The sequence below is a fragment of the Rhodobacter sp. NSM genome (genome assembly GCF_052244495.1).
Taxonomy (GTDB): domain Bacteria; phylum Pseudomonadota; class Alphaproteobacteria; order Rhodobacterales; family Rhodobacteraceae; genus Cereibacter_A.
This window is the reverse complement of record NZ_JBQPXH010000001.1, coordinates 1-449,180: the sequence shown is the minus strand read 5'-3', so window position 1 is coordinate 449,180 and position 449,180 is coordinate 1. Positions and strand designations below refer to the sequence as shown.

The 449,180-nt window shown below is 68.2% G+C and carries 408 protein-coding genes, 4 tRNA genes, 2 other RNA genes, 2 pseudogenes and 3 riboswitches (1 of these 419 running past the window's edge); of the genes and pseudogenes, 220 read left to right on the top strand and 196 right to left on the bottom strand.

Annotated features, from left to right (window positions below):
• Window positions 1–407 carry the 5' end (the start) of a LysR family transcriptional regulator gene (locus ACTVZP_RS02080; protein ID WP_443210421.1) on the bottom strand. 604 nt of this gene lie to the left of the window's left edge, so 407 of the gene's 1,011 nt are visible here — the first part of the coding sequence; the start codon lies at window positions 405–407; its stop codon lies beyond the left edge, outside the window.
• A 30-nt stretch (window positions 408–437) separates the two neighbouring features.
• Here ACTVZP_RS02080 and ACTVZP_RS02075 point away from each other — a divergent pair, with 30 nt between their 5' ends.
• The 5 genes from ACTVZP_RS02075 (at window position 438) to ACTVZP_RS02055 (ending at window position 8,823) form a co-directional block, all read left to right on the top strand.
• Window positions 438–1,517 carry a 4-oxalomesaconate tautomerase gene (locus ACTVZP_RS02075; RefSeq protein ID WP_443210420.1) on the top strand — a complete coding sequence of 360 codons (1,080 nt, stop codon included), beginning with the start codon at window positions 438–440 and terminating at the stop codon, window positions 1,515–1,517.
• A 33-nt stretch (window positions 1,518–1,550) separates the two neighbouring features.
• Entirely contained in the window at window positions 1,551–2,636 is a 1,086-nt protein-coding gene (locus ACTVZP_RS02070; protein ID WP_443210419.1) for a Bug family tripartite tricarboxylate transporter substrate binding protein, read from the top strand.
• Window positions 2,637–2,689: 53 nt separating this feature from the next.
• Window positions 2,690–4,636 carry a tripartite tricarboxylate transporter permease gene (locus ACTVZP_RS02065; RefSeq protein ID WP_443210418.1) on the top strand — a complete coding sequence of 649 codons (1,947 nt, stop codon included), beginning with the start codon at window positions 2,690–2,692 and terminating at the stop codon, window positions 4,634–4,636.
• Between the two features lie 177 nt (window positions 4,637–4,813).
• The gene (locus ACTVZP_RS02060; protein ID WP_443210417.1) at window positions 4,814–6,097 is read left to right on the top strand and encodes an ATP citrate lyase citrate-binding domain-containing protein; all 1,284 of its coding nucleotides are present in this window, start codon (window positions 4,814–4,816) and stop codon (window positions 6,095–6,097) included.
• Between the two features lie 14 nt (window positions 6,098–6,111).
• The gene (locus ACTVZP_RS02055) at window positions 6,112–8,823 is read left to right on the top strand and encodes a hypothetical protein (RefSeq protein ID WP_443210415.1); all 2,712 of its coding nucleotides are present in this window, start codon (window positions 6,112–6,114) and stop codon (window positions 8,821–8,823) included.
• A gap of 756 nt (window positions 8,824–9,579) precedes the next feature.
• On the opposite strand, the gene ACTVZP_RS02050 is transcribed toward ACTVZP_RS02055, so the two are convergent.
• Both ACTVZP_RS02050 and ACTVZP_RS02045 read right to left on the bottom strand, forming a co-directional pair.
• Window positions 9,580–10,074, bottom strand: a complete 495-nt coding sequence (locus ACTVZP_RS02050; RefSeq protein ID WP_443210414.1) for a cell wall hydrolase — start codon at window positions 10,072–10,074, stop codon at window positions 9,580–9,582.
• 347 nt (window positions 10,075–10,421) lie between these two features.
• Window positions 10,422–14,078: a vitamin B12-dependent ribonucleotide reductase gene (locus tag ACTVZP_RS02045; protein ID WP_443210413.1), complete on the bottom strand. Its 3,657-nt coding sequence runs from the start codon at window positions 14,076–14,078 to the stop codon at window positions 10,422–10,424.
• Between the two features lie 589 nt (window positions 14,079–14,667).
• Between ACTVZP_RS02045 and ACTVZP_RS02040 the strand changes: the two genes are divergently transcribed.
• Genes ACTVZP_RS02040 through eno form a run of 3 tightly spaced genes read left to right on the top strand, consistent with a single transcriptional unit; the run spans window position 14,668 to window position 17,336 of the window.
• Window positions 14,668–15,081: a Fur family transcriptional regulator gene (locus tag ACTVZP_RS02040; protein ID WP_443210412.1), complete on the top strand. Its 414-nt coding sequence runs from the start codon at window positions 14,668–14,670 to the stop codon at window positions 15,079–15,081.
• Window positions 15,082–15,137: 56 nt separating this feature from the next.
• Entirely contained in the window at window positions 15,138–16,022 is an 885-nt protein-coding gene (locus ACTVZP_RS02035) for a DMT family transporter (RefSeq protein ID WP_443210411.1), read from the top strand.
• Window positions 16,023–16,058: 36 nt separating this feature from the next.
• Entirely contained in the window at window positions 16,059–17,336 is a 1,278-nt protein-coding gene (gene eno / locus ACTVZP_RS02030) for a phosphopyruvate hydratase (protein ID WP_443210410.1), read from the top strand.
• Between the two features lie 98 nt (window positions 17,337–17,434).
• Here eno and ACTVZP_RS02025 read toward each other — a convergent pair whose 3' ends face one another.
• Complete coding sequence (locus ACTVZP_RS02025) at window positions 17,435–17,590, bottom strand: lasso RiPP family leader peptide-containing protein (protein ID WP_443210409.1); 156 nt, start codon at window positions 17,588–17,590, stop codon at window positions 17,435–17,437.
• A 274-nt stretch (window positions 17,591–17,864) separates the two neighbouring features.
• On the opposite strand from ACTVZP_RS02025, the gene ACTVZP_RS02020 reads away from it, so the two are divergent.
• Complete coding sequence (locus ACTVZP_RS02020) at window positions 17,865–18,287, top strand: cupin domain-containing protein (protein WP_443210408.1); 423 nt, start codon at window positions 17,865–17,867, stop codon at window positions 18,285–18,287.
• A 4-nt stretch (window positions 18,288–18,291) separates the two neighbouring features.
• On the opposite strand, the gene ACTVZP_RS02015 is transcribed toward ACTVZP_RS02020, so the two are convergent.
• Window positions 18,292–19,407: an anhydro-N-acetylmuramic acid kinase gene (locus ACTVZP_RS02015; RefSeq protein WP_443210407.1), complete on the bottom strand. Its 1,116-nt coding sequence runs from the start codon at window positions 19,405–19,407 to the stop codon at window positions 18,292–18,294.
• A 75-nt stretch (window positions 19,408–19,482) separates the two neighbouring features.
• Between ACTVZP_RS02015 and tyrS the strand changes: the two genes are divergently transcribed.
• Window positions 19,483–20,733 (top strand): tyrosine--tRNA ligase, encoded by a 1,251-nt coding sequence (gene tyrS, locus ACTVZP_RS02010; protein WP_443210406.1) that lies wholly within the window; start codon window positions 19,483–19,485, stop codon window positions 20,731–20,733.
• Window positions 20,734–21,039: 306 nt separating this feature from the next.
• On the opposite strand, the gene ACTVZP_RS02005 is transcribed toward tyrS, so the two are convergent.
• Entirely contained in the window at window positions 21,040–21,633 is a 594-nt protein-coding gene (locus tag ACTVZP_RS02005; RefSeq protein WP_443210405.1) for a peptidylprolyl isomerase, read from the bottom strand.
• A complete protein-coding gene (locus ACTVZP_RS02000; protein WP_443210404.1) occupies window positions 21,623–22,132 on the bottom strand; it encodes a peptidylprolyl isomerase in 510 nt (169 codons plus the stop codon). The genes ACTVZP_RS02005 and ACTVZP_RS02000 overlap by 11 nt, the downstream gene beginning before the upstream one ends.
• Window positions 22,133–22,280: 148 nt before the next feature.
• Between ACTVZP_RS02000 and ACTVZP_RS01995 the strand changes: the two genes are divergently transcribed.
• The 6 genes from ACTVZP_RS01995 (at window position 22,281) to ACTVZP_RS01970 (ending at window position 29,054) form a co-directional block, all read left to right on the top strand.
• Window positions 22,281–23,474 carry a phosphoglycerate kinase gene (locus ACTVZP_RS01995; RefSeq protein ID WP_443210403.1) on the top strand — a complete coding sequence of 398 codons (1,194 nt, stop codon included), beginning with the start codon at window positions 22,281–22,283 and terminating at the stop codon, window positions 23,472–23,474.
• 101 nt (window positions 23,475–23,575) lie between these two features.
• Window positions 23,576–24,505 carry a class I fructose-bisphosphate aldolase gene (locus tag ACTVZP_RS01990; RefSeq protein ID WP_443210402.1) on the top strand — a complete coding sequence of 310 codons (930 nt, stop codon included), beginning with the start codon at window positions 23,576–23,578 and terminating at the stop codon, window positions 24,503–24,505.
• 212 nt (window positions 24,506–24,717) lie between these two features.
• A complete protein-coding gene (locus ACTVZP_RS01985) occupies window positions 24,718–25,020 on the top strand; it encodes an FtsB family cell division protein (protein WP_443210401.1) in 303 nt (100 codons plus the stop codon).
• Window positions 25,021–25,339: 319 nt separating this feature from the next.
• On the top strand, window positions 25,340–26,329 hold the full coding sequence (pdhA, locus tag ACTVZP_RS01980; RefSeq protein ID WP_443210400.1) for a pyruvate dehydrogenase (acetyl-transferring) E1 component subunit alpha: 990 nt from the start codon (window positions 25,340–25,342) through the stop codon (window positions 26,327–26,329).
• Between the two features lie 12 nt (window positions 26,330–26,341).
• Window positions 26,342–27,733, top strand: coding sequence for a pyruvate dehydrogenase complex E1 component subunit beta (locus ACTVZP_RS01975; RefSeq protein ID WP_443210399.1), 1,392 nt, complete (start codon window positions 26,342–26,344; stop codon window positions 27,731–27,733).
• 10 nt (window positions 27,734–27,743) lie between these two features.
• Entirely contained in the window at window positions 27,744–29,054 is a 1,311-nt protein-coding gene (locus ACTVZP_RS01970; RefSeq protein WP_443210398.1) for a pyruvate dehydrogenase complex dihydrolipoamide acetyltransferase, read from the top strand.
• Between the two features lie 117 nt (window positions 29,055–29,171).
• Here the strand turns inward: ACTVZP_RS01970 and cysE are convergent, their stop codons facing one another.
• The 23 genes from cysE to fabG form a co-directional block, all read right to left on the bottom strand.
• Entirely contained in the window at window positions 29,172–29,978 is an 807-nt protein-coding gene (gene cysE, locus ACTVZP_RS01965) for a serine O-acetyltransferase (RefSeq protein ID WP_443210397.1), read from the bottom strand.
• A 40-nt stretch (window positions 29,979–30,018) separates the two neighbouring features.
• Window positions 30,019–30,432: a DUF7742 family protein gene (locus tag ACTVZP_RS01960; protein ID WP_443210396.1), complete on the bottom strand. Its 414-nt coding sequence runs from the start codon at window positions 30,430–30,432 to the stop codon at window positions 30,019–30,021.
• Window positions 30,433–30,435: 3 nt separating this feature from the next.
• A complete protein-coding gene (locus ACTVZP_RS01955; protein WP_443210395.1) occupies window positions 30,436–34,338 on the bottom strand; it encodes a baseplate multidomain protein megatron in 3,903 nt (1,300 codons plus the stop codon).
• On the bottom strand, window positions 34,338–34,778 hold the full coding sequence (locus ACTVZP_RS01950; protein ID WP_443210394.1) for a peptidase: 441 nt from the start codon (window positions 34,776–34,778) through the stop codon (window positions 34,338–34,340). Before ACTVZP_RS01950 ends, ACTVZP_RS01955 begins: the two co-directional genes overlap by 1 nt.
• Complete coding sequence (locus ACTVZP_RS01945; RefSeq protein ID WP_443210393.1) at window positions 34,775–35,659, bottom strand: DUF2163 domain-containing protein; 885 nt, start codon at window positions 35,657–35,659, stop codon at window positions 34,775–34,777. Before ACTVZP_RS01945 ends, ACTVZP_RS01950 begins: the two co-directional genes overlap by 4 nt.
• Entirely contained in the window at window positions 35,659–36,291 is a 633-nt protein-coding gene (locus tag ACTVZP_RS01940) for a phage distal tail protein, Rcc01695 family (protein WP_443210392.1), read from the bottom strand. The genes ACTVZP_RS01945 and ACTVZP_RS01940 overlap by 1 nt, the downstream gene beginning before the upstream one ends.
• A gap of 9 nt (window positions 36,292–36,300) precedes the next feature.
• Entirely contained in the window at window positions 36,301–36,951 is a 651-nt protein-coding gene (locus tag ACTVZP_RS01935; RefSeq protein WP_443210391.1) for a phage tail tape measure protein, read from the bottom strand.
• Window positions 36,944–37,144: a rcc01693 family protein gene (locus ACTVZP_RS01930; RefSeq protein WP_443210390.1), complete on the bottom strand. Its 201-nt coding sequence runs from the start codon at window positions 37,142–37,144 to the stop codon at window positions 36,944–36,946. The genes ACTVZP_RS01935 and ACTVZP_RS01930 overlap by 8 nt, the downstream gene beginning before the upstream one ends.
• A 1-nt stretch (window position 37,145) precedes the next feature.
• Complete coding sequence (locus tag ACTVZP_RS01925; RefSeq protein WP_443210389.1) at window positions 37,146–37,463, bottom strand: gene transfer agent family protein; 318 nt, start codon at window positions 37,461–37,463, stop codon at window positions 37,146–37,148.
• A complete protein-coding gene (locus ACTVZP_RS01920; protein ID WP_443210388.1) occupies window positions 37,463–37,876 on the bottom strand; it encodes a phage major tail protein, TP901-1 family in 414 nt (137 codons plus the stop codon). Before ACTVZP_RS01920 ends, ACTVZP_RS01925 begins: the two co-directional genes overlap by 1 nt.
• Window positions 37,877–37,907: 31 nt before the next feature.
• Window positions 37,908–38,306: a DUF3168 domain-containing protein gene (locus ACTVZP_RS01915; protein WP_443210387.1), complete on the bottom strand. Its 399-nt coding sequence runs from the start codon at window positions 38,304–38,306 to the stop codon at window positions 37,908–37,910.
• Window positions 38,303–38,638, bottom strand: a complete 336-nt coding sequence (locus ACTVZP_RS01910) for a head-tail adaptor protein (protein ID WP_443210386.1) — start codon at window positions 38,636–38,638, stop codon at window positions 38,303–38,305. The genes ACTVZP_RS01915 and ACTVZP_RS01910 overlap by 4 nt, the downstream gene beginning before the upstream one ends.
• A complete protein-coding gene (locus ACTVZP_RS01905; RefSeq protein WP_443210385.1) occupies window positions 38,638–39,237 on the bottom strand; it encodes a head-tail connector protein in 600 nt (199 codons plus the stop codon). Before ACTVZP_RS01905 ends, ACTVZP_RS01910 begins: the two co-directional genes overlap by 1 nt.
• Before the next feature lie 91 nt (window positions 39,238–39,328).
• Window positions 39,329–40,525, bottom strand: coding sequence for a phage major capsid protein (locus ACTVZP_RS01900; protein WP_443210384.1), 1,197 nt, complete (start codon window positions 40,523–40,525; stop codon window positions 39,329–39,331).
• A 32-nt stretch (window positions 40,526–40,557) separates the two neighbouring features.
• Window positions 40,558–41,121 (bottom strand): HK97 family phage prohead protease, encoded by a 564-nt coding sequence (locus ACTVZP_RS01895; RefSeq protein ID WP_443210383.1) that lies wholly within the window; start codon window positions 41,119–41,121, stop codon window positions 40,558–40,560.
• 4 nt (window positions 41,122–41,125) lie between these two features.
• Window positions 41,126–41,359, bottom strand: coding sequence for a GTA head formation protein, RCAP_rcc01685 family (locus ACTVZP_RS01890; RefSeq protein ID WP_137457894.1), 234 nt, complete (start codon window positions 41,357–41,359; stop codon window positions 41,126–41,128).
• Window position 41,360: 1 nt separating this feature from the next.
• Window positions 41,361–42,527, bottom strand: coding sequence for a phage portal protein (locus ACTVZP_RS01885; RefSeq protein ID WP_443210382.1), 1,167 nt, complete (start codon window positions 42,525–42,527; stop codon window positions 41,361–41,363).
• Between the two features lie 82 nt (window positions 42,528–42,609).
• Window positions 42,610–43,908: a DNA-packaging protein gene (locus ACTVZP_RS01880; protein ID WP_443210381.1), complete on the bottom strand. Its 1,299-nt coding sequence runs from the start codon at window positions 43,906–43,908 to the stop codon at window positions 42,610–42,612.
• Window positions 43,901–44,218, bottom strand: a complete 318-nt coding sequence (locus tag ACTVZP_RS01875; protein ID WP_443210380.1) for a hypothetical protein — start codon at window positions 44,216–44,218, stop codon at window positions 43,901–43,903. The genes ACTVZP_RS01880 and ACTVZP_RS01875 overlap by 8 nt, the downstream gene beginning before the upstream one ends.
• A gap of 196 nt (window positions 44,219–44,414) precedes the next feature.
• On the bottom strand, window positions 44,415–45,593 hold the full coding sequence (gene mltG / locus ACTVZP_RS01870; protein WP_443210379.1) for an endolytic transglycosylase MltG: 1,179 nt from the start codon (window positions 45,591–45,593) through the stop codon (window positions 44,415–44,417).
• Window positions 45,593–46,855: a beta-ketoacyl-ACP synthase II gene (gene fabF, locus ACTVZP_RS01865; protein WP_443210378.1), complete on the bottom strand. Its 1,263-nt coding sequence runs from the start codon at window positions 46,853–46,855 to the stop codon at window positions 45,593–45,595. The genes mltG and fabF overlap by 1 nt, the downstream gene beginning before the upstream one ends.
• 497 nt (window positions 46,856–47,352) lie before the next feature.
• Window positions 47,353–47,586, bottom strand: a complete 234-nt coding sequence (locus ACTVZP_RS01860) for an acyl carrier protein (RefSeq protein WP_002719616.1) — start codon at window positions 47,584–47,586, stop codon at window positions 47,353–47,355.
• A gap of 178 nt (window positions 47,587–47,764) precedes the next feature.
• Window positions 47,765–48,502 (bottom strand): 3-oxoacyl-[acyl-carrier-protein] reductase, encoded by a 738-nt coding sequence (gene fabG, locus ACTVZP_RS01855; protein ID WP_443210377.1) that lies wholly within the window; start codon window positions 48,500–48,502, stop codon window positions 47,765–47,767.
• A 360-nt stretch (window positions 48,503–48,862) separates the two neighbouring features.
• On the opposite strand from fabG, the gene alr reads away from it, so the two are divergent.
• From alr to ACTVZP_RS01815, 8 genes are all read left to right on the top strand, one after another.
• Window positions 48,863–49,912: an alanine racemase gene (alr, locus tag ACTVZP_RS01850; protein WP_443210376.1), complete on the top strand. Its 1,050-nt coding sequence runs from the start codon at window positions 48,863–48,865 to the stop codon at window positions 49,910–49,912.
• Window positions 49,909–50,691, top strand: a complete 783-nt coding sequence (locus ACTVZP_RS01845; RefSeq protein ID WP_443210375.1) for an MlaE family ABC transporter permease — start codon at window positions 49,909–49,911, stop codon at window positions 50,689–50,691. The genes alr and ACTVZP_RS01845 overlap by 4 nt, the downstream gene beginning before the upstream one ends.
• Window positions 50,688–51,434 carry an ABC transporter ATP-binding protein gene (locus tag ACTVZP_RS01840; RefSeq protein ID WP_443210374.1) on the top strand — a complete coding sequence of 249 codons (747 nt, stop codon included), beginning with the start codon at window positions 50,688–50,690 and terminating at the stop codon, window positions 51,432–51,434. Before ACTVZP_RS01845 ends, ACTVZP_RS01840 begins: the two co-directional genes overlap by 4 nt.
• Before the next feature lies 1 nt (window position 51,435).
• Window positions 51,436–51,861, top strand: coding sequence for a paraquat-inducible protein A (locus ACTVZP_RS01835; protein WP_443210373.1), 426 nt, complete (start codon window positions 51,436–51,438; stop codon window positions 51,859–51,861).
• A 169-nt stretch (window positions 51,862–52,030) separates the two neighbouring features.
• Window positions 52,031–53,389, top strand: a complete 1,359-nt coding sequence (radA, locus tag ACTVZP_RS01830; RefSeq protein ID WP_443210372.1) for a DNA repair protein RadA — start codon at window positions 52,031–52,033, stop codon at window positions 53,387–53,389.
• Window positions 53,390–53,407: 18 nt separating this feature from the next.
• Window positions 53,408–54,001 carry a CvpA family protein gene (locus ACTVZP_RS01825; RefSeq protein WP_443210371.1) on the top strand — a complete coding sequence of 198 codons (594 nt, stop codon included), beginning with the start codon at window positions 53,408–53,410 and terminating at the stop codon, window positions 53,999–54,001.
• Window positions 54,002–54,085: 84 nt separating this feature from the next.
• A complete protein-coding gene (gene purF / locus ACTVZP_RS01820; protein WP_443210370.1) occupies window positions 54,086–55,546 on the top strand; it encodes an amidophosphoribosyltransferase in 1,461 nt (486 codons plus the stop codon).
• Between the two features lie 111 nt (window positions 55,547–55,657).
• The gene (locus ACTVZP_RS01815; protein ID WP_443210369.1) at window positions 55,658–56,323 is read left to right on the top strand and encodes an SDR family oxidoreductase; all 666 of its coding nucleotides are present in this window, start codon (window positions 55,658–55,660) and stop codon (window positions 56,321–56,323) included.
• 11 nt (window positions 56,324–56,334) lie between these two features.
• Here ACTVZP_RS01815 and ACTVZP_RS01810 read toward each other — a convergent pair whose 3' ends face one another.
• From ACTVZP_RS01810 to ACTVZP_RS01780, 7 genes are read right to left on the bottom strand one after another with little or no spacing between them, the layout of a single operon-like run.
• Entirely contained in the window at window positions 56,335–58,971 is a 2,637-nt protein-coding gene (locus ACTVZP_RS01810; protein ID WP_443210368.1) for a malto-oligosyltrehalose synthase, read from the bottom strand.
• Complete coding sequence (gene malQ, locus ACTVZP_RS01805) at window positions 58,968–60,785, bottom strand: 4-alpha-glucanotransferase (protein ID WP_443210367.1); 1,818 nt, start codon at window positions 60,783–60,785, stop codon at window positions 58,968–58,970. Before malQ ends, ACTVZP_RS01810 begins: the two co-directional genes overlap by 4 nt.
• Window positions 60,782–62,560 carry a malto-oligosyltrehalose trehalohydrolase gene (gene treZ / locus ACTVZP_RS01800; protein WP_443210366.1) on the bottom strand — a complete coding sequence of 593 codons (1,779 nt, stop codon included), beginning with the start codon at window positions 62,558–62,560 and terminating at the stop codon, window positions 60,782–60,784. Before treZ ends, malQ begins: the two co-directional genes overlap by 4 nt.
• Window positions 62,553–64,622, bottom strand: a complete 2,070-nt coding sequence (gene glgX, locus ACTVZP_RS01795) for a glycogen debranching protein GlgX (protein ID WP_443210365.1) — start codon at window positions 64,620–64,622, stop codon at window positions 62,553–62,555. Before glgX (ACTVZP_RS01795) ends, treZ begins: the two co-directional genes overlap by 8 nt.
• Complete coding sequence (glgB, locus tag ACTVZP_RS01790; protein ID WP_443210364.1) at window positions 64,619–66,805, bottom strand: 1,4-alpha-glucan branching protein GlgB; 2,187 nt, start codon at window positions 66,803–66,805, stop codon at window positions 64,619–64,621. The genes glgX (ACTVZP_RS01795) and glgB overlap by 4 nt, the downstream gene beginning before the upstream one ends.
• On the bottom strand, window positions 66,802–70,113 hold the full coding sequence (treS, locus tag ACTVZP_RS01785; protein ID WP_443210363.1) for a maltose alpha-D-glucosyltransferase: 3,312 nt from the start codon (window positions 70,111–70,113) through the stop codon (window positions 66,802–66,804). Before treS ends, glgB begins: the two co-directional genes overlap by 4 nt.
• A complete protein-coding gene (locus tag ACTVZP_RS01780) occupies window positions 70,110–72,062 on the bottom strand; it encodes an alpha-1,4-glucan--maltose-1-phosphate maltosyltransferase (RefSeq protein ID WP_443210362.1) in 1,953 nt (650 codons plus the stop codon). Before ACTVZP_RS01780 ends, treS begins: the two co-directional genes overlap by 4 nt.
• Window positions 72,063–72,430: 368 nt before the next feature.
• Between ACTVZP_RS01780 and ACTVZP_RS01775 the strand changes: the two genes are divergently transcribed.
• From ACTVZP_RS01775 to ACTVZP_RS01705, 15 genes are all read left to right on the top strand, one after another.
• Window positions 72,431–72,763, top strand: a complete 333-nt coding sequence (locus ACTVZP_RS01775; protein ID WP_443210360.1) for an STAS domain-containing protein — start codon at window positions 72,431–72,433, stop codon at window positions 72,761–72,763.
• Window positions 72,760–73,128, top strand: coding sequence for a response regulator (locus ACTVZP_RS01770; protein ID WP_443210359.1), 369 nt, complete (start codon window positions 72,760–72,762; stop codon window positions 73,126–73,128). Before ACTVZP_RS01775 ends, ACTVZP_RS01770 begins: the two co-directional genes overlap by 4 nt.
• Before the next feature lie 102 nt (window positions 73,129–73,230).
• Window positions 73,231–73,377 (top strand): hypothetical protein, encoded by a 147-nt coding sequence (locus ACTVZP_RS01765; RefSeq protein WP_443210358.1) that lies wholly within the window; start codon window positions 73,231–73,233, stop codon window positions 73,375–73,377.
• Between the two features lie 201 nt (window positions 73,378–73,578).
• Complete coding sequence (locus ACTVZP_RS01760; protein ID WP_443210357.1) at window positions 73,579–75,372, top strand: chemotaxis protein; 1,794 nt, start codon at window positions 73,579–73,581, stop codon at window positions 75,370–75,372.
• Between the two features lie 75 nt (window positions 75,373–75,447).
• The gene (locus ACTVZP_RS01755; RefSeq protein WP_443210356.1) at window positions 75,448–77,883 is read left to right on the top strand and encodes a methyl-accepting chemotaxis protein; all 2,436 of its coding nucleotides are present in this window, start codon (window positions 75,448–75,450) and stop codon (window positions 77,881–77,883) included.
• Window positions 77,884–77,939: 56 nt separating this feature from the next.
• Window positions 77,940–78,536, top strand: a complete 597-nt coding sequence (locus ACTVZP_RS01750) for a chemotaxis protein CheD (protein WP_443210354.1) — start codon at window positions 77,940–77,942, stop codon at window positions 78,534–78,536.
• Entirely contained in the window at window positions 78,533–78,802 is a 270-nt protein-coding gene (locus tag ACTVZP_RS01745; protein WP_443210353.1) for an STAS domain-containing protein, read from the top strand. Before ACTVZP_RS01750 ends, ACTVZP_RS01745 begins: the two co-directional genes overlap by 4 nt.
• A 4-nt stretch (window positions 78,803–78,806) precedes the next feature.
• Window positions 78,807–79,175 carry a response regulator gene (locus tag ACTVZP_RS01740; RefSeq protein ID WP_443210352.1) on the top strand — a complete coding sequence of 123 codons (369 nt, stop codon included), beginning with the start codon at window positions 78,807–78,809 and terminating at the stop codon, window positions 79,173–79,175.
• A gap of 7 nt (window positions 79,176–79,182) precedes the next feature.
• Complete coding sequence (locus ACTVZP_RS01735; protein WP_443210351.1) at window positions 79,183–81,240, top strand: chemotaxis protein CheA; 2,058 nt, start codon at window positions 79,183–79,185, stop codon at window positions 81,238–81,240.
• The gene (locus ACTVZP_RS01730) at window positions 81,237–81,695 is read left to right on the top strand and encodes a chemotaxis protein CheW (protein WP_443210350.1); all 459 of its coding nucleotides are present in this window, start codon (window positions 81,237–81,239) and stop codon (window positions 81,693–81,695) included. Before ACTVZP_RS01735 ends, ACTVZP_RS01730 begins: the two co-directional genes overlap by 4 nt.
• Window positions 81,692–82,609, top strand: a complete 918-nt coding sequence (locus tag ACTVZP_RS01725) for a protein-glutamate O-methyltransferase (RefSeq protein ID WP_443210349.1) — start codon at window positions 81,692–81,694, stop codon at window positions 82,607–82,609. The genes ACTVZP_RS01730 and ACTVZP_RS01725 overlap by 4 nt, the downstream gene beginning before the upstream one ends.
• Entirely contained in the window at window positions 82,587–82,973 is a 387-nt protein-coding gene (locus tag ACTVZP_RS01720) for a response regulator (RefSeq protein ID WP_009562470.1), read from the top strand. The genes ACTVZP_RS01725 and ACTVZP_RS01720 overlap by 23 nt, the downstream gene beginning before the upstream one ends.
• A 143-nt stretch (window positions 82,974–83,116) precedes the next feature.
• The gene (locus ACTVZP_RS01715; RefSeq protein WP_443210348.1) at window positions 83,117–83,317 is read left to right on the top strand and encodes a hypothetical protein; all 201 of its coding nucleotides are present in this window, start codon (window positions 83,117–83,119) and stop codon (window positions 83,315–83,317) included.
• A 257-nt stretch (window positions 83,318–83,574) separates the two neighbouring features.
• Entirely contained in the window at window positions 83,575–84,567 is a 993-nt protein-coding gene (locus ACTVZP_RS01710; protein ID WP_443210347.1) for a hypothetical protein, read from the top strand.
• 90 nt (window positions 84,568–84,657) lie between these two features.
• Window positions 84,658–85,950 (top strand): O-acetylhomoserine aminocarboxypropyltransferase/cysteine synthase family protein, encoded by a 1,293-nt coding sequence (locus ACTVZP_RS01705; RefSeq protein ID WP_443210346.1) that lies wholly within the window; start codon window positions 84,658–84,660, stop codon window positions 85,948–85,950.
• Window positions 85,951–85,998: 48 nt separating this feature from the next.
• Here ACTVZP_RS01705 and ACTVZP_RS01700 read toward each other — a convergent pair whose 3' ends face one another.
• Entirely contained in the window at window positions 85,999–86,688 is a 690-nt protein-coding gene (locus tag ACTVZP_RS01700) for an SIMPL domain-containing protein (RefSeq protein ID WP_443210345.1), read from the bottom strand.
• 163 nt (window positions 86,689–86,851) lie between these two features.
• Here ACTVZP_RS01700 and ACTVZP_RS01695 point away from each other — a divergent pair, with 163 nt between their 5' ends.
• Together ACTVZP_RS01695 and ACTVZP_RS01690 are read left to right on the top strand one after the other, a co-directional pair.
• On the top strand, window positions 86,852–89,935 hold the full coding sequence (locus tag ACTVZP_RS01695) for a translation initiation factor 2 (RefSeq protein ID WP_443210344.1): 3,084 nt from the start codon (window positions 86,852–86,854) through the stop codon (window positions 89,933–89,935).
• Window positions 89,936–90,147: 212 nt separating this feature from the next.
• Entirely contained in the window at window positions 90,148–92,016 is a 1,869-nt protein-coding gene (locus ACTVZP_RS01690) for a cation:proton antiporter domain-containing protein (RefSeq protein ID WP_443210343.1), read from the top strand.
• Between the two features lie 36 nt (window positions 92,017–92,052).
• On the opposite strand, the gene cobT is transcribed toward ACTVZP_RS01690, so the two are convergent.
• The gene (gene cobT / locus ACTVZP_RS01685; protein ID WP_443210341.1) at window positions 92,053–93,069 is read right to left on the bottom strand and encodes a nicotinate-nucleotide--dimethylbenzimidazole phosphoribosyltransferase; all 1,017 of its coding nucleotides are present in this window, start codon (window positions 93,067–93,069) and stop codon (window positions 92,053–92,055) included.
• Between the two features lie 81 nt (window positions 93,070–93,150).
• On the opposite strand from cobT, the gene cobS reads away from it, so the two are divergent.
• Window positions 93,151–93,900 (top strand): adenosylcobinamide-GDP ribazoletransferase, encoded by a 750-nt coding sequence (gene cobS, locus ACTVZP_RS01680; RefSeq protein WP_443210340.1) that lies wholly within the window; start codon window positions 93,151–93,153, stop codon window positions 93,898–93,900.
• Window positions 93,901–94,018: 118 nt separating this feature from the next.
• On the opposite strand, the gene ACTVZP_RS01675 is transcribed toward cobS, so the two are convergent.
• The 5 genes from ACTVZP_RS01675 to ACTVZP_RS01655 all read right to left on the bottom strand — a co-directional run bounded on the left by ACTVZP_RS01675 (window position 94,019) and on the right by ACTVZP_RS01655 (window position 98,939).
• Window positions 94,019–94,528 carry a CarD family transcriptional regulator gene (locus ACTVZP_RS01675; protein ID WP_443210339.1) on the bottom strand — a complete coding sequence of 170 codons (510 nt, stop codon included), beginning with the start codon at window positions 94,526–94,528 and terminating at the stop codon, window positions 94,019–94,021.
• A 281-nt stretch (window positions 94,529–94,809) separates the two neighbouring features.
• A complete protein-coding gene (fdxA, locus tag ACTVZP_RS01670; RefSeq protein WP_443210338.1) occupies window positions 94,810–95,148 on the bottom strand; it encodes a ferredoxin FdxA in 339 nt (112 codons plus the stop codon).
• 54 nt (window positions 95,149–95,202) lie between these two features.
• Window positions 95,203–95,505, bottom strand: a complete 303-nt coding sequence (locus ACTVZP_RS01665) for an RNA-binding S4 domain-containing protein (protein WP_443210337.1) — start codon at window positions 95,503–95,505, stop codon at window positions 95,203–95,205.
• 4 nt (window positions 95,506–95,509) lie between these two features.
• Window positions 95,510–98,389, bottom strand: a complete 2,880-nt coding sequence (locus ACTVZP_RS01660) for a helicase-related protein (protein WP_443210336.1) — start codon at window positions 98,387–98,389, stop codon at window positions 95,510–95,512.
• A 10-nt stretch (window positions 98,390–98,399) separates the two neighbouring features.
• On the bottom strand, window positions 98,400–98,939 hold the full coding sequence (locus ACTVZP_RS01655) for a tetratricopeptide repeat protein (protein WP_443210335.1): 540 nt from the start codon (window positions 98,937–98,939) through the stop codon (window positions 98,400–98,402).
• 108 nt (window positions 98,940–99,047) lie between these two features.
• On the opposite strand from ACTVZP_RS01655, the gene ACTVZP_RS01650 reads away from it, so the two are divergent.
• Window positions 99,048–99,332: an SCP2 sterol-binding domain-containing protein gene (locus ACTVZP_RS01650; RefSeq protein WP_443210334.1), complete on the top strand. Its 285-nt coding sequence runs from the start codon at window positions 99,048–99,050 to the stop codon at window positions 99,330–99,332.
• A complete protein-coding gene (locus ACTVZP_RS01645) occupies window positions 99,329–100,261 on the top strand; it encodes an alpha/beta hydrolase (protein WP_443210333.1) in 933 nt (310 codons plus the stop codon). The genes ACTVZP_RS01650 and ACTVZP_RS01645 overlap by 4 nt, the downstream gene beginning before the upstream one ends.
• 94 nt (window positions 100,262–100,355) lie before the next feature.
• Here ACTVZP_RS01645 and ACTVZP_RS01640 read toward each other — a convergent pair whose 3' ends face one another.
• Genes ACTVZP_RS01640 through ACTVZP_RS01625 form a run of 4 tightly spaced genes read right to left on the bottom strand, consistent with a single transcriptional unit; the run spans window position 100,356 to window position 104,268 of the window.
• Complete coding sequence (locus ACTVZP_RS01640) at window positions 100,356–101,081, bottom strand: proteasome-type protease (protein WP_443210332.1); 726 nt, start codon at window positions 101,079–101,081, stop codon at window positions 100,356–100,358.
• A gap of 31 nt (window positions 101,082–101,112) precedes the next feature.
• Window positions 101,113–101,922, bottom strand: coding sequence for a transglutaminase family protein (locus ACTVZP_RS01635; protein WP_443210331.1), 810 nt, complete (start codon window positions 101,920–101,922; stop codon window positions 101,113–101,115).
• Entirely contained in the window at window positions 101,919–102,869 is a 951-nt protein-coding gene (locus ACTVZP_RS01630; protein ID WP_443210330.1) for an alpha-E domain-containing protein, read from the bottom strand. The genes ACTVZP_RS01635 and ACTVZP_RS01630 overlap by 4 nt, the downstream gene beginning before the upstream one ends.
• 7 nt (window positions 102,870–102,876) lie before the next feature.
• Complete coding sequence (locus ACTVZP_RS01625; RefSeq protein ID WP_443210889.1) at window positions 102,877–104,268, bottom strand: circularly permuted type 2 ATP-grasp protein; 1,392 nt, start codon at window positions 104,266–104,268, stop codon at window positions 102,877–102,879.
• Window positions 104,269–104,464: 196 nt separating this feature from the next.
• On the opposite strand from ACTVZP_RS01625, the pseudogene ACTVZP_RS01620 reads away from it, so the two are divergent.
• From ACTVZP_RS01620 to ACTVZP_RS01605, 4 genes and pseudogenes are all read left to right on the top strand, one after another.
• Window positions 104,465–105,589 (top strand): annotated as a pseudogene (locus ACTVZP_RS01620) (ligase-associated DNA damage response exonuclease); the annotation flags it as partial.
• Between the two features lie 140 nt (window positions 105,590–105,729).
• Window positions 105,730–107,331: an ATP-dependent DNA ligase gene (locus ACTVZP_RS01615; protein WP_443210329.1), complete on the top strand. Its 1,602-nt coding sequence runs from the start codon at window positions 105,730–105,732 to the stop codon at window positions 107,329–107,331.
• A 177-nt stretch (window positions 107,332–107,508) separates the two neighbouring features.
• The gene (locus ACTVZP_RS01610) at window positions 107,509–109,329 is read left to right on the top strand and encodes a M3 family oligoendopeptidase (protein WP_443210328.1); all 1,821 of its coding nucleotides are present in this window, start codon (window positions 107,509–107,511) and stop codon (window positions 109,327–109,329) included.
• A gap of 73 nt (window positions 109,330–109,402) precedes the next feature.
• Window positions 109,403–110,218: a methyltransferase domain-containing protein gene (locus ACTVZP_RS01605; RefSeq protein ID WP_443210327.1), complete on the top strand. Its 816-nt coding sequence runs from the start codon at window positions 109,403–109,405 to the stop codon at window positions 110,216–110,218.
• A 109-nt stretch (window positions 110,219–110,327) separates the two neighbouring features.
• Here ACTVZP_RS01605 and ACTVZP_RS01600 read toward each other — a convergent pair whose 3' ends face one another.
• The 3 genes from ACTVZP_RS01600 to ACTVZP_RS01590 all read right to left on the bottom strand — a co-directional run bounded on the left by ACTVZP_RS01600 (window position 110,328) and on the right by ACTVZP_RS01590 (window position 113,113).
• A complete protein-coding gene (locus tag ACTVZP_RS01600) occupies window positions 110,328–110,885 on the bottom strand; it encodes a DUF2585 domain-containing protein (RefSeq protein WP_443210326.1) in 558 nt (185 codons plus the stop codon).
• Between the two features lie 118 nt (window positions 110,886–111,003).
• Window positions 111,004–111,900, bottom strand: a complete 897-nt coding sequence (gene rpoH / locus ACTVZP_RS01595; protein WP_443210325.1) for an RNA polymerase sigma factor RpoH — start codon at window positions 111,898–111,900, stop codon at window positions 111,004–111,006.
• A 163-nt stretch (window positions 111,901–112,063) separates the two neighbouring features.
• On the bottom strand, window positions 112,064–113,113 hold the full coding sequence (locus ACTVZP_RS01590; protein WP_443210324.1) for an RluA family pseudouridine synthase: 1,050 nt from the start codon (window positions 113,111–113,113) through the stop codon (window positions 112,064–112,066).
• Here ACTVZP_RS01590 and ACTVZP_RS01585 point away from each other — a divergent pair.
• Together ACTVZP_RS01585 and ACTVZP_RS01580 are read left to right on the top strand one after the other, a co-directional pair.
• Window positions 113,112–113,432 (top strand): DUF6476 family protein, encoded by a 321-nt coding sequence (locus tag ACTVZP_RS01585; protein ID WP_443210323.1) that lies wholly within the window; start codon window positions 113,112–113,114, stop codon window positions 113,430–113,432. The genes ACTVZP_RS01590 and ACTVZP_RS01585 overlap by 2 nt on opposite strands.
• 49 nt (window positions 113,433–113,481) lie before the next feature.
• Window positions 113,482–115,239, top strand: a complete 1,758-nt coding sequence (locus ACTVZP_RS01580) for a response regulator (protein ID WP_443210322.1) — start codon at window positions 113,482–113,484, stop codon at window positions 115,237–115,239.
• A 91-nt stretch (window positions 115,240–115,330) separates the two neighbouring features.
• Here the strand turns inward: ACTVZP_RS01580 and ACTVZP_RS01575 are convergent, their stop codons facing one another.
• Genes ACTVZP_RS01575 through ACTVZP_RS01555 form a run of 5 tightly spaced genes read right to left on the bottom strand, consistent with a single transcriptional unit; the run spans window position 115,331 to window position 120,398 of the window.
• Window positions 115,331–115,975 (bottom strand): adenosylcobinamide amidohydrolase, encoded by a 645-nt coding sequence (locus ACTVZP_RS01575; RefSeq protein WP_443210321.1) that lies wholly within the window; start codon window positions 115,973–115,975, stop codon window positions 115,331–115,333.
• Window positions 115,972–116,724 carry an ABC transporter ATP-binding protein gene (locus tag ACTVZP_RS01570; protein ID WP_443210320.1) on the bottom strand — a complete coding sequence of 251 codons (753 nt, stop codon included), beginning with the start codon at window positions 116,722–116,724 and terminating at the stop codon, window positions 115,972–115,974. The genes ACTVZP_RS01575 and ACTVZP_RS01570 overlap by 4 nt, the downstream gene beginning before the upstream one ends.
• Window positions 116,721–117,710 (bottom strand): FecCD family ABC transporter permease, encoded by a 990-nt coding sequence (locus tag ACTVZP_RS01565; RefSeq protein WP_443210319.1) that lies wholly within the window; start codon window positions 117,708–117,710, stop codon window positions 116,721–116,723. Before ACTVZP_RS01565 ends, ACTVZP_RS01570 begins: the two co-directional genes overlap by 4 nt.
• Window positions 117,707–118,576, bottom strand: a complete 870-nt coding sequence (locus ACTVZP_RS01560) for an ABC transporter substrate-binding protein (RefSeq protein ID WP_443210318.1) — start codon at window positions 118,574–118,576, stop codon at window positions 117,707–117,709. The genes ACTVZP_RS01565 and ACTVZP_RS01560 overlap by 4 nt, the downstream gene beginning before the upstream one ends.
• The gene (locus ACTVZP_RS01555; protein WP_443210317.1) at window positions 118,551–120,398 is read right to left on the bottom strand and encodes a TonB-dependent receptor plug domain-containing protein; all 1,848 of its coding nucleotides are present in this window, start codon (window positions 120,396–120,398) and stop codon (window positions 118,551–118,553) included. The genes ACTVZP_RS01560 and ACTVZP_RS01555 overlap by 26 nt, the downstream gene beginning before the upstream one ends.
• Window positions 120,399–120,525: 127 nt before the next feature.
• A riboswitch (cobalamin riboswitch) is annotated at window positions 120,526–120,724 on the bottom strand.
• Between the two features lie 131 nt (window positions 120,725–120,855).
• Here ACTVZP_RS01555 and ACTVZP_RS01550 point away from each other — a divergent pair.
• From ACTVZP_RS01550 to ACTVZP_RS01525, 6 genes are all read left to right on the top strand, one after another.
• Complete coding sequence (locus ACTVZP_RS01550; RefSeq protein ID WP_443210316.1) at window positions 120,856–122,307, top strand: amidase; 1,452 nt, start codon at window positions 120,856–120,858, stop codon at window positions 122,305–122,307.
• A 68-nt stretch (window positions 122,308–122,375) separates the two neighbouring features.
• Complete coding sequence (locus tag ACTVZP_RS01545; protein ID WP_443210315.1) at window positions 122,376–123,440, top strand: ABC transporter ATP-binding protein; 1,065 nt, start codon at window positions 122,376–122,378, stop codon at window positions 123,438–123,440.
• Window position 123,441: 1 nt separating this feature from the next.
• Entirely contained in the window at window positions 123,442–124,353 is a 912-nt protein-coding gene (locus tag ACTVZP_RS01540; protein WP_443210314.1) for an ABC transporter permease, read from the top strand.
• Window positions 124,346–125,146 (top strand): ABC transporter permease, encoded by an 801-nt coding sequence (locus ACTVZP_RS01535; RefSeq protein ID WP_443210313.1) that lies wholly within the window; start codon window positions 124,346–124,348, stop codon window positions 125,144–125,146. Before ACTVZP_RS01540 ends, ACTVZP_RS01535 begins: the two co-directional genes overlap by 8 nt.
• A gap of 28 nt (window positions 125,147–125,174) precedes the next feature.
• Window positions 125,175–126,194 (top strand): extracellular solute-binding protein, encoded by a 1,020-nt coding sequence (locus tag ACTVZP_RS01530; RefSeq protein ID WP_443210312.1) that lies wholly within the window; start codon window positions 125,175–125,177, stop codon window positions 126,192–126,194.
• Between the two features lie 308 nt (window positions 126,195–126,502).
• On the top strand, window positions 126,503–127,531 hold the full coding sequence (locus ACTVZP_RS01525; RefSeq protein WP_443210311.1) for a GNAT family N-acetyltransferase: 1,029 nt from the start codon (window positions 126,503–126,505) through the stop codon (window positions 127,529–127,531).
• A gap of 82 nt (window positions 127,532–127,613) precedes the next feature.
• Here the strand turns inward: ACTVZP_RS01525 and ACTVZP_RS01520 are convergent, their stop codons facing one another.
• Window positions 127,614–128,657: a cytochrome-c peroxidase gene (locus ACTVZP_RS01520; protein ID WP_443210310.1), complete on the bottom strand. Its 1,044-nt coding sequence runs from the start codon at window positions 128,655–128,657 to the stop codon at window positions 127,614–127,616.
• 172 nt (window positions 128,658–128,829) lie between these two features.
• Between ACTVZP_RS01520 and ACTVZP_RS01515 the strand changes: the two genes are divergently transcribed.
• Together ACTVZP_RS01515 and ACTVZP_RS01510 are read left to right on the top strand one after the other, a co-directional pair.
• Window positions 128,830–130,053 (top strand): 3-deoxy-D-manno-octulosonic acid transferase, encoded by a 1,224-nt coding sequence (locus ACTVZP_RS01515; RefSeq protein ID WP_443210309.1) that lies wholly within the window; start codon window positions 128,830–128,832, stop codon window positions 130,051–130,053.
• 290 nt (window positions 130,054–130,343) lie between these two features.
• On the top strand, window positions 130,344–130,901 hold the full coding sequence (locus tag ACTVZP_RS01510) for an NnrU family protein (RefSeq protein WP_443210307.1): 558 nt from the start codon (window positions 130,344–130,346) through the stop codon (window positions 130,899–130,901).
• 130 nt (window positions 130,902–131,031) lie between these two features.
• Here ACTVZP_RS01510 and thpR read toward each other — a convergent pair whose 3' ends face one another.
• The 3 genes from thpR to ACTVZP_RS01495 form a co-directional block, all read right to left on the bottom strand.
• On the bottom strand, window positions 131,032–131,577 hold the full coding sequence (gene thpR / locus ACTVZP_RS01505) for an RNA 2',3'-cyclic phosphodiesterase (RefSeq protein ID WP_443210306.1): 546 nt from the start codon (window positions 131,575–131,577) through the stop codon (window positions 131,032–131,034).
• Window positions 131,574–132,620 (bottom strand): acetoin utilization protein AcuC, encoded by a 1,047-nt coding sequence (locus ACTVZP_RS01500; protein ID WP_443210888.1) that lies wholly within the window; start codon window positions 132,618–132,620, stop codon window positions 131,574–131,576. Before ACTVZP_RS01500 ends, thpR begins: the two co-directional genes overlap by 4 nt.
• 187 nt (window positions 132,621–132,807) lie before the next feature.
• Entirely contained in the window at window positions 132,808–133,338 is a 531-nt protein-coding gene (locus ACTVZP_RS01495) for a glutathione peroxidase (RefSeq protein ID WP_443210305.1), read from the bottom strand.
• A 270-nt stretch (window positions 133,339–133,608) separates the two neighbouring features.
• Here ACTVZP_RS01495 and ACTVZP_RS01490 point away from each other — a divergent pair, with 270 nt between their 5' ends.
• The 3 genes from ACTVZP_RS01490 to mtnA all read left to right on the top strand — a co-directional run bounded on the left by ACTVZP_RS01490 (window position 133,609) and on the right by mtnA (window position 135,897).
• Complete coding sequence (locus tag ACTVZP_RS01490; RefSeq protein WP_443210304.1) at window positions 133,609–134,106, top strand: NUDIX hydrolase; 498 nt, start codon at window positions 133,609–133,611, stop codon at window positions 134,104–134,106.
• 69 nt (window positions 134,107–134,175) lie between these two features.
• Complete coding sequence (locus tag ACTVZP_RS01485; RefSeq protein ID WP_443210303.1) at window positions 134,176–134,613, top strand: DUF1178 family protein; 438 nt, start codon at window positions 134,176–134,178, stop codon at window positions 134,611–134,613.
• A 189-nt stretch (window positions 134,614–134,802) separates the two neighbouring features.
• Window positions 134,803–135,897, top strand: a complete 1,095-nt coding sequence (mtnA, locus tag ACTVZP_RS01480) for an S-methyl-5-thioribose-1-phosphate isomerase (RefSeq protein ID WP_443210302.1) — start codon at window positions 134,803–134,805, stop codon at window positions 135,895–135,897.
• Between the two features lie 122 nt (window positions 135,898–136,019).
• Here the strand turns inward: mtnA and ACTVZP_RS01475 are convergent, their stop codons facing one another.
• Complete coding sequence (locus ACTVZP_RS01475) at window positions 136,020–136,370, bottom strand: phosphate-starvation-inducible PsiE family protein (protein WP_443210887.1); 351 nt, start codon at window positions 136,368–136,370, stop codon at window positions 136,020–136,022.
• 314 nt (window positions 136,371–136,684) lie between these two features.
• On the opposite strand from ACTVZP_RS01475, the gene ACTVZP_RS01470 reads away from it, so the two are divergent.
• Window positions 136,685–136,876, top strand: coding sequence for a hypothetical protein (locus tag ACTVZP_RS01470; RefSeq protein WP_443210301.1), 192 nt, complete (start codon window positions 136,685–136,687; stop codon window positions 136,874–136,876).
• Window positions 136,877–137,147: 271 nt separating this feature from the next.
• Here ACTVZP_RS01470 and ACTVZP_RS01465 read toward each other — a convergent pair whose 3' ends face one another.
• Complete coding sequence (locus ACTVZP_RS01465) at window positions 137,148–137,645, bottom strand: pyridoxamine 5'-phosphate oxidase family protein (RefSeq protein WP_443210300.1); 498 nt, start codon at window positions 137,643–137,645, stop codon at window positions 137,148–137,150.
• A 194-nt stretch (window positions 137,646–137,839) separates the two neighbouring features.
• On the opposite strand from ACTVZP_RS01465, the gene ACTVZP_RS01460 reads away from it, so the two are divergent.
• The 3 genes from ACTVZP_RS01460 to ACTVZP_RS01450 are packed head-to-tail and all read left to right on the top strand — an operon-like array spanning window position 137,840 to window position 140,191.
• Complete coding sequence (locus ACTVZP_RS01460; protein ID WP_443210299.1) at window positions 137,840–138,703, top strand: hypothetical protein; 864 nt, start codon at window positions 137,840–137,842, stop codon at window positions 138,701–138,703.
• Window positions 138,690–139,091, top strand: coding sequence for a phage holin family protein (locus ACTVZP_RS01455; RefSeq protein WP_443210298.1), 402 nt, complete (start codon window positions 138,690–138,692; stop codon window positions 139,089–139,091). The genes ACTVZP_RS01460 and ACTVZP_RS01455 overlap by 14 nt, the downstream gene beginning before the upstream one ends.
• Window positions 139,091–140,191: a DUF3618 domain-containing protein gene (locus ACTVZP_RS01450; protein WP_443210297.1), complete on the top strand. Its 1,101-nt coding sequence runs from the start codon at window positions 139,091–139,093 to the stop codon at window positions 140,189–140,191. Before ACTVZP_RS01455 ends, ACTVZP_RS01450 begins: the two co-directional genes overlap by 1 nt.
• A 70-nt stretch (window positions 140,192–140,261) precedes the next feature.
• On the opposite strand, the gene ACTVZP_RS01445 is transcribed toward ACTVZP_RS01450, so the two are convergent.
• Complete coding sequence (locus tag ACTVZP_RS01445) at window positions 140,262–140,423, bottom strand: hypothetical protein (protein ID WP_443210296.1); 162 nt, start codon at window positions 140,421–140,423, stop codon at window positions 140,262–140,264.
• 73 nt (window positions 140,424–140,496) lie between these two features.
• A complete protein-coding gene (locus tag ACTVZP_RS01440; protein WP_443210295.1) occupies window positions 140,497–141,051 on the bottom strand; it encodes a DNA-3-methyladenine glycosylase in 555 nt (184 codons plus the stop codon).
• 136 nt (window positions 141,052–141,187) lie between these two features.
• Between ACTVZP_RS01440 and ACTVZP_RS01435 the strand changes: the two genes are divergently transcribed.
• The 5 genes from ACTVZP_RS01435 (at window position 141,188) to ACTVZP_RS01415 (ending at window position 145,985) form a co-directional block, all read left to right on the top strand.
• Complete coding sequence (locus ACTVZP_RS01435; RefSeq protein WP_443210294.1) at window positions 141,188–141,697, top strand: hypothetical protein; 510 nt, start codon at window positions 141,188–141,190, stop codon at window positions 141,695–141,697.
• Between the two features lie 306 nt (window positions 141,698–142,003).
• On the top strand, window positions 142,004–144,136 hold the full coding sequence (locus tag ACTVZP_RS01430) for a catalase (RefSeq protein ID WP_443210293.1): 2,133 nt from the start codon (window positions 142,004–142,006) through the stop codon (window positions 144,134–144,136).
• A 34-nt stretch (window positions 144,137–144,170) separates the two neighbouring features.
• Window positions 144,171–144,407 carry a hypothetical protein gene (locus tag ACTVZP_RS01425; protein WP_443210292.1) on the top strand — a complete coding sequence of 79 codons (237 nt, stop codon included), beginning with the start codon at window positions 144,171–144,173 and terminating at the stop codon, window positions 144,405–144,407.
• A gap of 141 nt (window positions 144,408–144,548) precedes the next feature.
• Window positions 144,549–145,874: a cytochrome P450 gene (locus ACTVZP_RS01420; RefSeq protein WP_443210291.1), complete on the top strand. Its 1,326-nt coding sequence runs from the start codon at window positions 144,549–144,551 to the stop codon at window positions 145,872–145,874.
• A 24-nt stretch (window positions 145,875–145,898) separates the two neighbouring features.
• Entirely contained in the window at window positions 145,899–145,985 is an 87-nt protein-coding gene (locus tag ACTVZP_RS01415) for a small membrane protein YohP (protein WP_101340979.1), read from the top strand.
• 154 nt (window positions 145,986–146,139) lie between these two features.
• Here the strand turns inward: ACTVZP_RS01415 and tdh are convergent, their stop codons facing one another.
• The 8 genes from tdh to pdxH all read right to left on the bottom strand — a co-directional run bounded on the left by tdh (window position 146,140) and on the right by pdxH (window position 152,908).
• Window positions 146,140–147,165: an L-threonine 3-dehydrogenase gene (gene tdh / locus ACTVZP_RS01410; protein ID WP_443210290.1), complete on the bottom strand. Its 1,026-nt coding sequence runs from the start codon at window positions 147,163–147,165 to the stop codon at window positions 146,140–146,142.
• Window positions 147,165–148,355: a glycine C-acetyltransferase gene (locus ACTVZP_RS01405; protein WP_443210288.1), complete on the bottom strand. Its 1,191-nt coding sequence runs from the start codon at window positions 148,353–148,355 to the stop codon at window positions 147,165–147,167. The genes tdh and ACTVZP_RS01405 overlap by 1 nt, the downstream gene beginning before the upstream one ends.
• Before the next feature lie 45 nt (window positions 148,356–148,400).
• Window positions 148,401–149,846 (bottom strand): protein adenylyltransferase SelO, encoded by a 1,446-nt coding sequence (locus tag ACTVZP_RS01400; RefSeq protein ID WP_443210287.1) that lies wholly within the window; start codon window positions 149,844–149,846, stop codon window positions 148,401–148,403.
• 386 nt (window positions 149,847–150,232) lie between these two features.
• Window positions 150,233–150,757: a hypothetical protein gene (locus tag ACTVZP_RS01395; RefSeq protein ID WP_443210286.1), complete on the bottom strand. Its 525-nt coding sequence runs from the start codon at window positions 150,755–150,757 to the stop codon at window positions 150,233–150,235.
• Window positions 150,758–150,896: 139 nt separating this feature from the next.
• Window positions 150,897–150,973, bottom strand: a tRNA-Pro gene (locus ACTVZP_RS01390).
• A 216-nt stretch (window positions 150,974–151,189) separates the two neighbouring features.
• Entirely contained in the window at window positions 151,190–151,687 is a 498-nt protein-coding gene (locus ACTVZP_RS01385; protein ID WP_443210285.1) for a DUF192 domain-containing protein, read from the bottom strand.
• Window positions 151,648–152,190 carry a cold-shock protein gene (locus tag ACTVZP_RS01380; RefSeq protein WP_443210284.1) on the bottom strand — a complete coding sequence of 181 codons (543 nt, stop codon included), beginning with the start codon at window positions 152,188–152,190 and terminating at the stop codon, window positions 151,648–151,650. Before ACTVZP_RS01380 ends, ACTVZP_RS01385 begins: the two co-directional genes overlap by 40 nt.
• A 115-nt stretch (window positions 152,191–152,305) precedes the next feature.
• Window positions 152,306–152,908 (bottom strand): pyridoxamine 5'-phosphate oxidase, encoded by a 603-nt coding sequence (pdxH, locus tag ACTVZP_RS01375; RefSeq protein ID WP_443210283.1) that lies wholly within the window; start codon window positions 152,906–152,908, stop codon window positions 152,306–152,308.
• Between the two features lie 144 nt (window positions 152,909–153,052).
• Between pdxH and fabI the strand changes: the two genes are divergently transcribed.
• From fabI to rimO, 5 genes are all read left to right on the top strand, one after another.
• On the top strand, window positions 153,053–153,877 hold the full coding sequence (gene fabI, locus ACTVZP_RS01370) for an enoyl-ACP reductase FabI (RefSeq protein WP_443210282.1): 825 nt from the start codon (window positions 153,053–153,055) through the stop codon (window positions 153,875–153,877).
• 1 nt (window position 153,878) lies between these two features.
• Window positions 153,879–154,493: a LysE family translocator gene (locus ACTVZP_RS01365; RefSeq protein ID WP_443210281.1), complete on the top strand. Its 615-nt coding sequence runs from the start codon at window positions 153,879–153,881 to the stop codon at window positions 154,491–154,493.
• 9 nt (window positions 154,494–154,502) lie between these two features.
• Complete coding sequence (gene gpt, locus ACTVZP_RS01360; RefSeq protein WP_443210279.1) at window positions 154,503–155,006, top strand: xanthine phosphoribosyltransferase; 504 nt, start codon at window positions 154,503–154,505, stop codon at window positions 155,004–155,006.
• Window positions 155,007–155,069: 63 nt separating this feature from the next.
• On the top strand, window positions 155,070–156,248 hold the full coding sequence (locus tag ACTVZP_RS01355; protein WP_443210278.1) for an aminotransferase: 1,179 nt from the start codon (window positions 155,070–155,072) through the stop codon (window positions 156,246–156,248).
• A 121-nt stretch (window positions 156,249–156,369) separates the two neighbouring features.
• Window positions 156,370–157,728, top strand: coding sequence for a 30S ribosomal protein S12 methylthiotransferase RimO (gene rimO / locus ACTVZP_RS01350; RefSeq protein WP_443210277.1), 1,359 nt, complete (start codon window positions 156,370–156,372; stop codon window positions 157,726–157,728).
• A 150-nt stretch (window positions 157,729–157,878) separates the two neighbouring features.
• Here the strand turns inward: rimO and ACTVZP_RS01345 are convergent, their stop codons facing one another.
• The 3 genes from ACTVZP_RS01345 to ACTVZP_RS01335 form a co-directional block, all read right to left on the bottom strand.
• Window positions 157,879–158,241 carry a PRC-barrel domain-containing protein gene (locus tag ACTVZP_RS01345; protein WP_443210276.1) on the bottom strand — a complete coding sequence of 121 codons (363 nt, stop codon included), beginning with the start codon at window positions 158,239–158,241 and terminating at the stop codon, window positions 157,879–157,881.
• 92 nt (window positions 158,242–158,333) lie between these two features.
• Window positions 158,334–158,585, bottom strand: a complete 252-nt coding sequence (locus ACTVZP_RS01340) for a DUF6455 family protein (RefSeq protein WP_443210275.1) — start codon at window positions 158,583–158,585, stop codon at window positions 158,334–158,336.
• A 74-nt stretch (window positions 158,586–158,659) separates the two neighbouring features.
• On the bottom strand, window positions 158,660–159,391 hold the full coding sequence (locus ACTVZP_RS01335; RefSeq protein WP_443210274.1) for a M48 family metalloprotease: 732 nt from the start codon (window positions 159,389–159,391) through the stop codon (window positions 158,660–158,662).
• A 143-nt stretch (window positions 159,392–159,534) separates the two neighbouring features.
• Here ACTVZP_RS01335 and ACTVZP_RS01330 point away from each other — a divergent pair, with 143 nt between their 5' ends.
• Window positions 159,535–159,774 (top strand): hypothetical protein, encoded by a 240-nt coding sequence (locus tag ACTVZP_RS01330; protein ID WP_443210273.1) that lies wholly within the window; start codon window positions 159,535–159,537, stop codon window positions 159,772–159,774.
• 111 nt (window positions 159,775–159,885) lie between these two features.
• Here ACTVZP_RS01330 and wrbA read toward each other — a convergent pair whose 3' ends face one another.
• Window positions 159,886–160,479, bottom strand: coding sequence for an NAD(P)H:quinone oxidoreductase (gene wrbA / locus ACTVZP_RS01325; protein WP_443210272.1), 594 nt, complete (start codon window positions 160,477–160,479; stop codon window positions 159,886–159,888).
• Between the two features lie 223 nt (window positions 160,480–160,702).
• Here wrbA and ACTVZP_RS01320 point away from each other — a divergent pair, with 223 nt between their 5' ends.
• Window positions 160,703–161,647: a 1-phosphofructokinase family hexose kinase gene (locus ACTVZP_RS01320; protein WP_443210271.1), complete on the top strand. Its 945-nt coding sequence runs from the start codon at window positions 160,703–160,705 to the stop codon at window positions 161,645–161,647.
• Between the two features lie 208 nt (window positions 161,648–161,855).
• On the opposite strand, the gene ACTVZP_RS01315 is transcribed toward ACTVZP_RS01320, so the two are convergent.
• Complete coding sequence (locus ACTVZP_RS01315) at window positions 161,856–163,520, bottom strand: NAD+ synthase (RefSeq protein WP_443210270.1); 1,665 nt, start codon at window positions 163,518–163,520, stop codon at window positions 161,856–161,858.
• A gap of 182 nt (window positions 163,521–163,702) precedes the next feature.
• Here ACTVZP_RS01315 and ACTVZP_RS01310 point away from each other — a divergent pair, with 182 nt between their 5' ends.
• The 3 genes from ACTVZP_RS01310 to ACTVZP_RS01300 all read left to right on the top strand — a co-directional run bounded on the left by ACTVZP_RS01310 (window position 163,703) and on the right by ACTVZP_RS01300 (window position 167,827).
• The gene (locus ACTVZP_RS01310) at window positions 163,703–165,241 is read left to right on the top strand and encodes an MORN repeat-containing protein (protein ID WP_443210269.1); all 1,539 of its coding nucleotides are present in this window, start codon (window positions 163,703–163,705) and stop codon (window positions 165,239–165,241) included.
• A gap of 364 nt (window positions 165,242–165,605) precedes the next feature.
• Entirely contained in the window at window positions 165,606–166,733 is a 1,128-nt protein-coding gene (gene nirK / locus ACTVZP_RS01305; RefSeq protein WP_443210268.1) for a copper-containing nitrite reductase, read from the top strand.
• 296 nt (window positions 166,734–167,029) lie between these two features.
• Window positions 167,030–167,827 (top strand): SUMF1/EgtB/PvdO family nonheme iron enzyme, encoded by a 798-nt coding sequence (locus tag ACTVZP_RS01300; protein WP_443210267.1) that lies wholly within the window; start codon window positions 167,030–167,032, stop codon window positions 167,825–167,827.
• A gap of 227 nt (window positions 167,828–168,054) precedes the next feature.
• On the opposite strand, the gene ACTVZP_RS01295 is transcribed toward ACTVZP_RS01300, so the two are convergent.
• Window positions 168,055–168,516, bottom strand: coding sequence for a pseudoazurin (locus ACTVZP_RS01295; RefSeq protein ID WP_443210266.1), 462 nt, complete (start codon window positions 168,514–168,516; stop codon window positions 168,055–168,057).
• A 498-nt stretch (window positions 168,517–169,014) separates the two neighbouring features.
• Between ACTVZP_RS01295 and ACTVZP_RS01290 the strand changes: the two genes are divergently transcribed.
• Window positions 169,015–170,604: a 2-isopropylmalate synthase gene (locus ACTVZP_RS01290; RefSeq protein ID WP_443210265.1), complete on the top strand. Its 1,590-nt coding sequence runs from the start codon at window positions 169,015–169,017 to the stop codon at window positions 170,602–170,604.
• A 223-nt stretch (window positions 170,605–170,827) separates the two neighbouring features.
• Here ACTVZP_RS01290 and ACTVZP_RS01285 read toward each other — a convergent pair whose 3' ends face one another.
• Window positions 170,828–171,784, bottom strand: a complete 957-nt coding sequence (locus ACTVZP_RS01285; RefSeq protein WP_443210264.1) for an acyltransferase family protein — start codon at window positions 171,782–171,784, stop codon at window positions 170,828–170,830.
• 350 nt (window positions 171,785–172,134) lie between these two features.
• Between ACTVZP_RS01285 and ACTVZP_RS01280 the strand changes: the two genes are divergently transcribed.
• The 6 genes from ACTVZP_RS01280 to ACTVZP_RS01255 are packed head-to-tail and all read left to right on the top strand — an operon-like array spanning window position 172,135 to window position 178,656.
• Window positions 172,135–173,172 (top strand): rod shape-determining protein, encoded by a 1,038-nt coding sequence (locus tag ACTVZP_RS01280; RefSeq protein ID WP_002719492.1) that lies wholly within the window; start codon window positions 172,135–172,137, stop codon window positions 173,170–173,172.
• A 33-nt stretch (window positions 173,173–173,205) separates the two neighbouring features.
• Window positions 173,206–174,108, top strand: coding sequence for a rod shape-determining protein MreC (mreC, locus tag ACTVZP_RS01275; protein WP_443210263.1), 903 nt, complete (start codon window positions 173,206–173,208; stop codon window positions 174,106–174,108).
• Entirely contained in the window at window positions 174,101–174,640 is a 540-nt protein-coding gene (locus ACTVZP_RS01270) for a rod shape-determining protein MreD (protein ID WP_443210262.1), read from the top strand. The genes mreC and ACTVZP_RS01270 overlap by 8 nt, the downstream gene beginning before the upstream one ends.
• Entirely contained in the window at window positions 174,637–176,583 is a 1,947-nt protein-coding gene (gene mrdA, locus ACTVZP_RS01265; RefSeq protein WP_443210261.1) for a penicillin-binding protein 2, read from the top strand. Before ACTVZP_RS01270 ends, mrdA begins: the two co-directional genes overlap by 4 nt.
• Window positions 176,584–176,590: 7 nt before the next feature.
• Window positions 176,591–177,730 (top strand): rod shape-determining protein RodA, encoded by a 1,140-nt coding sequence (rodA, locus tag ACTVZP_RS01260; protein WP_443210260.1) that lies wholly within the window; start codon window positions 176,591–176,593, stop codon window positions 177,728–177,730.
• Window positions 177,727–178,656, top strand: coding sequence for a 2-hydroxyacid dehydrogenase (locus ACTVZP_RS01255; RefSeq protein WP_443210259.1), 930 nt, complete (start codon window positions 177,727–177,729; stop codon window positions 178,654–178,656). The genes rodA and ACTVZP_RS01255 overlap by 4 nt, the downstream gene beginning before the upstream one ends.
• Before the next feature lie 155 nt (window positions 178,657–178,811).
• On the opposite strand, the gene ACTVZP_RS01250 is transcribed toward ACTVZP_RS01255, so the two are convergent.
• Complete coding sequence (locus ACTVZP_RS01250; RefSeq protein WP_443210258.1) at window positions 178,812–179,678, bottom strand: MurR/RpiR family transcriptional regulator; 867 nt, start codon at window positions 179,676–179,678, stop codon at window positions 178,812–178,814.
• 160 nt (window positions 179,679–179,838) lie between these two features.
• Here ACTVZP_RS01250 and ACTVZP_RS01245 point away from each other — a divergent pair, with 160 nt between their 5' ends.
• The 8 genes from ACTVZP_RS01245 to ACTVZP_RS01210 all read left to right on the top strand — a co-directional run bounded on the left by ACTVZP_RS01245 (window position 179,839) and on the right by ACTVZP_RS01210 (window position 188,852).
• Window positions 179,839–180,618: an N-formylglutamate amidohydrolase gene (locus ACTVZP_RS01245; RefSeq protein ID WP_443210257.1), complete on the top strand. Its 780-nt coding sequence runs from the start codon at window positions 179,839–179,841 to the stop codon at window positions 180,616–180,618.
• A 3-nt stretch (window positions 180,619–180,621) separates the two neighbouring features.
• Entirely contained in the window at window positions 180,622–181,128 is a 507-nt protein-coding gene (locus ACTVZP_RS01240; protein WP_443210256.1) for a TRAP transporter small permease subunit, read from the top strand.
• Complete coding sequence (locus ACTVZP_RS01235; protein ID WP_443210255.1) at window positions 181,128–182,453, top strand: TRAP transporter large permease; 1,326 nt, start codon at window positions 181,128–181,130, stop codon at window positions 182,451–182,453. Before ACTVZP_RS01240 ends, ACTVZP_RS01235 begins: the two co-directional genes overlap by 1 nt.
• A 57-nt stretch (window positions 182,454–182,510) precedes the next feature.
• Entirely contained in the window at window positions 182,511–183,548 is a 1,038-nt protein-coding gene (locus ACTVZP_RS01230; RefSeq protein ID WP_443210254.1) for a TRAP transporter substrate-binding protein, read from the top strand.
• Between the two features lie 72 nt (window positions 183,549–183,620).
• A complete protein-coding gene (locus tag ACTVZP_RS01225) occupies window positions 183,621–185,000 on the top strand; it encodes a glutamine synthetase family protein (RefSeq protein WP_443210253.1) in 1,380 nt (459 codons plus the stop codon).
• A 12-nt stretch (window positions 185,001–185,012) separates the two neighbouring features.
• Window positions 185,013–186,401 (top strand): aldehyde dehydrogenase family protein, encoded by a 1,389-nt coding sequence (locus ACTVZP_RS01220; RefSeq protein ID WP_443210252.1) that lies wholly within the window; start codon window positions 185,013–185,015, stop codon window positions 186,399–186,401.
• Window positions 186,398–187,543 (top strand): iron-containing alcohol dehydrogenase, encoded by a 1,146-nt coding sequence (locus ACTVZP_RS01215; RefSeq protein ID WP_443210251.1) that lies wholly within the window; start codon window positions 186,398–186,400, stop codon window positions 187,541–187,543. Before ACTVZP_RS01220 ends, ACTVZP_RS01215 begins: the two co-directional genes overlap by 4 nt.
• 64 nt (window positions 187,544–187,607) lie before the next feature.
• Window positions 187,608–188,852, top strand: a complete 1,245-nt coding sequence (locus ACTVZP_RS01210; protein WP_443210250.1) for an NAD(P)/FAD-dependent oxidoreductase — start codon at window positions 187,608–187,610, stop codon at window positions 188,850–188,852.
• A gap of 40 nt (window positions 188,853–188,892) precedes the next feature.
• Here ACTVZP_RS01210 and ACTVZP_RS01205 read toward each other — a convergent pair whose 3' ends face one another.
• The 3 genes from ACTVZP_RS01205 to ACTVZP_RS01195 form a co-directional block, all read right to left on the bottom strand.
• Window positions 188,893–189,198 (bottom strand): hypothetical protein, encoded by a 306-nt coding sequence (locus ACTVZP_RS01205; RefSeq protein ID WP_443210249.1) that lies wholly within the window; start codon window positions 189,196–189,198, stop codon window positions 188,893–188,895.
• A gap of 94 nt (window positions 189,199–189,292) precedes the next feature.
• The gene (locus tag ACTVZP_RS01200) at window positions 189,293–190,111 is read right to left on the bottom strand and encodes an aldo/keto reductase (protein ID WP_443210248.1); all 819 of its coding nucleotides are present in this window, start codon (window positions 190,109–190,111) and stop codon (window positions 189,293–189,295) included.
• Window positions 190,112–190,408: 297 nt separating this feature from the next.
• Window positions 190,409–191,395 (bottom strand): 2-hydroxyacid dehydrogenase, encoded by a 987-nt coding sequence (locus tag ACTVZP_RS01195; RefSeq protein WP_443210247.1) that lies wholly within the window; start codon window positions 191,393–191,395, stop codon window positions 190,409–190,411.
• A 97-nt stretch (window positions 191,396–191,492) separates the two neighbouring features.
• On the opposite strand from ACTVZP_RS01195, the gene ACTVZP_RS01190 reads away from it, so the two are divergent.
• Complete coding sequence (locus ACTVZP_RS01190) at window positions 191,493–192,116, top strand: SH3 domain-containing protein (RefSeq protein ID WP_443210246.1); 624 nt, start codon at window positions 191,493–191,495, stop codon at window positions 192,114–192,116.
• A 102-nt stretch (window positions 192,117–192,218) separates the two neighbouring features.
• Here the strand turns inward: ACTVZP_RS01190 and ACTVZP_RS01185 are convergent, their stop codons facing one another.
• The 3 genes from ACTVZP_RS01185 to ACTVZP_RS01175 all read right to left on the bottom strand — a co-directional run bounded on the left by ACTVZP_RS01185 (window position 192,219) and on the right by ACTVZP_RS01175 (window position 195,601).
• Window positions 192,219–193,403: a protoglobin domain-containing protein gene (locus ACTVZP_RS01185; RefSeq protein ID WP_443210245.1), complete on the bottom strand. Its 1,185-nt coding sequence runs from the start codon at window positions 193,401–193,403 to the stop codon at window positions 192,219–192,221.
• Between the two features lie 173 nt (window positions 193,404–193,576).
• On the bottom strand, window positions 193,577–195,217 hold the full coding sequence (groL, locus tag ACTVZP_RS01180) for a chaperonin GroEL (protein ID WP_443210244.1): 1,641 nt from the start codon (window positions 195,215–195,217) through the stop codon (window positions 193,577–193,579).
• 96 nt (window positions 195,218–195,313) lie between these two features.
• Window positions 195,314–195,601 (bottom strand): co-chaperone GroES, encoded by a 288-nt coding sequence (locus ACTVZP_RS01175; protein ID WP_443210243.1) that lies wholly within the window; start codon window positions 195,599–195,601, stop codon window positions 195,314–195,316.
• A 186-nt stretch (window positions 195,602–195,787) separates the two neighbouring features.
• Here ACTVZP_RS01175 and ACTVZP_RS01170 point away from each other — a divergent pair, with 186 nt between their 5' ends.
• The 8 genes from ACTVZP_RS01170 to ACTVZP_RS01135 all read left to right on the top strand — a co-directional run bounded on the left by ACTVZP_RS01170 (window position 195,788) and on the right by ACTVZP_RS01135 (window position 203,769).
• Window positions 195,788–196,774: a TraB/GumN family protein gene (locus ACTVZP_RS01170; RefSeq protein ID WP_443210242.1), complete on the top strand. Its 987-nt coding sequence runs from the start codon at window positions 195,788–195,790 to the stop codon at window positions 196,772–196,774.
• Window positions 196,775–197,311: 537 nt separating this feature from the next.
• Complete coding sequence (locus ACTVZP_RS01165; protein ID WP_443210241.1) at window positions 197,312–198,229, top strand: manganese-dependent inorganic pyrophosphatase; 918 nt, start codon at window positions 197,312–197,314, stop codon at window positions 198,227–198,229.
• Between the two features lie 146 nt (window positions 198,230–198,375).
• Window positions 198,376–199,269: a TIGR01459 family HAD-type hydrolase gene (locus ACTVZP_RS01160; protein ID WP_443210240.1), complete on the top strand. Its 894-nt coding sequence runs from the start codon at window positions 198,376–198,378 to the stop codon at window positions 199,267–199,269.
• Window positions 199,270–199,568: 299 nt separating this feature from the next.
• On the top strand, window positions 199,569–200,012 hold the full coding sequence (locus ACTVZP_RS01155; protein WP_443210239.1) for a MaoC family dehydratase: 444 nt from the start codon (window positions 199,569–199,571) through the stop codon (window positions 200,010–200,012).
• Window positions 200,013–200,039: 27 nt separating this feature from the next.
• Window positions 200,040–200,960 carry a bifunctional riboflavin kinase/FAD synthetase gene (locus ACTVZP_RS01150; protein ID WP_443210238.1) on the top strand — a complete coding sequence of 307 codons (921 nt, stop codon included), beginning with the start codon at window positions 200,040–200,042 and terminating at the stop codon, window positions 200,958–200,960.
• 39 nt (window positions 200,961–200,999) lie between these two features.
• Window positions 201,000–201,461 (top strand): YcgN family cysteine cluster protein, encoded by a 462-nt coding sequence (locus tag ACTVZP_RS01145; protein ID WP_443210236.1) that lies wholly within the window; start codon window positions 201,000–201,002, stop codon window positions 201,459–201,461.
• Window positions 201,461–202,486 (top strand): threonine aldolase family protein, encoded by a 1,026-nt coding sequence (locus ACTVZP_RS01140; RefSeq protein ID WP_443210235.1) that lies wholly within the window; start codon window positions 201,461–201,463, stop codon window positions 202,484–202,486. Before ACTVZP_RS01145 ends, ACTVZP_RS01140 begins: the two co-directional genes overlap by 1 nt.
• A gap of 263 nt (window positions 202,487–202,749) precedes the next feature.
• A complete protein-coding gene (locus ACTVZP_RS01135) occupies window positions 202,750–203,769 on the top strand; it encodes a ribose-phosphate pyrophosphokinase (protein ID WP_443210234.1) in 1,020 nt (339 codons plus the stop codon).
• 37 nt (window positions 203,770–203,806) lie between these two features.
• Here ACTVZP_RS01135 and ACTVZP_RS01130 read toward each other — a convergent pair whose 3' ends face one another.
• The 7 genes from ACTVZP_RS01130 to ACTVZP_RS01100 all read right to left on the bottom strand — a co-directional run bounded on the left by ACTVZP_RS01130 (window position 203,807) and on the right by ACTVZP_RS01100 (window position 210,190).
• The gene (locus ACTVZP_RS01130; RefSeq protein ID WP_443210233.1) at window positions 203,807–204,157 is read right to left on the bottom strand and encodes an H-type lectin domain-containing protein; all 351 of its coding nucleotides are present in this window, start codon (window positions 204,155–204,157) and stop codon (window positions 203,807–203,809) included.
• 97 nt (window positions 204,158–204,254) lie between these two features.
• Complete coding sequence (locus ACTVZP_RS01125; RefSeq protein ID WP_443210232.1) at window positions 204,255–204,653, bottom strand: F0F1 ATP synthase subunit epsilon; 399 nt, start codon at window positions 204,651–204,653, stop codon at window positions 204,255–204,257.
• A 9-nt stretch (window positions 204,654–204,662) separates the two neighbouring features.
• Window positions 204,663–206,090 (bottom strand): F0F1 ATP synthase subunit beta, encoded by a 1,428-nt coding sequence (atpD, locus tag ACTVZP_RS01120; protein ID WP_443210231.1) that lies wholly within the window; start codon window positions 206,088–206,090, stop codon window positions 204,663–204,665.
• Window positions 206,091–206,107: 17 nt separating this feature from the next.
• Window positions 206,108–206,977 carry a F0F1 ATP synthase subunit gamma gene (locus ACTVZP_RS01115; RefSeq protein WP_443210230.1) on the bottom strand — a complete coding sequence of 290 codons (870 nt, stop codon included), beginning with the start codon at window positions 206,975–206,977 and terminating at the stop codon, window positions 206,108–206,110.
• A 22-nt stretch (window positions 206,978–206,999) separates the two neighbouring features.
• Window positions 207,000–208,538 carry a F0F1 ATP synthase subunit alpha gene (gene atpA / locus ACTVZP_RS01110; RefSeq protein ID WP_443210229.1) on the bottom strand — a complete coding sequence of 513 codons (1,539 nt, stop codon included), beginning with the start codon at window positions 208,536–208,538 and terminating at the stop codon, window positions 207,000–207,002.
• Entirely contained in the window at window positions 208,539–209,099 is a 561-nt protein-coding gene (locus ACTVZP_RS01105; protein WP_443210228.1) for a F0F1 ATP synthase subunit delta, read from the bottom strand.
• Window positions 209,100–209,401: 302 nt separating this feature from the next.
• Window positions 209,402–210,190 carry a class I SAM-dependent methyltransferase gene (locus ACTVZP_RS01100; RefSeq protein ID WP_443210227.1) on the bottom strand — a complete coding sequence of 263 codons (789 nt, stop codon included), beginning with the start codon at window positions 210,188–210,190 and terminating at the stop codon, window positions 209,402–209,404.
• A gap of 63 nt (window positions 210,191–210,253) precedes the next feature.
• Here ACTVZP_RS01100 and gloB point away from each other — a divergent pair, with 63 nt between their 5' ends.
• Both gloB and clpA read left to right on the top strand, forming a co-directional pair.
• Window positions 210,254–211,021, top strand: coding sequence for a hydroxyacylglutathione hydrolase (gene gloB / locus ACTVZP_RS01095; protein WP_443210226.1), 768 nt, complete (start codon window positions 210,254–210,256; stop codon window positions 211,019–211,021).
• Between the two features lie 165 nt (window positions 211,022–211,186).
• Complete coding sequence (gene clpA, locus ACTVZP_RS01090; protein ID WP_443210225.1) at window positions 211,187–213,502, top strand: ATP-dependent Clp protease ATP-binding subunit ClpA; 2,316 nt, start codon at window positions 211,187–211,189, stop codon at window positions 213,500–213,502.
• Window positions 213,503–213,679: 177 nt separating this feature from the next.
• Here the strand turns inward: clpA and ACTVZP_RS01085 are convergent, their stop codons facing one another.
• From ACTVZP_RS01085 to ACTVZP_RS01075, 3 genes are all read right to left on the bottom strand, one after another.
• The gene (locus ACTVZP_RS01085) at window positions 213,680–215,257 is read right to left on the bottom strand and encodes a peptidoglycan -binding protein (RefSeq protein ID WP_443210224.1); all 1,578 of its coding nucleotides are present in this window, start codon (window positions 215,255–215,257) and stop codon (window positions 213,680–213,682) included.
• Window positions 215,258–215,260: 3 nt separating this feature from the next.
• Entirely contained in the window at window positions 215,261–216,442 is a 1,182-nt protein-coding gene (locus ACTVZP_RS01080; RefSeq protein ID WP_443210223.1) for a biopolymer transporter ExbB, read from the bottom strand.
• 73 nt (window positions 216,443–216,515) lie between these two features.
• A complete protein-coding gene (locus ACTVZP_RS01075) occupies window positions 216,516–217,064 on the bottom strand; it encodes a gamma-glutamylcyclotransferase (RefSeq protein ID WP_443210222.1) in 549 nt (182 codons plus the stop codon).
• A 60-nt stretch (window positions 217,065–217,124) separates the two neighbouring features.
• Here ACTVZP_RS01075 and ACTVZP_RS01070 point away from each other — a divergent pair, with 60 nt between their 5' ends.
• On the top strand, window positions 217,125–218,120 hold the full coding sequence (locus ACTVZP_RS01070; protein WP_443210221.1) for a DUF2125 domain-containing protein: 996 nt from the start codon (window positions 217,125–217,127) through the stop codon (window positions 218,118–218,120).
• Window positions 218,121–218,160: 40 nt separating this feature from the next.
• On the opposite strand, the gene ACTVZP_RS01065 is transcribed toward ACTVZP_RS01070, so the two are convergent.
• The 4 genes from ACTVZP_RS01065 to rpsD form a co-directional block, all read right to left on the bottom strand.
• On the bottom strand, window positions 218,161–219,030 hold the full coding sequence (locus ACTVZP_RS01065) for an extensin-like domain-containing protein (protein WP_443210219.1): 870 nt from the start codon (window positions 219,028–219,030) through the stop codon (window positions 218,161–218,163).
• A 5-nt stretch (window positions 219,031–219,035) separates the two neighbouring features.
• Window positions 219,036–219,971: a prephenate/arogenate dehydrogenase family protein gene (locus ACTVZP_RS01060; RefSeq protein ID WP_443210218.1), complete on the bottom strand. Its 936-nt coding sequence runs from the start codon at window positions 219,969–219,971 to the stop codon at window positions 219,036–219,038.
• Window positions 219,971–221,056: a histidinol-phosphate transaminase gene (hisC, locus tag ACTVZP_RS01055; protein WP_443210217.1), complete on the bottom strand. Its 1,086-nt coding sequence runs from the start codon at window positions 221,054–221,056 to the stop codon at window positions 219,971–219,973. The genes ACTVZP_RS01060 and hisC overlap by 1 nt, the downstream gene beginning before the upstream one ends.
• A 259-nt stretch (window positions 221,057–221,315) precedes the next feature.
• Entirely contained in the window at window positions 221,316–221,936 is a 621-nt protein-coding gene (rpsD, locus tag ACTVZP_RS01050) for a 30S ribosomal protein S4 (protein ID WP_443210216.1), read from the bottom strand.
• A gap of 388 nt (window positions 221,937–222,324) precedes the next feature.
• Between rpsD and chrA the strand changes: the two genes are divergently transcribed.
• On the top strand, window positions 222,325–223,494 hold the full coding sequence (gene chrA / locus ACTVZP_RS01045; protein ID WP_443210215.1) for a chromate efflux transporter: 1,170 nt from the start codon (window positions 222,325–222,327) through the stop codon (window positions 223,492–223,494).
• A gap of 25 nt (window positions 223,495–223,519) precedes the next feature.
• Here chrA and ACTVZP_RS01040 read toward each other — a convergent pair whose 3' ends face one another.
• Both ACTVZP_RS01040 and ACTVZP_RS01035 read right to left on the bottom strand, forming a co-directional pair.
• Window positions 223,520–224,227 (bottom strand): response regulator transcription factor, encoded by a 708-nt coding sequence (locus ACTVZP_RS01040; RefSeq protein ID WP_443210214.1) that lies wholly within the window; start codon window positions 224,225–224,227, stop codon window positions 223,520–223,522.
• On the bottom strand, window positions 224,224–226,146 hold the full coding sequence (locus ACTVZP_RS01035; protein WP_443210213.1) for a PAS-domain containing protein: 1,923 nt from the start codon (window positions 226,144–226,146) through the stop codon (window positions 224,224–224,226). The genes ACTVZP_RS01040 and ACTVZP_RS01035 overlap by 4 nt, the downstream gene beginning before the upstream one ends.
• A 411-nt stretch (window positions 226,147–226,557) precedes the next feature.
• Here ACTVZP_RS01035 and ACTVZP_RS01030 point away from each other — a divergent pair, with 411 nt between their 5' ends.
• From ACTVZP_RS01030 to ACTVZP_RS00995, 8 genes are all read left to right on the top strand, one after another.
• Window positions 226,558–228,519, top strand: a complete 1,962-nt coding sequence (locus tag ACTVZP_RS01030; RefSeq protein ID WP_443210212.1) for a long-chain fatty acid--CoA ligase — start codon at window positions 226,558–226,560, stop codon at window positions 228,517–228,519.
• Window positions 228,516–229,340 (top strand): ABC transporter ATP-binding protein, encoded by an 825-nt coding sequence (locus ACTVZP_RS01025; protein WP_443210211.1) that lies wholly within the window; start codon window positions 228,516–228,518, stop codon window positions 229,338–229,340. Before ACTVZP_RS01030 ends, ACTVZP_RS01025 begins: the two co-directional genes overlap by 4 nt.
• Complete coding sequence (locus tag ACTVZP_RS01020; RefSeq protein ID WP_443210210.1) at window positions 229,333–229,527, top strand: hypothetical protein; 195 nt, start codon at window positions 229,333–229,335, stop codon at window positions 229,525–229,527. The genes ACTVZP_RS01025 and ACTVZP_RS01020 overlap by 8 nt, the downstream gene beginning before the upstream one ends.
• On the top strand, window positions 229,517–230,506 hold the full coding sequence (locus ACTVZP_RS01015) for a branched-chain amino acid ABC transporter permease (protein ID WP_443210209.1): 990 nt from the start codon (window positions 229,517–229,519) through the stop codon (window positions 230,504–230,506). The genes ACTVZP_RS01020 and ACTVZP_RS01015 overlap by 11 nt, the downstream gene beginning before the upstream one ends.
• A gap of 3 nt (window positions 230,507–230,509) precedes the next feature.
• On the top strand, window positions 230,510–231,586 hold the full coding sequence (locus ACTVZP_RS01010; RefSeq protein ID WP_443210207.1) for a branched-chain amino acid ABC transporter permease: 1,077 nt from the start codon (window positions 230,510–230,512) through the stop codon (window positions 231,584–231,586).
• 61 nt (window positions 231,587–231,647) lie between these two features.
• Complete coding sequence (locus ACTVZP_RS01005; protein WP_443210206.1) at window positions 231,648–232,937, top strand: ABC transporter substrate-binding protein; 1,290 nt, start codon at window positions 231,648–231,650, stop codon at window positions 232,935–232,937.
• 95 nt (window positions 232,938–233,032) lie between these two features.
• Window positions 233,033–233,857: an ABC transporter ATP-binding protein gene (locus tag ACTVZP_RS01000; protein WP_443210205.1), complete on the top strand. Its 825-nt coding sequence runs from the start codon at window positions 233,033–233,035 to the stop codon at window positions 233,855–233,857.
• A gap of 14 nt (window positions 233,858–233,871) precedes the next feature.
• A complete protein-coding gene (locus ACTVZP_RS00995; protein ID WP_443210204.1) occupies window positions 233,872–235,086 on the top strand; it encodes a phenylacetate--CoA ligase family protein in 1,215 nt (404 codons plus the stop codon).
• A gap of 224 nt (window positions 235,087–235,310) precedes the next feature.
• On the opposite strand, the gene rnpB is transcribed toward ACTVZP_RS00995, so the two are convergent.
• The 6 genes from rnpB to ACTVZP_RS00965 form a co-directional block, all read right to left on the bottom strand.
• Window positions 235,311–235,706: RNase P RNA component class A (gene rnpB / locus ACTVZP_RS00990), an RNA gene on the bottom strand.
• Window positions 235,707–235,718: 12 nt separating this feature from the next.
• Window positions 235,719–236,390, bottom strand: a complete 672-nt coding sequence (locus ACTVZP_RS00985) for an N-acetylmuramoyl-L-alanine amidase (protein ID WP_443210203.1) — start codon at window positions 236,388–236,390, stop codon at window positions 235,719–235,721.
• Between the two features lie 3 nt (window positions 236,391–236,393).
• Window positions 236,394–237,197 (bottom strand): hypothetical protein, encoded by an 804-nt coding sequence (locus ACTVZP_RS00980; protein ID WP_443210202.1) that lies wholly within the window; start codon window positions 237,195–237,197, stop codon window positions 236,394–236,396.
• Between the two features lie 35 nt (window positions 237,198–237,232).
• Window positions 237,233–238,708: an Asp-tRNA(Asn)/Glu-tRNA(Gln) amidotransferase subunit GatA gene (gene gatA, locus ACTVZP_RS00975; protein WP_443210201.1), complete on the bottom strand. Its 1,476-nt coding sequence runs from the start codon at window positions 238,706–238,708 to the stop codon at window positions 237,233–237,235.
• The gene (gene gatC / locus ACTVZP_RS00970; protein WP_443210200.1) at window positions 238,705–238,992 is read right to left on the bottom strand and encodes an Asp-tRNA(Asn)/Glu-tRNA(Gln) amidotransferase subunit GatC; all 288 of its coding nucleotides are present in this window, start codon (window positions 238,990–238,992) and stop codon (window positions 238,705–238,707) included. Before gatC ends, gatA begins: the two co-directional genes overlap by 4 nt.
• Window positions 238,993–239,022: 30 nt before the next feature.
• A complete protein-coding gene (locus ACTVZP_RS00965; RefSeq protein WP_443210199.1) occupies window positions 239,023–239,673 on the bottom strand; it encodes a hypothetical protein in 651 nt (216 codons plus the stop codon).
• A 57-nt stretch (window positions 239,674–239,730) separates the two neighbouring features.
• On the opposite strand from ACTVZP_RS00965, the gene ACTVZP_RS00960 reads away from it, so the two are divergent.
• Window positions 239,731–240,423 (top strand): metal-dependent hydrolase, encoded by a 693-nt coding sequence (locus tag ACTVZP_RS00960; RefSeq protein WP_443210198.1) that lies wholly within the window; start codon window positions 239,731–239,733, stop codon window positions 240,421–240,423.
• A 143-nt stretch (window positions 240,424–240,566) separates the two neighbouring features.
• Here ACTVZP_RS00960 and ACTVZP_RS00955 read toward each other — a convergent pair whose 3' ends face one another.
• A complete protein-coding gene (locus tag ACTVZP_RS00955) occupies window positions 240,567–241,022 on the bottom strand; it encodes a nucleoside deaminase (RefSeq protein ID WP_443210197.1) in 456 nt (151 codons plus the stop codon).
• Between the two features lie 211 nt (window positions 241,023–241,233).
• Between ACTVZP_RS00955 and ACTVZP_RS00950 the strand changes: the two genes are divergently transcribed.
• The 12 genes from ACTVZP_RS00950 to dtd all read left to right on the top strand — a co-directional run bounded on the left by ACTVZP_RS00950 (window position 241,234) and on the right by dtd (window position 252,088).
• Window positions 241,234–242,709, top strand: coding sequence for a pseudouridine synthase (locus ACTVZP_RS00950; RefSeq protein ID WP_443210196.1), 1,476 nt, complete (start codon window positions 241,234–241,236; stop codon window positions 242,707–242,709).
• A 156-nt stretch (window positions 242,710–242,865) separates the two neighbouring features.
• On the top strand, window positions 242,866–243,744 hold the full coding sequence (locus ACTVZP_RS00945) for a 5-bromo-4-chloroindolyl phosphate hydrolysis family protein (protein ID WP_443210195.1): 879 nt from the start codon (window positions 242,866–242,868) through the stop codon (window positions 243,742–243,744).
• Between the two features lie 160 nt (window positions 243,745–243,904).
• The gene (locus ACTVZP_RS00940) at window positions 243,905–245,095 is read left to right on the top strand and encodes a toxic anion resistance protein (RefSeq protein WP_443210194.1); all 1,191 of its coding nucleotides are present in this window, start codon (window positions 243,905–243,907) and stop codon (window positions 245,093–245,095) included.
• 12 nt (window positions 245,096–245,107) lie between these two features.
• Window positions 245,108–246,073 (top strand): DUF2927 domain-containing protein, encoded by a 966-nt coding sequence (locus ACTVZP_RS00935; RefSeq protein WP_443210193.1) that lies wholly within the window; start codon window positions 245,108–245,110, stop codon window positions 246,071–246,073.
• Window positions 246,074–246,077: 4 nt separating this feature from the next.
• Window positions 246,078–246,716 carry a DUF6338 family protein gene (locus ACTVZP_RS00930; protein ID WP_443210192.1) on the top strand — a complete coding sequence of 213 codons (639 nt, stop codon included), beginning with the start codon at window positions 246,078–246,080 and terminating at the stop codon, window positions 246,714–246,716.
• Window positions 246,706–246,894 carry a hypothetical protein gene (locus tag ACTVZP_RS00925; protein WP_443210191.1) on the top strand — a complete coding sequence of 63 codons (189 nt, stop codon included), beginning with the start codon at window positions 246,706–246,708 and terminating at the stop codon, window positions 246,892–246,894. Before ACTVZP_RS00930 ends, ACTVZP_RS00925 begins: the two co-directional genes overlap by 11 nt.
• 10 nt (window positions 246,895–246,904) lie before the next feature.
• A complete protein-coding gene (locus ACTVZP_RS00920; protein WP_443210190.1) occupies window positions 246,905–248,023 on the top strand; it encodes an SPFH domain-containing protein in 1,119 nt (372 codons plus the stop codon).
• Window position 248,024: 1 nt separating this feature from the next.
• Window positions 248,025–249,122: a primosomal protein N' (replication factor Y) - superfamily II helicase gene (locus ACTVZP_RS00915; RefSeq protein WP_443210189.1), complete on the top strand. Its 1,098-nt coding sequence runs from the start codon at window positions 248,025–248,027 to the stop codon at window positions 249,120–249,122.
• Window positions 249,123–249,126: 4 nt separating this feature from the next.
• Window positions 249,127–249,564, top strand: coding sequence for a YqaA family protein (locus ACTVZP_RS00910; RefSeq protein WP_443210188.1), 438 nt, complete (start codon window positions 249,127–249,129; stop codon window positions 249,562–249,564).
• A gap of 193 nt (window positions 249,565–249,757) precedes the next feature.
• Window positions 249,758–250,717, top strand: a complete 960-nt coding sequence (locus tag ACTVZP_RS00905; RefSeq protein WP_443210187.1) for a phosphoribosylaminoimidazolesuccinocarboxamide synthase — start codon at window positions 249,758–249,760, stop codon at window positions 250,715–250,717.
• Window positions 250,718–250,730: 13 nt separating this feature from the next.
• The gene (locus ACTVZP_RS00900; protein ID WP_443210186.1) at window positions 250,731–251,651 is read left to right on the top strand and encodes a carbohydrate kinase family protein; all 921 of its coding nucleotides are present in this window, start codon (window positions 250,731–250,733) and stop codon (window positions 251,649–251,651) included.
• Complete coding sequence (gene dtd, locus ACTVZP_RS00895; RefSeq protein ID WP_443210185.1) at window positions 251,651–252,088, top strand: D-aminoacyl-tRNA deacylase; 438 nt, start codon at window positions 251,651–251,653, stop codon at window positions 252,086–252,088. The genes ACTVZP_RS00900 and dtd overlap by 1 nt, the downstream gene beginning before the upstream one ends.
• A 222-nt stretch (window positions 252,089–252,310) precedes the next feature.
• Here the strand turns inward: dtd and ACTVZP_RS00890 are convergent, their stop codons facing one another.
• Window positions 252,311–254,200 (bottom strand): acyl-CoA synthetase, encoded by a 1,890-nt coding sequence (locus ACTVZP_RS00890; protein WP_443210184.1) that lies wholly within the window; start codon window positions 254,198–254,200, stop codon window positions 252,311–252,313.
• Window positions 254,201–254,315: 115 nt separating this feature from the next.
• Window positions 254,316–256,103, bottom strand: coding sequence for an ABC transporter transmembrane domain-containing protein (locus ACTVZP_RS00885; RefSeq protein ID WP_443210183.1), 1,788 nt, complete (start codon window positions 256,101–256,103; stop codon window positions 254,316–254,318).
• A 140-nt stretch (window positions 256,104–256,243) separates the two neighbouring features.
• Between ACTVZP_RS00885 and ACTVZP_RS00880 the strand changes: the two genes are divergently transcribed.
• The 5 genes from ACTVZP_RS00880 (at window position 256,244) to ACTVZP_RS00860 (ending at window position 260,874) form a co-directional block, all read left to right on the top strand.
• Window positions 256,244–257,068 carry an alpha/beta fold hydrolase gene (locus tag ACTVZP_RS00880; protein ID WP_443210182.1) on the top strand — a complete coding sequence of 275 codons (825 nt, stop codon included), beginning with the start codon at window positions 256,244–256,246 and terminating at the stop codon, window positions 257,066–257,068.
• Window positions 257,065–258,042 (top strand): threonine ammonia-lyase, encoded by a 978-nt coding sequence (locus tag ACTVZP_RS00875; RefSeq protein WP_443210181.1) that lies wholly within the window; start codon window positions 257,065–257,067, stop codon window positions 258,040–258,042. Before ACTVZP_RS00880 ends, ACTVZP_RS00875 begins: the two co-directional genes overlap by 4 nt.
• Before the next feature lie 88 nt (window positions 258,043–258,130).
• Window positions 258,131–258,919, top strand: a complete 789-nt coding sequence (pcaD, locus tag ACTVZP_RS00870) for a 3-oxoadipate enol-lactonase (RefSeq protein WP_443210180.1) — start codon at window positions 258,131–258,133, stop codon at window positions 258,917–258,919.
• Window positions 258,912–259,637 (top strand): alpha/beta fold hydrolase, encoded by a 726-nt coding sequence (locus tag ACTVZP_RS00865; RefSeq protein WP_443210179.1) that lies wholly within the window; start codon window positions 258,912–258,914, stop codon window positions 259,635–259,637. Before pcaD ends, ACTVZP_RS00865 begins: the two co-directional genes overlap by 8 nt.
• Window positions 259,638–259,665: 28 nt before the next feature.
• Window positions 259,666–260,874, top strand: a complete 1,209-nt coding sequence (locus tag ACTVZP_RS00860) for a TCR/Tet family MFS transporter (protein WP_443210178.1) — start codon at window positions 259,666–259,668, stop codon at window positions 260,872–260,874.
• Between the two features lie 84 nt (window positions 260,875–260,958).
• Here the strand turns inward: ACTVZP_RS00860 and ACTVZP_RS00855 are convergent, their stop codons facing one another.
• Window positions 260,959–262,971 carry an elongation factor G gene (locus ACTVZP_RS00855; protein WP_443210177.1) on the bottom strand — a complete coding sequence of 671 codons (2,013 nt, stop codon included), beginning with the start codon at window positions 262,969–262,971 and terminating at the stop codon, window positions 260,959–260,961.
• Between the two features lie 237 nt (window positions 262,972–263,208).
• Here ACTVZP_RS00855 and hisB point away from each other — a divergent pair, with 237 nt between their 5' ends.
• Window positions 263,209–263,796, top strand: a complete 588-nt coding sequence (gene hisB, locus ACTVZP_RS00850; protein WP_443210176.1) for an imidazoleglycerol-phosphate dehydratase HisB — start codon at window positions 263,209–263,211, stop codon at window positions 263,794–263,796.
• Window positions 263,796–264,434, top strand: a complete 639-nt coding sequence (hisH, locus tag ACTVZP_RS00845; RefSeq protein WP_443210175.1) for an imidazole glycerol phosphate synthase subunit HisH — start codon at window positions 263,796–263,798, stop codon at window positions 264,432–264,434. The genes hisB and hisH overlap by 1 nt, the downstream gene beginning before the upstream one ends.
• Before the next feature lie 161 nt (window positions 264,435–264,595).
• Here hisH and ACTVZP_RS00840 read toward each other — a convergent pair whose 3' ends face one another.
• On the bottom strand, window positions 264,596–264,976 hold the full coding sequence (locus ACTVZP_RS00840) for a DUF2147 domain-containing protein (RefSeq protein WP_443210174.1): 381 nt from the start codon (window positions 264,974–264,976) through the stop codon (window positions 264,596–264,598).
• A gap of 138 nt (window positions 264,977–265,114) precedes the next feature.
• Here ACTVZP_RS00840 and hisA point away from each other — a divergent pair, with 138 nt between their 5' ends.
• The 3 genes from hisA to ACTVZP_RS00825 all read left to right on the top strand — a co-directional run bounded on the left by hisA (window position 265,115) and on the right by ACTVZP_RS00825 (window position 267,039).
• Window positions 265,115–265,834 (top strand): 1-(5-phosphoribosyl)-5-[(5-phosphoribosylamino)methylideneamino]imidazole-4-carboxamide isomerase, encoded by a 720-nt coding sequence (hisA, locus tag ACTVZP_RS00835; protein WP_443210173.1) that lies wholly within the window; start codon window positions 265,115–265,117, stop codon window positions 265,832–265,834.
• 135 nt (window positions 265,835–265,969) lie between these two features.
• Window positions 265,970–266,731: an imidazole glycerol phosphate synthase subunit HisF gene (hisF, locus tag ACTVZP_RS00830; RefSeq protein ID WP_443210172.1), complete on the top strand. Its 762-nt coding sequence runs from the start codon at window positions 265,970–265,972 to the stop codon at window positions 266,729–266,731.
• Window positions 266,728–267,039 carry a phosphoribosyl-ATP diphosphatase gene (locus tag ACTVZP_RS00825; RefSeq protein WP_443210171.1) on the top strand — a complete coding sequence of 104 codons (312 nt, stop codon included), beginning with the start codon at window positions 266,728–266,730 and terminating at the stop codon, window positions 267,037–267,039. Before hisF ends, ACTVZP_RS00825 begins: the two co-directional genes overlap by 4 nt.
• A 154-nt stretch (window positions 267,040–267,193) precedes the next feature.
• Here ACTVZP_RS00825 and ACTVZP_RS00820 read toward each other — a convergent pair whose 3' ends face one another.
• On the bottom strand, window positions 267,194–267,610 hold the full coding sequence (locus ACTVZP_RS00820; protein ID WP_443210169.1) for a CoA-binding protein: 417 nt from the start codon (window positions 267,608–267,610) through the stop codon (window positions 267,194–267,196).
• Window positions 267,611–267,802: 192 nt separating this feature from the next.
• Complete coding sequence (gene rlmB, locus ACTVZP_RS00815; RefSeq protein WP_443210168.1) at window positions 267,803–268,588, bottom strand: 23S rRNA (guanosine(2251)-2'-O)-methyltransferase RlmB; 786 nt, start codon at window positions 268,586–268,588, stop codon at window positions 267,803–267,805.
• A 119-nt stretch (window positions 268,589–268,707) separates the two neighbouring features.
• Here rlmB and ACTVZP_RS00810 point away from each other — a divergent pair.
• Window positions 268,708–268,791 (top strand) — tRNA-Tyr (locus ACTVZP_RS00810).
• 227 nt (window positions 268,792–269,018) lie between these two features.
• On the opposite strand, the gene ACTVZP_RS00805 is transcribed toward ACTVZP_RS00810, so the two are convergent.
• Window positions 269,019–270,116, bottom strand: coding sequence for a Hint domain-containing protein (locus tag ACTVZP_RS00805; protein ID WP_443210167.1), 1,098 nt, complete (start codon window positions 270,114–270,116; stop codon window positions 269,019–269,021).
• A gap of 343 nt (window positions 270,117–270,459) precedes the next feature.
• Between ACTVZP_RS00805 and ACTVZP_RS00800 the strand changes: the two genes are divergently transcribed.
• Window positions 270,460–270,642 (top strand): hypothetical protein, encoded by a 183-nt coding sequence (locus ACTVZP_RS00800; protein ID WP_443210166.1) that lies wholly within the window; start codon window positions 270,460–270,462, stop codon window positions 270,640–270,642.
• A gap of 152 nt (window positions 270,643–270,794) precedes the next feature.
• On the opposite strand, the gene ACTVZP_RS00795 is transcribed toward ACTVZP_RS00800, so the two are convergent.
• Genes ACTVZP_RS00795 through ACTVZP_RS00785 form a run of 3 tightly spaced genes read right to left on the bottom strand, consistent with a single transcriptional unit; the run spans window position 270,795 to window position 273,902 of the window.
• Window positions 270,795–272,318 (bottom strand): DHA2 family efflux MFS transporter permease subunit, encoded by a 1,524-nt coding sequence (locus tag ACTVZP_RS00795; RefSeq protein WP_443210165.1) that lies wholly within the window; start codon window positions 272,316–272,318, stop codon window positions 270,795–270,797.
• Window positions 272,319–272,331: 13 nt separating this feature from the next.
• Window positions 272,332–273,438, bottom strand: coding sequence for an HlyD family efflux transporter periplasmic adaptor subunit (locus ACTVZP_RS00790; protein ID WP_443210164.1), 1,107 nt, complete (start codon window positions 273,436–273,438; stop codon window positions 272,332–272,334).
• A complete protein-coding gene (locus tag ACTVZP_RS00785) occupies window positions 273,435–273,902 on the bottom strand; it encodes a MarR family winged helix-turn-helix transcriptional regulator (RefSeq protein WP_443210163.1) in 468 nt (155 codons plus the stop codon). Before ACTVZP_RS00785 ends, ACTVZP_RS00790 begins: the two co-directional genes overlap by 4 nt.
• Window positions 273,903–274,031: 129 nt before the next feature.
• Here ACTVZP_RS00785 and ACTVZP_RS00780 point away from each other — a divergent pair, with 129 nt between their 5' ends.
• The 3 genes from ACTVZP_RS00780 to ACTVZP_RS00770 all read left to right on the top strand — a co-directional run bounded on the left by ACTVZP_RS00780 (window position 274,032) and on the right by ACTVZP_RS00770 (window position 277,870).
• On the top strand, window positions 274,032–275,045 hold the full coding sequence (locus ACTVZP_RS00780; protein ID WP_443210162.1) for a serine hydrolase domain-containing protein: 1,014 nt from the start codon (window positions 274,032–274,034) through the stop codon (window positions 275,043–275,045).
• Between the two features lie 123 nt (window positions 275,046–275,168).
• Complete coding sequence (locus ACTVZP_RS00775) at window positions 275,169–276,389, top strand: putative DNA modification/repair radical SAM protein (protein ID WP_443210161.1); 1,221 nt, start codon at window positions 275,169–275,171, stop codon at window positions 276,387–276,389.
• Window positions 276,389–277,870 carry a UdgX family uracil-DNA binding protein gene (locus ACTVZP_RS00770; RefSeq protein WP_443210160.1) on the top strand — a complete coding sequence of 494 codons (1,482 nt, stop codon included), beginning with the start codon at window positions 276,389–276,391 and terminating at the stop codon, window positions 277,868–277,870. Before ACTVZP_RS00775 ends, ACTVZP_RS00770 begins: the two co-directional genes overlap by 1 nt.
• Window positions 277,871–278,119: 249 nt before the next feature.
• On the opposite strand, the gene ACTVZP_RS00765 is transcribed toward ACTVZP_RS00770, so the two are convergent.
• From ACTVZP_RS00765 to ACTVZP_RS00750, 4 genes are all read right to left on the bottom strand, one after another.
• Window positions 278,120–278,374: a hypothetical protein gene (locus tag ACTVZP_RS00765; RefSeq protein ID WP_443210159.1), complete on the bottom strand. Its 255-nt coding sequence runs from the start codon at window positions 278,372–278,374 to the stop codon at window positions 278,120–278,122.
• Complete coding sequence (locus ACTVZP_RS00760; RefSeq protein ID WP_443210158.1) at window positions 278,374–278,505, bottom strand: hypothetical protein; 132 nt, start codon at window positions 278,503–278,505, stop codon at window positions 278,374–278,376. The genes ACTVZP_RS00765 and ACTVZP_RS00760 overlap by 1 nt, the downstream gene beginning before the upstream one ends.
• A gap of 82 nt (window positions 278,506–278,587) precedes the next feature.
• Window positions 278,588–278,962 (bottom strand): response regulator, encoded by a 375-nt coding sequence (locus ACTVZP_RS00755; protein WP_443210157.1) that lies wholly within the window; start codon window positions 278,960–278,962, stop codon window positions 278,588–278,590.
• Window positions 278,916–282,404: a chemotaxis protein CheB gene (locus ACTVZP_RS00750; RefSeq protein ID WP_443210156.1), complete on the bottom strand. Its 3,489-nt coding sequence runs from the start codon at window positions 282,402–282,404 to the stop codon at window positions 278,916–278,918. The genes ACTVZP_RS00755 and ACTVZP_RS00750 overlap by 47 nt, the downstream gene beginning before the upstream one ends.
• A 79-nt stretch (window positions 282,405–282,483) precedes the next feature.
• Here ACTVZP_RS00750 and ACTVZP_RS00745 point away from each other — a divergent pair, with 79 nt between their 5' ends.
• The 5 genes from ACTVZP_RS00745 (at window position 282,484) to ACTVZP_RS00725 (ending at window position 289,433) form a co-directional block, all read left to right on the top strand.
• On the top strand, window positions 282,484–283,014 hold the full coding sequence (locus tag ACTVZP_RS00745; RefSeq protein WP_443210155.1) for a PAS domain-containing protein: 531 nt from the start codon (window positions 282,484–282,486) through the stop codon (window positions 283,012–283,014).
• A gap of 437 nt (window positions 283,015–283,451) precedes the next feature.
• Window positions 283,452–284,681, top strand: coding sequence for a sugar phosphate nucleotidyltransferase (locus ACTVZP_RS00740; RefSeq protein WP_443210154.1), 1,230 nt, complete (start codon window positions 283,452–283,454; stop codon window positions 284,679–284,681).
• Entirely contained in the window at window positions 284,678–286,753 is a 2,076-nt protein-coding gene (gene glgX, locus ACTVZP_RS00735) for a glycogen debranching protein GlgX (RefSeq protein ID WP_443210153.1), read from the top strand. Before ACTVZP_RS00740 ends, glgX (ACTVZP_RS00735) begins: the two co-directional genes overlap by 4 nt.
• A 320-nt stretch (window positions 286,754–287,073) precedes the next feature.
• Entirely contained in the window at window positions 287,074–288,192 is a 1,119-nt protein-coding gene (locus ACTVZP_RS00730; protein WP_443210152.1) for an AAA family ATPase, read from the top strand.
• A complete protein-coding gene (locus ACTVZP_RS00725; RefSeq protein WP_443210151.1) occupies window positions 288,189–289,433 on the top strand; it encodes a vWA domain-containing protein in 1,245 nt (414 codons plus the stop codon). The genes ACTVZP_RS00730 and ACTVZP_RS00725 overlap by 4 nt, the downstream gene beginning before the upstream one ends.
• 194 nt (window positions 289,434–289,627) lie before the next feature.
• On the opposite strand, the gene ACTVZP_RS00720 is transcribed toward ACTVZP_RS00725, so the two are convergent.
• Window positions 289,628–290,299 (bottom strand): hypothetical protein, encoded by a 672-nt coding sequence (locus ACTVZP_RS00720; protein WP_443210150.1) that lies wholly within the window; start codon window positions 290,297–290,299, stop codon window positions 289,628–289,630.
• A gap of 239 nt (window positions 290,300–290,538) precedes the next feature.
• Between ACTVZP_RS00720 and ACTVZP_RS00715 the strand changes: the two genes are divergently transcribed.
• From ACTVZP_RS00715 to ACTVZP_RS00685, 7 genes are all read left to right on the top strand, one after another.
• Window positions 290,539–291,705: an efflux RND transporter periplasmic adaptor subunit gene (locus ACTVZP_RS00715; protein WP_443210149.1), complete on the top strand. Its 1,167-nt coding sequence runs from the start codon at window positions 290,539–290,541 to the stop codon at window positions 291,703–291,705.
• Window positions 291,706–291,709: 4 nt separating this feature from the next.
• Window positions 291,710–294,856 (top strand): efflux RND transporter permease subunit, encoded by a 3,147-nt coding sequence (locus tag ACTVZP_RS00710; RefSeq protein WP_443210148.1) that lies wholly within the window; start codon window positions 291,710–291,712, stop codon window positions 294,854–294,856.
• Window positions 294,857–295,109: 253 nt separating this feature from the next.
• On the top strand, window positions 295,110–295,370 hold the full coding sequence (locus ACTVZP_RS00705; protein WP_443210147.1) for a putative hemolysin: 261 nt from the start codon (window positions 295,110–295,112) through the stop codon (window positions 295,368–295,370).
• Between the two features lie 218 nt (window positions 295,371–295,588).
• Entirely contained in the window at window positions 295,589–296,893 is a 1,305-nt protein-coding gene (gene purB, locus ACTVZP_RS00700) for an adenylosuccinate lyase (protein ID WP_443210146.1), read from the top strand.
• Between the two features lie 113 nt (window positions 296,894–297,006).
• Entirely contained in the window at window positions 297,007–297,162 is a 156-nt protein-coding gene (locus tag ACTVZP_RS00695; protein WP_443210145.1) for a hypothetical protein, read from the top strand.
• A 59-nt stretch (window positions 297,163–297,221) separates the two neighbouring features.
• Window positions 297,222–298,292 carry a flagellar motor switch protein FliG gene (locus tag ACTVZP_RS00690; protein WP_443210144.1) on the top strand — a complete coding sequence of 357 codons (1,071 nt, stop codon included), beginning with the start codon at window positions 297,222–297,224 and terminating at the stop codon, window positions 298,290–298,292.
• A 140-nt stretch (window positions 298,293–298,432) separates the two neighbouring features.
• Window positions 298,433–299,314: a lysophospholipid acyltransferase family protein gene (locus ACTVZP_RS00685; RefSeq protein ID WP_443210142.1), complete on the top strand. Its 882-nt coding sequence runs from the start codon at window positions 298,433–298,435 to the stop codon at window positions 299,312–299,314.
• A gap of 71 nt (window positions 299,315–299,385) precedes the next feature.
• On the opposite strand, the gene ACTVZP_RS00680 is transcribed toward ACTVZP_RS00685, so the two are convergent.
• The gene (locus ACTVZP_RS00680; RefSeq protein ID WP_443210886.1) at window positions 299,386–299,934 is read right to left on the bottom strand and encodes a L,D-transpeptidase; all 549 of its coding nucleotides are present in this window, start codon (window positions 299,932–299,934) and stop codon (window positions 299,386–299,388) included.
• Window positions 299,935–300,195: 261 nt separating this feature from the next.
• Here ACTVZP_RS00680 and ACTVZP_RS00675 point away from each other — a divergent pair, with 261 nt between their 5' ends.
• The 13 genes from ACTVZP_RS00675 to ACTVZP_RS00615 all read left to right on the top strand — a co-directional run bounded on the left by ACTVZP_RS00675 (window position 300,196) and on the right by ACTVZP_RS00615 (window position 311,258).
• Window positions 300,196–300,675, top strand: coding sequence for a VOC family protein (locus tag ACTVZP_RS00675; protein WP_443210141.1), 480 nt, complete (start codon window positions 300,196–300,198; stop codon window positions 300,673–300,675).
• A gap of 69 nt (window positions 300,676–300,744) precedes the next feature.
• On the top strand, window positions 300,745–301,608 hold the full coding sequence (locus tag ACTVZP_RS00670; protein WP_443210140.1) for a branched-chain amino acid aminotransferase: 864 nt from the start codon (window positions 300,745–300,747) through the stop codon (window positions 301,606–301,608).
• Between the two features lie 53 nt (window positions 301,609–301,661).
• Window positions 301,662–302,117 (top strand): universal stress protein, encoded by a 456-nt coding sequence (locus ACTVZP_RS00665; RefSeq protein WP_443210139.1) that lies wholly within the window; start codon window positions 301,662–301,664, stop codon window positions 302,115–302,117.
• 153 nt (window positions 302,118–302,270) lie between these two features.
• The gene (locus ACTVZP_RS00660; RefSeq protein ID WP_443210138.1) at window positions 302,271–302,831 is read left to right on the top strand and encodes a NifU family protein; all 561 of its coding nucleotides are present in this window, start codon (window positions 302,271–302,273) and stop codon (window positions 302,829–302,831) included.
• Window positions 302,821–303,429 carry a tRNA (adenosine(37)-N6)-threonylcarbamoyltransferase complex dimerization subunit type 1 TsaB gene (tsaB, locus tag ACTVZP_RS00655; RefSeq protein ID WP_443210137.1) on the top strand — a complete coding sequence of 203 codons (609 nt, stop codon included), beginning with the start codon at window positions 302,821–302,823 and terminating at the stop codon, window positions 303,427–303,429. Before ACTVZP_RS00660 ends, tsaB begins: the two co-directional genes overlap by 11 nt.
• On the top strand, window positions 303,426–303,911 hold the full coding sequence (locus ACTVZP_RS00650; protein WP_443210136.1) for a GNAT family N-acetyltransferase: 486 nt from the start codon (window positions 303,426–303,428) through the stop codon (window positions 303,909–303,911). The genes tsaB and ACTVZP_RS00650 overlap by 4 nt, the downstream gene beginning before the upstream one ends.
• A gap of 154 nt (window positions 303,912–304,065) precedes the next feature.
• A complete protein-coding gene (locus tag ACTVZP_RS00645) occupies window positions 304,066–305,061 on the top strand; it encodes a BMP family lipoprotein (RefSeq protein ID WP_443210135.1) in 996 nt (331 codons plus the stop codon).
• The gene (locus ACTVZP_RS00640) at window positions 305,062–306,639 is read left to right on the top strand and encodes an ABC transporter ATP-binding protein (RefSeq protein WP_443210134.1); all 1,578 of its coding nucleotides are present in this window, start codon (window positions 305,062–305,064) and stop codon (window positions 306,637–306,639) included.
• The gene (locus ACTVZP_RS00635; protein ID WP_443210133.1) at window positions 306,639–307,733 is read left to right on the top strand and encodes an ABC transporter permease; all 1,095 of its coding nucleotides are present in this window, start codon (window positions 306,639–306,641) and stop codon (window positions 307,731–307,733) included. Before ACTVZP_RS00640 ends, ACTVZP_RS00635 begins: the two co-directional genes overlap by 1 nt.
• A complete protein-coding gene (locus ACTVZP_RS00630) occupies window positions 307,733–308,698 on the top strand; it encodes an ABC transporter permease (protein WP_443210132.1) in 966 nt (321 codons plus the stop codon). Before ACTVZP_RS00635 ends, ACTVZP_RS00630 begins: the two co-directional genes overlap by 1 nt.
• 1 nt (window position 308,699) lies before the next feature.
• Window positions 308,700–309,500: a purine-nucleoside phosphorylase gene (locus ACTVZP_RS00625; protein WP_443210131.1), complete on the top strand. Its 801-nt coding sequence runs from the start codon at window positions 308,700–308,702 to the stop codon at window positions 309,498–309,500.
• A gap of 82 nt (window positions 309,501–309,582) precedes the next feature.
• Complete coding sequence (locus ACTVZP_RS00620; RefSeq protein ID WP_443210130.1) at window positions 309,583–310,503, top strand: sulfite exporter TauE/SafE family protein; 921 nt, start codon at window positions 309,583–309,585, stop codon at window positions 310,501–310,503.
• Window positions 310,500–311,258, top strand: a complete 759-nt coding sequence (locus ACTVZP_RS00615) for a TIGR02186 family protein (protein WP_443210129.1) — start codon at window positions 310,500–310,502, stop codon at window positions 311,256–311,258. Before ACTVZP_RS00620 ends, ACTVZP_RS00615 begins: the two co-directional genes overlap by 4 nt.
• Here the strand turns inward: ACTVZP_RS00615 and ACTVZP_RS00610 are convergent.
• From ACTVZP_RS00610 to ACTVZP_RS00600, 3 genes are read right to left on the bottom strand one after another with little or no spacing between them, the layout of a single operon-like run.
• Complete coding sequence (locus ACTVZP_RS00610; protein ID WP_443210128.1) at window positions 311,255–312,616, bottom strand: MATE family efflux transporter; 1,362 nt, start codon at window positions 312,614–312,616, stop codon at window positions 311,255–311,257. The two genes, ACTVZP_RS00615 and ACTVZP_RS00610, sit on opposite strands and share 4 nt — an antisense overlap.
• The gene (locus ACTVZP_RS00605) at window positions 312,609–313,115 is read right to left on the bottom strand and encodes a PaaI family thioesterase (RefSeq protein WP_443210127.1); all 507 of its coding nucleotides are present in this window, start codon (window positions 313,113–313,115) and stop codon (window positions 312,609–312,611) included. The genes ACTVZP_RS00610 and ACTVZP_RS00605 overlap by 8 nt, the downstream gene beginning before the upstream one ends.
• Window positions 313,112–313,603, bottom strand: coding sequence for a PaaI family thioesterase (locus ACTVZP_RS00600; RefSeq protein ID WP_443210126.1), 492 nt, complete (start codon window positions 313,601–313,603; stop codon window positions 313,112–313,114). The genes ACTVZP_RS00605 and ACTVZP_RS00600 overlap by 4 nt, the downstream gene beginning before the upstream one ends.
• A 108-nt stretch (window positions 313,604–313,711) precedes the next feature.
• Between ACTVZP_RS00600 and ACTVZP_RS00595 the strand changes: the two genes are divergently transcribed.
• The 7 genes from ACTVZP_RS00595 (at window position 313,712) to ACTVZP_RS00565 (ending at window position 320,909) form a co-directional block, all read left to right on the top strand.
• Entirely contained in the window at window positions 313,712–314,092 is a 381-nt protein-coding gene (locus tag ACTVZP_RS00595; protein WP_443210125.1) for a MerR family transcriptional regulator, read from the top strand.
• Between the two features lie 123 nt (window positions 314,093–314,215).
• Entirely contained in the window at window positions 314,216–314,611 is a 396-nt protein-coding gene (locus ACTVZP_RS00590) for a MerR family transcriptional regulator (protein WP_443210124.1), read from the top strand.
• Between the two features lie 20 nt (window positions 314,612–314,631).
• Complete coding sequence (locus ACTVZP_RS00585) at window positions 314,632–316,407, top strand: acyl-CoA dehydrogenase C-terminal domain-containing protein (RefSeq protein ID WP_443210123.1); 1,776 nt, start codon at window positions 314,632–314,634, stop codon at window positions 316,405–316,407.
• Window positions 316,408–316,441: 34 nt separating this feature from the next.
• Window positions 316,442–316,885, top strand: coding sequence for a GFA family protein (locus tag ACTVZP_RS00580; RefSeq protein WP_443210122.1), 444 nt, complete (start codon window positions 316,442–316,444; stop codon window positions 316,883–316,885).
• A gap of 73 nt (window positions 316,886–316,958) precedes the next feature.
• Window positions 316,959–318,170 carry an acetyl-CoA C-acetyltransferase gene (locus ACTVZP_RS00575; protein ID WP_443210121.1) on the top strand — a complete coding sequence of 404 codons (1,212 nt, stop codon included), beginning with the start codon at window positions 316,959–316,961 and terminating at the stop codon, window positions 318,168–318,170.
• Window positions 318,170–318,649, top strand: a complete 480-nt coding sequence (locus ACTVZP_RS00570; protein ID WP_443210120.1) for a cupin domain-containing protein — start codon at window positions 318,170–318,172, stop codon at window positions 318,647–318,649. Before ACTVZP_RS00575 ends, ACTVZP_RS00570 begins: the two co-directional genes overlap by 1 nt.
• A 58-nt stretch (window positions 318,650–318,707) precedes the next feature.
• Complete coding sequence (locus ACTVZP_RS00565) at window positions 318,708–320,909, top strand: 3-hydroxyacyl-CoA dehydrogenase NAD-binding domain-containing protein (protein ID WP_443210119.1); 2,202 nt, start codon at window positions 318,708–318,710, stop codon at window positions 320,907–320,909.
• Here the strand turns inward: ACTVZP_RS00565 and ACTVZP_RS00560 are convergent.
• The 5 genes from ACTVZP_RS00560 to scpA all read right to left on the bottom strand — a co-directional run bounded on the left by ACTVZP_RS00560 (window position 320,873) and on the right by scpA (window position 329,090).
• On the bottom strand, window positions 320,873–321,529 hold the full coding sequence (locus tag ACTVZP_RS00560; protein ID WP_443210118.1) for a Hint domain-containing protein: 657 nt from the start codon (window positions 321,527–321,529) through the stop codon (window positions 320,873–320,875). The two genes, ACTVZP_RS00565 and ACTVZP_RS00560, sit on opposite strands and share 37 nt — an antisense overlap.
• Before the next feature lie 376 nt (window positions 321,530–321,905).
• Complete coding sequence (gene gcvP / locus ACTVZP_RS00555) at window positions 321,906–324,776, bottom strand: aminomethyl-transferring glycine dehydrogenase (RefSeq protein WP_443210117.1); 2,871 nt, start codon at window positions 324,774–324,776, stop codon at window positions 321,906–321,908.
• A gap of 3 nt (window positions 324,777–324,779) precedes the next feature.
• A complete protein-coding gene (gene gcvH, locus ACTVZP_RS00550; protein WP_443210116.1) occupies window positions 324,780–325,136 on the bottom strand; it encodes a glycine cleavage system protein GcvH in 357 nt (118 codons plus the stop codon).
• An 8-nt stretch (window positions 325,137–325,144) separates the two neighbouring features.
• Window positions 325,145–326,278 carry a glycine cleavage system aminomethyltransferase GcvT gene (gene gcvT, locus ACTVZP_RS00545; RefSeq protein ID WP_443210115.1) on the bottom strand — a complete coding sequence of 378 codons (1,134 nt, stop codon included), beginning with the start codon at window positions 326,276–326,278 and terminating at the stop codon, window positions 325,145–325,147.
• Window positions 326,279–326,350: 72 nt separating this feature from the next.
• Window positions 326,351–326,411, bottom strand: a riboswitch (glycine riboswitch).
• Window positions 326,412–326,415: 4 nt separating this feature from the next.
• A riboswitch (glycine riboswitch) is annotated at window positions 326,416–326,507 on the bottom strand.
• A 453-nt stretch (window positions 326,508–326,960) separates the two neighbouring features.
• The gene (gene scpA / locus ACTVZP_RS00540; RefSeq protein WP_443210114.1) at window positions 326,961–329,090 is read right to left on the bottom strand and encodes a methylmalonyl-CoA mutase; all 2,130 of its coding nucleotides are present in this window, start codon (window positions 329,088–329,090) and stop codon (window positions 326,961–326,963) included.
• 92 nt (window positions 329,091–329,182) lie between these two features.
• Here scpA and ACTVZP_RS00535 point away from each other — a divergent pair, with 92 nt between their 5' ends.
• Window positions 329,183–329,626 (top strand): DUF4174 domain-containing protein, encoded by a 444-nt coding sequence (locus tag ACTVZP_RS00535; protein WP_443210113.1) that lies wholly within the window; start codon window positions 329,183–329,185, stop codon window positions 329,624–329,626.
• 1 nt (window position 329,627) lies between these two features.
• On the opposite strand, the gene ACTVZP_RS00530 is transcribed toward ACTVZP_RS00535, so the two are convergent.
• The 6 genes from ACTVZP_RS00530 to ACTVZP_RS00505 all read right to left on the bottom strand — a co-directional run bounded on the left by ACTVZP_RS00530 (window position 329,628) and on the right by ACTVZP_RS00505 (window position 335,180).
• A complete protein-coding gene (locus ACTVZP_RS00530; RefSeq protein ID WP_443210112.1) occupies window positions 329,628–331,628 on the bottom strand; it encodes an acetyl-CoA carboxylase biotin carboxylase subunit in 2,001 nt (666 codons plus the stop codon).
• A gap of 179 nt (window positions 331,629–331,807) precedes the next feature.
• The gene (locus tag ACTVZP_RS00525) at window positions 331,808–332,035 is read right to left on the bottom strand and encodes a hypothetical protein (protein ID WP_443210111.1); all 228 of its coding nucleotides are present in this window, start codon (window positions 332,033–332,035) and stop codon (window positions 331,808–331,810) included.
• Window positions 332,036–332,348: 313 nt separating this feature from the next.
• Window positions 332,349–332,747, bottom strand: coding sequence for a hypothetical protein (locus ACTVZP_RS00520; RefSeq protein WP_443210110.1), 399 nt, complete (start codon window positions 332,745–332,747; stop codon window positions 332,349–332,351).
• Window positions 332,748–332,819: 72 nt separating this feature from the next.
• Window positions 332,820–332,954, bottom strand: coding sequence for a hypothetical protein (locus ACTVZP_RS00515; protein WP_443210109.1), 135 nt, complete (start codon window positions 332,952–332,954; stop codon window positions 332,820–332,822).
• A 214-nt stretch (window positions 332,955–333,168) separates the two neighbouring features.
• Entirely contained in the window at window positions 333,169–333,516 is a 348-nt protein-coding gene (locus tag ACTVZP_RS00510; RefSeq protein ID WP_443210108.1) for a DUF6497 family protein, read from the bottom strand.
• A 131-nt stretch (window positions 333,517–333,647) separates the two neighbouring features.
• The gene (locus tag ACTVZP_RS00505) at window positions 333,648–335,180 is read right to left on the bottom strand and encodes an acyl-CoA carboxylase subunit beta (protein ID WP_443210107.1); all 1,533 of its coding nucleotides are present in this window, start codon (window positions 335,178–335,180) and stop codon (window positions 333,648–333,650) included.
• Between the two features lie 128 nt (window positions 335,181–335,308).
• Between ACTVZP_RS00505 and ACTVZP_RS00500 the strand changes: the two genes are divergently transcribed.
• Genes ACTVZP_RS00500 through pccR form a run of 3 tightly spaced genes read left to right on the top strand, consistent with a single transcriptional unit; the run spans window position 335,309 to window position 338,364 of the window.
• A complete protein-coding gene (locus ACTVZP_RS00500) occupies window positions 335,309–335,662 on the top strand; it encodes a DMT family protein (RefSeq protein WP_443210106.1) in 354 nt (117 codons plus the stop codon).
• 35 nt (window positions 335,663–335,697) lie between these two features.
• Complete coding sequence (locus ACTVZP_RS00495) at window positions 335,698–336,918, top strand: multidrug effflux MFS transporter (RefSeq protein WP_443210105.1); 1,221 nt, start codon at window positions 335,698–335,700, stop codon at window positions 336,916–336,918.
• A gap of 60 nt (window positions 336,919–336,978) precedes the next feature.
• Window positions 336,979–338,364: a propionyl-CoA assimilation transcriptional regulator PccR gene (gene pccR, locus ACTVZP_RS00490; protein WP_443210104.1), complete on the top strand. Its 1,386-nt coding sequence runs from the start codon at window positions 336,979–336,981 to the stop codon at window positions 338,362–338,364.
• 308 nt (window positions 338,365–338,672) lie between these two features.
• Here pccR and ACTVZP_RS00485 read toward each other — a convergent pair whose 3' ends face one another.
• The 4 genes from ACTVZP_RS00485 to betI form a co-directional block, all read right to left on the bottom strand.
• The gene (locus tag ACTVZP_RS00485; RefSeq protein ID WP_443210102.1) at window positions 338,673–339,317 is read right to left on the bottom strand and encodes a thermonuclease family protein; all 645 of its coding nucleotides are present in this window, start codon (window positions 339,315–339,317) and stop codon (window positions 338,673–338,675) included.
• Window positions 339,318–339,537: 220 nt separating this feature from the next.
• A complete protein-coding gene (gene betA / locus ACTVZP_RS00480; RefSeq protein ID WP_443210101.1) occupies window positions 339,538–341,184 on the bottom strand; it encodes a choline dehydrogenase in 1,647 nt (548 codons plus the stop codon).
• Between the two features lie 9 nt (window positions 341,185–341,193).
• On the bottom strand, window positions 341,194–342,645 hold the full coding sequence (betB, locus tag ACTVZP_RS00475; RefSeq protein ID WP_443210100.1) for a betaine-aldehyde dehydrogenase: 1,452 nt from the start codon (window positions 342,643–342,645) through the stop codon (window positions 341,194–341,196).
• Entirely contained in the window at window positions 342,642–343,226 is a 585-nt protein-coding gene (betI, locus tag ACTVZP_RS00470; RefSeq protein WP_443210099.1) for a choline-binding transcriptional repressor BetI, read from the bottom strand. The genes betB and betI overlap by 4 nt, the downstream gene beginning before the upstream one ends.
• Window positions 343,227–343,312: 86 nt before the next feature.
• Between betI and choX the strand changes: the two genes are divergently transcribed.
• The 3 genes from choX to choV all read left to right on the top strand — a co-directional run bounded on the left by choX (window position 343,313) and on the right by choV (window position 346,216).
• Window positions 343,313–344,239, top strand: coding sequence for a choline ABC transporter substrate-binding protein (gene choX / locus ACTVZP_RS00465; protein ID WP_443210098.1), 927 nt, complete (start codon window positions 343,313–343,315; stop codon window positions 344,237–344,239).
• A 115-nt stretch (window positions 344,240–344,354) separates the two neighbouring features.
• Window positions 344,355–345,191: a choline ABC transporter permease subunit gene (choW, locus tag ACTVZP_RS00460; protein ID WP_443210097.1), complete on the top strand. Its 837-nt coding sequence runs from the start codon at window positions 344,355–344,357 to the stop codon at window positions 345,189–345,191.
• Complete coding sequence (gene choV / locus ACTVZP_RS00455) at window positions 345,188–346,216, top strand: choline ABC transporter ATP-binding protein (RefSeq protein WP_443210096.1); 1,029 nt, start codon at window positions 345,188–345,190, stop codon at window positions 346,214–346,216. Before choW ends, choV begins: the two co-directional genes overlap by 4 nt.
• Before the next feature lie 21 nt (window positions 346,217–346,237).
• Here choV and topA read toward each other — a convergent pair whose 3' ends face one another.
• Window positions 346,238–348,883, bottom strand: a complete 2,646-nt coding sequence (topA, locus tag ACTVZP_RS00450) for a type I DNA topoisomerase (protein ID WP_443210095.1) — start codon at window positions 348,881–348,883, stop codon at window positions 346,238–346,240.
• Between the two features lie 90 nt (window positions 348,884–348,973).
• On the bottom strand, window positions 348,974–350,104 hold the full coding sequence (gene dprA, locus ACTVZP_RS00445) for a DNA-processing protein DprA (protein ID WP_443210094.1): 1,131 nt from the start codon (window positions 350,102–350,104) through the stop codon (window positions 348,974–348,976).
• A 190-nt stretch (window positions 350,105–350,294) separates the two neighbouring features.
• Between dprA and ACTVZP_RS00440 the strand changes: the two genes are divergently transcribed.
• The 4 genes from ACTVZP_RS00440 to ACTVZP_RS00425 all read left to right on the top strand — a co-directional run bounded on the left by ACTVZP_RS00440 (window position 350,295) and on the right by ACTVZP_RS00425 (window position 353,687).
• Entirely contained in the window at window positions 350,295–351,572 is a 1,278-nt protein-coding gene (locus ACTVZP_RS00440) for a 4-aminobutyrate--2-oxoglutarate transaminase (RefSeq protein ID WP_443210093.1), read from the top strand.
• Window positions 351,573–351,820: 248 nt separating this feature from the next.
• Entirely contained in the window at window positions 351,821–352,558 is a 738-nt protein-coding gene (locus tag ACTVZP_RS00435) for an energy-coupling factor ABC transporter ATP-binding protein (protein ID WP_443210092.1), read from the top strand.
• Complete coding sequence (locus tag ACTVZP_RS00430; RefSeq protein WP_443210091.1) at window positions 352,533–353,129, top strand: energy-coupling factor transporter transmembrane component T; 597 nt, start codon at window positions 352,533–352,535, stop codon at window positions 353,127–353,129. The genes ACTVZP_RS00435 and ACTVZP_RS00430 overlap by 26 nt, the downstream gene beginning before the upstream one ends.
• A gap of 12 nt (window positions 353,130–353,141) precedes the next feature.
• The gene (locus tag ACTVZP_RS00425) at window positions 353,142–353,687 is read left to right on the top strand and encodes a biotin transporter BioY (RefSeq protein WP_443210090.1); all 546 of its coding nucleotides are present in this window, start codon (window positions 353,142–353,144) and stop codon (window positions 353,685–353,687) included.
• 175 nt (window positions 353,688–353,862) lie between these two features.
• On the opposite strand, the gene metF is transcribed toward ACTVZP_RS00425, so the two are convergent.
• Complete coding sequence (gene metF, locus ACTVZP_RS00420) at window positions 353,863–354,729, bottom strand: methylenetetrahydrofolate reductase [NAD(P)H] (protein WP_443210089.1); 867 nt, start codon at window positions 354,727–354,729, stop codon at window positions 353,863–353,865.
• 94 nt (window positions 354,730–354,823) lie between these two features.
• On the opposite strand from metF, the gene ACTVZP_RS00415 reads away from it, so the two are divergent.
• From ACTVZP_RS00415 to ACTVZP_RS00405, 3 genes are all read left to right on the top strand, one after another.
• Window positions 354,824–355,729, top strand: a complete 906-nt coding sequence (locus ACTVZP_RS00415; protein WP_443210088.1) for a LysR substrate-binding domain-containing protein — start codon at window positions 354,824–354,826, stop codon at window positions 355,727–355,729.
• Between the two features lie 114 nt (window positions 355,730–355,843).
• Window positions 355,844–357,364 (top strand): inorganic phosphate transporter, encoded by a 1,521-nt coding sequence (locus ACTVZP_RS00410; protein ID WP_443210087.1) that lies wholly within the window; start codon window positions 355,844–355,846, stop codon window positions 357,362–357,364.
• A gap of 124 nt (window positions 357,365–357,488) precedes the next feature.
• The gene (locus ACTVZP_RS00405) at window positions 357,489–358,274 is read left to right on the top strand and encodes an inositol monophosphatase family protein (protein ID WP_443210086.1); all 786 of its coding nucleotides are present in this window, start codon (window positions 357,489–357,491) and stop codon (window positions 358,272–358,274) included.
• A gap of 150 nt (window positions 358,275–358,424) precedes the next feature.
• On the opposite strand, the gene ACTVZP_RS00400 is transcribed toward ACTVZP_RS00405, so the two are convergent.
• The 3 genes from ACTVZP_RS00400 to putA form a co-directional block, all read right to left on the bottom strand.
• Window positions 358,425–358,781 carry a GFA family protein gene (locus ACTVZP_RS00400; protein ID WP_443210085.1) on the bottom strand — a complete coding sequence of 119 codons (357 nt, stop codon included), beginning with the start codon at window positions 358,779–358,781 and terminating at the stop codon, window positions 358,425–358,427.
• The gene (locus ACTVZP_RS00395; protein WP_443210084.1) at window positions 358,778–359,518 is read right to left on the bottom strand and encodes a rhomboid family intramembrane serine protease; all 741 of its coding nucleotides are present in this window, start codon (window positions 359,516–359,518) and stop codon (window positions 358,778–358,780) included. The genes ACTVZP_RS00400 and ACTVZP_RS00395 overlap by 4 nt, the downstream gene beginning before the upstream one ends.
• A 214-nt stretch (window positions 359,519–359,732) precedes the next feature.
• The gene (gene putA / locus ACTVZP_RS00390; protein ID WP_443210083.1) at window positions 359,733–363,176 is read right to left on the bottom strand and encodes a bifunctional proline dehydrogenase/L-glutamate gamma-semialdehyde dehydrogenase PutA; all 3,444 of its coding nucleotides are present in this window, start codon (window positions 363,174–363,176) and stop codon (window positions 359,733–359,735) included.
• 110 nt (window positions 363,177–363,286) lie between these two features.
• Between putA and ACTVZP_RS00385 the strand changes: the two genes are divergently transcribed.
• Window positions 363,287–363,742, top strand: coding sequence for an Lrp/AsnC family transcriptional regulator (locus tag ACTVZP_RS00385; RefSeq protein WP_443210885.1), 456 nt, complete (start codon window positions 363,287–363,289; stop codon window positions 363,740–363,742).
• A gap of 58 nt (window positions 363,743–363,800) precedes the next feature.
• Here the strand turns inward: ACTVZP_RS00385 and ACTVZP_RS00380 are convergent, their stop codons facing one another.
• The 3 genes from ACTVZP_RS00380 to ACTVZP_RS00370 form a co-directional block, all read right to left on the bottom strand.
• Window positions 363,801–364,016, bottom strand: coding sequence for a hypothetical protein (locus tag ACTVZP_RS00380; RefSeq protein ID WP_443210082.1), 216 nt, complete (start codon window positions 364,014–364,016; stop codon window positions 363,801–363,803).
• Window positions 364,017–364,321: 305 nt separating this feature from the next.
• Window positions 364,322–364,396: transfer RNA gene (locus ACTVZP_RS00375), tRNA-Glu, on the bottom strand.
• Window positions 364,397–364,449: 53 nt separating this feature from the next.
• On the bottom strand, window positions 364,450–365,253 hold the full coding sequence (locus ACTVZP_RS00370; RefSeq protein WP_443210081.1) for a lytic murein transglycosylase: 804 nt from the start codon (window positions 365,251–365,253) through the stop codon (window positions 364,450–364,452).
• Between the two features lies 1 nt (window position 365,254).
• Between ACTVZP_RS00370 and ACTVZP_RS00365 the strand changes: the two genes are divergently transcribed.
• The 5 genes from ACTVZP_RS00365 to ACTVZP_RS00345 all read left to right on the top strand — a co-directional run bounded on the left by ACTVZP_RS00365 (window position 365,255) and on the right by ACTVZP_RS00345 (window position 369,844).
• Complete coding sequence (locus tag ACTVZP_RS00365; protein WP_443210080.1) at window positions 365,255–366,310, top strand: phosphatase PAP2 family protein; 1,056 nt, start codon at window positions 365,255–365,257, stop codon at window positions 366,308–366,310.
• Window positions 366,311–366,688: 378 nt separating this feature from the next.
• Complete coding sequence (locus ACTVZP_RS00360; RefSeq protein ID WP_443210079.1) at window positions 366,689–367,495, top strand: UDP-2,3-diacylglucosamine diphosphatase; 807 nt, start codon at window positions 366,689–366,691, stop codon at window positions 367,493–367,495.
• Entirely contained in the window at window positions 367,495–368,586 is a 1,092-nt protein-coding gene (locus tag ACTVZP_RS00355) for a ceramide glucosyltransferase (protein WP_443210077.1), read from the top strand. The genes ACTVZP_RS00360 and ACTVZP_RS00355 overlap by 1 nt, the downstream gene beginning before the upstream one ends.
• Window positions 368,583–369,134, top strand: a complete 552-nt coding sequence (locus ACTVZP_RS00350) for a DedA family protein (protein WP_443210076.1) — start codon at window positions 368,583–368,585, stop codon at window positions 369,132–369,134. Before ACTVZP_RS00355 ends, ACTVZP_RS00350 begins: the two co-directional genes overlap by 4 nt.
• Window positions 369,131–369,844: a glycosyltransferase family 2 protein gene (locus tag ACTVZP_RS00345; RefSeq protein WP_443210075.1), complete on the top strand. Its 714-nt coding sequence runs from the start codon at window positions 369,131–369,133 to the stop codon at window positions 369,842–369,844. The genes ACTVZP_RS00350 and ACTVZP_RS00345 overlap by 4 nt, the downstream gene beginning before the upstream one ends.
• A 14-nt stretch (window positions 369,845–369,858) precedes the next feature.
• On the opposite strand, the gene ACTVZP_RS00340 is transcribed toward ACTVZP_RS00345, so the two are convergent.
• The 9 genes from ACTVZP_RS00340 to ACTVZP_RS00300 all read right to left on the bottom strand — a co-directional run bounded on the left by ACTVZP_RS00340 (window position 369,859) and on the right by ACTVZP_RS00300 (window position 381,386).
• Window positions 369,859–370,578 (bottom strand): alanyl-tRNA editing protein, encoded by a 720-nt coding sequence (locus ACTVZP_RS00340; protein WP_443210074.1) that lies wholly within the window; start codon window positions 370,576–370,578, stop codon window positions 369,859–369,861.
• A complete protein-coding gene (locus tag ACTVZP_RS00335; protein ID WP_443210073.1) occupies window positions 370,578–373,121 on the bottom strand; it encodes a DUF3772 domain-containing protein in 2,544 nt (847 codons plus the stop codon). The genes ACTVZP_RS00340 and ACTVZP_RS00335 overlap by 1 nt, the downstream gene beginning before the upstream one ends.
• Before the next feature lie 4 nt (window positions 373,122–373,125).
• Window positions 373,126–374,160, bottom strand: coding sequence for a cysteine synthase A (locus ACTVZP_RS00330; protein ID WP_443210072.1), 1,035 nt, complete (start codon window positions 374,158–374,160; stop codon window positions 373,126–373,128).
• 378 nt (window positions 374,161–374,538) lie between these two features.
• A complete protein-coding gene (gene trgB / locus ACTVZP_RS00325; RefSeq protein ID WP_443210071.1) occupies window positions 374,539–375,660 on the bottom strand; it encodes a tellurite resistance ADP-ribose pyrophosphatase TrgB in 1,122 nt (373 codons plus the stop codon).
• Complete coding sequence (locus ACTVZP_RS00320) at window positions 375,636–376,076, bottom strand: TrgA family protein (RefSeq protein ID WP_443210070.1); 441 nt, start codon at window positions 376,074–376,076, stop codon at window positions 375,636–375,638. The genes trgB and ACTVZP_RS00320 overlap by 25 nt, the downstream gene beginning before the upstream one ends.
• Window positions 376,077–376,102: 26 nt before the next feature.
• Window positions 376,103–377,314 carry a class I SAM-dependent methyltransferase gene (locus ACTVZP_RS00315; protein ID WP_443210069.1) on the bottom strand — a complete coding sequence of 404 codons (1,212 nt, stop codon included), beginning with the start codon at window positions 377,312–377,314 and terminating at the stop codon, window positions 376,103–376,105.
• 36 nt (window positions 377,315–377,350) lie between these two features.
• On the bottom strand, window positions 377,351–378,763 hold the full coding sequence (locus ACTVZP_RS00310) for a cryptochrome/photolyase family protein (protein WP_443210068.1): 1,413 nt from the start codon (window positions 378,761–378,763) through the stop codon (window positions 377,351–377,353).
• 169 nt (window positions 378,764–378,932) lie between these two features.
• Window positions 378,933–380,165, bottom strand: coding sequence for an aminotransferase class V-fold PLP-dependent enzyme (locus tag ACTVZP_RS00305; RefSeq protein WP_443210067.1), 1,233 nt, complete (start codon window positions 380,163–380,165; stop codon window positions 378,933–378,935).
• A gap of 231 nt (window positions 380,166–380,396) precedes the next feature.
• Window positions 380,397–381,386, bottom strand: coding sequence for an MDR family oxidoreductase (locus tag ACTVZP_RS00300; RefSeq protein ID WP_443210066.1), 990 nt, complete (start codon window positions 381,384–381,386; stop codon window positions 380,397–380,399).
• Window positions 381,387–381,590: 204 nt separating this feature from the next.
• On the opposite strand from ACTVZP_RS00300, the gene ACTVZP_RS00295 reads away from it, so the two are divergent.
• The 7 genes from ACTVZP_RS00295 to ACTVZP_RS00265 all read left to right on the top strand — a co-directional run bounded on the left by ACTVZP_RS00295 (window position 381,591) and on the right by ACTVZP_RS00265 (window position 386,447).
• A complete protein-coding gene (locus ACTVZP_RS00295) occupies window positions 381,591–382,637 on the top strand; it encodes an ABC transporter substrate-binding protein (protein ID WP_443210065.1) in 1,047 nt (348 codons plus the stop codon).
• Window positions 382,638–382,819: 182 nt separating this feature from the next.
• Window positions 382,820–383,174: a transfer-messenger RNA gene (gene ssrA, locus ACTVZP_RS00290) on the top strand.
• A 40-nt stretch (window positions 383,175–383,214) separates the two neighbouring features.
• The gene (locus ACTVZP_RS00285) at window positions 383,215–383,871 is read left to right on the top strand and encodes a DUF1194 domain-containing protein (protein WP_443210064.1); all 657 of its coding nucleotides are present in this window, start codon (window positions 383,215–383,217) and stop codon (window positions 383,869–383,871) included.
• Between the two features lie 102 nt (window positions 383,872–383,973).
• Window positions 383,974–384,441, top strand: coding sequence for an SspB family protein (locus ACTVZP_RS00280; RefSeq protein WP_443210063.1), 468 nt, complete (start codon window positions 383,974–383,976; stop codon window positions 384,439–384,441).
• 175 nt (window positions 384,442–384,616) lie between these two features.
• Window positions 384,617–386,011: a class II fumarate hydratase gene (fumC, locus tag ACTVZP_RS00275; RefSeq protein ID WP_443210062.1), complete on the top strand. Its 1,395-nt coding sequence runs from the start codon at window positions 384,617–384,619 to the stop codon at window positions 386,009–386,011.
• The gene (locus tag ACTVZP_RS00270; protein WP_443210061.1) at window positions 386,011–386,235 is read left to right on the top strand and encodes a DUF4169 family protein; all 225 of its coding nucleotides are present in this window, start codon (window positions 386,011–386,013) and stop codon (window positions 386,233–386,235) included. Before fumC ends, ACTVZP_RS00270 begins: the two co-directional genes overlap by 1 nt.
• Entirely contained in the window at window positions 386,232–386,447 is a 216-nt protein-coding gene (locus tag ACTVZP_RS00265; RefSeq protein WP_443210060.1) for a ribbon-helix-helix domain-containing protein, read from the top strand. The genes ACTVZP_RS00270 and ACTVZP_RS00265 overlap by 4 nt, the downstream gene beginning before the upstream one ends.
• On the opposite strand, the gene ACTVZP_RS00260 is transcribed toward ACTVZP_RS00265, so the two are convergent.
• From ACTVZP_RS00260 to ACTVZP_RS00250, 3 genes are read right to left on the bottom strand one after another with little or no spacing between them, the layout of a single operon-like run.
• Complete coding sequence (locus ACTVZP_RS00260; RefSeq protein ID WP_443210059.1) at window positions 386,444–387,787, bottom strand: cytochrome P450; 1,344 nt, start codon at window positions 387,785–387,787, stop codon at window positions 386,444–386,446. The two genes, ACTVZP_RS00265 and ACTVZP_RS00260, sit on opposite strands and share 4 nt — an antisense overlap.
• A complete protein-coding gene (locus ACTVZP_RS00255; RefSeq protein WP_443210058.1) occupies window positions 387,784–389,004 on the bottom strand; it encodes a hypothetical protein in 1,221 nt (406 codons plus the stop codon). The genes ACTVZP_RS00260 and ACTVZP_RS00255 overlap by 4 nt, the downstream gene beginning before the upstream one ends.
• A gap of 29 nt (window positions 389,005–389,033) precedes the next feature.
• Window positions 389,034–389,780 carry a cytochrome c biogenesis CcdA family protein gene (locus tag ACTVZP_RS00250; protein ID WP_443210057.1) on the bottom strand — a complete coding sequence of 249 codons (747 nt, stop codon included), beginning with the start codon at window positions 389,778–389,780 and terminating at the stop codon, window positions 389,034–389,036.
• Between the two features lie 148 nt (window positions 389,781–389,928).
• Between ACTVZP_RS00250 and ACTVZP_RS00245 the strand changes: the two genes are divergently transcribed.
• Window positions 389,929–390,159 carry a sulfurtransferase TusA family protein gene (locus ACTVZP_RS00245; protein WP_443210056.1) on the top strand — a complete coding sequence of 77 codons (231 nt, stop codon included), beginning with the start codon at window positions 389,929–389,931 and terminating at the stop codon, window positions 390,157–390,159.
• A 79-nt stretch (window positions 390,160–390,238) separates the two neighbouring features.
• On the opposite strand, the gene ACTVZP_RS00240 is transcribed toward ACTVZP_RS00245, so the two are convergent.
• From ACTVZP_RS00240 to ACTVZP_RS00215, 6 genes are all read right to left on the bottom strand, one after another.
• Window positions 390,239–392,893: an Rne/Rng family ribonuclease gene (locus ACTVZP_RS00240; RefSeq protein WP_443210055.1), complete on the bottom strand. Its 2,655-nt coding sequence runs from the start codon at window positions 392,891–392,893 to the stop codon at window positions 390,239–390,241.
• A 483-nt stretch (window positions 392,894–393,376) separates the two neighbouring features.
• Window positions 393,377–394,705 (bottom strand): sigma-54-dependent transcriptional regulator, encoded by a 1,329-nt coding sequence (locus tag ACTVZP_RS00235; protein WP_443210053.1) that lies wholly within the window; start codon window positions 394,703–394,705, stop codon window positions 393,377–393,379.
• Between the two features lie 9 nt (window positions 394,706–394,714).
• Window positions 394,715–396,478: a sensor histidine kinase gene (locus tag ACTVZP_RS00230; RefSeq protein WP_443210884.1), complete on the bottom strand. Its 1,764-nt coding sequence runs from the start codon at window positions 396,476–396,478 to the stop codon at window positions 394,715–394,717.
• Window positions 396,479–396,525: 47 nt separating this feature from the next.
• Window positions 396,526–397,194, bottom strand: a complete 669-nt coding sequence (gene purQ, locus ACTVZP_RS00225; protein WP_443210052.1) for a phosphoribosylformylglycinamidine synthase subunit PurQ — start codon at window positions 397,192–397,194, stop codon at window positions 396,526–396,528.
• 223 nt (window positions 397,195–397,417) lie between these two features.
• A complete protein-coding gene (gene purS / locus ACTVZP_RS00220) occupies window positions 397,418–397,657 on the bottom strand; it encodes a phosphoribosylformylglycinamidine synthase subunit PurS (RefSeq protein WP_443210051.1) in 240 nt (79 codons plus the stop codon).
• Window positions 397,658–397,671: 14 nt separating this feature from the next.
• Entirely contained in the window at window positions 397,672–398,424 is a 753-nt protein-coding gene (locus ACTVZP_RS00215) for a phosphoribosylaminoimidazolesuccinocarboxamide synthase (RefSeq protein WP_443210050.1), read from the bottom strand.
• Window positions 398,425–398,606: 182 nt separating this feature from the next.
• Here ACTVZP_RS00215 and ACTVZP_RS00210 point away from each other — a divergent pair, with 182 nt between their 5' ends.
• Entirely contained in the window at window positions 398,607–398,927 is a 321-nt protein-coding gene (locus tag ACTVZP_RS00210; protein WP_443210049.1) for a DUF1476 domain-containing protein, read from the top strand.
• Between the two features lie 289 nt (window positions 398,928–399,216).
• Window positions 399,217–400,224, top strand: coding sequence for a betaine--homocysteine S-methyltransferase (gene bmt, locus ACTVZP_RS00205; protein ID WP_443210048.1), 1,008 nt, complete (start codon window positions 399,217–399,219; stop codon window positions 400,222–400,224).
• Between the two features lie 249 nt (window positions 400,225–400,473).
• Here the strand turns inward: bmt and ACTVZP_RS00200 are convergent, their stop codons facing one another.
• Window positions 400,474–401,562 (bottom strand): PA0069 family radical SAM protein, encoded by a 1,089-nt coding sequence (locus tag ACTVZP_RS00200; RefSeq protein WP_443210047.1) that lies wholly within the window; start codon window positions 401,560–401,562, stop codon window positions 400,474–400,476.
• Window positions 401,563–401,718: 156 nt separating this feature from the next.
• Between ACTVZP_RS00200 and ACTVZP_RS00195 the strand changes: the two genes are divergently transcribed.
• The 5 genes from ACTVZP_RS00195 to ACTVZP_RS00175 all read left to right on the top strand — a co-directional run bounded on the left by ACTVZP_RS00195 (window position 401,719) and on the right by ACTVZP_RS00175 (window position 405,209).
• Window positions 401,719–402,417: a corrinoid protein gene (locus ACTVZP_RS00195; protein ID WP_443210046.1), complete on the top strand. Its 699-nt coding sequence runs from the start codon at window positions 401,719–401,721 to the stop codon at window positions 402,415–402,417.
• 52 nt (window positions 402,418–402,469) lie between these two features.
• Complete coding sequence (locus ACTVZP_RS00190; protein ID WP_443210045.1) at window positions 402,470–402,625, top strand: hypothetical protein; 156 nt, start codon at window positions 402,470–402,472, stop codon at window positions 402,623–402,625.
• On the top strand, window positions 402,622–403,251 hold the full coding sequence (locus tag ACTVZP_RS00185) for a DUF1638 domain-containing protein (RefSeq protein WP_443210044.1): 630 nt from the start codon (window positions 402,622–402,624) through the stop codon (window positions 403,249–403,251). Before ACTVZP_RS00190 ends, ACTVZP_RS00185 begins: the two co-directional genes overlap by 4 nt.
• Before the next feature lie 195 nt (window positions 403,252–403,446).
• Complete coding sequence (locus tag ACTVZP_RS00180) at window positions 403,447–404,820, top strand: FAD-binding oxidoreductase (protein WP_443210043.1); 1,374 nt, start codon at window positions 403,447–403,449, stop codon at window positions 404,818–404,820.
• Window positions 404,808–405,209, top strand: coding sequence for an SgcJ/EcaC family oxidoreductase (locus ACTVZP_RS00175; protein ID WP_443210042.1), 402 nt, complete (start codon window positions 404,808–404,810; stop codon window positions 405,207–405,209). Before ACTVZP_RS00180 ends, ACTVZP_RS00175 begins: the two co-directional genes overlap by 13 nt.
• A 61-nt stretch (window positions 405,210–405,270) precedes the next feature.
• Here ACTVZP_RS00175 and recN read toward each other — a convergent pair whose 3' ends face one another.
• The 23 genes from recN to ACTVZP_RS00060 all read right to left on the bottom strand — a co-directional run bounded on the left by recN (window position 405,271) and on the right by ACTVZP_RS00060 (window position 431,907).
• Window positions 405,271–406,911, bottom strand: coding sequence for a DNA repair protein RecN (gene recN, locus ACTVZP_RS00170; RefSeq protein WP_443210041.1), 1,641 nt, complete (start codon window positions 406,909–406,911; stop codon window positions 405,271–405,273).
• 27 nt (window positions 406,912–406,938) lie between these two features.
• Window positions 406,939–407,775, bottom strand: coding sequence for an outer membrane protein assembly factor BamD (locus ACTVZP_RS00165; RefSeq protein WP_443210040.1), 837 nt, complete (start codon window positions 407,773–407,775; stop codon window positions 406,939–406,941).
• A 115-nt stretch (window positions 407,776–407,890) separates the two neighbouring features.
• Complete coding sequence (lpxC, locus tag ACTVZP_RS00160; RefSeq protein ID WP_443210039.1) at window positions 407,891–408,811, bottom strand: UDP-3-O-acyl-N-acetylglucosamine deacetylase; 921 nt, start codon at window positions 408,809–408,811, stop codon at window positions 407,891–407,893.
• A 227-nt stretch (window positions 408,812–409,038) separates the two neighbouring features.
• Complete coding sequence (ftsZ, locus tag ACTVZP_RS00155; protein ID WP_443210038.1) at window positions 409,039–410,688, bottom strand: cell division protein FtsZ; 1,650 nt, start codon at window positions 410,686–410,688, stop codon at window positions 409,039–409,041.
• A 180-nt stretch (window positions 410,689–410,868) separates the two neighbouring features.
• Window positions 410,869–412,203, bottom strand: coding sequence for a cell division protein FtsA (gene ftsA, locus ACTVZP_RS00150; RefSeq protein WP_443210037.1), 1,335 nt, complete (start codon window positions 412,201–412,203; stop codon window positions 410,869–410,871).
• Window positions 412,200–413,126, bottom strand: a complete 927-nt coding sequence (locus ACTVZP_RS00145; protein WP_443210036.1) for a cell division protein FtsQ/DivIB — start codon at window positions 413,124–413,126, stop codon at window positions 412,200–412,202. Before ACTVZP_RS00145 ends, ftsA begins: the two co-directional genes overlap by 4 nt.
• The gene (locus ACTVZP_RS00140) at window positions 413,114–414,037 is read right to left on the bottom strand and encodes a D-alanine--D-alanine ligase (protein WP_443210035.1); all 924 of its coding nucleotides are present in this window, start codon (window positions 414,035–414,037) and stop codon (window positions 413,114–413,116) included. The genes ACTVZP_RS00145 and ACTVZP_RS00140 overlap by 13 nt, the downstream gene beginning before the upstream one ends.
• Window positions 414,038–414,075: 38 nt before the next feature.
• Window positions 414,076–415,002, bottom strand: a complete 927-nt coding sequence (murB, locus tag ACTVZP_RS00135; RefSeq protein ID WP_443210034.1) for a UDP-N-acetylmuramate dehydrogenase — start codon at window positions 415,000–415,002, stop codon at window positions 414,076–414,078.
• On the bottom strand, window positions 414,999–415,253 hold the full coding sequence (locus ACTVZP_RS00130) for a DUF2484 family protein (RefSeq protein ID WP_443210033.1): 255 nt from the start codon (window positions 415,251–415,253) through the stop codon (window positions 414,999–415,001). The genes murB and ACTVZP_RS00130 overlap by 4 nt, the downstream gene beginning before the upstream one ends.
• A gap of 13 nt (window positions 415,254–415,266) precedes the next feature.
• Window positions 415,267–416,679: a UDP-N-acetylmuramate--L-alanine ligase gene (gene murC / locus ACTVZP_RS00125; RefSeq protein WP_443210032.1), complete on the bottom strand. Its 1,413-nt coding sequence runs from the start codon at window positions 416,677–416,679 to the stop codon at window positions 415,267–415,269.
• Window positions 416,676–417,770 carry a UDP-N-acetylglucosamine--N-acetylmuramyl-(pentapeptide) pyrophosphoryl-undecaprenol N-acetylglucosamine transferase gene (locus ACTVZP_RS00120; RefSeq protein WP_443210031.1) on the bottom strand — a complete coding sequence of 365 codons (1,095 nt, stop codon included), beginning with the start codon at window positions 417,768–417,770 and terminating at the stop codon, window positions 416,676–416,678. Before ACTVZP_RS00120 ends, murC begins: the two co-directional genes overlap by 4 nt.
• A gap of 1 nt (window position 417,771) precedes the next feature.
• Window positions 417,772–418,938, bottom strand: a complete 1,167-nt coding sequence (gene ftsW, locus ACTVZP_RS00115) for a putative lipid II flippase FtsW (protein ID WP_443210030.1) — start codon at window positions 418,936–418,938, stop codon at window positions 417,772–417,774.
• A gap of 329 nt (window positions 418,939–419,267) precedes the next feature.
• Entirely contained in the window at window positions 419,268–419,738 is a 471-nt protein-coding gene (locus ACTVZP_RS00110) for a GFA family protein (protein ID WP_443210029.1), read from the bottom strand.
• 57 nt (window positions 419,739–419,795) lie between these two features.
• Window positions 419,796–421,193: a UDP-N-acetylmuramoyl-L-alanine--D-glutamate ligase gene (gene murD, locus ACTVZP_RS00105; RefSeq protein WP_443210028.1), complete on the bottom strand. Its 1,398-nt coding sequence runs from the start codon at window positions 421,191–421,193 to the stop codon at window positions 419,796–419,798.
• 263 nt (window positions 421,194–421,456) lie between these two features.
• On the bottom strand, window positions 421,457–422,032 hold the full coding sequence (locus tag ACTVZP_RS00100; protein ID WP_443210027.1) for a BON domain-containing protein: 576 nt from the start codon (window positions 422,030–422,032) through the stop codon (window positions 421,457–421,459).
• Between the two features lie 218 nt (window positions 422,033–422,250).
• On the bottom strand, window positions 422,251–423,333 hold the full coding sequence (gene mraY / locus ACTVZP_RS00095) for a phospho-N-acetylmuramoyl-pentapeptide-transferase (protein ID WP_443210026.1): 1,083 nt from the start codon (window positions 423,331–423,333) through the stop codon (window positions 422,251–422,253).
• Entirely contained in the window at window positions 423,334–424,779 is a 1,446-nt protein-coding gene (locus tag ACTVZP_RS00090) for a UDP-N-acetylmuramoyl-tripeptide--D-alanyl-D-alanine ligase (RefSeq protein WP_443210025.1), read from the bottom strand. It lies immediately after the preceding gene.
• Between the two features lie 90 nt (window positions 424,780–424,869).
• A complete protein-coding gene (locus ACTVZP_RS00085) occupies window positions 424,870–426,357 on the bottom strand; it encodes a UDP-N-acetylmuramoyl-L-alanyl-D-glutamate--2,6-diaminopimelate ligase (protein WP_443210024.1) in 1,488 nt (495 codons plus the stop codon).
• A gap of 14 nt (window positions 426,358–426,371) precedes the next feature.
• Complete coding sequence (locus tag ACTVZP_RS00080) at window positions 426,372–428,165, bottom strand: peptidoglycan D,D-transpeptidase FtsI family protein (protein ID WP_443210023.1); 1,794 nt, start codon at window positions 428,163–428,165, stop codon at window positions 426,372–426,374.
• The gene (ftsL, locus tag ACTVZP_RS00075; protein ID WP_443210022.1) at window positions 428,162–428,521 is read right to left on the bottom strand and encodes a cell division protein FtsL; all 360 of its coding nucleotides are present in this window, start codon (window positions 428,519–428,521) and stop codon (window positions 428,162–428,164) included. Before ftsL ends, ACTVZP_RS00080 begins: the two co-directional genes overlap by 4 nt.
• A 2-nt stretch (window positions 428,522–428,523) precedes the next feature.
• A complete protein-coding gene (rsmH, locus tag ACTVZP_RS00070) occupies window positions 428,524–429,519 on the bottom strand; it encodes a 16S rRNA (cytosine(1402)-N(4))-methyltransferase RsmH (protein ID WP_443210021.1) in 996 nt (331 codons plus the stop codon).
• 3 nt (window positions 429,520–429,522) lie between these two features.
• A complete protein-coding gene (gene mraZ / locus ACTVZP_RS00065) occupies window positions 429,523–430,029 on the bottom strand; it encodes a division/cell wall cluster transcriptional repressor MraZ (RefSeq protein WP_443210020.1) in 507 nt (168 codons plus the stop codon).
• A gap of 810 nt (window positions 430,030–430,839) precedes the next feature.
• The gene (locus ACTVZP_RS00060; protein ID WP_443210019.1) at window positions 430,840–431,907 is read right to left on the bottom strand and encodes an Mrp/NBP35 family ATP-binding protein; all 1,068 of its coding nucleotides are present in this window, start codon (window positions 431,905–431,907) and stop codon (window positions 430,840–430,842) included.
• Between the two features lie 270 nt (window positions 431,908–432,177).
• Here ACTVZP_RS00060 and ACTVZP_RS00055 point away from each other — a divergent pair, with 270 nt between their 5' ends.
• Window positions 432,178–432,393 carry a DUF1127 domain-containing protein gene (locus ACTVZP_RS00055; protein WP_443210018.1) on the top strand — a complete coding sequence of 72 codons (216 nt, stop codon included), beginning with the start codon at window positions 432,178–432,180 and terminating at the stop codon, window positions 432,391–432,393.
• 776 nt (window positions 432,394–433,169) lie between these two features.
• Here the strand turns inward: ACTVZP_RS00055 and ACTVZP_RS00050 are convergent.
• Window positions 433,170–435,521: an ATP-dependent helicase gene (locus ACTVZP_RS00050; RefSeq protein WP_443210017.1), complete on the bottom strand. Its 2,352-nt coding sequence runs from the start codon at window positions 435,519–435,521 to the stop codon at window positions 433,170–433,172.
• A gap of 180 nt (window positions 435,522–435,701) precedes the next feature.
• Here ACTVZP_RS00050 and ACTVZP_RS00045 point away from each other — a divergent pair, with 180 nt between their 5' ends.
• The 8 genes from ACTVZP_RS00045 to ACTVZP_RS00010 all read left to right on the top strand — a co-directional run bounded on the left by ACTVZP_RS00045 (window position 435,702) and on the right by ACTVZP_RS00010 (window position 449,024).
• Window positions 435,702–439,166, top strand: coding sequence for a pyruvate carboxylase (locus ACTVZP_RS00045; protein WP_443210016.1), 3,465 nt, complete (start codon window positions 435,702–435,704; stop codon window positions 439,164–439,166).
• Between the two features lie 306 nt (window positions 439,167–439,472).
• Window positions 439,473–439,547: transfer RNA gene (locus ACTVZP_RS00040), tRNA-Gly, on the top strand.
• A 976-nt stretch (window positions 439,548–440,523) separates the two neighbouring features.
• Window positions 440,524–441,588, top strand: a complete 1,065-nt coding sequence (locus ACTVZP_RS00035; protein WP_443210015.1) for an efflux RND transporter periplasmic adaptor subunit — start codon at window positions 440,524–440,526, stop codon at window positions 441,586–441,588.
• A gap of 16 nt (window positions 441,589–441,604) precedes the next feature.
• A complete protein-coding gene (locus ACTVZP_RS00030; protein WP_443210014.1) occupies window positions 441,605–444,730 on the top strand; it encodes a multidrug efflux RND transporter permease subunit in 3,126 nt (1,041 codons plus the stop codon).
• On the top strand, window positions 444,727–445,425 hold the full coding sequence (locus ACTVZP_RS00025) for a response regulator (protein ID WP_443210013.1): 699 nt from the start codon (window positions 444,727–444,729) through the stop codon (window positions 445,423–445,425). Before ACTVZP_RS00030 ends, ACTVZP_RS00025 begins: the two co-directional genes overlap by 4 nt.
• Window positions 445,415–446,515 (top strand): ATP-binding protein, encoded by a 1,101-nt coding sequence (locus ACTVZP_RS00020; protein WP_443210012.1) that lies wholly within the window; start codon window positions 445,415–445,417, stop codon window positions 446,513–446,515. Before ACTVZP_RS00025 ends, ACTVZP_RS00020 begins: the two co-directional genes overlap by 11 nt.
• A complete protein-coding gene (locus ACTVZP_RS00015; RefSeq protein WP_443210011.1) occupies window positions 446,505–448,286 on the top strand; it encodes an ABC transporter ATP-binding protein in 1,782 nt (593 codons plus the stop codon). Before ACTVZP_RS00020 ends, ACTVZP_RS00015 begins: the two co-directional genes overlap by 11 nt.
• Window positions 448,287–448,481: 195 nt before the next feature.
• Window positions 448,482–449,024, top strand: a complete 543-nt coding sequence (locus tag ACTVZP_RS00010; protein WP_443210010.1) for a hypothetical protein — start codon at window positions 448,482–448,484, stop codon at window positions 449,022–449,024.
• Here the strand turns inward: ACTVZP_RS00010 and ACTVZP_RS00005 are convergent.
• Window positions 448,984–449,180: pseudogene (locus ACTVZP_RS00005) on the bottom strand (hypothetical protein); the annotation flags it as partial. The gene ACTVZP_RS00010 and the pseudogene ACTVZP_RS00005 overlap by 41 nt on opposite strands.

The window sequence follows — 449,180 nt, the reverse complement described above, 5'->3', positions numbered from 1 at the left end:
AGGAAGTAGTAGGCGGCGGTCGGGACGCAGGCGATGCTGACGAGGCCGGAGCGGCGCTCGGCGATCTCGCGCACCGACAGGAGCGAGGTCTCAAGATCATCCAGCAACCTGCGGGCGCGAGGCAGAAAATCGCGCCCCACGGCTGTCAGCGAGACGCGTCGGGTCGTCCGCTCGAGCAAGGAGACGCCGAGCGTCATCTCGAGTTTCTGAATGCGCCGCGTCAGCGCGGGCTGCGACAGGTGGATGCTGTCCGCGGCGGCACGGAAGCTCTGCATCTCTGCCGTGGCAACGAAGGCCCGCAGATCCTCGAGATCGATATTCATGCATAACACGCAATTATAATTCCGATAAATGCATTTCACACAATCCTCTGTCGGTGGCAAGTCTTTCGCCAACCGCAAGGCCATCGTGCCTCGCATCTCAAGAAGGCACCCATCATGCGAAGAATTCCCTGCGTCCTGATGCGTGGCGGCACGTCGCGCGGCCCGTTCTTCCTGGCGAACGATCTGCCGACGGATCCGGCGGAGCGCGATGCCCTGCTGATCTCGGCCATGGGGTCCGGGCACCCGCTGCAGATCGACGGGATCGGTGGCGGCAATCCCCTGACCAGCAAGGTCGCCATCGTCGGGCCGAGCAGGCGGCAGGATGCGGATGTCGACTATCTCTTCGCGCAGGTGAACGTGGAGCGCGCGCTGGTCGATACCGCGCCCAACTGCGGCAACATGCTGGCCGCTGTCGGCCCCTTCGCGATCGAGCAGGGGCTTGTGCCCGCGGCCGATCCGGTCACGCGGCTGACGATCTACAACGTGAACACCGGCAAGCGGATCGAGGCCACCGTCCAGACCCCCGGCGGCAAGGTCGATTACGAAGGCGATACCGAGATCGCAGGCGTTCCCGGAACGGCGGCCCCGGTGAAGCTGGCCTTTCTCGATGCGGCCGGCTCGAAGACGGGAAAGCTGCTGCCGACCGGAGCCGCCTGCGACCGGATCGACGGCGTGGAGGTGACCCTTTACGACATGGCCGTGGCCGCAGTGCTGGCGGATGCCGCGAGTTTCGGCAAGACGGGGCGCGAGGCGCCCGCCGACCTCGACGGCGATCGTGCCGTCATGGAGCGGCTGGAAGTTCTGCGGCGCGCGTGCGGCCGGCGCATGGGCCTGGGCGACGTCTCGCAGATGGTCATCCCGAAGCCCATCCTGCTCGGCCCGCCCTCGACGGGCGCGACGATCTCGGCGCGCTACTTCATGCCCCATTCCTGCCACACGGCGGTGGCGATCACCGGCGCGGTCTGCATTGCATCAGCCTGTTGCACGCCGGGGACCGTCGCGCACCGGCTGGCGCAATTGCCGGAACCGGATGCGGAAGGGCGAAGAATGCTGATCATCGAACACCCGTCGGGGCGGACGCCGGTCGAGATCGAGCAGGACCCCGAGACCGGCCTCATCGGCCGGGCCATGGTCATCCGCACGGCACGAAGATTGTTCGACGGATACGTCCATGTCCGCGACCATGTCGCCTGAGAACCCAGACAGATCATCGAGGAGGAGACCCGGATGAAGTTCTTGACCACCCCCCTGCGTGCAGCCCTGCTGTGCGCCACGACTGCCCTGACGATCCCTCAGGCCGTAACAGCCCAGGATTTTGCCGGCGAGACCGTCGAATGGACGATCCCCTTCGGCGTGGGCGGCGGCACCGACGTCTGGGCGCGCTTCTTCGCGCCGCAGTTGTCGCAGGCCCTGCCGGGACAGCCCAATGTCGTCGTGCTGAACGTGCCCGGCGGCGGCTCGATCACCGGGGCCAACCAGTTCGCGGCCCGCGCCAGCAGCGACGGGCTGTCGATCCTCGGAACCTCGGCCTCGACGCAGTATCCGGCGATCCTGGGCGATCCGCGCGTCCGCTACGACTATGCCGACTGGACGGCGGTTCTGGCCTCGCCCACCGGCGGCGTCGTCTATGCCGACCCGAAGTATGGCGTCACCGGACCCGAGGGACTTGAGACGCTGAAGGCCGAGGAGATCCGGTTCGCGAGCCAGGGCGCGACGGCGCTCGAGATGCCGGTTCTTCTGGCAATGAAGATGATGGGGCTGAACATCCGCCCGGTCTTCGGCATGGAAAGCCGCGGTGCGGGGCGTCTGGCCTTCGAACGTGGCGAAGCAGGAATCGATTTCCAGACCACCTCGGCCTATCTCGCCAGCGTGAAGCCGCTGGTCGAGAGCGGCAAGGCGGTGCCGCTCTTCTCGATGGGCGTGGTGGATGCCGAGGGCAATGTCAGCCGCGACCCGTCGTTCCCGGACCTGCCGACCTTCGTCGAGTTCTACACCGAAGCCACCGGCGCCGCCCCCGAGGGTGAGGCCTTCGAGGCCTGGAAGGCGCTGATGATCGCGGGCTATTCGCTGCAGAAGATGGTCGTGCTTCCCAAGGACGCGCCCTCCGAGGTGATTGCCGCCTATGCCGAGGCGGCACGCCAGATCGTCGAGGCGCCGGACTTCCGCGAGCGTGCCGGCGATGAGATCGGCATCTATGACCAGCTTGTCGGCGAGGAGGCCGACGCTGCCCTCAAGGTCGCCCTGACCGTCGATCCGGCCATCCGCACCTTCCTGACCACCTGGCTGTCCGAGGACTACGGCGTCCGCTTCTGAAATCCCGGCGGGGCTCATGCCCCGCCGCACAGCATGTGGGGGAGGAGACCACCATGTTCGAAGCCGCCCTTTCGGCGCTGGGTCAGGTCATGACGGCCGGGCACCTCGTATTCCTTGTCATCGGCGTCCTCGTGGGACTTGTCGTGGGCATCCTGCCCGGGCTGGGCGGCATTGCCGGCATGGCCATCCTGTTGCCCTTCCTTTACGGAATGGAACCCACGGCAGCCCTTGGGATGCTGATCGGCATGGTGGCCGTGATTCCCACCGGGGACACCTTTACCTCGGTGATGATGGGCATTCCCGGATCAAGTGCCAGTCAGGCGACGGTGCTCGACGGCTTCCCCATGGCGAAACGCGGCGAGGCCGCCCGTGCCCTGTCGGCCGCCTTCACGAGTTCACTCATCGGCGGACTCATCGGCGCGCTGGTATTGTCGGTTGCGATCGTGATGGCGCGGCCGCTGGTCCTGTCCTTTTCCTCGGCCGAACTGTTCATGCTGACCCTGTTCGGCCTCTCGATGGTCGCGGTCTTGTCGGGGCGCAGCCTGACCAAGGGAATTGCCGCCGCGGGACTGGGTCTCATCATAGGCACGATCGGCACTGCGCCCGCGACGGGCGAGGCGCGCATGACCTTCGGCATCGACTACCTCTATGACGGGGTGCCGCTGGTGGTCGTCGCGATGGGCCTCTTTGCCATCCCCGAGATCATCGACCTGCTGAAGCGCGGCACCGCGATCTCGGACAGCACGCCTCTGGGAGGCGGCTGGATGCGCGGGATGCGGGACGTGCTGGGCCACCCGTGGCTGGTCGCGCGATGCGCGAGCCTCGGCTGCGTGATCGGTGCCTTGCCCGGCCTCGGCGGTGCTGTGGTGGACTGGATCGCCTACAGCCATGTGGTACAGACCAGCAAGGACAGGAGCCGCTTCGGCAAGGGTGACGTGCGCGGCGTGATTGCGCCTGAGTCTGCCAACAACGCCTGCCAGGGCGGGGCGCTGATCCCCACGCTTCTCTTCGGCGTTCCCGGCTCGGGGTCGATGGCGGTCTTTCTGGGGGGTATGGTGCTTCTGGGGATTCAGCCCGGCGTCACCATGGTCGAGACCCGGCTGGACCTGACCTACACGATCATCTGGTCGCTGGCTCTTGCCAACGTCGTCGGCGCAGGCCTCTGCGTGCTGATGGCGCGACAGGTCGCGCGGCTGACCCAGGTGCCGTTTACGATCCTCGCCCCCTTCATGGTGATGATCGCCATGTTCGCCGCCTTCCAGGCCTCGCGCTCGATGGCCGATCTGGTGGCGCTGATCCTGATGGGTGCCGTCGGCATCTACATGCGGCGCTTCGGCTGGCCGCGTCCGGCGCTGCTGATCGGCTTCGTGCTGGCTCCGGGGGCAGAGGGCTATCTCTACCAGGCCGTCCAGTTCTACGGTGCGGAATGGATGCTGAGACCGGGCGTCATCATCATCGCGGTCATCACCGTGGTCTCCGTCTTTCTCGGGCTGCGCTACGGGTCTGGCGTCTCCAGCGAAGGCGACAGCGATGTGGCGGACCAGAAGACACGCGGCCGGCAGATGGTCTTTGCAGGCCTTCTGGTGGTGGCTGCCGTGTTCTGCCTCGCAGAGAGCCTCGGCCTCACCTTCCTTGGCATGATGTTCCCCCTGACCATCGGCATCCTGGCGCTGCTCGGAGCCCTGGGCGTGGTGATCAGCATCCACCGGGGCCGGGTGGCCGAGATCCACGACGACGACGCCAGCGCCGCGATCGCCGGCGAATGGTCGGGGCGGGAGGTCTATCTGGCGGTGTTCGGTACGGTGGTCGGCCTTGTCTGGCTGATCGGCTTCGTGCCGGCCATGGCGATCTTCTTCCCGGCCTTCCTGATCGTTGCGGGCAAGGTGCGCCCTCTGCAGGCGGCCCTGCTGACGATCGGCGCGGTGGGCTTCATCAGCGGCATCACCTGGGCGATGACGCTGCGCCTGCCTCAGGGGATCATCCCGCCGCTGCTGTTCTAGTCTCGGGGATGAAAACGCGAGGGGCGGGCCCGTTCGCCCCCGCAGTTCCGCCGGATGCGCCCATCGAGTGAACCTCCGGCCTTCATTGCGGACCAGACGACGGCCCTGCCCCGCTGGCCCGTCCGACCCGCCTCCACGCAATCGAAACCCGACGCATAACGCAAGGATCGACCCGCCATGGAACTGAACGGCCTCCTTCACGGCGCTCGCCTGCTCTCCCACGTGGATTTTCCGACATCCGAGGTGCTCGGCCCGGATGCCAGCGAAGACCAGATCCAGGACCTGATCGCCCGCCACGGGCTGATCTTCGTCAAACCCGTATTCCGGGGCGGCGTCGGCAAGAAGGGCAAGGCCGGGCTGATCGGAAAGGCGCGTTCGCTGAAGGAGGCGCTGGCGGAAAAGGAACGGCTCTACTTCTGCGAGCACCGCCACGGCAATGCCTGCGCCAAGGCGAACGGCGTCACCTTCGAGGCAGGTGTGCCCGCCGAGCATGAAGTGTATTTCTCGATCACCGACAACACGACCTTCCGGGCGCCGACGATGACGCTGACGCACCGGGGCGGCATGGACATCGAGGATCTGCCGAAGTCGGATGTGGCGGTCGTGCCGTTCGAGGCGCTGACCGGATTGAAGGCCTTCGTCGTGGCCAACGCGCTCAGCGACATCGGCGCGCCGCGGGAGATCATCTCGCCCCTGGTGCAGCACCTGCCGAAGCTCTGGGAACTGGTCCACCACTACGGAATGACCACGCTGGAGCTGAACCCGATCCGCATGCGACCCGGCGCGGGCGGGCGGCTGATGCCAGTGGCCTGCGACTTCAAATGCGGCTTCGACCGGGACGATCCCCGCGTGTCGCGGCTCGGGCTGCCAGACCAGCTGTTCGCCGCCGACATCTCCGCCTTCGAGCAGGAAGTGAACCAGCTGCGCACCCATCAAGGCCAGTCCGACGTCTTCGTCATCAACGAGAAGGGCACGATCCTCGCGCCGACCTTCGGCGGCGGCGCGAACAGCCTTGTGACGGAGGTGCTGGGAGAAGCCGCGATCATCTCCTCGGACTTCGGCGGCAACCCGCCCTACGAGAAGATGAAGGCGGTCGGCGCGATCTGCTATCGGCACTTCCTCGAACAGACCAACGTGCTCTTCATCATCGGCGGCAAGTCGAACAACACGGACATCCTCGAGACCTTCCGGGGCATGGGCGACGCGCTGCGCGAGCACTTCGCCGCGCACGGGCCGACGCCGCTCTATGTCGTCGTCGGCCGCGGCGGGCCGAACCTCGTGCGCGGCATGGGCAACCTTGCCGAAACGCTCGAGTCGCTCGGCCTTCCCTATCGCTTCTTCGGCTTCGACAGCGCGATCTCGGAAGTGGTGAACTACGCAAAGAAGGTCGATGCGTGGATGCGCGCCGGCGGCCGCGCCGAGATTGCAGCCTCGCTCGGCCTCAAATCCACAGCGGCATGACGGAGGAACGGACCATGCATCGTCAAGGCATCCAGGGGCTTCCCTACTACCTCGGCATCCGGTCGCTGGCCGAAGTCGCCACCGCCGACGACCGGGTCGTCGTCCTCAACATCGCGGGTGGCGAAAGCCGGCAGGTCACGCCGACGAGCCACGCCTTCTCCGGCAGCAATGTCGTCTTCGGCACCTCGCCCGGCCGCGCCGGACAGGTGCTGAAGACGGCGGCCGGCGACATCCCGATCTACAACAACGTGCGCGAGGGGCTGGATGCCGGACACAGCTTCAACACGGGTGTCGTCTACCTTCCGCCGTCCGGCGTGCGCGACGGCGTGGCCGAACTGGTGCGGGTCAACCCCCGACTGCGGAAGATCGTGATCATCACCGAGAAGATCGCCGTCCATGACGCAAGGGAAATCCGGGCGATGGCGCAGGCGAACGGCGTCGACGTCATCGGCGGCAACTGCCTCGGTGTGGCCGACAGCTGGAACCGCATCCGCATCGGGGGCGCGCTCGGCGGGGATCATCCGGAGGAATCGCTGATCAAGGGCTCGATCGCGATCTTCTCCAACTCGGGCGGCTTCACCACCACCATCGCGCAGTACCTCGGCACCGCCGGCTGGGGGACGACGACGCTGATCTCGAGCGGCAAGGACCTCTACATCCACTATGCCTGCCCGGACTTTGCCCGCGCCTTCGCGGCAGACGACCGGTCCGCGGCCGCGGTGCTCTATGTCGAACCCGGCGGCTACTACGAGCAGGACATCGAATGGACGAAGCCGGTGGTCGCCTGCGTCGTCGGGCGGTGGAAGTCGAAACTGACACGCGCGGTCGGCCATGCCGGGGCGATGGCCGGCTCCGGCGACCGGGCCGAGGACAAGGAGCGCTGGTTCATGGAGGCGTTCGGGGTGGAGTCGATCTTCACGCCCGACAATCCCGAGGTGTCACGCAAGGGTGCGGTCGTCACCAATATTGCCGACATCCCCGCAGCCCTGACCGCGGTGATGGACCTGAACGCGGTCGGGCCGGACTTCGCCCCGCGAGGCAATCTTGCGCTGAAGCCGTGGCTTGCCAACGATCAGGGCCTGCGCCTTCCGTCCGAGATCTCTCTGCCGCTGGTCACGGCGCCCGAGCCCTATGCCGCGCAGATCGCAACACTCGGGCAGCAGATCGGCGCCGTCGTCGCGCGGCAGATGATGAAGGACAAGTCGGGTGCGTCGGTCATGGACCCCGGGACCCAGGTGACAAGCGTCCACGGCCACGACGTGCTCGACCTCGCGCTGCAGCCGCTCGAGGCCTGTTTCGCGCTGCCGCTGGTTCACGAGATCGCCGACAGGAACGACCGGGCCTTGCTCGACGTGGCAGTGGCGTCAGAGGTCAACCTCGTCGGTGACCCGATCCTTGTTGCGGCCGACGCCGCGCGAGAGGCGGGCAATGCGCCAAACGCGGTGATGGCTACTGCTGCGCTGATCATCGGGCCGAAGCGGGTCGAAAGGACACTGGCCTGCACGCGGGCGCTGATCGACCTCTTCGCCCTTTCCGGCCTCAAGGACGGGCGTGACGAGGCCTTCGACATGAGCCGTATCGCGATCGATCCGGAGGTCCGCGCCCTGTTCCTGGCGACTGACGCGGAGGCCGACGATCCACGCCCCGAAGCGATGCTGAGGGCCATCGAGGCCCGCGGCGGCAAGTCTGCCTTCCTGAAATTCCTCGGAACCCTTGATGGCCGGCTCTCGCGCGATGCGATCCTTGCGGCGATCGCGACGACGATCTCCTGGGGGCCGCTGATGCGGAAGCGGATCACCCGGCTGACCGCCGAGACGCTGCCGTGGTATCTCCGGCTCTACGGCGTCATGGTCGGGGCAACGATCCCGGGCGAGCACCACCGGCCCGGCTCGCTCCGTGGCATCCCGCGCGACGAGCGCTTCGGCCAGTGGACGATGGCCGACCTCTGCTTCCTCGCGATAACCGGCAAGAAGCCGAGCCCGGAGGAGGCGCTGCCGCTGCAGATCCTCGTCGGGCTGCTCGTCTCGAACGGGCCGGGCTCGATCTCGGGCCAGGGGGCCAAGGGCGCGGTCTCGGCCGACGGGCCGCAGACGCCGGGGCGGGTGCAGATCAACAAGGCGATGGCCGGGTTCCTGACCCACTGCGGCTACAGCCACGGCGGCAACGGGTTCGAGGGGATGGCCCTCCTGCTGGACCAGTTCCGGGACAAGGGGCTGAAGGATCCCGCCGACCCCGCCCACGGCATCGACCTGAAGGCGATGGCGACCGAGTTCGCCAGGGCGTACCGCCGCGAGAAGAAGGCTGCCAAGGAACTGGGTGCGGAGCTGCGGGCCCTCCCCGGTGTCCATCACCCGGTCTTCAAGGGCAAGCCGGTCAACATCGACCCGCGCGAGCGCTTCGTGGCCGACTACATGCAGCAAACCGGCCGCTACAACGTCTTTCACGCCTTCTATCGCGAGCTGGTGCAGGCACTCTACGAACAGGGCGCGTCCCCTTACGTATTCTGCGTCAACGTGGACGCCGTCATTGCGGCACTTCTGCTCGCACTGCTCTGGCCCGACTACCAGTCCGGCCGGCTGACGGACCGGGACCTTGAGACGGCCGCCTTCACGGTCTTCCTCTACGGACGGATGATCGGATCGGCGGCGGAGATCGACGATCACCTGAACCGCGGCCGCAACATGGATACGCGCACCCCGGCCTCGGCCTGCGGGTTCGTCGTCTGATCCGGGCCGGGCAGGTTTGCTGCAGACGCCAGGCGATCGCACCGTGCAGCCGTCGACCGACGCGGAGTTGACCCGGGACGACGTCTGCAGACCGGGGAGAGGTCAGATGGCTCCCGCGCTCGACCGCGCCGTGCGGAGCGCGCGGTGCAGCCGATCATGGGAGAGGCCGACAGGTTGCTCCTTCAACTGCCGCTGAGGGTTGGAGGCGCAATCATGTCGCCAGCGTGCCCCACGCAGGCAACTCGTCACTTCGGCCGGGACCGCATGAGCAGTGCTGCCGTGCCGTAGGATCGCTCTCCGTCCTCCACGCAGGTAACGGCCAATCCTGCAGAGTTCACGAGGGGCCGCCCGAACGTGATCCACACCTCATCTGCCGCATATGCACTCGTCCGCTGTATCAGCCCTTGCCCCTCGTCCCGGTCCTTCGGACCGGGACGACAGACGGAAAAGAGCTGAAAGCGCCTCTCGCTGGGACGCGCTCGACTGGACGCTTCGGAGGTCGACGCCGGGAGAGTCAACCGTCCGGTCAGGACCGACGTGGTCTCCGCCAATGCGCCGAGGTGCAGCCCGATTGCTTTATGCGCATCCCCGCCAATCGGTCCATGGTTCTGATCGGCGGCTGTCGCATGTTTGTGCAGGTTCAGCCCGGCGGCGCTGTCACGTCTGGCGTGTGGAAGATGGTTCGAGGTTGAGCCGCCTTCGAACACCTTCCCACCAGCCGCATGTGACTGCCGAACGGCAGCCCCTCAGAACCGTTCACCAGCCTCGCCAACCCGTGATGCCCTCTATCGGCTGGGGTGGAACGGGCTGTGTCACGAGGTAGTTCTTGCGCTTCTCGTAGAAGGCGTTGCCGCCCGCCACGAGGACGTAGTGCATGTTGTCGTAGGGGAACCGATGACCGGCGGTATGGAAGAACATCGCGTTGCCAATCATCGGATGGCGTTCGCCTTTCAGGACGGAGCGGGCGGTCTCGCGCACCAGCGGCAAAGACCGCGAGTCCATCCGGCGGGACATGATGCCGGGGGCGAACTGGCCCCGCTGGCCGACGACGCCGCAGACGGACCTCGGGTACTGGCCGGACTCGACACGGTTCATCACCACGCTGCCCACGGCGACCATCCCGTCGCGGCTGGAGCGATTGGATTCAAAATACATCGCCCGCTCCATGCACTCCTGCGGAGAGCGGCCGCAGGCCCCGAGCAGCAGGCCCGCCACGAGACCGGCGAGGAGCGTGGTCCGGTTGAGGTTCATCGCGATATCCTGGTTGAGTAATCCGATCCTGCGGCGCCACCGGCGAACCAGGCTGAAGCGCCTTGCCTTCCCGCGATCTCCCGAGTCCTGACCTGCCGCAGGCGAGGGTCAGGCCGGGTCCGCTCATCTCCCGGGTTCAAGCGCATCCTTTCGCCTCTGGAAATGCGGGGCGCGGATCCCATCCGGAACTTCACCAACCATCTCAGACACTTCCGTGGCACCACCCAGGCTGTGGGCTTCCGAATTCAGGGCAGGCAACCCGCTTGGGACAGACTTTACCCCCCAAACCGGGACAAACTTGCCCGATTTGGGAGGAACTTTCGCCGGAGCGACACACCTCAATCCCCTCAGCTGCAGCCGCTGGTGCCGCCGCAGGTGTTGCACTTCATGCAGGTGCCGTTGCGGACCAGTGTGTAGTTGCCGCATTCGCCGCAGGGGTCGCCTTCGTAGCCCTGCATCTTGGCCTTCGTCCGCGCATCCATCGTCACGGTCCCGGAGGTCAGCGCCGTCGCGGTGCGGGTTTCGCCGATCGCGCCCTTGAACGGAACCGTGTCGAAGCCGACCGCCATGCCGCCCTGAAGCACCGTCAGCTCCTGCGGCAGGCGCTTGCGGAGGTAGCCGGTGGAACTGATCTGCTTCAGCACCTCAAGGCTGCGCGAGGCGGCGGCCTCGGAGACTTCGGTCACGTTGGAGGTCTTGCCCTCCTCGTGGCCGCCGCCGAGGTCGTCGAAGCTCGCCCCCTTCGGCGCCACATGGGCGAGGTCGGTGCGGTCGAGATAGGACACGGCCAGTTCGCGGAAGATGTAGTCGAGGATCGAGGTCGCGTTCTTGATCGAATCGTTGCCCTGCACCATGCCGGCGGGCTCGAACTTGGTGAAGGTGAAGGCGTCGACGAACTCCTCGAGCGGCACGCCATATTGCAGGCCGACCGAGACCGCGATGGCGAAGTTGTTCATCATCGCCCGGAAGCCCGCGCCTTCCTTGTGCATGTCGATGAAGATCTCGCCGAGGCTGCCGTCCTTGTACTCACCAGTCCGCAGATAGACCTTGTGGCCGCCCACGATGGCCTTCTGGGTGTAGCCCTTGCGACGCTCCGGCAGCTTCTCGCGGTGGCTGCGGACGATCTCCTTGACGATCACCTTCTCGACGATCTTCTCGGCCAGCACGATGGCCTTTTCCTGGATCGAGCCGGTGGCGAGGATCTCTTCGGCCTCCTCGTCGTCCTCGACCAGCGCCGCCGCCAGCGGCTGCGACAGCTTCGAGCCGTCGCGGTAGAGCGCGTTGGCCTTGATCCCCAGCGAATGGCTGAGCTCGTAGGCCGCCAGCGTTTCGGCGATGGTGGCCGAGTTCGGCATGTTGATGGTCTTGGAGATCGCGCCCGAGATGAAGCTCTGCGCAGCGGCCATCATGTGAATGTGGCTTTCGACCGACAGGTAGCGCTTGCCGGTCTTGCCGCAGGGGTTGGCGCAGTCGAAGACCGACAGGTGCTCGGCCTTCAGGTGTGGCGCGCCTTCCAGCGTCATCGTCCCGCAGACATGGTCGTTCGCCGCCTCGATCTGCGCGCGGGTGAAGCCCAGGTGACGCAGGAGGTCGAAGCCCGGATCGGCCAGCTTGTCGGCCGGGATGCCGAGCGCGCCCTTGCAGAAGTCCTCGCCCAGCGTCCACTGGTTGAAGACGAAGCGGATGTCGAAGGCCGAGGGCAGCGCGGCTTCGACCTTCTCGATCTCGCGCGCGCCGAAGCCGTGGCCGACCAGCGACGCATGGCTGATCGCCGCGCAGTTTGCCAGCGTTCCGTGGCCCACGGCATAGGCCACGATCTGCGCGACTTGGGCCGAGCTGTAGCCCAGCGTCTCGAGCGCCGCGGGAACCGAGCGGTTGATGATCTTGAAGTAGCCGCCGCCCGCGAGCTTCTTGAATTTCACCAGCGCGAAGTCGGGCTCGATCCCGGTGGTGTCGCAGTCCATGACAAGGCCGATGGTGCCGGTCGGCGCGATCACGGTGACCTGCGCGTTGCGGAAGCCGTGGGCCTCGCCCAGAGCCAGCGCCTCGTCCCAGGCCGATTTCGCCATCGCGACGAGACGGGCGTCGGGGCAGTTCACCTGATCCAGCGGCACCGGCGCCACGTTCACCGCCTCGTACCCTGTCGCAGCCCCGTGGGCCGCGGTGCGGTGGTTGCGGATCACCCGCAGCATGTGCTGCGCGTTGCGGTTGTAGCCCGCGAAGGCGCCCAGTTCCGAGGCCATCTCGGCAGAGGTCGCATAGGCCACGCCGGTCATGATCGCCGACAGGGCCCCGCAGAGCGCCCTGCCCTCTTTCGAGTCGTAGCCCAGCCCCATGTTCATCAGCAGCCCACCGATGTTGGCATAGCCAAGGCCCAGCGTGCGGAAGTCATAGGACAGCTGCGCGATTTCCTTCGACGGGAACTGCGCCATCAGCACGCTGATCTCCAGCGTCACGGTCCAGAGCCGGGTGGCGTGGACATAGGCATCGGCGTCGAACCGGCCCGCTTCGTAGAAGGTCAGCAGGTTCATCGACGCCAGGTTGCAGGCGGTGTCGTCGAGGAACATGTATTCCGAACAGGGGTTCGATCCGCGGATCGGCCCGTCCTCGGGGCAGGTGTGCCAGGCGTTCACCGTGTCGTGGAACTGGATGCCCGGGTCGGCGCAGGCCCAGGCGGCGTGACCCACCTGATCCCACAACTCGCGCGCCTTCACCGTCTTGGCCACCTTGCCATCGGTGCGGCGCAGGAGCGCCCAGTCGGCATCGTCGCGCACGGCCTTCAGGAAGGCGTCGGTCACGCGGACGGAGTTGTTCGAGTTCTGGCCCGAGACGGTGATGTAGGCCTCGGAATCCCAATCCGTATCGTAGGTCGGGAACTCGATGGCGGTGAATCCCTGCCGCGCGTATTGCAGCACGCGGTTGATGTAGGTCTCGGGGATCATCGCCTTCTTGGCGGCGCGGATCGCGGTCTTGAGCCCTGCGTTCTTCGTCGGGTCGGTGGCGTCTTCCACAGCGCCGTCCCAGGCCTTGATCGCGTCGAAGATCTCGTTCAGCTTCGCTTCGTGGGTCTTGGAACCCGCGACCAGCGAGGCGACCTTCTGTTCCTCGATGACCTTCCAGTTGATGAACTGCTCGATGTCGGGGTGATCCATGTCGCAGATCACCATCTTGGCCGCGCGCCGGGTCGTGCCACCCGACTTGATCGCGCCCGCCGCCCGGTCGCCGATCTTCAGGAAGCCCATGAGGCCCGAGGACTTGCCACCGCCCGACAGTTTCTCGCCCTCGCCGCGGAGCGACGAGAAGTTGGTGCCGGTGCCCGAGCCGTATTTGAACAGCCGCGCCTCGCGCACCCAGAGGTCCATGATGCCGCCTTCGTTCACCAGATCGTCCGAGACCGACTGGATGAAGCAGGCATGCGGCTGGGGGTGTTCATAGGCACTGTCCGACTTCACCAGCTTGCCCGTCGCATGATCGACGTAGAAGTGGCCCTGCGACGGGCCATCGATGCCATAGGCCCAGTGCAGCCCGGTGTTGAACCACTGCGGGCTGTTGGGCGCCGCCATCTGGCGGGCCAGCATGTGGCGCATCTCGTCGTAATAGGCGCGGGCGTCGGCCTCGTCGCTGAAGTAGCCGCCCTTCCAGCCCCAGTAGGCCCAGGCGCCCGCCAGCCGGTCGAAGACCTGCCGCGCCGAGGTCTCGCCGCCGAAGCGCTCGCCCTCGGGCAGCGTCGCCAGCGCCGCCTCGTCGGGCACCGAGCGCCAGAGGAAGTCCGGAACCCCCTTCTCCTTCACCCGCTTGAGGCGTGCGGGGACGCCTGCCTTGCGGAAGTACTTCTGGGCGAGCACGTCCGAGGCGACCTGGCTCCAGCCTTCGGGCACCTCGACCTGATCGTTGCGGAAGACGACGGTGCCGTCCGGGTTCCGGATCTCGGAAACCGTGGTCGTGAAGGCTACTCCGCCATAGGCGCCGCCTTCAGCCGTCGTGAACTTCCGCTCGATCTTCATCTCGCCTCTCCGTCTCTTGTCCCTCGCGAGGCTCTGGCCCCGTCGTTGATCTTCCCGTCGCCCGCAGAAAGCCGCGGCCCACCTGCGGGATGCAGGTCGGATTGGCAGGTCCGGCGATCGGTCTGTCGGTGGTCATCAGCGCGGAGCCTACCACATCTGGTGGTGCCGCACCTTGTATCGTCAAATTGTCGTAAACCCGCCGCGTCGGCAACGGAAATATTCGCGCGAGCTACGAGATATTGTGCTTGACTGACTTGCCAGTCCCACCGGTGGTGTAAGTCAGGAGGCTGTGGGCAGCCATGTGGATAATCCCGGGGCTTCCGGAGGAGAACGCACGAAAGCGTCGTGCCGACAGCAGGTTGCCGGCATGGGCTCCGGATGGGGATGAACGGCGGAGGCGCGAGTCGCGATTCTTCAAGCCACGGAAATGCCCCAATTTTCCCCGGACATAGGGGCAGGCCGAGAACCGATCGGCAGGAAAGCCGCGCCCCGTGATTCCCGGCCCGCCGAAGGGCAGGAAACCGCTGGCAGAGAGGCGGTCGATCGCATAAATCTGCCGCTGAGACCGGCCCCGGAACCGGAGTATTGCATGCAGGATTCGATCATCGCCCGCTGCGAGGCCAAGGGCCTTCGCATGACCGAACAGCGCCGCACCATCGCGCGGGTGATCGGGGAATCCGCCGACCACCCCGATGTCGAGGAGCTTCATGCGCGCGCCTCTGCCGTCGATCCCGGCATCTCGATCGCCACCGTCTACCGCACGGTGAAGCTCTTCGAGGAGGCGGGAATCCTCGAGCGGCTGGAGTTCGGCGACGGCCGATCGCGCTACGAGGATGCCGAACGCGACCACCACGACCACCTGATCGACGTGACGACCGGTGAGGTGATCGAGTTCGTCGACCCCGACATCGAGGCGCTGCAGGAGAAGATTGCTGCCCGCCTCGGCTTCCGCCTCGTCGGGCATCGCTTCGAACTCTTCGGGACGCCGCTGAAGAAGGGCTGAAGGCCGCACGGGCGGGCGCAGACATCCGGGACCAGATCCCTAGACCAGGAAAAGACATGGAAAACGTGCGCGGCATCGTGATGATGGTCGTCTCGATGGCGGGTTTCGCCATGGAGGACATGTTCGTGAAACTGTCGGCAGCCGACATGCCGACCGGGCAGATCCTGCTGTTCCTCGGGGCATTCGGCGCGCCCCTGTTCTGGGCGCTGGCGCGGCGCGAGGGCAAGGCGGTGCTTTCGCGCGAGGTTCTGGCCGCACCGATCCTCTGGCGCAACCTCGGCGAGATGGTGGGCACGGCGGGCTTCGTCACCTCGCTGGCGCTGGCGCCGCTGTCGAGCGTCTCGGCCATCCTGCAGGCCACGCCGCTCGCCGTCACCTTCGGCGCGGCGCTGGTGCTGGGGGAACGGGTCGGCTGGCGCCGCTGGACTGCGATCGCGGTGGGGTTTCTCGGCGTGATGGTGGTGATCCGTCCGGGCGCCGAGTCCTTCGATCTGGCTTCGCTCTGGGCGGTCGTGGGCGTGATCGGGCTGGCGGGGCGCGACCTTGCGACGCGCCGCGTCCCGGCCTCGACCTCGAGCATGCAGATCGGTGCCTGGGCCTTCCTGACGGTGGCGGTGGTGGGCGCGGGAATGCTGGCGGTGGGCGGCGGCGCGGTGTGGCCCTCGGCGGGGCAGCTGGCTCTTCTGATCGGTGCGCTGGGGTTTGGCTTTGCCGGCTACTGGGCGCTGATCCTGGCCACGCGGGCGGGCGATGTTTCGGCAATTGTGCCCTTCCGCTACACGCGGCTGGTCTTCGCCATGCTGATCGGTTTCCTTGTCTTCCACGAACGGCCGGATGCCTGGATGCTGGGCGGGGCGACGCTGATCATCGGCTCGGGTCTCTACAGCTTCATGCGCGAACAGCGGCTTCGCCGTCTTTCCTTGCGGCAAGCCGCAGAGTAAGAAGCCGCAAACCCACGGCAACGCAAGGGACAGATTATGAGCACGATCATCGACATCCACGCCCGCGAGATCCTCGACAGCCGCGGCAATCCCACCGTCGAGGTGGACGTCACGCTGGAAAGCGGCGCCTTCGGCCGCGCCGCCGTGCCCTCGGGCGCCTCGACGGGCGCGCATGAGGCGGTCGAGAAGCGCGACGGCGACAAGTCGCGCTACATGGGCAAGGGTGTCCTCGAGGCGGTGGCGGCCGTCAACGGCGAGATTGCCGAGATGCTGGTGGGCTTCGATGCGACCGAGCAGGTCGGCATCGACCGCACCATGATCGAGATGGACGGCACGCCCAACAAGGGCCGCCTCGGCGCCAACGCCATCCTCGGCGTGTCGCTCGCCTGCGCCAAGGCCGCGGCCGAGTTCACCAACCAGCCGCTCTACCGCTACGTGGGCGGCTCCTCGGCCCGCGTGCTGCCGGTGCCGATGATGAACATCATCAACGGCGGCGAACATGCCGACAACCCGATCGACATCCAGGAATTCATGATCATGCCGGTCGCCGCGAAGACCGTGCGCGACGCGATCCGCATGGGTTCCGAGGTGTTCCACACGCTGAAGAAGGAGCTTTCGGCGGGCGGCTTCAACACCGGGATCGGAGACGAGGGCGGCTTTGCACCGAACATCTCCTCGACCCGCGAGGCGCTGGACTACATTCTGAAGTCCATCGAGAAGGCGGGCTACAAGCCGGGCGAGGACATCTACCTCGCGCTCGACTGCGCCTCGACCGAATACTTCAAGGGCGGCAAGTACGAGATGAAGGGCGAGGGCAAGTCGCTCACCTCGGCCGAAAATGTGGACTACCTCGCGGCCCTCTGTGCAGACTACCCGATCATCTCGATCGAGGACGGCTGTGCCGAGGACGACTGGGACGGCTGGAAGCTGCTGACCGACAAGCTGGGCGCCAAGGTGCAGCTGGTGGGCGACGACCTCTTCGTGACCAACCCCAAGCGGCTCGAACAGGGCATCAAGGCGGGCGTCGCGAACTCGATGCTGGTCAAGGTGAACCAGATCGGCTCGCTGACCGAGACGCTGATGGCCGTCGATATGGCCCACCGTGCGCGCTACACCAACGTGATGTCGCACCGCTCGGGCGAGACCGAGGATGCCACCATCGCCGACCTCGCCGTCGCCACCAACTGCGGCCAGATCAAGACCGGCTCGCTGTCGCGCTCGGACCGTCTGGCGAAATACAACCAGCTGATCCGCATCGAGGAGATGCTGGGCGAAACGGCCGAATACGCCGGGCGCTCGATCCTCAAGGCCTGAGGCCGCACATCCCACTCGCGCCGCCCCCCTTGGGTCGCGGCGCGGAATCAAAAACGGCCCGGCTGCCATGGCGGCCGGGCCGTTTCGTCTGCGCGGGATCAGGAGAAGGTGTAGTCACCCGGATCGTGCGGGCGATGCGGGCGGCCCGGACCACGTCCGCGGCGACCGCCGTGGGTCATTTCCTCCAGCGTCCCATGCACGCGCAGCACCGGCGCCTCATAAGTCTCGGTCTCGACCTGAAAGTCTTTTTCCAATTCCAGTCTCCTCGATATGTCCGCCACTCTCCTGGCCCCTTCGATGCTTGATGGCGAGGGCGCGGCTGTCAACGGTTTCGGCCGTATCATGCTGAAAGCGCTGGACTTTACAATCGCACGGAAAGCGGGCTTCAACCTCGCGGGGCAAAAGCAATCGGGATCCGACTGCGTCCTCCGGCCCGGGAACGGCCCATGCGGCGGGCTTGCCAGCGATGCGGCGAGCATGTTCCATCCGCAGAAAGAGGCCCTTCGCCAACCCGCAGGAGACGCACCCATGGAGGTTGACGAGATCATCGAACGCCTGGCGCTCGAGCGGCACCCGGAGGGTGGCTGGTATCGCGAAACCTGGAGGGCCGGCAATGCGGGGCGCCCGACAGGGACGGCGATCCTCTTCCTCCTCGCTGCCGGCGAACACTCGCACTGGCACCGGATCGACGCGACAGAGATCTGGCATTTCCACGCCGGAGCCCCCCTCGTGCTGTCCATGTCCGAGCACGCACAGGGTCCGGCCCGGGACCTGCTCCTCGGGCCAGGCGTGCTGGCGGGCGAAGCGCAGCAGGGCATCGTGCCGCCCTTCCACTGGCAGGCGGCGCGCAGCACCGGCGCCTTCAGCCTTGTCGGCTGCACGGTCTCGCCCGGCTTCCTTTTCGACGGATTCGAACTTGCCCCCGAGGGCTTCGACATTCCGCGGGCCTGAGCCGTCAGGGCTGGAGCGCCAGTTCGTCCGGCCGGCTGATCCGGCCTCCGCCGATGCAACTGGGCACGCCGGTGGTGGAGGGCCCCGACGTCGGCAGTCCCCGCGCCACGCGGACCGCGAGGAAGGCGAAGGCCTGCGCCTCGAGCATGTCCCCGTCGAGGCCGACCTGCTCGACCGGCACCGCCTCGATGCCCATGCGCGCCTCGATCATGGCCATCAGCACCGGGTTGCGCCGCCCTCCCCCGGTGACGAGAAGCCGCCGGACGGGCGTCGGGAAGTGGCTCGCGCCCTGCGCCACGGCCGCGGCCGCCGCCGCGGTCAGCGTTGCCGCCGCATCGGCATCGGCCAGTCCGGCCACGGCGTCCAGAAGACCGGCGAAGGCATCCCGGTCGAGCGACTTCGGCGGGATCCGCGCGAAGTAGGCATGTTCGAGGAACCGCGTCACGATAGCCTCCTCGACCCGCCCGCGGGCGGCAAGACCGCCGCCCTCGTCGTGACTGCGCCCGAAGCGGGCCTGCATCAGGTCATTGACCGGCGCATTTGCCGGTCCGGTGTCGAAGGCAAGGCAGGCACCCGGAGCCTCCGGACCGCCGTGGCGCGGATCGACCCAGGTGAGGTTGCCCACGCCGCCGAGGTTCAGGAAGGCCACCGGCTGATCGGCGCCGATGCGGCGGGCGCAGGCGAAATGGTAGAAGGGCGCAAGCGGCGCGCCCTGCCCTCCCGCGCGCACATCCGCCGACCGGAAGTCCCAGACCACCGGAAGCCGCAGCGCCCGCGCCAGCCGATCGCCCGACCCCGCCTGATGCGTTCCGCGGCCGCCCGGCTCGTGCGCCAGCGTCTGCCCGTGGAAGCCTACCAGCTCGGCGCCGCGGAACCGTGCCAGAAGCTCCGCATGGGCCGCCTCGACCGCCTCCGTGGCCTGCGCCACGGCCTCCTCCTCCGGCCAGCGTCCGAGCGCCGCCCGCAGGGTTGCGCGCTCGGCATCGCTGTAGGGCCTGTAGGCGCTTTCCCCGAACTCGAGGATGCGTTCGCCATCGGTCAGGATCATCGCCGCATCCACACCATCGAGCGAGGTTCCCGACATCGTGCCGAGAGCCCAGACCGCACCGCCCTTCAACATGGCTTTTCCTCCATGACCGCCACGGATATACCCCGCCATCATAGCTGTGACGACCGCCCAAGGCACGAGGGACCGATGACCTACCATCCCAAATCCGATTTCCTGCGCGTGATGCAGGAGCGCGGCTACCTCGCCGACTGCACCGACATGCAGTCGCTCGACGAGGCGCTGATCAAGGGAGTCGTGCCCGCCTACATCGGCTATGACGCGACGGCGGCCTCTCTGCATGTGGGGCACCTTCTGAACATCATGATGCTGCGCTGGCTGCAGAAGACCGGCCACAAGCCGATCACGCTGATGGGCGGGGGCACGACGAAGGTGGGCGACCCCTCCTTCCGCTCCGAGGAGCGTCCGCTCCTCACGCCCGAGAAGATCGACGAGAATATCGAAGGCATGCGGAAGGTCTTCGCGCGCTACCTCTCCTACGGCGAGGGCGCATCCGATGCGTTGATGCTCAACAACGCCGAATGGCTCGACCACCTGAACTATCTCGATTTCCTGCGCGACATCGGGCGGCATTTCTCGGTCAACCGCATGCTCTCGTTCGAGAGCGTGAAGAGCCGGCTCGACCGCGAGCAGTCGCTGTCGTTCCTCGAGTTCAATTACATGATCCTGCAGGCCTACGACTTCCTCGAGCTGTTCCGCCGCTACGGCTGCCGGCTGCAGATGGGCGGCTCGGACCAGTGGGGCAACATCGTCAACGGGATCGACCTGACGCGCCGCGTGCTGGAGGGCGAGATCTTCGGGCTGACCTCGCCGCTGCTCACGACCTCGGACGGGCGCAAGATGGGCAAGTCCGCGGGCGGCGCGGTCTGGCTCAACGGCGAAATGCTGGCGCCCTACGACTTCTGGCAATTCTGGCGCAACACGACGGACGCGGATGTGGGGCGGTTCCTGAAGCTCTACACCGACCTGCCCGTCGAGGAGTGCGACCGGCTGGGCGCGCTGCAGGGCTCGGAGATCAACGCGGCCAAGATCCTGCTGGCCAACGAGGTGACGACGCTCCTCCACGGCCGTGACGCCGCCGAGGCGGCCGAGGCCACCGCCCGAGCGGTCTTCGAGGAGGGCGGCGTGGGCGGGGCGCTCGAGGTGGTGGACCTGCCGGCTGCCACGCTGGGCGAGGGCCTCTCGGTCACGCATTTCCTCGTGGCTGCGGGCCTCGTCGCCTCGGGCAAGGAAGCCAAGCGCCTCGTGGCCGAGAACGGGCTGCGCTTCAACAACGAGCCCGTGAGCGATGCCAACGCCGCCGTGACCGCCGCCACCGTGGGCGAGGAGCTGAAGGTCTCGATCGGCAAGAAGAAGCACAAGCTCGTCCGCCTGTCCTGATCCGGTGCGCCCGGGACACCGGGCGCGCTTCGCCGGATCGTGGCTCCGGCGTGGCGCTCCACCTCGTCGTGACGCCACCCTGCCTGATGGTGCCACGGCCGTCCATTACGCCAGGTACGGCATCGGCGCGCCTGCCGTGCGCCAGGGACGGCCCCGCCTGCCATCAGGCGTCCCGCGCGGATCGACGGATCGTTCCCGTGCGGTGGACCGCGCAGGAAGGAGGACGCCTTCCGGTGCCGCTTTCACTCTTGTCCAAGTATCCTCGGGGGGCGCGGGGGGCAGACAGCCCCCCGCTCCGACGGTGGCTCACTCGGCCACCGTCACCTTTTCCATGACATCGGGTTGCCGCGGAGGTTCGCCACGGGCGATCCGGTCCACCACATCCATGCCCTGCACGACATGCCCCACCACCGTGTACTGGCCGTTCAGGAAGTCGCCCGGCGCAAACATGATGAAGAACTGCGAGTTGGCCGAATCCGGATCCTGCGACCGCGCCATGCCCACCGTGCCCCGCGCGAAGGGGACGTCCGAGAACTCGGCCGGAAGGTCGGGATAGCTCGACCCGCCCATGCCGGCGCGGCGCAGCGAGTCTCCCTTGCCGAACTCGACGTCGCCCGTCTGCGCCATGAAGCCCTCGATGACGCGATGGAAGACCACCCCGTCATAGGCGCCCTCCCTGGCCAGCGTCACCATGCGCTCGACGTGCTCGGGCGCCACATCGGGCAGGAGGTCGATGACCACCTCGCCCTGCGCCTCGCCCGAGACCTCGATCACGAGGTTCGGCCCCGGCCCGTCCTCGGCATCCTGCGCGAAGACCGCGGACTGCGACAGGCCGTAGCCGCCGACGACCGCAAGGCCCAGCGACATCAGCCCCGCGAAGAGGACCTTGTCAGAGGACATCGGCCGCCACCCGCACGGTCAGCATCTTGTCCGGGTTCGCCGGCGGCTCGCCCCGCACGATCTTGTCGACATGCTCCATGCCCTGGATCACGCGGCCGTAGACCGTGTACTGCCCGTTCAGGAAGTCGTTGTCGCGGAAGTTGATGAAGAACTGCGAATTGGCCGAATTCGGGTTCTGCGACCGCGCCGCGCCGATCGTGCCGCGCGCATGCGGCAGCTTCGAGAATTCCGCCGGCAGGTCCGGCATGTCCGACCCGCCCGTCCCGGCGCGGCGGATGTTGAAGCCGTCTTCCGTGTTTCCGTTCGCGACATCGCCGGTCTGCGCCATGAAGCCTTCGATCACGCGGTGGAAGACCACGTTGTCATAGGCCTTGGCACGGGCCAGCGCCTTCATCCGCTCGGCGTGCTTCGGGGCGACGTCCGGGAGAAGCTCGATCACCACCTCGCCGTCCTTCAGCGTCATGATGATGGTGTTCTCGGGATCCTTGATCTCGGCCATGGGGCCCTCCTCTTGCAATCCGCGCCAACCTAAGGGCGGCGCGCGGTCAGGAAAAGGTCTGAATTCGCACCCCTGCGGCCGAACGCCGGTTGACGGACGCCCGGCGATGGGCTTGGAAGCGGGAAACTTCGCCACAGGAGGAACCGGGATGGGCTGGAAGACACTCGACGACATGGATCTTGCGGGCAAGGTCGTGCTGGTGCGCGTGGACGTGAACGTGCCGATGGAGAACGGCGAGGTCACCGACGCCACCCGGATCGAGAAGATCGTGCCCACCGTCGAGGACATCCTGAAGAACGGTGGCAAGCCCGTGCTGCTCGCCCACTTCGGCCGTCCGAAGGGCAAGGTCGTCGAGGAGATGAGCCTGCGTCTCGTGCTGCCGGCGCTGCAGAAGGCGCTGCCCGGCACCAAGGTGAGCTTTGCTGCCGACTGCGTGGGCGAGGAGGCCGAAAAGGCCGTGGCCGCCATGCTCGAGGGAGAGGTCCTGCTGCTCGAGAACACCCGTTTCCACGCCGGCGAGGAGAAGAACGACCCCGAACTGGCGGCAGCGATGGCGAAGCTGGGCGACGTCTACGTGAACGACGCCTTCTCGGCCGCGCACCGCGCCCATGCCTCGACGGAAGGCATCGCGCGCCTCCTGCCCTCGGCAGCGGGGCGGCTCATGGCAGCCGAACTCAAGGCCCTCGACGCGGCGCTCGGCAATCCCGAGCGCCCCGTGGTCGCGGTCGTGGGCGGCGCCAAGGTCTCGACCAAGCTCGACCTTCTGGGCAACCTCGTCGGCAAGGTCGATCATCTGGTGATCGGCGGCGGCATGGCCAACACCTTCCTCGTCGCCCAAGGGGTGGAGGTCGGCAAGTCGCTCGCCGAACGTGACATGGCCGACACGGCGCGCGAGATCCTCGCCAAGGCGAAGGCCGCGGGCTGCACGATCCACCTGCCGCTCGACGTGGTGGTGGCGCGCGAGTTCAAGGCGGGCGCGGCGAACGAGACGGTGGAAGCCGCCGCCTGCCCCGCGGATGCCATGATCCTCGACGCCGGCCCGAAGACCGTCGCCGCGCTGTCGGAGGTCTTCGCGCAGGCGAAGACGCTGATCTGGAACGGCCCCCTCGGCGCCTTCGAGATCGAGCCCTTCGACGCCGCGACCAATGCAGCGGCGCTGCAGGTGGCGCAGCTCACGACGGCGGGCCAGCTCACGTCGGTTGCGGGCGGCGGCGATACGGTGGCGGCGCTCAACAAGGCGGGTGCGGCCGAGGGCTTCTCCTACATCTCGACGGCGGGCGGGGCCTTCCTCGAGTGGATGGAGGGCAAGGAGCTGCCCGGCGTCGCCGCCTTGAACGCCTGAGGCGGCTTTCCGCGCCGCAGCGCGCCGTTAGCGCCAACAAGATTGCTAAGCGCATTTCGCCGGTCTAAGTCCCTTGCGACCCAATCGAAAGGACCAGCGGAATGCGCGCTAGCAGAGCAGTTCAGAAGATCCTCGCCAACTATGAGGGCGAAACGCCCGGCGTGAAGGCCAACCTGTGCCGGATGCTGATGGAGGGGAAGCTGGGCGGCACGGGCAAGATGATCATCCTGCCGGTCGACCAGGGCTTCGAGCACGGCCCGGCCCGCACCTTCGCGCCGAACCCCGCCGGCTACGACCCGCACTACCACTACCAGCTCGCGATCGACGCGGGGCTCAATGCCTATGCTGCACCGCTCGGCATGCTCGAGGCGGGCGCTGACACCTTTGCGGGCCAGATCCCGACGATCCTGAAGGTGAACTCGGCCAACTCGCTGATGAGCGACACCGCGGGCAAGAACCAGGCGGTCACGGCGTCGGTCGACGATGCGCTGCGGCTCGGCTGCGCGGCGATCGGCTTCACGATCTATCCGGGCTCGGACGCACAGCTCGACATGTATGAAGAGATCGTGGCCATGCGGAAGGAAGCGGCCGCGAAGGGCGTCGCCACGGTGATCTGGTCCTATCCGCGCGGCGAGGCGATCACGAAGGACGGCGAGACCGCGATCGACGTGGCCGCCTATGCGGCGCAGATTGCGGCGCTGATCGGTGCGCATGTCATCAAGATCAAGCTCTCGACCGACCACCTGATGCTGGGCGAGGCCAAGAAGGTCTACGAGGCGCAGGGCATCGACATCGCGACCCAGGCCGCGCGCGTGAAGCACTGCATGGATTCGGCCTTCGCAGGTCGCCGGATCGTGGTCTTCTCGGGCGGCGCGAAGAAGGGCGAGGATTCCGTCTACGACGACGCCCGCGCAATCCGCGACGGCGGCGGCAACGGCTCGATCATCGGCCGCAACAGCTTCCAGCGGAGCCGCGAGGATGCGCTGGCGATGCTGGGCAAGCTCGTCGACATCTACAAGGGCCGCGCCTGAGGCCCCTCGGGCCCTCCTCCACCGGAGGGCCCGCCCCCAAATGGCCGCCGCGCTTGCCTGTCCGCGCGGCATCCGGCACGTTCCGGCCTGCGCCGCCGAACCACCACCGACGGATTGGCGTCACTCGCTTTTCGGTTCCCAATCCGGTCGCCCTCTGGCATTATGCCGGCCACCGCCTCCACGAAACGAGGGGCGTGACCCAGAGGCAGAGCATGAGCATCCCGACGTCCCGCCCCGCCATAGGCGCCACCCTTTACTTTGCGCTGGCCTTTTCTCTGTCGGCCTATTTCACCTTCGCCGCCGTTCAGGGCGACTATGGCGTGTTCCGGCAGGTGCAGATCCAGGCGGAATCCGAGGCGCTGGCAGCCGAGCGAGACCACATCGCGGCAGAGCTGGCCGAGATGCACAACAAGACACAGCGGCTGTCGGATACCTATCTCGACCTCGATCTGCTGGACGAGCAGGCGCGTTCGGTTCTGGGGTACGTCCGCGCGGACGAGATCGTCATCCGCTGAGCAGCCTTCGGCGACCGGGGCGTAGCGCTCATCGTGGCAGCGCATGCGGTCTGACGATCTGATGCCGCTCCCCCAAGGCAACTCCAGGCCGGATACTCACCGGTCTTGGCACAGGCACTTGCGCGCTTTCTTCTCGACACACTCCGGGTTCCGGATCGCCCCGCCCGCCACCTTCCGCGGCAGCGGCGCGCGATGACGGCCCCGGAGGGGCCCGAAGAGCGCGCCACCGCCGGCGCGCTTTTTCGCTCTCGCACCCGCGCGATGGATGCGCTAAAGGTAGTTTAGCCTTGAACTACTTGTCGCGACGGGAGGCGCCGCCATGGCCACCAGGAAATCGCCGGAACAATCCAACGCATCGAAGGAAGAGTTGCTCCGCTACTACCGCGAGATGCTGCTGATCCGCCGCTTCGAGGAGAAGGCCGGCCAGCTCTACGGCATGGGCCTCATCGGCGGCTTCTGCCACCTCTACATCGGGCAGGAGGCCTGCGTCGTCGGCCTCGAGGCCGCGGCGAAGGAGGGGGACAAGCGCGTCACCTCCTACCGCGACCACGGTCACATGCTCGCCTGTGGCATGGACCCCAAGGGCGTGATGGCCGAGCTCACCGGCCGCGATGGCGGCTATTCGAAGGGCAAGGGCGGCTCGATGCACATGTTCTCGAAAGAGAAGCATTTTTACGGCGGTCACGGGATCGTCGGCGCGCAGGTGCCGCTCGGCGCGGGCCTCGCCTTCGCCGACCGCTACCGGGGCACGGACAATGTGACCTTCGCCTATTTCGGCGACGGCGCCGCCAACCAGGGCCAGGTGTATGAGACCTACAACATGGCCAAGCTCTGGAGCCTTCCGGTCATCTTCGTGATCGAGAACAACCAGTATGCCATGGGCACGAGCGTCAAGCGCTCGACCAAGTCACCCTCGCTCTGGGAGCGGGGGGCGGCCTATGGCATCAAGGGCGAGGCGGTGGACGGCATGGACGTGCTCGCCGTCAAGGCCGCGGGCGAGAAGGCGGTTGCGGCCTGTCGCGCGGGCGAAGGGCCCTATATCCTCGAGATGATGACCTACCGCTACCGAGGCCACTCCATGTCCGACCCTGCGAAATACCGCACGCGCGAGGAGGTGCAGCGGATGCGCGACGAGAAGGACGCGATCGAGCATGTCCGTGACCTGCTGATGCAGGGCAACCTCGCCTCGGACGAGGATCTCAAGGCGATCGACAAGGAGATCAAGGCCGTGGTGAACGAGGCCGCCGACTTTGCCAAGGAGAGCCCCGAGCCCGCGCTCGAGGAACTCTGGACCGACATCTACGCCTGAGGAGAACGACGCATGGCAACCCAGGTTCTGATGCCCGCCCTGTCCCCGACCATGGAGGAAGGGACGCTCGCCAAGTGGCTCGTGAAGGAAGGCGACGCGGTCAAGTCCGGCCAGATCATCGCCGAGATCGAGACCGACAAGGCGACGATGGAATTCGAAGCGGTGGACGAAGGCACGGTCGGCAAGATCCTGATCGCCGAGGGCACCGCGGGCGTGAAGGTGAACACGCCCATCGCCGTCCTCGTCGAGGAAGGCGAAAGCGCCGAGGACGTCAAGGCACCGGTCGCGACCCAGAAGGAGAAGCAGCCCGAGCCCGCCGAGTCCACGGAAGGCAAGGCCGCGGACGAGCCGCTCGTCTCCTCGCCCGGGGCCTCGGTGCCCGGCAAGCGCGACCGCTCGCCCGACTGGCCCGAAGGCACGCAGATGAAGACCATGACGGTGCGCGAGGCGCTCCGCGAGGCAATGGCCGAGGAGATGCGCCGGGACGGCGAGGTCTTCCTGATGGGCGAGGAGGTCGGCGAGTATCAGGGCGCCTACAAGATCAGCCAGGGGCTGCTCGACGAATTCGGCGCCAAGCGCGTGGTGGACACGCCGATCACCGAGCACGGATTTGCCGGTCTGGCGGTGGGCGCCGCCTTCGCGGGCCTGCGGCCCATCGTCGAGTTCATGACCTTCAACTTCGCGATGCAGGCGATCGACCAGATCATCAACTCGGCGGCCAAGACGCTCTACATGTCGGGCGGCCAGATGGGTTGCCCGATCGTGTTCCGCGGCCCAAACGGCGCCGCCGCGCGCGTGGGCGCCCAGCACAGCCAGGATTATGCCGCCTGGTATGCGCAGATTCCCGGCCTCAAGGTCGTGATGCCCTATTCGGCCGCGGATGCGAAGGGTCTCCTTAAGACCGCGATCCGGGACCCGAACCCGGTCATCTTCCTCGAGAACGAGATCCTCTACGGCCGGTCCTTCGAGGTGCCGGTGATGGACGATTTCGCGATCCCCTTCGGCAAGGCCCGGATCTGGCGCGAGGGGACGGACGTCACCATTGTCTCCTTCGGCATCGGCATGACCTATGCGCTGGAGGCGGCGGACAAGCTGGCTCAGGAAGGCATCTCGGCCGAGGTGATCGACCTGCGCACGCTGCGCCCCATCGACTACGAGACGGTGATCGACTCGGTGAAGAAGACCAACCGCTGCATCACCGTCGAGGAGGGCTGGCCGGTCGGCTCCATCGGCAACCATCTCGCCGCCACGATCATGCAGCAGGCCTTCGACTGGCTCGATGCGCCGGTGCTGAACCTGGCCGGCAAGGACGTGCCGATGCCCTATGCGGCGAACCTCGAGAAGCACGCGCTGATCACCACGGCCGAAGTGGTCGAGGCCGCGAAATCCGTCTGCTACCGCTGAGGAGAAGCCCATGGCAACCGAGATCCTGATGCCCGCGCTGTCTCCGACGATGGAAGAGGGGACGCTCGCGAAATGGCTGAAGAAGGAAGGGGATGAGGTCCGCTCGGGCGACATCATCGCCGAGATCGAGACCGACAAGGCCACAATGGAGTTCGAGGCCGTCGACGAGGGCATCCTCGGCAAGATCCTGATCGCCGAGGGCACTGCGGGCGTGAAGGTCAACACGCCCATCGCCGTGCTGGTGGAAGAGGGCGAAAGCGCCGACACGGTCTCGGCCGAGAAGGTGCCGGCGCCCGAGAAGCCCGCCGACGCCGCGGCGCCCGCACAGGAAGCGCCCAAGGCCGCCCCTGCCCCGGCCGCGGCGGCAACTCAGGCCTCGGACGGCAGCCGCATCTTCGCCTCGCCGCTCGCCCGTCGCATTGCAAAGGACAAGGGTCTCGACCTCTCATCGCTCAAGGGATCGGGGCCGCATGGCCGGATCGTGAAGGCCGATGTGGAGGGCGCCACGCCTGCCTCCGCGCCAGCGGCCGAGGCCGCAGCGCCGCGGGCCGAGGCCCCGGCCTCCGCTGCCGCGCCGATCACGCCGCCCGCCGCCTCTGCGGCTTCGGTGGCGAAGATCTTCGCGGATCGGGACTATGAGGAGGTCACCCTCGACGGCATGCGCAAGACCATCGCCGCGCGGCTGACCGAGGCCAAGCAGACCATCCCGCACTTCTACCTCCGCCGCGAGGTGGCGCTGGATGCGCTGATGGCCTTCCGGGCAGAGTTGAACGCCAAGCTCGAGGGGCGGGGCGTGAAGCTCTCGGTCAACGACTTCATCATCAAGGCCTGTGCGGTGGCGCTGCAGCAGGTGCCGAACGCGAATGCCGTCTGGGCCGGAGACCGCATCCTGCGGCTGAAGCCGTCGGATGTGGCGGTGGCCGTCGCCATCGAAGGCGGTCTCTTCACCCCGGTGCTGCGCGACGCACACGCCAAGACGCTCTCTGCACTTTCGGCCGAGATGAAGGACCTTGCAGCCCGCGCCCGGTCAAAGAAGCTTGCCCCGCACGAGTATCAGGGCGGCAGCTTCGCGATCTCGAACCTCGGGATGTTCGGGGTCGAGAACTTCGATGCGGTGATCAACCCGCCGCACGGCTCGATCCTCGCGGTGGGCGCCGGCATTCGGAAGCCCGTAGTCGGCAAGGATGGCGCGATCGGCACGGCCACGATGATGTCGATGACGCTGTCCGTCGATCACCGCGTGATCGACGGCGCGCTGGGGGCCGAGTTCCTGAAGGCCATCGTGGAAAACCTCGAGAACCCGATCGCCATGCTGGCGTGACCGTCCGGCGCACTGCGATCCTGCCTCGTGCAGGATCCCGTCGCGCCGACCGAGTGGCAAAAAGGAAAAGGGCCGATCCGTCAGGATCGGCCCTCGGGCATCGTATTCGCCGGATGCTCAGTTGCCGACGAGCAGGTGGTCCATCGTCACGGCGGGTTGCGCACAACCGGCCTCGCCCACGACACGGGCCGGAACTCCGGCCACCGTGGTGCAGGGCGGCACGTCCTGCAGCACCACCGAGCCCGCCGCGATCCGGCTGCAATGGCCCACATGGATATTGCCCAGCACCTTTGCGCCTGCCCCGATCAGCACGCCGTTGCCGATCTTCGGATGGCGGTCGCCATCCTCCTTGCCGGTGCCGCCGAGGGTGACCGAATGGAGCATGGAGACGTTGTCGCCCACGACTGCGGTTTCGCCGATCACGATGGAATGCGCGTGGTCGATCATCACTCCGCGCCCGACGCGCGCCGCCGGATGGATGTCGACGCCGAAGGACTCGGACACCCTCATCTGGACGAAATAGGCGAGATCCTGGCGCCCGTTGGTCCAGAGCCAGTGACCCACGCGGTAGGCCTGCACGGCCTGATAACCCTTGAAGAACAGGATCGGCTGGATGAAGCGGTGGCACGCGGGATCGCGCTCGTAGACTGCGACCATGTCGGCCCGCGCCATCTGCCCGAGCTCGGGATCCGAGGCATAGGCCTCGTCCGCAATCTCGCGCAGGATCTGCTCGCTCATCTCGCCCGAGGCCAGCTTCAGCGAGAAGCGGTAGGCAAGCGCGCGTTCCATGGACGGATGATGCAGGAGGCTGGAATGGACGAGCCCGCCCAGCAGAGGCTCGGCAAGAATGGCGGCATGGCCTTCTTCGACAATACGTTGCCAGACCGGGTCCACGGTCGTGACACGGGGTCTTGCCTCAGCCATCGCAGCGTCCTTTCCTCGTCCTGGCGAGAGTAACACATAGTCATTCCCTCCGACAGGGAAAGTGCCCGGCAGGCAGCGCTCCGCGAAAAGATGAAGCCTGCCGTTTCGGTGGGCACCTGACGGCCGCTTCGGCAGCCGTCGACGGGTCGACCTTCATCCGACGCACCCTCCCGCGTCGGATGCGCTCCGCGATGACGCCTGCGGCGAGGGCGAGCGAGTCGAGATACTCGGGATCGGGCCCCACACCCTCCGCGACATGCGGAAGGCCCGACAGGGCGGAGGTGAGGCACCCGTTGCCCCAGGCGGCATGCGGATGCCCGAGCCGCCGCGACACCTTGTGTGCCAGATGCGCCCGCTCGATCAGCCCGGCAAGACGCGCCGGCCGAATGTCGGGCGGCATCGGCGCCAGCCAGCCCGCGACCGCAAGCAGGTCCGCCAGAAGCACCCGCCGCATGGGTCAGGCACTTGCCATGATGCTGCGGAATGGCCCCGGCCCGAAACTGTCCGAAACCTGCGCCACACCGACGGTGAACGAGCCCGAGATCCCATCGGCTGCCTGCGCCGCCGCCGTATAGGTCCAGAAAGGCTGCGTCACCTCCACCCTCCTGCACGTGCGGCCCTGCGACAGGACGCGGACGAGATACAGCTCCGCCCCTTCCCCAAGCGGCACCTCGCGCCCTTCCCAGCTATCGCCGTCCGTCCGCGTTCGCCGGATCCATCTGAAAGTGATGTCGCCGGCATCGCGTTCGGAAGTCAGATGCACCGGAGCATAGGGCCTCATGCCGACGCCGCCAAAGGCCTCGACCCGATGGATGACGTCGGTATCGTCATATCCCCTTGTAGCAACCCCAGTGCGGTAGTGGCGAGGCAGGTTGCGGTCGGCCAGCGGCATCTGAAGCTGGACAAGTGCCTTGTTGATCATCACGACGGTACTGCCTGCCGGCCAGACGCCCGGCATCACCCCGTCCGTCCCGGCCCGACCGCGCAGCCTGCGGGACAACTCCCAGGTGCGGGGCGCGACCAGACGGGCTTCAGCGAACTGGAAGAGTTCCCACCCATCCGCCGAGCCATCGCCGATGGCCATGACGTTCGCGCCGTTGAGCACCTCGAGCTCGGAGGCCGACGCCAGAGGCGGCCCCTGCAGCTTCACACGCAATGCCTCGCCCAGATCCCAACGGCCGGCAGGCGCCGCCCGCATCGCCGTCTGCGTCACACCGACGGTCGCCGCGGCTGTCACGAGACGGTTCAGCCGGTATCCGGCATCCTGCGTCGAACTCCAGACGGCGACCCGCCCCGGCCAGGGCATTGCCGCAACCGCCACATACGGTTCATGCGCGACTTCATCGCCAGCCATCATCGGCAAATCGAGGAAGATCGGTTGGACCGGGACGACGGATGTCGAGACACGCCTCGCCGGCGGGCGTTCCTCTGCCATGTCCGCCGGCTGATAGATGCCGGCCTCGACCCGCACCGCCTCGGCAAGCTGCCCTTCCGCCTGCTCGAGCCGGTCGATCCGGTATCGCCTTCCGTCGAGTTCCAGCACGTCACCCGCCCCCAACCTGAGCAGGGAGCGTGGCAAGGCCAGCCGAAGGCTGTCGCGCGCCACGCGCGATTCTGCCAACCACCGTTCGACGGTCCCCCTCGCTTCGGCCGATGTGAGCACGAGTGGCACTTCCGACTGCGAGACTGCGAAGGTTGCCTCGTCCGGAAAGGCAGCCTCGACCTGTCGCGCCTCGTAGTCGCCCTCTGCTTCCAGAAAGCCCAGTCGCACTCGGCCGGCTGTCTCGACTTCGGCTGCGCGCACCAGTTCGACCGCTCCCTCGAGTTCGTCCGACTGAACGAGATCCTCGACCGCCAGGACAGCGGTCGCACGTCCCTCGCGCATGCGGAAGATCAATGTGCCGTCGCGCTCCAGCGCCTCGAAGCCGTAAGCCAGCATCAGGGGTTGCAGGGCGGCGCGGGCGGTATCCACCTCGGCGAGCCCATAGCCCCGAACGACGCCATGAAGACCCGAGACGTCGATCGCCGTCACCCCGGAACGCTCGCAGATTTCGGACACGACCGACGCGAGCGGCTGCGACGTCGCGCGACCGTTCAGCCAGTGGCCATGCGCATAGTTGTCGCCGTCGCTCCAGACCTCCAACAGCGCCGGAAAGGCTGGAAACGGCCGTGCGTCCCAGGCCCACACATGAGCCCGGCTCAAGTCCACCATCCGTCCGCCGTAGCTCGTCGACAGAGGGTTGTTGCTCTCCTCCGCCCAGTACTCGGCCATCGCACGGATGTAGTTCATCGCGATAGCGTCGTCGCGACGCCCGGTGGACCCCCTCGGCAGCGATGACTCGGAGCTCTTCGGATCAAGGAAGAGGTTCGGCTGGTTCGTCCCGAGATCGAGCGCCGGACAGCCGTATTCCGTGAACCATATGGGCTTGGAACGCGGCACCCAGGCCGTCGGCTGCTGCTGCCGCACGCCGGCGATCCTGTCATGGTGCGGAAGCGACCACCAGTTCTTCAGGTCCTTGCAGCGGAAGATCCAGGACTCGTCGAAGGCTCCATCGGCTATCGGCAGCCGATCCTGCGCCAGTGCACCTGCCTCGTCGGCATAGTACCAGTCGTAGCCTTCTCCGCCGGCCACATTTGACTTCAGATAGTCGAGGTTGTGGATCGAGCCCCACGAGGCGTCCGCGTGAGCCTCGCCCACCCGCCAGTCCGACAGCGGCATGTAGTTGTCGATTCCAATGAAGTCGATGTTGTCGTCTGCCCAGAGCGGGTCCAGATGGAAGTAGATGTTCCCGTCCATGTGGTATCCGAACCATTCCGACCAGTCCGCCGCATAGCCGATCTTCACCCCGCTGCCGAGGATGCTCCGCACGTCCGCCGCGAGCCTCCGCAGCTCCGCGACCGCCGGAAAGCTGTCGCCCGCGCCGCGGATCTGCGTGACGCCACGCATTTCCGAGCCGATGCAGAAGGCATCCACCCCGCCTGCCAACTTGCAAAGCCAGGCTGCGTGCAGAATGAAGCGCCGGTAGCGCCATTCGTCCGGACCGTCATATTCGACGCGTCCTTCATCCAACCGGAAGTCTCCGGGCTCCGCACTTCCGAAGAAGGCGGCCACTTCTTCCCTGGCCGCCGCCGTTCGGTCGGGACTTGCGGGTTGACCGGGCGCCTCGGACAGCGTGATCCGACCACGCCACGGCAGGACCGGCTGGCTGGACCCTCCTGTCCAGGGATCCGCCAGCGCATTGCCGGGCAGCTGGTCCATCAGGATGAATGGATAATAGAGGACCGAGCGATCCGCCGCTTTCAGCGCCTGTATGGCCTCGATGACCGAACCATCCGCAGGCGTTCCTCCATAGACCGGCCGATCGTCGATCCTGCCGACGAGTTCCGCCTCTGCCCTGCCGATTCCGCCTGCCCGCCAGGCCATCTTCGAGGCATCGAACTCGCGCTGCTCGACCTTGGGGCGGATCTCGCAATCCCCACATCTCAGGTCGCTGCCGAACCACGACACGACCAGCGAGACCGAGCGGCAGTCCGGCAACTCTCCCGTCAGCTGATCGAGCGAGGTGAGGAAATCGCTCTGCCCCGAGCCCGAATGGACGTTCGCGGTCTCGCCCTCGCCCGGTCCATAGCTGTAGCCGAGCCTGCTGGTCGCCAGCGCATATTCGCCCGAGCCGGGGATCATCGCCACCCCCTTCACCGCCTGCTGCAGGTTCGTTACGCGTTCGGCGAGCGTTCCCTGCGCGGCACGCATGACCTCGAACGAGAATTGCGGAACCCTGTTGCCGTAGGCCTCCAGTTGCAGGTCCTCGATCACCACATAGGCGATCCCTCGATAGGCCGGAGCGCGGCCCGCACCTTCGACCGCTTCGATCTTCGGATCGGCAAGCTGGTCCTCGGTCCCGCGGTATAGCCGCAGGTTGAGGGACCCGGGCGCAATTTCGGCCCCGTCGGCCCATATCCGCCCGATGCGGAGGATCTCGCCTTCGCAAAGCGCGATGGCGAGGCTCACGGAATAGGAATAGCTGATCACCGTGCTCCTGGGACCGCCACCCTTGCCGCCGCTGCTGCTCTCCGACTGGCTCTCAAGGAAGCGCGACGACCAGATCACCTGCCCCGCGATCCGGTTGCGCCCGAAGATCTGGGCTACCGCCGCGCCCTCGCCTGCTCCCATCAGCCGGAAGCGCTCCACGCGGCCGGTGCGCACGGTCTGCGATCCGGTCCCCATCAGACGCTGATCGATCAGCTGGCCCAGCGTCGCTCCAACCGCCCTGCCGATCACCGCACCGGTCAAGCCAAGAACCGTGCCACCAAAACCCGCACCGACTGCCGATCCGGCGGCCGCCAGCAGAAGCGTTGCCATCAATCCGTCCTTTCCGGAAATGCGTAGCGAGCCGCGAGCCGACAGGCCCAGGGCTGTGACAGCGGGCTTTCCACGACGCCGTGCCCGCAATAGGCGTGAACGAAACCGGCGTCCGGGCCGGTCCTGACCAGAATGCCGAGATGCTTTGCTACGGCATCGGCCCGCATCCGGAAGAGGAGGACGTCCCCCTCCGCCTCGGAAGCGAGCGGCTTGCGGCAGAGCCAGCGGTCGCAGGCCTCCATCAGCCGCTCCTCACCCGACGGTTCGGACCAGTCCGGCGTATAGGCCGGAGGATCGGCCGGCTCCGGCCCGAGCAGAGCACGCCAAACGCCCCGAAGCAGCCCCAGGCAATCCGCCCCCGCACCTCGGGTCGAGGCCTGATGCACATAGGGTGTGCCGATCCAGGCCCGAGCCTCGGCAACGACGTCTGCCCCTCTCATCCCCGGAGGCTCCCGCCGTCATTCACCTTTGCGGAAGACGGATATGCGCTCAGCCAATCCTCGCCCGGAAGGTGAGGAAAGCCTCGGAAGTTACTGATATTTCCGAATTTCAGCCGGCAGGTTTCGGCGCGTCGATCGCATCCGGCCTCGATCCGCACCCGATCCCCGACCGATATGGGCGCACCAAGCGACTCCCACAGCTCGATCCTGCGGATGCCTCCAGCCCGTCGGTCATGTTTCACGACCCTGATCAGTCCCGCAGCCGAACCGGTCAGCACCACAAACCGCCCGAGATCGAACCATCGATCGGGATAGGAGCCGGAGGTTGCAAACTGGAAATGCTGCCGTTCCTCCACGGCCACCACGGACTGTTCCATCGAGAACGCCGCGGCGGTCAGGTCGCACCGGCATCGCGCATCGCCGAGCACGGCCTGACATTCCCGCTGGTAAACCCGTCCCTGGGGCTGGTTCAGCGCCTCGGTCAGCCCGCGCAACTCCGCTCGAAAGCGGCCGCCTGCATGCGTGATCTCGCCCAGCGAGCCGCGGAACTGCAGCAGTCTCTCGGTCACGTCGTCCCAGTTGACGAGCCAAGCCAGCACCTCCGCGCCGTCGAAACGTCCGGCCAACAGATCGGCCTCCGTGACGGATGCATGAGACAGGGCACCCACCGTCTCGGCATTGTCGACCGAAAGCCCGGTGGTCTGGTGCAGCGCCGACGATGTAAGGCCCGTTTCGGCGCAGAAGAGAATGCCACCGAAGCTCAGGTCCCTGTCGTGATCCGTGAACCCGAACCGCTGCCCGTCACGCCGCGTCACGGCCCAGCAACGGCAGACCGTCGTGGCTCTGCTGTCAAGATGTGCATGAAGCTCTGCCGCGCCCATCAGATCCGAACCTCCATCACCGGTACACTCGGAACCTCGCCCGCCTGGAAAGAAGCCATCGAGATCTGGATGCGGTCTGTGTCGAACCTGACCGGAACATCGAATTCGTATCCGGCGGTCACCGGCGCACCGGCCGCCGGGGCTGACGCCAGAGTCACAAGTCCCGTCGTCGCATCGACCGAAAAACCCTCGTGCAGTCCGAGCGCCACGCCCCCGACCGCGACCGCGACCGAGCCGACGACCGGCTTCGTCACGGGCCGGACATAGCGCTCGGCACCGGACCGGTAGGTCTTGGTCAAGGTGAACTGCCGCTGGCTGCCGTCCCCCGTCCCGATCAACTGGTCCCGTGCCTCCGGCTCCCCTCCGGCCGAGCACGACCGGAAGTCGGCCCAATCCTTCCAGCGAAAGCCGTAGAGTTGGCCGCGCCGCGCCTCGAAGAAAGCAAGCAACGCCTCCACATCGTCGAGCGAACGAAGCGCGACGCCCGCATCGTAGCGGCGCCGGGAATGTGCCCAGAGGCTGTTTCTCTCCTCGAACCCGTTGACAAGCGTGACGATCTCGGTTCGCCGCTCGGGCCCACCAACAGAGCCGAAGCTGAGGTTGGTCGGAAACCGCACTTCGTGAAAACCCATTGCCTCCCCCTATCCGTTCCGCTGCCCGCGCGAGAGCATCCGGCTCACTTGTGCGGCGATCTGGCCTCGGCTGCGTTCAAAACCCCGCACGTCGGGCGTGGCCACGTTCATCACAACCTGGACGGCGCGCCCGCCGCCCGCCTGAACGCCGAGCCGCCCGTCCGCACCGCGCGCAAGAGGCAGGATGGCTTCGGGCCCCGCCTCGCCCATCAGGCCCGTGGCGCCGCGAAGGGGAAAGGCGGTCGCACCCGCGACCACGCCTCCGCGCGCAAAGGGCATCACCCTTCCCTGCGAGAAGGCCGCCCCTTCCGAGAAGGGCAGAAGCCCGCCGAGGATCGAGTTGAGCCCGTTCGCGACGAAGCCTGACACCGCATCCTGCACCGGCCTCATCGCCACCGAATACACCGTGCGCGAGATCGACTGGGCAAGGCCCTGCATGGCATCCGACAATTTCATGCCATCAAAGACCACGCCCTCGAACGCATGTCGCAGGCCGGTGCCGACCCCGCTGGACAGACGGTCGACTTCGCGGCTGGTGAACAGCATCGAGTCCCGCATCCGCGCAAGCTCGGCTTCGAAGGCGGCGGTCATCCCGGCGGCACCTCCCAAGGTGGTCTCGAGCGCGGCCACCTGATCCTCGAGCGTTTCCATGTCAGCCATCATCCCGCTCCTTTTGCAGGTCCGGATAGGCGCGCAGCAGTTCCTGCAGCCGCGCACGCGACAGGGGCGGCGACGCGGCCGCCCCCAGCATGATCCTCAGTTCGGCCGGCGTCAGGCGCCAGAACTCCTCGGGCGAAAGCCGCAGACCCTGGATGCCTGCTCGCAGGAGCGCGGGCCAGTCCAGCCCACTCATCTCAGTCCTCGGGAAGCGCGAAGGCCCGCGCGAGAAGCTCCGCCGCTGCTCGGGCCGCACCGAGCGGACCGCCGCCCACATCCGCATGCCGGAGATCCTCTGCCGAGCCCTGCCACCCTCCTCCGCGCAGCCCCGCCACCAGCACGGCAAGCACGTCTCGGGCCGAAAAGGATCGCCGCTCGAAGCGCTCCGCGAGGGAGATCAGACTGTCCGCGCCCAGTCCGGCTTCCAGTTCCGCAAGCGCTCCCAGCGTGAGCTTGCCGCTGTGGCACCGGCCATCGAGCCAGATCTCCACTTCCCCCGTCCATGGATTGGCCATCAGAGCGCCGTGAAGATCAGCTTGCCCGCCGAGGCGAGGGTCATCTCGTAGGTGGCCTCGCCATTGTGGCTGCCAGCATATTCGATGCCGGAGATCAGGAAGGGGCCCTCGACAATCCCGAAGCTCGGAATGACCACCTGAAACCGCGGTGCCTCGCCGGCGAAGAAGAGGGCTCGCGCCCGTTCGTCGGTCTCGGCGTCGCGAAAGACGCCCGACCCCGATATCGAGGCTGACTTCACGCCGGCCCCTGCCAGAAGTTCGCGCCAGCCGCCCTGACTTTCGAGCGAAGTCACGTCCACGGTCTCCGCGTTGAAGCTGATGCGCGTTGCCCGAAGGCCCGCCATCGTCTCGAACCCGCCGCCGCCGGTGAGGTCCACCTTGACCAGCAGGTCCTTTCCATTCTGCACGCCCATGCGTTTTCTCCTTGATGTCAGGCGCCCGCGTTCAGTCCTCGATCCTCGCGCGGAATGTCATGTCGATCCGTCGCGCGCTGCCCGAGCCGAGCCGGCGCGCCGCCGCCCTCAGGAAACGCAATCCCACGAGCCGCCCGCGCGCCAATTCGAGCGGGGCGTCCACCAGTGCATCCGAGATCGTCCCGGCGATCCGCTTGGCACCAAGGAAGCCGGCTGCCTCCGATATCACGCTGACGGTAAAGCGGTGTTCGGTACCGCCACCTGTTCCGTCCGATGCGTCCCGCACGTCCTCGGGGCCAATCAGGACCCAGGTGCCGCGACCGCCTGCCTGCGGAACCGCATCGTGAAGCGGCACTCCCGAAAGCTCCGGCCATGTGGCGAGCCGCTGAAAGAGGGCCGCCTGAAGAGCGGCCGCGCCGCCATAGCTCATGCCGGATCCTCCTCGCGCGCGAAGCAGGTGAGGTAGCGGCCGCCCGCGTCCTTTTCGGTCACGGCAAGGATCGGATAGGTCCGTCTGCCCTCCCGAAACCTCTGCCCCGCTTCCGGCCGCGCCATCGATCCCATCGGCGACGCCCGCACCGTGATCCTGAGAGGCACCGACCCCACGGGAATTTCCACGGCTGCCACCTCGCGACCCGTCCCGCCCTCGATCCGGGCCCAGAGCGTGCCGAGACCGGCCCAGGCAACGAGACTGCCGCCCGCACCGTCGTCCTCGGCGAGCGGAGCCTCGAGCACCAGCCTGCGGTTGAGCATCTCGCGCATCATGCGGCTCCTCCGCCGAGGACGCGCACCGTCCGCCAGCGCTCGATCAGGCCGGTGACGCATACGGGCAAGCCGCCCCCACCGGTTCCCGGCTCGTAACGGTTCTCGTAGAACTCGGCGGCGAGCAGCATCACCGCCAGAGAGAGATCCGACGGGATGTCGGACCATCTCGGGCCGAAGCCCGCCTCGAAGAGGATCTCGATCCGCCCGTCGTCCGGCACGGTCGGCAGCAGTGCCACCCGTGGCATCAGCTTGGGACGATGCTGGTCCCGCACGAGCCGCCACAGGCTGGGCGCTACCGGCAGCATGCGTTCCGCCCCGTCAACCAGAGTGACAGAGACCACTTCGCTTACCGGTGCCACCGGCAGTGCCTGCGCCTCCTCGGTGCGCCAGTCGTCGAGCACCATCAGGAAGCGATGCGAAAGCAGCACCTTGCCAGTGCGCCCTTCGATGCTCGTCATCGCAGCGCGAAGGACTCGGGCGAGCAGGCCGTCCTGCAGCCCCTCATCGGCAAACCCGCTGCCGAGACGCAGATGCTCCTTCATCTCGGCAATCGGCAAGGAGCCGTCCGGTACCGGCGTCTGCTCGATCAACATCATGGAAAGACCTCCGAAAACCCGAGGGAGGCGCACGCCGGAAGGCCGGCGCGCGCCCGCCGCCCCACGCGGGGGCGGCATTGCGCGATGCCCGTCAGGACACCGCGATCTTCAGCAGCTTGATGGCCGCATAATCCGTGACGTCGCCGCCGACCCGCTTGGTCGCGTAGAAGAGAACGTGCGGCTTGGCCGAGAAGGGATCGCGCAGAACCCGAACCTCCGGACGCTCGGCGATGGTGTAGCCAGCCGCAAAGTCGCCGAATGCGATGGCATAGGCACCCGCGGCGATGTCCGGCATGTCCTCGCAGAGCAGCACCGGATAGCCCATCAGCCGCGCAGGCTCCGCCGCGGCCAGCCCGTCGGACCAGAGGAACCGGCCATCCGAGTCCTTCATCTTCCGCACCGCGCCCGCCGTCTTGGAATTCATCACGAAGGTCGCATTCGCCCGGTAATCTGCGCCAAGCGAATAGATGAGGCTGATGATGCAGTCGGCCGGGTTCGACGCGAGGAAGTCGCTCGCAGCACCCGACGGGACATAGCCGATGCTGCCCCAGGCCCAGGAGGTGTTGGCCACCTTCGTCGGAGCCAGGAAGCCCCGCGGCTTGTCGGTCCCGTCGCCGCTGACGAAGGCCGCGCTCTCGGCCCGAATGAAGCGCGTCGCGATCTTTCCGGCCAGCCAGCCCTCGACGTCGAAGGCAGAGTCGTCCAGCAGGCGCTGGCTGGCCTTCGGCATCGCCGACAGTTCGTGCAGCTTGATCGAGATCCGCTCGATGGTCGGCGTCGCGCTGTCGCTGATCGCGCTGGTCTCGGTGGCCCAGCCCGAGCCAACCTCCGTCCGGTCGATCAGCACGTCGAAACTCGTGGCCTCGACGTTGACGACACCGGCGATCTGACGGATCGAGGCGGTCGAGACAAGCATCGAGCGGATCGTCTCGGACGTCTGGGGATCGACCAGATAGCCACCGTCGGCGGCGACCGAGGTGGTCATCGCCTTGCCCTCCAGGACGAGACCACGAAGGCCGTCGTCGTCGCCCGAGCGGAGATAGGAGCCGAAGGCCTTCCGGTGCGGCACCTCCTGCTCGGCCGCCGCCGAAAGCGCCGGGCGCCCGTAGGTCATGGTTTTGCGGTCCAGCATGGTCAAACGCTCTTCCTGTTGTTGCAACGCACTCTTCACTTCATCCTGAAAGGATCTGACTTCATTCAGAAACCCGGCCATCGCGGCTTTTGCCTCCATGGCCGGGTCGGGGCCTGCGGACATGCCTGTCCCGGCCCGAGCCCAGGTCTCGGTCATTCTTGTCTTCCTCTGGCTTGTGATCGTTCGGGTCAGGAACAGGAGAGGCTCAGCCGCGCATCCTCGAAGAGCTCGGCAATGTCCCGCCAGTCCAGCTCGTCATGGTCTTCGCCCTTGGAGGCGACACGCGCCTCGGGCAGCATCGGGAAGGTGACGAGCGACACCTCCCACAGCTCGATCTCGGTCAGCACCCGGTGTCCCTTCGTGTCCCGCTCCGCGCGAACGGTGCGGTAGCCGATCGAAAGGCCGTCGATCGCCCCCGCCGCAATCAGCGTGGCGGCCTCGCGGCCCCGGCCGATCTCCGTCAGGATGCGCCCCTTGACCCAGAGGCCCGTCTCGTCCTCGTGCACCTCGTCCCAGACACCGATCACCTCGGCGGGATCGTGCTGCCAGAGCATCTTCACCCGCCGCCCCTGGGACTTCATGGCCTCGAGCGAAACGGCATAGGCCCCCCGCGCCACCACGTCTCCACCATTGTCCGGCCGTCCGAAGATCGATGCATAGCCCTCGATCATCGAACCCTCCGACAGAACGAGCCCGGTCTCGGGCCGGTGGAACTTCCGCTCGGGCGCACCGAACTCGTCTCTCATCCTCATCCGCTCACTCCAAAAGGGCTCGCACGACGGCCTCGGCCCCCTGCATCAGCAGGAAGGCCGCAACACCGTAAAGCCAGAGCCACATCCGCTGCTCCACCCGCTCCAGCCCGTTCTCGATCCGGCCGAGCCGGAAATCGAGCGCGGTCCAGCGCTCTCCTGCGACGCGCTCGTTGGCGTCAATCCTCGCGTGGGCCGCATCGAAACTCTGGAAGAGAAACCGCGAGCCGCCCTGATCCATTTCACCCGCCCTCCGCAATCCTCGGCAGACCAAGGAGCATCCGCTTCTCTGCTTCGGTCAGGAAATCCGCCGCAGCCACGCGCGACCATTGCTGGTCCCGCTCCTCGGCGAGCGCAGGCACCTGGTCGAGGTCCGGTCGCAACTCCACCGCCTCGCCGGTGAATCCCACCAGCCAATGCGAGATCGCGGCCGTGACCTTCGAGGCCAGCGGAAGCACCGTCAGCCGGTAGAAGGCCCGATGCGCCTCCTGATAATTCGCGTAGGTCGCCTCGCCCGGTATTCCGAGCAGCATCGGCGGCACCCCGAAGGCGATGGCGATCTCGCGCGCCGCGGCCTCCTTCGTCGTGTGGAACTCCATGTCCGAGGGCGAGAAACCCATCGGCTTCCAGTCGAGCCCGCCTTCCAGCAGCATCGGCCTTCCGGCGTTCCTCGCGCCCTGATGGTTGGCTTCGATCTCGCCCACCAGCCGGTCGTATTGCTCTGCCGAGAGCGAACCCTGTCCATCCGCTCCGCGATAGACGATGGCTCCGGACGGGCGCGCGGCGTTGTCCAGCAGCGCCTTGGACCAGGCGGACGCCGCCACATGCACGTCGAGCGCCACGGCGGCTGCCTGCAGCGGCGAGAAGCCGTAGTGATCGTCCTGCGGGTGAAAGGTCCTGATATGGCAGATCGGCCTTTCGCCGGTCATGTCGAAGCGGATCCGCCGCCCGCCAACCGAGTAGTCATAGGCCACGGGCCAGCCATCCGGCCCCGGAACAAGGCTCATCCGGTCCGAGCGCAACAGATGCAGTTCTCCCGGCAGCCGCGACAGGCCCGGCACCGCCTCGAGATAGGCGTTCCCGGTCAGCATGAGCTGGGCATAGAGGGCCTCGAGCAGCTCTGCCCGTCCCTGCAGCGGGTTCGGCCGCGCGATCAGCTCCAGCATCGGGTGGCTGTCGTACCGGCGACCAGCGTCCTGCAGCACCAAGGGCAGGGCCGCAGCCGCCTCCGAGATGAGCTTCACCGAACGGAAGGCGATCGGATTGCCCAGAAACCCGTTGCGCGTCAGCGACACGGTATCCCGCGCGCTCCAGGCCACGCGCCCCGTGCTCCAGCCCATCACCGGGCCGGTGGCCGAGGCCTTGCGCTCGGGCACGGGGGCAGGCTTCCTCAGGAAGTCGAACAGCATCGGCAAGAACTCCTTTGTCGCACGGACATGCGCCATCGCTCCGCGGCAGCGGCCGCGGATCACTCCGCCACGGAAGGCGGTTTCAGAGCAGGCGCATCCTCGGGTTGATCCAGGCCCGCGCGGGCTCGATCATCAGGTCGGTCAGCGCCCAGACCAGCGCATCCATCCGGTCCGGCGAGCCGCGGCCCTCAAAGCCGCGCAGCGTCATCCGGCACATCTGGTCCTCAAGCTCACCCAGCCCCCGCAGGTGCCGCACCCGTCCCTGCTCGTAAAGCGCCGCCACGGGCTCGGCCCGCGCAGCCTTCCCGCGCGAGGCATGGACGGCACGGAACGGCACCAGAGGATCGATCTGACGGATGACCGCCTCGACGAGATCCCCGCCCTGGTTCACCTCGGCGACAAGCCGGTCTGCATCATGCCGACGCATGGCCTCGAGTGCCGCGCGTGCCCACCGATCGGGGCTCGCAGCACGGACGGAGGCATCTTCCAGCACCACAGCTTCCCAGTCCTGCGGAGGTCCACCCATGCGCGCGCCCACGACCACGATTCCGCATTCGTCCGACCCCTCGTGCCCGGTCACCGGCGGATCGACCGCCACCACGGTCCGGTCGAGCGGCCCGGCCTTGTCCGTCCGCAGCGCCTCGATCTGCTCCGTGGTCCAGAGCGCGCCTTCCGAATCCTCCAGCAGCTGCCCTTCCAGTTCCTGTCGTCCAAGCCGCGTGCCGTCGTAACGGGCGTGAACCTCCTCGAGGAAGGACCGCGCGAGATAGGCCCGGTTGGCCTCCGTCGGCGCGTGGGTGACCACCGTCGAGGGATTGTCGAGGATGTGACGCAGCACCGGCACGTTGCGGGGCGTCGTCGTCACCACCTGCCGAGGCTGGTCTCCCAGCCGCAGCGAGAACTGCAACATGTCCCAAGCTTCCTCCGAATGCGCCCATTTCGCCAGTTCGTCGGCCCAGGCGGCGTCGAACTGCGGACCGCGGAGGCTCTCGGGATCATGCGCCGAGAAGACCTGCGCCACCGCGCCATTGGGCCAGACAAGGCGCCTTCGTCCCGCCTCCCATTCCGGCCGCCGGTCCGGCGGCGAGCAGGCGAGGATGCCGCTCTCGCCGAAGACCATGACTTCCCGCGCCTGGTCGATGGTCTCGCCCACCAGCGCCACATGGCGCGACCGACCCGGATCGCCGGGCTTTGCACCTTCCACCTCGGATCGCACCCATTCGGCACCCGCCCGCGTCTTGCCGGCGCCGCGGCCGCCCATCACCACCCAGCTCTTCCAGCTGCCCACGGGAGGAAGCTGGTGCGGTAACGCCCAGAACTCGAACATCCAGGGCAGCGACAGAAGCGCGTTCGCGCTCAACTGCCCGAGAAACTCATCCACAATGGCCGGCGTCGCGGAGGCGAGCCAGGCGGCGCCCGATCTCAACTCTGGCCGCCTCGAAGTCGAGGGCGTAGTCGTGCACGATGCCGCCCGCGGTTCTGCGTAGCTTTTCAACCCTCGCCCTCTCATCCATCACCAGTTGAAGTGCGGCCTTCAGGTCCTTCACCGCCTGAACGGCGGCGCGAACTTCCTCGGTCCGGCCCTCCGACAGCTTCCTGCGGGCGCGGACGAGATCCTCGGCCGCCTCGCGATAAAGCTCCTCCGTCTCCGCCAGCAGATCCACCGGCGGGGGTTTGTTGACGATCGTCATGCGCTGCTGCTTCCGCCTCCCGAGGTTCGACCGGCCAAAGGAAAAGCGGCCCCGGGTTGCCCCGTGCCGCTTGCCCACCTCTTCCAGCTTGTCACAAGGGATACAACGGACCGCGCGCCAAGTCAAGCGGAAAACCGTTCCCAATCAAACACTTATCGACCGATGCGTTAACGCCTTGTCAAGAGTCTCCGCAACCTCACTCGCCCTGGATGCCGACCGGCGGCGGCATCCCGCGCTCGGCCTCGATCTTCCGCCAGGCGGCGACATTGCGGTTGTGCTCGGCCAAAGTCGCCGCAAAGGCGTGTCCGCCGCTGCCATCCGCCACGAAATAGAGGTAGTCCGTCTTGGCCGGGGCGAGCGCCGCTTCGATCGACAGGCGCCCGGGATTGGCGATGGGCGTCGGCGGCAGGCCCTCGATCACATAGGTGTTGTAGTCGGTCCGGCGACGCAGCTCGCTCTGACGCAATCCGCGCCCCAGCGCGCCCTTGCCCTCGGTGATGCCGTAGATGACCGTGGGGTCGGTCTGCAGACGCATACCCTTCGCAAGGCGGTTGACGAAGACGCTCGCCACCTGCGGGCGTTCGCTCGAAATGCCCGTCTCCTTCTCGACGATGCTCGCCATGATCATCGCCTCTTCCTGCGTGTCGTAGGGCAGGTCCGGCGCGCGCGCGGCCCAGAGCTCGGCGATGATGCGCGCCTGACGCTCCTGCATCTGCGCAAGCAGCTCCGAGCGATCATCGCCCCGCGCCACCTCGTAGCTGTCGGGCGCAAGCGAACCCTCGGGCGGAACCTCCTCGACCTTGCCGGCCAGGAAGTCAGCCTTGCGCAGGCTCTCCACCACCTGCCAGCTCGTCACACCCTCGGCGAGCGTCACGCGCCAGCGCAAGTCGCCCTGTTCCGCCGCTTCGGCATAGGCGGCCGGCGCCTCACCCTCGCCCGGGACGAACTTCGCCACCTCTTCGTACCGGCCTGCAGCCGCGTCGAACTCGCGCAGGATGATCTCGGCCGCCACGACGCCGATGCGGTAGTTCACCTCACGCCCGCAGGTCGACTGTCCGCCCGCCGTCAGGATATCGAGGATCTGCGCCATCGAGGCGCCCGCCGGCAGCAGGTAGCTGCCGAACTTCAGCCCGGCGGCCTTGTCGGAATAGTCGGCACCGATCCGGAAGATCCGCGCATCGCTCACCGCGCCCTCCGACTCGAGCCGCCGACTGACCGCCGAGAGCGAGTCGCCCCGCTCGACCCGCAGGCAGACCGGCTCGGCAAGCGGGCCGGAGCCTGTGAATTCCTGACGTCCCCAGGCGAGAAGCCCCGCCGCCGCAACCAGCACCACGATGAACAGCGTCAGGGCATTGGAGGCGACGGAGCGCCACATCACGAAGCCACCTTCCCGAGGACCAGCGAGGCATTCGTGCCGCCGAACCCGAAGGAGTTCGACAGCGCCACATCGATCTTCCGCGGCCGCGCCGCCTTGGGCGCGAGGTCGATCTTCGCCTCGACCGACGGATTTTCGAGGTTCAGCGTGGGCGGCGCGACCTGATCGCGGATCGCCAGCGTGCAGAAGATCGCCTCGACGGCGCCAGCCGCGCCCAGAAGGTGCCCGATGCTCGATTTCGTCGAGGACATGGTGGCGCCGGCCGCGGCATCGCCCAGCAGACGCTCGACCGCGCCAAGCTCGATCACGTCGGCCATCGTCGAGGTGCCATGCGCGTTTATGTAGTCGATGGCCGAGGGGTCGAGGCCCGCGCGCTTCAGGGCCATGGTCATCGAGCGGAACCCGCCGTCGCCGTCCTCGGACGGGGCGGTGATGTGGTAGGCATCCCCCGACAGGCCGTAGCCCAGCACCTCGGCATAGATCTTCGCGCCGCGGGCCCGCGCATGCTCGTATTCCTCGAGCACGACGACACCGGCGCCCTCGCCCATGACGAAACCGTCGCGGTCCGCATCCCACGGCCGCGAGGCCGCCTCAGGCTCGTTGCCGCGCTTGGTCGAGAGCGCCTTGCAGGCATTGAAGCCAGCAATGCCGATCTCGGAGATCGGGCTTTCGGCACCGCCCGCCAGCATCACGTCGGCATCGCCAAGCTGGATCAGCCGTGCCGCGTCGCCGATCGCATGGGCGCCCGTCGAACAAGCGGTGACGACCGCGTGGTTCGGCCCCTTGTAGCCGAAGCGGATCGAGACCTGCCCCGAGGCGAGGTTGATCAGCGCCGAGGGGATGAAGAACGGCGAGACACGCTTCGGCCCCTTCTCCCGGATGAGCACGGCCGTATCGGCGATGGCCGAAAGTCCACCAATGCCCGAGCCGATCATGACGCCGGTGCGGCAGCGCTCTTCCTCGGTCTGCGGCATCCAGCCGGAGTCGCTCACCGCCTGATCGGCCGCCGCCATGGCGTAGAGGATGAAGTCGTCGACCTTGCGCCGGTCCTTCGGCTCCATCCAGTCGTCGGCGTTGAAGGTGCCGTCGGATCCGTCGCCCAGCGGGATCTCGCAGGCGTATTGCGTGATCACGTTCGACGTGTCGAACCGGGTGATGAGGCCCGCTCCGGACTTCCCGGCCAGCAGGCGCTTCCAGGTCTCCTCGACGCCGCAAGCCAGCGGCGTGACCATGCCCAGCCCCGTGACAACCACTCGACGCATGCCATGACTCCTCTGCCAGCCCCTGCAGGGGCCCTTGTGGCTTGGGGTCTTACACGCGGCCACCGCCCTTCGCAACAAGCGGAGCCGCGGCCATGCGCCCGTCCGCCGGCATCTCGAGGGCGTGCCGCGCGAGGGGGCATCGAACCCCCTCGCGCGGCGTTGCCACGGACAAAGCCACTGCCGGTCTCCTGTCCCCGACCTGCCCGCGTCCTGCATCGCCTCCCATGTGCGATCCGCGTCAAGACACGGAGGCTTGGGCACGAGCGCAGCCACGGCGCAAGACGGGACCGGCGTGGCGGCCTTCCACCGGCCGGCCGTCCCGAGACGGCAGCAGCCCCTTCCCCGGCAGGGCCGGCTGCGGGGGTTCGATGCCCCCGCAGCCGGCACCCCCGCTTCATGCACCCGCTCTCACGCGTCGCGCCCAAATGAGAAAACCCCCGCCGAGCCGGGCTCGACGGGGGTTCTATGTCCCGGACTTCACTTCGTCCGGCGAAAGCTCAGGCGGCTTCCGAGATGAACTTCACCGCATCGCCAAAGGTCTGGATGGTCTCGGCCGCATCGTCCGGGATCTCGATGCCGAACTCTTCCTCGAAGGCCATCACGAGCTCGACCGTGTCGAGGCTGTCCGCGCCGAGGTCGTCGATGAACGAGGCGTTCTCGGTCACCTTTTCCTCTTCGACGCCCAGATGCTCGACGACGATCTTCTTCACGCGATCAGCGATGTCGCTCATGTCACTTCCTCATTCGTTGCGGGAGGGTTCCCGGCTCGTTGTCCCTTGCCCCTGCAGGCAACTGGTGCGGTTGGGCCGGCGGCATCAGCCCCGGCAACTCTGACGGGCCTATAGCAAGGCTCCATCGTCAAGGCAAACGCTTTCCCGTGCCGAAAGTGCCGCATCCCCACAGGCAAATTCACAGCATCGCCATGCCGCCGTTCACATGCAGCGTGGCCCCGGTAACATAGCCGGCCTCGACGCTCGAAAGGTAGAGCACGGCGGCCGCGATGTCGCCCGGCTCGCCCATCCGCCCCATCGGCACCTGACCGAGGATCCGCCCCTTCTGCTCGTCGTTCAGCTTGTCCGTCATGGCGGTGGCGATGAAGCCCGGTGCCACCGCATTGACGGTGATCCCGCGGCTCGCCACCTCGGCAGCGAAGCTCTTGGACATGGCCACGACACCCGCCTTCGAGGCCGCGTAATTGGCCTGACCCGGGTTGCCGGTCGCGCCCACGATCGAGGTGATGTTGACGATCCGGCCCCAGCGCGCCTTCATCATGCCGCGCAGGACACCGCGGCAGAGACGGAAGGTCGAGGTCAGGTTCACCTCGATCACCTGCGCCCAGTCCTCGTCCGACATGCGCATGGCCAGCTGGTCGCGGGTGACACCCGCATTGTTGACGAGGATGTCCACCGCGCCCATCGCCTCGGCCGCCCGCTTCGGCAGTGCTTCGACCGCCGCCGCATCGGAGAGGTCGCAGGCCAGGACATGGGCGCGCGCCCCGAGCTCGGCTGCCAGTTCCTCCAGCGGACCGGTCCGCGTGCCCGACAGCGCCACGGTGGCGCCCGCGGCATGGAGCGCGCGGGCGATGCCTCCGCCGATGCCGCCAGACGCGCCGGTGATCAGCGCCGATTTCCCCGTCAGATCGAACATGGCAGGTCTCCTCGCAATGGATTTGCCGCCCTTTATCAGCGGGCGCGCCAGCGCGCCACCCGGCTTCGCCGCCGCGGCAGCGCGACAGGTTGGTCGCCCGTGGCCGATCCGGATCCATGTTGCACCCGCCAGCGGCTCGCGCAGGGGTCCGGCTTCTAAGCTCCTGTCCCATGGGCCTGCCCTCCGGACACCCTCACGACGCCACCCTGCAGGCATCCCGGGCAGCGGGCCTGCGGAGGTCGAACAAGGATGGCACGGCGGGCGCCGCCGGAATGGCCGATCGCGCTTTGGGGGATGATGCGCGGGCATGCAGGGGCTTTCTCCCCTTGACCTCGCGCGCGCAGCGGTGAAAACACCGCCATGGCCACCGCGACCCTCACCATCGACCTGGACGCCATCGCCGCCAACTGGCGCGCGCTCGACCAGATGACCGCCTCCGACTGCCAGACCGGCGCCGTCGTGAAGGCGGATTCCTACGGGCTCGGCGCGGCGAAGGTCGCCCATGCCCTCGCCCGGGCCGGCGCACGGCGCTTCTTCGTCGCGACCTGCGAGGAAGGCGCGGAGGTTCGCCGCACCCTCGGATCCGGCCCTCAGATCTGCGTCTTCTCAGGTCACATGGAGGGCGACACGGCCCTCGTCCGCGACTTCGACCTCACGCCCATGCTGAACTCGATCGAGCAGCTCACCCGGCATTTCGAGACGCTCGGCGGGCAGTCCTTCGGCATCCAGCTCGACACCGGCATGAATCGTCTTGGCCTCGAGCCCGTCGAATGGGAGGCCGTGGCAGCCACCGCCCTCGAAGCGGGTCCCGAACTTCTGATGAGCCACCTCGCCTGTGCAGACGATCCGGATCATCCGATGAACACCGAGCAGCTGCGGGCCTTCCGCGCCATGACCGACGGCACCGGTGTGCCGCGCTCCCTCTCGGCCACCGGCGGCATCCTCCTCGGCGCGGACTGGCACTTCGAACTGACGCGCCCCGGCATCGGCCTCTACGGCGGCCGCCCCTTCGAGGACGCCCGCCCCGTCGTGCGTCTCTCGCTGCCGGTGATCCAGGTGCGCGAGGTCGAGATCGGCGAGCCGGTCGGCTACTCCAACACCTGGATGGCCGAGCATACTTCGACCATCGCAACCGTCGCCGCAGGTTATGCCGACGGGCTGCCCCGCACCCTCTCGTCGAAGGCGACACTCCATGCCGGCCGCGTGCCCTGCCCGCTCGTCGGCCGCGTCTCGATGGACCTGATCACGGTGGACGTGAGCCATCTTCAGGAAGTGCCCGAAACGCTCGACATCCTGGGCCCGCACCAGACGCCCGACGATCTGGCCGACATCGCCGGAACGATCGGCTACGAGATCATGACCAGCCTCGGCCGCCGCTACCAGCGCCGCTACGGGGCCCTCTCGGCGTGAGCCCCGCCGCGCCCATCGCCGCCGTCGGACGGGCGACATTCGCAGCCCTGGCCGCCATCGGCCGCATTGCGCTCTTCGCGGGCGCGATCGTCAGCCACCTGTTTCGCCCACCCTTCTACCCGCGCGAATTCCTGCACGCACTCGTGCAGATCGGCTGGCTCTCGCTGCCGGTCGTTGGCCTGACCGCGATCTTCACCGGCGGCGCGCTCGCGCTCCAGATCTATGCCGGCGGCGCGCGCTTCTCGGCCGAGGCGGTCGTGCCCTCGATCGTCGCTATCGGCATGACGCGCGAACTCGGCCCCGTCCTTGGCGGACTCATGGTCGCGGCCCGCGTCGCTTCTTCCATCGCGGCCGAGATCGGCACCATGAAGGTGACCGAGCAGATCGACGCGCTCGTCACCCTCTCCACGAACCCTCTCAAGTATCTCGCCGTGCCCCGCGTGCTCGCCGCGACGCTCGCCGTCCCGGTCCTCGTGGCCGTCGGCGACTCCATCGGCATCGCCGGGGGCTGGCTTGTGGGCGTCAACCGGCTCGACTTCAACTCCGCCACCTACATCAGGAATACCGTCGAGTTCCTCGAGGTCTGGGACGTGGGCTCGGGCCTCGTGAAGGGTGCGGCCTTCGGCTTCATCGTGGCGCTGATGGGCTGCTATCACGGCATGAATTCCGGCCGTGGCGCACAGGGCGTCGGCCGCGCAACGAAATCCGCCGTCGTGGCGGCCTCCGTCCTGATCCTTGCCGCCAACTACCTGCTGACGGAGGTGTTCTTCACCTCATGATCGAACTGTCCGGCGTCACCAAGCGCTTCGGCGCGAACCAGGTCCTGCGCGGCATCGACCTCCGCGTCGAAAGCAACAGCTCGATGGTCATCATCGGCGGCTCGGGCACGGGCAAGTCCGTGCTGCTCAAGTGCATCCTCGGGCTCGTCACCCCCGATGCGGGCCGGATTCTCCTGAACGACGAAGACGTGACCCGCGCCGAGCGCGACGCCTTCCTCGCCCGCTTCGGGATGCTCTTCCAGGGGGCGGCTCTCTTCGACTCGCTTCATGTGTGGGAGAACGTGGCCTTCCGCCTGCTGCGCGGCGCACAGAAGCGACCCAAGGCCGAGGCGCGCGCGATCGCCATCGAGAAGCTGCGCCGCGTGGGCCTCGGCCCGCAGGTGGCCGACCTTTATCCGGCCGAGCTTTCGGGCGGGATGCAGAAGCGCGTGGGCTTGGCCCGTGCCATTGCAGCCGACCCAGAGATCATCTTCTTCGACGAGCCCACAACCGGCCTCGACCCGATCATGGCAGGCGTCATCAACGACCTCATCCGCGAAATCGTGACCGAGATGGGTGCGACCGCCATGACCATCACCCACGACATGACCTCGGTCCGCGCCATCGCGGACAACGTGGCGATGCTCCACCGCGGCAAGATCCGCTGGACCGGCCCGGTGTCCGAGCTTGACACCACGCCCGACCCTTACGTCCAGCAGTTCATCCACGGCCGAGCCGAAGGCCCGATCGAGGCGCTGCGCTAGGATGCTGCGCGCGGCCAACCTCGCGCTTCTCCTCCTCTTCCCGGTCGCCTGGTTCGCGCCGCTGATGCGGGCGGGAATGCTGCCGCTCTTCGGTCTTTCCGAGATCTCCGTCGTCTCCGGCCTCCAGTCGCTCTGGGGCACCGACGTCGGCCTCGCGCTGCTCGTCACCTTCTTCGCGATCTTCGCGCCCTACCTCAAGACCATCGGCCTCGCGCTCCTCCACGCCCGACTGCTCTCGCCCCGCGTCCTGCCCGCGCTTCACCTGCTGGGAAGGCTCGCGATGGCCGACATCTTCCTGATCGCGCTCTATATCGTGCTCATCAAGGGCGTGGGCCTCGCAACGGTCGAGACCGCCTGGGGCCTCTGGCTCTTCACCGGCTGCATCCTGGCCTCCCTCTCCATCTCCTTCCTGACGCCCGCGCGCTGACCGGCCCTGCGGCGTCTCCTTCCCACACGCTTACCTGCGTAACATCCCGGCGGGCAGGCGGCGCGAGCCGGACCGCCGCCCCTCCTCCCTCGCGCCCGCATTGAACGGCCCTGCGGCAGGCCTCCGCCTGCCCGCTTGCGCCCCCCCGCGCGAGCGGGCAAAAGGCGCCATGGCCAAGTCCTCCCCCGTCTTCACCTGCCAGACCTGCGGCGCCGTCCACCGCAAGTGGGCTGGACGCTGCGACGCCTGCGGCGCCTGGAACTCGATCATAGAGGAAACGCCGCTGTCGAGCGGGCCGAAGGCGCTCGGCTCCAAGGGGCGCACCATCGCGCTGACCGACCTCGCGACCGAGGAGGCGCCGCCGCCGCGGACCTCCTCGGGCATGGACGAGCTTGACCGCGTGCTCGGCGGCGGCCTCGTGCCTGCCTCGGCGATCCTCGTCGGAGGCGACCCGGGCATCGGCAAATCGACCCTCCTTCTCCAGGCTGCCGCAAGCTTCGCCGCCAGCGGCGTGAAGTGCCTCTACATCTCCGGCGAGGAGGCCGCGGCACAGGTGCGGATGCGCGCCCAGCGGCTCGGGCTCGGGCAGGCGCCCGTGGCGCTGGGGGCCGAGACCAACCTGCGCGACATCCTGACCACCCTCGATGCCGAGCGCCCCGCCCTCGCCATCATCGACTCGATCCAGACCATGTGGCTCGACACCGTGGACTCCGCTCCCGGCTCGGTCGCGCAGGTCCGCGCCTCGGCGCACGAACTCGTGACCTTTGCCAAGCGGCGCGGCGTGGCCATCGTCATCGTCGGCCATGTGACGAAGGAGGGCCAGATCGCCGGCCCCCGCGTCGTCGAGCACATGGTCGATACCGTGCTCTATTTCGAGGGCGAGCGCGGCCACCAGTTCCGCATCCTGCGGGCGGTCAAGAACCGCTTCGGGCCGGCCGACGAGATCGGCGTCTTCGAGATGACCGGCGGCGGGCTCGCGCAGGTGGCCAATCCCTCCGCCCTCTTCCTGTCGGACCGCGACCAGCCCGCGCCGGGCTCGGCCGTCTTCGCGGGGATCGAGGGTACCCGCCCCGTCCTCACCGAGATCCAGGCCCTTGTCTCTCCCTCTCCGCTCGGCACACCGCGCCGGACCGTGGTGGGCCTCGACAGCGGCCGGCTCTCGACCATCCTCGCCGTCCTCGAGGCGCGCTGCGGCATCCCTTTCGCGGGCCTCGATGTCTTCCTCAACGTGGCGGGCGGAATGCGCGTCTCCGAGCCTGCCGCCGACCTCGCCGTGGCCGCGGCCCTCGTCTCGGCCCGCGAAGATGTGGCAATTCCGCCCGACATGGTGCTTTTCGGCGAGATCTCCCTCTCGGGTGCCCTCCGCCCGGTGACGCAGACGGAAAGCCGCTTGAAAGAGGCCTCGAAACTTGGTTTCTCGCAGGCAGTTGCGCCGACCCGCTCGAAATTGGGCCAGGACGAGGGGATGCGGGTGCGCCAGATGCCCGACCTCGCGGCATTCGTGGGTGAGATGTTCGGGGCTGGGTAACGCCGAAGGAGCAGGCACATGGAAGGCTTTACCATCATCGACGCCGTGGTCGCGGCCGTCATCGTGCTGTCGGCGATCCTCGCCTACTCGCGCGGGCTAGTGCGCGAGGTCATGGCCATTGCCGGCTGGATCGCGGCGGCGGTCCTCGCCTTCGTCTTCGCGCCGCAGGCCCAGCCGCTGATCAAGGAAATTCCCGTGCTCGGCGACTTCCTCGGCGACAGCTGCGAGCTGTCGATCATCGCCTCCTTCGCCGCCGTCTTCGCGCTCGGACTTGTGATCCTGTCGCTCTTCACGCCCCTCTTCTCCTCCGCGATCCGTAATTCTGCGCTCGGCGGCCTCGACCAGAGCCTCGGCTTCCTCTTCGGCGTCCTGCGAGGCGTGGTGCTCGTGGCGGTGGCGCTGATCGTCTATGACCGAGCCGTGGCCTCCGAAACCATCCCGATGGTCGATAATTCACGCTCGGCCCGCGTCTTCGCCTCGTTCCAGGAGAACATCGACCAGTCGATCCCCTCCGATGCGCCCGGCTGGATCGTTGCCCGCTACGAGCAGCTGGTCAGCAGCTGCGCGCCGCCTGCCGGACAGGCAACTGCGCCCTCGGCACCCGCCAACTGAAAAGCTGCGGCTTTGCGAGGGTGACAGCGGCGTGACAAGCCACTACATGAGGGGCCAATCTCCCCTCGGATTCGGAGCCCTCCCATGCGCCCCTTCCTGAGCCACCCCTTCGACGATGACAAGTTGAAGGAAGAATGCGGCGTTTTCGGTGTCATCGGTGTATCCGACGCGGCCAACTTCGTGGCCCTCGGCATGCACGCCCTGCAGCACCGCGGGCAGGAGGCGGGCGGCATCGTCTCCTACGACCCCGAGCAGGGCTTCAACTCGGCCCGCCGCTTCGGCTACGTCCGGGACAACTTCACCGATCCTGACACGATGGCAACCCTGCCCGGCGCGCTGGCCATCGGGCATGTGCGCTACTCCACTGCCGGTTCGAAGGGCGCCACTGCCATCCGCGACGTGCAGCCCTTCTTCGGCGAGTTCGCCATGGGCGGCGCGGCCATCGCCCACAATGGCAATCTCACGAACGCATCGGCCCTCCGCCGGGAGCTGATCGAGCGCGGCTCGATCTTCCAGTCCTCCTCGGACAGCGAGTGCATCATCCATCTGATGGCGCGCTCGATCCAGAAGAACATCCCCGAGCGGATGAAGGACGCGTTGCGCCGCGTCGAGGGCGCCTTTTCGGTCGTGGCCATGACGCGCACGAAGCTGATCGGTGTCCGCGACCCGCTGGGCGTGCGCCCGCTCGTCATCGGCCGGATCGGCGACGGCTGGGCGCTCTCCTCCGAGACCTGCGGGCTCGACATCATCGGCGCCGAGTTCGTGCGCGAGGTCGAGCCGGGCGAGATGGTGGTGATCGACGAGCGCGGCATCGAGAGCTTTCACCCCTTCGAGCGCCGTGCCGCCCGCTTCTGCATCTTCGAACATGTCTATTTCTCGCGGCCCGACTCGATCCTCGGCGGCCGCTCGGTCTACGAGACGCGGCGCCAGATCGGCGTGGAACTCGCGAAGGAAGCCCCGGTCGAGGCCGACCTCGTCTGCCCCGTGCCCGACTCGGGCACACCGGCCGCCATCGGCTTCAGCCAGGAATCGGGCATCCCCTATGCCATGGGCATCATCCGCAACCAGTACATGGGGCGGACCTTCATCGAGCCGACCGAGCAGATTCGCAACATGGGCGTGCGCCTCAAGCTCAACGTCAACCGCGCGCTCATCAAGGGCAAGCGGGTGATCCTCGTGGACGACTCGGTGGTTCGCGGCACGACGTCGCGCAAGATCAAGGACATGATCCTCGATGCGGGCGCGGCGGAGGTCCATTTCCGCATCGCTTCGCCGCCGACCGCCTGGCCCTGCTTCTACGGCGTGGACACGCCCGAGCGGGCCAAGCTTCTCGCCGCGAACATGTCCGAGGATGAGATGCGCGAATGGATCGGCGTGGATTCGCTCCGTTTCATCTCGCTCGACGGCCTTTACCGCGCCGTCGGCGAGGCAGGAGGCCGGGATGCAAAGGCGCCGCGGTATTGCGACGCCTGCTTCTCGGGCGACTATCCGGTCGCTCCCTCCGACAAGATCGAGCAGGGCTTCGAAATGAAGGCGGCCCAGTAAACCGCCGTCATGGCCCGACCGGCCCCTGCTTGCACCCTCCGGCGTTTCCGGCCATAGGCTGAGGCGCCCGGCCCGGAGCCGTGGCGCAGTTACAGTCGGAAGGCCACGTCGATGAGCACCCTGCCCTCGCCCCGCATCGCCCTCGTTACCGGAGCCTCGCGCGGGCTCGGCACCGCGATCGCCGAGGAACTCGGCGTGGCGGGCTGGCATGTCGTGGCCGTCGCCCGCACCACCGGTGGGCTCGAGGACATGGACGACCGCATCCAGGGCCGCCGCCCCGGCTCAGAGCCCGCGACGCTCGCGCCGATGGATGTGACCAACGATGACGCCATGCGCCACCTCTGCCGCTCGATCTATGACCGCTGGGGCGCGGTGCACCTCTGGGTTCATGCCGCGGTGCATGCGGCCCCCCTGTGCCCGACCGGCCACCTGGATCCGAAGGACTGGGACAAGTCCATCGCGACGAACGTCCGCGCCACCGGCCTCCTGATCCCCATGGTCGAGCCGCTGCTGCGCGCGGGCCAGGGTACGGCCCTCTTCTTCGACGACCCCCGCGGCGGCGAGCCGTTCTTCGGCGCCTATGGCGCGACCAAGGCCGCTCAGATGGCGCTTGTCCGCAGCTGGCAGGCCGAGACCCGCAAGATCGGCCCCCGCGTGCTGATCGAGACTCCGAACCCGCTTCCGACGGCGACACGCGGCCGGTTCTTCCCGGGCGAGGATCGCGACAAGCTCACCGACATCCACAGCGAGGCGCAGCGCATCCTCGCGCTTCTTTAGCCGGACGCCCGTCAGGATCCCGGCGTCGCGGCCTCACGCGCCACCAGCACGGCCACGGGCAGCCGACCGAAGCGCAGTTCGCCCGCAGCTTCCCGGCCTGTCACCAGGTCCTGCCAGCGTCCCTCCGGCAGCGGAAGCGCTGCCTCGTGGTTCCCGCTCCGGTTCAACCGGCAGGCGACCAGCATCCGGGCATCTTCCGCCTCGCGCAGGAAGGCGCAGATGCCCTCTCCCGCCTCCAGCGGCTCATAGCTGCCCCGGGCGAAAAGGTCCGGCAGATCGGACCGAAGCCGCAGGAGAGCAGCCGTCAGGGCGAGCTTCGCAGCCCCCTCGTGCGAGGTCACATCCGCAGGCGCCGTCTCCCTTGTTTCCGAAGCCAGCCGTTCGCGAAGCGCGAAATCCACCGGACGGCGGTTGTCGGGATCGACGAGGCTCTGCTCCCAGAGTTCGGCGCCCTGATAGGTGTCGGGCATCCCCGGAACCGTCAGCTTCAATACCGTCTGCACAAGGATGTTCGCCTCGGCCCCGGCCGCAATCTGCGCATGAAAGTCCAGGAACGAGCGCAGGAAGTCGCTGTCCGGCGACCCCAGCGCCCGGCCGATGAAGGCGCAGAAGGCCGCCTCGTAGTCCTCGTTCCCGAAGACCCAGCGGCTGTTGACCGCGGCCTCGCGGATCGACTTCATCATGCCGGCCTCGATCCGCTCGCGCAGTGCCGAAAGCTCGTCCGTCTTCGGCGCGGTCGTCCAGTCCATCGGCCAGACGCCCAGCAGGAGCTGGTAGAAGAAATACTCCTCGTTCCGGTCCACCGGCTGCTCGTCCGAGGCCAGCAGCCCGTGCCATTCCTCGACCTTCGCGGCCCATGCCTCGACATGGCCGCTGATCGCCGCGATCCGCATCCGCGCGTCCTCGCCGCGCTTCGTGTCATGGGTGGAGGTCGTCAGCATTCCCCCCGGCTCGCGCTCCAGCCGGTCGCGGTTGGCCGCATGAAAGGCCTCGAGGCTCACCCCGAACTGGCCCGGCTCGCTGCCTACCTCGTTCAGCGCGATCAGCCGCGAGTAGCGGTAGAGCGCCCGGTCCTCGAGACCCTTCGCCATCACCGGCCCGGTGAACTGCTGCAACCGCATCACGAGGGTCAGGATCTCGTCGAGCTTCTCGGGCTGCTCCCCGGCCAGATCCAGCGTCATCACCGCGGAAATGAAGTCGTAGATGCCCGGATCGACCTCGGGCGCCCGCGCCTTCGCGCGCTCCACCGCCGCCTCGACCCGCCCTCGGTCGCTGTCCGCAATGCCGTCGCGGTCGACGTAGGTGCGATAGACATCGAGCGCCGCGATCACCTGCGAAAGGCCCGATCGCACCGCCGCGCGGCCGAAGTCGCGGCGGCGCGGATCGTCCGCGACCAGCGCCAGCAGCCGGTCCGACAGGTTCTCGAGCTCTGCCGCCATCGGCTGCGCCATGATCTCCAGCTTCGCCTGATGCACCACATCCTCGGGCGCGTTCGTCTGGCCGGTGAATTCGGCATGGACCCGCGTCAAGGCCTCCTCGCCTGCGGGATCGACCAGCAGCCCCACCGCGAGGTTGGAAAATTCGTAGCCCGTGGTTCCGTCAGCCCGCCAGCTCGCCGGCAGCTGCTCGTCCGGGGCGAGGATCTTCTCGACATAGAGCGGGAACGGCCGGTCCAGCGACTGGCGCAGGCGCAGGCAGTAGCCCTTGGGATCCACCAGGCCGTCGATGTGGTCGATGCGGATCCCGTCGACCACGCCCTCCTCCATCAGCCGCAGGATCAGACGGTGCACGCCTGCGAAGACCTCGGCCTTCTCCACCCGGACGCCGGCCAGGTCGCTCATGGTGAAGAAGCGGCGGTAGTTGATCGCATCGCTGTCCATCGAGAACTTGGCCGCCCGCCAGTTCTGCGCCTCGGCCAGCCGGTCGAGCGCGGCCCAGCTTTCGAGATCACCGGGCGTCCCGCGAAAGGCGGCGACCGCCGCCGAGGGATCGACCTCGCGCAGACGCTGGCGAAGGTCGGGCCAGACGGGATCCGAAGGATCGGCCTCGCCCGCCGCCTCGAAGCGGGCCGCGAGTTCCTCGAAGCCCGGCGCCGCCCTGAGGATCATCGCATAGGTCTGCGGACACACCGGCAACTTGTGCGTGTCGTGCGCCCAGACCGCAAAGGCGCCCCGGTCGGCATCGTAGCGCAGGTCCAGCTCTCCCTGGGCCAGAACCTCGCCATACTGATCCCCGAGGAAGGGCACCAGTACCTTGCCGGCGAGCCCCGGTGTAGGGCTCGCCCAGTCGATGTCGAACCACCCCGCGACGGGGCTCTGCCGCCCCCATTCCAGAACCGAGAGCCAGAAGACGTTGTCCGCCCCCCCGACACCCATGTGGTTGGGCACGAAGTCCACGATCACCCCGATCCCGTGCTCGCGGAACGCGGCCGCCATGGCGCGGAACTCCTCTTCGCCGCCCAGCTCCGGGCTGATCAGGCTGTAGTGGACCCCGTCATAGCCATGCGTCGAGCCCTCGCGTGCGGCAAGGATCGGCGACGCATAGAGGTGACTGATCCCCAGCGTCGCGAAATAGGGCGCGAGCCTCGCCGCATCCGGAAAGCGGAAGTCGGAGGTGAACTGGATGCGGTAGGTCGCGCGGACGGTCATGAAGGATCCCTCGGTCGCTCGGCGGCGAGTGCGCCGGCGATGTTGCGGAAAAGAGCCGTGTCTGCCAGATCCTCCAGCGGCACGCCGAGCCGGCGCCGCCAGTTCGGATGTTCGTCCACGGTGGACGGCACGTTGACGGGCGCCACTTCGCCCGCCAGATCCTCGATCCGCACCGCGAAGAGTCGCGACGGTGTGCGGGCGAGATGGCGATGCACCGCCACCACGAGCGCTTCCGGAGGATCCTCCGGGCCGATCCGGTCGATCTCGTCCCACCCCAGAAGCCCGGCCCGGGCCAGATCCTCCAGAAGCTGGCGCCGCTCGGTCCAGCGGAAGTCGGCCTGATGGCGCGCCGCCTCTTCCGAGATCAAGCGGAAGTCGCGGCGGATCACCACGTCGTCGCCCCGCCACCAGCCGCGGAACGTCGGAAGATCATGCGTCGAGAGGCAGACCAGCGCTTCTTGCGGATAGTGTTCGGGCGCGATGTAGCCGTGGTCGTGGCGCTCGAAGAGCAGGATCCGATACGAGAGGATGTTCATCTGTGCCATGACGTCCCTGAAGCCGTCCGGCACATTGCCGAGATCCTCGCCGATGATGATGGTGCGGTTCCGGCGCGAGGCCGCGGCCAGTTCGCGCAACATGTCCTCGATCGGATAGCGGGCATAGGTGCCCTCCGGTGCGGTCATGCCGTCGGGGATCAGGAAGAGCTGCCAGACCCCCATGGCGTGGTCGATCCGGAGCGCGCCGGCGCGTCGCGTCGCGTCCTGCATCAGCGCGCCGAAAGGCGCCGCACGCAGATCGGCAAGCTTCACCGGCGACAGCGGCGCGAGGCCCCAGTCCTGGCCCTGCGCGTTGAACCAGTCGGGCGAGGCCCCGATCCGGAGCCCCGGCACCGCAAGACTCGGGTCGGACCAGGTGCTCGATCCATCGGGCACTTCGCCCACGGCGAAGTCGAGGTAGAGGCCGATCTTCATCCCCGCCTTGCGGCAGGCGTCCCGCGCCTCGCCAAGCTGCCGGTCGGCGATCCATTGCAGCCACAGGTGGAACCCGACATCCTCGGCATGCGCGTCCGCGAAGGCGGTCACGGCGGGGCTGCTGGGGTCATGATACTCCTCGGGCCAGCCGCGCCAGCCTGCGCCATGTCCCTCGGCCGCCATCCGGGCCGAGATCGCCTCGAAGAGAGCGTGGCGGCGCAACAGATCTCCTTCCACTGCGCAGAAACGGTCGAAGGCGACCGGATCGTCCGGCCCCTCGAGCCAGAGCCTGCGCAGGGCACCGATCTTCGCCGCCGCGACAGCGGGATAGTCCACCAGATCCGGCTCCTGCAGCGTCGACAGGTTCTCGGGGCGGAGCGCGTGGTGGTAGCCGGGCAACCGGTCCACGGCGATGTAGAGCGGGTTGAGGAAGCGCCGGTTCGACGGCGAGAACGGGCTGGTATGGGAAGGATTGGCGAGGAACAGCGCGTGCAGCGGGTTCAGCCCGATGAAGTCGGCCCCGCATGCACCGGCAATCCGCGCAAGCTCGCAGAGATCGGCGAAGTCGCCGATACCCCAGTTCCGCGCCGAGCGGATCTGGTAGAGCTGCGCCGCTATCCCCCACAGCCGCATCCCGCCCTCGGGCAGAAAGCACGGCTCTCCCTCCGGCGCCCGCATCTCGGGCGGCGCTGCACGGGGCGGCGGTCCTTCCGCCGGAATGCCGAAGGCAGTCAGCAACGCGAGAAGCGTCTCGGCGGGCGGGCTTACATAGGCGCCGCCAAGCGCGTGATAGCCGGGCTGGATGGCAAAGGCTGCGGCCCTGTCCTCGATAGTCTCGGTCATGCGGTCTCCTCGAGCGTGACCAGCACCGAACACGGCGGCACCGGCTGGCCGGGGACGGCCCCCGGTGAGGCATGGATCACACGCCCCGCCGCACCGGGCAAGTCCTGCGGCCGGTCATCGAGGTTCGCGCGCAGCCGCAGGATCGCCCCGTCGAGCTGCCAGTCCACCGACACCTGATCGTCGGAAACCGCAACCACCCGGCCGCCGTTGCCCGGTGCTGCATGCAGATGTGGCACGATCTCGCGCGCCCGGATGGCGAGCAGCTCCTTCACGAAGGCAAGCCAGGAGCGGCCCCGCTCGGTCTCGCGATGGAGCCAGTCGAGCTTGGACGACAGGAAGGTTCCCTCGGCGTTGGGATCCGGAACGGTGCGGGCAAGGTCGAGGTGCTGGAAGGCCGAGAAATGCGCGAATTCCCGGCGACGGCCATCGCGGACCGCGTCGGCAAGCTCGCCGTGGAAATCCGTGAAGAAGGTGAAGGGCCGCGTCTCGCCCCATTCCTCGCCCATGAACAGGAGCGGCACATGCGGCGACAGCAGCAGGATCGCCATCAATCCGCGCAGCCGCGCCTCGGGCGCCAGCGTCGTCAGCCGCTCGCCGAAGGCTCGGTTGCCGATCTGGTCGTGGTTCTGCAGGAAATCGACGAAGGCCGTCGGCGGCAAATGACCGGAGGGCTTCCCCCGCGGCGCGCCTTCGTGCTCGGAATGCTCTCCCTGATAGACGAAGCCCTCGGCCAGCGAGCGCGCGTATTTCTTCCAGTGATCCTTGACGAAGTCGCAGTAGTAGCCCTCGGTCTCGCCGGTCAGCAGCACATGCGCGACGTTGTGGAGGTCGTCGTTCCACTCGGCCGTGTGCAGCGTGATCTCGCCCTCCGGACCCCGCTCGTGAAGGCGCGTGATGTTGCGGTTGTCCTCGGTGGTGAGGTGGATCGGCCGGTCCGAGATGGCCTCGCGGATGGTGCGGGCCAGATCGACGAGCACTTCCGGATCGGATTCCGGATCGCGGATGTGGTCGGCCGCATCGATCCGCAGCCCGTCGAAGCGGAACTCGGTCAACCAGTAGAGCGCGTTGTCGATGAAGAAGCGCCGCACCGGCGGAAGATGATAGGCGATGGCATTGCCCCAGGGCGTGTGCCGCTCGGGGTCGAAGAAGTCGGGCGCATAGGCCCCGATGTAGTTCCCTTCGGGGCCGAAGTGGTTGTAGACGACGTCCAGCACGACGCTCAGCCCCAGCCCATGCGCGGCGTCGACCAGCGCCTTCAGATCCTCGGGCGTGCCATAGGCCGGATGCGGCGCGTAGAGCAGAACCCCGTCGTAACCCCAGCCGCGATTGCCCGCGAACTGCGCGACGGGCATGAGTTCGATCATCGTGACGCCGATCTCGGCCAGATGCGAAAGATGGTCCATCGCGGCGCGGAAGGTGCCTTCGGGTGTGAACGTCCCGACGTGCAGTTCCATCACCACGGTCTCGGCCCAGGGACGGCCCTTCCAGTCGTTCCGCCAGTCGAAGGCCGGATCCACCAGCTTCGAGAGGCCGTGCACGTCCCCCGCCTGCGCCCGCGCCGCCGGATCCGGCACCACCAGACCCCCTGCCAGCACGAAGCCGTATTCCATGCCGGCGGCGGCCGGGACGCGCGCCTCGAACCAGCCGTCGGAGGTCCGCTCCATCGGGTGGTCCTGTCCGTTCAGGCGCAGCATCAGCGTTTCCTGCAACGGCGCCCAGAGCCGGAAGTGCCCTGTGCCGTTCTCGATCCTCGGCCCCCAGGCCCAGCTACTCATGACATTCCTCCAGCACGATAAGACCCCTCGGCGGAACCGCGAAACCTGCCGCCCTCACGGGCTGCGGCCGCTCCGGCACCCGACCGGCGACGGTGTCGAGGATGAGCCTCCACCAGCCGTCGCAATGCGGCAGGGCGAAGGGCACCTCCTCGTAATGGCTGTTGAAAAGCGCGAGCACCGCGGGCCGGTTCCGGATCAGCAGGCCGAGCGTGCGGGCGGCCGGATTGTGCCAGTCGTCGGACGACATGACGCCCCCGTCCGGGCGCAACCAGGCGACTTCCACCGGCTCCTTCCCGACGGAGGCCTTGTGCAGGAACGACGCCTTGCGGAAAAGCGGGCGGCTCTTGCGCAGGGCGATCAGCCGGCGCGTGAAGTCGAGGAAGGCCGCGTCGCGCTCCGACGGATCCTCCAGCTTCAGCCAGTTCATTTCGTTGTCCTGGCAATAGGCGTTGTTGTTGCCGCCCTGGCTGCGCCCCACCTCGTCGCCCATCAGGATCATCGGCGTGCCCTGCGAGATCAGCAGCGTCGCCATCATTGCCCGGCGCATCCGGTCGCGGAGGTCCAGCACCTCCTCGTCCTCCGTGAGCCCCTCCTCGCCGCAGTTCCAGCTGCGGTTGTCGGAATGGCCGTCGCGGTTCTCCTCGTGGTTCGCCTCGTTGTGCTTGTCGTTGAAGGAGACCGTGTCGGCGAGGGTGAACCCGTCATGCGCCGTGACGAAGTTGACGCTGGCCCAGGGCCGTCGCCCGCGCCGGTCGAAAAGACCCGCCGAGCCCAGAAGATGGGAAGCGAGCCCCGGCAATTCGCCCTCGTCGCCCTTCCAGTAGGAGCGCACCGTGTCGCGATACTGGTCGTTCCACTCCGCCCAGCCCGGGGGAAAATTGCCCAGCTGATAGCCGACATGACCCGTATCCCACGGCTCGGCGATGAGCTTCACGCGCCCCAGCACCGGATCCTGGCGCACCGCATCGAGGAAGACCGCGTTCGGGTTGAACCCCTGCCGGTCACGTCCGAGCGAGGTGGCAAGGTCGAAGCGGAAACCGTCGACATGGCAGGCCTCGACCCAGTAGCGCAAGGAGTCCATCACCATCTGCAGCACCCTCTGGTGCCCGAGGTTCACCGTGTTCCCGCAACCCGTCGTGTCGTAGTAATAGCGCGGATCGTCGCCCAGCATGTAGTAGCTGGAGTTGTCGATCCCCTTGAAGGAGAGCGTGGGCCCGAGGTGGTTGCCCTCGGCCGTGTGGTTGTAGACCACGTCGAGGATCACCTCGATCCCGGCCTCATGCAGCCGGCGCACCATCAGCTTGAATTCATGCACCCCGCCACCGGGCGAGATGTAGCGCGTGGCCGGCGCGAAGAAGCCGATGGTGTTGTAGCCCCAGTAGTTCGTCAGCCCCTTCTCGATCAGGTAGCGGTCGTCGAAGAAGGCCTGCGTGGGCATGAGCTCGATGGCCGTCACGCCGAGCTTCACCAGATGGTCGATGGCCCGCGGATCGGCCAGCGCCGCGAAGGACCCCCGCACCCGGTCGGGGATGGCGGGATTGAGCGCGGTCATCCCCTTCACATGGGCCTCGTAGATGATCGTCTCGGCCCAGGGCGTGTTCGGGGGATAGTCCGGCCCCCATGTCACGGCCGGATCGACGACGACGCATTTCGGCATGACGAAGGCCGAGTCGCGCCGGTCGAACGAGAGGTCGCCGCGCGCATGGCCCATCCGGTAGCCGAAGACCGCATCGTGCCAGACGACCTCGCCCTGCAGCATCAGCGCATAGGGATCGATCAGCAGCTTGTTGGGATTGAAGCGCAGCCCCGCCTGCGGCTCGTAGGGTCCGTGGACCCGGTAGCCGTAGAGTTGCCCCGGCCGCACCTCGGGCAGATAACCGTGCCAGACCTCGTGCGTGTGTTCCGGCAGCGGCACGCGGGCGATCTCGCGCCGCCCGCGCGCGTCGAAGAGGCAGAGCTCCACCCTGCGTGCATTGGCCGAGAAGATGGCGAAGTTGGTGCCCGACCCGTCCCAGGTTGCCCCGAGCGGAAACGGACTGCCCTCCAGCAGCGCGAAGCTCATGCAGGCATGACCAGGATCGTCGCAAGAGGCGGCAGCGTCAGGCGCAGGGAGTGGGAGCGGCCGTGCCACGCGTGCTCCTCGGCATGCAGCGTGCCGGGATTGCCGACATCCGATCCGCCATAGATGCCGGCATCGGAATTCAGGATCTCGCGCCACTCGCCGCCTTCCGGCACGCCGATCCGGTAGTCGGATCGCACCACAGGCGTCAGGTTGCACACCGCAAGCACGGGCTTCTCGCCGGGCGCCTTGCGCAGGAAGCTCAGCACGCTGTTTTCGGTGTCGCCTGCGTCCACCCACTCGAAGCCCTCCGGATCGCAGTCCATCCGGTGCAGCGCGGGCTGCCTTCGGTATTCGCGGTTCAGGTCGGCGACCAGACGCTTCAGCCCCGAATGGGCCGGATCGTCCAGCAGGTGCCAGTCGAGAGAGGCATCATGGTTCCACTCGCGCTCCTGTCCGAACTCGCAGCCCATGAACAGGAGCTTCTTGCCGGGATGGGCCCACATGAAGCCGAAATAGGCGCGGAGGTTCGCGAACTTCTGCCAGCGGTCGCCCGCCATCTGCCCGATGAGCGACCCTTTCCCATGCACGACCTCGTCGTGGCTCAGCGGAAGCACGAAATCCTCGGAATAGGCATAGACCATGCCGAAGGTCAGGTCGTTCTGGTGGTGCTTCCGGTGGATCGGATCGCGCCGGAAATAGCCCAGCGTGTCGTGCATCCAGCCCATGTTCCACTTGAAGCCGAAGCCGAGCCCGCCGTCGCCGACAGGGCGGCTCACCTGCGGGAAGGCCGTGGATTCCTCGGCGATCGTGATGCACCCCGGATGGTCCTGCCGGACGCGCTCGTTCACGGCGCGCAGGAAGTCTATCGCCTCGAGGTTCTCGCGTCCCCCATGCCGGTTCGGCACCCATTCGCCCTCGTTCCGCGAGTAGTCCAGGTAGAGCATCGAGGCCACCGCATCGACCCGGAGCGCATCGACATGGTAGCGGTCCAGCCAGAACAGTGCCGAGGCTTGCAGGAAGTTCGACACCTCCTGCCGACCGAAATTGTAGATCTGGGTGTTCCAGTCGCGGTGGAAGCCCTGCCGCGGATCGGCATGGTCATAGAGATGCGTGCCGTCGAAATTCGCGAGCCCATGCGCATCCGACGGAAAATGCGCCGGAACCCAGTCGAGGATCACGCCGATCCCGTCGCGGTGAAGCCGGTCGACCAGCCGCGCGAAGCCCTCGGGCGGGCCGAAGCGCGCCGTCGGTGCAAAGAGGCCGATGGGCTGGTAGCCCCAGGATCCCGTAAAGGGATGCTCGCTGATCGGAAGGAACTCGACATGGGTGAAGCCCATCTCGCGCACGTAGGAGGACAGCTGCTCGCCCAGAGCGTCGTAGTCGAGCCCCTGCCTCCAGGACCCGGCATGCACCTCGTAGATCGAGATCGGAGCGGCGCGGTCCTGCCGGCTCGTCCGTTCCTGCATCCATCCGGCGTCGTGCCACTCGGCCTCGGGCAGCCCGTGCACCATCGAGGCGGTCGCGGGCGGTGCCTCCTGCGCGAAGGACAGCGGGTCGGATTTCAGCGGCAGACGCTCGCCGGACGGGCCGAGGATCTCGTACTTGTAGAAGTCGCCCCTGTGCAGTCCCGGGATGAAGAGTTCCCAGACACCGACCCCGATCCGCTTGCGCATCGGGTGCCGCCGCCCGTCCCAGGCGTTGAAGCCGCCCACGACCGACACGCGCTTCGCGTTGGGCGCCCAGACGGCAAAGCTCACGCCGTCGACACCGTCGATCGTCGCAGGATGGGCGCCGAGGCGGGTGTAGAGCTTGGTGTGCTGTCCCTCGCCGAGCAGGTATTCGTCGAGTTCGCCCAGCACGGCCGGGAAGCGATATGGGTCCTCCGCCTCCCACTCATGCGGCCCGGACGAGAAATGCAGACGATAGCGGAACCGGGCCTCGCCCGGCACCGGGCCGGCGAAGAAGCCCTCGGCGCCGATGCGCTCGAGGGTCGCCACCGGTTGCCCCGATCCGTCCAGCACCTTCACTTCCGCCGCCTGCGGAGCAAAGACACGAACGGAAAGCGGCTTGCCGTCGCCTCCGTGCATTCCGAGGACGGCGAAGGGGTCTCCGTGCGTCCCGCGCATGATGGAGGCCACGTCGCTTTCCGGGACGAGCTCATCGGGCTTCGGTGTCACGTTCATGCAGGTTCCCTGTCCAGCAGTTCCAGTAGGCCGCGCAGCGGGATACCGACCCAGGCGGGCCGGCTGCCCAGTTCATAGGAGGTCTCGTAGACCGCCTTCTGCACGAGGAAGAGGTCGAGCAGCGCACCGCGAAGCGCCGCCTCGGCGGGCAGGCTCGCGACGCCCTCTGCGGCAGCGTCGTAGGCCGCGAGGAAATCCGCCACGGCACGCTGCCGCCAGGCTTCCGCCCGGGCGACAGCCTGCTCGGCCGGAAGGCCGAAGCTCTCGGAATGGCGGGCGAGCGCCGCCGCGGCTGCATAGTCGAAGGACCGCAGCATGCCCGCCACGTCGCGCAGCGGCGACGACTTCTGCCGGCGTTCCTCCAGCGTTCGGCGCGGTTCGCCCTCGAAGTCGATGATCGCCACATCATCCTGCGCCAGCAACACCTGGCCCAGATGGTAGTCGCCGTGGATCCGCGTCAGCGCGCCGGACGCCGCGAAGCCGGTCACCCGGTCAAGCCGCGTCATGAGATCGCCGCGGCGCGCGAGCAGCGCCTCCGCTTGCGGCCGGACCTCCTCGGGCAATCCGGGACGCAGCCGCTCGAGCACCGAAAGCATGGCTTCGGCCTCGCCCTTCGCGGCTTCCGCCCAGTGCGAAAGCAGCTCGTCCGTCAGCGGCTCCATCCGGAAGGCCGGATCGTCCGTCTCGGCGGCAAAGGCACGATGCAGTTCGGCCGTGCGCTGGCCGAGAAGCCCCGCGATGGTCAGCGGGAAGGCAAACCCGTCCGTCTCGGGCACCGGCGCCTCGGATCCGCTCCACGCGCCATACTCGCCCAGATCGCGCACCAGCGCATCGAACAGCCCTCGCCACGCGTCGCCCATGTTCGCCACGAAGGCGAAGGCCGCGGCCAGCACGGTCGCCTCCTCTCCCTCGCCGGGCTGGAGGCTCACGACGCCCAGGAAGCGCGGCGTATGCGCATAGCCTGCGACTTCCGTCAGGAAGCGCGCGACCTCCACGTCCGGCTGTTCGCCCGAGCGAAGGCGGCGATAGAGCTTGAGGATGATCCGGTCGCCGAAGGCGATCGAGATGTTCGACTGCTCCGCCCCCAGATACCGGGGCTCACCAGGTTCGGCGATATCCGCAAGGCCTGAACCCGGCTCGAAGACGACGCTGCCGGACGATCCCTTGAGCCGACGTCCTTCCCGCAGCGCCTCCAGCATCGACTGGGCCATACGCTCGTCGTAGGCGCCGTCGATCAGGGCCCCGACCTGCGGCCCGCGCCGGACCTTCGCAAGCGTGAAGCTCAGCTTCGGCGCACCCGAGCGCAGCTGGTCCTCGCCCCAGAGCGTCGAGGCGGGGAGGAAATACTGCTGGGCCTCGCCCCCGACCTCGGCATCAAGGCGCACGAGCGCATGAGCCTCGGACAGGGAGCCGAGGATGCTGAGGCGCACGCTTGTGATCCGCTCTTCCTTGGCCCCGAACCACCGCTGCAACGGCAGCCAGGTCGGCAGGACATCCGTCTCCAGCTGTCCCCGCTCCCGCCCGGCGAGCGCCGTCTCGGCACGCCCGTCGCGGGTCGTCAGGGTGATGAAATCGGGCAGGATCTCGGGCATGGGCTGATGCCAGCTCGGCAGGGTCTGGTGGTCGGACAGGACGAACCAGTAGAAGCCATAGGGCGGCAGGGTCAGCATGTAGGGAAGATCCCCCACCGGCGGAAATTCAGACCGGCCCGTCAGTTCGACCGGCACGGATCCCCTGAACCGTGAAAGGTCGAGTTCGACCGCCTGTGCCGTATCCGACAGGTTGGCGACGCAGAGGATGTCGGTTCCCTCATGCCCCCGCACATAGGCCAGGACCTTCCGGTTCCGCGGGTAGAGCAGGCTCATCGTGCCCCGACCGAAAGCCGGATGCTGCTTGCGCACCGCGATCAGCCGCCGCATCCAGTTCAGGAGCGACGATGGATCGGCCGCCTGCGCCTCGACGTTGATCGCCTGATGACCGTAAACCGGATCAAGAATCGTCGGAAGGTAGAGCTGCTGGGGATTGCAGCGCGAGAAGCCTCCGTTCCGGTCCGCCGACCATTGCATCGGCGTCCTGACGCCGTCGCGGTCGCCCAGATAGTAGTTGTCGCCCATGCCGATCTCGTCGCCGTAATAGACAATGGGCGTGCCCGGCATGGACATGAGCATCTGGTTCAGAAGCTCGATCTTCCGGCGGTCGTTCTTCATCAGGGGCGCAAGCCGGCGCCGGATCCCGAGGTTGATCCGTGCGCGCGAGTCCTCGGCATAGAAGCGCCACATGTAGTCGCGCTCCTCGGCCGTCACCATCTCGAGCGTCAGTTCGTCGTGGTTCCTGAGGAAGATCCCCCATTGGCAGCTTTCCGGAATTTCCGGCGTCTGCCGGATGATGTCCGTAATGGGATGCCGGTCGGCCTGCGCCAGTGCCATGTACATCCGCGGCATCAGCGGGAAATGGAAGCCCATGTGGCACTCGTCGCCCTCGCCGAAATAGGGCCGCGTGTCCTCGGGCCACTGGTTCGCCTCGGCGAGCAGCATCCGGTCGGGGAAATGCCTGTCGAGGTCAGCGCGGATCCGCTTCAGGACGTCGTGGGTCTCGGGCAGGTTCTCGTTGTTGGTCCCCTCGCGTTCCACCAGGTAGGGGATCGCGTCGAGCCGCAGCCCGTCCACGCCCATGTCGAGCCACATCCGCATGATCTTCAGCACTTCCTCGAGGACGCGCGGATTGTCGAAGTTCAGGTCGGGCTGGTGCGAGTAGAAGCGGTGCCAGTAATAGGCCCCCGCCACCGGATCCCAGGTCCAGTTCGACTTCTCGGTGTCGAGGAAGATGATCCGCGTCTCAGGGAATTTCTGGTCGGTGTCGCTCCAGACATACCAATCGCGCGCAGCCGATCCCTTCTTCGCCCGCCGGGCCCGCTGGAACCAGGGATGCTGGTCCGAGGTGTGGTTGATGACAAGCTCGGTGATGACGCGAAGGCCGCGCTTGTGCGCCTCCTGCACGAAGAGCTTGAAGTCCCGCATCGCGCCGTAGGACGGGTTGATCGAGCGGTAATCCGAGATGTCATAGCCGTCGTCGCGCAGCGGCGAGGGATAGAACGGCAGAAGCCAGATCGCCGTCACGCCCAGCGCCTGCACGTAGTCCAGCCGCTGCATGAGGCCGGCGAAATCGCCGATCCCGTCGCCATTCGCGTCCTGGAAGGCCTTGATGTGCAACTGGTAGATGATCGCGTCCTTGTACCAGTCGCTCTGGCTGCGATCGATCCCGTCGGTCCGGCGAACGGCGACGGTCGCGGGGGGCACGGTCTGGTTCATCTCGGCACCCCCGGCGCATAGAGCCGCCAGATGGCATAGGGGCGGCTGTGAGGCTCGAGTTCGAGCCACTGCCACTTGCCGTGCCAGGTGAAGCGATTGCCGTTCAGCAGGTCCTCGACCTCGACCGAGGCATCATCCGGCAGGCCGAACTCCCACAGTGGAACCTCGAATTCGAAGGTCTGCGCATTGTGCGGATCGAGATTGACGTGGAAAAGCAGGAAGTCCGACTTGTCCGGCGTGCTCTTGCCATAGGCGAGCACGGCGTCGTTGTGTGCGTCGTAGAAGCGGAGCCGCGTGAAGTCGCGCATCGCGGGGTGGCTGCGGCGAATGTGGTTCATCAGCCGGATGTCATCCTGAATATTGCCCGGCTGGTCGAAGTCCCAGGCGCGCAGCTGGTATTTCTCGGAGTTGAAGTACTCCTCCTTGCCCGGAACAGGCGTCGCATCGCAGATCTCGTAGCCGTTGTAGATGCCGTAGTTACCCCCAAGCGTCGCAGCCAGCGCCAGCCGCACGCGGAAGCCGGGCCGGCCCGAGTGCTGGAGGTAGACCGGATTGATGTCCGGCGTGTTGGCGAAGAAGTTCGGCCGCATGTAGTGCCTACAGTCCTCGGTGGTGAGCTCGGTAAGGTATTCGATCAGCTCGTGCTTGGTGTTGCGCCAGGTGAAGTAGGAGTAGCTCTGCGAGTAGCCGACCTTGCCCAGCCGCTTCATCACCTTGGGCCGCGTGAACGCCTCGGCGAGGAAGATCACGTCGGGGTGCTTGCCACGCACTTCCTCGATCATCCATTCCCAGAAGGGGAAGGGCTTGGTGTGCGGATTGTCCACGCGGAAGATCTTCACGCCCTTCTCCACCCAGAAGAGCACGACGTCGCGCAGGGCATACCAGAGCTCGGGAAGGGCTCCGCGGTAGAAGTGGACGTTGACGATGTCCTCGTATTTCTTCGGCGGGTTTTCCGCGAACTTGATGGTGCCGTCGGGCCGCCAGTCGAACCATTCCGGATGCTCCTTGATCCACGGATGATCCGGAGCGCATTGGATCGCGAAGTCGAGCGCGATCTCCAGCCCGTGCGCATGGGCCGCTTCGACCAGCCGGCCGAAGCTCTCGAAATCGCCCAATTCGGGATGAAGGGCATCATGCCCGCCCTCGTCCGAGCCGATGGCATAGGGTGAGCCGGGATCCCCGGGCTCGGGCGTCAGCGAGTTGTTGCGCCCCTTCCGGTTCACGCGACCGATCGGATGGATCGGCGTGAAGTACAGCACGTCGAAGCCCATGTCGCGCACGTAGGCGAGCTTGCCGATGACATCGTCAAAGGTGCCGTGCCGTTCGGGATCGCCCGACTGCGAACGCGGCATCATCTCGTACCAGGCCGAAAACGCAGCGGCTTCCCGATCGGCGAAGATGGGCAGGATCTTGTGACAGGTGAGGTTGGTGCGTGGGCCGGACCGATGCATTGCCGCCACCACCTCGGCCGCGTTCATCCGGGCGAAGCGCGCACTCTGGTCCTGAGACTCGTCATCCTCTGACAGGATGCGATCGATCAGCGCGCGGTCCTCTCCCTCGGCCGCCTCGACTGCCTCGAGGAGCCGCCGCCCTTCTTCCAGTTCGAGGAGGATGTTCTGTCCCGCGGCGAGCTTCTTGGCGACCTCCTTCCGCCAGGACGCGAAGAGGTCGCGCCACGCGAGGAACGTCAGCTCATGCGCGTCGTTTTCGGCGAAGACGACCTCGGCGCGCCAGCGGTCGTTGACGAGGAACTCCATGCGGACCTCGGTCCAGTCCTCGGCCCCGCGCCTGCGATGCAGGACAGCCGCGTCGATGCTGTCGTGCCCGTCGCAGAAGATGTCGGCCTCGACCGTCACAGGCCAGCCGGCCACGACCTTCGCAGGGAAGCGCCCTCCGTCGATTTCAAGATTGATGCCCTCGATGGCCACTCGCGAGTTCGCAAGCACCATCAATCGCTCGTTCTCCGCACCGCGCCTCACGCTGGAAGTCCCACGTCGTGCCGTTGCACGCCGCGGAGCCGCCGCGCTTGCCTCGCCCACTGCTCCAGGCCGCTTAACCTCGGAGTCCGGTCCTTTCGGAGCGCGCAATGCACGGGCAGCCCGCTTGCGGCCGCTCTCGCCATCCCTGTCCGTCACGCCTTGATCCCCATTCTCGTCGAGTGTGTGGGGTCAACAGGACCGACGAGGCTTTGGTTCCCTCTTTGGGCCGATCCCTCGACCTTTGGCATTTTAGGCAGTCCGTCTCAAGCATTAGGGAAACCTTATGTGTTGACGCGGCAGAACCGGAAGGAACGGACCAAACATTCGAGGCCCCTCCCATGCCCGCATCTCACACTCTCGTCAGTCTCCCTCCCCGGGCCGGCCTCCGCGAGGCAGGGCCGCTTGCAGCCGAACTCGCCGGCGCCATCGCGACCTTGCGCCCCATCCGGATCAAGACCGACGAGGTCGAGGATGTCGGGCTGCCCATCGTCCAGCTTCTCGTCGCAGCGCACCGACAGGCGCGGGCGGCCGGCGTGCGGATCGAGGTGCCGGTCTCGGCCGGTTCGCCCATGGCCGAGGCGCTGGCCGTCCACGGGCTCGGCCCGGGAAGCGGCCTCGTCATCGCCGATGACCTCTGGATCGGCCTTGCAGCGGAAGGACGCCACGCATGAGCAAGACGATCCTCGCCGTCGACGATTCCCCCTCCGTTCGCCAGATGGTGCGCCTGACGCTGACGGGGGCAGGCTATTCGGTTGTCGAGGCTGTCGACGGGCAGGATGCGCTCGAAAAGGCCTCCGCACAGCGTTTCGATGCCATCCTGACAGACCAGAACATGCCCCGTCTCGACGGCATCGGCTTCATCCGCAAGTTCCGCGACACAGCCGAGGGAAAGGGAGTGCCGATCATCTTCCTCTCCACCGAGTCGCAGGATGCGCTGAAAGCCCAGGCGAAGGCCGCCGGTGCCATCGGCTGGATGATCAAGCCCTTCGATCAGGCCCAACTGCTCGCTGTCGTCAAGAAGGTGGCCGGCGCCTAGCCGCGCTCCGCCTGCAGATGCGCCGGACGACTTGCCCGAGGCGCCTCGGCGCCCTGTCGGCCAGCCGCTCGCACGGCCTCTGAAGCAAGGAGATGACGTCTCATGAGACTGTCCATCAAGCTGAAACTCGCCGGCTCGTTCCTCGCCGTGCTGCTCGCGTCGGGCGGCGCGCAGATGGGGGCGCTGCGCAACCTCTGCCACGGCCGGGCAGAACGGCACCGCCTGCCCGGTCGGCCGCGACCAACCTGAGGCGGCGACCGGCAGCGGGTTCGCCTTCGATCCTGCCGACAAGCACGGCAACCCGGGCACCGCCTCTGGCCGGAGTGAAGCAGAGAATGCCGCCTGATTCAGGCGGTCCTCGCGTCCAGGACCCGGCCGTTCGAACCCTGCCCGCGCATTCCACCGACGCTCATCCACCCGTATCCCGCCACCTTCTGAACAGGATATCCGATGTCCCTTCCAAATGCTCTTCCAGGCCAGGACACGCCGGCAGCGGTGGACATCCATGCAGATGCAGCGGCGGTCGCAGAAGATGGATCCCTGCCGGCAACAGACAGCAGACGACCCGTGTCGGCAAGCGCGCTGCAACGTGCAGCGGGGCGTGTCTCCAGCCTCGCCCAGGCGACGGAAAAGGCATTCCTGCGGGCCGGATCCAGCCTTGAGAGAGCCATCTCCCGCTTCGACCGCCTTTCGGCCCCGCTTACGCAGCTGGCGGCGGTGGCGGAAGCCGGCGAATTCCGACAAGCCACCACCGACGCCGGACTTCTGGAAGAAAGCGCCATAACGTTCGCCGAGCAGAGCCAACCCCTGTTCGAGCGGATCGTGGCCCTCTCGACGGCAGCCGGGGCACTGGGATCAGATCTCGGCTCCATGCGTCAGGTGATCCGCACCATGTCCATCGTCGCGCTGAACGCGCGAGTCACGGTGGCTTCGCTGCCGGGCCAGAATTCGGGCCTGGACGTCTTCACCACTGCAGCAACCGCGCAGGTCATCGAAGCCGGCGACATCATCGGACAGATCGCCGATGCGGTGGAGCAGATGGCCCTCCGCCTGGATCTTGCGGCCGGAGAGGCGGCGAACCTCTCTCATCTGTTGCGTCGTCAACTCGGCCCGGCCCTCGCCGGGTTGCGGCTCGACATGGCGGCCTTCGAAGCCGACCTCGCACGAACCACGGCGGACGGAAGTGTGCTTCTCGCCCGCGGAGATGAGTTCCGCAGGGCCGTCACGACCGCGGTTCTTTCGCTGCAGATCGGCGACACGACGCGCCAGCGACTGGAACATGTGGCTGCAATCCTGCTCGGCGCAGTGGATTCCGATGAGCGTTCCGACGCTGTTTCACGGGTTTCGCTCCTGTTGGCCGCCGCGCATCTGCGCGATGCTCACGAGCGCCATGCCGCGGCCATCGTCACGGCACGCTCCGCGCTGCGCGATTCCGCCCAGTCCGCTGCCGAAATCGGACGACTCAGCGGCCGCGTCGGCAATGCTCCTCGGCACAACCTCAAGCTTCACCTCGAACAACTCCGCTCCATCATCGAATGCTGCAGGACGACCCAGTCCCGGCTCGTTTCGGCCGCCAGGGAATTGTCTGAAGGACTTGGCAATCTTCTTCACGTCCTCGAGCGGATGTCGGGAGTGGAAGAGCGCATGAGCATGATCGGCCTGAACGCAGTCATCGCATGCGTCCAACTCGGCGACGAGGCTCTCGCCCTCCGCGAGATCTCGCTGCAATTGCGGGATCTGGCGGCGACTTCCGCCGATCGCCTTGGGCAGATCACGCAGCGTCTTTCTGCCATGGGAGATGAGGCGCTGACTGCTGCGGTGGACCTCGAAGGTCGCTTCAAGGACGATCTCGACCAGTTGACGAATGCGGGGGACCGCGTCTTCACTCTGCTCTCCCAGATAGAGACGGGCATCCTCGAGACAGGCTCGACCGTGGAGAGGGAGCGGCGCCTCGCAGAGCGCGACGTTGCGGCAGGCATATTTGCCCTTGATGGGCATTCCGCCTCCTTCTCGGAGCTCGTGGAAACAACGCCGGCATTGGAGAGCCTGGCGGACCTGCGTTCCGGGGATGCCGAGACACCGGCAGCAGCGCTTGCACTGCCCGCCATCCGCACAGCCTACACAATGGCTGCCGAGAGGCTCGTCCATGACACCCTGCTTGCAGAGCTTGGCCTCCAAGGGTCGGTCGACGATGCGGAATCAGCCGAAGTGCCGGCCGACGACATCGCAGACTTTCTGTTCTGAGAGCCGCAGGACTTCATCATTGATAAAGGGCCACGGCCTAAGTTTGTCCGGCGCCTCCGGGACAAGAGCTACACCTTGCCACCCCAGATCAGCCTGTCGCTGGCGAAAGAAGTGGATGACAATATGAACGGGACCGAGATCCCCCTCCTGCATCGGCTGAAAAGTCCATTGGTCTACGCGGCAGGTGCGATACTTCCGCTCTTGGTCGGTCTTTCCACCGCGTATCTTCTTCTTGACCGCCAGTTCTCTGATGTCGCCCACAGGCAAGCGAGCGCAATTTCGGGCCTCATTGCCAATGAGGGGCGCGCCGCACTTGCGTTTCGGGATCAACACCGGCTGACGAGTCTTTTCGTATCTGCGGCGTCGAATTACCCTGTCTCCGGCCTGTCAGCGGTCGCCATTGACGCCGATGGGCTCCAAATTGCCGGATCCCCCGGTTCAGCACCTTCGGGAGACCTTCTGGATCTCGCGCGACAATCTCTTGCCTCGCGCCAGACGATGGCGCAATCAGACCAGCCGATGGTTGCGGTTCCTCTGAGCCGCGAGGGCGACGGATCGCCCGCCGGCGCTATTTCCATCTTCGTCCCGCCGCTGCAACCTGCGTATCCACCGGCGCTTCCTCTCGCCGCGCTTGTTTCCGGCATCCTGACCTGTCTGACGGCGCTCGCGTTGATCGGCTGGCAGCGACGCGCGAACCGCCGCGCCACTCTCCAGATGATAGAGCATATGCGATGCGGTCGGCCATCGGACACCCGACTGCCCGAGCGCCTGACCAGAAACGACCCTGAAATGGCTGCGGAACTGCACCGCTTGTCGACGCTCGTCCGGGATATGAGACAGGAGCTGACGACACTCAGAACCCGATCTGCGTCTCTGGACGCCATGCCAACCGCGTGGATCCTGCTGGATGCGGATTGCACGATTCAGGCTGCGAGCGCGCCTGCGAAAATGCTGCTTTCCGCTGCTGATCAAGATCCGCTGGATGGTCGCATTGTATCGAAGCTGCATCCGGAACTGGGACGCTTGGCAGCCAATCCCTCCATTGGCCCAATAAAGCTGTTCATCGGCGATCGCATTCTTGAAGCCACCGCAGACTCCACCGGTGGAACAGGAAGCGTCATGATGAACTTGACGGATCACACCGAGAGCCATCTCCGTGATCAACTGCTCCAGAGGATCATCAGCCAGACCGCCTGCGCTACTTATGACAGCTCAGGCAAACTCGTTCATGCCAGCAGGCGCTTCGCCAAGCTCATGGGATCTTCTGCCGCTTCGATAGCATCCCTTGGGAATGAAGCGGCGGACTGGCAGAGACTTATGAAGGAAGCCCGAACGGCCGGCGCAACCCAGTTTCAAGCTGTGACCGAGTCGATTTCATCATCAATCAGCGCGACTATCGATATTTTCTCCACTTCATCGGGCGACTTCCTGCTGCTTGCGACCGAGACGCACTACCCGCGGACAAGCGACGAGCAGCCAGTCGACCAGAAATTGCATATTGCGGTCGTCGAAACCATCGGTGGGGGCCTGCACCACCTCGCCAACGGCAATCTGTCGTTCCAGATCGAGGCGCCGTTGCCAGATCCCTTCGACGCCTTGCGGACCGACTTCAATCAAGCGGCACAGGGTCTGGCGGCACTGGTGGATGACATCCATTCCTCGGCGGAGAGCATCCGCGACGAAGCCCGCGACATCAGTTCCGCCGCACAGTCCTTGGCCCAAAGAACCGAAAGCACGGCGGCGACGCTTGAAGAAACCGCTGCGGCCCTGGATGGACTCACAACATCGGTCCGGGCGGCTGCAGACGGGGCGGCGGAAGCAGATCGAGTGGTGGCGGATGCCAAGGCCAATGCAGAGCAGAGTGGCCACGTCGTCGTGGAGACGGTCGCTGCGATGGACATGATTGCGGCTTCATCCGACAAGATCACGACCATCGTGAAGGTGATCGATGACATCGCCTTTCAGACGAACCTGCTGGCGCTGAATGCGGGTGTGGAGGCCGCAAGAGCGGGCGATGCGGGACGAGGCTTCGCGGTCGTTGCTTCTGAGGTCCGCGCGCTGGCGCAGCGTTCCTCCGAGGCTGCGCGAGAGATCACTGACCTGATCCTGAAAAGCGGCAACCAGGTCCGCCGCGGTGTCGATCTGGTTGGCAAGACCGGCGAAGCCCTGAAGCAGATCGTTGCTTCCGTATCCGAAATCTCCACTCTGGTTTCGGACATCGCGGTCTCGTCGAGAAACCAGTCGGCGTCCCTGGCGGAAATCAACTGCGCCGTCAACAATCTTGATCAATCGACCCAGCAAAACGCCGCGCGCCTCGAGGAAGCCACGGCTGCAAGCGAGTCGCTCACGCAGAACGCCGGTGTTCTCTTCGAGGCCGTTCAGCAGCTTCAGGTGCAGCAGGGCAAGCGCGGGCGCGGACGAGTCGTCAGTTTCAAGGCGCGCTCATCAAATCCCGAGCTGCGTACGGCGTCCACCGCAACCAAGGCGGAACCCGGCTGGGAGGACTTCTAAAGATGCGTGAACATTCATACGGCAACTGGCTTGTTCCGTGGCAGTGAGTGTGACCCATGAACAGCCCGTTCTTCGAACCATTGCCCGATAGATCAAAAGTCACCAACGTCGTGCAGGGCTCCTGTGTCGCATCGAATTCGCAGTTCGAGGTGTATTCCACAACCCTCGGATCCTGCGTGTGTACTTGCCTTTCTGATCCAGTCGCACGCGTCGGCGGGATGAACCACTTTCTGCTCCCTTCGGCGGGCCGCGACGACTCCCGGCACCTTCGATACGGATCTAATGCAATGGAATTGCTGATCAATGCACTTCTGAAGCTTGGCGCCGATCGCGATCGGCTGGAAGCGAAGCTGTTCGGCGGAGCAGCGATGACCCCACAACTGGGAGCGATTGGCAAAGCCAATGCAGATTTTGCTCAAGAGTACCTTGCCCAGGAAGGAATTCGCTGCACCGCCCAGAGCCTCGGCGGCGTCGTTGCTCGACGGATCCGCTTTTGGCCCGCTACCGGTCGCGTGCAGCAGATGTTTCTCACCCAGCACGACGCCATTCCGGTCGAGCGACCCCGGTTTCGTGCACGCGGCGGTGCCGGCGAGGTCACGTTTTTCAGAGGCGAGAGATATTCGAATAGTGCCAGCCCGAAGAGAGGCCAATGACAAATTTTCTAGAACTCCCCACCCGCCTCGACCACAAGGGCTCGCGGCAGCTCTATGCGGCCCTTCTTGCCATGCAGCCGGGCGACACATGTCTCTCTGCCGGGAAGGTGGTCTTTGTCGGCGGGTTGGCATTGCAGATATTGATCTCGGCTGCCTCCAAATGGCGCGCTGAGGGCTTCCGCTTCTCCTGCCATCCAATGTCGCCCGCCTTCGCCGATGACATCGCCCGGATGGGCGTCGATCCCAAGGAATTCGAGGAGAACTAGCACCATGACGCTGACCGTGCTCGCAATTGATGACTCGCGAACCATCCGGGAACTCCTTCGGGAAGCCCTGGTCCGGGCCGGGTTCAATGTTCACGTCGCGATCGACGGCATTGACGGTCTGGAAAAGCTGGAGGCCGCAAATCCGGATGCCGTCATCACGGACATCAACATGCCGCGCCTCGACGGCTTCGGCTTCATCCAGGCGGTCCGGGAGCAGCCAGACCATTCCGCCTTGCCCATCATCGTCCTGACGACCGAAAGCGCTGCCGAACTGAAGGCCCGCGCGCGCGATGCCGGTGCCACGGCGTGGATCGTGAAGCCCTTCGACGAGGCCAAGCTCGTCTCTGCGCTCAGGCGCGTGACGGCTGCGTGAGGTTCACATGGACCAAAACGACATTCGCGGAGCATTCTTCGTTGAATGCGAAGACCTCATGGAGGCTCTCAATGACGGTCTGGACCGGATCGACGACATGCTCGACGAGGGGCCGGACAGCGAAACGGTGAACGCCGTCTTTCGCTCCGTCCATTCGATCAAAGGCGGCGCGGGAGCCTTCAAGCTTGAAACCCTCGTCCGCTTCGCGCACCAGTTCGAGACCACTCTTGATGCGCTTCGTGCGGGTCGAATCGGTGCCGATCCGTCGCTGATGAGCATCCTGCACCGGGCTGCAGACCAATTGTCGGACCTGCTGCAGTCGGCCCGGCACGGGACCGATGCACCGACCGATGAGTTGGCTTCGCTCATGAGCGAGCTTGCCACGGCCGCGGGCGAGGAAGCGACGAACGATGGCGATGCCGAGGACTTCGGCTTCGTGCCAATGACGCTCGATCTCGAGCTGCCGGCACAACAGGACTTGGATGGCGAGGCGGCAGGATCGGGCGGCTTCACAATCGACTTCAGCCCGTCCCGCGCGCTTTATGCCTGCGGCAACGATCCCAGCGTTCTCTTCAGGGTCCTGTCGGACCTCGGGCGTATGGAGGTTCGCCTCAACCGCTCCCGCCTTCCGCACTTCGACGCGATGGATTGGCAGGAAAGTTGGCTAGACTGGCACCTGACACTGGAGACGGACGAACCGGAGCACCAGATCGACGAAATCTTCGAGTTCGTTGAGGACCTGTGTCGCCTCGACATCCGTCCGCTCGTTCGCGATGCGCCGCAGGAAGTCTCCGAACCCGAACCGGATCCGCCAACTCCGCGTCCCTCTCAAGCACCCAGTCGGAAGGAGGAGACGGCTCCCTCCGCACCGCGCGCCACGGTCCGGGTGGAACTCGAGCGGGTGGACCGCCTGATCAACATCGTGGGCGAACTCGTCATCAATCAGGCGATGCTGTCGCAATGCGTGCAGGATGAGGGCGTTGCACCGAGGTCTCCGGTGCGCCACCGCCTCGACGACTTCCGAAGCCTCGCACGCGAGATACAGGAAAGCGTGATGGCGATCCGCGCCCAGGCGATCAAGCCACTGTTCCAGCGCATGTCGCGCATCGCGCGCGAAGCCGCACAGATCGCGGGCAAGCAGGTCCGGCTCGTGACCGAAGGCGAGAGCACCGAAGTGGACAAGACGGTGATCGAGAGGCTCGCGGATCCGCTGACACACATGATCCGAAACGCAGTCGACCACGGGATCGAGCCTGCCGAGAAACGTGCCGCAAGCGGAAAGCCGGAGGCGGGCCTCATCACCCTTTCAGCGGCGCATCGATCCGGCCGTGTCCTCATCGAAGTCCGAGACGACGGTGGTGGCATCAACCGCGCGCGGGTGCTCGAGATCGCGATGACGAAGGGGCTGGTGCCGGAAGGTGCGCAGCTTTCGGAGGACGACATCGACAACATCCTGTTCATGCCGGGGTTCTCCACGGCGCCCATCGTCTCGGACCTCTCCGGTCGAGGTGTCGGCATGGATGTGGTGAGGAGCGCGATCGAATCCCTCGGCGGCCGCGTCAGCATCTCCTCGCAGCCCGGTGCGGGCACAACATTTTCGATCAGCCTGCCACTCACCCTCGCGGTGCTGGACGGCATGGTCGTGGATGTGAGCGGTCAGACCATGGTCGTGCCTGTGTCGGCGATCATCGAAACACTGCGTCCCCGATCCTCCGATGTCCACTTCCTCGGGTCCGGCGATCAGGTGGTGGCCATTCGCGGCAACTTCGTTCCAATCGTCGATTGCGGCGCGATCTTCGGCTACCGCAGCCCCATTCGCAGCTTCGACAACAGCGTTCTGCTCCTCGTCGAAACCGGTCGGCAGAAGCTGTGCGCCCTCGTCGTGGACGCCATCCACGACCAGCGGCAGGTGGTCATAAAGGGTCTTGAGAACGGCTATGGTCACATTGCCGGAATTGCGGCGGCGACGATCCTCGGCGATGGCCGGATCGCCCTGATCATCGACCCGGAACAGGCCGTGGATCTCGGCACCGCAGGCGGTGCCTCGGTGGAGTTCTCGCCATGACACAGTGCCAGACTGACGACGATCTCCGCGAAGTGGTGGCTTTCCGGATCGGCAGTCAGGAATTCTCGATAGACATCCGCGCGGTCCGCGAGATCCGCAGCTGGACCCCGACCACGGTGCTGCCGCATGCCCCCTCCTACGTCATCGGCGTCATAAACCTGCGCGGCACGGTCGTGCCGATCATCGACCTTGCCGAACGCCTGGCCCTCGGATCGCTGGAACCAGAGGCGCGGCACGTCGTCATCATCACCGTCGTCGAGGCTCAGATCGTCGGACTGCTGGTCGATGCCGTATCCGATATCATCACGCTGCAGCGCTCGTCAGTGCAGCCGACACCGAAGGTCGCCTCGGACACCACGCACAGCTTCGTCCGGGGCGTCATCACGGTGGACGAACGGATGCTGCGACTTCTCGATCTTGCGGGTGTGCTCCCTTCGATCGGTCGGTCGGCATGACGCCGCGGTCACTCCCCCTGCGGGACGAGTCGCGCGACCTGCAGCTTTCGGCCGCGGATTTCCAGCGCATCGCTCGGCTGGTCCACTCTGAAACGGGCATCGCCATGCCCGACGCCAAGGAGCCCCTGGTCTACGCGCGCCTCGTGAAGCGTCTGCGCCAACTCTCGCTGCGCAGCTTCGGAGACTACATCGATCTGCTCTCCCGGCCCGAAGCCGGCGAGGAGCGGGCCATGTTCATCTCCAGCATCACGACGAACACGACGCGGTTCTTTCGAGAGCAGCATCATTTCGAGCTTCTAGGCCGTACGGTGCTGCCCCCGCTTTTCGCCGAAGCGAAGCGGGGAGCGCGCATCCGCCTCTGGTCGGCCGGCTGCTCCTCGGGCGAAGAGGCGTACAGCATCGCCATCACCGTCCTGCGCCTCTGCCCCAAGGCGGCCGACCTCGACCTGAAGGTCCTCGCGACCGACATCGACCGCGAGATCCTGGAGACCGCCCGAGCCGGCCGCTTCGCTGCCACATCCCTTTCCATCCTGCCGGACGACATCCGAGAGTCCTTCTTCGGTGCCACCGACGCAGAGGGAAAACGGCAGGTTGCCCCGCAGGTGCGAGGGCTCGTCTCGTTCAAGTCCATGAATCTCGTGAAACCCTGGCCGGTCACCGGCCCGTTCGATGTCATCTTCTGCCGGAACGTGGCGATCTATTTCGATGTCGACACGCAGGAGCGCATCTGGCGCGGCTTTGCGGGCGCGCTCGCACCTGGCGGACATCTCTTCATCGGTCATTCGGAGCGCCTTTCGCCTCCGGTCAGACACCAATTCGAAACTGTTGGCATGACATCATTCCGCCTGCGCGCAGCAGAGTCGTCCGGCGGACAAGGGAAGGAGAGCTTCGGTGGCACTACGGGACAGCATTAGGATCATGGTGGTGGACGACATGTCGACCAGCCGTGGCCTTATCATCCAGGCACTGGAAGAACTCGGGATCAAGAAGATCGACTTCTGCAAGGACGGCGCAAGCGCCCTGCGGCAACTTGCGGCGAATCCCGTCCATCTGGTGATCTCGGACTACAACATGCCCGGCCTCGACGGGCTCGGACTGCTCAAGGGAATTCGCGAGAACAAGACGACGCAGCGCATGGGGTTCATCCTCGTCAGCGGCACCGCGACGCGCGAGATCATCGAGAAGGGACAATCGCTCGGCATGAACAACTTCATCAAGAAGCCATTCACGACCGACGGCATGCGCAAGGCCATCCAGGCCGTCGTGGGCGCGCTTTGAACGGCGGCGCGGGGATACCGCTGCAGACCGTTCTTTCCCGTCTTGCAGCCCAGCTCGATCACCTCGCGCAGATGAGCCGCGAGATCGAAGACGCCGTTGGCCACGGGATCGCGCGGGCCGGGACACGGCCAGACGAGACAGGAATGCTGCAGAAGCTGGACAATCTGGCACAGTCGCTGGACGGGATCACAACCTACGTCGGCCGGCTTGCCGAAGATGCCGGCGCTCAGTGCCGCGTCGACACCCATGCAGCCGTGGCCGCGGTCCGCCAGCGCAGCCTTGCCGCCGCACTCGTCGGGGCGCAGCACGGATCGGAGGGATCCGGAGACGCGGATTTCCTCTGAGCCCGCGCATCGATGACCGAAGGGCGCCGCGACGCGTATGGCCACCCAGCCGTGGCCGCGACAGGCGCTGAAGCGCACCCGGCCATCCTGCCGTCGCCGCGACCGGTTCGGCGGGCGCTGCAGCGCATATGAACACCCGGTCGTGGCCAAGCGCGGTCCGGCGACCGCCGGAACGCATCGTCCGGGCGAGGCTTAATCCTGTATGGAGGCAACCGCCGCTTGCCGCTAGTGTCGCGCCACCTTGCGACGGAGCGTCCATGTCTGCAGACCCGCCCCCCTTCAATCTTCTGGTCATCGGCCAGAGGGGGCGGCTGCAGTATGAGGCAGCCCTGCTCGCCGCGTCTCTGCGCGCCTCCGATCCCGCTTTCGGAGGCAGGCTCTTCGTGGCAGAGCCTCAGCCGAATGCCTTCTGGTCCACCGACCCGAGGATGGACGACGCGGCAGTGCGTGGCCTTCTGGACCAGCATGGCGCGACGATCCTGCCGTTCGAGAACCGTGTCTTCGGCGAAAGCTATCCCATCGGCAACAAGATCGAGGCCCTGCTGGCGCTTCCCGACGAGCCTTTCCTGTTCCTCGACAGCGACACTCTGGTGACGGGGGCGCTCTCCTCGCTTCCTCTGGATTTCGCGCGTCCCAGCGCCTCGCTCCGATGCGAAGGATCGTGGCCGGAACCGGAGCCATACGGTCCGGACCGGACCGGCATCTGGCAAGCGCTTTACGAGCGGTTCGGCCTCGACTTCGCCACGAGCCTCGATCCGACGCAGCCCGAGGACTACTGGCGCCGCTACCTCTACTTCAACGCAGGCTGGTTCTTTCACGAAAGCCCCCGTCGCTTCGGCGCGCTCTTCCTCGAGATGGCGCGCACCATTCGGGACGATCCTCCGCCAGAGCTCGTCGGACAGACGCTCCACCCCTGGCTCGACCAGATCGCCCTGCCGCTGGTGATCCACGCCCTCGGCGGCGGCCGACCGGGACCGGAACTCGCGGGGCTCGATGGCGACATCACCTGCCACTGGCGCCGAATGCCGTTGTTCTTCGCGCGCGAGAGCGATCGTGCCGTCGAGGCGCTCCGGCGCATCGCCGCGCCCAACAGGATCAAGAAGGTCCTGAAGGCGCACGAACCGTTCCGCCAGTTCATCTACCAGGCGAAGGGCACCAAGGCGCGGGCCATGTTCGACCGCGCGGACCTGCCCCGGCGCGAGCAGGCCATCAGGCACCGCCTGCGCGGCGCAGGCCTCTGGATCGACTGAACCTCGGAACGATCATTTCCCCCTGGTGCCGGCCGTTGTGCCCCGCGACCCTTTCCCCTACGGTCGCTCCACCAATCCAAGGGGGTGATGATGAGCACAGACCGCAAGCTCGGCTTCGACACGTTGCAGATCCATGCCGGCGCCAAGCCCGATCCAGCGACGGGAGCGCGGCAGGTGCCGATCTATCAGACGACCGCCTATGTCTTCCGCGACGCGGACCACGCCGCCCGTCTCTTCAACCTCGAGGAGGTGGGCTACATCTATTCCCGCCTGACCAACCCGACGGTGATGGCGCTGGCCGAACGCGTGGCGGCGCTCGAGGGCGGCGCGGGCGCGGTCTGCTGCTCCTCGGGCCATGCTGCGCAGATCATGGCGCTCTTCCCGCTGATGGGACCCGGACGCAACATCGTCGCCTCGACCCGCCTCTACGGCGGCACGATCACCCAGTTCTCGCAGACGATCCGGCGCTTCGGCTGGTCGGCCAGGTTCGTCGACTTCGACGACATCGCAGCCGTCGAGGCGGCCGTCGATGAGGATACGCGCGCGATCTTCTGCGAGAGCATCGCGAACCCCGGAGGCGTCATCACCGACCTGGACGCGATCGCCGCCCTTGCCGACAAGGTGGGGCTGCCGCTGATCGTGGACAACACGACCGCCACTCCCTGGCTCTGCCGGCCGATCGAGCATGGCGCGACGCTGGTCGTCCATTCCGCCACGAAATACCTTACCGGCAACGGCACGGTCACGGGCGGGGTCATCGTCGATTCCGGCAAGTTCGACTGGTCGGCGTCGGGCAAGTTCCCCAGCCTGTCCGAGCCCGAGCCCGCCTATCACGGCCTTGTCTTCCACAAGGCCCTGGGCCCGATGGCCTATACCTTCCACTCGATTGCCGTGGGGCTGCGCGACCTGGGCATGACCATGAACCCGCAGGGCGCGCACTACACCTTGATGGGGATCGAGACGCTGAGCCTGCGCATGGCCCGTCACGTCGAAAACGCGGAGAAGGTGGCGGCCTGGCTCGAGGCCGATCCGCGCGTCGATTACGTGACCTACGCCGGGCTGCCGTCCTCGCCCTGGCACGAGCGGGTGGCACGGATCTGCCCGAGGGGCGCCGGCGCGCTCTTCACCTTCGCGGTCAAGGGCGGCTACGACGCCTGCGTGAAACTCGTGGACGCGCTCGAACTCTTCAGCCATGTCGCCAACCTTGGCGACACGCGCTCGCTGGTCATCCACTCGGCCTCGACGACCCACCGGCAGCTGACCCCCGAGCAGCAGGAGGCGGCGGGTGCCGCGCCGAACGTGGTGCGGCTCTCGATCGGGATCGAGGACGCCGACGACCTGATTGCCGACCTCGATCAGGCATTGTCGAAGGCGACGGCCTGACGGGCATCTTCCGGGGCGGCCTCAAGACCGCCCCGGAACCCGCTGATCTCACGGCTGTTTCAGCTCGTAGACCAAGGTCACCTGCGCGGCTGTCTCGATCTCTCCTTCGGCCACCGGAACCGGTGCCGCCATTGCGGCCTCGCGATACATCGGCATCGGCGGCTGGCCCGCATCGCCTCCCTCGCGGATCTCCATGATCGGCCCCAGCGTCACGCCCGCAGCCTCGGTCAGCAGCCGGGCCCGCGCCTGAGCCTTGGCTACCGCGCGTTTCCGCGCCTCGTCCATGGCAGGCTCGGGATCCGAGAGGCCGAATCCGACCCCATGCAGGGTGTTCGCCCCGTCCTGAACCGCCTGATCGAGCACCGCGCCCAGTCGATCAAGCGTGCGCACCCGGACGGTCAGCATGTTCGAGGCGACATAACCGTCGATCTGCGGAGCGGCACCGTCGGGGTTCTGTGTCCAGTTGGGATTGAGCGACAGGCCGGAGGTCTGCAGATCACGGTCCTCGATCCCGGCCGTCTTCAGCCGCTCCAGCACCCGCGCGAGGTTTTCACCATTCGCGGACATGGCCTCGGCTGCCGTCGCGCCCTGGCTGGTGACGCCCAGCGTGATCGTCGCCATGTCGGGTCGGCCGGCCACGGTGCCTTCGCCGGTCACCGTCAGCCGCGGTGTCTCGGCCAGCGCCGCCCCCGGCAGGATCAGGGCGGTGCAGAGCATCAGGACTTTCGCAATGTGCATGTGGAATGTTCCTCCTTGGGGTTGAGAGCGTTCGCCTCTCATGACGTTTCCGGCAAGGCGATCCTTGGGTGTTTTCCTTTCATTCGGCGAAAAGCTGCTGTAACACCGGAGGCGCCGAGGCCCGGACTCCCCGGTGCGCCGCCAGATGTGCTAGACCCGCGAAATGAAACCGAGATTTGCCCTCAACCTGACGCCTGAGGCCGCGAGTCTGCTTCGGCGGATGCCCGACGGATGGGAAGAACTGGGGTCGGTGCCCTTCGACGCGCCCGACTTCGACGCGGCGGTGGCTGCGCTGCGCGCCGAGGCCCGGCAGCTTGCCGGAGACGACGGCTTCGCAACGAAGGTCGTGATCCCGAACTCGCAGATCCTCTACAGGACGCTCGCCGCGCCGGGGCCGGACAAGGCCAGCCGGAGGGAGCAGATCCGCGAGGGACTCGAGGGGCTGACCCCTTACGAGGTCAAGGATCTGGTCTACGACTTCGAGCCGATGGGGGGTGAGGTGCGCCTTGCCGTCGTCGCACGCGATACCCTTGACGAAGCCGAGGGCTTCGCCGAGCAGCACGGGTTCGAGCCTGTGGCCTTCGTCGCCATTCCGGAGGACGACGGCTTTCCGCGAGAGCCCTCCTTCGGCATTCTTTCGGCGGCGCTGCGGCGCCTGCCGAAGGGCGTGAAGGTCGAACGCGATGCGGAGCCGATTCGCATCCTGCCGCCCCCCGCCGCGATGGACAGGGATACCCTCGCCGACGAGGCGGAGGAGCAGGAGATCCTCCTGCCCGACGAGCAGACGGGAGAGGAAGCCGAACCCTTGCCCCGCGAGGCCGAAGAGGCTGCGGTGCCGGATGATCCGACCGCCGCGGAACCCGACCTTGAGGACCCGGCATCGGAAGAAGGCGAGCCGGAGCTTGCGACGGCAGAGATGCCCGACGAAGAGCCCGCGGTTTCCGAGGCAGCGATTGCGCAGCCGGCAGAACCGGCGTCTTCCAAGGCGACAGATGCGACGCCGAAGGAGACGGTGGCTTCCGACGCGGCCGATGCGCAGCCTGAGGAACAAGCAGCTCCCGAGGCGGCCGATCAGCAGCCGGAGGAACCGGCGGCCGACGCCGAAGATGCGCCGAAGTCCGACTGGGCGCCTCCGCAGGAAGAGTGGCACCCCGAGCCGGATCTTGCGGCGCTGGCCTCGCTCACGCCCGACGAGACGGCCCTGCCCCTGCCCGAGCCGGAGATCGACGAGCCCGCGGAGGCGCTCGCCGCGGGCGCCCGGCCTCCGCCGTTTTTCGCCCCCGAGGAGCCCGCATCCACGCCGCCGCCGCTCGCCCGCGAGACGGCGCGCCCCGTGCCCGACGCACGGCAGCTTCCGCCGTTCGCGCCCGCGTCGCGGCCGCAACCGTCGGTCACAAGCCCGGAAGTGCCCGAGGCTCCTTATGTCGCCCTTGACGACGACGACATTCCCGACATGCCGCCCGGGACCTTCGCCAGCCGCCGTGTGGCTGCCGAGGCCACGAAGGCCCGTCCTGCGGCGCGGCTCACGGCCGATCCCAAGCCCCAGCGCGGTGCCGGACGTGCCGCAGACCCGTTGCCGCGCAACCCGTCGGGGCGCTCGGCCCTCCCGACCCGCGGTGCCACTGCCACCCCGGCCCGGGGGGCAGCTTCGGCGGCCGTGGCCGCGCCCGGCATTGTCGGGGTGAAGCCCGCGAAACGCACCGAGGCTGGCCGGAACGGTCCTCAGGCTGAGCCGAGCCGGCAGACCGAGGCACAATTCGGCGGCCTCGGCGGGCGGGTTGCGGCGCAGCGCGGCAAGCCCCGCTTTCTCGGCCTGATCCTGACTGTCGTGCTGCTTGTCGTCCTTGCGGCCGTCGCGGCACTGTCGTCGTATCTGGTGGCCTCCCGCGACGGAGACACGCAGACTTCGCTGGCCCTGTCGGAAGGCGAGGCCGAAGTCCCGGCGGCAGGGTCTGACGGGTCCGAGGCGGCATCGGACCTTCCTCCGCTGCCCGATCAGCCGGTGGTCGAGGATGAGATCGCCGCAGACGAGCCGTCCCTCGGCGACGCGCCGACCGAGATCCCGCAGCCGCCCGAGCCCGCGGAAGCCAGCGTCGCGCCGGCGTCCGAGGCGCCCCAGGTCGCCTCCGGCGAGGCAGGACGTGCCGCGCCATCGGACACGCCGCAGGACGAGATCTTCCTCACGACGATGGATTCCCCGCTGCCCTCGCTCGATGCGGTGGCTCTGCCGCCGCCACCGATCGAACTGGACGACGCGCCGGGGCTGCCCCTGCCGCCGCCGCCCTTCGGCGCGACCTATGATCTCGACGAGAGAGGCCTGATCCGGCCAAGCGCCGAAGGCGTCCTCGCGCCGGGGAACTTCCTGCTGATCGAGGGCAAGCCGCCGGTCCTTCCGCCCCGCCGGCCCGAGGCAGCCCAGCCGGAACAGGACGCAGCCCTGACGCCGGCCACCGGATCCCGCCCCGCGGCGAACCCCGGATCCATCTTCCCGGGCGCCGCTCCGGCAACCGTTGCCGGCGCATCTGCCGCAGCCGATCCCGCCCTTGCAGGAAGTCGCCCCCGGTCCAGGCCCGCGGACCTGGTGCCGGTCGTGGCCGCTCTGCCCGAAGAGGCCCCCGCGGCGACGGCGGACCCGCGCATGAGCGGCCTTCGCCCGCGCGCGCGCCCGGTCGATCCCGAACCTTCGCTGCCCGAGGCGCAGGGAGCGACACTGGCAATGGCGCTCAGTCCGGCGCCGAGGCCGGACGGCGCGCCGGAGGCAGTCGCGACCTCCAGTGGCGCCATCAGCCCCCTGGCCATCGCCGTCTCGCGCCGGCCCGAGGCGCGGCCCAGCGACTTCTCGGACGCCATCGAGGCCGCCGTCGCGGCTGCCGTCCAGGCTCCGCGGACGCCCGCCGCAGTGGCCGCGATTGCCGCTCCGCGACAGGTCGCCCCCGCTGTTCGCGCCCCGGCCCCGGAGGAAGAGGACGAGCCCGAAGTGGCCGTAGCACCCCGTATCCCGACGAAGGCCAATGTCGCGCAGAAAGCCACCTTCAGCAACGCGATCAACCTGTCGAAAACCAACCTGATCGGCGTCTACGGCACCTCCTCGAACCGCTACGCCCTCGTGCGCCAGTCGAACGGGCGCTACGTGAAGGTGCGCGTCGGCGACAGGATCGACGGCGGCGTGGTGGCATCCATCACCGGCAGCGAACTGCGCTACAGGAAGGGCAGCCGGATGCTCGCGCTGAGCATGCCGAAGGGCTGAGGCGACCGGCCGGCCACGCGCAGCGTGAGGTTAAAGCCGCACGGCGCTGTCCCGCCGGCTTCCTCGATCATGCCGCAGACGCAGCGCCTCAAGATCGGGCAGGAGCGGCGCTGCAGTCGCCATGTCCGCGACAGCTTGGACAGTGCGACGGGATGGACAGGCCGAGACGCGGGGCGGTAGCCTGAACGCCCTCTCACCTCGGGCGATACGACATGGAAAGCCTCCTTCTGCAGGCGAGCATCTATCTGGGCGCGGCAGTTCTGATCGTGCCGCTCGCGGTGCGGGCAGGCCTCGGCTCGGTGCTCGGCTATCTCGCGGCCGGGATCGTGATGGGCCCGGTGCTCGGTCTCGCGGGGGCCGAGACCGAGGACCTGCGCCACTACGCAGAGTTCGGCGTGGTGCTCATGCTCTTCCTCGTCGGGCTGGAACTCGAGCCGCCTGCCCTCTGGGCCATGCGACAGTCGCTTGTCGGGCTGGGCGGCCTTCAAATGGCGCTCACCAGCTTCGTGGCGGGACTGGGCCTGCTCTGGCTGGGCTTCGACTGGCGCGAGGCGGTCGTGCTGGGCCTGGTGGCGGCGCTGTCGTCCACGGCCATCGTCCTGCAGACCATGACCGAGCGCCGCGTCCTGCGCACGCCCGGAGGTCGCGGATCCTTCGCCGTTCTCCTCGCGCAGGACATCGCCGTCGTGCCGATGCTGGCCCTCGTTCCGCTCCTCACCCTCAGTCCCGGCGGATCAGTCTCTCCTGAGCAGAAGGAAGTCGGCGAGGCGGCGATGCCGATCATCGGTTTCCTGCACTCGCTGCCCGGCTGGGCGGATACGCTGGTGATGCTGGGCGTGGTCGGCTTCATCGTGTTCGGCGGCCACTACCTCACCCGGCCCGTCTTCCGCTACGTCCACGCCTCCCGCCTGCCCGAGATGGGCAGCTTCATCGCCCTCTTCACGGTCGCGGGAACGGCCTTCCTGACCCTCGCCGTCGGGCTTTCGCCCGCGCTCGGAACCTTCCTCGCAGGTGTCGTGCTCGCCAACTCCGAATTCCGCCACCAGCTCGAGGCCGACATCCGGCCCTACAAGGGAATCCTGCTCGGCCTCTTCTTCATGGCGGTCGGGATCGGGATCGACTTCAGGCTGCTGGCGGCCGACCCGTGGACGCTCGTCGGCCTCACCCTCGCACTGGTGGTCGTGAAGGTGCTGGTGCTCGCGGCGCTGGCCGAGGGCTTCGGGCTGAAGGGGCGCGACCGCTGGCTGCTGACTCTCGGTCTGGCTCAGGCTGGCGAGTTCGGCTTCGTCCTCGTGGGCTTCGCAGCTCAGGAGACGATCCTGCCGCCACTCGTCGCACAGAAGACGCTGATCGTTGTCAGCCTCTCGATGCTCGTGACCCCGCTGCTCTTCCTCGCGGCGGACTGGCTCTCGCGGTTGGGCGAGGAACAGCCTTCGCCCGGCTACGATCCGATCGACGAGAAGGGCCGCGTGATCATCGCGGGCATCGGGCGCTTCGGGCAGGTGGTGAACCGGCTGGTCCGGATGAGCGGCATCCAGACCGTGGTGCTCGACCACGACATGGTGGCGGTGCAGATCATGCGCCGCTTCGGCGTCAAGGGCTTCTTCGGCGATCCGACGCGGCCCGAACTGCTGCAGGCGGCGGGGCTGTCCGAGGCCTCGGTGCTGGTCGTGGCGGTGGACGACCGCGAGAATGCGATCAAGATCGTGCGCTATGCGCGCCACGTCCGGCCAGACCTGCACATCGTCGCCCGCGCCCGTGACCGGGTGCATGTCTACGAACTCTTTCAGGCCGGCGCGAACGACATCGTGCGCGAGACCTTCGACAGCTCGATCCGTGCGGGCCGCTACGTCCTCGAAAACATGGGCTTCAGCGAATACGAGGCGGCGCAGCGCTCGCGCACCTATTTCCGGGTGGACCGTGCCGCCATGCGCGACCTTGCCGAGATCTGGGTGCCCGGCCAGCCCGCGCATCTCAACGAGGCCTATGTGGCTCGGGCCCGCCAGCTCGACGCGGATCTCGAGACGGCGCTTCTGGAAGAGGCCGGACAGGTCCGGCCCGATCCCGAGGCGGCGGAATAGGATCCCCGCCGCCTGCGACCCGGATCCCGGTCCGGGTCAGCCTGCGGATACGCCCGCCTCTGCAAAGGTCGCCATGCCCGACAGGCAGGCAACGGCGCTGCGCAGGATATTGATCGCGACGATGGCACCGGTCCCCTCGCCGAGCCGCATGCCGAGGCTCAGCATCGGCTCCTTGCCCAGTTGCTTCAGCACGGCCGAATGCGCGCCCTCGGCGCTGACATGGCCCGCCACGGCGTGATCAAGGGCGGCAGGCGTGATCCTGTGCAACACGGCTGCCGCCGAGGTGCAGATGAACCCGTCGAGGATCACCGGCACGCGGCCGACACGCGCGCGGGCGATGGCACCGGCCATGGCTGCCAGTTCCCGCCCGCCGAGCCGGCGCAGGACCTCCAGCGGATCCGAGAGTGCCTCGGCATGCCGTTCGAGCCCCTGTGCCACCACAAGCGTCTTCCCCTCGAGCGCGGCGCCGTCGACACCACTGCCGCGGCCGGTCCATTCACCCGCCGACCCGCCGAAGAGCGCCGCGGCGATGGCCGCTGCAGCCGTCGTGTTGCCGATGCCCATTTCTCCCACGACGAGAAGATCGGCCTCGACGTCCACCGCTTCCCAGCCCGCGGCAAGGGCCGCGACGAGGTCCTCCTCGGTCATGGCAGGAACTTCCGTGAAATCGCCCGTCGGCCGGTCGAGATCCAGCTCGACCACGGTCAGGCTCGCCCCGGCGACCTTGCAGAGCTGGTTCACCGCCGCCCCGCCCGCGCGGTAGTTCGCCACCATCTGCACCGTCACCTCGGGCGGGAAGGCCGAGACGCCGCGCGCCGCGATCCCGTGGTTACCCGCGAAGATCGCGACCTGCGGCCGCTTCAGCTCCGGCCGCCCGTCGCCCTGCCAGCCCGCATACCAGATCGCGAGTTCCTCGAGCCGCCCCAGCGCCCCCTTCGGCTTCGTCAACTGCTCGTTGCGCGCGGTCGCCGCCTCGACCGCTGCGCTGTCGCGCTCGGGCAGGGTCTCGAACACGGCGCGGAAGCCGGCGAGGGAGGTAAAGGGGGCCTTCATGGGGGGTCCTTCCGGTTGCTAGGCTGATCCGGCTTCGGTATCGGGAACCGTCGGTGGAAACCAGTGCCCGGGAGGATGCAAGTGAAAGACAGGCTGTCGCAGCGGTGGGCGGACGTGCAACTGGCGCTGGCCTTGCTGACGAGGCTGCCGTTGCCTGCACGATCCCTGCCCGATCGCGGTGCCTCGGCGGCCTGGGCCTGGCCATTGGCGGGCGTCGCCGTGGGGGGAATCGCAGCGCTGGTCGCCTCGCTCGGGCTGGCGGCGGGCGTGCCGGCCACGGTAGCCGCGGCCCTTGCGCTGGCTGCTCAGGCCCTGGCAACGGGCGCCATGCACGAGGACGGCCTTGCCGATACGGCGGACGGTCTCTGGGGCGGCTGGAGCCGAGAGCGGCGGCTCGAGATCATGAAGGACAGCAGGACGGGAAGCTACGGCGTCGCGGCCCTCGTGCTTGTCGGGTTGCTGCGCTGGTCGGCCCTTGCTGCGGCGCTGGACTCCGGAAGCGTGGTGCTGATCGCCGCCGCCGTCCTCTCGCGCGTGCCGATGGTCGTGCTGATGGCGGCGCTGCCGAACGCGCGCGGTTCCGGCCTCTCGCAATCCCTCGGCCGACCCGGACGACGGCAGGCCTTTCTGGCAGCAGCCACGGGCCTCGCCGTCGCGCTGATTGCCATTGGACCGGCGGCATTCGCGCTTGCGCTGGCCGCTGCCCTCGCTGCCCTCGCGCTCGGTCTGGTCGCGCGCGCGAAGATCGGGGGGCAGACCGGGGACGTTCTCGGAGCCTCTCAGCAGATCTCGGAAGCCGCGGCTCTTGTGGCTGCCGCGGCCCTCGCGTGAGGGCAGACCTCGCGCGTCCCGATGCTCCGGATCGCCGGCGCGCGGCCCAGGGAAGCAAAGAGGCCGCGGCATGTGCCGCGGCCTCAAGCAACAGGTAGTGGAGCTTCCGGGCGTCGCCTCAGGCGGCGCGCGAGATCAGGACGGCGTCCACGGCCTTCTGGGCACCGGCCTCGTCGACGCCGGACACGGCGGCCACCTCACGGGTCAGCCGCTCGAGCGCCGCCTCGTAAAGCTGACGCTCGGAATAGGATTGCTCACGCTGGTCGTCGGTTCGATGCAGGTCGCGCACCACCTCGGCGATCGACATCAGATCGCCCGAGTTGATCTTCTGCTCATATTCCTGAGCCCGGCGCGACCACATCGCGCGCTTCACACGAGCCTTGCCTTTCAGAGTGTCCAGCGCCTTCGTCACCACGTCCGGCGTCGACAGGGACCGCATCCCCACCTCGGTCGCCTTGTGCGTGGGCACGCGCAGGGTCATCTTGTCCTTTTCGAACGAAATCACGAACAGTTCGAGGCGGATGCCAGCGATCTCCTGTTCCTCGATCGAGATGATCCGGCCGACGCCATGCGCCGGGTAGACAACGAACTCGTTGGGACGAAACTCGGGCTTCTTGGTCTTGGTCATCCAGTCGCTTCCTCGATGCGGCAGCTCTCGATCCTCGCGACAGACACTTGAACGCCCGGAACTTCCGGTCCGGGCGATTCAGGTGGAAATGTCGTTAGAAATCCCACCCCAGGCGAGCAGCTCTGAGATGGTTGTCGGGCTTCCGTGCTTGTTTATGACTTCCTTGTATCACAAAAAGCGGCCGATTCCAACTCCAGCGCGCATCTGGAGGCCCACGGAAGCGTTATCAACCCGCTGCGCGGGCGCACGCCTCATGCACCTGAGACGAAGCGCCGCAGGCTTCAGCCGCCTTCGCCCGGCTTCTCGGAGAAGTGGGTGGCGAGCTTGCCCGGCTGCCCGTCGAGATCCGCCGCCTCTGGCAGCGCATCCTTCTTGGTGACGATGACCGGCCAGATCTCGGCATATTTGCGGTTGAGCTCGACCCAACTCTCCATGTCCGGTTCCGTATCGGGACGGATCGCGTCGGCCGGGCATTCCGGCTCGCAGACGCCGCAGTCGATGCATTCGTCCGGGTGGATGACCAGCATGTTCTCGCCTTCGTAGAAGCAGTCCACCGGGCAGACTTCCACGCAGTCGGTGTATTTGCAGGCGATGCAGTTGTCGGTCACCACATAGGTCATGGGAGGAACCTTGCTCTCTTGTCTTTTCGGGGTCTGTTAATGCAGCAGCGTCGATCATTCAAGCGGCGAAGCGGCCGCAGGGGGTGCGTCCAGATCAACATAGAGCGACTGCGCCTCCGCGGCCGGGCCGCGCCGTGTGCCGCAGGCCCGAACGCGGATGACGCGGATCCGGGAGCCCTGCGGGAAGGTGAGCGTGTCGCCCTCGCCCACCGGATGGGAGGGCTTGGCGACATGCTGCCCGTTCAGCCGCACACGTCCGGCTTCGACGACTGCGGTCGCGAGGGCGCGCGTCTTGAAGAAGCGCGCCTGCACCAGCCACTTGTCGAGCCGGATCGTGGCCCTGTCCGTTGCGCCCAAACGGTCAGGTCCGGTCGCGCAGCGCGGCCAGGACGGCGAACGGGTTGTCGGGGTCGATCTTCTCGGGGCGCGCGGGACGCGACTCGAAGGACTTCGGCTGGTTGCGGTCGCCCTTGCGGTCGGGCTTGCCGCCCTTCCCCTTGGGTTTTCCGTGATGACCCTGACGCTCGGGCCGGTCGCCACGCGGCGGCCGCGCTTCCGAACCACCCTCGGCCGGTGTCTCACCCTGCGGAGCCCGGGCCGAACGGCCGCGCCCCTCGCCCTGCGCGCGGTCATGCCGTCGCGGCCCGCGATCCGGCCGGCGCGGAGCCCAGGTGAAGGTATAGAAATTCTCCATCTCCACCGCCGCGGCCTCCTCCGGGGCGGGGGCAGAGGCATCCTCCGGCGCGCCATCCACGGGCGAGGCTTCAGGCGCGGACATCTCAGGCGCCGCAGCCGCTTCGACCGAAGGCTCTGCTCCCTCTCCGGTCGCCGGCGCTTCCGCGGCACCGGCCTCCGGCGCCGCCGCCTTGACCTTCGGGCGCTCGCCCGGCTCGGCCCGGTAGCCGAGGCCCTGCATCAGCCCCGCAAACTGCTCGAGCGTCATGCCCGTGATCGAGAGCATGTCGGGCGTCGCCTCGAACCCGGCACGGCTGTCCTTGGCGCGAAGCAGATCCGCCAGACGCTCCAGCATGTCGATGCGGATCGCACGGCTGCCTGCCGGGTGATAGCCCGCCAGCGTGTAGTGCATCTTCGGCACGTCCGCGATGTGGGGGATCGTGACGAGGCCGGGCGGCGGGCTTTCCGGGAACTCCTGCAGCCCGTTCGAGAGCGACCAGAGCACGAGCCGCAGCCGCGTGGGCGCGGGCTTCAGCAGCAGCGGCAGGAAGATGGTGAACTGCCCGAACCGTACCCCATGCTTGCGGAGCGCGGATCGCGCATCCTGATCCAGTGCCTTCACCTCTTCGGCCACCTGCTCGCGCGGGATGATGCCGAGGCTTTCCACCAGCCGGAAGGCAAAGCCGCGGGCGAGGCCGGTCAGCGTCTCGTCGCGGCTCATGGCCAGAAGCGGCTCGAACTGGGCCGCCACCTTGCGGTCGATGAAATGCTGGAGCCTGCGGCGCACCTTCTCGGCAACCTCGGCGCCGGCGTCCTCGTCGACGAAGGCCTCGACCTGCGGGCGCAGGGGTTCGGCGCCCGAGACCAGCTTGCCCACCGCCTGATCGCCCCACATGAGGCCACCCTGCTCGGTGAAGTCCATCTCGGTATCGGGCGAGTTGTAGAAGCGGTCCGCCCTGAGGTGGAACTCCGGGCGCAGCGCCTGAACGGCGGCCTGCCGCAGGGTACGCGCCTCGTCGGGCGAGTTCGACGCATCCTGCCGGAAGCGGAACCCTTCGAGACGGCCGACGAATTCGCCTTCCACCGTCACTTCACCCTTGTCATTGACCTCGGCCACAAGGCTCTCCTTCTGTTTCAACCGGCGCATGAGCACAGAAGTGCGCCGGTCGACAAATCTCTGAGTCAGGGCGCCATGGAGCGCGTCCGACAGGCGGTCTTCTACCGCGCGCGTCTCCTCCCGCCAATGACTTTCGTCCTCAACCCAGCCGCGTCTCTGCGCCACATAGGTCCAGGTCCGAATATACGCGAGCCGCTTCGAGAGTGTGTCGATATCGCCCGAGGGACGGTCGATCCGCGCGATCGCGCGTACCAGCCAGTCGTTCGGCACCTTTCCATTGCACAGGAAGCCGAAAATCCGGGCAAGGAGAGTCACGTGCTCGGTGGCCGAGATGCCGCGGAAGTCGGGAATCCGGCACACGTCCCAGAGAAGCTTCACCTGATGCGGCATGCGCAGGAGGTCGCGCACCTCGGGCTGCCCCGCCAGGGCCTTGAGCGCCCCGAGGTCGTCCGCCTCCCGAGCGCGCGAGAGCCACTCGTTCGACGTGGGCTCCTCGAGCGAGGCGATCAGCCTCTCGACCGTGCCGAACTCCAGCCGGTCGTTGCGCCAGTGCAGGCGCTGGATCGGGGCGAAGCGGTGGTTCTCGATCGCATCCACCACGCCCTCGTCCAGCGGCTCGGCCTCGCCCGTGACGCCGAAGGTTCCGGGCTCGGTATGGCGGCCGGCGCGACCGGCGATCTGCCCCAGTTCATGCGGAAACAGGTGCCGCATCCGGCGCCCGTCGAACTTCACCGTCGAGGAAAAGGCGACATGCTGGATGTCAAGGTTCAGCCCCATGCCGATGGCGTCGGTCGCGACGAGGTAATCCACATCCCCGTTCTGGTAGAGCGCGACCTGCGCGTTCCGGGTCCGCGGACTGAGCGCCCCCATCACCACCGCGCAGCCGCCCTTCTGGCGTCGGATCAGTTCGGCGATGGCATAGACGTTGTCGACCGAGAAGCCCACGATGGCGCTGCGCGGCGGCATCCGGCTGATCTTCTTCGATCCGGCCCAGGTCAGGGTCGAGAAGCGTTCGCGGCGCAGGAACGTCACATGCGGCACCAGCGCCGAGATCGCGCCCCGCATCACGTCCGAGCCGAGGAACATCGTCTCGACCAGCCCGCGCGCCCGAAGCAGGCGGTCGGTGAAGACATGCCCCCGCTCTGGATCGCCGCAGAGCTGGATCTCGTCCACCGCCACGAAATCGGCGCCGATCTCCATCGGCATCGCCTCGACGGTGCAGACCCAGTATTGCGTCCGCTCGGGAACGATCCGCTCCTCGCCCGTGACCAGCGCCACGACCGAGGGGCCGCGCTGCGCCACGATCCGGTCGTAGACCTCGCGCGCCAGAAGCCGGAGCGGCAGGCCGATGACGCCCGAGCGGTGGCCGAGCATCCGCTCGATGGCGTAGTGGGTCTTGCCGGTGTTGGTCGGCCCGAGAACCGCCGTCACCCTCGCGGTCGCGCGCATGGGCCTTGCCTCAGAGTTCCTGACCGGCAGCCTCGGCTTCCAGCCGGTCCACCGCCTGCACTACCCCTTCGAGATGCGGATGTATAGCAAGAGCGGCCCGATAGGCCTTCAGCGCCTGCTCGGGCCGTTCCATCTGCTCGAGCATCGTGCCAAGCCCGGCGAGCGCACCGAAATGGCGCGGGTTCAGCGTCAGCACATGGGCGATGTCCGACATCGAGGGGCCGAACATCCCGGCCCGGAAATAGGCGGTGGCGCGCGCATTCCAGCCCTCGGCGAAGTCGGGCGCATGATCCACCAAGGCGGTCAGATGCTCGATGGCGACCTCGTTCTTGCCGTCCGACATGGCCTTCCGCCCCCTTTCGAGCAGCAGGTCGGCCGCAGGAGAGCCTGACTTCGACCATTCCGTGAAGATCTGCCGCTCGATTCGCCGCGCCGATCCGGCATCGGCTTCCTTGAGGCGCGTGAAGAGTTCGTCGAGACCGCCCGGACCGCCGGTCGTCTGCGCCTCTCCGGCGGAGATTCCGAGGACAATCGGAAGGATTGCCCCCACGATAGCGTTGTGAAACGGTCGCCTCGCTTTCATAGTCCGAATGTAGCGTGCGCGGGTTCAAACACCAGTGGCATGCACTCAAGAAAACGGGATTGGAGACAGCCGGGAATGAGCAAGGTGATCGACGCCGCGGTAGAGGCCCTGAGCCGCAAGGTTTCGAGCTTCGATGGCAGCGCCAAGTTCATCATCTCCGACGAGGGGGTGATCATGATGGACGAAGCCGGCGTGCGCGAGGGAGACGGAGAGGCGGATGTCACGATGACGGCCTCGGCAGATGTCTTCCAGCAGATCCTGGAGGGGGATCTCAATCCCACCATGGCCTTCATGTCGGGCCGACTGGCCATCGAGGGGTCGATCCCCATGGCGATGAAGGTGGGCGCGGCCCTGAGTTGACCGACGCACCTTTCCACAGCGGGATCGCGCGTGGGCCCGACACAGTCCGCGCGACATGGATCCGCGCCCGCGACGGGGCACGCCTGCGCGCCGTGCTCTGGCCCGAAGGCGCGTCGGGCACCGTGCTCCTGTTCTCGGGCCGGACGGAATACGCCGAGAAATACGGGCCAGCGGCTGTTGCGCTCCGCCGCCGGGGCTATGCCGCGGCGACGCTTGACTGGCGCGGGCAGGGTCTGTCCGACCGCTCGCTGCGCGATCCGCTCGTGGGGCACATCGGCGACTTCGCCGACTACCAGAAGGACGTGGGTGCCCTGCTGGACCTGCTGCGAGAGCAGGGCCTGCCCGAGCCCTATCATCTTCTCGCGCATTCCATGGGCGGCTGCATCGGCCTGCGCTCTCTCCACGAGGGGTTGCCGGTGCGCTCGGCCTGCTTCTCGGCGCCGATGTGGGGGATCCGCCTGCATTCCGCGCTGCGCGCGGTCGCGGCGACACTCGCCGCACTGGCCCGCCCGATGCGGCTCGGGCACAGGTATGTCCCGGGTACGGGCACGCGCAGCTACATCCTGGCGACCGCCTTCGATACCAATGTGCTGACGCGCGACCCGCAGATGTATGCCTGGATGCAGGACCAGCTTGCCCGGGTGCCCGAGCTCGGTCTTGCGGGGCCCAGCCTCGACTGGCTGCGCGCGGCCTTCGCCGAGACCGGGCACCTTGCCCGGCTCCCCTCGCCCGACCTGCCTGCGCTCTGCATGGTCGGCTCGGCCGAGAAGGTGGTGGATCTCGAGGCGATCGAGCGCCGGATGAGGGTCTGGCCGAAGGGCAAGCTGCAGATCGTGCCCGGTGTCGAGCACGAGGTCATGATGGACCTGCCCGAAGTGCGCGAGGCCTTCTTCGACGCCGCGGCGGCCCTCTTCGACGCGCACCGCTAGGGTTCCACGTCCATCCGCGCCCGCCGTGCACGCGCGCGGGAAGGTCCCTTGCCTGCACCATGCTGCGGCCTCGCCCGGGCCCGCAGGTGCGGCCTCAGATGCGGATCTGCGAGAACCCCTCGCGCAAGGCGCGCGACCAGGCCTCGGACATGGCGCGGAAATTGTCGTCGCCCGCCTCGATCCGCCGGCGCGAGGTGATGCGGCAGTCCTCGCGCGCGATCACGGCCAGGTCGAGCGGCATCCCCACCGAGAGATTCGAGCGCAACGTCGAATCCATCGACAGCAGCACCGCCTTCTGCGCATCGGCGAGCGACGTCTCGGGCTTCACCACGCGATCGAGGATCGGCTTTCCGTATTTGTGCTCGCCGATCTGCAGGAAGGGCGTGTCCTCCGTGGCTTCGATGAAGTTGCCCTCGGGATAGATGAGGAACATCCGCATCTCGCCGCCCTTGCGCTGGCCCGCGACGATCATGCTGGCCGAGGCGCTCTGCTTCTGGGCGGACAGCTTCTCGTCGATGTCGAGCCGCACTTGGGCCAGCATGTTGCCGATGATCTCGGCCACCTTCAGCATGGTGGGGGCCTTCAGGATCGAGCTGTCCTCGGTCGCGTCCGGATCATGGATCGCCTCCTTCAGCCGGGCGATGGTGGTCTGCGTCACCGAGAGGCTGCCCGCCGTGAGGATGGCCACGACGCGCTCGCCCGGCTCCTCGAAGGTGAACATCTTCTTGTAGACGGCAATGTTGTCGAAGCCCGCGTTCGTCCGGGTATCCGACAGCAGCACCATCCCCTCGTTGAGCAGCAGGCCCACGCAATAGGTCATCGGTCACGTATCCACAGAGTTCTGAGGGACCCTATTGCTGCACCGCCTGCACTGCAACCTGCACTTCGAGACGCTCGACCCCCGGGCCGCGGGCGATGCCGCGGATCGGGGCCGCGTCCTGCGCGTCAAGCCCCGAGCCGAGCCGGATGTAGCGGTCGTCCGGACAGCAGCGGTTCGCGGGGTCGAAGCCTACCCAGCCGAGGCCGCGCACCCAGAGTTCCGCCCAGGCATGGGCCGCATCCTGCTCCTGCCCGTCCTCGGCGGTAAGGAGATAGCCCGAGACGTAGCGCGCGGGCAGCCCCGAGACGCGCGCGGCCGCGATCAGCGCATGGGAGTGATCCTGGCAGACGCCGCGGCCGATCGCCAAGGCTTCGGCGGCGGTCGTATGCGCTTCGGTCACGCCCGGCTCGTAGGCGATCGCCTCGGCCACCAGATCGGCCAGCATGTGTGCCCGGTCGAGCGCCTCCTCGATCCCGTCCGCCTTCGCCGCAAGCGCGGCCAGCGCCGAATCGGCCTTCGTGACGCTGGTGTCGCGCAGGTAGCAGTCCGGCGGCGTGAGTTCCCGGTGTCCGCGCAGAACCCCCGCCTGATCCGAAGTCTCGACCTTTCCCCTGACCGAAACGGTCACCTCGCTCACCGGCCCCGGCACCGTCCAGCCCTGGATCCAGTCGCCCGCTCCGTCCCGGAAGGCGCCGCCCGCGATCCCGTCCGAGACGGTCACGGTCCAGTCGAGCACGCGCTGCCCGGCACAGTTCGAGGGCATCAGCCGGTGGCTCTGAACCAGCGCCCGCGCCGGGCGGTTGTAGCGGTAGCAGGTCACATGATCGACCGTCAGGATCATCGCACGTCTCCGCTCAGATAGCTTTCGAAGATCACCCCCGAGAGATTGGCGGCCTCGAGGATGAAGCGGCTGAGGAACTCGTGCAGCCCCTCCTCGATGATGTCCTCGACGCTCAGCGCCGCGAGTTCCGCAGCAAGCTTCTCGGCCACCTCCTTCGGCCGCGAGGGACGGCCGTAGGCCTTCTCGAGCCGATTGAGGTGACCGCAGATCCCGTCGATGCAGGTGGTGAGCGACCGCGGACATTGCGCGTTCAGGATGAGGAAGTCGGCGATCTTGCGAGCCGTCACCTCGCCGCCATAGGCCCAGTGGAAGGCCCGGTGCGCCGAGGTGGCGCGCAGGAGCGTCGCCCATTGGTAATTGTCCATCCCCGAACCAACGAACTCCACCCGTGGCAGCAGGACGTAGTATTTCACGTCCATCAGCCGCGCGGTGTTGTCCGATCGCTCGAGGTAGTAGCCGAGGTTCAGGAAATCCCACCCGTCGTTGCGCAGCAGCGTCGTGTCGATCGAGCCGCGAATGATGGCGGCCTTGTTCATCGCCCAGTCGATCAGCCGCGGCAGCTCCAGCTTGTCGCGCGGCGATTTCTCGAGCGCCCGCAATTCCTGGAACGCCGTGTTGATCGCGTCCCAGACCTGCGCCGTCAGGGCCGTGCGCACGATGCGGGCGTTTTCCCGCGCCCGCGCGATGCAGGTGGCGACGGACGAGGGATTGTCCTGATCGAAGAAGAGATAGCTTTCGATGTCGCGTTGGTGCGCCTGGCCGTATTTCTGCGCAAAGCCGCCGGCCGTGCCCGAGGCCTGCAGCAGGCTGTCCCATTCGTTGCGGTAGCCATGGGCGGAGGGCAGGAGCGACATGCGCGCTCCCACCTCGAGCAGCCGCGCCATCGTCTCGGCGCGTTCCATGTAGCGGGCAATCCAGTAGAGGTTGTCGGCGGTCCGGCTCAGCATGTCACGATCACTCCGCCAGCACCCAAGTGTCCTTGACGCCCCCGCCCTGCGAGGAGTTCACGACGAGCGAACCCTCCGTCAGCGCGACCCGCGTGAGCCCGCCCGGCACGAGTTCCACCCGCTCGCCCACGAGGCAGTAGGGGCGCAGGTCGACGTGGCGCGGCGCAATCCCCTCGTTGACGAAGGTGGGAGTGGTCGAAAGTGCCAGCGTCGGCTGGGCGATGTAGTTGTCGGGATCGGCCTCGATCCGGCCGCGGAAGGCCTCGATCTGCTCGCGGCTCGACTTCGGCCCGACCAGCATCCCGTAGCCGCCCGAGCCATGCACTTCCTTCACCACCAGTTCGGGCAGGTTCGCCAGCACATGCTTCCGGTCCTCGTCGCGGCCGCATTGCCAGGTGGGCACGTTGTTCAGAAGCGGCTCCTCGCCGAGGTAGAAGCGCACCATCTCGGGCACGAAGGTGTAGACCGCCTTGTCGTCGGCCACCCCCGCGCCGGGGGCCGAACAGATCGTGACGCCGCCCGAACGGTAGACATCCATGAGCCCCGGAACTCCCAGCATGGAATCCGGCCGGAAGCAGAGCGGGTCGATGTAGGCGTCGTCAATCCGGCGGTAGATCACGTCCACGCGCTTCGGCCCCTCGGTCGTGCGCATGTAGAGGAAATCGCCCTCGACGAAGAGATCCGCGCCCTCGACCAGTTCCACCCCCATGAGATCCGCGAGAAAGCTGTGCTCGTAATAGGCGGAGTTGAAGTGGCCGGGCGTCAGCAGCACGACCGTAGGATCGCCCTGGCATTTCACTGGTGCGACCGAGGCCAGCGTGCGGCGCAGCTTCTCGGGATAGCTGTCCACCGGCTCGATCCGGTTCTCGCGGAAGAGCTCGGGGAACATCCGCATCATGATCTCGCGGTTCTCGAGCATGTAGGAGACGCCGGAAGGCGTGCGGCAGTTGTCCTCGAGCACGAAGAACTCCTCGGGGCCGGTCCGCACGAGGTCGATGCCGACCACATGGCTGTAGACGCCCTTCGGCGGGGTGAAGCCCACCACCGACTTCTCGTAGGCGGCATTGCGGTAGACGAGGCGGCCGGGGATCCGACCGGCGCGCACGATCTCGCCGCGGCCGTAGACATCGGCGAGAAAGGCATTGAGCGCCCGTGCGCGCTGCTTGATCCCGCGTTCGAGCCGCGCCCATTCCCGGGCGGTGAAGACGCGGGGAAACATGTCGAAGGGGATCAGCCGGTCCGGATCGCCACCCTCGCCATAGACCGCGAAGGTGATGCCGATGCGTCGGAACAGCGCTTCGGCTTCGGCCTGCTTCATCTCGCGAAGCTCGGCCGGCATGGCCTTGGTCCAATCCTCGAGCTGGCGGTAAGGGAGGCGCACCCTGCCCTTCTCGTACATCTCGTTGAAATAGGTTGTCACCGCCACTCCCCTCGTTCCCGACCGTTCTTGCGCCGTCCTGCCTCGACTTTAATCAGCGGGATTCGGCACCGGGAAGGGTGCACGGCGCAATGGCATTCACATCCTGCCACCTAGCCCAAATATTGTGCGTTTCGAGCGGCTGGCGGGCGGTCTCTGCTGCGCTATCCTTTCCCGCATGTCGCGCGAGCCCCTCCTGACCTTCACCGACCGCGGGATCTGCTGCCCCGAGGGCGGGTTCCACATCGACCCGTGGAAGCCGGTCGAGCGCGCGCTCATCACCCACGGCCATTCCGACCATGCCCGCTTCGGCCACGGCGCCTATCTCGCGACCGAAGGCTCCGCGCCGGTGATCCGCTACCGGCTGGGCGGCATCCGCCTCGCGACCATCCGCTTCGGCGAGCGTCGCCGCATCGGCGGCGTCACGGTCTCGTTCCATCCGGCAGGCCATGTGCCGGGCTCGGCGCAGATCCGCATCGAGCGGGACGGCGAGGTCTGGGTCGTCTCAGGCGACTACAAGACCGCCGAGGACGGCCTGTCCGAGCCCTTCGAGCCGGTTGCCTGCCACAGCTTCATCTCGGAATGCACCTTCGGCCTTCCCGTCTTCCGCTGGAAGCCGCAGGCCGAACTGGCCGGACAGCTCAACCGCTGGTGGGCCGCGAATGCCGCCGAGGGACGGGTGTCCATCGTGGGCGCCTACACGCTCGGGAAGGCGCAGCGGCTGCTGGCCTCGGCCGATCTCTCCATCGGCCCGATCCTGACCCATGGCGCGGTCGAGGCCACGACGGAAGTCCTGCGAAAGCAGGGCCGGAACCTGCCACCCACGACCCATGCGGGTGCCGGCATCGACGGCAAGTCGCATCCCGGCGCCCTGGTGATCGCCCCGCCGTCGGCGCTCGGCACGCCCTGGGCCACCCGCTTCGGCCGGCCGGCCGAGGCCTTCGCCTCGGGCTGGATGGCACTCAGGGGCGTGCGCCGCCGCCGGGGTCTGGCGCAGGGCTTCGTCATGTCCGACCACGCGGACTGGGACGGGCTCAACGCCGCGATCCGCGCCACCGGCGCCGAGCGGATCTTCGTAACCCATGGCTACACCGCGATCTTCCGCCGCTGGCTCGAGGATCAGGGCTTCGACGCGGGCATCGTCGCGACGGAATACGAGGGCGAGAGCCTCGAGGCCCCGGATCCCAAGGCCGAGCCTGGTCCGCTGGCCGAGGCGGACACGGCCGCGCCGGACGGCGAGGCAGCGGCGGGCGCTGGCGGGGCGGACACCGACGCCGCGCCTGGTCCGTCGCACGGCGGCGAAACGCCGGATGATGCGGCCGCGGCCGCAACCCCGGCAGCAACGACGGATCCCGGCCGCGCGCCTGCAGAGACGCCGCCGCAGCGGAAGCCTGCAAGGCGGCGGGCCGATGGCAAGGGGCCGGCAGAGGGCGCAGGCCGCCCATGAAGCGCTTTGCTGCTCTCTTCGACCTGCTCGACCGCACGACGCGCACCTCGGAGAAGGTGGCGGCGCTGGCCGCCTACTTCCACGACGCGCCGGAAGAGGACCGGATCTGGACCATCGCGCTCCTTTCCGGCCGGCGGCCGAAGCGCGCGGTCAACGCTACCGAATTGCGAAGCTGGGCGGCGGAGGTCGCGGGCCTGCCGGTCTGGCTGGCCGAGGAGGTCCATCCCATCGTGGGCGACCTCGCCGAAACCATCTCGCTTCTGCTGCCCGAGCCCACGCAGACCAGCGACCGGACCCTCGACGGCTGGATGCAGACGCTCGTGGCCCTGACGGGCCGGCCCGCCGAGGTGCGGCGCGCGGCGATCCTCGACGCCTGGGACCGCCTCACCACGCCCGAGCGGTTCCTGTTCAACAAGCTCATCACCGGCGGCTTCCGCATGGGGGTGAGCCAGGGGCTGATGACGCGCGCGCTGGCGCAGGCCACGGGTGTCGAGGAGGCCGTCCTGGCGCACCGCCTCATGGGCGACTGGAGGCCGGGCCAGATCCGGTTCGAGACGCTGATCGGCGCACATGACCCTGCGGCGGATGCCTCGAAACCCTACCCCTTCGCACTCGCCTCGCCGGTCGATGATGTGGAAGCGCTCGGACTGCCCTCGGACTGGCTCGCGGAATGGAAATGGGACGGCATCCGCGGCCAGCTCGTGAACCGCGCGGGCGCCTTCGCGCTCTGGTCGCGCGGCGAGGAGCTGGTGACGGACCGCTTTCCCGACCTCGCCCCGCTGCGGGATTTCCTGCCGCCGGGCCTCGTGATCGACGCCGAGGTGCTGGCCTGGGCCGGTGCGGGCCCCTTGCCTTTCGCCGCGCTCCAGAAGCGGATCGGGCGCCTGACCGTCCCGAAGAAGATCCTGGCGGAAGCGCCCGCGCATCTCCTGGCCTACGACCTGCTCGAGGAGGATGGAGAGGATCTGCGCGCGGCCCCCCTCTCGCACCGCCGCGCCCGGCTCGAGGCGGTGCTGGCGGCCCTGCCGGCGGGTCTTCCGATCTCGCCCTCTCCGCTCGTCGCCTTCGACAACTGGCAGGTGCTGGGCGAGATCCGCGCCACTGCCCGCGAGCGGAACGCCGAGGGGCTGATACTCAAGCGCGCCTCCTCGCCCTATTTCGTGGGCCGCAAGCGCGGCGACTGGTGGAAGTGGAAGCTCGATCCCTACACGGTCGATGCGGTCATGCTCTACGCCCAGCAGGGCGCGGGGCGGCGCGCGACCCTCTTTACCGACTTCACCTTCGGGGTGCGCGACGGCGAGGATCTGGTGCCCTTCACCAAGGCCTATTCGGGCCTCACCGATGCGGAGTTCCGCCAGATCACCGACTGGGTGCGGAAGAACACGCTCGAACGTTTCGGACCTGTGCGCCGCGTCCCGCCCGAACTTGTCTTCGAGCTGGCCTTCGAGGGCATTCAGGCAAGCCCGCGTCACAAGTCGGGCATCGCGCTGCGCTTTCCCCGGATGGTCCGCTGGCGGAAGGACAAGCCCGCGGGCGAAATCGACACGCTCGAAAGCCTGCGCGCGCTGCTTGCCGCGACCGCTGGCGTGCCGCCCTGATCCTCTGGACGGTTCCCGGCGGTCGCGCCCGCCGCCCGCACCGGCATCCGCGAGGAAGACGGACCGCTCTTCCCCATCCCTCCCGCGGGGATTTAAGCCCTTCATCACAGGCCGCTCCGGGTTGAACTTCCTGCCCCGGCGCGCCACCTTGCCAGTCAGAGTATTCAAGGAGGTCCCATGACCCTGCCCCTGCCCCGTCCGGTCTTCGACGCCAATGCCAGTGCCGGAAGCCTCGGGAACCTGCCCGAATGGGATCTGCGCGACCTCTATCCCGCGCCGGATGGCCCGGAATTCAAGCGGGACATGGAGTGGCTCAAGGGCGCCTGCGCCGACTTCGCTGCCCGCCACGAAGGCAAGCTCGCCGATCTCGACGCGGCGGGATTGCTGGCCTGCATCGAGGCCTACGAGCAGATCGACATCACCGCCGGGCGGCTCATGTCCTTCGCCGGGCTGCGCTACTACCAGAACACGATGGACAGCGAGCGCGCCAAGTTCATGGCGGACGCGCAGGACAAGGTGACGGACTACACCACCGCGCTCGTCTTCTTCAGCCTCGAGTTCAACCGGCTGGACGACGCCCATCTTGACCGCCTGCTGGCCGAGAGCGCGGCGCTTGCCCGCTACAAGCCCGTCTTCGACCGGATGCGCGCGATGCGCCCGCACCAGCTCTCCGACGAGCTCGAACGGTTCCTGCACGATGAGTCGACCGTCGGCGCCGCCGCCTGGAACCGGCTCTTCGACGAGACGATGGCGGGGCTCACCTTCACGCTCGAGGGCGAGGAGATGAACCTCGAATCCACCCTCAATCTGCTGACCGACCCCGAGCGGCCGCGGCGCGAGGCGGCCGCCCGCGCCCTGGCCGAGGTTTTCGGCAAGAACATCAAGCTCTTCGCGCGCGTCCACAACACGCTCGCGAAGGAGAAGGAGATCCACGACCGCTGGCGCAAGATGCCCACGCCGCAATACGGCCGGCATCTCGCCAACCATGTGGAGCCCGAGGTCGTCGAGGCGCTGCGCAATGCCGTGGTCGCGGCCTATCCCAAGCTCTCGCACCGCTACTATCGGCTCAAGGCGAAGTGGCTGGGTCTGGACAAGCTCCAGGTCTGGGACCGCAACGCGCCGCTGCCGATCGAGACGCCGCGCCTCGTGGGCTGGGACGAGGCTCGGTCAACCGTGCTCGACGCCTATTCCGCCTTCGCGCCGAAGATGGCCGAGATCGCGCAGCCCTTCTTCGAAAAGGGCTGGATAGATGCGGGCGTCAAGCCCGGCAAGGCCCCCGGCGCCTTTGCCCATCCCACGGTGACGACGGTCCACCCCTATGTGATGCTGAACTATCTCGGCAAGCCGCGGGACGTCATGACGCTCGCACATGAACTGGGCCACGGCGTCCATCAGGTGCTGGCAGCGGGACAGGGAGAACTCCTCTCCTCGACGCCGCTCACGCTGGCCGAGACGGCGAGCGTCTTCGGCGAGATGCTCACCTTCCGCAAGCTCCTCGACGCGGCGAAGACGCCGGCCGAGCGCAAGACGCTGCTTGCGGGCAAGGTCGAGGACATGATCAACACGGTCGTGCGCCAGATCGCCTTCTACGACTTCGAGTGCAAGCTGCACGAGGCGCGCCGGCAGGGCGAGCTCACGCCCGAGGACATCAACGCCCTCTGGATGAGCATCCAGGCTGAAAGCCTCGGCGACGCGTTCGAGTTCATGGAGGGCTACGAGACCTTCTGGTCCTACATCCCGCACTTTGTCCATTCGCCCTTCTACGTCTACGCCTATGCCTTCGGCGACGGGCTGGTGAACGCGCTCTACGCGGTCTATGCCGAGGGCAATCCGGGCTTCCAGGAGAAGTATTTCGAGATGCTTTCGGCGGGCGGCTCGAAGCACCACAAGGAGCTTCTCGCCCCCTTCGGTCTCGACGCGAGCGACCCGAAATTCTGGGACAAGGGCCTGAGCATGATCGCAGGCTTCATCGACGAGCTCGAAGCCATGGACGATTGACGGCAACGGGCGCAATTTTTAGCATCCTGTGCGGGAGTTTGCTCCTGCGCTATTGTCTTTCTGGAGTTCTTTCATGGGTCATTCCGCCATGCCACAGAAGCAGCGCGACGTGCTGAAACCAAAGGGACAGGGGGAAGGCCCGCTCGGGGGTGCGCTCGAGAAGGGTGCGGGGGTCGCCTCCGATCTGTGGAGGCGGATCCGCTCGCGGGCTCTGTCCGCCGTCTCGCCCGAGGCGGAGGCGCAGCTTTACGAGGTGCACAAGGAGTGGCTCGGGGATCTCTCCGGCAAGAAGGTCCTGGAAATCGGAGGCGGGTCGCCGCTCAGCCCCTGGCTTGCCGAGACGGCCCGCACCTATCACGCGGTCTCGGCGGATCCGGCGAAGCTCGAGGCCCTGAAGGCCGTGCTCGGAGAACGGAAGAACGCCCGGCTGATCGAGGCCGACGCAATGTCCGGCGCCTTCCGCGATACCGGATATGACGTGATCTACGTGCATTCGGTGCTTCACCGGCTTGCGGAGTGCGGGCCGTTTCTTGACCGGCTGCTCAAGAAACTCGCCATCGAGGGGCGCGTGGTGACAACGGATCCGGCGGACGGCGGGGCGGTCACGCGGCTCGTGCGTTCGATTGACCGGCCGTTCCGGAACGAGACCGGACCCGACCATCCCGTGACAGAGGACCTCAAGCGCGAACTGGCCGAGCGCTTCTATCTGATCGAATGCGTGGCCCCGTTCCGCCTCGGCAAGGCCGCACTTGTCCTCGGCGTTCTGCATCCCGAGTTCGGGCGCAAGCTGTCCGAGCGGCTGATCGCGTCCGACCTGAAGGACCGGGCCGCCTTCAACCGCCTGACTTCGAGCCTGCAGGTGAGCTTCCTTCTCGGCGCGCCGGACTGACGAACCTTCAGGAAGCGCGCCCCGTTCGGAAGCGGGGCGAGCGGCGCCCGTCTCAGAGGCCGGCGACCGTGGGTGACGTTGTCGTGGCCGCCCGGCAAGGTCCGCCGGCTCAGCCGCCGGCCTGCCAGACCCGCACGGCCTCCAGCGGCCAGACCAGCATGAGAACGTTCAGGGTGAGCCCGTCACGGATGACGATGGCCGTCAGGATCTCGAAGCCGATGACCAGCGCGACCGAAAGCCAGACCGGAAGCAGCCGCGCGAGCCAGAAGCCCGCGATCATGGCCGCCATGTCGGACACCGAATTGACAACCGAGTCGCCGTAGTAGTCGAGCGAGATCGTCACCGCGCGATAGCGTTCGATCACCGCGTCGCTGTTCTCGACAATTTCCCAGGCCGCCTCGACCACGGTCGCCACGACCAGCCGCCAGCCGAGCGAGAGGCGGCCGGCAAGTGGCGTCAGCGCCCAGTAGAAGAGGATGCCGTGCAGCAGATGCGAGGGCGTGTACCAGTCGGAGAGATGCTGCGAGTTCTCCGAACTCATGACCTCGCCATGCCAAAATTTGATGGTGCCGCAGGTGCAGACAGGTTCCCGACCCATCGCAAGCAGAACGAGCGCGGCCACGAGGACGACGAGGGGCGCAAGCAGCAAAGGCCGGATCTTCTTCATGCGCACAGGATGCACGCCCGTCCGGCATTGTCCACGGGCGGCGGAGCGGGAGCCGAAAGAAGAAACGGCCGGGCAAATGCCCGGCCGTTCTTGCAACATGCGGGGTCTTTGATCCGGCTCAGGCCGGGATCGTCATCCCCTTCGACCGCGCGAGATCGCGCATCTTCGCCTGAAGCTTCTCGAAGGCGCGGACTTCGATCTGGCGGATCCGTTCGCGGCTGACACCGTAGCCGTCCGACAGTTCCTCGAGCGTCACGGGATCGTCGGTCAGCCGCCGCTGCACGAGGATGTCCTTCTCGCGGTCGTTCAGCACCGACATGGCCTGTGCCAGAAGCTCGCGCCGGGCTTCGAGTTCGTCACGCTCGGCATAGTCCGACGCCTGATCGCTGTCCTCGTCCTCGAGCCAGTCCTGCCACTGGGTGGCCCCGTCCCCGTCCGAGCCGATGGTCGCGTTCAGCGAGGCGTCCGACGCCGAGAGACGGCGGTTCATGTCGATGACCTCGGTCTCGGACACGCTGAGATCCTTGGCGATCTGAGCGACATTCTCGGGGCGCAGGTCGCCCTCCTCGAGTGCGCCGACCTTGGCCTTGGCCTTCCGCAGATTGAAGAACAGCTTCTTCTGCGCCGAGGTCGTGCCCAGCTTCACGAGGCTCCACGACCGCAGAATGTATTCCTGGATCGAGGCGCGGATCCACCACATCGCATAGGTGGCCAGCCGGAAGCCCTTGTCGGGATCGAAGCGCTTGACCGCCTGCATGAGGCCCACGTTGGCCTCCGAGATCACCTCGGCCTGCGGCAGCCCGTAGCCGCGATAGCCCATGGCGATCTTTGCCGCGAGCCGAAGGTGCGACGTGACCAGCTTGTGCGCCGCCGACGTGTCCTGATGGTCCACCCAGCGCTTCGCCAGCATGAATTCCTCTTCAGGCTCCAGAAGCGGGAACTTCCGGATTTCCTGCATGTAGCGGTTGAGCCCCTGCTCGGGACTGGGAGCGGGAAGACTGGTGTAAGTGCTCATTCGTTGACCCCCTCTGGCGCCGGGCCGGCAAGCCGACAGCGCGCGTTCCGTGCCGTCCGAGGCAGCACCGATTGCGCTACCATGGACGTTTTAACGAGAGATGTTCAAGGAACCGTCGCTGTGCCAGCATTGTTGCGGCGTCTCACGGAAATGTAATCCCATGTTACCCTTGCATCCGCGGCAGCAGCGCCAGCAACGCGGCCATGTCCGCGGGCAGCGGGCTCTCGAAGTGCAGGTCCTCTCCGCTCACCGGATGGCGGAAGCCGAGGCTCGCGGCATGCAGCGCCTGGCGCAGAAAGGCTTCGGCCGCGGCGGCGGCCTCCGGTCCCACGGCCTTCGCCGACAAGCGGCGCCGGCCCCCGTAGGTCTGGTCGCCGATCAGCCCGTGGCCGACATGGGACAGGTGCACCCGGATCTGGTGCGTCCGCCCCGTCTCGAGCCGGCATTCGACCAGCGCCGCCGCCGCTGGCGTGCCATAGCGTTCCAGAACCCGCGCGCGCGTCACCGCATGGCGCCCGCCCTCGACGGTCACGGCCTGGCGTTGCCGGTCCGTGCGGTGCCGCGCGAGGCCCGTTGCGATCCTCAGGACACCTCCCGGCTCGAAGCTGACGCCCCGCACCCCGCGCAGACGCGGATCCGAGGCCTCGGGCACGCCATGGACCAGCGCCAGATACCGCCGCTCGACGGTATGGGCCTCGAACTGCGCCGCAAGCCCCTGATGGGCGCGGTCCGTCTTGGCCACCACGAGAAGGCCCGACGTGTCCTTGTCGATGCGGTGAACGATCCCGGGACGCTTCTCGCCGCCGATCCCCGAGAGGCTCTCGCCGCAATGATGGAGCAGCGCATTGACGAGGGTGCCGGTCCACTGCCCCGGCGCCGGATGGACCACCATGCCCACCGGCTTGTCGATGACGACGAGATCGGCATCCTCCCAGACGACCGAGAGCGGGATCGCCTCCGGCAGCGCCTCGATCTCGGCCGCCACGCCTGCCGCAACCTCATAGACCTCTCCCTCGGCGACCTTCGCCTTGGGATCGGTCACGGCCACGCCATCGCGGAGGACGGCGCCCTCGGCGATCAGCTTCATCAGCCGCGAGCGCGACAGCGCGGCCTCCTCTGGCGCCTCGCGCGCGAGGGCCTTATCAAGGCGGTCGGGGGGGTCCTCCCCGATCGTGATGCTCAGTGTGCCCCCGTGGGGCGGAAGGATGGCCATGCAGCAGGCTCCGGCACCGGAAGGGCGACTTCCGCCCAGCCTCAGGTTTCTCAAATGGCTCGTCATCGTCCTGACGCTCACCATGATCGGAGGCGTCATAACTGTCGTCGCGGTGATTGTCATCCGGATGCCGTCCAGCTTCTCTGCGCCGCCTCCCGCGCTTCCAGAGGAGCTTGCGCTTCCCGAGGGCACCCGCGTCGAAGCCTTTACCCGAGGCCGCGACTGGCTCGGCGTGGTGACGGAGGACGGACGGATCCTGATCTACGAACCCGACGGCCGCTTCCGGACCGAGGTGCGGATCGCACCCGCCACACCCTGACGCCGGCCGGGGCCGGTCGGCCCCGACCCTCCCCCGGTCGGAGACAAGGATGCGCCTGAACTGGCTGAAGACCCTCTCCTCCGTCGAACTCGAGCAGGAGATCCAGCGTCAGGCGGCGGTCCTGCGGCGCGAGGCGCCGGTGCGCTTTCCGGCCATGGCGCTCGTCTTCGCGGTCTCGTTCCTCTTCCTGCCTGCCTGGGTCGTCTGGACCTGCACCCTCGCCACGGCCCTTGGCGAACTGGTCGTCAACCGGATCGATGCGGAACCCGCGCGCATCCGCGAGCCGGGCAGACACGCGTTCTACATCGCCTCCGCCTTCCTGCTGGAAGGCTCCTTCGTGGTGCCGCCCGCGCTGATGTGGCATGTCGAGGACCCCTTCGTGAAGGCCTTCGCCGTCGGGATCATGGTCTGCTCGATGCTCCATATCGCGACGGTCCGCTCGATCCATCTGCCAATGGGGCTGGCCGGCGCCTCGGCCATCGCGCTCCTCGCCCTGTCGTCGAACACGCTCTACTGGCTGCCCCGGCACGACTTTCCGGCGCTTGCCCTTACCACCGTCTGCGCGATGGTGGCGCTTTCCTATTCGCTGGCCGCCATCCTCACCACGAACCGGCTGCATCGCGAGTCGAGCGAAGGGCGCGCCGAAGCTGTCGCGGCCAATGCCACCAAGGACCGGTTCCTCGCGCAGATGAGCCACGAGTTGCGCACGCCGCTCAACGCGATCCTCGGCATCGGCCATGCCGAACTGCGCCGCGCGACCGATCCCGTCAGCCGCGAGCGGCTGGGCGTCCTGATCCGGTCGGCCGAGGGACTCTCGACCATCCTGGACGACATCCTCGACATGTCCGCCGTGCAGCAGGGGCGCATGCCGATCCGTCCCCGGACGGTCCACCCGCGCGACGAGATCACCTCGAGCGTCGAACTCTTCCGCCCCCTCATCGAGGAGACGGGCGTGACGCTGCAACTCGTCGTGGGCGAGCTTCCGGCCCGCGCGCGCCTCGATCCGCAGCGGCTGCGGCAATGCCTGTCGAACCTGCTTTCGAATGCGCTGAAATTCACGAGAAGCGGCCGGATCCGGGTCGAGGCGCGCATGGAGGGCGCGGCAGTGAAGCCGATCCTGCGGGTCGAGGTCAGCGACACCGGCGAGGGCATCCCCGCGGAAGACGCTGCGGTCATCTTCGAGCCGTTCGTCCGCGTGGGCGGATCGGCCCGGTCGGCGACCGGGACGCCCGGCAACGGGCTGGGGCTGTCGATCAGCCGCTCGCTCGCCCGGCAGATGGGCGGCGACCTGCAGCTTCTGCCGCAGAACGGGCCGGGTGCCCGGTTCGTGCTGACGATCGAGGTGCAGCCCGTCGAGGTGACCGACGCGGCCCCCCTGCCGGCGCGGGCAGAGAATGGCCTGGCGGGTCGTGTCGTCCTGGTGGTGGACGACATCGCGACGAACCGGCTGGTGGCGGCGGCCTACTTGCAGCTCTTCGGTATGCGCACCATCGAGGCCCAGAGCGGCACCGATGCGCTATCGACGCTCGAGCGTGAAGCGGTGGATCTCGTTCTCCTCGACATGAACATGCCCGAGATGGACGGGCTCGAGACCTTCAGGCGGATCCGGGCATTGGCCGGTCCGGCGGGCAGCCTGCCGGTCGTGGCGATGACCGCCGATGCGACGGACGAGCAGCGCGCATTCTATCTCGAGGCGGGCCTGACGGGATATGTCGCCAAGCCCGTGACGCCCGACCGCATCGTTGCAGAGCTGACCCGCGTTCTGCGACGGCCCAGAGGATACGGGGCGTCACAGGCCGGTTTATGACACAGTTACGGCGCTTTAGGATGCATTCTTCATGGTCTTCCTCAAGTTGCCACGGCAGACCGGAGGATCGGACAAGCACCGCCGCCAGCCGTCAGGTCTCGCGATTCTGCCCGAGCCATTCCTGAACCCCCGCCCGGACCGCCCGCCTGACGCAGTCCCCGACGACCTCGCCGATCGGGGTGTGAAGCCCGGCATACCGGCCTTCTCCCGGATGGCAGGCAAGGGCCACGCAATCGGTCCCCGTGCCGGTTGCAAGCCCTGTCGGCAGGTCGAGACGCGCTTCGAGCACTGCCGCCGTCCGGGCTTCGACCACGATCGACAGCGCTTCGAGCTGCGCCGCCTCGCCCAGGGGTGCATCCACCGCGACGAGCAGGTTGATGGTTCCCGCCACGCGGTCATGCACGAGCCTCCGACCGACGGCTTCGGCATTGCCGAGGCCGACCGTCGCGAGGCAGGCTCCGGCCCCGCCGTCCGTCCGGGACTGCATCAGGTGATGGCGGTCGAGCGCGCGTGACGTGAGAAGCCCCACCGCATGTGCCAGCCCCCGCGCCGCCATCTGCGCGCCGAGCCATTGTTCCGCCTCGAAGCCCGGCCCCAGATCTGCATCGCGCACTTCCCGCCAGACGATCCGGTCGGTGGTGACCAGTCCCGGCCGGTGCGGCGCCCAGCTCAGCACGCGCATCGGCACCGGCAGTCTCGCGACGAGCCAGGGCCGGTCGAGCGCGACCTCGATCATCTCGTCACGCCGAGCGGCTGGAACACCGGCCCATCGGGCGTATCGGCGAAATAGGCGCGCACGCCGAAGACCTCGGAAAGGTTGGCCGCCGTCAGCACCAGACCGGGCGGCCCGTCCGCCACCAGTCGCCCCCGCGCCATCAGCAGAAGCCGCGTGCAATGGCGCGCCGCGAGGCCGAGATCGTGGATCGACGCGACCACCGCGCGTCCTTCGGCCGCGACATCCTGAAAGACCTGCATCGTGCGGATCTGGCTTTCGGGATCGAGCCCCGCCACCGGCTCGTCAGCCAAGAGCAGCGGCGCCTCCTGCGCCAGCGCGCGTGCGATCAGCGCCCGCGCCTGCTCGCCGCCGGACAGCGCGGTCGCGATGCGCTGACGATAGGCGCCGAGGCCCATTCGCCCCAGCGCCCGCGTCACCGCCTCGCGATCGGCCGAGGTCAGGCGCCGGCCTGCATGGGGCACTCTGCCAAGCGTCACGAGGGTCTCGACATCGACGGGCCACGCGATCTCGCGCGCCTGCGGCAGGAAGGCGGCCGCCCGCGCCCGCTCACGCGGCGTGAGGCCTGCAAGGCTGCTCCTGCCGGTCGAGGGCAGAAGCCCCAGGGCGCCGCGCAGGAGGGTGGTCTTGCCCGCGCCGTTGGGGCCGATGAGGCCGAGGAACTCACCCAGACCGACGCGGAGCGTCACGTCATCCACCACGGGACACTGGCCCCGGCGAACGGTCAAGCCGTCGATGGCGAGCAGGCTCATGCCTCGAGCCTCCGCATGCGCCAGATCAGGTGGAGAAAGAACGGAGAGCCCACGATGGCCGTCAGCACTCCCAGTTTCAGGTCCCGGTCGGGCGCGATGATCCGCACCGCGACATCGGCAGCCAGCAGCATGGCGGCGCCTCCCAGGGCCGCTGCAGGCAGCAGTCGAGAGGGTCGCGCCCCGACGAGAGGCCGGAGGATGTGCGGCACGACGAGGCCCACGAAGCCGACCGTTCCCGCCACCGCCACCGCAGCCCCGACCGAGAGCGCCGTGCCGAGGATCAGCATCAGTCTCAGCCGCCCGAGCCGCACACCCAGCGATTCAGCCGCGTCCTCGCCCAGCGTGAGTGCGTCCAGGCCTCGCCCGAGCGTCAGCAGCAGCGCACAGCCTGTGAGCATGAAGGGCAGCGCCAGCGCCACATGCGTCATCGAGCGGTCGGCGAGCGAACCCATCATCCAGAAGACGATCTCCGTCGCGGCAAAGGGGTTCGGCGACAGGTTCAGGATCAGCGCGACGCCCGCCGCCGCCAGCGCCGAGATGGCGACCCCGGCGAGGATCAGCGCGAGGGCCCCACCACGAGGCCCCGCCAGCCCGAGGATGAGGAAGACCGACAGCGCCGCTCCGGCCAGCGCGCACAGCGGCAGCGCGAGGGTGAAGCTTGCGGCTATGCCAGTCTGCAAGGCGATAACGGCGCCCAGGGCGGCAGATGAGGAAACGCCTACAAGACCCGGTTCTGCCAAGGGATTTCTCAGGAAACCCTGCATGGCGGCCCCCGAGACGCCGAGCACCGCCCCCACGGCCAGCCCGAGGATGGCACGCGGCAGGCGGATTTCGCGCATCACCAGCACCACCGCCTCGCCCCGGCCCGCGAGCAGCGCCTGCAGCGACTCGCCGAACCCCAGCGCCGCCGGCCCGACCAGCAGCGAGATCATGAACAAGAGCGCCACCGCGAGCGACAGCAAGAGGAGCAGCAGGGCGTATCTCACCGGGCCTCGTCCAGTTGCGTGAGGCTCAGCGAGCCGAGCCTGCGACGCGCCTCTCCCATTTCCTGCAGCGCGCGCAGCACGGCCGGCGTCCCGCAGATCCAGTCGGAATCCGACACTTCCGCCGCGCCTGCCTCGCTCTGCACCGCCCTGAGCGCGGGATGTGCCAGCAGCTCCTCGGCGCGAGAGGAGCCGGGATAGGCGGTGGAGGTCACGATCATCTCGGGATCCGCCATCACGAGCCGTTCCAGCGGCAGGTTGCCCCCGCCGTCGAGCCCGAGATCAGCCGCCACGTTCGAGAAGCCAGCGTGGTCCAGGATCGCATCGGCAAGCGTTCCGGAGCCCGTGGTGTATCCGGAGGGGTAATACATCGCCGCTCGAGCGGGGGGCAGGTCCACCTGCAGCCTCTCCAGACCGGCTTCGAACTCCCCGACGAGCCGCTCGGCCTGAGCCTCGCGGCCGATCGCACGCCCGACGATGCGGAGATGGCCCGGAATGTCGGCGAGGGACGTCGCAGGCGGCAGTTCCACCACCTCGACGCCCAGGCGGCGCAGCAGATCGACACTCGCCCTGGCGGTGAACGTGCCCGCAAGGACCAGATCCGGCCGCATCAGGAACACCTGCTCCGCCTGCCCGCGATTGGCGGGATAGGCCCGCGCTTCCTCCACCATGGCCGAGGTCTGCGGTTCGGTCGCGAGGTTCGAGACCGACAGAAGCTGGCCCGGCGCTGCCAGCATCATGGCGAGCTGGTCCGTGCAGAGATTGATCGACACGACCCGCCGCGGCGCCTCGGCCACGGCGGGAGCGGCGGCGAGACCCGCCGCCAGCGCAAGCGCAAGGCGCCTAGAAGCGCGCACGCAGGCCCGCATAGATCGAGCGACCGGGCTGGGCATAACCGCGCACCGTCTGATACTCCTCGTCGAACAGGTTCTCGACACGGAGGAAGGCCTCCGCCGCATCCGTCACCTCGTAGGTAACCGTCGCGTTGACGACCGTCCAGTCATCGAGGGGCGCAGCAGGATCGGGATAGGTCTCGTCGAGGACATCCGCCACATGCTGCAGCGTGAGGATCCCCCGCGTGCGATCCGCGATCTGCCCTTCGAGGCCCAGAACGAGGTCGTGCCGCGGCACGCGGATGGCGCGCGTCTCGACAGCATTTTCCTCGTCCACCGCATCCGTGTAGGTGTAGCTGCCGAAGACTTCCCAGCCTTGGCCCAGCGGGCTGCGTCCCGAGATCTCGACGCCCTTCGTCCGCGTCTCGCCGTCCAGCTGGTCATAGCATCCCCAGGGAGATGCGCAGAAGGTCGCACCGGCGATGTAGGCGATGCGGTCGGTGATGTCGGTCCTGAACACGGTCGCCTGAAGGTTTCCGCCGTTGGGCAGCAGCTTCTCCAGACCCAGCTCGTAGCTGCGGCTGGTCTCCGGCCCGAGACGGTCCGAACCTTCCGGTCCGAACCTCTGGTAGAGCGAAGGCGCACGGAATCCGGTGCCAGCCACGCCCCTGAGGATCAGGTCGTCGGGCAGGCGCCAGGCGAGGGCGACGCGGCCCGTCGTCTTGCCGTCAAAGTCGGAAGGATCGTCGTGGCGCGCCGCGAACGAGAGGTCGATCGCGGGGGTCAAGGCGTAGCGCGCCTCGGCAAAGATCGCATCGGTCGTCAGGTCGCCCGAGTTCGTGTCGCTCTCGAAGCTCTCCTTCGTCCGCTCCGCTCCGAGCGACAGACCCAGTGCACCCATTTCGACCGAGCCGAGATAGGAAAGGGCGCGGCGTTCGCCCTCATAGAGTTCGACAAAACCTCCGGGATACTCGCGGCGCGTGTCGGCGGCGGCATAGGCGATCTCGTTGCGAACCTGCCCGAGCGTGAAGTCCACGAACACGCGACCACCGCGCAGACGGTCGGCTGCCCGGTCGTCCGTATCGGCCAGGCTGCTGTTGAAGTTCTCGTCGAACACGAGCCCGTCGATGTCGAGATCGCTGTCCCGCGCGATGAAGGCCGCGCCGATGCGCAGATCCTCCGTCAGGTCGTAGGCCCCGGAAAGCGCATGGAAGGTCGTGTCGAAGCCGTCGCGCTCGGTTCCGGCGGCAGCCTGCGAGATGCCGTCGGTCACGGTGCGGGCCGTCGTGAAGGCCAGTTCGCCCCGCTCTCCCAGAATGCCCGCCGAAAGGGCGCCATTGAAGGTCCGGTTGCTGCCCGCCTCGAGCGTGACCTGCCCGGAGGTGCCCGGCTCGGTCGGGCGGTAGGTGGCGATATCCACCACGCCCGCAACCGCTTCCGACCCGTAGATCGCCGACTGCGAACCACGCAGGACCTCGATCCGGGCGATGCCGCCGGCGGTGAGACTGCCGAAGTCGAAACTCGACTCCGTGACGGAGGGATCGGCCACGTCGATCCCGTTGATCCGCACCGTCTGATAGGCCGGGCCCAGGCCGCGGATCCGCAGCGCCGTAGAGGTGCCGAGGCCGCCGTTACGGGTGTAGGAAACGCCTGGAAGCCGTGCGAGCACGTCGCTCACCAGGATCTCGCCCGTCGCCTGCAGGTCCTCGGCCGTCACCACGTCGACCGAGGCGCCGGTGCGGCTTGCCTCGGTGGCCACGAGGCTCGGCGAGACCACGATCTCGTCGAGGGCGATGTCCTGCGCCTGCAGCGGAGCTGCGGCCATCAGCGCAAGGAGCGAGGCGGCTGTCTTCTTCATCTGTCCCTTTCCGTCCGGGCGATGCCGGATCTGACCTGTCATGTCCTCGGAAAGGGTCATCCCTTCCGCCGAGGGTGATCGTCACCTGAAGCGGAAGGCCCGCCTCCCGCACGCGCCCCGCGCACAGGAAAGGGTGATCACTTCGGCAGGTCTCCTGACTCGCGGGTCTTCGCTCGGACCGGCCTTCCCGGGGCGCACCCAGTGGCATGATCGGTCGTCGCTCGCCGCCTACAGTTGCGGGGGCAGCCGCGGAGTTGGACCATCGCCCGCACCGCGTTCCCTTTTCATCCGGACACGACGCCGGAACCGAAGCAGGTTCTCAATAGGACAAGCATCGGCGCTGTCAAGCAGGCGTCACCGCCCCCTGTCGCCCGCGTTCCTGCGCGGGCGGTGCGAAAAGGTTGGACGCGGCGCACCTCTCCGCCGCAGCATGGCGCGAAAGGCATGGAGGACCCGCATGTTCCGAAGTTTCGGCGCCGATGATGCAACCGGCCTCGCGGCCCTTGTCGCCAGCGGCGATGTGACGCCAGAGGAGTTGCTCGATGCGGCGCTGGCTTCGGTCGCAGCGCTGAACCCGGCGCTCAATGCGGTAGTTCTGCTGCAGGAGGAAAGCGCGCGGCGCTCCATCGCATCCGGCCTTCCTCGCGGGCCGTTCCGCGGCGTGCCCTTCCTGCTCAAGGATCTCGGATGCGAGGCGGTGGACTTCCCCTCGCACAACGGCTCGCGGCTGCTCGAGAACACGCGCTACCCGCGCGATTCCGCGATCTTCGAGCGCATCCGCGCGACCGGTGTCGTGACCTTCGGGCGCACGACCTCGCCCGAGGGCGGGATCGGACCCGCGACCGAGGCCGCCGTCTATGGCGGACCGACCCGCAATCCCTGGAACCTCGAGCGCACCTCCGGGGGATCGTCGGGGGGCGCGGGCGCCGCCGTCGCTGCCGGGATCGTCGCCGTGGCCCACGGGTCGGACGGGGGCGGGTCGGTCCGCATCCCCGCCTCGTCCTGCGGGCTCTTCGGGATGAAGCCCACGCGGGCGCGGCTGCCTGACGGGCCCTACGCGGGCGAGGGCTGGGCAGGGATGGCGATCGACGGCTTCCTCAGCTGGTCCGTGCGCGACACGGCCCACATGCTCGACGCCTGCGCGGGCGCCGATCCCGGCGCGCCCTACTGGGCGCCGCCCCTTCTGCGCAGCCATGCGGATGCGATCAGCCGCCCGCCGCGGCGGCTGCGCGTGGGGATCTGCGACACGACCTTCACCGGCACCCCGATCCATCCCGAGGTGCGGGCCGCGGTCGAGGCCGCGGGTCGGCTGCTCGAGGATCTGGGCCACGCGGTGCGGCCCTGCCTCCCGCAGGCGGACGTGGCAATGATGATGGAGGCCTGGACCGACATCGTGGCCTGCGGCACGGCGCTTGGCATCCGCAAGGCGCTGAAGGGGCGCGCCCCCGAGGGGCTGGTCGAGCCGGTCTCGCTGGGCGCGCTGCGGCGTGCCGCCGAGATCCCCGGCGAGCGATATCTCGAGGCGGTGGGCCAGATCCACGCCTTCGGGCGCCAGATGGCCGCGGTCTTCGATCCCGACGAGGGAAACGGCATCGACGTCCTGCTGTCGGCCACGCTGGCCGAGCCCCCCGCCCGTGTGGGCCGTTTCGCCCATACGACCGAGGATTACGTGGCCTTCCGCACCGGCCCCGAGGGCGTCTTTGCCTACTCCCCCTTCACGGCGGTCTTCAACGCCTCCGGCCAGCCGGCGGCGAGCCTGCCGCTCGGCATGAGTGCGGACGGCTTGCCGATCGGCGTCCATCTCGCCGCCCGCTTCGGCGCCGACGAGGAGCTGATCGCGCTCTGCGCAGAAATCGAGCGCGCGGCGCCCTGGATCGGCCGCCGCCCTGCCCCTTTGGTCGATTCCTGAGCGAGACAGTTGCCTTGGAGACAGGCGGCTGCCTAACCTCGCATCAGACCAGCATGGAGAGACGATCCTTGACCGGACCCATTGCCGTCGAAGCCCGCAACGTCGTCAAGGCCTTCGGGCAGGGAGAGGTGGCTGTTCGCGCGCTGGACGATGTTTCGGTCGGGATCCGCAGGGGCGAGTTCTTCACGCTGCTCGGCCCGTCGGGCTGCGGCAAGACCACGCTCCTGCGGCTGATCGCCGGTTTCGAATCGCCCAGTTCGGGCGCCATCCTGCTGGACGGGCGTGACATCACCGCCGATCCTCCGAATCGACGTCCGATCAACACCGTCTTTCAAAGCTACGCGCTCTTTCCGCATCTGACGGTGGCAGAGAACGTGGGCTTCGGCCTGAAGATGCTGGGCAAGCCGAGGGCCGAGGCCGAGAACGTCACCGCACGGATGCTGGCGCTCGTCCGGCTCGAGGCGCTGGCGGGGCGCAAGGTGGCGCAGCTCTCGGGCGGGCAGCAGCAGCGCGTGGCCCTGGCGCGGGCGCTCGCGCCGCAGCCCAGGGTGCTGCTGCTGGACGAACCCCTGTCGGCGCTCGACCTCAAGCTGCGCAAGGAGATGCAGATCGAGCTGAAGCGGCTCCAGCACGAGACCGGCATCACCTTCGTCTTCGTGACGCACGACCAGGAGGAGGCGCTGACCATGTCGGACCGGATCGGGGTGATGAGCGCAGGCCGGATCCTGCAGATCGGCCCCCCGCGCGAGATCTACACCCGCCCCGCCAACCGCTTCGTCGCAAGCTTCATCGGAGAGACGAACTTCCTGCCCGCGCGCCATGCCGGGGGCCGGGTGACGCTCGACGCGGGCGGCGAACTGGCCGTCGAGGGAGGTCCCGAGGGCCGGGTCACGGTCGCCGTCCGGCCCGAGCAGGTGCGCCTCGTGGCCCCGGACGAGCCGGGCGCCCTGCCCGCCACGATCCGCGATCTCGTCTATTTCGGAACCGACACCCACTGCCACCTCGCGCTGGCCGACGGGACCGAAGTGGTGGCCCGCCTGCAGAGCAGCGCCTCGGGCGATCCGGGGCTCGAGCCCGGCCAGCCCGCGGGCCTGCGCTTCGCCCCGGGCGCCCTGCAGCTTCTGGGGGACTGAGATGGCGGGCGGCGAAGGCGCCCGCGCGCGCCGCACCCGGATGCGGAACGGCTGGCTTCTCTCCGCGCCTGCCCTCGTGATCCTCGCCCTTGCGGCCTCGGGGCCGCTTCTGGTCGTGCTGGTCTACAGCTTCCTCGTGAAGGGCCAGTACGGCGGCGTGATCTGGGACTTCTCGACCCAGGCCTGGTTCGAGGTGCTCTTCACCCGCGACATCTTCTCGGACGAGGTGGGCCTCGCCGATGCGCATCTGGCGATCTTCTGGCGCTCGGTGAAGCTCTCGCTGATGACGACCGCGATCACCTTCGTCGCGGGCTTCCCGACCGCCTGGTTCATCGCCACGCGCCCGCCGCACCGGCGCCCGCTCTGGCTCTTCCTCATCACCATTCCGTTCTGGACCAACCTGCTGATCCGCACCTTCGCCATCAACGAGGTGATCCGCAACGAGGGCATCCTGAACACGCTGATGATCCGCGCGGGCCTCTTCGAGCGGCCGATCCAGATCCTCTATACCGACACGGCCGTGCTGATCGGCATGGCCTATGTCTACCTGCCGCTGATGGTCCTGCCACTCTTCGCCGCGATCGACCGGTTCGACATGCGCCTGCTCGAGGCGGCCTATGACCTCTATGCGAGCCGTTGGCAGGTGCTGCGCCGGATCATCCTGCCGCTGGTGAAGCCGGGGATCGTCGCGGGTTCGATCCTCGTCTTCGTTCCCTCGCTCGGCGCCTATGTCACGCCGCGGGTGCTGGGCGGCGGCAAGAACATGATGATCGGCAACTTCATCGAGCTTCAGTTCGGGCAGGGCCGCAACTGGCCGCTGGGCGCCGCGCTCTCGATGCTGCTGCTGGCCATCGTGATGGTGGCGCTGCTGGTCTATGTCCGCGCCGCGGGCCGGGAGGGCGGCCATGGGTAGGCGTTTCGACGTGACCAGCCTGCCGGGCGTCACCTTCGTGGCGGGTCTGGCCTTCCTCGCGCTCTATGCGCCGATCTTCACCCTCGTCGCCTATTCCTTCAACGACGCGAACGCGATCTCGGTCTGGGGCGGCTTCTCCTTCCGCTGGTACGAGGTCGCCTGGGCCAACCGCGAGGTGCAGGCGGCGACGGCGCGGTCGCTGGTTATCGCCTCGGCCGCCTCGGTGATCGCAACCTCGGTCGCCACCACGGCGGCGCTCGGGACGACCCGCAGGGGCGCCTTCCGCGGCCAGACCTTCATCTACGTCATGATCAACCAGCCGCTGATGGTGCCTGAGATCGTGACAGCGGTCGCGCTGCTCATCGTCTTCGCGAGCGTGAAGGTCGCGACCGGCTATTCGGGCCTCGGCTACCTGGTCCTCGCCCATGCCGCCTTCTGCATCCCCTTCGCCTATCTGCCGATCCGGGCGCGGCTCGAGGGGATGGACCTCAGCCTCGAGACGGCGGCGGCCGATCTCTACGCCAACCCCTGGCAGACCTTCCGCCATGTCACGCTGCCGCTGATGGCACCGGGGATCGTCGCCGGCTCGATGCTCGCCTTCGTCATCTCGCTCGACGACGTGATCATCACCGAGTTCGTGAAATCGGCAGGACAGGATACGCTGCCCACCTACATGCTGGGCCAGATGCGCCGCGCGATCACGCCCGAGGTCAATGCGATCTCGACCGCCCTCCTCGGCCTCACCGTGGCGCTGCTGACCGTCTTCTTCCTACTGACCCGAAAGCGGGGCTGAACCCGCCGAGCCCAACAAGGAGAGCACGATGAGACATCTCGCAGCCGCAGCCCTGCTGCTTGCCTCGACCAGCCTGGCCGGAGCAGCCGAGCTGAACCTCTACAACTGGGGCAACTACACGAGCCCCGAGCTGCTCGCGAAGTTCGAGCAGCAGACCGGGATCAAGGTCACGGTCACCGACTACGACAGCAACGACACCGCGCTGGCGAAAATCGAGGCGGGGGGACACGGCTTCGACCTCGTGGTGCCCTCGGCCAATTACGTCGGCATCTTCCGCGACAAGGGCCTGCTGACGGAACTTGACCTGTCGAAGATCCCGAACCACGCCAACATCGCCCCGGAATGGAAGGACGTGGAGTGGGATCCCGGCCGTGCCTATTCGGTGCCGTGGCAATGGGGCACGACGGGGATCTCGGTCAATACCGCGGTTTACGGGGGCGACATCAACACCTCGGCGGTCTGGCTCGAGGTGCCGGACGAGCTGAAGGGCAAGGTCAACGTGGTGCCCGAGATGAACGACGTCGTGTCGCTGGCCACGATGTATGCCGGGGGCGAGCCGTGCTCGGAAGATCTGGAGGTGCTGAAGAAGACGCGCGACCTTCTGATTGCGGCAAAGCCAAACTGGATCTCGATGGACTATGGCGCGACCGAGAAGCTCTCGAACAACGACTGGGCGGCTTCGGTCAACTGGTCGGGCTCGTCGATGCGCGCGCGGCTGGCCAATCCCGACGTGGCCTTCGGCTACCCGAAGGAAGGCTACATCATCTTCATGGACTCGGTCGCCCTGCTGCGCGACGCGAAGAACGTGGACGAGGCCTACCAGTTCCTGAACTTCATCCTGGAGCCCGAGAATGCCGCGATGATCTCAGCCTTCGCGCGCTATTCGCCGGGCGTCGCAGGTGCCGCGGAGTTCCTGCCCGAGGACATGAAGACGGCGCCCGAGGCGGTGATCCCCGCGGAATTCGTGGAGAGCGGCGTGTTCCTGCCGGCCTGCGGACCGAAAGCGCAGGAATACATCACGGCCATCTGGACCGAGCTGCAGAAGTGACCGGCCGGCGGGGCCGCCGAGGCCCCGCAACCCTTGGTGGAGGGAGGATTCGCGCCGGCTGATTCCACGTGAACCCGGGCCGCGGGGCAACCGACGCCTACTCCCTACCTCTCCGGACTTAGCATCCCCCACCTCCGGTAGTGCCCAGCCCGAGGGCACTCGCCTTGCGGTGTGCCTGCCGCGCCACATCAATGCGGAATCGTGACCGAACTTTGCCGATGGCCCCAGATTTGCCACACTTCGGACGCGGGGAGGGTATATTTCGATGAGCAGATCGACGGCATTTTACGATCATCGGGAATTGATTCATGGATCTGAGCACTTTCGCGACCGCGAGGGCGAATCCCGTCGGGACGGCCTCGGCACCCTCCAGAGAACTGAAACAGAGGTCCTCCGCCACGACTGCGGTGCGCCTCGATCCGCTGTCCCCCACGATCTTCCACGAGCCGTGGTGGCTCGACGCGGCCTCTCCCTACGGCTGGGCCGAAACGGTCGTCCGTTCCGAGAACAGGGTCGTGGGACGCCTGCCCTACATGCTGGTGCGCAAGCCCTTCGGCCAGGTCTCGTGCGAGATGCCGACCTTCGCGCATTTCCTCGGACCGGCGGTCGATGCCGGCAAGGGCGCCCCTGCCAACCGCGCGCTGAAGCACGCCCAGATCACGCGCGAGCTTCATGAACAGCTGCCGCGGGCGGGCAACGTTTACATGCGCATGCATCGCGACGTGACCGACGTCCTGGTCTTCGCCGAGGCGGGCATGCACATGCTGGCCAACTTCACCTACGAGATCGCGCCGGGCCCCGAGCAGGCGATCTGGAGCGGCATGCGGGACAAGACCCGCAACATCATCCGCCGCGCGCAGGAGAAGCACACGGTGAGCGAGACGCTCTCGCCCGCTGCCTTCGCCTCCTTCTACCGCCACAACGTCGACCTCGCCGGCCACGAGAGCTACTACGAGACCGACGACATCACCCGCGTCTGCCTCGCCGCACTCGATCGGGGTCGCGGCAGGATCCTTTCGGCGACGGCGGCCGACGGGAGCATCGCCGGCGCGATCTTCACGGTCTGGGACGCGACCTCCTGCTATTACCTGCTGGCCTCGCGGTCCAAGGGCATCGATCAGGGCGCGACCAGCCTCCTCGTCTGGGAGGCCATCCGCCATGCCGCAGGCAAGGGCCTGATCTTCGACTTCGACGGGCTCTATACCCGCGGCAACCGCGTGTTCTTCACCGGCTTCGGCGGAGAGGTGCGCCCGCGCTACGTCGTCTGCAGCAGCACCCGGACCTACCGCGCGACCATGATGCTCGACAAGATGCTGTCGCGCCTGCGCCGCCGCTGACACGAGCGACAGTCACGCAAGCGGGGCGGCCTCTCGGCCGCCCCATCCATGTGCGCCTGCGGCATCCGGCGACGCTGCGCCGTCAGTCGGCCTTGATTTCCGCGGTCGGACGCGGCGTGCCCTCGGTCTCGGCCGGCAGGACCGGCGTCGTCACCACCGGCATGGTGCCCGTCAGGCTCCCGAGGAAGGCCACGACCTGCCCCACTTCCTCGTCCGTCATCGTCTCGCCGAGCTGGCTTTCCGCCATGATCGTCACGGCCGTCTTCAGATCCCAGACCTTGCCGGAGTGGAAGTAGGGCGCCGTCACGCCCACGTTGCGGAGCGGCGCCGCACGGAAGACGTATTCGTCATCCACGGTCGAGGTGACAGCGAACCGGCCCTTGTCGCCTTCGGGCAGCACATCGGCGCCGGGCTTCTCGATCAGGCCGAACGGATAGTAGCCGTGCCCGCCCACGTTGACGCCCGAGTGGCAGGTCGAGCAGCCCTTGTCGATGAAGAGTTCGAGGCCTGCGCGCTGATCCTCGGTCAGGGCCGCGTCATCCCCGTTCAGGAAGGCGTCGAACGGCGCCGGAGTGATGAGCGTGGCCTCGAAGGCCTCGATCGCCTTCGCCATGTTGTCGAAACTGGTCGGCTCGGCCTCTTCCGGGAAGGCGGACTTGAACCAGTCCACGTATTGCGGCATCGACTTCAGCGTCAGCTCGACCTGTGCGGGCGTGTTCGCCATCTCGACGCCCGCCTGCACCGGCCCCTTGGCCTGCGCCTTCAGGTCGTCCGCCCGGCCATCCCAGAACTGCGCCTCGTTGAGAACGGCGTTCAGCACGGTCGGCGCGTTGCGCGGGCCCTTCTGCCAGCCGTGGCCGACCGAGGTCTCCATGTTGTCGTCGCCGCCGGTCGTGAGGTTGTGGCAGGAGTAGCAGGAGAAGACGCCCGAGGCCGACAGGCGCGGGTCGAAGAAGAGAGCCTTGCCGAGGTCGATCTTCTCGGGGGTGATCCGGTTGTCCTTCACCGCGGGAACGGTCGAGGGAAGCGGGGCAAAGTAGTCCAATGCCTTGTCCCGTAGGGCGTCGGCCTGCGCCGCGCCGGCGAGGGCCGTCGTCGCGATCAGGGCGGTGAGGGTCAGGCGCATGGGTTGTCTCCTATGCAAACGTTTACGCACGGTCGAGACTAGAATGGTTCTAGACCGGACCCCTTGACATGGATCAACTCCGTCATGCCATCCGAGGCGCGGCATCGGATGCATCGCTTGCGTCCGGACAGGTTCCCGGCGAGAAGGGCCGCGAAGGAAGGAGAGCCCCCGGGTGCTGATCTACCGCCTGCTGATGAGCCTGCTGCTGCCGGTGCTGGTCCTCGGCCTCCTCTGGCGACGGCTGCGGGGCACGGGTGTCGAGGACGCCCTGGCCGAGCGTCTGGGGCTGTCGCGCGGCGGGGTGCATCCGATCTGGCTTCACGGGGCCAGCAACGGAGAGATCACGTCGGCGCGGTGGCTGATCGAGGAACTGCTCGCGCGCGATCCCCAGGCTTTCATCCTGATAAGCTGCAACAATCCGACGGCCCGCAGCATGGTCGCCAGCTGGGCCATCCCGCGCACCGAAGCGGTTCTGGCGCCGTGGGACACGCGCGGATCGGTCCGCCGGTTCCTCTCGCGCCGGCAGCCGCGGATCCTCCTTGTGCTCGAGAACGAACTCTGGCCCGAGCGCATGGCAGGATGCGCCGAGCGCGGAATCCCGGTGGTGGCCATCGGCGCGCGCCTGTCCGAACGGTCGGCGCGGAATTGGGCGCGCGTCGCGCCGGGGCTGCTGCGGCGCATGCTCGGGAACGTCGGCTGGCTCTCGGCACAGGACGAGGCATCGGAGCGGCGCTTCGTCGCGGCGGGACTGCCACCCGACCGCCTGGGACCACGGCTCGTCCTGAAGGCCGGCGTTCGTGCTGCGAAGATGCCGGAGGCGCCCTTCCCGGCTCCGCCACGCGGACGCTGCCTGCTTGCCGCCTCCACACATGAGGGCGAAGACGCGGCGATCCTGGACGCCTTCCTCGGCGCGCGCGCGTTGTTCGACCTGCTCGTGATCGCCCCGCGCCATCCCCGCCGCGGGGCCGAGATCGCAGCGCTCGCGGAGGCGCGCGGGATCAGTGCGAGCCTCCGGTCGCGCGGAGGGGCTCCGAACGCGCCGGTCTATGTGGCCGACACCCTGGGCGAAATGCCGCTCTGGTACGGCCTCTGCGGCACGACCTTCATCGGCGGCACCCTCGCCCCGCGCGGTGGCCACACCCCGTTCGAGCCGATGGAGGCAGGCTCGGCCCTCGTGCATGGCCCCTCGATCCACAACTTCGCGGAGATCTTCGCGGAGCTCGACGCCGCCGGTGCCGCCCTTCCCGTCGCGGGGCCGGCCGAGCTCGCGTCGACGCTGGCGGCGCTGACGCCGGATCGGCAGGCCGCGCTCGTCACCGCCGCCGCGGCGCGCCGGCGGGCCACGGATCCGGAGCCCGTGCTCGCTGCCATCTCCCGGCTGTCCTCCGCGCGCTGAGCTCCCGGCGGCCGTCGCTGCTCGACCCGTCACGCTCCCGGAAGGGCGCCCACGCGCCGAAGCATCCTCCTGTTTCGCAGAAGGCGCCTGAGGCTTCATTCTCGCTCAAATATCCGGGGGTGTGGGGGCAGCGCCCCCACATGAACCGTCCCTGCCGGGCTGATACGCCTGCGCGGCCACTCGGCACATCTGCCAGCGCTTGACCCAACGACAGCCGCACGGGACGGGAACTTTCCCGGCTTTAGATGCATCCCCTACTCATCTTGTGAGTCTGCCGGAGTTGCCGTGCCATGATCCTCCTGTCGATCGGGATCTTCCTCTGGGTCGCGGGCCATCTGTTCAAGCGGATCTTTCCCGACATCCGCGCGCGGATGGGCGACCCGGGCAAGGGTCTCATCACCATCGTCATCACCGTGGGCCTCGGACTGATGGTCTATGGCTACAAGACCGCGGACTATGTTCCGGTCTATGTGCCCTTGCCCGAGATCGGCTATCTGAACAACCTGCTCATGCTGGTGGCCATCGTGCTTCTGGGCGCAGGCGTCCTGAAGGGCGTGATCTGGACGAGGATCCGCCACCCTCAATTCCTTGCCACGATGATCTGGGCCACGGCCCATCTTCTCGTGAACGGCGACCTCGCCGCGATCCTGCTCTTCGGCAGCATGTGGGTCTGGGCTGCGGGTTCGATCCTGCTCATCAACGCGCAGGAAGGCGAATGGGTGCGACCCCCACCGGGTCCGCTGCGTCGCGATGCCGTGCTCGTGGGTATCGGCCTCTTCCTCTACGGCGCGATCACCTCGACGCACATCTTCCTCAATCACAATCCCTTCATGGGCAACTACTACTGAGCCCGTTGGAGCGGCGCCTAATGCAGGCTGTGCGGCGAGCGCAAGACCGCTGCATCGGGCCCGTCATCCGTGCCGGGGACGCGGAACCGGCTCCTGCCAGAACACTGCGGGCCGCATCCTGCGCCGCCCGTCATTCGCGCAGCGGATAGTCCGCCAGGTCGTCGTAGCGCGGTCCCTTCGGGCCCAGTCTCGACCGGTAGAGCGTGAACCGCGTGACCTCGATCGTGCCGCCATGAAAGCTGCCGCCCTGCGCCACGGCGCGTTCGAGGCGCATCCGCTCCTCCGGTGGCGGAGGTGGAAAACGGCCGAGCGTGATGTGGGGCGAGAAGCGCCGCCGCTCCGGCTCGACGCCCGCCATCCGGGCCGCGCGCACGACCTTCGCCTGCAGGCGGATGAGCGGCTCGGAGGGGGCGACGCCAGCCCAGACCGATCTCGGGCGGTCGCCGCCGAAGAGGCCGACGCCCCTGACCTCGATGCGGAAGGGCGGCCGCTCGATGGCCAGTAATTCCTCGTGCGCGGCCTCGAGCACCGGTTCCGGAAGCTCTCCCAGAAAGAGCAGCGTCAGGTGAAAGGTCTCAGGCTCGACCTTGCGCGGCAGCGGCAGGAGGAACTGCTGCACCGCCAGCGCGGACCGGACGTGATCGGGCACGGCTATGGCGACGAAGGCGCGGATCATCGGCGCGCAAGGCGGGCGAGCCGCTCCCTGATCTCGGGCCGCACGGGCCCCTCGCGCGCGGGGTCCCGCAAGGTCTCGACGAGCCGCGGCTCCGGGGGCGGTCGCCCACCTCCGCCCCAGTCCAGGGCGGCCAGGACGGCGCGGGCGGGCTCCGGCAGGCGGTCGGGGATCTCGTGGCCGGCCAGCACGGACCAGATGCCCGTCCAGCAGCGCCCCACCGACCAGGGATTGTAGCCCCCGCCGCCCAGCACGAGGACGCGCGGCGCCATCGGGCGAAGGGCCGCCACCACCTCGAAATAGGCGTTGTTCGAGAGGGCGAGGCGCGAGAGAGGATCCTCCTCCAGCGCATCCGCCCCGCATTGCAGCACCAGCGCCTCGGGGCGGAAGGCGGCAAGCCGGGGCAGGATCAGCCCCTCGAGCACAGCCCGCATCTCGGTGTCGTTGAAGCCGCGCGGGACCGGCAGGTTGAAGCAGTTGCCGCCCCCGTCGGCGTCAATCGTGCCGGTGAAGGGCCAGCGCGCTTCCTCGTGCACCGAGATCAGCAATGCCTCGAGATCGCCCGCAAAAGCATGCTCCACCCCGTCCGGGTGATGCGCGTCGATGTCGACATAGGCGATCCGCCGCAGCCCGATCCGGCGCAGGACGAGCATCCCCAGCACGGGATCGTTGAGATAGCAGAAGCCGTTCGCGCGGTCAGGCATCCCGTGGTGCGTGCCGCCGCCGGGCACATGGATGCAGCCGCCCCCGCGCAGAAGCTCGGCCGCGAGCATGACGCCCCCGGCGCCAGTCGCGGGCCTGCGGAACATCTCGGGAAAGACCGGATTGGAAATCGTCCCGAGACCGTGGCGGGCGAGCGTGGGGGGCGAGGCAAGCCCGGCCTCGGCGGCCTGCAGCGCCGCCACATAGGCCGGCGCATGCCAGAGTTCGAGAGCCGCCGGCTTGGCGCGCGGCGACGTGCGGTATCGGTCGGCGGGAAGCCACCCCAGGGCGCGCCCGAGGTCCATCACCGTGGAGACCCGCGGCACACGCAGCGGGTGGCGCATCCCGTAGCTCGATCCGCGATAGATCTCGGATCCGATGAAGAGCGGGACATGGCGCGGCGGCCTCGCCGCCGTGCCGCCCGCCGCAGGCTGGTCCGCGGCGCCGTGGTCCGGCAAGGTCGGGCCTGCGGCGATCCGCGCCGCAAGGCCCCCGGGGTCTTCTGTCACAGCGGCTGGCTCCGGCTTTCCCTCACGGAAGCAGCGCCTCGATCCGGTCGACGATCGCCGGGTCCGTCGGCCGCACCGGCGACGGCCAGCTTGCCACCACCTCACCGTTGCCGTCGATCAGCACCTTGTGGAAGTTCCACCGCGGCACCACGCCATGCTCCTCGGCAAGCCAGCGGTAGAAGGGATGGGCCGCCTCGCCCGTCACCCGGGTGATGACCGTCATGGGGATCGTCAGATCGAAATTCGTGGCGCAGAACTCGCGCACGGAGCCCTCGTCGTCCAGTTCCTGCCGAAAATCGTCGGAAGGAACGGCCAGCACGGTCAGCCCGCGGTCGCGATAGCGGTCCCACAAGGCCTGAAGATCATCATATTGCGGGGTGAAGCCACAGAGCGAGGCCGTGTTCACGACGAGCACCGGCCCTTCGTTCTGCAACTGCGTGAACTGGATCCGGCCCCCGTCTATTGACTCGAACGTCACCGGAGGCGGCCCCGCCGCGAAGGCGGGCGCGGCGATCAGGAGGAAGGCAAGAGCGAGGTGCGGACGGGCAGACATGGCGGGTTCCGGCGGAGGGCGCCCCTTCCGGAGGCGCACGGAGCGGCTCATCTACGGAACCGCCTGCCAAAGGATCATAGGCGAAGCTATGCTTTCGTCAAACTTGCGACACTTTTCCCTCTTTCAATTGCAAAGAATTGCATGTGGCTGCGACAATTCTCGAACCAATTGGCGTCAGGATGCGTTAGATTTGGCAATGCCTCGCGGGGCAGAGCAGGCGGGAGGCCGATAACACGAGAAACGGGCCTCGAGGCCCGGCAGGAGAGGCAGATGGGCGACGGGCGTTTCAGGTTGATCACGGGCGGTGCGGGCGGAGCGGAAACCTTCCGTCCGCAATGCGGCGCCATCTGCTGGCGGCGCGAGGCCGGACAGGTTCAGATCCTTCTCATCACGAGCCGCGACACCGGCCGATGGGTCATCCCCAAGGGCGGGCGCATCGCGGGACTCGATGATGCCGGTTCGGCCGCGCAGGAAGCCTGGGAAGAGGCAGGCGTCCGAGGCGCGGTCGGGTCCCGTCCGCTGGGTCGGTTCACCTATCGGAAGCTCAACCGGAATTCCGGCAGCATAGCCTGTCAGGTGGCCGTCTTCGCGCTTGAGGTCGAGGAGCTGGCGGACACCTTCCCCGAGCGCGAACAGCGCAAGCGGAAGTGGTTCGCGCCCGAACAGGCAGCCCGGCAGGTGGCCGAGCCGGAGTTGCAGGGGATCCTCGCAGGCTTCGATCCGGACGAAGACGGGGCTCTGGACCAATTGCCGCTGGGCGCCCGTTGAACCTCGCAAGATCCCTCCATACCTGACAGGATGAATGGCCGCGGCCGCGCGGCCTCCTTCGGTGCGAACATGATCCGCTATTCCCTCAGATGCGCTGCGGACCACGGCTTCGAAAGCTGGTTCCAGTCGTCCGCCGCCTTCGACACGCTTGCAGAGGCCAGCCGCGTCACCTGCCCCGTCTGTGGATCGCACGAGATCGAGAAGGTGCTGATGGCGCCGGCCGTCCGGCCCACGCGCAAGGCGCAGCCGCCCGAGGAACCGGCGCGGCCGCTTGCGACCCCCGCGTCGGAACTCGAGCAGGCATTGCAGATGCTGCGGCGGCAGGTTCAGGAAAATTCGGAATACGTCGGGATGAACTTCGCCGCCGAGGCGCGGAAGATCCACGCAGGCGAGTCTCCCGAGCGTGCGATCTACGGCGAGGCGCGGCTGGAAGAGGCGCGTCGGCTGCTCGAGGACGGGGTGCCCGTCGCTCCGCTGCCGTTCATGCCTCAGCGAAAGGTCAACTGAGGCTCCCGCGGTTGGCGGGTATCGCTCGTTCTGCATCCGCCGACCCGTTCGTCTCCTGTGCCGCTCCCGGTCACGGGGACATCGCGGCACCGCGCGGATCGTCGCAAGCAGGCGGGCGTCCCTTGACCTCGGGACCGCGTCGGGGCCTTCTGTCGGACGTTCCACGCAGGACTGAACCGGAGGCATCCCGTGAAGATCAACGGCACCCCATTCCGCTCGATCTGGACCGAGGAGGGCGAGGTCCGCATCATCGACCAGCGCTGGCTGCCGCACGAGTTGCGGATCGTGCCCCTGCGCAACCGGTCCGAATTCGCCGCCTCGATCCGGGACATGTGGGTACGCGGCGCGCCGCTCATCGGCGCAACGGCCGCGTGGGGCATGGCCGTGCAGATGGCGGAGGATCCGTCGGATGCCTCGTTGGCCGAGACCTGGCAGGTTCTGCACGAGACGAGGCCCACAGCAATCAACCTGCGCTGGGCACTGAATGAAATGCAGCGCCTTCTGGCGCCACTTCCGCCCTCGGAGCGCGCCGCGGCGGCCGCACGCCGCGCGGCAGAGATCTGTGACGAGGATGTGGAGATCAACCGCCGGATCGGACAGCACGGCCTCGGCATCATCCGCGAGATTGCCGCGCGCAAGAAGGGCCGCGTGAACATCCTCACCCATTGCAATGCGGGCTGGCTCGCCACCGTCGACTGGGGAACCGCCACGTCGCCGATCTACCATGCGATCGACGAGGGCATCGACGTCCACGTCTTCGTGGACGAGACCCGGCCCCGGAACCAGGGCGCCCTGCTGACCGCCTGGGAGATGAATTCGCACGGCGTGAGCCACGACCTCATCGTGGACAATGCCGGCGGGCATCTCATGCAGCACGGCGAGGTGGACATGGTGATCGTCGGCACCGACCGGACCACCGCGCAGGGCGACGTCTGCAACAAGATCGGGACCTACCTGAAGGCGCTGGCCGCGAAGGCGAACGACGTGCCCTTCTACGTCGCGCTCCCCTCGCCGACCATCGACTGGACGGTGCGGGACGGCGTGAAGGAGATCCCGATCGAAGAGCGGTCCGGCAGCGAAGTGACCCATGTGCAGGGCAAGGCGCCCGACGGCACGGTCCTCTCCGTGCAGATCTCGCCCGACGGCACCGGCGCGAGAAACCCGGCCTTCGACGTGACGCCGGCGGCGCTGGTCACCGGCCTCGTGACGGAGCGTGGCATCTGTGCGGCCGATGCACGGGCCATGGCGGCGATGTTCCCCGAGGCGACCCTCGGCGCCGCCTGACACGGTAGCTAACCGGAGTTCGGCTCAAGGGCGGTCCTGCGACGGGACTGCCTCTTCGGTCCTTCTCGCCCGCCAACCGCAGGCGGCTCGGACCATCCGGATGCCGGAACGTCCGGCTCCCGTCAGCGCCGCGCCAGTCGTAGCAGCACCACGGCGGCGACCGCGAGGAGCAGGATCGCCGAGGCCTCGAGCACGATGTTCTGCGGATCCATGTCCTTGCCCTGAAGAACGATCAGTCGGGCAAGCGCGGTGATGGCGATGAAGATCGGATAGACGAAGGGCAAGCCCTTGCCGGTGTAGAAGACCGCGACCATCCCGATGACCTCGGTGTAGAGGAACATCAGCAGGATGTCGCCGAGATCGACGCTCCAGCGCACGAAGATCGACCAGATCTCGTTTGCTGTCGCTGCGAGCGTAAGGATCGCGACGAGGATGAGAAGTCCGCGCTCGATCACCCCGAGCGCCGCCACCATCACTGTCTTCTCGGTATTGCTTGCCTCGACCGCCCCGCTGTCCTCGGCGCTGGGCACCTCTTTGCTGCCTTCCAACTTTGGTTCCTCTCGCACTCGTCACACTTGAAGGCTAGCAGCCCGCCGCGCCATGGCCAACCGCGGAACGCGAAAGGGAAGACAGTCGCTGCGGTTCAAGCAACCACTTTGGCACCGCCGAGACTTCGGATGGTCCCAGGTCCTCTCCCGCGACGTTCAGAACTCCCGCAAGGATCAGGGTTCCCGTATGGATCGGAGCGCAGCCTCCGGGGGAAGGCTGCGCTCCGAGTTGTCCGGACATGGGGCAGATGCCCGGCCAATGCCCTTGTCTGCGTCAGACGCTGTCGGCAGGCTTTTCCGACGATTTCGCGACGGCCGGCTTCGGCTTCGACGTGTCAGCCGAGGGCGCCGACGCGGACGATGCCGCAGACGGTGATGGCGGCGACGGGGACGGTGCGGGCTCGGAGCTGCGCGACCGCGCCATCGCGTGACGGCCGCCCTGACGTTCCGCGGCCATGAAGCCGTACCAGCACACCGCGAGCATGCACAGGAACAGCAGTATTCCCAACATATATGCCATTATACCCTCCTCTTCCGGCTCCAAACGCACCCGTGCGAAGGCCGGTTCCTCAGGTTCCCGCAAAAAGCTCCTCCTGACAATGACGCGGAGGCGGCGCCCGGTCCCAGCCGTTTTCCGTCATCTGCCGCCTGCCGCAAGCCCATTGCGGCAGGGGGGTAGCTCATGCGCGCCGCGGCCCGACCTCAGGCGAATTCTACGACGTTGTGCACGCCCACGTCCGGGTCGGACTCCGTCATGGTGGCCTTTGCGATCTCGTAGGCGAAGCGGGCCGAGGAACTGGTCGAGGCCCAGATCGCCGCACTCCCAAGTCTCAGCGACAACATCACGAGGTCCGGATCGTCCTTGCCCTCGAACCACGCCGCGACGACCGGATTCCACATCTCGTCGAGCCTGGACCGGTCGCCCTCGGCAACCAGCGACCCCGACAGGCAGGCATGGAAGTCCTGATCCTTGGAGATGACGCAGAAATGCGCCTTGCTGGCCGGCCCCACCGCCTTGAACAGGTCGGTGCTGCGCTTGGTCAGAAACCAGAGCTTGCCTGCGGCTTCATCGCAATGGTGAGACATGGGCTGCATGTGCTGTCCGGATCCTTCGACCCCGAGCATCCCGGCATGCGCCTTCTCGAGTTCCTTCCAGAGAACGGCCTTGGGATCGGTCTGGGCGAGTTTCTTGTCGGCCATGCGGCCCTCCTGATTTGGCTATGGGTCGGCCCCTCAACCGGACGCGGAGTGCCTTGGTTCCCATCGCCCCCGGGGCGCCGACGTCCGGCGGCAGGCCGGAACAAATGACCCGCGCCGCCTGTTTCTGCGGGACACGAGGTCGGCATGGCGCCCTGCTGCGCCGTTCCAACCGCAGCAATCTCGAGGAGATCAGGATGCAGACCGACAAGAACATGACCGGCTCGGGGACGTCCTCGGCTACGTCCGGCCGTCCGGGCCTCAGCGAAACCGCGCGTGACGCCGCGCGCCACGAGATGGACGACGCGCGCGACCGGCTTCACGGCGCCGCTGATCGTGCCCGTCACGAGGCGCGGCACGCCCGCAGCAGCGTCTCGCGTCTCGTCATGGAAGAGGTGGACCGGCGCAAGAGCGACCTCTGCGACGGCATCCACGGGATCGCGGAGTCGATGCGCAAGGCCGCCGAAGAGGCCGACCGGCGCGAAGATACACCACAGTCCCCGCGGATGGTGCATCAGGCGATCAACACGCTCGACGATTTCGCTGACCGGATGCGCCATCGCTCCGCGGAGGACATGACGCAATCCGTCGCGCGGTTCGGTCGCGAGAACCCCGCCCTCTTCGTGGGAGGCGCTCTCTTCGCCGGCCTCGCGATCGGGCGGTTCCTCGTCTCGTCGTCGTCCGATCGCCGCCGCCGCGGCGACTGGGACGAGGGCGACCGGATGGGAGCAGACGCGTGGCGCGACACCGCCTATGGCAGTTCGGCCCATGAGCGTGCTTCGCACGAGCCGCTCGGCGCGAAGTCGCACGATCTTCCGTCGGGAACCGGCGTGGGCGGCACGGCCGCGGCGAAAGGCAATCCCTCCGGCGCTGCCAGCTACAGCTCGCCCAGCGGTGCGGCAATGCCGGGATCGCGGCCTGCCACGCCGGGGAGCACGAACGAGGCTGAAGCCCGCAGCGGCAGTGCCTATCCCACCGGAACCGCAGCCGGCACCGCTGGCCTAGGCGCGACCAAGCCCGCCGGCGCATCGGGAACGGAGGCGAAAGATGGAAGCTCCTAAGCGTCCGCTCACTGCAGATCGATCCTTCGCCGACCTCCTGTCGGACCTCGTGAAGGACGTGACCGGACTGGTGCGCAGCGAAAGCCGTCTTGTCCGGGCCGAGATCGCGGAAGCAGGGCGCAGCTTCGCCGTAGGGGCGGAACTGATCGCCGCGGGAGCGATCCTGCTTCTCGTGGCGCTTTTCGTGCTGGTGCAGGCGCTGGTGGTGCTGATCGCCCACTGGGTCGGGCCGGCATGGGCCGCCCTCATCGTCGGCGTCTGCCTCGCCGCGATCGGAGGCATCCTCATTGGACGCGGGCGCCGCGACATGAGCGCCGCGAACCTGGTGCCCGAGCGCACCATCGAACAGACCAGCCGCGACGTGCGGCTTGCACGGGAGCAAATGTGATGAACGCCGAGAAGATCGAACGTGAAGTGGAAGAGAACCGTGCGCGCGTCGAAAGCACTCTGGACGCGCTGAAGGAACGGATGTCGGTCAATCAGGTGGTGGACGACCTCGCCCAGTTCGTGGGTGTCGAGGACGTGCGCGGCGTGATGAACTCCGCCGGCCGGCAGGTCCGCGACAATCCCGTGGCGCTGGGTCTCATCGGCCTCGGCCTCGCCTGGCTTGCCTTCGGTGGCAGTTCGGGCCGCAGCCGGGAGACCATGTACGACCGCGACGGCTATGACCGCGGCCCCTACGGTCGTGGGCGCAGTGCCTACGAGCCCTATGGCGGCGACACCGCCTACCGCCCGCGCAGCGAGAGCATGACCTCGCGCGTGAAGCATGCGGTGGGCGACGCTGCCGACAGCGTCAGCCGCGCGGCCCATTCGGCGGGCGAGCGCGTCAGCGAGACCTTCGGCGGGACGCGAGAGCGGGCGGGCCAGATGCGCGACGGCCTCTACGATCGGGCCGGCCGGATGCGCGAGGATGCCTATGACCGCGCAGGCCACTGGCGCGACGACCTCGTCGCCCGGTCCGGCCAGTTCCGCGACCGCGCGGGGCATCTGCGCGACCGCGCCTCGCAGGGCGCGCACCAGGTGCGCGACGGCATGGCCCAAGGCATGGAGCAGCAGCCGCTTCTGGTCGGAGCCGCGGCTGTGGCCCTGGGTGCGGTGATCGGCGCCGCCCTGCCGCGGACGCGCACCGAGGATCGCTGGATGGGCCAGACGAGCGACGACCTCTGGGACGAGGCCAAGGAAGTGTCGTGGGACCTGCGCGAACGTGCCATGCAGGCCGCGCGCGAGACCTATGACGCTACCATCGAGGCCGCGCGCGAGGAAGGCCTCGTGCCCGAAAAGGGCGAGACCATGGCTTCAAAGTTCGGCCGGGTCGCCGATGCGGCGGTTTCGGAGGCGAAGGCTCAGGTCGAGCCCGCGCTCCACGGCAAGGACGGAGACGACAGCCGGAGCGGCAGCAGCGCGTCCTCGACCGGCGGTGCCTCCTCGAGCGCCGGCGGTCAGGCCTCCGGCGCCACCACGTCCAAGGTCGGTGGCAAGGGATACTGATCCGGCGGATCGACAAGAGAAGGGCGGGCCTTGATGGCCCGCCCTTTTCGCATTCGTTGACCGACGAGCGTCAGGAGTAGATCGGCGGCGTCTCCTCTCCCGGATTGGGCATGTCCGGATCGCCCGGCGGGATCGGGTCGGGATCCGGCATGGGGTCGGGATAGGGGTTCGGCTCGGGCATCGGGTCGGGTTCCGGCGGATCGTTCGGGCCGGGAGGTATCTGGTCGCTCATGAGGTGCTCCTTCTCCTGCGGCGCTGGTGCGCCCTTCCTGACACCAAGATCGGCCGCCCCGCATTGTTCCGCGTCAGAACCTTCGGCTGAGGCAGGCGGATCCACGCAAGCCGAAGCGCCAGGGAAGGTCGGTGGCGCGGGTGATGCCGATGCGGGTTCCGACGAGGATCCGGTCAGCGGAGAGCGCGGTGCCCGACCGGAGGTCGAAGCCATCGCTGCCGAAGGGCGTTCCATCGTCGCCCGGCGCAAGCGCCAGCGCCTGCCCGATCCGTCCGGGACCCGAGCACAGGAGCCTCGGCTCGGCCGTGCCGCGCCGCTCCGCCATCGCGTTCAGCCCCTCGGTCGGCTCCAGTGCGCGGATCAGCACCGCATGGCCCGGCGCGCAGACCACGTTCAGGCAGAGGTGGATGCCGTAGGAACGGTAGATGTAGGCGCAGCCCGGCGGCCCGAACATCGAGGCATTGCGTGCCGTCGGCCCGCGGTGGCTGTGTGAGGCCGGGTCGTCCGGCGCATAGGCTTCGGTCTCGACGATCCTGCCGCCCGCGCCGCGCACGGCCAGCTGCGCGCCGATCAGGTCGAAGGCGACCGAGGCCGCGTCCCGGGCAAAGAATTCGATGCTGGCCGCCAACCCACTTCCTCACGCTTCGCTTCCGGCACGTCCTCCGTGCCGCGAGAGCGGAACATTCGTCGCTCGTTGAGGTTCAGACCACAAGCCCGCGTGCGAGCGGGACAACAGTTGTGTTTGACGAATGGAGAGACTGTCGATGATGAAACTCGCTATCACCGCAAGCATCCTCTCGCTGGCCGCCCTGCCGGCGCTGGCACAGAGTGACGCGGCCGCCTCCGATCCGACGCGACCCGTGGCGCCGGAGACGGGCACCGGCAGCATTCAGGATATCAGCGCGCAGACCTGGTCGGATGAGGTGCGCGAAGTGTTCTTCGTGGACGAAGCCATGACCTCGCTCCGGCCGACCGGCGAGATGGAGGAGCGTTGGGCCGCCCTCGATCCCCAGGCGAAGGAACGGGCAAAGCGTGACTGCCAGGCCTTCCTGATGGACGCAGGCTCGATGGGTGGAGCGTCTTCCGGCGGGATCGGCGGCGCGGTGACCCCTGACACGGAAGAGGCTGGCTCCTCGGAGGACATCGGCGGCGCGGACTCTCCGGCGCCGGTGCGGGAGGATACCACCAACGCCTCGGATGCCCCTGCGTCTCCCGGAGATGCTTCCGTCTGGAATCAGGCCTGCTCGTTCGTCACCTCGTTCCAGTCGCAATGACACCCGTGCCGGACGGCTCCACAAGGACCACCGTCCGGCGAGGGCCGCCGAGGGTGCGAAGACTTGGCGGGCGGCCGCACGATCTGTCGAATTGACAGTGTTCAGCAGCCGTCGCCGGGCCTGAAGACCCCGGCTTTGGTTGAACCGAACAGGCACTCAGCAGGCGCGGCGTCGCGCCTGCTTCCTGTTGAGAGAACCAGCTTCGGCGGGAGCATCTTCCGCCCAGCGCGTGACCCTGTTCCGGATCGCGCACGGATCCGCAGATCAGAGCAGCGCATACCACTCCCCGTCATCAAGGAGAGCCAGATGGCCAATGACAAGCCTGCAGCCCGTCCCGGCAGCTTCGAAAACCTCGTGTCGGACTATGGTGCCGGCGGCGAGTTCCATCAGCATGCCGCGGACGGCGACGAGCGGCTGACGACGGCGCAGGGCGTCACCATCTCGGACAACCAGAACTCGCTTCGTGTCGGCGCCCCCGGCCCGACTGCGCTGGAAGACTTCGTTCTGCGCGAAAAAATCTTCCATTTCGACCACGAGCGTATTCCGGAGCGGGTGGTTCACGCTCGGGGCTTCGGCGCTCATGGCCTCTTCGAATGCACGAAGGCGATCCCCGAGATCACGCGGGCCGCGCCATTCCAGAAAGAGGGAAAGATCACCGAGACCTTCGTCCGGTTCTCGACGGTGGCGGGGTCGAAGGGCTCTCCCGACCTTGCGCGCGACGTCCGGGGCTTCGCCGTCAAGTTCTACACCGACGAGGGAAACTGGGATCTCGTCGGCAACAACATCCCTGTCTTCTTCATCCAGGACGCGATCAAGTTTCCCGACCTGATCCATTCGGTGAAGCCCGAGCCGGACCGGGGCTTCCCTCAGGCGCAGTCGGCGCATGACAATTTCTGGGACTTCATCTCGCTCACACCGGAATCGATGCACATGGTCATGTGGCAGATGTCGGACCGGACCATCCCCCGCAGCTTCCGCTTCATGGACGGCTTCGGTGTCCACACCTTCCGCTTCGTGAACGCCGAGGGCCGCTCGAGCTTCGTGAAGTTCCACTGGAAACCGAAGCTGGGCCTGCAGTCGGTGCTCTGGGACGAGGCGTTGAAGATCAACGGCGCGGATCCCGACCGTCACCGGCGCGACCTGTGGGACGCGATCTCGATGGGCGATTTCCCGGAATGGGAACTCGGCCTGCAGATCTTCGACGAGGACTTCGCGGACAGGTTCGACTTCGACGTCATGGATCCGACGAAGATCGTGCCCGAGGAACTCGTTCCGCTCACCATCGTCGGCACGCTGACGCTCGACCGCGCGGTGGACAACTTCTTCGCCGAGACGGAACAGGTGGCCTTCTGCACCCAGAACGTCATCCCCGGCATCGACTTCACCAACGATCCGTTGCTGCAGGGGCGCAACTTCTCGTATCTCGACACGCAGCTGAAGCGGCTGGGCAGCCCCAACTTCACCAAGCTGCCCGTCAATGCGCCCCGCGGCTGCCCCGTCCACAACTTCCAGCAGGACGGCCACATGCAGACGGCCAACCGCAAGGGGCGCGTCAACTACGAACCGAACGGCTGGGGCAAGGGCCCGCGCGCGCATCCGCTCGAGGGATATGTGAGCTATGCCGTCCGCGAGGAGGGCGAGAAGCGCCGGCTGCGGCCGGAGAGCTTTGCCGACCACTACAGCCAGGCGCGGCAGTTCTTCCTGAGCCAGACGCCGGTCGAACAGGGTCACATCCGCGACGCGCTCGTCTTCGAGCTCTCGAAATGCCAGGAGGTCGACGTCCGTGCCCGGATCGTGGCCCATCTGCGCAACATCGACGAGGGTCTGGCCGAGGCGGTGGCCATGGGTCTGGGCCTGCCGGACATGCCGGAGCCTGCCCCCGCGGCCCGGCCCACGCGCACCGACCTGCCCCCGTCCGACGCGCTGAGCATCCTGAAGAACCCGCCGCCGAGCTTTTCCGGCCGGACCGTGGGCGTGCTCGTGGGCGACGGGGCCGACGCCTCACTGCTCGCCGAGTTGCGTTCGGTCCTCGCCGCGGAAGGCGCGATGATGAAGCTTGTGGCGCCCCGCGTCGGCGGTGTGCGCGACACGAGCGGCGAGGCGCAGGCTGCCGACGAGAAGCTCGGCGGCGGCCCCTCCGTGCTCTTCGATGCGGTAGTATTGCTGCCGGGGAAAGAGGCGGCCTCGCTCGCATCCAATCCCGCGGCGAAGGACTTCCTGACCGACGCCCACGCTCACTGCAAGTTCATCGCCCATCAGGGCGCGGAGCCGCTGATCGAGGCCTGTGCGCTGGAGTCCAAGATGGACGAGGGGTGGCTTGCTCTGAAGGATTCGGATGGCGTCGACGGCTTCGTGAAGGCGTGTCGGGACCTGCGCTACTGGCCGCGCGAGAAGACGCTGGGCGGGAACCCTCCTCTCGCGCAGACGTTTTCTCCGTAACAGCCCTCATGGGCGTGGAAGAGGAGATTCGACAATGGCTTATGCGACGAATGGCCGGAGTTCGACCTTCGTGCTCACCTCCGCCGTGGTTCTCGGCGCCTTCGGGGCTCTTGCGGTGCGGCACCTGATGAACAGCCGCCGCAATGCCTCCTATCCCGACGTCCGGCCGGCAGGTCCGGATGCGATGCGCGATCCGCCGCGCAGCTGGGATCGGGTGGACGAACAGGCGGATGAATCCTTCCCGGCGAGCGATCCGCCCGCCAACTATTGAAGCCCCTCGATCGGCCACGCCGGTCTGGATAACAGGACTGATCGGAAGCCGGCCTCCTTGCGGGGCCGGCTTCTCACGGCTGACCCGGAAGACGTAGGGAACCTCCGTTCGTTGTCGGGATCGGGGCCTCAGGGGACAATCATGGCAACAGGCGATACCCGCGAAATCGGGACGGCGCCGGACTATCCGGCCGAGGGGCGCGAGATCCCGCGCGACAGCCGGATCGACGCCTCGATGGCGCTGCTGAGCGAGGGCTACCGGTTCGTCTCGAACCTCTGCGACCAGATGGGCAGCGATGTCGTGGCAACCCGGCTTCGCCTGCGCGAGGTCGTTTGCCTCCGCGGCGCATCTGCGGGGCGGCTTCTCTATGGTGCCGAAGGCCTGACGCGCGTGGGCGCAATGCCCAGCACCGTGCTGCACCTGCTTCAGGACAAGGGGTCGGTCCAACAGCTGGAAGGTGAGGCGCATCGGCAGCGCAAGGCCATGTTTCTCGACATCTGCATGGACGAGGCGCGGGTGAAGGCGCTGGTGGAAGAGTTTCGTCGCGAATGGCGCGAAAGCCTGACCGCCTGGGAACACGAGGACCGCATCGTCCTTCAGCAGGAAGTGGCCCATGTTCTCACGCGTGCCGCCTGTCGCTGGGCGGGCGTCCGGAACGAGCCCGAGGACCGGATCGCGGACGAGATCTTCGAGATGATCGACAAGGCTGGCAGCATCGGTCCGCGCAACTGGCTGGCCCAGATGAGGCGGTCGGGAACCGAAAAACGCCTGCGTCGGCTCGTGGAGCAGTTGCGCGGAGGCGAGGTCGTGCCGGACTCCGCGACCGCGCTGCATGCGATCGCCTTCCACCGCGAACCGGACGGGAAGCTGCTGGATCCCTCCGTCGCGGCGGTGGAGCTGTTGAACGTGCTCCGTCCCGTTGTCGCGGTCGGCCGCTACATCACCTTCGCTGCCCTCGCGCTGCACCGCGAGACGAACTGGCGCGAACTCTTCCGCTCCGGCAACCTCGAACTGGCGGGCGACTTCGCCGAGGAGGTGCGCCGCATCTCGCCGTTCTTCCCCTTCACGGCGGCGGTCACCACCCGTCCGATCCGCTGGGAAGGGTATGAATTCCCGGCGGATCAGTGGCTGCTGCTCGATCTCTACGGCACGACCCACGACGCGCGGAACTTCCCGGACCCGAGCCGCTTCCGCGCCGAGCGGATGCTCAGCTGGTCGGGTCAGGATGACTGCTTCATTCCGCAGGGCGGAGGCGAGGTGGCCCTCACCCATCGGTGCCCCGGAGAGATGATCACGGTCGAGCTGATGAAGGAAGCGATCCGCCTGCTCTGCTGCGAGACCGAGTACGAGGTGCCGCCGCAGGATCTTGGTGTGCGCCTGAACCGGCTGCCCGCGCAGCCGCGCAGCGGGATGATCCTGAAGGCAGTCCGGCCGCGCGCGGGAACAGAGCCGCCGCTCTCCGGTTGACCCGCCAAGCAAAGGGAGAATGCCATGCTCAAGTTCATCGGCGGAACCGTCGGCTTCATCTTCATCGTCGGCCTGCTCGTCATCATCGGGATCCTCGCCCTGATCTTCTGACGAGGCGAGACTCCATGCGGAACCCGAAGACGGCGGCGGACACGCCGCCGTTTTGTTCTTCGGGCAGCCCCGCCCTTCTTCCGTCAGGTGCCACAAGGCCCACGATCCCCGCAGGGAAACCGTCGCGAGGCGCTGCCTGCCGGTCGCGAGACCGTCAGGTCCAGTCCAGCACGACCTTGCCGGACGACCCCGCCCGCATCGCAGCAAAGCCCTCCGCAAAGTCCGCGACCGGAAAGCGGTGGGTGATGACCCGACGGATGTCGAGGCCATTCTCGAGCATCGCGATCATCTTGTACCAGGTTTCGAAGATCTCGCGGCCGTAGACGCCCTTGATCGTCAGCGCCTTGAAGACGATGCGGCTCCAGTCGACGGGGCTGCGGCCCGGCGGAATGCCGAGCATGGCGATGCGCCCGCCCATCACCATCGCTTCCACCATCTGATCAAAGCCCGCCGGCGCGCCCGACATCTCCATGCCCACGTCGAAACCCTGCACGATCCGCAGCCGCGCCATCACCTCGCGAAGATCCTCGGAGGAGACGTTGACGGTCTCCACGTCGGCCACCTCCGACGCAAGCTTCAGCCGGGCGGCATTCACATCCGTGATCACCACGTGGCGCGCGCCCACGTGCCGCGCGACAGCGGCGGCCATGATGCCGATGGGGCCCGCGCCGGTGATCAGGACGTCCTCACCCACCAGATCGAAGCTCAGCGCCGTGTGGACGGCGTTGCCCAGCGGGTCGAGGATCGCACCCACCTCGTCGTCGATGGCGTCGGGCAGCGGCACCACGTTGAAGGCCGGAAGCCGCAGGAACTCGGCGAAGGCGCCTGGCACGTTGACGCCGATGCCCCGCGTCTCGGGATCGAGGTGGAAGCGCCCGGCCCGCACCTGCCGCGAATGATGCCCGATCAGATGGCCCTCGCCCGAACAGCGCTGGCCCACCTTCAGATCCTCGACGTCGCGGCCGATCTCGACGATCTCGCCCGCGAATTCGTGGCCCGTGACCAGCGGCACGGGCACCGTCCGCGACGCCCACTCGTCCCAGTTCCAGATATGGACGTCGGTGCCGCAGATCCCGGTCTTGTGGACGCGGATCAGCACCTCGTCCGGCCCGATCTCGGGCACCGGACGCTCTTCCATCCAGAGCCCGGGCTCCGCCTTCGCCTTTACCAGCGCACGCATCAGATCGCTCCCACCGCCTTGCCTGCCTCGCGGAACGCCGCGAGCGCGAATTCCAGATCCTCCCGCGTCAGTGCCGCATTCATCTGGGTGCGGATGCGCGCCTGCCCGCGCGGCACGACCGGGAAGAAGAAGCCCGAGACGTAGACCCCGCGCTCGTAGAGTGCCGACGCCATCTCCTGCGCGAGGCGCGCCTCGCCGAGCATGACCGGCACGATCGGATGCTCGCCCGGCAGCAGCCGGAAGCCCGCCTCGGTCAGGCCCGCGCGCCAGAAGGCCGTGTTCTCGAAAAGCGCCGCGCGCAGGTCGTCGGCCGCCTCGACCAGATCGAGCGCGGCGAGACCGGCCGCCACCACCGCAGGCGGAAGCGCGTTCGAGAAGAGATAGGGCCGCGCCCGCTGCCTCAGGAGGTCGATCACCGGCTGCGGGCCTGCCACATAGCCGCCAAGTGCGCCACCGAGCGCCTTGCCAAGCGTGCCGGTCAGGATGTCCACCTTCACCCCGTGATGAGCGGGCGTCCCCTGCCCCTTCGGCCCCATGAAGCCCGTCGCATGGCAGTCGTCGACCATCACGAGCGCACCGAATTCCTCGGCCAGCGCCACGACCTCGGGCAGCCGCGCAAGATAGCCGTCCATCGAGAAGACGCCATCGGTCGCGATCAGGATATGGCGCGCCCCGTCTTCCCGTGCCTGCGCGAGCTGCGCGCGCAGATCCTCCATGTCGGAATTGGCGTAGCGATAGCGGCGCGCCTTGCAGAGGCGGATGCCGTCGATGATGCTGGCGTGGTTCAGCGCATCCGAGACCACCGCGTCCTCCGGCCCGAGCAGCGGCTCGAAGAGGCCGCCGTTCGCGTCGAAGCAGGCGGCGAAGAGGATGGCATCCTCCATCCCGAGGAAGCGTGCGATCCGTCCCTCGAGGTCGCGATGGATGTCCTGCGTGCCGCAGATGAAGCGCACCGAGGCCATGCCGTAGCCGTGCTCGTCCATCCCGCGCTTGGCGGCCTCGATCAGCGCCGGATGATCGGCAAGGCCCAGATAGTTGTTCGCGCAGAGGTTCAGCAGGTCGCGCCCCGCCACCTCGACATGCGCCCGCTGCGGCGAGAGGATCGGCCGCTCGCGCTTCGTGAGCCCCTCGGCCTCGATCTCCCTGAGCACCTCGCCCAGCCCGGCAAGGAATGCCTCGCGTCCCGTCATCCGATCTCTCCCCGCATCTGGCCCGACCCTAAGACGCCGCGCGCCTCACGTCCCGCAGAACGTGCGGTAGCTTTCGTCGAACCCCTCGGGCGCCGGCGTGGCAAGATCCTCGAAGCCCGGCCGCTCGGTAAAGGGATCGGCCAGCGCCTCGAGCATGCGGTCGAAGGGGGCGAGATCGCCGGAATGCGCAGCGGCCAGGGCTTCCTCGACCCGATGGTTGCGCGCGATGTAGAGAGGATTGGCCCTGCGCATCCGCGCCGCGGCATCCGGAGCAAGCCGCGCGCGCCACCGCGGCAGCCAGGCTTCAAGCGCGGCCGGATTCCGGAAGAGCGGCGCCGGGGCGCTCTCGTCATCGACAGCGCCGACAAGCCGCCGGAAGGTCAACGTCCAGTCCGCCCGCTGGCCCTGCATCGCCAAGAGGAGATCCTCGGCCAGAGCCGCGTCCCCCTTGTCCTCGCCCGCGAGGCCCAGCTTGTCGCGCATCCCCGCGAGCCAGTGACGCCGGTACCGCGGTCCCGTGGACTCCAGCACCTCGGTCGCCTTCGCGGCCCCCCGCTGCGCGTCGGTGTCGAAGAGCGGCAGCAGTGCCTCCCCCAGCCGCGCGAGGTTCCAGGCGAGGATGTGAGGCTGGTTGGCATAGGCGTAACGGCCCTGCAAGTCGATCGACGAGAAGACCGTGGCCGGATCGTAACCCTCCATGAAAGCGCAAGGTCCGTAGTCGATCGTCTCGCCGGAGATCGCCATGTTGTCCGTGTTCATCACCCCGTGGATGAAGCCCACCAGCATCCAGCGTGCAACGAGCCGGGCCTGCGCGTCGACCACCGCCTCGTAGAAGGCGAGGTAAGGCTCGGGCGCAGAGGCGAGGTCGGGATAATGGCGGGCGATGGCATAGTCGGCCAGCTGCCGCACCCGGTTCACGTCGCTGCGCGCCGCGAAGAACTGGAAGGTGCCGACGCGGATATGGCTGGACGCCACGCGGGTCAGCACTGCCCCCGGCAGCGGCCCCTCCTGACGCAGCACCGGTTCACCGGTGAGGACGGCGGCAAGCGCCCGAGTCGTCGGGATGCCCAGCCCATGCATCGCCTCGCCGAGCAGGTACTCCCGCAGCACCGGCCCCAGCGCCGCCTTTCCGTCCGCCCCTCTCGAGAAAGGTGTCCGGCCCGACCCCTTGAGTTGCAGGTCGCGCCGCCGGCCTGCGCGATCCGTCACCTCGCCGATGAGCAAGGCCCGCCCGTCCCCGAGCTGCGGAGAGAAGCCGCCGAACTGGTGCCCGGCATAGGCCTGCGCGAGCGGATGCGCCCCCTCGGGCAGCGTCGTGCCCGAGAAATATCCCGCCCCCTCGCGGGTGAGAAGGTCCGGGTCGAGGCCAAGCTCCTCCGCAAGCCCGCGATTCAGTCGCAGAAGATGCGGAGCGGGCGCCGGCGCCGCCTGCCAGTCCACGTAGAAGCCCTCGAGGTCTCGGGCATAGCTGTTGTCGAAACGGAAGGTCATGGGATCCTGCAAGAGTGACCTTTTCCGAAGATATGCGCCCCCCACCCTGCGAGGACAAGCACTTGGCGCGGAAAACACATGTCAGAGCATTGTCGGATCGGGAATTTCTTCTGCGCGCGGTGGCATCGCAGAGCCCGCTCGGAGAAGGTCCCCATGCCGGCGCACCAGACCCCGCGGGCCCACAAGGCACGATCCCACCTTCCGGAGGATCTGCGGTGGCAGCTGCTCGACGCCAAGACCTCCGAAGGCTGCAATCCGAGGGACATCCGGGAAACTGTTCCCGAGTGGATGATCACCCAGGGCATGGCTCCCACGCGCCCGGTCGATGCCGGATACCGCGACCGACGAGACGGCCACAGCAGGCCCGGCATGCGACAGACCGGTCCTCAGGCTTCGGCCGACGGGAACAGTCGGATCACCTGCGCGCTCGGCCGCGACGTGCGGAAGACCGGCAGCTCGTCGAGAAGCCGTTTCTGGACATCCGCCACCGCGCATTCGCGCCGGAGCAATTCCGGCAGGCAGCTTCCGCAGAGACCGAGTAGCCCCCCTACGACCGCCGCGACGGACTGCTCCTGCAACGGCGTCAGCAGGCCGTCCAGCACGCCGCCCTTGCCCACGGCGAACATCGCCGCAAGCGCAAGGAAACTGCCCGAGAGGATGAACACCGCGCGCCGGTAGGCCAGCGTCCGCTCGACCAGTCGACGCGTGAAGCGATGGCGCCGCACGGGGTCGATCCGCTCCCAGCCGGCATCGGGCATCGGCGTGCCGGCCCGCAGCACCAGCACCGCGGCCACCACCGGCAGCACGGGGATCAGGGGCAGCATCACCTCGTCCAGCGAGCGGGCGGGCACCATCACCGCAAAGAGTGCGGCCAGACCCGTGACGGTGCCGATGTGAAGCAGCAGGTTCATCGCTCATCCTTACGCCGATAGATGGAGGAAACTGCGTCCGGAGGCGCCTGCAGTCAAATGACGGAGACGTGTTTCGGCGTGATCCTGCCGCAAAGGGCCGCTGCCAGCGCGCGCAGACGGCAAACGATCCGCTGATCAATGGTCGGAGTGGAGGGATTCGAACCCCCGACATCCTGCTCCCAAAGCAGGCGCGCTACCAGGCTGCGCTACACTCCGTCCGCGCCTTCCTACAAGCTTGCCGACGGATTGGAAAGAGCCGCGCTGGGCGTACCAGGCCGGGGATGCGGATGCCGGATCGGGCGGCTCTCAACCTGTCGGAGGCCGGAGGAAGAGCCCGGTGCTCCTGCGCGTTGCTGCATGTCGCTCCTGCACGATTTTCATCGCACGAAAGATGGCCCGGAAGGGAGACCAGCCCGCGCCGAAGGGCGCCGGTCACTCGCAGGGCCAGGCCGCCTTGTCCTGAGCAAGGCCCGGGTGCCTCAGAACCGTGCCCGGTCCGATTCCCAGGGCACGGGCGAGGCCGCCGTTGATTTCGAGCACGCTCTGGATGCCATCGCCGCCCTTGATGGGGGTCAGATCCCCGGGGATCGCGTTCGAATGGACCGTCTTCACCGTGCCGTCCGGCCCTGCGAAAATCATGTCCAGAGGGATCAGCGTGTTGCGCATCCAGAAGCTCGCGGCATGCGGAGCCTCGAACAGGAACAACATGCCCGACGACCGCGGAAGGCTCTCGCGCTCCATGAGGCCGCGCGACCGCTCGGCGGCCGTATCCGCGATCTCGACCGAGAAGCGGATGGTGGAGCCCGCCGCTGTCCGCAGGTCCACGGAATCAGGCTGACAGGCGGCCCGGGCGGCGCCCGGAACCAAGGCCAGCGCGAGGGCGGCGGCCCTCAGACCGGTTGCTGATGCTGACGCGCCGCTGCTTCCCATGAAACCACCTGCACAGCCATGCGCCCGCGCCGTCCCTCGATGATGCGCAACGCCACCGCTTCGCCCGCGGCAAGATCGGCAAAGCCCGACATGCGCAGGACCTCGACATGGATGAACACATCCTCGGGCCGGCCGAACACATTGGCGAAGCCGAAGCCCTTGCCCTTGTCGAACCACTTCACCCGCCCCGGCTCGAGCGGCCGGGAGGCGATTTCCTCCGGCGTGGTGGCCTCGCTGTCCTCGCTCAGGTGGAAGGTCGTGCCGGCCGGCGGCTCGATCTCCATGACCTCGACCGCCTGAACGCCCCGCTGTGTGCTCTGGACCCTGACCGTAATGCCCGCGCCGTCCGCGACCGAGCTCTGGCCGTAGTTCCGCAGGACATTGGCGTGCAAAAGGATGTCGGAACCGTTCTCCTCGGTCACGATGAACCCGAAGCCCTTCGCAGGATCGAACCATTTCACACGGCCATGCACCACCTGCAGGGCCTTTTCGTCTTCCACCATTCCAGAGCTGTCCCCAGATGAGCCCGTAGATTGAAACTAGTGCCGTCAATCCTCCGGCGGATTCAAGAGTAAATTATCACTCACATACGAACCTTTCATTCGCGAAGCGCGAAATTCACGGGTTCAGCCGCTCGATCTGCCAGGCGTCCGCGGGATCATTCCTGCGCCAGCGGAAGCGGTCGTGCAGGCGGAATGCACCGTCGGCCCAGAACTCGATCTCCAGCGGCGTGATCCTGAAACCTCCCCAGAACGCGGGCCGCGGAGGGTTTGTTCCGAACCGTGCCGTCACCTTCGCCACCTCGGCCATGAGGCTCGCCCGGGAGCCAAGTGGCCGACTTTGCTGCGATGCCCAGGCCCCCAGCCGGCTCTTGAGAGAGCGCGAGGCGTAGTAGGCGTCGGCCTGCGCTCCCTCCTCGCGGGTGACTAGACCCCGGACGCGGATCTGCCGCCGCAGGGACTTCCAGTGCAGCACGAAGGCCGCCTTGCCGGAGGCCTCGATCTCGACGGCCTTCTGCGAGCCGTAGTTCGTGTAGAAGACGAAGGCCGCAGGCTCGATCTCCTTCAGCAGCACCATCCGCACATTGGGCAGGCCCGAGGCATCGACCGTGGCGAGGGCGATGGCATTCGGGTCGTTCGGCTCCTGCGGCTCGGCCTCGGCCAGCCAGCTTCTGGCGATGGCGAAGGGATCGTCCCCCGCGAAGATGCCCGTCCTGTCCATGCGTCTTCCCCTGTTGAGCCGACCGACCCTAGAGCGGAGGGCCGCCCCCGGCAATATCCGCCTCATCCTGCCGCACTTGATGCAACTTCTCCGATGGCCTACACCTCGCGAAAACCACTGAAGAACATGACGAGGGAAATCCCGATGGCGAACGGACTGCTGGCAGGCAAGCGTGGGCTCATCATGGGGCTGGCAAACGACAAGTCCATCGCCTGGGGAATCGCGAAGTGCTGCGCCGAGCAGGGCGCGCAGATGGCCTTCTCCTACCAGGGCGAGGCGCTGAAGAAGCGCGTCGAGCCCCTTGCGGCCTCGATCGGAGCGACCGAGCTCGTGGAATGCGACGTCGCCGACGAAGGCTCGCTCGACCGGCTCTTCGCCCGGCTGAAGGACGTGTGGGGCACGATCGACTTCGTCGTGCACGCCATCGGCTTCTCGGACAAGTCCGAGCTGCGCGGGCGCTACGTCGACACGACGCCCGCCAACTTCCGCATGACGATGGACATCTCGGTCTATTCCTTCACGGCCGTCTGCCAGCGCGCCTGCGCGATGATGCCCGAGGGGGGCAGCCTTCTCACGCTGACCTACTACGGCGCCGAGAAGGTGATGCCGCACTACAACGTGATGGGCATCGCCAAGGCCGCGCTCGAGACCTCGGTGCAATACATCGCCGAGGATCTGGGCAAGGACGGCATCCGCGTCAACGCGATCTCGGCCGGCCCCATCAAGACGCTGGCCGCAAGCGGGATCGGCGACTTCCGCTACATCATGAAGTGGAACGAGCTGAACTCTCCCCTGCGGCGGAACGTGACGCAGGAAGAGGTCGGCAAGGCCGCGCTCTACCTGCTGTCGGATCTGGGCTCGGGCACAACGGGCGAGGTGCTGCATGTGGATGCGGGCTACCACGTCGTCGGCATGAAGGCCGTGGACGCGCCCGACATCGACGCGGTGACCGGTCGCAAGGATCCCTGACATGACCCTCGCCGCCTTCGCGGCAGCCTGGCTGCTGCATCTGATGGCGGCGATCAGTCCCGGCCCCGCGGTGCTGATGGCGGCGCGCACCGGCATGATCGAGGGGCTGCGCACCGGCACGATCCTCTCGCTGGGGCTGGGCCTCGGCGCGCTGGTCTGGGCCTCGGGCGCACTCTTCGGGCTGGCGCTCCTGTTCCAGATCGCGCCTTCTGTGCTCTGGGGCCTCAAGATCGCGGGAGCCATCTACCTGATCCGGATGGCGATCCTCATGTGGCGCGAGGCCGACCGGCCCTTCGACACGGCCCTGGGCGCGCGCCCGCCGCGCAGCGCCGCCTCCGCCTTCCGGCTCGGCCTGCTCACCCAGCTTTCCAACCCCAAGCCCGCCGTGTTCTTCTCGGCGATCTTCATCGGCACGGTTCCGCCGGATGCGACGCCCCTTGCGGTGGGCCTGCTGCTCGTCGCGGTCTTCCTGAACGAGTTCCTCTGGAACACCTTCGTGGCGCGCGTTTTCTCCTTTGAACGGGCGCGCAGCGGATATATCAGCCTCAAATCCGTCATCGACCGCAGCTTCGGCGGCCTGCTGGCCCTGCTCGGTGTGAAGCTCGCCGCGTTCTAGGAGACCCTTATGAAAGAGCGCCTTCCCCACGAAAAGGGATTCCACGTCAGCTGGGACCAGATCCACCGCGACGGCCGGGCGCTCGCCTGGCGGCTGGACGGACAGGGCCCCGACAACGGCTCGTGGCGCGCCGTCGTGGGCATCACCCGCGGCGGCCTCGTGCCGGCCATGATCGTAAGCCGCGAACTCGACATCCGCACGGTCGATACGATCAGCGTGAAAAGTTACAACTGGCAGGAGCAGCAGCCGCCCAGGGTCATCAAGGCCCCGCAGGCCGATCTGATGGGCGACGGCCACGGCATCCTGATCGTCGACGACCTCGTGGACTCGGGCAAGACGCTGGAGCTGGTGCGCACCCTCTATCCGCGGGCCCATTTCGCCACGGTCTACGCCAAGCCCTCGGGCCGGCCGATGGTCGACACCTACATCACCGAGGTGAGCCAGGACACCTGGATCTTCTTTCCGTGGGACATGGCGCTGCAATATGTGGAGCCCTACCGCGGCCGCGACTGACGGGGCACCCAGCCACCCCGACCACGCGCCGCACCTGCCCGGCGCCTGCCACAGGAGCACCCCATGACCCTGCCGCTCAATCCCGCGATGGCTGCCACCTTCCCGCCCCCGGTGATGGAGGCGCGGCGCTGGCTGCAGGGGGTCAGCTTTCCGCCGGAACGCCCGCTTCTCAACGTGAGCCAGGCAGCCCCGGTCGAACCGCCGCCGCTCGGGCTGCGCGAGGCACTGGCCGAGGCCGCACTGCACGATCCGCAGGCCCATCTCTACGGCCCGGTGCTGGGGATGCAGGCGCTGCGCGAGGAGGTGGCGGCGCAATGGTCTGCGGCCTACGGCGGGCGGATCGAGGCGGCTCAGGTCGCCATCACCCAGGGCTGCAACCAGGCCTTCTGCGCCATCATGGCGACGCTCGCCGGCGCGGGCGACGAGGTGATCCTGCCCACGCCGTGGTATTTCAACCACAAGATGTGGCTCGACATGCAGGGTGTCGTCACCGTGCCGCTGCCGACCGGCCCCACGCTGCTGCCCGACGCCGAACGAGCCGAGGCGCTGATCACGCCGCGTACCCGCGCCATCGTGCTGGTGACGCCCAACAACCCGGGCGGGGTGGAATACCCGGCCGCGACGCTGGCTGCCTTCCGCGACGTGGCCCGCGCGCACGGCCTCGCGCTGATCGTGGACGAGACCTACCGCGACTTCGACAGCCGCAGCGGCGCGCCACACGACCTCTTCGCCGATCCGGACTGGGACGGGGTGCTGGTGCATCTCTACTCCTTCTCCAAGGCCTACCGGCTGACCGGCCACCGCGTGGGCGCGGTGGTGGCCTCGGCCGCGCGGCTGGCCGAGGTCGAGAAGTTCCTCGACACGGTCGCCATCTGCCCGAGCCAGCTCGGCCAGATCGGCGCGCTCTGGGGGATGCGCAACCTGGGGCAATGGGTGGCGGGCGAGCGCGACGAGATCCTTTCGCGGCGCACGGCGATGACGGGCGGGTTCTCGGCGCTGGCGGGCTGGAAGCTCCTCGGGTGCGGGGCCTATTTCTCTTATGTCGAGCATCCCTTCGCCGAGGCCTCGGACCGGCTCGCGCAGCGTCTCGTCCGCGAGGCGGGCGTGCTGATGCTGCCGGGCACCATGTTCCAGCCCGAGGGGTCCGAGGACGGGCGGCGCCAGCTCCGCATCGCCTTCGCCAATGTGGATACCGCCGGGATCGCCGAACTCTTCTCGCGGCTGGCGCTGGTGACGGGCTGAGGTCGGGTACGGCCGGAGCCCGCGGGGGGCTGTCTGCCCCCCGCACCCCCCGAGGATATTTGGGCGAGAATGAAGGGGTCGGGGACTTCCGCCCTCGCAGGACGCGCGCTATATCGGCGCGATGTCCCAGAACCCGCCCAGCCTCCGCCCCGACCTCGCGCCGCGACCGGTGATCGACAGCCCCCGCCGCGAGGGGCAGCCGACCATCGGCATGGTGTCTCTCGGCTGCCCGAAGGCGCTCGTGGACAGCGAGCGGATCCTGACGCGGCTGCGCGCGGAGGGCTACGCCATCTCGCCGGACTACGCGGGGGCGGATGCGGTCATCGTGAACACCTGCGGCTTCCTGGACAGCGCAAAGGCCGAGAGCCTCGAGGCGATCGGCGAGGCGCTGCGCGAGAATGGCCGGGTGATCGTCACCGGCTGTCTCGGCGCCGAGCCGGGCTACATCACCGGCGCGCATCCGAAGGTGCTCGCTGTCACCGGGCCGCACCAGTACGAGCAGGTCCTAGACGCCGTGCATGGCGCGGTGCCGCCCTCGCCCGATCCCTTCGTCGATCTTCTGCCCGCAACGGGCGTGCGGCTCACGCCGCGGCACTTCAGCTACCTGAAGATCTCGGAAGGCTGCAACCACAAGTGCCGCTTCTGCATCATCCCCGACATGCGCGGGCGACTCGCGAGCCGGCCCGAGCGCGCGGTGCTGCGCGAGGCCGAGAAGCTGGTCGAGGCGGGGGTGCGCGAGCTTCTGGTCATCAGCCAGGACACGAGCGCTTATGGCACCGACTGGAAGGGCGAGACGCGCTTTCCCATCCTGCCGCTCGCGCGCGAACTGGGCCGGCTCGGTGCCTGGGTGCGGCTGCATTACGTCTACCCCTATCCGCATGTGCGCGAGCTGATCCCGCTCATGGCCGAGGGGCTGGTGCTTCCCTATCTCGACATCCCGTTCCAGCACGCCCATCCGGAGGTGCTGAAGCGGATGGCCCGTCCCGCCGCGGCGGCGCGCACGCTGGACGAGATCGCGGCCTGGCGGCGCGACTGCCCCGACATCACGCTGCGCTCGACCTTCATCGTCGGCTATCCCGGCGAGACCGAGGAGGAATTCCGGACGCTGCTCGACTGGCTCGACGAGGCGCAGCTCGACCGGGTGGGCTGCTTCCAGTACGAGAATGTCGCGGGCGCGCGCTCGAACGCGCTGCCGGATCATGTGCCGGCAGAGGTGAAGCAGGAGCGCTGGGACCGCTTCATGGAAAAGGCGCAGGCCATCTCGGAGGCGAAGCTCGCCGCCAAGGTCGGCCGGCGGCTCGAGGTGATCGTGGACGAGGTGGACGCCGAGGGCGCAACCTGCCGCACCAAGGCCGACGCGCCCGAGATCGACGGCAATCTCTTCATCGATACCGGGTTCGAGGGCCTCGCCGCGGGTGACATCCTGACCGTCGAGGTCGAGGAGGCCGGAGACTACGACCTCTGGGGACGGCCGGCCTGACCCGGGGCGGCCGGCCGTTCCCTCCATTCTTCGCAGGTGCGACCGCAGCGAAGCCGCCGTTCCAAGGTTTTCGGTACCGCGCAACTGGGCGCGTGGCTTGCTGCGAAGGACGATCGCTCGTCCCGACGCATGTCGGGCCGTGGCGGGCCGTCAGATCCAGTAGGGCGGAATGCCGTAGTAATTGTAGGTCGCGGCGCCCCAATTGCGATTTTCACGCCAATCCTCGCCGCGAGGCGGCGCGCCCTCGAGTTGCTCGCGGGTGATGTCGGTCACGAAGCCGCCGAGCGTCTGGTCGTAGCTGAGCTTCTTCCACGGGATCGGATGGTGATCCTCGGCCATGCCAAGGAACCCGCCGAACCCCATCACCGCAAAGGCGATCACGCCCGAGTCCTTGTCGATCATCAGATGGTCGATATGGCCGAGATGCTCACCCTTCGGGCTGTAGACGGCGGTGCCGTTCACGTCGGCGCTCGAAACCATGCTGCTCGTGCTGGGGGCGGTGTTCGGGGTCATCGGAGGCTCCTCCTGCTGGGCCGCGCGATGTCGCGGCCGTCGAGGAAGAAACGGCCGGCGCAAGCGGATGTTCCGCCGGCGCGACCCGCGGCTCAGGAGGCCAGCGCCTCGATCTCGGCCTTGTTGCGGCAGAAGGCCGGCAGCACGGTCGAGCGACCGGAATGCGACAACCATCCCGTGCAGGCCTCGGAGGCCGTGCAGGCCTGGCAGCGGTCCACCATCTCGGCCAGCTCGGCCCGGCTCAGCCAGCCCTCGATCACCGCGTCGGGCAGGTTCACGCCCGCGACCCGCGCCATCCCCCGCGTGAGAGACCAGGCCAGCGGCGCCTCGACATAACCGATCATGCGATCCTCCTCGGGAATGTTGCAGGCCGAAGATCCGGCTTCGGCGCAGGCCCGGCCATGACGCAGATCAAGGCTCACCAGACGCCGGCGAATCCAAGGCTCTCGGCCGACCGGCGCACCACCGCGATGCGTTGCGCATTGGGGGGATGGCTGCCGAGGAACGTGTCACCCGGATCGGGAAGCCGGGTGAAGAACTGCGCGCCGTGGATCGGATCGTAGCCGGCGCGGATGGCGATCTCCGTGCCGAGCCCGTCGGCCTCGAGCTCGAAATTCTTCGAATAGCTGCGCGCGCCGACATTGGCGCCGAAATCCTGCATCGAGCGGATGGTCTGCTCGTCCGCCCCGCCCATCTGCGCGAGCACGCCCGCAAGCACGGCCCCGGTCAAAGCCGTTTCGCGCTGGCGAGGGATGTGCCCGAGAATGTGATGCGCCGTCTCGTGGCCGACGACGAAGGCAAGCTCGTCCACGTTGCGCGCATCGGTAATGAGCGAGAGCGTCAGGCCGATCACCGGCCGACCCTGAGCATCCAGTGTCTGGAAAGCGTTCGGATCGAGACCGGGTCGCGGATCCACCGCGATCTGGAAATCGCAGGGCACGCCGCGGGTGCGTTCGCGGCATATGGCCTCGGCCACCGGCTCGACCCGCGACACGACCTCGGGGAATGCCCTTTCGGCGTCGCCTGCGGTCACGAAGGGGCCGGGATCCGTTGCCGGCTGAAATGCCGGAAGGCCGGTCGCCTGCGGACCCATCGGTGCGGCACAGCCCGCCAAGACAAGTAGAACGGCGGCAAGTCCGGCCCGCAGCATCCCTGACCCCTTCCAGATTTTTCGCGAACCTTAGCAGAACGACGGTCAGGCGGAAGAGGCTGTCACGCAAAGGTGCGGCCTCTCGCCGGTGGTGCCGGGAACCGGGCCTTGAGGTTGAATGCGCCCTGCCCTAGCATCCGCCCATGTTCACCATCGAGCACGACTTCGACGCGACCGTCATCACCCTCATCGACGAAGGCGCCCCTCATCTGCAGGAGGATGTCACGATCCTTGCCTTCGAGGATGTCGTGACCATAGAGCAACTCGATCCGCGCCGGGACGAGGTGGTGCGGCTGACCCTGTCGATGGCGCAGTTGCGCGACCTCGCTGCGGCCCTGAACCTTCCGGAGGGCAGCTACCGCCTCGCCCGTCCCGACAGCTGACGTCTGCGGCACGGGCACCGCGGACCAAGGTGGGCCCCGATCACGCCGATGCTCGCGCGGTCAGGGATCCCCCTGCCCGGCCCGGTAGCCGCTCCCACCTTCCAAAGCGGATCAGGCCGACAGTTTCTCGGCCATCCGCACCAGGCGCCGCGTCTGATGTGCTATGGCTTCGCAGGCCGCATCGTCGAATTCGTCGCCCTGCGTGTGGCTGTAGCCGTAGGGATTCCCGCCGACCTTGTAGAGCACGGGATCGGTATAGCCCGGCGGCACGATCACCGAGCCCCAGTGCAGGAAGGTCGTGTAGAGCCCGAGGATCGTCGCCTCCTGACCTCCATGCAAGTTCTGCGCCGACGTCATGGCGGACACGGGCTTGTCCGCAAGCTTGCCGGCGGACCACAGGCCCCCCAGCGTGTCGATGAAGGCCCGGACCTGGCTCGGCGCCTGCCCGAACCGCGTCGGTGCCGAGAAGAGATAGGCATCGGCCCATTCCAAGTCGGCGGGTGTCGCGGTCTCGATGTCGGCCATGCGCTCGACCTGAGCTTTCCACGCCTCCTGACCGTTCACGACCTCGTCCGGAGCGGTCTCCGCGATCTTGCGAAGTCTCACCTCGGCGCCCGCCGTGCGCGCGGCATCGGCCGCGATCCCGGCCATGCGATGGTTGGTGCCATAGGTGGAATAGAACAGGATGGCGAGCTTTGCAGACATGAGATCCTCCTTGCAGACCAGACCGAACAGGAGCCGGTCGCCTCCGGTTCCCCGGACGGCGGCGAGCGGAGCGGCCGCGGGTCCTTGCCCTGGCGTCGAGGTGCGAAGAAATGCGGCGGGTCGGAGCGCCTCCGGCCGGCGGCGGGCCGTCCGGCTCCGCCGCATCGCGGCATTGTGTGCGGCGGAAGGGTCTGGCACTCTGCCCCAAAACGGGAACCGAGCCATGACCCCTATCCTCACGTTGACGCTGAACCCGGCGATCGACCTTGCCGCCGACGTGCCGGAGGTGCTGCCGGGCATCAAGCTGCGCTGCACCGAGCCGCGCGTCGATCCGGGCGGCGGCGGGCTGAACGTCAGCCGCGCCATCCGAATCCTCGGCGGAGAAAGCACGGCCTTCGTCGCCCTTGCCGGCAATGTCGGGGGGCGGCTCGCCGCGCTCGTCGCCGCGGCCGGGATCGAAATCGTGGCCTTCGCAGGCCCCGGTGAAACCCGCGAAAGCCTCACCGTCACCGAGACGGGCACCGGCCGGCAGTTCCGCTTCATGCTGCCCGGCGCGCCGTGGAGCGCGTCCCGGGTGGACGCCGCGCTTGCCCGCATCGACCGGGCCGTGCCCGAGGGCGGGATGGTCGTGCTGTCAGGCTCGCTGCCTCCCGGCGTGCCCGCCGATTTCCCCGCCATGGTGTCCAACCTGCTCGGCAAGCGCGCCCGTCTGCTGGCCGATACCTCGGGCGCACCGCTGGCCCATCTGGCGGCGGGCGGCGTGCCCGACCTCGACATCCTGCGGATGGACGACAGCGAGGCGGCCAGTCTGGCGGGCCGGCCGCTCGAATGCGCGGCCGAGACTGCCGACTTCGCCTCGTCGCTGGTGGCGCGCGGGGTCGCCGACTGCGTGATCATCGCCCGCGGTGCGGACGGCTCCGTCCTCGCCGATGCGCGCGGCCGCTGGCACTCGCGCTCCGAGCCGGTCGAGGTGGTCAGCGCGGTCGGGGCCGGCGACACCTTCGTCGGTGCCTTCGTCCTCGCGCTCTCGCGCGGCGAACCGCCCGAGATGGCCCTGGCCCATGGCGTGGCGGGTGCCGCTGCCGCCGTCATCACCGAGGCGACCGAGCTGTGCCATCCCGAGGACGTCCAGCGCCTCCTGCTCTCCTGCACCCCGGTCGCAATCTGACCGGCGCCGCAACCCGCGCCCCGGTGCCGGCGCTGCGGCACCCGCCCCGGCGCGATACGCGCCACGACCGTCTCACCGCTCCCGGCGTTCCCTTTCGCGCTGGCTGCTTGTGCCGAAGGGAAGCCCGGGCCCGGGGGGCGCCGAGCGCCCGCCTCTCTCGGCCAGAGGCGATTCCGGGACTGAATCGCCTCTCTCGGCCAGAGGCGATTCAGTCCCGGCTTTCGTCCCGCCAGCGATTCACCATCGGATAGCGACGGTCGAGCCAGAAGGCCCGCCGCGTGAGCCGCGTGCCGGGCGCCGACTGGAAGCGCTTCCACTCGCTGAGAAAGATCAGCCGTTCGACCTTCTTCACCACCTCGCGGTCGAAGCCCTTCGCCACCAGCTCGGCCACGCTCTCCTCGCGGTCGACGAGCCCCTCGAGGATTGCATCGAGTGTCCCGTAGGCCGGCAGGCTGTCCTCGTCCTTCTGGTCCTCGCGCAGTTCGGCCGAGGGCGCCTTGTCGATCACGCGCGGCGGGATCACCTCGCCCGCCGGTCCCTGCATCCAGGGACGGTGGTGCAGGTTCCGCCAGCGGCACATCTGGAAGACGCGCGTCTTGTAGAGATCCTTGATCGGGTTGAAGCCGCCGTTCATGTCGCCGTAGATCGTGCAGTAGCCCACCGCCACCTCGGACTTGTTGCCGGTGGTCAGCAGCATCTCGCCGAACTTGTTCGACAGCGCCATGAGCAGGAGGCCCCGCAGCCGGCTCTGGATATTCTCCTCGGTGATGCCGGGCGCAATTCCGGCGAAGAGCGCGGCCAGCGCCTCGCCCACCGCCTCCTGTGGTCCGCCGATCCCGACCTCGTCCAGCCGGCAGCCAAGCGCGCGGGCCACCGCCGCCGCATCCTCGAGCGACGCCTGCGAGGTGAAGCGCGAGGGCAGCATCACGCAGCGCACGGACTCCGGGCCGACGGCATCCGCGGCAATTGCCGCCACCAATGCCGAATCGATCCCGCCCGACAGCCCCAGAACCACGCGCGAGAAGCCGCTCTTGCCGAGATAGTCGCGCAACGACAGCACCATGGCGTGATAATCCGCCTCCCAGAGGTCGGGCTGCGCCACGATGGGCGCCTGCAGCGCACGCCAGCCCTCCTCCGTCTCCTCGAAGTCGAGATGGACCAGCGTCTCCTCGAAGGCCGGAAGCTGCGCCATCAGCCGACCGCGCGGATTGAGCACGAAGGAGGCGCCGTCGAAGACCTGATCGTCCTGCCCGCCCACCATGTTGAGATAGACGAGCGGCAGGCCGGTCTCGACCACCCGCGTCACCATGAGGTTGACGCGCACGTCGAGTTTCTCGCGGTGATAGGGCGATCCGTTCGGCACCAGGAGGATCTCGGCGCCCGTCTCGGCCAGCGTCTCGCAGACATCGGGATGCCAGCTGTCCTCGCAGATCGGAATGCCGATGCGGACCGGCCCCACCCGGCAGGGCCCGTGCACCTCGCCCGAAGAGAAGAGGCGCTTCTCGTCGAAGACCTCGGAATTGGGCAGGTGATGCTTGAAGACCGTGGCGCTCACGCGGCCGCTCTCGAGCACCCAATAGGCGTTCATCAGCCGACCCTCGCGCAGGCACGGGCCCCCGATGCCGATCGCCGGGCCTTCCGCGCAGTCCGCCGCCAGCCGCTCGAGCGTCGCCATCGCATCGCGTGCAAAGGCCGGGCGCATCACGAGGTCCTGGGTCTGGTAGCCGGTGATGAACATCTCGGTCAACGCCACCATGTCGGACCCCGCGTCGCGCGCGGCCTCCCATGCCCGCCTGGCGAGGGCCGCATTTCCCGCGAGGTCGCCCACCGTCGGATTGAGCTGCGCAAGGGTAAGGCGGAAGCGTTCTGGCATGGGTCTCCGATCCGTCGGCAGTCCCGGCTCACGCCGGTTTGGCTTGTCTTCTAGCAGACTGCAGGGCAAGGAAAAGGCGATAGCGGCCGGGGCGCTTGTCAGTCCGGGGGTCAGTCACTAGGCTGCGCCCTCGGCCAGCGCGGTGCCAGCAGGCGGGGCAGTCGGCAAACGGGGCAGTACGGATGCGGAAGACGAAGGAACGGATCGGACAGGCCCGGGCAGGCAGTCTGATCGCGATGGCACTTGGTGCCGCGCTGGGGGCACAGGCAGCCTTCGCGCAGGATGCCGGGCCGGTCTCGACCAAGCAATACGACGACGGCTCGGTTTACGAGGGCACGTTCCGCAACGGCCTGCAGCATGGCACGGGCACCTACCGGCTGCCCAACGGCTACGAATACACCGGCGAATGGGTGGATGGCGAAATCCGCGGCGAAGGCCGCGCGCGCTTCCCCAACGGCTCGGTCTACGAGGGCGCCTTCGTCGCCGGCAAGCCCGAGGGCCGCGGCAAGATCACCTTCTCGGACGGCGGAACCTACGAGGGCGAATGGGTGGCCGGCCAGATGACCGGCGAGGGCGTGGCCCGCTACGCGAACGGCTCGGTCTATACCGGAGCGTTCCGCAACGCGGTGCACCACGGGCAGGGCGTGATGGAGAACCCGGGCGGCTACCGCTACGAAGGCGACTGGGTCGATGGCGTCAAGGAAGGTCGGGGAAAGATCACCTATCCGGACGGCGCGATCTACGAGGGCGACCTCGTGAAGGGTCAGCGGCAGGGCCAAGGCATGCTCACGATGCCGGACGGGCTCGTCTACGTGGGCGCCTGGGAGAACGGCCAGATCAACGGCAAGGGCGAGCTCACCCAGCCCAACGGCGACGTCTACGAGGGCGAACTCAGGGACGGCCAGCGCGAGGGGACCGGCAAGGTCACCCACAAGAACGGCGACACGTACGAGGGCGAGTTCAAGTCCGACCGCCGGCACGGCAAGGGCACCTTCCGCGGCACGGACGGCTATGTCTACGAAGGCAACTGGGTCGACGGCCGGATCGAGGGACAGGGGCGCGTGACCTATCCCGACGGCTCGGTCTATGTCGGCCAGTTCCACGAGGACCAGCCTGAGGGTCGCGGCAAGATCACCTACCCGGATGGGTCGACCTATGAGGGCGACTGGAAGGCCGGAGTGATCGAGGGCCGAGGCAAGGCGACCTATGCCAACGGCCTCGTCTACGAGGGCGAGTTCCACGCCGCCAAGAACCACGGGCGCGGGGTCATGACCTATCCCGACGGCTACCGCTACGAGGGCGACTGGGTCGACGGCCAGCGCCACGGACAGGGCGTGGCCACCTATGCCGACGGCACCGTCTACACGGGCCCCTTCGTCAACGGCCAGCGCGAGGGCGAGGGCGAGATCGTGATGGCCGACGGCTTCCGCTACAAGGGCAGCTGGAAGGCGGGCGAGATCGACGGCCAGGGAACGGCGACGTACGCCAATGGCGACATCTACGAGGGCACGTTCAAGGCCGGCAAGCGTCAGGGTCAGGGCGTGATGCGCTACGCCACGGGGCAGGAGAGTGCGGGCACCTGGCAGGACGGCATCCTCGCCGAGCCCGCCGCCGCCCCTGCCGGAGACGCTGCCGCATCCGGCGAGGCCCAGGCCATGCCGCAAGATGGCTCTTCCGGCGAAGCCGCGTCTCCGCCGGCCGAAGCCGCTCCCGCCAACTGAACAGCCCTGACGCGGACCCCGCCGGCCCGCGCCGTGGCTCCGGCAGGCGGCGCAAGCCCATCCGCCGCGCGGGTCCGCCGTTGCGGCTTCCGCGCCGCCCGGACGCTCCCGGCCGCAGGCGCAGGCCGCCCCAGGGAATCCTCGGGCGGTTCATGCGCCCGCGGCCAAGAGTCGGGCATCTTCCAGAGCCTCAAGCATCGCGTGACCTCCGGCAGCCGGCCGGATCCGATCAGCCTTCACGCGCCTGCGACATATGCGACCGCGGCCGTCTGGCTTCCGGCACTTGTTGCGCATTCGCAAACTTCATCGGCACCGGAGGTCTACCGATCGGGTCACAGGCATCATCCATCGAAGGAGAAACCCGATGTTCACTCGCCGAGCCGCCCTTGTGGGAGCAGCGGCCATTGTCTCCGCACCGCTCGTGATCCGCACTGCCGGTGCAGGGGAGACACCCGCCCAGGCGGCCGCCGTCGCCGCGCCGACCGACCTTGCCCATCTCCCGCGCGTCAGGCACGAGCTGCTCGTCCCGCCCCTCGCCCATGCGCATGAACAGGTCGCGACGGGCGGGCCGGTCATCAACGAATTCGAGATGAAGATCGTCGAGAAGGAGGTCCAGCTCGACGAGGACGCCTGGATGCAGGCCATGACCTTCAACGGCTCGATCCCGGGTCCGCTGATGATCGTGCACGAGGGCGACTATGTCGAACTGACGCTCGTCAACCCGCCCGAGAACACGATGCCCCACAATATCGACTTCCACGCAGCGACCGGCGCGCTCGGGGGCGGCGGGCTCACCCTCATCAATCCGGGCGAGAAGGTGGTGCTGCGCTTCAAGGCCACCCGCGCGGGCACCTTCGTCTACCACTGCGCGCCCGGCGGCCCGATGATCCCCTGGCATGTCGTCTCGGGGATGGCTGGCTGCATCATGGTCCTGCCGCGCGAGGGGCTGAAGGACGCCGACGGAAAGCCGGTCCACTACGACCGGATCTACTACATCGGCGAGAGCGACCACTACGTGCCGAAGGACGCGGACGGCACCTACAAGCGCTACACCGATCCGTCCGAAGGCTATGACGACATGGTGGAGGTCATGAACACCCTGACCCCGAGCCACATCGTCTTCAACGGCGCGGTGGGCGCGCTGACCGGCGACAACGCGATGAAGGCCAACGTGGGCGAGACGGTTCTCTTCATCCACAGCCAGCCCAACCGCGACTCGCGCCCGCACCTCATCGGAGGCCACGGCGACCTGGTCTGGGAAACCGGCAAGTTCCACAACACGCCCGAGCGCGACCTCGAGACCTGGTTCATCCGCGGCGGCTCGGCGGGGGCCGCCCTCTACCGGTTCCTGCAGCCGGGCGTCTACGCCTACGTGAACCACAACCTGATCGAGGCCGTCCACAAGGGCGCAACCGCGCATGTCCTCGTCGAGGGCGAGTGGAACAACGACCTGATGGAGCAGGTCGTGGCACCGATCGGGCTGGCAGGCTGACAGCCCTTCCCCCGAACACTCCCGCAGCTCGGCCGAGCTGCGGGACATCCGGCCGCCCCTCGCGCTCTTCACCATGGGCGGTGCCTTCCGGGAAAGACCTCGCCAGATCGATCGCTTGCCCCAGAAGTTCCTCGCGGACCCGAGGCGACACGGGATGGGGCCGCGCCTTCGGCAGCCGCACTGAACCGTCTGCGGGCCGGACCCTTTGCGCAACGCCCTTTGTGGCGCGGTCGTCCCGCCCGGCGAGGCCCGAGATCAGCCAACCGGCGTGCCCCCCTGACTGAAGGATCCGCCTCATGTTCCGCGCCGCCCTCGTCTCTGGTCTCCTGGCCCTGGCTTCGTTCGCGGGGATCAGCCTCGCGCCCGCCCCGCAGGATCGCCTTGCGCCGCCCGACACGATCCGGATCCCGGCAGGGGCCGCGCACTACCGGTCGTCGGCCGAGTTCCGCGTCGGCACCCGGCGCGTCGATCCGCCCGAGACGCTCCTCCGGATGGCTGCGTTCGACATCATGACCCATCAGGTCACGCAGCAGGATTACGCGCGCTGCGTGGCGGACGGCGCCTGTGTCGCGGCCGTGACCGGCGCGGGCGAGAGCCTGCCGCAGACGGGCGTGAACTGGTCGGACGCCCGTGCCTATGCCGTCTGGCTGTCTCGCCGAACCGGGCAGCCGTGGCGCCTTCCGAGCGATGCCGAGTGGCTCCGGGCGGCGGCCGAGCGGGGCTTCGACGGCGCCCTCGGAGCTGAGGGTGCGGATCCGTCCGAACGATGGCTCGCGAGCTACCGCTCCGAGGTCGCGCGCCGCGGCGAGGCGGATCTCGTGCCCCGCCCGAGCGGCCACTTCGGGCAAAACAGCCTCGGGGTCTGGGACATGGCGGGCAACGTCTGGGAATGGACCGACGCCTGCGACGAGAAGGTCTCGCTTGCCGAGGACGGCACGCCCCTGGGATCCGAGCGGTTCTGCGGCGTCCGGGTCGTGCAGGGAAAGCACCGTGCCTTCATCGTCGACTTCGTGCGGGACGCGCGTTCAGGTGGATGTGCAGCCGGCATCCCGCCCGATTTCCTCGGCTTCCGGCTGGTCCACGACCCGTCCTGAGCCTCGCGAGACAGCGGCCGCCTGCCGGCGCGGGAGCACGGAGCGGGCAAGGAGTCCCCGGAGGATCCGTTCACCTGCCTGTACGGAAACCCCGCGACAAGCAGGGCGCGGGTCGAGGAGGCCTTGACGCACGCTCCGCGCGACCGGCAGCCTCTTCAGCAAACGCAAAAGCCCGGCCGGGAGGCCGGGCCTGGCTCTGGCGGGGCGGGCCTCGGCCCGCCTTGTCGTCAGTTCGCCTCGTAGTTCTGCAGCACCTGCGCCATGATCGGGTCAAGCCGGGCCTGTGCACGGGCCGGGTGCGGCACGGTCAGCGCATCCTCGAGGTTGATGGGCGAGCCGACCTGGATCAGCGCCACCATCCCCATCCCGTAATAGGGCATGCTCTTGACGCCCCAGACGCCTTCCTGCGTGAGGGTGATCGTCACGGGCTGGTTCATCTCGCCGCGGAAGCCGCGCGCGCCGAGGGGCAGCATGCCGGGAATGACCTCGGCGTTGAAGCCCTTGTCCACCGGCACGAAGGTCACGGTGTCGCCGACGCTCGCCTGGATGAAGGCGGGCTCGAAGGCCTTGGCACCGGTCGAGCCGATGTTCACCATGGCGATCTCGTAATGGGCCGCAAGGGCGGCGGGGGCGGCAAGGGCCGCGGCGAATCCCGCGGCGAGGCCGATCATCGGGAGTTTCGCAAGCATCTCAGTCGTCCTTTCTGCGCATGGGTCTGGTAGAGGTGTCTTTCTCACCGACAAGGTTTACGCCTGTTGCGAAATCCAAGGCTTGCGCTGCATCAAATTCGGGCACCCGCGCCCCGCGACCCGCCCGCGCAGGCGATTTCCGCATGGCCGAGTTGCAGGACGCGCAACGCTTTGCGCATCCCCGGCAGGCACTTTCGTCGCCCGGCGTCAGGCCGCGAAGGATGTACGATCGAACAGATCCTCGGTGGCGACCGGGGGCAGCGAGTGCCGAAAAGGGCTCCGCAGGGTCAATTTGGCGCTTCCCTTTTGGCGCGCCCTCCGTAATATCCGCGCCATGACACGGGACCGCTCCATTGCGATCAGCTTCGCCACGCCGCTTCCGGCGCGGCCCGCCCGTGCGCTTCTTCTCCTTAGCTGCCTCTGAGCGTGCCCTTGGGCGCGACCGCTCGGAGGTGACCAGCGCCCGGGACCGAAGCTGAGGAACACGAGAGAATTCACATGACCGATACGACCCAGACCGCTTCCGAGCAGGACCGCGTCCTGATTTTCGACACCACGCTGCGCGATGGCGAACAGTCGCCCGGCGCGACCATGACGCATGACGAGAAGCTCGAGATTGCGGCCCTGCTCGACGAGATGGGCGTCGACATCATCGAGGCGGGCTTTCCCATCGCCTCCGAGGGCGATTTCGACGCCGTGTCGGCGATCGCGAAACAGTCGCGCAACTCGGTGATCTGTGGCCTCGCCCGCGCGAACTACAAGGACATCGACCGCTGCTGGGAGGCGGTCAAGCATGCGGCGCGGCCCCGTATCCACACCTTCATCGGCACCTCGCCGCTGCACCGCGCAATCCCGAACCTCGACATGGACCAGATGGCCGAGCGGATCCACGACACGGTGACTCATGCGAGGAACCTCTGCGACAACGTGCAGTGGTCGCCGATGGACGCGACCCGGACCGAGCACGACTATCTCTGCCGCGTGGTGGAAATCGCGATCAAGGCCGGCGCGACCACCATCAACATCCCCGACACGGTGGGCTATACCGCGCCCCGCGAAAGCGCCGACCTGATCCGGATGCTGCTCGAGCGGGTGCCGGGCGCTGACAAGATCGTGTTCGCCACCCACTGCCACAACGACCTGGGCATGGCCACGGCCAATGCGCTGGCGGCGGTGGAGGCCGGGGCGCGTCAGATCGAATGCACCATCAACGGTCTCGGCGAGCGCGCGGGCAATACCGCGCTCGAAGAGGTGGTGATGGCGCTGAAGGTGCGGAACGACATCATGCCCTACCGCACAGGCATCGATACCACGCGGATCATGAACATCTCGCGCAAGGTGGCGACGGTCTCGGGCTTCCCGGTGCAGTTCAACAAGGCCATCGTCGGCAAGAACGCCTTCGCGCATGAATCCGGCATCCACCAGGACGGGATGCTGAAGAACTCCCAGACCTTCGAGATCATGCGCCCTGCGGATGTGGGGCTGGCGGACACCTCGCTGGTGATGGGCAAGCATTCCGGCCGCGCGGCGTTGCGCGCCAAGCTGAAGGATCTGGGCTACGACGTGGCCGAGAACCAGCTGAACGACGTCTTCGTGCGGTTCAAGGCGCTGGCCGACCGCAAGAAGGAGGTGTTCGATGACGACATCGTGGCCCTGATCCAGGACCAGGTGACGAGCGCCGAGCATGACATCCTGCAACTCAAGCGCCTGCGCGTGATCTGCGGCACCGAGGGCCCGCAGGAGGCCGAGATGACTCTCTCGGTCGAGGGCGTCGACCATTCCATCGACGCGACCGGCGACGGCCCCGTGGATGCGGCCTTCAACGCGGTGAAGATGATCTACCCGCATCATGCGAGGCTGCATCTCTATCAGGTCCATGCCGTGACGGAGGGCACGGATGCGCAGGCCACGGTCTCCGTCCGGCTGGAAGAGGACGGCAAGATCGCCACGGGTCAGGCCGCCGATACGGACACGGTCGTGGCAAGCGTGAAGGCTTACGTGAACGCGCTGAACCGGCTGATCCACCGTCGCCAGAAATCGGCGCCGGGCGCGGACATGAAGGACGTCCACTACACGTCCCACGCCTGAGGCGAGACCGGGCCGCCGCAACGGCGGCCCGGCGCAAGCCCGCTCGGGTCGGGCGGGCGCTGGATGCCGCCGCCGCTCCTCCCGGTGGTGTGCCATTCCTGAACTCGCTGCGGGCCGCCTTGCGGTGCATCCCACCTCGGGCCGACGGCGTCGCCGGGCGGGATTTGCCTCATCCCGCGCAGAGGCGTTCCGCCGCGTCCGCGCGAACCGGCTGCCCTTCCGGCTAGAGCAACGGAAGCCTGCGCGCGGCGATGACCACCGGCACCGAAAGCAACGATGCCACGACAAGACCCACGAACGTCCGCAGCGTGTCGCCCATCTCCACGTCATAGGTGAAGTGCAGCACCGCGATGTGGATGAGGTAGAGGGCCGTCGCGAACTGTCCCAGATCCCGGCTCGTCCCTGCCAGTTGCCAGCGCTTCACCGTGAGAAACAGGACCGGGCAGACCACGGCCAGCGAGACGAAGATCTCGAACACCGTATCGTCCGGGTTCCAGATCATGTTCGCCGCCCATTCCGCCACCAGCAGGGCAAGTGCCGGCACGAGAAGCCGCCAAGAGCCGAACCTGGCAAACCTCTCCTCGTGGCGGGCGATGAGGACGCCGCAGACGAGGAACGGGAAGCCCACAAACAGGAAGTTGCGGTAGGTCTGGACGTCGTTCAGCCGGTCATCGATTGCACCGTCAAGGAGGTGGAAGTTGCCCGCATACTGGATCCCTACGCCGACGGCGAAGGCCGCAAGCCCCGCCAGCGCCAGCACCCGCTCGCCCGCCCTCCTCAGCGCAGCCACCATGAGCCCGGCGAGGAGGAGCGCCAGCAGATACCAGAGGTGGTAGTAGCCGAAGAACGCCACCTCGCGCCCGAAGGCCGGAACCTTCAGCGCCCCCGGCAGCCAGAGCGGCGCGTAGAGCGCCATCCACAGCACGTAAAGCAGAGCCACGCGAGCGGCCCAGCGGCCGATGCCGCGATCGAGTTGTCGCTCGAGATAATAGCCGTTGATCACGAGGAAGGTCGGCACCGCGATGCGGAAGAGACAGTTGGTGAAGAAGTCCGAGGCCACCTGATCGACATCGCGCAGGAAGCCCGCGTGCAGGCCCAGGACCATCACGGCCATGGCGATCTTCAGGGCATCGAGGGAGAGGTTACGAAGCGGCAGGCTCGGGGCGGCGGAGGGTGTCAAGCGGCTTCCCCATCATGTCGGAGCGCCGGGAAGCTAGCGCAATGAAGCGCGGCAGCAAAGGTGTCGTGCAGGTCGTTTTCCCACCCATTTCGGCTTTTTCTTCACCTGTCCAAATGCGATCTTGCCCCGGGCCGAACGGCTGTCGACGAGCGTTCGTTTGCACATATCGAACATTTGGCCCGAGATTTGCAACCCGAGGTTGCGCCCTGGCCGCTGTCGACGCGCGGAATGGCGCCGCCCCGTCCCGTCAGGGCCCTTCCCCTCTCGTCGCACCCTTCCTATAAGCAGGGCGCCTGCCTCGCCGAGAGTCGCGGGTATTTTCCTTCTTCGCAGGACAGGATCAGCAGAGCATGTCGTTTCTCACCGGCCTCTTCTCGTCGGACATGGCCATCGACCTCGGCACCGCGAACACGCTGATCTACGTTCGCGGCAAGGGCATCGTCCTCAGTGAGCCTTCGGTGGTGGCCTACCATGTCAAGGACGGCAAGAAGCAGGTTCTGGCCGTGGGCGAGGACGCCAAGCTGATGCTGGGCCGCACGCCCGGCTCCATCGAGGCCATCCGCCCGATGCGGGAGGGCGTGATCGCCGACTTCGACACTGCGGAGGAGATGATAAAGCACTTCATCCGCAAGGTGCACAAGCGCACGACCTTCTCGAAGCCGAAGATCATCGTCTGCGTGCCGCACGGCGCGACCCCGGTCGAGAAGCGGGCGATCCGCCAGTCGGTCCTGTCCGCCGGCGCCCGCCGCGCAGGCCTGATCGCCGAGCCGATCGCCGCGGCCATCGGCGCGGGAATGCCCATCACCGACCCCACCGGCAACATGGTGGTGGATGTGGGCGGCGGCACGACCGAGGTCGCGGTGCTCTCGCTCGGCGACATCGTCTATGCCCGCTCGGTGCGGGTCGGCGGCGACCGGATGGACGAGGCGATCGTGGCCTATCTCCGCCGCCACCAGAACCTGCTGATCGGCGACTCGACCGCCGAGCGGATCAAGACCTCGATCGGCACCGCGCGGATGCCCGACGACGGGCGCGGCCAGTCCATGACGATCCGCGGCCGCGACCTTCTGAACGGCGTGCCGAAGGAGACCGAGATCAACCAGGCGCAGGTCGCCGAGGCGCTGGCCGAACCGGTGCAGCAGATCTGCGACGCCGTGATGCAGGCGCTGGAGGCCACGCCCCCGGATCTCGCCGCCGACATCGTCGACCGCGGCGTGATGCTGACCGGCGGCGGCGCGCTGCTCGGCGATCTCGACCTCGCGCTGCGCGAGCAGACCGGCCTCTCGATCTCGGTGGCCAACGAGTCACTGAATTGTGTGGCCCTCGGCACCGGCAAGGCGCTGGAATACGAGAAACAGCTCCGGCATGTGATCGACTACGAAAGCTGACGGCCCCGCCGCCGGCTCTGAGAGGGAGCGCCCTTGGCCCGAGACCGGACCAGACCGGAGGATTTCACCCGTCCGCTGCGCCGCATCCTCGTCGGCGGGCTGGTCTTGCTGCTGCTCGGGATCTTCCTGATCTGGCGCATCGACAGCCCCCGCGTCGAGCAGTTCCGAGCGGCGCTGATCGACCGCGTGGTGCCCTCGTTCGAATGGCTCATGACGCCCATGACCAAGGTCGCGGCCATGGTCGAGAACTTCCAGTCCTACACGCGGATCTACGAGCAGAATCAGGAGCTGCGCCGGGAACTTCAGCAGATGAAGGCCTGGAAGGAAGCCGCGCTCCAGCTCGAGCAGAAGAACGCGCGGCTTCTGGACCTGAACCAGGTGCGGCTCGATCCGAAGCTCACCCATGTGACGGGCGTCGTGCTGGCCGACTCGGGCTCGCCCTTCCGGCAGTCGGTGCTGCTGAACGTGGGCGCGCGCGACGGCATCCGCGATGGCTGGGCCACGATGGACGGGATCGGCCTCGTCGGCCGGATATCGGGCGTGGGCAATACCACGAGCCGGGTGATCCTGCTCACCGACACGAGCAGCCGCATCCCCGTGACCGTGCAACCTTCGGGCCAGCGGGCGCTGCTGACGGGCGACAACTCTCCCTCCCCGCCGCTCGAGTTCCTCGACAAGCCCGACCTCGTGCGGCCGGGCGACCGGGTGGTGACCTCGGGCGACGGCGGGGTGTTCCCGGCCGATCTCCTCGTGGGACAGGTGGCACAGGGGCCGGACCGGCGGCTCCGCGTCCGGCTCGCCGCCGACTACGGGCGGCTCGAGTTCCTGCGCGTGCTGCGCAGCCACGAGCTCGAGCCGATCAGCGACCCGGGCGGGCTGGTGGCCCGGCCCCCCGCCCCTCCGATGACCGCGACGGCGGAGGGTGCCGATGGCTGATGGGGTGCGCCGCCGCGTCTGGCTATATCCGACGGCCTTCGTCGCCATCGGTGCCTTCCTCGTGATGCTGCGCCTGCTTCCGCTCGGCATCGAGGCGGGATCCTGGCCGGGTCCGGATCTGCTCCTCTGCCTGATCCTCGCCTGGGTGATCCGGCGGCCGGACTACCTGCCCGCGCTGCTCCTCGCGGTGGTCCTGCTGCTCGAGGACCTGCTGCTGATGCGTCCGCCGGGGCTCTGGGCCGCACTCGTGCTGGTCGCGACGGAGTTCCTGCGCACGCGCGCGGCGCTGACCCGCGAATTGAGCTTCCCGGTCGAATGGCTCCTCGTCTCGGGGATCATGCTCGCACTTCGCTTTGCCGAGCGCACCATCGCCGCCATGGCCTTCCTGCCGCAACCGGCGCTGGGAGAGCATCTGCTGCAGACCGCCACCACGATCCTCTGCTATCCTGCCATCGTCGGCTGCTGCTGGCTGCTTCTGGACCTTCGCAAGCCCGCCACGGGCGAACTCGACGCTTTCGGGAGGCGCATGTGAGACGATCCGCCCGCGATTCCGAGGACAGCGCGCGGAAGGTGAACCGCCGCGCCCTGTTCCTTGGCGGAGCCATGACGGCCATGTTCGCCGTCCTGGGTGCGCGGATGCGCTATCTGCAGGTGGATCAGGCCGACGAGTTCAAGCTGCTGGCCGAGGAGAACCGGATCAACATCCGCCTCATTCCGCCGACCCGCGGCCAGATCTTCGACCGCAACGGCCGCCTGATCGCCGGCAACGAGCAGAACTACCGGGTCGTCATCACCCGCGAGGATGCGGGCGACGTCGAGGCCGTGCTGCGCCGCCTCGCAGGGGTGATCCCGCTGACCGAGCCCGACATCGAGCGCGTGATGGCCGAAGCGAAGCGCCACAGCCCCTTCGTGCCGATCATCGTGGCTGACCGGATGGCCTGGGATGACCTCTCGAAGGTCGCGATCAATGCCCCCTCCCTGCCCGGCGTCACGCCGGAGGTGGGCCTGAGCCGCGCCTATCCGCTCGACAGCGACTTCGCGCATGTCGTGGGCTATGTCGGACCGGTGAGCGAGAGCGATCTCGCCAAGATCGAGGATCCGGATCCTCTGCTGAAGATCCCCGAGTTCCAGATCGGCAAGATCGGCGTCGAGACCTGGATGGAGGACACGCTGCGCGGCAAGGCCGGCACGAAGCGGATCGAGGTGAACGCCTACGGCCGCATGATGCGCGAGATCGACCGTGTCGAAGGCGAGGCGGGCGACGACATCCGGCTGACCATCGACGCCGAGATCCAGGATTTCGTGCAGGCGCGGCTTGGCGCGGAAAGCGCCGCGGCGGTGGCGATCGACGTGCAGACGGGCGACGTGCTCGCGATCTGCTCCTCTCCCTCGTTCGATCCGAACCTTTTCGTGCGCGGTATCTCGTTCAAGGACTATGCGGCGCTGACCGAGAACGACCACAGGCCGCTTGCCAACAAGGCGGTGCAGGGGGCCTACCCGCCCGGCTCGACCTTCAAGATGGTGACCGCGCTGGCCGCCCTTGAGGCCGGGGCCATCGGTCTGGACACGGCCGTCTACTGCCCCGGCCACTACGAGACCGGAGGACGGCGCTTCCACTGCTGGAAGCGCGGCGGGCACGGGATGGTCTCGCTGACGCGCTCGCTCTCGGAAAGCTGCGACGTCTTCTATTATGACGTCGCGCAGCGCGTGGGCATCGACAAGATCGCCGAGATGGGCCGCAGGCTCGGCCTCGGCATCCGCCACGATCTGCCCATGTCCGCGATCACCGAGGGCATCATGCCCGACAAGGCCTGGAAGCGGCAACGCTACGAGCAGGAGTGGCGGATCGGCGACACGATCAACGCCTCGATCGGCCAGGGCTACGTCCTCGCCTCGCCGCTGCAACTGGCCGTGATGACGGCGCGGGTCGCAAGCGGTCGGGCGGTCCAGCCGCGCCTCGTCCGCGCGGTGGGAGAGACGGAGCTTCCCGTGGCGGACGCTCCGATGCTCGGGGTCAACGGATCGATCCTGCGGGCAGTGCGCGAGGGCATGCACTCCGTGATCAATGCCCGCCGCGGCACGGGCTACTCGAACCGGATCGTGGATCCGACGCTCGTCATGGCGGGCAAGTCGGGCACGAGCCAGGTGCGCAACATTTCCACCGCCGAACGAGCGCGCGGCGTGATCTCGAACGATCAGCTTCCCTGGAACCGCCGCGACCACGCGCTCTTCGTCGGCTTCGCGCCCTACGATGCACCCCGCGTCGCGGTGGCCGCGGTGGTCGAGCATGGCGGCGGCGGCTCTTCGGTCGCGGGACCCATCGTGCGCGACGTGCTGCTGCGCTGCCTGACGCCCGGCCCCCTGCCCCCGCTTTCCGCATACCCCGAGAGCCAGCGCGCGCGGATCGAGACGCTTCTCACGAGCCTGCCGCTCCGCAAGATCGAACCCGAAGTCACCACCCGCTCGCGGGCCTGAGGCTGCCATGAGTTTCCTCGAATACCGCGTCAAGACCGCGCCGACCGGCCTGTCCAAGGTGCTCCACATCAACTGGGCGCTGGTGCTGCTGGTCACGGCTACCGCCTCGGTTGGCTGGCTCATGCTGACCTCCGTCGCGGGCGGCGACATCGACACCTGGGCGGGGCCGCAGATGAAGCGCTTCGCCGTGGGTCTCGTGATGATGTTCGCCGTGGCCTTCGTGCCGATCTGGTTCTGGCGCAACATGGCCGGCGTCGCCTATCTCGTCTCGCTGCTGCTGCTTGTCGTGGTCGAGTTCTTCGGCACGGTGGGCATGGGCGCACAGCGCTGGATCGCGCTCGGCCCGCTGGTCCTGCAGCCCTCGGAGATGGCCAAGGTCACGCTGGTGATGATGCTGGCGGCCTATTACGACTGGCTCGATCCGAAGAAGGTCTCGCGACCGCTCTGGGTGCTGATCCCGGTGCTGATGATCCTCGTGCCCACGGCGCTCGTGGTCATCCAGCCCAACCTCGGGACGGCGCTCCTGCTGCTGATGGTGGGGGCGACGGTGATGTTCCTCGCGGGGGTGAGCCTGTGGTATTTCGGGATCGTGGCCGCCATTGGCGTGGGCGCGATCTTCTCGGTCTTCACCCTGCGCGGCACGCCCTGGCAGTTCCTTCACGACTACCAGTACCGCCGGATCGACACCTTCTTCGACCCGACGGCCGACCCGCTGGGGGCAGGCTACAACATCATCCAGGCGAAGATCGCCCTCGGCTCGGGCGGATGGGCCGGCAAGGGCTTCATGCAGGGCACGCAGAGCCGTCTGAACTTCCTGCCGGAGAAGCATACCGACTTCATCTTCAACACGCTGGCCGAGGAGTTCGGCTTCGTGGGCGCGACCTCGCTTCTCGTGCTCTACGCGCTGGTGATCGCCTTCTGCGTCGCCTCCGCCATGCAGAACAAGGACCGGTTCTCGTCGCTGCTGATCCTGGGGATCGCCGCGAACTTCTTCTTCTATCTGGCAGTGAACCTGTCGATGGTCATGGGCATGGCCCCCGTCGTCGGCGTGCCGCTGCCGCTGGTCAGCTATGGCGGCTCGGCCATGCTGGTGCTGATGGCGGCTTTCGGCCTCGTGCAGAGCGCCCATGTCCACAGGCTGAGATGACGCTCGTCTGGTTCGCCGCCGGGGCCCGCCGCTGGCCCGACTACCGCGAGCATCTGCCCGAGGCGCTCGCCGAGGCAGGCGTTGCGGCGCGCGTCGTGACCAAGGCGCCCGAGCCGGAGGCGGTCGACTACATCGTCTTCGCCCCCGGCGGCGACGTGACCGACTTCACGCCCTACCGCCGGGCGAAGGCGGTCCTGAGCCTCTGGGCGGGGGTCGAGCGGATCGTGGGGAACACGAGCCTCACCCAGCCGCTCTGCCGGATGGTCGATCCCGCGCTGACCGAGGGCATGCTCGACTGGGTGACCGGTCACGTGCTGCGCCATCATCTCGATCTCGACCGCTGGATCCGGCACGAGCCCGGCTGGCACCAGATCGTGCCACCGCTTGCGCGCGAGCGGACCGTGGCGGTGCTCGGGCTCGGCGAGCTGGGCGCCGCCTGCGCCACGGCGCTCGCGGGCCTGCGCTTCCGAACTCTCGGCTGGAGCCGCAGCCCCAAGGCGCTGCCGGACGTCGAGACCCACCATGGCGAGGCCAGCCTCGAGGCGGTGCTGCGGCAGGCGGAGATCGTGGTGACGCTGCTGCCCGCGACGCCCGAGACAGACAACCTGATGGACGCCCGCCGCCTCGGCTGGCTGCCGAAGCACGCGGTCCTGCTCAATCCTGGCCGCGGCACACTGATCGACGACGAGGCCCTGCTGGCCGCGCTGGACGAAGGGCGGCTGGGTCACGCCACGCTCGACGTCTTCCGCGTCGAGCCGCTGCCCGACGGCCACCCCTTCCGCAGCCACCCGCGTATCACGGTCACGCCCCATATCGCGGCCGAGACACGGCCCGCCAGCGCAAGCCGCGTGATCGCCGAGAACATTCGTCGGGGCGAGGCGGGCGAGCCTTTCCTGCACCTGGTGGACCGGCGGCGCGGCTACTGACACCGGATTCTCCGGCCCGCCTCATCGGGTCCGTCGCATCCGGCATCTGCCTGCCGCGCATCCGGCCATTCTGCACCGGACCGCGTGGGCCGGCGCGAGGCATCAGACCTGACGTGTCTTCGGCCCCGCAGCGCCCTTGCCGCCTGTCGCCCGCCCTACCGATGCCGCCGGAAGACGCGCGAGCGGGCATAGAGATCCTCGAGCCGTTTCATCCGCTCTTCCGTTCTCTCCCAGGTCAGGCTCTGCACCGCCGAGATCAGCGTCTCGATCAGCACCAGCACTGTCACCGTCGAGTCCCATGCCGATGGCGCTTCGATCTGACACGAGAAGGTATGGCGTGCATGAGCCGCCGCGGGCGAGATCCAGCGATCGGTCATCAGCACCACCTCGACCCCCTGCTCGGCGGCCATCTCGGCGACCTGAAGCACCATGTTCTCGTAGCGCCGGATGTCGAACAGCAGGAGCACGTCGCCACGGCCCATGTCGAGCAGCGCCGGCGGCCAGGTGCTCGACATGTCGGAGAGCAGCGTGACCTCGGGTCGGCTCACCTTCATGAGGGTCACGAAATAGTCGGCAAGCGCATGGGTGATCCGCCCGCCGAGAACGAAGATCCGCCGCTCGGGATCGGCGAGAAGCTGCGCCGCCGCATCGAATTCGGCGTGGTCGATCTGGCCCAGCGTCGCCTCGAGATTGGCCACGACGGCATCGGCGAAGCGGTTGAGGATATGCGTGTCCGGCACTCCGCCCGCCCAGCGGTCGTGCTTGGCCAGCGGCGAGAGCAGCATGGCCTCGACCTCGCCCCTGAGCCCGGTCTGGAAGTCGGGATAGCCCTTGAAGCCGAGCTTCTGCACCAGCCGCACGACGGTGGGCGTCGACACGTCGGCCGCCTTGGCCAGGGCCGTGATCGATCCCAGCGCCGCCACCGGATACTGGCGCAGGATATGCGTCGCAAGCTGGCGCTCGGCCCGCGTCAGCTCGGGCAGAGCCGCCCGCATGACTTCCTCGATGGTGGGGGAATTCATCCCGTCTCCTCAACTCCGCCCGCATTGCGGGCAATGCCGCTCCGGGTGTTCGTCCCGATGCCGTAAACATCGTAACAGCTTTCGCGCCGAAGAAATATTCTTGACACGACCGAGCGCCGCGGAGGAGCCTCGACCGCAACAGGGGATGAATCGGATCATTATGACACTTGCCGAAGCCGCGCCCGAGACCTTTCCGGCCGTGATCGAAAATGCAGGCGCCGAGAGCCGCTTCGTTCTGGTGTGCGAGCACGCGTCGCACCGCATTCCGGAAGCCTGGGGCGATCTCGGCCTGAGCCGGCAGCAGCGGCTGGCGCATGTCGCCTGGGATCCCGGCGCGCTCGGCCTGTCGCGCGGGCTGGCCCGCAGGCTTGGCGCCGTGCTCGTTCATGCCCCCGTCTCAAGGCTGGTCTATGACTGCAACCGGGCCCCGGACCAGCCGGGCGCGATGGCGGAGCAGTCGGAGATGCACGAGATCCCGGGCAATCGCGGCCTCTGCACGAAGGAGCGCGCGGCACGGACGGCCGCCGTCTACACGCCGTTCCATGCGGATCTGCGCGCCGAGATCGTGCGGCGTATCGCGCTTGGGCTCGCGCCGGTACTGGTGACGGTCCACTCCTTCACGCCGATCTGGCACGGCGTTCCGCGCGAGGTCGAATTCGGCATCATCCACGACCGTGACGCGTCCCTCGCCCGCGCGGTTCTGGCGGAAAGCCGCGGAACCGGACTCGTCTGCGGCCTGAACGAACCCTATTCTGCCGCCGACGACGTGACCCACACGCTGCGCCTCCAGGCCCTGCCCTACGGACTTGCGAATGTGATGCTCGAGATCCGCAACGACCTGATCGCCACGCCCGAGGCCGAGGAAGCCATGGCCGATCGCCTCGCCCCGGTGCTCGAGAGGGCGCTCGCCTCGCTCTCCACCCCGGCCATGGCGGGCTGAGCGATGCCGAGGATCCTCGTCGCCTTCGTCCGGCTGGTGGATCGGCTGAACTACGGGATCGGCCGCTTCGCGATGTATCTGCTGTTCGTGCTGATGGGCGTGCTGCTCTGGTCGTCGGTGTCGAAGGTGTTCTTCAACCCGTCGCTCTGGACGCTCGAGATGGCGCAATTCGTGATGGTCGCCTATTTCATCCTCGGCGGCCCCTACTCGCTCCAGATGGGCAGCCATGTGCGGATGGACCTGCTCTATGCCGACTGGCCGGTGCGCAAGAAGAGCTGGTGGGACGCCGTCACCATATTCGCCGTCATCCTCTATCTCTGCGTGATGCTCTGGGGGGCGGTCGATTCCACCGCCTATTCGCTGCAATACAACGAGCGCAGTCCGACGGCGTGGAGGCCCTACCTCTGGCCGATCAAGCTGGTGATGTGCCTGGGCTTCGTGCTGATGATCCTGCAGTGTCTCGCGATCCTCGTCCGCGACATCGCCACGCTGCGCGGGAAGACGATCTGATGTCCTACGAGATGATCGCCATCCTGATGTTCTCGGCGATGCTTCTGATGATGCTGACCGGGCAGCGGGTCTTCGGGGTGATCGGCTTCGTGGCCGTGGTGGCCTCGCTCGCTCTCTGGGGCACCGGCGGGCAGAGCCTCGGCTTCTCGGCCGCGATGAAGCTGATGAAGTGGTATCCGCTGCTTACGCTGCCCATGTTCATCTTCATGGGCTACGTCATGAGCGAGAGCCGCCTCGCCGACGACCTCTACCGCATGTTCCACGTCTGGTTCGGCCCCGTCCCCGGTGGCCTCGCCATCGGGACGATCCTGCTCATGGTGCTGATCTCGGCCATGAACGGGCTTTCGGTCGCGGGCATGGCCATCGGCTCGACCATCGCGCTGCCCGAGCTTCTGCGACGGCGCTACGACAAGCTGATGGTGACGGGCGTGATCCAGGCCGGCTCGAGCCTCGGCATCCTGATCCCGCCGTCGGTCGTCCTCGTGCTTTACGCGATGATCGCGCGCCAGCCCGTGGGGCAGCTCTGGCTGGCCGGGGTGTTGCCGGGGCTGATGATGGCCGCGCTCTTCGTCGCCTATATCTGGATCCGCTGCCGGCTGAACCCCGCGCTCGGGCCCGTGCTGCCGGCCGAGGAACTGGCGACCGTCCCGCGGTCCGAGAAGATGCGCCTGCTCGGCGCGGGGCTCCTGCCGCTCGGCATCTTCGCGGCGATGATGGTGCCCTTCGTCAACGGCTGGACGAGCCTCGTCGAGAGCTCGGTGATCGGGGCGCTGGTGACGGTGGCGGCGGCCGTGGTGAAGGGCCGCTTCACCCGCGAGGTGTTCGAGACCTCGACGCGGGCAACGCTCGCCATCTCCTGCATGTTCATGTGGATCATCCTTGCGGCTCTGGCCTTCGGCGCGGTCTTCGACGGCCTGGGCGCGGTGCGGGCGATCCAGGGCTTCTTCGTCGACCGGCTGGAACTGTCGCCCTGGACGATCCTGATCATGATGCAGCTTTCCTACCTCATCATGGGGATGTTTCTCGACGACACGGCGATGCTCGTCATCGTCGCACCGCTCTATGTGCCGCTGGTGGGGGCGCTCGGCTTCGACCTGATCTGGTACGGCGTGCTCTACACGATCACCTGTCAGGTGGCCTATCTGACGCCGCCCTTCGGCTACAACCTGTTCCTGATGCGGGCTATGGCCCCGCCCGAAATCACCATCGGCGACATCTACCGCTCGATCGTGCCATTCGTCGCAGTCATGGTCGCGGCGCTGGTGCTGGTGATGGCCTTCCCGCAGATTGCCCTCTGGCTGCCCGAGACTCTCTACGCCAGATGACAGCCCATCAACGAGAGGCGGCCCGAACCGCCCCCACCCAAGCAACGGAGGTATGACATGACGACCAGACGGAAGTTCATCACGACCGGCGCACTGGCCGGTGCGGCGAGCCTCGCGGCCCCCGCCGTGACGCGGGCGCAGGCGCCGATCAAGTGGCGGATGCAGACCTATGCCGGGGCCGCCCTCGGCGAGCATGTGGTCAAGCCCGCGGTAGAGGCGTTCAACACCATTGCCCAAGGCCAGATGGAGATCGAACTCTACTACGCCGACCAGCTGGTGCCCACGGCCGAGCTCTTCCAGGCCATGCAACGCGGCACGATCGACTGCGTGCAGTCGGACGACGACTCGATGGCCTCGCCGACCGAGGTGACCGTCTTCGGCGGCTACTTCCCGCTGGCGCTGCGCTATTCGCTCGACGTGCCCGCGCTCTTCAACAAATACGGCCTCGGCGCGATCTGGGCCGAGGAATATGCCAAGGTCGGCGTCAAGCACATCTCGGCAGGCTCGTGGGATCCGTGCAACTTCTCGACCAAGAAGCCGATCAACAGCCTGGCCGACCTGCAAGGCCTGCGCGTCTTCACCTTCCCCACCGCAGGGCGGTTCCTCACCCGCTTCGGCGTGGTGCCGGTGACGCTGCCGTGGGAGGATGTGGAGGTCGCGCTCCAGACCGGCGAGCTTGACGGGCTGGCGTGGTCCGGCATCACCGAGGTCTACACCGTCGGCTGGGCCAACGTGACCGACTATTTCCTGACCAACAACATCTCGGGCGCCTGGATCGGGCACTTCTTCGCCAACATGGACCGCTGGAACGAGGTCCCGCCGCACCTGCAGGAGCTGATGCGCGTCTGCTTCGAGCAGTCGCACTACTACCGGCAGCACTGGTACTGGGCGGGCGAGGCCTATCTTCGGGTGCACGAGACGAAGCTCAAGCTCACCACCATTCCCGACGAGGAATGGAAGCAGGTCGAGGATGCCGCGGTCGAGTTCTGGGACGAGATCGCGCAGGAATCCGAGACCAAGGCGAAGGTCGTCTCGATCATCAAGGACTACAACGACACGATGCGGAAGGCGGGCCCGCCCTACCGCTTCTCCTGATCGTGCCCTTCCCGGGCGGCCCCTCGCGGGCCGCCCGACCGCCTGTCCGCCCGCGAGTGAACGAGGAAGAACATGCCCGGCAACATGACATTCGACGCGCTGAAGGAAGCCGTGGAGAGCGGCGGGATCGACACCGTGCTGGTGGCCTGCGTGGACATGCAGGGCCGCCTGATGGGCAAGCGGTTCCACGCGCAGCACTTCATCGACAGCGCGCATCACGAGACGCATTGCTGCGACTATCTCCTCGCCATCGACATGGAGATGAACACCGTCCCGGGCTACAAGAGCTCGGGCTGGGACAAGGGCTACGGCGACTATGTCATGAAGCCGGACATGGCCACGCTGCGGGTTCTGCCCTGGCTGCCGGGCACGGCGCTCGTGCTCTGCGACCTGCTCGACCATCACCACAACGAGGTGCCGCAAAGCCCGCGCGCCATCCTCAAGCGCCAGATCGCCCGGGCCGAGGCGATGGGCTTCAGGGCGATGATGGCGACCGAGCTCGAATTCTTCCTGTTCGAGACCTCGTTCGATGCGGTGCGGAACTCGATGCAGGCCTCGGGCCAGATCCGCGACCTGAAGCCGATCTCGGCCTACAACGAGGATTATCACATCTTCCAGACCTCGAAGGAAGAAGAGGTGATGCGGGCGCTGAGGAACGGCCTCTTCGGGGCGGGCGTCCCGGTCGAATGCTCGAAGGGCGAGGCCGAGGCGGGTCAGGAAGAGATCAACGTGAAATATTCGGACGGTCTCGACACCGCCGACAACCACGCGATCACCAAGATGGCGGTGAAGGACATCGCGCACGCCGCGGGCAAGTCGGTGACCTTCATGGCGAAATACGACCACCGCCGGGCGGGGTCGTCGAGCCACGTCCACCAGTCGCTCTGGACGCTGGACGGCAAGCCCGCTTTCTACGACGAAAGCGACCCGCACGGCATGTCGGCCACGATGAAGCAGTTCCTCGCCGGCCAGCTGGCCCATGCCGAGGAGATCACCGCCTTCCTCGCGCCCTACGTCAACAGCTACAAGCGGTTCTGCATCGGCATGTTCGCCCCCACCAAGGCAGTCTGGAGCCGCGACAACCGCACCGCGGGCTTCCGCGTCTGCGGCGAGGGCACCAGGGCCATCCGCGTCGAATGCCGGATCGGCGGCGCCGACCTCAATCCCTATCTCGCCTGCGCGGGTCTGCTTGCGGCGGGGCTTGACGGCATCGAGAAGAAGATGGATCTCGAGGCGGAAATGAGGGGCGACATGTACAGCACCGCGGGCATCCGCGAGATCCCGAAGACGCTCCGCGCGGCGGCGGAACTTCTCAGGGACTCGTCGATGCTGCGCGCGGCGATGGGCGACGAGGTCGTCGAGCACTACCACCACGCGGCGGAGTGGGAGATCTCCGAACAGGACCGCGTGGTCACCGATTTCGAACTGGCCCGCCTTTTCGAGCGCGCCTGAACGGGGAACATCATGACGAAACCGATCCAGTTGATCTCGCCCGTGGACGGGCGGGTCTATGCCGAGCGGATGCCGCTCTCGATGGCCGATGCCAAGGCGATGGCCCGCCGCGCCCGCGCCGCGCAGCCGGCCTGGGCCGCGCGCCCGCTGGAGGAGCGCATCGCGCTGGTCAAGGCCGGGGTCGCGAAGCTGAACGAGATGAAGGACCGCGTGGTGGAGGAGCTGGCCTGGCAGATGGGCCGCCCCACCCGCTTCGGCGGCGAGTTCGGCGGCGTGAACGACCGCACCGCCTACATGGCCGAGATCGCCGCGGAGACGCTGGCGCCGACCGTGGTGGAGGCCTCCGACCGGTTCGAGCGACGCATCGCGCGCGAGGCGGTGGGCGTGGTGCTGATCGTGGCGCCCTGGAACTACCCCTACCTCACGACCATCAACACGCTGGTTCCCGCACTGATCGCGGGCAATACGGTGGTTCTGAAGCACGCGAGCCAGACCCTGCTGGTGGGCGAGCGGCTGGCCGAAGCCTTCCACGCCGCAGGTGTGCCGGAGGATGTATTCCAGAACGTCGTGCTGGATCACGGCACCACCGAGGCGCTGATCGGGGCGCGGGCGTTCAACTTCGTGAACTTCACCGGTTCGGTTGCGGGCGGCTATGCCATCGAACGCGCGGCGGCGGGCACCTTCACGGCGACCGGGCTGGAACTCGGCGGCAAGGACCCGGGCTATGTCCGCGCCGATGCCGATCTGGATGCGGCGGTGGACAGCCTGATGGACGGCGCGATGTTCAACGCGGGCCAGTGCTGCTGCGGGATCGAGCGGATCTATGTCCACGAAAGCCTCTATGACGCCTTCGTGGAAAAATCCGTGGCCTGGGTGAAGGCGCTGAAACTGGGCAATCCGTTCGAGCCCGACAGCACGCTCGGCCCGATGGCGAACGCGCGTTTCGCCAGGGTGGTCCGCGATCAGGTGGCCGAAGCAATCGCCGCCGGGGCCACGCCGCTGATCGACCCCGCGCTGTTCCCGGCCGATGACGGGGGCGCCTATCTCGCGCCGCAGATCCTGGTGAACGTCACCCACGACATGCGGGTGATGAAGGAGGAGAGCTTCGGCCCGGTCGTGGGCATCATGAAGGTCTCGGGCGACGAAGAGGCCATCGGCCTGATGAACGACAGCCCCTATGGCCTGACCTGCTCGATCTGGACCGGGGACGCCGAGGCCGCGGCCGAAATCGGCGCACGGATCGAGACCGGCACCGTGTTCATGAACCGCTGCGACTACCTTGACCCGGCACTCTGCTGGACGGGCTGCAAGGACACCGGGAGGGGCGCGGCGCTCTCTGCCCTTGGCTACATGTCGGTCACGCGGCCGAAATCCTACCATCTCAAGAAGGTGACGAAATGACCCTCCGGGCGAACTGGTCCTATCCCACCGCCGTCAAGTTCGGCGCGGGCCGCATCGCGGAACTGGCCGATCAGTGCAAGGCCATCGGGCTGACAAAGCCGCTTCTGGTGACGGACAAGGCGCTGGCGGCGCTTCCGATCACGGTGGCGGCGCTCGACCAGCTGGAGGCCGCGGGCCTCGGCCGGGCCTGCTTCTCGGACGTGGACCCGAACCCGAACGAGAAGAACATGGAAGCGGGGATCGCCGTCTATACGGCGGGCGGGCATGACGGGGTGATCTGCTTCGGCGGCGGCTCGGCGCTCGACCTCGGCAAGATGATCGCGCTGATGCACTCCCAGACCGTCAGCGTCTGGGATCTGGAGGACATCGGCGACTGGTATACCCGCGCCGATGCGTCGAAGATCGCCCCCATCGTCGCCGTGCCGACCACGGCCGGCACGGGGTCGGAGGTGGGCCGCGCGGGCGTGCTGACCAATTCCGAGACCCACAAGAAAAAGATCATCTTCCATCCCAAGCTCCTGCCCGCGGTCACGATCTGCGATCCCGAACTGACGGTCGGAATGCCGAAGTTCATCACCGCAGGCACCGGCATGGACGCGCTGGCGCATTGCCTCGAGGCTTACTGCTCGCCCTTCTACCACCCGATGAGCCAGGGCATCGCGCTGGAAGGCATGCGGCTGGTGTTGGAGAACCTGCCGAAAGTCCATGCGAACCCGAACGACCTTGAGGCCCGCGCCCACATGATGGCGGCGGCGGCCATGGGGGCAGTGGCATTCCAGAAGGGCCTCGGCGCGATCCATTCGCTAAGCCACCCCATCGGCGCGGTCTACAACACCCACCACGGCACGACCAACGCGGTGGTGATGCCGATGGTGCTGGACTTCAACCGCGCGGCCATTGAAGAAAAAATCGTTCGAGCGGCAGATTACCTGGGCATCGAGGGCGGCTTTGACGGTTTCCGCCAGAAGATCATGGCGTTGCGCGCTGAGCTTTCCATTCCGGAAAACCTTTCCGCGATGGGAGTGGAGGCCGCGCGCCTCGATGAACTGACCGGTATGGCGCTGGAAGACCCCTCCTGCGGCGGCAACCCGGTCGAGATGACGCGCGAGAATACCCGCGCGCTCTTCGACGCCTGCATGTGATGATGCGCGGCCCGCGACCCGACCCTCAGGGGCAAGGGGGCGGGCCGCCAGCCGGACGGCAGCGATGATCCAGCATCTTTCCTCGGATACGGTCATCATCGGCGGGGGCGTGGTGGGCCTGACCATCGCGCTGACGGTGGCGAGCCGTCACCGGTCGGTCATCCTCCTCGATCCCGAGGAGCCGGGCTTGGGCGCCTCCTATGGCAACGCGGGCACGATTGCGGATTACGCGGTCCTGCCGGTCGGCACGCCGGCGGTGCTGAAGCAACTTCCCTCGCTGATGTTCGACCGGAACTCGCCACTTTCCGTCCGCCACATGGCGCTGCCGTCGCTTGCCCCCTGGCTCCTGCGCTTCCTCCGCCAGTCCCTGCCCGGCCCGGCACGGCGCAATGCGGAAGCCATCGCGACGCTGCTCCGATCAGCCACGAAGAGCTGGGAGGATCTGGCCGTGGAAGTCGGAGGCACCGGGCTACTGAACAGGAACGGCTGCCTCTATGCCTACGAAAGCCGTGACGCCTTCCGGGCGGCCGAGGCGGACATGGCTTTCCGCCGCACCCTCGGCGTGACGGCCGAGCTTCTGCCGGCGGCCCGGCTTGCGGAGATGGAGCCCGCCCTGCCTCCGATGGCGGGCGCCGCCTGGTTTCCCGAGGCGGTCTTCCTCTCGGATCCGGGCCGGATGGTCGCCCTCGTCGCCGAAGCGGCGCGCAGGGCCGGTGTCCGGATCGTGCGGGCCGCAGCCACCGGGCTCGAGCGGCGCGTCGATGGCGTCGTGGTGAGCGCCCGCGCCATGCAGATCCACGGACGACGCGTCGTAATCGCTGCGGGCGCCCGGTCGAAGGCTCTGGCGCTCAGCTCCGGAGACCGCGTGCCGCTCGACACCGAGCGCGGCTATCACGTCGAATGGGACATGGCCCAGCCGCCGGTCTCGCGCCCGACCTGCCCCACCTCGCGCGGATTCTATCTCTGTCCGATGGCGGGCAGGCTGCGCGTCGCAGGCACCGTCGAACTCGGCGGGCTGACCGCTCCGCCCTCGCCTCACAGGATAGCGCGGCTCGTGGCCGGGGCCCGGGCCATGTTTCCCGACCTGCCCGAGCCCTCGCGGAGCTGGATGGGCTTCCGGCCTTCGATGCCCGACAGCCTGCCGGTGATCGGACCCTCGACCGCCGGAGGCGAGATCCTCCACGCCTACGGGCACGGCCATATCGGGCTCACCCTCGCACCGATCACCGCCCGGATCGTGGCCGACCTGCTGGACGCGAAGGCGCCAGAGGTGGACATCACTCCGTATCTGCCCGCGCGCTTCGCGTAGCCCGGACCGCCGTCGCCCTGTTGCGGGCACCGCGCGTCCGTCAACTGCCGAACTGCGGGACAAAGAGGCAGATGGCCTTCCCGTCGGGCTTTCCATCCGTCGTGCAGAGATGGAAGCTGCTTCCCGCCTGCTTCGGCGTCTGCATGAGGCGCTCGTCGTCGTAGCCGATGATCTCGCCCGTCCGCCGGATCACCCACCCCTTCGGCCCCGCGGTCACCTCGCTCTCGGCAATCGCATGACAGTCTCGGTTCGAGCAGCAGGTAAACGGATACCAGTCGTGAGCCATGGCCCCCACGGGCAGCGCCAGCAGGATGAGGACGGCGGCAGGTCGCAGCAGGTTCGGCATGAGGGTTCCCCCGGAACGAACGCCAGCGGCCAGACGCGCCCGGCCGTCAGCCAGCCAACATCAGCCGGTCCTTCCGGTTCCCTTGGCGGACCGGTCAGCCGAAGTTCTGCGGATCCGGGCCGGTGCGCGTGCCCGCGTCGAGCGCGGCAATGTCGGCATGATCGGCCTCGGTCAGCTCGAAGTCGAAGACAGCAAGGTTCTCCGCGAGCCCTTCGCGACGGGTGGACCTCGGGATCACCGAACAGCCGAGGTCTATGTGCCAGCGGAGGATGACCTGTGCGGGACTCCGCCCGGTGCGCTCGGCGATACGACGGATCGCGGGCGCATCGAAAGCCATGCCACGCGCCAGCGGACTCCAGCTCTGGGTGACGATGCCACGCTCGGCATGCCCTTTCCGCAACGCGGCCTGCTGAAGCAACGGGTGCAGCTCGATCTGGTTCAGCACCGGCGTGACGCCCGTCTCTGCGGTAAGCCGGTCGATCTGCGCGAGGTCGAAGTTCGACACGCCGATGGAGGTAATGCACCCCTCGTCCCGCAGGCGGATCAGGGCCCGCCATGTCTCGACATAGAGGTTGCGCTTGGGGGCCGGCCAGTGGATCAGGCAGAGGTCCAGACGGTCCAGCCCCAGCCGCGACAGGCTCTGCTCGACGGCACGGAGCGCGGGCTCGAATCCCTGAGCGTCATTCCAGACCTTGGTCGTCACGAAGACCTCGTCGCGGGGAAGGCCCGAGGCCCGAAACCCCTCGCCGAGCCCCGCTTCGTTGCCATAGATCGCGGCGCCGTCAGCGAGCCGATAGCCGAGACCGAGCGCTTCGCGCACCACCTCGGCGGTTCGCTCCTCCGGCACCTGCCAGAGCCCGAAGCCGAGTTGCGGGATGCGGCTTCCGTCATGGAACTCGAGCGTGGCGGTCATGGCGTCCTCCTGCTGTTCCGGGGGAAGGATGGTGGGCCGGGCGCGGCAGGCGTCAAGGTGGCGACGTCCCTCCCGAAGACGCAACCTGTCCAGGCGCATCGGACAGGTGCCCGATCCGCAAGGGTCAATGCCTCGTCGTCAGGGCACGGCGTTCTCCACAGCGGCATCAAAAGCAAGCCGACCGGAGCGGCACCACCCGCCTCGTGTTCGGATCGGCATAAGCTGCGGCCCGTCCGAGGCGGCGGAGCGGGGCCCGACGGGCGCGGGATGCCGCTGCCCCGCGGGCCCGCCTCCGGCTCAGATCATCGAGGGCAGAACCTGATCCGGCGGCCGGTGTCCGTCGGCGAATGTCTTGATGTTAAGGATCACCTTCTCGCCCATCTCGATGCGGCCCTCGAGCGTGGCGGAGCCCATGTGAGGCAGCAGCACCACATTCGGCAACTCGCGCAGGCGCGGATTGATCTCGTGCCGCTGCTCGAACACGTCGAGCCCTGCCCCGGCGATTTCTCCGGCGCGCAGGCCGCGCGTCAGGGCGTTCTCGTCGATGACCTCGCCGCGCGACGTGTTGACGATCACAGCCGTCGGCTTCAGCAGCTTCAGCCGCCGCGCGTTCAGCAGGTGGAAGGTCGAGGGCGTGTGCGGGCAGTTGACCGAGATGATGTCCATCCGCGTGACCATCTGGTCCAGGCTTTCCCACCAGGTCGCGCCCAGTTCCTCCTCAATCTCCGGCCGGACGCGCTTGCGGTTGTGGTAATGGATCTGCATCCCGAAAGCGTTGGCGCGGCGGGCCAGCGCCTGGCCGATCCGCCCCATGCCGAGGATGCCGAGCCTGCGCCCGCGCAGGCGCCCGCCGAGAAGGGCCATCGGCGACCATCCTTCCCAGTTGCCGGATTGCATCTGGTTCAGCCCCTCGGGGATGCGGCGCGTCACGGCGAGGATAAGCGCCATGGTCATGTCCGCGGTGTCCTCGGTCACGACGTCCGGCGTGTTGGAGACAAGGATCCCGCGCTGACGGGCCGAGGAGACGTCGATATGGTCCACCCCCGCCCCGTAATTCGCGATGAGCTTCAGCCGCGGTCCCGCCTGCGCGAGCATGTTGGCGTCGATCACGTCGGTCAGGCCGGGCACGAGCACATCGGTCCGGGTCATCGCCTCCGCCAGTTCGTCGCGGGACATCTGCGTGTCGGGATCGCGCAGCTGGACGTTGAAGAGCTCCTTGAGGCGGGTCTCGACCACGTCCGGCAGGCGTCGCGTGACGACAACAGTGAGGCGTTCCACGGGCATTCTCTCTCTCCCTGCACTTCCAAATCCGGACACGTGGTGGCAAGGTGCCGCCAAGCGGGGCGCGGCACAAGCCCCGGCAGAGGCAGGATGGCGCGGCATGAGGACATGTCCGCGCGAAAGGCGGGCAAGAGCGATGGGACGCAGGATCAAGGCGCTCGCAGTCGTGCTGGCGCTGGCAGCGCCGGTCGGGGGCACGGCAAGCGCGCAGGAGGGCGAGCCGCCCTCGGACGATGCGGCAGGCGAGCTTGCGGCCTCGGCGGCGGAGGCGGCCCCTGCCCCTCAGGCGACGCCCGGCCTCGGTCCGGTCACCAACCTTCCGCTTCCCCGCTACGTCTCGCTGAAGACCTCCGAGGGCAATGCGCGCCGCGGCCCCGGTCTCACACACCGGATCGACTGGGTCTTCACGCGCGCCGGCATGCCGCTGCGGGTGACGGCGGAATACGAGCACTGGCGCCGGGTCGAGGATTTCGAAGGCGCGGGCGGCTGGGTCCACTACTCCCTGCTCTCGGGCGTCAGGAGTGCCATGGTCGTGGCCGAAATGGCGGATCTGCATGAAGATCCGGCGAGCGGCTCGACCGTGACGGTGCATGCGCAGCGTGGCGTCGTGGTGCGGCTTCTGGAATGCATGCGCGACTGGTGCCGCGTGAGCGCCGACGGGAACCGGGGATGGGTCATCAAGACGGCGCTCTGGGGCGTTGATCCGGACGAGATCCTCGAGTAGCGCACCGGAAGCGCCGCAACGGGGCGAGGCAGAGCGGCGTATGCTCTGGCCGACACCCCGTTTCCGACGGTCAACAGGATCGTTGGCGCGGTGGGGCGGCGGTCAGGCCGCCGCTCGCCGTGCGGCCCCCTCGAACGGGCAGGCGCCTGTTCCCGAGGGCGGCGACCGGCGTGCGCCCGTCTCGCGCCGCCGCATCTTCGCTTCCGCCGCGTCGATCCGGCGACCGAGCTCGTTCATCTGCAGGATTGCCCGGTTGACGTGATCCACGCCGACCGTCTGCTCCTGGCAGGCGGTCGAGATCTCGCTCACCAGCCGCGAGGTGCGGTCGATGTCGGGAAGCAGGCGCTGCAGGCTCTTCTCGGCGCGCGCGGAAGCGTCGAGAGTGCGCGCGGTGAGGTCGCCGATCTCGGTCGAGGCCACCTCCACGCGCTCGGCAAGGCGGCGCACCTCGCCCGCGACGACGGCAAAGCCTGCGCCTTCCGCGCCCGCCCGCGCGGCCTCCACGGCCGCATTCAGGGCAAGCAGGTTCGTCTGCCGCGCGATCTCCTGCACGACGCCCACCTTCTCGGCAATCTGCCGCATCGCGGCCGCCGCGCCGCCCACGGCCTCGCCGCCCTCGGCGGCAAGGTCGCTGACCAGAGCGGCGGCATCGCGGGTCTGGTTCGCGTTGTCCGCCGTCTGGCGAACGGTGGCGGCGATCTCCTCCATCGCGGAGGACGCATCGGCGAGCGAGCGGGCAAGCTGGGACGAGACCTCGCGCTCCTTCTCGATCGCGCGCCGCTCCTCGTCCAGCGCCTCGAAATAGGTGGAGATGCCGTAGTCCATGTCGAGGATGGCCGCCTTCAACACGAGGCCGACAGCCTCCGAAGCCTTCTTCGCCCGCCGGCGCGTCATGATCCCGCGGCCCAGCAGCCGGGGCAGCATCAGCGACACGGCCTTCTCGAGGATCAGCGCATAGCCACCCAGATACCAGCGGGGTTCGAGACCGATGCGGGCATGGGTGCGGCCGACGCGCGAGGCTTCCGTGACGTATTCGGCCCCGATGGATCCCGAGACGATCCGCGCCCAATGGCCATATTGTCGGGCCCTGGCATGGTCCATCCGCGAGGCGTCCCGGAAATGGCCCGCAGCCTCGGGCGTATCGCTCACCTTTCCGTAGAAATCCGTCAGCGACTGCTCCACCGCCGACAGGAAGATCGCGCGATGCTCGGAGAGGCGCGCCTGTGCCGCCTCGTCAAGGCCAAGAAACTCCAGCCGCGTTTGCAGCTCTTTCAGTTCAGAAGACATGTCGCAACTCGCACTATGAACGCCGACCCCGACCGGGACCCTGCTTAGGGATCCGCCAGGCCGATCCGAAACTCAAGCTGCAAGTGACCGTTTAACCAAGATAATTCCGGCGCATTTCCATGAGAAAGGGGGCCCGGAGGCCCCCTTTCGACTGTATCCGCAAGGCGGATGGCTTACATCATGCCGTCCATGCCGCCCATGCCGCCCATGCCCGGGGCAGCCGGAGATTTCGGCTCGGGCCTGTCGGCGATCATGGCTTCGGTGGTGATCAGCAGCGAGGCGACCGAGGCCGCGTCTTCCAGAGCGGTGCGGACAACCTTCGCCGGGTCGATGACGCCGAACTTGAACATGTCGCCATATTCTTCGGTCTGGGCGTTGAAGCCGAAGGTCTTGTCGTTCGACTCGCGGACCTTGCCGGCCACGACCGAACCGTCCACGCCCGCGTTCTGGGCGATCTGGCGCAGCGGGGCTTCCAGCGCGCGGCGGACGATGGTGATGCCGGCGTTCTGGTCCGGGTTCTCGCCGGTCACGCCCTCGAGCGCCTTGCCGCCCTGGATCAGGGCCACGCCGCCACCGACGACGATGCCTTCCTGCACGGCCGCACGGGTCGCGTTCAGGGCGTCATCGACGCGGTCCTTGCGCTCCTTCACTTCGACTTCGGTCATGCCGCCGACGCGGATGACGGCCACGCCGCCCGCCAGCTTCGCGACACGCTCCTGCAGCTTCTCGCGGTCGTAGTCCGAGGTGGTTTCCTCGATCTGCGTGCGGATCTGCGACACGCGGGCGTCGATCTCGGCCTTGTCGCCCGAGCCGTCCACGATGGTCGTGTTGTCCTTGTTGATCGAGACCTTCTTGGCGCGGCCGAGCATGTCCACGGTCACGTTCTCGAGCTTCATGCCGAGGTCGTCCGAGATGACCTGGCCGCCGGTCAGGATCGCGATGTCCTGCAGCATGGCCTTGCGGCGGTCGCCGAAGCCCGGAGCCTTGACGGCCGCGATCTTCAGGCCGCCACGCAGCTTGTTCACCACGAGGGTGGCGAGCGCTTCGCCTTCCACGTCCTCGGCGATGATCAGCAGCGGCTTCTGCGCCTGGATCACCGACTCGAGCAGCGGGACCATCGGCTGCAGCGACGAGAGTTTCTTCTCGTGCAGCAGGATGAACACGTCTTCCAGCTCGGCGGTCATCTTGTCGGCGTTGGTGACGAAGTAGGGCGAGAGGTAGCCGCGGTCGAACTGCATGCCTTCGACGACTTCGACTTCGGTCTCGAGGCCCTTGTTCTCCTCGACGGTGATCACGCCCTCGTTGCCGACCTTCTGCATCGCGTCGGCGATGAAGCGGCCGATCTGGGCTTCGCCGTTGGCCGAGATGGTGCCGACCTGGGCGACTTCATGCGAATCCGACACCGGACGCGAGGCGGCCTTGATCGCTTCCACGACTTTCGTGGTGGCGAGGTCGATGCCGCGCTTGAGGTCCATCGGGTTCATGCCGGCGGCAACCGCCTTCATGCCTTCCTTGATGATGGCCTGGGCGAGAACGGTGGCGGTGGTGGTGCCGTCGCCCGCTTCGTCGTTGGTGCGGGAAGCGACTTCCTTCACCATCTGCGCGCCCATGTTCTCGAACTTGTCGGCGAGTTCGATTTCCTTGGCGACCGTCACACCGTCCTTGGTGATGCGCGGCGCGCCGAACGACTTGTCGATGACGACATTGCGGCCCTTCGGGCCCAGCGTGACCTTCACGGCATCGGCGAGGATGTTCACGCCGCGCAGCATGCGGTCGCGGGCATCGGTATCGAACTTGACGTCCTTGGCAGCCATGTTGTTGCTCCTGTTTGTCTGTCTGATGCGATCGTCTCGGGAGCGGCTCGAAGCCCTGCGCCCGTGGCGCGGGCCAAGCCGCGGGTCAGCTCGGGATCAGCTGAGAATGCCGAGGATGTCGCTTTCCTTCATGATCAGCAGCTCGGCACCGTCGATGGTGACTTCGGTGCCCGACCACTTGCCGAACAGCACGCGGTCGCCCGCCTTCACCGACATGGCGATAAGCTCGCCCGAGTCCTTGCGGGCGCCTTCGCCGCAAGCCACGATCTCGCCTTCCGCCGGTTTTTCCTTGGCGGTGTCGGGGATGATCAGACCGCCCTTGGTCTTTTCGTCGCTCTGAACGCGGCGGACCAGCACACGGTCATGCAGCGGTTTGAATGCCATCTGAGAACACTCCCTAGGTTCCAGGTTGAATCTGGTTGGCACTCACACGAGGCGAGTGCCAACGACGCGAGAGATAGGAAAGGCTCACGCGGCTGTCAACGGCCTGCATGCGTCAAAATGCACAGGCCGCCTTGGCGCGGCCGGCGCGGCGTGCCACCTTTGCCGCGCCTCTTCAAGGACAAGTGCATGGCCCGTCTGACCAAGTTTCTCTGCGCGTTCTTCTTCCTCGCCGCTCCTGCGGCCGAAGCCGCCTGCAGCGGCACCGATCTGATCGCGGCGATGCCGCCCGAGGCGCAGGCGCGGCTGGAGGCGGAAGCCGCGCGCCAGCCCTTCGCGCGGGGCAACTTATGGCGCGCGACGCGCGGGGCCGAGGAGATCACCGTGGCCGGCACCTATCATCTCGCCGATCCGCGTCACGAAGCGAACCTCGACCGGCTGCGCCCCCTGATCGAGGGCGCGACCGCCCTGCTGGTCGAAGCGGGTCCGGACGAGGAAGCGCGGCTCAAGGAGGCGATGGCGAAGAACCCCTCGCTCATGCTGTCGGACGGCCCCACCCTGCCGGAGGTGCTGAGCGAGGAGGAATGGAAGACGCTCTCGGAGGCGCTTCGTGCGCGCGGCATTCCGCCCGTGCTCGCCTCGAAGTTCGAGCCCTGGTATGTCTCGATGACGCTCGCCCTGCCTCCCTGCGCGATCGAGGCCACGAAGAACCCCGACGGGCTGGACAAGCTCGCCATGCGCGAGGCGCGGAAGGCGGGTGTGCCGGTCCGCTCGCTCGAGCCGTGGAACACGGTCTTCGAGCTCTTCGGGGAACTCACGCCCGAAGAGCAGCTTGCGATGATCCGCACCGCGCTTCCCCTCGAGGATCGCGTCGAGGATCTTTCGGTGACCCTGGCCGACCGCTACTTCTCGGGCGAGTCGCGCTTGGTATGGGAATACATGCGGCTTCAGTCGCATGACATGCCGGGCTACACGGCCGAAGCCGCGGACGCCGAATTCGCCCGGATGGAGCAGACGCTCATCAGCCGCCGGAACAAGGCGTGGCTGCCGGTGATCGAGAAGGCAGCGACAGAGGGGCCGGTTATCGTGGCCGTGGGTGCGCTCCACCTGCCGGGCCGGCAGGGGATCCTCGAACTGCTGAGCGTGGCGGGCTACGAGGTTCGGCCGCTCGACTGATGCGCCGCCGTGGAGGATTTCGCACGGCGGTCGCCGGGATCAGCCGCGGTCGGGCGTCCCGAACAGCGCTGTGACCACAACGGCCGGCTTCAGCGACCGGCTCAGTTCGGCCAGGACGAGTTCATAGGGCAGATGCGAACGCGGATCGCGCATGTCGGGCTCCTTGCAGTCGGCGATGCGGCGGCGGCAGGTCGTGCCGGCTCGTGCCTGACGCGCAAGATGCGCCCGCCGCCGCGGATGCACAATTTCCGCGTCGTCGCACCCGTCATGCCGCAGGCGCAAGGTTGCGGAAGGGCGACGGATACCGCACCGGCGGCGGTCGGATGGCTCACGGCGCAAACCGGGGCACGGGTCCATGACCGGACGGCACCGGACAGGCTTCCGGAGGGGCAGGAGCGCGGGGCGCGGAACGCCGAGGTGCCGGCGGGCAGGCGCCACAAATGATGCCGCAGTGCGGCAAAGCGGGGCGGCGCGGGCGTGACAAGAGGTCTCGCGGCTCTTATAAGGCCGGCAAACTCATCCGCATCGGGAAGCATCATGATCAAGGTTTTCGGCCACAAGTCCCCCGACACCGACTCGACCGGTTCGCCCATCATCTGGGCCTGGTACCTGAGCGAGGTCAAAGGGACGCCCGCGAAGCCCGTCCTCCTCGGCGAGCCGAACACCGAGGCGGCCTTCGTGCTGAAGCACTGGGGCTTCGAGAAGCCCGAGATCATCTCGGACGTCACGGCCGAAGACACCTGCGTGATCGTGGACACCAACAACCCGTCCGAGCTTCCGCCCTCGATCAACGAGGCGAAGGTCGTGGGCATCATTGATCACCACCTGCTCGTCGGCGGCATCAAGACCAAGTCCCCGATCGAGATCACCGTGCGTCCGCTGGCCTGCACCGCCACGATCATGCACGACCTGATGGGCGAGGATCTCACCAAGGCTCCGCGCGAGATCAAGGGCGCCATGCTCTCCTGCATCCTGTCCGACACGCTCGAGTTCCGGTCGCCGACCACGACGCCGCATGACCGCGCGGTGGCCGAGAAGCTGGCCGCCGACCTCGGGATCGACATTCCCGCCTTCGCCGGAGAGCTCTTCGCCGCCAAGTCGGACGTCTCGGCCTTCTCCGACGCCGAGCTTCTGCGCATGGATTCGAAGGAATACGAGATCGAGGGCAGGCAGTTCCGTATCTCGGTGCTCGAGACCACGGCGCCCCAGGTGCTGCTCGACCGCAAGGACAGCCTGATGGCCTCGATGGAGGGCGTGGCGAAGGAGGACGGCGCCGACCAGGTGGTGCTCTTCATCGTCGACATCCTGCGCGAGGAAGCGACGCTGCTCGTTCCGAACGACCTCGTGAAGCAGCTGGCCGAGAGGAGCTTCGGCGCGACCGTCACGGGCGACACGGTGGTCCTGCCCGGCATCATGAGCCGCAAGAAGCAGATCATCCCCGTCCTCAAGCTCTGATCACACTCACGGCGCCCTCCGCCGGGCATCTCCGGCGGAGGCCCCTGCCTGACCATTCTCCACCGACACCCGGACTGCCGCACCCGCCGGGGCCGCGCCGGAAGACCGTCGCCCCTGCCCCGGCCGATCCGCGAAAGGCCCTTCGGATGACCCGCATCATCGCCTCGCTGGCAGAGGTTTCGGAACGTTACGACGCGCTTTACTGCGATCTCTGGGGCTGCCTCCACGACGGCAAGCGCCCCTTCCCCGAGGCCGTGGAGGCGCTCAATGCCTTCCGCGCCAGGGGGGGCGCGGTGGTGCTGCTCACCAATGCACCCCGCCCGAAGCCCTCCATCGTGCGCCAGTTGCAGGGCCTCGGCGTTCCGGACGACTGTTACGACGAGGTCACCTCGTCGGGTGACGCCGCACAATACGCGCTCATCACCGGGACGGTCGGCCGCCGCGTCTATCACCTCGGGCCGGCCAAGGACGACACGTTCTTCACCGAGTTCTCACCCGACCTCCAGTCCGTGGCCTCGACCGAAGCCCCGGTGGAGAAGGTGCCGCTGGAAGAGGCCGAGGGGATCGTCTGCACCGGCCTCTTCGACGACATGACCGAGACGCCCGAGGATTACCGCGCGACGCTGCTCCATGCGAAGGCCCGCGGTCTGAAGCTACTCTGCGCCAACCCCGACATCATGGTGGATTACGGCCACAAGCGGATCTACTGCGCGGGCGCCATCGCGGAGGCCTATGATGCCATGGGGGGCGAGAGCCTCTATTTCGGCAAGCCTCATCCGCCGATCTACGACCTTGCCCGGCGCCGGCTCGAGGCAATCCGCCCCGGCATCCTCCCGGACCGGATCCTCTGCATCGGCGACGGAATTGCGACGGACATCCGCGGCGCGGTGGCCGAGGATCTCGATTCGATATTCATCACCGGCGGCCTCGCCTCGGACGTGTTCGGCGAGAACGGCGAGACTCTCGAGGCCGGACGGCTCGAGGACTGGCTGGCGAAGGTCGAGCTTTCGCCCTCCTTCGCGATAGCCCGCCTGCGCTGATCCCGGCCACCCGACGCTTCCTGCCGCAGCGCCGGGCGACTGCGGTTTCTGCGGCTGCACGGGCGCCTGGCCGGGCGATCGCTCGCACGTGCGGCGGCCCCCGACCGGAACCGGGACCTTCGCCGCGCAGTTTACTGGTGCAGGAGAAGATGCGGACGATCCAGGAACGCACGTCACGATAACGTGATGGCAATATTCTTGCGCCTTTAGTCGCATATCGGAACATATATTGCCGGCCTATCTTGTGCTGCAATGCAGCGCTGACTAGGGTGCGCTGCACCAGCAAAGGGATTCGCAGGATGCTCGACAACATGCCCCGCGGGACGATCTGCATCGAAGACCTGGAGATCGGCATGAGCCGGCATCTCCGCAAGGAAGTGACGGATCGCGACATCGAGCTCTTCGCCGAGGTCTCGACCGACAGGAACCCGGTTCACCTCGACGACGATTATGCCCGCGACACGATCTTCGAGGGGCGGATCGCGCATGGCATGCTGACGGCAGGACTGATCTCTGCCGTGATCGGTGAGCAGCTTCCGGGGCACGGCACCGTCTACCTCGGTCAGTCGCTCAAGTTCCTTGCGCCCGTGCGGCCCGGCGACACGGTGCTCGCCGAGGTGACCGTCACGGCCATCGAGCATGCCAAGCGCCGGGTCACCCTTGAAACCCGCTGTCTGGTGGGCAATACCACGGTCCTGAAGGGCGAGGCGCTCGTGCTGGCGCCGAGCCGCAAATTCGACTGACGGCGGGGTCCCCGCCCGCGGGGACCGATGCGCATCTACAACCACTGGCAGGGGCTCGAGGCATCCGATCATGGCGCCTCGATCGCCATGGGAAATTTCGACGGCGTTCATCTCGGCCATCAGCATGTGATCGACCTTGCCCGCGGGCGTGGCCCGCTGGGCGTCGTGACCTTCGAGCCCCACCCGCGCGAGGTCTTCGCCCCCACTGCACCGCCCTTCCGGCTGATGAACGCAGAGGCGCGTGCCAACCGTCTGGCAAAGCTTGGCGTCGAAAGGCTCTATGAGCTGCCCTTCACCCGCGACCTCGCCTCGCTCACCCCCGAGGAATTCGCGCGCGATGTCCTCGGTGCCGGTCTCGGCGTCTCGCATGTCGTGGTGGGAGAGGACTTCTGCTTTGGCAAGGGGCGCAGGGGCACGACGCGCGATCTGGTCGCGCTTGGCAGCCGGTTCGGCTTCGACGTGACCGTAGCCGACCTGCTGAAGGTCGAGGGAACCGAAATCTCTTCGACCGCGATCCGCACCGCGCTGACCGAGGGGCGCCCCCGCGACGCGGCCGCGATGCTCGGACACTGGCACCGGATCGACGGAGAGGTGCTGCACGGCGACAAGCGCGGGCGGGACCTCGGCTATCCGACCGCGAACATGTCGGTGAGCGGGCTCCACCTGCCGCGGCTCGGCGTCTATGCGGTGAAGGTGGACGTGCTGACGGGGCCGCTGAAGGGCACCTATTCGGGCGCGGCCAGTCTCGGCGTGAGGCCGATGTTCGGCACAAACCGCCCCAATCTGGAAAGCCACCTCTTCGACTTCGCCGGAGACCTCTACGGCCAGCATCTTTCCGTCGCCTTCATCGACTATCTTCGCCCCGAGATGGTCTTCGACAGCCTGCCCGGCCTCGTCGCGCAGATGGACGAGGATTGCGCCCGCGCGCGTGCGATCCTCGGCGCCTGACCCCTTCCCTTTCGAGCCTCGAGAGCGCATCTAGCGGCGATGACCCAGCCCCCCACCCTCCGCCCGCGATTCTGGGAGCGTGTGCCCCTCGATCGGCTCACGCCCGCCGAGTGGGAGGCGCTCTGCGACGGTTGCGGCAAGTGCTGCCTGAACAAGATCGAGTTCGAGGACACCGGCGAGGTCGCCTTCACCCGCATCGCCTGCCGGCTGCTCGACGGCGACACCTGCCGGTGCTCGAACTACGAGATCCGCCGCCAGTTCGTGCCCGATTGCGTGCAGCTCTCGCCTGCGACGCTGCCGAGGATCGCCTACTGGATGCCACGCACCTGCGCCTACCGCCTGCTCTACGAGGGCAAGCCGCTTCCGGGCTGGCACCATCTTTTGAGCGGCGACCGCAACTCGGTCCACGACGCGGGCGCCTCCGTGCAGGGCTGGACGGTGCCGGAGTTCGAGGTGGCCGAAGATGACTGGGAAGATCACATCATCGAGGAAACTCCCTGATGTTCTTTGCCTCGGACAATGCGTCGGGCGTCGCGCCCGAGGTGATGGCCGAGCTTGCGGCGGAAGCGAGCCACGCCCTGCCCTACGGCGGCGATGCGGTGACGGCGGAGGTGACGGACCGCATCCGCGAGGTGTTCGAGGCGCCTCGGGCCGAGGTGGCCCTCGTGACCAGCGGGACGGCCGCGAACGCGCTCGCCCTGGCCACGCTCAGCCCACCCTGGGGCACGATCTTCTGCCGCGAGGACGCTCACGTCGAGGCCGACGAGTGCAACGCGACCGAGTTCTTCTCGGGCGGTGCCAAGCTGGTGACGCTGCCGGGGAGCGGAGGCAAGACCTCGCCCGAGGCGCTCGCCCGGGCACTCGCACGCGTGCCCGAGAGCGACCCGCATGCCTCGCGGCCCGCAGCGCTGTCACTCACCAACCTGACCGAAGCGGGCACGCTCTACCGGCCCGAAGAGATCGCGGCGCTGACCGAAACCGCGCGCCGCCGCGGCCTCCGTTGCCACCTCGACGGCGCACGCTTCGCCAATGCTCTCGCCGCAAGCGGATGCACCGCGGCCGAGATGAGCTGGCGGGCCGGGATCGACGTCCTTTCGCTCGGCGGCACCAAGAACGGGCTGATGGGCGTCGAGGCGGTCGTGATCTTCGACCCGTCCCTTGCCGAGGAGTTGCGCATCCGGCGCAAGCGCGGCGGGCACCTCCTGTCGAAGCATCGGTATCTCGCCGCACAGATGCGGGCCTATCTTGCCGACGGGCTCTGGCTTCGCCTGGCCGGGCAGGCGAATGGCATGGCGGCCCGGCTGGCGGCGGGGCTGGAGACCCTGCCGGACGTGCGGCTCGTGCACCCCGTCGAAGGAAACATGATCTTCGTCGACCTGCCGGACCCCCTCGCGCACCGTGCCCGAACAGCCGGGGCCGTCTTTTACGAGATGGAACGAGGGAACGGCCGGGTCACCCTGCGCCTCGTCTGCTCGTGGAGCACCACGGGCCGCGATGTGGAGGCCTTCCTCGCCACCCTCGCGTGACGACCCCGCGTGAGCCGGAACGGCCACCTACGCGAGCGTCGCGGCGCAGCCCTCATTCTCGGATTGAGCAGTTCGCTCCGACGCGTGATCCGGCCGAGGCAGGCCCGCCTCGGACCGCCCTGCACCGGAAACCACTTGGAGCCACGTGGGGGCGGCATTTCGGACAGGTCTCGATGGTGCAGTTTCCAAGGGCTCGGCCCGGTGCTAGAGGGGGGGCACAATCACGAATCCGCCATGCGCGGCCCTCCTCGAGGAACGATCCCATGCCATCCATGAACGAGCCGAAGCTGATCTCCGGCAATGCCAACCTCACGCTGGCGAAATCCATCGCGCGGCGGATGTCGGTGCACCGGGGCATGGCGGTCTCGCTCGTCGATGCGCGGGTTGAGCGGTTCAACGATCAGGAGATCTTCGTCGAGGTCTACGAGAACGTGCGCGGCGAGGACATGTATGTGATCCAGCCGACCTCCAATCCGGCCAACGACAACCTGATGGAACTGCTGATCATCGCCGATGCGCTGCGCCGCTCCTCGGCTGATCGGATCACGGCAGTCATTCCCTATTTCGGCTATGCCCGGCAGGACCGCCGCGCCAAGGCCCGGACGCCGATCTCGGCCAAGCTCGTGGCGAACCTGATCGTCGAGGCGGGCATCGACCGGGTGCTGACCCTCGACCTGCACGCCGCGCAGATCCAGGGCTTCTTCGACATTCCGGTGGACAACCTCTATTCCGCCCCCGTCTTCGCGCTGGACATCGAGCACCATTTCAAAGGCCAGCTTCAGGACCTCATGGTCGTCTCGCCCGACGTGGGCGGCGTGGCCCGCGCCCGCGAGATCGCCAAGCGGATCGGCGCGCCCCTCGCCATCGTCGACAAGCGCCGGGAAAAGCCGGGCGAGATCGCCGAGATGACCGTGATCGGCAACGTTTCGGGCAAGAAGTGCATCATCGTCGATGACATCTGCGACACCGCCGGCACGCTCTGCAAGGCGGCTGAAGTGCTGGTCGACAATGGCGCAGTGGAGGTTCATTCCTACATCACACACGGCGTCCTGTCCGGCCCCGCCGTGGAACGCGTGTCGAAATCGGTGATGAAGAGCCTCGTGATCACCGACTCCATCGAACCGTCGGCCACGGTGAAGGCTGCGCCGAACATCCGCATCGTGCCGACGGCGCCGATGTTCGCCCAGGCGATCCTGAACATCTGGAGCGGCACCTCGGTCTCGTCGCTGTTCGAGACGGATACGCTGGTGCCGATCTACGAAGGCATGTATCAGCGCGGCTGATCCGGCCCGGGCGCAGGAGACTGCGCCTCCGTCGTGGTCAGACGACGTCCCAGAGATCATCGTCGCGCACCGGACCAAGGGCGGTCCAGTCGGCGCGGATGCGCGCGACCCGGCTATCACCCCAGGTGCGGAACACCAGGTCGAAGCCGGTCGCGGCGACATTCTCGGCCGAAATGTCCGCGCGCGTGTTGGAGCGGCGGTCGAGGTCCCACATCGAGATCGAGACCATCACGCTGGGGGGCGCAGTGAACGCCTCGGCAAAGACCACGGGCTTGCGCGCCTCGCGCGGGCCCTGCCCCGTCCACATCGGGCCGCCGTCGGAGAAGTCGGAAAACAGAACCTGCGACCCCTGTTCGATCCCGAGCGAACGGACGGACATGCGCTTCATCAGCGTCTCCTTGCAACCGGAGGGATATTAGCGCAAAGGAAAAGGCCCCGGCAATGCGGGGCCTTAGGTCGTTCTGGCGTCCGCCCGCGGCGGCGGATCAGTAACCGGCCGCGGCCTTGAGGGCCTGCGTGTCGGCCAGCATCTTCTCGGCCATGTCCTTGTCTTCCGGCAGTGCCACGGCCAGCAGTTCGCGGGCTTCGTCGATGAAGCCATCGAACACGGTGCCGGTTGCTTCCTCGATCGGAACCGCCTTCTCGGCGAGGACCGAGCAGGACCCGCCGTTAATCTCGGCGAAGCCGCCGGTCACGACATAGGCCTGCATGCCGGTCGAGGCATGGGCCCGCAGGATGCCCGGACGAAGGGTGGTGATGGTCGGCGCATGGCCTTCCATCGCCGTCAAGTCACCCTCGGTGCCCGGGATCTGCACCTCGGACGCCGAGAAGGAGGCGAGCCTCCGCTCCGGCGACACGAGGTCGAATTGCAGGTTTCCCGCCATGATGCCCCCTTACGCCGCTTGCGCAGCGAGACGCTGAGCCTTGGCGATCACTTCCTCGATGTCGCCGACCATGTAGAAGGCGGCTTCCGGCAGGTGGTCATATTCGCCGTTCACCACGGCCTTGAACGAGGCGATGGTCTTTTCGAGCGGAACCTGCACGCCGTCCGAGCCGGTGAACACCTTCGCCACGTCGAACGGCTGGCTGAGGAAGCGCTGGATCTTCCGGGCGCGAGCCACGGTCAGCTTGTCCTCTTCCGACAGTTCGTCCATGCCGAGGATGGCGATGATGTCCTGCAGCGACTTGTAGCGCTGGAGGATGCCCTGCACGGCGCGGGCGGTGTCGTAGTGCTCCTGCCCCACGACGACCGGGTCGAGGATCCGCGAGGTCGAGTCGAGCGGGTCCACGGCCGGGTAGATGCCGAGTTCCGAGATCGCGCGCGAGAGCACGGTCGTGGCGTCGAGGTGGGCGAAGGAGGTCGCCGGGGCCGGGTCGGTAAGGTCGTCGGCGGGAACGTAGATGGCCTGCACCGAGGTGATCGAGCCCGCCTTCGTCGAGGTGATGCGCTCCTGCAGGGCGCCCATGTCGGTGGCGAGCGTCGGCTGGTAGCCCACGGCCGACGGGATACGGCCGAGAAGCGCCGACACTTCCGAACCCGCCTGGGTGAAGCGGAAGATGTTGTCGACGAAGAACAGCACGTCGGTCCCGGACTGGTCGCGGAACTGCTCGGCCAGCGTCAGGCCGGTCAGCGCCACGCGGGCACGCGCCCCCGGAGGCTCGTTCATCTGGCCGTAGACCAGCGCCACTTTCGACTCCTGCAGGTTATCGATCTTGATAACGCCGGATTCGATCATCTCGTGGTAAAGGTCGTTGCCTTCCCGGGTCCGTTCACCCACGCCGGCGAACACGGAGTAGCCCGAGTGCACCTTCGCGATGTTGTTGATCAGTTCCATGATCAGAACGGTCTTGCCCACGCCGGCGCCGCCGAAGAGGCCGATCTTGCCGCCCTTGGAATAGGGTGCCAGCAGGTCGATGACCTTGATGCCGGTGACGAGGATTTCCGAAGTCGTCGACTGCTCGGCGAATTTCGGGGCCGGCTGGTGGATCGCGCGGGTCGAGGAGGCATCGACGGGGCCCTTCTCGTCCACCGGTTCGCCGATCACGTTCAGGATGCGGCCGAGGGTGGCGTCACCCACGGGCACCGAGATCGGGCCGCCGGTGTCGCTCACCGCAGCGCCGCGGACCAGACCTTCGGTCGCGTCCATGGCGATGGTGCGGACGGTGTTCTCGCCGAGGTGCTGGGCCACTTCCAGGACCAGACGCTTGCCGTTGTTCTCGGTTTCGAGCGCGTTCAGGATGGGCGGCAGGCCACCGTCGAACTGCACGTCCACGACGGCGCCGATGACCTGCGTCACCTTGCCTTGGGATGCTGTTGCCATGTCGTTTCTCCGTCGGATCAGAGCGCCTCGGCGCCCGAGATGATTTCAATGAGCTCTTTGGTGATGGCGGCCTGACGCGACCGGTTGTACTGGATGGTCAACCGGTTGATCATGTCGCCCGCGTTGCGCGTCGCGTTGTCCATCGCGGTCATCCGGGCGCCCTGTTCCGAGGCACCGTTCTCGAGCAGCGCGGTGAAGATCTGCGTCGCCACGCCCCGCGGAAGGAGGTCGGCCAGAATGCCTTCCTCGGACGGTTCGTATTCGTAGTACGACGAGATCCCGCCTTCGCCTTCGAAGACCGCCGGGATCACCTGCTGCGCCGTCGGCACCTGGGCGATGACCGACTGGAAGCGGGCGAAGAAGATCGTCGCCACGTCGAACTCGCCCGCGTCGAAGCGGTCGAGCACGTCGCGCGCGATCCCCTGGGCCACCGGGTAGCCCAGACGCTTGACCTCGGAGAGGTCGACATGACCGACGAAATGCTGACCGAGGTCGCGGCGGAGCTGTTCACGCCCCTTCTTGCCGACGGTGAGGATCTTCACCGTCTTGCCTTCCGCGAGCAGCCGGTTCGCCGTCGCCCGGGCCAGCCGGACGATGGACGAGTTGAAGCCGCCGCAGAGGCCGCGCTCGGCGGTCATCACCACCAGAAGCTGCACCTTGTCGCTGCCGGTCCCCGTGAGGAGACGCGGCGCGCTCGGCGATTGCCCCACGGAGCCCGCGAGCGCCGTCATCACGCCGTTCATGCGTTCGGCATAGGGACGGGCGGCCTCGGCAGCCTCCTGGGCGCGGCGAAGCTTGGCCGCCGCGACCATCTGCATGGCCTTGGTGATCTTCCGCGTGTTCTTGACGCTTCCGATCCTGTTTTTCAGGTCCTTGAGGCTGGGCATCCGTTATCTCCCTGCCCCGCCCTCAGGCGAAGTCTTTGGCGTAGGCGTCCAGAGCGGCGCGGATCTTGTCTTCCAGCTCACCCTTGACCTTGCGGTCGTTGTTGGTGATGTCGGCCAGCAGGTCCTTGGCCGAGGTGCGCAGGTATTTCAGCAGGCCCTGCTCCCAGCGACCCACGTCTTTCACCGCGACCTTGTCGAGGTAGCCCTTGGTGCCGGCGAAGATCACGCAGACGATCTCGGCGTTGGTCAGCGGCGCGTATTGCGGCTGCTTCATCAGCTCGGTCAGGCGCGCACCGCGGTTCAGCAGCTGCTGGGTCGCGGCGTCGAGGTCCGAGCCGAACTGGGCGAAGGCCGCCATTTCGCGATACTGCGCGAGTTCCAGTTTCACCGGGCCGGCGACCGATTTCATCGCGTCGGTCTGGGCCGAGGAGCCCACGCGCGACACCGAGAGACCGGTGTTCACGGCCGGGCGGATGCCCTGGTAGAACAGCTCGGTCTCGAGGAAGATCTGGCCGTCGGTGATCGAGATCACGTTGGTCGGGATGAAGGCCGACACGTCGCCGCCCTGGGTCTCGATGATCGGCAGAGCGGTCAGCGAGCCCGAGCCATGCTCCTTGTTCAGCTTGGCCGAACGCTCCAGCAGGCGCGAGTGGAGGTAGAAGACGTCGCCCGGGTAGGCTTCACGCCCCGGCGGACGGCGGAGCAGCAGCGACATCTGGCGATAGGCCACGGCCTGCTTCGAGAGGTCATCGTAGATGATGAGCGCGTGGCGGCCGTTGTCGCGGAAGTATTCCGCCATCGCGGTCGCGGCGTAGGGCGCGAGGAACTGCATCGGCGCCGGGTCCGAGGCGGTGGCTGCCACGACCATCGTGTATTCGATGGCGCCGGTTTCCTCGAGCTTCTTCACCAGCTGCGCCACGGTCGAGCGCTTCTGGCCGATGGCGACGTAGACGCAGTAGAGCTTCTTGCTCTCGTCGTCGCCGGCGGCGTCGTTGTAGGATTTCTGGTTCAGGATGGCGTCGAGCGCGATCGCGGTCTTGCCGGTCTGACGGTCGCCGATGATCAGCTCGCGCTGGCCGCGGCCGATCGGGATCATGGCGTCCACCGACTTGAGGCCGGTCGCCATCGGCTCGTGCACGCCCTTGCGCGGGATGATGCCCGGGGCCTTCACGTCCGCCACGCGGCGTTCGGTGGCCTCGATCGGGCCCTTGCCGTCGATCGGGTTGCCGAGACCGTCGACCACGCGGCCGAGCAGCGCCTCGCCGGCCGGCACGTCCACGATCGACTTGGTGCGCTTGACGGTGTCACCTTCCTTGATCGACCGGTCGTCACCGAAGATCACGACGCCGACGTTGTCGACTTCGAGGTTCAGCGCCATGCCGCGGATGCCGCCGGGGAACTCGACCATCTCACCGGCCTGGACGTTGTCGAGGCCGTGCACACGGGCGATACCGTCGCCCACCGAGAGAACGCGCCCCACTTCGGCGACTTCGGCGGCCTGGCCGAAGTTCTTGATCTGCTCCTTGAGGATCGCAGAGATCTCAGCAGCTTGGATACCCATTTATCCGACCTCTTTCATTGCATTCTGGAGAGCCGCGAGCCTTGCCTTGACCGAGGTGTCGATCATGGAGGAGCCCAGCTTGACGACGAGGCCGCCGATGAGGCTTTCATCGACGGTGGTTTTCAGTTTCACGTCCTTGCCCGCGCGCTTCTTGAGGGCGGTGGCGAGGCGGGTCGCCTGCTCGGCGGAGAGCGGCGCCGCGGCGGTGATCTCTGCGGTGATCTCGCCCTTCTCGGCGGCGATGCGGTCGCGGATCAGCGAGACGAGCTGCGGCAGAACGAAGAGCCGGCGGTTCGAGGCCATCAGCGCCAGCGAATTCGTCGTCAGCGCCGAGAGGCCCATCTTCTTCGCAATGGCCACGATGGCGGCCTCCTGCTCGGAGCGGCTGTAGACCGGCGAGGTGGCGAGGTCACGCAGGTCGGCGCTGTCGCCCCAGGCGGCGGCGACCCCCTCGATGTCGCTCTCCAGCGCGGCGAGCGCGCCTTCTTCCTTTGCCAGTTCGAAGATGGCGGCGGCGTAGCGCGCGGCGATGCCAGAGGAAATCGAAGCCGGTTCGGACACGTCAACCCTTTCGATATCATGGCCCCGGCGCGGGATCGTGCTCCCGCAGGCCGGAGGCATTGTGCGGCGCGAGGGACTTTCCCGCGCGTCTCAAGTTTCGCGGCGGGTGTAGCAGAGGACTTGCAGCCTCGCAACCACGAAGGTCGGCCCTCCGCCGAAGGGGCGAACTCTTTGTTTCATTGGCACTCCCGGCCATCCCCGGCCTTTCGCCGGATGCCTGCGAAAGGGGCTTTCAAGACCGCCTTACGCCACGCGACGAGATGACCGGCGGCCGTTCCGCCCAACCGGGAATCGTGGTGCCGCTAACATCCGCCCATGCAGGTGCCCGGACCGTCCGAAGTGCGGCCTGCGGGCGCAGGCAGCGGCTGAGGGATGCCTTCGAGCGCGCGCAGGGGCTTGGTGACCGCCGCCTTGAGCCCGGTGCGGGTGGGCGCATAGATCTGCTTCGAGGCCTCGACCATCAGCACGCCTCCCACCAGCCAGGGGGCGAAGCGACGGCCGCCCGTCTCCCAGAAGTCCGCTGTCTTCAGCCAGAAGCGCTGGTGCAGGGGCGGTGCGAAGAGGGCCGCGAGCGACCGCTCCGGGGTGAAGTCGTGGCGCTTCAGTTGCGTCTCGAGCTGGTTGAGGGAATAGGGCCGGCCGAAGCCGAAGGGCGTCCCGTCCCGCCGCGCCCAGAGACCCGAGCGGGACGGCACCACGAACAGCGCCCTTCCGCCCGGACCAAGGACGCGCCAGGCTTCCGCAAGGACCTCGGACGGATGCTCGGACGTTTCCAGACCGTGCAGCATCACCAGCTTGTCCACCATCCCGGTGGAGAGCGGCCAGGCGCCCTCGTCGCAGAGCACCGATACGTTGTCCATCCCGGCGGGCCAGGGCATCACCCCCTGCGGGCCCGGCATGAGGGCGATCACCCGCCGCGCCTGGTCGAGATAGGGGCGCAGGAGCGGCACAGAGAAGCCGAAGCCCGCCACGGTCTGGCCCTTGGCATCGGGCCAGAGTTTCTGGAGCTGGTCGCGCACGGCGCGTTGCGCGACGCGGCCCAACTGTGTCCTGTAGTAGAAGTTGTGCAGGTCGAGCACGTCGAGATGCATTGCGGCGAAGCCTTGTCCGGGCAGAGTTGTGAGCCACACTACAAAGGAAAGGGAGAAGAAACCATGCCGCTCGAACTCGTGACGGTGCCCTGCCTCAGCGACAATTACGCCTTCCTCGTCCACGACGCGGCGACGGGAGAGACGGCGGTCGTCGATGTGCCGGACGCGGCGCCGATCCTCGGGGCACTGGAAGAGCGGGGCTGGCGCCTATCGCGGATCTTCCTGACCCATCACCATTCGGATCACGTGGCCGGCGTCGAGGAACTCCGTGCCGTCACGGGTGCGACGGTCGCGGGCGCCGCGGCCGACGCCCATCGCCTGCCCCCGCTCGACCTGCAGCTTGCGGAAGGCGACACGGTCCACGTCGGCTCGTCCGAGGGTCGGGTCATCGAGGTGCCCGGCCACACCGTCGGTCACATCGCGCTGCACTTCCCCGACTCCGCGCTCGCCTTCACCGGGGACAGTCTTATGGCGCTCGGCTGCGGCCGCCTTTTCGAGGGAACGGCCGGAATGATGTGGCAGAGCCTGCGCAAGATTTCAGCACTGCCTCAGGAGACGCTGATCTGCTCGGGCCACGAATATGCGGAGGCGAACGCCCGCTTCGCCCTTACTCTTGAACCGGAAAACCCGATGCTTATCTTTCGGGTCGGATCCATCGCCGCGGCCCGCAAGGAGGGTCGCCCAACAGTTCCCGCACAACTTTCGCAAGAAGTCGCGACAAACCCGTTCCTTCGGGCGGGAATTCCTGCGCTGAAGGCCGCCGTTGGCATGGCTGATGCAGAAGATGCTGAGGTTTTCGCCGAAATCCGAAGGCGGAAGGATAAATTCTGATGTGCCCGCGAAGCCGCGATCACATTTTGCAAGGAGGCTGTCAGAAAGCGGAAGTTGTCCGAAATAACACTTGAAGGGCGGCGAAGAAAACCGAACTTTAAACTTACGAGGCCAAGGTTGAAGGGCCCCATGCCCCTTCGGCCCGCAGGACAGGAGCACCCGATCGTGCCATCTTTTTCGACCACACTCGAGCAAGCCATCCACGGCGCTCTGGCGCTTGCGAATGCCCGCCGTCATGAACTCGCCACCCTCGAGCACCTGCTGCTCGCCCTGATCGACGAGCCCGACGCCTCGCGCGTCATGAAGGCTTGCTCGGTCGACCTCGACGAGTTGCGCAAGACCCTTGTGGACTTCATCGACGACGACCTGTCCACCCTCGTGACCAGCGTGGAGGGGTCCGAGGCCGTGCCGACGGCCGCCTTCCAGCGCGTGATCCAGCGCGCCGCCATCCATGTGCAATCCTCCGGCCGGACCGAGGTCACGGGCGCGAACGTGCTCGTCGCGATCTTCGCCGAGCGGGAGTCGAACGCCGCCTATTTCCTGCAGGAGCAGGACATGACCCGCTACGACGCGGTCAACTTCATCGCGCATGGCGTGGCGAAGGACCCGTCCTATGGCGAGCCGCGCCCGGTCACCGGCGCGGAAGAGCATCATGAGACCCCGAAGGCTGAAGCTGGTGAGGCGAAGGAGTCTGCGTTGTCCAAGTATTGCGTCGACCTGAACGTCAAGGCCCGCAAGGGAGACGTGGACCCGCTGATCGGCCGCGAGCACGAGGTCGAGCGCTGCATCCAGGTGCTCTGCCGCCGCCGGAAGAACAACCCGCTTCTGGTGGGCGACCCCGGCGTGGGCAAGACCGCCATTGCCGAGGGCCTCGCGCGCAAGATCGTCAATGGCGAGACGCCCGACATCCTCGCACGCGCCACGATCTTCTCGCTCGACATGGGGGCGCTGCTCGCCGGCACCCGCTACCGTGGCGACTTCGAGGAGCGGCTGAAGGCGGTGGTCAAGGAGATGGAGGATCATCCCGACGCGATCCTCTTCATCGACGAGATCCACACCGTGATCGGCGCCGGCGCCACCTCGGGCGGGGCGATGGACGCCTCGAACCTGCTGAAGCCCGCGCTTCAGGGCGGCAAGCTGCGCTGCATGGGTTCGACCACCTACAAGGAGTATCGCCAGCACTTCGAGAAGGACCGGGCCCTGAGCCGCCGGTTCCAGAAGATCGACGTGAACGAGCCCTCCGTCGAGGATACCGTGAAGATCCTCATGGGTCTCAAGCCCTATTTCGAAGAGCATCACGACCTGCGCTACACGCAGGACGCGATCCGCTCGGCGGTGGAGCTGTCGGCGCGCTACATCCATGACCGCAAGCTGCCCGACAAGGCGATCGACGTCATCGACGAGGCGGGCGCGGCCCAGCATCTGCTGACGGACAGCAAGCGGCGGAAGACCATCGGTCCGCGCGAGATCGAGGCCGTGGTGGCCAAGATCGCCCGCATTCCGCCGAAGAGCGTGTCCAAGGACGATGCCGAGGTGCTCCGCGACCTCGAGAAGACCCTCAAGCGGGTCGTCTTCGGTCAGGACAAGGCGATCGAGGCCCTCTCCTCGGCGATCAAGCTGGCACGCGCCGGGCTGCGCGAGCCCGAAAAGCCGATCGGCAACTACCTCTTCGCCGGTCCCACGGGTGTCGGCAAGACCGAGGTGGCCAAGCAACTCGCCTCGACCCTCGGGGTGGAGCTGCTCCGCTTCGACATGTCCGAATACATGGAGAAGCACGCCGTCAGCCGCCTGATCGGCGCGCCTCCGGGCTATGTCGGCTTCGATCAGGGCGGGATGCTGACCGATGGCGTCGACCAGCATCCGCATTGCGTGCTGCTGCTCGACGAGATCGAGAAGGCGCATCCGGATGTCTACAACATCCTGCTGCAGGTGATGGATCACGGGAAGCTCACCGACCATAACGGCCGGTCGGTCGACTTCCGCAACGTGATCCTGATCATGACCTCGAACGCGGGTGCCGCCGAACTGGCGAAATCGGCGATCGGCTTCGGCCGCGACCGGCGCGAGGGCGAGGATACGGCCGCGATCGAGCGGACCTTCACGCCCGAGTTCCGGAACCGTCTGGACGCGGTCATCTCCTTCGCGCCGCTGGGCAAGGAGATCATCCTGCAGGTGGTCGAGAAGTTCGTGCTCCAGCTCGAGGCGCAGCTCATGGATCGTGGCGTGCACATCGAGCTTTCGCCCGAGGCTGCCGCCTGGCTCGGCGACAAGGGCTACGACGACAAGATGGGCGCGCGTCCTCTGGGCCGCGTCATCCAGGAGAACATCAAAAAGCCGCTTGCCGAAGAGCTTCTGTTCGGCCGGCTGGTCAAGGGTGGACTCGTCAAGGTCGGCGTGAAGGACGATGCGATCGACCTGAGGATCGAAGAACCGAAGCCGCGGCTGACCGGTTCGAAGCCGCCGCTTCTGACGGCGGACTGATCGGGTCCCTCCGGACCGAAGGCTGACGGGAAGGGCGGAGGTTCTCCGCCCTTTCTTTTTTGTCCGGTTGTTCGATGGTCCGGCCCGAGAACAGTGCGGGCGGCGGAGGATCCGATCCCATCGCCATCCCCGCCGTCTCATGCGAAAGGCTGCGGCCAGGCCGCGCCGGTGATGGACCTACCGCTCCGTCAGCTTCAGCTCGATGCGGCGGTTCTGGGCGCGCGCGTCCGGGCTGCTTCCGCCGGCCACCGGGCGATACTCGCCAAAGCCCGTCGCCGCCAGCCGCGATGGCGGGAAGCCGAGGCTCTGCTGCATGAAGCGGACGACCGACAGGGCACGCGCCGAGCTCAGTTCCCAGTTGTCGCGGAAGGCCCCGAAACCCGAGAGCGGCACGTCGTCGGTATGTCCGTCGACCCGGATGATCCAGTCGATCCCCTCGGGGATCTGCTCGCGGATCTCGTTCAGCGTCTGGACGACACCGGAGATCTGTGCCCTGCCCTCCGCCGCCAGCTCGGCCGAGCCCGGTTCGAACAGCACCTCGGAGGAGAAGACGAAGCGGTCTCCCACCACCCGGACGCCCTCGCGCCCGGCGAGCACCTGACGCAGTTGCCCGAAGAACTCGGAGCGGAACCGCGCGAGGTCCTTGTTCTCGCTCTCGAGCCGCAGCCGTTCCGCCTCCTCCAGCTCCGCGCGGCGCTTCTGCTCGGCCGCAACCTGGGCCAGCGCCGAGTTGAGCTGCGTGCCGAGGCTCTGCAGCTGGACCTTGTTGGCCTCGTCCCGGTCCGCCGCGGCATCGAGAAGCCCTTGAAGGGATCCGAGCTGTGCGCGCAAGGCCGCCACCTGTTCGTTCAGCAGCGCGACCCGGCGCGCCGCCTCCGCCCCCTCGCCCTCCTGCGCGGCCAGCGCCTCGCGCGCCGCAGCCAGCGCGGCCTCGCGCCGCTCGGCCTCGCTCACCGCTTTTGCGGCATCGGTCCGCGCCGCAGCCAGAAGCGTCAGCGTCTCCTCCGCCCGCCTGCGCTGTTCCTCGAGCGCGAGCGTCATGGCGGTCAGTTCGGTCTCGGAATTCCTCAGCCTCTCGCGAAGGGCTTCGGCCGCGGCCGCATCGGCGAGACGCGCCGCCTCCTCCTCCGACAGCTTCCGTTCGCCCTCGGCGACCCTGCTGCGCAGATCCGCCACCAGCGCGTCCAGCGCCTCGCGGCGCGCCGCGGCAAGGCGGGCGGCTTCCGCCTGCGCGTCGATCTCGCTCCGCGCCTGCGCCAGCGCAAGCTGCGCCGCCTCCTGTTCCGAGAGCAGCTTCGCCTGCGCGGCTTCAAGCTCCTGAACCGAAGCCGTGAGCCGGGTGGCCTCTCCCCGCGCGCGATCGCGCTCGGCGAGAAGGGTCGCCACCTGCTCCTCGAACGAGGCGATGCGCCCCCGCGCCGCGGTCAGTTCGCCCTCGCGCGTGGCGAGCGTGGCGGTCAGCGTCGCGATGGTCGCCGCCTGCCGCTCTCCCTCGGCCCGGGCCGCATCGACGGCGGCCGTGAGGTCGGCGCTCTTCTGGCGCTCGAGACCCAGCGCGTCGGCGAGGTCGGCAAGCTGGCCCGTCAGGCTGTCGAGTTCGGTGTCCTGCGTGCTGATCGTCTCGCGCAGCACCGACTGGATCACCATGAAGATGGTGAGCACGAACATCAGCACGAGGAGCAGCGCCGTCATGGCGTCGACGAAGCCGGGCCAGATATGCGTCTCGCGCCGTCCGTTCCGTCGCACCAGCGCCATCGCCTAGCCCCGTGCGGTGGCGGAGGCTGTGCGCGACAGCTGCCGCACGGCTCCGGTCAGGGCCGCGAGATCACTGCGCAGGTCCGAGGTGCTCTCCTGCCGCCCGGCCGCGATCTCTTCCAGGATGCGGAGAAGCTGCACGTCGATCGAGCGCAGGCGCATCCGCGCCTCGGCATCGGCGAAGGCCGAAGCCTCGGCGCCGGTCAGGGCCGCCACCAGGCGCTCCTGCCCCGCGGCGACGCGCTCCAGGAGGTCGGACTGCCCCACGGCCTGTGCGTCGATCCGCTCGGCCAGCTTCTGCACCGCGCCGGCGAGATCGGCCATGCGCACATCGACCAGATTGCGGCTGACGTCGGCCTGTGCGTGAAGCTCCTGCATGCGGTCCATCTGAAGCACCATCTGCTCGAGCACCCCGGCGACGAGCGACGCATCCCCGCTTTCCCCCTCGACGCCCGCGGGCGTGAGGCGGGTGAAGGAAGAGAGCCATTCCTCAAGCTGACGGTAGAAGCGGTTCTGCCCATGGCTCGCGAAGAGTTCGAGGAGACCCACCACCAGCGAACCCGCGAGGCCGAGGAGCGAGGAGGAGAAGGCCGTCCCCATCCCGCCGAGCTGGCTTTCGAACCCGACCATCAACTCGCCGAAAAGCTCGACGCCGCTCTGCCCTTCCTGCGGCGAGAGGGCCCGGATGGTCTGGACCAGGGCCGGGACCGTCGTCGCAAGCCCGTAGAAGGTGCCGAGAAGCCCGAGGAAGATCAGCAGGCTGCCGAGATAGTGGGTGATGTCCCGAGCCTCGTCGAGACGGGTGCCGACGGAGTCGAGGATCGAGCGCGACGAGGTCGAGGAGATCTGCATCCGCTTGCCGCGGGACCGCAGCAGCGCCGCGAGCGGCGCGAGCAGCCGGGGCGCTCGAACGTATTCGAAGCCGGGCCGGTCCCTGACGAAATTCTCGATCCAGCTCACCGACTGCACGAGCTGGGCCATCTGCAGGAAGCAGGTGCCGAGCCCGAGCAGAAAGACGAAGCCGATCAGCGCGTTGAGGTAGGGATTCGAGAGGAAGACCTGCTCGAGCGTGGTGAAGGCCACGAAGGCGCCGACCCCGACCAGCGCGACGACGACAAGCATCATCACGATCTGCCGGACCGGCTGGGTAAAATGCGGTTCGGCCTCGACGGCGGTTCTCGACATTCCGGGTTGAAGCCCCTTTGTTCTGCCGTTGCACAATAGGCCGGGGCCTTTCGGCTGCCAACGGGGAATGCGGTCAGCCCGGCCGACCGTTGCCCAATGCACGCACCCGTGTGGCCAGCCAGCACAGGTCCGGATCGTCAATCCCGAGATCCCGGAGATGCGCGGCCGTGTTCAGGAGATAGTCCCGGTTCGGGCCCCGGTCGCCCGCGGCCGAGGCGATGATCCGCGCCTGCGACTCCAGATCGAGGCCGCCGCAATACTGCTCGTGATCGGGGTCGATCACGTAGACCACCGCCTCTACCGTCTCCCCGCTCGTGAGCCGCACCGGCAGCCAGCGTTCGAGATAGGCACGCGAGATCAGCTCACGCTCGCGCAGGGCTGCGAGCGTTTCGGTCTCCGCACCCGCCGCGACCTCGAAGGCCACGCCCTCGCAGGCCATGTCCGGCGCGGCATCCAGCGCGAGCACGAGTCCGGGGGCCTGCGGCGTGCCCCTGTAGTGGATCGAGGTCATGCAGAAGCTGCGCCTCCAGCCGTCGAGGCGCGCCGTCACGCTCCTCGTCACCGCGAACCCCGGATCCCAGATCAGGGACCCGTATCCGAATACCCAGAGTGGCCCGTCCATGCTGGTCCTCCTGACGGCAGCCCTGTAGCATCGGCAGAGGGGCATGGGAAAGGGCGCGGGATGCGGAAAATCGTGGGGCTTGTGCTGGTGCTGGCCGTGCTCTGGGCAGGCTGGTGGGTGGCAGGGTCCGTCATGGTCCGCAAGGCCGCGCAGGAGTTCTTCGCGCAGCAAAAGGCAGCGGGACGGGTGGCAGAGTATCAAGGGCTGTCGGTCCGGGGTTTTCCGAACCGCTTCGACCTGACCGTGGAAGAGGTCCGTCTCGGGGATCCCGACAGCGGCTTCGGCTGGCGCGCCCCGTTCCTCCAGATCTTCGCCATGAGCTGGAAGCCCTGGCACCTGATCGCCGCCTTCCCGCCGGAGCAGCGGTTCGAGTTTCCCGGCCAGTCGGTGACGGTCAATGCCTCGGCCCTGAGGGCGAGCCTGATCGTTTCGCCCGGCGGGGCGCTCGCCCTCGACCGGACGGCCTCGGCCGGACAGGCAATCGTGCTCCGTTCTTCGCTGGGCTGGACCCTCCGGCTCGACGATGCCCGGGTCGCGTCGCGCCGGGTGGGCGATGACGCCGCGTCTCATGAAATCGGGATCGACCTGCAGGGTCTTGCGCCCGAGGGCGCTCTGGCCGAGGCCGCAGAACGCGCGGGCCTGCCGCCGCGCCTGTCCGAACTCCGGTTCCGGGCGGTGACCGGCCTGACAGCCCCCGTAGACCGGCACCTGGGACAGACGCGGCCGCAGCTCCGGACCCTCGACCTGCGCGAGTTACGTCTGATCTGGGGGCCGCTGAGCCTCACCGGTTCGGGCCGGCTGACGGTTGACGGATCCGGCAGGCCCGAGGGGCGGATCGACCTCGCGCTCGGTAACTGGCGTCAGGCGATCCGGATCGCGGCCGAGTTGGGGCTCATCGAGGCCGACGCGCTGCCGTCCTGGGAGCGCGCGCTGGGAGTTTTCGCGGCGCGCTCCGGCGGCGAGGAACTGCAGGTGCCGCTGACCATGGCGGAAGGCTGGATGAACCTCGGCCCCCTGCCACTCGGACCTGCCCCCGCGCTTGCGACCGGGGGGTGACGGGGCCGGACTGACCGGGCGCCTGCGCAGTCAGAGGTGCTCAGCGGCAGTAGGGCGACCGGCGCGGGATGGTGTCGAAATGCAGGTGATCCTCGTGGTAGCCGTCCGAACCGGGGCCGAGCGTCGTTCCGAAGATCCCGCAGGCGGATTTATGGGCAGCCTGGATCATCTTCTCACGCCGGTAATCGCGCGCGATGGTGACGGACTTCCCGTTCGCCAGCGTGAAGCCTGAAACATCCACTGCCTTGCCACGGCCATGCTCGCTGATCGGCGCGCCGGGCCGGTTGTTGCGGGTCCGGCAGGAATAGGCTCCGGCGATCTGCAGCTTGACCACCTTGGAGGGCAGGTTCGGGCGCAGGCCACGGTTGATCCAGGTCTTGAGCGCCCGCGCCGTCCCGCAATCCATCGTCGCCGCCATGCTGAGCGCCACGCCGTCGATGGCCGTCACCTGAACGGGATCCGCGATCCCGCAGCCGCGGATCTTGCCCGCGATGGGGGCGAGGGTCGCGCCCCTGATGGTGGGATCGCCGCAGACCGAGCCCTTGCGGCCCTGCACCATCGCGCTTCCGGGCAGGGTGCGGACAGCGCCCGCCTTCGTCACGGTTTCCGGCGGACGCGCCTTGGGGCGGAAGAACGTGCCGAGGAACCCGCGGCGGGTCACTTCGGGCTTGGGCGGCGCGAGGAAGCTCATCGCCGGCTTCCCGGGCATTACCTCGGTCGCCACCAGTTTCACGGCCGGCCGGGCACGCGGGCGAAGCACCTCGGCGGGTGCGCTGGCTTCGGCCGAGACGACGACGGGCACAGCGGCCGCCGGATTGGCCAGCGGACGCAACGATACCGACGGGGCATCTGCGAAAGCGGTTCCTGCCATGAGACCAGTGACGAGAACCGCCGCCCCGAGTGCCCGCATCTGCCCTAGCCTTTCCCTGTTCCTGTCGAAACCTCGGCCGATCGGCCGAAGTCGGGTGCTGACGTGTCCTGACCCGCCTCGATGATCCCTCGGCGGATGGCGCGCGTGCGCGTGAAGTATTCGAACAGGTGATCCCCATCACCCAGTCGAATGGCTCTCTGCAGCGCGAAAAGTTCTTCGGTGAAACGGCCGAGAATGTCGAGCGTCGCCTCCCTGTTTGTCAAGAAGACGTCTCGCCACATTGTCGGGTCCGAGGCCGCGATGCGCGTAAAGTCGCGGAAACCGGCTGCAGAGTAGCGGATTATTTCCGATTGGGTCACGCGGCGGAGGTGATCTGCCACGCCGACCATCGTGTAGGCAATGAGGTGGGGGGTGTGGCTGGTGACGGCGAGAACGAGGTCGTGATGCGTCGCGTCCATCGTCTCGACATTGGCGCCCATCGCCTCGCACAGCGACTGCAGCCGGGCCACGGCCTCCGGGTCCGCCCCCTCGGGCGGCGTGAGCAGCCACCAGCGGTTGCGGAAAAGCGTGGCGAAGCCCGAGCGCGGGCCGGAATGTTCGGTGCCGGCGAGCGGGTGGCCGGGCACGAAGTGGACGCCCTCGGGGATGTGCGGAGCGACGGCCGCGATGACCGCCTGCTTCACCGAGCCCACGTCGGTCACGGTCGCGCCCGGCTTCAGATGCGGCGCGATCTCGGCGGCGATGGCCTCCATCGCCCCCACCGGCACGGCAAGGACGACGAGATCGGCACCCTCGGCCGCCTCGGCCGCGGTCTCGAATACCCGGTCGCAGAGCCCAATCTCGAGCGCCGTGGCGCGGGTCTCTGCGCTTCGGGCGTGGCCCGTGATCTCGGCTGCAAGCCCTGCCTCGCGCATCGCATGGGCCATGGACGAGGCGATGAGGCCCAGCCCGATCAGCGCCACGCGGTCGTAGAGGGCCATCAGCGCATCCTCTTGAACTGGCCGATCGCATGGGCCACGCGGCGGCACGAGGCCTCGTCGCCGATGGTGATGCGCAGGCAGTGCGGCAGCTTGTAGCCCGCCACGCGGCGCACGATCAGGCCCTGGCTCTGCAGGTAGAGGTCACAAGCCTCGGCCTCGTCGCTGTCCGAGAAGCGGGCGAGGATGAAGTTCGCCATGGATGTGTCTGACGGCACACCGATTTCCGCCAGAGCCTCGGCCAGCCAGACGCGCCAGCGGGCATTGTCCGCCCGGCAACGGGCGACGTGGTCCTGATCACGAACCGCGGCCTCGGCCGTCTCGAGCTGCGTGGTCGAAAGGTTGAACGGCCCTCGGATCCGGTTCAGCACGTCGATGATGGCCATTGGCCCGTAGCCCCAGCCCACCCGCAGCCCGCCGAGCCCGTAGATCTTCGAGAAGGTCCGCGTCATGACGACATTGCCACGCTCCTCGACCAGGGCGAGGCCGGCATCATAGCCCGGAACGTATTCGGCATAGGCCCCGTCGAGAACGAGCAGCGCCTGCGGCGGCAGCCCCTCGGCCAGCCGTGCGAGATCCGCCTGGCCGATCATGGTGCCGGTCGGGTTGTTCGGATTGGCAAGGAACACCAGTCGCGTATGCGGCGTGCAGGCGGCGAGGATCGCATCGACATCCGTCGTCCGCTCGCGCTCGGGCACCTCGACCGGATTGGCCCCGACCGCGAGGGCCGAGATGCGGTACATGAGGAAGCCGTGCTCGGTGAAGACGACATCGGTGTGCGGCCCGGCATAGGCCTGGCACAGGAAGGTGATGATCTCGTCCGAGCCGACGCCGCAGATCACGCGGGCGGGGTCGAGCCCGTGCACCTCGGCGATGGCGTGGCGCAGGCCCGCATGGTCGGTCGAGGGATAGCGGTGCAGCGTATGCACCGAGCGCAGGAACGCGTCCTTCGCTTTCGGCGAAGGGCCGAAGGGATTCTCGTTCGATGAGAGCTTCAGCGCGTTCTGGATGCCCGCCACATGGCTTTTTCCGCCCTCATAGAGGGCGATTTCGAGAATACCCGGCTGGGGGCGTATGGCGTCGCTCATGGGTCACCTTCCTCTGCCAGCCGGGTTCTATCCGCGGCGAGGCGGCGAGACCAGTGCGAACTCAACGGGAACGTGAGGGTCTTGGGGCCATGCGACCGATAGGCCACAAGGCGTAGATGCGCGCGCTGCATGTAGGGAAGAAAAATGGCCGCTCCCCGAGAGGGAGCGGCCGCAGGTCGGATGGAGGCCATGACGACTGCGGCTGGGCCGCAGGATAGCGCTCGCACCCATGGGACGGGGCGGCATGCGCCCCGCCGCCTCAGTTCTTCGCGTAGAATTCGACCACGAGGTTCGGTTCCATCTGCACCGGATAGGGCACGTCGCCCAGACCCGGGGTGCGGACGAAGGTGGCCGTCATCTTCGAATAGTCGACTTCGACATAGTCCGGCACGTCGCGCTCGGCCAGCTGGGTGGCCTCGAGCACGATGGCGAGCTGGCGCGACTTCTCGCGCACCTGGATCACGTCGCCTTCCTTGCAGCGGTAGGAGCCGATGTTCACGCGCTGGCCGTTTACGGTCACGTGGCCGTGGTTCACGAACTGGCGGGCGGCGAAGATGGTCGGCACGAACTTGGCGCGGTAGACGATCGCGTCGAGACGGCGCTCGAGCAGGCCGACCAGCATCTCGCCGGTGTCGCCCTTGACGCGCTCGGCCTCGGTGTAGATCTTGCGGAACTGCTTCTCGGTCAGGTCGCCGTAGTAGCCCTTGAGCTTCTGCTTGGCGCGCAGCTGCGTGCCGAAGTCCGACAGCTTGTTCTTGCGGCGCTGGCCGTGCTGGCCGGGGCCGTATTCGCGCTTGTTCACCGGGGACTTCGGACGGCCCCAGATGTTCTCGCCCATACGGCGGTCGATCTTGTACTTGGCAGAGGTGCGTTTGGTCACCGCTGATCTCCTTCGAGCGTGAAGGGCGTTGTCCTTTCCCGTTTCCGGGCGACAGGTCATCCCCTCGCGGGGGCCACCAACACCAATGAAAACCCCGGGCCGATTGCCCGGGGATGCGCGCTTATACTCGCGCCGGAGGCGGAGTCAACAGCCCCTCCCCACCGCAGGTGACGCGCGGCGCCGCAGGCGCCCCGACGCATGGCCGGCAGGACGCTTCCTCCCGACATCCGATGTGCCGGAGGCGGAGGCCGAGGAGGTCCGATCCGCCACGGCCGGGACGAGATCCCACTGCCACTCCACTCTCCTTGCCCTTGCCCTTGCCCTTGCCCTTGCCCTTGCCTGCGACGCAGGATGCGCCATCCTCACGCGCAGGCAAGGGGAGCAGCGGATGCAGGCGGAGAGTGGCGCGGGGGCGGGTGAAGTGTTCCTCGCCTTCCTCAAGCTCGGGCTCACCTCCTTCGGGGGTCCGGTCGCGCATCTGGGATACTTTCGCGATGAACTCGTCGTCCGCAGGCGCTGGCTCGGCGATGGCGCCTATGCGGACCTCGTGGCGCTCTGCCAGTTCCTGCCGGGGCCGGCCTCGAGCCAGGTGGGCTTTGCACTGGGACTCTTGCGCGCGGGCCTGCCGGGCGCCCTGGCGGCCTGGGCCGGGTTCACCCTGCCGTCCGCGGCGCTGATGGCGGCCTTCGGTCTGGCCGCGGGCGGGATCGACCATCCGGCGGCCGAGGGGGCGCTGGCGGGGCTGAAGGTCGTGGCCGTGGCCATTGTGGCGCAGGCGGTCTGGGGCATGGGCCGGAGCCTCTGCCCCGACCGCGAGAGGGCGAGCCTTGCCGCCGCCGCCGCCGCGCTGGCGGTGCTCGCACCCGGAGCGGCCGGCCAGATTGGTGCCATTCTTCTCGGCGCGCTGGTGGGAGTGCTGATCGGGCGCGGAGAGCCGGTGGAGGGCGGGCGTCTCGCGCTTCCCCTCACGCGGCGCGCGGGCATCGCCTGCCTCGGCACCGTGGCCGGGCTCCTGCTCGTCCTGCCGCTCCTCGCCGGACTCTCGCCGCTTCTCGCGCTGGCGGATGGTGTCGCGCGGGCCGGGGCGCTGGTCTTCGGCGGCGGCCATGTCGTCCTGCCGCTTCTCGAGGCCGAGGTGGTGCGACCGGGCCTCGTGCCGCCGGATGCCTTCCTCGCGGGCTACGGCGCGGCGCAGGCCGTGCCGGGACCGCTCTTCACCTTCGCAGCCTACCTCGGTGCCGTTGCCGAGGGGCCGGTCGGCGCGGTGGTGGCGCTGGTGGCGATCTTCGCGCCGGGGATGCTGCTGCTCTGCGGTGTCCTGCCGTTCTGGGACGCGCTCCGCCGCGCGCCCCGGGCGCAATCGGCGATGCAGGGCGCGAATGCGGCGGTGGTGGGCATCCTCGGGGCGGCCCTGTGGAACCCCGTCTTCACATCGGGCGTCACCGGCCCCCTGCCCTTCGCGATGGCTGTCGGCGGCTTCGTGCTCCTCACGCAGTGGCGGGTCCCGCCGATCTGGGTCGTGCTCGCGGGTGCGGGGCTGGGGGCGGCGGCGCTCTGAGCCGGAGGCGTCGCGACCGCCGGGCCTACCGCCACTCCACCTCGCCGAGGAAGATATAGCCCGCGCCGTAGATCGTCTTGATGAGCGTGGGGTTGCGCGGATCCTCGCCCAGCTTCGTGCGCAGGCGCGAGATCCGCACGTCCATCGCCCGGTCGAAGCTTTCGCCGGCCGCGCCGCCGAGGCTCTCCTGCATCTGCGCGCGCGAGATCAGCCGCCGCGGGCTCTCGAGGAAGAGCCGCAGCACCTCGCCCTCGGCATGCGAGAAGGCGACCTCGGTCCCGTCCTCGGCCACGAGGAGGTAGCGGTCGAAATGGGCCGTCCAGCCGGAGAAATGTGCCGTCTGGGTGGCGGGCAGGCTCTCGGTGCGTCCCTTTCTCAGCCGGGCGCGCACGCGGGCCACCACTTCGGCCGGATCGAAGGGCTTGATGATGTAGTCGTCGGCGCCCAGTTCGAGGCCCGTCACCCGATCCTGCACCTGCGCGCGGCCCGAAACGATGATGATCGCCGCGCCCGACTCGAGCGCGAGCCGGTGGACGACGGCCAGCCCGTCGCGGTCGGGCAGCCCCAGATCGACGAGGCAGACATCGGGCGCGCGCCGCTTCAGCGCCGCCTCGAACTCGGTCGCGCGACCGAAGGCGGTGGTCTGGAAGCCCGCCTCCTCGAGCGCGAGCGCGAGCATCCGGCGGATCTCGGGCTCGTCGTCGAGGATGGCCACATGGGGCGCGCGGCTCATGCCTCCCCCCTCAGGCAGGCGGCGAGACTGCCGGCGTCGAAGGGTTTGGGCAGCACGGTCGCCAGCGCCTCGGCCCGCGCCCGGCGGGCATCGCCTGCAGGCAACGAGGTCATCAGCACAAGCCGCGCGGGATGGTCGCGCTCGGCCAGCGCCTCGGCAAGATCGAGGCCCGACCGCCGGCCCGGCAGGTTCACGTCCGACACCACGAGCCCGAGGCCGGGCAGGTCGATCAGCGTCAGCGCCTCGTCGGCGCTCGCCGCCTCGATCACGCTGTGGCCTGCGTCGCGCAGCATCCCGCGCACCGTCTCGCGGATGTCGGGATCATCCTCGACGAGGAGGACGAGGGTCGGCGCGGCGGCCTCGTCGGCCGGACGCAGCGGCAGGCGGAGCTGGACCACAGCCCCGCCCCCCGCGCGGTTGCCGATCCGCACCGTGCCGCCGGCGAGCTTGATCTGGTCGTAGACCATCGAGAGGCCGAGCCCGGACCCGACCCCGCCCTTGGTGGTGAAGAAGGGATCGAGCGCATGCTCGAGCGCCGCCTCGGTGAAGCCCGGGCCGTCATCCTCGACGAGGATCTCGATCCAGGCCGCGCGCACGGGCCGGGCCGTCAGGCGGATGGTGCCGCCCCCGGGTCCGATCGCGTCACGAGCGTTCAGGATGAGGTTCAGCGCCGCATCCTGAAGCGCGCCCGCATCGAGCATCACCGGCGGGATGGGCTCGGGCATGACGATCTCGAGCGTCACGCCGTCGGGAAGCGTGGGGCCCGCGATGAGATGCAGGTCCGACAGGAAGCGCGCGAGAACGGTGGCGGTCGGATTGAGGGCCCGCTTGCCCGAGATCGAGGCGATCTGGTCGAGCAGCACGCCGCCGCGGCGCGCGGCCGCCACCGTGGCTGCGACGAGCTGCCGGCCCTCCTCGGGCAGTTCCATCCGGTCGAGCCTGCCCTGCAGCCCGAGAATGACCGTCAGCAGGTTCGCGAAATCATGGGCAAGGCCGGAGGTCAGATGCGCCGTCAGCTCGCGCTTGCGGGTCTGGATCAGCGCCTCGCGCGCCTGCGTCTCGGCGGTGACATCCATCGACAGGATATAGACGCCGTTGATCGGCCCGTCGCCGGTCCGGTCGGGGGTAAAGGCCGCGCGGATGCGCGAGCCGCTGTCCTCGTCGGTGAATTCCAGCACCGAGGCCTCGCCATCGAGCGCGCGGAAAAGGCAGGGACGGATCCGGCCGAAGACCTCCTCGCCAAGCGCCTCGCGCCCCGTGAGGCCGACGATCTCCGAAGGCCTGCCGGGGATCACGGCCGAGAGCCTGCGGTTCGAATAGGTGTAGCGCAGGTCGCGGCCGACGTGGGCGATATGGGCCGGCATCATCTCGGTCGTGAGCCGGGTGCGGGCCTCCATCTCGGTCAGTTCGCGCTGCGCCTCTTCCAGGGCTGCATTGGTGGCGGCGAGCGCCCGGTTCGCCTGCGCCAGCCGTTCGGCATGGGCCAGCACCTCGCCCGACAGAACCTCGGAGCGGGCGCGCAGCAGGCCCTCCTGCAGCTTGATCTCGGTGATGTCCGTATAGACCGTGACCCAGCCGCCCTGCGGCAGCGGCGCGCCCTCGACCGAGATCCAGCGGCCCGAGGGGCGCTCGCGTTCCATGTAGTGCGGCTGGAAGGTGCGGGCGGCCGCCACGCGGATGCGCACGGCCTCGTCCGGATCCTCGACCGGCCCGTATTCGCCGCGCTCGACGAGATAACGGATCGTCTCGGTGAAATCCGCACCGGAGGTCGCAAGCCGCTCGGGCAGGTCGAACATCTCGCGGAAGCGGCGGTTCCAGACCGCGAGCTTCAGGTCGCTGTCGTAGATCGACAGCGCCTGCTGGATCAGGTTCAGCCCCGCCCGCGTGAGCGCCTCGAGCGCCTCCTCTCTCTCCGGCATCCGTCGTCCTCCCCGGATGCTTGGCTAGCATCGTGGGGGCCGGTGGCGGAAGGGGGATCGGCATGACGCCACGCCGCGTCACAAGCCCAGCCTGCGGAAGGAGCCCCCCGCGCACCCGGAGGAACGGAGGCGGACAGGCGGCCGGGCGGCGGTCCGGAGGGGAGGTGCCACCTGCGAGGGCATCGAGCCCCCGCAGGCGGCGCTGCCGCGGTCGTCAGCACAGGTGCCTCGCGACCGGCAGGCATCGGCGCCACGTCGCAGGCGCAGGCACTGTTACAATTCGCAAGGATTGCGAAAAAGTCGCGCAACCATTGCGGGGGACTGTCCTCGGGCAGGCAACGCGGATCGGCAAGAATCCGGCCTCGCACCGGTTCGCCGAGGAGGAGGCGGACCGCATCAGGGAGGAGAGGAATGGCCGAAACGGGAAGTCTCGTCTCGATTCCGGCGCTGCTTCGGCGCAACGCCGACGCATTCGCATCGGAACCCGCCTATCGCGAGAAGGAATTCGGCATCTGGCAGGTCTGGACCTGGGCCGAGGCCGCAGACGAGATCCGCGCCATCGCGCTCGGCTTCTTAGCCCTGGGCCTCAGGCGCGGCGACCATGTGGCGGTGGTGGGGCGCAACCGGCCCGCTCTCTACTGGTCGATGGTCGCGGCGCAGATGTGCGGTGCAGTGCCTGTGCCGCTCTATCAGGACGCCGTGACCGAAGAGATGGCCTATGTCCTCGACCACTGCGGCGCCCGCTTCGTGATCTGCGGCGACCAGGAGCAGGTCGACAAGGTCATCGACGTGCAGGACCGCATCCACCACATCGAGCAGGTGGTCTATGTCGACAAGCGCGGCATGCGGAAATACGACCACTCGCGCATGAACTGGCTCGACGACGTGGTGGCCGAGGGCCGCGCCGCCCACCACCGCTTCGACGAGGAACTGGACCACCGGATCGCCGAGCTCACCTACGACTCGACCTGCGTGATGCTCTACACCTCGGGCACGACGGGCAAGCCGAAGGGCGTGGTGCTGTCGAACCGCAACATCATCGAGACCTCGAAGAACTCGGTCGACTTCGACCGCCTCCGCCCCGGCGACGAGGTGCTGGCCTATCTGCCGATGGCCTGGGTCGGCGATTTCATCTTCTCCATCGGGCAGGCGATGTGGACGGGCTTCTGCGTGAACTGTCCCGAAAGCCCCACCACGATGATGAACGACCTGCGCGAGATCGGGCCCACCTATTTCTTCGCCCCTCCCCGCGTCTTCGAAGGGCAGCTGACCAATGTGATGATCCGCATGGAGGATGCCGGGCGGATCAAGAAGGCGCTGTTCCACCATTACATGGCGGTCGCCCGCCGGGTGGGGCCCGCGATCCTCGACGGCAAGCCCGTGGGCCTTGCCGACCGCCTGGCCTACTGGATCGGCGACAAGATCATCTACGGGCCGCTGAAGAACACGCTCGGGTTCAGCCGCGTCCGGGTGGGCTACACCGCGGGCGAGGCGATCGGCCCGGAGATCTTCGATTTCTACCGCTCGCTCGGGATCAACCTGAAGCAGCTCTACGGCCAGACCGAGGCCTCCGTCTTCATCACCCAGCAGCCCGACGGGCAGGTGCGGTCGGATACCGTCGGCGTGCCCTCGCCCGGTGTGGAGGTGCGGATCGCCGAGAACGGCGAGGTCTTCTACCGCTCTCCCGGCACCTTCGTGGCCTATTACAAGAACCCCGAGAGCACCGCCTCGACCAAGGATGCCGAGGGCTGGGTCGCCACGGGCGACGCGGGCTTCTTCGAGGAAGCGACCGGCCACCTGCGGATCATCGACCGCGCCAAGGATGTGGGAAAGATGGCCGACGGACGGCTCTTCGCGCCGAAATACGTCGAGAACAAGTTGAAGTTCTATCCGTCGATCCTTGAGGCCGTGGTCTTCGGCAACGGCCGCGACCGCTGCACCGCCTTCATCAACATCGACCTGAACGCGGTCGGCAACTGGGCCGAGCGGAACGGCATCGCCTATTCCTCCTATCAGGAACTGGCGGGACATCCCCGCGTCTACGAGATGATGAAGGGACATGTGGAGGAGGTGAACGCCTCCGTCGCCGAGGATCCGATGCTCTCGGGCTGCCAGGTCCACCGCTTCCTGATCCTGCACAAGGAACTCGACGCCGACGACGGCGAGATGACCCGCACCCGCAAGGTCCGCCGCAAGATCATCGAGGAGAAATACCACGACCTGATCGCCGCGCTCTACGACGGGCGGACCAGCATCTACACCGAGACCGAGGTCACCTACGAGGACGGTCGCAAGGGCGCGATCCGCGCCACGCTGAGGATCGAGGACGCCGCCACCCGTGGCGCCTCCGCGCAGAGGATGGCTGCCGAATGAATGCGCTCGACGTGACGATGGACGAGACCGACACCGGAGAGCGCCGCATCGGCGGCGTGCTGATGGAGATGAAGAACATCACCCTGCGCTTCGGCGGCGTGAAGGCGATCACCGACATCAGCTTCGACATCCGCGAGGGCGAGATCCGCGCGATCATCGGCCCGAACGGGGCCGGAAAATCCTCGATGCTGAACGTGATCTCGGGCTTCTACGTGCCGCAGGAGGGCGAGGTCTGGTTCCGCGGAAAGCGGCGGCCGCAGATGAAGCCCTACGAGGTGGCCCAGCAGGGCATTGCGCGCACCTTCCAGAACATCGCCCTCTTCGAGGGGATGAGCGTGCTCGACAACATCATGACCGGCCGTCTCACGCTGATGAAGACCGGCCTCTGGAGCCAGGCGCTCTGGTGGGGTCGCGCGCAGGCCGAAGAGGTCGAGCATCGCGCCAAGGTCGAGAGGATCATCGACTTCCTCGAGATCCAGCACATCCGCAAGACCCCGGTCGGCCGCCTGCCCTATGGCCTGAAGAAACGCGTGGAGCTTGCCCGCGCGCTGGCGACAGAGCCGAAGCTCCTGCTGCTCGACGAGCCGATGGCCGGCATGAACGTCGAAGAGAAGGAGGACATGTGCCGCTTCATCCTCGACACGAACGACGAGTTCGGCACGACCATCGCGCTGATCGAGCACGACATGGGCGTGGTCATGGACCTCTCGGACCGTGTGGTGGTGATGGACTACGGTAAGAAGATCGGCGACGGCACCCCCGACGAGATCCGCAGCAACAAGGCGGTGATCGACGCCTATCTGGGGGTGCAGCATGACTGAGCGCGAGACCCCAGGCGCGCGCCTGATCGAGGTGCCGCATCCACGGCTTCTTTCCGACGAGGCGCTGCCCCACCTGCACGCCGGCCGGGACGACGGCCCTTCTCTCCGCGATCCGCTCTCCCTGCCCCCATCCGGCGGCCGCGACCGCTCCCTTCCCGCTGCCGAGGAGGCGCATGATGCTGCCTGACCAGCTTGTCTACGCGATGGAAGTCACCCTCAACGGCCTGATGGCCGGTGTGATGTATGCGCTCGTGGCGCTCGGCTTCGTGCTGATCTTCAAGGCCTCGGGCATCTTCAACTACGCACAGGGCGTGCTCGCGCTGTTTGCGGCCCTGACGCTGGTGGGCCTGCAGAACGGTCAGATCCCCTTCGCGCATCTGATCAACGCAGCCCTTGGCACCAACCTGCACAGCTTCGGCTGGACCCTGCCTGCCGCGCTCGCCATCGCCCTCACTGCGCTGGTGATGGTGGGCCTCGCGTGGCTCATCGAACGGCTGATCCTGAAGCATCTGGTCAACCAGGAGCCGATCATCCTCTTCATGGCGACCATTGGCCTCGCCTATTTCCTCGAGGGGCTGGGCGACGTCATGTGGGGCGCAGACATCAAGATGCTCGACGTGGGCCTGCCGCAGGGCATCTCGGAGGGGATCGAGGCGGTCACGGCCAACTGGTTCGGCTACGGCTTCTTCATCGACAGGCTCGACATCGTGGCGACGCTGGTCGCGGCGGCGCTGGTCGCGGCCCTCACGCTCTTCTCGCAATATACCAAATACGGCCGCGCGCTCCGCGCCGTGGCCGACGACCATCAGGCGGCGCTGTCGGTCGGCATCTCGCTTCGCTTCGTCTGGGTGCTGGTCTGGTCGATCGCGGGCTTCGTGGCCCTCATCGCGGGCATCATGTGGGGGGCGAAGTCGGGCGTGCAGTTCTCGCTCAGCCTCATCGCGCTGAAGGCGCTGCCGGTGCTGATGCTGGGCGGCTTCACCTCAATCCCCGGCGCCATCGTCGGCGGGCTCATCATCGGCATGGGCGAGAAGCTGTTCGAGTTCTTCGTGGGCCCGATGATCGGCGGCGCGACCGAGAACTGGTTCGCCTATGTCCTCGCACTCCTGTTCCTCGTCTTCCGGCCGCAGGGCCTGTTCGGCGAACGCATCATCGAGAGGGTCTGACCGATGCTTTACCGTGAAGCGGGCGAGTTCAAGACGAGCTACGCGCAGGACAGCCAGACCTTCCCGATCTGGTGGGACCGGCTCTGGTATCAGGTGGCGCTGGTCGTGGGCTTCGCCATCCTGCCCTTCGTCATCAACGACTACTGGGCCAATGCCGTGGTCGTGCCCTTCCTGATCTACGCCATCGCCGCCATCGGGCTGAACATCCTGACGGGCTACTGCGGACAGGTGAGCCTCGGCACCGGCGGCTTCATGGCGGTGGGCGCCTACGCGGTCTACAAGCTCATGACCGCCTTCCCCGACGTGCCGATCATGATCCACGTGATCCTCGCAGGTGCCATCACCGCAGGCGTGGGCGTGCTGTTTGGCCTGCCCTCGCTCCGGATCAAGGGCTTCTACCTCGCCGTCGCCACACTGGCCGCGCAGTTCTTCCTCGTCTGGCTCTTCAACAAGGTGCCGTGGTTCTACAACTACTCGGCCTCCGGCCAGATCACCGCGCCCGAGCGGACCATGTTCGGCATCGCCGTGACCGGCGCCAACACGCCCGCCTGGGCCAAGTATCTCTTCTGCGCGGCCTTCCTCTTCGCGCTGGCCTGGATCGCGCGGAACCTCACGCGCGGCACCATCGGCCGGAAGTGGATGGCGATCCGCGACATGGACATCGCCGCCGAGATCATCGGGGTGAACCCGCTGACGACCAAGCTCTCGGCCTTCGCGGTCTCGTCCTTCTTCATCGGCATCGCAGGCGCGCTGTTCTTCGCGGTCTACCTCGGCGCGGCCGAGGTGGGCGAGGCCTTCGGGATCCAGAAGTCCTTCCTCATTCTCTTCATGATCATCATCGGGGGCCTCGGCAGCATCTTCGGCAGCTTCGCCGGCGCGGCCTTCCTCGTGCTCCTGCCGGTGTTCCTCAAGAACGTACTGGTGGGCACGCTCGGCTGGCCCTCGGACCTCGCCGCCCACATCGAGCTCATGATCGTGGGCGGGCTCATCATCGGCTTCCTGATCATCGAGCCGCACGGGCTGGCCCAGCTCTGGCGCGTGCTGAAGGAGAAGCTGCGACTTTGGCCCTTCCCGCACTGAGGCGGGGCGCGGCCGGACGAAGGCCGGGACAACCGGCAAAGGACCAACGGGAGGAGTGTCCATGAGAAAGAGTTTCACCCTGCTCGCAGCGACCGCCATCGCGGCCGCGACAGCGGGCGCGGCGCAGGCGGATCTCGTCGTGCCGAACCTCAGCTACCGCACCGGCCCCTTCGCCGCCGGCGGCATCCCCTATGCCGACGGCTTTCAGGATTACTTCACGCTCCTGAACGAGCGCGATGGCGGCATCGGCGGCGAGGTCGTCAAGACCCCGGAATGCGAGACGGCCTACAACACCGAGAAGGGCGTCGAGTGCTACGAGGCCACCAAGGGCCAGGGCGCACTCGTCTACAACCCGCTCTCGACCGGCATCACCTACCAGCTCATCCCGAAGATGCAGTCGGACGGGATCACCCTCTACACGCCCGGCTACGGACGGACCTCGGCCGCCAACGGCAAGGTTTTCGAATGGGTGTTCAACTATCCTGCCAACTACTGGGACGGAGCCTCGGTCGCGGTCAAGTATCTGCTCGACCAGAACGGCGGCAGCCTCGAGGGCAAGAAGATCGCGCTGCTCTATCACAACTCCGCCTACGGCAAGGAGCCGATCCGCACGCTCGAGGAACTTTCTAAGAAGCACGGCTTCACCCTCTCGACGCTCCCGATCGACAGCCCCGGCCAGGAACAGAAGAGCCAGTGGCTCCAGGTCCGGCGCGAGAAGCCGGATTACGTCCTCTTCTGGGGCTGGGGCGTGATGAACTCGGTGGCGATTCAAGAGGCTGCGAACATCCGCTTCCCGATGGAGAACTTCATCGGCATCTGGTGGTCGGGCTCCGAGAATGACGTGACGCCCGCGGGCGCCGGCGCGAACGGCTACAAGTCGCTGACCATGCATGGCGTGGGCTCGGACTATCCGGTCTATGCCGACATGAAGCAGCACGTGATCGACGCGGGCAAGGCGGCAGGCGACGGATCGAACGTCGGCACCGTGCTCTACTCGCGCGGGATGTATGCGGCGATGGTCATCGCCGAGGCGATCCGCAAGGCGCAGGAGCTCGCCGGCACCTCGGCGGTGAACGCGGCGCAGGTGCGCGACGGCTTCGAGGCGCTGGAGATCACCGAGGAGCGGATGGCCGAGCTGGGCCTGCCCGACTTCGGCCAGCCCTTCGCGGCGAGTTGCGAGGACCACGGCGGACCGGGCATGGCGCGCCTCCAGCAATGGGACGCCGGCGAGAAGAAATGGACACTCGTCAGCGACTGGATCGCGCCGGACGACGAGGTTCTGCAGCCGCTCGTGGCCGAGGATTCGGCGGCCTACGCCAAGGAAGCCGGCATTACCGAGCGCTGTAACTGAGTGGCAGCGGCTGCCCGGCCCTCGCAGGCCGGGCAGCCGCTCAAGACACCGGAGGGCCCGGCGCGGGCCCTCCCCCTCCTGCCGAGGCCATGCCCATGTTCGACGAACGACCCTCCGCCGAGACCCTTCTCGAGGTCAACAACATCGAGGTGATCTACAACCACGTCATCCTCGTCCTGAAGGGGGTGAGCCTGCATGTGCCCAAGGGCGGCATCACGGCGCTTCTCGGCGGCAACGGCGCCGGCAAGACGACGACGCTCAAGGCGATCTCCAACCTGCTGCGCTCCGAGCGCGGCGAGGTGACGAAGGGCTCCATCCTCTACCGGGGCGAACGGGTGCAGGATCTCGATCCGGCGACCCTCGTGCGCCGTGGCGTGATCCAGGTGATGGAGGGTCGCCACTGTTTCGAGCACCTGACGGTCGAGGAGAACCTGCTGACCGGCGCCTATACCCGCAAGGACGGGCGGGCGGCGGTGATGGACGACCTCGAGATGGTCTACACCTACTTTCCGCGCCTGCGCGAAAGGCGCAAGAGCCAGGCCGGCTACACCTCGGGCGGCGAGCAGCAGATGGTGGCGATGGGGCGCGCGCTGATGAGCCGGCCCGAGATGATCCTGCTGGACGAGCCGTCGATGGGCCTCGCGCCGCAGCTAGTCGAACAGATATTCGAAATCGTCCGCGCGGTGAACGAGGGCGAGGGCGTGACCTTCCTTCTGGCCGAGCAGAACACCAACGTGGCGCTGCGCTACGCCCATACCGGCTACATCCTCGAGAGCGGCCGGGTGGTGATGGAAGGCTCGGCGCAGGAGCTGCGCGAGAACCCGGACGTGAAGGAATTCTACCTCGGCATGTCCGACAAGGGCCGCAAGTCGTTCCGCGACGTCCGCTCCTATCGGCGGCGCAAGCGGTGGCTGGCATGAGGGGAGAGCGGATGATGACGCATTTCGACTCGCTTGAAACCCGGTCGGCGGAAGAGCGTGCCGAGGATCTGGCCCGCGACCTGCCGCAGCTGATCGCCCATGCACGCAGCACCCCGGCCCTGCGCGGCACGCTGGCCGACTTCGACCCGGCGGGCATCACCAGCCTCGCGGATCTGGCGCGGCTGCCGGTGATCCGCAAATCGGACCTGAGTTCCGCGCAGAAGGCACACCCGCCGCTCGGCGGCTTCACCCCCGAGGGCGGCGCCTATGAACACGTCTTCCAGTCGCCCGGCCCGATCTACGAGATCGGTCGCACGACGCCGGACTGGTGGCGCATGGGCCGCTTCCTCCATGCCTGCGGCGTCGGTCCCGCCGACGTCGTGCAGAACTGCTTCGGCTACCACCTGACCCCTGCAGGCATGATCTTCGAATCCGGCGCCCGCGCCGTCGGCGCGCGGGTTCTTCCAGCGGGCACGGGCCAGACCGATCTGCAGGTCCGGGCGGCGGCCGACGTCGGAACGACTGCCTATGCCGGCACGCCGGATTATCTCAAGGTGATCCTCGACAGGGCCGATGAGATGGGCGAGCGGCTCCGCATCACCCGGGCCGCCGTGGGCGGAGGCGCGCTCTTCCCGTCGCTGCGGAGCGAATATGCCGGCCGCGGCATCCTCTGCCTGCAATGCTACGCCACGGCCGATCTGGGCAACATCGCCTACGAAAGCGAGGCGATGGAGGGGATGATCCTGGACGAGGGCGTGCTGGTCGAGATCGTGCGCCCCGGCACCGGCGATCCGGTGCCCGACGGCGAGGTGGGCGAGGTCGTGGTCACGACCCTGAACCGCGACTATCCGCTCGTCCGCTTCGCCACCGGCGACCTCTCGGCGCTGATGCCGGGCCAGAGTACCTGCGGCCGCACGAACCTGCGGATCCGCGGCTGGATGGGCCGCGCGGACCAGACCACGAAGATCAAGGGCATGTTCGTCCGCCCCGAGCAGGTGGCCGATCTGGTGTCCCGCCATGCGGAAGTGACGCGCGCCCGGGTCATCGCCACGCGCGAGGGGGAAATGGACGCAATGACGGTCCAGATCGAGAGCCGGGCCACCAATCCCGCGGTCTACGAGTCCTCGGTGCTCGAGGCCCTCAAGCTCCGGGGCCGGATCGAGATCGTGACGCCCGGAACCCTGCCCAACGACGGGAAGGTGATCGAGGATCGGCGAACCTACGGCTGAGGCCCGCGCCGGGGGCTTCGCGCCCTTGGCCCCCCCCCGCAGGCTATTTGCACGAGAACGAAGAACAGACGCGCCGCATAAGCGTCTGATGACGAGGCCCGACACCTATCCCGCATGAGGCGGCCTGATCCGCCTTCGGGAACGGGCACCTGTTTCAGTCTCGCTGAAATATCCCGCGGGGGTTCGGGGGCTGCGAAGCCCCCGGCGCGGCCGGGGAATGTCGATGGTGCGGGCAGCCTGTAAGCCGGATTCTGTTCCGGGGTTGCCCCCTTCGATGACCATTCCTCTGGCCCCGCCGTTACCGGCGGGATCGAGCTGCCAACCCGGGTTCCTCGGGCTGAGACTTCCCTGCGGCGATATCCCGAAGGATCAATCCCGCGCGGAACCCCTATTCGGCATTGCTCCGGGTGGGGCTTGCCGTGCCGGTCCTGTTGCCAGTCCCGCGGTGGGCTCTTGCCCCACCGTTTCACCCTTGCCCCGGGCCTTGCGGCCGGTGGGGCGGTCTCATCTCTGTGGCGCTTTCCCTCGGGTTGCCCCGGCCGGGCGTTACCCGGCACCCTTGTCTCATGGAGTCCGGACTTTCCTCGCGCCCGAAGGCTCGCGGTCATCCGGCCACCCGCACGGCGCAGGGCTTACGACGGCACCCCGCGCACGTCAACCGGATAGCGCGCCGCCAGATCGGCCATGAGCGCCGCATCCTCTGCCCCCAGCGGCCCCCTGGCCGCAGGACGGAAGCGCAGGCGGAAGGCTGCGAGAAGGACCTCGGGATCAAGGGCCGGATAGCCGAAGGCCAGGGCGGATGCAGGGAAGCTCTCGGGTGGTGCGGGCGCAGGATCCTCCGCCGGCCAGACAGAAAGGCCACCGAGGGCAAGCCGGCGCCAGTCGAAGCGCGGACCGGGATCGCACTTGCGGGCGGGCGCCATGTCCGAATGGGCGATCACGCGCGCGGGCGGGATCTTCCAGCGCGACAGCACGCCCGAAAGCAGGCTCTCCAGCGCAACCATTTGCGGCTCGGGGAACGGCCGATCGCCGGAGTTGGCCAGCTCGATCCCGATCGAGCGCGAGTTGACGTCCTGCACCTCGCCCCAGCTTCCCGCACCGGCATGCCAGGCCCGGAGCTCTTCCGGGACGAGGGCAAGGCACTCGCCCTTCTCCGAGACGAGCCAATGCGCCGAGACTTCGGCGGCCGGGTCACAGAGGCGGAGGCGAGCCGCCTCGAAGCTCTCCATCGCCGTATAGTGGATCACGACGAGATCGGGCCGCGCGCCGCAGCGCCGCGGCCCGTGGTTGGGCGAGAGGCTCACGCCTCAGCGGACGGCGCGGAACGGCCGGGGATCCCAGCCACAGGCGAAGCCGTCGCCATCCGGGTCGAGGCCCTTGCGGTCGCGGTCCGGCCCCCCCGCGGCGAGGAAGGCCTGCTGCGCGAGATCGGGCGAGGCGAACTTCGCGCAGGCCGCACCCGGATCGGACAGGCGCAGCGCCGAACGCTTGTACATCTTGGTGCCTGGGTTATGGCTCGTCGAGATCGCGAACTGGACGATGTTGGGCCCCTCGCTCGTCGTGCGTTGCGGCACGGGCTGCGGCGCGATGACGGTGTAGTTCGCGCGGTTCTGCGCCATCAGCGCGGCGTCGCTCTCGCGCGTGCGGCGGGCCGAGACCGCGCCGAAGTCGTTCTCGTCGGAAATGCCGGCATGCGCCGCCGCGCCAGCCATCTCGCCCGACTCGACCTGAATGCCCGCCGGGGCATCGCCGCGGGGCCGGGAGGCGGGAAGGCCCGCCTCGCCGGTGGTATAGCTCGTGGTGCCACCGATCAGCGCCCCGGGAGCCGGCTGCCCGGGATAGGTCGACGGCGCGCCGCCATAGCCCGGCTGCGCCGTCCCGCCCTGCTCCGCCGCGTCGATCGCCGATCCGATCGCATCGGTCGAGAAGCCGGGCTGACTCGTGGGCCCCTCGGGAAGCGGCATGGTCGTGGCGCCGCGCTGCCCCATCAGTTCGGCCTCGCGCCGATGGAGATAGGAGGAGTAATCCTCGAATCCCGCGCCAGAATCCGGGACCGCCGGCTGGCAGGCCGCAGTGGCGACGACGAGGAGGAGGGCCGCGGACGCGCGCATGGGAACGTTCCTGTAGGGCATGGATCCCGGCGCCCTTACCACCATTTGGCGGGCTTTTCCACAAAGCCCGCGGCCTGTTCAAGCACATGGGCGTGATTGAGCAGGCCCGCCTCGTCCCAGGGGCGTCCGATGAGCTGCAGCCCGAGCGGCAGGCCGCGTGCGTCGAGCCCCACCGGCACCGACACACCCGGAAGGCCCGCGAGGTTCACGGTTACGGTGAAGACATCGTTGAGATACATCGCGACGGGATCGGCCTCGGCCATGTCTCCCAGCCCGAAGGCCGAGGAGGGTGTGGCGGGCGTCAGGATCGCGTCGACGCCGTCGGCGAAGACCTGCTCGAAGTCGCGCTTGATCAGCGCGCGGACGCGGCGGGCGCGGTTGTAATAGGCGTCGTAGAAGCCGGCCGAGAGCACATAGGTGCCGATCATCACCCGGCGCTGGACCTCCTTGCCGAAGCCTTCGGCGCGGGTCTTCTCGTACATGTCGACGATGCCGTCGCCCTGCCCCAGCTTGGCGCGGTGGCCGTAGCGCACCCCGTCGTAGCGCGCGAGGTTCGACGAGGCCTCGGCCGGCGCGATCACGTAATAGGCGGGCAATGCGTATTTCGTATGCGGCAGCGAGATGTCGACGATCTCGGCGCCCGCATCGGCCAGCATCTCGCGGCCCTTCTGCCAGAGCGCCTCGATTTCGGCGGGCATGCCCTCCATGCGGTATTCGCGCGGGATGCCGATCTTCTTGCCCCGGATGTCGCCGGTCAGCGCCGCTTCGAAATCCGGCACCGCGAGATCGGCCGAGGTCGAATCCTTCGGATCGTGCCCGGCCATCGCGCCCAGCATGATCGCGCTGTCGCGCACGGTCTTGGTCATCGGCCCGGCCTGGTCGAGCGACGAGGCGAAGGCCACGACGCCCCAGCGCGAGACGCGGCCGTAGGTCGGCTTGATCCCGACGATCCCGGTGAAGGCCGCAGGCTGGCGGATCGACCCGCCGGTATCGGTGCCGGTGGCGCCGAGGCACAGATCCGCCGCGACCGCTGCAGCAGAACCGCCCGACGACCCTCCGGGCGTAAGCTTGCGCTCGTCCACCTTCCAGGGGTTCACCGCATTGCCGTAGCACGAGGTCTCGTTCGACGAGCCCATGGCGAATTCGTCCATGTTGAGCTTGCCGAGCATCACCGCGCCCGCTCCGAAGAGCTTCTCGGTGACGGTGGATTCATACTCCGGCCGGAACCCCTTCAGGATGTTCGAGGCCGCCTGCGAGGGAACGCCTCGCGTGCAGAAGAGATCCTTGATCCCGAGCGGGATGCCGTTCAGCGCAGGCGCATCGGGCCCCCGCCGGGCATCGGCGGCGCGGGCCTGCTCCAGCGCGATCTCCGGCGTGAGATGCACGAAGGCGTTGAGCGGCGTGCCCGCGTCGATGGCCGTCAGGCAGGCCATGGTCAGGTCCTCGGCCGAAAGCTCGCCCGCGGCCATGGCATCGCGCGCGGCGGCGATCGTCAGTTCGTTCGCGTTCATTCCACCACCTTCGGCACGGCGAAAAAGCCCTCACGGGCGTCGGGCGCGTTCGAGAGCACCTTCTCGGGCATGCTTCCGTCCGTCACCACGTCCTCGCGCCGCTTGAGGCGCATGGGCGTGACCGAGGTCATCGGCTCGACGCCCTCGACATCGACCTCGTTCAGCTGCTCCATGAAGGTGAGGATGCCCGAAAGCTCGCCCGCCAGCGCCGGCAGATCCGCCTCGTCCACGCGGATCCGCGCGAGATGCGCCACCCGCCGGGCGGTCTCGATGTCGATCGACATGTGAATGCTCCGCTTGCCGTTTCGCCCCGTTTAGCGAGGCGCACTTGCCGCTGCAAGCCGGTGGCGGCGCCACACCTCGATCATCCAGGCCAGCATGACGGCGTTGAGGATGTGCCAGAGGAAATGCGTGCCGAAGGGCAGCGCATCGCAGACCGGCCCGTCGAGGGTGCGGAAGCCGAGTGAAAGCACCAGGAGGCCGGCCCCGATGGCGAGGCCGCGCGCCGTCGCGGGTGCCCGCCGCGCCAGCAGCCCGGCATAGAGCAGGATCAGCACCGGCACCGGCGCATAGGAGGCAGACGAGCCGAGGCCCGGCACCCGCTCCCAGAGCGGCACGGTCGCCGCCGCATAGGGCAGGAAGGCCGCGGTGGCCAGCGCCGCCTGCCACGGTCGCAGGCCGAGCAGGTCGCGGCTTGCCGCGAACAGGTAGAGCAGGATGAAGCCGAGGATCGGCAGCACGTCCATCAGGCTGGTCAGGCCATTGGCAAAGGTATGGAACAGCCCCGAGCCGAGACCGATGACCCCCAGTACCGCGCAAAGCGCCCGGCCGATCCCCCGGACCCTCGGCCACATCAGCCCGGCCGCGATGACGAAGGCCAGATTCGTCACCGCATTCAGCGGTTCGGCCCAGAGCCCCGGCCCCAGACGCTCGCAATAGCCGTCCAGCGCGGCAAACCAGTCCATTTTCCCGTGTCCTTCCTGCGCTACAGTTTCCTCGTTCAACCAACGTGAGGCATTGGCATGAAGATCACATGGCTGGGCCATTCCGGCTTCCGCATCGAGATCGAGGGGGCGGTCCTGCTGGTCGATCCCTGGATGACGGGCAATCCGATGTTCCCCGCGGATCGCCGGGACGAGGCCATCCGCGGCGCGACGCACATCCTGCTCACTCACGGCCATGGCGACCACTCGGGCGACGTGGTGGCCATCGCGAAGGATCTCGGCATTCCCGTCGTGGGGATCTACGACCTCGTGACCTGGTGGCAGGAGAAGGACGGTATCGAGGGCATCGGCTTCAACAAGGGCGGCACGGTCGATCTGAACGGGGCGAAGGTCACGATGGTGATGGCCACGCATTCCTCCTCGGTCTCCGGCGAGGCCGGTCCGGTCTACACCGGCACCGAATCGGGCTACATGATCGCGGGCGAGGGCCACGTGATCTACCTGTCCGGGGACACCGACATCATGGCCGACATGGGCTGGATGGGCGAATACCACAAGCCGGACATCGGGATCCTCGCCTCGGGCGGCCATTTCACCATGGACATGAAGCGCGCCGCCTTCGCCGCGCGGAAATACTTCGACTTCCGCACCGTGATCCCCTGCCACTACCGGACCTTCCCGCTGCTCGAGCAATCCGCCGAGGCCCTGCGCGCGGGGCTGCCGGGCGTCGAGGTGATCGACCCGGAGGTCCTGCAGCCGATCGAGATCTGACCGGTCCGGCGGAGGCCCCGCCAGGGCCTCCATCCTCAGGCCGCCTCCCTGCAGACGTCCCGCCCGGACCTCCGCGCAACTGCAGCGTTCCTGCGTCCGCGCCAGTGCCGCGCCCAGAGGAGGCACCTCGCGGGTCTCCGCCCTCAGCCTTCGCGACGGGCGGCGAAGAAGCCACGCAACATCGCCGCCGCCTCCGCCTCGCCCACGCCGTCATAGACCTCGGGCACATGATGGCACTGGGGATGTGCGAAGACCCGCGCCCCCTGGGCCACGCCGCCCGACTTCGGATCCGCCGCGCCATAGTAGAGCCGCGCGATGCGCGCCGCCGAGATCGCCGCGGCGCACATGGCGCAGGGCTCGAGCGTGACATAGAGGTCGCAACCCGTCAGCCGCTCGCCGAGCGAGGCGCAGGCAGCGCGGATCGCCAGCATCTCGGCATGGGCCGTAGGGTCCGACAGTTCGCGGCAACGGTTGCCGGCCCGCGCCACGACGCGCCCGCCCGGCGCCACGACGACGGCGCCCACCGGCACCTCGCCCCGTGCACCCGCCGCCCGCGCCTCGGCGAGCGCCTCTTCCATGTGACTGCGAAACCGGCTCATGCCTCCTCATGCCGCGCGCCCGGCCGGGGCGCAAGACGCAGGCGACGGGCGGCCCGGGCAGCCGGGTGCGCCGCGTCCCGGCCACCCCCGCCCGGTTCCGTGCCTCTCCGCGCCTTGCCCTTTCAGTCTCGTCCAAATATCCTCCGGGGGGCCGGGGGTGGAAAACCCCCGGGGGTTCCGCCAGCGGAACAGCCTCAATCCGGGACCCTCCATGACCGACAGCAAGGACGGCGAGCGCATCGCCAAGGTTCTCTCCCGCGCGGGCGTCGCCTCGCGCCGCGACGCCGAGAGGATGATCGAACTCGGCCGCGTCGCCGTGAACGGCCGCACCATCGACAGCCCGGCGCTGAACGTGGGCCCCAAGGACAGGATCACGGTCGACGGCCAGCCCCTCGCGCCACCCGAACCGCCGCGGCTCTGGCTCTACTACAAGCCCGAGGGCCTCGTGACCTCGGCCGCCGACGAGAAGGGCCGCGACACGGTCTTCGACCACCTGCCCGAGGACATGCCGCGCGTGATGTCGGTGGGCCGGCTCGACCTCAATTCCGAGGGGCTGCTGCTGCTGACCAATGACGGCGAGCTCAAGCGCCGGCTCGAACTGCCCTCGACCGGCTGGCTGAGGAAGTATCGCGTCCGCGTGAAGGGTAACCCCACCGATCCGGATCTCGAGCCCTTGCGGAAGGGGATCACGGTCGAGGGCGAGAGCTTCCAGCCGATGACCGTGACGCTCGACCGGCTGCAGGGGGCCAACGCCTGGCTGACGATCGGTCTGCGCGAGGGGAAGAACCGCGAGATCCGCCGCGCGATGTCGGCGATCGGCCTCACGGTGAACCGGCTGATCCGGATCAGCTACGGCCCCTTCCGGCTGAACGAGCTCCAGCCGGGCATGGTCGAGGAGGTCCGCCCGAAGGTGCTGCGCGACCAGCTCGGCCTCGATCCGAGGGCCGAGGACGGCGCGCAGGCGGGACGCGGGACGCAGGCCGCGGCACGGCCTGCGCGTGGCGCTGCAGGCAAGCCCGCCGCTCCGCGCCGCTCCGGGCAGGCCGAGGCCCCGCCGAAGCCGGCCCGCGCCGGACGCGGGCCCGCAAACCCGCCGGGGGCCGGCGGAGCCGCCCGCCCCCGGCGGGAGGCGCTTCCCGAGGCGCCGATCGACGGGCGCCGGCCCGAGGATCGGCCGCGTGCCCCGCGGAAGGGGGCGGCCGCACGAGATGGTCAGGCGCGGGGCGCCGGCGCCAAGGCTCCCCGAGCCGCGGCCGCGCCCAAGGCACGCTTCGGTCCCGCGGAAGGCCGGGGCGAGGCTTCGGGTGCACGGACGAAGGATCACGCCTCCCGCGGCGCCGGCGACCGGAAACCTGCAGCAGCCGGCGGCAAGGGTCCCGTCAAGGCTGCGGCCCCCGGCGCCAAGGGCGGCCCTTCCCGTGACCGGACCGGCGTGAAGGCCACCGGCGGCGGCGCGGTCGGGCGGGCAGCCGGCAGCGGGGCGAAGGGTTCGGACGCCGGACAGAAACGACGGCCGAAGCCTCTTCAGGCCGGCAGCCGCCCCGAGGCGACAGCCGCGGCGCCCCGCGGGCCGCGGTCTGAGGGAGGCGCTTCCAAGGCTCCCCGGCCACGCGGACCGTCCGGCGGCGCGCCGGGCAGATCCGGTCCGTCGCCGCGCAGCCCGAGGGGCAAGCCCGGAGGTCGTTGAGGCACCCGTTCTGGCAGGCGGCGCGCAGGCTTCCTATATTGGCCGAGGATCATGACCGAAAGGGGCCGCCCATGAAGTCCAAGAGCCTGCGCACGCTCGCCTTCCTCCTGCTCGTGGGGCTCACCCTCTACGTCGCGGCGCAGGGAGGCGCCTGAGATGGCCGAACGCTACGGCGGACGCTTCAGCCCGCTCAATTCCCGCCGCGAAGACACCGCGGCGGACGCCGAAAGCCGCTGGGACGGCAAGCGGCGCAGCCGGGCCGGCGGCCGGTCGAACATCCTCTTCTTCCTGCCGTTCCTCTTCCTCTTCGACGCCTTCCTCGGCCCGGCCAACGGCTTCATCCCGGCCTTCGCGGCCTTCGGCGCGCTCTTCCTCGCCGCGTGGCTGACGCGGCAGGGGATCCTCGCCGAGGAAGCCTATGACACGCGGCCCGTCGCCCGGCGCCCCGCGATCCCGCGGAAGATCTTCGCTTCGGTTCTTACCGGTGCCGGCCTCTTCGCGGGCGGACTTCTGGGAGAGGCGGGACTGGTCACTGCCGTCGCCTGGGGCGTCATCGGCGCGGGCCTTCATCTCGCGGCCTTCGGCCCCGATCCGCTGAAGGACAAGATGCCGGAGGGCGTGGACGGCTTCCAGAGCGACCGTGTGAGCCGGGCGGTCGCCGAGGCCGAAGCCTATCTCTCGGAGATGCGCGAGAGGGTGGAGCGCCTGCGCGAACCGGCTCTGGCCCGGAGGGTCGAGGGCTTCGCCTCCACCGCGCGCGAGCTGTTCCGCAGCGTCGAGGCCGATCCGGGCGACCTGACCGCCGCGCGCCGGTATCTCGGCGTCTACCTGATGGGCGCGCGGGATGCGACGCTCAAGTTCGCCGACCTCTACGAGAGGGGCCGCGATCCGCAGGTCCGCACCGACTACGAGCGGCTGCTTGAGGATCTGGGCACGAGCTTCGCCGACCGCACGCGACGGCTGATGTCGAATGACCGGGCCGGCCTCGACCTCGAGATCGAGGTGCTGCGCGAGCGGCTGGGGCGCGAAACCTAGGCAAGCCGCCTTTCCTGCGGCAACCCTGCATCGCCGCGCGCGCCGCATCGCCCACCTTCCCCCGCGCCGATTGAGAAGCCGCGAGGGGCTGCTATACAGGGGGCCGACGCCCGAAGTCGGCGTGGCCGGAAGCGATCATTCAAGAGAGCGAGGTTTACCCATGTCCGACAGCATCCGCAGCGAGGCCGCCAGGGATCTTTCCCGGATCGAGGAAGTCACTGCCCCGTCCCTGCCCGAGCCTGCGCCGGGGGTGACGCCGCTCGCCTCGGCTCCGCCCGCGACCGCCGACGAGATCCGGCGCCGCATGAGCGAGCTCGACATCGGCGATTCTCAGTCGATCATCGCCTTCGGCTCGAAGGCCCAGGCCGAGCTGCAGACGATCAGCCAGCAGATGCTGTCCGACGTGAAGAACAAGGACGTGGGACCCGCGGGCGATTCCCTGCGCGAGGTGGTCTCGACCATCCGCGGCTTCTCGATCTCGGAACTCGACGTGCGCCGCAAGGCCAGCTGGTGGGAGCGCCTGCTGGGCCGCACCGCGCCCTTCGCGAAGTTCGTCGCGCGCTACGAGGAGGTGCAGTCGCAGATCGACCGCATCACCCAGTCGCTGCTGACCCACGAGCACCGCCTGCTGAAGGACATCAAGGGGCTCGACATCCTCTATGCCCGCACCCTCGACTTCTACGACGAGCTCGCGCTCTACATTGCGGCGGGCGACGAGGTCCTGGCCGATCTCGATGGCCGGGTGATCCCGGCCAAGGAGGCCGAGGTCGCCGCCACGCCCGAGGGCGACCGGATGATCAAGGCGCAGGAGCTGCGCGACATCCGCGCCGCCCGCGACGATCTCGAGCGGCGCGTGCACGACCTGAAGCTGACCCGGCAGGTCACGATGCAGTCGCTGCCCTCGATCCGCCTCGTGCAGGAGAACGACAAGGCGCTGGTGACGCGCATCAACTCGACCCTCGTCAACACCGTGCCGCTGTGGGAGACGCAGCTGGCGCAGGCCGTGACGATCCAGCGCTCGCGCGAGGCGGCCGAGGCGGTGCGCGGGGCCTCGGACCTGACGAACGAGCTTCTGACCGCGAATGCCGAGAACCTGCAGCAGGCCAACAAGATCGTCCGGCAGGAAATGGAACGCGGCGTCTTCGACATCGAGGCGGTGAAGAAGGCCAATGCCACCCTGATCGCCACGATCAACGAAAGCCTCGCCATCGCCGACGAAGGCCGCGCCCGGCGCGCTGCCGCCGAAACCGATCTCCAGCGGATGGAGGCCGAGCTGCGCGAGACGCTCGCCTCGGCCCGCGCCCGCCGCACCGGGACCGGCGATAACGCCGGAACCTCCGTCCGACCCTGAGGATTACCGATCATGCACCGGGGCGCGCGCCTCCCGACCTTCCTCCGCGGCGGCCTGCCGCTGGCCGCCTGCGCCTTCCTCGCCGCCTGCGAGCCTCCGGCGAGCCCGCAGGCGCCGCACGGACTTTCTCCGCGCGCGCGTCCCGCCGACCTGCGCGGCCCCGTGCGCGAAAGCCCCGAATCGGCCGCCATGCGCGCCTACTTCGCCAAGGTGCAGGCGGACCTTCTGGCGCAGGGACTGCTGCGCACCGACGGCGGTGGCAGGGACACGCCGTTCAACGACCGCATGCTGGCCGAGAACTTCGTGCGCATCGCGCTCTACGACGAATACGAGCGTCAGGGCGGCGGCTTCGCCCAGCGCGAGGTCGAGAGCCGGCTGCGGCGTTGGGAGGCCCCGGTGCGGGTCGGTCTCCGCTTCGGGCCCTCCGTCCCGGACGAGCGGCGCGCGACCGATCGCGCCCGCATCTCCTCGTATCTCGCGCGGCTGTCGAAGATCACCGGCCACCCGATCGGCCTCTCGGAAAGCGGCGTGAACTTCTGGCTTCACGTCGTGGCCGAGGACGAGCGGCGCGCCCTGGGGCCGCAGATTGCCGAGGCGCTGCCGAGCCTCTCGGCCTCCGAGATCGCGGGCATCACCCAGATGTCGACGACGACCTACTGCCTCGTCTATGCGCTGTCTGACGACACGACGAGCGTCTACAATCGCGCCTTCGCCGTCATCCGTTCCGAACATCCTGACCTTCTGCGGCTCTCCTGCCTGCACGAGGAGATCGCGCAGGGGCTGGGACTTGCCAACGACAGCCCGACGGCGCGTCCCTCGATCTTCAACGACGACGAGGAGTTCGCCCTGCTGACCACGCAGGACGAGCTGATGCTGAAGATCCTCTACGACCGGCGCCTGCGCCCCGGCATGACGATCGAGGAAGCGCGTCCCATCGTCCAGACCATCGCCTACGAGCTGCTCGGCGGCGAAAGCTGAGGCGATGAACAGCCTGATTACGCCGGACAACTTCGAGTTCTTCGCGCGTTATCTGCTGGCAGGCCTCATCGTGATCTCGGTTCGCTCGCGATTCGTCGTGGGCGAGCGGCCGAAGCTGACCGAGCAGCTGGTCGAGGCGGTGGCGCTCTCGCTCATCAACCAGCTGGCGTTTCTCATGCTCGCGGCGCTCTGGTCGCTCGTGTCCACGGCGCCCTCGCTGCCCGCACAGGGAGTGTTCTTCATCGAGGTGCTGGTGCTGCCGGCCGCCCTCGGCGCGCTCTTCGGCTGGAACCTGTCGCTCGGGTGGAACCGATCCCTCCTGCGGCGGCTTTCCATGCCGGTGCAGAACCCGGCGCGGCGGGCGTATGATTTCGCCTTCGGCAAGCATCGGGGGCCAAGCTGGGTGATCGTGACCTTCAGCGACGGGACAGTGGTCCACGGCCTCTTCGGCGAGGAGTCGCTGGCCGCGAGCGACGGAAACCGTGGCGACATCTATCTCGAACGCCTATATCATGTGGAAGACGACGGCCAGTGGACGGAGGTTCGGCCCCGAAGGGCCATGCTGCTGTCGCTGGAAGGGATGCGCTCCATCGAGTTCCTCGATCTGGAGGGCGAGCGGGAAAGGACCGACGATGCCGGATGACAGGCGGACCTTGCTGATCGACGGCTACCAGCCCAGCCGCAGGCGTGCGGACAAGGGCTGGTTCACGCGTGGCTCCGACAAGGAAGGCAGCGAGATCGCGCCGAAGCCGCCGAAGGCAGTCTCGGCCATCGTCGTGCCGGGCCGCGACGGCTGGGCCACGGCTGCGCCCAAGAAGTGACGGCGGCCTGATGGCGATCTTCGATTTCCTTGGCGGAGAGTTCATCGACGTCATCCACTGGGTGGATGATACACGCGACACGATGGTCTGGCGCTTCGAGCGGCAGGGCCATGCGATCAAGTATGGCGCGAAACTCACGGTGCGTGAGGGTCAGGCCGCGGTCTTCATCCACGAGGGCCAGCTTGCCGATGTCTTCGGCCCCGGTCTTTACATGCTCGAGACCAACAACCTGCCGATCCTGACCACGCTCCAGCACTGGGACCACGGCTTCCGCTCGCCCTTCAAGTCCGAGGTCTATTTCGTCTCGACCACCCGCTTCAACGACCAGAAGTGGGGCACGAAGAACCCGATCATCTGCCGCGATCCCGAGTTCGGACCCGTCCGCCTGCGCGCCTTCGGCACCTATTCGATGCGTGTGACCGATCCGGGCCGGTTCATGACCGAGATCGTGGGCACCGACGGCGAATTCACCGCCGACGAGATCAGCTTCCAGATCCGCAACGTGATCGTGCAGGAGATGGCGCGCGCGCTGGCCGCGTCCGGGATCCCGGTGCTCGACATGGCGGCGAACACGGCAGACCTCGGCAAGCTCGTGGCGCAGGCCATAGCCCCCACCGTGACGGCCTACGGCCTCTCCATCCCCGAGCTCTACATCGAGAACATCTCGCTGCCGCAGGAGGTCGAGAAGGCGCTCGACAAGCGCACCTCGATGGGAATCGTGGGCGACCTCGGCAAGTTCACGCAATACAGCGCCGCCGAGGCCATGGCCGCGCCGAATTCCGCCGCGGATTCCGCCGTGGCAAGCGGCATGGGCGCCGCGATGGGCCTCGGGATGGCCCAGCGCATGGGTCCGTGGGGCGCGGCCCCCGAGGCGCCGCAACCCGCATCCGCAGCCCCTCCCCCTCCGCCGCCTCCGCCCGTCGAGGCGGTCTGGCATGTGGCGGCCGGCGGTCAGTCCGAGGGGCCTTTCACGCAGTCCGATCTGGCCCACCGTGCAGCGTCAGGGCAGCTGACCCGCACGACACTGGTCTGGACCCCGGGTCAGGACGGCTGGAAGCCCGCAGGAGAGGTGGCGGCGCTCGCCGCCCTGCTCGCACAGACGCCGCCGCCGCTGCCCCCCGGAGCCTGACGTGCGGGACGTCCGGCACTGGCCCTGCGAAAGCTGCGGGGCCGATCTCCGCTTCGCGCCGGGACAGACGCAGCTGGTCTGCGACCACTGCGGTCACGTGCAGAAGATCCCCGAGGCAGCACCCGCCGACCGCCGCGGAATGGGGGAACTCGACCTTCGCACCGCCCTCGCCGACCGCCTGCCCGCCTCGGCGACCGCGCAGGTGCGCACCACCCCCTGCCCCTCCTGCGGTGCGCTCGTCGAATTCCAGGGCGCGACCCACGCGACCGAGTGCCCCTTCTGCGCGACGCCCGTCGTGGCGGGCACCGGCGAGACGCGGCTCATCAAGCCGCAGGCGGTGATCCCCTTCCGCCTGACCGAGCGCGAGGCGCGGCAGGCGATGGTCGACTGGCTGGGCCGGCTCTGGTTCGCGCCGAACGGCCTCAGGCAGTATGCACGCAAGGGGCGCACGCTCGCGGGCCTCTATGTCCCCCACTGGACCTTCGATGCGGCCACGCGCAGCCGCTACACCGGCCAGCGCGGCGACGCCTACTACACGACACGCACCGTTACCGTCGAGGTGAACGGCCGCCCCCAGAGGCGCACCGAGCAGGTGCGCCAGATCCGCTGGACCTCGGTCTCGGGCCGCGTCGCGCGCGAGTTCGACGACGTGCTGGTGCTCGCCTCGCAGAGCCTGCCACGCCGTTATACCGAAGCGCTCGAGCCCTGGGATCTCTCGGCCCTGACGCCCTACCGGGCCGACTGGCTCGCAGGGTTCACCGCCGAAGGCTACACGGTGGACCTGCCCGAGGGCTGGAGCCGCGCGCAGGAAATCATGGCCGGCGTGATCCGGGGCGACGTGGCGCGCGACATCGGCGGAGACGAGCAGCGGATCGGCCAGGTAGAGACCGCCTACGACCGCGAGACCTTCAGGCACGTCCTGCTGCCGGTCTGGATGGCGGCCTATCGCTACAACGGCAAGAGCTACCGCTTCGTGGTGAACGGCCAGACGGGGCGCGTGCAGGGCGAGCGGCCCTGGTCCGTCTGGAAGATCGCCTTCGCGGTCCTGCTCGCGCTGATCGCGGCGGGAATTGCCGCCGCCATCGCGCAGATGCGCTGAGTCCTTGGGCGACCTCTCCGCCGCAGCGCTGCTTGGCCTCAGCGCCTTTGCCTCGGCCACGCTGCTTCCGGGCTCGTCCGAGGCGATGCTGCTGGCCCTTCTCGCGTCAGGCAAGGCCGCAGGCCCGCTGGTGATGGTCGCGACCATCGGCAATCTGGCGGGCTCGCTCGTCAACTGGGCGCTCGGCCGGTTCCTGATCCGCTTCCGCGACCGGCGCTGGTTCCCGGTCTCCGATGAGGCGCTCGAGCGTGCGCAGCGCGGCTACCGCCGCTGGGGGCTCTGGTCGCTCCTCTTCGCCTGGGTCCCGGTCGTGGGCGATCCCCTGACCGTGGCCGCCGGGGCGCTGAAAGTGGGCTTCTGGCCGTTCCTCTTCCTCGTGGGGATCGGCAAGGCCGCTCGTTACATGGTCCTTGCCGCGGGCTTTGCCGCCCTCGGAGGATGACGCGGCAGGCGGCACCGCTGCACGCCGGTGGCGCGCCTCCACCGCCCCTTCCGCGGGGCGCGCGGCCCTGCGTCGGGGATCGTCGCGCGCCCTTGCGCCCCTGCTTGCGAACTCAGGACGGCGGGCCGCTCCTTCCGCGGTTGACAGGACAGGCCGCCGGGCCGATAGAGCCGGGAACAGCACCGGAGGCCCCATGACCGACCTCTCCCGCGTCCTCTCCGAGGCGCATATCCCCGAGCTTCCGAACCCCTATTACGGCAAGGTCCGAGACTGCTACGACCTGCCCGACGGGCGGCGCCTCCTGATCTCGTCCGACCGGATCTCGGCCTTCGACCGCATCCTCGCCGCGATCCCGTTCAAGGGCCAGGTCCTGACCCAGACCGCGCGTTTCTGGTTCGACGCCACGGCCGACCTCTGCCCCAACCACGTCCTCTCCTATCCGGATCCGAACGTGGTCCTCGCGAAGCGCGTGACGATCCTTCCGGTCGAGGTGGTGGTGCGCGGCTACCTCGCGGGCACCACCGGCACCTCGGTGCTCACGCTCTACAGGCAGGGCGCGCGCGAGATGTATGGCCACCGCCTGCCCGAGGGCCTGCGCGACAACGAGGCGCTGCCGCAGCCGATCATCACGCCCACCTCCAAGGCCTTCGACGGCGGCCATGACGAGCCGCTGACCGAGGCCGAGATCGTGGCCCAGGGCCTGCTCACCCGCGCGCAATGGGATGAGGTCTCGGCCCGCGCGCTCGCGCTCTTCGCGCGCGGACAGGCCATGGCGGCCGAGCGCGGCCTGATCCTTGTCGATACCAAGTATGAATTCGGCCTCGACGAAGAAGGCCGCATCCTCATTGCCGACGAGATCCATACGCCGGACTCGAGCCGCTACTGGATCGCCTCGGGCTACGAGGAGGCCTTCCGCGCAGGCAGCCGGCCGCCCTCCTTCGACAAGGACGTGATCCGCGCCTGGGTCGCCGCGCGCTGCGATCCCTATGGGGACTCCATCCCCGAGATCCCGGAGGAGATGATCCGTCGCACCTCCGAAGTCTATGTTGAAGCCTTCGAGACCATCACCGGGCAGCGCTTCGAGCCCGACCTCTCGGGCACGACGCCGCTCGAGAGGATCCGAACGAACCTCGCCCCCTTCTTCACCCGCTGACCGGGAGACGCCGATGATCCTCTGCTGCGGAGAAGCCCTGATCGACATGCTCCCCCGCGAGACCGCGGCGGGAGAGGCGGCCTTCGCGCCCTATGCGGGCGGGGCGGTCTTCAACACGGCCATCGCCCTCGGGCGGCTCGGCGCACCCGCGGGCTTCTTCTCGGGCCTCTCGACCGATCTCTTCGGCATCCAGCTTGCCGAAACGCTGGCTGCAAGCCAGGTCAGCACCGAGTTCTGCGCGCGCTCGGACCGGCCCACCACGCTTGCCTTCGTGCGACTGGTGGAGGGGCAGGCAACCTATGCCTTCTATGACGAGAACACCGCCGGGCGACTTCTCGCCCCCGAGGATCTGCCCGATCTGCCGGACAGCGTGAGCACGCTCTTCTTCGGCGGCATCTCGCTGGTCAACGAACCCGCCGCAGCCACCTACGAGGCGCTGATGGCGTGCGAGGCGCCGCGCCGCGTGACCATGCTCGATCCGAACATCCGCCCCGGCTTCATCACCGATCCCGACGCCTACCGCGCCCGCATCGGCCGGATGATCGCGCTTGCCGACATCGTCAAGCTCTCGGACGAGGACCTGCACTGGCTCGAGGGGCCCGGAGAGGTCGTGAGCCTCGCGCGCCGCCTCCTCGACCGCGGCCCGAAGCTCGTCCTCATCACCGAGGGCGCGGCCGGCGCGCGGGCCGTGACCGCCACGCAGAACCGCTTCTGCGCGGCGACGCCGGTCCGGGTCGCCGACACCGTCGGCGCAGGCGACACCTTCAACGCAGGCGCCCTTGCGGCGCTCTGCGAGGCGGGGGTCCTGGCCGGTCCGGGCATCGCCGATCTGGCCGACGACGTTCTGGACGCGGCCCTCTCGCTTGGCACCCGCGCCGCGGCGGTGACGGTCTCGCGCCCCGGCGCCAACCCGCCCTGGGTGGACGAGCTCTGATGCGGGCCCTCGTGCAGCGCGTCTCGCAGGCCTCGGTCACGGTCGAGGGCGAGACGCTCGGCGAGATCGGCCCGGGCCTCCTGATCCTCGTCTGCGCCATGCAGGGCGACGGCGACGCCGAGGCCGAGGCGCTCGCCGCGCGGATCGTGAAGCTCCGCATCTTCAAGGACGAGGCCGGGAAGATGAACCGCTCGCTGCGGGATGTGGGCGGCGCGGCGCTCGTGGTCAGCCAGTTCACGCTGGCCGCCGACACGAGCCGCGGCAACCGCCCCGGCTTCTCGACGGCAGCCCCTCCGGCCGAAGGCGAGCGCCTCTACCGCCACTTCGCCGCGCGAATGGAGGCCGAGGGCATCCCCACCGCCACCGGCCGCTTCGGCGCCGACATGCAGGTGAGCCTCGTGAACGACGGCCCCGTCACGATCTGGCTGGAGACCTGACCGGCCGGAGGCCTGCCGCTTCGGCAACAACGGCCCGACACCGGGTCGCCCGGGGGTCCGGTCGAGCGCGTCACGATGCGAAGGAGACGGAGGCAGCCGCGCGCGGCCCGTCGCCTGTCCGACCTGCGCCTGTCTTTCACTCTGCCCAAATATCCTCGGGGGTGCGGGGGCAGACAGCCCCCGCTCGCCGCCGGACCCGGCGGGACGTCCGGGCGTCGGGCGTCAGGCCCATTCCCACGGCCGGGTGTATTCCCCGAGCACATGGGCAAGCCGCTCCTCGTCCACCTCGCCCGTCCGCTCGAGCCGCGCCACGAGGCCCCGCTTGCGGTCCTCGACCACCTCCGCCACCCGCACGGGCAGGTCCGCCGAGGCCAGCGCCGCGTCGTAGACCCGGGCGATGGCAAGCCGGCGCAGGTCGGGCTTGAAGACCTTGCCGACCGCCGTCTTCGGCAGTTCCGGCAGGATCTCGATGTGCTTCGGCACCGCCGCCCGCTCGTGGATATGGGCGCGGGCGTGCTCGAGAAGCGCCGCAGGCTCCACCTCGGCATCCTTGACGAGTTCCACATAGGCGCAGGGCAGTTCGCCCGCGAAGGCATCCGGCTGGCCGATCGCACCGACGAAGCTGACCGCCGGGTGCGTCATCAGCGCCGATTCGATCTCGGCCGGGTCTATGTTGTGGCCGCCGCGGATGATCAGGTCCTTCGCCCGCCCCGTGATGAAGAGATAGCCGTCCTCGTCGAGCCGCCCCAGATCGCCGGTCCTGAGGAACCGGTCCTCGGCGAAGAGCCCGTGGTTCTTGTCTTCCTCGGTGTAGGTCGAGCCCTCGAAGACGCCGGGATTGGCCACGCAGATCTCGCCCACCTCGTCGGTGCCGCATTCCTTCAGCACATGGCCGTTGCCGTTGGAATGCAGGATACGGATGTGGGTATGCGGGAAGGGCAAGCCGACCGAGCCGATCTTCTTCGCGCCATCGGGCGGATTGACCGAGACAAGGCAGGTGCATTCCGTCAGCCCGTAGCCCTCGACGATCTGCACGCCGGTCGCCTTCTCGAACCGGTTGAAGAGTTCGACCGGCAGCGGCGCCGAGCCCGAGAAGGCGCCGCGCAGAGAGCTTACGTCGGCATCCACCGGGCGCTGCATCAGCGCGGCCAGCGCCGTGGGCACGGTCACGAGATAGGTGCAGCGCCAGCGCTCGATCAGCTTCCAGAGATTGTCGAAGACGCCCTCGCCGCGATAGCCCGCGGGCGTTGGAAAGACCACCTGCGCCCCGCTCGCGATCATCGACATGAGGATCGGATAGGCCGCGAAGACATGGAACAGCGGCAGCGGGCACATCACCGTATCGGTGTCGCGGAAGAGCAGCCGCTGCCCGCACCAGCCGTTGTAGATCATGCCCGAGACCTTGTGCTGGGCCACCTTCGGCATGCCCGTGGTGCCGCCGGTGTGGAAATAGGCGCCGACCCGGTCAACCTCGGGATCCGGGAAGCCCAGCGTCGCGGGTTGCCGGTCCAGCTCGGCGTTGAAGGCGAGCACGCGCGCCTGATGCGCGGGCTTCACCCTCGGGCGGATCAGCGGCACGATCAGGCTTTTCGGTGGCCCGAGATAGCGCAGCAGGTCGACCTCGAGCACGGTGCGAACCTCGGGCGCGTGCCGCACGGCTTCGGCCACCTTCTGGGCCACATCGGTCTTGGGGAAGGCGCGAAGGGTCACCACCACGCGCGCCTTCGTCTCGCGCAGGATGGCCGCGATCTGGTCGGAGTCGAGCAGCGGATTGATCGGGTTGACGATGCCCGCCACGGCTCCGGCCAGCAGCGTGACGACCGTCTCGCTGCAGTTCGGCAGGACGAAGGCCACGACGTCGCGTTCGCCCACGCCGAGGCTCCGGAACAGGTTGGCGGCCTGCGTCACGCGGCGGTGCAGCTGGGCCCAGGTCAGGGTCTCCGCGCGGCTTCCGGGCGTCGACAGCAGCTGGAAGCTGATCGCCGGACGGTCGCCATGCCGCGCCGCCGCCTGGCCCAGAAACCGGTGCATCGTTCGCGGCGCGCCAGCGACCGGCCATGCCCCTTCAGCCTCGATCGCCTTGAGATCGGCGGCGCAGGCGAAACTCCCCATGTTTTCCTCCTCCCGGCTTCCGTTACCGAAAGCCCCGTCTTTGGTCGGAACGATGGGATGTTTTGTCGCGGACGGCAAGGCGGCGGGCCGCGACAAACGCAACGTCAGGATCCGATCAGATCGCGCCGTCGGTGAACTGCAGCCGCGCGAGGCGCGCGTAGAGACCTCCCTCGGCCACCAGCGCGTCATGCGTGCCGGTCGCCACGATCCGGCCGTGGTCGAACACCACGATCCGGTCCGCACGCTTCACGGTGGCGAGGCGGTGGGCGACGACGAGGGTGGTGCGGTCATGCGCCATGGCCTCGACCGCGGTCTGCACCGCCCGCTCGCTTTCGGCATCGAGCGCCGAGGTCGCCTCGTCCAGCAGCAGGATCTTCGCCCCTCGCAGGATCGCGCGAGCCAGCGCCACCCGCTGCTTCTGCCCGCCCGAGAGCATCACGCCCCGCTCGCCCACGTAGGTATCGTAGCCCTGCGGCAGCATGCTCAGGAAGTCGTGCGCGGCGGCGGCGCGGGCGGCTTCCTCGACCTCGGCGTCGGTCGCCTCGGGTCGGCCGAAGCGGATGTTCTCGCGGGCGGACGTGGCGAAGATCACCGGATCCTGCGGCACGAGCGCGATGGCGCGGCGGAAGTCGTCGCGCGTCATGTCGCGCAGGTCGATGCCATCGATCCGGACCGTCCCCTGCTGCGGATCGTAGAAGCGCAGCAGCAACTGCAGGATCGTGGTCTTGCCCGCGCCCGAGGGCCCCACCAGCGCCACCGTCTCGCCCGGACGCACTTCGAGATCCACTCCGTCGAGCGCCGAGACCTCGGGCCGCGCCGGATAGCGGAAGCGGACACCCTCGAAGCGGATCTCGCCGCGCACGGGCCGCGGCAGCGCCACCGGCTCGGCCGGATCCCGCACCGGATCGTCGGCGGTCAGCAGCTCGTTCAGCCGCTCCGTCGCGCCTGCCGCGCGCTGCAGCTCGCTCCAGATCTCGGACAGCGCGCCGACCGACCCCGCCACCATCACCGCGTAGATGAGGAACTGGACCATCTCGCCCGGGGTCATGGTGCCCGCGCGCACGTCGCGCGCACCGACCCAGAGAACGCCGACGATCCCGGTGAAGACGAGGAAGATCACGATCACCGTCATGATCGCCCGCGTGCCGATCCGGTCCTTGGCCGACAGGAAGGACTTCTCGGTCACCTCGCCGAAGACCGACCGCGACTGGCGCTCGTGGGTGAAGGCCTGCACCGTCTGCACCGAAAGGAGCGCCTCGGACGCGTTGCCCGAGCTTTGCGCGATCCAGTCCTGGTTCTCGCGCGACAGACGGCGGAGCTTGCGGCCGAGGATCACGATCGGCACCACCACCAGCGGCACGATCAGCATCACGAGGCCGGTCAGCTTGGTCGAGGTGAAGAGGAGGAGGATCAGGCCGCCGATCAGGATCAGCAGGTTGCGCAGCGCCACCGAGATCGAGGAGCCGATCACCGACAGCAGCAGCGTCGTGTCGGTGGTCAGTCGCGAGAGCACCTCGCCCGTCATGATCCGCTCGAAGAAGGCGGGGCTCATGCCCATCATCCGGTCGAAGAGCGCGCGGCGGATGTCGGCCACGACCCGCTCGCCCAGACGGGTGACGAGGTAGTAGCGCAGGCCCGTTCCCGCCGCGAGCGCCGCCGCGATGAAGAGCGCCGCGGAAAAATACTCGTCGAGAAGCGCCGCGTTGTTCTCCATGAACCCGTCGACCACGCGCCGCACCGTCACGGGCAGGATCAGGCTGATGATCGCGGTCAGGACGAGCGCGCCGAGCGCCCCGAAGGTCAGCTTGCGATAGGGGGCGAGGAATGGCACGAGGCCCCGCAGCGCACCCATCCTCCTCGATGTCGGACGATCCTCGAGCTGGGTGGTGGGTCTTCGTGCCATGCGTCCCGTCCTCCTCTTGTCGGGCCGTGGTTTAGGGCGCAACGGCCGTGGCGGCAAGGTCCCGATCCTTCACGCCGGACTTCCGTCGCGACGGAAGCTGTGCAAGTCTCCCGCCGACCCCACGTCACGAGAGCCCTCCGATGCCCCAGTTCTTCACCGCGAGCGACGGTGCCCGCCTCGCCTATGCCGACGAGGGAGAGGGGCTGCCGCTCCTCTGTCTCTCGGGTCTCACCCGGACAGGGGGCGACTTCGACTACGTGGCGCCGCATCTGTCGGGCGTCAGGCTGATCCGGCCGGACTATCGCGGGCGCGGCGCCTCCGACTGGACCGGCGCCGCGACCTATACCGTCCCGCGCGAGGCGCGGGACGCGGTGGAGCTGCTCGACCATCTCGGCATCGGCTCGACGGCGATCCTCGGCACCTCGCGCGGCGGCCTGATCGGCATGTTCCTCGCGGCCACGGCGAAGGACCGCATGCGGGGACTGTGCCTCAACGACGTGGGGCCGGAGATTGACCGGGCGGGCCTTGAGAAGATCTTCAACTACGTCGGCCGGAACCCCGCTGTCGGCACCCATGCCGAGCTCGCTGCGGCGCTGCCGTGGCTCATGACGGGCTTCGCCGGCGTGCCGGACGAGCGCTGGATGGCGGAAGCGAGGCTCCACTACACGCAGACCCCCGACGGCCTGCGCATCACCTACGACCCGACGCTGCGCGAGGCCTTCATTGGCGCCTTCGAGGGCGAGCCCGCGGACCTCTGGCCGCTCTTCGATGCCTGTGCGGGCCTGCCGCTGGCGCTGATCCGGGGGGCGAACTCGGATCTTCTCTCGCCTGCGACCGCCGCCGAGATGCGGCGCAGGCGTCCCGACATGATCTTCGCCGAGGTGCCGGGACGCGCCCACATCCCCTTCCTCGACGAGCCCGAAAGCCTCGCCGCGATCCGTGACTTCCTGAAGGCCGTCGCATGACCGACATCGCGATGATCGAGGCCGCAGCGGCCCGGCTCTCGGGCCACGCGCGGCGCACGCCCCTCCTCTCCTCGCCCTTCCTCGACGAGATCGCGGGGCGGCGGGTGCTGGTGAAGGCCGAATGCCTGCAGCACACCGGCTCGTTCAAGTTCCGCGGGGCCTGGTCGGCGCTCTCGGCGCTCGATCCGTCGCGCCGGGCTCAAGGCGTCATCGCCTACTCCTCGGGCAACCATGCGCAGGGGGTGGCGCTGGCCGCCGCACGGCACGACGCCCCCGCCGTGATCGTGATGCCTTCGGACGCACCACGGCTCAAGATCGAGAACACCCGCGCGCTTGGAGCCGAGGTGGTGCTCTATGACCGCGCGACGGAGGATCGCGATGCGATCGGCGCGCGGCTCGCGGAAGAGCGGGATCTGACCCTGATCCGTCCCTTCGACGAGCCGCTGGTCATTGCGGGACAGGGCACGACGGGACTCGAGATCGCCGAACAGGCAGCGGAGGCGGGCGTCACGACCGCCGACGTGCTCACCTGCTGCGGCGGCGGCGGGCTGACGGCCGGCATCGCCCTCGCCCTCGAGGCGCGCGCGCCGGGGCTGCGCGTGCGCCCGGTCGAGCCTTCAGGCTTCGACGACACCGCCCGCAGCCTCGCCGCGGGCAGGATCCTGAGCAACCCGACCCTGACCGGCTCGCTCTGCGATGCCATCGTCACCCCGGCGCCCGGCCGGATCACCTTCCCCATCCTCGCCCGACTCTGCGGGCCGGGCCTCGCCGTCAGCGATGACGAGGCGCTGGAGGCGATGGCGCTCGCCTGCCAGCGGCTCAAGATCGTGCTCGAGCCCGGGGGCGCGGTGGCGCTGGCGGCAGCACTCTTCCGGCCCGAGGCCATCGAGGGCGGGGCCGTCATCTGCACGGCCTCGGGCGGAAATGTCGATGCGCCGGTCTTCGCCCGCGCCCTCGGGCGCCTCGCCGACTGACCCTGCCGTTCGCGCTTCGTGAACGGCAGGATGCGCCGGCCTGTCCCGAAACGCCCTCCGCATGCCGGAGATCCATGGAGCCCGACCCATGCCAGACCTGCAACTCGGCGATCTCCGCCTCTCCTACCGAGATGAGGGCAGCGCCACCGGCGCGCCCGTCGTCTTCGCCCATGCGCTCGGCTCGGACCTGCGGATCTGGGACAACCTCGTGCCTCTGCTGCCGCAGAGCCTCCGGATCCTTCGCTACGACCTGCGCGGTCACGGTGGCTCCTCCACACCCGAGCCGCCGTATGCGATGGGGGCCCTCGTCCGTGACGCCGAGCGGCTGATGGAGGCGCTCTCGATCCGCGACGCGGTCTTCGTCGGCTGCTCGATCGGCGGGATGATCGCGCAGGGCCTTGCGGTAAAGCGGCTCGATCTGGTCCGCGCGCTGGTCCTCTGCGACACCGCGGCCAAGATCGCCACGCCCGAGATCTGGCAGGACCGGATCGACCAGGTGCGCAGCTACGGCCTCGAATCCCTCGCCGAGCCTACGATGAAGCGCTGGTTCGCCCCCGCCTTCCGGCAAGGCCCCGAGGGCCAGCTGTGGCGCGAGCGGTTCATCGCGGGCGACCCCGATGGCTATGCCGGGGGCGCCGCGGCGATCGCTGGGACCGACTTCTACACGACGACGGCAAGCCTCACCCTGCCCACCCTCGCGCTGGTCGGATCCGAGGATGGCTCGACTCCGCCGGACCTCGTGCGCGAGACGGCCGCGCTGATCAGGGGCAGCCGGTTCGAGATCGTGCGCGGCGCGGGCCATGTGCCCTCCATCGACAAGCCGGCCGTGGTGGCGGCGCTGATCACGGATTTCCTGCGCTCCGTCGGCCATGTCTGACTTCCTTCTGGTCCACGGATCGGGCTACGGCGCCTGGTGCTGGTCAGGTGTGATGCGGACACTCAAGGCGGAAGGACACAGGGCACGGGCCATCGACCTGCCGCGGAACCTCGCAGGAAGCGTGAACATCGCGTCCTATGCGTCTGCGATCCTTTCCGAAATAACGACTCCGGTAACGCTGGTGGGCCATTCTTCAGGCGGGTTCGCCATCGCCGCCGCGGCCGAGGCCGCCTCTCCGGGCTTCATCGAGCGCCTCATCTTTCTCTGCGCCTATGCTCCGCGGGATGGCGCCTCGGTGGCCTCGATGCGCCGCGGACAGGCGCGCCAGCCGCTGCGCCCGGCGATCATTCTGGCACCGGACCGGCGCAGCTACCGCTTCGACCCCGGCCTTGGCATGGACTGCCTCTTTCACGATTGCGACTCCGCGACCGCTGCCGAAGCCATGACCAGGATGGTGCCCGAGCCGGTGGACCCGCAGGAGGAGGCGATCCACCTGACCGCGCGCTACCACGCGCTGGCGAAGCACTACATCCGCTGCCTCGACGACCGCGCGATCCCGCCCGAATGCCAGGCCGCCATGACGAACGACTGGCCAGCGGGCACCGTCTCGACACTGGCTGCGGGTCATTCGCCCTTCCTCTCCTGCCCCGAGGCGCTGGCAAAACGTCTCATCGCGGTGGCGGCAAATCCGCTTTCCTGCCAGCCGACGCCCGGATAGGGTCCGCCCGCCCTTCTCCGAGACCCACATGACCCAGCCCCGGCTCGCCCTCGCCTTCATCCTCGTCACCGTCACGCTGGATGCGATCGGGATCGGGCTCATCTTCCCCGTCATGCCCGAGCTGATCCTCGAGATCACGGGGCAGCCCCTGTCGGAGGCGGCGGTCTGGGGCGGTCTCCTCTCGGCCTCCTTCGCCGTCATGCAGTTCCTGTTCGGGCCGACCATCGGCAGCCTGTCGGATCGGTTCGGGCGACGGCCGATCCTGCTCGGCTCGCTCGTCATCATGTCGGCCACCTATCTCGTCATGGCGCTCGCGCCGACGATGGCGATCCTGCTCGCGGCGCGGATCGTGGCGGGGATCGTCTCGGCCACCTATGCCACCGCCTCGGCCTTCATCGCCGACGTGACGCCGCCCGAGCATCGCGGCAAGCGATTCGCGCTGATCGGCGCGGGCTTCGGCATCGGCTTCGTCCTCGGGCCGGCAATGGGCGGGCTGCTCGCAGGCATCGACCTGAGGGCGCCCTTCTTCGCGGCGGCGGTCATGGCGCTGCTCAATCTCGGCCTCGGCAGCCTCATCCTGCCCGAGACGGTCACGGACGCCACCCGCCGCCCCTTCGCGCTTGCGCGCGCCAACCCGCTCGGTGCGCTGCGCGCCGTGGCCCGCCTGCCCGAACTGCGCCGGCCGCTCGCGGTCTTCCTGATCCTCGGGATCGCGATGAACGTCTATCCGGCGGTCTGGGCCTTCTACGGGCACGCGCAATTCGGTTGGGGCGCGGCCATGGTCGGAGCGTCGCTCGCGCTCTATGGCATCAGCTTCGCCGTGGGACAGGTGGCGCTGGTCGGTCCTGCGATCCGGCATCTTGGCGAGCATCGCACGGCGCTGGTCGGGATCTGGGTCGACATCCTCACCCTCGCGATCCTCGGTTTCCTGACCTCCGGAACGGGCGCGCTCTTCCTCATCCCGGTGACGGCGCTCGGAGGCGTGGTGGTGCCCGCGCTCCAGTCCATCCTGTCACGCGCCACGCCGGCGGATGCTCAGGGAGAGTTGCAGGGTCTGCTCGCCTCGCTGAACGCCATCGCCATGATTGCCTCGCCGCTGGTGATGACCGCGACCTTCCGCGCCTTCACGCATGACGGCGCGCCGCTGCACCTGCCGGGCGCGCCCTTCCTGCTCGCCTCGCTGCTGATGGTGGGGGCGCTGGTCCTGCACCGGAGGCCGCGCCCGGAACGGGGATGAACAACGATCCGGACGTGGCCGCTTGAAAGCAGGAAGGGAGGCGCAAGGCCCCCCCTTCCCGAACGCGAGCGTTCTTGAGGCTGGTCATGCACCCTGAGCGGCCAGCGCCCTTTCGGCCTCCCGGCCGTGAAGCTCCTGCAGGTGGTCGAAGCGGCAGGTGTAGGTGCCGACGCCGAGGCTCTGCGAGCGGATCTCGACGATCAGACCGTCCATCTCGCCCTGCGGGATCAGGGCCTGCACCTCGTCCCAGCCCGGCCAACCGTCCTTGGCGTCAAAGCCGAGCAGCTGGCCGCGCCGCCCGGTCACGATCCGCTGGACCCGCGGCGTGAACTCCGACGGGACCGAGACCGCCACCGCAAGCACGGGCTCGAGCAGCACCGGCGCGCAGCCCGGCATCGCCTCGGACATGCCCTTCTGGGCCGCCTTCTGGAAGGCCATGTCGGAGCTGTCGACCGTGTGATAGCTGCCATCGGTCAGCGTCACCGCGACGTCCACCACCTGATGGCCGAGCGGTCCCTTGGCGAGGTAGCCCTGCACGCCCTTCTCGACGGCGGGGATGTAGTTCCTGGGCACCACCCCCCCGGTGATCCGCTCGTCGAAGACGAAGCCCTCGCCGCGCGGCTGGGGCCGGATCTCGAGATGCACGTCGGCGAATTCGCCATGCCCGCCGGACTGCTTCTTGTGCCGGGCGTGGATGGTCGCGGCCTTGGTGATGGTCTCGCGATAGGGGATGGCGGGCTTGGCCGAGGTCACCACCAGGCCATATTCGTTCTTCATGCGCGAAAGCGCGATCTGAAGCTGCATCTCGCCCTGCCCGCTGAGGACGAGCTCTGCCGTCTCGGCCTGATGGGCCGACGAGATCGAGGGATCCTCTTCGGCCAGCCGCGCCAGCGCCGCGGCGAGCTTCACGTCATCGGCCTGCTTCTCGGCCCGGATCGCCAGCGCGTGGAGCGGGGCCGGCGGTGCCGGCCAGTCGGACTCGACCACGCCGCTCTCGGTCAGCAGGTCCCCCGTGGCGGCCCCCGCCATGCGCCCGAGCGCCACGACCTCGCCCGGTCCCGCCGTGCCCTTGGCCGAGGTGCGGCGGCCCATCAGCGCCATGACCGAGCCGACGCGGTCCTGCCCCAGCGTGATCCCGTCCTTCACTTCGCCGGACCACACGCGGGCAAGCGACATCTTCCCCGACTGGCCCGCATAGACGGTCTTGAAGACCTGCGCCATCGTGCCGGCGGTGGCGATCCCCAGCCGGTCGGCCGTGGCCTCGACGCCCGGCGCCTCATGGCGCAGCGCCTTCAGCAGCCGGCGGATCCCGTTCTCGTTCTCGGCCGAGCCGAAGAAGACCGGCACGATCAGGTCGCGCTGCAGGTCGCGGGTCAGGTTGGCATAGATCTCGTCGGTCGAGGGCACCACGTCCTCGAGCAGTTCGGTCATCAGCGCGTCGTCGAAATCGGCAAGCGACTCGAGCATCCCCGTCCGGGCCTCGCCGCTCGCATCGGCCAAGGCATCGGGCAGCGCGACCAGATCCGACGGCTTGTGCGGGTTCCACCGCCAGGCGCGCTCGGACACGAGATCCACCATGCCGGTCACCTTGCCCGACGCATCGCGCATCGGGATCTCGCGCAGGACGAGCGGCCGACCCGAGACCGCCTGCAACGCCTCGAAGGTGCCGCGGACCGTGGCCTCGGGCAGATCCATCTTGTTGACATAGACGAGGTGCGGGATGTTGCGGTCGTCGAGGAAGCGCAGGATCGGCGAGAGGGTCACGGCACGTTCGGGCATCGGCTCGGCCACCACCACGACGATGTCGGCCACCATCATCGCGCATTGCGCGTCATAGGTCAGTTCGACCGAGCCGGGGCAGTCGATCAGCGCCCATTGCTCGCCGAGATAGTCGAAGCTCGCCACCGAAAGCTCGGTGCTCATCTGGCGGGCGCGCGCCTCGGGCGCCGCATCGCCGACGGTGTTGGCATCCTTGACAGCGCCGCGCCGGTCGATGGCGCCCGCGGCGAACAGCAGATCCTCGAAGAGGGTCGTCTTGCCGCAGGTGTAGCTGCCGACCAGAGCGGCGCAGCGCGGGCCTGATGGTTGATGGCTCATGGATCGTTCTCCCATCGCACAATCCGGAGGCGGAGAGCCGCGAATGCGCCTCTCCCCGGCTCAGTGTGCGTCTTTGCCGGAAGTCTGGCCAGTGTTTCGTGGCCTGCCTGACCCCAATTGCTCCACCCGCACCGGCCGGGCTGCCTTGACCTGAATCAATGGATTTCGCCTTCAGCCACGGCCTTCCCTCGGCTCCGGCAGTTTCCTATAAGGTGCGCGACCGAGAAGGAGCCGCCCATGCGCAAGGCCGAGATCAGCCGCAAGACCGCCGAGACCGCCATCTCCGTGACGGTCGATCTGGATGGCACCGGACGCTACGACATCCGCACCGGCGTGGGGTTCTTCGATCACATGATGGACCAGCTCGCCCGGCACTCGCTGATCGACATCACGCTGCGCTGCGAGGGCGACCTGCACATCGACGACCACCACACGGTCGAGGACTGCGGCATCGCGCTCGGGCAGGCGCTGACGAAGGCGCTCGGCGACAAGCGCGGCATCCGCCGCTACGGCAGCTTCCACCTCGCGATGGACGATGCGCTGGTGCGGGCGGCGCTCGACCTGTCGGGGCGGCCCTTCCTCGTCTGGAACCTGCCCTTTCCGACCGAGAAGATCGGCAGCTTCGACACCGAACTGGTGCGCGAGTTCTTTCAGGCGCTCTCGACCCACGGCGGAATCACGCTGCACGTGGACATGCTGCACGGGCTGAACAGCCATCACATCGCCGAGGCCGCCTTCAAGGCTGTCGCCCGGGCACTCCGCGAGGCGGTCGAGCCCGACCCGCGCGCGGCCTCGGCGATCCCCTCGACCAAGGGCATGCTCTGATGCTGACGGTTCTCGTCGATTACGACAGCGGCAACCTGCATTCCGCCGCGAAGGCCTTTCAGCGCATGGCCGACGAGACCGGCGCGGGGCGGGTGCTCGTCTCGGACAAGCCCGAGGACGTGGCGCGCGCCGACCGGATCGTGCTGCCCGGCGACGGGGCCTTCCCGGCCTGCCGCCGCGCACTCGGCAGCTACGGCGGCCTGTCCGAGGCCATCGAGGAAGCCGTGACGCGGCGCGCGCGCCCCTTCCTCGGCATCTGCATCGGCATGCAGATGATGGCGACGCGCGGCCTCGAATACGAGGAGACGCCGGGCTTCGGCTGGATCGCGGGCGAGGTGATGCGGATCGCGCCCTCCGATCCGCATCTCAAGGTGCCGCACATGGGCTGGAACGACCTGACGGTGGACCATCCCCACCCGGTGCTGGCGGGTATCGAGACGGGCGATCACGCCTATTTCGTCCATTCCTACCATTTCCGCGTGACCCACGACGCCGAGCGGCTGGCCCATGTCGACTACGGCGCCGCGATCACCGCCATCGTCGGGCGCGAAACCATGGTGGGCACACAGTTCCACCCCGAGAAGAGCCAGAAGACCGGCCTGCGTCTGATCTCGAACTTCCTGACCTGGAAGCCCTGAGCGGCGGGGAGAGCCTGCCGCGGACTCTGGCCGACCGGGCCCCGAGGGCGCCATCCCGCCCCCACACGGCTCCCTCCCGCCGAAACGCGCCCTGTCGGGCTCCGGTCTGCCACCTGTCCCGTGCCTCGTCTTCTTGCAGACGGCCGGCGCAGGCGCCGCGCCTACTTTACCCGAACCCAGGTCTGGCCCTTGCAGAAGGGGCCGACGCAGCCCGAGACCTTCAGCCGGTCGCCGTCGAGCGCCATTTTCGAGCGGTAGATCTTGCCGGTCGAGGGCTGCCAGATCTTGCCTTCGCCGTAGCGCCCGCCGCCTGCGGGGACCATGTCCCAGACGATGGCCTTCCCGCGGTTGGGCGAGACATATTCCGCCCCGGCCTTGAAGGTGCGGCCGATCGTGCCGCAGATCTTCGGCCCGCAGGGCGCCAGCGTCACATGCGCAAAGGCGCCCTCGTCCGGCTCCGTCTGCCAGATCCCCTCGACGGGATCGGCCAACGCCGCCCCCGCCGCCAGCGTCAGAGCCGCCGCCAGGCACGCAATCCTCATCCTCATCTCCTCCCCGAGATCCCAAGGCCCGAGGATCGCGGCGGAACCGGCCTGCGGGCAAGCGTGACGTCGGGTCCTTGGCATCGGGAACGCGGCGTGCCAGAAGCCGCGCGAGAGAGTGACATCCCGGAGAGCGCCATGATCCTCTATCCCGCCATCGACCTGAAGGACGGCCAGTGCGTGCGCCTCTTGCGCGGCGAGATGGAGGCCGCGACCGTCTTCGGCGACGACCCGGCCGCACAGGCAGCGGCATTCGAGTCGGCGGGCTGCGAATGGGTGCATCTGGTCGACCTGAATGGCGCCTTCGCGGGCCGCCCGGTCAATGCGGCCGCGGTCGAGGCGATCCTGGCGCGGATCGCGGTGCCGGCCCAGCTTGGCGGCGGCATCCGCGACATGGCGACCATCGCCCTATGGCTCGAGAAGGGGCTTGCCCGCGTGATCCTCGGCACGGTCGCGGTCGAGAACCCCGATCTCGTGCGCGAGGCCGCCCGCGCCTTCCCGGGCCGGGTCGCCGTGGGCATCGACGCCCGCAAGGGCCGCGTGGCGACCAAGGGCTGGGCCACCGAAACCGACGTGATGGCGACCGACCTCGCGCGCTCCTTCGAGGACGCGGGCGTGGCCGCGATCATCTATACCGACATCGACCGAGACGGCGCCATGGCGGGGCCGAACATCGAGGCCACAGACGCGCTCGCGCGCGCGGTCTCGATCCCGGTCATCGCCTCGGGCGGCGTCTCCTCGCTCGCCGACCTCATCGCGCTCCGCGACACGGGCACCATCGCGGGGGCCATCTCGGGCCGCGCGCTCTACGACGGCGCCCTCGACCTTGCTCACGCGCTGCGCGCGCTGCGCGCCTGACGGCCTTTCATTCTCGCTCAAATATCCCGGGGGTGAGCCGCGGCGCGGCGAGGGGGCGGAGCCCCCTTCCCCCGGCCCTTCCGAGGCGCTAGGACAGGCCGAGACGCGGCCGCCCAGGGCCCGGGAGATCCTGCCATGCTCAAGACTCGCATCATCCCCTGCCTCGACGTGGCCGACGGCCGCGTGGTGAAGGGCGTGAATTTCATCGACCTGCGCGATGCGGGCGATCCGGTCGAGGCCGCCCGCGCCTATGATGCCGCGGGGGCGGACGAACTCTGCTTCCTCGACATCCATGCCACCCACGAGAACCGGGGCACGATGTACGACCTCGTGACCCGCACGGCCGAGCAGTGCTTCATGCCCCTCACCGTGGGCGGCGGCGTGCGGACGCATCAGGACGTGCGCGCGCTCCTCCTGGCCGGGGCGGACAAGGTCAGCTTCAACTCGGCCGCCGTGGCGGATCCGACCGTCGTGGCCGAAGCCGCCGACCGCTTCGGCAGCCAGTGCATCGTGGTGGCCATCGACGCCAAGACGGTCGCCCTGGGCCGGTGGGAGATCTTCACCCACGGCGGCCGCCGCGCGACGGGCATCGACGCGGTGGAATTTGCCGAGGAAGTGGCGGCCAGGGGCGCGGGCGAGATCCTGCTCACGTCGATGGATCGGGACGGCACGCGTTCCGGCTTCAACCTGCCGCTCACCCGCGCCATCTCGGAGGCGGTGCGGATCCCCGTCATCGCGAGCGGCGGCGTGGGCACGCTCGACCACCTCGTCGAGGGTGTGACCGAAGGCGGCGCCTCGGCCGTTCTCGCGGCTTCCATCTTCCATTTCGGCGAATTCACCATCGGCGAGGCCAAGGCACACATGGCCGCCGCCGGCATCCCCGTGAGGCTTGCATGACCGTCCTCGAACGGCTCGCCGCCACCGTCGAGGCGCGCAAGGGCGCCGATCCCGACAGTTCCTGGACCGCGAAGCTCTTTGCCAAGGGCCCGGAGAAATGCGCCGAGAAGTTCGGCGAGGAAGCCGTCGAGGCCATCATCGAGGCGGTGCGCGGCGACCGCGCGAAGCTCGCCTCGGAAGCGGCCGACGTGCTCTACCACCTGCTGGTGATGCTCGCCGCCCGCGACGTGAGCCTTGCCGAGGTGATGGCGGTGCTCGAGGCCCGCGAGGGGACCTCGGGCATTGCCGAGAAGGCGGCACGGCCCTAGCGCGAGTTCACCCGGCCTTGGCGCGGGGATCGCCTGTCGGAGCCTCCGGCGGGGATATTTGTGCGAGAATGAAAGCTGCAGGGCGCAGGGTCCGGCGCGGCTCTTGCGCTGCCCGACGCGGGCGCTCCTGCCTGCAGTCCGAAGCCCCGAGCGGTCACAGCCCGAGCCGCGGGATCTCGATCGCGGGGCAGCGGTTCTCGACCACTGCCACGCCCTTCGCCTGCGCAAGATCGGAGGCCCTGGCGCTGCTCACGCCCAGTTGCATCCAGACGGTCTTCAGCTCCGGCAGGTGCGCCAACGCCTCGGACACGATCCCGGGCACATGCTCGGAGCGGCGAAAGACGTCGATCATGTCCACCCCTTCGTCCGCAAGAGCCGCGAGGTCGGGGCGGATCGTCTCGCCGAGCGCGTCGCCCCCCGCCTGACCGGGGTTGACCGGAATCACCCGGTAACCCTGCCGCTTCAGGAAGGCGGCCACGCGGTGGCTCGGCCTGTCGGGATTGGGCGACCAGCCGACGAGTGCTATGGTCCGCGTAGTTGTCAGGATCTGGCGAAGCGCGTCGTCGTTCACAGGGATCTCTCCGGAAGCACGAACGGGCTTTCCTCGCCCGCTCCCCCCAAAAAAAAGCGCCCTGACCGAACGGCCGGGCGCTAGTGCGGAACGAGGGACAGTGAAGGTCGAACGGGGGTTCCGACCCCGTTCTCTCTGTAACATGGGAGCCACATCGCCAAAGAAAAGGCTCAATCGCGCGTCCGTGAAGACTTACCGGTTCGCCGCCGCATAGAGCGCCACCGCCGCCGCATTCGACACATTGAGAGAGCCGAAGTCGCCCGCCGCGGGGATGCGCACCAGCAGGTCGCAGGTCTCGCGCGTCTTCTCGCGCAGGCCGGGTCCTTCCGCTCCGAGAACGAGGCCGACCGGCCGGCCGCCCGTGGTCGCAAGGCCCTCGGCCAGACTCGTCCCAGCCTCGCCATCGAGACCGAGCAGCGTGTAGCCCATCGCCTTCAGCTTCTCCATCGCGTCCGACAGGTTGCCGACGCGCAGATAGGGCTGCCGCTCGAGCGAGCCGCTCGCCGTCTTGGCCAGCGCCCCCGTCTCCGGCGCGGAATGACGATGAGGCGCGATGACCGCCCTCGCTCCGAACACTTCGGCAGACCGCAGCACGGCACCGACATTGTGCGGATCGGTCACCCGGTCGAGCAGGACGACGAGCGGCGCCCCTTCGCCCGCGGCGGCCAGATCCTCGAGGCTGCCCCAGTCGAGCGGCTTGACCTCGAGCGCCGCGCCCTGATGGACCGAGCTTTCGTCGATCGGCACCGAGAACTTGCGCGGATCCACGATCTCGGGTTCGAGACCGCCCTCCGAGATCGCCTCGCCCAGCCGGTCGGCAGCGTTCTTCGTCAGAACGAGCCGCAGCTTCTCCCGCTGCGGATTGGTCAGCGCGTCACGCACCGCATGGATGCCGAAGAGCCAGACGGACTCCTGCGACGCCGTCCGGCGGGCGCGCTCCTTGTCGATCACCCAAGCGGGCTTGACGGGTTTCGGCATCGGCAACTCCTGGAAAACGGGTCGTAGAATGGTCCGGGCAGCGGGGCGGCGCAAGGCGAAAGAAATGCTGCGATCGGGCCTTGACCCTCTCAGACCCCTCGGATAATCACGCCGCCAGTGGGCGACGTGCTGCAAGGTGCGGCAGCGGACTGTAACTCCGCCGAGGCGACTCATGCCTGGTTCGATTCCAGGGTCGCCCACCATCTCTCCGCCAACATGCCAGGCATGAACCGAGACCGGTAGACTGGCTCGATCCGGCCGGTTGCAGAGCTTGCACCACGGCCGCGCGAAGGCGGCCGGTTTCCGGACGTGCCGTGACCGTGCCGGATGGCGCCTCAGACTCAGGATGTGGCATGCGCCGTTCCGCCGAGGACCGGATCCTCCGGCTTCGCCTTGCGGGCCGTCGTCGCCCTGACGGCGGGGCAACAGATCAGCGCGACGTCAGAAGGATGCTTTCGCGGCGGGTGATCTCGGGATGCGAGAGCTGCCTCCACGGCTTACCGGGAAAGATCGCGTTGATTTCCGCAAGAGCCTCGGGCGGGAGGCAGCGCATCGTCTCGCTGCCGAAATGCAGGCTCTCCGCCCGGGCCCCCTCGGCGAGGAGGATTTCGTGGCGATCGAGAAGCAGGTGGTGGTAGGCCGCCTGTGCCATGGGCACCCGCGTCACCCTCCGGTCGTCCACCAGATGCTTTGCCGCCACCAGCACGGACTCCTCGCCGAACAGGATCTGGGCGCGCCAGTCCGCGAGGAGAAGCCGGTGGTTGGGCGAAACCCAGAGGTCGCGGGCGTTGCCGAGGGTCCCGGCGCGGATGCGGATGGGCGCGAGATCTCCCATTGCCGGCACCAGACTCGCCCCCGCCCAGCGGACCGGCCGGGCGCCGTGTCCGAGTGTCAGAACGGGATCACCCGGCTGAATGGTCTCGACCCGACGTTCTCCGTCCGGCGTGGCGATGAGTGTTCCGGCGAGGAAGCACGGCACGCCCGCGGGCGAGACGGTCAGACTTGCGATGGGCGCGGACTGCCCGCTGCCGACATAGGTGGACTGTCCCTGAACATAGGTCAGGGCGGTGCCGGCGGGCGGTGCCGTGCCGAGGAAGGCCACACCGGCCACGACGCTGTCATATCCGGTCGAGATCGAGATGCCGACCATCGTGTAGGCGGTGCCCGCGGCGTCGTAGAGCGTGACGTGGTATTCGTCCTCGACGAAGACCGGCTTCGGATCCGCCCAGCGAACGTTGTTCGTCACGGCGTCCCAGCTTTTTGAGCCGATGGTGACATCCTCGGTCAGCATCTGGTCGACAACGATCGAGCCGTTGACCGGATCATCGGTGAGGACCCCATCCGCATCGTCGAGGTGCAGCGTCACGGTCTGCGACAGGTCGAAATCGAGCACGACGTTCTGGGGATTCTCCCAGCTGAACGCATCGCCGTTCAGCGCATTGGTCAGAACATTGCCGTTGCGCACGGCAGTTCCGTCGTCATGGGCCATCGAAACGGCTCCCACGGGGATGATCGTCACTGTCGCCATCGTCCCGGCGTTCCCGCACCCTTCCCCGGACCTCGCCGAGCCACGCTCTTGATCATGACGATAAAGTCGCCGGGCATCAACCCGCCACCCGACCGGGCATCCCCCGCCGCCCGGAAGCGGTGGCCTCCGTGCCCGCGCCAAGACCCGCCCCGACCGACACAGGACGGCGGGAGGCGCTTGCGGGGGTCGCCGCCACCACCGGCTTTGCCTGCGGGCGGGTCGCGACGGGGCGCCGACGGTCCATTTGCCGCAGCGCCGTCCGCAGGCAGGCCACTTCGCCGCCTTGATCCCGCCCCAGGGAGAGACCCACCATGGGCAGCGTAAGAGTTCGGTGGAGACACCAGTGAAAGACGTTCCCGACAGCAAGGGGGCCGGTCCGACGAACCCGAAGCCCCGGCACCACATCCCGCCGGAACCACCCTCCGATTACCGCTCGCGCCTGGCCATCGGCGCGCATGCCTTCCTGATCTCGCTCGCGGCGGGAGCGGTCACGGCACTCCTCTCGGGTGCGTTGCGCGCCTTCTGAGGAGGCTGGGGGCAAAGCGCCGCAGGTTCGGGGACTTGCGGCAGGCTGCGGGATGACTATGTCGACTGCAAGGCCCTGCTGCGTGTCCCTTCCGCACCGAGGGCTTCGGCCGCGGGCGACCTCCCCATCTGCGCCCGCGGCCCTTCCCCTCGTCAGTCTGCATGCGCGGCAACAGGCGCCGCCCCGGTGCGCGGCTTGCGCAGCAGCAGCGCCAGCGGCAGCGCCGCCAGGGTGATCAGCATCATCAGGCGGAAGTCGTCGATGTAGCCGATCATCGTGGCCTGCTGCGTGACGAACCTGTCGACCACGGCGAGAGGCAGGGCCGCACCCTGCGCCGCCTCGGGCGAGACCTGCCAGAGTTGCGGGTTGTAGGGCGTGACATGCGCGCCGAGCTCGGCATGGTTTATCTGGCTGTTGTGGGTCAGCATCACCGTCACCATCGAGATGCCCACGGACGAGCCGATGTTGCGCACGAGGCTGAAGAGGCTCGTGGCATCCGCCCGGAATCGCGGCTCGATGGTGGCGAAGGCCACGGTCGAGAGCGGGACGAAGACGAGGCCGAGGCCGAGGCCCTGCACCACGCCCGAGAGCACGATGGGCGTGCTGTCCATCTGCGGGCTGAAGCCGGTCATCATGTGGAGCGAGACCGCCGTCAGCGAGAGGCCCGCCGTCACCAGCACCCGTGCATCGACGTAGCGCAGCACACGGCCCGCGATCAGCATCGAGATCATCGTGCCCACCCCGCGCGGCGCCATGACGAGTCCGGTCGTGATCACCGGATAGCCGAAGATGTGCGACAGCATCGGCGGCAGGAGCGCGAGGCTCGCAAGCAGGATGATCCCCACCACGAAGATGAAGACGAGGCCCGTCGCGAAGTTGCGGTCGGCGAACATCGCCGGCTCGAGGAAGGGCTTCTCGGCTCCGAGGATATGGATCACGAAGACCCAGAAGCCGGTGATCATCAGGAACAGGTAGATCCAGATCTCGAGCGCGGCGAACCACTCCACCTCGGCCCCACGGTCGAGCATGAGCTGCAACGAGCCGAGCGCGATGGCGAGCGCGGCGAAGCCGAAGAAGTCGAAGCGGCGGATCACCCGCGTGGCCCGCGGCAGCCAGGTCGCGCAGCCGAGGAAGGCCACGATGCCCACCGGCACGTTGATGAAGAACACCCAGCGCCAGTCCCAGCTCTCGGTGAGCCAGCCGCCGAGCGTGGGCCCGATGATCGGGCCGACCATGATCCCCGCGCCCCAGAGCGCCATCGCCTGCCCCGCCTTCTCGCGCGGGTTGATGTCGAGGAGGAACGTCTGCGACAGCGGCACGATGGCCGCACCGAAGACGCCCTGCAGCAGCCGGAAGCCGACCATAGACGGCAGGCTCCAGGCCATGCCGCAGGCCATCGAGGCCAGCGTGAAGCCCACGATCGAGGCCAGGAACAGTTCGCGCTTGCCGATCCGGTCGGCGAGCCAGCCCGTGACCGGCGTCATGATGGCGGCAGCCACGATGTAGGAGGTGAGCACCCAGTTGATCGTGTCGGCCGAGGCGTCGAGATCCCCCGTCATCGAGGGCAGCGCCACGTTCGCGATGGTGGTGTCGAGCACCTGCATGATCGTGGCCAGCATGATCATGAGGGTGATCAGCCCGCGGTGCTCCACGGGCTGCTTCAGGGTATCGGTCATGGCGCCCTCCGGATCAGTCGGCAGTGGCGGCGAAGCTCGCGAGGCCCGGGATGTGCCGCACCCGGCCGGTATCCACGGACACCTCGGCCGAGAGGCCCGAGGCGAGGCCGCTCATGTCGACCCCCTCCTCGAAGCGCAGGCGGACGGGCACGCGCTGGGTAACCTTGACCCAGTTGCCGGTGGCGTTCTGCGCCGGAAGCAGCGAGAACTCCGAGCCGGTGCCCGCGCCCACCGCCTCGACAGTGGCCTCGTATTCCCGGCCGGGATGCAGGTCGAAGGTCACCTCGGCCTTCTGGCCGGGAACGATGCCGGCCAGCTGCGTCTCCTTGAAGTTGGCGTCGATCCAGACGTCGCCGGTCTCGACCAGCGAGAAGAGCGACTGGCCCGAGGTCACCATCTGGCCCGGCTTGAACGAGGCGGCCTGATAGACAAGCCCGTCCGCCGGCGCGCGCACCTCGGTCAGCGAGAGCTGGTAGGCCGCATCGTCGCGCGCAGCCAGCGCCGTGCGCACCATCGGATGGTCGTCCACCGGCCCGTCGGCCAGGCCGCCCAGCGCGGCGAGGGCACTGGCAGTGGTCTGGCGGGCCACGACGAGCAGTTCGTTCGCGCGCTGCGACTCGTGGCGCGCGTCGTCGAGCGCCGTGGTCGCGGCCACGCCCTTCTGCGACAGCGCCTTCTGCCGCGCGAGTTCATTCGCCAGATAGGTCGCATCGTCGGCGGCGAGCTTCTCCTGCGCCAGGGCCTGCGCATAGGCCACCTTGAGCTGCTCGACCTGCAGGCGGGCTGAGGCCACGTCGGCTTCGGCCCGGGCCAGCGCGATCCTCCACGGCTCGGGATCGATCACGAACATCACGTCGCCCTCCCGCACCGGGCGGTTGTCGGCGACCGAGACCGTCGTCACGCGGCCGGACACCTGGGAGGCGACCGACACCACCGCCTGATGCAGATAGGCGTTGTCGGTCGTCTCGTAGCGGCCACCGGTGAGCCACCATGCGCCGGCGCCGCCCAGCAGGGCCGCGGGCAGCGCCGCCATGAGAAGGATCCGGCGCGTCTTGCGCCGTCTCGGTTCCGCCGCCACAGCGGCCACTCGGATCGTGTCGGGAGAGGTCTGGGCGTTCATCGGCTGACCTTGATGCAGGGGTGGCGGTCTTCCGCCTCCGCGTCGTTGAGGTTGGTGACGATGGTCCGGAGCATCGAGACGAGATCCCCGCGGCGGTCCGCCGGGATCCCCTCGAGAGCTTCGTCGTAGACCTCGTCGGCAATGGCCTTGATGGTCGCATAGGCGGCCTGGGTCTTCTCGGTGGGCGCGACGAGCCGCGCCCGGCGGTCACAAGGATCGGCCTCGCGACGTACCCATCCGCCCAGTTCCATCCGGTCGATCAGGCGAGAGACGCTGATCGGCTCGATGTCGAGAAGATCGGCGAGCCGGGCCTGAGTGGCCCTCGGTTCCCGGGAAAGCTGCGCCAGAAGCCGCCACTGCGCCGTCGAAAGGCCCAGGTGGCTGGTCTGACGCTCGAACCGCTTGCGGATGGCGCGCGTGGCGTCGTGAAGAAGGAGTCCCAATCTGTCTGTGTCCGTTTTCATGCGCATGACATATTATAAGCATGCTTACCAATCAAGGCGAGCCCGCTGCGCGCGCGAAATCGTGAGCGGTCGGCCCGGTTGATGCGGCCGGAAGCCGGTCCATGTCGCGGGGAAGCCGAAGGATCCTCCATGCCGCTCACCCGCCGCTTCCTCCTCGCTGCCGGCGCCTCGCTCGCGCTTCCCATGATAGTCCGTGCGCAGGCACCGCGACGCCCTCGCCTCGCCACCACGCTCAAGGCCGCGAGAGCCTACGAGCAGCTTCACGCCCTTGTCATCGCGCGGGAAGGCGAGACGCTGCTGGCCGAGGCGCTGCGCGGGCCGGCGCCCGACCGGGCGGTCAACATCAAGTCGGTCTCGAAGACCATCGTCGCGGCCCTCCTCGGCGCGGCGCTCGACCGCGGCGAGGTGCCGGGACTTGACGCCACCATCGGCAGCCTCACCCCGCGCCTCATCCCGGACGACGCCGATCCCCGCGTGCGCGCGATCACGCTCGAGGATCTCGTGACGATGCGCGCCGGACTCGAGCGTACCTCCGGCGGCAATTACGGCGCCTGGGTCTCGAGCCCGAACTGGGTCGCGCATGCGCTTTCGCGGCCGATGGTGGCCGAGCCGGGCGGCCGGATGCTCTATTCGACCGGCAGCTTCCACGTGCTGGGCGCCGTGCTGGCCGAGGCGACCGGGCGGAGCCTGCTGTCGATGGCGCGGGACTGGCTCGGCGAGCCCCTGGCCATAACCGTCCCGTCCTGGACGCGCGACCCGCAGGGCTACTACCTCGGCGGCAATGAGATGGCGCTTTCGCCGCTTGCCCTGCTGCGCTTCGGCGAAATGGTGCGCCGCGGCGGACGCTGGGACGGGCGGCAGGTGCTGTCGGAGGACTGGGTGCGGCGGTCGCTGGAGGTTCGGACACGCTCGCCCTTCTCCGGGCTCGGCTACGGCTATGGCTGGTTCATCGGCCGCGCCGGAGCCGAACGGATCGCGCTGGCCCGCGGATATGGCGGGCAGATCGTCTGCCTGCTGCCCGATCTCGCGGCGACAGTCGTCGTGACCTCCGATCCGACCCGTCCCGCCCGGAGCGAGGGCTATTTCGGCGACCTCATGCGCCTCATCGGCGAGGTTGCCGTTCCCGACCTGCGCAGCGTCTGACAAACGCCCGAACGGTGCATTCCCGGTGGGTTGGGAAGCGCCAACCGCCCTTGCGGAGTCACGTTCCGGTCATCGGCACGGCGCGGGCTTGATACGGATCCGATAGGAACATATTAAGAACATATGAAACGCGACCTGTCCCGTAAGCTGGCGATCCTGTCGGATGCGGCCAAGTATGACGCCTCCTGTGCCTCGAGCGGCGGGGCGCGGCGGGACTCGAAGGACGGGAAGGGCCTCGGCTCCTCGGGCGGCACCGGCATCTGTCACGCCTACGCGCCGGACGGGCGCTGCATCAGCCTCCTCAAGATCCTGATGACCAATTTCTGCATCTTCGACTGCGCCTATTGCGTCAATCGCGTGTCGTCGCAGGTGGAACGCGCGCGCTTCTCGGTCGAGGAGGTTGTCTCGCTCACGGTGGAATTCTACCGGCGCAACTACATCGAGGGGCTGTTCCTCTCCTCCGGCATCATCCGCTCGCCCGATGACACGATGGCCGACATGGTGCGCATCGCGAGGACCCTGCGCGAGCGCGAGAATTTCCGCGGCTACATCCATCTCAAGACCATCCCCGACGCGGCCCCGGAACTGATCGAGCAGGCCGGCCTCTTTGCCGACCGTCTTTCGATCAACGTGGAACTGCCGACCGAAGCCGGCCTCGGCCGCTTCGCGCCCGAGAAGTCCGCGCGCGGCATCCGGAAGGCCATGGCCGAGGTGCGATTGAAGCGCGAAGCCTCGCGCGAGACGAGCTTTCGCGGCCGGCGGCCTTCGCGCTTCGCGCCCGCCGGCCAGTCCACGCAGATGATCGTGGGAGCGGACGGAGCGGACGACGCCGCGATCCTTGGCAATGCCTCGACCCTCTATGCGAATTACGGGCTCAGCCGCGTCTATTACTCCGCCTTCTCACCCATTCCCGATGCCTCCAAGGCACTGCCGCTGGTGCGACCGCCCCTCCTGCGCGAGCACAGGCTCTATCAGGCGGACTGGCTCCTGCGGTTCTACGGCTTCGAGGTGGACGAGATCGCCGACAGGGGCATGCTCGATCTGGATGTCGATCCGAAGCTTGCGTGGGCGCTGGCCCACCGCGAGGCCTTCCCGGTGGACGTGAACCGGGCCTCGCGCGAGATGCTGCTGCGCGTGCCGGGGTTCGGCACCAGGACCGTGGCGCGCATCCTCTCGGCGCGGGCGCATGCGGCCGTGCGCTACGAGCATCTCCTCGGGATGGGCGCCGTCCTCAAGCACGCCCGACCCTTCATCCAGCTTCCGGGCTGGCGGCCGCAGGGCCTCGACGACGCGGGGCTCCGCGCCCGCTTTGCCGCGCCGCCCGAGCAGCTGAGCCTCTTCTGATGCCCGAAGTGGTGCTGCCGCGTCTGGGGACGGTGGCCGCGTGGCGGGCCGAGGCGCGCCGGCTCGCTCAGGCAGGGGTTGCCGCGGAAAGCGTCGTCTGGCGCATGGGCGACGGCGAGGCGGACCTTCTTGCGTCGCTTCCTGCCGAGACGACGGCCACGCCCATGCGCGAGATCCGCCTGCCGCGCGAGGCAGTAGCCAGTTTCGAGACCGCCCTCTGCCATGCCGATCCGGAGCGGTTCGCTCGCGCCTATGGGCTGCTGCTGCGCCTTGCGGAAGGCTCTCTGCGCTGGGGCGACCGAAGCGATGCAGCACTCGGCCGCCTTCTCGCGCAGGAGAAGACGGTCCGGCGCGAAATCCACAAGATGCACGCCTTCGTGCGCTTCCGCGAATTGCCCTCCGAGGGTCCGCGCCGCGCCTTCGCCGCCTGGTTCGAGCCCGACCACCCGGTCGAGGAGGCGGCGGCCCCCTTCTTCGCCCGCCGCTTCGGCGACATGGACTGGGCCATCGTGACCCCCGAGATCACGACGCGTTTCGCCGATGGCAGCCTCGACTTCGCGCTGACCGAAGGCCGGGCCGCGCCGCCCGAGGATGGAACGGAAGAGCTCTGGCGCACGTACTACGCCAGCATCTTCAACCCGGCGCGGCTGATGGTGAAGGCGATGCAATCCGAAATGCCGAAACGCTACTGGAAGAACCTGCCCGAGGCGTCGCTGATCCCGGGCCTGATCCGGGGAGCGGAAGGGCGCGCGGCGGAGATGCAGGCCGCGGCACCCACGGAGCCGCCTGCCCGCACGGCCGCCATCGCACGCCAGCGTCGGGCGGTCTCTCCGCCGCCGACAGCGGGCGGCGTCGTGCCGGGGAATGAAGCCGGGAACCGGCCGCCCGCCTCGCTTCCAGAGGCGAAGGCCGCAGCGGACGAGTGCCGACGCTGCCCGCTCTGGTCGAACGCGACGCAGGTGGTTTTCGGCGAGGGCACGACGGCCGCGCGGATGATGGTGGTGGGCGAACAGCCGGGCGACCGCGAGGATCTGGCGGGGCGCCCGTTCGTCGGGCCGGCCGGTCAGGTCTTCGACGAGGAAGCCGAAGCCGCGGGTCTCGACCGGTCCATGGTCTATGTCACCAATGCGGTGAAGCACTTCAAGTTCACACCACGCGGCAAGCGGCGCATTCACCAGAAGCCGGACGCCGGAGAGGTGACGGCCTGCCGCTGGTGGCTCGATCTCGAGCGCGACCTCGTCCGGCCGAAACTGATCGTGGCCATGGGCGCAACCGCTCTCGCGTCCCTCACCGGGACGGGGGCCGGGATCCTCAAGCGACGCGGATCGGTCGAGCGGCTGGATGACGGCACGCCGCTTTTCGTGACGGTTCATCCCTCGTACATCCTGCGCCTGCCGGACGAGGCAAGCCGGGTGGAGGAGCGGTCCAGGTTCAGGGCGGATTTGAAGGCCGCCCGGGAACTGCTTGAAGAGCTGGAGTAAGGCGAAGGAACCCGTCGGCATGGCGCGCTGGCGAAGCGCAGCGGCTTCCTGGCCGCTCGGCGCCTTTCAATAGAGTCCGCCAGAACGAGAAGCCGCCCGGATCAGGCTGCATTTACCCCAAGGCGACGCTTGCCCGACGTATGCGGCGTCGGTAGCTCCTCGCACTAAGGCAGCTGCGCTGCCCCTGCGCAATGGCGCTCCTGTCGCCGCGTCATGGGCCGCGAAGGTGCTTCTCTCACAAGGGAGACGTCAGACCTCGGGAGCGTCCGGCTTGGGGATCGGGTTGTTGACACGCTCGACACGCGTTTCGTCCCATTGAGGATCCTCGCGCTTGATCCGGCGCGAGATCATCCAGCCAGCGGGCCAGCAAAGCACGATGCCGATCACGGCGCTGATCGCGATGGGCATCCACCCATACCAGCCGAAGCTGAAGAACAGGATGACGAGGCCGCCGGTGATGACGGCCCCCGTCATCAGCGTGAGGATGATGCTCAGGCGATCCATCAGCGGCTCCGCTTGCGGGCCCGTACGGTCGCAGGCGCGAGACGGGCAGACCGGCGCGAGGCGGCAACCGCCATCAGCACCAGCGTCACGGTGGCTGCAAGAAGGCTAAAGGTCAGGGTCTCGCTCGACATGGCGTCTCCTCCGATGCAGCGGGTACTCCCGCCATTCAAGGTCAACGTCATGCCCCGCGGCTTGTTCCCGCGGCGTCGATCTTCAGGGGCAGCCGGCAGCCGCGCTCAGCGCACGTTCCAGCGCACCCGGCGTCACCGGCTTCTCGATCACCGTCGCCCGCGGATCCGCCGGCAGGCTCGAACTGGCGTAGCCGGTGGCAAAGACCACCGGCACTCCCTCTCCCAGAAGGCGGCTGCCGAGGTCGAACGACGTCCGCCCGTGGCTCAGGTTCACGTCGAGCAGGGCGATGTCGGGCTTGGCCTCGGCCACGAAACGCTCGGCCGCGGGCAACGAATAGGCCATGTCGATCAACTCGAACCCCATCTCTCGCAGCGTCTCCACCGTTTCCATCGCAATGATGGCCTCGTCTTCAAGGTAGAGGATCCGCATGGCGGAGGGGGTCCAGGTCACTGTCATAGTCCACTTCGGTTGCTGCATTCCAGGGCAGGGCCACAACGAGACGCAGTCCAGCCGGTTCCCAGTGACTGTGGATGCTGCCGTAGAAGGAGCCCTCTACCATGGAGCGCATGAGTTGCGTGCCGAATCCTTCCCGGGACGGCGAATTTACCGGCGGACCGCCGCTCTCCTGCCACACCAGCCGGAATTCCTCGCCCTCACCCTCATCCACGCGGGACCAGCGGACGGACACTCGACCCTCGGGGCGCGAGAAGGCCCCGTATTTCGAGGCGTTGGTCGCAAGCTCGTGAACGACCATCCCGAGGCTCAGGGTGGCACGGGCGTTGAGACGCATGTCGGGACCGCGCAGCGTCACCCTCTCCTCGCCGTAGACGTTCAACAGTTCGAGGGCGAGAATGTCGCGCAGCGCCGTCGAGGCCCAGTTCTCGGAGGTCAGCAGGTTGTGGGTGTTCGCCAGCGCCCGGATGCGCTGCGCCAGAGTGTCCAGGATCTCCGGCGGCTCGCCCTGCTCGCGCCGTGCGCGGTTCACCAGCGCGATCACGTTCGAGAGCATGTTCTTCACCCGGTGCTGCAACTCGCGCATGATGCGCCGCAGGTCGGCCTGCAGTTCCAGCAGGCGTGTGACGTCGGTCACGTTGAAGCCGACGGCGCGGACACCGTCCGAGCGATGCACGGGATACCAGTCCACCTCCCAGACGCGCGGCACCTCGGGTTCTGCGGTCGTGCTTCCGCGCAGCACCTGCCTCAGAACCGGCTCGCCCGTCTCGAAGACCTTGCGAACCGAAGCCACCATCCTTCCGGCGACATCCGCGTGCACCTCGGAGATCGAACGGCCGATGATGCTGCCGGCAGACAAGCCGCTGAACTCGATCATCTTCGGATTGGCGCGCAGATAGCGGAAGTCGCGGTCGACGAGGCCCATGGCGCCGGGACTGCCGAGGTAAAGCTCCTCGATCTCCTCGGCGCTGGCGCGCGCCTGGGCAGAAGCCTCCTCGGCCGCGCGCGCATATCGGGTGACGGCGGTCACGTCGAAGACAGAAAAGACCACTCCGCCCCGGTCGGTCGCGCCGCTGCGGTAGGGGGCAAAGCGCACGATCACCTCGGCCTTCCCGTCCGTCGACACCATGCCCACCTCTTCCGCCTCTCCGCCATTCGCGACGCGCGCGCTGACTTCGGCCACGACCCTCATGTCCAGCCGGGCGCCGATGTCGGTGATCTCGCGCCCGCGGTCCTGTTCCACGAAGCGGAACCAGGTGGCGGCCTCGGGGGTGAAGTTCCTCAGCCGCAGGTCCCGGTCGAGGAAGACCGTCGCGATCTGGGTCGAGGACATGAAGTTCGCGAGGTCGGCATTGGCTCCGGCCAGTTCGGCCAGCTTGGTCTGCAACTCCTCGTTGGTGGTCGACAACTCCTCGTTCGCCGACTGAAGCTCCTCGTTCATCGACATCATTTCCTCGTTGGAGCTCTTGAGCTCCTCGTTCGAGGTCTCGAGTTCCTCCACCGTGGTGCGCACCATCCGGCGCGCCTCCTCCAGCTCGTCCTCGAGCTGGCTCACATAGGCTTCGTCGAGCACGATCCGGCTGTCGGGCTCGGCCGGCGCCGCAGAGGTTCCGAACGTGACGAGCCGCGAGCCGTCGGGAAGCGTCTCGCAGCCGATGGTGACGTCCTGGACCTCGTCCGCCTCGCCCAGCTCGACGCGGGTCTGACGATAGCCGCCGCCGGCGATGGCGCAGGCCGTCAACAGCCGCTTCAGCGGCTGCTCCAGCTCGGCGAGGATGATCGAACGGATGCCGAGCGACGCCGTGCCCGGGTTGAGGCGGACGTAGCGCTCCGCCCCCGGACCGACGCGCGTCACCTCGTCCTGCGGGCCGACGAGCAGGAAGGAGGGCACATGGCGCGACAGGAGGGCTTCGGCCGCCGCGTAGGGGATGCCGAAGACCTGCTCGGGCATCGCGTCGTGCGCCGGCTCGCCGCCGACGGGGATGCGCCGGAAGCCGCGCGGCAGGTCCGGCGACCGCGCCACGGCCTCGTTGCGCCGGTAGATGCGGTGCTCGGGCACGACGTCGATGAAGGGCTCGCCCTCGACCTTAGCCGTCTCGGACGGGCCGAGCATCAGGTAGCCGCCGGGTCGCAGGGCGTAGTGGAACACGCGCTGCGCCAGTTCCTGCAGGCCATGGTTGAAGTAGATCAGCAGGTTTCGGCAGGTGACGAGGTCGAGCCGCGAGAACGGCGGATCCTTGACGAGGCTCTGGGACGAGAAGCGAACGACGTCGCGCAGCTCGCCGCGCACCTCGAACCCGTTCCGCGTCGGGCTGAAGTAGCGTTCAAGAAACTCGGGCGGAATCTCGGAGACGATGGAATTCGGATACTGCGCGCGCCGGGCGACCGCCAGCGCCTCCTCGTCGATGTCGGTGCCGAAGACGCAAAGCCGCGCCCGGACGTCGAGCCGCGCCATCGCATCGGCCATGACCATGGCGACGGTGTAAGCTTCCTGTCCCGTCGAGCAGCCGGGCACCCAGATGCGCACCTCGTCCCCCCGGCTCTTGTTTTCCAGAATGGCCGGGACCGCGATCCGCGCCAGGGCCTCGAAGGCGCCCGGGTCCCGGAAGAAGCTGGTCACGTTGATCAAGAGGTCGCGGAACAGCCGGTCGGCCTCGCTGCGGTTCTGGACCAGCTCGCGCAGGTAATCTCCCGGCTCGTCAAGCCCGAGAACCGACATGCGCAGCGTGATCCGGCGGTGCAGGGTGCCGCTCTTGTAGCCCGAGAAGTCGTGGCCGGTGCGGTAGCGGACGTTGCGCACCACCTTCTCGATGAATTCCGCGTCGCTCTCGACAGTAGGGGCGATGCCGGACGCGCGGTTGTGGAAGTCGCGCAGCACGCCGACCATCTCGGACGCCGGCAGGACGAGGTCGACGGCGCCGGTGCCGATCGCCGAGCGGGGCATGCCGTCGTACCGCGCATCCTTCGGATCCTGCGCGAAGACGAGCCCGCCCGCCTCCTTGATCGCGCGAACCCCGTTCGACCCATCCGATCCGGTGCCCGAGAGGATCACGCCCGCGGACCGCGCGCCATGTTCACGCGCAAGCGCGTGCAGGAAGCTGTCGATCGGACGGCGAAGCCCGCGCGGCGCCTCGAAGGGCACCAGCCTCAGGGTCCGTCCCCTGATGTCGAGGCTGTAGGCCGGCGGGATGAGGTAGACGTTCCCGCCCTCGATCTGCATGCCGTCGGTGATGGCCTGAACGGGAAGCCGCGTGCGCTTCGACAGGAGTTCGGGCAGAAGGCTCTCATGCTCGGGATCGAGGTGCTGGACGAGCACGAGCGCGAAGCGATCCGTCGGGCGCAGCGCGCCAAGGAGGCTCTGGAACGCCTCAAGTCCCCCCGCCGAGGCCCCTATCCCGAGGAGGATCAGATCGCCGCCGGCGCGGGATTCGGCGGCGGAAAGCATTTCCGTCATATCGTCAACTTTCGTCTGGAACTGCGACAAGCCGACGCATACGCTCCGGCGGCACAGGACGCGAGGGGGTATGGACCAGAAACAGTTCGAGAAGATCCGCGGGGTCTTCGATCGTTCGGGTGTCGCACTGACACTGGCGGACATGTCCCTTCCCGAGCAGCCCCTCGTGCTGGCCAATCCGCCCTTCCTGCGCATGACCGGCTACAGCGAGGGGCGCATCCTCGGTTTGAACTGCCGGTTTCTGCAGCGCGAGGGCGAGAACGAGCAGGCGCGCGCCGACATCCGCGACGCCCTTGCGCAGGGCAACGAGGTGCAGGTGGTGCTGCGCAACTACCGCTCCAACGGAGAGCCGTTCGACAACCTGCTCTTCCTCCACCCCGTCGGCGGCCGACCGGGTGCTCCGGACTATTTCCTCGGCTCGCAGTTCGAGCTGGATGGCCTCGGGGGCGACCGGCCAGCGGCGGCTGCCGGTCATGCCGGTGCCCTCAGCCGCGATCTGGCGAGGATCGGTGCCGTCGCCGCACGCCTCGAGATGGATACGCGCCGCCAGCTGGCCGAGGTCGCGGCCGCTCTCGTCCGCGCATGGGAGCGGCGGTCCTAGCCGGAATGTCCGGGACGGCGGGCCGAAGCGTCCCTCGTCAGCCCGCCTGATCGAAGATCGCGGCTCCCCGTCGTCGTCCGGCAGGTGCCGGAGCGCACCTGCGGACCGAACGGCGCCACAGGATCCGCGGGTGCGCGCCCTGTCCGGCGCCACAGGAATGGTCCTGCGGAACCGGATCTGGATTTCCCTGAACTTTCGCACCCCAACCGTCTCGCAAGTAGCCTGATGACGCGAGCGAACGGTCCGGGCCGGGATCCGGTTCCCCGGAACCTGGCCAGTGGGCAGGTTCTTCATTTTCCCGAGCACTTTCGGCCCGGGCACTGCAATCCGTGCCGACAGGCGCCGGATCGCATGCGAATTTTCCTGCATCGGCGGAACCGCCCCCCGCTGCGGCCGGTTGAAGCGCGCAACTTCCCTGAAAACCGGATACGAACCCAATGAGCCATGCCTGCGAGCCGGACCTTTCCGACACCTTCACGGTGCTCCTCGCGGGAGGCCGCGGCTCCCGCCTGCATGAGCTGACCGCAAGCCAGTGCAAGCCCGCCCTGCCCTTCGCCGGGTCGCGGCGGATCGTGGATTTCACGATCGCGAACGTGGTCCGCTCGGGACTGACCCGGATGATCGTCGCGACACAATATCGCCCGACGTCGCTGGCCCGTCACCTCGAGAGCTTCTGGGCCCCGCGATTCCCGGCAGGCGGGCTCATGCTGCGCGAGGGACCGTCCGTCACCGGCACACCTGAAGGATACGGGGGAACCGCCGCAGCCGTGACCGCAAACCTTGCCGAACTCAGGTCCGCGGGTGCGCGCGAACTCGTGGTGCTTGCGGCCGACCATGTCTACGAAATGGACTACGCGGCGCTGGTGGCCGCCCATCGCGCGTCCGGGGCCTCCGCGACCGTGGCGGTCGATACGGTCCCGAGGGACCGTGCCCGCGCCTTCGGCGTCGTCCGCACCGACGAAGGCGGACGGATCGAGAGCTTCCTCGAGAAGCCCGACCATGTGCCGCCGGACCCCGCGCTTCCGGGCAGGGCCATGGTCAGCATGGGCATCTATGTCTTCGACTTCGACTGGCTGGCGTCGGTCCTGCGCATGGTTCCGGGCGCGACGCAGGATTTCGGGAACGACATCCTGCCGCTCGCGGTGGCTCTGGGCGAGGCGCAGGCCTATCGCGTTCCTGGCGACGGCTTCTACTGGCGCGACGTCGGCACGCTGGATGCCTATCGCCGCGCGCAGCTCGATTTCACGCGCGGCGAGCCGCCCTGCACCCTGCCGCCTCAGGTGGCTGCCAGCGAGCACGAGATGAAGGCCGCCTCCGGCGAACTCGTGCAGTTCGCCTTCCGGATGCAGACCGGAGGCATCTCGCTCCATGCCCCCCGGCTCGGTGCCGGCACGCCCGGACGCTGGTGCATGCTGGACGAGAGCGTGCTTCTGCCGGGTGCACGCGTGGCCCCCGGCGTGCGGCTCACCCGCGCCATCGTCGCTCCGGGCACGTCGGTCCCATCGGGCCTGGTGATCGGCGAGGACCCGGACGAGGACGCCCGCTGGTTCCGGCGCAGCGAGGAGGGAACGGTCCTGGTGACCACGCAGATGCTCGCCCGCCGGGCCGCCGACCGCGGCCGCGCCTTCGCGCCCCTTTCCGCCACGCGCATGGGCCGCTCGGCATGAAGCGTTCCGCCCGCCCCGCGCCGCCGCTCAAGTTCGACATATCCTCGGCCCATCCGAACCGGCTCGGCGCCGACTATGACGGAGAAGGCACGAACTTCGCCCTCTTCTCCGAGAATGCGACTCGAGTGGAGCTCTGCCTCTTCGACGAGGACGGCAAGACCCAGACGCACTGCCTCGACCTTCCGTCCTACGAGGGCGGGATCTGGTACGGCTATCTTCCCGGCATCCGGGAAGGACAGGTCTACGGCTACCGCGTGCACGGTCCCCACGCGCCCGAGGACGGGCACCGGTTCAACGCCAACAAGCTGCTGATCGACCCCTATGCCCGCGAGTTGAAGGGCGACCTGATCTGGAACGACGCGCTCTTCGGTTATCCCGTGGGCGGCGACGACCGCGAGCTCGACCCTCGGGACAGCGCCTCCTTCGTGCCGAAGGCGGTCGTGGTCGATCCCGCCTTCGACTGGGAGGCAGACAAGGCGCTCCGCCACCGGTGGGAAGAGACGGTTATCTATGAGGCGCATGTGAAGGGCCTGAGCATGCGTCATCCGGGCGTGCCCGAAGGCGACCGCGGCACCTTCAAGGGCCTCGCCTCGCCCGCCGTGATCGACCATCTGAAGTCGATCGGCGTGACGTCGATCGAGCTCCTGCCGATCCATGGCTTTCTCAACGACCAGCACCTGATCGAGAAGGGGCTTTCGAACTACTGGGGCTACAATACCCTGTCCTTCTTCGCCCCCTACCGGCCCTATACCAAGTCCGGCTCGATGCGCGAGGTAAAGCAGGCGATCAAGCGGTTCCACGACGCCGGCATCGAGGTGATCCTCGACGTGGTCTACAACCACACCTGCGAGGGCAACGAGAAGGGCCCCACCCTCTCGTTCCGCGGCATCGACAACGTGTCCTACTACCTGCTCTCGCCCGAGGCGAAACGCCACTCCTTCGACACCACCGGCACCGGCAACACGCTGAATGTGGCGCATCCGATGGTGCTGCGCATGGTGCTGGACTCCCTGCGCTACTGGGTCGAGGTCATGCATGTCGACGGCTTCCGCTTCGACCTCGCCTCGACGCTCGGGCGCGAGGTGCTGGGGTTCGAGCGCGAGGGCACCTTCTTCGCCGCGATCCGGCAGGATCCGGTGCTCTCCACGGTGAAGCTCATCGCCGAGCCATGGGACATCGGCGAGGGCGGCTATCAGGTCGGCGGCTTCCCCTGGCCGTTCCGCGAGTGGAACGACAAGGCGCGCGACGATGTGCGCGCGTTCTGGCGGCGCGATACCGGCCTGGTGGGCGACATATCCCAGCGGCTCCTCGGCTCGCCGGTCCAGTTCTCGCATTCGCACCGGCCTGCGACCTCCTCGGTCAATTTCATCGCGGCCCATGACGGTTTCACCGCCTGGGACCTCGTTTCCTACGACGACAAGCACAACGAGGCGAACGGCGAGGACAACCGCGACGGCCACTCGCACAACCTGTCGCACAATCTTGGCGCCGAGGGGCCGACGGACGACCCCGGCATCCTCGAGGCGCGGCTGCGCCGGGTGAAGGCGATGCTGGCCACCGTCTTCGTCTCGCAGGGCGTGCCCATGATCCTCGCGGGCGACGAGTTCGGCCAGAGCCAGCACGGCAACAACAACGCCTATTGCCAGGACAACGAGATCGCCTGGCTCGACTGGGAGAACGCCCGCGAAGACCTGATCCAGGCGGTCGCCGACCTCGCCGAGTTCCGCCGGGCCGAGGGCGGTCTCGCGCGGGCCCGCTTCGCCGTGGGACCCGAGGCGGTGCAGCACGACACGCCGGTGGCAAGCTGGTTCCATCCCGCGGGGCGCGAGATGACGGAAGGCGACTGGAACGACGGCGATCTGAGGCTTTTTGCGCTGCGGCTCGACCTGCCGAAGGGGCGCGACCTTCTGATCCTGCTCAACGGCGGTGACGACGGGGAGTTCGCCCTGCCCGAGGGGGAATGGCGGCTGAAGATCGACACCTCGCGTGATCGGATCGCCTGCGACGAGACGGCCGAGGGAACGATCGCGGTGGGCTGGCAGAGCGTGATGGTCTTCGCGGCCGTCGACTGACGACGCAGCGGGTGCCGCTCCTGAGCGGCGGCGCCCATGGATGCGGGATGGCTGGCAAGGGATTGCCGGGACACGGCAATCCGCTCGTGCCGCCCCGCCGACGGAGGGCCTTGCCGGGACAAGACGCCCCGGCGCTTCCTGCGGTCCGACCGTCAGATGCGCACCGGCGGACGGATGAAGGTTCCGGCTGCCCGAAGCCCGATGGCGCCGCCCCTCGCGCTTCCGGTCGCCGCGGTCCAGATGGATCAAGCCCGCGTTTCCGGGGCTTGCCCCCCGGCCCGCCGCCTCTAACATCAGCCCGCGGGTTGCGGAGCTGGGTAATGGGCGTGAACACGATGCCGGTCTCGACCGGCGAGGCCTTCGAGGTGCTGCTTCACGGGTGGGAGGCGCAGCGATCCGGAGGGATGATGGTCTCGTGGATGCTCCACGGCCGCCCCGGCATCGGCAAGACCGAGATCGTGCAGCAACTGGCCGAACGCACCGGCTCGATGCTCTTCGATCTGCGGCTGACCACGATCGAGCCGCAGGACCTGCGCGGCCTGCCCTATTACGATCATGCCAGCCAGAAGACCGTCTGGTACCGGCCCGAGGACCTGCCCGACGATCCGGAACGTCCGGCGATCCTCTTCCTTGACGAGCTGACCGCAGCCGCTCCGAACCTGCAGCCGACGGTTTACGGCCTCCTGCAGGAGCGGCGCGTGGGCCGCCACCGGCTGCCGCCCTCGGCCTTCATCGTCGCCGCGGGCAACCGTGTCGAGGACGGCGCCGTGGCCTACGAGATGGGCACCGCGCTCTCGGACCGGCTGATCCACCTGAACCTGCGTGCGGACGCGCCCGACTGGCTGCTGCGCTATGCGCTGCCGCAGGGCCTCCATCCGACGGTGATCGCCTTCATCCGCACCCGCCCCGACCTTCTCGAGACCACCGAGGAGGCGCTGCGCCGCGGCCAGATGATCGCCTGCACGCCGCGCAGCTGGGCGCGGGTCTCGACGATCCTGCAGCAGGTGTCCGACCGGCGGATGCGCGACGTCATGGTCGCGGGAACGGTGGGCGAGGCGGCGGCGGCCGAATTCGCGCTGATCGCCGACGACATCGCGGCAACGGTCCAGGTCACCGAGCTTCTCGCCGCCCGCGACAGCGCGCGGACGCGGCTCTACCCCGCCACGATGCACGGGCTGACGGCGCTCATCTACGGGCTGGTGGCGATGGCCGATGCGCAGACCCTGCCCGAGATCATCGAGATCATGGCCGAGATCCGCCATCTCGGCCGCCGTCGCGACGAGGAGGTCTTCCTGCGGATGCCACTGGCCGAGCTCTCGGGCTATGGCTTCGAGATCCTGATCCAGAAGGCGCTGGACAACGGCTGGCAGCATGTCTTCCTGCAGTCCCGCGCCTACCAGGCCTATGCCGCCGAGCGGCGGGCGGCGGGGCTGGAATGACCCGGCACAGCGCGCGGGCAAGCGTCGCGCTTCGCGCCCTCGGCGAAGCCGATCCGGCGATGGCGGCGCTCGCGCTCTGGTGCGAGCACCGCGACCGCGAGGACGGGCCGCCGGCCGCGACAGAGGGCACGACGATCCATTACTCGCCGGCCTTCGAGGCCCTGCCGCGGCACGAGCAGATGGGCGTGGCCGCCCATCACATCCTGCATGTGGCGCTGCGGCACACGCAGCGGATGGCGGCGATGCAGGCCCGCTTCGGCGATCGTTTCGACCCGGAGATCTACAACATCGCGGCGGATGCCATCGTCAACGAAAGCCTGCTGCTCGCCGGCTACGCCCTGCCCCGCCCCGCGCTCACCCTGACCGGCGTGCTGATGGCCGCCACGGGTCAGAGCCCGAGCGCGCGCGAGGCGCTGGCGGAATGGGATGCCGACCGGCTCTACATCCGGCTGATGAAGGCAGGCGGCAAGGGACGCTCGGCCGCCGAGAAGGCGCGCAGCCATGCCGAGGACCGGATGACCGGCCGCGACCTGCACCCGAAGGCGGGCGGTGCCGCCGAGGATCGCGAGGAGGCGGACTGGCGGCAGCATCTGGCCCGCGCGCTCGAGGCGGGGCGCATGGCCGGGCGCGGCATCGGCCTGCTCGGACACCGGATCGCCGACATCCCGCACCCCGAGACGACATGGGAGGTCGAGCTTCGCGGCCTCGTCACCCGTGCCGTGACCGAAGCCCCGAGCGAAAGCCACCGCCGCCCCGCGCGCGACTGGATCGCGATGGAGGCCGAGGCGCTGGCCTCGGGCGGCCCGGTCCCCGCCTTCCGGCCCGGCCGGATCCGCGCGAGCCACGAGCCGCGGATCGTGATCGCGCTCGATGCCTCGTCGAGCATCGACGACGACCGGCTCGCCCTGTTCATGGGCGAGGTCGCCGGCATCGCGCGACGCACGGCCGCCGAGATCCACCTGCTTGTCTTTGACGAGACCGTTCAGGCGCGGCTGAAGCTCGACCCGTCGCGCTGGCAGGGCCAGCTGCCAAGGCAGGCGCTGGCGCGTGGCGGAGGCACCTCCTTCGTCGCGGTTCTGGAGGAGGCCGCAGGACTCGATCCCTCGATCGCGGTCGTGCTGACCGATCTCGACGGCCCTTTCGGGCCTGCCCCTCGCCGGTTTCCCGTCATCTGGGCCGTGCCCGACAGCCCCGAGCCCCTCGCCCCGCCCTTCGGCCGCGTCCTGAGCCTCGCCCGCTGAATGACAGCCGTCCCCTCCTCTTCGGCCGCATCCCGAGCTTCGTCCGCCGAACACCTCCGTCGGCCCCGTCCTTGGCTGCCCCGCCTGCCGCGACCGACGGCCTCGCTCGCCGACCGCGAGCGTTCACCTCTGCCAGAGGTCGGACCCGAACCCTTTCTGCACCTGGAAAGGAGGAAGACGCCGCCGGGGTTCGCTCAACCCGACAGCGCCGCCAGCCGCGCATGGGCGGACACGCCCCGCATGTCGAGCGTCACGTCGCGCAGGAACACGTTCTCGAAAAGGTTGATCTTCAGCAGCTTCTGCTCGGTCAGCGGCGCCCCGAACAGATCCTTGCGGATCATCGCCTCTTCCTCGCGGCTCAGGCGCACGACTTCCGGTCCGGCCTCGGACTGGACCGAAACGAAGGTCAGCGGCGTGATGTAGGCCATGTCGGACTGCTCGATCACCAGATGCAGCACGCCGGTCTTCAGCTGCCGCCGCGCCGCGATGCGCGTCAGGATCGCACGGCCGCGAACCTGAAGCAGGTCGAGCCCGCGATCCGCCTCGGCCTGGTCGATCAGCTTCGCACGCCGCTCCTTGGGGATGCGCAGCACGTTCGTCTCCACGAACAGGATCGCCACGATCATCAGGAGCGGGGCCTGCGCGATGGCGATGGCGCTTTGCGGCCAGACGAGCATGGCGGCCACGAAGGGCGCGAGCACGGCGAGGAACCGCAGCATCTGCGCCTCGAACACCATCCGCCAGATCAGCCGCAGGGGAAAGCCCCGCCGTGGAAGCAGCGTCACCCGGCCGAAGATCCGCCGGGGCACCTGCCGGGTCTCCAGCGCATTCCGGTTCCAGATGGTCGACGGGCTGACGATGAACATGGGCCTCGCACTCCTTCACGTCTGAATGATAGGAGCGCGGTCCGGCTTTCAAGTTCCCGCTGGCCGCGCACGGCTGTGTGATGTCCATTGTTCAGGCGGAAAGCAGATCACGAATATGTGGCATGATGTGCACGGCTTCGCGAGAGATGCGCCGCGACCTGCGGTCAAGGCGCGCTAGAAGAAAGCGACGGAACAGGCCGGTTCGGGCGTATCAGGACCGCGGAAACCGAGGAGAGACGATGTCACTGGTGAAGCAGGGCCTGCTCGTTCTGGCAGTCGCCGGGGCGGTGCTGATCATCTGGGTGCTCTACGTGCCCGCGGCGCGGCCGGTGCTGGAGCGCGTCGGACTGCTCGGCCCGATGGAGCGCCTGGGCATCGTCGCGCAGGACTCCGAGGCCCTGGCCGCCCCCGGGCCCGGCGGCGCGGGCGGCGCGCCGACGACGCGGGTGATCGCGCAGCCGGCAGAGGAGCGGGCGCTCAACGCCATCGTGACGGCCGTGGGCAGCGCCCGCGCCGTGCGCGCCGTGACCGTCGCACCGGAGGTCGAAGGCCGCATCGAGGAGATCGCCGTCGGTCCGGGCAGCCGCGTCTCGGCGGGCGACCTCATCGCCTCGCTCGAGAGCGAAGCCGCGCGCATCGCGGTCGACCGCGCCGAACTCATCCTCGCCGATGCCCGCGAGGATCTGGATCGGGCGCAACGCCTCGCCGGATCGGGCGTCACCAGTGACCTTGCCCGGCAGGAAGCGCTCCTTGCCGTCAAAACCGCCGAACTCGAGCTGCAGCAGGCACGGTTCGAGCTTTCGCAGCATCGCATGCTCGCGCCTTTCGACGGCTGGGTCGGCATCATCGAATTCGAGGTCGGCGACCAGATCAGCCGCGGCGACGTGATCACCGAGCTCGACGACCGATCGAGCCTCCTCGTCGATTTCCGCGTCCCCGAGCGGGTCGTGGGTCAGGTCGGCATCGGCGACAGAGTGACCGCGACGCCGCTCTCGGGCGCCCGGGACCCGCTGGAGGGCCGGATCAGCGCGCTCGACAACCGGGTGGACGAGGCGAGCCGGACCCTCCGCATCCGCGCCACCATCCCGAATGCCGATGACCGTCACCGCGCCGGCATGTCCTTCTCGATCCGGCTGGAGCTTCCCGGCGAGCCGCGGCCCGCGGTCGATCCGCTCGCGATCCAGTGGGGCTCGGAAGGGGCCTTCGTCTGGGTGGTGCGCGAGGGCCGGGCACAGCGGGTGCCGGTGCGGATCCTTCAGCGCGACGCGGATGCCGTGCTGATCCAGGCCACGCTGCGGCCGGACGACCTCGTGGTGATCGAGGGGGTGCAGACCCTCAGGCCCAACGGCCCCGTCGAGATCGTCGAGCCGCCGGACGGAACCGCCCCCGCCGGCTCGAAGAGCTGACGCCATGTCCACCCTTCCCGAACCCGACGAGCACGAGCTTGCCCATTCCAACACCGCGCTCTTCATCCGCAGGCCGATCCTCGCCTTCGTCCTCAACGCCCTTATCCTGATCGCGGGCCTCGCCGCCCTCTACGGCGCCGACGTGCGCGAGTTGCCCGACGTGGACAGCCCGGTCATCACCGTGACAACGGAGTTCGAGGGTGCCTCGTCCGAGACCATCGACCAGGAGGTGACGGACGAGATCGAGGGCGCAGCCTCGCGCGTGGCGGGCGTCAAGTCGATCTCGTCGAACTCTCGCTTCGGGCGCAGCCAGGTCACGGTCGAGTTCAACGACGACACCGATCTCGACGTGGCGGCGAGCGACATGCGCGACTCGATTTCGCGCATCCGCAACAACCTGCCCGACGATGCGGAAGAGCCCCGGATCGTGAAGGCGGATGCGAATTCCGAGGCCGTGATGCGCGTCGCGGTCACCTCGCCGCGGCGCTCGGCGCAGGACCTCACCCAGCTCGTCGAGGACCAGATCGAGAGCCGCCTTCTCGCCGCACCCGGCGTGGCCGACCTGCAGATCTACGGCGACCGTGCGCCGATCTTCCGGGTGGACATCGACCAGATGCTGCTCGCCTCGCGCGGGCTGACGCTGGCGGATCTGCGGGACGCGCTCGCCAATGTCTCCTATGACGCGCCTGCGGGATCGCTCAGCTCGGATCGCCAGAGCCTCGTGGTGCGCACCACCGCCACGGTCACGACGCCCGAGGCCTTCGAGGCGCTGGAGATCGCGCCGGACGTGAGGCTGGGCGACGTGGCCTCGGTCGAGCTCGGTCCCGAGCCGGGCGCCTCCTACCTGCGCGCGAACGGGCAGACCGGCGTGGGCCTCGGCATCATCCGGCAGGCGCAGAGCAATACCCTCGAGATCTCGACGGCGGTGCGCGAGATCGTGGCGGGCCTGCAGGCCGACCTGCCCGACGACGTGCGCATCTTCGTGACCTCGGACGACGCCACCTTCATCAACGGCGCGATCCACGAGGTCGAGATCGCGCTCGGACTGTCGACTTTGATCGTCGTCGCGATCATCTTCCTCTTCCTGCGCGACATGCGCGCCACGCTGATCCCGACGCTCGCCATTCCGGTGGCGCTGATCGGCACCCTGGCCGCGATCTGGCTCGTCGGCTTCTCGATCAACATCCTGACCCTGCTCGCGCTGGTCCTCGCCACGGGGATGGTGGTGGACGATGCGATCGTGGTGCTGGAGAACATCGTGCGCTGGCGCTCGCAGGGGATGGGCGCGCGCGCGGCGGCGGTTCTGGGCACGCAGCAGGTGTTCTTCGCGGTCATCGCCACGACGACCACCCTTGCGGCCGTCTTCATCCCGCTCTCGTTCCTGCCCGGCCAGACGGGCGGCCTCTTCCGCGAGTTCGGCTTCACCCTAGCGATCTCGGTCCTGCTCTCCTCCGTCACGGCCCTGAGCCTCTGCCCCGTCCTCGCGAGCCGTCTCCTGCGCGGCGGTGCCGAGGAAGGCCGCGGCCCGGTGGTGTGGCTCGGCCGGACGCTCGCGGCCTTCTACCGGCGGACGCTGCACTGGGCACTCGACGCCCCCTTCGTGATCCTCGCGCTTGCCGGGGCGTTTGCGCTTACCGCTGCCTTCCTCTTCGGCACGCTGAAGCAGGAACTGACGCCGCCCGAGGACCGCTCGGTGATCCTGATGTCGGTACAGGCACCGCAGGGCGTCGCCCTCGAATACACCGACCGCAAGATGCGCCAGATCGAGGACCTGATCCGGCCCTTCCGCGAGAGGGGAGAGGTGGTCAACGTCTTCGCCATCGCAGGCTCGGGCAGTCGCGACAACCGCGGCTTCATGGTGATGACCCTCGCCCCGTGGGAGGCGCGCGAGCGCAGCCAGCAGGAGATCGCGGAAGAGCTGAACAGGGGCCTGCGCAGCATCGTGGGCATCCGCGCCTTCGCCATCCAGCCGAACTCGCTCGGCGTGCGCGGCGCGGGACAGGGGCTCAGCTTCGCGGTGGTCGGCGACAGCTACGCCCGCCTCGCCGAAAGCGCGCAGGAACTCGTGGACCGGATGGAGGAGAACCCGGCCTTCGGGCAGGTGCGCCTCGGCTACGAGACGACGCAGCCCCAGCTCTTCATCGAGGTGGACCGCACGCGGGCCTCGGACCTCGGGATCGAGATCACCGGCCTCGGCGAGGCGCTGCAGGCGGTGCTTGACGGCCGGACGGTGGGGACGATCTTCCTCGACGACTCGAGCTACGACATCCAGATGCTGTCGACGACCGAACCGGTGAACGATCCGGGCGATCTCGAGCGGATCTTCGTGCAGGCGGGCGACGGTAAAATGGTGCCGATCTCGAGCTTCGTGACTCTGACCGAGCGCGCCGTCGCGCCGGAACTGTCGCGCGAGGGTCAGCTGCGCGCCGTGCCGATCACGGCCGGCCTGACGCCCGGGATGGCGCTCGGCGAGGCGCTGGACGAGGTGGAGCGCCTTGCCGCCGACATCCTGCCCGGCGACAGCCGGATCGAGCCGCTCGCCGAGGCGGCGACTCTGGGCGAGACCTCGTCCGGCCTCACGGCCACCTTCGGCTTCGCCATCGTCATCGTTCTCCTCGTGCTGGCCGCCCAGTTCGAGAGCTTCGTCTCGGCCTTCATCGTCATGGCGACGGTGCCGCTGGGGCTGGCCTGCGCGGTCTTCGCGCTGGTGCTCACTGGCGGAAGCCTCAACGTCTACAGCCAGATCGGCCTCGTGCTGCTTGTGGGGATCATGGCGAAGAACGGCATCCTCATCGTCGAATTCGCCAACCAGCTCCGCGACGAGGGGCACGGGGTGCGGCGCGCCATCGAGGATGCCTGCGCCATCCGCCTGCGTCCCGTGATGATGACCATGATCGCGACGGTTCTGGGCGGCCTGCCCCTCGTCCTCGCCTTCGGCGCGGGCGCCGAGGCGCGCGAGGTGCTGGGCTGGATCATCGTGGGGGGCCTCGGGCTCGCCACAGTGGCCACGCTCTACCTCACGCCGGTGGCCTATCTCCTTCTCGCCGGCCTGTCGAAGCCGAAGGCAGAGGAGCAGGCCCGCCTCATGCGCGAGCTGCACGAGGCGGCGCAATCCGGTGCCCGGCCGGTGGAGCAATCGCCCGCCGAATGATCGCCGCACAGGAACGGGCACCGCCGGCGGCCACGGCGCATCCATCGTCGCACATCTGACAGTGCGGGCACGAGTGCGGGGCAGGATCCGCAATCCGATCCCGGGTCTACGGGCGACCGTCGCGCGCGCCTTCCTGCGCAGGAGGCGTCGTCCCACGCGGGGCGACGCCTTCCGCGCTTGCGGCCGGTCGATGCCGAGGCGAAGATCGCCCTTGCCGTTCCGGACACCTCCGCATCTGCCGAAAGCCCTTTCCATGAACATCCCGAAACTGCCTATCCTTCTGCTTCTTGCCCTGCCCGCCTGTGGCGGCGGCGATCCCGATCCTGCGCCCTCCGCCGGAGGGACGGACCTGCACCGCCCCGGGATGGCCAACCCGGCATCGGTCTATTGCGGACGACAGGGGGGCCGGCTCGAGATCCGCACCGAAGGCACAGGCAGATCGGGCTACTGCCACCTTCCCGACGGCCGCACCCTCGAGGAATGGGAGCTTTATCGCGACGCCGAGCCGCTCTGACCGGCCCGCTCTCGCGGCATCTGCCCACCGCTGTCGGAACGCCGCGCCGCCTTGCCGGCAGGTGCCGCGGCATGGATCAGCGAAGGGTCCGGGTGCCCGGCGCGGCCAGACCGCGCCGCCGCCGGGCATAAGCCGCCTTCTCCGCTTCTCCGACGTGCGAGCCTTGCCAGCACCGGCGCCCGGCGCTAAGGCGACCCCGCCGCTAGAAGGAGAGGCCGATGATCCCGCGTTATTCCCGCCCCGACATGGTGGCCATCTGGTCGCCGGAAACGAAGTTCCGCATCTGGTTCGAGATCGAGGCCCATGCCTGCGACGCGCAGGCAGCGCTCGGCGTGATCCCGAAGGCCAATGCCGAGGCGGTCTGGAAGGCGGCCGAGGCCACCTTCGACGTGGCCCGCATCGACGAGATCGAGGCGGTGACGAAGCACGACGTGATCGCCTTCCTGACCCATCTGGCGGAAATCGTCGGCGCCGACGAGGCGCGCTTCGTGCATCAGGGCATGACGTCCTCGGACGTGCTCGACACCACGCTGAACATCCAGCTGGTGCGCGCAGCCGACCTGCTTCTCGCAGGCCTCGACCGTGTGCTCGCCGCGCTGAAGGCCCGCGCCCACGAGCACAAGGACACCGTCCGCATCGGCCGCAGCCACGGCATCCACGCCGAGCCCACCACCATGGGCCTGACCTTCGCCCGCTTCTACGCCGAGATGGCGCGCAACCGCACCCGGCTGGTGAATGCCCGCGCCGAAGTGGCGACGGGCGCGATCTCGGGCGCGGTCGGCACCTTCGCCAACATCGACCCGGCGGTGGAGGAGCATGTCTGCGCCAAGCTCGGGCTGGTGCCCGAGACGATCTCGACCCAGGTCATCCCGCGCGACCGCCACGCGATGTTCTTCGCCACGCTGGGCGTCATCGCCTCGTCGATCGAGAACGTCGCCATCGAGATCCGCCACATGCAGCGCACCGAGGTGCTGGAGGCCGAGGAGTTCTTCTCGCCCGGCCAGAAGGGCTCGTCGGCCATGCCGCACAAGCGCAACCCCGTGCTGACCGAAAACCTGACCGGCCTCGCCCGCCTCGTCCGCATGGCGGTGGTGCCCGCGATGGAGAACGTGGCCCTCTGGCACGAGCGCGACATCTCGCATTCCTCGGTCGAGCGCGCGATCGGCCCCGATGCCACGATCACGCTGGACTTCGCGCTGCACCGCCTGGCCGGCGTGATCGAGAAACTCGTGGTCTACCCCGAGAACATGTTGAAGAACATGAACAAGTTCCGGGGCCTCGTGATGAGCCAGCGCGTGCTGCTGGCGCTGACGCAGGCAGGGGTGAGCCGCGAGGACAGCTACCGCCTCGTGCAGCGCAACGCGATGAAGGTCTGGGAACAGGGCAAGGACTTCAAGGAAGAACTGCTCGCCGACCCGGAAGTCACCGCCGCGCTCTCGCCCGCCGAGATCGAGGAGAAGTTCGACCTCGGCTATCACCTGAAGCACGTCGACACGATCTTCGCCCGAGTCTTCGGCGCCTGATCGCCTCACGCGTGCGTGACGCCCCGCAGCCTCTCGCTGCGGGGCGAATCATGTTAGCCTCTTCACCGTGCGATTGAGACGGACTTTGCCATCCAACCCCACAGGAGGACCGAATGACGAAGCTGACCCTCACGACCCTCGCCCTCATCGCGGCCCCCGCGCTGGCGATGGCGGATTGCCCGATGAAGCACCAGACCACCGCCTCCGTCTGCGGCGACGGTCAGGTCTACGACCCGGTGGCGAAAGCCTGCACCACCGTGACCGGCTAAGGCGCCGTTAACCGCCCGCGCGCCATCCTGCCCCGGTAGAGACAGCGATTCGGGGCAGCATGGCACAGGCTCTGGCACGGATACGCCCGGTTCAGCGGGCCGTTCCCATGGAAAGGGACGAGGGCGAACCGCGCGCCCTCTCCCGCCGCGAAAAGGCGGCCATCATCGTCCGGCTTCTGCTGGCCGAAGGTGCGCCCTTGCCGCTCACCGCCCTGCCCGACGACATGCAGGAGGGTCTGGCCGAGCAGATGTCGCGGATGCGCACCATCGACCGTGCCACCATGACCGCCGTTGTCGAGGAATTCCTCGGCGAACTCGAAGCGGTCGGACTTTCCTTCCCAGGCGGCCTCGACGGCGCGCTGGCCGTCATGGACGGCCACATCAGCCCCGCAGCCGCCACACGGCTGCGTCGCCAGGCCGGCATCAAGGGCGATCCATGGGAGCGTTTGACCGGGATGCCCGCCGAGTCGCTCCTGAAGGTGCTGGAGGAAGAGAGCGTCGAAGTGGCGGCGGTGATGCTGTCGAAGCTGCCGGTGCCGAAGGCGGCCGACCTGCTGGGCAAGCTGCCAGGCGAGAAGGCGCGCAGAGTCGCGTATGCCGTCTCGATGACAGGCTCGGTCGAGCCGGAGACGGTGCGCCGCATCGGCCTCTCGCTTCTGGCCCAGCTCGACGCCGAACCGCCCCGCGCCTTCACGGCTACTCCGGTCGAACGGGTGGGCGCGATCCTGAACGTCTCCGCGGCGCTCACGCGCGACGAGGTTCTCAAGGGGCTGGAGGAGACCGACTCCGCCTTTGCCGAACAGGTCAGGAAGGCGATCTTCACCTTCGAGCATGTCCCGAGGCGCGTGCTCGCCCGCGACATTCCGAAGATCGCCCGCGCGGTGGACCAGTCACGGTTGGTCACGGTCATTGCCGCCGCCTCCACGCGGCCGGACCTGACAGAGGCGGTGGAATTCCTGCTTTCGAACATGTCCCAGAGGCTGGCGCAGGCGTTGCGCGAGGATGCGGCCGCGCGCGGTCAGGTGAAGGACAAGGAGACCGAGGAGGCGATGAACTCCATCGTGGCGGGCATCCGGCAACTCGAGGCGGCGGGCGAGCTTGTGCTCACGGTCGAGGAGGAAGGCGACTGAGCCATTCCAACCGGCAATGCCCTGGTGAGACAGGCCGCCGACAGCGCGCGGTGTGCTGAGCGATCCCGTCTTCTTGAGGTTCGGCGGCGGCGCCTCTATGTCTGGCGCAACGAACAACGGCGGCTGTCGCCGCGGAGACCATGGCTTCGAGACGAACCGGACCCGCCGCCTGGGCACAGGACCGACTGCTGCGCGCCCTCATCGGCGCCCTTCTCCTCCTGCCCTATCGGTGGCGCGTCCCGCTCTGCGGCTGGGTCATGTCGCGTATCATCGCCCCGCTTGCCGGCTGGGATCGCCGGGTGCGGGACAACCTTTCCCGCATCCTCCCCGAGCTTCCCCCAGGCGAGGTCCGGCGCCTCATGCGCAAGGTGCCGGAGAACGTCGGCCGGGCTGTCATCGAATCCTACTCGGGGCCGGATTTCGTCGCGCGCGCCGCCCGCAATCCGCTCACCGGCCCCGGCCTCGTGACACTCGAGGCGGCCCATGCGGCCGGCAGACCGGTCGTCCTCGTGACGGGGCACTTCGGCAATTACGACGCGAGCCGCGCGGCCTTGCTCGCCAGAGGGTTCCGCATCGGCGGGCTCTACCGGCCGATGAACAACCGCTATTTCAACGACCACTACGTGCAGGCGATGGCCGCGATCGGGGGGCCGGTCTTTCCACGCGGAAAGGCAGGGCTGGCCGGAATGCTCCGCCACCTGCGCGGCGGCGGGATGCTGGGCCTGCTGATCGACGTTCACATGCGCAGCGGCGCAATCCTGCAGTTCTTCGGCCATCCGGCGCGCACCGCGCTCTCGGCCGCAGAACTGGCGCTGAAATACGATGCGCCGCTGGTGCCCGTCTATGCGATCCGCGCGCAGAACGGCCTCGACTTCGACATCCGCGTCGATGCACCCATTCCGCACAGCACGGCCGAAGAGATGACGCAGGCGCTGAACGACTCCTTGGAAGCCGTGGTGCGCGACCATCTCGATCAGTGGTTCTGGATCCACCGGCGCTGGCGCGTCTCGCGCGCCTCCTGACACACCGGGCCGCGGCGAACCCGCGCCCGCGGGATCGCGCCGGAGGTACGTTCCGGCAGCAGGCCGGCCGGTCAGACCAGCCGGACCTGCGTGCCGATCGTCGCGAGGCCGAAAAGTTCGGCGATATGCGCGTTCGCGAGGCCAATGCAGCCATGGGCCAGCGTGCTTCCGACGCGGGACGGATCGTCCGTGCCGTGGATGCGGTAGTGATCCCACTCGAGATACAGCGCGTGGCTGCCGAACGGGTTGCCCGGCCCCGGGGGCAGGCTCGCGGGCAGGGCCGGATCGCGCTCGCGCATGAGAGGCGTCGGACGCCACGTCGGACCCTCGACCTTGCGGATGACGCGGGTCCCGCCCAGACGCGAGAACTCGCGCGCCGCGGGCACGGCCGTCGGATAGCGCCGCTGCACGGCACCATCCTCGGACCAGAAGATCACGACCCGCTGCCGCAAATCGGCGAGGATCGCGCCGTGTTCGAGGGTGGAGAAATGGTTGCGCCAGTCGTCGGGCTCCTGTCGCGCCGCCTCGGCCTCGCGTACACCGCCCGCGAGGGCGAGGCCCGCGAAAGCCGCCGCCGCGGCCGACAGGATCCCCCGCCTCCGGAGGTTCAGCTTCTGCATCGAAATAGTCCTGCTCATTGTCTTTTTATTGCAGGCTGCGACTCGCGGCCGCGCCCTGCGGCCAAGGTGGTGGCGGGCCGCCGTCCGGGCAACTCACGAATCCTTTCCGAGGAGTAATTCCGCCGATCCCGTGCGTGATCGCCACATCACGCGCTTCAGGCCGCGGCATCCCGCCGGTTTTCGCTCAGTCACTGTGCGCGCCTGAGCCTGTCGCCGCATCCGCGATGCGCCTATCTCATCCGCAGTTTCAGGAGGTTTCCCATGTCCCTTCCCCCGGATACCCGCATCGGCCACGTCCATCTGAAGGTGGCCGACCTCGACCGCGCCATCGCCTTCTACACGGGCGTGCTCGGCTTCGAGCTTCAGCAGAAGTTCGGCAGCCGCGCCGCCTTCCTTTCGGCCGGCGGCTACCATCACCACATCGGCCTCAACACCTGGGAGAGCCTCGGCGGCCATCCGCCTGCACCGGGCACGACCGGCCTCTATCACACCGCGATCCTCTTTCCCGACCGCGCCTCCCTCGGGGCGGCCCTGCGCCGGGTGCTGGATGCCGGCATCCAGCTCGAGGGTGCGGCCGATCATGGCGTGTCCGAAGCGGTCTACCTGCGCGACCCGGACGGCAACGGGGTCGAACTCTACCGCGACCGGGATCCCGCCGACTGGCCGAGGGACGCCGACGGCGCGCTTGCGATGTCCAACGGCCGGCTCGACCTGTCCGCCCTTCTGGCCGAGGCCGCCTGAGGCAGCGCACCGTCTGGACCCTGCCTGCGCCTGGTGATTAAGTGGCGCCGCGAAAGGCAGGAGATCACGATGGCATTCGGCAGGAACATCCGCACCTTCTTCGAGGGCAGCTGGCACGAGGGCGACATCCCGGTCATGCGCGCGGCCGACCATGGCATCTGGCAGGGATCCTCGGTCTTCGACGGAGCGCGCTCGTTCGAAGGGGTGGCGCCGGACCTCGAGGCGCACTGCGCCCGCGTGAACCGGTCTGCCGAGGCGCTGATGATCACGCCCACGGTGTCCACCGAGGAGATGGTGGCGATTGTGCGCGAGGGGCTGAAGCCCTACGGCCGCGGGCAGGCGGTCTACATCCGCCCGATGTACTGGGCGCTCGACGGCTCGGAGCTCGGCGTGGCTCCGAAGCAGGGCTCGACGGGCTTCGCGCTCTGCCTCGAGGAGGTGGCGATGCCGGCGCCGGAAGTCACCACGACGCTCACCCGCACCCGGTTCCGCCGCCCGGTGCTCGAGGACAACGTCTGCAACGCCAAGGCCGGCTGCCTCTATCCCAACAATGCGCGGATGCTGGTCGAGGCGAAGTCCAAGGGCTTCGGCAATGCGCTCGTGGCCGATGCCATGGGCAATGTGGCCGAGACGGCGACGGCGAACGTCTTCATGGTGAAGGACGGGGTGGTCTTCACGCCCGTGGCGAACGGCACATTCCTGTCCGGCATCACCCGGGCGCGCCACATCGCCAACCTCCGCGCCGACGGGGTGGACGTGGTCGAGACCGTGCTGACCTTCGAGGACTTCCATGCCGCGGACGAGGTCTTCCTCTCGGGGAACTTCGCCAAGGTGACGCCGGTGACCGGATTTGACGACACCGCCTATCAGGTGGGTCCCGTGACCCGCCTGGTGCGGCAACTCTACTGGGACTGGGCCCATTCCGCCGGCTGAGCCTTGCCACCCCGGGCGGGCTTCGCCATGATCCGTCGGTCAGGGAGGACATGATGCGCAAGTTCCTTGTCGTTCTGGACGACAGCCGCGAGTGCCTCAACGCGATGCGCTTCGCGGCCCTGCGCGCGGCCCATACCGGCGCGGGCGTGCAGATCCTGTCGATCATTCCGCCGGAGGAATACCAGCACTGGATGGGCGTCTCGGATCTGATGCGGACCGAGGCGCGCGAGCGGATCGAGGCGCATTTCGAGGTGTTCGCCAAGTGGATGCGCGACCGTCAGGGCATCGATCCCGAACTCGTGATCCGCGAGGGCGATCCGGTGCAGGAGATCCTCGCGCAGGTGAAGGAGGATCCGGCCATCGGGGTCCTCGTGCTCGGCGCCTCGCCCGACAAGGCCGGACCGGGCCCCCTCGTGACGCAGATGAGCCGCAACTCCGGCAACCTTCCGATCCCGATCACCATCGTTCCGGGCGAGATGTCGAAGGAGCGTCTGGAAGCGATCACCTGATGGTCGACAGCGTCGGCGGCCGGGGGCTCTGCCCCCGGACCCCCGGGATACTTGAACAAGAGTGAAGGCAGAAGCGACGGATCCTTTCCGGTGCAATTCTTGACTTAACAGGTCGGGAAGCGCATATCGGGGCCTGATCGCGGAGGCTGCCCAATGTTCATCCAGACCGAATCCACGCCGAACCCGGCGACGCTGAAGTTCCTGCCCGGCCAGATGGTGCTGGAGGCGGGCACCGCCGATTTCGCGTCCCGCGAGGCTGCGGAAAGCTCACCCCTCGCGCGGCGCATCTTCGCCGCCGGCGGCGTGTCGTCGGTCTTCTTCGGAACCGATTTCGTCGCCGTGACCAAGGAGGACGAGGTTGCCTGGGACCACATCAAGCCCGGCATCCTCGGCGCGATCATGGAGCACTACCAATCGGGCGCCCCGGTGCTCGAGGGAGAGCAGGCCGCCTCGGGCCACGCGACCCACGATGGGCCGGATGAAGAGATCGTGCGCCAGATCAAGGAGCTGCTCGACACGCGGGTGCGCCCTGCGGTGGCGCAGGACGGCGGCGACATCACCTTCCACGGCTTCGACCGCGGCATCGTCTATCTGCACATGCAGGGGGCCTGCGCAGGGTGCCCCTCTTCGACCCTGACGCTGAAGATGGGGATCGAGAACCTCCTGCGGCACTACATTCCGGAAGTGCTGGAGGTCCGCCCGGTTGCGGCCTGAGCCGAAGATCCTGGCCTTCGACACCTCGGCCGCGCATTGCGCGGCCGCGTTGCTTTGCGGTGACCGGCTGGTGGCCCTCCGCGAAGAGCCGATGGAGAAGGGCCAGGCGGAACGCCTGATGCCGCTGCTCGAGGAGCTGCTGTCAGAAGGCGGGATCGGCTGGGGCGACCTCGATGCGCTGGCGGTCGGAACGGGACCCGGCAACTTCACCGGCGTCCGGATCGCGGTGGCCGCGGCGCGGGGCCTTGCGCTCGCGGTTGGACGGCCGGCGATCGGCATCTCGCGGTTCGAGGCGCTGGCCTTCGGGCTGCCAGCACCGGTGGCCGTGATCGAGGATGCCCGCCGGGATCAGGTCTACCTTCGAGATGGCGATGCGCCCGCCCGTCTCGCCCTGCGCGGTGGCCTGCAGGTGGTCTCGCCCCGGCAGGTGGGCGGCGCGGCCTTCGCCGACGTGGTGGCGCCGTCCTGTCCTCTGGCCGAGGGGATCGCGCGGGTGGCGCGCGAGAAGCTCGGACAGGCGCAGCCGCGTCCGGCACCCTTCTACCTGCGCGGCGCTGATGCCGCGCCCGCGGCCGATCCGCCGCCAGTGCTGCTGTGACGCTTCTGGCAGATCCTGCGGCCCTGCACGCCCCGCATGCGCTGGCAGCCCTCCACGGCCGCGTCTTCGTCACCCCGCGACCCTGGTCGGCCGGCGACTTCCGGACCCTGCTCAAGGAACCTTCGGTCTTTCTGCTCGTCGAGCCGCGGCCGGACCCTGCCGCCGGGGCGCTGCATCCGGCCGAGCCTCAGGGGTTCCTCATGGGTCGTGCCGTCGCCGGAGAGGCCGAGATCCTGACCCTCGCCGTGGCGCCGGAGGCGCGGCGAAGGGGTCTCGGGGCGCGGCTGACGGCGGCATTCCTCCGGGCCGCCGGGGCGCGCGGCGCCGAAAGCGCCTTTCTCGAGGTGGCGGCCGACAACGCGGCGGCGATCGCGCTCTACACGGCCGCGGGCTTTGCCGAGGCAGGCCGCCGCCGCGGCTACTACCGCACGGCGGAGGGCCGTCCGCTCGACGCCCTCGTGATGAGCCGCACGCTCGACTGACGCTGCGGCATGGGCAAGGGCGCGCGGAAGCGCCCTGCCCGCCTCACAGAATCCTGTTGACCCGGTTCCGCCCTTCGGCCCTAGATTGACCCCGGACCTGCCGCGACCGGACGGGAAAAGAGCCGGCCGCGCACATGACAACCGGGAGAGCTCCATGACCCTCACCAAGACCCTTGCCGGCACCGCCGCGGCCCTAGCGCTGACCGCAGGGGCGGCGCTGGCCGATCCGGCGCTGATCTTCGACCTCGGCGGGAAGTTCGACAAGTCCTTCAACGAGGCGGCCTTCAACGGCGCGCAGCGCTGGAAGGAGGAGACGGGCGGCAGCTACAAGGAACTCGAGATGCAGTCCGAGGCGCAGCGCGAACAGGCGCTGCGGCGGCTGGCCGAGACCGGTGCGAACCCGATCGTGATGACCGGCTTCGCCTTCGGCGAGGTTCTGGACAAGGTGGCGCCCGATTATCCCGACACGAAGTTCGCCATCGTCGACGCGGTGGTGGAGCAGCCCAACGTCCGCTCGGTGGTCTTCTCCGAACACCAGGGCTCCTATCTCGTGGGCATGATGGCGGCCATGGCGTCGAAGTCGGATACCGTCGGCTTCGTGGGCGGCATGGACATCCCGCTGATCCGCAAGTTCGCCTGCGGCTATGCGGAGGGCTTCAAGGCCGTGAAGCCGGACGGCAATGTCATCATCAACATGACCGGCACGACGCCGGCCGCCTGGGCCGACCCGGTGAAGGGGGCGGAACTGGCCAAGTCGCAGATCTCGCAGGGGGCCGACGTGATCTATGCCGCCGCAGGCTCGACCGGGCTCGGCGTGCTGCAGGCGGCGGCGGACGAGGACATCCTGTCGATCGGGGTGGACAGCAACCAGAACCACCTGCATCCGGGCAAGGTGCTGACCTCGATGATCAAGCGCGTGGACAACACCGTCTATGACGCCTTCAAGGCGGGCGCCGATCTCGAGACCGGCACCGTCGTCGCGGATCTCGCGGGCGACGGCGTGGGCTATGCGCTCGACGAGAACAATGCGTCGCTCGTCACCGAGGAGATGAAGACGGCCGTCGATGACGCGGCCGCGAAGATCAAGTCGGGCGAGATCGAGGTGCACGACTACATGGCCGACAACGCCTGCCCGGCCGCGACCTTCTGAATGGCCGGGAGGCAGGCACAGGGGCGGCCCGATGCGGCCGCCCTTCCCCCCGCCATCGAGCTGCGCGGGATCTCGAAGGCCTTCGGCCCGGTGCAGGCGAACCGCGACATCCGCGTCCGCGTCGCCCGCGGCACGATCCATGGCATCATCGGCGAGAACGGCGCCGGCAAGTCCACGCTCATGTCGATCCTCTACGGCTTCTACCGCGCCGACGAGGGCGAGATCCTGATCGGCGGCAAGCCGACCCCCATCCCCGACAGCCAGAGCGCGATCCGCGCCGGCATCGGGATGGTGTTCCAGCACTTCAAGCTGGTCCCGAACTTCACCGTGCTCGAGAACGTGATCCTCGGCGCCGAGGAAGGCGCGCTGCTACGCCCCTCGCTTGCACGGGCGCGGCAGGAGTTGACGCGGCTCGCGCAGGACTACGACCTCGAGGTCGATCCCGACGCGCTGGTCGAGGATCTCTCGGTCGGCCACCAGCAACGGGTGGAGATCCTGAAGGCGCTCTATCGCCACGCCGACATCCTGATCCTCGACGAGCCGACGGGCGTGCTGACCCCTGCCGAGGCCGACCATCTGTTCCGCATTCTCGAGGGGCTGAAGGACCAGGGCAAGACGATCATCCTCATCACCCACAAGCTCCGCGAGATCATGGAGGTCACCGACGAGGTGAGCGTGATGCGCCGGGGCGAGATGGTGGCGACGGTGCGCACCGCCGAGACGAGCCCCGAGGAGCTGGCGGAATTGATGGTCGGGCGCAAGGTGCTTCTGCACGTGGACAAGGCGCCGGCCGCGCCGGGGCGCACCGTGCTCGAGGTCGAGGACCTGCGGGTGCGCGACGGCCACGGCGTCGAGCGGCTGAAGGGCGTGAGCCTCGAGCTCCGCGCGGGCGAGATCCTCGGCATCGCGGGCGTGGCGGGCAACGGGCAGTCGGAACTGCTCGAGGTGCTGGGCGGGATCGCCCATGGCACCGGCCGCGTGCTGCTGAACGGGCGGGATCTGGACCTTTCGGGGCGAAGCTGCAACGGCCGCACGCGGCGCGAGGCGGGGGTGGCGCATGTGCCCGAGGACCGGCAGCATCTCGGCATGATCCTCGACTTCGCAGCCTGGGAAAACGTAGCCTTCGGCTATCAGGACGCGCCGGAATACAACTCCGGCAGGCTCTTCATGGACAACGGGGCGATCAGATCGGACTGCGCGGGAAAGATGGCGCGCTTCGACGTGCGCCCGCCGATCCCGGCGCTGGCGGGCAAGAGCTTCTCGGGGGGCAACCAGCAGAAGCTGATCGTCGCCCGCGAGATCGAGCGCAACCCGGACCTGCTGCTGATCGGCCAGCCGACGCGCGGCGTGGACATCGGGGCAATCGAATTCATCCACAAGCAGATCGTGGCGCTCCGCGATGCGGGCAAGGCCATCCTTCTGGTCAGTGTGGAGCTCGACGAGATCCTGAACCTCTCCGACCGCATCGCGGTCATGTTCGACGGCCGGATCATGGGCTTCCGCGACCCGAAGACGACCGATGAGCGCGAGCTGGGCCTGCTGATGGCCGGCATGGACGGGACGAGGGGGGCCGCCTGATGGAGAGGATGCCGGGCTGGGCCGATGCGCTCCTCGTGCCGCTGATCTCGCTGGTCGTGGCCTTCGCCATCTCGTCGGTCGTGATCCTCGCCATCGGCGAGAGCCCGTGGGAGGCGATGAAGCTCATGGTGACGGGGGCGCTCGGCTCCAGCTATGGCTGGGGCTACACGCTCTACTATGCCACGAACTTCATCTTCACCGGCCTTGCCGTGGCGGTGGCCTTCCATGCGAGCCTCTTCAACATCGGCGGAGAGGGACAGGCGACGCTGGGCGGGCTCGGGGTGGCGCTGGCCTGCCTCTTCGTGCCCTGGCCGCACTGGTCGCTGGCCCTGATCGGCGCGGCCGCCATGGGGGCGGCCTTCGGCGCGCTCTGGGCCGCCCTGCCCGCCTGGCTGCAGGCCAGGCGCGGCAGCCACATCGTCATCACGACGATCATGTTCAACTTCATCGCCGCCTCGCTGCTGAACTACGTCCTCGTCAACGTCCTGCGGCCGACCGGCAGCATGGATCCGGCGACGGCCCGCTTTCCCGCGGCAACGAACCTGCCGGGCGTGGGCGACATGCTGACCGCCATCGGCATCCCCTTCTCGACGACGACCCCCGCCAACATCACCCTCCTGATCGCGATCGCCGCCTGCGTCCTCGTCTGGGCGCTGATCTGGAGGACGCGCCTCGGCTACGAGATCCGCGCCTTCGGCAAGTCCGAGAAGGCCGCGGTCTATGCCGGGATCTCGCCGGTGCGCATCACCATGCTGGCCATGCTGATCTCGGGCGCGCTGGCCGGGCTCATGGCGATCAACAACGTCATGGGCGAGGCCGAGCGGCTGGTGCTGAACTCGGTCGAGGGGGCAGGCTTCATCGGCATCGCCGTCGCCCTGATGGGCCGCTCGCATCCCTTCGGTGTCCTTCTCGCCGCGCTGCTCTTCGGCTTCCTCTATCAGGGCGGGGCCGAACTCGCGCTCTGGACCTCGATCCCGCGGGAACTGATCACCGTCATCCAGGCGCTCGTGATCCTCTTCACCGGCGCGCTCGACAACATGGTGCGCCAGCCGGTCGAGGCGCTGTTCCTGCGCCTGCGGAAGGGGACCCGGTGATGGACCTGCCGACGCTGATCCAGATCCTCGACTCGATGATCCGGCTGGGGACGCCGCTGTTGCTGGCCTGCCTCGCCGGCCTCTTCTCCGAGAGGGCCGGCATCTTCGACATCGGGCTCGAGGGCAAGATGCTCTCGGCGGCCTTCCTTTCGGCGGCGGTGGCCTTCGTCACCGGCTCGGTCTGGCTGGGCCTCATGGCCGGGATCGTGGCTTCGCTGCTGATGTCGGCGATCCATGGGCTCGCCTCGATCACCTTCCGCGGCAACCAGCTCATTTCGGGCGTCGCGATCAACTTCCTCGCCTCCGGGCTGACCGTTCTGCTGGGACAGTACTGGTTCGCGCTCGGGGGGCGCACGCCTTCGCTGGAAGGGGCGGCGCGCTTCACGCCGATCACCCTGCCCTTCGCACCCGAGCTGCGGGACGTGCCCGTGATCGGCCCGATCTACCACGAGCTCATCTCGGGCCATACCGCGCTGGTCTATGTGGCCTTCCTCATGGTGCCGCTGTCCTGGTGGCTGCTCTACCGCACGCGGTTCGGGCTGAGGCTGCGCGCGGTGGGCGAGAACCCGGCCGCGGTCGATACGGCGGGCGTCTCGGTCGTGGGGATCCGTTATGCCGCGGTGGCGATCTGCGGTCTGCTGACGGGGCTTGCCGGCGCCTATCTCGCCTGCAGCCTCTCGGCGGGCTTCGTCAAGGAGATGACCGCCGGACGCGGCTACATCGCCCTTGCGGCCCTGATCTTCGCCAAGTGGAGGCCGTGGCAGGCGCTCGGCGCGACCATGCTCTTCGGGCTGCTCGAGGCGATCGCGAACCGCTACCAGAAGCTGAGCATCTGGGAGCTGCCGATCCCGGTGCAGTTCATGCAGGCGCTGCCCTACATCCTCACCGTCATCATCCTGGCAGGCTTCGTCGGCAAGGCGATCCCGCCGCGCGCGGGCGGCCAACCCTATGTGAAGGAACGCTGAGATGCCGGTCGACATGCTCGCGAGCCTGATCCGGTCCCGGGCCGGACACGAGCCGGTGCGGCTGGGCCTCGTTCTCGGCTCGGGCCTGGGCCATCTGGCGGAGGCGGTCGAGGGCGTGGCGCTGCCCTATGACGAGCTGACGGGCTTCCCCCATGCGGGCGTCTCGGGCCACAATCCGAAGCTGGTCGTGGGACAGCTCGAGGGCGTGCGGGTCGCGGTCTTCGGCGGGCGCGCCCACTATTACGAGAGCGGCAATCCGGCGGCGATGCGCGTGCCGCTTGCGGTGCTGAAGCAGCTGGGGGCCGAGGCGCTGATCGCGACGAACGCCGCCGGCAGCCTGCGACCGGACCTGCCGCCGGGAAGCCTGATGCTGCTCTCGGACCACCTGAACCTCTCGGGCGCGAACCCGCTGATCGGAGAGACCTCCGACGCGCGCTTCGTTCCGATGACCGAAGCCTATGACGCGGGCCTGCGCGACCGGCTGCGGTCGGCGGCCGAGACGGCGCAGGTGGAGCTTGGAGAAGGCATCTACGCCTGGTTCTCGGGCCCCTCCTTCGAGACGCCTGCCGAGATCCGCATGGCGAAGATGCTGGGCGCCGATGCGGTCGGCATGTCGACGGTACCCGAGGTCATCCTCGCCCGCTTCTTCGGCATGAAGGCCGCCGCCATCTCGACGATCACCAACATGGGCGCGGGCCTCTCCGACGAGGCCATCAGCCACGAACACACCAAGGCCATGGCTCCCCTCGGAGCGGCGAAACTGGAACGGGTGTTGCGGGAGTTCCTTCGTCGCCTGCGATGAAGGACAAGCGGTTTCGGTCATTTGACAAGACATGCCGCAGCGCGCATTTCTTGAGCACCTCCTCTCCCCCGTGAACGGCCCCATGCAGCTTTACCTCCCCATAGCCGAGGTGTCGGTCAACATCTTCCTTCTGCTCGGGCTCGGCGGGATCGTCGGCTTCATGTCCGGCATGTTCGGAGTGGGTGGAGGCTTCCTCATCACGCCGCTGCTGTTCTTCATCGGCATCCCGCCGGCCGTGGCCGTGGCGACCGGCGCGAACCAGGTCGTGGCCTCTTCGGTCTCGGGCGTCCTCGCGCAGCTCAAGCGCAAGACCGTCGATTTCCGCATGGGGCTCGTGCTGCTCGCAGGCGGTGTGGCGGGGTCGGCCTTCGGCGTCGCGGTCTTCGCCCGGCTGAACACCCTCGGGCAGGTCGACCTCTTCGTGCAGCTGGCCTATGTCCTCTTCCTCGGTCTCGTGGGCACCCTCATGCTGCAGGAGAGCGTCCGCACCCTGCGACGCTCGCGGCGGCCCGGCGCGCCGGTCAGGCGGGCCCGGCAGCACGGCTGGGCGCACAAGATGCCCCTCAAGATGAAGTTCCGCGCCTCCGGCCTCTACATCTCGGTGATCCCGCCGATGATCGTCGGGGCCTTCGTGGGCTTCCTGGCGGCGATCATGGGCGTCGGTGGCGGCTTCATCATGGTGCCGGCGATGATCTACCTGCTGGGGATGCCCACCAAGATCGTGATCGGCACCTCGCTCTTTCAGATCATCTTCGTCACCGCCTTCACCACCGTCATGCATGCGGTGACCAGCCAGACCGTCGACATGGCGCTGGCGCTCCTCCTGATCGTGGGCGGCGTCATCGGCGCTCAGGTCGGCGCCCGCATCGGCGTCAGGCTCAGGGCCGAACAGCTCCGCATCCTGCTCTCGCTGCTGGTGCTCGTCGTCTGCGGAAAGATCGCGGCCGACCTGCTGATCCGCCCGAACGAGCTCTACAGCCTGACCGTGGGGGTGCTTCCGTGATCCGGCTGCTCGTCCTGATCCTCGCCTTCTGCGCGCCCGCCGCGCTGGCGCAGGACGAGCGCATCGTCCTCGGCCTCTCCGAGACGCGGGTCTCGATCACGGCCGACTTCCAGGGCTCTCAGATCATGATCTATGGCGCGGTTCAGCGCTACACCCCTGAGCCCACGGGGGATCTGGGGGTGATCGTGACGGTCTCGGGTCCGCCGACGCAGGTGATGGTCCGCAAGAAGGAAAGGCGCTTCGGCATCTGGATCAACCGAGAGAAGGTCCGGATCGGTCGCGCGCCGAGCTTCTATGCCGTGGCGACTTCGGGGCCGCTCCCGCAGGTTCTCTCGGCCACCGACAACCTGCGCTACAAGATCACCACGCCGCGCGCGATCCGCGCCATCGGCATCAGCTCTCAGGCAGAGAACGCGCCAAGCTTCGTCGAGGCGCTGGAGCGGATACGGACGCGCGAGGAGCGCTATGTCACGGCGGAGGGCGCCGTGCGGCTGACCGAGGGCACTCTCTTCCGCACAGACGTGCAGCTTCCCGCGAATCTGACCGAGGGAGACTACGGCGTCCGGGTGTTCCTGACCCGGGACGGCCGCGTGGTGGACGTGTTCGAGGATACGATCGGGGTGCAGAAGGCAGGGGTGGAGCGCTTCATCTTCGCGCTGGCCCACGAGCAGCCTCTGATCTACGGGCTGCTGTCCCTCGTGCTCGCCGTGGTCGCCGGCTGGGGCGCCTCCGCCGCCTTCCGCTTCGTCCGCTAGGCGGCGGCCACCCGTTCCACCCGTGGATAGAGCAGCGCCATGGTCACGCCGCGCGCACCGTTCAGGACGGCGAGCGCGGCCCAGAGGCCGTGATTGCCGAAGAGCGGCACGAAAGCCAGAAGCGCCAGCGCATAGAGCGCGACCGAGACCATGATCGCCTGCATCATCTCGCGCGTGCGGGTGGCACCGATGAAGATGCCGTCGTAGATCCAGCTGGCCACGCCGATCAGCGGGGCCGCGACCAGCCACGGCAGGTAGGCGCGAGACTCGGCCCGCACCTCGGGCGAGGTCGAGATCAGGTCGATGATCGGCGGACCGAAAAGCGCGATCCCCAGCGCGATGAGCACCGCACCGCCCGCGCCCCATTGTCCGAGCATGATCGACGCCCGCCGCACCCGGGGAACCGACCGCGCGCCGACCGCCTGCCCCACCAGCGCCTCGGCCGCGAAGGCGAAGCCGTCGAGCGCGTAGGCCGAGACCTCGAGGAACTGCAGCAGCACCTGATTGGCGGCCAGCGTCACGTCGCCGAAGCCTGCGCCGAGGAAGACGAAGGCGGTGAAGCTGCACTGAAGCAGGACCGAGCGGACCATGATGTCCCGGTTCACGCCCAGCATCCGCCGGATCGCCTCGGCATCGGCCAGCCGCGCGCGAGCGGCTGTCAGCACCGGGCCGAAAGCCTCGCGGCAGAGCCAGAGGCCAAGCGCAAGACCCGTCCATTCCGCGATCAGCGTGGCCGAGGCCACGCCTGCAACGCCGAGGCCCATCCCCAGCACGAAGAGCAGGTCGAGCAGGATGTTGAGTCCGTTCATCCAGAGCTGCAGGACGAGAATGCCCCGCGTCCGCTCGAGCGCCACGAGCCAGCCCGTGACGGCAAAAAGCGCGATGGTCGCCGGCGCCCCCCAGATCCGGATGGAAAGATAGGTCCGCGTCAGCGCCTCGACCTCGGCCGAGGCCGGCGCCACGCGAAAGGTGGCCCAGATCACCGGCACCTGCAGCAGGATGAAGCAGAGCCCCGCTCCGCACCCGATCAGGAGCGATCGCAGCAGGATGGCAGAGCGCTCGGCCTCGTCGCCCGCGCCATGCGCCTGCGCCGCAAGCCCCGAGGTTCCCATGCGCAGGAAGGAAAAGACCCAGTAGAGCGTCGCCAGCACGACGGCGCCGAGACCCACCGCGCCGATGGGGGCCGCCTCGCCGAGTTGCCCCACGACACCCGTGTCCACCGCGCCCAGCAGCGGCACGGTCGCGTTCGAGATCACGATCGGCAGAGCCATCCGCAGGATGCGCCGGTGGGTGATGTCAGCCGCGCTCGGCGGGCTGGCGGCTCCCGCGGCGGGGGCCGCGGGCGGGACCTCACTCATGGCGCGCGGGCATCAGGAAGTGCCCGGTAGCCTGGGCGAAGGGCCGCACCCGGTTATCCTGCCAGGCCTCGACATGCACGCTCGCGTAGCGGCGGCCCGAGCGGTTCACCCGCGCCCGCGCATAGGCGTCGCGCGGCAGCCCCGAACGCAGGTAGTCTACGGTGAAGTCGATGGTCTTGGGCAGTCGCGGCAGATGGGCCTCGATCTGCGCCGGATCGAGCCGGCCCTGCTCCATCTCCTGCCAGAGGACGGACCACGAAAGCTCGATGATGGCGGCCACCTCGAGGAAAGCCGCCGTCACGCCGCCGTGGATGGCGGGCAGCATTGGATTGCCGATCAGCTTCTCGTCGAAGGGCAGGACCGCCGTCAGCTCGTCGCCGCGCCGGTCGAACTGGATGCCGAGATAGGTGATGTAGGGAACGCCCGAAACAAGCGCGCGGAGCGCCGCGTCACGGCGCTGCTTGACGATCTGGACGGGCTCGGGCTGCGGGCGGCTCATTGCGCACCGCCCTGCTCTTCGGCCGCGGCCGAGACGGCGGCGGTCGCGCGAGAGGCGTCGAGCGCCCCGGTCCGCATGCGCTCGACCGTGAAGGCGCCGGTGGCCGTGGCGACCGGCCGGCTCTCGTCCTCGTCCGTCGCCGTCGCCCGCACGAAGGCCACCGTCCGCGTGACATGGTAGCACACCGCAACCGCCCGGATCCGCTGCCCCGGCGCGGCGGGTCGCATGTAGTCGATCCGCAGATCGAGTGTCGCCGTCGAGGGTCCGGCCTCGGGGTGGGACATCACTGCAGCACCGCTCGCCGTGTCCATCAGCGCCGAGACCGCGCCGCCATGGATGACGCCCGTCGCGGGGTCGCCCACGAAGCGCGCGTCCCACGGCATCGAGATCACGGCCCGTCCCTCGCCCAGTTCGTCGAGTTCCATGGCGAGAGCCCGGGAATGGGGAATCGCCTCGATGAATTGCCGGGCGAGCGCTATGTCGGTCATGGGATCACCTTCCTGCGGGGCCTGCATCATCGCCCATCGCGCGCGGGCCGCAAGGCCAGATTGCGCCCGCTTCGGCTTGCGCTTACCTTGCGCCCACGGAGGAAGCCCATGTCCGATACCCGTCTCAACTTCAAGGAAATGTGTGCCCGGTTCGACGTCACTCCGCGGACCCTGCGCTACTACGAATACATCGAGCTCCTGCAGCCCGAGAAGGAGGGACGCGCCCGGTTCTACGGCCCGCGCGAGATCGCCCGCATGACCCTGATCCTGCGCGGCCGCCGCTTCGGATTCGGGCTCGAGGAGATCCGCCAGTGGCTGCTCATCTACCAGCAGAAGGGCACCCGGCCGCAGCTCGAGGCGTGGATCGAGATGGCCGACCGGCAGCTTGCAGAACTGGCGCGGCAGAGGGCGGATCTCGAGGTGACGATCGCCGATCTTCAGGCGCTCAGGGACTCGACAGCCGAGGAACTGGCCACTCCCGAAAGCTGACACGACGTCACAGGCAGCCTTGACGTCACGTAACGTTTACGTCAACGTCAAGTCCTCTGGTAACCCTCGCATCACGATCCATCTGGAGGGCAACCGAGCCCCTCCGGAGCCTGTGAGAGAGTGATGACCAGCGACGTGATGACCATTCGCGAAATGTGCGACGCGTACGACGTGACGCCGCGCACCTTGCGCTTTTACGAGTCGAAGGAACTGCTGTTCCCGATCCGGGACGGCACCAAGCGCTTCTTCACGCGGCGCGATCGTGCACGGCTGAAGCTGATCCTGCGCGGCAAGCGCTTCGGGTTCAGCCTCGAGGAAATTCGCCAGCTTCTCGATCTCTACGACCGCGACGGCAGCCAGGAGTTGCAGTTGGCGCGCACCTATCAGGTGGCCAAGCAGCGGCTCGAGCAGATGGAGCGACAGCGCGCCGAGCTGGACGAGGCGATCGCGGAGCTGAAGGAGCAACTGGCCTGGGGCGAGGAGGCGCTGGCCGCCTTCCGCCGCTCTGCGGCCGAGTGACTGCCAGAGGGAGGAGAGGAATGTCCATCTACAACGCGCCCGTGAACGACATGCAGTTCATCCTGCACGACGTTCTGAACGTGTCCGGATCGGGGATCCCGGGCTATGACGAACTGGAGCCCGACTTTACCTCCGCCGTGCTGGATGAGGCCGGCAAGCTCGCGCGGGACGTGCTCGCGCCGCTCAATAGCGTGGGCGACATGCAGGGTTGCCGTCTCGAGAACGGCGTGGTGCGCACGCCGGACGGCTTCGCCGAGGCCTTCGACAAGCTCAAGGAAGGTGGCTGGACCGCGCTGGACTGCGATCCCGAATATGGCGGCCAGGGCCTGCCCTATCTCATGCAGACGGCGGTGGGCGAGATCTTCGTCTCGGCCAACATGGCCTTCAACATGTATCAGGGCCTGACCCACGGCGCCTATTCCGCCATCCACACGCACGGCACCGAAGAGCAGAAGCGCACCTGGCTGCCGAAGATGGTGACCTGCGACTGGACCGGCACCATGAACCTGACCGAGCCCCATGCGGGCACCGATCTCGGCATGATGCGCACCAAGGCCCAGCCGCAGGAGGACGGGTCCTACCTGATCACCGGCGAGAAGATCTTCATCTCGGCCGGCGATCACGACATGGCCGAGAACATCGTCCACCTCGTGCTGGCCAAGGCACCGGGCGGCGGCGAGGGGACGAAGGGTGTCTCGCTCTTCATCGTGCCGAAATACCTCGTGAACGAGGACGGATCGCTCGGCGAGCGCAACAACGTCACGGTCGGCAAGATCGAGCACAAGATGGGCATTCACGGCAATGCCACCTGCGTGCTGAACTACGACGGCGCGAAGGGCTGGCTGCTGGGCGAACTCCACAAGGGGATGCGCGCCATGTTCACGATGATGAACGAGGCGCGGCTCGGCGTGGGCCTGCAGGGCTATGCGGTGGCCGAGACCGCCTATCAGAACGCCGTGGCCTACGCGCGCGACCGGTTGCAGGGCCGCTCGCTCTCGGGCCAGGGCACCACGGCCGGGGCGGCCGATCCGCTGATCGTCCATCCCGACATCCGCCGCAACCTGATGGACCAGAAGAGCTTCATCGAGGGCGCCCGCGCGCTCACCTTCTGGGGGGCGCAACTCATCGACCGTTCGGTCCGGCAGGGGGATGCCGAGGCCGAGGGGCTGATCTCGCTGCTGACACCCGTCATCAAGGGCTTCCAGACCGACAAGGGCCTCGAATGCGCGGTCGCCGCGCAGCAGGTCTGGGGTGGCCACGGCTATGTCGAGGAGAACGGCATGAGCCAGTTCGTCCGCGACGCGCGGATCGCCATGATCTACGAGGGCGCAAACGGCATCCAGGCGCTCGACCTCGTGGGCCGCAAGCTCGCGGCGGAAGGCGGCAAGCCCGCGATGGCCTTCTTCCAGATGATCCGCGGCTTCGTGAAGGATCACGAGGGGGACCCCCGCCTCAAGGGCTTCGTCGAGCCGCTGAAGCAGGCGTCGAAGGACACGCAGAGGGCCGCGATGTTCTTTGCCGAGAAGGGAATGAAGAACCCCGACGAGGCGCTGGCCGGCTCCTACGACTTCATGACCATGATGGGCCATCTCTGCCTTGGCTACATGTGGACGAAGATGGCGAAGGCCGCGATGGAGGCGCTCGAGGCCGGGCGCGGCGACCGCGACGCGCTCGAGGCCAAGATCGCGACCGGGCGCTACTACATGGCGCGCCACCTGCCCGCGACGGCGCTGCATCTGGCGCGGATCGAGAGCGGCGCGGAGCCGGTGATGGGGCTGCCCGCCGAGGCCTTCTGAGGCCCGGCCCGGGTCCTGAGGGAGGGACCGACCGATGCGTGAGGGATGGAGAAGCGAACCCGCCGCCCATGGCGGCTGCCAGTGCGGCGCGGTGCGCTTTGAATTGCCGGCAGGGCCGAAGAAGTCCACGGTGTGCCACTGCCGGATGTGCCAGCGCGCGACGGGCAATGCCTTCGCGCCGCTGCTCGAGGTGCCGACCTCGGAAGTGACCTGGCATGGCACGCCGTCCGTCTGGGCCTCTTCATCGGTGGCAGAACGCGGCTTCTGCTCCACCTGCGGAACGCCGCTTTTCTATCGCAGCGGCGACACGACCGAATTCATGGCCGGAAGCCTGACGGGCTTCGACTACCGGCCCGTCGCCAATCACGGCGTGGAAGGGTGCGTTCCGTGGGTGAAGGGACTCCACCATCTCCCGGATCATGCGACGCGGCCCGAGCTTGTGGCCGAGGTCGTGTCGCATCAGGCACCCGAAGAGTGAAGCGCGCGTCCCGCGGGCGCGCGAGAACATGCGACAGGGCCAGGACCTCGACCGTCCGGCCGGAGGAGGACAGATGACCGACGCCTACATCTACGACGCCGTGCGCACGCCGCGCGGCAAGGGCCGGCCGGATGGTGCGCTGCACGAGGTGACTTCGGTCGCGCTTTCGGCACGGGTGCTGAACGCCGTGAAGGAGCGCAACCATCTGAACGGCGCGCATATCGAGGACGTGATCTGGGGCAATGCCACGCAGGTCGGCGAGCAGGGCGGCTGCCTCGCGCGTTCGGCGGTGCTGCTCTCGGATCTCGACGAGAAGATCCCCGGCCTCTCGATCAACCGCTTCTGCGCGAGCGGCATGGAGGCGGTGAACCTCGCCGCGAACCAGGTGCGCGCCGGCGCGGGTGAGGCCTATATCGCCGGCGGGGTCGAGATGATGAGCCGTGTTGCCATGGGCTCGGACGGGGCCGCGATCGCGGTCGATCCCTCGCTCGCGATGAAAAGCTATTTCGTGCCTCAGGGCATCTCGGCCGACATCATTGCCACGCGCTACGGCTTCTCGCGCGACGACGTGGACGCGCTGGCCGTCGAGAGCCAGAAGCGGGCCGCCGCCGCCTGGGAGGCGGGACATTTCGGAAAGTCCGTGGTGCCGGTGCGCGACCAGAACGGCGTGATGATCCTCGAGCGGGACGAATACCTGCGCCCAGGCACCGACATGCAGTCGCTGGGCGCGCTGAAGCCCGCGTTCAAGGAGATGGGCGAGCAGATGCCGGGCTTCGACAAGCTCGCCGTCATGAAATATCCCGAGCTGGAGAAGATCGAACACGTCCATCACGCCGGCAACTCCTCGGGCATCGTGGACGGGGCGGCGGCGATCCTGATCGGCAGCCGTGAATTCGGCGAAGCGAACGGCCTGACGCCCCGCGCCCGCATCCGCGCGACGGCCAAGATCGGCACCGACCCGACGATCATGCTGACTGGCCCGGTTCCGGTGACCGAGAAGATCCTGAAGGACTCGGGCATGCAGATCGCGGACATCGACCTCTTCGAGGTGAACGAGGCCTTCGCGGCGGTCGTCCTGCGCTTCCAGCAGGCCTTCGGCGTCGATGCCGACCGGGTGAACGTGAACGGCGGCGCGATCGCCATGGGCCATCCGCTGGGCGCCACCGGGGCCATCATCATCGGCACGCTGCTCGACGAGCTCGAACGCAGCGGCAAGGGCGTGGGCCTCGCGACGCTCTGCGTGGCCTCGGGCATGGGGGCTGCGACGATCATCGAGAGGCTGTGATGGGCGTCCTCGACCTCGCCGCCTGCCCGGTCAAGTCCGGCTCGATCTATCCCGATCCCTATGCCGCGATGATGGCGGGCCGCAGCTCGCTCCGGCTGGGACAGGCTGGCGGGCTCACGCAGTTCGGCGTGAACCTCGTGACGCTGGAGCCCGGCGCCATGTCCTCGCTGCGCCACTGGCACGAGAACGAGGACGAGTTCGTGATGGTGACCGAAGGGGAATGCACATTGGTGCAGGACGCTGGCGAGCATGTGATGCGGCCGGGCGACTGCGCGGCCTTCCCTGCGGGAGACCCCGACGGCCACCACTTCCTGAACCGCACCGACCGGGTGGCACGGTTCCTCGTCGTGGGCACGAAGGCCCCGCGCGAGGTCGCGCATTACCCGGACCACGATCTCCTGCTGCAGATCGAGGGCACCGAGGCCCGTTGCACCTATCGCGACGGCACGCCATGGGCTGGCCCGCGCGAGCCGAAGTGACCGAATTGCGGGAGGGGCGCCCGGGGTGCCCCTCCTCATCCCACGGGAGGATCCGAGAATGACCGATTTCACCAGCCGCACCGACGGGGACGGCGTCTGCACCATCACCTGGGACGTGCCCGGCAAGTCCATGAACGTCATGTCCATGACGGGCTTCGCCGAGCTTGACGGACTCGTTTCCGAGGCCCTGGCCGATCCTGCCGTCAAGGGCGTGATCCTCACCTCCGGCAAGAAGGACTTCGCCGGAGGCATGGACCTCAACGTCATCGCCCGCATGAAGCACGAGGGCGGCGCCGATCCGGCGAAGGCCGTGTTCGAGGGCGTGATGCAGATGCACCAGGTCCTGCGTCGCATCGAACGCGCGGGCATGGACCCGAAGACGCTGAAGGGCGGCAAGCCCATCGTCGCGGCCCTGCCCGGCACGGCACTCGGCATCGGGCTCGAGCTGCCGCTCGCCTGCCACCGCATCATCGCGGCCGACAATCCCAAGGCCAAGATCGGCCTGCCCGAGATCATGGTCGGCATCTTCCCCGGCGGCGGCGGCACCACGAGGATCTCGCGCAAGCTGGGAGCCATGATGGCGGCGCCACTGCTGCTCGAGGGCAAGCTGAACGATCCGAAGGGCGCCAGGGCCATGGGCGTCGTCGACGAGGTGGTGCCCGCCGACGAGCTTCTCGCCCGCGCGAAGGAATGGGTGCTGACGGCGAAGGACGCCGACCTCGTGAAGCCCTGGGATGCCAAGGGCTACAAGATGCCCGGTGGCGCGCCCTATCATCCCGCGGGCTTCATGACCTTCGTCGGAGCCTCGGCCATGGTGATGGGCAAGACAATGGGCGTCTATCCGGCCGCGAAGGCACTGCTTTCGGCGGTCTACGAGGGCGCGCTCGTGCCCTTCGACACCGCGCTGAAGATCGAGGCGCGCTGGTTCACCCATGTGCTGATGAACCCCTCGTCCTCGGCGATGATCCGGTCGCTCTTCATCAACAAGGAGGCGCTCGAGAAGGGCGCCGTGCGTCCCGAGCAGCCGGACCAGTCGGTGAGGAAGATCGGCGTCATCGGGGCCGGCATGATGGGTGCGGGCATCGCGCATGTTTCGGCCAATGCCGGGATCGAGGTGGTGCTGATCGACGCGACACAGGAAGCCGCAGACCGCGGCAAGGCGCATTCCGAGGGGATCCTCGACAAGGGCATGAAGCGCGGCAAGGTCACGGCCGAGAAGAAGGCCGAGGTTCTCGGCCGCATCGCCGCCACAACCGACTACGCCGCACTCGCGGGCTGCGACCTGATCGTCGAGGCGGTGTTCGAGGATCCCGGCGTCAAGGCCGAGGTCACGCAGAAGGTGGAAGCCTCGGTCGGACCCGACTGCATCTTCGCCACCAACACCTCGACGCTGCCGATCTCGGGCCTCGCCAGGGCGAGCCGCGATCCGGCGCAGTTCATCGGCATCCATTTCTTCTCGCCGGTGGACAAGATGATGCTGGTCGAGATCATCCGCGGCAAGGCGACCGGCGATCGCGCCGTGGCCAAGGCGCTCGACTTCGTGCGCCAGATCCGCAAGACGCCCATCGTCGTCAACGACGCCCGGTTCTTCTACGCCAACCGCTGCATCATCCCCTATCTCAACGAGGGGATCCGCATGGTGGCCGAAGGGGTGCAGCCCGCCCTGATCGAGAATGCAGCAAAGCTCGTGGGCATGCCGCTCGGGCCGCTGCAACTGGTGGACGAGACCTCGATCGACCTGGGCGTGAAGATCGCCAAGGCCACGAAGGCCGCGATGGGCGAGGCCTATCCGGACGCGGCGGTGGACGAGGTCATCTTCCGGCTTGCCGACGAAGGGCGGATGGGCCGGAAGGCGAAAGCCGGCTTCTACGCCTATGACGAGGCCGGCAAGCGGATGGGCCTCTGGTCCGGCCTGTCCGGGCACTGGCCGGTCGCCGAGGCCCAGCCGGACCTGTCCGAGGTGCAGCACCGGCTCCTCTTCGCGCAGGTGCTCGAGGCGGTGCGCGCGCTCGAACAGGGCGTGCTGACCGACATCCGCGAGGGCGACGTGGGCGCGATCCTCGGCTGGGGCTTTGCACCCTGGTCGGGCGGACCGTTCTCGTGGCTCGACATGATCGGCGCCCCGCGGGCGGTCGAGATCTGCGAGGGCCTTGCCGAACGGCACGGCCCGCGTTTTGCGCCACCGAAGCTTCTCGTCGAGATGGCGCAGACGGGCGAGAGCTTCTATGGACGCTTCGCGCCGCGGGCGAAGGCAGCCTGAAGCGGCAGCTGGCGGAGGGCGGCGCCCGCCTCCTCCGCCACGAGACAGGCGACGAGATGCAGCCCCTGTTCGAGCGACAGGGCGGGCGCGATCCCCGCGCCCGCCCGGGCGAAAAGCGCCTGCACCGCATCCCGGGGCGGTTCGGACGGCCCGCAGCGCAGGAGCGCCGCACCCGCCGCATAGACCAGCTCCTCCTCGCCGAAGCCGAGTGTGACCGCCAGCGGCTCACCCGCTGGCGGATCGCGGAAGATGCCACGAAAGCCCTCGAGCGCCGCAGCCGGAACGAGCGCGAAGGGCTCGCCGAACTGCGATTCGGCCTGATCGCATTCCAGTAGCACCTGCTGCCCCGAGAGGAGCACCAGTTCCTCGCGGTTCTTGAGCGCGCCCGGCGGCACCCGGAGGGGCGCGAGCCTCGGCGGCCAGAGGGCAGGCCGGATCCGGCAGTGCCGAGCGAGGCGGATCGTCTGCGGAGGACCGTCGACCGTCAGCACGGGATCGCCCGCCCGAAGACTCTCGACCGCGCGCCAGCCTGCGGGCGTGGCAATGGGCGTTCCGCCGAGAAAACCCTCGACGAGCACGGCCGTTCCCCGAGCCGGATCCCTGTTGCCTGCTCCTGTCATGTCCCGACCTGCGTCGCCATCCGCCGACCTTGCGGCAGGACTCGGAGCGTGCCGCGCAAAGGGCGCGGAACCGGCTCCGGATCGGGACCGAAGCGGGGCAGTTCACTCGAATGCCACCGATCGGGAGCATGTTGCCGGACTTCCCGGGGCCGGACATTCGGCAGAGCCGGGGCATATGCGGGTCCGAAGCCCGGACGATCCGGCCGGCCGTGTCGCCACCGAGGTCAGGACGCCCGAAGCCTTGCCGCATCCGATGCGGACAAGCCCGGCCGCGCCTGCCTCGTCCCGCGCCGAACCGGATCCGCAGCCCCTGCCCCGCCTCGTGCGGGCCGAGCGCGCGACCCCGCCGGCGACCGGTTCGCGACCGTCGGGCGGCCTATTCGGCCGCCACGCTGTAGCTTTCCACCGGCGGGCAGATGCAGACGAGGTTCCGGTCGCCCCAGGCATTGTCCACCCGGCCCACCGGCGGCCAGTACTTGTCCACCCGGAACGATCCCGGCGGGAAGCAGCCCTGTTCGCGCGGGTATTTCCGGTCCCAGTCCGCCACGAGGTCCTCGACCGTATGCGGCGCATGGCGCAGCGGGCTGTCCTCGGCCGCGATCTCGCTGTTCTCGACCGCCCGGATCTCGTCCCGGATCGCGAGGAGCGCCGCCACGAAGCGGTCGATCTCGGCCTTGGTCTCGGACTCGGTCGGCTCGACCATCAGCGTGCCCGGAACGGGCCAGCTCATGGTCGGCGCGTGGAAGCCGTTGTCGATCAGCCGCTTGGCGATATCGTCCACCGTCACCCCCGCCTCGGCGAAGGGTCGCGTGTCGAGGATGCACTCATGCGCGACCCGGCCGCGGTTGCCCATGAAGAGCACCTTGTAGGCCCCACGCAGCCGCGCCGCGATGTAGTTCGCGTTCAGGATCGCGACCCGCGTCGCCTGCGTGAGGCCCTCGCCGCCCATCATCAGGCAATAGGCCCAGGAGATCAGCAGGATCGAGGCCGAGCCATAGGGCGCGGCAGACACCGGCCCCTCGTCGGCCGCCTCGTCATGGCCGCCGGTCAGAGGCCCCGTGACCTCGGGATGGCCCGGCAGGTAGGGCGCAAGATGCGCCTTGACCCCGATCGGCCCCATGCCGGGCCCACCGCCGCCATGCGGGATGGCGAAGGTCTTGTGCAGGTTCAGGTGGCTCACGTCGCCGCCGATGGCGCCGGGCTGCACGAGCCCCACCATCGCGTTCATGTTGGCGCCGTCGATATAGACCTGCCCGCCATGCTCGTGGGTGATGCGGCAGACCTCGCGCACGGTCTCCTCGAAGACGCCGTGGGTCGAGGGATAGGTGATCATGCAGGCCGCGAGCGTGTCGCCCGCTGCCGCGGCCTTGTCGCGGAAATCCTCAAGATCGACGTCGCCGTTCGGCGCCGACTTCACCACGACCACCTTCATCCCCGCCATCTGCGCCGAGGCCGGGTTGGTGCCGTGCGCCGACATCGGAATGAGGCAGATCTTGCGCTCGGCCTCTCCCCGCGCCCGGTGATAGGCGAGGATGGTCAGGAGCCCCGCGTATTCGCCCTGCGCACCGGAGTTCGGCTGCATCGACATGGCATCGTAGCCGGTGATCCGGCAGAGCCGCTGGGAGAGGTCGCCGATGGCCTCGTGATAGCCCGCCGCCTGATCGGCCGGCGCGAAGGGATGGAGCGTCGCGAACTCGGGCCAGGTGATCGGCATCATCTCGGCCGCGGCATTCAGCTTCATCGTGCAGGAGCCGAGCGGGATCATCGCCCGGTCGAGCGCGAGGTCGCGGTCCGACAGGCGGCGCATGTAGCGCATCATCTCGGATTCCGCCCGGTTCATGTGGAACACCGGATGCGAGAGGTAGTCGCTGTCGCGGAGCATCGTCTCGGGGAAGCCGAGGCCGACCGTCGCCGGCGCGGGCTCGTGGATGCCGAAGGCGTCGAGCACCCGCGCGATCACGCCCGCGTCCGTGGTCTCGTCGAGCGAGATCCCCACCCGGTCGCGCCCCACCTTGCGCAGGTTGATGCCCCGGTGGCGCGCGGCGGCGAGGATGCCCGCCTGCCCCACGCCCACCTCGACGGTGATCGTGTCGAAGAAGGCCTCGGGGCTGACGCGCGCGCCCGCCTCCTTCAGCGCCGTCGCGAGGCGCACGGTATTGAGATGCACGCGTTCCGCGATGTGGCGCAGGCCCTTCGGACCATGGAAGACGGCATAGAAGCTCGCCATGACGGCAAGCAGCGCCTGTGCGGTGCAGACGTTCGAGGTCGCCTTCTCGCGCCGGATGTGCTGCTCGCGGGTCTGGAGGGCGAGCCGGTAGGCCTTGTTGCCCCGCGCATCGACCGACACGCCGACGAGGCGGCCGGGCATCGAGCGCTTCAGTTCGTCCCGGCAGGACATGAAGGCCGCGTGCGGCCCGCCGTAGCCCATCGGCACGCCGAACCGCTGGCTCGACCCGATGGCAATGTCGGCCCCCATCGCGCCCGGTTCCTTCAGCAGGCAGAGCGCCAGCAGATCGGTCGCCACCACGGCGACGGCGCGGGCTTCGTGCAGCGCCGCGATGTCCCGGCTCAGGTCGCGCACGAGACCGTAGGTGCCGGGATACTGGAAGAGTGCACCGAACACGTCCCCGGGCACCAGTTGCGCGGGATGGCCCACGATCACCTCGATGCCCAGCGGCTCGGCGCGGGTGCGGATGACCGCGATCGTCTGCGGATGGCAGTCGGCGTCAACGAAGAAGGCCCGCGCCTTCGACTTCGAGGCCCGCTCGGCCATGGTCATGGCCTCGGCCGCAGCCGTCGCCTCGTCGAGAAGCGAGGCATTGGCGACCGGCAGGCCGGTCAGATCCGCCACCATCGTCTGGTAGTTCAGCAGCGCCTCGAGCCGCCCCTGCGCGATCTCGGGCTGGTAGGGCGTGTAGGCCGTATACCAGGCCGGATTTTCCAGGATGTTGCGCTGGATGGCAGGCGGCGTCACCGTGCCGTGATAGCCCTGCCCGATGAGCGAGGTCATCACGCGGTTCTTCGCGGCCACCTCACGCATCTTGGCGAGAAGCTCATGCTCGGCCAGGGGCGCCCAGTCGAGAGGCTCCTCCTGCCGGATCGAGGCGGGCACCGTCTCCTCGATCAGCTGGTCGAGCGAGGACACCCCCACCACGCGCAGCATCTCCTCCATTTCGGAGGGCGACGGGCCGATGTGCCGGCGGTTCGCGAAATCGTAGGCGTTGTAGTCGGTGGGGGTGAAGGTCATGATTCAGCCGATCAGGTCCTGATACTCGTCCTCGTCCATGAAGTCGTCGAGCACCGAGAGGTCCTCGATCTTCATCTTGAAGAACCAGGCGGCCGTCGGGTCGTCGTTCACGAGGCCGGGCTTGTCGACGAGCTTCTCGTTCACCGCGACGATCTCGCCATCCATCGGCGCCGAGATGTCCGAGGCGGCCTTCACGCTCTCGATCACCGCCACCTCGTCGCCCTCCGCGACCACGGTCTCGATCTCGGGCAGCTCGATGAACACGACATCTCCGAGCTGCGTCGCCGCATGTTCGGTGATGCCGACCACGACGAGGTCGCCCTCGACCCGCAGCCATTCATGCTCCTTGGTGTATTTCATCTTAAGCCTCAGCGTTTGTAGGTGGAGGGTCGGAAAGGCAGCGGCACGACGGTCGCCGCGAGGCGGCGGCCGCGGACCTCGCCCAGAAGGTGCGTGCCGGGCGCGGCCTGCGAAGCGGCGACATAGCCCATGGCGACGGGCGCCTCGACCGATGGGCCGAAGCCGCCGGAGGTGACGCGGCCGACAGGCGTTCCATCGGGTGCGAAGAGGTCGGTCCCTTCGCGCATCGGCGCACGTCCTTCCGGGCGCAGCCCCACGCGCAGACGCTCGGGCCCGGCCTCGAGTTCCCGCAGGATGCGCTGGTCGCCGGCGAAACCGCCCGCCCGGGCGCCACCCGCCCGCCGCGCCTTCTGGATGGCCCAGCCCAGCCCCGCCTCGACCGGCGAGGTGGTGGTGTCGATGTCGTGGCCATAGAGGCAGAGCCCGGCCTCGAGCCGCAGGCTGTCGCGCGCCCCGAGGCCCACCGGCGCCACTTCTTCCATCGCGAGAAGCGCTTCGGCGAAGGCCGCCATGGTCTCGAGCGGAACCGAGATCTCGTATCCGTCCTCGCCGGTATAGCCCGAGCGCGAGATCCAGAGTTCGGCGCCCTGCCAGTCGGCGGCGATGAAGTCCATGAAGCGCATCGCGGCGGCGGCGGGCACCAGCCGCGCGAGGGCCGCCTCTGCCGCCGGGCCCTGCAGCGCAAGAAGGCCGCGGCTCTCGACCGTGGCGACCTCGGCCACTTCGCGCAGTTCCTCGCGCAGGTGAGCGGTGTCCTCGGCGACCCGGGCCGCGTTCACGACGACGAAGAAATGGTCGCCGCGGTTGGTAAACATCAGGTCGTCGAGGATCCCGCCGGTCTCGTTGGTGAGCAGCCCGTAGCGCTGCCGCCCCTCGGGCAGGCCCGCGACATCGACCGGCATCAGCCTCTCGAAGCCAGCGACCAGATCATCCATCGACGTCTTCGGCCGCAGGAGAAGCTGGCCCATGTGGCTCACGTCGAAGAGGCCGGCCGCGGCGCGGGTGTGGAGGTGCTCCTTCATCACGCCCGCCGGATATTGCACCGGCATCTCCCAGCCGGCAAAGGGCACCATCCGGGCGCCTAGACGCACATGCAGATCATGGAGCGGCAGTTGCCGCAGCTCCGGGGTTTCGTCGCTCACGCCGCCCTCCTCGGTCCGATGCCGGCGGAATGCGCGGCACCACGGGAACGGCCAGCCGTTCCGCAGTGCCCCCTCTGTCCCTTGCGCCTGAGATCGTTATCCCTTCGGCGGGCCATGCGGCCTCTCTCCAGAGTCTTCGTGCCAGGACGGTCCTTGAGCCTGAGAGTTTACCGGGGCGGTTGCTCCTTCGGCACCAGGGTCGCCCCCGGATTCTCCCGATCCTGCTGCTTCTCACCTAGCCCGGCCGCAAAGCGGCTGTCCAGCGGAAAAAACGCGACGCTTCCGCAACGAAAGGCGACACTCCGCTGCGGCGGATTGGCCGGGTGCGGCAGCGAGCGGCGCATCGGCCGCGCGCAGCGCGCGGGGGCGCTGCCCCCGCACCCCCGGGATATTTGTGCGAGACTGAAAGGGGCGGGCGATGCGTTGCTGCGGCCGCTCTCGGCAGAAGGGCGTCGGATGCGGGGGAGAGAGAGCGAGGCGGCGGACAGGCAGGGCGCGCGGCGCGGACCAGGCGAGACCCGCCGGGACGTCTCGAGATGTCGGACGAGGTGATCCTCGATCTCCTGGCGGAGGCGGCGCCGCAGCATCGCGGCGAACTCGGGGACACCGAGGGATCGCCTGCGCCCCGCCGCCATGTCCGCTCGCGCGGGCGCGGCGCCGCCCGGAGGCGGCGCCGGGGTCGTCAGGCGCGCGCCTCGCGGATCAGGTCGAGGATGTGCTTTGCGGCCGAAGGGATGTTGGTTCCGGGTCCGAAGATGGCCTTGACGCCCGCCTTCTGCAGGAACTCGTAATCCTGTTGCGGGATCACGCCGCCGCAGATCACCAGGATGTCGCCGGCCCCCTTCTCCTTCAGCGCCTCGATCAGCTTCGGCGCGAGCGTCTTGTGGCCCGCCGCCAGCGAGGAGATGCCGACGACGTGCACGTCGTTGTCGATGGCGTCCTGAGCGGCCTCTTCCGGGGTCTGGAACAGCGTGCCCACGTCCACGTCGAAGCCGATATCTGCGAAGGCCGTGGCGATCACCTTGGCGCCCCGGTCGTGACCGTCCTGCCCCATCTTGACCACCAGCATGCGCGGACGGCGGCCCTCTTCCTCGGCGAAGGCCTCGACGTCGCGCTGGATCTGCGCAAAGCCATCGTCGCCCTCGTAGGCTGCGCCATAGACACCCGAGAGCGTCTTCACCTCCGCCCGGTGGCGCCCGAATACCTTCTCCATGGCCATGCTGATCTCTCCGACAGAGGCGCGGGCGCGCGAGGCGTCCACCGCGGCTTCAAGCAGGTTGCCGCCCTCGGAAGCGCGGCGGGTCAGTTCGTCGAGCGCTGCCTGGCAGGCGGCCTCGTCGCGGGTCGCGCGCATCTTCTCGAGCCGCGCGATCTGCGCCTCGCGGACGGCGACGTTGTCGATGTCGAGGATCTCGATCGGATCTTCCTTCGCGAGGCGGTACTTGTTCACACCGACGATCACGTCCTCGCCGCGGTCGATCAGGGCCTGGCGGCGGGCGGCGGATTCCTCGATCCTCAGCTTCGGCATGCCGGAGGCCACGGCCTTGGTCATGCCGCCCATCGCCTCGACTTCCTCGATCAGCGCCCAGGCCTTTTCCGCAAGCTCCGCGGTCAGGCTTTCGACGTAGTAGGAGCCCGCCAGCGGATCGACGACCTTGGTCACGCCCGTCTCTTCCTGCAGGATGATCTGGGTGTTCCGCGCGATGCGCGCGCTGAATTCCGTGGGCAGCGCGATGGCCTCGTCGAGCGCATTGGTGTGCAGCGACTGCGTGCCGCCGAGCGCCGCCGACATCGCCTCATAGGCGGTGCGGATCACGTTGTTGTAGGGGTCCTGCTCCTGCAAGCTGACGCCCGAGGTCTGGCAGTGCGTGCGCAGCATCAGGCTGCCGGGCTTCTTCGGCTCGAATTCCGACATGATGCGGTGCCAGAGCATCCGCGCCGCGCGCAGCTTCGCGGCTTCCATGAAGAAGTTCATGCCGATGGCGAAGAAGAAGCTGAGCCTTCCCGCGAAGTCGTCCACGTTCATGCCGCGCGCCAGCGCCGCCCGAACGTATTCGCGCCCGTCGGCCAGCGTGTAGGCCAGCTCCTGCACGAGGTTCGCCCCGGCCTCCTGCATGTGGTAGCCGGAGATCGAGATCGAGTTGAACTTCGGCATCTCCTTCGAGGTGTATTCGATGATGTCCGCGATGATCCGCATCGAGGGCTCGGGCGGATAGATGTAGGTGTTGCGGACCATGAACTCCTTGAGGATGTCGTTCTGGATCGTGCCCGACAGCTCGGCCCGCGGAACGCCCTGCTCCTCGCCCGTCACGATGAAGTTCGCGAGGATCGGGATCACCGCGCCGTTCATCGTCATCGAGACCGAGACCTTCTCGAGCGGGATGCCGTCGAAGAGGATCTTCATGTCCTCGATCGAGTCGATCGCCACACCCGCCTTGCCCACGTCGCCCACGACGCGCGGGTGGTCGCTGTCGTAGCCGCGGTGGGTGGCCAGGTCGAAGGCCACCGAGACGCCCTGCTGACCGGCTGCCAGGGCCTTGCGGTAGAAGGCGTTGGACGCCTCTGCCGTCGAGAAGCCCGCATATTGCCGGATCGTCCAGGGCCGGCCGGCATACATCGTGGCGCGCACGCCGCGGGTGAAGGGGGCCAAGCCCGGCACGCCGTCGAGATGGTCCATCCCGTCGAGATCGGCCTTCGTGTAGAGCGGCTTGACGGGAATGCCTTCCAGCGTGTTCCAGGTCAGGCTGTCGGGGCTGCGGCCCTTCAGCTCCTTCTCGGCGAGCTTGCGCCACGCATCCAGTTTGTCGGTCATCGGGTCTTCCCTTTTCGTGACCGCGGGCCCGAGGCCGCGCGTTGATGCTTGGGTTTCGGCTGGAACCGGCCTATATGAGGACGGGAGGCCGCATGAAACCCCTTCAAATTCTTGCTCTTGCTACGTTTCTGCCCCTGTCCGCCCTGGCGGAGACCCAGGCCCCCGAGGGCCCGGGACCAGTCGAGGCGCATGGGCTCACGCTCAAGCAGTTCCTCTGGACGAAGCGGCCGGTGGTGGTCTTTGCCGACACCGCGGCCGATCCCAACTTCGCCCGCCAGATGGAGATGATCGGCGCCCGTCTCGAGTATCTCGGCGAGCGCGACGTGATCGTGATCTTCGACACCGACCCCGACGACCCCTCCGAGATCCGCAGGACGCTGCACCCGCGCGGCTTCTCGCTCGTGATCATCGACAAGGACGGGCAGGTGAAGCTGCGCAAGCCCCTGCCCTGGGACGTGCGCGAGATCGGCCGGGCCATCGACAAGTTCCCCCTGCGACGGGACGAACTGCTCGAGAGGAACCCGGCCGGCCGGTAGCTCATTCGAACTCCATGATCACATCGTCGACGCGCAGGCTGGCGCCCGGCGCGGCGGCGACCTTCTTGACCACACCCTTGCGCTCGGCGCGCAGGATGTTCTCCATCTTCATCGCCTCGACGGTGGCCAGCGCCTGACCTTCCTGCACCTCGTCGCCCTCGGCCACGTTGATCTTCACCACGAGGCCCGGCATCGGGCAGAGCAGGTATTTCGACGTGTCCGGCGGAAGCTTCTCGGGCATGAGCAGCGCGAGTTCGGCCTGACGCGGCGTGCGCACATGGACCTTCAGATCCGCGCCGCGCAGCCGCAGGCGGAAGCCCATCGGAACCTTGCCGACCTTCATCACCAGCGGCTTGCCGTCCACCATCACACGGGCCAGCGGCTGGCCTGGAGTCCAGTCCGATGTGACCCGGAGCGAGGCGCCGTCCGAGAAGCTGACCGTCGAGCCCTCGCGGTCGGCCGCAATGTTGACATGGTAGGTCTCGCCCTGCAGCCCCACCACCCAGTCGCAGCCGACGTGCCGCTCGTGGTTGTCCATCGTCCCCGAGATGCGGGTGCGCCGGATCTCGGCCACGCGGTTCATCGCGGCGGCGGCGGCGGCCACGCGGCGCAGGGTTGCCTCGTCCAGCACGCTGCCCTGGAAGCCCTCGGGATACTCCTCGGCGATGAAGGCCGTGGTGATGTCGCCGCTGACGAAGCGCGGGTGGTCCATCACGGCGCCCACGAAGGGCAGGTTGTGGCCGATCCCCTCGACCTCGAACGTGTCGAGCGCGAGCCGCATCTCCTCGATGGCGGCCTCGCGTGTCGGCGCCCAGGTGCAGAGCTTGGCGATCATCGGATCGTAGTACATCGAGATCTCGCCGCCCTCGAAGACGCCGGTGTCGTTGCGCACGACCGAGGTCGGCGTCGCGATCTCGGCCGGCGGCCGATAGCGGGAGAGCCGCCCGATCGAGGGCAGGAAGTTGCGGTAGGGATCCTCGGCATAGAGACGGCTCTCCATCGCCCAGCCGTTGATCTTAAGGTCGGACTGCTGGAAGGGCAGCTTCTCGCCCGCAGCCACACGGATCATCTGCTCGACGAGGTCGATGCCGGTGATCAGCTCGGTGACCGGATGTTCCACCTGGAGACGCGTGTTCATCTCGAGGAAGTAGAAGTTCTTCTGCCCGTCCACGATGAATTCCACCGTCCCGGCGGAGGCATAGCCCACGGCCTTGGCCAGCGCGCAGGCCTGCTCGCCCATGGCCTTACGGGTGGCCTCGTCGAGGAACGGCGAGGGCGCCTCCTCGATGACCTTCTGGTTCCGGCGCTGGATCGAGCACTCGCGCTCGTGCAGGTAGACGCAGTTGCCGTGGGTGTCGGCCAGAACCTGGATCTCGATGTGCCGCGGCTGGGTCACGAACTTCTCGATGAAGATCCGGTCGTCGCCGAAGCTGTTGGCGGCCTCGTTCTTCGAGGATTCAAAGCCTTCCTTGACCTCGGCCTCGCTCCAGGCGATGCGCATCCCCTTGCCGCCGCCGCCCGCGCTGGCCTTGATCATCACCGGATATCCGATCTCGTTCGAGATCCGCACCGCCTCGTCGGCGTCGGCAATCAGGCCCATGTAGCCAGGAACGGTCGAAACGCCGGCCTCCTTCGCCAGCTTCTTCGAGGTGATCTTGTCGCCCATCGCCTCGATCGCCCCCGAGGGCGGGCCGATGAAGACCACGCCGGCCGCTTCGAGCGCCGCGGCGAAGTCCATGCGCTCGGACAGGAAGCCGTAACCCGGATGCACCGCCTCGGCGCCCGACTGCTTGATCGCCTCCATGATCTTGTCGATCACGATATAGGACTGGTTGGCGGGCGGCGGCCCGATGTGGATCGCCTCGTCCGCCATGCTGACGTGGAGAGCGTTGCGGTCGGCGTCCGAGTAGACGGCCACCGTCTTGATGCCCATCTTGCGGGCGGTCTTGATGACGCGGCAGGCGATCTCGCCCCGGTTCGCGATCAGGATCTTCTTGAACATCATCGTCCCTTTGTCAGCAGCGCGCGGCAAGGCGCGAAAACGAAAAGGACCGCCCGGGCCAAAGCCCGGACGGTCCCTGCGATGCGGTAGTCAGCGCAGCCGAAGCCGCGCGGAAATCTGGTGTCGACGCGAGAAGGGCGCCGGACCCTGCGACCGGTGCCGCCGAGGCGGCGCGGACCTCAGTAGTAGCGGCCGCCCGAGCGGCAGGGCGGCAGGCCCGGCACGCCGCAGCTTGCGGCGCCGGCCAGTGCGCCGAGAGCGGCGCCGGCGACCATGTTCTCGTCGGTCGCATCGGCAAGAGCAGCGCCTGCAAGGGCGCCGCCGCCTGCGCGGCCCGTGGCCGTGTCGCAGGCCGAAACGGTCGCGACGATGGCACCGAGAAGAAGGAATTTCGTGATGTTGGACATGCTCTGCCTCCGGCTTCTGTATTGTCGGGGCCGAGGATTACCGCAACGCGCGACGCGGAAAAGCCGAAAATCCGGGGGGTCCTGCGCTCGGCCGATTGCCGCTCACGCGAGGAAAAATCCGGTCCGGATCGCAGCGCGCCGGACCGGAAGGAAAGGGAAGGGTCGCAGTCTTGCCGGATACGGTCCGCCGGAACGCCCGCCTCCGCAGACAGAAGATGGGTCGCAGCCGGCCCGCTGACAAAGACCATCTGGCCCCGCCATTCGCGATGCGCGAAATTCGGCCGCATGGGCAGCAGCTTGCGCGAAAGCATGCCTATTCCTCCTCGTCGTCCCAGCCGTCCTCGTCAAAGGACACGGGCGGGGCATCGGGGGCGAAGATCTCGGGGAAGGCAGCCTCGGCCTTGCGGCGGTCGATGCGGAGCAGCGCTTCGTAGGATTCGGGATCGAAAGGATCCTCGGCCGGCACCACCTCGCGGCCGAACAGCCACGAGATACGTCCGGCGTCGAGGTTGCCGCGCTCGAAAGGCTCTTCGCCGAACTGCGCCCAGAGGGCAGCCAGAAAGCCCGTATCGGCGGCACGGTCCATGGCCTTGCGGTCACGGTAGCGCTCGCGCCGAATGATACGCGTGGCGCCGTCCTTGTTGGCGCGGCGGATCGTGTACTGGAGATCGGTGCCCGGGAGGCGACTGGGGAAGCCGCGATGCTTCAGCATGGCACGCCCTCCCCGGACAGGAAGGCGTGGGGGTAGGCGGGCCGGAGGTACTCGACGGCCCGCCCGGGCAGGTTACTTGTACTTGCCCGTGTAGACCGGCTCAGTCGTGACGGCCGGTTGCTCCACGTAAACGGTTTCTTCTTTCTTCGCGCAGGCGGCCACGAAAGCCACGATGCACAGCGCGAAAACAACAGTGCTCTTCGACATCCTCTACTCCATTTTTTATTGCAAGCCGACGCAGTGGAACCCTCCGCTGCGTGGACTTCCTGCGAGGCATAGACCGCTTGGGTTCGGTCGTCCAGCATCGTATCTGATCCCCCAAGCGATTGACACATCGTGCGTTTCAAAGCCTTGCCCTGTGACTCTTCTACATCAGCCATCCCCGAAATGCGGGGAGAGACCACAATAGATGGTATTGCCATCAGAACGCCTCCAAGATGCAGTGGCCGTCCTGAATACTGAAGGCCTCGAAGAATTGCACCGCCTCCGGGTCGGCCTCGCCGAAGGGAAGAGGCCGGTCCGAGAGAGAAACGATGACCTGTTCCGGCGCGGGCAGGATGTCGGCCACGCGCGGCAGCACATAGGTCTCGCAGAGGGCAAGCATGTCGGCGTAGGCCATGTCGTAGTCGATCTCTCCGCCGGCCGCGATGGCCGGAGCAAGGAAACGGAAGCGGAACGTGAGGCCCGCCGGGCCGGGCTCGTTCCAGATCGTGTCCAGAAGCGTCACCTCCTGGCCCGAAGGGACGGGGATGGGATCCGTCTCCGTCATGCCCCGCACTCCGCCCGCAAGGGCACGACCTGCAACGCTGCGCGGGAAGCCTTCCCTGCTTTCCCCCGCGCGGCGCCTAGCGGCACCGCTCCATTGTCCACGGCGTGCCTCATCTCCCCTCCTCCTGCTGGTCAGAGGGGGATGTTATCGTGCTTCTTCCACGGGTTGGCGAGTTTCTTGTTCCGCAGGCTCGCGAAGGCCTTCGACACCCTCCGGCGGGTCGAATGCGGCATGATCACCTCGTCGATGAAGCCGCGCTCGGCCGCCACGAAGGGGTTGGCGAAGCGGTCCTCGTATTCCTTCGTCCGGGCGGCGATCTTCTCCTTGTCGCCCAGTTCCGAGCGGTAGAGGATCTCGGTCGCGCCCTTGGCGCCCATCACGGCGATTTCGGCCGTGGGCCAGGCATAGTTGAAGTCGCCGCGCAGGTGCTTGGACGCCATCACGTCATAGGCACCGCCATAGGCCTTCCGGGTGATCACCGTGACCTTCGGCACCGTTGCCTCGCCATAGGCGAACAGCAGCTTCGCGCCGTGCTTGATGACGCCGCCATATTCCTGGCCCGTCCCCGGCAGGAAGCCCGGCACGTCGACGAGCGTCAGGATCGGGATGTTGAAGGCATCGCAGAAGCGGACGAAGCGTGCGGCCTTGCGGCTCGAGTCGATGTCGAGGCAGCCCGCCAAGACCATCGGCTGGTTCGCCACCACGCCGACCGTCTGCCCCTCGAGGCGGATGAAGCCGGTGATGATGTTGGCCGCGTAATCCTTCTGGATCTCGTAGAAGTCGCCCTCGTCCGAGATCTTGAGGATCAGCTCCTTCATGTCGTAGGGCTGGTTCGGGTTGTCGGGGATCAGCGTGTCGAGGCTCTCCTCGACGCGGGCGACGTCGTCGAAGAACGGGCGCGTCGGGGCGGGCGTCCGGTTCGACAGCGGCAGGAAGTCGAAGAGGCGACGGATCTCGTAGAGCGCCTCGACGTCGTTCTCGAAGGCGCCGTCGGCCACCGAGGATTTCTTCGTATGGGTGGAGGCGCCGCCGAGTTCCTCGGCCGTCACCACCTCGTTCGTCACGGTCTTCACCACGTCAGGGCCGGTGACGAACATGTAGGAGGTGTCCTTCACCATGAAGATGAAGTCGGTCATGGCGGGCGAATAGACCGCGCCGCCGGCGCAGGGCCCCATGATCACCGAGATCTGCGGGATCACGCCCGAGGCCATGATGTTGCGCTGGAACACGTCGGCGTAGCCGGCGAGCGAGGCAACACCCTCCTGGATGCGCGCACCGCCCGAGTCGTTCAGCCCGATCACCGGCGCGCCGTTCTGCATCGCCATGTCCATGATCTTGCAGATCTTCTGCGCGTGGGTTTCCGACAGCGAGCCACCGAACACGGTGAAGTCCTGGCTGAAGACATAGACCATGCGGCCGTTGATCGTGCCCCAGCCGGTCACGACGCCGTCGCCCGCAGGGCGGTCGTCCTGCATGCCGAAATCCGTGCAGCGGTGGCGCACGAACATGTCGAATTCCTCGAACGAACCTTCGTCGAGCAGAAGCTCGATCCGCTCGCGCGCCGTCAGCTTGCCGCGCTTGTGCTGGGCCTCGACCCGGCGCTGGCCGCCACCGGCGCGAGCGATCGCACGACGGTCTTCAAGTTCCTGGAGAATGTCTTTCATGATCTTGCCCCCCGAATTTTGGCGCACCATAGTCAGGAGCCCTTCCGGGCGAAAGAAAATTTCGGGATATTTGCAAATCTCTTTGCAAACCTGATCTGCAAATCGCAAACCTGCTATATAGGCCCCTCATGCTCTCGTTTCCGGTGCCGCTGACCACGGTCGGCCTTCTTCTCGCGTCGAACATCTTCATGACCTTCGCCTGGTACGGGCACCTGAAGTTCAAGACCGCGCCGCTTCTCGTCGTGATCCTTGCGAGCTGGGGCATCGCCTTCTTCGAGTATCTGCTGCAGGTGCCGGCGAACCGGATCGGTCACGGGCATTTTTCAGCGGCCGAACTCAAGACCATCCAGGAGGTCATCACGCTTGTCGTCTTCGCGGCCTTCTCGGTGCTCTGGCTGAAGGAGCCGCTGCACTGGAATCACCTCCTCGGCTTCGCCTTCATCGGGCTCGGCGCTTTCTTCATCTTCCATCGCTGGAGCTGATGGACAGTCTGTCGCAGCCGGCCTAACTCTCGGCGATGACCTTCCTCAGCCCGCCCCGTTTCCTCGACCGCCAGTCGCCACCCCACATCCTCACGCTGGTGATGCTGACCGGGCTCGCCGCCCTGTCGATGAACATCTTCCTGCCTTCCCTGCCCGGCATGGCCGAATGGTTCGACGCGCCCTATCAGCTCCTGCAGTTGTCGGTCGCGCTCTATCTCGGCCTCAGCGCGGCGCTGCAGGTCGTGATCGGGCCGATCTCGGACCGGTTCGGACGGCGGAGCGTGATCCTCTGGTCGCTTGGCCTCTTCCTCGCAGCGACCGTGGGCACGCTCGTCGCGCCCACGGCCGAACTCTTCCTCGTGTTCCGCATGGCTCAGGCGATCATCGCGACGGGCCTCGTTCTCAGCCGCGCCGTGGTGCGGGACATGGTGCCGGACGAGCAGGCGGCCTCGATGATCGGCTATGTCACGATGGGAATGTCGCTGGTGCCGATGATCGGGCCCGTGATCGGCGGCGTGCTCGACGAGGTCTTCGGCTGGCAGGCGAATTTCGCCCTGCTTCTCGTGCTTGGCGTGGTGGTCGCCGTCCTTGTCTGGGCCGATCTGGGCGAGACGTCCGAGATCCGCCCTGTCAGCTTCGCGGCACAGCTGCGGCAGTATCCGGCGCTTCTCAGCTCGCGCCGGTTCTGGGGTTACGTGCTCTGCGCGGCCTTCGCCTCGGGCTGCTTCTTCGCCTATCTCGGTGGCGCTCCCTTCGTGGGAACCGAGATCTTCCACCTCACCTCGTCACAGGTCGGCATCTACTTTTCGGCCCCGGCCATCGGCTATGCCGCGGGCAACTTCCTTTCCGGGCGCTACTCGATCCGGATGGGGATGAACCGCATGGTTCTTTGGGGATCGATCGCCACGGCGGGAGGCCTCGGCATCCTCATGCTGGGCACGCTGGCCGGGCTTCACCACCCCGCCTTCTTCTTCGGCATGATGACCGCCGTGGGCCTCGGCAACGGGATGGTCCTGCCGAATGCCAACGCCGGCATGCTCTCGATCCATCCGCAACTCGCCGGCACCGCCTCGGGGCTGGGCGGGGCCATCATGATCGGCGGAGGTGCCGCCCTCGCGGCGCTGGCCGGCGCGGTGCTGACCCCCGCCAGCGGAGAGATGCCGCTGATCGTCATCATGCTGGCCTCGGGCCTCGCCTCGATCTTGGCCATCGTCGCCGTGATCCGGCGCAGCCGCGCCATCGGCCTGCCCGGCTGACGCACCGGTTGACGCGCACCCTTTGCAAAGGCGATACCGGCTTTGCAAAGGGAGGCGTGCATGGCGCAGAAACTCTATGTCGGGGCGAAGCTGCGCGAGCTGCGCATGCAGCTCGGCCTGACGCAGAAGGTCTTTGCCGAGCGACTCGGCGCCTCGCTGCCCTACCTGAACCAGATGGAGAACAACCACCGTCCCGTCTCGGCGACAGTGGTCCTTGCGCTCGCGCAGGAGTTCGGGGTGGACGTGACCAAGCTCACGACCTCCGAAGCCGAGCGGATCGTCACGGACATGCGCGAGGCGCTGGCGGATCCGATATTCACCGACAGCCCGCCCTTGGCGGACCTGCGGCTCGTGGCCTCGAACGCGCCCGGCCTTGCAAGGGCCTTCCTCGACCTGCACCGTGCCTACCGCCAGACACACGAGCGGCTGGCCTCGCTCGACGAGGCGCTGGGGCGCGACGAGGCCGACCTGCGCCCCTCGCCCTGGGAGGAGGTGCGCGACTTCTTTCACTATTGCGACAACTACATCGACGCCGTCGACCGGGCCGCGGAGCATTACGCGGCGCCCGGAGGGGCCCGGCGGGACGTCTTTTCCGCGGCGATGGAGACGCTCGCGCGGGCGGGGCTCGACCTGCAGATCTTGGACATGCCCGTGATCCGCAGCCGCGAGGGGAACGCGCTTCGGCTCTCGTCCCGTGCGGCGGCGCCGACACAGCGGTTCCAGCTCCTGCATCAGGTGGCGCTGCTGACGCAGAACGACCTGCTCGAGGCGACGCTCGACCTCGCCCGGTTCCAGACGCCCGAAGCGCGCGATATCGCGAAGATCGGGCTCGCCAACTATTTTGCCGGGGCGGCGCTGCTGCCCTACCGGCCGTTCCTGCAGGCCGCGGCCGAGACGCGGCACGATCTGGAACGACTGGCCGACATGTTCGGCGCCTCGATCGAGCAGGTGGCGCACCGGCTCTCGACCTTGCAGCGGCCGGGGGCAAAGGGCGTGCCCTTCTTCTTTGTCCGGGTGGATCAGGCGGGCACGATCACCAAGCGCCACTCGGCCACGCGCTTCCAGTTCGCGCGCTTCGGCGGCGCCTGCCCGCTCTGGAACGTGCACCGTGCCTTCGAGACGCCGGGACGGTTCCTGCGCCAGCTCGCCCAGACGCCGGACGGCGTGCGCTATCTGCTGCTGGCGCGAGAGGTGTCGAAGCCCGGAGGGTCCTTCACCGCACCCGTGCGCCGTTACGCCATCGGACTCGGCTGCGAGGTGCAGCAAGCGGATGCGCTGGTCTATGCGGACGGGTTGGATCTGAAGGGGAGCTTCGAGCCGATCGGCATCTCCTGCCGGATCTGTGACCGGCAGGAGTGCCACCAGCGGTCTGTGCCGCCGCTGGAAAAGCGCCTTCGGGTGGACCCCGACAGGCGAGGCTTGTTGCCTTACGAGATTGTCGATTAGCGAGCCGCCGCCTGGCGGCCTGCGAAGCGTCACATATGCACGCGCTCATGGCGCGATCCTCTTCCGGTGCGTGCCCGGGTCGTGCGGTCCGCTATCGGACCCTGCGAACCACGAGGCTCAGCCGCGTTCTTTCCAGACAGGACGCGCGAAATGCGGGTCGGAATTCCTGAGGGTGCCACTCGTCCCGGTCACGTCCGGAAGATCCGCCATCAGCTCGTGCGGGGTGTGGATCATGCCGTGCTCCCTCTTGGTTTCGTTAAGAAAAGGCTATGTCGGAGATTCTTTTTCTGCATTGATGCGGATCAATGTCAGCGCCTCGCCGGGCGGAAGCCGGCAGACTCGGCCTCGGCGGCCGAACAGAACCAGCGTTCGCCCGGTTTCGACACGACGGTCCGGTCATAGTCCGCCTGACCGGGAACGTGGTAGATCCGCCCGTTGCTCGAGATGTTGCCCTTGATCGCGCAGGCCGATGCGCGCGGGGCCGCGGGTGTCGCGTGGCGATACTCCTCCGGGCGCTTCATCGGTCCGGACCAGACGCCGAGGCGCGCCGACTCCGCCCGCGCCTCCTCGCTTGCGTAGCGGGCGGAATAGCGGCGATAGGCGAGCGCTGCGCCCGCGCGGACCATGTGGGCGCCGACGTCCTCGCCCTCCACCTCGCAGGTGGCGACCAGCCGCCCGTATCGATCACGTTCATCGCCCTCGCAGCGCACCGCGGCACCGTCGAGCAGCAGTTCGAGGCGCTCGGTGGCCCAGTCGCCGCAGGGCCAGACCCGATCCCGCTCACCGCAGGTCTGTCCGCGCTCCGGCGCGTCGATGCCGAACAGGCGCACGCGGACGCCTTCGATCTCGAGCGTGTCGCCATCGATGACGCGAACCCGCCCTTCCAGGGAGGCGGCGGGCAGCTGCAAGGGAATGAGGAGAAAAAGAACGAGAAGCGAACGAAGTCTTAACATCCGCCAGAAATCCGACGCCACGCACCGGAAAGCAAGCCAGAAGTTAACGAAGGGTTAAGATAGAGTTAACGCATGCAACACGCCGGCCTTCGTCAGCACGGCCTGTGCGACAGCCCTTTCGCGCCGCTGACGACATCACCGCAGCACGGGCAGAGGCCTCCTCGCGACGCGGCCTGAACAACGTGTCCGGGCCGCGGCCGACACGGCACCGAGCTGCGCCTCAGCGCTGCGCCGTGCGCCACGCCGTGTTGACCACCGGCTCGAGGTTCAGCGGCGCAAGCGGCGTGCGGCCGAGGATGTGGTCGGCTGCCTTCTCGCCCACCATCATCGACGGGCCGTTCAGGTTGCCGTTCGTCACCCGCGGAAAGATCGAGCTGTCGGCGACACGCAGCCCCTCGACCCCGATCACCCGGCATTCCGGATCGACCACGGCAAGCGGATCGTCCGCCCGCCCGATCCGCGCCGTCCCGCAGGGATGATAGGCGCTCTCCACATGCTCGCGGATGAAGGCGTCGATCTCTTCATCCGACGAGCAGGCCGGCCCCGGCTGAATCTCGTGCCGGACGAAGGGACGGAACGCCTCCTGCCCGAAGATCTCGCGCGTGAGGCGGACGCAGCGGCGGAAGTCGTCCCAGTCCTCCTCGGTGGACATGTAGTTGAAGCGGATGACCGGCGGCGCCTCGGGATCGGCCGAGCGCAGCGTGACCGACCCGCGCGAGGGCGAGCGCATCGGCCCGACATGGACCTGGAAGCCGTGGCCCTCGGCGGCCGCCTTCCCGTCGTAGCGCACGGCGATGGGCAGGAAGTGATACTGGATGTCCGGGTAGTCCACCCCCGGCTTCGAGCGGATGAAGGCGCAGGCCTCGAACTGGTTCGAGGCGCCGAGCCCGCGCCCGGTAAAGAGCCACTGGGCGCCGATGCTGACCTTTCCTCTCAGGTTCCAGTGCTTGAAGAGCGTCACGGGCTGGAGGCTCGCGTATTGCATGTAGACCTCCAGATGGTCCTGGAGGTTCTGGCCGACGCCCGGCCGGTCGGCCACGACCGGGATCCCGTGCTCGGCCAGATGCGCGGCGGGACCGACGCCGGACAGCATCAGGAGCTTCGGCGTGTTGAGCGAGGAGGCGGCGAGGATCACCTCGCGGCCCGCCCGGATCACCTCGCGGCTCCCACGGCGCTGCACCTCGACGCCGACCGCCCGGCCCTCCTCGATCACCACGCGCAGGGCGAGGGCGCGCGTGACCTTGACGCCGAACTTCTTCATGGCGGGCTTGAGGTAGGCATTCGCGGCCGACCAGCGGCGCCCTTGCCAGATCGTGGCCTCCATCGGGCCGAAGCCTTCCTGCGCCGCGCCGTTGTAGTCGTCGGTCACCGGATAGCCCGCCTGTCGCCCCGCCTCGATGAAGGCGTTGAAGAGGGGGTTGGAGCGCGGGCCGCGCGTGACATGCACCGGACCGTCATGGCCCCGCCACTCGACGTCGCCCGGGACGTGCCAGTTCTCCATCCGCTTGAAATAGGGCAGCACATCGGCAAAGCCCCAGCCGGTGGCGCCGCTCTCGGCCCAGTGATCGAAGTCGCGTGCATGGCCGCGCACATAGACCATGCCGTTGATCGAGGACGAGCCGCCGATCACCTTGCCGCGCGGCGTGGCCAGCACCCTTCCGTCCAGATGCGGCTCGGGCTCGGTCTTCAGGCCCCAGTCGTAGATCCCCATGTTCATCGGATAGGAGAGCGCGGCGGGCATCTGGATGAAGGGCCCGGCATCCGTGCCGCCATGCTCGATGACCAGCACCGAGCGGCCCGCCTCGCCGAGACGATAAGCCATGGCGCAGCCGGCCGAACCGGCGCCGACGATAACGTAATCGACCATTGCGCGTCCTCAGTAGGGGGCGTCCACCGGCCCCATGCCGACGTAGACCGACTTGACCTGCGTGTAGTGCTCGACGGCCGCGCGACCGTTCTCGCGGCCGACGCCCGACATCTTCACCCCGCCGAAGGGCGCCTCGACCGGGGTCAGATTGTAGGCGTTGATCCAGCAGGTCCCGGCCTGGAGCTTCGCCACCACCCGGTGCGCACGCGTGAGATCCGCCGTGAACACTCCCGCGGCGAGGCCGAAGTCGGTGGCATTCGCCCGCGCGATGGCCTCCTCCTCGGTCTCGAAGTCGAGCACCGCCATCACCGGGCCGAACACCTCCTCGCGCGCCAGCGTCATGGCGTCCGTCACATCGGCGAAGACCGTGGGCTGGACGTAGCAGCCCGGGCTGACCGAGGCCTCGCCGCCGCAGACGAGGCGGCCGCCCTCGGCGCGGGCCTTTCCAATATAGCCCAGCACCTTCTCGAGCTGCGCCTGCGAGACGAGCGGCCCCATCTGCACCTCGGGATCGAGCGGATCGCCCATGCGGATCGCATCGGCCCGCTCGGCAAGGCGGGAAAGGAACGCCTCCTTGATGCCCTTCTGCACGAAGACCCGCGTCCCGTTCGAGCAGATCTGGCCCGCCGAATAGAAGTTGCCCAGCATCGCCGCGCCGATGGCGCTGTCGAGATCGGCATCGTCGAAGACGATGAGCGGCGACTTGCCGCCGAGTTCCATCGTGACATGGCGCACGCCCTCGGCCGCGGCGGCATAGACGCGCCGGCCCGTTGGCACCGAGCCCGTGAGCGAGACCTTGGCCACCCGCGGGTCGGTGACGAGCGCCGCCCCTACCCCGCCGCGCCCCTGCACCACGTTGAAAAGCCCCGGCGGCAGGCCCGCCTCGATCAGGATCTCGGCCAGCTTCAGCGCGCCGAGCGGCGTGACTTCCGAGGGCTTGAACACCATCGCATTGCCGAGCGCGAGCGCGGGCGCGGCCTTCCAGCAGGCGATCTGGCTCGGGTAGTTCCAGGCGCCGATGCCGACGCAGAGGCCCAGCGGCTCGCGGATCGTATAGACGAAATCCTGACCCAGCGGCACGGTTTCGCCGGTGACGGCGGGCGCGAGCCCCGCAAAGAACTCCAGCGCATCCGCCCCCGAGGCCCAGTCGGCGACCAGCGTCTCCTGCAGCGGCTTGCCGGTATCGAGCGTCTCGAGCACGCTCAACTCCTCGTTGCGCTCGCGGATCAGATCGGAGGCGCGGCGCAGGATGCGTGCGCGTTCCACGGGCCGCAGGGCGGCCCAATCCGCTTGCGCCCGCGCGCCGGAGGCAAGGGCCGCCTCGATCACCGCGGGCGTGGCCTCGTGAAGGCGCGCGATCTCTTCGCCGGTGGCCGGGAAGATCACCGGGATCGGCACGCCCGCGGCATCCTCCAGCGGACGACCGTCGACGAAATGGCTGGCGGCGGGCTGGGCTCTCACAGGGGACATTCCTTCAGATGGGCATTCAGATAGGCGCGGGCGCAGGCGACGGCGGCCACGCTGTCGGGCGGGCCCTCCTTCAGCACCTCGCGCAGGTAGAGGCCGTCGATCAGCGCGCCAAGACCGTCGGCAAGGTCTCCGGCCCGCTCTCCGGCCAGCGGCCGCAGCCCGACGAGGAGATTCGACCGCAGACGGCGCTGGTAGATCGCCAGAAGCCTCTTCGCTTCGGGCACGGTCTGGGCTAGAACGTAGAAATTGAGCCACGCCCCCACCACTTCGCGCCGGAAGTTCGTGGCCGAGAACGAGGCCTGCAGGATCGCCGTGATCCGGGCGACGGGTGTCGTGGCCCCCAGCAGCGCCCCTCGCACCTCGGCCCCGTAGAGCGACAGGACGTGACGCATCGCCGCAAGGAAAAGCGCTTCCTTTCCACCGAAGTAGTGGTGCGCAAGCGCCGAGGACATGCCCGCGCGCTTGGCGATCTGGCTCACCGTCACGTCGAGCGACCCCACCCGGCCGATCTCGACGATCGTGGCTTTGACGAGCGCGGCCTTTCGGATAGGCTCCATACCGAGTTTCGGCATGTGCAGAATACCTGATTTTGTGGTTGCCAAGCCGAGCTATCGTGAAGTTTATTGACTCGTCAATCAACAAAAAACAGGGAGACACCATGACGCCCATCCGACAGGCCCTGCTGGCCGCCGCTTCGATTCTGGCCCTCGCCGGGCCTGCCCTCGCGCAGGACCAGTGCCGCGAGGTGACCTTCTCCGACGTCGGCTGGACCGACATCACCGTCACCACTTCGGCCACCCGCCAGATCCTCGAGGCGCTCGGCTACGAGGTCGAGGTCGACATCCTCGGCGTGCCGGTCACCTATGCCTCGATGGACAAGGGCGATGTGGACGTGTTCCTCGGCACCTGGCTGCCGGCGCAGGAAGGCGCGATCGGCCCCTATCTCGAGAAAGGCTCGATCGAGGAGATCACGACGAACCTCAAAGGCACGAAATACACGCTCGCCGTGCCGGCCTATCTCTACGACAAGGGTCTCAAGAGCTATTCCGACATCGCCAAGTTCAAGGACGAGCTCGACGGCAAGATCTACGGCATCGAGCCGGGCAACGAGGGCAACGAATACCTCATCAGCCTGACCGAAGCCGGCAAGCCGCTCGAGGGCTTCGAGATCGTCCAGAGCTCCGAGCAGGGGATGCTGGCGCAGGTCGCCCGCTTCTACCCGCAGGAGAAGGGCGTGGCCTTCCTCGGCTGGGAGCCCCACCCGATGAATGCCACCTTCTCGCTCAACTACCTGCCGGGCGGCGAGGACTTCTTCGGCGAGGAAGGCGTGGTCAAGACCGTGGCGCGCAAGGGCTTCAAGGAAGCGTGCCCGAACGTGGCGAAGCTGCTGTCGCAGCAGACGTTCACGCTGCCCATGGAGAACGAGATCATGGGCAAGATCCTCGACGACGGCATGGAGCCCGACACGGCCGTGCTCGAATGGCTCAAGGCTCATCCCGAGACCGTCGATCCCTGGCTGGCCGGCGTGACCACGGTGGAGGGCGAGGAAGGCCTGCCGGTGGTCAAGGAGGCGCTCGGTCTCTGATGCATGCATCCGACGCGCTCCGGGGTCAGAGGATCCGAGGCGCGGGTTCCAAGGGGGTCCGCCGCACGCCGCTGCGGGCCCCGCTGTCTATTGATACACAACTGGCGGGGTGCGCATGCTCGACTGGCTGACCGATCACAAGTTGCCTGTCGGCCGCTGGTCGAAGATGATCTTCGACTGGCTCAATTCGAACGGCGGTCCGTTCTTCGACCTGATCAGCCGCATGATGCAGGCGGTGATCGACGCCATGCTGGGCGTGCTGGACGTGGCGCCACCGCTGCTGGTCATCGCCATCCTCGCCGCCATCGGCTGGTACCTCCAGCGCAACTGGCGCGTGACGCTTCTGACCGTGGTGGGCTTCGCCTTCATCCTGAACCAGGGCTACTGGGACGAGACGATGCAGAGCCTGACGCTGATCCTCCTGGCCTGCGTCACCTGCATGGCGATCGGCGTGCCGCTCGGCATCGCCGCCGCCCACCGCCCACGGCTCTATCAGGCGATGAGCCCGGTGCTCGACCTGATGCAGACCCTGCCGACCTTCGTCTACCTGATCCCGGCGATCGTCTTCTTCGGCCTCGGGATGGTGCCCGGCCTGATCGCCACGGTGATCTTCGTGCTGCCCGCGCCGATCAGGCTCACGCATCTGGGCATCTCATCGACACCTATGGCGCTGAAGGAGGCCGCCACCGCCTTCGGCGCCACGCCGCGCCAGCGGCTGTGGAAGGTCGAGCTTCCCTATGCCTTTCCCCAGATCATGACCGGGCTGAACCAGACCATCATGCTCTCGCTTTCGATGGTCGTCATCGCGGCGCTCGTGGGGGCAAACGGACTCGGGGTGCCGGTGGTGCGGGCGCTCAACACCGTCAACACCGCGCTCGGGTTTGAATCGGGTTTCATCATCGTCGTCGTGGCGATCGTCCTGGACCGCATGCTGAGGGTGACCCGCAAATGACTGCAGTGGAATTCGACCGGGTCTCGATCGTCTTCGGCGATCATCCGCAACGGGCCCTGCCGCTGATGGACCGCGGGCAGAGCCGATCCGAGGTGCAGGCCGAGACCGGCCAGGTGCTCGGCGTGCACGACTGCTCGCTCACCGTGGCCGAGGGCGAAATCCTCGTGCTCATGGGCCTCTCCGGCTCGGGCAAGTCCACGCTCCTGCGCGGCGTGAACGGGCTCAACCCCGTGGTGCGGGGAGAGGTGCGTGTCTCGGACGGAGACCGGATGGTGTCGGTGACGCATGCCACGCCGGCCGACCTGCGCCGGCTGCGCCTCAGCCGGATCGCCATGGTGTTCCAGCAGTTCGGCCTGCTGCCATGGCGGACCGTGCGCGACAATGTGGGCCTCGGCCTCGAGATGGCGGGCATGTCGCCGAAGGACCGGCGGGCGCTGGTGGACGAGCAGTTGACCCTTGTCAACCTCTCGGCCTGGGCCGACCGGAAGGTGGGCGAGCTGTCGGGCGGGATGCAGCAGCGCGTGGGCCTTGCCCGCGCCTTCGTGACTCAGGCGCCGATCCTGCTGATGGACGAGCCCTTCTCGGCGCTCGATCCGCTGATCCGCTCGCGGCTGCAGGACGAGCTTCTGGACCTGCAGCGCAAGCTCAAGCGCACGATCATCTTCGTGAGCCACGACCTCGACGAGGCCTTCAAGATCGGCAACCGCATCGCGCTGATGGAAGGCGGACGCATCGTCCAGTGCGGCACCGCGCGCGAGATCATCGCCAATCCGGTGTCGGACTACGTGGCCGATTTCGTGGCCCACATGAACCCGCTGGGCGTGCTGACCGCTCGGGACGTGATGGAGGCCGGTCCCTCTGCCGCCGGGCAGAGCGTCAGCGCTGAATGCACGGTGCGCACGGTGATGGAGATGCTGCGCGACGGTGCGGGAGAACTCGCCGTGGTCGAGAGCGGATCGGTGATCGGCACGATCCGCCCTGAGGCCGTCATGGGCCGGCTGATCGACCCGCGCGGAACCGTCTGAGCCCCGCGCAGGCAAATCCCGTCAGGCGGCGTCGGTATCCGGCGCCGTCTTCTTCTTCGCAGGAGACTTCGTGGCAGCCTTCTTCGCCGTGGCCTTCTTGGGTGCGGCCTTCCTCGGCGCGGCCTTCTTCGTCTCGGCCTCCCCGGCCTTCGCGGCCTTCTTCGCCGGGGCCTTCTTCTTCGGGCTCTTGCCCGCCTTCTCGGCCACGAGGGCCAGCGCCTCGTCGAAGGTGAGCGCCTCGGGCTCCACTCCCTTGGGCAGCGTCGCGTTCACCTTGCCCCACTTGACGTAGGGCCCGTAGCGGCCGGGCATGACCGCCAGGATCCCGCCGTCGGGATGCTCGCCCAGTTCCTTGATCGGCTGCGCCGGGGCCGAGGCGCCGCGGCGGCCGGCAGCCTTCTGCGCCAGCACCTCGACCGCGCGGTTCATGCCGATGGTGAAGACTTCCTCCACGTCCGGCAGGTTCGCATAGGTCGAGCCATGCTTGACGTAGGGCCCGTAGCGGCCGATGGCGGCCTCGACCGGCTGGCCGTCTTCGGGGTGGCTTCCGACGAGCCGCGGCAGGTTCAGAAGCATCAGCGCGCGGTCGAGATCCACGGCATCGGGTGCCCATCCCTTCGGCAGGCTTGCCCGCGGGGGCTTCGGCACCTCCTCGGTAGCCTCGCCTCTCTGCACGTAAGGCCCGAACCGGCCCGAGCGCAGCGAGATCGGCTGGCCGTCCTCGTCATGGCCCAGAAGCTTGCCATCGGGCGAGATGGCGCTGTCCTCGTCGCCCGTAACCGAGATCGGTCGCGTGTAACGGCATTCGGGATAATTGCCGCAGCCGATGAAGGCCCCGCCGCCGCGCGCCGTCTTCAGGTGCAGGCGACCTGTCCCGCAGGTCGGGCAGATCCGCGGGTCGGAACCGTCCGGCCGCGGCGGATAGAGATGGGGCGCGAGGAACTCGTCGAGCTTCTCCAGCACCTCGCCGATGCGCAGGTCGGCCGTTTCGGCCACCGCGGCCGAGAAGTCGCGCCAGAAGCGCGCGAGCACCTCCTTGTAGTCGCGCTCGCCCGCCGACACATCGTCAAGCTCGCCTTCCAGATCGGCCGTGAAATCGTATTCGACATACTTGCGGAAGAAGTTGGCGAGGAAGGCCGTCACCAGCCGCCCCTTGTCCTCGGGAATCAGGCGGTTCTTTTCCTTGCGGACATATTCACGATCCTGGATCGTCGAGACGATGCTGGCATAGGTCGAGGGGCGACCGATCCCCAGCTCTTCCATGCGCTTGACCAGCGTGGCCTCGGTGTAGCGCGGCGGCGGCTGGGTATGGTGCTGCTCGGGCGTGATGCTCCGCTTCTCCACCGCCTCGTTCGCCATGATCTGCGGCAGGCGGCCCTCGTCCTCGTCGCCCTCGCCGCGGTCGTCGCGCCCCTCCTCGTAGACCTTGAGGAAGCCGTCGAACAGCACGACCTGCCCGGTCGCGCGCAGGCCCACCTGCCCGTCCGGGCTCGCGATCTCGACGGTGGTCCGTTCCAGCCGGGCCGCTGCCATCTGGCTCGCCAGCGTCCGCTTCCAGATCAGCTCGTAGAGCTTGCGCTGGTCGGCATCGGTCAGCCCCAGCTTCTCGGGCGAGGCCGACATGTCAGTCGGCCGGATGCACTCGTGCGCTTCCTGTGCGTTCTTGGCCTTGTTCTTGTACATGCGCGGGCTGTCGGGGACGTAATCCGCCCCGAAGCGCCGCTTGATCTCGTCGCGCGCGGCCATCACGGCCTCGGGGGCCATGTCGATGCCATCTGTCCGCATGTAGGTGATGTGGCCCGCCTCGTAGAGCCGCTGCGCCGCCGACATGCACTGTTTCGCGCCCATGCCGAACTTGCGCGACGCCTCCTGCTGGAGGGTCGAGGTCATGAAGGGGGCGGAGGGGTTGCGGCTCGCGGGCTTGGCCTCGACCGAGGCGACCTTGAGCGGGCGCGACGTCACGGCCTGCACGGCCAGCTCGGCCGCTTCGGCGGTGGGCAGGTCGAACTTGTCGAGCTTCCTGCCGCCGAGCACGGTCAGGCGGGCCTCGAACTCCTGCCCCCGCGGCGTGACGAGAACGGCCGAGACGGTCCAGAATTCGCGGGCGCGGAAGGCCTCGATCTCCATCTCGCGCTCGACGATCAGCCGCAGGCAGACCGATTGCACCCGGCCTGCGGACTTCGCCCCCGGCAGCTTCCGCCAGAGCACCGGCGAGAGCGTGAAGCCCACCAGATAATCCAGCGCGCGGCGGGCCAGATAGGCCTCGACCAGCGCGGTATCGACCTCGCGCGGGGCCTTCATCGCCTCGGTCACCGCCGATTTGGTGATCGCGTTGAAGGTCACGCGGCGGACGGTCTTGCCCTTCTTCAAGGACGAGGCCAGGGCCTCCTGCAGGTGCCACGAAATCGCCTCGCCCTCGCGGTCAGGGTCGGTGGCGAGGATCAGGGTGTCGTCGCTCTTCAGCGCCTCGACGATGGCGCGGACGTGCTTCTTCGACTCGGCCGCCACCTCCCAGGTCATGGCAAATTCATGCTCGGGATCGACCGATCCATCCTTGGCCGGCAGGTCGCGGACATGCCCATAGGAGGCCAGAACCGTATAGTCGGAGCCCAGATACTTGTTGATTGTTTTGGCCTTGGCCGGGCTTTCGACGACGACGACAGCCATGGAAACCTCTTGTTGCCCTGCGACCCTCGGATGGCGCGGCACCATGTGGGGGATCGCGGCCCAATGTCAATGCGCGGCTGGGGCGGCCCTTCATACCGGGCGCGAGACCAGCCCCCCCGGATCCCGTCGGATGCGGCCGTCGAGTTCGAGGGTCACAAGCTCCTGCGCGACGCGGCCCGCGGGCAGCGAGAGGTCACGGATGAGCTGGTCCTCGGGCACCGGCACCGGACCGAGCCGGTCGAGGATCAGGTTGTGGACAGCGGCGATCTCGCAGAGCGGGCGGCGCGGCGGGTCGGGTTGCGGCTCAAGGCGTGCGGCCGGTCGCGGGGCATCGACACGAACCGTGCCGATCGCCTCGATCACGTCGTCCGCATGACGCACGAGCGTGGCCCCGTCGCGGATCAGCTGGTTGCAGCCCGCCCCGCGCGGATCGAACGGATGGCCCGGCACGGCCAGCACCTCCCGCCCCTGGTCGAGCGCGTCGCGTGCGGTGATGAGGCTGCCGGACCGCGCCGCGGCCTCGACCACCACCACCGCGCGGGCAAGGCCCGAGACGATGCGGTTGCGCAGCGGGAAGTGGCGGGCCTGCGGCACGAGGCCCATCGGCTGCTCGGAGACGCGGCAGCCCTGCGCCACGATCCGCGCGGCCAAAGCGGCATTCTCGGACGGGTAGATCACGTCCACCCCGCCCGCCTGCACTGCCACCGTCCCGCGCAGCAGGGAGGCTTCGTGCGCCTCGGCGTCGATCCCGCGGGCGAGGCCGGAGACCACGACATAGCCGGCCTCGCCCAATGCGGTGGCCAGCTTCCGCGTCATCCGGAGCCCGAGGCTCGAGGCGTTCCGCGCGCCCACCAGCGCCACCATCGGCCGCGCCAGCAGCCCGGCATCCCCCTGAACCCAGAGGATCGGCGGCGCATCGCCGAGGTCGGCGAGTGCCGAGGGATATCCGGGTTCGTCCTCGCAGATCATCGTTGCGCCCTGTGCGCGACCGGCCGCCATCTCCTTCAGGGCAACCGGCACGGGACAGGCCTCGTAGCCCTCGATCCCCGCGGCGGCGGCGACCGCGGGCAGCGCCTCGAGCGCGAGCGTGGCGCTGCCATGCTCGGCCATCAGGCGCCGGTATGTCGCGGGCCCTACCCGACGCGATCGGATCAGCCGCAGCCGGTCCACCCGCTCGCGGTCGGGAAAGGGAGAGGACGTGTTCTGTGCCGCCTGTCGCATGGCTGCCTCTGCTGGGACCAGCGCCCGACCCTGACGGCGAATGGTTAACGGCAGGTGAACAGCGGGTGACGACTTTCACCCGAACGGGCCGGAGTTTGACCCGGACCTGTCGCAGACTGGATTGAAATGTCGCCTGCTCCGGTCCAAGCAGGGTCCGATCCGCCCCTTTCGGGCCATGATGGAGCCAGTGATGCTGAACGCCGATGTCAGTCGCCGCCGCGACGAAGCCGTGTCCCGTGGCGTGGGGATGCAGACCCAGATCTATGCCGATCGGGCGCTGAACGCCGAGATCTGGGACATCGAGGGCCGCCGCTATATCGACTTCGCGGCAGGCATCGCCGTCGTGAACACCGGCCACTGCCATCCGAAGGTGATGGCGGCCGTGACCGAGCAGATGGGCCGTTTCACCCATACCTGCCACCAGGTCCTGCCCTACGAGAACTACATCCGCCTTGCCGAGCGGCTGAACGCCGCGGCGCCCGGCGACTTCGCCAAGAAGACGATCTTCGTGACCACGGGCGCCGAATCGGTCGAGAACGCGATCAAGATCGCGCGCATCCACACCGGGCGCTCGGCGGTCATCGCCTTCGGCGGCGGCTTCCACGGCCGGACCTTCATGACCATGACCCTCACCGGCAAGGTCGAGCCCTACAAGAAGGGCTTCGGCCCGATGATGCCCGAGGTCTTCCACGTGCCCTTCCCGCAGGACGTGCACGGCATCTCGACCGCCGATGCGCTGGAGGGCATCACCAAGCTCTTCAAGGCCGATCTCGACCCGAAGCGGGTCGCCGCGATCATCTTCGAGCCGGTGCAGGGCGAAGGCGGCTTCTACCCGGCGCCGAAGGATCTCGTCCGCGCGATCCGCGCGCTCTGCGATGAGCATGGCATCGTGATGATCGCCGACGAGGTCCAGACCGGCTTCGCCCGCACCGGCACGCTCTTCGCCATGCACGGCTACGACGTCGCCCCGGACCTGACCACCATGGCCAAGGGCCTCGGCGGCGGTCTTCCCATCGCCGCGGTGACAGGCCGCGCCGAGATCATGGACGCGGCGCATCCGGGGGGCCTCGGCGGCACCTACGGCGGCAACCCGCTAGGCGTGGCCGCGGCCCATGCGGTGCTCGACGTGATCGAGGAGGAAGACCTCTGCAACCGTGCCAACGAGCTGGGCAGCCGGCTCAAGCAGAAGCTCGAGTCGATCCGCTCCACCACGCCTGAGATCACCGACATCCGCGGCCCGGGCTTTATGGTGGCGGCGGAATTCGCGAATCCGGCGTCGAAGGAACCCGATGCGGCCTTCACCAACCGCGTCCGCGAGGAAGCCCTGAAACGCGGACTGATCCTGCTCACCTGCGGGGTCTACGGCAACGTGATCCGCTTCCTTGCCCCCATCACCATCCCCGAGCCGCATTTCGCCGAGGCGATGGAGATTCTCGAAGCCTCGGTCGCCGCCGCGCGCGGACACTGAAGATCGCACCGGCGGGCTCCCGAGGCCGTGCATCGGGAGCCCGCCGAACCGCCCGCCGCGAGCGGCACCCGCCGGTCCGCCCGAAGAGCCAGCCCGGCACATTCTCCGATCGGTGCGTTCCTCTGCTCTGCGCTAAGTGGCGGGCGAGACGGCACTCCAGCCTAGACGCGGCCATGCGGCCGCGATCCGCTGCCCTCCGGATCCTCTCGCGGCTTGGCAGTCGCTTGCGCCGGGGATATGAGGCGCGCATGCAGCACCCTTCTTCCGACACCGGCATCCGGCTCGACCGCGCCTCCTACGCAGCGGGAGAGCGGTCCATCCTGTCGGACATCACGTTGCACCTGACCGAGCGGAGAATTGGCATCCTCGGGCAGAACGGCTCGGGCAAGACCACGCTCCTGCGGCTGATGGCCGGGCTGATCGCACCCGGCAGGGGCCGCGTGACGGTCGAGGGCATGGACGCCGCCTCGGACCGGCGCAGGATGCTGGCGGCCGTCGGCATCCTCTTCCAGAACCCCGAGCATCAGATCATCTTCCCCACGGTCGAGGAGGAGCTGTCCTTCGGCCTGAAACAGGCCGGCCGCTGCGCCGAGGAGGCACGCAGCCTGGCACGGGCCGTTCTGGCGGCGCAGGGGCGCAGTCATTGGGCGGCAGCGCCGGTCTCGACTCTGTCGCAGGGCCAGAAACAATTCCTCTGCCTCCTCTCGGTCCTTGCGATGGAACCGCGGACCATCCTGCTCGACGAGCCCTTCTCGGGCCTCGATCTGCCGACGCAGATCCGCCTTTCGCGACGTCTGGCGGGGCTTCCGCAGCGGCTGGTCACGATCAGCCATGATCCGGAGGTCGTGGCGGGTTGCGATCGGGTGATCTGGCTCGACGGCGGACGGGTGCGGGCCGACGGACAGGCGGGCGATGTCACCGCCGCCTTCCGGGCCGAGATGGAGCGCCTCGGAGACCTCGATGCTGACGCTGACCTCCCCTGTTGAGACGCGGCTCCACCGCCTGCCCGCAGGCGCGAAACTCGCCGCTCTGGCGCTGGCGGCAATGGCTCTCGCGCCGCTTCGGGAACTGCCTGCGATCGGCGTGGCGGCGACCCTCGTCGTGGCGCTCTACCTTGCGCAGGGGCGGGACTTCGCGCGGCACGGGCTGCGGATGCTGCGACCACTCTGGCCCTTTCTCGTCATCCTTGCGGTCTGGCACGGCTGGACGGGCGAGATCGCCTCGGGCGCAGGCGTCGCGCTCAAGCTGCTGATCGCGGTCGCGCTCGCCAATCTCGTCACGATGACCACGCGCCTCGACGCGATGATCGCGGTTCTCGAGCGTCTGGTGCGGCCCTTGCGGCGCGTCGGCCTTCAGCCGCATGTGCTGGCCGTCTCCATGGCTCTTGTCATCCGCTTCACGCCGGTGCTACTTGCGCGTGCAGAGCGGCTGGCGGAGGCCTGGCGTGCGCGGAGCCCGCGGCGCCCCTCCTGGAGGATCGTCGTTCCGCTTGCGCTCGGTGCGCTCGACGACGCCGATCAGGTCGCCGAAGCCCTGCGCGCCCGAGGTGGCTTGTAGGGAGAGAATGCCATGGAACGCAATGTAACCCTGATCGCGCTCTTCGCGGCGCTGATCGCCGTGCTGGGGCTCGTGCCGCAGATCACGCTCATGTCCGGCGTGCCGGTCACGGCGCAGTCGCTGGGTGTGATGCTCTGCGGCACCGTGCTGGGGGCCCGCCGTGGCGCACTGGCGGTGATCCTGTTCCTCGTTCTCGTCTTCCTGGGTCTCCCGCTCCTGTCGGGCGGCCGCGGCGGGATCGGCGTTCTCGCCGGCCCGACGGCGGGCTTCGTGGTGGGCTTTCCCTTCGCAGCCCTGGTGACCGGCCTCGTGGTCGAGAAATGGCGCTCGGCCCCGGTCTCGGTGGCATCCTTCGTGGGCGCGATCCTCGGCGGCATCGTGGTGCTCTACGGTTTCGGCGTGGTCGGCATGGCGCTGAAACTGGGAAAGACCCTGCCCGAAGCGGCGCTGCTGTTGACGCCCTTCCTCGCAGGCGACCTGCTGAAGACCGCGATCGCCGCGCTGGTGACGCAAGGTCTGGCGCAGGTTCGGCCCGGCACGCTGCTCTCGCGTAGCTGAGGCAGGCGCTTCGGCCCCTTCCCGAGGCTCGGGACCGGCGCCCTCGCCCGACCTGTGGCGCGACGCTCAGGGTCGGGCACTGCCCGCAGGCATGGGACGCAGGTTTGCACGAATATGAAATGCCGACGCCCGGGACATCCCGGGCGTCGGCATTTCCGGCCTGAGGCGCAACGGGTCAGGCGACGTTCTGCAGCGCCACTTCGGGCAGGATGCCCAAGGCATGGCAGACTTCGCGGGTCAGCGTCGGGCGGTTCAGCGTATAGAAATGCAGATCCTCCACCCCTTCCGACAGCAGCCGGTCGCAGAGCTCGGTGCAGAGGGCGACCGAGAAGATCTCCTCGCGGTCGTCGCGCTTTGCGTGGTCGAAGGCCTCGTCCAGCCAGTTCGGCACCCGGGCGCCGCAGCGGGCGGCGAATTTCTTCACGCCGGACCAGTTCTCGATCGGCAGGATGCCCGGGATGATCGGCGCGGTGATCCCCTCCTTCGCACAGAGGTCGCGGAAGCGCAGGAAGGTCTCGGCCTCGAAGAAGAACTGCGTGATGGCGGAGGTCGCCCCGGCCTCGATCTTGCGCTTGAGCCAGCGCACGTCGGCGAGCGTGTCGGCCGCATCGGGATGCGGCTCGGGATAGGCGCCCACGCGGAGCGTGAAGCGCCCCGTCGCCGCCAGCGCCTCGACCAGCTCGACCGAACTCGCGAAGCCCTCCGGATGCGGCGTGAACCGGTCGGCGCCCTTCGGCGCATCGCCGCGCAGCGCCACGATCTCGGTCACGCCCGCCTCGGCATAGGAGTTTGCGATCTCGAGCGTCTCGGCCTTCGTTGCATCGACGCAGGTCAGATGCGCCGCAACATTCAGCTTGTAATGGTTGTGGATCGTCTCGACCGCGTCATGGGTCAGCTTGCGCGTGGTTCCGCCCGCACCGTAGGTCACCGACACGAAGTCGGGCTGCAACGGCGCCAGCATCTGCGCCGTCTCCCACAGCCGGAAGGACGCCTCGAGCGTCTGCGGCGGGAAGAACTCGAACGAGATGCGCGGTCTGGCCATGGGACTGTCTCCTGTTCCTTGCCTCTCTTGTGGCAGCATCGGCCATGTGAGACAAATTCATAATGCTCAAGATCAATATGAGGCGATTTGTAACATGCACCTCGAACTCCGCCACCTGCGCACCATTCGCGCGATCCATCAGGCGGGAGGTCTGGCGCGTGCGGCCGACATGCTGAACATGACCCAGTCGGCCCTGTCGCATCAGGTGAAGGGCCTTGAAGACCAGGCAGGCATCGAGCTTTTCGTCAGGCGTTCCAAGCCCTTGAAGCTGTCGGCTGCCGGCATCCGGATGCTGCGGCTGGCCGAACGCATCCTGCCCGAGATCGACGCGCTCGAGGACGAGTTCCGCGCGCTGCGCTCGGGCCGGACCGGAAGACTGCATATCGCCATTGAATGCCATGCATGTTTCGAATGGCTGTTCCCGGTGCTGGAGCTCTTCCGCCACGCCTGGCCCGAGATCGACGTGGACATCCGCGCAGGCCTCGCCTTCGAGGCGCTGCCCGCACTCATGCGGGAGGAGGTCGACCTCGTGATCTCCTCGGATCCGGTCACGGTCGAGGGCATGACCTTCAACCCGCTCTTCGACTATCACCCGACCTTCGTGGCCGCCGCCGCGAACCCGCTGTCCGAGAAACCCTTCATCTCGGCCGAGGATTTCCGCGACCAGATGCTCATCACCTATCCGGTCTCGCGCGACCGGCTGGACGTGTTCACCGAGGTGCTGACGCCGGCGAAGGTCGAGCCGCGCGGCACCCGGCAGGTCGAGCTGACGGCGGTGATCCTGATGCTGGTCGCATCGAATCGGGGGGTGGCGGTCCTGCCGGACTGGGTGCTGCGCGACATCCGAAGCCACGCGGATTTCGTCACCCGGCCACTCGGCCCCGAGACGGTGACGAAGCGGCTCTATGCCGCCACCCGTGCCGAGGATACCATGAAGCCTTTCATGGCACATTTCCTGCGCCTGGGCCGGACCGAGCCCGTAAAGCTCCAACGGATCTGAGGGAAACCTGACTTTTGGATGCCGCCGGAGACTGGTCCTCCGGTCGGAATCGGATTGCCCGAAGGGCGCAGAGAGGCTACCTCCGCCGCGCGAAGGTTTAATGACAGGCCAGGAATGACCCTCCCACCGATCCGACCTGCCGGAACGACGGCATCGCCCGACGAAGCGCGTCCCTCGATCAACCAGTGGAAGACCCTCGATAAGGACCTCAAACGGATCGTCCAGCTCGAGCAGGCCGGGCAGTTCGTCGGCCGTCCGCTGCTCTCGCTCGGGGTGGCGCTCGTCTTCATCGTGCTGGCGGGCGTCGCCGCCTCGGTCATCGTGGGCGGCACGCCGAACGCGCTGGTCATCGTCGCGGCCGCGGCCTTCGGTGCCTACATGGCGCTGAACATCGGCGCGAACGACGTGGCCAACAACATGGGTCCGGCCGTGGGCGCCAATGCGCTGACGATGACCGGCGCCCTGGCCATCGCCGCCGTCTTCGAGACGGCAGGCGCCCTCATCGCGGGCGGGGACGTGGTCAGCACGATCTCGGGCGGGATCGTGGATCCGGCCTCGGTCGCGGAGGCGGGGATCTTCGTCTGGGCCATGATGGCCGCGCTGATCGCGGCCGCCGTCTGGCTGAACGTGGCGACCGCGATAGGCGCGCCGGTCTCGACCACCCATTCCATCGTGGGCGGCGTCATGGGCGCGGGCATCGCGGCCGCGGGCATGGCGGCGGTGAACTGGCCGGTCATGGGCCAGATCGCGGCCAGCTGGGTGATCTCGCCCGTGCTGGGCGGCGTCTTCGCAGCCCTTTTCCTCGCCTTCATCAAGCACAGGCTGATCGACGCCGCGGACAAGATCGCCGCCGCCCGCTTCTGGGTGCCGCTGCTGATCGGAGTGATGGCGGCCGCCTTCTCGGCCTATCTGGCGCTGAAGGGCCTGCGCAAGGTCATGGATGTCGATCTTCCGACAGCCCTGCTGATCGGTCTCGGCACGGGCCTCGTCACGGTCTTCCTCACCCGTCCGCTGGTGCGGCGCCAGTCCGAGGGGCTGGAGAACCGGAAGAAGTCGCTGAAGAAGCTCTTCGGCCTGCCTCTGGTGGTCTCCGCGGCCCTTCTCTCCTTCGCGCATGGCGCGAACGACGTGGCCAATGCGGTGGGCCCGCTCGCGGCGATCGTGCATGTCGTCTCGGCCGGCGACATGGCCGCCAAGGTCGCGATCCCGCTCTGGGTCATGATCATCGGTGCGGGCGGCATCTCCTTCGGCCTCGTGCTGTTCGGGCCGAAGCTGATCCGCATGGTCGGATCCGAGATCACCAAGCTGAACCCGATGCGCGCCTATTGCGTGGCGCTGTCGGCGGCGATCACGGTCATCGTGGCATCGGCTCTGGGCCTGCCGGTCTCGTCCACCCACATCGCCGTGGGCGGCATCTTCGGCGTGGGCTTCTACCGCGAATGGCAGGCCGAGCGCCGCAGCCGCGCCCTCGGCCTGATCAAGGGCAAGCCCTTGCCGCCCGAGGAACGCAAGCGCCGCAAGCTCGTCCGCCGCGCACATTTCCTGACGATCGGGGCGGCCTGGGTCGTGACCGTGCCCGCGACCGCCCTGCTGTCGGCGGCGATCTTCCTCGCGCTTCACAGCCTCGGCAACTGAGGCACGGCGCACCCGCGACCGCGCGGCAGCCCCCCGCACCGCGGGCGAGGGGCTGCGTTCCTCCCTTCCCTTCCGCGGCGACGGGCCTTATAGCAGCGCCCTTGAACGGATGGAGCCCGGACGGATGCAAGGCAGCGCGAACCTCAACCTGATGATCAAGGCCGCCCGCAAGGCAGGCCGCTCGCTCGTGAAGGACTTTCGCGAGGTCGAGAACCTTCAGGTTTCGGCCAAGGGACCGGGCGACTTCGTCTCGAAGGCCGACCGAGAGGCCGAGCGGATCATCCGCGAGGAACTGATGGGCGCCCGCCCGACCTACGGCTGGCTCGGCGAGGAGACCGGCGAGACGGCCGGACAGGACCCGACCCGGCGCTGGATCGTCGATCCGCTGGACGGCACGACCAACTACCTCCACGGCCTGCCGCACTGGGCGGTGTCGATCGCCCTCGAACACAAGGGCGAGATCGTCGCGGGCGTGATCTTCGACGCCGCCAAGGACGAGATGTTCTGGGCCGAGAAGGGCGCCGGCGCCTGGATGAACGAGAGCCGCCTGCGTGTCTCGGGCCGGCGCAACATGATCGAGGCGATCTTCGCCACCGGCGTGCCCTTCGGCGGCCGCCCCACCCTGCCCGCGACGCTGCAGGATCTGGCCCGGCTCATGCCCACCTGCGCGGGCGTGCGGCGCTGGGGCTCGGCGGCGCTCGACCTCGCCTATGTGGCGGGCGGTCGATACGACGGCTACTGGGAGCGCGGGGTGAGCGCCTGGGACGTGGCGGCGGGCGTTGTTCTCGTGCGCGAAGCGGGCGGCCTAATCTCGGGCATCCGCGAAGGCCAGAACCCGATCGACGGCTCGCTCATCTGCGGCAACCAGAACCTGTTCGAGCCCTTCCGCAAGATCATCCGCGGCGAGTGAGCCGCCCGCGGTCCCGAGGGAACTTCCGCTTCGACCGGACCATCCGGCGGTCCGGCACCGCGGCCACGCAGCCTTCAGGCGCACGACGATCGGGACTGCCTCCGCCTGGCAAGGCAACAGTCGCGCTGGCGCTTGCGGCGTCCCCTTCCATCAGCGGTCCGAAGGGTGGTTCACCCCGTCCGTCCACGGCACCTCGCCCAGCTCACGCGGGTTGACGCCTTCGAGGATCGCCGCATTCACACCATACTCCTCGGGGTTCGAGCGGCGCTGGTGGTGGGTGTAGATCCCGCAGGTCCGGCAGAACCAGTGCCTCGCCGTCTTCGTGCCCCACTGATAGAGCGTGAGGTTCTCCGCCCCGCGCACGACCCGCAGGTCGCCGAGCCGGGCCGTCACCGCGACAGCGCCGCGCCTCCGGCAGAAGGAGCAGTCGCAGCGACGCGCGTCCGCAAGTCCGTGGAGCAGTTCCACCTCGATCTCGACCGCGCCGCAATGGCAGGTGCCCCTCATCGCCGCCTCCGCACGAGGGGGACATTCGAGCGCGGCAGCGTCGCCTCGGGATGCGGCGGCAGGCCGTGGGTGCGCCGCCAGAAGGCCGGCCCGCCGCGCGCGATCCACACCGGCATCGTCAGCAGCAGGCCCGCGGCGAAGCCGCCGATATGGGCCCAGTAGGCCACGCCGCCCTGGTCCGTCGGCACCGCGACGCCCGAGAAGACCTGGAAGGCGAACCAGAAGCCGAGAAGGATGAAGGCCGGCACCGGGATGATACGGAAGAAGATGATGATGATGATCAGCACATCGACCTTCGCCCGGGGAAAGAGCAGCAGGTAACCGCCCATCACCCCCGCAATGGCCCCCGAGGCGCCGACCATCGGGATCCACGAGAAGGGATCCGCCACGACCTGCGCCGCCGCGGCGGCGAAGCCCGAGAGAAGGTAGAAGCCCGAGAAGCCCCAGTGCCCCATCACATCCTCGAGATTGTCCCCGTAGATATAGAGGAAGAGCATGTTCCCCAGCAGATGCGCCCATCCGCCATGCAGGAACATCGAGGTGAGGATGCCCTCGTAGCCCGTCCCCTGAAGCAGTTCGGCAGGCACCAGCCCCCATTCGAAGAAGGCCGCCTCCAACGCCACGGTCGAGGTCGAGCCGTAATGCATCACGAGGAAGATCAGGACGTTCGCCACGATCAGCGCATAGGTGACATAGGGCGTGCGGCCCGAGGGATTGTGGTCGCGGATCGGGAACATGGCGCAGCGTTTCCCATCCTCGGCGCGCCGTCAAGCGCCGAGGGGAGGTCGCGCCTGCCGGACGCTGGCAGAGCGGAAGGATAAGGCCGCTTCGGGCCGGGATGGGTGTCCCTCATGCCGGGTTCGCGGCGTACGCAGTAATGGGTCCGGCCCAGGCGCCAACCCGCGGCTCGTCAGCTCGCAGCGATGGGGGCAAAACGGCGGGTCACGGGCCTCAGGCCGGACCCGAGGCCGCCGCCAGCAGTTCGGCATTGCCGCCCGACGCGGTGGTGTCGATGCAGACGTGACGCTCGACCGCCACATGGGCCTCGTCGGGCATGCCAGCGATCAGCGGCAGGATCGGCCCCTCACGCCCCGCCAGCGCCAGCGCATGCGGCCTTGCGGCCTCGGCCCCGCCGCAGTGCAGGACGCCCGAGAAGCCCTCGAGGCGGGCCAGCGCCCCGGGCGGCAGGCCCGGCGCCTCGACCGCAAGCCCACCCAGCGCCCGTACCGCCTCGGCCTGCGCCGAGGCGTCCGCGGCGGAGGGGCCGAGGCAGAGGAGCGGCGCACGGCAGAAGAGCGACAGCCGGTTCGACTCGCCCGTGGGGCCCGGCATCGCGCGCGTGCCGAGCGGCGCGCCCACCCTGCCCGCAAGGCCGCGGAGCGCGGCTTGCACCCTGTCCTCGCCGGCTGCCATCGCGGCCTGCCCGGCATCGGCAACCTTTGCCGGGCGCCGGCAGAGGCGCGCCAGATAGGCCGGTCCGCCCGCCTTCGGACCGGTGCCCGAGAGCCCCTCGCCGCCGAAGGGCTGGCTGCCCACGACTGCGCCGATCTGGTTGCGGTTGACGTAGATGTTGCCGACCCGCAGCCCCGCGACCACGGCCTGCACTCGGTCATCGATGCGCGAATGCAGCCCGAAGGTCAGCCCGTAGCCGGTCGCATCGATCTCGGCGATCACCCGGTCGAGATCCGCCGCCCGGAAGGTCGCCACATGCAGCACGGGCCCGAAGATCTCGCGCTCCATCTCGGCGATCGACCCCACACGGAGGACGGTCGGGCCGACAAAGGTGCCCTCTGCCGGAGACGGCAGTTCCTTCAGGACCCGCCCCTCGGCGCGCGCGGCCTCGATCCAGTCCCGGATGCCCGCCTGCGCCTCGGCATCGATCACCGGGCCGATGTCGGTCGCCAGTTCCCAGGGATCGCCCGGCTGCAGCTCGTCCATCGCGCCGAAGAGCATCTCGAGCACGCCCTCGGCCACGTCCTCCTGCAGGTAAAGACAGCGCAGCGCCGAACAGCGCTGACCCGCCGACTGGAAGGCCGAGGCGAGGATGTCGCGCACCGCCTGTTCGGGCAGGGCCGTCGAATCGACGATCATCGCGTTCAGCCCGCCGGTCTCGGCGATCAGCGGCGCGGCGGGATCGAGATGTTCGGCCATCGACCGGCGGATCGCCAGCGCCGTCCCGGTCGAGCCGGTGAAGACAACGCCCGCGATCCGCGCGTCCCGCGTCAGGGCCGCGCCGACCGTCTCGCCCGTCCCCGGCAGGAGTTGCAGCGCAGTCGCGGGAACGCCTGCGCGGTGCAGAAGCTCCACCGCCCGCGTCGCGATCAGCGGTGTCTGCTCGGCGGGCTTGGCAAGCACCGCATTGCCCGCCATCAGCGCGGCCGCGATCTGTCCGGTGAAGATCGCGAGCGGGAAGTTCCAGGGACTGATGCAGACCACCGTGCCGAGCGGCTCCGCCGCCAGCCGCTCGCCTTCGGCGGCATAGTAGCGCAGGAAATCGACCGCCTCGCGCAGCTCACCCACGGCATCCGGAAGGGTCTTGCCGGCCTCGCGTGCGAGCAGAGCGAAGATCGGGCCGAAGGACTCCTCGTAAAGATCGGCGGCCCGGCGCAGGACCGCGGCCCGGTCCTCGGGGCGGGCCTCCCACGGCACGGCATAATGCAGCGCCGTCTCGACATCCGGCAGGCTCGCCGGGATCACGTTGCCGACGCGCGCGCCGGTGGCGGGGTTGCTCACCTGCGCCCGCTGTCCGCCCGCGAGCGAGCCCGCCAACAGTGGCCGCGCATCGAAGAGCGCGGTGCGATGCGGTGCGCGCGCGGCCTCGATCAGCGCGAGATCGGACGGGGATGCGAGGTCGAAACCGCGCGAGTTGCGCCTTGCGCCGAAGAGTTCGAGCCCCGTCCGCAGCACCGGGTTGCGCGCCGGCACCAGCGCCTCCATCGCCGTCAGCGGGCAGGCGGCCACCGTCTCGGGGCTCACACCCTCATCCACGATCTGGTTCACGAAGCTCGAATTGGCGCCATTCTCCAGCAGCCGCCGCACGAGATAGGCGAGGAGATCCCGGTGTGCGCCCACGGGCGCATAGATCCGGCAGCGCGTCTTCTCTTCGGTCAGCACGAGGTCATGCAGGCGTTCGCCCATGCCGTGCAGGCGCTGGAACTCGAAAGGACGCCCGCCGGCCATCTCGAGGATGGCGGCCACCGTGTGGGCATTGTGCGTGGCGAACTGCGGATAGATCCGGTCCGACATGGCAAAGAGCTTGCGCGCCTGGGCGATGTAGCTCACGTCGGTCGCCTGCTTGCGGGTGAAGACCGGAAAATCCGCGAGCCCCAGCACCTGCGCCCGCTTCACCTCGCCGTCCCAGTAGGCGCCCTTCACCAACCGCACCATGAGCCGGCGATCGAGTCGCGCGGCCATGCCGTAGAGGCGGTCGAGCACCTCGCCCGCGCGCCGGCCGTAGGCCTGGACCACCACGCCGAACCCGTCCCAGCCCGCGAGCGACGGCTCGGCCAGCGCCGCCTCGATCACGTCGAGCGAGAGGTCGAGCCGCTCGGCTTCCTCGGCGTCGATGTTGAAGCCGAGACCCGCGGCCTTCGCGAGCCCTGCCAGCGCCGTCACGCGCGGGACAAGCTCGGCCATCACGCGGGTGCGCTTGGCGACCTCGTAACGGGGATGCAGCGCCGAGAGCTTGACCGAGATCCCCGGATTGTCGCGGATGTCCCGGCTCTTCGCCGCCGCGGCGATGGCCGTGATCGCGCGGGAATAGGCGAGATGGTAGCGGCGGGCATCGGCCTCGGTGCGGGCCGCCTCGCCCAGCATGTCGTAGCTGTAGGTATAGCCGCGCTCCTCCAGTTCCGCCGCGCGGTCCATCGCGGTCTCGATCGTCTCGCCGAGGACGAACTGGCGGCCCATCTCCTTCATCGCGCGGGCGACCGCCTTGCGGATGACCGGCTCGCCCATCCGCCGCACGAGGCCGCGCAGGTGCCCCGCCACGCCTGGTTCGCGGTCGTCGAGCACCTTGCCCGTCAGCATCAGCGCCCAGGTCGAGGCGTTCACGAGGCTCGAGGCCGAGCGGCCCAGATGCCGGTTCCAGTCCGAGGGCGCGATCTTGTCCTCGATCAGCGCGTCCATCGTCCCCGCATCCGGCACTCGCAGCAGCGCTTCGGCCAGGCACATGAGCGCGATCCCCTCTTCGGTGGACAGACCGTATTCAGCGAGGAACCCCTCCATCAGCCCCGGCCGCGAGCCCTTCCGGATGCGGCGCACCAGATCGGCGCCTCGGGCGCTGATACGGGCGCGCGCCTCTGGCGGAAGGTCGGCCTGCTCGATCAGTCGGGCGACGAGGCCCGCCTCGTCGAGATCCTGGGAGAGGGTCGGCTGGGGGATGGCGGCGAGCATGGACGCGAACTCCTGTTTCGCCTAGATTACCGTGCAAGCTGAAGCCGTTCGTCCCGATTATCGCGGATCGGCAGCCGGATCGGCCGAAGATGAAGCAGGAGGCAGGCCAGATGGCGCTGGAACTCGACCGGTTCGATCAGGCGATCCTGCGGGTGCTCGCCGCCGATGGCCGCGTCAGCGCAACCGAACTCGCGCGGCGGATCGGGCTTACCAAATCGCCGACCCAGGCGCGGATGAAGCGGCTCGAGGCGGCGGGCGTGATCACCGGCTACGGCGCGCGCCTCGACCCGATCCGCATGGGCCTCGCCCATGTGGCCTTCGTGGAGGTGAAGCTCTCGGACACCCGCGAGAGCGCGCTGCAGGCCTTCAACCGTGCGGTCCTTGCCGTGCCCGAGGTCGAGGAGTGCCACATGATCGCAAGCCGCTTCGACTACCTGCTGAAGGTCCGCACCGCCGACATCCAGGACTACCGCCGCGTGCTGGGCGAAAAGCTCTCGACGCTGCCCTATGTGGCGTCGACCTCGACCCATGTGGCGATGGAATCGGTCAAGGAGTCCCACGGCTGAGGAAGGCGCCTGCCGTGGGTGGCGTTCGCCGGTCGGCGGTAGCGCCCGCGGGCTCCGGTCAGAGCGCGCCTTCGCTTCCCGTATAGGTGACCTCGGCCACCTCGCCCTGGTTCGAGGACAGGCAGCGCCAAGGCGCCTCTGCCCCCGCGACACTCGCGAGCACTTCCGTATTAGCCTCGGAGAAGAGGTAGCTGAAGATCGCCACATCCGAGACGGGACGGCGGTTCGTGCGCGCGATGGCGGCGCGGCAGGCCGTGTAGGCCGGACTTGCCATGTCCGCAGCCGTCGGCGGGAAAGTGGCAGGGGCGGTTGCCGGTTCCTCGGCTGCGGTGCAGGCAGAAAGAGTCGCGGCAATGAAAACGGTCAGGACTGGAATCGGTCGCATAAGATCATCCTCCGCTGAGCTTCGGGATCAGCCTAGCAGCGGAAAGGCCCGGAGCCATGAGGAATGCGAATTTCCCGGGCGAACTGGTGCGACGACGCCTCTTGCCGGAGACGCGCGAGCGCCCCTGAGGCCGCCTGCCCGCAAGGGCGCGGCCGAAGCAGCGGCGCGCAAGATGCAAGGAAGAAAGGGAAAAGTGGCAGCCCGTAGGGGAGTCGAACCCCTCTTCCCAGGTTGAAAACCTGGTGTCCTAACCGATAGACGAACGGGCCATCCGGACGAGGCGGTGTCTAGGCGACTCGCTGGCCGGGTGCAAGAGGCAAAATCACCGATCGATCTGCTGACCCATGATGGCAATGGCTTGCTGGTAGACGCCCGCGGCATTCCATTCGCGGATCACGGCATGGTTCGGCTCGCCCGGCTGGTAGCCGAGCCCCGGCCGCCATCCCTTCTGCGCAAGGAAGTTCGCCGTCGAGGCCATCGCATCGGTCAGGTTCGTCAGATCCACCCGGCCGTCGCCGTTGCCGTCCACGCCATAGGCCAGCGCGTTGCCCGGCAGGAACTGGGTGTGGCCCAATTCGCCATGCTTGGCACCGACCGAGGCGGTGCTGATCGAGCCCCGATCAACGAGCACCAGCGCCGCCAGCAGGTGCGGCGTGAAGAAATCGCTCCGCCGGCAGTCATAGGCCAGCGTCGCGATGGCGGAGACGACGTTCGTGTCCCCCATGAAGTTGCCGAAGCCCGTCTCCATCCCGTGGATCGCGAGTAGTATGCCTGCGGGCACACCATAGCGCTGCTCGAGGGCGGCGTAGAAGTCCGGGTTCTTCGCCTTCCGCGACCTGCCCTGCCGGATGATCGTATCCGAGCCGCGCACCTGCATGAACTTCTCGAGACTGTACTTGAAGCTCTTCTGGTTGCGGTCGGCGGCAATGGTACGCGAGGAGTAGGACGTTCCCATCAGCGCCGCGATGCCTTGGCGCCCCACGCCTGCCGCTGCGGCCTCCTGCGCCATCTGAGGCTTCCAGCTCTCGTAGGCGGCGCCGGTATTGCTGCAGGGGGCCGCCGCCACCGGCCCTGCCAGAAGGCCGGCAATCAGGGCAAGGGCAGCGGGGCGAAGGCGAGAAATCATCATGCAATTCCTTGTTGAAGAACGGGCTGACTGTATGCCACGCGCGTGCCCGCGCAAGAGGATGTTACGCCTTCCGCACGATAAGTTGTCGCCTTTCGATCGCTCCCTGCCTCCGGGGCCGGAGCGCGATTGCGGCCGCTCGGGAGGGTGGAAGATTCGCCCGCCTTCTGGCGGCCGTGGCCGGATTTCCGAACAGTCTTACGCCTGCCGAGGGATGTTCATGAGCAACATCCTGCCCTTTCGGGGCCGGTCGCCGCGCAAGACCGCGGGCCTAATAAGGAAATTTCTTGACGTTTTTGTGACACTTCTGTCTTCTTTTCCGACCCATTTATTACTCAGGATTGTCATGGTGCTCGGCACGATTGTCTCGCTCGATCTCCAGATTTCGCTGTTCATCAACAGCTTCGTCGGGGACCTGCCTTCCGTCGACCAGTTGCTGCACATCATTGAACGCAACAGCCTGTTCAAGGGCGTCTTTTCCATGATGCTCTTCTGGAGCCTGTGGTTCGCTGTCAGCAAGAGGGTGGAAGAGACCCGCGCCCGGCTGCTCGCGACCCTGGCCGTTTCGGTTCTGGCGGTCTTCGTGGGACGAGTGCTGGCTGTGATGCTGCCCTATCGTCCCCGACCAATCCATGACCCCGAGCTGGGCTTCGTGCTCCACGGAGGCCTGACCCACGAAACCCTTGACGGCTGGAGTTCGATGCCGAGCGACCACGCCGTGCTCTACTTCGCCCTGGCGACGGGGATCTTCCTCGCGCACCGCGCGGCAGGCGTGGTGGCGCTCGTCCACGCCATCTTCATCATCTGCCTGCCCCGCGTGTTCTTCGGGCTGCACTATGCGGCCGATATCGCCGTCGGCGCCGTCATCGGCATCCTGATCGCGGTGGCTCTCGTCCCATGGCTCGCCCGGCAACTGCAGCGCCACGACATTCCCACTTATGCCGCGACACATGGCGGGCTCTTCTATCCGGCGGTCTTCTTCATCACGTGGCAGGTGGCTTCGATGTTCGGCCCCGTTCGGGACCTGCTGCGCGATCTTGCCGCGATGCTGGCCTGACCTGAGCCAGAGACGGAGCACCTCGGACGGCCTCAGCCTTCTCCTGGCCGCGCGCGACCTCCTGCCGCAGGCCGTCCTGTTCCGCCACCACACGCTCCTGCGGAACCTCCGGACAGGCCGCGCAAACGCCCCGCGGACCGGCCTTGAGGCCCTTGCCAGCCATGCGAAGACCCACGGTCGGCGGCGAAAGGCCGATGCGCTTCTTCGACGCGATCCATCGGCGACCGCCGTGCTGCAGAACCGGATGGCCGGCGGGCGCTCGCTGCGTCGCAGAACTGAAAAGCGACGGTCACAAAACCGTATGGTCGCCGTGCCATAGCGCAGTCAGCCGGTATCGGTGCCGGTCGCCGCCCGTGCCATCAGTCGAAGGACGCGCCCATGGACATGACCCTCCTGCCGCCGCCGCGCCGTCACCGCAGCCTCTTCCTGTCCGACCTTCACCTCGGCTCGCGCGGATGCCGTGCCGACCGCATCCTCGCCTTCCTGCGCGAGCATACGGCACCCGAGATCTTCCTCGTGGGCGACATCCTCGACCTCTGGCACCCGCCTTTCCCGCACTGGACACCCAGCCACGACGCCATCCTCGCGCTGCTCCTGAAACGCGTGCAGGAGGGGGCGCGGATCCACTACCTCACCGGAAACCACGACGCGGCGATGCGCGTCTATCTCGGCGAACACTTCCAGCGCATCACCGTCGCGCAGGAGACCGTTCACGAGGCGGCCGACGGGCGGCGCTACCTCGTCACCCATGGCGACGCCTGCGACCCGCGCATCCTGCGCTTTCACTTCATGACCCGGCTCGGCAGCCGGCTCGACTGGATGCTGCGCAACCTCGACGAGCGTCTGAAGCGCATGCGCCGCACCGCCGACCACGAGCGGCGGAGCCTGATCGAGGCGCTGCTCAAGGGCGTCGATGCGGCCATGGCCTTCGGCACGGCCTACGAGGCGCGCCTCGTGGCGCGCGCCCGCCGCGCCGGCTGCGACGGGGTGATCTGCGGCCATTTCCACAAGGCGGCGCTGCACGAGAACCATGGGCTCGTCTACGCCAACTGCGGCGACTGGGTGGACAGCTTCACCGCGCTGGCCGAAGATGCGTCGGGGCGCCTCGCCCTCGTTCAGGCGAGCCCCGCCCCGGAGTCCGCCAGCGGCTTCGCCCGCGCCTTCCCCCTCCCGGCAGAGGCATGATGTCCCTTACCATTGCAGCCTGTTCGCTCCTCTCGCTTCACCTTTCGGCCGCCGCCCTCGCCGCCTCGCACGGACGCCGCCGCACCCCCGATCCCGGCCGCGAACTCCCCTTCGTCTGCCTGCTGCGCCCGGTCTGCGGGCAGGACCGGTTCGACCGCGAGACGCTGGGCTCGAGCTTCGGCCTCGACTGGCCGGACTACGAGATCGTCTTCTGCGCCGCACGTGAAGAGGATGCCGCCGTGCCGCTGGTGCGCGAGCTGATCCGGCTCCATCCCGGCGCCCGTGCGCGCCTGCTGATCGGAGAGGAACGGATCACGGCGAACCCCAAGCTCAACAACCTCGCCAAGGGATGGTCGGGCACCTCCGCGCGGATGATCGCCATCGCGGACGCCAACCTGATGCTGCCGCGCGATTACCTCCGGCAGCTCGCGGCCGAATGGCGGCCGGGCGTGGCGCTCGTCTCCTCGCCGCCGGCAGGCGGCCGCGCGGAAGGGATCTGGGGCGCGCTCGAGGCGGGCTTCCTGAACGGGCTTCAGGGCCGCTGGCAACTGGCAGCGGCGCGGGTGGGCCTCGGCTTTGCGCAGGGCAAGACGATGTTCCTCGACCGCGCGCTCCTCGACGAACGGGGAGGGCTCGCGGCGCTCGGCACCGAACTGGCCGAGGACGTGGCCGCGACGCGCCTCGTGCGGGCGGCCGGCGGCAAGGTGCGGCTGGTGCCGCGGCCCTTTACCCAGCCGATCGGCCACCGCCGCCTGCGCGACGTCTGGGCCCGGCAGCTCCGCTGGTCGCGTATCCGGCGGCAGGGCTTTCCCGGCCTCTTCGCGCTCGAGCCGCTGCTCTCGCCCGTGCTGCCCCTTCTGATGCTGGTGCTGTCCGCACCGCTGCTCGCCCTGCCCTTCCTCGCGCTCTGGTATGGCGGCGAGGCGGCGCTCTGCCGCGCGATGGGCTGGCCGCACGGACGGCGGGATCTTGCGGCGTGGGTGCTGCGCGACGTGATGCTGCCGGTGCTCTGGGCCGCGACCTTCGCCCGCTCCGGCTTCGAATGGCGCGGCACGGCCATGGCGCCCGCAACCGACGGGCCTGCGGCATGATCGAGGCCGGCGCGGCGCTCTCGCTGATCGCGGCGCACGGGATCGCGCTGGTGGCCCCGCTGGCACTGATCGAGGGGCCGGTGATCACCGTCATCGCGGCCTGGCTTGCCCAGCGGGACCTGCTCGACATCCGGGCCGTGCTGGTGGTGGTGGTCGCGGCGGACCTTCTGGGGGACGCGCTCGTGTACGCCGCAGGGCGGAGCGGCGGGCACCGGGTCGCACGCCTGCTCCGCATCCGCGAGGAGAGCGTCGAGTCCATGTCCCACCGACTGCGCAACAACGCCGGGCGGCTCCTGATCGGGGCGAAGCTCACCCATGCGGCAGGAGCGGCGGTTCTCTTCGCCGCGGGCGCGGCGCGGGTGCCCTTCGGCTGGTTCATGCTTTGCAACACGGTGGCGACCGTGCCGAAGAGCCTCGCCTTCGTCGCGCTCGGCTGGTGGGCGGGCGAAAGCTACGACCGGATCGGCGCCTGGATCCTGCCGGTCTCGCTGGGGCTGATCCTGCTCGCAACGGGCGCCGTCTTCCTGCTGCGGAGGCGTTGCTCATGAGCCGGGTCCGCGTCGGCTGCCTGATCCCGGCCTACAACGAGGCCGCCCGCATCGGGCGCGTGCTGGCGGTCGCGGCGGGTCATCCGCTGATCGACCGGGTGCTGGTGGTGGACGACGGCTCGACCGATGGCACGGCAGAGGTGGCGCGCGCGGCCGGGGCCGCCGTCCTCGCGATGCCGCGGAACGGGGGCAAGACCGCGGCGGTGGCGGCGGGGATCGAGGCGCTCGACTGCGACTGGCTGCTGATGCTCGACAGCGACCTCGAGGGACTTGACCGCGAGGCGCTGAGCGCATTGCTCCTGCCCGTCCTGCGTGGCGAGGCCAAGGTCTCGATCAGCCTCCGGGGCAACGCGCCGCTCGTCTGGCGTCTGATCGGGCTCGACTACATCTCGGGCGAACGCGTGCTTCCGCGCGCGCAACTGGCCCCGAGAACGGAAGCGCTGCGCGCCCTGCCGCGGTTCGGGATCGAGGTGTTCCTGAACCGCATCTGGATCGCCGAGCAAAGCAGGCTCGCAATCGTCCCCTGGCCCAGGGTGTCGAGCCCTTCCAAGGCGCGCAAGCGGGGACTGCTGCGGGGTCTTCTCGCCGATCTGGCGATGCTGGCCGACATCTTCCGAACGATCCCGGCGACCGAGGCGGCCCGCCAGATCCTCGCGCTCCGCCGTCAGTCGGGCCGGCCCGCGCGCCGGCTGGAGCGCCGGCCGGCCTGACCCGAGCGCAGCCTTCAGTCGGCGAGCGCGATGGTTACGCGGCGGTTCTGGCGGCCCTTCTTCTCGATCTTGCCGATCACCACGCGGCCGATCTCGCCCGTCCGGGCGACATGGGTTCCGCCGCAGGGTTGCAGGTCCACCTGTTCGCGACCGTCTCCGATCCGCACCAGACGCACGCGGCCCTGACCGGTGGGCGGCATCACGGACATGGTCTTGACGATCGACGGATCGGCCAGAAGCTCGTCGTCGGTAATCCAGTCCTCGGTCACCGGCAGGTCACGCCCGATCAGCGCGTTCAGTGCCTCTTCCAGCGCCGTCACGTCCGTCGGCGGTTCCGGCATGTCGAAATCGAGGCGGCCCCGCTCTGCCCCGATCTGGCCGCCGGTGACCGGCAGCGGGATCACGACCGAGAGGAGGTGAAGCGCTGTATGCACCCGCATGTGCCGGTAGCGCCGCTCCCAGTCGAGGGACAGGCGCACCTCCGCGCCCTCGGGCGGCAGCGCGGCGGCCTCGGCCGGGACGAGGGCGATCTGCCCGCCGTCGGCCTTGACCGCGGTCGCGATGGCAATGCGCCCGCCCTCCCAGTCGAGAAAGCCGCTGTCGCCCGGCTGCCCGCCCCCGGTCGCATAGAAGATCGAGCGGTCCACAAGGATGCCGCCCTCGGCCGTCCGGCCGGTGACGCGCGCCTCCGTCTCGCGGAGATAGGGATCGGTGCGAAACAGCGGCTCGGTCATCAGCGGTGGCTCCCCATGGTTGCCGGCACCCCGGGCGCCTGGGCATCGGGCTCGCCGTCGCCGTCGCCGGGGTCGTCCTCTTCCTCGTTGCGATGGGTGTCCACCGCATCCGTGCCCTTCGGCACATTGTCCTTCTGCGGCACAGCCCCCGGAGCCTTCTCGGCCAGAAGGGCTGCCAGTTCGGCCTCGTCGAGGCCATTGTCCACCGGCGCCGCCGGCCAGACCTCGCGCGGGATGTGGGTCATGCCGATGCCTTCTTCGGCGAAGCGCTTCGCGATCATGTGGTTGATGTCCGAGCGCACCGACAGCGAGAAGTTCACGTCGCGCAGGATCACCCGGATCTCGAAGCTCAGGAATTCCTGCGTGAAGCCCATGAAGATGATCGAGGGCGGCGGGTTCAGGATCGCAAGCGGCTGCGCCTCGGCGATCTCGCGCAGCACACGCTCGACCTTGCGGGTGTCGCTGCCATAGGCCACGCCCACCGGCACGATCAGGCGGCCGGTCATGTTGTAGCGCGTCCAGTTCGTCACCTGGCCCGCGACGAGATCCTGGTTCGGCACGATCACGTCGGTGCGGTCGAAGGTCTGGATCCGCGTTGAGCGGACCGAAATCGACTTCACCGTGCCCTGCACGCCACCCACTTCGATCCAGTCGCCCTCCGAGACGGGGCGCTCGATCAGCAGGATGATGCCCGAGACGAAGTTGCCGACGATGTTCTGCAGGCCGAAACCGATCCCGACCGAGAGGGCGCCCGCGACGATGGCGAGGTTCGAGAGGTCGAGGCCCGCCGTCTTCACCGCGACCAGCGCCGCGATGATGATGCCGAGGTAGCCCACCCCCGAGACGACCGCGTTCCGCCCGCCCTGGTCGAGCCGCGTCTTGGGCAGGACCTGGCTTCTGAGAGCGCCCTGCAGCAGGCGGGTGATCCCGTAGCCGATGGCGAAAACGATGACGAGGAGCAGGAAGCTCGTGGGCGAGATGCGGGTCGAGCCGACCTGGAAGCCCTCGCGGAACCGGGCCCAGATCTCGGTCAGATCGGCCACACGCGCCCCCCAGACGAGCGCGAGCAGCGGCACCATCGCCAGCGCAAGCAGGAAGCCGATGAGCACCGGCAGCAGCGCGTCGCGGCCGCCCTCCTCGTTCCCGGTGGCGAGCCCGTAGAGATCCACCACCAGCGTCTGCAGCACGAAGAGCACACCCACGAGGCCGAGCGTGATGCCGGCCGGGTAGACGAGCGCGGTGGCGGCGGCGATGTAGCCCGGGGCCGCGAGCAGCGGGCTGATCACGCCGATGGCGATCGCGCCACGGCCGAGCAGGTCGATCACGCTGTTGCGGAAGCTGGTCGGCTCGTCGGCGCCGAGATCGTTGCGCACGCTCGCCAGCATCAGTTGCCCGATGCGGAAGAGCAGCAGCCCCGCCAGGACGATCAGCGGGAAGGCATAGACCGAGGTTGCCTCCTCGCCCACCCGCGCAGGTGGCAGCGCCACGCCGCGCAGCGCGTCCAGCGCCAGCACCACGCCGAACATGGCGGTGTGGAAGCGGCCTTCTCGGCGGCGATCCTCCGACAGGTTCAGGGGCGAGGTCTGCAGGCCGTTCTTGGGGAAGACGCGCCCGGCGAGCCATCCGGCGGCATAGAGGATGAAGCCCACGGCGGGCAGCGCCTCGATCACCAGCGACGTCCGGGGCCCCGCCATGCCCGACAGGGTGATCGCGTGGCTGACCGCCACCACCCCCGCAAGAGGCGCCGCGATCTGCCCGAACGAGACGAGGAGCGAGGCGACCTTGCGCCCGCGCGCCGAGGCCTGCTCCTGCAGGGTCTGGGTCAGCCGCTCCATCAGAACCCGCCCGCGGGCGATGAGCAGGAGGCCGATGGCCAGAAGTCCCACGATGGCGGGCAGGTTGTCCCGCACCGTGGCCTTCGCCGCATCGCTGTCGAGGCGCGCCGAGCCCTCGTTCCACAGGTCGAGCGTAAGGTCGGTGATCTCGCCCGCCGCATCCGGCCAGTTGGCGGGGTTGAGCGGCATGGGCCAGGCCCTCAACAGCTCCTGCGTCTGGCGCTCGCGCACAACACGGTCGATCTCGCGGATCAGGCCGTCCGCCCGCTGGTAGGCTTCCTCGGCCGAGACGACGGGCGCCCGGAGCTCGGCCAGCTGTCCGCTCAGCTCCTTGCGCCGCTGGGCGATGTCGTCGGGCTCGGTTGCACCCTCGGCGGGCGCCGGTCCGAGCGCGTCGATCTGGCCACGGACCGAGGCGATGCGGCTGGCGTTGATGCCCTGCGCGCCGAGGAAGGTGTCGCGCCACTCCACGAGATAGCCGCGCATCGCCTCGTAGGAGGCGCTGTCGGTCTCGCGGTCCTCGATCTCGCGTTCGGCCCGGCTCGCGGTCTTTTCCCATTGCTTGTAGTCGGGCGGCGCGAGTTCGTCGGTCGTCGCGGCCGGACCGAGGGAGGCCTGCGCGAGCGCCACCCCATCCGCAACCTGAAGGGCGGCGTAGGCGAGAAGCGCCCGCAGCAGCCAGAGCCGAACCGCTTGCAAGGGGGTCATCGCGTCAGAAATCCTCGAAGACCGCGGGAATCGCAGGCGCTGCCTCGTCGAGCCATTTCGGCACGGGCAGGCCCTTGTCGCGCAGGAACCACGGATTGAAGAGCTTGGACTGGTAGCGGTTGCCGTAGTCGCAGAGCACGGTGACGATCCGGTGGCCGGGTCCCATCTCGCGCGCCATGCGGATCGCGCCCGCAATGTTGATGCCCGACGAGCCGCCGAGGCAAAGCCCTTCTTCCTGAAGCAGATCGAAGATGATCGGCAGCGCCTCGGCATCGGGGATCCGGTAGCTGAAGTCGGGGGCCAGCCCCTCGAGGTTGGCCGTGATCCGGCCCTGCCCGATCCCTTCGGTGATCGAGCTTCCGGGGGCCTCGAAGGTGCCCTCGGTATAGAAGCTGTGCAGCGCCGCGCCCTCGGGATCGGCGAGCCCGATCTTCACGCCCTTCGGCTGCAGCACCTGGGCCACGCCCGCGAGTGTCCCGCCAGAGCCCACCGCGCAGATGAAGCCGTCCACCTTTCCGCCGGTCTGTTCCCAGATCTCGGGCCCCGTGGTCTCGACATGGGCCAGACGGTTGGCGGTGTTGTCGAACTGGTTGGCCCAGATCGCACCGTTCGACTCCGTCTTGGCGAGAAGCTCGGCGAGGCGGCCGGAGTAGCGCACGTAGTTGTTCGGATTGCGATAGGGTGCCGCCGGGACCTGCACGAGCTGCGCCCCCGCAAGCCGCAGCATGTCCTTCTTTTCCTGGCTCTGGGTCTCGGGGATGACGATGACCGTGCGGAACCCCATCGAGGCGCCGACCAGCGCGAGCCCGATGCCGGTATTGCCGGCCGTGCCCTCGACGATCGTGCCTCCGGGCTGGAGCAGGCCCTTCTCGACCGCATCGCGGATGATGTAGAGCGCCGCGCGATCCTTCACCGATTGGCCAGGATTGAGGAACTCGCATTTGCCGAGGATCTCGCAGCCCGTGAGTTCCGACGCCTTGCGCAGACGGATGAGGGGAGTGTTGCCGATCGTGTCGGCAAGGTCGCGGTGAATGCGCATGCGGGCCGTCCTTTTCTGAGGCCCCCTGTGTAGGAGGCAGGTTGGCGGAACTCAAGCATCCGGGCCTTCACGGCTCCGGGTGTTCAGCGGCTTTCAGCCCGGTGCGTGGCATGCGACTGGCCCCTGCGCAAACTGCCGCCGCCCGCAGCGCAAGGGGTGGCGAGGCCGGATCTCGTCTTTGGGCAGCTGGCCCGAGGTTCGCAAGACTTTCCATCCGCGGAAAAGGATCCCGCCCGGTGCCGGTGGATCGACGGGCTGCCGCGGACCCGGCTGCGGCATCGGCAGGCGCACCGGCCTCCGCCTCCGATCGCGTCGCGACGTCGTGGCCTTCAGAGCGAGGCCCCCGCCGCAGGGCAGCGGCACCCGGACGGTCAGCCCTCAGCGGTTCTCGGCCTGCAGACGCGCCCGTTCGCGCTCGAGCCAGAGGGCCGTCAGCAGCAGCGGGCCGTTGCAGATCTCGCCGGTGCGGACGAGGTCCATCATCTCGTCGAAGTCCACGAGATGCCCGCGGATGTCCTCGGCCTCGCCTTCCATTCCGAAGACGCCCTCGATCCCGTCGGGAAGATCGGCCAGCGCCACGTAGGAATACAGATATTCCGCCTTGGCCGCGGGCGTCGGATAATAGGAGGCCACGGGCAGAAGCGCACCGAGCGCGAGCCCGGCCTCTTCCACGGCCTCGCGCCGAGCCGACATCTCGGGTGTCTCGCCGGGGTCGATGCGGCCCGCGATGGGCTCGAGCAGCCAGGGCTGACCGTCGCCGCGGCCGAAGGGTCCGGGGCGGAACTGCTCGATCAGCAGGACGCGGTCCCGGCGGGGGTCGTAGGGCAGCACGGTGACCGCATCGCCCGAGACGAAGACCGCACGGTTCACCGTCGGGCTCATGCCGCCCTTGAAGCTGCGGAAGGACAGATCGTATTCCTCGACCGCGAAGAAATTGGCGTAGGGCTGTCTGCGGCTCACGACGGACACGTCCGAGGCCGAGGCCGCGTGACGCCTCCGGGCAGGCGCGGGCTCTGCCGCGCGCACCCGGCTCGCGCCCTGCACCAGCATCAGCCGGTAGCGAGGACGGACGCGCTCCACCGGCACCACAGGCCAGAGCGCCATCACATCGCCGGCCGTGGCCGCGACGATGGGTGCCCAGACGGCACTCCAGGCGGCCGGTTCATATGGCCCCGCCTCCGAGAGCGGCGCGGTGAAGACGAGCGTGGGCGCACCGTCCACGTCCAGCCTGACCGCCTCGTAGCCCGCTGCCGCCTGATGATAGGCGAGGCGCGAGGACGCCTCGGGCCCGAGGTCGAGCACCACGCCCTCGACCGAGCGCCCGAAGGCGGGAACCGGGGCCACCACCGCGCCGGCAGCCCTGAGTTCGTGATCCCCCAGCGTTGCAGGCACGCCGTCGGCCGCGGGCCGTCCCAGCACCGCATCGAGAATTCGGGCATCGGCCAGCGGCCCATAGAGGAAGACGCGCGTTCCGCTCATTTCCAGCGGCGCCCGGCCCATTCCGAGATGCTGCCCCCGATCAGGCCGCCCAGGAACAGCACCGCGAGGATTTCGGGCGTGGCCAGCAGCTTCGCATGGTTCATCATCAGCGAGAACACCCCGAGCAGCGCCTCGATCGGCCCGTGATAGAGCATGCGGAGCGCGCGCAGGATCATGATGTAGACGGAATATCCGAGAAGAGCGACGAAGGCCGTCGTGACCACCGTGCGCACGCCGGTGCTCATCGCCGCGACATAGCCGCGCCCGGCCATCGCGCCCGAGATCATCCAGCCGCAGATCAGGCCCACGCCAGCCGCGGTCGGGCCGAAGACGGTGGTGGGCGTGCCCTGCGGCAACTGGCCGGCGAAGAGCCTTCCCCCGAGGAAACCCAGCGCGGCAAAGGCCAGCGCGGCAAAGAGCTTGGCGGCGGTCGGCATGCCCTGTCCTGCCCGATGGGGCCGTCTTACGCGGCCCGCGTTACCGTTATCTGCGTCACATCGCAGTTTCCGCCCTCGAACGATCCTGCGCAAGAGGTGAGGTAGAAGTTCCACATGCGGCGGAACCGCTCGTCGAAGCCCAGCGCCGCCACGCGTTCCCAGCGGTCGTTGAAGGTCTCGTGCCAGCGGCGCAGCGTCATCGAATAGCTCTCGCCGAAGTCGAGCGTATCGGTCACATGCAGCCCGGCCTTCGCGATCTCGACCCGGAGTGCGGTGGGAGAAGGCAGCATGCCGCCCGGAAAGATGTATTTCTGGATGAAGTCCACGCCCCTCCGGTAGACCTCCCAGCGTTTGTCCTGCACGGTGATGATCTGCAGCGTCGCGTTGCGACCGGGCTTCAGGCGCTCGCGCAGCGTCTCGAAATAGACCGGCCAGTATTTCTCGCCCACCGCCTCGAACATCTCGATCGAGGCGATGCCATCGAAGCTTCCGCGCTCGTCGCGGTAATCCTGCAGCCGGATCTCGACCCTGTCCGAGAGACCCGCCCGCCCGATGCGCGCAACGGCATAATCGTGCTGCGCCTGGCTGATGGTCAGGCCCGTGACCCGCAGCCCGCGCTCCTTCGCGGCATACTCGGCAAAGCCGCCCCAGCCGCAACCGATCTCGAGCACGTGGTCGCCGGGCTTCGCGCCGATCCGGTCCACCATGCTCGCGTATTTCGCGCGCTGCGCTTCCTCGAGGCTCTCCTGCCCGGTGCGGAAGAGGGCCGAGGAATAGGTCATGCTCTCGTCGAGCCAGAGGGAATAGAAGTCGTTGCCGAGGTCGTAATGGGCCGCGATGTTGCGCTTCGCCTGACGCCGCGAATTGCCCCGCAGCCAGTGCCGCAGATTCTCGTAGGCGCGCAGCAGCCGCTGAGCGGGAAAGCCGTCGTAGACGTCGTCGTTGTCGGCATGGATCAGGTCCATGAAGGCCTGCAGGTCCGGCGTGGACCATCCGCCGTCGATGTAGGCCTCGCAGAAGCCGAGATCGCCTTCGCGGATCAGCCGCGCGAAGAGGTCCGAGTCGTGGATGTCGAGTTCCGCGACCGGGCCCGGCCCTTCGCCTTCCACACGGAAGCGCCGGCCGTCGTCCAGAACGAAATCCAGTCTGCCGTGACGCAGACCCTGCATCACGTCGAACACCTGCGTGAAGTAGCGCGGCAGGTCGTGCTGCCCGCGCGTGCTGGTGAGTGCCGTCATTCGTTCCCTTCCTCGTCCGGCGCCTGGCGCGCCCGTTCAGCCGTTTCTCTGCCCATAGGCGGCCAGCGCCCGCTCCCGTCCCTCTGCCAGTCCCACGACGGGCCGAGGATAACACTGATCCGGCGCCAGCCCCCAGCCTTGCGGGACCGCCTCGAAGTAGGAAAGCGCGTCACGGCCCGGATTGCCTGACAGTTCGGCAACGAACCGGCTGCGATAGGCGCCGTCGGGATCGAACTTCTCCGCCTGCGTCTCGGGGTTGAAGATCCGGAAGTAGGGCGAGGCGTCCGGTCCCGAGCCTGCGACCCACTGCCAGCCCAGGGCGTTCGATGCCGGATCCCAGTCGATCAGGCAGTCCTCGAACCAGGCCTGCCCGACCCGCCAATGGGTCAGGAGATGCTTGGTGAGATAGCTGCCCGCGATCAGCCGCGCGCGGTTGTGCATGGTGCCGGTGACGAACAGCTCGCGCATGGCGGCGTCGACGAAGGGCTCGCCGGTCATGCCCTGCCGCCAGCGTTCCGCGTCCTTGTTGTCCCGACGCCAGGGGAAGGCGTCCCAGTCCTGCCGCCAGTTCCGGCTCGCGATCTCCGGCGTGTGATAGAGCAGGTGCCAGGCGAATTCGCGCCACACCAGTTCCTGCAGGAACTTCTCCGCCCCGGCCCGCCCCTCGGCGCGGGCGCGCAGGCCTGCATGCCAGACCGTGCGGGAAGAGATCTCGCCATAGGTCAGGTTCTCGGACAGGCCGGAGGTCACCGGTGCTGCAGGCCGGTCGCGCTCGTCCTTGTAGCGGTCGATCGCCTCGTCGAGGAACCGCGCGAGCCGGTCCGAGGCCGCCGCCTCGCCCACGACCGCATGCGGCACCACGACAGCGGCGCCCCGGTTCATCGCCCGGCCCAGATCCCAGTCCGCCAGCTTCTCCGACCGGGGCCAGGACCCGGCAACGCCCAGCGTCTTCGGCGCGGACAGGGCCGCGGCGACGGGACGATCCTTCACCGCCTTCCAGAACGGCGTGTAGACCCGGTAGAAGCCGCCCTGCCCTGTCTCGACCTCCCAGGGCTCGAAGATCGTGTGCCCGGCGTGGCTCTCCGCATCGATGCCGGCCTGCCGGAGCCCCGCCTTCACCCCCTCGTCGCGCTTGCGCCAGGAAGGCTCGCAGAGCCGCGACCAGTGCACGCCCGAGGCCCCCGTCTCGCCCGCCAGCGCGACCAGCACCTCGAGGGCCGGGCCCCGCCGGAGGATCAGCCGGCTGCCCGCCCGCTCCAGTGCCGCGGCGAAGGCCTCGATGCCCAGTCCGAGCCGCCATTTAGGGGCGGCGCCCAAGGCCTCGGTCTCCGGATCGAGGATGAAGACGGGAATGAGCGGACGCCCCGTCGCCGCAGCCTCGGCCAGCATCGGATTGTCGGCCAGCCGCAGGTCACGCCGGAACCACAGGATGAGGGGTGCCTCGGCCATCTTGCCCTTTCTTGTCTTGGCTGATCCTACGCACCGCCACGGCGTCCGGATCACCTTCTGCCATCAAGGTCTTTCATTCTCGCGAAAATATCCTCGGGGGGAGAGCGGCCGCAGGCCGATCCGGGGGGCAGAGGCCCCCCGTCCCCGGCATGACCTTCGCGCCAGAGCCTCAGAGCACCTCGTCGAGTGCAAGCATGAGTTGCGCCACCTCCGCCTCCGAGGTGTAGTGCACGAAGCTCACCCGCAGCACGCCGTTCTTCGGATCCACGCCCATCGCCTCGAGCGGGCGGACCGCATAGAAATCCCCGCCGCTGGCCATGATGCCATGGGCTGCAAGCGCCGCCGCTACCGGCTCTGCCGGCCTGTCGAGCGCGAGGGCCACGGTCGGCGCGCGGATGTCGGCCTGGCTTGGGCCGAGGAGGCGGAGGTCGTTGCGCCCTGCAAGCTGGTCGAGGAGCGGCCTGAGCAGCCGGATCTCGTGCTCGCGCATCAGCCGGTGCACCGCACGGCCGCGCTCGACCGGTGCGGCGCCGCCCGCGCCATGATGCGCGGCCAGCGCGTCGATGTAATCCGCAAGGCCCGCGCAGGCCGCCACCTGCGCGTGATCCGGCCCCGCCGGCGTGAAGCGCTTGCTGAGCGTGCCCGCGTTGAACCAGTGGCCCTGCGCCGGCAGAAGCTCGCCCAGCTCGCGCCGGATCAGCAGGATGCCCTGATGCGGGCCGTAGGTCTTGTAGGCGGAAAAGAGGTAGATGTCCGCGCCGAGGCTCGGCATGTCCGGCAGGCCGTGGGGCGCGTAGCTGACCCCGTCGACACAGGTGAAGGCGCCTGCCGCGCGGGCCACGGCGCAGATCTCGGCCACCGGATTGATCTCGCCCACCACGTTCGAGCAATGCGGAAAGCAGACGAGCCGCACCTGCCCGTCCTCGAGAAGCGGCGCGAGGGCCGCCGGATCGAGATGCCCCGTCGCCGGGTCGATCCGCCACTCGCGCAGTTCGATGCCCTCGTCGCCGAGCCGGCGCCAGACGCCGCTGTTCGCCTCGTGGTCCTGATCCGTCACCACGATCGCCCCGCCTTCGCGCGCAAGCCAGCGCCGCACCGCCTGCGCCAGGACGAAGGTGTTGGCCGAGGTCGAGGGGCCGAAGGACAGCTCGTCCTCGGCCACGCCCATCAGCGCGGCGAGCCGGCTCCGCGCCTCGTCCATCTCCGCCCCGGCCGCATGAGAGGCGGCATAGGGCGCATAGGGCTGCACCTTGCGCTGATGATAGAAGCGGGTCAGGCGGTCGATCACCGGCCGGCAGGTGTAGGACCCGCCGGCGTTCTCGAAGAAGGCCTGCCCGGCAAGCGCCGGTTCCGAAAGGGCCGGAAAGCAGGAGCGGACATAGTCGATGTCGAGGACGGTCATGGAAACTCCTGATCTGGCCGGGCGAGGCTAGCCAGCCGCCGAGTGCAACACAAGGCGGACCGCGCTTTCACCAGCCGGACGGCATCGACCTGCGGCAACCGCTCCGCGAAGTCGTCCCCCTCCGGCGCGACTCAGGCACTCTGCCGGGGCCACCGGTCCTGCACCCAGCCCATCAGGAGCGCCACGCCGGGGCTCGCAAGGCCCCGGCGACAGACGGGATTCTTGCCCGTCTCAGGCGTTCACATCCACGACCACGCGGCCCTGCACGCCGCCCTTCAGGATCGCCTCGCCCAGCGCGGGCAGATCCGCCAGACCCGCGGGCCGGATCATCGCCTCGAGCCGGTCCATCGGCAGATCCGAGGCGATCCGGCTCCACGCCCGCTCGCGATCGGCCATCGGGCGCATCACGCTGTCGATGCCGAGGAGGTTCACGCCGCGCAGGATGAAGGGAATGACGGTCGCGGGAAGGGCCGCGCCGCCCGCCAGTCCGACGGCGGCGACGGAGGCACCGTATTTCATCTGCCCGAGGATGCGGGCCAGCATCGCGCCTCCGACCGCATCGATGCAGCCGGCCCAGGTCTCTGTCTCGAGCGGCCGCTTCACCGTTTCGGCCAGATCTGCCCGCGGCACGATCCGCCGGGCGCCCAGCCCATGCAGGTAGTCCTCGCTCCCCGGCGTGCCGGTGACGGCGGCCACCTCGTAGCCTCCGGCAGACAGGAGCGCCGTCGCGACCGACCCCACGCCACCTGTGGCACCCGTCACCAGCACTTCGCCCTGCGCGGGCGCAAGCCCGTGGTCCTCGAGGGCCAGGATCGCGAGCATGGCCGTCAGCCCGGCGGTACCCACCGCCATGGCCGCGCGTGCCGACAGGCCATCCGGCAGCTTCACCAGCCAGTCGGCCTTCACCCGCGCTTTCGTCGCGTAGCCTCCCCATCGGATCTCGCCCACGCGCCAGCCGGTCAGCACCACCCGGTCCCCGGGTGCGAAGCGGGCATCCTCCGAAGCTTCCACCACGCCGGCGAAATCGATTCCCGGCACATGCGGCCAGACCTTCACGAGGCCGCCTCCCGACCCGAGGCAGAGCCCGTCCTTGTAGTTCAGGGTCGAATATTCCACGCGGACGGTCACGTTGCCTTCGGGCAGAAGCGACTCGTCGAGCTCCTGCACCGCGGCGCGCGTCTCGCCCGCCTCGTCCTTTTCCACCACAAGCGCACGGAACATGCTGCCTCCTTCCCGACCGAAACGGCGCAGGTTCGCCCGCAGGGGACAAGCCTGCGTGAGGTGACGCGCAGGGTGCTTGCCCTGCCGCGGCCCACCCCGCCAGACTGCAATAATCGCTTGAGCCGATACCAGCCCTATTCTAGCGTCCCTCCATCCGCCGGCCAGCCCGGGACCCGTCGCAGACCAATGTTCCAAGGAGCTTACATGATCCGTCGCACTTCCCTTCTGGCTGGCGTTGCAGCCATCGTCGCGCTGCCCGTGCTTGCCGCCGACTCCGATCTCATCGTGTTCGACTGGGCCGGCTTCGAGAGCGAAGGCCTGATGAAGAGCTATATCGAAAAGAACGGCCAGATGCCGACCTATGCGCTCTATGGCGACGACGACGAGGCCTTCCAGAAGGTGGCCTCCGGCTTCAAGTCCGACGTGACCCATCCCTGCTCGCAGATGGTCTCGAAATACCGCGACGCGGGCCTGATCGAGCCCTGGGACGTGAGCCGGATTCCGGAATACGAGAACATCGCGCCGCGCTTCAAGGAGTCCAGGATTTTCAGCGACGATCAGGGCGTCTGGTACATCCCGACCGACTACGCCTACACGGCCATCGCCTACAATACCGACAGCGTGCCCGCCGAGGACGTGGCCTCGGTGCAGTCCTTCCTCGACCCGAAATATGCCGGGCGCATCTCGCTGCCCGACAACACCGACGACATCTGGTCGCTTGCGCTTCTGGCCACCGGCGTCTCGGACTGGACGAACCTGACCGAGGAGCAGTTCCAGGCCGGCGCCCAGTGGCTGCGGCAGGCGCACGAGAACGTCCGCGCCTACTGGGCCGACCCGTCCGAACTCGCGCAGCTGATGGCGACCGGCGAGGTCCAGCTCGCCTGGACCTGGAACGATGCGATCGCCCTGATGCGGCAGGAAGGCTTCCCCGTGGGCTTCCAGCGCCAGTCCAAGGAAGGCTCGGCCACCTGGTTCTGCGGCTATGTCAACATGAAGGACGCGCCCGGCAGCGAGGACAAGGCCTACGATTTCATCAACTCGTGGCTCGCCCATTCCTCGGCGCCGTCGCTGCTGGAAAGCCACGGCTATGCGCTGACCAACGAAGCCGCCATGGCCGAGATCTCGCAGGAAGACCTGAAGGCGGCAGAACTCGACAAGGTCGATACCACGCTCCTCGCCCAGACCCCGCTCGACCCGGCGATGCGGGACCGGATGCTGGAAGAATTCGAGAAGATCAAGGCGGGCTTCTGATCCGCCAGAGGGTGGCCCGGATCTGCCGGGCCATCCCTTGCGTGCGGCCCACGGCGGCCGCGCCGATCAGGGTTGCCCTGACCGAGCCCTCCGACGTCTCGGCTTCGCGGTCGGCATGATCCGTCCACCCGCCGCTGCGTCATGCGCCTGCTGGAACGACCGGCCACCGCCTCGCGCGCCCGCCGCTTGCAGCGCCCCTTTCCCCGGCCTATATTCCGCCTGTCCGGAGCAATCCGGACTATGGACATAAACGCGCTCGTAATAAGCGGATCGGACCCGGGGGCGGTACCCGGCGGCTCCACCAAAACTACCTCGTTGGGGGCGGAGGGGGCCGAAACAGGATCGACGAACGTCTAAAGGGGTTGGCTTTGTCCCGGTGAGGTACCACCGTTATCGGTCCGAAAAGTACAGTTGCCAACGACAACCGTGCTCCGATGGCTCTGGCTGCGTAAGCAGTTCGAGTTATCGAAACTTAAGCCCTTGCGCTTAGCCGCGTAAGGCGGGGTTCGCAGGTACCTGGCAACAGAAACCTGCACTTCCTCCTTGCCCTTTTACCCTCTGCGCGCCACGCTTTCCCATGCTCCGCGTGCTGTCTCTTGCCGTCCTCGTCGCCGCGCCTGGCCCCGCGCAAGCCTGCGACACGGCGCTTCTCCTCGCCATCGACATTTCGGGATCCATTGATCGCGGCGAATATGCGCTGCAGGTCCAGGGTCTGGCGGATGCGCTCGAGGATGAGGCAGTGGCCGAGATGCTCCTCGGGGGGCAGAGCGCCCTGTCCATCGTCCACTGGTCCGGCGTCGGCCGGCAGGCCGTGGCGCTTCCCTGGCAGCGGATGCTCGCCCGCGAGGATCTGCGCCGCTTCGCCCGCTCCGCCCGCGCGCTCCCCCGCGCCTTCACGGCCTCGGACACGGCGGTGGGCGAGGCCATTTCCTTCTCGCTGGACCAGTTCGCCGCCGTGGCCGACTGCCGTCGCAAGGTGATCGACATCTCGGGCGACGGGCCCGAGAACGCAGGCTTCACCGTCGCCCGCGCCCGTCAGGCGGCGGAAGCCGCGGGCGTCGAGATCAATGCGATCGCCATCGAGGACATGGGCGCCTCGTCGCCCATCACCAGCTTCTACGACCGCTGGGCCATCACCCGGAACGGCTTCGTCATGACCGCGCGCGGCCTGCAGGACTACCGCCGCGCCATTCGCGAGAAGCTCTTGCGGGAACTCGGGAAGCCCGCGAGCTGACGGAACGGGCCGTTCGCCTTTCGGCTGAAAAACCGGGAGGTCGCCCCCTTTTCTTCCGGTCCGAATCCCCTATGCTGACCCCGAAGCGACAGGGGATCTTGCATGGCGCGTTCCATCGATTACGGCAACCTCATGCACCGTGCGATGCGGGGCCTGATCCAGAGCGTACTCGAGGATGTGGCCGCAAACGGGCTGCCGGGCGCGCACCATTTCTTCATCACCTTCGACACGACGCATCCCGATGTGGCCATGGCCGACTGGCTCCGCACCCGCTATCCGCAGGAGATGACGGTGGTCATCCAGCACTGGTACGAGAACCTCAACGTGGACGACCGCGGCTTCTCGGTCACGCTGAACTTCGGCAACCAGCCCGAGCCGCTGGTGATTCCCTTCGATTCCGTGCGCACCTTCGTCGACCCCTCGGTCGAGTTCGGCCTCCGCTTCGAGACGCACGAGGACGAGGACGGGGAGGAAGACGAGGCCGTCGAGGGCGAGGAAGATCCGGACGGCGACGACGAGCCGCCGCGCCATGACGCTCAGGTCGTGAGCCTCGACAAGTTCCGCAAGTAAGCGCGGGCCGACTCCGGTTCAGTCCTCGTCCGAACTATCCCCGGCGGGGAGTATCCGGCCCTGCCAAAGAGGGGGCCGGCAGCCCCCTGAGCGCCGCCAGTATGCGATGGCATGCCGATTGATTTTCCCCTCTGCCTTCCCTAAGAGGCTTGCGGGAAGATCAAGGAGCTTGCGAATGACTGCAACCCGCACCGAGACCGACAGCTTTGGCCCGCTGGAGGTTCCCGCCGACAAGTACTGGGGCGCGCAGACGCAGCGCTCGATCCAGAATTTCCCGATCGGCTGGGAGAAGCAGCCCGTCGCCATCATCCGCGCCCTCGGCGTGATCAAGAAGGCCTGCGCGCTGGTCAACGTCGATCAGGGCGACATGCCGAAGGAGCTGGGAGAGGCCATCGCCGCCGCGGCGACCGAGGTGATCGACGGGAAGTTTGACGACAACTTCCCGCTTGTCGTGTGGCAGACCGGCTCGGGCACGCAGTCGAACATGAACGCGAACGAGGTGATCTCGAACCGCGCCATCGAGATGCTGGGCGGCACGATGGGCTCGAAGAAACCCGTCCACCCGAACGACCACGTCAACATGGGCCAGTCCTCGAACGACACCTTCCCGACCGCCATGCATGTGGCCATCGGAATGCAGGCGCGCGACGTGCTGCTGCCGGGGCTCGAGAAGCTGCATGCCGCACTGGTCGTGAAGTCGGAAGAGTTCAAGGATATCATCAAGATCGGCCGCACCCACACGCAGGATGCGACGCCGCTGACGCTGGGGCAGGAATTCTCGGGCTACGCCAAGCAGGTCGAGAAGGGCATCGCCCGCGTGAAGGCCTGCCTGCCCGACATCTATGAACTCGCGCAGGGCGGCACCGCCGTCGGCACCGGCCTCAACACCCGTGTGGGGTGGGACAGCCGCGTGGCGGGCAAGATCGCCGAGATCACCGGCCTGCCCTTCGTGACCGCCGAGAACAAGTTCGAGGCGCTGGCCGCGCATGACGCGATGGTCATGTTCTCGGGTGCGCTGAAAACGGTCGCCGCCTCGCTCTTCAAGATCGCCAACGACCTGCGCCTGCTTGGTTCCGGCCCGCGCTCGGGTCTGGGCGAACTGATCCTGCCCGAAAACGAGCCGGGCTCGTCGATCATGCCGGGCAAGGTGAACCCGACCCAGGCCGAGGCGCTGACCATGGTCTGCGCCCATGTCATGGGCAACGACGCGGCCATCGGCTTTGCCGGCAGTCAGGGCCATTTCGAGCTGAACGTCTACAACCCGATGATGTCCTACAACGTGCTGCAATCGATGCAGCTTCTGGGCGATGCGGCGGGCAGCTTCACCGACAACATGGTGGTGGGAACGCAGGCCAACGTCGCCCGGATCGACAAGCTGATGAAGGAGAGCCTGATGCTGGTGACGGCGCTGGCCCCCACCATCGGCTACGACAACGCGACCAAGGTGGCGAAGACCGCGCACAAGAACGGCACGACGCTCCGCGAGGAGGCGATTGCGCTGGGTCTGGTCGATGCCGAGACCTTCGACCGCGTAGTGCGCCCCGAGGACATGATCGGACCGAAGGGCTGATGGCCGAGATCGTCAACCTTCGCGCGAAGCGCAAGGCGGCGGAGCGTGACGCCCACCGCCGGAAGGGCGACGAGAATGCCGCGAAGCACGGCCGGACTAAGGCCGAGCGCGACCTGCAACGGGCCCGGGCCGAACAGGACCGGGACCGCCTCGAGGCCCACCGGCGCGAGACCTCCGACAGCGCGGCCGGGACGCCCTCGGCTCCGGACGCGCCCGAGGCATGAGCGGCCGCCCCGAGAAGCATTCGCTCACGCTGAAGGGTCACCGGACCAGCGTCTCGCTCGAGTCCGAGTTCTGGCGCGCCTTCCGCGAGATCGCGGCCGAACGCGGGCTGCCGATCAATGCGCTCGCCGCCGAGGTGGACGAGCAGCGCGATCCCGAGGTCGGCCTCGCCTCGGCTATCCGGGTCTTTGTCCTCGCCCGGTTCCGCAGTTAGCCACGCGGCGTGAAGCGCAGGCGGATGCCGGTCGCCGACCGCACCGTCAGATGCGCGACCGGCACCGGCGGAGGCCCGGCAACCGGCTCGATCCGGAAGGCGCGGGCGATCATGGCGAGGATCAGCGGCCCCTCGATCATGGCAAAGGCCGCGCCCGTGCAGACGCGGGGGCCTGCCGAAAACGGCATGAAGGCCTCGCGCGCACTCGCGCGGCTCTCGGCGCTTCGCCAGCGGTCGGGATCGAATGCGTCCGGACGCTCCCAGAGCCTCTCGTGCCGGTGGAGATGCCAGGGCGACAGCACGATCTGTGCCCCCGGCTCCACCTGCCGCCCGCGCATCGTCTCGGGGCAGCGCGACTCGCGCACCATCATCGGCACGGGCGGATAGAGCCGCAGGGTTTCGCGGAACACGTCGCGGACCAGCCCCAGCCTGCCGACCGCTGCGACATCGGGGGCATCGCCCAGCAGCTCCGCCTCGGCGGCCACCCGTTCCTGCACCTCGGGATGCGTCGCCAGCAGATAGAGCGCCCAGGCGAGCGCCGAAGCCGAGGTCTCATGCCCGGCGAGGAAGAAGATCGCCACCTGATCAACCATCTCCGCCGGGGTGAACCGGTCGCCGGTCTCGGGGTCACGCGCGGCGAGGATCCTCGTCACGAGATCGTCCGGCGCCGCGCCGCGCGCCATGGCCGCGACCCGCTCCTCGGTCAGGCGCGCGATCAACGCCCGGATGCGGGCCGCCGAAGCGCGGGTCCGGCGTCGGTGCAGCCGCGGCATCCAGCGCGGAAGCGGCAGCAAGGCCGCAGGGTTGAGAAGCGGCTGCGTCCGCTGGTAGGCCCGGAACTCGGCGAAGACGGCGGAGGCCAGCGTGTCCTCGATGGGGATCGAGAAGAGCGTGCGGAAGATCACGTCGGCCGCGGCATGGCTCATCGCCTCCTCGACCTCCACCTCGCCGCCGAGCCGCGCCACCGCAGCCGCGCCCGCCGCATGCATCGCAGGGAAGATCTCGCGCAGGCGGCCGCCCTCGAAGGCGGGATCGATGATGCGCCGTTGCCGCCGCCAGAGCGCGCCGTTCGTCACGAAGACCGACTGGCCGAGCAGCGGCGCCAGTCCCTCGCGCAGGCGGTCGGACTTGGGGAAGTCCTCCGGCCGCTCCTGCAGCACGCGACGGACGAGCGCCGGATCGTTGCAGAGATAGCTGCGAAAGAAGGGCGTGCGGTACTCGGCCATCCAGGCCCGGTAAAGATGCGCGGGATTGGCCGAAAGGATATCCTTGCGAAACAGCAGGATGTGGCGGAGCAATGAGGCGCGGCCGATCCGGCTGGCGGGTTTCGGCGGGATCATGCGCTCATCGTCACATAGCCCGAGGCCGCGCGGTCGATGCGGCCGCGGGACGGAGCGCGGCCGTGGAAGCGCTCGCCCAGGGTGAGCGGGCCCGCCGTGATGCGGAAGTAGTCGTAGTCCCCCGGCCGGTCGAAGGCGCAGAGATACTGGAAATGCAGCCGGAAGAAGCGCCAGCGCATGGCCCGCCACCGCTCTGGCGAGAGCGTCTGCGAGAAGGCGGCCGAGAGGACCAGCGGCCAGCGCTTGCCCTCGGGCGCGACTCCCGAGACCGCGACCGGATCGCAGAGCGCGAAGGAGCAGGGGTCGCCCGGCGCGGTGACGTCGATCCAGACAAGCTCGTCCCGCATCGACAGATAGTGCAGGTCGCCCCGGAGCCGGCCGGCGCGCGGCAGGAACGACACCATCGGGACCACCTGTCCCAGCGTCAGCAAGGACAGGGCGGGCCGCTTCTCGGGCAGGCCGCCCCGGATCAGGTCCGCCAGAATGGAAATGGCCAGATGCGCGCCGGAGGAATGCCCGACGACCAGAATCTCGTCGCAGTCCCGCCGCAGCGCCTCGGAAATCGCCGCGCGGAACTTGGCCATGCGCTCTGCAAGCTCGGGCGGCCAGGCTCCGAGCGCGCTCGCCGCATGGCTGTAGTCGTGCATCAGATACCAGGCGAAGACATAGCGGTCGAGGCGGCGGAACCCGTGCAGGATGGCCACGACGGCTGCGCCCCCGGCAAGCCACGCGAGCGGCGGCCACAGATAGGCGCCCAGTGCCTCAGCCAGATGGACGCCCACGACCAGCGCGAGGCCGAGCTGTGCCAGCAGCGCGACGATGGGATAGAGCGCCGCGAGGATCGGGCCGCGGCGCAGGCGCATCAGCCTGAAGATCGCTCCCGTTCCGACATAGGCCGCGATGGTCCGCATCATCTGCAGGTAGGTCGCGAGGATCCCCTGCCCCATCGACTGCCGCACGATATCGGACCAGACAAGCACCTCGACATCCGTTTCGCAGAATCCCGTCTCCATCACCCCCGACACGTGCCAGCCGTAGGGGCCCGGCGTCGTGCGCGGCTTGAGGGAAATCGCGTAGCCCGAGATCTCGGCCTGCGCCGCGGCATGGCGGCGGTAAAGCTCGCGGTAGCGGCGGGGGTGGAACGGATCGTAGCCGGGAATGTAGAACACACGCCTCCGGAAGGGGCGCTTCAGCTTCGGTTCCGTCAGCAGGTCCATCGTCCGTCCTCGCGAGGTACGGGGTCAGCCTATCCCAGCCGGGCCAGCGCCGGGAAGGTCTCGAGCAGCCAGTAGGAGAAGCTCGAGAAGCCGCCGGTCAGCATCAGGAGGCCGATGGTCCAGAGCAGGAGGCCCATGATCCGCTCGATCCGCTCCATGTGGCGCTTCATCCAGCCCATGAGGCCCGTCAGCCGGGGGAAGAAGGCCGCGACCATCAGGAAGGGAATGCCGAGGCCCGCCGCATAGGTGGCGAGGAGCGTGGTGCCGCGCGCGATGCTCGCCTCGGAGGCGGCGAGGGTCAGGATCGCGCCGAGCTGCGGGCCGATGCAGGGCGTCCAGCCGAAGGCGAAGGCCAGACCCAGCACATAGGCACCGAAGGCCGAGCCGCCCCGGTCGCCGGCATCCATCCGCATCTCCCGGTCGAGGAACGGAATGCGGTAGATCCCGAGGAAATGGGCGCCGAAGATCATCACGACAATGCCGGCGAGCGTGGCGAACGTGTCGGCATTCGAGAGGAAGAAGGCTCCGAAGGCCGAGGCCGTGAAGCCGAGGAAGAGGAAGACGGTCGAGAGCCCCAGGACGAAGAAGAGCGCGGCCAGCAGCGGGCCACGCGACCGGCCCTCGTTCAGTTCCTTCATCGAGATCCCGCCCATATAGGCGAGATAAGGTGGAACGATCGGCAGCACGCAGGGACTGAGGAAGGAAAGCACGCCCGCCACCAGAGCGATCACCATCGCCGGCAGCAGCCCCGCATCGATCAGGTCCAGTCCGAACATCGTGTCTCCTTCCTTCCTGTTCTCCTAGCCGCTCGGCGGCGCCGCGTCACGGGTCGACCTCTCACATTGACGTGGCGCGGCCCCCGGCGTATCGCGCGGGACAGAGACACGCGCGTTGATCCGGCGCAACCCGCGGCGCGGAGGAAGCATGGAGTTCGACGAGGATCTGGATTGCGAGGGGCTCATCTGCCCCCTGCCCGTCCTGCGCGCGCGCAAGCGCCTGATGGCGATGGAACCGGGGCGGCTGCTGCGCGTCACCGCGACGGATCCGATGGCGGTGATCGACCTGCCACATTTCTGCGCCGGAGCCGGGCACGAGATCCTGTCCTGCACGCGGACCGAGGCCCGGAGCGTCTGGCTGATCCGCCGGGGAGCGTGAGGCCCCGGCCCGGTCGCCAAGCCCGCCGACGCAATGGAGAGGGGCGCCCGAAGGCGCCCCGATGTTCCTGGACCGAGTGTCAGCGGCCGATCGACCACCAGCCGCGGCGCTTCGGCTTGTTCTCCTCGGACTCGTCGGCCTCGGCCGGAATGGGCTCCGGCTCGCGCGCGGCCTCAGGTTCCGCAGGCTGCTCGGATGCGGCCTCAGGTTCTGCCGCCGGCTCGGGCGCGGCCTCAGGCTCTGCCGCCGGTTCCGGCGCGGCTTCCGGAGCAGCGGCCGTCTCCAGCGCAGCTTCCGCCGGCGTTTCATCGACCGTCACCACCGCCTCGACCGCCGGCGCAGCCTCTTCCGCTACAGGTTCGGCCTTGCGGGTCCGACTCCGGCTGCGTGAGGGCTTCTTCGGCTCTTTGGGTTCGGGCGAGGCGGCCGCCTCGGGTGCCTCTGCTGCGGGCTCTTCGGCAGCCTTCGGCTTGCGGCTGCGCGTGCGCTTGCGCGGCGTCGGCTGTTCCTCGGCCGGGGCTGCCTCGGGCTCGGCGGGCTGCTCTTCCGCCACGACGGCCGCGGGCGCGAGTTCCGGCAGGGCGGCCACCGCCTCGGCACCTTCGGCCTCGTCGGCGCCCTCGTCCTCGTCATCGTCCGACTCGTCGGAGTCGTCGCCGTTCTCCGCGGCATCGGCGGCACCCTGGCCATTGGCCTCGGCCGCACCGTTGCGGCGACGGCGCCGACGACGACGCTTCTTCTTCGGCTGGCCCTCGGAGGCAGCCTCGGCGGCTTCGGGTGCCGCCTCCTCGGCTTCCTCGACCTCGGTCTCTTCTTCGACCCAGTCGTCCTCGGGCTCGTCCACCGGCGCGCCCATGAACTCGGCGCTGCCCGAGATCACCTTCACCGTCTCGGGCACGACCCGCGTCGCGGTCTTGAACTTCTCGATCACGTAGTCGGGGCTCGAGAGCGTCGGATCGGCCTCGATCCGCACGGCCATGCCATACCGTGCCTCGATCATAGCGATATGCTCGCGCTTCTGGTTCATCAGGAAGTTCACCACCGCGATCGGCGCACGCAGGAGAACCTCCTTCGAGCGCTTGCGGGTGCCCTCTTCCTCAAGCTGGCGCAGCACCTGCAGCGCAAGGCTGTCGTCCGAGCGGATGAGGCCGGTGCCGTGACAATGGGCGCAGGGCTGCGTCGTCGATTCGAGCATCCCCGGACGCAGGCGCTGGCGGCTCATCTCCATCAGGCCGAAGCCCGAGATGCGGCCGACCTGGATCCGCGCACGGTCGGTCTTGAGCTTGTCCTTCAGGCGCTTCTCGACGGCGGCGTTGTTCTTCCGCTCTTCCATGTCGATGAAGTCGATGACGATCAGGCCCGCGAGGTCACGCAGGCGCAGCTGGCGGGCCACTTCCTCGGCGGCCTCGAGGTTGGTCTTGAGAGCCGTATCCTCGATCGAGCCTTCCTTGGTGGCGCGGCCGGAGTTCACGTCGATGGCGACCAGCGCCTCGGTCACGCCGATGACGATGTAGCCGCCGGATTTCAACTGGACCACCGGGTTGAACATACCCGAGAGGTAGCTTTCCACCTGATAGCGCGCGAAGAGCGGCATCGGCTCGTCATAGCGGATCACCTGCCGCGCATGCGCCGGCATGATCATCCGCATGAAATCCTTGGCGGTGCGGTAGCCCGTCTCGCCCTCGACCAGCACTTCCTCGATCTCGCGATTGAAGAGGTCGCGGATCGTGCGCTTGATCAGGTCGCCTTCCTCGTAGATCGGGGCGGGGGCGATGGACTTCAGCGTCAGCTCGCGGATCTGCTCCCACAGCCGCAGGAGGTATTCGTAGTCGCGCCGGATCTCCTGCTTGGTGCGCTTGGCGCCGGCGGTCCGGATGATGAGGCCTGCGCCCTCCGGCACCTCAAGCTCCGAGGCGATTTCCTTCAGCTTCTTGCGGTCGGCCGCCTGGGTGATCTTGCGGCTGATCCCGCCGCCCCGCGCCGTGTTCGGCATCAGCACGCAATAGCGGCCGGCGAGGCTGAGATAGGTCGTCAGCGCCGCGCCCTTGTTGCCGCGTTCCTCCTTGACCACCTGCACCAGCATGATCTGGCGCACCTTGATCACTTCCTGGATCTTGTAGCGGCGCGAACGCGGCTTGCGCGGAGCCGGGATCTCTTCGGCCACGTCCTCGTCGGCGACCGACTCGATCTCGTCATCGGTCTCGGAGGCGTGGTCCATGGCCTGATAGGGCGCGTCGCCCTCCTCGGCCTCCTGCCCATCGGACTGGCCGCTCGCCGAGCGACCCGTCTCGTAGAGCGCATCGGCCCCGGTCTCTTCGCCGAGATCGACAACGTCCATGCCGCTCACGTCGCCCGCCTGGACGGCATCGGCGGATTCGGCCTCGGCCGAGGCCGGACGCGGCCGGCGACGCGAGCGGCCGTGATCCTCGTCCTCGTCAGCACGGTTGTAGGCACGTTCTTCCTCGAGAAGCGCCTTACGGTCCGCGACCGGGATCTGATAGTAGTCGGGATGGATCTCGGCAAAGGCGAGGAAGCCGTGCCGGTTCCCGCCGTAATCGACGAAAGCCGCCTGCAGCGACGGTTCGACCCGCGTTACCTTGGCGAGATAGATGTTTCCGGCGAGTTGCCGCTTGTTGACGGTCTCGAAGTCGAATTCCTCGACCTTGTTTCCGTCCACCACCACGACCCGGGTCTCCTCCGGGTGGGTGGCATCGATAAGCATTTTCTTGGCCATTGGGTTCCATGGCACCCGGACAACGAGCCAAGGCCGGAGCATGCTCCGGCCGGGATCCGTCGTGCGTGGTGGCTTGTTCGGGCGAGGCTGCGCCGGGGGCCTGATCTCGGGCCAGAGCGGGCGGAGCCGCTGGGGCCCCTCGCGCAGTCTGGCAGTCGGTCGGCACGGCTCATCGCGGTTCTATATCCCGGGACGCTGGAGCGTCCGTTGCACTGGCCCGTTCCGTCAGGGACTTGGCGGGCGAACTTGAGGACCTTCCGGCCCGACTGTCTGCTTGATCCGCGCTCCGGACCGGTCGTCCGGATTGCGCGCACGGCAGAGAAACTGGTGCGCAGACTCCTGCCGAAAAGTGCAAGATCTGCGTAGGTGCGACATTAGCGGCAGGGACGGGCAAAAGACAATGGCCTATTTTCCACGATCTGCTCAGAGTCAGGGCATGCGCCTGCCACCGGCATCGTCCCTGCGCCGCCTCGTGCTGGGCGATCAGACGTAATCCGCCCGGCTGAGACCGTATTTCGCCATCTTTTCGTTGAGCGTCCGCCGGGGCAGGCAGAGCTCTTCCATGACCGCAACGATCGAGCCCTTGTGACGGCGCATCGTGTTGTCGATCAGCATCCTCTCGAAGGCCTCGACATAGTCCTTGAGCGGCTTGCCTTCTGTCGTGAGCGCGGGACCCGAAGCCTCGTTGTCAGCCATCAGGAGCGAGGCGATGGACCCCGAGCCGCGCCGGTTCTGCAGCACCGCACGCTCCGCGATGTTCACCAGCTGGCGGACGTTGCCCGGCCAGGGCGCCTGCAGAAGCTGTGCGGCCTCCTGCGCGGTCACCTGCGGCGCCTCGCAGCCATATTCCTCGGCGAACTGCTCGGACATCCGGGTAAAGAGGGTCAGGATGTCCTCGCCGCGCGTGCGCAGCGGCGGCAGGACGATCGTCATGGCGCCGAGCCGGTAGAACAGGTCCGAGCGCAGGACGTCCTCAAGCGTCGTGTCGGGTGCATGCTCGTTGCAGATCGCGATGATCCGCGTCTCGGGCGGAGTTCCCTGATCGTTGATCATGGTCAGCAGCCGCGACTGCAGCGGATGGGACAGCGACTCGATGTCCTCGAGACAGAGCGTGCCGCCGCGGGCCTCCTCGACGAGCGGAAGGGAGCCGTCGTCGTTCGGCCCGAAGAGCTTGGACGAGAGCTGATCCTCGGACCAGGCGGCGCAGGAGATCGTCACGAACTTCCGCCCCGCCCGCGCACCGACCGCATGGAGCGCATGGGCCACAAGGGTCTTGCCCGTCCCGGTCTCGCCGTCGATCAGCACATGGCTGTCGGCCTGGCCCAGATCGAGGATGTCCTCGCGCAGCCGCTCCATCACCGGCGACGACCCGATCAGCTTCTTCATCAGCACGGTGCCGTCGGAAAGCTCGCGGCGAAGGGCACGGTTGTCGAGCGTCAGGCGCCGCAATTGCGTGGCGCGCTTGGCAAGCTCGGTCATACGGTCAGGATTGAACGGTTTCTCGAGGAAGTCGAAGGCGCCTACGCGCATCGCCTCGACCGCCATCGGCACGTCGCCATGCCCGGTAATGAGGATCACCGGCAGGCCCGAATCCATGCTCATGAGCTTCTTGAGGAAGGTCATGCCGTCCATGCCCGGCATCTTGATGTCGCTCACGACCACGCCGGGGAAGTCCGCGTTCAGGCCCTTCAGCGCCTCTTCCGCGCTCGCATAGCTTTCGGTGTCGAACCCAGAGAGCGCGAGCCACTGGCTGATCGACTGCCGCATATCGGCCTCGTCATCGACAATCGCCACCTTCATTGCACGCGCCATTGGTCTTCCTTACTCGGCTGCTTTCACATCTGCGCCCAATATGGGGAGTTGGACCTCGAATACAGCCCCGCCCCCCTCGGCATTCCGTGCCGTCAGCCGTCCACCGAGATCAGTCACGATGCCGGAGGAAATCGCGAGCCCGAGGCCCACGCCCTCTCCGGGCTTCTTCGTGGTGTAGAAAGGCTCGAAGAGGTTGTCGAGGTCTTCGATCCCATGTCCGTTGTCGCGGACCGTAAGCACGGCCGTCTCGCCGGCCGCGAGAACGATGTCGATTTGAGGCGTGGCCACGGTCTTCGTCGCGTCGAGCGCGTTGCGCAGCAGGTTGATGATCACCTGCTCCAGCCGGAGCCGGTCAGCCATGACCATGACCGGCTGGCGCGGCAGGGTCCGCGTGATGCGAACCACGCGGATCTTCAGCTGCGGCTCCATCATCGTCAGCGCCGAGGAGACGCAGAGCCGCATGTCCACCGGCTCGAAGGCTTCGCCGCCCTTCCGGGCATAGGACTTCAGCTGCCGGGTGATCGCCCCCATCCGCTCGATCAGGTCGTCGATCCGCTGGAAGGAGGCCAGCGCCTCCTCGGTCCGCCGCCGCTGGAGGAGGAGCTTCGCCCCCGCCAGATAGGTCTTCATCGCCGCAAGGGGCTGGTTCAGTTCATGACTGACGGCGGCCGACATCTCACCCAGGGCCGCGAGCTTCGACGACTGCGCGAGGGTCAGTTCCGCCACGGCCAGATCCTTCTGCACCTTCTCGCGTTCGGCGATCTCGCGCTGCAAACGCGCGTTGAGCAGGCGCAGTTCCGCCGATTCGCGCTGGAACGACATGCTCTGCGACCATGCGCGGCGCGACAGGACATAGAAGGTCAGCGCGAGCAGGATCGCGAAGCCCATGATCTCGAGCGCGAGGATGCCGTTGACCCGCTCGCGCACGGAATCATAAGCGGTGAAGGTCACGATGCGCCAGCCGCGGAAGGGCACGCGCGCGTCGGTCTTCATCACCGCCTCACCCTTGAGGTAGGCGTCAGGCGGCTGCTGGGCCCAGTCGGCCGTTGCCTGAAGCGCGCGCCGGATGGCCGAGGGCGCATCACGGGCGGCCAGCGCCTCGGTGATCGTCAGCCCTCGCCAGCGCGGCTCGGTCGCGAGGATCACCGTGCCGGTGCTGTCGGTCACGATGACCGCATCCTGCAGGCCCGCCCAGGCACGCTCGTATTTCATGAGGTCGACCGCCACCACGATCACGCCCACGAGCCGGTTGTCGGACAGGATCGCCTTGGAATAGGTGAAGTCGAAGATGCCCGCGTCGCGCTGCGCCGAGGTGAAGACCGTGTCGCGCGCGCGCTGCGCATCGATGAAATAGGGCTGGTTGCGGTGGCTGGTGCCGATCAGGTTCCGGTTCGTCGCGCCGACGGTGCGGCCGTCCTTGTCCAGCAGCATGATCGAGGCCGCGCCGATCTCGGTCTGGAAGGAGATCAGGCGCTGGGATGTCGCCGAGTAGTCCTCGGACCCCAGCGCGCCGATCAGCGACGGATCCCTCGCCAGCAGAAGCGGCACGACCGACGTGCGTTGCAACTCGGTCAGCAGGTTCCCGGAATAGAGGGCCAGCCGCAACTCGGCCCGCGACCGCGTGCTCTCCGTGAAGCGCTCGCCCATCCAGCGGTTGGTGATCAGCACGACCGCGATGGCGACCACGACGAGCAGCACGACCGCGGCCTTGACCCGCCAGCCGTGACCCGGCGGCGGCACCGGCATGTCGCTCTGGAAGCCCGTGTCCTGCATGGGCGCGAAGTTACTGAACGGCGCCTGACGCAACAAGCGCCGCGCGTTCAAACGAGCGCCATCCCGCCCAGCAGGGCGCGGAAAAGCCCCATCCCGTCGCGTCCGCCCTGCTCTTCCTCGATGGCGCGCTCGGGGTGCGGCATGAGGCCCAGGACCCGCCGGTTCTCGGACAGGATGCCTGCGATGTCCTCCATCGAGCCGTTCGGGTTCTCGACATAGGTGAAGGCCACCCGGTCTTCGCCACGGAGCCGCACGAGCGTCTCGGGATCGGCGGTATAGTTGCCGTCGTGATGCGCGATCGGGAAGCGGACCTGGTCATCCTTCGCCCAGCCCGAAGTGAAGGCGCTGTCGGCAGTCGCGACGCGCAGTTCCACCGGCCGGCAGATGAACTTCAGTCCCGCGTTCCGCATCAGCGCGCCGGGCAGGAGTCCGGTCTCGGTCAGCACCTGAAAGCCGTTGCAGATCCCGAGGACGTAGCCGCCGCGCTCGGCGTGGCGGATCATGGCGGCCGAGATCGGCGAACGCGCCGCGATCGCGCCGCAGCGCAGGTAGTCGCCGAAGGAGAAGCCGCCGGGCACGCCGACCACATCGACGCCTTCGGGCAGCGCCGTGTCCTTGTGCCAGACGCGCGTGACCTCGGCGCCGGCCTTCTCAAGGGCGGTGGCGAGGTCGCGGTCGCAGTTGGACCCGGGGAAGGTGATGACGGCGGCTTTCATCGGCGGCGCTCCGACTGAGGGACCTGAGGGCGATGGCCGCGAGCGGCGGCTCGCGGTCGGAAGAGGCGGACGGGACCCGGCGGTCGATCCGGCGGGGCCGCGGCTTCCCGTTAGCGCAATCCGGATGTTCCGAACAGCCCCGGTCGAAGGATGCCGCCGGAAAACCCGGATGTCCGGCGCGGCTCGCGCCCTGCCGGGGCGACGCACCGGAAGGCTGGTCGGATCAGCCGATCTCGACGGTGTATTTCTCGATCACGGTGTTGGCGAGCAGCTTCTCGCACATCCGGCGCACTTCGGTCTCGGCAGCGGCCCTGTCCGTCGCGGCGAGGTCGAGCTCGATCACCTTTCCCTGGCGGACGCCCTCGACGCCGGAGAAACCGAGCGTGCCGAGAGCGTGCTTCACCGCCTCGCCCTGCGGATCGAGGACGCCATCCTTCAGCATGACATGGACGCGGGCTTTCATCGCGGCAGGGCCTTTCAGTTGATCAGCGTGGGCTTGGGAGAATGGGTGACGTTCGAGGGCAGCACCCCCAGACGCCGGGCGAGTTCGGTATAGACGTCCTGCAGCGGGCCGGGCTCGCGCGGGGCGCCGCCCTCGCCCTCGGCGCGCACGTCCCAGAGGCGGCAGCTGTCGGGGCTGATCTCGTCGGCCACGATCAGGCGCATGTAGTCGCCCTCCCAGATCCGGCCGACTTCGATCTGGAAGTCCGCAAGCCGGATGCCGACGCCCATCATCACGCCCGAGAGGAAGTCGTTCACGCGCAGCGCCAGCGCCACCACGTCGTCGAGGTCCTGCTGGCTGGCCCAGCCGAAGGCGATGATGTGTTCTTCCGACACCAGCGGGCAGCCGAGCTTGTCGTCCTTGAAGTAATATTCCACGATCGGCCGCGGCAATGGCGTGCCCTCGGGGATGCCGAGCCGCTTCGAGATGCCGCCCGCGGCGAAGTTCCGGACCACGACCTCGAGCGGGATGATCTCGGCCATGCGGACGAGCTGCTCGCGCATGTTCAGGCGGCGGATGAAATGCGTGGGCACGCCGATGGCGTTCAGCCCGTTCATGAAGAACTCGGAAAGGCGGTTGTTGAGCACGCCCTTGCCTTCCAGCGCCGTCTGGGGCGGGTTGGAGGCGGCGCTTCCGTCGTCCTTGAAGTACTGGATCAGCGTCCCGGGTTCGGGCCCCTCGTAGAGGATCTTGGCCTTGCCCTCGTAGACCTTCTTGCGACGCGCCATGCACACTCCGATCGAACGACGAAGAGGGCGCGCACGGCGCACCCCGTTCAGGTTGCACAGGCCTATAAGCCAAGCCGCCCCCGCTCGCAAGGCAATCGCGGATCCGCGTCCGTCCGCGCACTTGCTAGGTTCTTGCGGCAAGGGCATATCATAAGCAGAGCCATGCAGGGGAGGAACCTACCATGACCACCTTCGACGACCGCGAGCACGCCTTCGAGAGCAAGTTCGCCCATGACGCCGAGATGCAATTCCGGGCCGAAGTGCGCCGCAACAAGCTGGTGGGCATGTGGGCGGCGGAACTTCTCGGCAAGACGGGCGAGGAGGCCATGGCCTATGCCCGCGAGGTGATCCAGGCCGACCTGCACGAGCCCGGCTTCGAGGACGTGGTGCGCAAGGTCTCGGCAGACCTCGGCGACAAGGCCTCGGCCGACACGATCCGCGCGAAGATGGCGGAACTGCTGCCGGTGGCCAAGGCGCAGCTGATGACGGAAGCCCAGGCCTGAGGCAGCGCCCGCCGGACGGCCACGGCCTCTCGGCCCTCAGGCAACCGGGCTGGTGCGCCCATCGGGCCGCCTGCCGGCTGCGCGTGTGACTGGCACTTTTTCGGGCTGATCCGGCGCCGAACTCCGCCGCGGCATCGTCAGAGGCCCCGGGCCTGCGGGATCCCTGGCTCCATGCGCTGCTCCGGGTAGCGGCAGGCAATATGGGTTTGCCTCGCGGGCCGCTGCATGGCAGAGCTTGCCGCGAACGGGCGGCACTGCCGGCCGCCCCCGACCCGAGCGAGGACAAGAGATGACCGACGCCCTCTCCCGCATGCTCCAGACCCGCGAATGGCTGATGGCCGATGGCGCGACGGGAACCAACCTGTTCAACATGGGCCTCGGCTCCGGCGAGCCGCCCGAATTCTGGAACGTCGACCGGCCGGACGACATCCGCTCGCTCTACCGAGCGGCAGTTTCTGCGGGATCGGACATCTTCCTCACCAACAGCTTCGGGGGCAACGCCGCGCGCCTCAAGCTGCACGAGGCGCAGGGCCGGGTGCGCGAGCTGAACTGCATTGCCGCCGAACTCGGGCGCGAGATCGCCGATGCCGCGCGCCGTCCGGTGATCGTGGCGGGCTCGATGGGACCCACGGGCGAGATCTTCGAGCCGATGGGCACGCTCACCCACCGGATGGCCGTCGAGATCTTCCACGAACAGGCGGAGGCGCTGAAGGCCGGGGGGGCCGACGTGCTCTGGGTCGAGACGATCTCTGCGTCCGAGGAGTTCAAGGCCGCGGCCGAGGCGGCGCGGCTGGCGGGGATGCCCTGGTGCGGCACGATGAGCTTCGACACGGCCGGCCGGACGATGATGGGGATCACGCCCGCCTCGCTGGTCGATCTGGTGACGAAGCTGCCGAACCCGCCGCTCGCCTTCGGCGCGAACTGCGGCGTGGGTTCGTCGGACCTGCTGCGCACCGTGCTGGGCTTCGCCGCTCAGGGCACCGAGGTGCCGATCATCGCCAAGGGCAATGCCGGGATCCCGAAGTATCACGATGGCCACATCCACTACGACGGCACGCCGGCGCTGATGGCGGAATATGCGGTGCTCGCACGCGACGCCGGCGCCCGCATCATCGGGGGCTGCTGCGGGACCATGCCCGAGCACCTGAAGGCGATGCGCGCGGCGCTCGAGGACCGGCCGAAGGGGCCGCGTCCGTCGCTCGAGACGATCTCGGAGACGCTCGGGGCCTTCTCCTCGGCATCCGATGGCTCGGACGACGCCGGACCCACGCGCGAGCGGCGGCGCCGGCGGAGCTGAGGACGCCCCGGGGGAGGGGCTGTCTGCCCCTCCCCCGGACCCCTTCCCCGAGGATATTTGGACAAGAGTGAAGAAAGGGCCGGCGAGGCGGGTTCCTCGCCGACACGGAGTGCCCGCCGTGCCCCGAACGGGGCCAGGGATGCGGGTTCCTCGCCGCAGCCGGACGTTCTGTCGCGATCTTCGGCAACAGGGGCGGCCGCTGGGCTCGTCGACATGCCGTTGCTGTCCGGCCAGGCCCGCGGCTGCGCCTCAGAACAGGGTGAGCTGGTCGCCGGCCCGAGGCGGCGCGCGGAAGAGGTCGCAGCGCAGGGGCGGCTGCGTGCGGTCGAGCCCGTGGCGCGCGGCGGCGAGGCGGAACCGGCGCGCCACGAGATCGGCCCAGATCCCCTCGCCCCGCATCCGCTTGCCCCATGCGGGATCGTAGTCCCGTCCGCCGTGGATCTCGCGGATGCGGGCGAGCATCTTCGCGGCACGGTCGGGATAGTGCTCTTCGGCCCAGGCGCGGACGAGGGGCGCGACCTCGAGCGGCAGGCGCAGCATGATCCAGCTGGCCGCCACTGCGCCGGCCGCGGCGACAGCCTCAAGGATGCCGTCGATTTCAGGGTCGGTGAGGCCGGGGATGACGGGCGCGACCATGGCCCGGACCGGCACGCCCGCATCGGACAGGCGGCGGATGGTCTCGAGCCTGCGCGCGGGTTGGGGCGCGCGTGGCTCGAGCCTGCGGGAGAGCACCGGATCAAGGGTCGTCACCGAAACGCCGACCCGCAGCAGCCCCTCCGACGCCATGGGCGCAAGGAGGTCGAGGTCGCGCTCGATCAGCGTGCCCTTCGTTGTGATCGCGACCGGGTGGCGGAAGGCCTGCAGCACCTCGAGGATCTCGCGCATCAGCCGGTGGCTGGCCTCGATCGGCTGGTAGGGGTCGGTGTTGGTTCCGAGGGCGATCGGTGCCACGTGATAGGCCCTCGCACGCAGCTCGCGCTCGAGCACGGCCGCGATGCCCGGACGCGCGATGAGTCTCGTCTCGAAGTCGAGGCCGGGCGAGAGGTTCAGATAGGCGTGGCTCGGCCGGGCGAAGCAGTAGATGCAGCCATGCTCGCAGCCGCGATAGGGATTGACCGAGCGGTCGAAGGGCAGGTCGGGCGAACGGTTGTAGCTCAGCGCCGAGCGCGGGCGCTCGGTCCGGACCTCGGTGCGCAGCAGCCGCTCTTCCTCGGGAAGGTCCCAGCCGTCATGGAAGGCCTCGCGCCGCTCGGATTCGAAACGGCCCGTCTCATTGGCAAGCGCGCCCCGCGCGCGCAAACGCAGGGCGGGCGACAGGCTGGGATCGCGAGGGCTCATGCCCGCAAGATAGAACGGAGGCGGAACAAAGACCAGCGGGGAGGGTTCGCCGAGGGATGCTGTCGGCTTTCATCCGCCCCATGTCGCAAACCGATGAGTGCGCCCGGACCTTTGGTCGCATTCAGTCGTGAAACCCCTACGCCCGCAGGAGCCCCCATGGCTGACGACGAAGAGATCATCCTGTCCGAACTCGACGACGAGGAACTCGTGCTGCAGATGCACGACGACCTCTACGATGGCATGAAGGACGAGATCGAGGAGGGGGTGAACATCCTCATCGAGCGCGGCTGGACGCCCTACGACGTGCTGACCAAGGCGCTGGTGTCGGGCATGACCGTCGTTGGCAACGATTTCCGCGACGGGATCCTCTTCGTGCCGGAGGTTCTGCTGGCCGCAAACGCCATGAAGGCAGGGATGACCATCCTGAAGCCCATGCTGGTCGAGACCGGCGCACCTCGGATGGGCAAGATGGTGATCGGCACCGTGAAGGGCGACATCCACGACATCGGCAAGAACCTCGTGGCGATGATGATGGAAGGGGCGGGCTTCGAGGTGGTGGACCTCGGCATCAACAACCCCGTCGAGAAGTACCTCGAGGCGCTGGAGACCGAGAAGCCCGACATCCTCGGCATGTCGGCGCTGCTGACCACGACCATGCCCTACATGAAGGTCGTGATCGACACGCTGAAGGAGAAGGGCCTGCGCGACGATTACATCGTGCTCGTGGGGGGCGCGCCGCTCAACGAGGAGTTCGGCCGTGCGATCGGTGCCGACGCCTATTGCCGCGATGCCGCCGTGGCGGTCGAGACCGCCAAGGTCCATGTCGCGCGTCGTCACAACCGCATGAACGCCTGAGACCTTTACCTCGACGGGGGGAATGCTCATTTCGGAAGAAAGGAGCCGTTCCATGCCGCCAGGTATCTTCATCGCCATGATCGCGACCGTCATCCTCGCCGCGGGGGTGACGGTCGCTCTTTTTCACGGGGCCGGATGGCCGCTCGGCGCGCTGGGACTGGTGGCGCTTCTAGCGAGCCTCCTGCTGCGCCCGAGGGGACCGAGATGAGCATCGACGACGGCCACCTCGCCGAGGAGGGGCTGGCGCCCGTGGGCGCAGGCCGGATCCGCCTCATCGCCTGCGGGGCCCTCGCGCACGAGATCCTCGCACTCAAGCGCGCGAACGGCTGGGACCACCTCGACCTGCAATGCCTGCCTGCCAAGCTGCACCTGCGGCCGGAGAAGATCGTCGAGGCGGTCGAGGCCGCCGTGCGCGAAGCCGAGGGGACCGTCTTCGTGGTCTATGCCGATTGCGGCACGGGCGGGGCACTGGAACGGAAATGCCGCGAACTCGGCGTCGAGATGGTCGAGGGGCCGCATTGCTATTCCTTCTTCGAAGGCAACGCCACCTTCGCCGCCCGTGCGGACGAGGAATTCACCGCCTTCTACCTGACCGACTTCCTCGTGCGGCAGTTCGAAGCCTTCGTCTGGCGTCCGATGGGGCTCGACCGGCACCCCGAACTGCGGAACATGTATTTCGGCCACTACACAAAACTCGTCTTCCAGGCGCAGACCGAGGATCCAGCGCTCGATGCAAAGGCGCGCGATTGCGCAGCGCGCCTCGGGCTGGCCTACGAGCGCCGGTTCACGGGTTATGGTGATCTCGCAAGCAGTCTGGGCGCGTTGCGGCCCTGACCGTCTGCAGCACTTCCGGGCGCAGAGGCGTTTCTGCGGCCGCAGCGCGGCGCCAAGGGGCCACCACTTGCGCCCCGTATTCGCCTGCGTGCGCGACAGGCGGGCTCCCGCGCGGGAGCGGGATGACGCAGGCACCGGACCCTTTCCGCCGCCGGCGCCTTGTCTTAGGGTCGCGCCACGAATGTGGAGGAGATGATGCGGATCGACGCGGCAATCGGTGATCTCGAGGCGCTTCTGGGAGAGCGGCTTTCGCGCTCGCGGCCCGTGCGGGACCAGCATGCCCAGAGCGAGACGCATCTTCATGCGGGTCCGCCCGATGCGGTGGCCTTCCCCCGCTCGACCGCCGAAGTGGCCCGGATCGCCTCGATCTGTGCGCATCATCTGGTGCCGATGGTCGGCTGGGGCGCGGGCACGTCGCTCGAGGGCCATGCGCTGGCCCTGCGCGGAGGCCTGACCGTCGACTTCGCCCAGATGGACCAGGTCCTCGAGGTGCGGCCCGAGGACATGATCGTGCGCGTCCAGCCCGGCATCACGCGCGAGGCGCTGAACGCGGCGCTGCGCGACACCGGGCTCTTCTTTCCGGTCGATCCCGGCGCCAATGCGAGCATCGGCGGCATGGCCGCGACCCGCGCCTCGGGGACGACCGCGGTGCGCTACGGCACGATGCGGGACAACGTGCTCGGGCTCGAGGTGGTGCTGGCCGACGGCCGCGTGATCCGCACAGGCACCGCTGCGCCCAAAAGCGCCTCGGGCTACGACCTGACCGCGCTCTTCGTCGGGTCGGAAGGAACGCTCGGCCTCATCACGGAACTGACCCTGCGGCTGCACGGGCAGCCCGAGGCGATTTCGGCCGCGGTCTGTGCCTTCCCGGACATGGCCGCGGCGGTGAACTGCGTGATCGAGACGATCCAGCACGGCATCCCCATGGCGCGGATAGAGTTCCTCGACGCCGCCTCGGTCGCCGCCTGCAATGCCTACGCGCAGATGCAGATGCCGCTTCAGCCCCATCTTCTGGTGGAGTTCAACGGCACGCCCGCAGGCGTCGCCGAACAGGCGGAACGCTTCGGCGAGATTGCGGCCGAACACCGTTCCGAAGGCTTCCACTGGGCATCCAAGACCGAGGAGCGGGCGCGCCTGTGGAAGATGCGCCACGCAGCCTACCGGGCGTGCCTCGCCGCGCGGCCGGGCTCCGTGGGCTGGGTGACGGATGTCTGCGTGCCGATCTCGCGGTTGGCGGAGGCGGTGGAGGAAACGCAGCGCGACATCGCCGACGGGGGCCTTCCGGGGCCGATCCTCGGCCATGTCGGCGACGGCAACTTCCACGCCATCCTTCTCCTCGACCCTGAAAGCGAGGCGGAGCTTGCGACCGCGAAGCGGCTGTCGGGCCGGATGGCCGAGCGGGCGCTGCGCCTCGGAGGCACCGTCACCGGCGAGCATGGCATCGGCTTCGGCAAGCTCGGCTACATGGCAGCCGAACACGGCGAGGCCTGGGGCGTGATGGGCGACATCAAGCGGGCGCTCGATCCGCATGGCCTGATGAATCCGGGGAAAGTGGTATGCCAGACATGAACGCGCAGAGCCCCGAGGACTTTGCCCGCCGCTTCGCCACGCTCTGGGCCGCCCGCGATGCCGAGGCTCTGGCCGAGCTGATGGCGCCGGACGCGACGATGCTCACGCTTACCGGGCTCTGGTGCGAGGGCCGGAAAGAGATCCTCGCCGCGCTGAGCGCCGAATTGTCGGGGGCCTTCGCCCGCTCGAGGCTGGTGACCGGGAAGACCGACCTGCGTCCGCTCGGGCCCGGCGCAAGTCTCGTCCATCAGCGCTTCGTGCTCTCGGGGCTCGTCGATGCCGAGGGTCGCGATGCGGGCCGGATCGGTGCGATGCTGACCGCGGTGCTTCTGGCGCGCAAGGCCGGCAGCGAGGCGGTGACGCTGCATTTCACGGTCATCGAAGGCTGAGGCGGGCGGCGTCGGAGTCCGTCGCCACCGCGGCCCGTCCGGCATCATCCCGGCGGCGGCTTCAGGTGAGAAGCACCCGGGCGGCCTCGCGCGCGGCATCGGTGATCGTGTCGCCGGCGAGCATGCGGGCAATCTCCTCCACCCGCTCCCCGGCGCCCAGAGGCGTCACGGTCGAGGTCGTCATGCCATGCGCGACCCGCTTCTCCACCCGCCAGTGATGCGCCCCGAGCGCCGCCACCTGCGGCGAGTGCGTGACCACAAGCACCTGCGCACCGTCCGCCAGCGCCTTGAGGCGGCGCCCCACGGCATCGGCGGTGGCCCCCCCTACCCCGCGGTCGATCTCGTCGAAGATCAGCGTGAGGCCAGGGGAATCTCCGGTCAGGCAGACCTTCAGCGCGAGCAGGAAGCGCGAAAGCTCGCCCCCCGAGGCGATCCGGTTCAGGGCACCGGCGGGCGCACCGGGATTGGTGGCGACGGTGAAGGCCACGGCGTCCCGGCCCTCCGGACCGGGATCGGCCGCGGCCAGCTGGGTTTCGAAGACGGCGCGCTCCATCTTCAGGGGTGCCAGTTCGGCCGCCATGGCGGCATCGAGCCGTCCCGCGGCCTCGCGGCGCGCGGCCGACAGGGCCGCGGCCTCGGTCTCCCAGGCGGCTTCGGCCTCGGCGACCGCCCGGCGCAGCCCGTCGATCTGCTTCGTGCCGCCATCGAGAGCCGCAAGCCGGACGCGCAGTTCTTCGGCGAAGGTGCCGAGCTCGTCCGGCAGCACCGAATGCTTCCGCGCCAGCGCGCGGATGGCGAAGAGCCGCTCCTCCAGCGCCTCGAGATCGCGGGGGTCGAAATCAAGCTCGGACAGGCAGGCCTCGACGCCGTCCTGCGCCTCGCCCAGTTCGACAAGCGCCCGCGACAGAGCCGCCAGAGGCGCCTCGAGCCGGTCGCCTGCGCGGTCCGAGGCCGTCTCGAGCCAGCGCAGCGCATCGACCATCAGGCTCTCCGCCCCCTCGGCCGAGAGGGCGCGATGGGCGCGGACGATGTCGTCCCGGATCTTCTCGGCGCCCTGCATCTCGCGGCGGCGGGTGTCGAGCAGCGCCTCCTCGCCCGGCTGCGGATCGAGCTTGTCCAGTTCGGCCACCGAATGGCGCAGGAAGTCCTCTTCGGCGCGGACGGCGGCCAGCGCCTCCTCGGCATCGAGCAGCCTCCGCCGCGCCGCCCCCAGCGCCTGCCACGCCCGGCGACAGGCGGCAAGATCGACGTCGGCGAAGGTGTCCAGCATCTGCCGGTGGCCGCGCGGATTCAGGAGACCCCGGTCATCGTGCTGGCCGTGCAGTTCCACCAGCGTATCGGACAGCCCGCGCAGCACCTCGCCCGACACGCGGCGGTCGTTCACCCATGCGGTCTTGCGCCCGTCAGCGAAGTTCACCCGGCGGAGGATCAGCTCGTCCTCGGCCTCGATCCCGGCCTCGTCGAGGACGGCGCGTGCCGCATGGCCGGGGGGCAGGTCGAAGACTGCCGTCACCTCGCCCTTCTCGGCCCCTGCGCGAACGAGTTCCGCCCGGCCACGCCAGCCGAGCACGAAGCCCAGCGAGTCGAGGAGGATGGACTTGCCCGCGCCGGTCTCGCCGGTCAGCACGTTGAGGCCGGGCTGAAACGCCAGCGACAACCGGTCGATGATGAGCATGTCCCGGATGTCAAGCGAGCGCAGCATCGCCCTGCCCCGTGAGGTTCGAGTGCGTCAGAGCCACTCGCCGCGGATCATCTGGCGATAGACCTTGGCGAGCCAGCTGTCGCCCCTGGCTTCCATCGCAAGCCCGCGTCCGGTGAGCAGCCTGTAGCTGTCCTCGTAGAACGGGCTCGAACGGTAGTTGTGCCCGAGGATCGCGCCTGCGGTCTGCGCCTCGTTCGTCAGGCCGAGCGCGAGATAGCTTTCGACCAGACGGTGCAGGGCTTCCGCCGTGTGCGTCGTGGTCTGGAAATCCTCGACCACGGTGCGGAATCGGTTGATCGCTGCGGGATAATGGCCGCGCTTGAGGTAGAAGCGGCCGATCTCCATCTCCTTCGCGGCGAGATGGTCGAAGGCGAGGTCGAACTTCAGCACCGCCGACTGCGCGTATTCGCTTTCGGGATATTCCTCGATCACCACGCGCAGGGCCTGCAGGGCCTGGAAGGTCAGGCCCTGGTCGCGGCCCACCTCGTCGATCTGGTCATAGTAGGACAGCGCGAGCAGATACTGCGCATAGGCAGCATCCTCGTCGCCCGGATAGAAGTCGAGGAACCGCTGCGCCGCGCCGCGCGCCTCTTCGTATTCCTTGGCCTTGTGATAGCTGTAGGCCTGCATGATCAGCGCGCGCTTGGCCCATTCGGTATAGGGATAAAGCCGCTCGACCTCGGAGAAGTAGCGGATGGCACGGTCGGGCTTGGTGCGGGCCTCGAGCTCGTATTCGCCGCGCTGGTAGATCTGCTCGGCGGTGAAATTCTCGAGCGGCGGCTCCTTCCGGTTGCCACCGCCACAGCCGGTCACCAGCGCGACACAGAGGGCCGTGCCGAGCAACCGCGCGCCAGACTTCACCATGTTCCGCTTACCTCTGCCCTCTGCCCTGCCGGGCCATGGCGCCGGCAGCTGTTTGCCCGGTTCCTAGCACAGAAAAATCCGGGGCGCAAAACGCCTTTGCGCCCCGTCGCCAGGATCAGCGCAGTGCAGGGATGTCCGACCGGTGGACGCCGACGCCGGGCAGCTTGCAGCCTGCCATGAGCCCGCAATCCACGAGGCGGAAGGCATCGCGGCGGGCGAAAAGCGCCCGCAGCAGCCGGTTGGTCATCGCATGACCGGCGCGGATGCCGGTGTAGCGGCCGATGATGGGCCCGCCCGCAAGCGACAGGTCGCCCAGAGCGTCGAGCATCTTGTGGCGCACAGGCTCGTCCGCATGGCGCAGACCGCCGGGCGAGAGGATACGGTCGCCCTCGAAGACGACGGCGTTCTCGAACGTGCCGCCGAGCGCGAGACCGTTCGCCCGCATCGCATCCACATCCGCCTGGCGGCAGAAGGTGCGGCTGTCGCAAAGCTCGCGCACGAAGGCGCCGTTGGCCATGTTCAGCGACTTTTCCTGCCGGCCGATGGCCGTCTCGGCGAAGTCGATCGAGAAGTCGATCTCGAACTCGTCGGCGGGCTCCAGCCGTGCCACCGCGTCGCCGTCGCGAACTTCCACCGTCTCGAGGATGCGGATGGCGCGCACGGGCTCCGCCTGCTCGCGGATGCCGCGCGCGAGGAAGGCCTCGACGAAGGGAACGGACGAGCCGTCGAGGATCGGAACCTCGGGGCCGTCGATCTCGATCAGCGCGTTGTGGATGCCACATCCAGCGAGCGCCGCCATGACATGCTCGATGGTCGAGACGGTCACGCCGGACGGATTTGCGACGAGGGTGCAGAGGCGCGAGGGCACGACGGCATCCCAGCGCGCCGGGATCAGAGCGTAACCCGAGGTGACGTCCACGCGCCGGAACCAGATGCCGTAATCGGCCGAGGCCGGCTTGACGATCATACGCACAGGTTCGCCGGAATGGAGCCCGACGCCGGTGAATTTCGCTGCGGATTTCAGAGTGCACTGCACGGCCTGTCTCCTTTCCGGCTTGTGGTCCGGTTCACTTCGACGGCTCGTCCCGTCTTGCCATCGTGAGTTAAGATGTCGCGCAGATCTTCTCAATTCACTCTTTGTGACCGGATGTAACACGGCCGCCTCTTAACCGGCACCTGCAATAACAGCGGACGCAAGCCGCTGACGCAGAATGAAAAAAGGCCCGGACTCGCCGGGCCTTTCAAAAGGAAGATGTGAACGGATCAGTTTGCCTGACGACGCAGGAAGGCAGGGATCTCGATCCGCTCCTGATCGGCCGAAAGCTCCGGCTCGTCGTCGTAGCTGGTCACCGGCGGCTGCGGACGCGACGGCTGCGCGCGCGGTTCAGGCTGCTGCTCGCCGTGGCCGGCCATGCGGTTGATGAGCGAGCCGATGCCGAAGCGCGGCTTTTCGGCCGAAGCGGCCGCCGCCGGACGCTGGACCGGCGCCGCAGGGCGTTGCTGGCCGGCCGCCATGCCGGGACGGCCCTGCGCCGGGTTCTTGTTCACCGCGGCCTGAAGCCGCGCAAGCGCCTCGGGCGACGGCTGGCCGGGGGCACGCGGACGCGGGGCCACGAAGGCCGAGGCATCCTGATCGTGAACGCTGGCCGCGCGCGGCTGCGGTTGCGGCTGCGGGCGGTAAGCCGGCGGCGGCAGCTCGTCCTCGTCAGCGTAGTGATCCGACTCGTACTGGTCGCTGGCGGAGGGGTCGAAGTGGTTCGCCATCGGCTCGGGCGCAGGCTGCGGCGCGGCCGGCTGAGGAGCGGCGGGCGCGACTGCGACCGGCTGCGGCATCTCGCGGCGCGGAGCAGGTTGCGGAGCCGGCGCCGGTTCCGGATGCGAGAAGCTCGCCGGCAGCGGCGCGGCCATCGAGCGGCGCGGCACCGGCATGTCCAGAGCGGGCTTCGTGGCATCGATGCCGGTCGCCACGACGGAGACGCGGATCATGCCCTCCATCGACGTGTCGAGGGTCGAGCCGACGATGATGTTGGCGTCCGAGTCCACCTTCTCGCGGATGACGTTCGCGGCCTCGTCGAGTTCGAACAGCGTGAGGTCGTAGCCGCCGGTGATGTTGATGAGCACGCCCTTCGCGCCGTTGAGGCTGATCTCGTCGAGCAGCGGGTTCGCGATGGCCTTCTCGGCCGCCTGAAGCGCACGATCCTCGCCCATGGCCTCGCCCGTGCCCATCATGGCCTTGCCCATCTCGTCCATCACCGCGCGCACGTCGGCGAAGTCGAGGTTGATGAGGCCCGGGCGCACCATCAGGTCGGTCACGCCCTTGACGCCCTGGTAGAGCACGTCGTCGGCCATGGCGAAGGCCTCGGTGAAGGTCGTGCGCTCGTTGGCGAGGCGGAACAGGTTCTGGTTCGGGATGATGATGAGGGTGTCCACCACCTTCTGCAGCGCGTCGATGCCGTCCTCGGCCTGACGCATCCGCTTGGCACCCTCGAACTGGAAGGGCTTGGTGACGACGCCGACGGTCAGCACGCCGAGTTCGCGCGCGGCCTGCGCGATGATCGGCGCCGCGCCGGTGCCGGTGCCGCCGCCCATGCCGGCGGTGATGAAGCACATGTGCGCGCCGGCGAGGTGATCGACGATCTCCTCGATGGTCTCCTCGGCGGCGGCGGCGCCCACAGAGGGACGCGCGCCCGCGCCGAGGCCTTCGGTGACCTTCACGCCCATCTGGATCTTCGAGGTCGCGCGGCTTTGCTGAAGGGCCTGCGCGTCGGTGTTCGCCACGACGAACTCGACCCCCTCCAGCTGCTGCTCGATCATGTTGTTGACGGCATTGCCGCCGGCACCGCCCACACCGAACACGGTGATGCGCGGCTTCAGCTCTTCACGTGCGTTGTTCATCATGAGGTTGAGTGCCATTGCCAATCCGCCTGCTTGTCGTTGTCCCTCGGCGCATTCAGCAGCGCCCTTCTCCGCATTAGATCGAACCTTACCGGCAGACGCCGGAGTCGTCATCAAAAAAAGCCAAATTACCCACAAAATGTGGGAGGGCGCCGGAACACGTAAGCGGTATTTCGCTGAACACGCAGGATCTGGGGGTTACCAGTTGTCCTTGAACCATTTGATCGCTCTGCGGAGCGAGCGGGCGGGATAGCGTTCCGCGGGGATGTCGAAGTCCCACCACTCGTCCTGCGGATGGGCGGCGAAGAGGCAAAGACCCACGGCAGAGGAAAAGGCCGATCCCGAGACCTGCTGCGGCAGGCCCTGCACGCGGAGCGGACGGCCGAGCCGCACGCGCTGCCCGAGGATCCGGGCCGCGAGGCCGTCGAGGCCGGGGATCTGGCTGCCGCCGCCGGTGATGACGATCTGCTGGCTCGGCAGATGCTCGAAGCCGGCCGCGTCGAGGCGCGAGCGGGCTTCCTCAAGGATCTCCTCGACGCGCGGACGCATGATGCCGATCAGTTCCGCCCGGCTGACCGTCCGGCGGTCCTTGTCCCAGTCGCCCGTATCCGCGCCGATGTCGATCATCTCGCGGTCGTCCATTCCCGTGGCCACGACACCGCCATGCAGGGTCTTGATCTTCTCGGCAGTGGCCAGCGGTACCTGCAGGCCCTTGGAGATGTCCGAGGTCACGTGATCGCCGCCCATGCGGACCGAGTCGGCGAAGATCATGTGCTTCTTGATGAAGATCGAGAGGCCGGTCGCGCCTCCGCCCATGTCGATGCAGGCGGCGCCAAGTTCCTGCTCGTCCTCGACAAGGCTCGAGATGCCCGAGACATAGGCCGAGGAGGCGATCCCCGCGAGTTCCAGGTCGCACCGCTTGATGCAGTAGAGCAGGTTCTGGATCGCGTCCGACTCGACGGTCAGCAGGTGCATGTCCACCGCCAGCCGGTTTCCGATCTGCCCGCGCGGATCACCGAGGCCGGTCCGGTGGTCGAGGGCGAAGTTGACGGGCTGGGCGTGAAGCACCTCGCGGTGCGGCCCGAAATCCGGCACCTCGCAAGCGGCCATGACGCGCGCCACGTCCTGCTCGGTCACGACCGAGTCCTGAAGCTCCCACTCTCCCGCGAGACCGTAGCTGCGCGGATCGGCCCCGGCGAAGCAGGCGATGACGTGATCCACACGGACGTTCGCCATCTTCTGCGCCGCCTGCACCGCGGTGCGGATCGCGCGCTCGGTCTCGTTCATGACCGAGATTTCGCCGAAATGCACCCCGCGCGAGCGGGTGGTGGCGGCGCCGATCACCCGGAACGAGGACTGACCGGCCATCGGCCCGACCCCGTCATGCTCGCGCAGCCGGTCCGGCCCGTCGAAGCGCAGGATGAGGCAGGTGATCTTCGACGAGCCGACGTCGAGGATCGCGATCACCCCCCGCTGCATCGCGGCTCGGCGCATGTTCCGCATGGCACGCTGGGACTGATAGAGGTCGGTCATAGGTCGCTTCCACTTGTATCAATTCCCCGCGCACGCCGGACCTCGTTCAGTGCGTAGGGGGCGAGCCTCAGCACGGGACGGTCCTTGATGCGCAGGTCGACGGAAATCACGTCGCGGTCCAGAAGGTCCTCGGCCTCGTCGAGAGCGATCATCCGCTCGACGGCAGCCACGGGTTCCTCGACGGGCAGCAGAATGCGCTGCCCGCGGTCGAGCACGATGTCCCAGCGCCGCTCGCCCATCCGGACGAGGCCACGAACCCGCTTCAGGATCGGATGTGCGGCGGCGAGGATCTCGAGCGCCTCGGGCACGGCGCGCTCGGCGCCCTCGCCCGCGATGACGGCCAGATCCGCCCGCTCGCTCCGGAAGGCAAGGTTGTCGACGCGGCGGCCGGTCTCGTCCAGCAGGACGAGGGTCGCCGCCCGCCGCCAGATGATTGCGGGTTCGCGCTCGGTCACGCGCACCTCGAGAAGCCCGCCCGAGCGCACGCGCACCTCGGCCTGAGCCACGGCGTCGATGCTCTCGATCCGGGCCCGGGCGGAGGTCAGGTCGATGTCGAACGAGCTGAGCGGCAGCTTCAGCGCCAGCGTTGCACGGATGCGGTCGGACAGCTCGGGCGATGCGCCGTCGATCGACAGCAGCGTGACCATGAATTCGGGGCGCTGCTGGAAGCTGTCGACGAGCCCGGTGAAGGCACCCGCGATGGCCGCACGCCGGTCGGAACTGGCGAAGACCAGAGCGATGACGAGCAGGACGGCCAGGATCGGAAGTCCGGTGCGCAGGGCAGTCCGGAACATCGGCGTGAGCCAGAGCCGCTGCGCGCGATAGGCCCAGCGGGAGGGCGCCGGATCGCGCCGGCCGGGATGGCGGCGCGGCGGGGCGCCCCTCGGGTCGCGACGGTGTGGCGGAAAGCTCAGCGACTGCATGAGGCGTCCTCCACCAACCAGGCGCAGAACTCGGGGAAGGAATGGCCGCAATGGGCCGCCTGCTCCGGCGAGAGCGAGGTGGGCGTCATGCCGGGCTGGGTGTTGGTTTCGAGCAGGACCAGCCCGTCGAGGCCGCGCGTCTCGTCCCAGCGCAGGTCCGACCGTGAGATGCCACGGCAGCCGAGCGCCCGGTGGGCACGAAGCGCGATGTCGAGGCAGGCGTCGGTGATCTCGTCCGGCAGGTCGGCGGGCACGAAATGACGCGAGCCACCGGGACGATACTTGGCGTCGTAGTCATACCAGCCGTCGGACACGATGTCGGTGACCGCGAGCGCCCGGTCGCCCATCACGGTGACGGTCAGTTCGCGGCCGGGGACATAGGTCTCGACCATCAGGTTCTGCGGCATGTCGGCCGCGAGCTGCGGCGGACCATTGGCATCCTCGTGCACGATGTAGACACCCACCGAGGAGCCCTCGGCATTGGGCTTGACCACATAGGGCGGCGGCAGGAGGTGGCGCGCCCGCACCTCCTCGGGGGTGGCGAGCACGCTCCGGGTCACGGGCAGCCCGGCTGCGGCGAAGACCTCCTTCGCGCGGGCCTTGTCCATGGCCAGCGCCGAAGCCAGCACGCCGGAATGGGTGTAGGGGATGCGGAGCCATTCGAGCAGGCCCTGCACGCAGCCGTCTTCGCCCCAGCGGCCGTGGAGCGCGTTGAACACCGCATCGGGCTTCAGGTCGGCGAGCACGCGGGCGAGGTCGGGGCCGGCATCGACCTCCGTCACCTCGTAGCCTGCGTCCCGCAGGGCCGCGCTGCACGAATGCCCCGACGACAGCGAAACCTCGCGCTCGGACGAGGCCCCACCCATCAGCACAGCAACCCTGGGGAACGTCCTGCCGGACCGTCCCGCCATGTATCTTTCCGCCTCAGCCGCGTCCCTGGGACGCGTTATTATTCTTTTTTAACGGGCGGTTCGCCCACCCGCATGATTTCCCACTCTAGCTCTATTCCCGAGCTTTGGAAAACCCTTTTTATCACTTCCTCACCCAATCCTTCCAGATCGGCCGCCGTGGCTCCGCCCGTGTTGATCAGGAAGTTCGAGTGCATCTCGCTCATCTGCGCCCCGCCGCGGCGTGCGCCGCGCATCCCGGCCTCGTCGATGAGCTTCCAAGCCTTGAGGTCATGCGTGTCATCCGCGCGTCCCGTGGACGAGAAGCCGGCCGGATTGCGAAAGGTCGAGCCTGCACTCCGCTCCTTCGTGGGCTGGCTCGCGTCGCGCTTCGCGATCTGCTCGTCCATCCGGCGCGCGAGGTCGGCGGGATCGCCGGCCTCGGCACGGAAGGTGGCCTCGACAAGGACGCAGCCTTCGGGCAGTGCGCTCCGGCGATAGCCGAGGCCGAGATCGGATGCGGGCAGCGTCACCGCCCTGCCCTCGCGCGTCACGGCGCGCACCTCGACCAGATGGTCGGCCACGTAGGAGCCGTAGCAGCCCGCGTTCATCCGCACCGCGCCGCCGATGGAACCGGGGATCGTTCGCAGGAAGGTGAGGTCGCGCCTCGCCTCGGCCGCGCGACGCGCCACATGGGCGTCCAGCGCCGCAGCCCCCGCGATGACGCGGTCGCCCTCGATCCGGATGCCGTTGAAGCCACGACCGAGACGGATCACCACCGCCCGCAGCCCGCCGTCCCGGATGATGAGGTTCGAGCCGACGCCCATCGGGAAGACCGGCACCCTCGGATCCAGCGTTGCAAGGAAGTCTGCCAGATCCGCCTCGTCCGCAGGCTGGAACAGCCAGTCGGCAGGGCCGCCCACCCGAAGCCATGTCAGATCGGCAAGCGGACGCGCCTCGGTCAGGCTGCCGCGGACGGGCGGCATCATTCCGTGTGCTCCGGCGGCGTGCGGCGGAAGCGGACGAGGATGCGGCCGACCGGCCAGTAGAGGCAGGCGGCCCCCAGGATCAGCGCGAGCATTCCGACGAGCGGCCCGTGCCGGTAGGTCATCCAGCCGAGGAGCGGGATGCCTGTCGCGACCAGCAGGGCCGTTCCCGGCCCCTGCGCCCGCGGCGGCAGGTTGGCCGCGGCCAGTGCGGCCACCACCCAGAGCCCGGCGAGGAGAAGCGGCGCGACCATCACCCCCGGCGGCTCACGCCGCCTTCCCCATCAGACGTGCGGGCAGATTGTTCGCCCAGGTCGAGATCGTGCCCGCTCCGAGGCAGACCACCATGTCGCCCGGCCGCGCCTGCTCGCGCACCAGCCGCTCGAGATCGTCCTCGCAGAGGATCGCGCGCGCGTGCCGGTGGCCGTGCGAGATGAGCCCTGCCACCAGGTCGTCGCGGCTCGCGCCCGGAATCGGGTCCTCGCCCGCGGCATAGACCTCGGCAATGGCCACGACATCGGCCTCGTTGAAGCAGGTGCAGAAGTCGTCGAACAGCGAATGGAGCCGGCTGTAGCGGTGCGGCTGGTGGACGGCGATCACCCGCCCCTTCACCGCCTGCCGCGCGGCGCGCAGAACGGCTGCGATCTCCACCGGATGGTGGCCGTAGTCGTCGATGATCGTGACGCCGTTCACCTCGGCCACCTTGGTGAAGCGCCGGTTGACGCCGCCGAAGGCCGCCAGCGCCTCGCGGATCTCGTCCTTCTTCATGCCGAGGTGGCGCGCCACGGCCACCGCCGCCAGCGCGTTCGAGACGTTGTGGTCGCCCGGCATCGGCAGGGTGAGGCCCTCGATGACATGGCCCGCGCCCTCGGACTGCAAGGCCACATCGAAATGCGCGCTGCCGTTCTCGTAGTGCAGGTTGATCGCGCGAACGTCGGCCTGGGCGTTGAAGCCGAAGGTGACGATCCGCCGGTCGGTAACGCGGCCGACGAGTGCCTGCACCTCGGGATGATCGGTGCAGCAGACGGCGAGGCCGTAGAACGGGATGTTGGTGACGAAGTCGTAGAAGCCCTTGCGCAGCGCGTCGAACGAGCCCCAGTGCTCCATGTGCTCGGGGTCGATGTTGGTCACGATGGCGATGGTCGCGGGCAGACGGTTGAACGAGCCGTCCGACTCGTCGGCCTCCACCACCATCCATTCGCCGGCGCCCGCCCGCGCGTTCGAGCCATAGGCATGGATCACGCCGCCATTGATGACCGTCGGGTCGAACCCGCCCTTGTCCAGGAGCGTCGCCACCATCGTCGTGGTCGTGGTCTTGCCGTGGGTGCCCGCGATGGCGATGTTCGAGCGCATCCGCATGAGCTCGGCCAGCATCTCGGCGCGGCGCACCACCGGCAGGCCGCGCAGCCGCGCCTCCTCGAGCTCGGGGTTGCCCTTCTTGATCGCCGAGGAGATCACGACCACCGCGGCCTCGCCCAGGTTCGAGGCCCGCTGGCCCTCGAAGAAGGTTGCGCCCAGCGACACCAGACGGTCGGTGATCTTCGAGGCCTTCGCATCCGAGCCCTGCACCCGGTAGCCCAGCGTCATCAGCACCTCGGCGATGCCCGACATGCCGATGCCGCCGATGCCGACGAAATGGATGGGGCCGAGTTCCCCCGGCAGCTTGGTTGCGGCGTTCATGTGTCTTTCCTTGCCAGATGCTCCACCACCTCGACGAGACGCTCGGTGGCATCGGGACGGCCATGGGCCAGCGCATTGTGTGCCATCTGCCGCGCCGCACCGGGCTGCGACAGCACCGCGGCGATTTGCTCCGACAGCGAGCCGGGGTCAAGCGCCGATTCAGGAATCAGGATCGCGGCCTGAGCCTCGACGAGGCCACGCGCGTTCGCGGTCTGATGGTCCGCCGTGGCGGCCGCGAAGGGGATAAGGATCGCGGGACGCCCGATGATCGAGATGTCCGCCACGGAAGAAGCGCCCGAGCGCGAAATCACCAGCTGCGCCTCCGAGAGCCGGCGCGGGATGTCGGTGAAGAAGGTCTTCACCTCGGCCACGACGCCCGCCGCATCATAGGCGCGGGTCACGCGGTCCACGTCCTCCTCGCGTGCCTGATGGGCGATGCGGAGGTTCGAGAGGATCGCTTCCGGAAGGCAGGCGATCGCCTGCGGCACCACGTCGGACAGCACCCGCGCCCCCTGGCTTCCGCCAATCACGACGAGGCTGAGCGGGTAGTCGCCCGGCGGGATATAGGGTGCCGCGGCTCTCTCGAGCACCGCCGCACGGACAGGATTTCCGGTGTGGTAGCCCTCGACGCCCTCGGGCAGGTCGGTGGGCCAGGTGCCGCAGCAGACCGCGTCGACCCGAGGCGCGAACAGGCGGTTGACCCGGCCGAGCACTCCGTTCTGCTCGTGGATCATCCGCGGCAGGCGCAGCGCCACAGCCGCCGAAAGAGCCGGGATCGAGGGGTAGCCGCCGAAGCCCACGACCACCGCCGGGCGGTCGCGCAGGAACCCTGCGACGGCCGAGGCCACGCCTCCCGCGATGCGGAGCGGCACCAGCGCCTTCGCAAGCGGCCCGCCGCGAGCGAAGGTAGCCGAGCTGACCTCCTCGATCTGGACCATATGGGGAAAGCCACCGGCATAGCGGGCGCCGCGGGCATCGGTCGAGAGCTTCACGCGCCAGCCGCGGCGGACCATCGCCTCGGCCAGGGCCTGTGCGGGGAACATGTGCCCCCCCGTCCCTCCCGCGGCGATCAGGAGGAGCGGCCGGCCCATGTCACCGCCCCCGCTTGAACAGGATGTCGCCGATCTCGCCCTGCGGGCGCGAACGGGTCATGGCGAGCAGCATCCCCACGGTGACGCCCGCCGCGATCACCGACGAGCCGCCGTAGCTGACGAAGGGCAGCGTCATGCCCTTGGCCGGCAGCAGACGCACCGCGACGCCCATGTTGATCATGGCCTGCACGCCGAAGATGCAGGCGAGCCCGGTGCCGGCCAGCCGGATGAAGGGATCGCGCTCGCGCATCAGCCGGAAGAGGCTCCGCACCGTGACCGTGCCATAGAGCGCGATGATGATCAGGACGAGGATGAGCCCGTATTCCTCGGCCGCGACAGCGATGATGAAGTCGGTATGCGCGTCGGGCAGCGACCATTTCACCTGCCCCTCGCCCACTCCCACGCCGAAGAAGCCGCCCTCCTGGATCGCGTTCGTGGCGTAACCCAGCTGGGTGCGCGGATCGAGGTCGGGGTTCAGGAAGCCGTCGATCCGGCGCGCGAAGTGCTCGGACGAGTTGTAGGCGAAGAAGGCGCCCGAGCCGACGAGGCCCATGATGATGGCGATGAGCGTCATCGGCGCGCCGGCCACGAAGTACATCACGCTCCAGCCGAAGAGCACCAGCGCCGCCTGCCCGAAGTCCGGCTGCATCGCCAGAAGCAGCACGATCACCGTGGTGAGCGCGAAGGAGAACGTCTTGCCGGGCGGGCCGTTCAACTCCTGACTTGCGGCCATCAGCCAGGCGCCGAGGATGACGAAGCCGGGCTTGAGGAATTCCGACGGCTGCACCGAGGCGAAGCCGAACGAGAACCAGCGGACGGCGCCCTTGCCGAAGTCGGTGCCGAAGAAGGGCAGCAGCACGAGCGCGACGAAGGCCCCTGCAAAGCCCAGCACGCCGAGCCTGCGAACCATGTCGGGCGACATCATCGAGACCGCGAACATCGCGACGATCCCCATGCCGCCGAAGAAGGCCTGACGCTGGACATAGTAGAACGGATCCAGCCCGTTGCGCGTGGCCAGCGGCACCGAGGCCGCGAGGCCGAGCAGAAGCCCGATCCCGAACAGCACCAGGATCGACGTGAGCGACCACTTGTCGATGGTGCGCCACCAGCGGGGAAGAACCGGCTCGGTCGCCCGCACGGGCATGGAGCCATAGACCATCTCAGTCATGGGAAAGATCCGCCTGCACTGCCTCGTCCGCCCGTTTTCCGGGTCTCGCGAAAACTCTAGCCAAGTTGGATGCATCTGGCCAGCGGAAAGGCTGCGGAACGCGGAGGTCGGGCGCCGCTCCCATCGGGCCTGCGAAGGGTCGTCGGAGGGCGCGGCGGCGACCCCCCGCGACCGCCGGCACTGCGTTCCCGCAGTGGTGGCAAGGACCGGATCAGACGCGGTGAGCATCACCGCCACGCGCTTTTGACGATGCGGCAAGCCTGCCTGCAAGGCCAAGCCTGCGGCAAAGGGCATCCGATGCCCGTGCCGCCTTCCGACCGCCGAAGGGTCTAGCGGGCCGTGCTCTCGCGGAGCACCTGCCACCGGGCGAGGCTCGACTCTGGCCAGTGCTCGCGGCGCGAGTAGTATTCCTCCATCACCGGCACCCGCCCGTCCAGATGGACCCAGGGCAGCTTCGTCGAGGTGTAGATGTGGATGTCGGGCGGACAGGCCGCCGGATCCTCGAGCGTGCCCACCCGGACGAAGGCGATCGCCCGGCCCGCGCCCGAGTAGTGGCTCCAGAGCGCGACCTGGCATCGGGGGCAGCGCAGCACCTCCTGCCCCTTGCCCGAGTTCGACGCGATCCGGACGACCTCAGGCTGGCCGGCAACCAGTTCCACTCGGTCGGCCTCGATCATCGCGTTCAGCGCAAAGGCCGTGCCCGTCTCGCGCTGGCACCAGCTGCAGTGGCAGCAATGGACGAAGAGCGGGCGCTCCGTCAGCCGATAGCGGACCTCCCCGCAGGTGCAGCGTCCTTCCATGCCCGTCCTCCCTCGCCTGTGCCAAGCCATCGAAGCGGCGGCAGACTCGTCCCGCCGTCAGAGCAGCGCCTTCACCTTCTCGGTAAAGTCCTCGCCGCGCTTCTCGAAATTCGGATACTGGTCGAAGCTGGCCGCTGCCGGAGCGAGCAGGACGACCTCGCCCGGCTGCGCCTCGGCCGCGGCGCGCGCGACCGCGCGCTCCATGGTCTCGCAGATCTCGTGGTCGGTGGCGCCCAGCTGCAGCGCGAAGTCGCGCGCGGAGTGCCCGATCAGATAGGCCTTGGCCACCGAGCCCAGATGCGGCTGAAGCGCCGCAATCCCGCCGTCCTTGCCCAGACCCCCGGCGATCCAGCGGATCTTCGGGAAGGCCTGCAGCGCCTTCGCCGCGCTGTCCACGTTGGTGGCCTTCGAATCGTTCACGAAGCGCACGCCGTCCTTCTCGCCCACGAGCTGGCTCCGGTGGGGCAGGCCCGCGAAGGAGGCGAGCGACGCCTCGATCTGCCGCGGCGCAAGGCCGAGCGTGCGGCACACCGCATAGGCCGCGCAGGCGTTCTGGTGGTTGTGCGCCCCCGGCAGGCCCGGCATGGCGCGCAGGTCGATCGAGGCCATCTGCCGGCCCTTGCGCCACTCTGACAGGAACCCCTTCCGCGCAAAGACCGACCAGCCGAACCGCTCGAGCTTCTGGCCGGCCGAGATGCGGATCACGCGGTCGTCCTCGGGCGCGACGGAGAGCTGGCCGGCGAGATAGAGCCCCTCGGGTTCGTCCACGCCGATCACGGCGCGGTCAGGGCCGCCCTCGGCGAAGAGCCGGCGCTTGGCCGCGAAATAGCCGCCCATCCCGCCATGCCGGTCGAGGTGGTCGGGCGAGAGGTTCGTGAAGACGGCCACGTCGGGCGTCAGGGCCCGCGCGAGATCGGTCTGGTAGGAGGAAAGCTCCAGCACCACGACCTCGCCGTCGCGTGCGGGATCGAGGTCGAGGACACCGCGGCCGATGTTGCCCGCCATCTGCGTGGGCCTGCCGGCCTCCGACAGGATGTGATGAATGAGAGCCGTCGTCGTGGACTTGCCATTCGAGCCGGTGACGCAGACCACGCGGGGAATCTGGTCGAAGGCGTCCCAGTCGCTGGTGGCGAAGCTGCGGAAGAAGAGGCCGATGTCGTTGTCCACCGGCACGCCCGCAGCCAGCGCGCGGGCGATCACCGGGTTCGGCGCGGGGTAGAGATGCGGGATGCCCGGGCTCGTGACGAGCAGCGCCACGTTCTCGAAGGCGCGGTCGCGCGTGAGGTCGGTCACCGCGAACCCCTGGGCCTCGGCCTTGGCCCGTGCCTCCGGGCTGTCGTCCCAGAGGAGCGGCTCGGCGCCGCCGGCCTCCAGCGCGCGGGCGGTGGCGAGGCCGGAGCGGCCGAGGCCGAGCACGGCCACCTTGCGGCCCTCGAGGCCACGGACGGGAATCATTCTGGCGCATCCTTCTGCGGGTCGGTGCGGAGGATGGAGGGCGATGCCGGGAGGTGCAAGCCAGTGCGCGCGCCAGCCACCGGCTGTGGGGGCGTCCCGTCGAAGCCAGGCCTCCGCCGATCAGTGCCGGCGCGCTACGGCGACCACGAAGCCCCCGCTACCCACTCGCGCGAGCAGCGGGAAGCCGCCACCCGCTCCGCGACCATCGCGACCGGCTCGCGCGAAAGACGACCTGCCGGTCGCGACCGGTCGCAGGAGGCGGATCAGGCCGCGGACAGCTCGTTGTCGACAGACCGCACGCCCGGGACGCTCGCCGCGCGTTCGCCAGCACGCTGGCGGTCCTCCTCGCTGCCGGCGCTGCCGCGCAGGATCACTGTCGCCCCCGCAACCTCGACCGACAGATCGGCCACGTCGATCGCGGGATCGTCCTCGATGAGTGCCGTCACCGCCTCCGCGAGGTCGGCCACGGGCGCCACCTCGCCGGTGTCGTCCTCGAGGGCCAGGGCATCCTCCTCGGCCGCCTCCTCGTCCTCGGTCGCGGGCTCGGCCGGATACCGGTCCTCGCCCTCCCAGTCCACGCGGCTGTCGAACTCGCGCCAGCCCTGGTGATCGGCATCCTCGTCCGAAAGGCCGATGTCGCGGCTGTGCCGGGTGCGGGCGTCGGGCGGCGGATCGACGTCATAGCCCGCAGCGTCGGTGCGGCCGGTGTCCTCGACATCGAAGGGCGTCTCGGTCTCTCGGTCGGCCATGGTGGCCGAGCCGGGCCGTGCCGCGTCGCCGGTGGCATAGGGATCCTTCGGGTCGCCTTCCTCGGGGCTCTCGTGCGGCGCCTTTGCCATGTCGTTCTCCTCGTGTTGCGGCAGGGAGAACGGGCGCGGGCCGGGGCTTGTTCCCGGACTGCCGGACCCTGCGCCGGCGAGTGGCGCGGTTTCTGCGAGGACAAGATGAGGCCAGCGAAGAGACAGGGGCATGCAGGCGCCGGGAAAGTCGGGCGCCCGCAGACATGCCTTTCGCGGCGAGGCGCGGCTGCTTGCGCCCGCCGTCCCGGGGCGAAGGATCAGCGCAGCTTGAGCGTCGAGAGGCCGATCAGGGCGAGGATCAGCGAAATGATCCAGAAACGGATGACGATCTGCGGCTCCGCCCAGCCCTTCTTCTCGAAGTGGTGGTGGATCGGGGCCATCAGGAAGACGCGCCGCCCGGTGCGCTTGAAGTAGAGCACCTGGATGATGACCGACAGCGCCTCGGTCACGAAGAGGCCGCCCACGATGGCGAGCACGATCTCGTGCTTGGTGCAGACCGCGATGGCGCCAAGCGCGCCGCCGAGCGCGAGCGAGCCGGTGTCGCCCATGAAGACGGCGGCCGGAGGAGCGTTGTACCAGAGAAAGCCCAGCCCGCCGCCGACGAGGGCCGAGGAGAAGATCAGAAGCTCGCCCGTGCCCGGCACGAAGTGGACGCCCAGATAGTCGGTCAGGTTGAAGTTGCCGACGACATAGGCGATCACCCCGAGCGTGGTGCCTGCGATCATTACCGGCATGATGGCGAGCCCGTCGAGCCCGTCGGTCAGGTTCACCGCATTGGCGGCGCCCACGATCACCACCATGGCGAAGGGCACGAAGAACCAGCCGAGGTTGATCAGCGCGTCCTTGAAGAAGGGCAGCGCCAGCTGGAGCGTCAGCTCCGGCGGATGGGACCAGGCCGCCGCCGCCGCCGCGAGCGCCGCGATGAGGAGGCCTGCAATGAAGCGCACACGCCCCGGCACGCCCTTCGTGTTCTGCTTCTTCACCTTGGCATAATCGTCCGCGAAGCCGATCAGGCCGAAGGCTGCAGTCACCAGCAGGACGATCCAGACATAGGGATTGTCGAGCCGCGCCCAGAGCAGCGTCGAGACCAGAAGCGCCGAGAGGATCAGGAGCCCGCCCATCGTCGGCGTGCCGGCCTTGGCGAAATGGCTGGCCGGGCCGTCGTCGCGGATCGGCTGGCCCTTGCCCTGCTTGCGGCGCAGGAAGTCGATGAGCGGCCGGCCGAAGAGGAAACCGAAGGTCAAGGCCGTGAAGAAGGCGGCTCCCGCCCGGAAGGTCAGGTATCGGAACAGGTTGAAAACGTCGCCGCCGTCGGAAAAGGCGGTCAGGTAATACAGCATCTACTCGGCCCCTCGGGTCCTGGATGGGGCCGACTGGCCCAGTTTTCGCAGCGCGTCAACCACGAGGCTGACCTTGATCCCCTTCGATCCCTTCACCAGCACGATGTCGCCGGCATCCACGAGAAGCCGGACCCGCGGCACCAGTTCGGCCGCGGTCTCGACCCACTCGCCGCGCTGGCGCCGCGGCAGGGCCTCGTGCAGGGCGCGCATGCGGGGGCCGACGCAATGGATCAGCGCGATTCCGGCGAGGGCGGGATGGTCTGCGATGGCGCGGTGCAGTTCGGCCTCGGTGGTCCCGAGCTCGAGCATGTCGCCGAGGATGGCGATCCGGCGACCGGCGGCGATGCGCCCCACCCCGTCGGTGGGGGCCATGGCGGCCAGAAGCTCGAGACTTGCCGCCATCGAGGCGGGATTGGCGTTGAAGGCATCGTCGATCAGGTCGAAGCCGGCCTCGTCCACCGGGTCGAGCCGGATGCGCTCACGCGTGCCTCGGCCCGTGGGCGGCGACCAGAGGCCGAGATCGCAGGCGGCGATGGTCAGGTCGAGGCCGAGCGCCTCGGCGGCGGCGAGCGTGGCCAGCGCATTGGCGGCGAAGTGCCGGCCCGGGGTCTGAACCTTGAAGAGGAACGTCTGCCCGCCGTGGCTCGCACGGGCGATGGTGGCCTCGGGCGTGATCTGGACATCGGCGAGACGCCAATCGGCAGCCCCGGACTGGCCGAAGGTGACAGCCGGGACGCCGAGCGCCACGGCGCGGGCCGCGAGCACCGGCGTCACCTCGAGGTCGGCGGGAAGGATCGCGGTGCCGCCCGGCTCGAGCCCCTCGAGGATCGAGGCCTTCTCCTCGGCAATCGCGGCAAGGCCATCGAAGGCTTCGAGATGGGCCGCGGCCACCGTGGTGATCAGCGCGAGATGCGGGCGGGCAAGCCGCGCGAGGGGCGCAATCTCGCCGGGGTGGTTCATGCCGATCTCGATGACGGCGAAATCGGTGTCGGCCGGCATCCGCGCGAGGGTGAGCGGCACGCCCCAGTGGTTGTTGTAGGAGGCTTCGGCGGCATGGACACTGCCCTGCCCGCCGAGCATCGCGCGCAGCATCTCCTTGGTCGAGGTCTTGCCGACCGACCCCGTCACGGCCACCACTCGGGCGCGGGTCCGTGCGCGGGCCCCGCGACCCAGCGCGCCCAGGGCTTCGAGCACGTCGGGCACGAGGAGGAGCGGCGCGCCCTCGGTCAGCCCCTCGGGGATGCGCGAGACGAGCGCGGCGGAGGCCCCGGCCGCGAGCGCCTGGGCCACGAAATCGTGACCGTCGCGCACGTCCTTCAGCGCGACGAAGAGGTCACCGGGGCGGAGGCTGCGGGTGTCGATGGAAACGCCGGTCGCGGTGAAGGCACGGGTGGCGCGGCCGCCGGTCGCGGCCTCGGCCTCGGCGGAGGTCCAGAGCGGGTTCATGGCGTCAGGCCCTGTTGCTGGCGGGAACGGCGGGCCAGCCCCCCGCGCCCCCCGGGATAATTCTGAAAGAGTGAAGACGAGGGGACGAGGTCATATCAGCCCGTCCAGCGCCGCCGTGGCGATGCTCGCCTGCTCGGCATCGTCGAAGGGAAAGACGTCGGTGCCGACCACCTGGCCCGATTCATGGCCCTTCCCGGCGATCAGGAGCGCGTCCCCAGGCGTCAGGGCGTCGACGCCGCGCAGGATGGCCTCGGCCCGGTCGCCTACCTCATGCGCCTCGGGGCAGGCCTCGAGGATGGCGCGGCGGATGGTGGCGGGGTCCTCGGTGCGGGGGTTGTCGTCGGTGACATAGAGCACGTCGGCGTGGTCGGCCGCGGCGCGGCCCATGAGTGGCCGCTTGCCACGGTCGCGATCGCCGCCCGCACCGAAGACGACGATGATGCGGCCCATGACATGCGGGCGCAGCGCCTTGAGCGCCGTCGCGAGCGCATCAGGCGTATGGGCATAGTCGACGAAGACCGAGGCGCCGTTCCGGCGGGTGGCGGCCAGCTGCATCCGGCCCCGGACGCCCTGCAATCGGGCAAAGGTCGCGAAGACCCGCTCGGGCGCGTCGCCCGCGCCGATGGCGAGGCCTGCGGCGAGGGCCACGTTCCAGGCCTGGAAGCCGCCGATCAGCGGCAGCCGCGCAAGCTGGACCTCGCCCAGCCAGGCAAAGCGCAGGTCCTGGCCCGTCGCATCGAAACGCTGCGAGAGAAGCCGAAGGTCGGCCTCGGGGTGGAAGCCGGTGCCGATCACCCGCTGCCCCCGCGCCCGGGCGAGCGCCGCCAGTTCCGGCCCCTTCGGATCATCCAGGTTGACGACCGCGGTGCCCTCGTCGGGAAGCACGCGGGTGAAGAGACCCGCCTTGGCGGCGAAATAGGCCTCGAAGGTCTCGTGGTAGTCGAGGTGGTCCTGGGTGAAGTTCGTGAAGCCCGCCGCCGCGAGATGCACGCCATCGAGGCGGCGCTGATCGAGGCCATGCGAGGAGGCCTCCATCGCGGCATGGGTGACGCCTGCATCGGCCGCCTCGGCGAGGAGGCGGTGAAGGGTGATCGGCTCGGGCGTGGTGTGGGCGGAGGGCGCCGCGAAGGCGCCCTCGACCCCGGTCGTGCCGATGTTGATCGCGGCATGGCCCAGCGCCGCCCAGATCTGGCGGGTGAAGGTCGCGACAGACGTCTTGCCGTTGGTGCCCGTCACCGCAACCACGGTGGCGGGCTGGCGGCCGAACCAGAGGGCCGCGGCCCCGGCCAGCGCCTGACGCGGATCCTCGGCCACGACGAGCGCCGCGCCCGAGTCTTCGAGCGCCTCGCGCGCGAGCGCGGCCCCGGCGGCATCGGTCAGGATCGCGCGGGCGCCGGCTGCGAGAACCGACGGGACGAAGCTCGCGCCGTGCGCTCGGGCGCCGGGCAGTGCCGCAAACAGAAAGCCGGGGCGCACGAGGCGGCTGTCGACCGCGAGTCCGGTGACCGTGACCTCGCCGCCCCGGCCGCCCGACGGCGTGAGTCCGAGAGCCGAAAGTGTCGCTGCGCGATCCGTCATCAGCGGTCTCCCTGTCAGTTGCGGACCGCTGTTACCCGATCGAGGGGCGGGGCTTCAACCTTGGGCCGCAGGCCGAGGAGCGGCGCCGTGCGCCGGACGATCTCTGCCGCGACGGGAACCGCAGTATAGCCCGCCGTCCGGCGCGGTTCGGGACCCGAGGTCTCGACCGGCTCGTCCAGCGTCACGATCAGCACGTATTTCGGATCTGAGACAGGAAAGACGGAGGCGAAGGTGTTCACCACCTTGTCGTGATAGTAGCCGCCACGGGGATTCGGCTTGTCGGCGGTGCCGGTCTTGCCGGCGACCTCGTAGCCTTCGACATCGCCATAGGAGGCGGTGCCGCGCGTCACCACCTGCCGCAGCATCGACAGCGCCTCGCGAGAGACCTCGGGCCGCATCACGCGTTCGCCCTGGGGACGGTTCTCCTGATGGATCAGCGTGGGCTTCACCGTGATCCCGCCGTTCGCGATCGTGCCGTAGGCCGCGGCAAGATGCATGGGGCTCGCCGCAAGACCGTGGCCGTAGGAGGTGGTGATCGTGGTGATCTCGGGCCATTTCGTCGGCACGAGCGGCCGGGCGTAGGGGGCCTCCACCAGTTCGACAGGCGTCGGGTCGAAGAAGCCCAGCGACTTCAGGAAGGCCTGCTGCCGCAAGCCGCCGATCTGCAGCGCAAGCCGCGCCACACCGACGTTCGAGCTCTTCACGATCACGTCCGTCGTGCTCAGCAGCGGGCCATAGTTGTGGTTCTTGAACTCCTTGATCAGGAAGCGGCCCCAGCGCATCGGCGCATTGGCATCGACGAGCGTCTGCGCGTTCACGAGACCCAGCTCCATCGCCTGGGCGACGGTGAAGATCTTGAAGGTGGACCCGAGTTCGTAGACGCCCTGCACCGCGCGGTTGAAGAGCGGGCTGTCGCCCGGATCGGCGTTCCGGTCGACCAGCGGCGCCGGCCGGTCGTTCGGATCGAAGTCGGGCAGCGAGGCCAGCGCCAGGATCTCGCCGGTATGCGCCTCCATCAGGATCGCGGTTGCGCCCTTGGCGTTCATCATCTTCATGCCCGCGCCGAGCACCTCGGTGATGGCGGCCTGAACGGTCAGGTCGATCGAGAGCCGCAGCGACTCGCCCGCCATCGCCGGATCGCGCAGACGCGCGTCGAGCGCCTTCTCGATCCCGGCCGTGCCGATGACCTCGGCCGAATGCACGCCCTCGGCGCCGAAGCTGGTCCCGCCGAGCACATGCGCGGCCAGCCGGCCGTTGGGATAGAGGCGCATCTCGCGCGGGCCGAACAACAGGCCCGGATCGCCGATGTCATGCACCTGCTGCATCTGCTCGGGCGAGAGCTTCTTGCGGATCCAGAGGAAGCGGCGGCCGTCGGTGAAGCGCTTGACGAGATCCTGCTCCTTCAGCTCGGGGAAGATCGCGGCGAGTTCGCGCGCGACCCGGCGCGGATCGACCATGTCCTGCGGATGGGCATAGAGCGAATGGGTCAGCAGGTTCGTGGCGAGGATCCGGCCCGACCGGTCTGTGATGTCGGCGCGCTGGTTGAGGATCTCGGCGCCGGTCGCCGCGGCACGCGGCTCCATCGGCTGGGTGGAGGCCAGAAGGCCCATGCGGGCGCCGATCACCGAGAAGGCAAGGAAGAAGCAGAGGCCGAGCAGCAGCAGCCGCCCCTCGGCACGGTTGCGGGCCTTGTCGCGGATCGCCTCGTGCCGGAGGCGGCGGTTCTCGCGTTCGATCGAATCGGGATTCTCGCCCTTGGCGCGGGCGTCAAGGATGCGGGCCAGCGGGCGGAGTGGCGTGCGGATCACAGCGGCTCTCCCACTTCGCCCGAGATGTCGCCCGGCTTCAGGTCCTGCGGCCCCAGCACCTGAAGCGGATCCGGCGGATAGGAGACCTGGCTCGGCGAACCGAACTGCACCGCCTCGAGCGGCAGAAGGCCCAGCCGGTCGAAGTTCAATGCCGCCAGTTCACGCAGCCGGTCGGGACGGTTGAGATAGGCCCATTCCGCGCGCTGGACCGAGAGCGACTCGCGCAGGGTCGCGATCTCGCGGTTGAGGGCCGAGACGTCCTTGAGGGCCTGCTGCGTCGCGTAGTTCTCCCGGTAGGCCCAGAAAGCCAGGCCCATCACGGCGAGAAAGGTGAGGACATAGAGCACGGGGCGCATATTCAGCGACGTCCTTTCTTCGGGATGAGCGGCATTGCGAGGGCCTTGGCATCGACGGGGCCGGCGGGCGCATCCGTGCGGATGCCGACGCGCAGCTTCGCCGAACGGGCCCGGGGATTCTCGGCGAGTTCCGCCTCGTCCGGGCTGATCGCACGACGGAGCGGCAGAGTGAAGCGCGGAGCCTCGGCCTGCGTCTCGGGCGCGTAGCGGTTGCCCTGCCCCTCTCCGCCGGAGCGCAGCTGGAGGAAGCGCTTGACGATCCGGTCCTCGAGGCTGTGGAAGGTCACGACCGCAAGGCGGCCGCCCGGCTTCAGCGCGCGTTCGGCGGCCTCGAGCCCTTCGACGAGTTCGGAGAATTCGGCGTTCACGGCGATGCGGATCGCCTGGAAGCTGCGGGTCGCGGGGTGCATCTGGCCGGGCTTGGGACGCGGCAGGCAGCGGGCCACGATCTCGGAAAGCTGCAGCGTGCGCGTGATCGGCACTGCTGCGCGGGCCTCGACAATGGCGCGGGCGATGCGGCGCGAGGCGCGTTCCTCGCCGTAGTGATAGAGGATATCGGCCAGGGCCTCCTCCGATGCCGTGTTGACGAGATCGGCTGCGCTCTCGCCCTCCTGGCTCATCCGCATGTCGAGCGGCCCGTCCTTCTGGAAGGAAAAGCCGCGCTCGGCCCGGTCGAGCTGCATGGAGGAGACGCCGAGATCGAGCACCACCCCGTCGAGCGGCCCGGCCGCATGGTCGTCGAGCCGCGAGAAGGTGCCGGCCACCAGCCGCAGCCGATCACCGTAGTCGCCGGCCCAGGCGGACGCCATCTCGAGCGCCATGGGGTCGCGGTCCACGCCGATGACCTCGCCAGCGCCTGCATCGAGGAGACCGCGCGCATAGCCACCGGCCCCGAAGGTGCCGTCGAGCCAGCGCCCCTCGACCGGCGCCACGGCGGCAAGCAGCGGGCGCAGCAGCACCGGGATGTGGAGCTGACGCTCGGTCTCCGCCGCTGCCATGGCTCAGAACTCCTCGTCGTCGAGAAGAGAGAGCATGTCGGCACCGGGAGGCAGCTGGATCTCTTCTTCGGCGGCGAGTTCGCTCGCGTAAGTCGTGGCCTTCCAGATCTGGAACTTGTTGAGCGTGCCGGCGAAGGTCGCCTCGACGCCGCCCTTCAGATCGTCAGAGGTGATGCCGAGCTTGTCTCGGCCCTTGGGCGGCAGCACGATCCGCCCGTCCTCGTCCAGTTCCATGTTGAGCGCGAGGGTGATCATGTTGCGCTCGAGATAGCGCCGCCTGGGGCTTCCCATGGGGCGGCGGCGGATCTGTTCCTCGATCCGCTCCATCTCGGTCATGGTGTAACACTCGAGATAGGAGCGATCGCCGCCGTAAACGAGGACGAAGCTTGCCTTGCCACCTGAGTATTTCGGATCGCCGGCTTCGATGACACGACGGAAGGAAGCCGGGATCGACACCCGCGCCTTGGCGTCAACCTTCTGGTTGTATTCGCCTCTGAACGCCTCCGCCACGGCCCTTCGGTTCCTTCACTGCCCTGTGCCGCCCCGGGAGATGCAAATGCCTGACCCGGAAACGAAAGCGGCGGATCGAGCGGCTGCCACTGCCCGATCCGCCGTGCCTGTCCCATCGCTGGGTGTCCAACTGCGCACACACACCTGGGGGGATGTCTGCTCGCATGCGCGCCGGATCTGTCGTTGGATGAAAGCGGGTGCCTGTATGAGCCTGCTTTTTTCGCCTGTTCGGGGTCTGTCGCCCCAGTTCGTCTGCCCGTCTTCATCTCGTGACCTAGGGATGCCATGGGAATTCATGGGACGCAATGGTCATCTGAGGGGCGCCTCGCGCTAAGGCGGCATCTCGCCCGCCATGCAATGGTTAACAGAGCAGCCCTGCGCGCTGTGCAATCCTACATCTCGGTAGGTTTGGGTGCTTCGATCCGAAATATTGTGGAAGAGGTTAATTCCGGGGCATCCCATGAATTCCCATGGAATGACGCAGCTGCAGCCATTTTGTCACAGGCAATGTTAAATCGACCGGCCAGCCCGCACAACCGGCGCACGCGAATCACGGAAATCTGAGCGAAGTTGATTCGTCGGCACGTTGCCTGCCACGCGCGTCCCGTGAATTCCCGCCGCGCTGGCCGCAGAGAAGCTTCCACCCATGGTTTCCCACCCGGGCCGGCATCCTTGCGGAGCAATCGGTGAAAGCGGCCCCCTTTCGAAGCTCGGGGTCCTGTCCCACGGTGTTCAAGGTCGGTGCGGACACCGGGATGCGGCCGCGCTCGGACCATCAAGCACAGGGCCGCCCCGCGTCCGGCTCCGGCCTCAGGCCAGCCCGCCCTCGATCAGGCGTCGCGCGAGCGCGGCGTAGGCGTCCGACACGGCCCCCTCGCCCGCAGCCACCGGACGACCCGCGTCCCCGGCAAGCCGCACGGAGAGATCCAGCGGAAGCTCGCCCAGGAATGGCACGTCGAGGCGCCGCGCCTCTTCGGCCACGCCGCCATGGCCGAAGATGTGCTCCTCATGGCCACAGTTGGGACAGATATAGGTAGACATGTTCTCGATGAGCCCGAGCACCGGCGTCTTCAGCTTGCGGAACATGTCGAGCGCCTTGCGGGCGTCGAGAAGGGCCACGTCCTGCGGCGTCGAGACGACGATCGCGCCGGTGAGCTGGGTGCGCTGACACAGGGTCAGCTGCACGTCGCCGGTCCCCGGGGGCAGGTCGACGATCAGCACGTCGAGCTCGCCCCAGGCCACCTGACCGAGCAGTTGCTGGAGCGCCCCCATCAGCATCGGACCGCGCCAGATGACAGCCTCGTCCTCCTTCAGCATCAGCCCGAGCGACATCATCGTGACGCCGTGGGCCTGGGGGGGAAGGATCGTCTTGCCGTCGGGCGAGGCCGGGCGACGGCTCACCCCCATCATGCGCGCCTGCGACGGCCCGTAGATGTCGGCGTCGAGCAGGCCCACCCGGCGTCCCTGCCTGGCGAGCGCCACGGCGAGGTTCGACGAGACGGTGGACTTTCCCACGCCGCCCTTGCCGGAACCGATCGCGATGATCCGGTCGACGCCCGCCACCTTCTGCGGACCCGCGGGCTGCGGCGAGGGATGCTGTCCGATCTTCATGGAGGGCGCAGGCTTCGACGGCCCATGGGCCGTCATGACGGCCTGCACCCCGGCCACTCCCGGGAGATCGCGAAGAACTCGCTCGGCTTCGGCACGCACCGGCTCGAGCTCGCGCGCCGCTTCGGCGCTCGGAGCCTCGATCACGAAGCGGACCGTATCCCCTTCGACCGTCAGGGCTCGAATCAGATCCTTCGAAACGAGCGTGCCCCCGTCCGGCAGATTGATGCGGTCGAGGACCGCGAGAACGGATTCACGAGCAACCGGCATGGCCTTCTCCTTCGACCCAGGCGGGCCATTGCTTGCAGGCCCTGAACGAAAGGACAAGCCCGCGTTTGGTTGCCGCCCTGAAAGCAGGCGAAGCACCTGCAGATGCGCAGGAATCCGGCGATCTTAGCCATGCAGACGCCGCATGGCAGCATTGCCCATGCGGCGCATTGTGCAGATGCAGCAAATGGCCCATGTTTGCCCTAACAGCGCGACGGCAACGTCACGGGACGGACCGGTTCGCGCAGTCTAGACGAACCTGAGGCAGATGAAATGGCTTATGCAAACACCACCCGTATCGGGCATCACGGTCTTGGCGACCGGATCGCGGCCGTGGTGGCTTCGGTGAAACACGCGCTCGCACAGCGCCGCATCTATCGGCAGACCGTGCGGGAACTGAATTCGCTGACGACCCGCGAACTGGCCGACCTCGGCATCCATCGCTCGATGATCACCCGCATCGCGACGGAAGCCGCCTACGGTATCTGAGTTTCTTCTGCCGGGTCCCACCTCCTCCCGGGACCTTCGGCAGCAACGGCGACGCCTCTTCTCCTCCCTGGGGTCGCCGTTCCTTCTTCCGAAGCGCAAGCTTCAACGTCGTTCGAAAGGCCCCTCCTCCTCCCTGGGCCGATCGGAACCGCAGCGGCCCCGCTCCTCCTCCCTGGGGTCGCTGCACCAGATCCGGGCATCGGGCTGCTGGTCCCTTGCCCACCGGGCTTCGGCGCTGCACCTCCTCCCGCGGCGTCGATGACCAGAGCGGCGGCTCCCTCCTCCTCCCTGGAGCCGCCGCGCCCCTTCCGGGACCTCGGCGAAAGCCATGTCCCACCCCTGCTTCGGCACTGCACCTCCTCCCGCGGTGCCGATGACCCCGCGGCGGCTCCCCTCCTCCTCCCTGGAGCCGCCGCACCCTTTCCGGGACCTTGGCGAAAGCCGCGTCCCACCCCGGCTTCGGCACTGCACCTCCTCCCGCGGTGCCGATGACCCCGCGGCGGCTCCCCTCCTCCCTGGAGCCGCCGCACCTTTTCCCTGCCGGTCCTTCCCTCACCGGCGGCAGAACGAGCGGCGGCACCTTTCCGAAGGCGCCGCCGCTTGTCGTTCCAGACTGTCCATTGGCGCAGACAGAACCCGATGGCGACGGAATGATCGGGAAACCTGCGCCGGCTGTGGCAGCCCCGGCGGGTGGCCGAGCGTGGACATGCACGCGGAAAAGATAAGACGAACGCGCCTTTTGCCGAAGCAAGGGCGTTTGCCGGGACGCGACCGCTTCAGAACGGAATGTCGTCCGCCTGATGCGCCTGCACGACGAAGCGCGCCACGATCTTCTTCGGCCCGGCCTTCTCGAAATCCACGTCGAGCTTGTCGCCTTCGATCCCCGTCACGAGGCCATAGCCGAACTTCTGGTGGAACACCCGGTCGCCCTGCGAGAAAGCCGACACCGCCTCCAGATCGATCGTCACATGGCGCGCCTCGCGCGGCTGGGCCATCGGCCGGCTCGTCGCCCGGTCCTGCATCCGCTTCCAGCCGGGCGAGTTGTAGACATCCGCCCGCACCGCCCGGTCCTCGATCGAGGTCGCCATGCCCGCCGCCCCGTAGCCTCCGCCGTAGAGCCCGGGAGGCGTCAGCACCTCGACATGGGCGGGAGGAAGTTCGTCGATGAACCGCGAGGGCAGCTGGCTCTGCCACTGGCCGTAGACACGACGGTTGGCGGCGAAGGAGATGGTGCAGAGCTGCTCGGCCCGCGTGATGCCGACATAGGCCAGCCGTCGCTCCTCCTCGAGCCCCTTGAGGCCGGTCTCGTCCATCGCGCGCTGCGAGGGGAAGAGCCCGTCCTCCCAGCCCGGCAGGAAGACCACCGGAAATTCCAGTCCCTTGGCGGCATGCAGCGTCATGATCGTGACCTTGTCGACCGATTCCTCGGTCTCGTTGTCCATGATCAGCGCAACGTGCTCGAGGAAACCCTGCAGGTTCTCGAACTGCTCGAGCGCCTTGACCAGTTCCTTGAGGTTCTCGAGGCGCCCCGGCGCTTCGGGCGTCTTGTCGGCCTGCCACATCGCCGTATAGCCCGACTCGTCGAGGATCTGCTCGGCCAGGCGGATATGGTCGTGCTCGGGCCGGAGCGTCAGCGCGTGCCAGCGGTCGATGCCTTCCACGAAGGCCCGAAGCTGCCCCGCACCCTTTCCGCCGATGCCACCCCGCGCGAGCAGCCCGCGGGCGCCTTCGAGCAGCGAGACGCCCGTGCTGCGTGCCTCGCGCTGGATCTCCTGCCGGGCCTTGTCGCCGAGGCCGCGCTTGGGCTGGTTGACCACCCGCTCGAAGGCAAGATCATCCTCGGGCGAGACCGCGAGGCGGAAATAGGCCATGGCGTCGCGGATCTCGAGACGCTCGTAGAAGCGGGGGCCGCCGATCACGCGATAGGGCAGGCCGATGGTCAGGAAGCGGTCCTCGAAGGCGCGCATCTGGTGGCTGGCGCGCACGAGGATGGCCATGTCGTCGAGCCGGAAGGGGCCGAGACCGCCCCTGCCCCGCTGGCAGCTTTCGACCTCGTCGCCGATCCAGCGGGCCTCCTCCTCGCCGTCCCAGTGGCCGATGAGGCGGACCTTCTCGCCCTCCTGCCTTTCGGTCCAGAGCGTCTTGCCGAGGCGACCGGCGTTCTCGGCGATCACGCCCGAAGCGGTGGCGAGGATATGGGGGGTCGAACGATAGTTCTGCTCGAGCCGGATGACCTGCGCGCCGGGAAAGTCCTTCTCGAACCGCAGGATGTTGCCCACCTCTGCCCCGCGCCAGCCGTAGATCGACTGGTCGTCGTCGCCCACGCAGCAGATGTTGCGGTGCTGCTGCGCGAGAAGCCTCAGCCACATGTATTGTGCGACGTTCGTGTCCTGATACTCGTCCACGAGGATGTAGCGCAGCCAGCGCTGATACTGCACGAGCACGTCGGGGTGGCCCTGGAAGATCGTCAGCACATGCAGCAGCAGGTCGCCGAAATCGGTCGCGTTCAGCTCGCGCAGACGTTGCTGGTACTGGTCGTAGAGCTCGGTGCCGCGATTGTTGTAGGCCGAAGCCTCCGAGGCCGGCACCTTGGCGGGCGTCCAGGCCCGGTTCTTCCAGTGGTCGATCAGCCCCGCCAGCATCCGTGCCGGCCAGCGCTTCTCGTCGATGTTGGCCGCCACGATCAGCTGCTTCAGCAGCCGCAGCTGGTCGTCGGTGTCCAGGATGGTGAAGTTCGACTTCAGCCCCACCAGTTCGGCATGCCGGCGCAGGATCTTCACGCTGATCGAGTGGAAGGTACCCATCCAGGGCATCCCCTCGACCTGGCCCAGCATGCGGGCCACGCGGTCCTTCATCTCGCGCGCGGCCTTGTTGGTGAAGGTCACGGCCAGGATCTCGTTCGGCCGCGCCTTCCCAGCGTCGAGGAGATGAACGATTCGCGCCGTCAGCGCCTTCGTCTTGCCGGTGCCCGCCCCGGCGAGCATGAGCACCGGCCCGTCGAGCGCGAGGACAGCCGCGCGCTGAGCCGGATTCAGCTCCTCAAGATACGGTTGCGGACGCGCCGCCATGGCACGGCGGCTGAGCGGCACCGCCGCCTCGAAGGCTTCGCTTTCGTCGAACTGGCTCATGTGGCCAATCTAGCCTGCCCGCGTCATGAGTTAAAGAAGTGTTCTGCAATCGTTCGCCAGAATGGCCGATTCTTCGCCGGGATCGGTCAGAAAATCTCGCCAGATGTCGCTCTGTGCTATTGCGCCGCACCGCAGCACCACTAGAGTTCGCGCACCAGCCTGATGCCCGGAGGTAAATGCATGGCCGAGTTCCGAAAGATCCTCATTGCCAACCGGGGCGAGATCGCGATCCGGGTGATGCGCGCCGCGAACGAGATGGGCAAGAAGACCGTGGCCGTCTATGCGGAAGAGGACAAGCTTTCGCTCCACCGTTTCAAGGCCGACGAGGCCTACCGGATCGGCGAGGGCCTGTCGCCGGTCGGCGCCTATCTGTCGATCCCCGAGATCATCCGCGTGGCCAGGATGGCAGGTGCCGACGCCATCCACCCGGGCTACGGCCTCCTGTCCGAGAACCCCGATTTCGTCGAGGCCTGCGACGCGGCCGGCATCACCTTCATCGGCCCGAAGGCCGAGACAATGCGCGCGCTCGGAGACAAGGCCAGCGCACGACGGGTCGCAATGGCCGCGGGCGTGCCGGTCATTCCGGCGACCGAGGTGCTGGGCGAGGACATGGAGGAGATCAAGCGTCAGGCGGCCGAGATCGGCTATCCGCTGATGCTGAAGGCCTCGTGGGGCGGCGGCGGGCGGGGCATGCGCCCCATCTCGTCCGAGGCGGAACTGGCCGACAAGGTGCGCGAGGGGCGCCGCGAGGCCGAGGCCGCCTTCGGCAACGGCGAGGGCTATCTCGAGAAGATGATCCAGCGCGCGCGCCACGTCGAGGTGCAGATCCTCGGCGACAGGTATGGGCAGATCTACCACCTCTTCGAGCGCGACTGCACCGTCCAGCGCCGCAACCAGAAGGTCGTCGAACGCGCGCCCGCGCCCTACCTCACCGAGGAGCAGCGCGCCGAGATCTGCGAACTCGGCCGCAGGATCTGCGCCCATGTGAACTACGAATGCGCCGGCACCGTCGAGTTCCTGATGGACATGGACTCGGAGAAATTCTATTTCATCGAGGTGAATCCGCGGGTTCAGGTCGAACATACCGTCACCGAGGAAGTGACGGGCATCGACATCGTGCAGTCGCAGATCCGCATCGCCGAAGGCGCGACGCTCGCCGAGGCCACCGGCTGCCCGAGCCAGGATGACATCAAGCTCTCGGGCCATGCGCTTCAGTGCCGGGTCACGACCGAGGACCCGCAAAACAATTTCATCCCCGACTATGGCCGCCTCACCGCCTACCGCTCGGCCACCGGCATGGGCATCCGGCTCGACGGCGGCACGGCCTATGCGGGGGGCGTCATCACCCGGTATTACGACTCGCTCCTCGTGAAGGTGACGGCCTGGGCCCCCACACCCGAGAAGGCCATCGCCCGCATGGACCGCGCGCTGCGCGAGTTCCGCATCCGGGGCGTGGCGACCAACATCGCCTTCGTCGAAAACCTGCTCAAGCATCCGAGCTTCCTCGACTATTCCTACACGACGAAGTTCATCGACACGACGCCGGAGCTGTTCAACTTCAAGCCGCGCCGCGACCGGGCAACGAAGATCCTCACCTATATCGCCGACATCACGGTGAACGGGCATCCCGAGACGGCCAGCCGCGCCCGCCCCCCGGCGGACCTGAAGGACCCGAAGGCACCCGAACCGAAGGGCGCCCCGCAGCCCGGCACACGCAACCTGCTCGAAGAGAAGGGGCCGCGGGCCGTCGCGGAATGGATGGCCGCACAGGACCGTGTGCTCATTACCGACACCACCATGCGGGACGGCCACCAGAGCCTGCTCGCCACGCGGATGCGCTCGATCGACATGATCAAGGTCACGCCCGCCTATGCCGCGAACCTCGGCGGGCTGTTCTCGGTCGAGTGCTGGGGTGGCGCCACCTTCGACGTGGCCTATCGCTTCCTGCAGGAATGCCCCTGGCAGCGCCTGCGCGACATCCGCGAGCGGCTGCCCAACGTCATGACGCAGATGCTGCTGCGCGCCTCGAACGGCGTGGGCTACACCAACTATCCCGACAACGTTGTGCAGGAATTCGTGCGCCAGGCCGCCGAGACGGGCGTGGACGTGTTCCGCGTCTTCGACAGCCTGAACTGGGTCGAGAACATGCGCGTCGCCATGGATGCGGTGATCGAGGCGAACAAGATCTGCGAGGGCACGATCTGCTACACCGGCGACCTGCTCGATCCCGACCGGGCCAAGTACGATCTGAACTATTACGTCAGCATGGGCCGCGCGCTGCGCGAGGCGGGCGCGCATGTGCTGGGACTTAAGGACATGGCGGGGCTGCTCAAGCCCGCCGCCGCCCGCGTGCTGATCAAGGCGCTGAAGGAGGAGGTGGGCCTGCCGATCCACTTCCACACCCACGACACGAGCGGCATCGCCGGGGCGACCGTGCTTGCGGCCTGCGAGGCGGGCGTGGATGCCGTGGATGCGGCGATGGACGCCTTCTCGGGCGGCACCTCGCAGCCCTGCCTCGGCTCGATCGTCGAGGCGCTGAAGCACACGGACCGCGACACCGGCCTCGACATCGCCGCGATCCGCGAGATCTCGGACTATTGGGAGGCCGTCCGCCAGCAGTATTGCGCCTTCGAATCCGGCCTGCCCTCGCCGGCCTCCGAAGTCTACCTGCACGAGATGCCCGGCGGCCAGTTCACCAACCTCAAGGCTCAGGCGCGCTCGATGGGCCTCGAGGAGCGGTGGCACGAGGTGGCGCAGGCCTATGCCGATGCCAACCACATGTTCGGCGACATCGTGAAGGTCACGCCCTCGTCGAAGGTGGTGGGCGACATGGCGCTGATGATGGTGGCGCAGGGCCTGACGCGCGAGGAAGTCGAGGATCCGGACGTGGATGTGAGCTTCCCGGACTCGGTGGTCGACATGCTCAAGGGCAACCTCGGGCAGCCTCACGGCGGCTGGCCCGAGCCGATCCTGAAGAAGGTGCTGAAGGGCGAGAAACCCGCGACCGAGCGTCCGGGTGCACATCTGCCGCCAGTCGACATCGAGGCCGCGCGCGAGAAGCTGCTCTCCGAGATCAAGCAGGGCGACGACGATCCGCTCGACACCGCCGTCGATGCCGAGGATCTGAATGGCTACCTGATGTATCCCAAGGTCTTCACCGACTACCGCGCGCGCCACAAGATCTACGGCCCCGTGCGGACGCTGCCGACGCGGACCTTCTTCTACGGCATGGAGCCGGGCGAGGAAATCTCGGCCGAGATCGACCCGGGAAAGACGCTGGAGATCCGGCTCTCGGCCGTGGGAGAGACCTCGGACGAGGGCGATGCCAAGGTGTTCTTCGAACTGAACGGCCAGCCGCGTGTGATCCGCGTGGCGAACCGAGCGGTGAAGGCCAAGTCGGCGGCCCGACCCAAGGCGCAGGACGGCAATCCCGCGCATGTCGGTGCGCCAATGCCCGGATCCGTCGCCTCTGTTGCCGTGTCCCTCGGCCAGAAGGTGAAGCCCGGCGACCTGCTGCTGACCATCGAGGCGATGAAGATGGAAACCGGCCTGCATGCTGACCGGGCGGCAACGGTCAAGGCGCTGCACGTCGCGCCGGGGGCGCAGATCGAGGCGAAGGACCTTCTCGTCGAACTCGAGGAATAGGCTTGGCAGAGCCCGCTCCTTCTGCCGCGAGGGACGATCCGGAGCCGGCTCCGGGTCTCCCCCCGGCTCCTGTCCAGCAATCAGCGCAGCTTGCCGACGGCTGCGGCGCGCCCCGCTGGATGCTGCTTCGGCCCATCCCGACAAGGAGCAGTCCGCCGGGGCCGGACCACGGTGGCCGTCCGGCCAGACCGCAATCTGCCGTCACGGAGAACAGCAGTCTCGGCACCTCAAGGTTTTTTTCCCGAGCTTCATTTTTCCTCTTGCAGCCGGCCCGCGCTGTTTATAGATCACCGTTCACCCAAGGACGCGGGCGTAGCTCAGGGGTAGAGCATTACCTTGCCAAGGTAAGGGTCGTGAGTTCGAATCTCATCGCCCGCTCCATAATATCAAGGGGTTAGGCGGCACCTCCAGGAAGCCGCCAATACGCAGGAAGCACATAGGAAGCAGCAGCGCTTCCGGTTGCCCCTCCGCCGCCCTTGATGACGGTCATTCGGACAGGACCTGTTCAGTCCCTCGCGCCTCGGTCCGATGGGGATGCTCTTGCCGCGATGTTGCGCGCGAGACTACACCGCCGGTTTCCGCCCCCCTCTGGCAAATTCGATTACCGCCCCGGCCCTTGACCGGGTTGCCGAAGCAGCCATCATCGCGAACGGTCTTCCGGTCGTGGCAGGGTGTGCACATCCGCGCCCGGTTCGACCGCTGCCAGAACAGCTTCTGGTCGCCCTTGTGAGAAACGACGTGATCCACGACGGTCGCGGTCGCACCGCAGGAGCAGCAGGGTGCAGCTTCAGGAACTCGGCCCGCACCTTCTTCGCCCACTTGCCTGACGCCCACTCGGCGATAAGCAAGCAGGCGCTGGAGTCACCCGCAATCAAGAGAGACCTGAAGGATGCCGTCATGGGTCACGGCCGCCTCTATGAGGCTCTGCGTGAGCGAGCCGCGTGAGGTATTGTCATTGGAGAGGCAGTCGCCACAACCGTCGGCCGACGCAGAGGGCGGGGAGCGGTCCGCCGCGGGGGCAGAATCGCATCCGCTACAATCCACGATAGCAGCCGCCCACTCGCACGCCGGCAAGCGTGTTGAGGCGCAAGTTGCATCTTCAGCAATCTGCGAAAACCGGACGCTCACGCTAACGAAGGGAACGGAGACGAACCGCATCGAACGCGTGCCGCCAGTTCTCGCACCTCCACGAAACCTCCATGGAACCTGCGCGGTTCGTCGATAGTGGCATGTCATCGGGCGCGTCAGACCCAACCCGCGGAGTCCCGAGATGCCATGCCTGCCAATTCCAAGGCTACTTCTGATCTGTTGCCTTGCTGCCTCGCCAACCGTCGCGTCCGCCGTCGACGCCTCGGCCGTGACAGAGCGGACGGACGATCGGCCGGTCGAACTGACGCTCGTTACGCTGATGCCCGAACGGGTCGTTGTTTCCGACATGTTCGCTGGGCGCGTGGCGGCGTGGCGGCGGGTGGAGATCCGGCCGCAGGTGGGCGGGATCATCCTTGAGCGTCCGGTTGACGAGGGGATGCGGGTCGCGGCCGGAGACGTGCTGTTCCGCATCGACCCCGCGCCGCTGAAGGCCGATCTCGCGACCGCCGAGGCGGGGCTTGCCCGCGCCGGGGCCGCGGAGGCCCATGCACGGCGCGGTATGGAACGGTCGGACGCGCTCATGGCGAAAAACGCCACCAGCGGCGAGAAGAACGACGCCGCCCGCAACGATCTGGCGCTGGCCGAGGCGAACCGCGCCGAAGCGCAGGCCATCGTCGATCGCCGCCGGCTGGATCTGGAATTTGCCACTCTTCGCGCGCCGATTGCGGGCCATGTCGCGGGCGGGCTGGCCGATGTCGGGGGACTGGCGGCGCCGGGCGCCGAGCGGGCGCTGGCGGTGATCCAGGATCTGGACCGCGTCCATGTCGATCTGCGCCTGCCTGCGGAGCGGCTGGATGCCATCCGGACCGCCGCCGCGGAGGGGCTGGGTGGGGTCGAAATCCTGACCGATGGAGACCGGCCCCATGCGCGGTCGGGACAGCTGAAATTCCTGGATGTGATCGTCGATCCGGGCACCGGCACCGTCTCGGTCAGGGTGGAGGTCGAGAACCCCGGCCTTGCCCTTCTGCCCGGCATGTATGTCCGCGCACGGCTGCCGCGGGACGCGCTGCCCGAGGCGCTGCTTGTCCCCGAGGACGCCATTCTGCGCGACGGCGCGGGCCGGGCGCAGGTCGTGGTCGTGTCCGGCGATGGCCGCGCCGCGCGCCGCCCCGTGACGCTGGGCGACAGGATCGGCGGGCGCGTGGTCGTCGCATCCGGCCTGAGCGCGGGCGAGGCCATCGCCATTCGCGGGCAGGACCGGGTGGCCGATGGCGCGCCGGTTCCCGTCGTTGCCGCCCCTGCCGACGCAGCCGCCGCATCCGTGAACAACTGAAGCCCGAGTCGATCCCATGCCCCGTTTCTTCATCGACCGCCCGGTCTTTGCCGTCGTCATCGCGATCTTCATCGCTCTGGCTGGGCTTGTCGCCATTCCGCAGCTTCCGGTGGCGCGCTTCCCCGACGTCGCGCCCCCCAGCATCAGCGTCTTCGCCACCTATGCCGGCGCGGATGCCCAGACCGTCAACGACAGCGTGGTCCGCCCGATCGAGAAGGAACTCTCCAGCGTGCGGAACGTGCTTTATGTCGAATCCACCGTGGATTCGACCGGTGGCGCGACTGTCTTCGTGACTTTCAGGCCCGGCACCGATCCCGAGATGGCGCAGGTCGATGTCCAGAACCGGCTGAAGAACGCCGAGGCCCTGCTGCCCGAGCCGGTGCGCCGCGCGGGTATCGGCGTCGAGGCGGCCGAGTCCGGTTTCCTGATGGTGATCACGCTGAAATCGCGCGAGGGCGCGACGGACGAGCTTCGCCTTGGGGAATACCTGACGCGCAATCTTGCCGAAGAGCTGAAGCGCATTCCCGGTGTGGGCCGGGTGCAGCCCTTCGGGTCCGACCGCGCGATGCGGGTCTGGGTCGATCCGGCGAAGCTGGCGGCCTACGGGCTGACCATGGCCGACGTGACCGAGGCCATCGCGCGCGACAACGCGCCCACGACGCCGGGCCGTGTCGGCGACGAGCCGACGGTGCCCGGCACGCGCCTGTCGACGCCGCTGATCCTGCGCGGCCAGCTGACGACCCCCGAGGCTTTCGCCGCCATCCCGCTGCGCGCAGGGGCCGACGGGTCACGGTTGGTGCTGGGCGACGTGGCGCGGGTGGAGTCGGGCGCGCAGACGCTCGCCTTCGCCGTCAGCAGCAACGGCAAGCCCGCCGCCGCCGCCGCGATCCAGATGTCGCCCGGCGCCAATGCCGTGCGCACTGCCGCCGCCATCGAGGCGCGGCTGGCCGAGCTGCGCCCCGCGCTGCCCGGCGACATGGAGCTCACGATCTCCTACAACACCGCGCCCTTCGTGAAGGTGTCGATCTCCAAGGTGATCAGCACCCTGATCGAGGCCATGGTGCTGGTCTTCTTCGTGATGCTCCTGTTCCTGCAGAACCTGCGCTGCACGCTGATCCCGACCCTGGTGGCGCCAATCGCGCTCCTGGGCACCTTCGCCGTCATGGCCGTCGCGGGCTATTCGATCAACGTGCTGACCATGTTCGGCATGGTGCTCGCCATCGGCATCATCGTCGACGATGCCATCGTCGTGGTCGAGAACGTCGAGCGGATCATGACGCGGCAGGGTCTCACGCCCCGCGCCGCCACCCGGCAGGCCATGCAGGAGATCTCGGGCGCCATCGTGGGCATCACGCTGGTTCTTGCGGCCGTCTTCATCCCGATGGGACTGGCGGGCGGATCGGTGGGCGCGATCTACCGGCAGTTCACGCTGTCGATGGCGGTCTCGATCCTGCTGTCGGCGTTTCTGGCGCTGACGCTGACGCCCGCGCTCTGCGCGACGCTCCTGAAACCCGGCGCCGGTCCCGCCACGCGGGGGTTCTTCGGCGGGTTCAACCGCCGATTCGAGGCGCTGAGCGCGCGTTACACCGGCTGGGTCGGCCGGGGGCTGCGGCGGGGCGGGCGGCTGCTGGTGCTTTATGCGGCGCTGCTGGCGCTGCTGGCCGTGGGCTACCTGCGCCTGCCGACCGGCTTCGTGCCCGAAGAGGATCAGGGCAACTTCATGGCTGCCATCGAACTGCCTGCCGGGGCCACGGCCGAGCGCACGCGCGCCATCGTGGCCGCCTACGAGGCCTACACCGCCACCCGGCCCGATATCGTCGAAAACACGGTGATCCTCGGCTTCGGCTTCTCGGGCTCGGGCCCCAACGCCGCGCAGGCCTTCACCAGCCTCAAGGACTGGAGCGAGCGCAGCTCGACCGTCGACGACGAGATTGCCGCGGCCGAAACGGCGATGGCGGATGTGCCCGAAGGCACGGTCATGATCATGAAGCCGCCGGCGATCGAGTCGCTCGGCACGACCTCGGGCTTTTCGCTGCGGCTGGAAGACCGCGCCAACGCCGGCCCCGCCGCGCTGAAGGCCGCCGAAGACCGGCTGATCGCGCTGGCGGCAGAGAGCCCGCTTCTGACCGACGTGATGTCAGAAGGGCTGCCGGACGGCCCCAGCATCGAGTTGCAGCTCGACCGGCCGAAGGCGCAGGCGCTTGGCCTGTCCTTCAGCGCCATCAACGACACGATCGCGACCGCGGTCGGCTCGGGCTATGTCAACGACTTCCCGAACCAGGGTCGGCTGCAACAGGTGATCGTGCAGGCCGACGCACCGGCCCGGATGCATGTCGAGGATGTGCTGCGCCTTGAAGTGCGCAACGCCGAGGGCGGCATGGTGCCGCTCTCCGAGGTGGTGACGCCGGTCTGGACCTCCGCCCCGCTGCAGCTGGAGCGCTACAACGGCTATCCCGCGGCCCGCATCTCGGGCTCGGCCGCGCCGGGCGCATCGAGCGGCGCCGCGATGGCCGAGATGGAGCGACTGGCGCAGGCGTTGCCGCAGGGCTTTGCGCTGGAATGGACGGGACAGTCCCTGCAGGAGAAGCAGTCGGCCGGGCAGGCGCCGATGCTGCTGGCCGCGTCGATGCTGGTGGTGTTTCTGGTGCTGGCCGCCCTTTACGAAAGCTGGTCGATCCCGCTGGCGGTGCTGCTGGTGGTGCCGCTGGGCGTGCTGGGCGCGGTGCTGGCGGTACTGGCGCGCGGCGGCGAGAACGACGTGTTCTTCAAGGTGGGCCTCGTCACCATCATCGGGCTTTCGGCCAAGAACGCCATCCTTATGATCGAGTTCGCGCGCCACCTGCGCGGCCAGGGCCTGGGGCCGCATCGCGCGATCCTGCGCGCCGCGCGCCTTCGGCTGCGGCCGATCCTGATGACGTCGCTTGCCTTCATCCTCGGCGTGGTGCCGCTGATGCTGGCGCGCGGCGCCGGGTCCGAGATCCAGAACGCCATCGGCACCGGCGTCTTCGGCGGCATGGTCTCGGCCACCGTGCTGGCGATCTTCTTCATCCCCGTGCTCTATGTCACGGTCAGCCGGTTCGGCCGGGGCGCTTCCGCGCTGCCCGGCCTGCCCGCCCATCCCGTCCGGACCCTGAAGCCATGACCAACGCCCTGATCCTGATCATCGAAGACGAACCCGAGATCGCCGAGATCCTCGAAACCTATTTCGCGCGCGAGGGGTTCCGCGTGATCTGCGCGGGTGACGGCCCCACGGGGCTTGCGCATCACCAGCGGCTGCGGCCCGATCTGGTGGTGCTCGACATCAGGCTGCCGGGCGTCGATGGCTACGAGGTGCTGGCCGCGATCCGGCGCCGGGGCGAGACGCCGGTGATCATGGTCACCGCGCTGGCCGAGGATCTGGACAAGCTGCAGGCGCTGCGCATCGGCGCGGACGATTACGTGGTCAAGCCCTTCAACCCGCTGGAGGTGGTGGCCCGCGCGCGGGCGGTGCTGCGCCGCACCCTTGGGCGGGGGCCCGAGACCCTGCTCCGCCTCGGGCCGCTGACCGTCGATCCGCAGGCCCACCGCGCGGTGATCGAGGCCGGCCGGGGTCCGGTCACGCTGGACCTGACGCCGACCGAGTTCCGCATTCTCGCGCATATGGCCGCGGCGCCGGGGCGGGCGTTCGCGCGCGCGGATCTCGTCGACGCCTGCCTGCCCGAAAGCGAGGCGCTGGACCGCACCGTGGACAGCCACGTGAGCAACCTGCGCCGCAAGCTGGCCGCGGCGGGGGCCGAAGGCCTGCTGAGCGGCGTGCGCGGCGTGGGCTACCGGCTGGAGGCGTCCCATGTCCGGTAGACCGGGCGGAAGCCTCAACTCCCGCATCACCCTCGCGATGATCGGGCTGACGCTCACGGCCTTTGCGGTCGTCTACGTCGGGATGATGGCGTATTTCTTCGTCGTCTACGAATGGCTCTATCCTGATGCCGCTGCCGACGACAGCTGGCGGCTGGGCGATACGGTCATGGTCGGGCTCGTGCTGGGCTTCGGGCTCATGACGGCCTCGCTCATCGGCTGGCGGCTGGCGCGACGGATCATCGCGCCGCTCAAGACGGTCGCCGCCGCGGCGCGCCGGATCGCCACCGGCGACTTCTCGGCGCGGGCTGGCCTGCCCCCCGGCAGCTTCGGCGAGGCGCGGGATCTGGTCACCGACTTCAACCGGATGGCCGAGCGCCTGCAACAGGCCGAGGCCGAGCTTGCCTATTCCAACTCGGCCATCGCGCATGAATTGCGTACGCCGCTGACCATCCTGCGCGGGCGGCTGCAGGGGCTGCTTGACGGTGTGTTCGAGCCCGGCCCGCAGCTTTACCGGCGGCTGATCGCGCATGTCGACGACCTGTCCGGCATCGTCGAGGAGCTGCGCACGCTCGCGCTGAGCAACGCGGGCCAGCTGGATCTGGCCTTTACACCGGTCGATCTGGCCGACGAGGCCGCGGCCGCACTGACCGCGCTGGAAGCCGAACTGGCCGCGGCGGGCATCACGGTCACCCGCAGTCTCGACCCGGCTGCCACGCTTGCCGACCGGGCGCGGCTGAGGCAGGCCTTCGTCGCGGTGCTGGAAAACGCCTGCCGCTACGCGCCGCGCGCCCCGGTTCATGTGCAGACCGGCATCGACGGCACCGATGTGGTCTTTCGCTGCACCGACGGCGGTCCGGGCCTGTCCGAGGAAGGCCGCGCCCGCGCCTTCGACCGGTTCTGGCGCGCAGACGACTCGCGCGGGCGCAGCCTTGGCGGCTCGGGTCTGGGCCTGCCCATCGTGCGCGCCATCGCCCGCGCCCATGGCGGCGAGACGCTGATCCTGGCCTCCGACACGCCCGGCCTTGCCGTCGAGATCCGCCTGCCCAGCCGCCCATCTCCCCTATCAGCCCGAGATCCCCATGTCCGATGATCCCGACGACAGCGCAGGCTACGACGATCTCGCCGCGCGCCACGTGTCCGTGCACCGCGTGCTCGCGCTGTTTGCCCCCTATCGTCTCCGGATTGCCGGGGTGGCGGCGCTGATGATCCTCGCCTCGGCCATCGGGCTGGCAGGTCCCTTCCTGCTGCGTGCCGTGATCGACGTGGCGCTGCCGCAGAACGATCTGGCGCTGCTGGTCCGGCTGGTGGCGGGAATGGTCGCGGTGGCGCTGGCCGCCGCCGCGGTAGGGGCGCTGCAGGTGGTGCTGACCTCGCGCATCGGGCAGGCGATCCTGCACGACCTGCGGGTCAGGCTCTATGCCCACTTGCAAAGCCTGTCGCTGGGCTTTTTCGCCGGCACCCGGACCGGCGAGGTGCAGTCGCGCATCGCAGGCGACATCTCGGGGTTGCAATCGCTGATGACCGAGACCGCCAGCGACCTCGGCCGCGCGCTGAGCGCCGTGGCGATGACCGCCGTCGCCATCGTGGTCCTCGACTGGCGGCTGGCCTTGTTCGTGCTGCTGATCGTGCCGGGAACGGTGCTGATCAGCCACCGCGTCGCCCATCTGCGCGAGACGCTGACCTGGCAGCGGCAGGCCCGCGCCGCCGACCTGTCGGCGGTGGTGCAGGAAACCCTGTCGGTCCCGGGCGTCATCCTGGCCCGCACCATGGGGCGCGGCCCGCATCTGACGCAGCGCTTCACCCGCATCTCGACCGATCTGGCGCGGCTCGAGGTGCGCTCGCACACGGCCGGCGAGTGGCAGTGGATGCTGATCGGCTTCGCGCTGGCGGTTCTTCCCGCGATGACGCTGCTCGCCGGCGGGCTGCTCATGCGCACCGACGATCCGGCCAGCATCGGCACGCTGGTCGCGATGATCGCCCTGCAGGAGCAACTCCTGTGGCCGTTCGAGCAACTGCTCGAGATCGGCCGCGACATGCGCAAGGCGCGTGCGCTCTTCGCCCGCATCTTCGAATATCTCGACAGGCCCGTCGAAATCACCGAGCGCGCGGATCCGGTCATCCTGCCGCGCACCGGAATGCGGGGCGAGGTCCAGCTCGATCGCGTCAGTTTCGCCTATGCCCCAAGCGGCCGCCCCGCCGTTCACGACGTCAGCCTGACCATCCCGGCCGGCAGCCACATAGCCATCGTGGGGCCAACGGGCTCGGGCAAGACGACGCTCGGCTATCTTCTGGCGAGGCTTTACGACGTCGACGGCGGCGCGATCCGCTTCGACGGCGTGGACCTGCGCGACCTGAGCTTCAACACGCTGGCGCAGATGCTGGGCGTGGTCTCGCAGGAGCCGTATCTTCTCCACGCCTCGGTGGCCGAGAACCTGCGCTTTGCCAGGCCCGAGGCGTCCGAAGCCGACCTGATCGCCGCCGCACGGGTGGCCCAGATTCACGATCATGTGGTGGCGCTCCCCGACGGCTACGACACTCTGGTTGGCGAGGGCGGCCATCGGTTCTCGGGCGGCGAGAAGCAGCGGCTGGCGCTGGCCCGGACCATTCTGCGCGATCCGCCGATCCTGCTGCTCGACGAGGCGACGAGTGCCCTGGACACGCGCACCGAATGTGCCATGTCGCTGGCGCTCGACGAGTTGTCGAAGGGACGAACGACGATCACGATCGCGCATCGTCTCTCGACCGTCCGGCGCGCCGACCGGATCATCGTGATGCAGTCCGGGCATGTGATCCAAGAAGGCACCCACGATGAACTGGCCGATCAGCCCGGGCTCTACGCAAGCCTTCTGCGCGAGGGGTGAGCAACCTGGGGCGTGGCGCTCATCTCATGGTCGCTCGGAAGGTGTCGCGAACTAAGGCGCGTGTGGACGAAGTGATCGGACAGATCCGGAGCGCGCACGGGCCGCGCCGTGCGCGTCTCTCTGCGAGCCCTCGACCTTCATTGCCACGACCTGCGCGAATGGCCGCTTGCCGCAGACCGCTCAAGACGCGGCTTCTTGGCCGACCGGCGGCTCAGGGTCGGGCGCGACGGTTTGTTGCGCTTGGTTCGCCGGACGGGGGAGGCCGCTGTGCCCTCCGCCCGGTCCGCCGCGCCCTGGAACAAGGGGCGCATCGTCGGTCAGAAGCGGCCGCTTCTGCTGAAACATGTCTGGTCGATCCGCGTCCGGCTCGAGATGGCCGACAACAAGCGGGACCTCGCGCTCTTCAACATGGCCATCGACTGCAAGCTGCGAGGCCGCATTCTTGTCCGCCTGACGGTCAACGACGTCTACGCCGCTGGCCGCGTCAAGGAGCGTGCCTCGGTGACGCAGGGCAAGACGCGCAAGCCGGTTCGGTTCGAGATAACCGAGACCACCCGCTTGTTGCTAGATCGGTGGATCAACGACCCCGAGATGATCGGCTGCGAGTACCTTTGGCCCACCCGGCTCCATATCAGCCGGCACCGGCTCTGTTGCACAAATCGGTTGAAGGGCAGAGTTCCCCTTTTCACGGACAGACTTATCCTGCGACCTCTGTCATGGGTGTGCCGAGCGCGGTGAAGCCGTTGAGCAATGAGCCATGTCGCGCCACTGGTCCGAGCGACCATGGCGAATGACATGAACCTGGAACTCGGCGACCTGGCGGTCGAAGTCTCTGGCGGACAGTCGCTGGCCCAACAGCTTGACGCAGTGCATCTTCGTCTCTGCGCGGCTTCG

Bases quoted from the DNA above. Each gene is read 5' to 3' on its own strand.
- ACTVZP_RS02075 (WP_443210420.1), top strand. From the start codon at position 438: ATGCGAAGAATTCCCTGCGTCCTGATGCGTGGCGGCACGTCGCGCGGC.
- ACTVZP_RS02070 (WP_443210419.1), top strand. From the start codon at position 1,551: ATGAAGTTCTTGACCACCCCCCTGCGTGCAGCCCTGCTGTGCGCCACG.
- ACTVZP_RS02065 (WP_443210418.1), top strand. From the start codon at position 2,690: ATGTTCGAAGCCGCCCTTTCGGCGCTGGGTCAGGTCATGACGGCCGGG.
- ACTVZP_RS02060 (WP_443210417.1), top strand. From the start codon at position 4,814: ATGGAACTGAACGGCCTCCTTCACGGCGCTCGCCTGCTCTCCCACGTG.
- ACTVZP_RS02055 (WP_443210415.1), top strand. From the start codon at position 6,112: ATGCATCGTCAAGGCATCCAGGGGCTTCCCTACTACCTCGGCATCCGG.
- ACTVZP_RS02050 (WP_443210414.1), bottom strand. From the start codon at position 10,074: ATGAACCTCAACCGGACCACGCTCCTCGCCGGTCTCGTGGCGGGCCTG.
- ACTVZP_RS02045 (WP_443210413.1), bottom strand. From the start codon at position 14,078: ATGAAGATCGAGCGGAAGTTCACGACGGCTGAAGGCGGCGCCTATGGC.
- ACTVZP_RS02040 (WP_443210412.1), top strand. From the start codon at position 14,668: ATGCAGGATTCGATCATCGCCCGCTGCGAGGCCAAGGGCCTTCGCATG.
- ACTVZP_RS02035 (WP_443210411.1), top strand. From the start codon at position 15,138: ATGGAAAACGTGCGCGGCATCGTGATGATGGTCGTCTCGATGGCGGGT.
- eno (WP_443210410.1), top strand. From the start codon at position 16,059: ATGAGCACGATCATCGACATCCACGCCCGCGAGATCCTCGACAGCCGC.
- ACTVZP_RS02020 (WP_443210408.1), top strand. From the start codon at position 17,865: ATGGAGGTTGACGAGATCATCGAACGCCTGGCGCTCGAGCGGCACCCG.
- ACTVZP_RS02015 (WP_443210407.1), bottom strand. From the start codon at position 19,407: ATGTTGAAGGGCGGTGCGGTCTGGGCTCTCGGCACGATGTCGGGAACC.
- tyrS (WP_443210406.1), top strand. From the start codon at position 19,483: ATGACCTACCATCCCAAATCCGATTTCCTGCGCGTGATGCAGGAGCGC.
- ACTVZP_RS02005 (WP_443210405.1), bottom strand. From the start codon at position 21,633: ATGTCCTCTGACAAGGTCCTCTTCGCGGGGCTGATGTCGCTGGGCCTT.
- ACTVZP_RS02000 (WP_443210404.1), bottom strand. From the start codon at position 22,132: ATGGCCGAGATCAAGGATCCCGAGAACACCATCATCATGACGCTGAAG.
- ACTVZP_RS01995 (WP_443210403.1), top strand. From the start codon at position 22,281: ATGGGCTGGAAGACACTCGACGACATGGATCTTGCGGGCAAGGTCGTG.
- ACTVZP_RS01990 (WP_443210402.1), top strand. From the start codon at position 23,576: ATGCGCGCTAGCAGAGCAGTTCAGAAGATCCTCGCCAACTATGAGGGC.
- ACTVZP_RS01985 (WP_443210401.1), top strand. From the start codon at position 24,718: ATGAGCATCCCGACGTCCCGCCCCGCCATAGGCGCCACCCTTTACTTT.
- pdhA (WP_443210400.1), top strand. From the start codon at position 25,340: ATGGCCACCAGGAAATCGCCGGAACAATCCAACGCATCGAAGGAAGAG.
- ACTVZP_RS01975 (WP_443210399.1), top strand. From the start codon at position 26,342: ATGGCAACCCAGGTTCTGATGCCCGCCCTGTCCCCGACCATGGAGGAA.
- ACTVZP_RS01970 (WP_443210398.1), top strand. From the start codon at position 27,744: ATGGCAACCGAGATCCTGATGCCCGCGCTGTCTCCGACGATGGAAGAG.
- cysE (WP_443210397.1), bottom strand. From the start codon at position 29,978: ATGGCTGAGGCAAGACCCCGTGTCACGACCGTGGACCCGGTCTGGCAA.
- ACTVZP_RS01960 (WP_443210396.1), bottom strand. From the start codon at position 30,432: ATGCGGCGGGTGCTTCTGGCGGACCTGCTTGCGGTCGCGGGCTGGCTG.
- ACTVZP_RS01955 (WP_443210395.1), bottom strand. From the start codon at position 34,338: ATGGCAACGCTTCTGCTGGCGGCCGCCGGATCGGCAGTCGGTGCGGGT.
- ACTVZP_RS01950 (WP_443210394.1), bottom strand. From the start codon at position 34,778: ATGAGAGGGGCAGACGTCGTTGCCGAGGCTCGGGCCTGGATCGGCACA.
- ACTVZP_RS01945 (WP_443210393.1), bottom strand. From the start codon at position 35,659: ATGGGCGCGGCAGAGCTTCATGCACATCTTGACAGCAGAGCCACGACG.
- ACTVZP_RS01940 (WP_443210392.1), bottom strand. From the start codon at position 36,291: ATGGGTTTTCACGAAGTGCGGTTTCCGACCAACCTCAGCTTCGGCTCT.
- ACTVZP_RS01935 (WP_443210391.1), bottom strand. From the start codon at position 36,951: ATGGCTGACATGGAAACGCTCGAGGATCAGGTGGCCGCGCTCGAGACC.
- ACTVZP_RS01930 (WP_443210390.1), bottom strand. From the start codon at position 37,144: ATGAGTGGGCTGGACTGGCCCGCGCTCCTGCGAGCAGGCATCCAGGGT.
- ACTVZP_RS01925 (WP_443210389.1), bottom strand. From the start codon at position 37,463: ATGGCCAATCCATGGACGGGGGAAGTGGAGATCTGGCTCGATGGCCGG.
- ACTVZP_RS01920 (WP_443210388.1), bottom strand. From the start codon at position 37,876: ATGGGCGTGCAGAATGGAAAGGACCTGCTGGTCAAGGTGGACCTCACC.
- ACTVZP_RS01915 (WP_443210387.1), bottom strand. From the start codon at position 38,306: ATGAGCTATGGCGGCGCGGCCGCTCTTCAGGCGGCCCTCTTTCAGCGG.
- ACTVZP_RS01910 (WP_443210386.1), bottom strand. From the start codon at position 38,638: ATGCGCGAGATGCTCAACCGCAGGCTGGTGCTCGAGGCTCCGCTCGCC.
- ACTVZP_RS01905 (WP_443210385.1), bottom strand. From the start codon at position 39,237: ATGATGTTGATCGAGCAGACGCCGGTACCGGACGGCTCCTTGCCGATT.
- ACTVZP_RS01900 (WP_443210384.1), bottom strand. From the start codon at position 40,525: ATGACCGAGACCTGGGCTCGGGCCGGGACAGGCATGTCCGCAGGCCCC.
- ACTVZP_RS01895 (WP_443210383.1), bottom strand. From the start codon at position 41,121: ATGAGGATGAGAGACGAGTTCGGTGCGCCCGAGCGGAAGTTCCACCGG.
- ACTVZP_RS01890 (WP_137457894.1), bottom strand. From the start codon at position 41,359: ATGGATCAGGGCGGCTCGCGGTTTCTCTTCCAGAGTTTCGATGCGGCC.
- ACTVZP_RS01885 (WP_443210382.1), bottom strand. From the start codon at position 42,527: ATGCTGTTCGACTTCCTGAGGAAGCCTGCCCCCGTGCCCGAGCGCAAG.
- ACTVZP_RS01875 (WP_443210380.1), bottom strand. From the start codon at position 44,218: ATGACGATCGTCAACAAACCCCCGCCGGTGGATCTGCTGGCGGAGACG.
- mltG (WP_443210379.1), bottom strand. From the start codon at position 45,593: ATGTGGCGCTCCGTCGCCTCCAATGCCCTGACGCTGTTCATCGTGGTG.
- fabF (WP_443210378.1), bottom strand. From the start codon at position 46,855: ATGCGTCGAGTGGTTGTCACGGGGCTGGGCATGGTCACGCCGCTGGCT.
- ACTVZP_RS01860 (WP_002719616.1), bottom strand. From the start codon at position 47,586: ATGAGCGACATCGCTGATCGCGTGAAGAAGATCGTCGTCGAGCATCTG.
- fabG (WP_443210377.1), bottom strand. From the start codon at position 48,502: ATGTTCGATCTGACGGGGAAATCGGCGCTGATCACCGGCGCGTCTGGC.
- alr (WP_443210376.1), top strand. From the start codon at position 48,863: ATGGCCACCGCGACCCTCACCATCGACCTGGACGCCATCGCCGCCAAC.
- ACTVZP_RS01840 (WP_443210374.1), top strand. From the start codon at position 50,688: ATGATCGAACTGTCCGGCGTCACCAAGCGCTTCGGCGCGAACCAGGTC.
- ACTVZP_RS01835 (WP_443210373.1), top strand. From the start codon at position 51,436: ATGCTGCGCGCGGCCAACCTCGCGCTTCTCCTCCTCTTCCCGGTCGCC.
- radA (WP_443210372.1), top strand. From the start codon at position 52,031: ATGGCCAAGTCCTCCCCCGTCTTCACCTGCCAGACCTGCGGCGCCGTC.
- ACTVZP_RS01825 (WP_443210371.1), top strand. From the start codon at position 53,408: ATGGAAGGCTTTACCATCATCGACGCCGTGGTCGCGGCCGTCATCGTG.
- purF (WP_443210370.1), top strand. From the start codon at position 54,086: ATGCGCCCCTTCCTGAGCCACCCCTTCGACGATGACAAGTTGAAGGAA.
- ACTVZP_RS01815 (WP_443210369.1), top strand. From the start codon at position 55,658: ATGAGCACCCTGCCCTCGCCCCGCATCGCCCTCGTTACCGGAGCCTCG.
- ACTVZP_RS01810 (WP_443210368.1), bottom strand. From the start codon at position 58,971: ATGACCGTCCGCGCGACCTACCGCATCCAGTTCACCTCCGACTTCCGC.
- malQ (WP_443210367.1), bottom strand. From the start codon at position 60,785: ATGACCGAGACTATCGAGGACAGGGCCGCAGCCTTTGCCATCCAGCCC.
- treZ (WP_443210366.1), bottom strand. From the start codon at position 62,560: ATGAGTAGCTGGGCCTGGGGGCCGAGGATCGAGAACGGCACAGGGCAC.
- glgX (WP_443210365.1), bottom strand. From the start codon at position 64,622: ATGAGCTTCGCGCTGCTGGAGGGCAGTCCGTTTCCGCTCGGGGCAACC.
- glgB (WP_443210364.1), bottom strand. From the start codon at position 66,805: ATGAACGTGACACCGAAGCCCGATGAGCTCGTCCCGGAAAGCGACGTG.
- treS (WP_443210363.1), bottom strand. From the start codon at position 70,113: ATGAACCAGACCGTGCCCCCCGCGACCGTCGCCGTTCGCCGGACCGAC.
- ACTVZP_RS01780 (WP_443210362.1), bottom strand. From the start codon at position 72,062: ATGGTGCTTGCGAACTCGCGAGTGGCCATCGAGGGCATCAATCTTGAA.
- ACTVZP_RS01775 (WP_443210360.1), top strand. From the start codon at position 72,431: ATGCCCGCATCTCACACTCTCGTCAGTCTCCCTCCCCGGGCCGGCCTC.
- ACTVZP_RS01770 (WP_443210359.1), top strand. From the start codon at position 72,760: ATGAGCAAGACGATCCTCGCCGTCGACGATTCCCCCTCCGTTCGCCAG.
- ACTVZP_RS01765 (WP_443210358.1), top strand. From the start codon at position 73,231: ATGAGACTGTCCATCAAGCTGAAACTCGCCGGCTCGTTCCTCGCCGTG.
- ACTVZP_RS01760 (WP_443210357.1), top strand. From the start codon at position 73,579: ATGTCCCTTCCAAATGCTCTTCCAGGCCAGGACACGCCGGCAGCGGTG.
- ACTVZP_RS01750 (WP_443210354.1), top strand. From the start codon at position 77,940: ATGAACAGCCCGTTCTTCGAACCATTGCCCGATAGATCAAAAGTCACC.
- ACTVZP_RS01745 (WP_443210353.1), top strand. From the start codon at position 78,533: ATGACAAATTTTCTAGAACTCCCCACCCGCCTCGACCACAAGGGCTCG.
- ACTVZP_RS01740 (WP_443210352.1), top strand. From the start codon at position 78,807: ATGACGCTGACCGTGCTCGCAATTGATGACTCGCGAACCATCCGGGAA.
- ACTVZP_RS01735 (WP_443210351.1), top strand. From the start codon at position 79,183: ATGGACCAAAACGACATTCGCGGAGCATTCTTCGTTGAATGCGAAGAC.
- ACTVZP_RS01730 (WP_443210350.1), top strand. From the start codon at position 81,237: ATGACACAGTGCCAGACTGACGACGATCTCCGCGAAGTGGTGGCTTTC.
- ACTVZP_RS01725 (WP_443210349.1), top strand. From the start codon at position 81,692: ATGACGCCGCGGTCACTCCCCCTGCGGGACGAGTCGCGCGACCTGCAG.
- ACTVZP_RS01715 (WP_443210348.1), top strand. From the start codon at position 83,117: ATGCTGCAGAAGCTGGACAATCTGGCACAGTCGCTGGACGGGATCACA.
- ACTVZP_RS01710 (WP_443210347.1), top strand. From the start codon at position 83,575: ATGTCTGCAGACCCGCCCCCCTTCAATCTTCTGGTCATCGGCCAGAGG.
- ACTVZP_RS01705 (WP_443210346.1), top strand. From the start codon at position 84,658: ATGAGCACAGACCGCAAGCTCGGCTTCGACACGTTGCAGATCCATGCC.
- ACTVZP_RS01700 (WP_443210345.1), bottom strand. From the start codon at position 86,688: ATGCACATTGCGAAAGTCCTGATGCTCTGCACCGCCCTGATCCTGCCG.
- ACTVZP_RS01695 (WP_443210344.1), top strand. From the start codon at position 86,852: ATGAAACCGAGATTTGCCCTCAACCTGACGCCTGAGGCCGCGAGTCTG.
- ACTVZP_RS01690 (WP_443210343.1), top strand. From the start codon at position 90,148: ATGGAAAGCCTCCTTCTGCAGGCGAGCATCTATCTGGGCGCGGCAGTT.
- cobT (WP_443210341.1), bottom strand. From the start codon at position 93,069: ATGAAGGCCCCCTTTACCTCCCTCGCCGGCTTCCGCGCCGTGTTCGAG.
- ACTVZP_RS01675 (WP_443210339.1), bottom strand. From the start codon at position 94,528: ATGACCAAGACCAAGAAGCCCGAGTTTCGTCCCAACGAGTTCGTTGTC.
- fdxA (WP_443210338.1), bottom strand. From the start codon at position 95,148: ATGACCTATGTGGTGACCGACAACTGCATCGCCTGCAAATACACCGAC.
- ACTVZP_RS01660 (WP_443210336.1), bottom strand. From the start codon at position 98,389: ATGCGCGCGACCGCGAGGGTGACGGCGGTTCTCGGGCCGACCAACACC.
- ACTVZP_RS01650 (WP_443210334.1), top strand. From the start codon at position 99,048: ATGAGCAAGGTGATCGACGCCGCGGTAGAGGCCCTGAGCCGCAAGGTT.
- ACTVZP_RS01640 (WP_443210332.1), bottom strand. From the start codon at position 101,081: ATGACCTATTGCGTGGGCCTGCTGCTCAACGAGGGGATGGTGCTGCTG.
- ACTVZP_RS01635 (WP_443210331.1), bottom strand. From the start codon at position 101,922: ATGATCCTGACGGTCGATCATGTGACCTGCTACCGCTACAACCGCCCG.
- ACTVZP_RS01630 (WP_443210330.1), bottom strand. From the start codon at position 102,869: ATGCTGAGCCGGACCGCCGACAACCTCTACTGGATTGCCCGCTACATG.
- ACTVZP_RS01625 (WP_443210889.1), bottom strand. From the start codon at position 104,268: ATGTACGAGAAGGGCAGGGTGCGCCTCCCTTACCGCCAGCTCGAGGAT.
- ACTVZP_RS01615 (WP_443210329.1), top strand. From the start codon at position 105,730: ATGAAGCGCTTTGCTGCTCTCTTCGACCTGCTCGACCGCACGACGCGC.
- ACTVZP_RS01610 (WP_443210328.1), top strand. From the start codon at position 107,509: ATGACCCTGCCCCTGCCCCGTCCGGTCTTCGACGCCAATGCCAGTGCC.
- ACTVZP_RS01605 (WP_443210327.1), top strand. From the start codon at position 109,403: ATGGGTCATTCCGCCATGCCACAGAAGCAGCGCGACGTGCTGAAACCA.
- ACTVZP_RS01600 (WP_443210326.1), bottom strand. From the start codon at position 110,885: ATGAAGAAGATCCGGCCTTTGCTGCTTGCGCCCCTCGTCGTCCTCGTG.
- rpoH (WP_443210325.1), bottom strand. From the start codon at position 111,900: ATGAGCACTTACACCAGTCTTCCCGCTCCCAGTCCCGAGCAGGGGCTC.
- ACTVZP_RS01585 (WP_443210323.1), top strand. From the start codon at position 113,112: ATGCAGCAGGCTCCGGCACCGGAAGGGCGACTTCCGCCCAGCCTCAGG.
- ACTVZP_RS01590 (WP_443210324.1), bottom strand. From the start codon at position 113,113: ATGGCCATCCTTCCGCCCCACGGGGGCACACTGAGCATCACGATCGGG.
- ACTVZP_RS01580 (WP_443210322.1), top strand. From the start codon at position 113,482: ATGCGCCTGAACTGGCTGAAGACCCTCTCCTCCGTCGAACTCGAGCAG.
- ACTVZP_RS01575 (WP_443210321.1), bottom strand. From the start codon at position 115,975: ATGATCGAGGTCGCGCTCGACCGGCCCTGGCTCGTCGCGAGACTGCCG.
- ACTVZP_RS01570 (WP_443210320.1), bottom strand. From the start codon at position 116,724: ATGAGCCTGCTCGCCATCGACGGCTTGACCGTTCGCCGGGGCCAGTGT.
- ACTVZP_RS01560 (WP_443210318.1), bottom strand. From the start codon at position 118,576: ATGCGGGCCTGCGTGCGCGCTTCTAGGCGCCTTGCGCTTGCGCTGGCG.
- ACTVZP_RS01555 (WP_443210317.1), bottom strand. From the start codon at position 120,398: ATGAAGAAGACAGCCGCCTCGCTCCTTGCGCTGATGGCCGCAGCTCCG.
- ACTVZP_RS01550 (WP_443210316.1), top strand. From the start codon at position 120,856: ATGTTCCGAAGTTTCGGCGCCGATGATGCAACCGGCCTCGCGGCCCTT.
- ACTVZP_RS01540 (WP_443210314.1), top strand. From the start codon at position 123,442: ATGGCGGGCGGCGAAGGCGCCCGCGCGCGCCGCACCCGGATGCGGAAC.
- ACTVZP_RS01535 (WP_443210313.1), top strand. From the start codon at position 124,346: ATGGGTAGGCGTTTCGACGTGACCAGCCTGCCGGGCGTCACCTTCGTG.
- ACTVZP_RS01530 (WP_443210312.1), top strand. From the start codon at position 125,175: ATGAGACATCTCGCAGCCGCAGCCCTGCTGCTTGCCTCGACCAGCCTG.
- ACTVZP_RS01525 (WP_443210311.1), top strand. From the start codon at position 126,503: ATGGATCTGAGCACTTTCGCGACCGCGAGGGCGAATCCCGTCGGGACG.
- ACTVZP_RS01520 (WP_443210310.1), bottom strand. From the start codon at position 128,657: ATGCGCCTGACCCTCACCGCCCTGATCGCGACGACGGCCCTCGCCGGC.
- ACTVZP_RS01510 (WP_443210307.1), top strand. From the start codon at position 130,344: ATGATCCTCCTGTCGATCGGGATCTTCCTCTGGGTCGCGGGCCATCTG.
- thpR (WP_443210306.1), bottom strand. From the start codon at position 131,577: ATGATCCGCGCCTTCGTCGCCATAGCCGTGCCCGATCACGTCCGGTCC.
- ACTVZP_RS01500 (WP_443210888.1), bottom strand. From the start codon at position 132,620: ATGCGCCACCCGCTGCGTGTGCCGCGGGTCTCCACGGTGATGGACCTC.
- ACTVZP_RS01495 (WP_443210305.1), bottom strand. From the start codon at position 133,338: ATGTCTGCCCGTCCGCACCTCGCTCTTGCCTTCCTCCTGATCGCCGCG.
- ACTVZP_RS01490 (WP_443210304.1), top strand. From the start codon at position 133,609: ATGGGCGACGGGCGTTTCAGGTTGATCACGGGCGGTGCGGGCGGAGCG.
- ACTVZP_RS01485 (WP_443210303.1), top strand. From the start codon at position 134,176: ATGATCCGCTATTCCCTCAGATGCGCTGCGGACCACGGCTTCGAAAGC.
- ACTVZP_RS01475 (WP_443210887.1), bottom strand. From the start codon at position 136,370: ATGGTGGCGGCGCTCGGGGTGATCGAGCGCGGACTTCTCATCCTCGTC.
- ACTVZP_RS01470 (WP_443210301.1), top strand. From the start codon at position 136,685: ATGGGGCAGATGCCCGGCCAATGCCCTTGTCTGCGTCAGACGCTGTCG.
- ACTVZP_RS01465 (WP_443210300.1), bottom strand. From the start codon at position 137,645: ATGGCCGACAAGAAACTCGCCCAGACCGATCCCAAGGCCGTTCTCTGG.
- ACTVZP_RS01460 (WP_443210299.1), top strand. From the start codon at position 137,840: ATGCAGACCGACAAGAACATGACCGGCTCGGGGACGTCCTCGGCTACG.
- ACTVZP_RS01455 (WP_443210298.1), top strand. From the start codon at position 138,690: ATGGAAGCTCCTAAGCGTCCGCTCACTGCAGATCGATCCTTCGCCGAC.
- ACTVZP_RS01450 (WP_443210297.1), top strand. From the start codon at position 139,091: ATGAACGCCGAGAAGATCGAACGTGAAGTGGAAGAGAACCGTGCGCGC.
- ACTVZP_RS01445 (WP_443210296.1), bottom strand. From the start codon at position 140,423: ATGAGCGACCAGATACCTCCCGGCCCGAACGATCCGCCGGAACCCGAC.
- ACTVZP_RS01435 (WP_443210294.1), top strand. From the start codon at position 141,188: ATGATGAAACTCGCTATCACCGCAAGCATCCTCTCGCTGGCCGCCCTG.
- ACTVZP_RS01430 (WP_443210293.1), top strand. From the start codon at position 142,004: ATGGCCAATGACAAGCCTGCAGCCCGTCCCGGCAGCTTCGAAAACCTC.
- ACTVZP_RS01425 (WP_443210292.1), top strand. From the start codon at position 144,171: ATGGCTTATGCGACGAATGGCCGGAGTTCGACCTTCGTGCTCACCTCC.
- ACTVZP_RS01420 (WP_443210291.1), top strand. From the start codon at position 144,549: ATGGCAACAGGCGATACCCGCGAAATCGGGACGGCGCCGGACTATCCG.
- ACTVZP_RS01415 (WP_101340979.1), top strand. From the start codon at position 145,899: ATGCTCAAGTTCATCGGCGGAACCGTCGGCTTCATCTTCATCGTCGGC.
- tdh (WP_443210290.1), bottom strand. From the start codon at position 147,165: ATGCGTGCGCTGGTAAAGGCGAAGGCGGAGCCCGGGCTCTGGATGGAA.
- ACTVZP_RS01405 (WP_443210288.1), bottom strand. From the start codon at position 148,355: ATGACGGGACGCGAGGCATTCCTTGCCGGGCTGGGCGAGGTGCTCAGG.
- ACTVZP_RS01400 (WP_443210287.1), bottom strand. From the start codon at position 149,846: ATGACCTTCCGTTTCGACAACAGCTATGCCCGAGACCTCGAGGGCTTC.
- ACTVZP_RS01395 (WP_443210286.1), bottom strand. From the start codon at position 150,757: ATGAACCTGCTGCTTCACATCGGCACCGTCACGGGTCTGGCCGCACTC.
- ACTVZP_RS01385 (WP_443210285.1), bottom strand. From the start codon at position 151,687: ATGGGAAGCAGCGGCGCGTCAGCATCAGCAACCGGTCTGAGGGCCGCC.
- ACTVZP_RS01380 (WP_443210284.1), bottom strand. From the start codon at position 152,190: ATGGTGGAAGACGAAAAGGCCCTGCAGGTGGTGCATGGCCGTGTGAAA.
- pdxH (WP_443210283.1), bottom strand. From the start codon at position 152,908: ATGGACAGGACGGGCATCTTCGCGGGGGACGATCCCTTCGCCATCGCC.
- fabI (WP_443210282.1), top strand. From the start codon at position 153,053: ATGGCGAACGGACTGCTGGCAGGCAAGCGTGGGCTCATCATGGGGCTG.
- ACTVZP_RS01365 (WP_443210281.1), top strand. From the start codon at position 153,879: ATGACCCTCGCCGCCTTCGCGGCAGCCTGGCTGCTGCATCTGATGGCG.
- gpt (WP_443210279.1), top strand. From the start codon at position 154,503: ATGAAAGAGCGCCTTCCCCACGAAAAGGGATTCCACGTCAGCTGGGAC.
- ACTVZP_RS01355 (WP_443210278.1), top strand. From the start codon at position 155,070: ATGACCCTGCCGCTCAATCCCGCGATGGCTGCCACCTTCCCGCCCCCG.
- rimO (WP_443210277.1), top strand. From the start codon at position 156,370: ATGTCCCAGAACCCGCCCAGCCTCCGCCCCGACCTCGCGCCGCGACCG.
- ACTVZP_RS01345 (WP_443210276.1), bottom strand. From the start codon at position 158,241: ATGACCCCGAACACCGCCCCCAGCACGAGCAGCATGGTTTCGAGCGCC.
- ACTVZP_RS01340 (WP_443210275.1), bottom strand. From the start codon at position 158,585: ATGATCGGTTATGTCGAGGCGCCGCTGGCCTGGTCTCTCACGCGGGGG.
- ACTVZP_RS01335 (WP_443210274.1), bottom strand. From the start codon at position 159,391: ATGCTGCGGGCCGGACTTGCCGCCGTTCTACTTGTCTTGGCGGGCTGT.
- ACTVZP_RS01330 (WP_443210273.1), top strand. From the start codon at position 159,535: ATGTTCACCATCGAGCACGACTTCGACGCGACCGTCATCACCCTCATC.
- wrbA (WP_443210272.1), bottom strand. From the start codon at position 160,479: ATGTCTGCAAAGCTCGCCATCCTGTTCTATTCCACCTATGGCACCAAC.
- ACTVZP_RS01320 (WP_443210271.1), top strand. From the start codon at position 160,703: ATGACCCCTATCCTCACGTTGACGCTGAACCCGGCGATCGACCTTGCC.
- ACTVZP_RS01315 (WP_443210270.1), bottom strand. From the start codon at position 163,520: ATGCCAGAACGCTTCCGCCTTACCCTTGCGCAGCTCAATCCGACGGTG.
- ACTVZP_RS01310 (WP_443210269.1), top strand. From the start codon at position 163,703: ATGCGGAAGACGAAGGAACGGATCGGACAGGCCCGGGCAGGCAGTCTG.
- nirK (WP_443210268.1), top strand. From the start codon at position 165,606: ATGTTCACTCGCCGAGCCGCCCTTGTGGGAGCAGCGGCCATTGTCTCC.
- ACTVZP_RS01300 (WP_443210267.1), top strand. From the start codon at position 167,030: ATGTTCCGCGCCGCCCTCGTCTCTGGTCTCCTGGCCCTGGCTTCGTTC.
- ACTVZP_RS01295 (WP_443210266.1), bottom strand. From the start codon at position 168,516: ATGCTTGCGAAACTCCCGATGATCGGCCTCGCCGCGGGATTCGCCGCG.
- ACTVZP_RS01290 (WP_443210265.1), top strand. From the start codon at position 169,015: ATGACCGATACGACCCAGACCGCTTCCGAGCAGGACCGCGTCCTGATT.
- ACTVZP_RS01280 (WP_002719492.1), top strand. From the start codon at position 172,135: ATGTCGTTTCTCACCGGCCTCTTCTCGTCGGACATGGCCATCGACCTC.
- ACTVZP_RS01270 (WP_443210262.1), top strand. From the start codon at position 174,101: ATGGCTGATGGGGTGCGCCGCCGCGTCTGGCTATATCCGACGGCCTTC.
- rodA (WP_443210260.1), top strand. From the start codon at position 176,591: ATGAGTTTCCTCGAATACCGCGTCAAGACCGCGCCGACCGGCCTGTCC.
- ACTVZP_RS01255 (WP_443210259.1), top strand. From the start codon at position 177,727: ATGACGCTCGTCTGGTTCGCCGCCGGGGCCCGCCGCTGGCCCGACTAC.
- ACTVZP_RS01250 (WP_443210258.1), bottom strand. From the start codon at position 179,678: ATGAATTCCCCCACCATCGAGGAAGTCATGCGGGCGGCTCTGCCCGAG.
- ACTVZP_RS01245 (WP_443210257.1), top strand. From the start codon at position 179,839: ATGACACTTGCCGAAGCCGCGCCCGAGACCTTTCCGGCCGTGATCGAA.
- ACTVZP_RS01240 (WP_443210256.1), top strand. From the start codon at position 180,622: ATGCCGAGGATCCTCGTCGCCTTCGTCCGGCTGGTGGATCGGCTGAAC.
- ACTVZP_RS01235 (WP_443210255.1), top strand. From the start codon at position 181,128: ATGTCCTACGAGATGATCGCCATCCTGATGTTCTCGGCGATGCTTCTG.
- ACTVZP_RS01230 (WP_443210254.1), top strand. From the start codon at position 182,511: ATGACGACCAGACGGAAGTTCATCACGACCGGCGCACTGGCCGGTGCG.
- ACTVZP_RS01225 (WP_443210253.1), top strand. From the start codon at position 183,621: ATGCCCGGCAACATGACATTCGACGCGCTGAAGGAAGCCGTGGAGAGC.
- ACTVZP_RS01220 (WP_443210252.1), top strand. From the start codon at position 185,013: ATGACGAAACCGATCCAGTTGATCTCGCCCGTGGACGGGCGGGTCTAT.
- ACTVZP_RS01215 (WP_443210251.1), top strand. From the start codon at position 186,398: ATGACCCTCCGGGCGAACTGGTCCTATCCCACCGCCGTCAAGTTCGGC.
- ACTVZP_RS01210 (WP_443210250.1), top strand. From the start codon at position 187,608: ATGATCCAGCATCTTTCCTCGGATACGGTCATCATCGGCGGGGGCGTG.
- ACTVZP_RS01205 (WP_443210249.1), bottom strand. From the start codon at position 189,198: ATGCCGAACCTGCTGCGACCTGCCGCCGTCCTCATCCTGCTGGCGCTG.
- ACTVZP_RS01200 (WP_443210248.1), bottom strand. From the start codon at position 190,111: ATGACCGCCACGCTCGAGTTCCATGACGGAAGCCGCATCCCGCAACTC.
- ACTVZP_RS01195 (WP_443210247.1), bottom strand. From the start codon at position 191,395: ATGCCCGTGGAACGCCTCACTGTTGTCGTCACGCGACGCCTGCCGGAC.
- ACTVZP_RS01190 (WP_443210246.1), top strand. From the start codon at position 191,493: ATGAGGACATGTCCGCGCGAAAGGCGGGCAAGAGCGATGGGACGCAGG.
- ACTVZP_RS01185 (WP_443210245.1), bottom strand. From the start codon at position 193,403: ATGTCTTCTGAACTGAAAGAGCTGCAAACGCGGCTGGAGTTTCTTGGC.
- groL (WP_443210244.1), bottom strand. From the start codon at position 195,217: ATGGCTGCCAAGGACGTCAAGTTCGATACCGATGCCCGCGACCGCATG.
- ACTVZP_RS01175 (WP_443210243.1), bottom strand. From the start codon at position 195,601: ATGGCATTCAAACCGCTGCATGACCGTGTGCTGGTCCGCCGCGTTCAG.
- ACTVZP_RS01170 (WP_443210242.1), top strand. From the start codon at position 195,788: ATGGCCCGTCTGACCAAGTTTCTCTGCGCGTTCTTCTTCCTCGCCGCT.
- ACTVZP_RS01165 (WP_443210241.1), top strand. From the start codon at position 197,312: ATGATCAAGGTTTTCGGCCACAAGTCCCCCGACACCGACTCGACCGGT.
- ACTVZP_RS01160 (WP_443210240.1), top strand. From the start codon at position 198,376: ATGACCCGCATCATCGCCTCGCTGGCAGAGGTTTCGGAACGTTACGAC.
- ACTVZP_RS01155 (WP_443210239.1), top strand. From the start codon at position 199,569: ATGCTCGACAACATGCCCCGCGGGACGATCTGCATCGAAGACCTGGAG.
- ACTVZP_RS01150 (WP_443210238.1), top strand. From the start codon at position 200,040: ATGCGCATCTACAACCACTGGCAGGGGCTCGAGGCATCCGATCATGGC.
- ACTVZP_RS01145 (WP_443210236.1), top strand. From the start codon at position 201,000: ATGACCCAGCCCCCCACCCTCCGCCCGCGATTCTGGGAGCGTGTGCCC.
- ACTVZP_RS01140 (WP_443210235.1), top strand. From the start codon at position 201,461: ATGTTCTTTGCCTCGGACAATGCGTCGGGCGTCGCGCCCGAGGTGATG.
- ACTVZP_RS01135 (WP_443210234.1), top strand. From the start codon at position 202,750: ATGCCATCCATGAACGAGCCGAAGCTGATCTCCGGCAATGCCAACCTC.
- ACTVZP_RS01130 (WP_443210233.1), bottom strand. From the start codon at position 204,157: ATGAAGCGCATGTCCGTCCGTTCGCTCGGGATCGAACAGGGGTCGCAG.
- ACTVZP_RS01125 (WP_443210232.1), bottom strand. From the start codon at position 204,653: ATGGCGGGAAACCTGCAATTCGACCTCGTGTCGCCGGAGCGGAGGCTC.
- atpD (WP_443210231.1), bottom strand. From the start codon at position 206,090: ATGGCAACAGCATCCCAAGGCAAGGTGACGCAGGTCATCGGCGCCGTC.
- ACTVZP_RS01115 (WP_443210230.1), bottom strand. From the start codon at position 206,977: ATGCCCAGCCTCAAGGACCTGAAAAACAGGATCGGAAGCGTCAAGAAC.
- atpA (WP_443210229.1), bottom strand. From the start codon at position 208,538: ATGGGTATCCAAGCTGCTGAGATCTCTGCGATCCTCAAGGAGCAGATC.
- ACTVZP_RS01100 (WP_443210227.1), bottom strand. From the start codon at position 210,190: ATGCATCTCGACGTGCTCGACCTGCACAACTTCTACTACAGGACACAG.
- gloB (WP_443210226.1), top strand. From the start codon at position 210,254: ATGCCGCTCGAACTCGTGACGGTGCCCTGCCTCAGCGACAATTACGCC.
- ACTVZP_RS01085 (WP_443210224.1), bottom strand. From the start codon at position 215,257: ATGGCGCTGGTGCGACGGAACGGACGGCGCGAGACGCATATCTGGCCC.
- ACTVZP_RS01080 (WP_443210223.1), bottom strand. From the start codon at position 216,442: ATGTCGAGAACCGCCGTCGAGGCCGAACCGCATTTTACCCAGCCGGTC.
- ACTVZP_RS01075 (WP_443210222.1), bottom strand. From the start codon at position 217,064: ATGGACGGGCCACTCTGGGTATTCGGATACGGGTCCCTGATCTGGGAT.
- ACTVZP_RS01070 (WP_443210221.1), top strand. From the start codon at position 217,125: ATGCGGAAAATCGTGGGGCTTGTGCTGGTGCTGGCCGTGCTCTGGGCA.
- ACTVZP_RS01065 (WP_443210219.1), bottom strand. From the start codon at position 219,030: ATGCGGGCACTCGGGGCGGCGGTTCTCGTCACTGGTCTCATGGCAGGA.
- ACTVZP_RS01060 (WP_443210218.1), bottom strand. From the start codon at position 219,971: ATGGCCCTCTACGACCGCGTGGCGCTGATCGGGCTGGGCCTCATCGCC.
- hisC (WP_443210217.1), bottom strand. From the start codon at position 221,056: ATGAGCGACGCCATACGCCCCCAGCCGGGTATTCTCGAAATCGCCCTC.
- chrA (WP_443210215.1), top strand. From the start codon at position 222,325: ATGCAGGCGGAGAGTGGCGCGGGGGCGGGTGAAGTGTTCCTCGCCTTC.
- ACTVZP_RS01040 (WP_443210214.1), bottom strand. From the start codon at position 224,227: ATGAGCCGCGCGCCCCATGTGGCCATCCTCGACGACGAGCCCGAGATC.
- ACTVZP_RS01035 (WP_443210213.1), bottom strand. From the start codon at position 226,146: ATGCCGGAGAGAGAGGAGGCGCTCGAGGCGCTCACGCGGGCGGGGCTG.
- ACTVZP_RS01030 (WP_443210212.1), top strand. From the start codon at position 226,558: ATGGCCGAAACGGGAAGTCTCGTCTCGATTCCGGCGCTGCTTCGGCGC.
- ACTVZP_RS01025 (WP_443210211.1), top strand. From the start codon at position 228,516: ATGAATGCGCTCGACGTGACGATGGACGAGACCGACACCGGAGAGCGC.
- ACTVZP_RS01020 (WP_443210210.1), top strand. From the start codon at position 229,333: ATGACTGAGCGCGAGACCCCAGGCGCGCGCCTGATCGAGGTGCCGCAT.
- ACTVZP_RS01015 (WP_443210209.1), top strand. From the start codon at position 229,517: ATGCTGCCTGACCAGCTTGTCTACGCGATGGAAGTCACCCTCAACGGC.
- ACTVZP_RS01010 (WP_443210207.1), top strand. From the start codon at position 230,510: ATGCTTTACCGTGAAGCGGGCGAGTTCAAGACGAGCTACGCGCAGGAC.
- ACTVZP_RS01005 (WP_443210206.1), top strand. From the start codon at position 231,648: ATGAGAAAGAGTTTCACCCTGCTCGCAGCGACCGCCATCGCGGCCGCG.
- ACTVZP_RS01000 (WP_443210205.1), top strand. From the start codon at position 233,033: ATGTTCGACGAACGACCCTCCGCCGAGACCCTTCTCGAGGTCAACAAC.
- ACTVZP_RS00995 (WP_443210204.1), top strand. From the start codon at position 233,872: ATGACGCATTTCGACTCGCTTGAAACCCGGTCGGCGGAAGAGCGTGCC.
- ACTVZP_RS00980 (WP_443210202.1), bottom strand. From the start codon at position 237,197: ATGCGCGCGTCCGCGGCCCTCCTCCTCGTCGTCGCCACTGCGGCCTGC.
- gatA (WP_443210201.1), bottom strand. From the start codon at position 238,708: ATGAACGCGAACGAACTGACGATCGCCGCCGCGCGCGATGCCATGGCC.
- gatC (WP_443210200.1), bottom strand. From the start codon at position 238,992: ATGTCGATCGACATCGAGACCGCCCGGCGGGTGGCGCATCTCGCGCGG.
- ACTVZP_RS00965 (WP_443210199.1), bottom strand. From the start codon at position 239,673: ATGGACTGGTTTGCCGCGCTGGACGGCTATTGCGAGCGTCTGGGGCCG.
- ACTVZP_RS00960 (WP_443210198.1), top strand. From the start codon at position 239,731: ATGAAGATCACATGGCTGGGCCATTCCGGCTTCCGCATCGAGATCGAG.
- ACTVZP_RS00955 (WP_443210197.1), bottom strand. From the start codon at position 241,022: ATGAGCCGGTTTCGCAGTCACATGGAAGAGGCGCTCGCCGAGGCGCGG.
- ACTVZP_RS00950 (WP_443210196.1), top strand. From the start codon at position 241,234: ATGACCGACAGCAAGGACGGCGAGCGCATCGCCAAGGTTCTCTCCCGC.
- ACTVZP_RS00945 (WP_443210195.1), top strand. From the start codon at position 242,866: ATGGCCGAACGCTACGGCGGACGCTTCAGCCCGCTCAATTCCCGCCGC.
- ACTVZP_RS00940 (WP_443210194.1), top strand. From the start codon at position 243,905: ATGTCCGACAGCATCCGCAGCGAGGCCGCCAGGGATCTTTCCCGGATC.
- ACTVZP_RS00935 (WP_443210193.1), top strand. From the start codon at position 245,108: ATGCACCGGGGCGCGCGCCTCCCGACCTTCCTCCGCGGCGGCCTGCCG.
- ACTVZP_RS00930 (WP_443210192.1), top strand. From the start codon at position 246,078: ATGAACAGCCTGATTACGCCGGACAACTTCGAGTTCTTCGCGCGTTAT.
- ACTVZP_RS00925 (WP_443210191.1), top strand. From the start codon at position 246,706: ATGCCGGATGACAGGCGGACCTTGCTGATCGACGGCTACCAGCCCAGC.
- ACTVZP_RS00920 (WP_443210190.1), top strand. From the start codon at position 246,905: ATGGCGATCTTCGATTTCCTTGGCGGAGAGTTCATCGACGTCATCCAC.
- ACTVZP_RS00905 (WP_443210187.1), top strand. From the start codon at position 249,758: ATGACCGACCTCTCCCGCGTCCTCTCCGAGGCGCATATCCCCGAGCTT.
- ACTVZP_RS00900 (WP_443210186.1), top strand. From the start codon at position 250,731: ATGATCCTCTGCTGCGGAGAAGCCCTGATCGACATGCTCCCCCGCGAG.
- dtd (WP_443210185.1), top strand. From the start codon at position 251,651: ATGCGGGCCCTCGTGCAGCGCGTCTCGCAGGCCTCGGTCACGGTCGAG.
- ACTVZP_RS00890 (WP_443210184.1), bottom strand. From the start codon at position 254,200: ATGGGGAGTTTCGCCTGCGCCGCCGATCTCAAGGCGATCGAGGCTGAA.
- ACTVZP_RS00885 (WP_443210183.1), bottom strand. From the start codon at position 256,103: ATGGCACGAAGACCCACCACCCAGCTCGAGGATCGTCCGACATCGAGG.
- ACTVZP_RS00880 (WP_443210182.1), top strand. From the start codon at position 256,244: ATGCCCCAGTTCTTCACCGCGAGCGACGGTGCCCGCCTCGCCTATGCC.
- ACTVZP_RS00875 (WP_443210181.1), top strand. From the start codon at position 257,065: ATGACCGACATCGCGATGATCGAGGCCGCAGCGGCCCGGCTCTCGGGC.
- pcaD (WP_443210180.1), top strand. From the start codon at position 258,131: ATGCCAGACCTGCAACTCGGCGATCTCCGCCTCTCCTACCGAGATGAG.
- ACTVZP_RS00865 (WP_443210179.1), top strand. From the start codon at position 258,912: ATGTCTGACTTCCTTCTGGTCCACGGATCGGGCTACGGCGCCTGGTGC.
- ACTVZP_RS00860 (WP_443210178.1), top strand. From the start codon at position 259,666: ATGACCCAGCCCCGGCTCGCCCTCGCCTTCATCCTCGTCACCGTCACG.
- ACTVZP_RS00855 (WP_443210177.1), bottom strand. From the start codon at position 262,971: ATGAGCCATCAACCATCAGGCCCGCGCTGCGCCGCTCTGGTCGGCAGC.
- hisB (WP_443210176.1), top strand. From the start codon at position 263,209: ATGCGCAAGGCCGAGATCAGCCGCAAGACCGCCGAGACCGCCATCTCC.
- hisH (WP_443210175.1), top strand. From the start codon at position 263,796: ATGCTGACGGTTCTCGTCGATTACGACAGCGGCAACCTGCATTCCGCC.
- ACTVZP_RS00840 (WP_443210174.1), bottom strand. From the start codon at position 264,976: ATGAGGATTGCGTGCCTGGCGGCGGCTCTGACGCTGGCGGCGGGGGCG.
- hisA (WP_443210173.1), top strand. From the start codon at position 265,115: ATGATCCTCTATCCCGCCATCGACCTGAAGGACGGCCAGTGCGTGCGC.
- hisF (WP_443210172.1), top strand. From the start codon at position 265,970: ATGCTCAAGACTCGCATCATCCCCTGCCTCGACGTGGCCGACGGCCGC.
- ACTVZP_RS00825 (WP_443210171.1), top strand. From the start codon at position 266,728: ATGACCGTCCTCGAACGGCTCGCCGCCACCGTCGAGGCGCGCAAGGGC.
- rlmB (WP_443210168.1), bottom strand. From the start codon at position 268,588: ATGCCGAAACCCGTCAAGCCCGCTTGGGTGATCGACAAGGAGCGCGCC.
- ACTVZP_RS00805 (WP_443210167.1), bottom strand. From the start codon at position 270,116: ATGGCGACAGTGACGATCATCCCCGTGGGAGCCGTTTCGATGGCCCAT.
- ACTVZP_RS00795 (WP_443210165.1), bottom strand. From the start codon at position 272,318: ATGACCGATACCCTGAAGCAGCCCGTGGAGCACCGCGGGCTGATCACC.
- ACTVZP_RS00790 (WP_443210164.1), bottom strand. From the start codon at position 273,438: ATGAACGCCCAGACCTCTCCCGACACGATCCGAGTGGCCGCTGTGGCG.
- ACTVZP_RS00785 (WP_443210163.1), bottom strand. From the start codon at position 273,902: ATGAAAACGGACACAGACAGATTGGGACTCCTTCTTCACGACGCCACG.
- ACTVZP_RS00780 (WP_443210162.1), top strand. From the start codon at position 274,032: ATGCCGCTCACCCGCCGCTTCCTCCTCGCTGCCGGCGCCTCGCTCGCG.
- ACTVZP_RS00775 (WP_443210161.1), top strand. From the start codon at position 275,169: ATGAAACGCGACCTGTCCCGTAAGCTGGCGATCCTGTCGGATGCGGCC.
- ACTVZP_RS00770 (WP_443210160.1), top strand. From the start codon at position 276,389: ATGCCCGAAGTGGTGCTGCCGCGTCTGGGGACGGTGGCCGCGTGGCGG.
- ACTVZP_RS00765 (WP_443210159.1), bottom strand. From the start codon at position 278,374: ATGGATCGCCTGAGCATCATCCTCACGCTGATGACGGGGGCCGTCATC.
- ACTVZP_RS00760 (WP_443210158.1), bottom strand. From the start codon at position 278,505: ATGTCGAGCGAGACCCTGACCTTTAGCCTTCTTGCAGCCACCGTGACG.
- ACTVZP_RS00755 (WP_443210157.1), bottom strand. From the start codon at position 278,962: ATGACAGTGACCTGGACCCCCTCCGCCATGCGGATCCTCTACCTTGAA.
- ACTVZP_RS00750 (WP_443210156.1), bottom strand. From the start codon at position 282,404: ATGCTTTCCGCCGCCGAATCCCGCGCCGGCGGCGATCTGATCCTCCTC.
- ACTVZP_RS00745 (WP_443210155.1), top strand. From the start codon at position 282,484: ATGGACCAGAAACAGTTCGAGAAGATCCGCGGGGTCTTCGATCGTTCG.
- ACTVZP_RS00740 (WP_443210154.1), top strand. From the start codon at position 283,452: ATGAGCCATGCCTGCGAGCCGGACCTTTCCGACACCTTCACGGTGCTC.
- glgX (WP_443210153.1), top strand. From the start codon at position 284,678: ATGAAGCGTTCCGCCCGCCCCGCGCCGCCGCTCAAGTTCGACATATCC.
- ACTVZP_RS00730 (WP_443210152.1), top strand. From the start codon at position 287,074: ATGGGCGTGAACACGATGCCGGTCTCGACCGGCGAGGCCTTCGAGGTG.
- ACTVZP_RS00725 (WP_443210151.1), top strand. From the start codon at position 288,189: ATGACCCGGCACAGCGCGCGGGCAAGCGTCGCGCTTCGCGCCCTCGGC.
- ACTVZP_RS00720 (WP_443210150.1), bottom strand. From the start codon at position 290,299: ATGTTCATCGTCAGCCCGTCGACCATCTGGAACCGGAATGCGCTGGAG.
- ACTVZP_RS00715 (WP_443210149.1), top strand. From the start codon at position 290,539: ATGTCACTGGTGAAGCAGGGCCTGCTCGTTCTGGCAGTCGCCGGGGCG.
- ACTVZP_RS00710 (WP_443210148.1), top strand. From the start codon at position 291,710: ATGTCCACCCTTCCCGAACCCGACGAGCACGAGCTTGCCCATTCCAAC.
- ACTVZP_RS00705 (WP_443210147.1), top strand. From the start codon at position 295,110: ATGAACATCCCGAAACTGCCTATCCTTCTGCTTCTTGCCCTGCCCGCC.
- purB (WP_443210146.1), top strand. From the start codon at position 295,589: ATGATCCCGCGTTATTCCCGCCCCGACATGGTGGCCATCTGGTCGCCG.
- ACTVZP_RS00695 (WP_443210145.1), top strand. From the start codon at position 297,007: ATGACGAAGCTGACCCTCACGACCCTCGCCCTCATCGCGGCCCCCGCG.
- ACTVZP_RS00690 (WP_443210144.1), top strand. From the start codon at position 297,222: ATGGCACAGGCTCTGGCACGGATACGCCCGGTTCAGCGGGCCGTTCCC.
- ACTVZP_RS00685 (WP_443210142.1), top strand. From the start codon at position 298,433: ATGGCTTCGAGACGAACCGGACCCGCCGCCTGGGCACAGGACCGACTG.
- ACTVZP_RS00680 (WP_443210886.1), bottom strand. From the start codon at position 299,934: ATGCAGAAGCTGAACCTCCGGAGGCGGGGGATCCTGTCGGCCGCGGCG.
- ACTVZP_RS00675 (WP_443210141.1), top strand. From the start codon at position 300,196: ATGTCCCTTCCCCCGGATACCCGCATCGGCCACGTCCATCTGAAGGTG.
- ACTVZP_RS00670 (WP_443210140.1), top strand. From the start codon at position 300,745: ATGGCATTCGGCAGGAACATCCGCACCTTCTTCGAGGGCAGCTGGCAC.
- ACTVZP_RS00665 (WP_443210139.1), top strand. From the start codon at position 301,662: ATGCGCAAGTTCCTTGTCGTTCTGGACGACAGCCGCGAGTGCCTCAAC.
- ACTVZP_RS00660 (WP_443210138.1), top strand. From the start codon at position 302,271: ATGTTCATCCAGACCGAATCCACGCCGAACCCGGCGACGCTGAAGTTC.
- ACTVZP_RS00645 (WP_443210135.1), top strand. From the start codon at position 304,066: ATGACCCTCACCAAGACCCTTGCCGGCACCGCCGCGGCCCTAGCGCTG.
- ACTVZP_RS00640 (WP_443210134.1), top strand. From the start codon at position 305,062: ATGGCCGGGAGGCAGGCACAGGGGCGGCCCGATGCGGCCGCCCTTCCC.
- ACTVZP_RS00635 (WP_443210133.1), top strand. From the start codon at position 306,639: ATGGAGAGGATGCCGGGCTGGGCCGATGCGCTCCTCGTGCCGCTGATC.
- ACTVZP_RS00630 (WP_443210132.1), top strand. From the start codon at position 307,733: ATGGACCTGCCGACGCTGATCCAGATCCTCGACTCGATGATCCGGCTG.
- ACTVZP_RS00625 (WP_443210131.1), top strand. From the start codon at position 308,700: ATGCCGGTCGACATGCTCGCGAGCCTGATCCGGTCCCGGGCCGGACAC.
- ACTVZP_RS00620 (WP_443210130.1), top strand. From the start codon at position 309,583: ATGCAGCTTTACCTCCCCATAGCCGAGGTGTCGGTCAACATCTTCCTT.
- ACTVZP_RS00610 (WP_443210128.1), bottom strand. From the start codon at position 312,616: ATGAGTGAGGTCCCGCCCGCGGCCCCCGCCGCGGGAGCCGCCAGCCCG.
- ACTVZP_RS00605 (WP_443210127.1), bottom strand. From the start codon at position 313,115: ATGAGCCGCCCGCAGCCCGAGCCCGTCCAGATCGTCAAGCAGCGCCGT.
- ACTVZP_RS00600 (WP_443210126.1), bottom strand. From the start codon at position 313,603: ATGACCGACATAGCGCTCGCCCGGCAATTCATCGAGGCGATTCCCCAT.
- ACTVZP_RS00595 (WP_443210125.1), top strand. From the start codon at position 313,712: ATGTCCGATACCCGTCTCAACTTCAAGGAAATGTGTGCCCGGTTCGAC.
- ACTVZP_RS00590 (WP_443210124.1), top strand. From the start codon at position 314,216: ATGACCAGCGACGTGATGACCATTCGCGAAATGTGCGACGCGTACGAC.
- ACTVZP_RS00585 (WP_443210123.1), top strand. From the start codon at position 314,632: ATGTCCATCTACAACGCGCCCGTGAACGACATGCAGTTCATCCTGCAC.
- ACTVZP_RS00580 (WP_443210122.1), top strand. From the start codon at position 316,442: ATGCGTGAGGGATGGAGAAGCGAACCCGCCGCCCATGGCGGCTGCCAG.
- ACTVZP_RS00575 (WP_443210121.1), top strand. From the start codon at position 316,959: ATGACCGACGCCTACATCTACGACGCCGTGCGCACGCCGCGCGGCAAG.
- ACTVZP_RS00570 (WP_443210120.1), top strand. From the start codon at position 318,170: ATGGGCGTCCTCGACCTCGCCGCCTGCCCGGTCAAGTCCGGCTCGATC.
- ACTVZP_RS00565 (WP_443210119.1), top strand. From the start codon at position 318,708: ATGACCGATTTCACCAGCCGCACCGACGGGGACGGCGTCTGCACCATC.
- ACTVZP_RS00560 (WP_443210118.1), bottom strand. From the start codon at position 321,529: ATGACAGGAGCAGGCAACAGGGATCCGGCTCGGGGAACGGCCGTGCTC.
- gcvP (WP_443210117.1), bottom strand. From the start codon at position 324,776: ATGACCTTCACCCCCACCGACTACAACGCCTACGATTTCGCGAACCGC.
- gcvH (WP_443210116.1), bottom strand. From the start codon at position 325,136: ATGAAATACACCAAGGAGCATGAATGGCTGCGGGTCGAGGGCGACCTC.
- scpA (WP_443210114.1), bottom strand. From the start codon at position 329,090: ATGACCGACAAACTGGATGCGTGGCGCAAGCTCGCCGAGAAGGAGCTG.
- ACTVZP_RS00535 (WP_443210113.1), top strand. From the start codon at position 329,183: ATGAAACCCCTTCAAATTCTTGCTCTTGCTACGTTTCTGCCCCTGTCC.
- ACTVZP_RS00530 (WP_443210112.1), bottom strand. From the start codon at position 331,628: ATGTTCAAGAAGATCCTGATCGCGAACCGGGGCGAGATCGCCTGCCGC.
- ACTVZP_RS00525 (WP_443210111.1), bottom strand. From the start codon at position 332,035: ATGTCCAACATCACGAAATTCCTTCTTCTCGGTGCCATCGTCGCGACC.
- ACTVZP_RS00520 (WP_443210110.1), bottom strand. From the start codon at position 332,747: ATGCTGAAGCATCGCGGCTTCCCCAGTCGCCTCCCGGGCACCGATCTC.
- ACTVZP_RS00515 (WP_443210109.1), bottom strand. From the start codon at position 332,954: ATGTCGAAGAGCACTGTTGTTTTCGCGCTGTGCATCGTGGCTTTCGTG.
- ACTVZP_RS00510 (WP_443210108.1), bottom strand. From the start codon at position 333,516: ATGACGGAGACGGATCCCATCCCCGTCCCTTCGGGCCAGGAGGTGACG.
- ACTVZP_RS00505 (WP_443210107.1), bottom strand. From the start codon at position 335,180: ATGAAAGACATTCTCCAGGAACTTGAAGACCGTCGTGCGATCGCTCGC.
- ACTVZP_RS00500 (WP_443210106.1), top strand. From the start codon at position 335,309: ATGCTCTCGTTTCCGGTGCCGCTGACCACGGTCGGCCTTCTTCTCGCG.
- ACTVZP_RS00495 (WP_443210105.1), top strand. From the start codon at position 335,698: ATGACCTTCCTCAGCCCGCCCCGTTTCCTCGACCGCCAGTCGCCACCC.
- pccR (WP_443210104.1), top strand. From the start codon at position 336,979: ATGGCGCAGAAACTCTATGTCGGGGCGAAGCTGCGCGAGCTGCGCATG.
- ACTVZP_RS00485 (WP_443210102.1), bottom strand. From the start codon at position 339,317: ATGTTAAGACTTCGTTCGCTTCTCGTTCTTTTTCTCCTCATTCCCTTG.
- betA (WP_443210101.1), bottom strand. From the start codon at position 341,184: ATGGTCGATTACGTTATCGTCGGCGCCGGTTCGGCCGGCTGCGCCATG.
- betI (WP_443210099.1), bottom strand. From the start codon at position 343,226: ATGCCGAAACTCGGTATGGAGCCTATCCGAAAGGCCGCGCTCGTCAAA.
- choX (WP_443210098.1), top strand. From the start codon at position 343,313: ATGACGCCCATCCGACAGGCCCTGCTGGCCGCCGCTTCGATTCTGGCC.
- choW (WP_443210097.1), top strand. From the start codon at position 344,355: ATGCTCGACTGGCTGACCGATCACAAGTTGCCTGTCGGCCGCTGGTCG.
- choV (WP_443210096.1), top strand. From the start codon at position 345,188: ATGACTGCAGTGGAATTCGACCGGGTCTCGATCGTCTTCGGCGATCAT.
- topA (WP_443210095.1), bottom strand. From the start codon at position 348,883: ATGGCTGTCGTCGTCGTCGAAAGCCCGGCCAAGGCCAAAACAATCAAC.
- dprA (WP_443210094.1), bottom strand. From the start codon at position 350,104: ATGCGACAGGCGGCACAGAACACGTCCTCTCCCTTTCCCGACCGCGAG.
- ACTVZP_RS00440 (WP_443210093.1), top strand. From the start codon at position 350,295: ATGCTGAACGCCGATGTCAGTCGCCGCCGCGACGAAGCCGTGTCCCGT.
- ACTVZP_RS00435 (WP_443210092.1), top strand. From the start codon at position 351,821: ATGCAGCACCCTTCTTCCGACACCGGCATCCGGCTCGACCGCGCCTCC.
- ACTVZP_RS00430 (WP_443210091.1), top strand. From the start codon at position 352,533: ATGCTGACGCTGACCTCCCCTGTTGAGACGCGGCTCCACCGCCTGCCC.
- ACTVZP_RS00425 (WP_443210090.1), top strand. From the start codon at position 353,142: ATGGAACGCAATGTAACCCTGATCGCGCTCTTCGCGGCGCTGATCGCC.
- metF (WP_443210089.1), bottom strand. From the start codon at position 354,729: ATGGCCAGACCGCGCATCTCGTTCGAGTTCTTCCCGCCGCAGACGCTC.
- ACTVZP_RS00415 (WP_443210088.1), top strand. From the start codon at position 354,824: ATGCACCTCGAACTCCGCCACCTGCGCACCATTCGCGCGATCCATCAG.
- ACTVZP_RS00410 (WP_443210087.1), top strand. From the start codon at position 355,844: ATGACCCTCCCACCGATCCGACCTGCCGGAACGACGGCATCGCCCGAC.
- ACTVZP_RS00405 (WP_443210086.1), top strand. From the start codon at position 357,489: ATGCAAGGCAGCGCGAACCTCAACCTGATGATCAAGGCCGCCCGCAAG.
- ACTVZP_RS00400 (WP_443210085.1), bottom strand. From the start codon at position 358,781: ATGAGGGGCACCTGCCATTGCGGCGCGGTCGAGATCGAGGTGGAACTG.
- ACTVZP_RS00395 (WP_443210084.1), bottom strand. From the start codon at position 359,518: ATGTTCCCGATCCGCGACCACAATCCCTCGGGCCGCACGCCCTATGTC.
- putA (WP_443210083.1), bottom strand. From the start codon at position 363,176: ATGCTCGCCGCCATCCCCCAGCCGACCCTCTCCCAGGATCTCGACGAG.
- ACTVZP_RS00385 (WP_443210885.1), top strand. From the start codon at position 363,287: ATGGCGCTGGAACTCGACCGGTTCGATCAGGCGATCCTGCGGGTGCTC.
- ACTVZP_RS00380 (WP_443210082.1), bottom strand. From the start codon at position 364,016: ATGGCAAGTCCGGCCTACACGGCCTGCCGCGCCGCCATCGCGCGCACG.
- ACTVZP_RS00370 (WP_443210081.1), bottom strand. From the start codon at position 365,253: ATGATTTCTCGCCTTCGCCCCGCTGCCCTTGCCCTGATTGCCGGCCTT.
- ACTVZP_RS00365 (WP_443210080.1), top strand. From the start codon at position 365,255: ATGCAATTCCTTGTTGAAGAACGGGCTGACTGTATGCCACGCGCGTGC.
- ACTVZP_RS00360 (WP_443210079.1), top strand. From the start codon at position 366,689: ATGGACATGACCCTCCTGCCGCCGCCGCGCCGTCACCGCAGCCTCTTC.
- ACTVZP_RS00355 (WP_443210077.1), top strand. From the start codon at position 367,495: ATGTCCCTTACCATTGCAGCCTGTTCGCTCCTCTCGCTTCACCTTTCG.
- ACTVZP_RS00350 (WP_443210076.1), top strand. From the start codon at position 368,583: ATGATCGAGGCCGGCGCGGCGCTCTCGCTGATCGCGGCGCACGGGATC.
- ACTVZP_RS00345 (WP_443210075.1), top strand. From the start codon at position 369,131: ATGAGCCGGGTCCGCGTCGGCTGCCTGATCCCGGCCTACAACGAGGCC.
- ACTVZP_RS00340 (WP_443210074.1), bottom strand. From the start codon at position 370,578: ATGACCGAGCCGCTGTTTCGCACCGATCCCTATCTCCGCGAGACGGAG.
- ACTVZP_RS00335 (WP_443210073.1), bottom strand. From the start codon at position 373,121: ATGACCCCCTTGCAAGCGGTTCGGCTCTGGCTGCTGCGGGCGCTTCTC.
- ACTVZP_RS00330 (WP_443210072.1), bottom strand. From the start codon at position 374,160: ATGCGCATTCACCGCGACCTTGCCGACACGATCGGCAACACTCCCCTC.
- trgB (WP_443210071.1), bottom strand. From the start codon at position 375,660: ATGGGCCGGGCGCCGCTGGAAATGAGCGGAACGCGCGTCTTCCTCTAT.
- ACTVZP_RS00320 (WP_443210070.1), bottom strand. From the start codon at position 376,076: ATGCCGACCGCCGCCAAGCTCTTTGCCGCGCTGGCCTTTGCCGCGCTG.
- ACTVZP_RS00315 (WP_443210069.1), bottom strand. From the start codon at position 377,314: ATGACGGCACTCACCAGCACGCGCGGGCAGCACGACCTGCCGCGCTAC.
- ACTVZP_RS00310 (WP_443210068.1), bottom strand. From the start codon at position 378,763: ATGGCCGAGGCACCCCTCATCCTGTGGTTCCGGCGTGACCTGCGGCTG.
- ACTVZP_RS00305 (WP_443210067.1), bottom strand. From the start codon at position 380,165: ATGACCGTCCTCGACATCGACTATGTCCGCTCCTGCTTTCCGGCCCTT.
- ACTVZP_RS00300 (WP_443210066.1), bottom strand. From the start codon at position 381,386: ATGTTCCGTGCGCTTGTGGTGGAAAAGGACGAGGCGGGCGAGACGCGC.
- ACTVZP_RS00295 (WP_443210065.1), top strand. From the start codon at position 381,591: ATGATCCGTCGCACTTCCCTTCTGGCTGGCGTTGCAGCCATCGTCGCG.
- ACTVZP_RS00285 (WP_443210064.1), top strand. From the start codon at position 383,215: ATGCTCCGCGTGCTGTCTCTTGCCGTCCTCGTCGCCGCGCCTGGCCCC.
- ACTVZP_RS00280 (WP_443210063.1), top strand. From the start codon at position 383,974: ATGGCGCGTTCCATCGATTACGGCAACCTCATGCACCGTGCGATGCGG.
- fumC (WP_443210062.1), top strand. From the start codon at position 384,617: ATGACTGCAACCCGCACCGAGACCGACAGCTTTGGCCCGCTGGAGGTT.
- ACTVZP_RS00270 (WP_443210061.1), top strand. From the start codon at position 386,011: ATGGCCGAGATCGTCAACCTTCGCGCGAAGCGCAAGGCGGCGGAGCGT.
- ACTVZP_RS00265 (WP_443210060.1), top strand. From the start codon at position 386,232: ATGAGCGGCCGCCCCGAGAAGCATTCGCTCACGCTGAAGGGTCACCGG.
- ACTVZP_RS00260 (WP_443210059.1), bottom strand. From the start codon at position 387,787: ATGATCCCGCCGAAACCCGCCAGCCGGATCGGCCGCGCCTCATTGCTC.
- ACTVZP_RS00255 (WP_443210058.1), bottom strand. From the start codon at position 389,004: ATGGACCTGCTGACGGAACCGAAGCTGAAGCGCCCCTTCCGGAGGCGT.
- ACTVZP_RS00250 (WP_443210057.1), bottom strand. From the start codon at position 389,780: ATGTTCGGACTGGACCTGATCGATGCGGGGCTGCTGCCGGCGATGGTG.
- ACTVZP_RS00245 (WP_443210056.1), top strand. From the start codon at position 389,929: ATGGAGTTCGACGAGGATCTGGATTGCGAGGGGCTCATCTGCCCCCTG.
- ACTVZP_RS00240 (WP_443210055.1), bottom strand. From the start codon at position 392,893: ATGGCCAAGAAAATGCTTATCGATGCCACCCACCCGGAGGAGACCCGG.
- ACTVZP_RS00235 (WP_443210053.1), bottom strand. From the start codon at position 394,705: ATGGCGCGTGCAATGAAGGTGGCGATTGTCGATGACGAGGCCGATATG.
- ACTVZP_RS00230 (WP_443210884.1), bottom strand. From the start codon at position 396,478: ATGCAGGACACGGGCTTCCAGAGCGACATGCCGGTGCCGCCGCCGGGT.
- purQ (WP_443210052.1), bottom strand. From the start codon at position 397,194: ATGAAAGCCGCCGTCATCACCTTCCCCGGGTCCAACTGCGACCGCGAC.
- purS (WP_443210051.1), bottom strand. From the start codon at position 397,657: ATGAAAGCCCGCGTCCATGTCATGCTGAAGGATGGCGTCCTCGATCCG.
- ACTVZP_RS00215 (WP_443210050.1), bottom strand. From the start codon at position 398,424: ATGGCGCGTCGCAAGAAGGTCTACGAGGGCAAGGCCAAGATCCTCTAC.
- ACTVZP_RS00210 (WP_443210049.1), top strand. From the start codon at position 398,607: ATGACCACCTTCGACGACCGCGAGCACGCCTTCGAGAGCAAGTTCGCC.
- bmt (WP_443210048.1), top strand. From the start codon at position 399,217: ATGACCGACGCCCTCTCCCGCATGCTCCAGACCCGCGAATGGCTGATG.
- ACTVZP_RS00200 (WP_443210047.1), bottom strand. From the start codon at position 401,562: ATGAGCCCTCGCGATCCCAGCCTGTCGCCCGCCCTGCGTTTGCGCGCG.
- ACTVZP_RS00195 (WP_443210046.1), top strand. From the start codon at position 401,719: ATGGCTGACGACGAAGAGATCATCCTGTCCGAACTCGACGACGAGGAA.
- ACTVZP_RS00190 (WP_443210045.1), top strand. From the start codon at position 402,470: ATGCCGCCAGGTATCTTCATCGCCATGATCGCGACCGTCATCCTCGCC.
- ACTVZP_RS00185 (WP_443210044.1), top strand. From the start codon at position 402,622: ATGAGCATCGACGACGGCCACCTCGCCGAGGAGGGGCTGGCGCCCGTG.
- ACTVZP_RS00180 (WP_443210043.1), top strand. From the start codon at position 403,447: ATGCGGATCGACGCGGCAATCGGTGATCTCGAGGCGCTTCTGGGAGAG.
- ACTVZP_RS00175 (WP_443210042.1), top strand. From the start codon at position 404,808: ATGCCAGACATGAACGCGCAGAGCCCCGAGGACTTTGCCCGCCGCTTC.
- recN (WP_443210041.1), bottom strand. From the start codon at position 406,911: ATGCTGCGCTCGCTTGACATCCGGGACATGCTCATCATCGACCGGTTG.
- ACTVZP_RS00165 (WP_443210040.1), bottom strand. From the start codon at position 407,775: ATGGTGAAGTCTGGCGCGCGGTTGCTCGGCACGGCCCTCTGTGTCGCG.
- ftsZ (WP_443210038.1), bottom strand. From the start codon at position 410,688: ATGGCACTCAACCTCATGATGAACAACGCACGTGAAGAGCTGAAGCCG.
- ftsA (WP_443210037.1), bottom strand. From the start codon at position 412,203: ATGACCGACCTCTATCAGTCCCAGCGTGCCATGCGGAACATGCGCCGA.
- ACTVZP_RS00145 (WP_443210036.1), bottom strand. From the start codon at position 413,126: ATGCAGTCGCTGAGCTTTCCGCCACACCGTCGCGACCCGAGGGGCGCC.
- ACTVZP_RS00140 (WP_443210035.1), bottom strand. From the start codon at position 414,037: ATGGCGGGACGGTCCGGCAGGACGTTCCCCAGGGTTGCTGTGCTGATG.
- murB (WP_443210034.1), bottom strand. From the start codon at position 415,002: ATGATGCCGCCCGTCCGCGGCAGCCTGACCGAGGCGCGTCCGCTTGCC.
- ACTVZP_RS00130 (WP_443210033.1), bottom strand. From the start codon at position 415,253: ATGGTCGCGCCGCTTCTCCTCGCCGGGCTCTGGGTGGTGGCCGCACTG.
- murC (WP_443210032.1), bottom strand. From the start codon at position 416,679: ATGAACGCCGCAACCAAGCTGCCGGGGGAACTCGGCCCCATCCATTTC.
- ACTVZP_RS00120 (WP_443210031.1), bottom strand. From the start codon at position 417,770: ATGGGCCGGCCGCTCCTCCTGATCGCCGCGGGAGGGACGGGGGGGCAC.
- ftsW (WP_443210030.1), bottom strand. From the start codon at position 418,938: ATGACTGAGATGGTCTATGGCTCCATGCCCGTGCGGGCGACCGAGCCG.
- ACTVZP_RS00110 (WP_443210029.1), bottom strand. From the start codon at position 419,738: ATGGAAGGACGCTGCACCTGCGGGGAGGTCCGCTATCGGCTGACGGAG.
- murD (WP_443210028.1), bottom strand. From the start codon at position 421,193: ATGATTCCCGTCCGTGGCCTCGAGGGCCGCAAGGTGGCCGTGCTCGGC.
- ACTVZP_RS00100 (WP_443210027.1), bottom strand. From the start codon at position 422,032: ATGGCAAAGGCGCCGCACGAGAGCCCCGAGGAAGGCGACCCGAAGGAT.
- mraY (WP_443210026.1), bottom strand. From the start codon at position 423,333: ATGCTGTATTACCTGACCGCCTTTTCCGACGGCGGCGACGTTTTCAAC.
- ACTVZP_RS00090 (WP_443210025.1), bottom strand. From the start codon at position 424,779: ATGAACCCGCTCTGGACCTCCGCCGAGGCCGAGGCCGCGACCGGCGGC.
- ACTVZP_RS00085 (WP_443210024.1), bottom strand. From the start codon at position 426,357: ATGACGGATCGCGCAGCGACACTTTCGGCTCTCGGACTCACGCCGTCG.
- ftsL (WP_443210022.1), bottom strand. From the start codon at position 428,521: ATGCGCCCCGTGCTCTATGTCCTCACCTTTCTCGCCGTGATGGGCCTG.
- rsmH (WP_443210021.1), bottom strand. From the start codon at position 429,519: ATGGCAGCGGCGGAGACCGAGCGTCAGCTCCACATCCCGGTGCTGCTG.
- ACTVZP_RS00060 (WP_443210019.1), bottom strand. From the start codon at position 431,907: ATGCCGGTTGCTCGTGAATCCGTTCTCGCGGTCCTCGACCGCATCAAT.
- ACTVZP_RS00055 (WP_443210018.1), top strand. From the start codon at position 432,178: ATGGCTTATGCAAACACCACCCGTATCGGGCATCACGGTCTTGGCGAC.
- ACTVZP_RS00050 (WP_443210017.1), bottom strand. From the start codon at position 435,521: ATGAGCCAGTTCGACGAAAGCGAAGCCTTCGAGGCGGCGGTGCCGCTC.
- ACTVZP_RS00045 (WP_443210016.1), top strand. From the start codon at position 435,702: ATGGCCGAGTTCCGAAAGATCCTCATTGCCAACCGGGGCGAGATCGCG.
- ACTVZP_RS00030 (WP_443210014.1), top strand. From the start codon at position 441,605: ATGCCCCGTTTCTTCATCGACCGCCCGGTCTTTGCCGTCGTCATCGCG.
- ACTVZP_RS00025 (WP_443210013.1), top strand. From the start codon at position 444,727: ATGACCAACGCCCTGATCCTGATCATCGAAGACGAACCCGAGATCGCC.
- ACTVZP_RS00020 (WP_443210012.1), top strand. From the start codon at position 445,415: ATGTCCGGTAGACCGGGCGGAAGCCTCAACTCCCGCATCACCCTCGCG.
- ACTVZP_RS00015 (WP_443210011.1), top strand. From the start codon at position 446,505: ATGTCCGATGATCCCGACGACAGCGCAGGCTACGACGATCTCGCCGCG.